The sequence below is a fragment of the Pseudarthrobacter sp. KH_020_B genome, from assembly GCF_057840185.1.
Window position 1 is genome coordinate 3319033 of the sequence record NZ_CM174506.1, and the last position, 452594, is coordinate 3771626.

Here is a 452594-nt window from a genome sequence, read left to right on the forward strand (position 1 = left end):
AGGACGTGTTCTTGCCGCGGGACTGCATGGCGCCCAGCGAGCCCATGCCGCGGTAGCTCTTGAACTGCTTGCCGTTGACGAAGATCAGCTCGCCCGGGGACTCATCGCAACCGGCCAGGAGGGAACCCAGCATGACGGTGTCGGCGCCGGCAACCAGCGCCTTGCCGATGTCGCCCGAGTACTGCAGGCCGCCGTCGGCGATCAACGGCACGCCGGCCGGGATGGCTGCCTTGGCGGACTCGTAGATGGCGGTGATCTGCGGGACGCCCACGCCGGCCACCACGCGGGTGGTGCAGATGGAGCCGGGGCCCACACCCACCTTGATGCCGTCGGCACCGGCGTCGATCAGCGCCTGGGCACCTTCGCGGGTAGCGGCCTGGCCGCCGATGATGTCCACGTGCGCTGCTACGGGATCGGACTTCAGGCGGCGGATCATGTCCAGCACACCCTGGGAGTGGCCGTTGGCCGTGTCAACGAACAGTGCGTCGACGCCGGCGTCCACAAGGGCCATGGCGCGTTCCCAGCCGTCACCGAAGAAGCCGATGGCGGCACCTACGCGGAGCCGGCCCTCATCGTCCTTGGTGGCCAGCGGGTACTGCTCCGCTTTGGTGAAGTCCTTGGTGGTGATGAGGCCCTTGAGCCGGCCCTGCTCGTCAACGAGCGGAAGCTTTTCGATCTTGTTCGTGGCCAGCTTGTGGGAAGCTTCCTCACGGCTGATGCCAACATGCCCGGTGATCAGCGGCATCTTGGTCATTACGTCACTGACCAGCCGCAGCGGGAAGTCGGCTTCGGGCACAAAGCGGGTATCGCGGTTGGTGACGATACCGAGGAGCCGCATGCCCTCGTCCACAACGGGAAGGCCGGAGACCCGGTACTGCGAGCAGATCTCATCCAGTTGCGCCAGCGTTGCTTCAGGGCCAATGGTCAGCGGGTTGGTGATCATCCCGGATTCGCTGCGCTTCACGCGGTCCACCTGGTCAGCCTGGTCCTGGATGGACAGGTTGCGGTGGATGACGCCCAGGCCGCCCTGGCGTGCCATGGCAATCGCCATCCGGGATTCGGTGACCGTGTCCATGGCGGCGGACAGCAGCGGTGTGTGAACGGTGATCCGCTTTGAAATCCGCGACGACGTGTCCGCCTCGGACGGGATGACGTCCGTGTGGCCCGGAAGGAGCAGGACGTCGTCGTAGGTCAGGCCGATGAAGCCGAAAGGATTGTGCTCGGGCTGGGTCATGAGTGCGCCTCTTACCTTGGTTATGGGTTCACGGGTAGGGGTTGCAGCTAATGACCAGCCCGTCATTACGGGACTGGTCCGTGCAGGGCCTTAGTTCATTCGGGTGCCTCATGCGCGGTCACCGTGCAGAAAGCTTTGAGTAAATATTAGAACCTCCACGCCGATCCCCCTATTCCGGGAGTCCATTGTGAGCAACGGCACGGCAGCCGCCTGTCAGTTCCAGCCCGTTGCCGCCAGCATCCGCTCCTCAAACATGGGGATCATGCTTTCCACATAGGTCCGGCTGAGGTGGTTGTCGTCCTTGTACACGTAGACGTTGCCCACTACGGCCGGGCAGATTCCGTCGGCGCAGATGAAATCGCTCACGTCCATCAGGTGCAGCCCGTCCACCTTCCCGCGGTAACTCTCCAGCGGTGACGGCTCCACCAGCGATTCGTTTAGCGGCGGATTGCACGCCGGGGCGTCCGGGGTGTGGCGCTGGACGCACTCGGGCATGTTGATGGTGAAGCGCGGGTTGTCCCGGATGCCCACGATCTCGATGCCGGCATCCGCCATGGGCTGGATGCCTTCGAGGTATCCCGGCACTTCGGTCTCGAACGGGGCGTCCTCATGGGTCAGGGTGGCCACGGTGAAGACAGCGTCCGGCCGGTGTTCGAGCACGTACGCTGCGCTGGCCCGGTTGTAGGCGTTGCATTCGGCATTCCTGGTCTCGGATTCGGCCCCGAAACGGCATGCGGGCATCAGCAGGGTGACCAGCTCCCAGCCGCGGGCTTCCGCGATGGGAGCCAATGCGGCCAGGTACTGCTGGGCATGGGAGTCGCCCAGCACAACGATCCGTTTGGTGGCTTCGCCTTCGGGGACGGCCTGCCGGCACCCTGCCAGGACAGGGTCCTCGGTGGCATTCGGACCGACACACGGCGCATGGATTCCGGCCCAGTCGTTGTCAAGGGCGGTGGGCCCAGGAATGATCCTGCCCTGCGGTGCCGGTGCTCCGGCGTTGCCCGGGGTCAGCAGGGCCGCTCCCGGCGTCAGCTCGCGGGGCTGGGCGGCGGTGGCAGCTTCCTCCGCGGTGACGCTCGTCTGCCAGACCGCCACCGGTCCGGCCAGTAGGGCACAGCAGGCAACCACGACGACGGCGGTGCGCCAGGTGCGCACCTGCGGCCAGCGCCACTCCCGGAGGGGTTTTTCCACAAAGCGGGTGGTCAGGACGGCCAGGACCACCGAGGCGGCGACGATCGCGGCGCCCTGGCTGAGGTTGGGTGCCTCGACGCCGGTAGCGGCCAGCGCCAGCACCAGGATGGGCCAGTGCCACAGATAGAGAGCGTAGGAGTTGTCCCCCAGGGAGACCAGCGGCTTCCAGCTCAGGAGGCGGTCCACACCATACCGGCTCCCGCTCTGCCCGGCCACGATGATCGCCGCGGCAGCCAACGTGGGCCACAGGGCCACGAATCCGGGGAATGCCCGGTCCACGGTCAGCAACAAGCCACAGGAGACCATGGCCACCAGACCGGCCCAGCCGAGCACCACACTCAGGATTTTTCCCGGCTTCAGGAGCGGCAGGCCCAGTGCCACCAGCGAGCCCAGGGCGAATTCCCACAGCCGGGCCCTGGTGTCGAAGTAGGCGTACGCCTGGTTCGTTGCCGTCTGGTCAATCGAGAATGCGAGCGAGGCAACGAGGATCCCGGCGAACGCGGCCGCCACCACTGCCCGATAGCTGGCGTTGTACCGATGCCGAAGGAGCCGCCACACAGCAGCGGAAGCGGCGAAGACGATTGGCCACAGGATAAAGACCTGCCCTTGGATGGACAGGGACCAGAAGTGCTGCAGCGGGCTCGCCGCGGCGTGGTCCTGGGCGTAGTAGTCCACGGCGGTGTCCGCCAGCAGCCAGTTCTGCAGGTAGAGCAGCGCCGCCCAGGCCTGGTCCAGGATGACGGGCCAGCGGCCTTGCGGGAGGATCAGCCAGGTGCCTGCCAGGACCCCGAGGATCACCACGACGGCGGCCGGCAGCAGCCGCTTGAAGAGGTGCAGCCAGTGCCGGATCAGATTGAGGGAAGTGCCTGCTTCGACCTTTCGGACGAAGGACAGCGTCAGCAGGAAAGCCGAGATCAGGAGGAAGATATCCACCCCGCCGGACACCCGGCCAAGCCACACATGGTAGGTCACCACCATCAGTACGGCAAGCGCGCGGAGGCCTTGGACTTCGGGCCGGAATGTCGTTTTCCGGGCAGGTTTCCGCGTGCCGGTCTTTGCGTCCAGCGCAGTGCGCGGGGCAGCCTCGGCTGGTGCACTGGACACAGAAGACCTCTCCAAGCGGGTAAGCAAAGCATCAACCCTACGGAGCCGCAGGGCCGATGGCCAATCAGGATCGGCCTTCACTGCCCGACGAAGCACGCCGCAAACTATGCTGGCCACAGGCCAGGGAAGGGAGCCGCCGTGATTGTCCAGCTTCGGATATGTGTGCCCAGCGAACTGTCGGCAGTGACGCTGGAGGCCTGTAAGGAGCACACAGGGACAGCGGAGGTGGCGTTGTTCCAGGGAGCGTCGGTGACGCCGCCGGGCGATGTAATCGACGTCCAGATTGCCAGGGAAGCAGTAGAGGAACTGCTTGAGAAACTCCACCTCCTGAATGCACAGGAAGTGGGGTCCATCGCCATCTCCATGCCGGAGCTTGTGCTGTCCCGGCGCGCAGACAAAGCGGAGTCTTCTGCCCCTGGCGATGGTGCAGACGCGTTGATCTGGGACGAGGTCAGCCGCCAGACGGGCGAGGACTCCCGACTCACGTGGAGCTACCTTGCCCTCCTGGTACTGGCAACGCAGCTCGCTGCGATCGGCATCGTGACGAATTCCACCATTGCGATCGTGGGGGCGATGGCAGTGGGGCCAGAGTTCGGCCCCCTGGCGGCTCTGGCGGTGGCACTAATCCGGCGCCAGTGGGCACTCGGACGGCGTGCTGCCTTGGCACTGGGGGTGGGATTCCCGTTGGCCATGCTGCTGGCGGCCTTGACCACATGGGCCTCCGCGGCGCTGGGCCTGTTCGCGGACAACACTTTGGACACGGGGTCTGCGGTGGAGTTCATCTACCACCCGGGACCCTATTCGCTGATCGTCGCCGTGCTGGCCGGCACGGCGGGGATGCTGTCCGTCATCAGCCGGCGATCGGCCGCCCTCATCGGTGTCTTCATCTCCGTGACCACAGTTCCTGCGGCAGGGTTCGTGGCCGTGGCGCTTGTCCTCGGCGAGTACCAGAAGGCTGCCGGCTCCGCACTCCAGCTGCTCCTTAACATCCTGGGCATTGTGGCGGCGGCGGCCGCCGTCCTCATCTTCTACCGGCTGGTTTCCCGGCGCTTGCCCGAAGCCACCGCCCGGCGCCTCAGATGGCAGTCGGCGCGGACTCGCGGGTGACCGGAACAGGGATCCTGCCGGCCAGGTAGCGGGCGTCACGGCTGGCACCCGGAAGGGTGGCCGAAAATGCCGCGTACATAAATTCCTGTCCCAGGAAGAACAGTCCGGGCGAGTCAAGCGCCACGCCGCGCCGCTGACGGGGCAACGCGCCGCCGTCGAGCATTGCCGGATCCATCCAGCCGAAGTCGTCCCGGAAACCGGTGCACCAGATCACGTTCGAAACCTCCAGCCGGGTCCCGTCCGCCAGGACAGGCATCCCGTTTTCAACCCCGGCCACTCGCGGCACCAGCCGCGCGCCCGCAGTTGCCAGGTCCTTGGACTTCGTACGGATCAAGGGCGCGGCGTGTGCTTTGAAGGCCGGCGCCGCCTTGCGGCCGATCGGCGTGTTGAGGGTGAGGACGTGGAGCCCCACGAACCGCAGCACCGGCAGGAAGAAGCGCGCCGCGGTCCGGCCGTGCCTGACCGGAATCTCTCCGCCGGGCTTGCCGGCCACGATCGTGGGATGGGTCCGGCACACTTCAAGGCCGATCTCCGCTCCCGAGTTTCCCAGTCCCACAACCAGGACCGGGCCCTCCCGCAACTGCCCCAGGTTCCGATATTCACTGGAATGGAGCTGGACGATGGAAGGGTCCAGTTCACCCGCGAATTCAGGCATTTTCGGCGCTTGGCTGCAGCCAGTGGCCACAATCACGTTGTGCGCCTCCCAGCGGCGGCCGTTGGAGGCTGCGACGAAGCGGTCCTCTTCCCGCCACAGGCGTTCGATACGGACTCCGTTGAGGACGGGCAGGTCGAATTTTGCGGCGTAGCCTTCAAGGTAACCGGCGACGTCATCCTTGCTGGGGAAGGACAGCGGATCGGCCGGGAAGGGTGCGCCCGGGAGTCCGTCGTACTTGGCGGGCGTAAACAATCGGAGCGAATCCCACCGCTGGCGCCAGGCGTCACCGAGTCTTGGATTCGCGTCCAGGATAAGGAAGGCCCGGTTTTGCTCCTTCAGGTAGCGTCCCATGGCAAGGCCTGCCTGGCCGCCACCGATGATCATGGTGTCCAGTGTGCCGGTCACGCCGTTGGTGTTCATCACTGTTCTCCTTTGTTATCCATAGGGATGGTTATGGCTGAGCCTTCCGTGGGCTGACCCGCCCGGATGTCCCTGCCATGAGCGTCGTCGCTGCCCTTTCCGCCTTCCCGGTACCGAAGCCACCATGCCAGCATCAGCGCGGATGCCAGGAGATAGGCCAGGTGCAGGGCCCAGATGGGTCCAGCCGGGAGGTTGAAGACGTAGACGGAGTGAACGGCGTTGGCAATGTTGGTCAGCATCAGGTTCCCGAGGCTGTAGGACGCCAGGTCCTTCGTGCGGGCCGCCTTGACCAGCATCGGCAGCATTCCCGCGGCGAACAGCACCGTGGAAAGTGTGCCGGCAAGTACTGGAAGGTTCATGCTTTGAGGCTATGGCCGCGCCCTAGTGGCACGCGTCGGCCAAAATATGCAACTTTCATGCACGGTGGGGCTGGGTATTTCTATGTAGTCAGTCCGTGTTCATAGGCATAGCTGGTGGCGGCTGCCCGTGAAAACAGGCCCAGCTTCAGGAAGATGTTACTGATGTGCCGGGCCACGGTCTTTTCGCTCAGGTACAGCTCGCCGGCGATGGCCCGGTTGCCCTTTCCGGTTGCCACCAGCTGAAGGACTTCAAGCTCGCGGTGGGTGAGGAGACCCACCGTGCCTGGCTTGGCCCCGCTACCCAACATGCCTTCGTGCAGCAGGGATGCCGCCCACGTTGCCGCCGGCGCCGCGCCCAAATCCAGGAGCGAAGCCTGGGCCGCCTCCAGGTACATCAGCGCCGAGGCCTCATCGCCAAGTGCGCGGCAGGCGCTGCCGGCCAACGCCTCGCACCGCGCCGCTTCGTACGGGACACCGAGCTCCTGCCACAGCCGCCACGCCTCCCGGAGCGGTTTCAGGGCAGCGGAGGGGTCGCCGTCGGCCAGCCGGACCGCGCCGTCCGCCTGGCCGGCAACGGCCCGGATCATGGGCATAGTGCATTCGTGGGCCAGGGCTTCCAGCTCCCGAAAACCTCGCCGCGCGGCGTCCAGATCGGAGGCGGCCAGCTCGATCTCCACCAGTGCCGGCAACATGTTCCGGCGGGTAGCGAGGTCTGCCGCGCCAGCTGCCCTCCGGATCATCGCTTGTGCCTGCTGCGCATCACCGCGGGCCAGCCAGACCAGGGCGAGGCCAGGCTGTGGCTCATAGCCGGATCGGGCCGCCTGCCGGTAGGAAGCTTCGGCGTCGTCCAGTTTTCCACTCAGCCGTTCCACCTCCCCCTGCTGGTAGTAGGCTCCGTAAAGTGCCTGGGGATCACCCCTTACGGCAAGTCCCTGGGCAGCCGCAGCCGCCATCAGTGCCTCGGCCCAGGCCCCATGGAGCATGAAGAGTTCGGCGCGGTGCGACTGGCACTGGCCGCTGAAGGACACCATGTCAGGGCGTGCACGGCACCAGCGGTCCAGGGCAGCCGTCCATTCCAGGGCCCTCTCCAGATCGAAGACCAGGTGGCAGTTGCCGATGACTGCGCAGTAGATAATCCCCGACGGGATCGGGGAGAGTTCACCTGCCGTGACGGCCACCATGACCTCGTCGAATATCTTGAGTCCTTTGTCAGGGTGGCCAAGCATCAGGGTGGCCTGGCCTGTGCCGAGGAGGCCCAGCGCGGACAGGTCCTTGTCGTGGAACCGCTGGCCGAATTCGGCAACTCGGGAGAACGCCTGCAGGGCACCCGCCGGATCACCCCCGTAAAGTTTGCCCAGGCCCTCCGGGAGGAGCAGGAGGCCCTGCACGGCGCCCGGCTCGGCCAGTTCATCCACGAGCCGCTGGCCGCGGGCCAACCACCCTCCGGCCCGAGCCGGCTCCCCCAGGAAAATCAGGTGCATGCCCATCCAGCCCGCGCACCGTGCGGCACTCTCGGCGTCGCCCATCACCAGGTATTCCTCGTGGGCACGGGTGAGGGTCTCCAGCCCTGTGGTGCTTTCGCCGGTCAGGATCTCGGCCGTAGCCAGCCGTTCGAGGTCGGCAGCCGGCAACCCGCCGCGTTTATCGGCTTCACGGAAGGTCTGGTAGGCCTCGGTCCAGCGATGTTCCTGGAAGGCTGACCTGCCCTGGTCAATGCCTGTTTCAGCTGACATCTGGCCCCTTTCGGACACCGTCCCCGGCCGGTGTGGCCCTGCCACGCGCTGGACGCGACCGTATTTAAGCGCCACGGTACGCCCGCTGGGGAACCGGGGCAAGCTACGGACGCTGCAGTGCGCGCAGCGTCTGAATGGTGTCGGCCTCCGCCGCCGTCTTGTCGTCGCGGTAGCGCTTGACGCGTGCGAACCGAAGGGCGATTCCGCCCGGATAGCGCGAGGACTGCTGCACACCGTCGATCGCGATCTCGACGACGGTGACGGGCTCAACCCAGACGGTACCCGCCGTGCGCCGCACCTCGAGCTCCTGGAACTTCTCGGTCTGCCAGCTCAGCAGCGCGTCGGTGAGGCCCTTGAAAGTCTTGCCCACCATCACGTAGCCACCTGGTTCGCCGAACTCGCCGGCCGGGTCGAGGGCCCCCAAGTGCAGGTTCGACAGGAGCCCGGTCCGCCGCCCTGACCCCCACTCGCAGGCGAGCACCACCAGGTCGTAGGTGAGCACCGGCTTCACCTTGATCCAGTTGGAGCCACGCCGGCCGGCCGCGTAGGCCGATCCGACCGCCTTCACCACCACGCCCTCGTGTCCCGCGGCAAGCGCATCGCGCGACACTCTCTCGGCAACGGCCGCATCCGCCGTGATCTCCCCCGGGATCCGGTGCTCGGGGGCGATACGTTCGAGCACGCCGATGCGCGTCGCCAGCGGCTCATCGAGCAGGTCGCGCCCGTCGATGTGCAGCACGTCGAAGAACCACGGATGCAGCACCGTGGCGCGCGCCGCATCCGCACCGAACCGGGACATGGTCTCCTGGAACGGTCGCGGCCCGCCGTCCTCGTCGAGGGCGAGGGTCTCGCCGTCGAGGATCACATCGCGCACCGGCAGTCCCCGCACCACCTCCACCACCTCAGGCAGCCTGTGGGTCACCTCGGCCAAGGTGCGAGTGTAGATGCGCACATCGTTGCCGACGCGATGCACCTGGATGCGAGCGCCGTCGAGCTTGTATTCCACCGAGGCCTCCCCAGTGGCCTCCAGCGCCGCGCTGGCGCTGGCCGCGGTTGATGCGAGCATGGGCTGAACGGGACGGCCGACGACGAGGCCGACGGCGTCAAGCTGGGCCGCCGTGCCCGTCATCGCCAGCAGGGCCGTCTCGCCGAGATCGCCGGAGAGCATCGCCGCCCGGCGTACGGCGTCGACGGGCCGATCGGCGGCGCGGGCCACGGCATCCGTCAGTACCCCCTCGAGCGCGCCGGTACGCAGTTCGCCGAGCAGCACGCCGGCGATGAAGGCTTGCTCGCGCTCGGTGGCTGCCGCAGTGAGCAACCGGAGGGTCGCGGCGCGCTCCGCGGCCGATCCAGCGCCCGCGGTGACCAACAGCCGATCCAGAACAGCGTCGAGGTCGGCGACAGTGAGACTCGGCTCGGCCGCCGGCTCCCCCATGGCAGCTGCCATGCCACGCCAGCCGATCCCGACCCGGCCCTGTCGCGGTCTGGCGGTGAGCAAGCCGACGGCGGTCGCAATGTCCGCCGGCTCGAGCCGGCGCAGCAGGCCGGCCAGTGCCTCGATCTTCGCGAGCCGGGAGCGGGTGGACGCGACGGCATCCGAGGTCGTCACGAGCTCGTCGAGCAGCATGGCATCAGTCTGCCACGCCGTCCGACTCTGGACAGTGCCGGAGCGCAGTTCCAGAATGAACGCATGGGAATCATCGTCGCGAACCTGTTCATCACCCTCGACGGCGTCTACCAGGGCCCCGGCGGCCGCGAGGAGGACACTGAGGGCAACTTCGCCTTCGGTGGCTGGCAGGCGCCCGTGTCAGATGACGAGGCCGACGCCGCCATCGGCGCCGAGATCGACCTCATTGACGCCCTGCTTCTCGGCCGGAAGACCTACGACATCTTCGCGGCCTACTGGCCGCACCAGTCTGACGACGTCGGCAACACGCTGAACCGCGTGCCGAAGTTCGTCGTCTCCAGCACCCTGACGGCGCCGAGCTGGGCGGGCACCACCGTGCTGCCGGATGCCGAGGCTGCTGGCCGGCTCCGTGAGGAGTACAACCAGGTGCACATGTTTGGCAGCGGAGTCCTCATCCGTTCCCTGCTGGCGGCAAACGTGATCGACCGCCTGCACTTCTGGCTCTATCCGGTCACCCTCGGGCAGGGCAAACGCCTCTTCGACGCCGGGACTATCCCCGCGTCCTTCCGTCTCGCCGAGCCGGCCCGCACCTTCCCGAAGGGGTCCGTGTCGCTGGTCTACGAGCGCGCGGGCGAGGTCGAGACGCAGGACATGACGGGCGCGTAGGGCACAAAAAACCGGCCCAGCTGAAGCTGGACCGGTTTTTTGTGCTGACTTTCAGCGAGCGTCAGGTCAGTGGCTGTGGCCTGCGTGCTCGTCTTCGGTTGCGGGCTTCTCCACGACGAGGGTCTCGGTGGTGAGAACCAGCGCAGCGATGGACGCCGCGTTGCGCAGGGCTGCTCGGGTGACCTTGACCGGGTCGATGACACCGGCGGCGATCAGGTCCTCGTACTGGCCCGTCTTGGCGTTGAAGCCGTTGTTGGTTTCGAGGTCGGCAACCTTGGCGGTGACAACGTAGCCGTCGAAACCGGCGTTCTGGGCGATCCAGCGAAGCGGCTGGACCAGCGCGCGGCGGACGATGCCCACAGCAGCGGCGGCGTCGCCTTCGAGGGCCTTGACTGCAGGATCCTCGTCGAGGGCCTTCAGGGCGTGGATCAGTGCGGAACCGCCACCGGCCACGATGCCCTCTTCGAGGGCGGCGCGGGTGGAGGACACTGCATCTTCGATGCGGTGCTTCTTTTCCTTCAGTTCAACTTCGGTGGCGGCGCCGACCTTGATGACACCGATGCCGCCGGCCAGCTTGGCCAGGCGCTCCTGAAGCTTTTCCCTGTCCCAGTCGGAGTCGGTGCGGGTCAGCTCGGCGCGCAGCTGGGAAACCCGGGCTGCGACGTCTTCTGCGGAACCGGCGCCGTCAACGATGGTGGTGTTGTCCTTGGTGACCGTGATGCGGCGGGCGGTACCCAGCACCTCAAGGCCAACGGAGTCCAGGCTGAGGCCCAGTTCCGCGGAGACAACCTGCGCACCGGTGAGGGTGGCGATGTCCTGGAGCATGGCCTTGCGGCGGTCGCCGAAGCCCGGAGCCTTGACGGCAACCACGTTCAGGGTGCCGCGGATGCGGTTGACGATCAGCGTGGACAGGGCCTCGCCCTCAACGTCTTCGGCAATGATGAAGAGCGGCTTGGAGCTCTGCAGCGCCTTCTCCAGCAGCGGCAGGAAATCCTGCACGGAGGAGATCTTGCCCTGGTTGATCAGGATGAGGGCGTCCTCGAGGACGGCTTCCTGGCGTTCGGTGTCGGTCACGAAGTACGGGGACAGGTAGCCCTTGTCGAACTGCATGCCTTCGGTGAGGACCAGCTCGGTCTGCGTGGTGGAGGACTCCTCGATGGTGATCACACCATCCTTGCCGACCTTGCCGAACGCCTCGGCGAGGAGCTCGCCGATTTCGTCGCTCTGGGCCGAGATTGCTGCCACGCTGGCAACCTGGGTGCCTTCAACCGGGCGTGCGTTCTCGAGCAGGCGCGCTGCAATGGCTTCTACGGAAACCTCGATGCCGCGCTTGATCTGGCCCGGAGCGGCGCCAGCCGCAACGTTGCGCAGGCCTTCCTTGACCAGGGCCTGGGCGAGCACGGTGGCCGTGGTGGTGCCGTCGCCGGCAACATCGTTGGTCTTGGTGGCTACTTCCTTGGCCAGCTGCGCGCCGAGGTTCTCGTACGGGTCATCCAGCTCAATTTCGCGGGCAATGGTGACGCCGTCGTTGGTGATGGTGGGTGCCCCCCACTTTTTGTCGAGCACGACGTTGCGGCCGCGCGGGCCGAGCGTCACCTTGACAGTGTTGGCGAGCTTATCGATGCCGGCTTCAAGCGACCGGCGTGCAGCGTCGTTAAACGCAAGCTGCTTTGCCATGGTTTTGTCCTTTCAAGACAGAACCCCGCGCAGCTGACCAGCGGAATGCATGATCAGCAGCACGGGGATCCAAAGAGTTACTTTACGACGATCGCCAGAACGTCGCGGGCGGACAGCACGAGGTACTCGTTGCCACCGGTCTTGACTTCGGTTCCACCGTACTTGGAGTAGATAACAACGTCGCCAACGGCTACGTCGACAGGTACGCGGTTGCCGTCTTCGAAGCGGCCGGGGCCGACTGCAACAACTTCGCCTTCCTGCGGCTTCTCCTGTGCGGAGTCCGGGATAACCAGGCCGGAAGCCGTGGTCTGCTCGGCTTCGAGCGGGCGGACAACAATACGATCCTCAAGAGGCTTAATAGAGACCGACACTCGGACCTCTCCTTCTACGTCAGCGAAATTTGTGGACAGTTGAACTGCTTCGCCGTGGCTGGCAAACCGTCGTCGCGGTGCCGGCAGCAGCCTGGCTGGCAGCTCGTCATGTATTAGCACCCTCCTAGGGAGAGTGCTAATGATGACTCTATGTACTGGTTAGCACTCGGTCAAGGCGAGTGCCAGAATTATGTCTCCGGCGAACAGCGGCTAACAGCCATTACCGTCCGGTGAGGTCTTCGAGATCGACGTCCTCGTCGCCGTCGTCTTCTTCACTGACGGTGCCACGCCGCAGGTACAGCACCACGGCACCGCCGATGGCGGCCAGCAGCGAGACCACCAGCAGGATGATGCCGCCTACGCGTGCCCCGGCGTAGAGGCCGCGGATGTCGCGTGCCTCGTCCGTGGCGTCCTGGATGTCCTTGCCGCCCACGGAGTACACAGTGGCGTTGAACGTGTCCAGGAAGAAGATGATCACGAGCAGCGCGACGCAGACCACGGCCACTGCGGATCCTGCAATCAGCGCGGGGCGGGCGACCTTCACCAGGTCCGGTTTGTTGGCTTGGGGTGGTCCGGACGGCTGGGTGCCTGCGCTGTCTTCCATGCCTTCAACCCTAGCGGGAACTGGCCGAGGGGCCACCTCCACTAGGCTTGAACGCATGGCTCAAGCACCGCAGGACCAGATCGCCCCACTGCTCACGAGCGAAGGCTGGGAGCTGCTGGCGTCCCTGGGCCCGTACAGCGAGGACAAGGCCTTTGAGCTCAACGCATCCCTCCGCAAGGCCGGGCACTCCCCCGCACTGGTCTCCGCCGTCCTCACCCAGTCCCGGCTGCGCACCAGGGCCGAGCTGAAGTTCGGCGAGTTCGCCCGGAGCATGCTGTTCACGCAGGCCGGGCTGGAACAGGCCACCCGGCTCACCGTTGCCGCCAGGCATGCCGAGCGCTTTGCGCAGGCCGGCGTCCGCCACGTGGCCGACCTCGGGTGCGGCCTCGCCGCGGACTCGCTGGCCCTCGCGTCGATGGACATCACGGTCACGGCAGTGGAAATGGACGAAACCACGGCTGCCTGCGCCACGGTCAACCTGATCCCCTTCCCCAACGCCACCGTGGTGCATTCGGACGCCACCACCGTCCCTCTGGAAGGGGTCGACGGCGTCTGGCTGGATCCCGCCCGACGGGTCACCTCCACCTCCGGTACCAAGAGGATCTGGGATCCTGAGGCGTTTTCGCCGCCGCTGTCCTTTGTGGAATCGCTCGCTGCCACCGGGCGTGCCGTTGGAGTCAAAATGGGCCCCGGCATGCCGCACGAGTCAGTTCCCGCCGGCTGCGAGGCGCAGTGGGTGTCTGTGGGCGGCGACGTCACCGAGGTGGCCCTGTGGTTCAACTCCGTACGCCGGCCCGGAATCCGCCGGGCGGCCCTGCTGCTTGGCCCGCAGGGTGCTGCCGAGCTGACCAGCGCTGAAGACTTCGACGGCGGCCCGGCCGCGCCGGTGGGACCGGCGGCGGGCTACCTGTACGAACCCGATGGTGCGGTGATCCGCGCTGGCCTGGTGGCCGACGTCGCGCTTGAACTGGGCGGGCACCTGCTGGACGAGCACATCGCCTACATCTGCGCTCCGGAACTGGTGGACACGCCGTTTGCCCGGGCCTACAAGGTCCTGGAAGTGATGCCGTACAACGTCAAGGCGCTCAAGGCCTGGGTGAAGGAGAACGGCATCACGGTGCTGGACATCAAAAAGCGCGGCATGTCGGTCACCCCGGAGGAACTGCGCAAACAGCTGTTCGCCAGAAGCAAGAGCGCCAGCAAGAACACCGGGAAGAAGGCCGGGCAAAAAACAGCCACCCTGGTCCTGACCCGCATTGGGGAGGACCGGGTGGCCATCTCGGTGGAACCCGTCTAAACGTTGTCTTACTGGGCGCGCATAAAGTCCTCGGCTGCCCGGACCTGCTCGTCCGTGGGCCGGACGCCGGTGTAGAGCACAAACTGCTCGAGCGCCTGGATGGTGGCCACCTCGGCGCCCGTAATGACCTGTTTCCCGGCGGCGCGGGCCGCCTTGATCAGCGGCGTCTCCGCAGGCAGCGCCACGACGTCGAACACCACGTTTGCTGCCGCGATCGCATCTTCCGGGAAGGACAATGAGTCCACTTCCGGGCCGCCCTGCATACCGATGGGGGTGACGTTGATGATCAGGTCCGCCGTGCCGCCGTCGAGCGTTGCCCGCCACTGGAACCCGTACTGCTCAGCGAGCGCCCGGCCGGTGTCTTCGTTCCGGGCGATGACGGTGACGTCCGTGAATCCGGCGTCGCGCAGGGCCGCGACGGTGGCCTTCGCCATGCCGCCGGCGCCCTGGACCAGCACCGAGTAGTCGGTAGGCACGGCGTTGCCGGCGAGGAGCTGCTCGATCGCCGTGTAGTCGGTGTTGTAGGCCTTGAGGTGCCCGTCGGTGTTCACGATCGTGTTGACCGAATCGATGGCTTTGGCGGAGGGATCCAGCTCGTCCACGAGGGCCATCACGTCCTCCTTGTACGGCATGGACACCGCGCAGCCGCGGATTCCCAGGCCCCTGACGCCGGCGATCGCCTGGGCAAGGTCGGTGGGGGCGAACGCCTTGTAGATCCAGTTCAGGTCCAGCTGATCGTAGAGGTGGTTGTGGAACCGGGTCCCGTTGTTACTGGGCCGGGCCGACAGCGAAATACACAGGGTCATGTCTTTATTCAGAATGGGCACCCGACCATTAAACCCGCGCCGGTCCCAACTGACTGACAGATAACGCACTGAAATGCGCGAATGACGACGTTAAGTGCGAGTCAGTTGGGCTATTTACGGGCATCCGGTCCCGGCTGGATAGCTTCCGACGGCGGCGGGCAGCTTTCCCGGGGCGGCCGCCTTGCCTGCCAGCACGGCAACGAGGGCGTCGAAGGCACCCGGCGTGCGGCCGTAGAGCGCAATCTTCACCGGCGCGCTGGAGTCCTGCAGCGGCCATGGCGCATCCAGGGCCACGGCGATGTCGCCTCCGACCGGCAGGCCGGCGTAGCCGATGAGGCTGACCAACGGGCCCGCCCCTGTGCCGAGCCCGGCCTTTGCTGCGGCAGCCTCGAACCGGGCCCTGTCCTGCGCTGATCCGCCGGCAATCCGGACGCTTCCCTGGACGATGGGTGCACCGCAGTGTCCGGACAGCACGGTGACTGCGGCCGCGGAGACCCGCGCCGAGATGGCGCCGCCGCTGCCGGGGGCGGCGCTGGACGGCGAGGCAGTACGGCCGCGCCAGGTCAGCATGGTGGCCACGCGGATAGCTGCTTCGTCCAGGCGTGCCGCGGGCAGCGTTCCGGCCGCCACAGCGCTCACGATGGCTGCGTGGGCCTGCGCCACGTCCGTAGGCATCAGGAGCAGGTCCGCACCGGCAGCGAGCGCGGCCGTTGTTGCCGAGCCGCCCGGGTATTGCTGCTGGACTGCCCCCATGTTGAGGGCATCGGTCACGGCCACACCTTTGAAGCCCATGCCGCGCAGCGCAGCATACGTGGGGCCGGACAACGACGCCGGGACACCCGGTTCCAGGGCCGGTACGGCGATGTGCCCGGTCATGACCATGGGCACACCGGCGGCGACGGCTGCCCGGAACGGCTTCCAGTCCCGGGCCTCGAGCTCCGCGATGCCCGCGCGCTGCACCGGGAGGTCGTGGTGCGAGTCAACGGTGACGGAGCCGTGGCCCGGAAAATGCTTGACGGCGGGAAGGACGCCGGCCTCCTGCATGCCCCGCGAAAACGCCACCGCCAGCGCTCCCGCTGCGTCCGGGTTGCCGGACATTGCCCGGGCACCGATGGTGGGATCGGCGGGGCCGATGGTCACATCCGCATCGGGTGCGAAGTCCACGGTGAAGCCCAGCGACGCGATCTCCGCGGCCAGGGCGCGGCCGGCTTCCTTGGCGAGCGGCACATTGCCGGCGGCCCCGTAGCTCAGGGCCGTTGGCCATTCCGTCAGGGGGGCACCGAGCCGGGCCACAATCCCACCCTCCTGATCCACGCCGATGAGCCCGGGCCAGGGCCTGCCGTCGGCCTTCGCAGCCTGTGCCAGCCGGGCGTTGACCGCCGCCATGGCAGCGGGATCCGCCTGACCGCGCGCGTCGAGCGGGATGTTATCGCCCATGATGATGGACCCGGCCAGATGGAGGCGTTTAATGGTGGCGGCCTGGGCATCGGCGTCGGTACCGGCGTAGACGGGCATCAGCACCTGGCCGGCCTTCTCCTCGACCGACATCGCCGCCACGGCGGCCGCGGCAGCATCCTGGTCCCGCTGTTCGGGGCCCCAGCCCAGCGGCCGCAGCCCGGGGTCAGGTGAGGGAGAAGCGGACGCAGGTGCCGTCGTCGGACGCTCTGATTCCGGCGTTGAGGCGGGCACAGAGCCGGAAGGCGCCGGGGCGGTGGCGGGAACCGCTGTGCAGGCAGTCATGGCGGCCACGGCAGCGGCCGCAATAAGGAGGGTGGTTTTGTGAATACTGTCACGGGTCCACAGGAGCAAGGCCATCAAGTCGATGCTACCCCTGCATTAGACTGGAATGCGGCGCGTGCCCGGGGATATCTGAACAGTTAGGGGAACGCATGAAGATTGATTTCGCTTCATCGAAGCAATCAACTCTTGGTGTGGAATGGGAGCTGGCCCTGGTGGACGGCCAGACCGGCGAACTGGCATCGGTGGCCAACGAAGTACTCAGCGGCGTCGTTGCCAAGCACCCCGAACTCAACGAAGACGACGAGCACCCGCACATCAAGCAGGAACTCCTGCTCAACACCGTGGAACTGGTCACCGGCATCTGCGAGACTGTCGCCGAAGCCAAGGAAGACCTCAGCCGGTCCCTGGCCGCCGTCCGCGAAATCACCGATCCGATGGGCGTGGAGGTTTTCTGCGCCGGTAGCCACCCGTTCAGCCCGCCGCAGCTCCAGCCTGTGACGGACAAGGCCCGGTACGCCAAGCTCATCGACCGGACGCAGTGGTGGGGCCGGCAGATGGTCATTTACGGCGTGCATGTCCACGTGGGCCTGGACCGCCGCGAAAAGGCACTCCCCGTACTGGACGGCCTGGTCAATTACTTCCCGCACTTCCAGGCGCTCTCGGCGTCGAGCCCGTTCTGGGGCGGCGAGGATACCGGCTACGCGTCGCACCGCGCCCTGATGTTCCAGCAGCTGCCGACGGCGGGCCTGCCGTTCCAGTTCCCGTCCTGGGACGAATACGAGTCCTACGTCCAGGACATGTTCACCACCGGCGTGATCGACACCCTGTCCGAGATCCGCTGGGACATCCGGCCCGTTCCCAACCTCGGCACCATCGAAATGCGCATCTGCGACGGCCTGGCCACCCTGGAGGAAGTGGGCGCCATTGCAGCGCTCACGCAGTGCCTGGTGGATGAATTTTCCACCACGCTGGACAATGGCGGCACCATCCCCACCATGCCGCCGTGGCACATCCAGGAGAACAAGTGGCGTGCCGCCCGCTACGGCATGGAGGCCATCGTCATCCTCGACGCCGCTGGCAACGAAAGGCTGGTCACCGACCACCTGGTGGAGACGTTGAACCGGCTTGAGCCGGTGGCTGCGAAGCTCGGCTGCCCTGACGAGCTGGCCGACGTCGAAAAGATCATCCGCCGCGGCGCCGGGTACCAGCGCCAGCGCCGCGTCGCCGCCGAGCACGGCGGCGACCTGCAGGCCGTGGTGCTGGACCTGGTCAAGCAGATGCGGAACGGCCCGACGGGGTAGGTTCGTTCCCACCGTCTTGCCTGGTGCCTCAATCAAACTCGCGCTTATCCACAGGCATCTCCTGTTGCCCTGACCAGACTGGCTCGGATCCATAGAATCATGCGCATGACTGACGCCCGCGAGATCGCCCTGCCCACCGGCTACACCGCGGTTCAGGGGTCGGGGTGACCTTGCCGAAGCGTGGCAGGACCACGGCAGCCAAAACACGGACCGGCCGGGAAGATGAATCAGCATCGATGCTACCCGTGCCTGAGCATTTCAGGTTGCTTTCCAAATACACGGCCGCGACATACCGCATTTAACCGGCCGTCTTCGGGGCACCGGTTTGGCGCGCATGCCACTGACTGCCTACGTCGCGATCAAACGTCCCGAATGGTCCAGAGTTCTCTGGACGATTCGGAGCCGTCATGGGGCGAAAGCGGGCCGGAGTCAATTGTCCAGAGAACTCTGGACAATTAGCGATGGCCCCGATCCGGCTCCTGTCAGAGGGAAGCAGTTAGGGTTGGGGCGTGCCCACAATTGAGCCTGACCTGCCCAGCGGCTATGCCGGAACCCTCGCATCCCTGAAGACACTGGTTGCTTCCGCCCAAATACGTGCACAGCAAGCGGCAAGCAGCGCGATGGTCGAAATGTATTGGGGCATCGGAGCCACGATCCTGCAGCAACAGGCGCAGGAACCGTGGGGGAGTAAAGTACTGCAGCGCCTCGCGGCAGATTTAAAGACGTCCTTCCCGAACATGCGCGGTTTTTCCCGATCGAACCTGTTCTACATGCGGTCGTTCGCCGCCGCCTGGGACTTGTCGCAGGCAGAAGTCCGCAGCAGAGTCGGTCTGCTTCCATGGAGACACATTGTCGAGCTGCTCAAGATCAAGGACCCCGAGCTCCGCGACTGGTATGCCGAAACGGCAGTAGAACAGAATTGGAAGCTTGAAGTCCTTGAGCACCAAATCGCCACTGGACTCCACCGACGCCTCGGAGCCGCTCCAAACAACCTCGAGGAACGTCTGCCCGGCGACGAGGCTGATCTGGCCAGGCAGGTCGCCAAAGACCCCTTGGTACTCGATTTCCTCGGTCTGACGTCAGAGGCTCAGGAACTGGCTATCGAACAGGCCATGACACAGCGCATGTCCCAAACGCTGGCAGAGTTCGGCCGAGGGTTTGCATTCTATGGCCGCCAGCATCACCTCGATGTAGAAGGCGAGAACTTCTACATCGACCTCCTCCTGGTACACGTACCCACCAACAGATTCGTGGTCGTGGAGATCAAGGCAGGAAAATTCAGGCCGGAACACCTGGGACAGCTCAACTTTTATGTCGCGGCCGTGAACAACCTAGTCAGGTTCCCGGGAATGGCCCCCACGGTGGGAATCCTTGTCTGCAGTTCAAAACACGAACCAACGGTCAGGTACGCACTTGACGGCTCATCCCAGCCTGTTGCCGTCAGCTCGTACACCTACGACTCACTTCCGCCGGAGGAGAAAGCCGCGTTGCCGTCTCCCGCGGCGATCACCGCAGCACTCGAGCAGGGCACAGTCGCGGACACAAACGACCAGTAGCAGGTGATAGAAGCCTGAATGGATCAGCGCAGCGCTGGTGCGGGTGCATGGCCCGAAGTCCCGTGGATCGGTGAAGGGGTCAGACGAATTGGCAGAGGGTAACTTGCGGCGATTCACCCAAATCAAAGCCTCTGCGCCCAGCTGACAGCCTCAACCACCGGAGGTTGGTCGACGGCGGTTTCGACGGGCTCAACCGCCGAAGGCGGGGAGCGAAACCGCCGTGACCGGCATCGAGGAGTCCGGGGCGAAGCGGATGCCGCTGGGCCCGATCCCCGCCATCACCAGCTGCGCACCGAGGGCCGCCACCATGGCGCCGTTGTCCGTGCACAGGTCCAGCGGCGGCACGTGGAGTCTGATTCCGGCGGACGCGCAGCGCTGCCCGGTGAGTTCGCGCAGCCTGGAGTTGGCCGCCACTCCCCCGCCCAGGAGGACGTCCTTGATGCCGTGTTCGCGGCAGGCCAGGACGGCCTTGGAGGTGATCACGTCCACCACGGCTTCCTGGAAAGCTGCCGCGATGTCGGCCACCGGAACCTCCTCGCCGCGGGCCTCGAACTGCTCCACACACCGGGCGACGGCGGTCTTCAGTCCGCTGAAGGACCAGTCGTAGCGGTGCTTTCCGGGTTCCTCGGCGGTGCCCATGTACTTGGGCTGGCTGAGGCCGCGCGGGAACCGGATGGCTTTGGCGTTGCCGGTGCGGGCCAGCTTGTCGATGGCCGGGCCACCCGGGTAGCCGAGGCCGAGGATGCGGGCCACCTTGTCGTAGGCTTCGCCGGCGGCGTCGTCGATCGTGGAGCCGAGGAGCTGGACGTCGCTGGTGATGCTGTTGATCTTCAGGATCTCGGTGTGCCCGCCGGAGACCAGCAGGGCGCCGAGGTTTTCCGGGAGACGGCCACCGTGGCCGAGCCCGGCCGCCACGGCGGCGGCAGCACCGCCGTCGTGCTTTCCATCCAGCAGCCCGACGCCGACGTGCGCCACCAGGTGGTTGATCGCGTACAGCGGTTTTCCAGTGGCCACGGCCAGGGCCTTCGCCGCGCAGACGCCCACCATCAGGGCGCCCGCAAGGCCCGGGCCCGAGGTGACGGCGATGGCGTCCACGTCCTCCAGCGTCACGTCGGCGTCGGCGAGGGCCTGGCGCAGAGTTGGGACAAAGGCGTCAAGGTGCGCGCGGGAAGCGATCTCGGGGATCACTCCGCCGAAGCGGACGTGCTCGTCCATGGAGGAGGACACCGTGTTGGTGAGCAGCGTGGTGCCGCGGACAATGCCGACGCCGGTTTCGTCGCAGGAGGATTCGATGCCCAGTACCACGGGCTGCGAGCGGTTCATGCCTGGCCTGCTTCTGTTGTGGGGTCGGGTTGGGTTGCGGGAGCGGTTTCGGGGACCAACGCCAGCCGCATGATCAGGGCGTCGACGCCGTCGCGGTAATACCCGCGGCGGACGTGGATCTGTTCGAAGCCGAACCGCACGTACAGCTGCTGGGCCCGCGGATTGTCCGCACGGACCTCCAGGAGGACGTCCGCCGCCCTCCGGAGCCGGGCCTCGTCGATCAGCCGGGTCAGGAGGGCCGAGCCGATGCCGCGGCCTTCGAATTCAGGCACGACGGCGATGGTCTGGACGTCCGCGATGGGCTCGATGCACATCAGGCCGGCGTAGCCCACGATGCCCCCGCCGCTTTCCGCCACCAGGTAGCGGCGGGTTTCCGGCTGGGACAGTTCGGACAGGAACATGTGCAGCGGCCACGCGTCCGCCGGGAACAGCCGCTGTTCGAGAGCGTTCACGGCGGGCACGTCCTCCAGGGTCATGTCCCGGAAGACCACTCCGTCAGCGCTGGAACGGTCAGTGCTGGTCGGTGTGCTCACAGGGCCCGCTTCCGCGGCCCGGGAACCTGGGCGTCGGATTCCCGGAGGTACAGGGGGGTGGAGTCGAGCAGCTGTCCGCCAGAGGCCAGCCGGGCCAAGGCGAACTGTCCGAGGTAGAGGGCGTCGGGCTGCTCATTGCTGAAGCCCGGGTCTGCGCGGAGCACATCACGGTAGAGTCCGGCGCCGGCCCCATAGGCGGGGAGGTCCGGCAGATCGGCGGCGAAGCCGACGTGCGGCCCGTCTTCGAGCTGCGGCAATTGGCCGTCGGCGAGGCTGTACCGCGCCCAGTAGACCTCTTTGCGCCGGGCGTCGGTGACCACCAGGAATTCGGCCGCGGCATCGGTGGACTCCGCGACTTCCAGCGCCACGGCGTCCAGGCTCATCAGCCCGTACAGCGGCTTGTTCCAGACGAAGGCGAGCGTCCGGGCGGTTGCGATCCCCGAGCGCAAGCCGGTGAACGGCCCCGGGCCCACACCCGTCACGATCGCGTCGATGTCCTGGCCGGTGACGCCGGCGGAGGCCAGCAGTTCTTCGATGCCGGGGGCCAGTACCTCGGCGTGGCTGCGGGTGTCCTCGGTGGAGAAGCTGGCTACCACGCCTTCGAGGGCGTCGTCCGAGACCAGCGCCGCACTGGCCACGGCGGACGTGTCGATGGCGAGAATGAGCATCAGGGTGTCCCTTCGAAGGCGCCGCCGAGGACAGGTTTGGCGCTCCAGCGGGGACCAAAGCCGCGCAGCAGAATAGTGCGGGGTTCGTCGTCGTCCTCGGTGTCAAAGTCCAGGGTTTCGGTGTGGCCGGGGATTGGTTCCGCGGCGCCGATAGCGTCCAGCCCGATCGCACGGTGCAGGTCTACTTCCAGCCGGCTCTCGGTCAGGTGCTCCACCCGGCCGCGCCCCCACTCCACCACGGTCACGGACGAGTCCAGCGTGTTTTCCAGGTCAATGTCGTCAATTTCCGACGCCGATCCCAGCCGGTACGCGTCCACGTGCACCAGGTCCGGGCCACCGGGCCGCGGGCCGTCGGGCAGGTTGGGATGGATGCGGACCAGGACAAACGTGGGCGAGATGATGCCCTCGCGCACGCCCAGGCCTTCGCCCAGACCCTGCGTGAACGTGGTTTTCCCGGCACCCAGCTCGCCGGTCAGCACCAACAGATCCCCGGCCTGCATCTTCGCCCCTAAAGCGGCGCCGAGCGCGTGCGTCTGGTCCGCCGTCGTGACTTTCAGCTTCTCTTCCCAGTTGGGCCGCTCCGCCACCCCCGGCACGCTCACGGTGTTGCCTGCCCGGCGTCGGGATTGCCGGCGTCAGGACCGTCGGGGGAACGCTCGACGGCGGCGATGTCGTTAATGTACCGGCGCGGCACCCGCGGGCTGATCCTGGTCACGATCTCATAGTTGATGGTGCCGGCGGCGACCGCCCAGTCATCTGCCGTGGGACCGCCGTCGTCCCCGTTGCCGAACAGCACCGCCTCGGCGCCGAAGAGGTCCGCGCCGGCGGTACCGATGTTGCCGAGGTCGATGACCATCTGGTCCATGGCGATCCGGCCCACCACGGGATAGGTCCGGCCGGCCACCCGCACGGGACCGCCGGTGGCGACGCGGGGAACGCCGTCGGCGTAGCCCAGCGGGATCAGTGCCAGGGTGCTGGGGCCGCTGGTGTGGTAGCGCAGGCCGTAGGAGACGCCCTGCCGGTCGGGGACTTGCTTGCATTGGGAGACCAGGGTGCGCAACGTCATCGCGGGCCGGAGGCCCAGTTCGGCGGATGTCTGGCCTTCGAAGGGCGAGAGGCCGTAAATGCCCAGGCCCACGCGGACCAGGTCAAAGTGGGTATCGGGGCGGGACAGCGTGGCCGGGGTGTTGGCCAGGTGGCGGACTTCGGGGTCCACGCCCGCGTCCTCGGCCACGGCCAGCACCTCGCGGAAAGCCGCCAGCTGTTCGTCGGTTTCCGGCCGTTCGGGTTCATCCGCCACGGACAGGTGCGAGAAGATGCCCACCACCCGCAGGAGGCCCTGGTCCTGGTATTCCATGGCTTCGCCGAGCAGCTGGTCCCAGGCGTCGAGTGCTACGCCGTTCCGGCCCAGGCCCGTGTCCACTTTCAGGTGGATCCGTGCGGGACGCTCCTGGTCACGCGCGGCGGCCACAATCCGGTCCAGTTCCCAGCCTGAGCAGCCAATGTCGACGCCGGCAGCCACCGCTGCGGCGAAGTTGCTTTCCGCCGTGTGCAGCCAGGCCAGCAGCGGCGCCTCGATGCCCGCGGCCCGCAGTGCCAGTGCCTCGGAGATATGTGCGACGCCCAGCCAGGAGGCGCCGGCTTCGAGGGCGGCCCGGGCCACGGGAACCGCGCCGTGTCCGTACGCGTCGGCCTTCACCACGGCCATGACCTTGGCGGGCGAGGCCGCGTCCGCCAGCCGGCGCACGTTGTGGCGGATGGCGTCCAGGTCGATCACGGCGGACCGCTCGTACAGAGGATCAGTTCCTGAGGCCGCGCTGAAGTCACCGGTTGTTACGGGATAAGTCACCCTAGTGATTCTAGTGCGGGCGCTCGGGGCGTGATAATCGCGCCGCCGGGGTGCCCTCGTTGAGCCTCCCCTTGCTGCCCTCAGGCGTCGGACAGGTGCGCGATGGTGGCGGTGGCCCGGCGCTGCGCCGCCAGCGGCACGTCGCTGACAATGTCTTCCAGGAAACCGAAGCGGCGAAGCCACTGGCTGCTCTGGCGTTCCGGCCTGGAGTTGGCCCGCTTCCACCAGTCGGCGATGTCGCCCCAACCGGGCGCCGCCAGCGACCCGCCCACCTCCTGCACGGCCAGGGAGGCACAGAGGTTGGCGAAGCGGAGCCGGTTGCCCAGCGGCCAGCCGGCCAGGCTGCCCACGATGAAGGCCGCGTCAAAGCAATCGCCGGCTCCCGTGGGATCGTAGGCGGCCACCGGCAGCGACGGCACCCACTCCTCCTCCCCGGTTTCCGAGTCGACGGCCATGGCACCCTGCGCACCGAGCGTCACCACGGCAACGGGCACGCGGTCCGCCAGCGCGTACAGCGCGGACCACGGATTGTCCTTCCCCGTGAACGCCATGGCCTCCCGCTGGTTGGGCAGGAAAGCATGGAAATACTGCAGGTTCTCCAGCCGCACCGGAGCCCACTCCCCGCTGGGGTCCCAACCCACATCCCCGAACAGCTTGACCCCCGCCTGGTGTGCGGCCACCGCCCACGGCTCGATCTCATCGTCCAACGCGGCAATGCCGGCGAGCGCCGGCGGCGGCGAACCGATCAGTTCCGACGACGTGACGGGGGCCGGGTGGCCATGCGTCACCAGCGAACGGTCGTTGTGGACGCTGAGCGAGACGGTGACCGGGGAATGCCACCCCGGGATGCGGCGCGACAGGCTCAGGTCCACGTGTTCCTGCCCGGCCAGGATTTTCCAGTTGTAGTCCCCATAGCCGTCGTCCCCGAATGCGGCTGCCAGTCCCGTGCGCAGTCCCAGCCTCGCCGCGGCAATGGCCTGGTTCGCGACGCCGCCGGGGCAGCTTCCCATCCCCTCGCTCCAGATTTCGGTGCCCGGCTCGGGCGCGTGCGGCAGTCCCGTGAAGATGATGTCCTGGAAAACCGTGCCGGCCAGCAGCAGGTCAAACCCGCCGTCGGACGGTGTGCGGACGGTGGAGAGCGGATCGAAGCGGCGGTCCGGGGTGGCGTCCATGTCCGGCACACTACGCCCTGCCGCCGTCGGGCGGTAGGGGCGCGCCCGGCGGGCCCCTAGACTGCTGACTATGCGGCTTATGATTGCCGGCGGCGGCGGATTCCGCGTGCCGCTTGTGTACCGGGCGCTAGCCTCCGGCGCGTTTGCGGGGCTGGTCACCGAACTGGTGCTGTTCGACGTCGACCCCGCCCGCCTCAGCGCCATCAGCGCGGTGCTTCGCGCCATGCCGGAGACGGGCGACGGCGACCCTTCCTTAGGTGCCCGGCCGCCAGCCGTGCGCACCGCCACGTCCCTGCCGGAGGCCCTGGCCGGGACAGACCTGGTGTTCGCCGCCATCCGCCCCGGCGGCACGGCCGGCCGGATCAACGACGAACGGGTGGCGCAGGACCTTGGCCTGCTCGGCCAGGAAACCACCGGCGCGGGCGGCATCTCCTACGCGCTGCGCACCATCCCGGAGATGCTGCACCTGGCCCGGCAGATGCGGGAGTTCTGCCCGGACGCCTGGCTGATCAACTTCACCAACCCGGCCGGCATGGTCACCGAAGCCCTGCTGCCTGTCCTCGGCCGGAGGGTCATCGGGATCTGCGATTCCGCGGGCGGGCTGGTGCACCGGGCGGCCCGCGCCGCCGGCCTGGCGCTGCCGGACGGAAGGCTCGACGGCGTGGGCTACTACGGTCTGAACCACCTGGGCTGGCTCTACCGGCTGGAGTCCGGCGGCCAGGATCTGCTGCCCGGCCTGCTGTCGGACCCTGCCGCCCTCAGTACCTTCGAGGAAGGCCGGCTCTTCCCGCAGCCGTTCCTCAAGGACCTCGGCGCCCTGCCCAACGAATACCTCTATTACTACTACCAGCGGGAAAGCGCCGCCGCGGCCATGCGCGCCATGCCGGTTACCCGCGGGGAATCCATCCACCACCAGCAGGCCGACCTGTACCCGCGGCTCGCCTCTGCCGGGGCGGACGCCTACAGGCTGTGGGACGCCGCCCGCCGCTCACGGGAGGAAGGCTACCTCGCCGAGGCGCGGACCCACGGCGAGCAGCGCGACGAGGACGACCTCGCCGGCGGCGGCTACGAACGCGTCGCCCTGGCGGTGATGCGCGCGTTGGCGGGGGCCGGGAACGCCCAGCTCATCCTCAACACGCCGAACACTCTTCTGTCCGATCCTGGCGGGGTGACCGCCCGCGGAAGCACCACCCCCCAATCGGCCATTCCGGGACTGCCGGCGGACGCCGTCGTCGAGGTCCCCTGCACCGTCACGCCCGACGGCGCGGTGCCGCTTCCACAGTCAGCCCCGGGACCCGAGCAACTCACCCTGCTCCGGCGCGTCAAGGACGTGGAGCGGCTCACAGTCCGGGCGGCGACCTACCGAGACCGGGCTGCCGCCGTCGACGCCTTCAGTCGTCATCCCCTCGTGGACTCCCCCGCCCTGGGCGCCAAGCTGCTGGCCGGCTACGAGCACGCGTTCCCCGCGCTGCCCAGGCTCTGGCGCTAGAGCCTCCGGTACATGACGTGCAGGCCCACGTATCCGAGGGTGGGGTGCTTGAACGCCTCGGGGATAGTGGCGAGGATTTCGAAGCCCATCCCCTGCCAGGCAGCCACCGCGCGGACATTGCTTTCCACCACGGCGTTGAACTGCATGGCCCGGAAGCCCGCGTTCCGTGCCGCCTCCAGGGAGTAGGCGCACAAAGCCCGGGCCACGCCTTTGCCGCCGTGGCCGCTGTTGACCATGTAGCCGGCGTTGGCCACGTGGCTGCCGGCGCCGCCCTGGTTGGGGTGCAGCTCGCCGGTGCCGATCACGGCGCCGTCGGCCGTCACAGCCACAAAGGCCTGGCCGGGGGCGTCCTTGAACCAGCGGGCCCGGGCGTCGGCCTCTGTGGTGTCCTGGTCCCAGGTGAACGTCTCGCCGGACCGGATGACGGGCTCCAGCACCTCCCACATGCCGGGCCAGTCGGCGGCCGTGGCGGGGCGGATCGAGTATTCTGCGGAACTGGGCGGGGTTGTGGCTGCATTCACACGCGCCACGTTAGCAGCCGGGCAGGTGCCGGGAGGCCGCCCGGGAGCGGCAGGAGTAGTGTTTTACCGAGTGCACAACAGCGGGGCCCCCGCCGCGCCGGCGCTGGGAAGGAGAAGCCATGACATTGATCCGCAGGGTCGCGTTACTCTCCCTCCACACTTCCCCGATGGAGCAGCCAGGCTCCGGCGATGCCGGCGGGATGAACGTCTACATCCGGGAACTGGCCTCCGCGCTGGCCGAGACCGGCATGGAAGTGGAGATCTTCACGCGCTCCACCTCCGCCAAGCAGGCCGCCGTCGAACATCCGGCCCCCGGCGTCTGCGTCCACAATGTGCTGGCCGGGCCGACGCGGAAGATCCCCAAGGAAGAACTGCCCGAACTGCTGCACCACCTGGTGGCCGAGATCGAGCAGATCCGCCAGCGGCAGCCGCACGGCCGCTACGACGTCATCCATTCGCATTACTGGGTGTCCGGGATCGCCGGCCTGGAGCTCTCGGAACTCTGGGGCGTGCCGCTCGTCCACACCATGCACACCATGGCCAAGGTCAAGAACCTCCTGTTGGAGTCCGGCGAACAGCCAGAGCCGCGGCGGCGTGAAGACGGCGAGCACCGGATCGTCGACGGCGCCGCCCGGCTGGTCGCCAACACCACCGCCGAAGCCGAAGAGCTGGTGTCCCACTACGGTGCCGACTACGACCGGATCGACGTGGCGCCGCCGGGCGTAGACCTCAGCACCTTTACTCCCGCGTTCCGGGCCCGGTCCCGGGCGGAGCGGGGCGTTTCGCCGGAGACGTTCCACCTGGTCTTCGCCGGCCGTATCCAGCGGCTGAAGGGCCCACAGGTCCTGCTCAAAGCCGCGGCACTGCTGCGGGCCCGGCGCCCCGAGATCGATCTCCGGCTCACCATCCTGGGCGCCCTCAGCGGGAACAAGGACTTCAATCTCCGGCACCTGATTGCGGAGTCCGGAATGGACGACGTCGTCACGCACCTTCCCCCGGTCAGCGCGGCTGATCTGGCGTCCTGGTTCCGGGCGGCCGACGTTGTGGTGATGCCTTCCTACAGTGAGTCGTTCGGGCTGGTGGCCATTGAGGCGCAGGCCTGCGGGACGCCCGTAGTGGGCACCCGGGTGGGCGGACTGTCCCGCGCCATCTGCCATGGCCGGACCGGGCTGCTGGTGGACGGGCACCACGCCAAGGACTGGGCGGACGCGCTCGAAGCCATGTACGACGATCCGGATACGCGTACAGATATGGGGCGGGCCGCGGCCATCCGCGCGGAGAACCTCGGGTGGAACCGCACTGCCGCCATCACGCTGGAAACGTACCACGCCGCCGTCGAACAGCAACTGGCAAGCCGGCTGATCCCGGCTTCCCCAACCCTCTCTCACCTTTAGGCCGTTTTCCCCCAACCCTCTCTCACCTTTAGGCCGTTTTCCCCCAACCCTCTCTCACCTTTGAATCTTCCGGCTGATAGATTGTCGCGCACAGTGTTCCGCATAGAGCCGAAGGACATCGATGTCTGAAAACGAGGTCCTCACCGATCTTGAGATTGCGCAAAAGGCCGCCATACTGCCGATCGACCAGATCGCAGAGCGAGCAGGAATCAGCGCCGATGCCGTGGAGCTGTACGGGCGGTACAAGGCGAAAATCGACCCCGCCCGGCTGCGGCTCCTCGCCGGAAAGCCCGCGGGCAAAGTGGTCCTCGTCTCGGCCATGTCACCCACCCCCGCTGGCGAGGGCAAGTCCACCACCACTGTGGGACTCGCCGACTCACTGGCGCGTGCGGGCCACAACGTCATGATCGCGCTGCGTGAACCGTCGCTGGGCCCCGTTCTGGGCATGAAGGGCGGTGCGGCGGGCGGCGGCTATTCCCAGGTCCTGCCCATGGACGAGATCAACCTGCACTTCACCGGCGACTTCCACGCGATCACCTCGGCCAACAACGCGCTCATGGCCCTCGTGGACAACCACATTTTCCAGGGGAATGAGCTCAACATCGATCCGCGGCGCATGACCTTCAAGCGCGTCCTGGACATGAACGACCGCTCGCTCCGAGAAGTGGTCATCGGCCTTGGCGGGCCAGCGCAGGGAGTGCCGCGCCAGGACAGTTTCGACATTACGGCAGCCTCCGAGATCATGGCCGTTTTCTGCCTGGCCACGGACCTCGACGATCTTCGCGGGCGTCTGGGCCGAATCACCTTCGGCTACAGCTACGACCGCCGGCCGGTCACAGTGGCGGACCTTGGCGTCCAGGGAGCCCTGACCATGCTGCTCAAGGACGCCCTCAAGCCGAACCTCGTCCAGACCATCGCGGGGACGCCCGCCCTGGTCCACGGGGGCCCCTTCGCGAACATCGCGCATGGCTGCAACTCACTCATGGCCACTCGAACCGCGCAGCAGTTGGCCGACATCGTCGTCACGGAAGCCGGTTTCGGGGCGGACCTCGGCGCCGAAAAGTACATGGACATCAAGGCGCGCATCGCGGACGTGGCGCCGTCCGCCGTCGTGGTGGTGGCGACGATCCGGGCGCTCAAGATGCATGGCGGCGTGCCCAAGGACCGGCTGACTGAGCCCGACCTTGAGGCGCTGCAAGCCGGCGTCGCGAATCTCCGGCGGCACGTGCACAACGTGGAGAAATTCGGGGTGGCGCCGGTGGTGGCCATCAACAGGTTTTCGTCCGACACCGCAGAGGAGCTGGACTGGCTGCTGGAGTGGTGTGCGGCGGAGGGAGTCCAGGCCGCGGTGGCGGACGTCTGGGGCCGGGGCGGCGGCGGTGACGGCGGCGACGAGCTGGCCGCGAAGGTGGCGGCGGCGGTTGCTGCACCCAGCAGCTTCCGGCACCTGTATGCCCTGGACCTGCCTGTGGAGGAAAAGATCCGGACCATCGCGCAGGAGGTTTACGGTGCCGACGGCGTGGAGTTCTCCGTCCCCGCGCTGAAGCGCCTGGCCGACATTGACAAGAACGGCTGGTCCGGATTCCCCGTCTGCATGGCCAAGACCCAGTACTCCTTCACCGACGACGCCTCCCGGCTGGGTGCTCCGAAGGGCTTCACCATCCACGTGCGCGACCTTATCCCGAAGACCGGCGCGGGTTTCATCGTGGCCCTGACCGGTGCCGTGATGACGATGCCCGGCCTGCCCAAGGAGCCCGCCGCGATGCGCATGGACGTCGACGCGCACGGCAACCCGGTCGGCCTCTTCTGATACAACGCTCTCTCACCTTTGGAGCCCTTTCAGGCAACGCTCTCTCACCTGTGGATAACTTCTGCGGGCAACGGCCACTCTGAGGAACAATGCCGGTATGCACACGCAGACTGCGCTTCCCGCCACATTGGCATCAGCCCCGTTCACGCTCGCGTACGCCAGAGCGGAAGGCGTCCCTCGGAATCGTCTTCTCCGGCCCGACGTCGAGCATGTCAGCCGGGGACTGTACCGCCCCGCTGAGTGGGATTTCGAACTTGAGGCGGCCGCCCGTGCGCTCTCGGCAGCCACTCCGGGTGCCTGGATCTCGCACGTGACGGCGGCACGCCTTCGCAGCTCATGCCTTCCACCGTGGCTCTCCGACTCCACGGAACTGCATCTCAGCAAGCCGCGTTCCCTGCCGAGCGTTCGGCGCAAAGGCGTGATCGGGCATACGGTGACCGCGGCTGATGACGAGGTCGAATCGGTTGACGGAATCCGCATCAGCACGCGGCCGCGCACGTGGCTGGACATGGCCCGGGTTGTCCCGCTGAAGGACCTTGTCTGCCTGGGCGACGAATTGATCCGGCTGCCCCGGCAGGAGTTTGAAGGCCGCGACGTACCGTTTGCCACCGTTGAAGAACTGCGCGCCCTGATGAACCGGCACAAAAACCTGCAGGGAATCGTCCGCGCCCGCGAGGCCCTGGAACTCATGCGTGTGGGAGCGGATTCCGGCCCGGAGACCCTGCTCCGTCTGGCAATGCTCGACGCCGGGATCCCCGAGCCCCAGCTTCAGCTCAGGCTGCGGGAGGCAGACCCGCTGTCGCCGTCGGCGGATCTGGGATACCGTCACCGGCGCGTGGCCATCCAGTACGACGGCGGCCATCACCTCGCGCCCAAACAGCGGCTCAGCGATCGGCGACGGGACAAGGCCTTCGAAGCCGCTGGCTGGACGGTCCTCCTTTTCAATAAGGATGATCTGGCCGACGGATTCGAACGCGCCGGCAGGATGATCAAAAGGGAACTGCGGTCCGCCTGGGTGGATCCCGCCGTCGTGTCCGGCTTTTCGCGTTCGATGTAGTGAGAGAGCGAAAGTTGTCAAGCTGTGTGGAGTCACTGGGCTAGTTTTTGGGGTGTTTTGGTCTCGGGCAGGTTGATCCCGACGTATTTGGCGGGGGCCGGTGTGGTGGGTCGTTGGCGGAACCTTCCTGGGTGTCGTTCGTAGTAGTCCTGGTGGACTCTGTCTCGCTTGTCCCAGAGCTCTTTCCAAGAGCCGTCGTGGACTTGTGATGGTGAAAACAGTGCGATACCGGAGTGTTTGTGATCGGTGCTGTACCAGTGCACATAGCCGGTGAGGTACTCCCTGGCGGCCTCGAGATCGTCAAAGATCCGGGGGTAGCCGGGCCGGTATTTCATAGTGCGAAAGCCTGACTCCGAGAAGGGATTGTCGTTGGAGACGTACGGGCGGTTATGGCTGAGTTCCACGCCGTGGGCGGTGAGGGAGTCACGGAGCAGGTTTGATTTCATGGCCGGGCCTGAATCGGCATGCACCATGCGCGGGGCGCCGTGCCGGGCGATGGCTGTCTCGAACATCTCCGCGGCGAGGTGGTCGGACTCGCGTTCCTCCACCCGCCAACCGACGATCTCCCGGGAGAAGATGTCCATGATGGAGTACACCTTGAAAACCTTCCCCTGCCACTTGGAATAGACGTCGGTGATGTCCCAAGACCAGACCTGGCAGGGTCCGGTGGCCTTGACCACCGGCTTCTCAACCGAACCACGCTTGCCCCCACGCTTGCGCGGGAAGGTTGGGCGGGCCTGCTGATCCTCGTACCCTGCCGCGATCCGCCACCAAGTGCGGTTGGAGGCGAGCAGCACCCCGTTGTCCCAGGCTGTGGCGAAGGCATGGTCAACGGAGTTGCCCTTCTCCCAACCGGCCAGGATGAGCCCCAGGATCCGGTCGTGATGCGCGGTGCTGATCCGGCATTCGTAGGCCCGGTCGGCCTGGTGGATCGGGTCCTGCACCGCAGGACGGGGATTGAACCGGTAAAGCCAGGTCCCGCGCGACACGCCCGCCAGCTCGAGCGCTGTCCGCTGGGAGCCGGTGATCACATGCAGCGCCAGGACAGGACTGTTCTCGGCCGCTATGAATCGTTCTGAGCGCTCGTCGGGGTTGTATCGGGCTCTGGCGCGCTCAACTCGTGCAAGAGCCCTATAGCTTTTCCCAGCGCGGAATTCGTATCCTCCAGCTCCTGGACCCGCTTCCGGAGTTTTTCGACTTCGGCACGGTGGCCAGCCATTTCCTTCGCGCGTGCCTTTTCAAACGCGGAGAGCTCACGATTTGTAGGGACCATGCCCCCATGCTCTCGCGGAATCAGGCCCCGGTCGATATCGCCCTGGACCATCATCGTGCGCCACCTGCGGAACGTCCAGTCGGAAATGGACTTCGAGGCAAGCCACTGCTTCCTCGTCCCGTGCGGCTGCAAATAGTACTCATGCATGAACTCACGGATCTCTTCACGCGTAAAACCCTTGTTATCAACGGCCATCGCCGGCTCCTTCAATCAACGGTTAATGAATGACTCACAACCAGCTTGACGGAGAGGGGAGCGTCCGTCAGAAACGCCCCAAAAGTGAGAGAGCGTCGCAGGGGGTGTTAAGCGCCGGACGCTCCCCCACCAAAGTGAGAGAGCGTCCGTCAAAAACCCACCAAAGGTGAGAGAGCGTCTAGCGGTCGACGTCGCCGCGGATGAAGGCCTCTACCTTTTCACGGGCGAGGTCGTCGTTGAACTGCTCCGGCGGGGACTTCATGAAGTAGCTCGACGCGGAGAGCAGCGGGCCACCGATGCCGCGGTCCAGGCCGATCTTGGCTGCGCGGATGGCGTCGATGATCACGCCGGCGGAGTTGGGTGAGTCCCAGACTTCGAGCTTGTATTCCAGCGACACGGGCGCGTCACCGAAGTTGCGGCCCTCGAGGCGGACGAAGGCCCACTTGCGGTCGTCGAGCCACTGGACGTAGTCGGACGGGCCGATGTGGACGTCCCTGGCCGCCAGCTCGGCTTCAACGTTGGAGGTCACGGCCTGGGTCTTGGAGATCTTCTTGGACTCCAGGCGGTCGCGCTCCAGCATGTTCTTGAAGTCCATGTTGCCGCCGACGTTCAGCTGGTACGTGCGGTCCAGCGTGACGCCGCGGTCTTCGAAGAGCTTGGCCATAACGCGGTGCGTGATGGTGGCGCCGATCTGGCTCTTGATGTCGTCGCCCACGATCGGGACGCCGGCGGCGGTGAACTTGTCGGCCCACTCCTTGGTGCCGGCAATGAAGACTGGCAGGGCGTTGACGAACGCCACGCCGGCGTCGATGGCAGCCTGGGCGTAGAAGTGCGCAGCATCCTCGGAACCAACCGGAAGGTAGCAGACCATAACGTCGGCCTTGGCTTCGCGGAGCGCGGCGACGATGTCAACGGGCTCTTCGTGGGACTGTTCGATGGTCTCGAGGTAGTACTTGCCGAGCCCGTCGAGGGTGTGGCCGCGCTGGACGGTCACGCCGGTGGGGGGCACCTCGGCGATCTTGATGGTGTTGTTCTCGCTGGCCAGGATGGCGTCGGCGAGGTCCACGCCCACCTTCTTGCCGTCAACATCAAAAGCGGCAACAAACTGGACATCGTTGACGTGGTACTTGCCGAACTCCACGTGCATCAGACCCGGGATCGTGGCCTTGGGATCGGCGTCACGGTAATACTGCACGCCCTGGACGAGCGAGGCGGCGCAGTTACCCACACCAACGATGGCAACACGAATCGGATTTGCAGACACGGAACTCCTTTGAAGACAACCTCAGCCGCCAGGACGGTCAGTACCGGAAAGTACGACGGCGGCACGCTGGCAGTGCGCCATTCGGCGCCATTTCATCTTACCCAACCACGCGGGGGCCGGGATTGTTCCCGGCCCCCGCCAACCGAAGCGTTACGCGGTTACTTTTGCTTCCACAGATTGATGTCCGACTCAACGGCGAACTCGTCGATGGCGTTGACCTCGTCGGCGGTGAAGTCCAGGTTGTCGATGGCGGACAGGGTGTCTTCGAGCTGCCGGACGCTGGAAGCGCCAACGAGTGCGGAGGTCACGGAGGAGCCCTTGCCCTGGTCGCGGAGGATCCAGCCGATCGCCATCTGCGCCAGCGTCTGGCCCCGGCCCTCGGCGATCCGGTTGAGCCCGCGAACGCGGTCCAGGTTCTCGGGAGTGATCATGGCTTCATCCAAGGACTTTTGCTGCGCTGCCCGGGAATCCGCGGGCACGCCGTTGAGGTAGCGGCCCGTGAGCATCCCCTGGGCCAGCGGCGAGAAGGCGATGCAGCCGGCGCCCACCTGCTCCAAGGCCTCGTAGAGGTTGGGGCTGCCGTTCTCGGTCCAGCGGTTCAGCATGGAGTAGCTCGGCTGGTGGATCAGCAGCGGCGTACCCAGTTCCTTCAGGATCCGGGCCGCTTCCAGGGTTTGCTCCGGAGTGTAGGACGAGATGCCGGCGTACAGGGCCTTGCCCGAGCGGACTGCGTGGTCCAGGGCGCCCATGGTCTCTTCCATCGGCGTTTCCGGGTCCGGACGGTGGCTGTAGAAGATGTCCACGTAGTCCAGGCCCATGCGCTCCAGGGACTGGTCCAGGCTGGCCAGCAGGTACTTGCGGGAGCCAAAGTTGCCGTAGGGGCCTGGCCACATGTCGTAGCCGGCCTTGCTGGAGATGATGAGTTCGTCACGGTACGGCTTGAAGTCGTCCTTGAAGTGGCGGCCGAAGTTGGTTTCGGCGGCGCCGTAGGGCGGGCCGTAGTTGTTCGCGAGGTCGAAGTGGGTGACACCCAGGTCGAAGGCGCGGCGCAGGATGGCGCGCTGCACTTCGAAGGGCTTGTCGTCGCCGAAGTTGTGCCACAGACCCAGGGAAATGGCCGGCAGCTTCAGCCCACTGCGTCCGACGCGGCGGTAGGGCATGGATTCATAGCGGTTTTCCGCGGCTGAATAAGTCATACATACCATCCTGCCATCTGTGACGCGCGCTACAGACCGCAAGGCCCCGGGCTACGTGGAAATCAGGGTGTTCCGGGCCGTTGTGTAGGCAGCGGTCGAAAGGTAGTTGTCGTGAGTCGCGACTTCCTCCATGTAACCGCTGGGCTCGATCTCCTCAGCTATGCGGTCCCGCTGACCTTCGCCAGAGCAGAAAGAGTCGATGGGAAAGCCCAGATAGTCGGTGCGACGCCAGATATTGATCCAGTGATTTTTGGGTGGGCTGGGTTTCTCTTCGCCCCAGTCCCCGTTGAGTAGGGACGCGAGTGAGTATTTCCCGTGCTCGGTCACGTGCACTTCGTTGGCCAGTGCGAAATCCAGTGACACCTGCTTAGTCCACGGATCTGCCCGACGTAAGGCGGGACCTGCCGACGGCGCTGTGCTGAGCACGGCTGGTCCCAGCAGTTCGGGAAAGAACCGCCCGAAGTAGGACCGGAGCTGGACCCCGTACGTGAGCAGACGGATTCGCGTGAAGTCCGTTTCCGGCGACGTCGCCTTCAGATGAAACAAAGCCGCGATGGCCAGGACGGCACCTAGGCTATGTGCCGAAACCACAATCTGGGCGTCTTTCCGGTTTGCCGGCTGTAACCATTCAGCCATCCTGTCGCTGAGTTCCGGAACCACTCGTTCGCCATAGCAAGGGGGTGCAAAGGGATGCGCCGCCCGCGGAAGAAAGCAGATGATGTCCCAGATGAGCGAGAGCGGACGGTCCTTGGAGGACGCGGCGTTTCCAATGGCGAGCCCCAGCACCAGGACAGCACCTGCCACCACTCCCCAGCCGGCGAGATTCAGGTTCACGAATACGGCAACGTCGTTAAACGACGCCTGCAGTGCGGAATCGTTGGACGTGCGGCCTCGCGCCGCGCTGGCGGCCATGCTGACTGTCACGGCCAACCACACCAGGAGGACCACGATCCAGACGGCAGGCTCACCGCGCTGCGTCAAGGAGGACCACCTCTGCCTGTCTGCCACCCTTTGCAGCCGCGGCTCAAGCGATTCCGGCATCTTGCGGGGCCCGAATTCCCCGGGCTCGCCGGGAGGCATTCCGACGCCGGAATCATAGGCGCTCGGGTACGCAATGATGCGGCGTCTGAACAGATGCACCACGGCCCAAAAGACAACCACCGCCACAGCAACCACGATGGCCACCAGCAGGACACCCGCAAACATCCGGTACGCCGTGGGCACAGTGATCTCTCCCAGCACGGTGCTCTCGGTGACAGATCGCCATACCGGATTTTGCGCGAGGACCTGGCCCACAGTTCGCGGACTCCGCAGAAATTCGGCGACGCCCACCACAAGGCTCCCGCTGAGGAACGAGGCAAACATGACCGCCAGGAGCATGAATACCCCGGGTCCAAAGCCGAACCAACCTTCGTGCTCGAAATCGGCAATGCTGCGCTGACGCATTCTGAGGAGGTCCACAGCCAGCACCAGCCCCGCCACAACTGGAACCAGAAGAATAAGGTCATTTCCGGGGATGAGGGACCAGGCCAGCAAGGCCGCAGTGGATATCGAGATCAGCACGAGCGCCCTGCTCGCCCGCACCCCCGAGCGCGTTACGGCAGACGACAAACTCAGGATGGTCAGCAGCGCGAGGAGTACCAGAGGCGCCACGCGGGTGCCGGCGAAGGCCCGGGTGACTGTGTCGTCCGGCGTCGCGAAGCAGGCGATGCCGAGTGTTACAGCCAGATGCAACACCACAGCCACCATGACTACGCCGGCGGCTTGCTTTCGCTGGAGCGCCTTTTTGACCGGTGCGCGGACTTCCGATGACCACGCCACAACCAAAACGACCACCGTAAGCAGCAGAAGACCGCCTATCAGAAGGAACGCCATTTCCACCGCACGTTCACCCGCGCGGCGCAGGGGTTCAGAAATACAGGCGGCGTTGAACCACTGGCCCGCCCCGGTGCAGCCGGGGGACCGCAGAGCTGCGACAGAGTCCGCGTTGATCAAGACCGCTACGAATGAAAAGCATGCCGCGATGTGGAGGACTCCTGTGGACGAAGAAACAAACTGCCGGTCCCAGAATCCGGAAGCGGCAAGAATGGGAGGTTTGACGGCGCCAGCTACAGTTTCCCCCGGACCGCGGGCTTCGAGCCGCAGTGTTCGCCGTCGGTATTTGGCGTTGGACAAGAGGGAAATGGCGAACAGCAGGCCCATGCCCAGCAGCGGCACTGATGCCATCACAGTCAGGCGCTGGCCCCTTGTCAGGTCCCGAAGCATGTCGGCAGGGCCAGGAAGTTGGCTGCATACGGACACGCCGGCCACACCTCCAAGGTGCCGGAAGCATTGCACAGCCAGCAGGTCGAAGGCCACCGTGCACAGCGCTGCGGCGTAGAACAGACTCAGAAGTAGCGCAAACAGCCGCGCCGTACCCGCCCCGTTTCCTGCCGCGAGGTGGCTGTCTCCCCTGCGCCCGTCTTGCTGCAGTCTCCGTGCCCAGTAGGCCGCATTAGCCAGACCGAAGGGCAGCAGCATAAACCAGGCCAGGTTGCTTGCAACAGCACCGATCTTGCCAAAAGTACTGGCAACCGGCGCCGTCCGTGCCAGCTTTCCCCAACTGTAGGCTTCCACATAGGTTGGCCCCTCAGACGGTGCCTTTGTCGTAAAGAAACCGCCGAGTTCGTCGCCCTGAACCCTGGTGACGTCAGCGAGGTCGCAGCTGAGGAGCTCATGGGGCGGCGTATTGCGGATGCCGTGGATGCGGAGTTCAAGCGTGGCAGGAACCTTGGACGCGCTGGTCACCGGGTCACCCATGACGGCCTCCATCGCCCGTACGCCACCGAGCCGCCCATCACGGCTGGTCAGTACGCGAATAATACGCCCAGGTAACTCCAGTGTCTACGTTAACTCGAGGCTACTTCTGCCCCAGCAGTCAGAACCGCCCCACTCCAAGCCGCCAGCAGGAACGCATTCCCGTCCAGCGAAGAAGCCTCGTCCGTAGACAGCAGCACCGCCCCCCGCACACCGTCCAGCCGCACAGGCGACGCCGAGAAGTTCAGCAGCACCTCCACGGACCCGCGCCGGATGCGCAACCAGCCGGCGCCGTCGTCGAACGTCACGTCCGTTTCCTCAAATCCCAGGCCGGCCAGTTCGGGGTACGCGCGCCGCAGCGCGGTCAGCGAGCGGTACAGCGACAGGAGACGCGCGTGGTCACCGTCGGCAGCCTCCGCCCAGTTGAGTTTGGAGCGCCGGAACGTTTCGGGATCCTGCGGATCAGGCACGACGGCGGGATCCCACCCCATGCGTTCGAACTCGCGGATCCTGCCCTCCGCCGTCGCCTTGCCCAGCTCCGGCTCGGGATGCGAGGTGAAAAACTGCCACGGCGTGGAGGCACCGAACTCCTCACCCATAAACAGCATGGGCGTAAACGGCGAGGTCAGCGTCAGCACCGCGGCCACAGCCAGCGGGCCGTACGGCAGGGACTGGGACAGTCTGTCCCCGATGGCCCGGTTGCCGATCTGGTCGTGGTTCTGGCTGCATACCACCAGGGCCGCCGGGTGGACCAGCGACGTGTTGATGGGCCGGCCGTGATGGCGCCCGCGGAAGCTGGAGAAGCTGCCATCGTGCAGGAAGCCGTCCCTGAGGACCTTGGCCAGCACCCCGAGCGACGCGAAGTCGCCGTAATACCCCGCCGTCTCGCCGCTGACGTTGACGTGCACCGCGTGATGGAAGTCGTCGCTCCACTGCCCGGCGAGCCCATAGCCGTTCGCGTCGCGGGGATAGATCAGCCGCGGATCGTTCAGGTCCGATTCCGCGATGAGGGTCTTGGGAATTCCCGTCTCCGCGGAGATCGTGTCGCCCAGCGCGCCGAGATCTTCCAGGAGGTGCACGGCCCGCTCGTCGCGGAATGCATGGACGGCATCCAGGCGCAGGCCGTCCACGTGATAATCGCGCAGCCACAGCGCCGCGTTGTCCAGGATGTATTCACGCACGACATCGGAGCCCGGGCCGTCGAGGTTGACCGAATCGCCCCACGTGTTGGCATCGCCCTGCTTCAGGTACGGACCGAACCGCGCAAGGTAGTTGCCGCTGGGTCCCAGGTGGTTGTAGACAACGTCCTGGATGACGCCCAGCCCGGCAGCGTGGGCGGCGTCCACAAAACGCTGGTAGGCCGAGGGCCCGCCGTAGCCTTCGTGGACGGCGAACCACTGCACGCCGTCGTAGCCCCAGTTGTGGGTTCCGTTGAATCCGTTGACCGGCAGCAGCTCGACAAAATCGATGCCGAGGTCCGCGAGGTACCCGAGTTTGTCCGCGGCCGCATCGAGGGTTCCCTCAGGCGTAAAGGTTCCCACGTGGAGTTCGTAGATGACCGATCCGCGCAGTTCCCTGCCCTGCCAGCCGGTGTCCTGCCAGGCGTAGGAGCCGGGATCGTAGGTACGGGACAGGGCATGGACGCCGTCCGGGAGGCGGCGGGACCGCGGGTCCGGGAGCGGGTGCGGGTCGCCGTCGAGCAGGTAGCCGTACTCCACGTCCGCGGCCGGCGGCGCGTCCGGCGCGGACCACCAGCCGCCTGTGCCGGGGGCCCCGGACACCTGCTTCATGGGGTACTGCTGACCGTTGGCGAGCAGCGAGACGGCCGAGGCCTTGGGGGCCCAGACATCGAACCGGCCGGAACTGTGGTGCGTCAGGCTCATGCGTTGTCTCCGTTCACTGGCGCGAGCAACGCCACGGGGTATTGCTGGAGGATGTCGGCCACCGGCACCGGGCCGGGACCGTACGTCCGTCCCGTAAGTTCGTCCCGCATGGCGGTGGAAAGTTCGACGGCGGTGTCCCGCCACCCGCCGGCGCGTTCCAGTCCGCAGGGAAGCCGAGTCGCAAGGGTCAGGGCTCCGGGCGTACCGCCAGTTCCGTTGCTGTCCGCCCCGCGGTCGAAGGCCACCAGGTGGTCGGCAGCTGCGCCGGAGGCACGAACGGGCCCGTAGCCGTGGAACAGTTCGGGCCGGTCCCGGCGGAGCCGCAGCGCCCGTGAGGTCAGCAGCAGTTTGGTGTCCTCGTCCCGGAAGTCCGCCGGGAGCGTGCCGGCATCCAGCGCGGCCAAAGCGGTTGAGCGGGACTCGAAGTCAACGGCCCGGCGGTTGTCGGGGTCAGCCAGCGAGCGGTCCCGGAATTCGGTGCCCTGGTAGACGTCCGGCACTCCCGGGATGGTCAGCTGGAGCAGCTTCAGGGACAGCGAGTTGGCGACGGCAAAGGCATCGGTCCTGGCGACGAAGTCCTCGATCACCGCGGTGACCCGGGCGTCGTCGAACGCTGCATCCACTGCTGCCTTGACCTGGGCTTCGAAGTCCTGGTCAGGGTCCGTCCACGTGGTGGAGTTGGCCGCCTCCCGGGCGGCCTTCTCGGCATAACGGTGCAGCCGTTCCCGCGACGCCGGCCACGCACCGATGACCGCCTGCCACAGCAGGTTCTCGAACGGGCGGTCGGGCACCGGGGCGAGCCTGCGAAGGGTGTCCAGGGTTGCTGCCCACTCGTCCGGCAGTTCGGCGATCACGGAGATCCGCGCCCGGGTGTCCTCGCTGCGTTTGGTGTCGTGCGTGGTCAACGTGGTCATGGACTGTGGCAGGGACTCCTGGCGCTCGGCCATCCGCCGGTGGAATTCTGCCGGGGCGAGCGAGAAGTGGGACGGGTCCGCTCCCACTTCGGTCAGTGTCCCCAGCCGGGTGTAGCGGTAGAAGGCCGTGTCCTCCACGCCTTTGGCCATCACCATGCCGGATGTCTGCTGGAAACGCCGGCCCAGTTCAGTCTCCGGTTTCAGCAGCAGGGGCAGCAGCACGTCCAGCACCTCGGCCAGGTCAGGGCGCTGGCGAGCCGCGGCCCCGCAGGCCTCGCGCAGCACATCCTCACCCGTGGGCAGGTAGGTCCGGTAGACGGGGAAGGCCGCGATGATCTGGGCCAGGGCATCCGCGGCAACGTCCTCGGACAGCCCCGCGTCAGAAGGGACAAGGCGGGCCAGCCGCAGGAGTTCGGACCGCAGCATGCCGTCCGCCACGGCGCGCTTGGTCCCCAGGATCATGGCCGCATAGTCCGCAGGCTCCCCGGAACGGAGCCGGGCATCCAACGCGTCCAGCGCAGCCTCGCCGGCCGGGTCCACCAGCAGGCGGTCCAGGTCGGCCAGGGCGTCGTAGCCGGTGGTCCCCTCGCAGGCGAATTCGATCGGGAGCTCCTCCCCCGGCTCCAGGATCTTCTCCACCAGGACGTAGGCTCCGCCGCTGAGGTCCTTGAGCCGGCGAAGGTACCCGGCGGGGTCAGCCAGGCCGTCCGGGTGGTCCACGCGCAGCCCGTCCACCAGCCCTTCGGAGAACCAGCGCTTCACCTCGGCGTGGGCCTGGTCGAAGACCCAGCGGTTCTCCACCCGGATGCCGGCGAGGGTGTTCACCGCGAAGAACCGCCGGTAGTTCAGCTCGCTGTCCGCCCGGCGCCAGGAGACGAGTTGGTAATGCTGCCGGTCATGCACAGCCCGCGGGGAGTCGCCGTCCGCGTAAGACCCTGCGGCCAGCGGAAAGCGGTGGTCATAGTAGCGAAGCTCGCCATCCTCCACCGAAAGCAGCCCCAGGTCGTCATCGCTGCCCAGGACAGGGATCCGGATCCGCCCGGCACCAAAGTCCCAGTCGACGTCGAACGCGTCAGCGTAAGGCGAGCCGCACCCTTCCTGCAGCAGCGACCACCACCACGGGTTCTGCGCCGGCGAGGCCACGCCCACATGGTTGGGGACGATGTCCACGAGCAAGCCCATGCCATGCTCCCGCGCGGCTGCAGAGAGGGCCTGCAGCCCTTCCGGACCGCCCCGCTCCGGATCCACCGACGACGGGTCCGTGACGTCATAGCCATGATCGGAGCCGTGTTCCGCCGTCAGGATCGGAGACAGGTAGACCCAATCAACACCCAGCGACTTCAGGTACGGCACGGCGGCGGCAGCATCAAAGAGCGTGAAGCTGCTGCGGATCTGGAGCCGGTAGGTGGATACGGGAGCCTTCACTTTGCGGCGGCCTTCCGGGCTCCTACTTTCGTGGTCTTCCCGGGTTCGGCCACCGTGGGTGTGCTGAAGGACTCGGTCTCGCTGGTGGCGGTCTGCGAGAGCGCCGCGAGCGACGCGGCGACGGAGTGGTCCGGTTCAACATCGGGCATACTGTGGGCACGGAGCACCACCAGCGATTTTGCGTCCACCGGCAGGGCCCCGCCGGCCTGGACCGGTTCGGTGTCCGCGTTGTGGCCGGCGGTGTCGATGATGATGTCCCAGGCCGGCGCGTACTCGTCCGCGGGCAGGGTGAACTTCACCATGTCGTCGTGGGCGTTGAAGTAAAGCAGGAAGTTCACGTCCGTGATCCGTCGGCCGCGGGTGTCCTTGCCCCGGATGCCGTCGCCGTTGAGGAACACGCCGAAAGAGCGGCCCAGCCCGCTGTCCCAATCTTCGGGCTGCATGGTGGTTCCATCCATGTCCAGCCATACGATGTCCGGCAGCCGCTCGCCTTCGCCTCGGCGGACGGGCCTGCCGTCGAAGAATTTGCTGCGGCGGAAGGTGGGGTGCTTGGCGCGGAGCGCGTTGACGGCGGCGGTGAATTCAACGAGGGGCTGGTCGATGTTGTCCCAGTTGATCCAGGTCAGTTCCGAATCCTGGCAGTAGCCGTTGTTGTTGCCCTGCTGGGTGCGGCCCAGTTCGTCACCGTGCGCCAGCATGGGCACACCCTGGGACAGCAGCAGCGACGCGATGAAGTTCCGCTGCTGGCGGGCACGCAGCCCCAGGACGGCAGGATCGTCCGTGGGGCCTTCCGCCCCGCAGTTCCAGGACCGGTTGTGGGATTCGCCGTCGTTGTTGCCCTCGCCGTTGGCCTCGTTGTGCTTCTCGTTGTAGGACACCAGGTCAGCCAGCGTGAACCCGTCATGGGCGGTGACAAAGTTGATGGACGCCACGGGGCGGCGGCCGGAGTGCTCGTAGAGGTCCGAGGAGCCGGTGATACGGGAGGCGAATTCGCCCAGCGTGGCCGGTTCGCCCCGCCAGAAGTCCCGGACCGTGTCGCGGTACTGGCCGTTCCACTCCGTCCACTGCGGCGGGAAGTTGCCCACCTGGTAGCCGCCGGGACCCACGTCCCAGGGCTCGGCAATCAGTTTGACCTGGGACACCACCGGGTCCTGCTGGATGAGTTCGAAGAAGGTGGAGAGCTTGTCCACGTCGTAGAACTCGCGCGCCAGGGTGGAGGCGAGGTCGAAGCGGAAGCCGTCCACGTGCATTTCGGTGACCCAATACCGCAGGGAATCCATGAGCAGCTGCAGTGAATGCGGCTGGCGGACGTTGAGCGAATTGCCGGTGCCCGTGTAATCCATGTAGTGCTTCTCGTCGCCCTCCATCAGCCGGTAGTAGGACGCGTTGTCGATGCCCTTGAAGGACAGGGTGGGGCCCAGATGGTTGCCTTCGGCGGTGTGGTTGTACACCACGTCCAGGATCACTTCGATGCCCGCCCGGTGCAGGGTGCGGACCATCGCCTTGAAGTCCTGGACCTGATGGCCGGAGTCGCCGGTGGAGCTGTAGGTGTTCTGCGGCGCGAAGAAGCCGATGGTGTTGTAGCCCCAGTAGTTGCTCAGGCCCTTCTCCTGCAGGGTTCCCTCATTGACGAACTGGTGCACGGGCATCAGCTCGATCGCGGTGATGCCCAGCTTCTGCAGGTGCGCGATGACGGACGGGTGTGCCACGCCGGCGTAGGTGCCGCGCTGCTCCTCGGGGACCTCCGGGTGGAGCTGCGTCAGGCCCTTGACGTGGGCCTCGTAAATGACCGACTTGTGGTACGGAATGCGCAGGTTCTGGTCGCCGCCCCAGTCGAAGAACGGGTTGATGACCACGCCCATCATCATGTGCGGCGCGGAATCCTCATTATTGATGGAGTCCGGCTCGCCGAGGTTGTAGGAGAAGAGCGCCGGGTCCCAGTCCATCTGCCCGTGCACGGCTTTGGCATAGGGGTCCAGGAGCAGTTTGTTGGCGTTAAAGCGGTTGCCGGAGTCCGGATCGTAGGGCCCGTGGACGCGGTAGCCGTATTTCTGGCCGGGCTGGACCTGCGGGATGTAGCCGTGCCACACGTAGCCGTCCACTTCATCGAGCCTGAACCGCGTTTCCACGCCGTCGTCATCGAAGAGGCACAGCTCCACCTTTTCGGCGCGTTCGCTGAACAACGCGAAGTTCGTGCCGGTCCCGTCAAAAGTGGCGCCAAGCGGATAAGCCGTTCCGGGCCAGATTTCCATGCGTGCTCCTCATCGTTGTTCGACAGCAGGGGCTTAGAAACACAGCCACTGCCGGTGCAGAACCTATGCCTACGGTAATGGGTGGGTGTGACTATTACGTTTCTGGCCCGCCGGTTTGCTAAGCAGACTGACTTTATGCCACACCTCTGGTACGGCGTCCGCAATCCGGCCGCCTGTCAGCGGTCCCCCACCGGAGGCGGCCACTCCCGCCAGGCCGTGGAGGCTGGCGCCGAGCGCGGCAATGGCGGCCCAGCGCTCGTCCGGATCGATGCCCGCATCACGGAAGCGCCCGACGTCGGACCCCAGTTGGGCGAGCAGCGCACCGATGATCCCGGCCAGGACGTCGCCGCTTCCGGCGGTGGCGAGCCACGCCGTGCCGTCCGCCTGGCTGTAGAAGTCCTGGAAGGGCGAGGCTACAAGAGTGGTAGCACCCTTCAGCAGGACGGTAGCCTCGGTCAGCACGGCGGCGTGCCGCACTGCGCCCAAGGTGGAAGCCTCCACCCCGGAACGGTCGGGGGCGGGATCAAAGTCTGCGCTGACAGGGGACAAAGCGAGCCGCTGGAGGAGCGATGCAAGCTCGCCGGCGTGCGGCGTCAGCAGCACCTGCGGCGCCAAGACGTCCGGCAGCGCCGGCAGCGCCCCGGCGTCGGCGATCACTGGCAGCCCGGTTTCCACGGCGTCACGGGCGCGCTGGAGCTGTTCGGTGTCGCCGGGGCCCATTCCCGAACCCACCAGCCACGCCTGGACGTGGGTGTCCGCCACGGAGCCCGTGCTGCACACCACCTCCGGGCAGGAGTGCCGCACCAGGTCGGCCACCTCGGGCAGGCCGACGTAGCGGACCATCCCCGCGCCGGCAGCCAGCGCTCCCCGGCAGGCCAGCACGGCGGCGCCTGGATAGTCGGCGGATCCGGCCACGACGCCCAGGACGCCGCGGGAATACTTGTGCGAGCGCCTCCCGGGCCGCGGCAGGAGCCTGGCCAGGTCCACCGGCTCAAACCTTCGCAGCGCCGGCCAGGGCAGTTCGTCTTCGATGCCGATGGGGACCACGTGGACGCGGCCAGCGTGATCGGCGCCCGGGTCCACCAGCAGCCCCACTTTGGCTGCGGCGAAAGTCACGGTCAGATCCGCGGACAGGAGTGGCGCATGGGCTTCCCCGGTGTCGGCATCAACGCCGCTCGGAACATCGCAGGCCACCACAATGGCCGGCTCCCCGGATGCCAGCCGCAATTCCGAAAGACCGCTCACCAGGCCGGCTGCCGCGCCGCGAAGGCCACCGTGGGCGCCCGTCCCCAGGATTGCGTCAATCACGACGTCGGCACTCGCCGCGTGTGCTGCCAGCTGGCTGGCGTTGAATTCAGTGAGGAGGTGCACGCGCCCGCCGGCGCGCTCAAAAGCAGCCAACGCCTCGGGGTGGGCCGTTCCGGCGGTGAGCACCGCCGTCGTACGCATTCCCCTGGCGGCCAGGAATGAAGCGGCGAAGAGGCCGTCTCCCCCGTTATTGCCTTTGCCCGCCAGGACGGCCACGCTGGCGCCGTAAAGCCGCCGGCCGCGTGATTTCAGCTCGTGCACCACAGCATTGGCGATTCCGTGGGAGGCCCGCTGCATCAGGACAGCGCCCAGCCCGGCAGCCAAGAACGGCTGTTCGGCCGCCCTGATCTGGGTTCCGGTATAGGCGCTGATCATGGTGTCAGGTCCGTCGGCGGGTTGAGCCGTGAGTGGCTCAGCCTTCGGCCAGGACCGTGGCGGTGGCAATGCCGCCGTCGTGGCTCATGGAGACATGCCAGCGCTTGACGCCCTTGGATTCGGCCACCGCCAGGACGGTGCCTTTGACCTGGATGGTGGGGCCGTGCTGGTCCAGGCCGATCCAGCAGTCCTGCCAGTTCATGCCGGCCGGCGCGCCGAGGACCTTGGCCACGGCTTCCTTGGCGGCGAACCTCGCGGCCAGCGACCGCGTGTTCAGCTCGCGTTCCGCGGGGACGAACAGCCGGTCCCGGAGCCCCGGGGTGCGCTCAAGCTGGCGGCCGAACCGCTCGATGTCTACAACGTCTACGCCAATGCCAACAATCATGGCGCTATTCTACGGGGACGCTGCTGGCGTACTGCGCACAGCGCGCTCGGCATCCGCAAGATCGCCGACTCAGCCGGGTCGACGCAAATGCGTAACTTTTGGGCCTGGCACGGTTCGGGGTTCCCAGATTTCCGGGCATCTGGTCTCCGAGCGCCGCCATAAGTTGCGCAATTGCGTTCGCGCTGGCTTCTGCACGGCGTCATGAAGTCAGTAGCGGACCTGGGCCTGATGACCTACGGCGTCCGCTAGCGCAGCGGGCTCTCCCAACGCGAGCTCGCCAGCCGGCTCGGCGTCAGCCAGCGGCACCTCGCCGCACTGGAGACGGGCAAGCCCAAGGTGCCCTATCTTCAAGCTCGTGACCGCTTGCCCACGCCATGGACGGGACTGAACGCTACGATGCAAGCATCCGGATTTCACCGAACCTATGGCATACCGGTGCACGGGCGCTGACAATTTGGGGGCAGACAGTAAAACGGATCCTTGGCATCATTTTGATCGGAATTGTCGTCGCCGTGGCGGGTCCACTGGTGGTGGTCAGGCTAATCGAGGACGCGGCCACCGATGTTCTGGTCGCCAAAGTTGACCGCTTCGGTGTCCCGGCAGACTGGGATCCGGTCGCTGACACCGTCCGCCCCGAACGGTTCCTTTGCCTCAGCACGAATCCCTGCCCGAGTATTTTCCGGAGCTGGAACGCAACGACGGTGCTGACCGCCGAAGACATCCAAAGGTTCGCCGATCCAGTCGGGCTGTCTCTGAAATTCAGTGACGCCTGCCAGCCGCGGTCCGACGAGACCGGCGCCGTCATACTATGCACGGCCACGGGCACCGACGACGGCTACGACTATTTGTTGGTCTTGCGCAAAGTCATGGACGATGAGCGGCAGGTGCTTTCGGTTGACGTACGTCCACTGTGACCCCAATCCGGCGGAAGATACCGTAAGTTACGCAAGTAGTTTCGCGCTGGCTTCTGCTAAAAGTCCGATGTTTGCAGTCCACACCACTACCTTTTAGTAGTCGACGCTCAGTTATTACGAATAACTCATCAAGGAGGCCGTGTCACGGCGTCATGAAGTCAGTAGCGGACCTGGGCCTGATGGTCTTCGGCGTCCGCCAGCGCAGCGGGCTCTCCCAACGCGAACTTGGCGCCGTCGGCGGCAGCGGATCCTTGGCCGGTTAGCCAAAGACCACCCTTGGCCTCCTGGATGGGGCCTGGCACGCGGGCGTCGACGGCGCAGCCTCCACGCACATCCTCAAACCGGTGGCCGGCCGGGAACGAGCACGCCCTGCACGCCGAGGCGTTCTGCCTGGAGTTTTCGCGGCGGATCGGGCTCACCACGTTCGCCAACGACGTGCGCATAATTACCGGCCGGACCGTCCTCATCCTCGAGCGTTACGACCGCCTGCACGGCTCGCCTCGGTCTCGTCGGGGTTCCGAATGGGGCCGAGGTACCCCCGTATCCATCCCAAATGGCGGGGGCTTCTTAAGCGTATTGCTTACGGTTCGTTTGGTTCGTAAGGTTGATATATGACAACGACTACTTCGAATGAAGCCCGGATTCATTGGGCTGAGCTGATTGATGGTGTACGTTCCGAGCCGGTTCATATCACCCGCCGCGGGCGGGCTGTCGCGGTGGTGGTGGCCCCGGACTTTTATGAACGCGCCGTCGAGGCGTTGGAGGACGCCGAGGATGTTGCCGCCGCGCGGGCAGCCCGTGCGGATGGGGGGCCGACGATCACTCACGAGGAACTGCTGCGTGACCTTGGCATCGAGGTATGACGGGCCGGTTTGGCGTTCGATATACAGCGGTCGCGGCTAGGCAAATCCGGAAGCTTGACCGGCAGGCACAGATGCGGGTGCTCAAAGCGATTGAAATCCTCAGTGACACGCCGCGGCCACCCAAGGGAAAGCAGCTGGTTGGCGGGGATGGGGAATGGCGCATCCGCACCGGCGATTACGGGATTATCTATGAGATCCGGGATCAGGAACTTTTGATTCTGGTACTGCGTCTGGGCCACCGCCGGGAAGTTTACCGGCGCTAAAGCCTCGTGAAGGGGCCAGGACAGGGCTCCGGATCAACTCCCGCCTACATTTCCTGGGGTCACACCGGTGCATGACCCACCGAAGGAGGAAATGAGGCATGGACGTTCCCGCAGACGGGTCACAGCCGCCCGCGAGAAGTCGGCGGCGAAGGTGGCTCAAAGGCGTCATCATCGCGCTCTTGGTTCTCGCGTCCCCATTCGTACTGTTACAACTCTCGCACGTAATAGGCACGGCCAAAATGGTTGCTGTGGCTGATCGAATGCATCCGGCCTCGGGCTGGCAGGAGGAGGCCCACAACGTGACCGGTGGATTGTTCTGCATAACCGTGGTGGAGCCTTGCGACAGCATGTGGCGTCAGTACCGGACACACAGTCCTGTAACTGCAGGCGACGTGCAGCAGATCAGCGATGAGGCAGGCCTTGGAGCGCCAGTGGAAGGCGACTGCGAAACTTCTCCGCTTCCGTCTAATTCCACCGGGATGTACGAGGCCTGTTCAGCCAAAGGGGTCCGCGACGGTTACGACGTGGAGATCCGCGTCCTGAAGCTCAGTGATGACGACCCCGAACGGATCATTCAGTTCCGGGTGAACAGCATCAAGAACCGTTGAGACAGCGGTCCGGCTCTACCCGAGCCGGCGGTATTCATCGATCAGCGATGAAGGCACCGGCGAGACGCCGGGAACGTCCTTACCGGGGCCAGAATTCGGCCTGTGACGGCGAAGCAGGGCGGCGCCATCAAGTTCCCATCGGAATCCGGGGTTGGACAAGGCAGCCCGGTAGGCGTCGTCGACCGTGTCCGGGTACTTCGCTGCAAGGTCCTCCAGGACGTAACCGGGAACCGTCTTGTCCTCCACATAGCCACGCAGGAGTTCCGCAGCCGGGTCCTCCGCATCGGCCGGCGGCGTACGGTGGGCTGCCTCGACCTGCCCGTAGCAGACGAGGAAGGACACACCCATCAGCGGATGATGGTAGAGCGCTACGTCGTCGGACTCTGCGAGCTCCGGGGGGAAAGAATCATTGGGCGCCAGCTGCTCGGCCGGGGTCACCCGCGCCGCAACGGCGGGATTTTCCGCGACGGACGCCTCGCTGCAGGCATTCAGGAAACCGCGGTACGCCGCGATGATGTCGGCCCCGGTACCGCTCACGATATGCGCGTCAAAGAGGTTCAGGAACGTGGTGTGGTGCTCTCCGACGATCCTGCGTCCCTGCTCGACCTTCGCCGGATTATTGAATACCAAGGTGGGAAAGCGTTTGAGCAGGGACGCCGCCAGGGTCTGGACTCCGGGGAGGTCTCGCGGACCGAACAGGCGTATGGTCCCGCTGATGGTCCAGATGTCCCCGATGGGCACCAGGCGCGACATGACGTAGCCGCCTCGCTGGACGACGCTGATCGCTTCCGCCCCGACGGTGGCGTAGGCCGGGTAATCCATCTCATCGATGAGGTTGTGCAGGCTAAGCCGGGCACCCTTGCGGGCATCGACGCGGAAGACGCCGAGTACATTGCGCTCCCGCCACCCCTCGTAGACGAGTCGCTCCTCCGGCGCAATGGTCCTATTGGTGCGCAGATAGCGGTCGAGCAGCGGCTCGCGTCCGTCCTGATCTGGATCATAGAGCAGCGACTCGACGGCCTCCGCCCATTGATCATGCGCCGCACTCCCGAGCCCGGAGAAGTCTGACAACGCCTGCGAAAGGCGCCGCGCGAACCCCGGTGAGCATGCGTAGTCGACCAGCGCTTCCTTGAGGTTCCCCGCCCGGTCCAAGAGTTCGTCGATGCCCATCAGTCCGCGGTTACTCTACGGTGACGCTCTTGGCGAGGTTGCGCGGCTGGTCCACGTCGTAGCCCTTGGCCGAGGCGAGGGCCAGGGCGAAGATCTGCAGCGGGACCGTGCTGAGCAGCGGCGCCAGCAGCGTCGGGGTCTCCGGGATGTAGAAGACGTGCTCGGCATAGGCCTTGACCGCGTCGTCGCCCTCTTCGGCGATCACAATGGTCTTCGCGCCTCGCGCACGGACTTCCTGGATGTTCGAGACCACCTTGGCGTGCAGCGAGTCGCGGCCGCGCGGGGACGGGACCACCACAAACACGGGCTGGCCTTCCTCGATCAGCGCGATGGGGCCGTGCTTGAGCTCACCGGCGGCGAAGCCCTCGGCGTGGATGTACGCGAGCTCCTTGAGCTTCAGCGCACCTTCCATGGCCACCGGGAAGCCGACGTGGCGGCCCAGGAACAGCACGGACTTGGCGTCGGCCATGGACTCGCCGAGTTCCTTGATCTGCGCCTCGTTGTCCAGGATCCGCCGGATCTTGGCCGGGATCTTGTTCAGGTCCGCCAGGATGTCCTTGATCTCGCCCTGGAAAATGTTCCCGCGCAGCTGCGCCAGGTACAGGCCCAGCAGGTACGCGGCGGTGATCTGCGCCAGGAACGCCTTGGTGGAGGCAACGGCGATCTCCGGGCCGGCGTGCGTGTACAGCACGGCGTCGGATTCGCGCGGGATGGTGGAGCCGTTGGTGTTGCAGATCGAGACGGTCTTGGCGCCCTGTTCCTTGGCGTAGCGGACGGCCATCAGCGTGTCCATGGTCTCCCCGGACTGGGAGATGGAGACGATCAGGGTGTTCTCGTCCACAATCGGGTCCCGGTACCGGAATTCATGGGAGAGCTCCACCTCGGTGGCGATCCGGCACCAGCGCTCGATGGCGTACTTGGCCACCTGCCCGGCGTACGCGGACGTGCCGCAGGCCAGCACAATGATCTTGTCGACGTTCTTCAGCAGTTGCGGGTCGATGCGGAGCTCATCAAGGGTCAGTTTGCCGTTGACGTCGGAGCGGCCCAGCAGGGTGTTGGCCACGGCGTCGGGCTGGTCATGGATTTCTTTCTCCATGAAGGACGGGAAGCCGCCCTTTTCCGCCGATTCCGGATCCCAGTCAACGTGGTATTCCTTGCCCTCGGCCGGGGCGCCGAAGAAATCGGTGATCTCCACCGTGTCGGCGGTGATGGTGACAATCTGGTCCTGGCCCAGCTCCACCGCGCGGCGGGTGTAATCGATGAACCCGGACACATCCGAGCCCAGGAAGTTCTCGCCCTCGCCCAGACCCACCACCAGGGGTGAGTTGCGGCGGGCGGCGACCACAACATCTGGCTGGTCCGCGTGCACGGCAAGCAGCGTGAAAGCACCCTCAAGGCGCTGGCAGGCGAGCTGCATGGCCTTCGTCAGGCCGCCGTCGGACGCCACACCACCCAGTTTGTTGCGGAAAATATCCCCCAGCAGCACAGCGGCGACCTCGGTGTCCGTCTCGGACTCGAAGGTGTAGCCCTTGGCCACCAGCTCACGTTTGAGCTCGGCGAAGTTTTCGATGATGCCGTTGTGGATCAGGGCCAGCTTGCCGCCGTCGGACAGGTGCGGGTGCGCGTTCTGGTCCGTGGGCCCGCCGTGCGTGGCCCAGCGGGTGTGGCCGATCCCGGTGAACGTCTCCGGCAGCGGACGCTCCTCCAACTCGGCGAGGAGGTTGCTCAGCTTGCCGGACTTCTTCCGGGACTCGATGGACCCCTCAGAGACCACCGCCACCCCCGCGGAGTCGTAACCCCGGTACTCCAGACGGCGCAATCCCTCAAGGACTACATCCAACGCACTGTGACCGGCAGTTCCACGGCCAGCAGAATGGCCCACATATCCAACGATTCCACACATGGGCTCCAGCTTATCGGCAGCCGGGTTGAGTTCTAAACTTAGGGTGCTGCATTTCGCTCTGGGCCGCGCGAGGGGCAGAATCTCTAAGGTGACTTCGCAACGCAACGAAGCGAACGGTGAGGGTGCCTCCCCGTTCGTTGAGCTGGACCGCCAGACCTGGTCCCGGCTCGCCGCCCAGATGGAGCAGCCCCTTAACGAAGAGGACATTGTCCGTCTGCGTGGCCTCGGCGATCCCCTGGACATGAAGGAGATCCGCGAGGTCTACCTGCCCCTGTCCCGGCTCCTGCACCTTTATGTGGAGGCCGCGGGCCAGCTTCATTCGGCCACCACCACCTTCCTGGGTGAACAGACCCAGCGCACTCCGTTTGTCATCGGCGTGGCCGGTTCGGTGGCCGTGGGCAAGTCCACCATCGCCCGCGTGCTCCGGGAGATGCTGCGGCGCTGGCCCGGCACCCCCAACGTTGAGCTGATCACCACGGACGGCTTCCTCTACCCCCTGGCCGAGCTCAAGCGCCGCCAGCTGCTGGAACGCAAGGGCTTCCCGGAGTCGTACGACCGCCGCGCGCTGCTGCGCTTTGTGAGCGAGGTCAAGGGCGGCGCGGAGGAAGTCCGGGCGCCCTGGTACTCCCACGTCACGTACGACATCGTGCCGGACAAGGAAGTGGTGGTCCGCCGCCCGGATGTGCTGATTGTGGAGGGCCTGAACGTCCTGGCTCCGGCGCGTCCGCGGCATGACGGCAAGCAGGGCCTGGCAGTGAGCGACTTCTTCGACTTCTCCATCTATGTGGACGCCAAGACCTCCTACATCGAGGAGTGGTACGTGGAGCGGTTCCGGAAGCTCCAGAGCACCGCGTTCGCCCAGCCGGAGTCCTACTTCCACCGCTACGCGACGCTGTCCGCCGCCGAGGCGGAGACCACTGCACGGGACATCTGGAAGCGCATCAACGAGCCCAACCTGGAGGAAAACGTCCTCCCCACCCGTGGCCGCGCCCAGCTGGTTCTGTCCAAGGACGCGGACCACACCATCCGCCGCATGCTCCTGCGGAAGGTTTAACACAGGTGTGCCACGACTGTGTGGCAGGCGGCGTCCCGTTGGGGTCCAGCCGCCGCTCCTTCGCCCGCTTCCTCGCCGCCGGAGCCGGGCTGACGGTCCTGGCAGCGTGCACGCCGGAGGCACCCGCCGCGGTGACGCCGTCGTCGTCCTCCCCCGCCCCAGCGGCGACCTCCGCGTCCCCCTCCGCCGTGGCGGTCCCGTCAGTGGAAAGCACGACGGCGGCAGTTGAGCCCCCTGCGCAGGCTCCCGTACCGCCGTCGGCAGCGCTGCCCCGTCAGTTCTCACTGACGGATCCGGCCAGCCCCTGGCTGGTGGTCAACAAGCACCGTCCGCTGGCGCCGGCGGACTTCGTTCCGGCAGATCTGGTCCAGCCCAACGTCCGGCTGGCTGTTTCGGGCGAGGCGGCCCTGCTGAACAGCACGACGGCGTCCGCCGCGGAAGCGATGTTCGCCGCGGCCGCGCAGGACGGCGTCATCATGACGCTGGCGAGCGGGTACCGCTCGCATGGCACGCAGATGGCCACATACAACGGTTATGTGGCGGCCCGCGGCCGGACCGATGCCGACACCGCAAGCGCCCGGCCCGGCTACTCGGAACACCAGACCGGCTGGTCGTTCGATATCGGCGACGGCGGCGGGGCATGCGGCTTCCAGCCGTGCTTCGCGGATCAGCCCGCGGCCGTATGGGCGAAGGCGAACGGCCACCGCTTCGGCTTTGTGGTGCGGTATCCGTGGATGTTCCACCCGATCACCGGCTACTACTACGAGCCCTGGCACCTGCGCTACATCGGCGTGGAGGAGGCCACCGACATGGCGAGCCGGGGCATCAGCACTGTGGAGGAGTACTTCGGGGTGGACGCGGCGCCGGGCTACGCCTAGCTAACGGCTTGCCCAGTATCCGCACGACGCAGCCGCCCAATAGTGCTGTCTGCTGAACCCGGGGTGCTCCCGGCCGAGCCTCGTCGGCGCGTTGACTTCTGACAGGTCGCACTGCCAGCCGGCAGCGAGAAACTCGTCGGCGGCAGTGACTGCCTCCTCGACCGCCTCGCGGCATGATTCCCGGGACGGTTCACTGTGAGGGCGGGACAAACGGGGCGAACTGGAATAAACCCTGGCGAGTGCTGTCTCGAAAAGCAACAGTTTATCAAGACATGGACGTCATGCCCTGGAGAGCGAAGGAACGGTGCGGGCCGCACTGGCGGGAATACACATCCTTCACCAACACCAAAGCCGGGCCTACCGCCACGGCCACTACCCCGGCTGGCACCACAACGTACAAGTATGGCGGTGACGGCCGCCGGCTCAGCGCCACCCTCGGCACCGCGAAGACCAGCTTCGAATGAGATCCTTTCTGCCGGCTCGCCAACGAACTCGACACGAACGGCGCCCTGATCCGCCACTACACCCACGGCGACCAGCCCCTCACCGCCCACGACCCAACCGGGGCCGCCGCGTACTTCCACACGGACAGGCTCGGCTCCGTCCGCGCCGTTACCGACGCGAATGGAGCACTCACATCAGCCGGGGCCTGGGAACCCTATGGACGTCCCCGGGCGGCTGGCCCGAACAACCCCAACGCCTCGCCTCTGGGCTGGCTTGGCCAGTACCAGGACCCCACCGGGCTCACCCATCTGCGGGCCCGCCAATACGACCCGGTAGCCGGCATCTTCCTCAGCACCGACGCGGCAGCGTCCACCAGCATCTCCGGCACCTACACCTACGGTTCAGCCAACCCGCTTCGATACATCGACGTTACGGGCCTGTTCTCCTGGGACGAAGCCCTCGTTGGGATCCAGAACGTAAGCGGCATCGTCTCCGACGTCGCCGGCGTGCTCGCTATCGTCGCCCTGGCCACCGGCGTAGGAGCCCCAGTGGCAGCTGTCTGAGGCGGCATATCCATCGCCGCAGGAGCAGTCCACGCCGGCACAAAAGCCATCCAGGCCTACAACACCTGCAACACCGGCAAAGGCTCTTGCGGCGACGCAGTCGCAGAAGCACTCCTTTCAACCGCATCCATCGGCCCGGGCGGAAAACTCATCAAGGGCGCCGCGAGCGGGCTAAAGTTGGTGCCAAATCCGTGGGGAAAGCGTGGGAGCCCCCAACCATATAGCTCGAGTGGACGAAGCCGAAACCCGGCTCGTGGCCGGTGGCTGGACTCACCGTTCTGGAGGTTCGCTCCCTGAGAAACAGTACGGGTCCCGCTATCCTGATCTTGTGATGACTCGTGGCGATCAGTGGATTGCTGTTCAGGTTGGCCGTACGACCCAAGGTCGTATCCCTGTCCCCCGTGAACGGCGTGCGATGGATGATCTCCGATCGACGGGCGCCTTCGACCACGTCTTCTTCCTGAGGTATAAACCATGACCGCTGGATCGCTGGTATACCCCGCGGAGTGGCAGCGTGTGGGGCGTGGGCTTACAGCCGAAATTGAGGGCCTCACCGCGGACGCGGTCGAGCGCGAGATCAGCGCGCTGCCGGAGGCGTGGGCACCCTACCGTCTCCTAGCCGTTACCAAGCGGAAGGAAAGCAAACACTACGTGGAGGTAGTGAGAGTCGCCGAGGCAGGCCAGCTGGATGAGAGAACCGCTGAAGGCCAGTGGAACTACTTTCTGTGGAGCCCATCGCTTACACCAGAACTGATCAAGCCACTGGAGACGGAGTACGTGGACACGCGTGCTGCCGGCGTACTCTCACTCAACGGTCTCGTAGGCATCCAGTACCGGCCCCAGATGAAAGGACGAGAGCTCCCAACCGGGATAGGTTGTGTCCATAAAATTCGTTCTGAAGCAGGGGAAGTCGTCCACCACAGCGAATACGAGAAGGTATACCGCTCGCTCCTACGTTCGCTCCGAAAGGCCACAGCGTGACCTTCCCGACGGCAACGCTCACATGGTCCCAAGCGACGCCGCCGGCAACCCGATCAGCATCACCCGGCCCCCGCGGTGGCGCCGACAGCTACGACACCTTCGACCCTCTGACCAAAACCTGCTACACGACCGACTGCCGTTCCGAGCACAGAAGTCCCCGATGGACCTACGCCGATGCCATCCTCACCGAAATCCGCAACGGCTAAACCAGAGAATTCGGCCATAGCCGCTGGGCAGGTCGGCCCGTGAGGTGTGTCCCGCGGGGAGAAAGCTACTTGTACGTCCGAAGGCTCAGCACCGAGACGCAAGTAGCAGAAGCTCTGGAAGAGCTTGTGTCGAAAAAACAACAGCTTTTCAAGACACGGACGTCGTGTCTTGAGGATCGAACGAATCGACGACGTGCCGGGCTGCCCCTTGTCTTGGAAAGATGTCTCGCCGGGAATCGTCTCAGGTGGGACCTGGACGGGGGTTTCTGAGGCAAAGTGGCCGGGTGAGACATCTCGGGTATACGCGTGTGAGTACGTCGGGCCAAGACGCGAAGTTGCAGCTCGATGCGCTTGTAGACGCCGGGGTGCAAAAACGCGACGTCTTCGCCGACGTCACCTCCGGAAGCAAGACCGCGATTGAGCGTCCCGGGATGAAAAAGCTCCTCACGTATGTGGAGCCAGGCGACACCGTTGTCGTGTGGCGCGTGGACAGGCTAGGCCGATCCTTGATCGATGTCCTGAACACGGTGAACCTACTGCGGGACCGCAGTGTGCACCTGTGTCCATTTCGGACGGCATCGACCCCACAACAACGTCCGGCCGCCTGATGCTGAACATGCTCGCGACCTTGGCCGAATACGAGCGGGAGTTGATCGTCGAACGCGTGAATGCCGGCATCACCGCAGCGAGACAGGGCGGAACCCGGTTCGGCCGGCCGCTTTCCGATCCCGTCGTGATCGCCGACAAACTCCGGATCGTCACGGAAGCCCGCGCGAAAGGCCGCACCGCTGAAGACGCGGCACATCTCGTCGGGTGGAATCGAGCCACGCTCTACCGTCACCAGCAGGCTCTCGCTGCTCGCGAGAGCACAACGATGTAGTTGCGTCATGGATGGCAGTGAGCGGTGGCGGATTCTTCGATTGCACGTCGAAGACAAGATCTCGCTCGCAGAGCTTGCCCGGGAAAGCGGGGTCTGTTAGCGGCCATGAAAAACTGCCCATAGGCGGCCACGGAAGTGCCCACTGATGGCCAGCAAAAGTGCCCATTGGTGGCCATGAGATCTGCCCATTCTTTTTTCTAGCATCGCCGTGTTCTTAACGGCGGGAGCCCCTTCCTGGGGTTTTGATGTCGGTGTCTAGTCGCACCAAACCACATCAGGAAGAGGCTCTGTATGAAGTCTGACGGAGAAATCATGGAAATTCTTGAAGCGTACGATCTTACGCAGTCGTTGCGCGCCGCGGCGCAGCTCGCGGGTTGTTCCCACCACACGGTGGCCAAGCACGTCGCCGCCCGTGACGCCGGGCGGCCGCTGGCGCGCTGTCATGCTTGCCGAGGAGGCCCTGCGCCTGCACCGGGTCCCGGAAACAGCGCACACGGTCTCCTTCGGCCTGGCCCGGACCGTGCCGCCGAACACGCCCATGGTCACCTTCAACAACGCCATGTATTCCGTGCCGTCCCATCTGCTCGGGGCGCGGGTGTTTGTCCGCGCCCACGGCACCGGCCCGGACGAGCAGGTCATCATCGTCCACCACGGCGCGCACGGCCCCGTTGAGGTGGCACGCCATGGCCGGGCACGGCCCGGGAGCCCGGCGGTCAACGACGAGCATTTTCCCGGACATGTGGAGAAAATCCCCGGGGACTACACGCCACGGGCCCGCACCGGGGCCGAGGCAGAGTTTTTGGCCATCGGCGGCGGCGCCGTGGCCTGGCTGAAGGAAGCCGCCGCGGTCGGCACGTCCCGGATGAACGTGAAGATGGCCGAGGCCGTGTCCCTGGCAAAGATCGCCGGCGTCATCGACGTTGACCGGGCCCTGGGCACGGCCGCGATCCACGGCCGCTTCGCCCACGGCGACCTCTCCTCGATCCTGCAGGCCGGCCGGGCCAGCACCATCACGCACGCCGCCAGGGAGGAAACCTCCCTGACCCAGGGCACCGGCGCCTGGGCCGCCATCACCACCACCACCATCGTCAGTGAGGACAAGCAGTGACCCCGATCAACACCACCGCCGCGCCCCTGCCCGCGGACGTTGAAGCCATGATGCGTTCCCTGAAGATGCCCCACGCCCGTGCCCTGGCGCCGGAACTGATGGCCACGGCCCGCGCCCAGCGCTGGGAACCAGTGGAAGTCATCAAGGCCCTCTTCGCCGAGGAAGTCAGCGGCCGGGCCCGCTCCATGCTCGCCACCCGGCGCAAGGCCGCCGGGTTCCCGACCGGGAAAACCTTCGATGCCTGGGACCCCGGCGCTTCCTCGATCCCGGCGCCGACCCAACAGGCCCTGCGGACCCTGGAATGGATCCGCCGCGGGGAAAACCTCGTCGTCTGCGGGCCCTCCGGGACAGGAAAGACGTTCTTCCTTGAAGCCCTGGGCCAGCAAGCCGTGGAAGAAGGCTTGCGCGTGGCCTGGTTCCGGCTCGAGGACCTCGGCCAACTCATCCGCGCCCACCGCACCGACGACTCCGTCACCCGGGCCATCAACCGGGTGCTACGTGCCGATTTGGTGGTCGTCGATGACATCGGGCTCCTCGCCGTCGGCGCCGACGCCGCCGAGGGACTCTACCGGGTCGTGGACGCCGCCTACGAGAAACGCTCCATCGCGATCTCCTCCAACCTGCACCCCGCCGGCTTTGACGAGCTCATGCCCAAAACCCTGGCGACGGCAACCGTGGACAGACTGCTGCACCACGCCCACATCTGCCAGACCAGCGGCGACTCCGTCAGGCTGACGCAGGCCCTGGCCGGAAAGGGAGTGACACAACTGAGCTAAAAACCGGAACGGAATGGCCACCCACAAACCTATATTTGCGGGCAGATCTCATGGCCATGTCCGGGCATTAATATTGGCCACCAGCGGGCAGAAGACCTGGCCGCTGGTGGGCAGAAAGTAATGGCCCTTGACAGGGTCAGCCTGCGCACGCTGCAGCGCTGGCACCAGTTGTTCCAGGAAGATGGGATCGGGGCACTTGACCCGCGCCCTCGTGTTGACGCGGGGACGCGTCGCACGGCGGCCGCGACTGTGGCGTTCGTCGAACGGCTCCTCTGGCGAAACCGCGCCCAAGCCTTGCGACGCTGCACCGCCTCGCCGTCACGACGCCCGGCAGCGGGACGCTCCCGGGCCTGGCTATTCGACCGTTCGGGACATTGTGCTCGCCCTGGACCCCGCGCTCGTCACACTCGCCCTTGAGGGACCGGCGTCATACCGGGATCGGCACGAGCTCGTCTACCGTCGCCGCGCCGAACGGCCGAACCAGACGTGGCAGGCAGACCACACCCAACTCGACATCCTCATCATCGGCGCCAATGGGAAACCCGACCGCCCCTGGCTGACCACCATGATGGACGACCATTCCCGCGCAATCTGCGGCTACACGGTCTTCACCGGAGCACCCTCCGCCCTCAACACAGCACTTGCCCTGCGGCAGGCAATCAGGCGCAAGCCCGATCCGTCCTGGGCCATGTGCGGCATTCCCGACATTCTGCACGTCGACCATAGCTCTGACTTCACCAGCCACCACCTGGACCACACAGCCCTCGAGCTGCACATCCGAATCATCCATTCCACCGTCGGTCGACCCCAAGGCCGCGGCAAGATCGAGCGATTCTTCGGCACCATCAACACCGAACTGCTCGCTTCGCTGCCGGGACACCTCGGCCCTGGTAGCAGCGCGCGGCGGCCCGTGCTCGATCTTTCCGGACTCGACCGCTAGATCCGCGCCTTCATCGCCGCCTACAACGACCGAACACACAGCGAGCTCGGCATCTCACCCCGGCATGGGTGGGTCGCTGACGGGTGGCTTCCCCGTGTGCCCGAAACTATCGAAGAACTCGACGGGCTCCTCCTCACCGAAGAACCGAGTCGTACAACGCGACGGCATCCACTTCCAGGGCCAGCGCTATCTGGCTCCCACCCTCGCACCATTCGTCGGACACACCATCACGATCCGCTATGACCCCCGCGACATTTCCGAGATCCGCGTTTACGACCGCGAAACCTTCATTTGCACAGCCATCGACGAAGCCCACCCAAATCTTCGGCTGAGTCTTCGCGAGATCGATGCCGCACGACGTGCACGACGTCGCGAACTGCGCCGGGCTATCAACGACCGCATCCCGACCGTCGTCGCCCGCGAGCAACCCCGCAACCCGGAAACAGCGCGGCGCCGGCCGCGGTTGCGCACCTACGAAGAGGACGAATGATGAACCAGACATTCATCGTGACCTAAGAGCACCGACGCTTCACCGAGTTCCCCAACGCCGTCCGGAAAGAGCACACCATCGGCATCTGCCACGGCGACGCCGGCGTTGGCAAGACCAACTCCGCGCGCCGCTACGCCAATTGGGACACTCTCGAGCCTTACATCACCGAGTGGGGGCCCCGCGGTGATCATGACGCAAAGCAGTACGCCCTCGCCAATCGATCCCGCACCGTCTTCTACACCCCGGAAGTGCTCTGCCGCCCCAAAAACCTCATGGACGAGATCCACCGTTCACAGGTCAGAATCGGCGCCTGCATCGACGAACACCTCCACCGACTCGACACGACGACCCCCCGCAGCATGAACGGAATCACCAAACTGGTGGAACTGCTCATCATCGACGAAGCCGAACGCCTCACCCCGACCGCCCTGGAATTCCTCCGCGACAACCACGACCGCACCGACCTTGCCATCCTCATCGGCATGCCCGGTATCGACGAACGATTCCGCCACTACCCGCAGCTCTACAGCCGCCTCGGCTTCTCCCACAGCTACGCGCCCTCAGCCGCGAGGAACTCCTCTTTGTTCTCGAGCGGGCACTGGAAACGACTGGGGCGTTCACTCGACCCCGAGGACTTCACCGACGCCCAGCAATCGCCGCAATCGAACGCATCACCCGCGGCAATTTTTCGGCTCCCCGAGCGGCTATTCCCTCAAATCACCCGGCTCCTGAAAATCAACCAGATCGAAACCATCACCGACGACGCCATCGAAGCCGCCGCTAGCATCCTCGTCATCCGCAACCAACGACAAAGAGCGACCACAGAACACCGCCAAAGAGCGCCGAAGTCCACATGCTTGGCGGGTCGAAAGCCGCGAAAACAGCGGCATCGAAAATGGACAGAACAGCGCCTGCTCGCGCAGACGACCTCTACCACCGTTCGATATCTTGGGTCGTGGATGACCCTGCAGCAAGACGGTTCAAGATCAAGGGATATGACGGAATGAAGCGCGACCTCTATCAGCTCAACGGTGAGTTGAACGAAAAGCCCGGCCTATCTGAATGGATTATTGACCGCAGTGGGAGTAATCCCGCTATTACTCATCAGCGCTTCATTCCGGGCGGTAGTATCACTGGCTTCGAGAACCAAGTGCCATGACCATCATTTTTGTACTTGATCCCGACTTCGTACTCGCTGAACAAATTCCCTTCGTAGCGGGGGACCTACGATATGGCGGTACTGCACGTTCCTCAGTGACTTCAAAGACCGGCACTCCGGCGAACGCTACATCCGCGATTTCCTGACCTTCAGGCCTACGAACAGCTCCATCGTTCACCACGCTTGGACGGCGCTTCGGCTTGAGGAGCCGATCGGTTTGTCCGAGGTCGCGGAAGCTCACTTTTCAAAAAGGGCGATACACGATCTCCTGCTTATCGCCCAGGCTCTGCAATCGGTCATGTGCAATTGCCAGCATCAGTTTGTGACGTCTACCGGGTATGCCCGATGGGACGAGATTGCCTACATCTGAAGTACCTGACCCCGGCGTTTGTGAAGTACCTCCTAACGCGCTCACCCTCTGACGAAGTGCTTGCGCAGGAGTTGGAGAAGTGGCCGAATGACAAGTTCGGCTTGACCCTGGAGGGCGTTACGAAGGAAGAGTTCCTGAGGGTCCTTCAGCGGTTCCGCCAAACGAATAGTGCGTAAGCTTAGTTCCGGACACGCGTGTAGGATTTTAATGATCTTTCATGTCCCGCTTACCTTGGTGCGCTAGCTTGGTTCGTATGTTGACAGGATTCAAGAATTTCATCATGAAGGGCAACGTCGTAGACCTTGCCGTCGCCGTCGTAATGGGTGCCGCTTTCGGCGCCGTCGTGACCTCAATCGTCGAGGGCCTGCTCACACCGCTGATCGGCCGCTTGTTCAGTGCCAAGGGCATTGCAGAAATGCAGTGGGAGGGATTCATGTATGGATCCGTCATCTCCTCCATCATTTCATTCGTACTGGTGGCCGCCGCCATCTACTTTGTGGTCATCATGCCGATGAACCACATGATCGAACTCCGCAACCGCCGGCTCGGCATCAACCCCGAAGTCAAGGAAGAGGCTGCAGAGGACCCGCAGATCGCCCTCCTCACGGAAATCCGCGACTCGCTGCAGAAGCAAGCCCTGTAAGTTCACTGCAACCAACTGTGGCCCGCTTCCTGAAGGAGGCGGGCCACAGTTGTTTGCGTCGTGGATCAGTCGGTGACCAGCTCAAGCGCGAGCTCGGTGCGGACAACTTGGGCCAGGCGTTCAGCGATGGCGTGGGCTGTTACCTCATCCCCTGCTTCCACCATGACCCGCACTACGGGTTCGGTGCCTGAGGGGCGGAGCAGGACACGTCCGTTATCGCCCAGCTCGGCTTCGGCCAGGACCACGGCCTGCGCCAGAGCGTCGGAACTACCCACGCGGGTGCGGTCAACGCCCTTGACGTTGATGAGTACCTGCGGGAGCTTGGTCATCACGGTGGCGAGCTGCTTAAGCGGCCGGCCGGTCAGGGCGACCTGCGCGGCCAGCTGCAAACCCGTGAGGACGCCGTCGCCGGTGGTGGCGTGGTCGGCGAAGATCACGTGGCCGGACTGTTCCCCGCCGAGGTTGAAGCCGCCGTCGCGCATTTCCTCCAGGACGTAGCGGTCACCCACTGCCGTCTCCCGGATGCTGATGCCTGCCTCGCGGAGGGCAATTTTGAGGCCCAGGTTGCTCATGACGGTTGCCACCAGGACGTTGTCGGTGAGCTTGCCTGAGGCTTTGAGGGCGACGGCCAGGATCGCCATGATCTGGTCACCGTCCACCTCTGTGCCTTCGTGGTCTACGGCGAGGCAGCGGTCGGCGTCGCCGTCGTGGGCGATGCCGAGGTCGGCTCTGTACTTCAGCACGGCGGCTTTGAGCGGACCCAGATGGGTGGAGCCCACGCCGTCGTTGATGTTGTGGCCGTCCGGCTCGGCGCCGATCACGATTACGTCAGCGCCGGCGTCTTTGAAGACCTGGGGCGAGCAACCGCTGGCGGCGCCGTGGGCGCAGTCGAGGACTACCTTCAGCCCGTCCAGGCGGTGCGGGAGCGTCTGCAGGAGGTGGACAATGTAGCGGTCCTCGGCGTCGGAGAAGCGCTGGATCCTGCCCACGTCGCTACCGACGGGCCGCTGCGGCTCCTTACCCATCTGCTCCTCGATGGCGTTCTCCACGTCATCAGGAAGCTTCTGGCCACCGCGGGCGAAGAACTTGATCCCGTTGTCAGGGGCCGGATTATGGGAGGCCGAGATCATCACGCCGAAGTCGGCGTCTAGGTCGGCGACGAGGTAGGCCGCAGCAGGCGTCGGGAGGACACCGGCGTCGTAGACGTCAATACCGGAGCTGGAGAGCCCTGCCTCAACGGCAGCGGCGATGAATTCCCCGCTGGCGCGGGGGTCGCGCGCCACCACGGCGCGGGGCCGGGCGCCGTTGGTACTGCGGTCATGACCAAGCACGACGGCGGCCGCTTGGGCCAAGTTCATCGCCAGCTCGGCAGTCAACAAGCCATTAGCCAGGCCCCGGACACCATCTGTTCCAAATAATCTAGACATCGTGGACAAGTCTAGGTGATGGACACGCGGGGGCTTGAACCGACTGGTCAGGGGCGGTTTGAATCCCGGCGGCGGCACTAATCACGCCTGCCATTTCAGTGCCTTCCCTTTTGCCTGTCGCGAAGTCAGATGCCAAGCGTTGCAATGCGGGCAAGGGTAAACGCTGACTGGCACTTTGCCGCCTACTGACGGCCCAACTCGCCGGCTGATTACCTTGAGCGCGTGGTTGGCCCGCCAGAGTGAAGGAAAGCTGATCTTTGTACAATGAGCCATGGCGCAAAGTCCTTTTCAGGGGAGTGCGCACGGCTCATTTCCATACTTGAACGACCGCTGAATACTGCCGTCCCAAGATCCACTCGAAGTGGCTGATACACGCAACGGTAGCGCAGATGCATTTACACGTGCAAAGGCAGAAGCCCGTCCCACCATTGGCGGGACGGGCTTCTGTGCAAGCGGATTTAGCGCTTGGAGTACTGCTGAGCCTTACGGGCCTTCTTGAGACCGGCCTTCTTGCGCTCGATGACGCGTGCGTCACGGGACAGGTAACCGGCCTTCTTCAGGGTGGCGCGGTTGTTCTCGACATCGATCTCGTTCAGTGAACGGGCGATGCCGAGGCGCAAGGCGCCGGCCTGGCCGGAGATGCCGCCACCGTGGATGCGGGCGATGACGTCGTAGGCGCCTTCGAGATCCAGGATCTTGAAGGGCTCGTTGACGTCCTGCTGGTGCAGCTTGTTCGGGAAGTAGTTGTCCAGCGCACGGCCGTTGATGGTCCACTTGCCGGAACCCGGCACAACGCGGACACGGGCAACAGCTTCCTTGCGGCGGCCAACAGCTGCGCCGGCAACGGTCAGTGCCGGGCGCTCCTTCTTCGGCGCAGCAGCTTCCGCAGCTCCGCTTTCAGAGGTGTAGCTGGTCAGGGTTTCCTCAGCCTCAACGGCTTCGGTGGTCTCTTCGTTCTGAGCCACGATTCTCCTTGTATAGATAAGTTGTTTGGTGGCCAGGACTACTGGGCGACCTGGGTAATTTCGAAAGTCTTGGGCTGCTGGGCGGCGTGGGGGTGCTCTGCACCGCGGTATACCTTCAGCTTGCCAAGCTGCTGTGCAGCAAGGGAGTTCTTGGGGAGCATGCCCTTGATGGCCTTCTCAACGGCGCGGACCGGGTTGGATTCCAGGAGTTCCGCGTAGTTGACGGAGGTCAGGCCGCCCGGGTAGCCGGAGTGGCGGTATGCGCGCTTCTGCTCCAGCTTGGCGCCGGTCAGGGCTACCTTTTCAGCGTTGATGATGATGACGAAGTCGCCCATGTCCATGTGGGACGCAAAGGTGGCCTTGTGCTTGCCGCGCAGCAGGATTGCGGTCTGGCTCGCGAGACGACCAAGGACAACGTCTGTGGCGTCAATGACGTGCCACTGGCGGTTGATATCGCCGGGCTTCGGGGTGTACGTACGCACGGTTTTTGCCTCGTTCTTGTTCTGGCGTTCTTGTTTAGGTGTCACTCAAGCGTGTGCACCTACTATCTATGCGCTACCGGAACAGAGGTGAGGGCTCCATGTAACCAGTCATCCTGAAGTCCCGAATGTGCCCTTTGAGTAGTTATCCTGCAACCGGATTCTCAAGCGGGCACGCATCATCGAGAAAGGACACGCACAACGACTACCAATGTTAGCTTGAACCGGGCCTCAGGGTCAAAATGGGATAGCCGGGCGCTCACACATTATTCTGCCGGCCCGACGTAGGCAGGGGATGCAGTGACTTCTTGGGGCGATGCTGGCTCAGCCGGACTACTGTTCGTGGCCGTCATCGGCCTCTTAGGACTCATTCTCTCACCGTTGGCCGAGCTGCTGATTGCCAAGATGCTCCCCCGCGTCGGCCCGATGCCTGGCATGCGAGCAAGGATCACGACGGCGGTGATCACCGCCGTACTCTGCGCAGCCTTCGCATTCCGGTTCAGCACCGACCCAGGATTGCCGGCGTTCCTACTCCTTGCCGTTCTTGGTGTGCAGCTGGCAAGAATTGACGCCTCGCTCCATGTGCTGCCCAACCCTTTGGTTCTTTCCCTGTTAGTAGGGGGTCTTGTGTTCCTTTTATGGGCGACATTTGGTGGGGAACAGTGGTCCAGCCTCGTTCGCGCACTGGGCGGCGCCGCAATCCTCTTCGTCATCTACCTGATTCTGGCGCTAATCTCCCCGGCGGGACTGGGAATGGGCGACGTCAAGCTCGCTGCCCCCCTAGGCCTCTACCTGGGGTACTTAGGATGGAGTCAACTCCTATACGGCGGACTGCTGGGGTTCATTCTGAACGGCCTTGCTACCGCGATCATTCTGGCAAGAAACCGCAAAGAACGCACGTCAGAGGTGGCTCATGGGCCGTCGATGATCGGGGCCTCAGTAGGTGTAGGGCTTTTGCTTTTCTAGTCCTGGGATCGGACGCAACCGCAATCCTAGGCTGTCCGCACTGCAGGGATCCAAGTAGTCGAACGCGGATACGTCCAATTATCTGAGTACTCGCGTATAGCTTCCGAGTACGCACTAAAAAAGCCTCACAAAAAGTCGAGTACAACTACGCATTGTTGCACAGAACCCCCAGTGACAATCTCTTCTTAGCGAAGTCCAGCCGCTAAGGAATAAGGGGGCAGCTGGAAATTCGTTGAAAGTATCCAAATCAATTTCATCGAATTTAAGGAAACCTAAAATGACTTCTCTTATGGTCTCAATGACTGCCTTTATCGCCGGCGTCAAGGATCGTCTCGCCTCCGAAAAGGGAGCAACGATGGTGGAGTACGGCCTGATGGTCGCCCTGATCGCCGTGATCGTCGCGGGCGGCGCCGCCATCCTGGGCATTGGCATCGATGCGCTGTTCGTGGACGTCAACAACCAGCTCCCGTAACCAATGGTGGCTCTGGTGGCTGTCGGTCGACGGTCGCCAGAGCCACCGTAGTTATATTGGGCAGCCGTGCGGGCATAACCATCCATCGAGAACTGAAAGTCCGGGGAGACGGTCTTGAAACAGAAGCAGAACCAGAAAGAGCGCGGTGCAGTAGCTGTTGAGATGGCAGTTGTCTTGCCTCTACTGCTTTTAATTCTCATCGGCACCATGGAGTTTGGGCGCGTGTTTAATGTCCAGAACTCGCTAACCCAGGCTGCCCGTGAAGGTGCCCGCCACGCTGCCATCTACTACAGCAAGGACACTCTTGACGTTGAGGGGACAGCCCTCGGAGCAGCCCCGTCCCTGGACGGGCTCGGTGTGGCTGTTACGCATGACGCCGGCAGTTGTGCGTCCGGGGAGGACGTAACAGTGACGACCAGCGTCACCTTGGGATCGATGTCCGGATTTCTGGATGCCGGTTTCTTTGGATCCCCTGGTTTCTTCCCAATGGAGCTCGAAGGCGTAGGAGTGATGAGATGCGGTGGCTGAAACACTGCCCTGTGACTGCAGCGGTGGGTACGTCGGATTGCAACGACAAGGACAAAGGCGCGGTCGCCGTAGTCGTGGCCTTCTCGATGATAGTCCTTCTAGGATTCGCGGCTTTGGCAGTCGACGTGGGCGCAATGTATGCCGAAAAGGCGCAACTGCAGAACGGTGCTGATGCCACGGCCCTGGCAATTGCCGGGGACTGCGCCAAGGGGCTTAACTGCGCCACCGCGATGACCGCTGAGGGCAACCGCCTCGCGAACGATAACGCCAACGATGGTTCCAGCGGGGTGTTTTCGGTGACGCAACCCAACTCCAACACAGTCCGGGTTGAGACCAATGCCCAGGCTGCCGGATCGACGGAAGACAGCTTCGGACTGTTCTTCGCCCGCGTGCTGGGCCATGAAACGAGCATAATCCACGCGGTTGCTGAGGCCACGTGGGGGGCACCGGGTTCCACGCTGCCGTGGACAGTCAGTGAATGCATCTTCAGGCAGTCCTTGACTGCAAGCCAGCTTCATGAGCTGGATACGACGGGCAACTTCACTGGTGATCCTAGTTCCGCCCACATTCTCCTCAGGTACGAGACGGCTGCACCTGAGGTCCCGGGCTGTGAGGAGGAAAACGGCTATCAACCCGGAGGATTCGGTTGGCTGGAGATCCAAAGCGGTTGTTCAGCAGGCATCGATCTCAGCGCAGAGGCGTACGGCCAGCCAGGCAATCATTTTCCAAACGCTGACGAGTGCGACGCCATCCTCGATGGCCTTCTCGATGAACCCGCGCTTATCCCGCTTTACGACTCGGCAACTGGAAACGGTGACAACGCCGTATACACCCTCATCGGATTCGCCGCATTCCAAGTAACGGGCTATAAATTCAGCGGCTCGCTTGAAATCGACGACGACCTTGCACCCGACTGCAGCGGCAACTGCCGCGGACTTCAAGGCTACTTCACCCGCTTCGTTTCGATTGAAGAGGGAATCGCGTCTACGGGCGGACAGCCCAATTACGGCGGCACAGTGGTCTCGCTAAGCAAGTGAGGACCCATACGGAGCCGGGTTCCTCCGACTCATTCAGTCTCATCTAAGAAGGAGAAATGACGTGAAATCACGCCTACTGGGAGGCATTCTAGCGCTGGTGTTAGCAATCACTGGAACTGTGCTGCTCGTTGTATATATACAGGGAGCTGACAATAGGGCGGCGCAGGGACTCGAACCCGTAAATGTGTTAGTGGTCAAAGAATCTGTACCTGCCGGCACTAAAGCCGAAGATCTCAACAACTTCGTCCAACTGGAAGCAATTCCGCAGGCGGCGGTTCCCGAAGGGGCCCTTGAACGTCTCAATGATCAGACGGGCAGGGTAACCTCCGTCGCGTTGGAACCTGGGGAACAGCTCCTCGCCTCCCGGCTGGTCGATCCCAAGGAGCTCGTACCAGGGACTGTGCCCGTTCCGGACGGTTTGGAAGAGGTCACGTTCCTGCTTTCCCCGGAGAGGATCCTGGGCGGCCGCATCGAGGCCGGTGACACAGTTACCGTATACACCTCGTTCAAGTCGGAGGAGAACATGCCCGCAAACGCTCCCGTCGCAGAAGAGGTCAGGGGCTGGAAGCAGTCCACGGGCCTTCTGTTCCATGACGTCCTGGTAACAGCGGTGCAAAAGGCTGCACCAGATACTAAGAAGTCCGGGAGCAACGATGGTTCGGGAACCGCCAATAGCGGCATCGATATGCCGAACGGCTCCGCTTTTGTCACCGTCGCCAGGACTGACGCCGATGCAGCCAAGATGGTCTTTGGCGCGGAGTTCGGCACCATCTGGCTGGCTAAGCAGACGGACACCAGCACGAAGAGCGACCCCCCCATTACCACCTTTGGAGGGCTGTACTGATGAGCCGGTTTGTTGCCATCACGGCGGTTCGGGACTTCGAGGGCCGCGTTCGGCAGGCCATCGCCGGCGCCGTGCACGGCGAACTGCAGACCCTCTCACCCGACGTGCTCCTTGGAGGCCCGGATGATGTGTTCAAGCAGCTCAATGGTGCGCCGCCGGAGGTCCTGATTCTCGGCCCTGGCGTCAGCCCGGAGGACGCCCTGAAGCTGGCGACTGTTTTCGACCTTCAGTACCCCGAGGTTAGCCTCCTTCTCATTGCCGAGCCCACCCCCGAGCTAGTGCTTCGTGCCATGCATTCCGGGATCAGGGACGTTGTCACTCCGGAAATCGTAGTCAACGACCTCCGTGTACTCCTTGAACGCGCCTGCCTCGCTGCTGCGAGCCGTCGCAGGGGCATGGCTCCGGCTGCTGAGTCGGGGCAGGAGCGGGGCCGCGTCGTCGCAGTGATGTCGCCCAAGGGAGGCGTCGGAAAAACGACCGTTGCCACCAACCTGGCCATCGGGTTGGGCAAGGTCTCTCCGATGGGAGTGGTGATTGTGGATCTGGACCTGCAGTTCGGGGACGTGGCTTCCGGCCTCATGCTTGAGCCGGAACATTGCATCACCGAGGCTGTACACGGCACTGCATCCCAGGACTCCATGGTCCTCAAGGCATTCCTCACCGTGCATCCGGCCGGCATCTATGCCCTATGTGCACCACGGACACCCGCTGAATCTGACTACATAACGGCCGACCACATAAGCCGCCTCATCAACCAACTGGCTGGTGAATTCAAGTACGTCATTGTGGACACTGCCCCCGGCTTAGGGGAACACGTCCTGGCCACCCTCGAACAGGCCACCGACGGCGTGTGGGTGTGCGGGATGGATGTGCCAAGCGTCCGCGGTCTCCGCAAGTGCTTCAGCGTCCTGAAGGAACTGCAACTGCTGCCGCAAGGCAGGCACACCGTACTCAACTTTGCGGACCGCAAAAGCGGACTCTCAGTGCAGGATGTCGAGGCCACTATCGGTGTCCCGATAGATGCCGTCATCCCACGTTCACGCACGCTTCCGTTCTCAACTAATCGCGGCGTCCCGGTGCTGCAGAGCACCACCAGAGACTCAGCCTCAAAAGGCCTTAGGAAGCTGGTGGACCGCTTCGACCCGCTGTGGGTGTCTTCCACCCACAACAAACTTCACCGAAGGGTGGTTGTATCGTGAGGCTTTCAGATCGGCTCTCCAGGTCAAACAACGACGAAGGTGCAGCCACCACAGAAGATATCGCTGGCACGGCGGTCGGAATCTCACCGTCAACGCAGGGGTTCACAGATTTGCCGCCGGCGCCGGCACGCACATCACTTGGATCACCATTGGCATCATTGAACGGAACACCACCGCCAGTCGTCGATGCCCTGGCCGGCCTTAAGCAGCGAGCTGCGCTTGCCCTCTTCGAACGGATGGGGACACGGTTCGGCGACGCCTCGGCGTCCGAAGAGGAACTCCGTACAAACGCGGTGGAGGAGCTCTCCGCGGTTATCGACGAAGAACAGGTTCCCCTTTCCCCGGAGGAAAGGCGCCGCCTTATCCGCGAAATTGCGGACGAGGTAATGGGCTTCGGACCGCTCCAGCGGCTCCTGGAAGATCCCTCTGTTACGGAGATCATGGTCAACCGTTATAACCAGATATACATCGAGCGAAACGGCCATCTCACGTTGACGGGTTCGCAATTCAGCTCGGATGACCATCTGCGGAAAGTCATCGAACGTATCGTCTCCAAGGTAGGCCGTCGAATCGACGAATCATCGCCACTGGTGGATGCTCGATTGGAGGACGGCTCCCGAGTGAACGCCATTATCCCTCCCTTGGCGGTGAATGGCCCGTCGCTCACCATCCGCAAGTTCAGTCACGTTCCGCTGACGGTGCGTAACCTCATTGAATGGGGCTCCATCACGGTGGAGATGGCGGAATTGCTCAGCGCTTGCGTCAAGGCCCGGCTGAACATCATCGTTTCCGGCGGAACGGGTACAGGCAAGACCACGCTGCTGAATGTTTTGTCGTCCTTCATCCCGGAAGATGATCGCATTGTGACCATCGAAGACGCTGTTGAACTTCAACTGCAGCAGGAACACGTGGTTCGTTTGGAGAGCCGGCCGCCGAACATTGAGGGTAAGGGCGCGGTCGGCATTCGCGATCTGGTCCGCAACTCACTACGTATGCGTCCGGACCGGATCATTGTGGGTGAAGTCCGCAGCGGTGAGTCCTTGGACATGCTGCAGGCGATGAATACCGGCCATGACGGTTCGCTATCCACCGTGCACGCCAATTCCCCCCGGGATGCCGTGGCCCGTCTGGAGACCCTGGTCCTGATGGCCGGAATGGACTTGCCCCTTCGAGCCATCCGTGAACAAGTGTCGTCAGCCGTGGACCTCATCATCCAAGTCACCCGGCTCCGTGACGGAAGCCGCCGCGTGACGCACGTGACGGAAGTCCAGGGAATGGAGGGCGACATCGTCACCCTCCAGGACGTGTTCATGTTCGACTACGCAGCTGGGGTGGACGCGCAAGGACGGTTCCTGGGCAAGCCTGTATCAACCGGGATCCGTCCGCGGTTCCTCGACCGCTTTGCGGACCTCGGGATCGCCGTGTCGCCCGCCGTGTTTGGTGGCGCAATGAACCCGCAAGGGAGGCGGTAGGCCATGGAAACGCCCGCGCTTCTCATCCTTGCGATTTTGTTGTGCTTCGGTGCGCTGCTTCTGCTGTTCATTGTGGTTCTGAAGCCTCGCTATGGCGCCGTCCCGGCAAATCGCAGGCGACCAGACGGGAATCCGACCAACTCATCGTTCACCCAAGTTTCACAGGCAGTAGTCGATGGTATGGGCGGAGTCCTAGGCAAGTCCGGCGGACCTTTCAACCGGGATTTGTTGTACAACGCCGGCGTCAAAATTGGCCCTGCAGACTTCACCGTTTTGGTTGCCGTCGTGGCCTTCTTGGCCGGGTTGCTCGCAACGCTGCTGGCCAACCCGGTCATTGGTGTCCTCCTCGGGGCGGCCACGCCGTTCGTCGTACGGCTTTTCCTTAGCATCCGTACAGACAAACGCCGCGGTAAGTTCGAGGCCCAGCTCATTGATACCATCCAGATGCTTATCGGTGGCCTGCGGGCAGGGCACAGCGTAATGCGTTCACTCGAGGCTGCTGGTTTGGAATCTGAGGCACCAACATCAGAGGAACTGACGCGGATCGTGAACGAAACTCGGATCGGCAAAGATGCCGGGCAGGCCTTGGACGAAACGGCCGAACGGATGGACAGCGAAGACTTCCGCTGGATTGGGCAGGCGATTCAGATCAACAGGGAAGTTGGAGGCGATCTCGCCGAAGTGCTCGAACAAGTGGCCGGAACCATACGCGAACGTAGCGAGATAAAAGGCCAGGTGCGCTCCCTGAGCGCGGAGGGCAAGATGTCCGCCATTGTCCTGATGGGCATGCCAGTCGCAGTTGCGGTCATGCTTTCGTTCATCAATCCGGGCTACATGAGCGTCTTTGTTGAGGAGCCGATCGGTCACGTGATGGTGGGCGTGAGCCTGGTCATGTTCGTCGCCGGCGGGTTCTGGATGAGCCGCACCGTAAAGATCAAGTTCTAGGGGGACCGTCATGACTCCATTAGCCTGGCTTATCATCGCCGCCGTTGTGCTTCCACTCGCGTACTTCACCTGGGTCCTTGTCACGCTGGACCGCCGCGGTGCGCTGGCCGTCCAGACAAATCTCGGCCACGGATTCGCCCAAAACGGGGCAACTGCTGCCACGCGTCCTCCCCTGATGCTGGGCGTCGCCAAAAAACTTACGTCTGGCAGTTACGAAGCGAAACTGGACCGCTGGCTCTCCCTTGCAGGTCGCCCAACGTCCATGCCCTTGGAAAAACTGATCATCTCCAAACCTATTCTTGCGTTCGCTGGAGCCGTCCTTGGCATACTCATCTTCCGGAATTCGCCGTCGCTGCAGAGTGTTGGCCTCGGGATTCTCATCACAGGACTTGGTTACTTTGTTCCTGATCTGTTGGTCTACAACAAGGGGATCAAGCGGCAGCAAGAAATAGAACTCGAACTGCCCAATACTCTGGACCAGATGCTGATCTCCGTTGAGGCTGGACTTGGCTTCGAAGCTGCCATGGCCAGGGCAGGCCAGTACGGGGATGGACCCTTGGCCCAGGAGCTGATGCGAACCCTTCAGGACATGCAGGTTGGGCGTCCTCGCCAGGAGGCCTACCAGGCCCTGGCCGACAGGTCGTCGGTTGCAGACTTGCGGAGCTTCGTGCGGGCCGTTGTGCAGGCCGATAAGTACGGCATAGGCCTCGCCAAGGTCCTTCGTACCCAGGCCAAGCAAGCCAGGGTAAAGCGCCGGCAGCGAGCGGAAGAAAAGGCAATGAAGCTCCCGGTCAAAGTCCTTTTCCCCCTACTGGTTTTCATTTTCCCGGTGCTGTTCATCGTCCTCCTCGGCCCGGCAGCGATCAACATCACGAACACGCTGTTCTAAGCAATGCCCAGCGCCACCCGGCGCCCCAAATACCGGACCTCCTCGGCACCCAGAACCGAGGGGGTCCGTTTGCGTGCCCGACTAAACACCATTTCGCATCATTTGCACAGGACTTATGAAGGGAAAGCGAAGGAAACGCGCAGCCGAGGAAGTCTTCGCGCAGGATGCTGCAAGTTCTCATCAACGTCGCATCAAGCGTTGCTAGTTTCGTGCTTGAGCTGGTGCAGGACCAGCCACCCAAAACTCGCTCAGGAGTCCCCAATGCTTTCTATCTACACGAACCTCGCAGTCCGCCTCCAGCGCAACGAAAAGGGCGCCACCGCCGTCGAATACGGCATCATGGTCGGCCTCATCGCTGTAGTCATCATTGTCGCCGTCGGCCTCTTGGGCGGCACGCTCAACGACATGTTTATCCAGATTCAGTGTTCGGTCGGCGGCGGCGCCTACGCGGCCGGCGCGGCCGGCGCTGCGGGCACCTGCGTCCAGGCACCGTAAGGTATTCGCCTAACCCATTGGCGTGGCCCTAGGCACATCACCAACTCCACAGTGGCGGCGGCAACCAAGCCGCCGCCACTTCGGCGTAATCGCCACCCCATCGGCCTGACCGAAAGGCGCCAACATGTCCAGGGCATCCGAGCGTGGAGCCGTTGCGGTCGAGTTTGCGATCGTGGCGCCCCTCCTCGTCATGCTGCTCCTGGGCATCATGGAATTCGGCCGCGCCTACAACGCCCAGGCCTCACTCTCCGCGGCAGCCCGTGAAGGGGTCCGGGTCATGGCTATCTCCAAAAGCCCAGAAGCTGCCAAGAAAGCGGCCAAAGACACGGCGGTTTCGCTACAGCCAGCGCTGGCGGACGCAAACATCGTGTTCAAGAATCTTGATTCGGGCACCACCACCTGCGCATCGGGCCACCGCATGACCATCACCATTACTTACAGCCTGTCCACGATGACGGGCATAGCCGGCCCGTTCCCCCTAACGGGCAAAGGAGCAATGCTATGCGGCGGCTGAGTCGATCCACGGTGAAGACCGACGGCGAACGCGGCGCCGTGAGTGTGATCGTAGCCCTGATGCTCGTGACGCTGCTGGCGTTCGGAGCCATAGCCGTGGACGTGAGCATGCTGTACACGGAACGCACGCAACTCCACAACGGAGCGGACGCGGCTGCCCTCGCCATCGCCCAGAAGTGCGCCAAGAGCGCAACCGACACCGACTGCTCCACCACCTCTTCCATTGCTGCAGGCTTGGCCAATGGCAACGCCACAGACGGACTCAGCAACATCAAGTCCACGGTGCTCGACAAAACCAACCGCACCGTCACTGTCACGGCTGGCGCGCAGGAAGCCGGCCACTCCCCCAACGAAGTATCGCTCTTCTTTGCCCGGGTTCTGGGAATGAACACAGCAGAAGTCACCGCACCGGCATCCGTTGAGTGGGGCAGCCCCGAAAAGGGCACGACACCGTTTCCCATCACTGTGTCCGTCTGCCAGGTTCGCGACAGCACGGACGTCATGCAGTTGCTCCAGCTGCATGGAAAAGGCGCCAACGCTGACTGCCACTACGGGCCGTCAGGCGCCTTCGTGGAAGGCGGCTTCGGCGGCCTGAAACAGGATTCCGGCCAGTGCGGCGCCTTCCTGGATATAGCAACAAGTACCGCCGGTGGAGATACCGGCAACAATGCCCCACCGAACTGCGAGGCGACATTGAATGGCTGGGCGGCAGATATGAACGCCGGCAAGGACGTGATCGTATTGCTGCCGATCTTCGACTCCGTTACCGGAACGGGCAACGGCGCCATCTATAGGCTGACTACCTTCGCCGCCTTCAAGGTTGCCGGGTGGAAGGTTGGAAATACAGGGCTTCCCTACACCTTTCGCAACAGATCGCCGGACGTACCATCAGCCCTTGAATGCCGGGAACCATGCCGCGGGATCATCGGAACGTTCGTCGAATACGTTTCCTTGGCTAGCGGATACAAGTTAGGGCCAGTCCACTCCGACGGCGCGACCGTAGTTGCGTTCAACAGCTAATTCGTGCAGGACGACGTTGATCAAAACATATAGGAGCACTCAGTGAAGTCACGTTTGTTGGCAGGAGTGGTGGCAGTCCTGCTGGCCATCGTCGGGGCGGTCATCGTTGTCTCATACGCCCAGGGCGCAGACCAACGGGCTGTCCGCGGCCTCGATCCGGTCGGCGTATTGGTGGTCACCAAAGCCGTGCCGGCTGGCTCTTCGGCAGAGACCTTGAAAGCAGCCGTGGCGCTGCAGGAACTGCCGGGCACCGCCGTCGCAAAAACTGCCTTGAACACCCTGGACGGCTCTGGCGGAAAGGTCACCTCCGCAGATCTGGTCCCGGGCGAGCAGCTGCTGGCCGAACGCCTCATCTCACCCGAGGAACTGAAGTCATCAGGCTCTGTGCCAGTGCCCGCAGGCCTCCAGGAAATCTCCTTCCAGTTGGAGCCGCAGCGCGTCGTCGGCGGCCGCGTGACGCCCGGCGACCATGTTGGCATCTTCATCTCGATGCCCAGTGGCGGTATCGAAGCAAAGTCCGACAAGGAAACCGTCCAGCTATCCATCCACAAGGCACTTGTGACCGCGGTCCAGCGAGCGCCGGAAGGCGCAGCCGCAAAACCGGCGCCGTCGGCAACCGACGCCCCTGCGCCGGACCCGCGTGATGTGAACCTTCCCACCGGATCGCTGATGGTCACTGTTGCAGTGAACGACATCAACGCAGGCAAGATCGTCTTCGCCGCAGAGTACGCGTCCATCTGGCTCAGCAGGGAACCCCTCGACGCACAGGACAGCGGACCGCGCATCATGATCCGGCCGGACGTCTACAAATGAGCCGCTTCGTCCTGATCACCCCGGATGTCGACTTCGACGCCCGCCTCCGCGAGGCCGTGGCAGGCGGACTCCAAGGCGGCGTGCAGACGTTCTTCACAAGCCTGCTGCCCGCGGATCCCCATGAACTGTTCGCGCACCTGAACCAAGAGCAGCCCGAAGTGCTGGTCCTGGGCCCGGATGTGCCCGTCGACGACGCCCTCCGGCTCGCCACGGTGCTGAACGTCAGTTTCCCCGAACTCAGTGTCATCCTGGCCACCGAACCCGATCCCAGCTTCCTCCTGCACGCCATGCGTGCAGGCCTCCGGGACATCGTCCCCCCGGACTCCGATGCGGCGCAGATCCGGGTACTCCTGGAGCGCGCCAGCCAATCGTTCGCCAGCCGGCACCGCACCCAGGCGCCGGTGCAGGCAACGGAATCCGGCAAGGGCCTGGTCATCGGCGTCTTCTCGCCCAAGGGCGGCGTGGGGAAAACCACGATTGCCACGAACATCGCCATCGGCCTGGGCAAGGTGGCGCCCATGAGCGTGGTCATCGTGGACCTGGACCTCCAGTTCGGGGACGTCGCCTCGGGGCTCTACCTTGATCCCGAGCACACGGTCACGGACGCCGTCTCCCCCGCCGCAAGCCAGGACTCCTTGGTCCTCAAAGCCTTTCTTACCGTCCACCCGGGCAGCATCTACGCCCTCTGCGCCCCGCCCACACCCATCGACGCCGACGAGATCACACCGGAGCAGATCAGCCGGCTGCTCGAACAGCTGTCCGAGCAGTTCCAATACGTAGTCGTGGACACCGCGCCCGGACTGCCGGAAATCGGGCTCGCGGCCATGGAAAAGTGCACCGATGTGGTCTGGGTCAGCGGCATGGACATCCCCAGCGTCCGTGGTCTGCGCTCCGGGCTGGACATCCTGCGCCAGCTGGACATCCTTCCCGAGACCCGGCACGTGGTGCTGAACATGGCTGACGCCAAGAACGGCCTCACCGTCCAGGACCTCGAATCGACCATGGGCGCACCCGTTGATGTGAGCATCCCGCGGTCCCGCGCGGTGGCACTGTCCACAAACCGTGGAATCCCTGTCCTCCAGGAACCGGTCAAGGACCCCGCGACCAAAGGGTTCAACCAGCTCGTGGAACGGTTCAACCCTGCGTGGCGGGCCAAGTCCCAGCGCAAACTGCACCGAAGGGTAGTGGTCTAGATGAAACTTTCAGAGCGCATCAGCGCTGCCCAGGCGAAAACGCAGTCCGGGCAACAGCCCGTTCCTGTGCGGGCATCGTCCCCCGCACTCGAGCTCCCGCGTCCGGAAGTCCCCGCCCAGCGGGTGCAGTGGTTTGACCAGCCCAGTGAACAACGGACGACGACGGCGGTACCGCCCGCCGCCGTCGTCGTCGCCGATCACCCGGAGGAGGTCAGGGTCAAACCCCAGCAACCGGTGGACGCCTTTGCCGCCCTCAAAGAGCGGGCTGCAACGGCCCTTTTTGAGCACCTGGGCGCTCGGTTCAGCGACTCTGCCATCACGGAAATCGAACTGAAGTCATCGGCCAAGGACGAACTCACCCGGATCATCGATGCAGAGCAGGTGCCGCTCTCCCCCGAGGAACGTACGCGCCTGGTCCAGGACGTGGCCGACGATGTCCTGGGCTACGGTCCGCTGCAGCGGTTGCTGGATGATCCCGCGGTCACCGAAATCATGGTCAACCGCATGGACCAGATCTACGTGGAGCGGGAAGGACACCTCACCCTGGCGGATTCCCGGTTCAGCTCCGAGGAGCACCTGCGCAAGGTCATCGAACGCATCGTGTCGAAAGTGGGACGCCGCATTGACGAGTCCTCCCCCCTCGTGGATGCGCGGCTGGAAGACGGTTCGCGTGTCAACGCCGTGATCCCGCCCCTTGCCGTGGGCGGATCATCGCTGACCATCCGTAAGTTCAGCAAGGTCCCGCTCACTGTCCGGAATCTCATCGATTTCGGCACCCTGACGCCGGAAATGGCGGAACTGCTCAATGCCTGCGTCAAAGCCAAGCTCAACATCATCGTCTCCGGCGGAACGGGCACCGGGAAAACCACGCTGCTGAACGTCCTGTCGTCCTTCCTGCCGGCCAACGAACGCATCGTGACCATCGAGGATGCTGTGGAACTGCAGATCCAGCAGGACCATGTGGTCCGGCTCGAGAGCCGCCCGCCCAACACCGAAGGCAAAGGTGAAGTGACCATCCGCGAGCTCCTCCGGAACTCGCTGCGTATGCGCCCTGACCGCATTGTGGTGGGCGAGGTCCGTGGCGGCGAATCCCTGGACATGCTGCAAGCCATGAACACCGGGCACGACGGCTCCCTCTCCACAGTGCACTCAAACTCACCGCGCGACGCCGTTGCCCGCCTGGAAACGCTGGTGCTGATGGCCGGCATGGACCTGCCGCTGCGGGCCATCCGTGAACAGATCGCGTCCGCGGTGAACCTCATTGTGCAGATCTCGCGCCTGCGCGACGGCTCCCGCCGCATCACCCATGTGACCGAAGTCCAGGGCATGGAGGGCGACATTGTGACCCTCCAGGATGCCTTTGTCTTCGACTACTCCGCGGGCGTTGACGCCCACGGGCGCTTCCTGGGCAAGCCCGTGGCCACCGGCATCCGGCCTCGGTTCATCGACCGATTCGAGGACCTGGGGATCCATGTTTCGCCTGCGGTGTTCGCCACTCCGATGGGCGCCGCCACAACGGGCGAGGGGAAGGGCTAGGTAATGCTCATTTTTCTGGGAGCCGCACTCCTCTTCCTTGCCCCGGTCCTGGTGGGCGTGGCGCTGGTGCTGCCACGAACCCCCGACATCGCGCTGGACCGGCGCCGCCCATATGAGGCGGAGCCGCCGTCGGGCCTTAGCCGGCTGGCCAGCGCCACCGTGGGAAGCCTGGACCGGTTCCTGGCAACCAGGAGTGTCCGGCTCTACAACCGCGACGCGCTGGAGAACGCCGGCGTCCGCCTCAGCCAGGCTGAATTTATGGTGCTGGTCATTGCCGGCGCCATCGTGGGGGCCCTGGTGGGGCTGGTGATCGGCGTACCCTTTGTCTCCGTCCTGCTGGTCATCCTGGCGCCCATCGTCGGGAACGTCCTGCTGGGATTCCTTGCCGGCAAACGGCGGGCCAAGTTCGATCAGCAGCTCGGTGACACGCTGCAGCTCCTGTCCGGCGGGCTGCGGGCCGGGCACAGTATTCTGCGGGCGATCGACGCAGCCACTGCCGAGTCGCAGAGCCCCACCTCCGAAGAGATGCGCCGCGTCATCACCGAGACCAGCCTGGGCCGGGACCTGCTGGATTCGTTGACTGACACGTCGGAGCGCATGCACAACGAGGACTTCGTCTGGATCGCCCAGGCCATCCAGATCAACCGCGAAGTGGGCGGAAACCTGGCGGAAGTCCTGGACCAGGTGAACGAAACCATCCGCGAGCGCAGCGAGATCAAGGGCCACATCAAGTCCCTGGCCGCAGAGGGAAAATTCTCCGCCTACATCCTCATTGCCATGCCCATCGGCATCGTGCTGATGCTGATGACGGTCAACCCCGGCTACATGAACTCGATGTTCACCCATCCGCTGGGGTGGGGCATGATCGGGGCGTCGGTCATCCTGATGACGATCGGCAGCCTGTGGATGCGCAAAATCATCGACTTGAAGTTCTGAGGTGACGATGAGTCCTCTCGTAATTTCGTCGCTGCTGCTGGTGTCCCTGCCCATGGGCTACCTGGCCTGGGCTGTCCTCTCCGTGGACCGGAAGGCACGGACTGCCACGGTGGCCATCCTGAACCGGGGCCGACGGTCTGCCGAGTCGCCGGAGAAGAAATCCGCAGGTTTGTTGGCTGGCGTCGGCTACCGCCTGACGCCCGGGGCCTACATCCGTAAACTGGACAGGTTGCTGGCATTGGCCGGGCGGCCAAGTGGCTGGCCGTTGAGCCGAATCCTCATGGCCAAGCCGGCGCTGGGCGTGGTAGGAGCTTCGCTGTTTGTCCTGATCAGCACCAGCAGCCCTCTGCCCATGATGAAGCTCGCGGGCCTGTTCCTCCTGTTCCTGGGCTATTTCATCCCGGACCTGATGCTGTACAGCAAGGGCCTGGAGCGCCAGAAGGCCATGCAGCTGGAACTGGCCAACACCCTGGACCAGATGCTGATCTCGGTGGAGGCCGGCCTTGGCTTCGAAGGGGCGATGGCCCGCGCCGGTGAAAACGGCAAGGGGCCGCTGGCCGACGAACTGGTCCGCACCCTGCAGGACATGCAGGTGGGCCGCAGCCGGCGGGAGTCGTATCAGGCACTCGCCGAGCGGACCAGCATCCCGGAGCTGCGGAGCTTCGTCCAGGCGGTGGTCCAGGCAGACACCTACGGCATCGCCATCAGCCGGGTGCTGCGGATCCAGGCCAAGGTCATGCGGGTGAAACGCCGCCAGCGTGCCGAGGAAAAGGCCATGAAACTGCCTGTCATGATCCTCTTTCCCCTGCTGTTCTTTATCTTTCCCGTGCTCTTCATCGCCATTCTGGGGCCAGCGGTTATCAACACGGTTGTCACCTTCAGCGGCCAATAGCAGAGCGATACGCAAAGTCAAGGATGACTCAAGGTTTCCACAGGATCGACCGAAAACGGACTCCCAAGTAACTACAGGAAGTAGCCTTGAAGCATGGATAGTCCACGACTCACCTCCAGCAGCGGGGGTGTCCCTGCCAAGCCGTCGGCTGCGGGGTCTGTTGCGGGCGTGGGTTCCGGCCTCCAGCAGGCGGGCAACGAGGCCATGCGCTGGGTTGAACCCGAGATCCTGGCGGAGCTGGAAGCAGAACTCGACGGCCCCGAACTTGCCCTTGGATTCGCCCGCGACTACGCGTCGTTGTGGGACCAGCGCTTCGGCCGGCTGGCCGCAGCTGTCCACACCGAGGACCGCCGCGCAGCCTTGGACGCCGTCATCAGTTTGCGGATCACCTCAGCCATGGTGGGCGGGATCCGGTTGTCCGTTCTGGCCCAGGCTCTGGAGGACGCCATCCGCCGCAGCGACTTCGTCCACGGCCAGGAACTCCTGGCAAGCGTGGCCGAGCACGGCGTGCGTACAGTCTCAGAGCTCCAGACGAGTTACATCCTCAAAAACGACTAGTGATCCGCCCCGGGCCAGCGCTGCAGGTCGTTCCTTCTTGGTGCGAGCCGGTAGCCCACCCCCCGCACGGTCTGAAGCCAGCGCGGTGACTGCGGGTCTTCCCGAAGCTTGCGCCGAAGGTTGCCCACGTGGACCTCCACAGCCCGCTCGTCCGCCTCACTGATATAGGCATCGGGTTCATAGAGGTCCCCCCGCACCGCCCGCACCAGATCGGACCGTGTGCACACCGCCCCCTCGCCGCGGAGCAAAGTGTGCAGGAGGTCGAACTCGCTGCGCGTGAGCCCGAGGTTTTCATCATCAATCGCCACGGACCGCGTCCGGTAGTTCAGCACGAGCCCGTTGTGCTGCAGCACGCCGGCCTGGCTGAACGAGGCCGGCGCCGCTGGAGGTGACGCCCATGCGCGCGCAACCTGCGGTGGACTGGTGACCTCGTGGCGTGGCCTGCGCATCATGGCCGCCACCCTGGCCCGGAGTTCACGCGGCCGGAACGGCTTCGCAATGTAGTCGTCCGCGCCTGCGTTCAGGGCCGAGAGCAGATCCGGTTCCTCGGTCCGGCCTGTCAGCATCACCACATAGGCATCGCTGAAACTCCGGATCCGCCGCAGGACCTCAAACCCGTCAATGTCCGGAAGGCCGATGTCCAGCGTGACCACCTGGGCCTTGTTGTGCCGGACCACCTCAACGCCTTCCCGCCCGTCAACGGCGGTATGTACCTCAAACCCCGCCTGGCTGAGGATCCCCTCCAGGAGGTTGCGCACATCGGCGTCGTCCTCAATGACTACTGCTACCCCAAGATCTTCCATCACTATCCCTGATGCCAGGTGGAAGAGGCCCCCATCAGCCCAGCGCTAATCCCCTCAACCACTCCAACTCTCTATACGCTACAAGTATGAACGGCGGATGACACGCCTTCCCGCGTTTAGTTTTGGAAAGTCAATTACCTTAACAAGTCATACACATTAGGATTCAGAGCGTTGATGACGCTGCCCGCCACGAATTCGGGCGCGTAAATTGGTTGGGGACGGAATTGGGGCCGTCAGGAAAGTTGGAGACCCCCTATGCCCCTACGTCCCACGCCCCGGGCGGTGGCGCTCTATTTCAGGAAGCTTGGCCCGCGCACCCAGGTGGCATTGTGCCAGCTTCCGCTGTCTCTGATTGTCGCCATCCTCGGCGTGATGACCCCCTTCACGTGGCCGTCACTGCTGGTCAGCCCGCTCTACCTGGCAGCAATCGCCCTTCATGTCATTCTTTTCATCGCCTGCTTCCTCACGCCCTGGGAGCGAATGCCCCACAGCTCTTACCTGGCAATTCCGATTCTTGACATACTCGCGATCGCATTGCTGCGAAACGGTGCCGCGCCCCTTCTCCCGGGCCTGGCAATTCTGGTCGTCTTTCCGGTCATCTGGATGGCCGCTTCCGGAATCATGGTCCGCACCAGCATGGTACTGAGCGCTCTGGGGCCGCTGCTGATAATGCTCCCCACAACGGCTGCAAAATTCCCCAACCTCGCGGCATCGGACATTATTGCACTCGTTCTTTTCCCCCTCGTTATGCTGGCCGTTTCGCTCGCCATCCGCTTCGCCAGCGCCAACATGCGCGTGCAGCAGCGCGAGCTGCAGGCCATGGGCAGGGAACTCCGGGAGTTGCTCGCCGCGAGCCGGGAACGCGAGAAACTGCTGATGACCATCCTGGACGCCACCGACGTCGGCATCGTGGCCGTCGATTCGAGCGGTGACCAGCTCCTGGCCAACAACATGATGCGGCGGTGGCAGCAGACCGCCGCACCGGCCGGCGTCGTGCCTGCCGACCACAGCGAACATCGGGTCTTCGCCCAGGACAAAGTGACGCCCCTGCCACCGGACAAGCGTCCCCTCCGGCGCGCCATCGAGGGTGAATCGTTCGCGGACTATCTCGTCTGGATCGGCGATGTCCCGCAGCAGCGTGCGGTGTCCACCGCCGCCAGGCCGTTAATGGACGACGGCGGCCGCCTCACCGGAGCGGTGGTCGTCTACAGCGACGTAACGGGCCTGGTTGAAGCCATGGCCGCGAACGAGGAACTGGTCTCGAACGTCTCCCACGAATTCCGGTCGCCGCTGAATTCTATCCTGGGCAACATCGACCTGGTGCTCGAGGACAGCGACGGACTCTCCGCCCTCACGGTCCAGCGCCTGGACGTGGTGCAGCGCAACTCCGAGCGGCTGCTGGCCCTGGTCTCGGACCTGACGCTGGAAGCGTCCGCCGCCCTGAACGTCCACCCGAAACGGACCGACATTTCCGGCCTGGTGGAGACCAGCATCGGCTCAGCCCAGGCACACGCGGAACGGTCAGGCGTATCACTGGCGGCCAACGTTCCCTCCCCGCTCTGGGCGTATGCCGACCCGCTGCGGATCGGCCAGGCACTGGACAACCTCGTGTCGAACGCCATCAAGTACTCCCCCGACGGCGGCACTGTGACTATCAGCGCCACCGGTTCGAAGGATTGGGTCAAGCTCGTTGTTCGGGACACCGGGATGGGCATGGCGCCGGAGGATGCGGCCAAGGTTTTCAGCCGGTTCTTCCGTGCCGACTCCGCCCGGGATGCAGCCATCCCCGGCGCCGGACTGGGCCTCTCCATCACCAAGACCATCTTGGAACGCCACGGCGGGGCCATCGCCTGCGCCAGTGCCCTGGGCGGCGGCAGCACGTTCACCATGACCCTGCCCGCCCCCTCATCGATTGCTCCGTAGCGGCCCTTTTCGAGGCCCAAAAGGGCGCTGACGGAGCAGTCGATGGGGTCCGGGCGTCAGTGCTTGCGGACCGCCCTGGTCAGCTCGGCGCGGGCCAGCATTTCGTCGTCGGAGGGGTAGGCCACTTCTTCAAGGACCAGCGGGTGCGGGGCGGCCAGGACGGACTTGGCGTCCCGTTTCTTGGCCAGCAGCCGCTCATGCAGCCAGCCCGGCTCCTCGATGCCCTCCCCCACGAACAGCGCCGAGCCAACCAGGGAGCGCACCATGTTGTGGCAGAACGCGTCGGCCTGGACGGTGGCAACAATAACGCCGTCCTCACCGCGGTGGAATTCGAACCGCTGCAACTCCCGGATGGTTGTGGCGCCCTCGCGCGGCTTGCAGTAGGACAGGAAGTTCTGCAGCCCCAACAGCTGGGCGGCGCCCGCGTTCAGCAGGTCCACGTCCAGGGGGTTTTGGTGCCAGAGCGTGAAGTACCGTTCGAGCGGATCCCAGAGCGCAGGACCGTCCGCGATGCGGTAGCTGTAGCGCCGCCACAGCGCGGAGAACCGGGCGTCAAAGCCCACGGGAGCCAGGGACGCCAGGTGAACCTCGATAGCACCGGTCAGGTCGCCCAGCCCCCGGCTGAGGGCGCCACGAATCCGCCGCAGGAACGCGACGGCGGGATCCAGTTCGTGCCCGCGCGGCAGCTTCAGCCACTCGGCCTCGGTCAGGTCCAGGTGGACCACCTGGCCGCGGGCGTGCACGCCGGCGTCGGTGCGTCCCGCCACGGTGACGCGAATGGGCCGGCGGATCAGCAGCGCCAGCGCCTCTTCCAGGATGCCCTGGACAGTCCGCAATCCCGGCTGCACTGCCCACCCGTTGAAGGGGCCGCCGTCGTACGACAAATCAAGCCGGACACGCAAAAACCCGCCGCCCCCCAAAACGGGGGCCGCGGGTTTTTGGTCGTTCATAGACATAAGTCTACTGGAGCGTCAGAGCCTGATTACTCAGCTTCGACGGCCTGTGCAGCGTCGCCACCGGCAGGCACGAAGCCTGCGGCTGCGGCGGACTCTGCAGAGTCGAACCAGACTTCAGCAACCGTGGCGTCGTACCAGCGTGAGCCGGGAACGTGGTACTTCATGGAGTCCTCGTTGCCCTTGACCTCGAAGCCCTCAGGGGCAACGTTGTCAGCCGTAGCAGGCTTGGAGCCGGCATACTTGGCTTCAGCAGCTTCGGTCTCGGCAGCTTCGGTTTCGACAGGCTCAGCAACCGGAGCAGCCTTGGCGGCAGCCTGGGTAGCCTCGGCCACAACGGCCTGCTTGGCGGAAACCGGCTCGAGAACCAGTTCGATGACAGCCATGGGAGCGTTGTCGCCCTTGCGGTTGCCGATCTTGGTGATGCGGGTGTAGCCGCCGTCGCGGTTCTCCACTGCCTGTGCAATGTCGGTGAACAGCTCGTGGACGATGCCCTTGTTGCTGATCAGGCCGAGTACACGGCGGCGGGAAGCCAGGTCGCCGCGCTTGGCGAAAGTCACCAGACGCTCGGCGTACGGCTTCAGGCGCTTGGCCTTGGTCACCGTGGTGGTGATCCGCTTGTGCTCGAACAGTGCGGCGGACAGGTTCGCGAGCATAAGACGCTCGTGAGCCGCTCCGCCTCCGAGGCGCGGACCCTTAGCGGGGGTAGGCATAATAGTTTCTCCTCATATGGAAGCCAGTGGGCTGCGCGCACCGTGGTGCATCCAGCCAGCCGGCCAAGATCTGTTTGTTAGAGTTCGTCGTCGCCGAAGGCGGCGTCGTCCTCTTCAATTGCTGCGGCGCGTGCTGCGAGGTCAAAACCGGGAGGCGAGTCCTTGAGGGACAGGCCCAGTTCAACCAGCTTTGCCTTGACCTCGTCAATGGACTTCGCACCGAAGTTACGGATGTCCATGAGGTCAGCCTCGGAGCGTGCAACGAGTTCACCCACGGTGTGGATGCCCTCACGCTTGAGGCAGTTGTAGGAACGGACGGTGAGGTCCAGATCCTCGATCGGCAGTGCCATGTCCGCTGCCAGGGCAGCATCCGTCGGCGACGGGCCAATCTCGATACCTTCAGCTGCGGTGTTCAGCTCGCGGGCCAGACCGAAGAGTTCCACCAGGGTGGTACCTGCGGAAGCAACAGCATCGCGCGGGGCGATGGCCTGCTTGGTCTCGACGTCGACAATGAGCTTGTCGAAGTCGGTGCGCTGCTCAACACGGGTTGCTTCCACGCGGAAGGTAACCTTCAGGACCGGCGAGTAGATCGAGTCGACCGGGATACGGCCGATCTCGGAGTCGCCGGACTTGTTCTGAGCTGCCGAAACGTAGCCGCGGCCGCGCTCGATGGTCAGTTCGAGTTCGAACTTGCCCTTCGAGTTCAGCGTGGCAATGTGCAGATCCGGGTTGTGGAATTCGACGCCGGCCGGCGGAGCGATGTCCGCAGCGGTGACGACTCCGGGGCCCTGCTTGCGCAGGTAAGCCACAACCGGCTCGTCGTGCTCGGAGGAAACCGACAGGCTCTTGATGTTCAGGATGATCTCAGTGACATCTTCCTTTACACCCGGAACCGTGGTGAACTCGTGCAGCACGCCATCGATCCGGATGCTGGTTACAGCGGCACCGGGGATGGAGGAGAGCAGGGTACGGCGGAGGGAGTTTCCGAGGGTGTAGCCGAAGCCGGGTTCCAGCGGTTCAATGATGAAACGCGAGCGGTTATCGGAGACTACCTCTTCGGAGAGGGTGGGGCGCTGTGCAATGAGCACTTAGGTTTCCTTTCGGCGAGCATCCGCTATATGACGCAACACAGGTGGTGGAAATTTCGGTCTGAAGACTTAACGCGGCTGGGCTTGCCCGGACCATTGACGGTCCGGGCAAGCTCAAGCTGCTGGAAAAGCCTTAGACGCGGCGGCGCTTCGGCGGACGGCAGCCGTTGTGCGCTGCGGGGGTGACGTCCTGGATGGAGCCAACCTCCAGGCCAGCGGCCTGCAGCGAGCGGATTGCGGTCTCGCGTCCGGAGCCCGGTCCCTTGACGAAAACGTCAACCTTGCGCATGCCGTGCTCCTGCGCACGCTTGGCAGCAGCTTCGGCAGCCATCTGGGCTGCGAACGGGGTGGACTTGCGTGAGCCCTTGAAGCCAACCTCACCTGAGGAAGCCCAAGAGATAACAGCGCCGTTCGGGTCCGTGATGGACACGATGGTGTTGTTAAAAGTGCTCTTGATGTGCGCCTGGCCCAGCGCGATATTCTTTTTGTCCTTCTTACGCGGCTTGCGAACCGCGCCACGAGTCTTCGGGGGCATTTTTTCTCCTACAGAAAGTTATTGGGGGAAGACGAGTCAATCCCGAGGGATTTAACGAGCCTTCTTCTTGCCTGCAACGGTGCGCTTCGGACCCTTACGGGTACGTGCGTTCGTCTTCGTACGCTGTCCGCGCACTGGCAGGCCCTTGCGGTGGCGAATACCTTCGTAGCTGCCGATTTCAACCTTGCGGCGGATGTCAGCTGCTACTTCGCGGCGAAGGTCACCCTCAACCTTGTAGTTGCCTTCAATGTAGTCACGAAGCTCTACCAGCTGGGTATCGGTGAGGTCCTTAACGCGGACGTCAGCGCTGATGCCAGTGGCAGCCAGGGTTTCGTGTGCACGGGTCTTGCCCACGCCGTAGATGTAAGTAAGCGCAATTTCCAACCGCTTTTCGCGGGGAATGTCTACGCCAGCGAGACGAGCCATATTGGCAGTACTCCTTGAATAAACCGGAGGTCGTAGGCAGTACACCCGCACGTTCTGTGCGGCCCCAGCCTCCGACCGGGGGTTAGCTGTCCGGGCTCATACGTCCCAATTCAGCTTGTGCTGCCTTTATTTACTTGCGTGGGTTAGCAACCCAGGATTTCCCTCGGGAGGGAAATTAGCCCTGGCGCTGCTTGTGGCGCGGGTTCTCGCAGATCACCATGACCCGGCCATTACGGCGGATCACTTTGCACTTTTCGCAGATCTGCTTGACGCTCGGCTTGACCTTCATGGCATTCCTTTGCGTGTGGCAGTTGGTCAACTGGAGCAGCCGTCAGCTCTTGCTGAGGCCGCCCAGAATTTACTTGTAGCGGTAGACGATACGACCCCGAGTGAGGTCATAAGGGCTCAGTTCCACCACTACCCGGTCCTCAGGGAGAATCCTGATGTAGTGCTGGCGCATCTTGCCTGAGATGTGCGCGAGTACGATGTGCTTGTTGGTCAGCTCAACGCGAAACATCGCGTTAGGCAGCGCCTCAGTCACAACGCCTTCGATCTCAATGACCCCGTCCTTCTTGGCCATACCCTCCGCTAACTGTTGTTGCCGCAGCCCTGCCGGATTGCACCGGACATGACCACGAACGTTTTTGTTGGATCGGTTATCACCTCCGGCCCCAAACAGGGCACAGCTAGGCAGACAACCAACAAGCAACGTTACTACATCTGTATTCAATTACCAAAAAATACCTACTTACACAATCCCATCCAGAATCGCCAAACGTACGACGTCGGCTGCCGCACTCTGCAGGGTAATGAGACTCACCTGCCGGGCAGTTTCAGTACTACGGTCCAATGGCACCTCACCAGTAGCCAAACAAAAGACGGTGTCGCCGTCGGCCAAGGTGTGCGATGGATTCAGCGCGCGAGCCAATCCGGCGTGCGCCGCAGAAGCAGTCCGGTAGCATTCGGCGGGGTCCAAGACAGCGTTAGTAGCAACAACCACCAGCGTCGTATTGAGCGCAGGCGGGTCCGCATCCGGCGACGGGGAATCGGGAACCCGGAAGCGCGCGTCTAAGGGAGGCACGACCGAGCGCGCGGAGGGTTCGGGATTTCCCGGAGGCACCTCGAACGGAAACCCCAGTGCGTTCACCACGGCCAGCGCCCCCACAACCACGCCGTTCTCAAGCGTGACCGAAGCCGTGCCCACTCCACCCTTGAACTGTCCCCGCCCAATGAGGGCTCCGGTGCCGGCGCCCACCCTGCCGCGTCCGACGTCGTGCCCGTCCTTTTCCGCAGCAGCGGCAACGGTCGCCGCGTAGCCCATGTCCGCCGTCGGACGCGCTGAGAAGTCGCCTCCCCGGCCCAGGTCGAAGATGGCGGCGGCGGGAACGATCGGCACCACTCCCCCGGTGACGGCGAAGCCCCGGCCGTCCTCCTCGCACCACCGCTGCGCGCCGTGAGCCGAGACAAGCCCGTACGCGCTGCCGCCGGTGAGGACCACGGCGTCCACAGTGGACACCAGCGTGGTGGGATCCAGTGCATCGGTCTCGTGCGTTCCGGGTCCCCCGCCCCGGACATCCACGGATCCAACAGTCCCTGGCGGCGGCAGCACCACGGTGACCCCCGTCAGCCAGCCGTCCCCGGTCTTCTGCTCATGGCCAACCCTGATCCCCGGCACATCCGTGATTGCTCCCATGGCTCCATTCTGCCCTGAGGCCCACGAAACCTACGGAATAGGCACCGGTACGACGCCGAGCGGAACCAGGTGCTCCGCTCCGCCGTCGGGGGCTGAGAGTACCCAGATCCCCTTTTCGTGGACGGCAACCGAGTGCTCCCATTGGCAGGAGCGCTTGCCGTCGGTGGTCACCACTGTCCAGTCGTCCTCCAGCACGGCGGTGTCGATGCTGCCGCGGACCAGCATCGGCTCGATGGCCAAGCACAGTCCGGGCTTGATTTTGGGGCCGCGGTGGCTGGTGCGGTAATTCAGGACATCCGGGGCCATGTGCATCTCGGAGCCGATGCCGTGGCCCACGTAGTCCTCCAGGATGCCCAGCGGCTTGCCCGGCACGGAGGAGACGTAGTCGTCGATGGCTGCGCCGATGTCGCCCACGTGGCTTCCTGTGGCCAGGGCGGCGATGCCGCGCCACATGGCTGCCTGGGTGACGTCGGAGAGCCGCTGGTCCTCGGGGTCGGCATTGCCCACGATGACGGTGCGTGCAGAGTCGGAATGCCAGCCGTCAACTATCGCGCCGCCGTCGATCGAGATGATGTCGCCGTCGTTGAGGACCTTGCCGCCGGGGATGCCGTGCACCACTTCCTCGTTCACGGAAGTGCAGATGGTCGCGGGGAACCCGTGGTACCCGAGGAAGTTCGACTTGGCGCCGGCCTCGTTCAGCACCGCGGCGAAGACGTCGTCCAGCTGCTTGGTGGTGACGCCGGGAGCGGCGGCCGCCACCGCTGCGTCCAGCGCGCGGCTCAGCACCAGCCCGGCTTCATGCATGGTGCGCATCTGGGCGTTGGTCTTGTATTCGATACGGGGCTGGCCGAAGGCCATGGTGTGTCCTCTCAATGGCTGAGGCTCCTCCCGGATGCCGGGAGGAGCCTCAGAAAAGCTTGTTGCGTGGCTCAGGCGGCCTGGGCTGCCTTGATGGCCTGCATCACGCGGTCGGTGACCTCGTCGATGCCGCCGATGCCGTCAACCTGGGTCAGGATGCCGCGCTCGGCATACTTGGCCACAACGGCCTCGGTCTGCTCGTGGTACAGGTCCAGGCGGTGGCGGATCACGGCTTCGTTGTCGTCGCTCCGGCCGGTTTCCTTGGCACGGCCCAACAGGCGGGAGACGAGTTCCTCGTCGTCGGCCGTGAGCTGCAGGACGACGTCGAGCTTCTCTTCGCTGTTCGCGAGGATGCCGTCCAGGTAGTCCACCTGCGCCGTGGTGCGCGGGTAGCCGTCCAGGAGGAAGCCGTTTTCGACGTCGTCCTCGCTCAGGCGGTCGCGGACCATCTTGTTGGTCACGCTGTCCGGAACGAAGTCCCCTGCGTCCATGTACTTCTTGGCCTCGATGCCAAGAGGCGTTTCGCCCTTCACGTTGGCGCGGAAGATATCACCGGTGGAAATCGCCACGACACCGAGGCGCTCGGAAATACGTTCTGCTTGGGTTCCTTTACCGGAACCGGGGGGTCCAATAATCAACATTTTCGTCATCGCAAAAGCCCTTCGTAGTGACGTTGCTGTAGCTGCGCATCTATTTGCTTGACGGTTTCAAGGCCAACGCCCACGATGATCAGGATCGAGGTGCCACCGAACGGGAAGTTCTGGTTCGCGTTGATCAGTACCAGTGCCACCAGCGGAATCAGCGCCACGAAGCCCAGGTACAGGGCGCCGGGGAGCGTGATCCGGGAGAGCACGTACTGCAGGTAGTCCGCGGTCGGTTTTCCGGCACGGATACCCGGGATGAAACCGCCGTACTTCTTCATGTTGTCGGAGACCTCTTCAGGGTTGAAGGTGATCGCGACATAGAAGTAGGTGAAGAACACGATCATGGCGAAGTACAGCGCCATGTAGATCGGGTGGTCTCCTCGGGTGAGGTTGTTGTTGATCCACTCAACCCACGGCGCGAGTTCCTCGCCGGCCTTGGGCTGGTTGAACTGTGAGATCAGTCCCGGCAGGTAGAGCATGGACGATGCGAAGATCACGGGGATCACGCCTGCCATGTTCACCTTGATGGGGATATAGGTGCTGGTGCCGCCGACGGTCCGGCGTCCGATCATCCGCTTGGCGTACTGCACCGGGACACGGCGCTGGGACTGCTCCACGAACACCACCAGGGCAACCGTCACCAGGCCGATGGCCAGGACCATAAAGAACGTACCCGGGCCCTGTGAGCTCCAGATGGCGCCCAGGGACGTGGGGAAGGTCGCCGCGATAGAGGTGAAGATGAGCAGGGACATGCCGTTGCCCACACCCTTTTCGGTGACGAGTTCGCCCATCCACATGATGAGCCCGGTACCGGCGGTCAGCGTGATGACCAGCAGGATGGTGGTGATGATGCTGTCGTCAGGAATGATCGGCAGTGCACAGCCCGGAAGCAACTGGCCTGAACGTGCCAGCGACACCAGCGTCGTTGCGTTCAGCAGGCCCAAAGCAATGGTGAGGTACCGCGTGTACTGGGTGAGCTTGGACTGCCCGGAAGCGCCCTCCTCATACAGCTCCTGGAACCGGGGAATGACCACCCGGAGCAGCTGCACGATGATGCTGGCCGTGATGTACGGCATGATGCCCAGCGCGAAGATGGACACCTGAAGCAAGGCACCGCCGCTGAACAGGTTGACGAGCTGATAGAGCCCGCCAGCGGTCTGACCGTTCTGCAAGCATTGCTGGACATTCTGGTAGTTCACACCAGGCGAGGGGATGAATGCACCCAAGCGGAAGATTGTGATGATTGCCAGCGTGAACAACAACTTGCGCCGCAGATCAGGCGTGCGAAAGGCCCGGCCAAATGCGCTAAGCAAGCGTCCTCCTGTGTTGTTTATTAGCGTGGTGTGATGGGGGACAATAATCCCAACAACCGAGTCTAACGGGTGGATTGGCCATGCGAACAATCCATGTAGCCGCGCTTGCGGCGAACGGGCGGAAATGGTCGGCCAGCGGATGTGAAAAAACTCCCGGTGTGCAGGGCCCTGGGGCCCTTGCACACCGGGAGTTCACAACGGGCGTTCGCCCACCGCCTACTAGAGAGCGGTGGTGCTTCCGCCTGCTGCTGCAATCTTTTCTGCGGCGCTGGCCGAGAATGCGTGGACGGTGACGTCAACCTTGACGGTGATGTCGCCGGTGCCAAGCACCTTGACGGGCTGGTTCTTGCGAACGGCACCCTTTTCGACCAGGTTCTCCACGGTGACTGCGCCACCTTCCGGGAACAGCTCGTTGAGCTTGTCCAGGTTTACAACCTGGAACTCAACCCGGAACGGGTTCTTGAAGCCGCGCAGCTTCGGCAGGCGCATGTGCAGCGGCAGCTGGCCGCCGGCAAAGCCAGCCTTGATCTGGTAGCGGGCCTTCGTACCCTTGGTACCGCGACCAGCGGTCTTACCCTTGGAACCTTCACCACGACCAACGCGGGTCTTGGCGGTCTTGGCACCCGGGGCGGGGCGCAGGTGGTGGACCTTCAGAGCGTTCTGCTTCTCAGCAGCCTCTACGGCGGTCTTCTTCTCTGCCATTTACTTCGCCTCCTCTACCTTTACCAGGTGCGGAACCGTGTTGAGCATTCCAACGGTCACGGCGTCGGCGGTGCGGACAACGGTGTGTCCGATCCGCTTCAGGCCGAGGGACCGAAGGGTGTCGCGCTGGTTCTGCTTGCCGCCAATGGCGGACTTAATCTGAGTGATCTCCAACTGAAGGTCGGAGACAAGCACGTTCTTAGCCATGGCTTAGACACCTGCCTTCTGGTTCAGGATTGCCTTCACCATTGCCGGCGGAGCAACCTCGTCAAGCGGCAGGCCGCGGCGTGCTGCCACTGCTGCCGGCTCTTCGAGGCGCTTCAGGGCATCAACGGTCGCGTGAACGATGTTGATGGCGTTGGAGGAACCGAGCGACTTGGAGAGGATGTCGTGGATACCCACGCACTCCAGTACTGCACGGACCGGACCACCGGCGATAACACCGGTACCGGCGGAAGCCGGACGCAGCATTACGACGCCGGCAGCGGCTTCACCCTGAACGCGGTGCGGAATGGTGTTGCCAATGCGGGGAACGCGGAAGAAGGACTTCTTGGCCTCTTCAACGCCCTTCGCGATTGCGGCAGGAACTTCCTTAGCCTTGCCGTAGCCAACGCCGACCATACCGTTACCGTCACCAACGACGACCAGAGCGGTGAAGCTGAAGCGACGACCACCCTTGACCACCTTGGAAACGCGGTTGATGGTGACAACGCGCTCTACGAACTGGCTCTTCTCGGCTTCACGGCCGCCATCGCGGCCGCCACGGCCACCACGGCCGCCGTCGCGACCGCCCTGAGCACGGTCGCCACGCTCGCCGCCACGACGAGCGCCACCACGGCGGTCATCGGCAGCAGCCGCGGGCGCAGTGGTCTCAGCAGCTACGGCTTCAGTCGCCTTCTGATCTGCAGACACAGTGTCCTTTTCCTTGTTTGCTTCCGTCACAGTGACAGCCCACCTTCACGTGCACCGTCAGCGACGGCGGCGATCCGGCCGTGGTACTTGTTACCACCGCGGTCGAAGACAACAGCTTCGATACCGGCAGCCTTCGCACGCTCGGCAACGAGCTCGCCAACGCGCTTGGCCTTGGCGGTCTTGTCGCCTTCGAATGCACGAAGGTCGGCTTCCAGTGTGGAGGCGCTTGCTACGGTCAGGCCCTTGGTGTCATCGACAACCTGGACGAATACGTGGCGTGCGGAACGGTTGACGACCAGACGAGGACGTACAGCCGTGCCGGAGATGCGCTTGCGGATACGAAGCTGGCGGCGGCTGCGCGAAGCAGACTTGCTCTTGTTCGTACGCTTCTTGTTAATTGAGATGGCCATGGTTACTTACCAGCCTTTCCGACCTTGCGGCGGATGACTTCGCCTGCGTAGCGAATGCCCTTGCCCTTGTAGGGGTCCGGCTTCCGCAGCTTGCGAATGTTGGCAGCAACCTCGCCGACCTGCTGCTTGTTGATACCTGAAACAGAGAGCTTGGTCGGGGTCTCAACTGCAAAGGTGATGCCGTCCGGTGCGGTGACATTGACCGGGTGGCTGTAGCCGAGAGCGAACTCAAGGTCAGATCCCTTGGCCTGAACGCGGTAACCAGTACCAACGATTTCAAGCTTCTTCTCGTAGCCCTTGGTAACGCCCTCGATCATGTTGGAGATCAGGGTGCGGGTCAGGCCGTGGAGTGAACGGGAGGCGCGCTCGTCGTTCGGGCGGGCGACAGTCAGGGTCTCTGCTTCCAGGGAAACCTCGATCGGGCTGGCCACAGTGTGGTTCAGCTCGCCTTTGGCACCCTTGACGCTGACGACAGAGCCGTCAACCTTGACCTCAACGCCGGCGGGAACGGTGATGGGGAGACGTCCAATACGTGACATTATTCTCTTCCTTTCCCGTTACCAGACGTAGGCGAGGACTTCGCCGCCCACGCCCTTCTTGCCGGCTTGCTTATCAGTCAAGAGGCCGGAAGAGGTGGACAGGATTGCGACACCCAGGCCACCGAGCACGTGCGGGAGGTTGGTGGACTTTGCGTAAACACGCAGGCCCGGCTTGGAAATACGACGAACGCCAGCGATTGAACGCTCGCGGTTCGGACCGAACTTGAGCTCGAGGGTCAGCTTCTTGCCAACCTCAGCGTCTTCTTCTTTCCAGGAGGCGATGTAACCTTCAGCCTTCAGGATGTCGGCAACGCGTGCCTTGAGCTTGCTGTACGGCATGGACACGGAATCGTGGTATGCCGAGTTTGCATTGCGCAGACGCGTAAGCATGTCTGCGACAGGATCTGTCATTGTCATTTTGGGCTCTTGCCCTTCCTCATAACGGTTTCCTCGCTGCCGCGTGAAGCTTCAGCGAAGGACCTGTTACGTAGTTAGATTAGTCTTCGGCCTTGAACGGGAAACCAAGCGCCTTCAGCAGCGCGCGGCCTTCGTCATCGGTCTTGGCGGTGGTTACAACCGTGATGTCCATACCGCGTACGCGGTCGATGGAATCCTGGTCGATTTCGTGGAACATAACCTGTTCGGTCAGACCGAAGGTGTAGTTGCCGTTACCGTCGAACTGCTTGCCACTGAGGCCGCGGAAGTCGCGGATACGGGGCAGAGCCAGCGTGACCAGACGATCCAGGAATTCCCACATGCGGTCTCCACGCAGAGTTGCGTGTGCGCCGATGGGCATGCCTTCGCGCAGCTTGAACTGTGCGATCGACTTGCGGGCCTTGGTTACCTGCGGCTTCTGGCCGGTGATCAGGGTCAGATCGCGGACAGCGCCGTCGATCAGCTTGGAGTCCTTAGCGGCATCTCCAACACCCATGTTCACAACGACCTTCACCAGGCGGGGAACCTGGTTGACGTTGCTGTACTTGAATTCCTCAACGAGCGTGCTCTTGATGGAATCGGCGTACTTGGTCTTCAGACGAGGAACGATCTTCGCTGCCGGAGTCTCGAGAGTCTCAGTCATTAGATGTCCTTCCCGGAGCTCTTGGCCACGCGGACACGCACGTCGCGCTTCACGCCATTGCGCTCAACGGTCTCGGTGCGGAAACCGACGCGGGTGGGCTTCTTGGTGGACGGGTCAACCAGAGCCACGTTGGAGATGTGGACCGAAGCTTCTACGACCTCGATGCCACCGGTCTTGGTGCCGCGCTGCGACTGACCGGCCTTGGTGTGCTTGGTTACGCGGTTAATGCCTTCAACCAACACGCGGTTGGTCTCCGGGAATACGCGCAGAACCTTGCCCTGCTTGCCTTTGTCGCCGCCGCGCTCAGCCTTGGCGCCAGTGATGACCTGAACGAGGTCACCCTTTTTGATCTTAGCCATGGACTAGAGCACCTCCGGAGCCAGAGAAACGATCTTCATGAACTTCTTGTCACGAAGTTCACGACCAACCGGTCCGAAGATACGGGTACCGCGGGGGTCACCGTCAGCCTTCAGGATCACAGCTGCGTTCTCGTCAAACTTGATGTAGGAACCATCCGCACGGCGGCGTTCCTTCTTGGTACGGACGATGACTGCCTTAACAACATCGCCCTTCTTTACGTTGCCGCCCGGAATTGCATCCTTGACGGTAGCGACGATGACGTCGCCAATGCCTGCGTAGCGACGGCCAGATCCACCGAGAACGCGAATGGTAAGGATTTCCTTAGCACCCGTGTTGTCGGCGACCTTGAGTCGCGACTCCTGCTGAATCACTATTTACTCCTTGCGTCGCGCCGGTTCTCAGACCGAAAATCTTCCTACGGAATGAGCCTTGCGGAACGGTTGATCGGGGTGTCTCTTGACCTGCCTGGATTTTGCCAGACCAGGCCTAAACGCCCGTGCCAAAAACATTTGCTTCCCAGGCGGTCCGGACGGATCCGTTGCGCTAGGGGGCACTATGCCGTGGCACGATTGTTTACGAGGTTGATGACAGCGCACAGAGGGCGCCATACAAACTCAATATCCTAGCACAGTTGGGGCCGACTCCCATATCACATACCGGCAGCCGCCGCACTCCCGTAAGCGCGAGGGGACACTTTCGGCCCACCGGCGGTGCCACTCCCCCGGAAACCCGTCCTCCCGCCGTCGGACGCTCTCTCAGTTAATGCGCCTTTTCGGCGGACGCTCTCTCACTCTCCCAAGGAAAGTGAGAGAGCGGGGGTTTTCCTGCGTTAAGTGAGAGAGCGTCCTGATCCGGCAACGCACGACGGCGTCACGCACGGCACGCTTTCGACCCACCGCCGGTGCCAGTCCCCCCGGAAACCCGGCCACCCGCCGTCGGCGATCCCCAAAAACCTGCTCCCCGTGACGCCCCCACAAGGGCCTCAAGTGTCCGTTCGCGCCAGCCACCGCGCACCAGTAAGCGCGAGAGGACACTTGCGGCCCCAAATCCCGCCGTCGGACGCTCTCTCACTTTCTTGGGGAAAGTGAGAGAGCATCCTTCCAAAACCTGCGTTAAGTGAGAGAGCGTCGCAGGGGATGCGGAAAACCCCCGCTCCCAAAAGGGAACGGGGGTTTCCGGTGCAGTACCTGCAGGCAGGCTGCGGGGTGTTACTTGGCCTTTTCGAGGATCTCGACCAGACGCCACCGCTTGGTAGCGGACAGCGGGCGGGTCTCGGCGAGGAGAACGAGGTCGCCGATGCCGGCGATGTTCTCTTCGTCGTGAGCCTTGATCTTCGTGTTGCGGCGGATGACTTTGCCGTACAAAGCGTGCTTTACGCGGTCCTCTACCTGGACAACGATGGTCTTTTCCATCTTGTCCGAGACTACGTAGCCACGCTTCGTCTTACGGTCACCGCGTTCGCCAGCCGTAGCTGCTGCGGAAACAGTTTCCGTCACGTTCTCGTCCTTTTCACTCACTTGGCATCCTCCTCGGCCTCAACCGTTTCGGCCGTTTCGGCCTTCTTGGTTGCAGCCTTCTTGGACTTCTTCTCTTCCTTGGCTTCCACAACCGGTGCGGCAACCTCGGCACGAATGCCCAGCTCGCGCTCACGGAGAACGGTGTAGATGCGTGCGATGTCCTTCTTTACCGCGCGCAGACGACCGTGGTTCTCCAGCTGACCGGTGGCGGACTGGAAACGCAGGTTGAACAGCTCTTCCTTAGCCTTACGGAGTTCTTCAACGAGGCGCTCGTTGTCGAACGTGTCCAGCTGTGCGGAGGCAAGTTCCTTGGATCCTACTGCCATTTCTATTCACCACCTTCGCGACGCAAAATGCGTGCCTTCAACGGGAGCTTGTGGATTGCCAGGCGCAGGGCCTCGCGAGCTACCGATTCCTCGACGCCGGAGATCTCAAAGAGAACCCGGCCCGGCTTGACGTTTGAGACCCACCATTCCGGCGAACCCTTACCGGAACCCATGCGGGTTTCGGCAGGCTTCTTGGTGATCGGACGGTCCGGATAGATGTTGATCCAGACCTTGCCGCCACGCTTGATGTGGCGGGTCATCGCGATACGGGCAGACTCGATCTGACGGTTGGTGACGTATGCCGGGCTCAGTGCCTGGATACCCCACTCACCGAACGAGACCTTGGTGCCGCCCGTAGCAGCGCCGGAACGACCCGGGTGGTGCTGCTTACGGTGCTTGACTCGACGTGGGATAAGCATTTAAGCCTGTCCTCCTTCTACTGCAGCAGGTGCAGCCTCAACTGCCGGAGCAGCGGCGGCCGGAGCTGCCTCCGCTGCCGGACGGTCGGTACGACGACGGCGGTCACCACGGTCAGCGCCGCCGGCGCCACCCGGGCGGCCCGGACGGTCGCTGGGGCCGCGGCCCCGGGACGGAGCAGCAGCTGCCTGCTGAGCCAGTTCCTTGGAGGTGACGTCACCCTTGTAGATCCAGACCTTCACGCCGATGCGGCCGAAGGTGGTCTTGGCCTCGTAGAAGCCGTAGTCGATGTTCGCACGGAGGGTGTGCAGGGGCACACGGCCTTCGCGGTAGAACTCCGAGCGGGACATTTCTGCGCCACCCAGTCGACCGGAGCAGGCGATACGGATGCCCTTGGCACCTGCACGCTGGGCGGACTGCATTGCCTTCTTCATCGCACGGCGGAAAGCCACGCGGGAAGTCAGCTGCTCAGCAACGCCCTGGGCAACAAGCTGTGCTTCCATCTCGGGGTTCTTGACCTCGAGGATGTTCAGCTGGACCTGCTTGCCCGTCAGCTTCTCAAGCTCGCCGCGGATGCGGTCTGCTTCAGCGCCGCGGCGGCCGATAACGATGCCGGGACGTGCCGTGTGGATATCCACGCGGACACGGTCACGGGTGCGCTCGATCTCAACCTTGGCGATACCGGCGCGCTCCATGCCAACTGACATGAGCTGGCGGATACGGATGTCTTCGCGAACGAAGTCCTTGTACCGCTGTCCGGGCTTGGTGCTGTCAGCGAACCAGTGCGATACGTGATCGGTGGTGATGCCGAGTCGGAACCCGTGCGGGTTAACTTTCTGTCCCACTTAGCGAGCCTCCTCTTTCTCAGGTGTAGCGACTACCACAGTGATGTGGCTGGTGCGCTTCTTGATCTGAAATGCACGACCCTGGGCACGCGGCTGGAACCGCTTCATGGTCGGGCCTTCATCAACGAACATTTCGCTGATGATGAGGTCGCTTTCGTCAAACGCAACACCGTCGCGGTCCGCGAGGGACCGGGCGTTTGCGATTGCCGACTGTACTACCTTGAATACCGGCTCCGAAGCTGCCTGGGGGGCAAACTTCAGAATTGCCAGAGCCTCATTCGCTTGCTTACCACGAACAAGGTTGACGACGCGCCGGGCCTTCATAGGCGTTACGCGGATGTGACGCGCAATTGCCTTGGCTTCCATTGCTTTCCTTCTCTCGTCTTTGACGTAAGTGCAGGCGCCTAGCGGCGCTTGCCCTTACGGTCGTCCTTGACATGGCCGCGGAATGTCCGCGTGGGAGCGAATTCGCCGAGCTTGTGCCCGACCATCGACTCAGTGACAAACACCGGAATGTGCTTGCGTCCGTCGTGTACGGCGATCGTGTGCCCAAGCATGTTGGGGATGATCATCGAACGGCGGGACCAGGTCTTGATGACGTTCTTGGTGCCCTTTTCGTTTTCCCTGTCCACCTTCACAAAGAGGTGCTGGTCAACGAAAGGACCTTTTTTCAGGCTGCGTGGCATGTGTCCAGGCTCCTATCGCTTGTTCTTGCCAGTACGACGACGACGCACAATAAGCTTGTCGCTCTCTTTGTTCGGGCGGCGGGTGCGGCCCTCACGCTTACCGTTCGGGTTGACGGGGTGACGTCCACCGGACGTCTTACCCTCGCCACCACCGTGCGGGTGGTCAACCGGGTTCATCGCGACACCACGGACGGTCGGGCGAACGCCCTTCCAGCGCATGCGGCCGGCCTTACCCCAGTTGATGTTCGACTGCTCGGCGTTGCCGACCTCGCCGATGGTTGCACGGCAGCGCACATCAACGTTGCGGATTTCGCCGGAAGGCAGACGCAGCTGGGCGAAGCGGCCTTCCTTGGCTACAAGCTGGATCGATGCGCCGGCGGAGCGGCCCATCTTGGCGCCGCCACCCGGACGCAGTTCAACTGCGTGGATTACGGTACCAACCGGGATGTTGAGCAGCGGCAGGTTGTTACCGGGCTTGATGTCAGCACCGGCACCTGCCTCAACGACGTCACCCTGGGAGAGCTTGTTCGGGGCGATGATGTAACGCTTGGTGCCATCAACGTAGTGCAGGAGGGCGATGCGAGCCGTACGGTTCGGATCGTACTCGATTTCGGCAACGCGGGCGTTGACGCCGTCTTTGTCGTGACGACGGAAGTCGATCAGACGGTACTGGCGCTTGTGGCCACCACCCTTGTGACGGGTCGTGATCTTACCGGAGTTGTTACGGCCGCCCTTTTTGGGCAGCGGACGTACCAACGACTTTTCCGGCGTCGACCGCGTGATTTCGGTGAAGTCCGCTACGCTCGAGCCACGACGGCCCGGGGTAGTCGGCTTGTATTTACGGATTCCCATAATTTATTTCCTCGTTAAAGTGGTCTCCGCTACGAGAGCGGACCGCCGAAGATGTCGATGGTGCCTTCTTTGAGGCTCACAATTGCACGCTTGGTGTTCTTGCGGGTACCCCATCCGAATTTGGTGCGCTTGCGCTTACCGGCACGGTTGATGGTGTTGATCGATTCGACCTTGACGGAGAAAATCTTCTCCACGGCCAGCTTGATCTCGGTCTTGTTCGAGCGGGGGTCCACCAGGAAGGTGTACTTGCCCTCATCGATCAGGCCGTAGCTTTTTTCCGATACGACGGGTGCAAGCACGACGTCGCGCGGGTCTTTGATGGTGGCTGCACTCACTTGGCATCCTCCTCGTTCTTTGCTACTGCCCGGTCAGCAACGAATGCTTCGTAGGCAGCCTTGGTGAAGACAACGTCGTCAGAGACGAGTACGTCGTAGGTGTTCAGCTGGTCTGCGTACAGAACGTGAACACCGGCGAGGTTGCGCACGGAAAGTGCTGCAACGTCGTTGGCGCGCTCGATGACAACCAGCAGGTTCTTGCGCTCGGAAACTCCGCGCAGCGTTGCCAGTGCGTTCTTGACGGACGGCTTGGTGCCCTCCACCAGTTCGGCAACAACGTGGATGCGTCCGTTGCGTGCCCGGTCAGAGAGTGCGCCGCGCAGTGCAGCAGCAATCATCTTCTTGGGGGTGCGCTGGCTGTAGTCGCGCGGTGTGGGCCCGTGGACTACGCCACCACCGGTCATGTGAGGAGCACGGATTGAACCCTGACGGGCGCGGCCGGTGCCCTTCTGCTTGAACGGCTTGCGACCTGCACCGGAAACCTCGGCGCGGGTCTTGGTTTTGTGGGTACCCTGGCGAGCAGCAGCGAGCTGGGCTACGACGACCTGGTGCAGCAGCGGCACGTTGGTCTGAACGTCGAAGATCTCTGCAGGCAGGTCAACCTTGACAGTGCTAGTCATTGAACTAGGCTCCCTTCACGGCGGTGCGTACGAGTACGACCTGGCCGCGGGCGCCGGGGACGGCACCCTTGATCAGGAGCAGCGACTTCTCGACGTCAACTGCGTGAACCGTGAGGTTCAGCGTGGTGTGACGAACGGCGCCCATGCGGCCGGCCATTTTCATGCCCTTGAAGACGCGGCTCGGGGTGGATGCGCCACCGATTGAACCGGGCTTACGGTGGTTCTTGTGAGCACCGTGTGAGGCGGGAGCACCGTGGAAGCCGTGACGCTTCATAACACCGGCGAAGCCCTTACCCTTGGTGGTGCCAATAACGTCGATCTTCTGGCCGGCTTCGAAGAGCTCAACAGAAAGCTCCTGGCCCAGCTCGTAAGTGTCAGCATCTGCAGTGCGCAGTTCGACGACGTGGCGGCGAGGCGTGACGCCTGCCTTTTCAAAGTGACCAGCCAGCGGCTTGGTGACCTTGCGGGGATCGATCTGGCCGTAGCCGATCTGAACAGCGACGTAGCCATCAGTGTCTGCATTGCGCAGCTGGGTGATGACGTTCGAATCTGCCTGGACCACAGTGACGGGGATGAGCTTGTTGTTCTCGTCCCAGACCTGGGTCATGCCGAGCTTCGTGCCCAGCAGGCCCTTTACGTTACGGGTTGCGGTCATAGTCTCTCAGCACCTCCCTACAGCTTGATTTCGATGTTCACGTCGGCCGGCAGGTCGAGACGCATAAGCGAATCAACAGCCTTCGGCGTGGGATCGATGATGTCGATAAGACGCTTGTGCGTGCGCATTTCGAAGTGCTCGCGGCTGTCCTTGTACTTGTGCGGAGAGCGGATAACGCAGTACACGTTCTTCTCCGTCGGCAGCGGCACGGGGCCAACTACCGTTGCGCCTGCGCGCGTGACCGTCTCAACGATCTTCCGTGCTGAAACGTCAATGACCTCGTGGTCATATGACTTCAGCCGGATGCGGATTTTTTGTCCCGCCATGTCGCCTGACTCTCTTTCAGTTAGTGCTGCTCCCGGTGAGGGCTGCTCTGTTCACTTTCTTGTTGCATGTGGCTGCCGAAGCATTTGAAGTCTGAACTACCACCCGCCGCACAAGCTGAATCCGGATGAATCCGGGTTCCTCAACCTGCCGACGTAACCGACCCCCGCGGTCGGGCGTGTCGCGCTTAGCACGCATACAAATCCGCAGTTCCATGGGGAGTGGGTTATGTTTGGGCTTCCACTTGGACCCTGACACCCGGCATTATCCGGATCGGGACACGAAGAAGCGCTTGAACAACTCATCTAGTATGCCGGATATTATGCCCAGAAGCGAATCTGCCCTAATCTGCAGTCACCGAACCCCGATGCGCCCAACCAGGTAGCGCTATCTGTCGTTATGGGCCCTTATAACGACAGATAGCGCTACCTGGTTGCTGGTCATTGCCTTCGGTAACTTCCGAATGGATGATGGGGGAATGACCGTCGAAGATGACGTTTCCGTCCAGGACCTGGCCGGCCGACTGCCCAGCGCGTTCACACTGGGAGTTGCCGCGGCCGCCTTCCAGATCGAAGGCGCCCTCTCCGCTGACGGCCGGGGTCCCTCCGGCTGGGACGCCTTCGCGGAGAAACCCGGCGCCATCATCGATGGACACTCCCCCGCCGTGGCCTGCGACCACTACAACCGATCGCCCGAAGATGTGGCGCTGATGCGGGACCTCGGCGTGGATTCCTACCGCTTTTCCATCTCTTGGCCGCGGATCCAGCCGGACGGCCGCGGACCGTTCAACAAGCAGGGCATGGACTTCTACGACCGCCTGATCGACCAACTGCTCGAGGCCGGCATCTCCCCCATGGCCACCCTCTACCACTGGGATACGCCGCTGCCCTTGGAGCACCGTGGCGGCTGGATGAACAGGGCCACCGCCGAACGCTTCGCCGAGTATGCAGGCGAGGCCGGCCGGCGCTTTGGTGATCGCGTAGACCAGTGGGTCACGCTCAACGAACCCGCCTCGGTGGTGCTCAACGGCTATGCGCTGGGCGTCCATGCCCCCGGACGGGACCTGCTCTTTGACGCCTTTCCTGCTGTCCACAACCAGCTGCTTGCCCACGGCCTGGCGGTCCAGGCGCTGCGTTCGGCAGGAGTCCATGGCGGAATCGGCGTGACCAACCTCCACTCCCCCGTCCGGCCGGCCACACGGAAACTCACGGACAAGTACATCGCGCTGGTTTTCGACCTGATGCTCAACCGCATCTATGCCGATCCGGTCCTCCTGGGCCGGTACCCCCGTCCGCCGCTCATCGCCAAGCCCTGGTTCCGGTCCTTCGGCAGAATCCCCGACGCCGACCTCCGCACCATCCATCAGCCCCTGGACTTCTACGGGGTGAACTATTACTACCCGACGAAGGTGGCAGCCGGAAGGGGTCCGGCCGAAAGCCCCACCGGTCCCGCCGAAGCAATGGTCCGGGTGCCGTTCCACCAGGAGCCGTTTCCCGAATACGGCACCACAGGTTTCGGCTGGCCGGTAGCACCGGAGCATCTGGGTATCCTGCTGCGCGAACTCAAGGACCGCTATAGAGGGGACCTGCCCCCGCTGTACATCACCGAAAGCGGCGCCAGCTTCCCGGAGCCCGACCATGTGAGCGGCCCCATCCAGGACCAGCAGCGGATCAATTACATCGCGGACCACCTGCGGCACGCGCTGGAGGCGACGGCACCGGGCGGAATCGCGCACGACGTGGACCTCCGCGGCTACTACGTCTGGACCCTGATGGACAACTTCGAATGGGCTGCAGGGTACTCACAGCGCTTCGGCCTGGTGCACGTCAATTTCGACACCCTGGAGCGCACCCCCAAGGAATCGTTCTACTGGTACCGGGCGCTCAGCCAGGCCCGGAAATCGCTGGCCGCCGAAGGCCCGCCCCGCTGAGCCCCGGCTAACACTCCGCTGAGGCCAGTTGGCCCTGCTACTTGCGCTTGTTTGCCCGGTTGATGCGCTTGGCGCGGTCAATCTCAGTGCGGAAATGCTTCTTGGCCCAGAAAACTCCGGCGACCACGGCAACCACGATGATCAGAAAAATCAGCCATTCCATGATGTACTCCTCTCGCTGTCAGCAACAGTATCAGTGCCGGCGTGACGGTTCACTGCCGTCGCGGGACTGCGGGCTGGCCCCAGGGTCCGGGGTCACCCCTGGCCCCGCTTCCGGCGCCTGACCGGCCGTTCCCCGGTTCAGCCGCCAGACGGCAAAAGCGATCAGTCCCACGGCGATCAACGCGAGCAGCAGGAACGTGTATTGCCGCATTGCCCACAGAAGGCAGGCGGCCACCCCTGCCGCGCCCCACCAGACAAACAGCCGCTCCCCCAGGCCGAGGCCTGCCGTGAGCAGCAGGGCGAGGAGCACCAGGACCCACAACTGCTGTTCACCGGCACCGCCAAACACTACGCCGAGGCCGCTCAGGGAGAGCAGCACAGACCCCGCGCCCACCAGGAACCGGCCGGCGGCCTGGTCGCCGGTGAAGTAGCGCAAGCCACCCAGGACAGCGGCCAGGACCACGTACCACTGAAGGACCCAGAACGGACTGGGAAGGTCGGTCAAGAGCCGGCCTGTGCGACCACCCGGCTCGTCCAGTTCGAAGATGGCAGCACGTTGGACAGCCACGGTCAGGATCAGTGCACCCACCTCCAGGACGATCCGACGCGCCCTTGCGTGCGCCTCACGGCAGGAGACTCCGACGGCGGCGGCCAGTACGGCCGCAGCCGTCCAGGACGTCGCATCGTGCCGGATCCCAACGAGGACCACCAGGACGAGGCCGAGCAAGGCCGCACCGGCCAGCGACCAACGACGCACCGGCTCGGCCTGCAACGGCCGGCTGCGCATAAGCCGCACAGCATAGAGGGCAGCCGAAGCCACACCGGCACCGGTTAGCCAGTGCAGGAATCCGCCCCAAACGCCGGGCATCTCCTGATATGCCTCCGCCGCCAGTGCTATGGAGCCGCCGAGCGCGGCCAGAACTGCCGGCGGATACAGGACCGGCAGATCCTCGACGTGCGAGGCAGTAAAGCACACGGCTGACAGGACCAGGACAGCCGCTCCCGTCACCCAGTCGGCCGCCAACGGCGAGATCAAGAACCCAACACCGGCAAACGAACCGGCGGCAACCAGCCAGAGCCAGTGTTCGACGTCCGCGTCGCCAACGTTCTGCTCGTGCCCGTTCTGCGCGAGCCCGTTTTGCCGGCCCCCGCTCTCTTGGTGACCGCGCTGCCGGCGCCGCAGGATGCCCGCAGCGGCAGCCGATAGCGCACCACCCAGCAGGGCCACCGCAGTTCCGGTGTGGCTCAGGACCGGGAACACCAGGAAAGTGCCAGCGAACGTGAACAGCGGGCCCAGGGCGAGCACTCCGAACAGCGCCGCGTACACAGCGAAGTAGCGGGCTCCGCGGGCACTGAAGAGTTTCCTGGCCACCACGGCAGAGACCAGGAGCAACAGCAGTTCCAGCAACACGACCCAGCGGCCGCCGTCGTTGTCCTGCCCCAGCAGCCCGACGCCACCCGGCCTGGTCACGTACGCCAGCGGCAGCAGCGCCTGCCCCGCCAGGGTGATCCAGACGGCAGCCTGCTGGAAAGGTATGTCAGCCAGCCGTGAGCGCATCACCCAGCGGACGGCGTGCTGGGCCGCGAGCACCAGGGCAAAGGTCACCGAAACCGCAGTGGGCGAAGCGGTGATGTCGAAGCTAAGGACCAGCGCGAGTCCTGCGGTCAGCACGCGGGCCGCCACAAAGTACCAGCCCTTCCTGGCGCGCTGCTGCTCGGCCACCACCATCAGCGCGGAATGGACCGCGAAGATACCCAGGATGAGTTCAACGCGAAGTAGCTCGCCATCGCTGAGCACCAGCAGCACGGAGAATCCCAACGGGGACAACCAGACCGCACCCGCCTCCCGGCGGAGGAAGTACCCCGAGGCCGCCGCGCCGAGGGCCACGAGTCCTGCAGCAGAAGTTCCCTGCCAGTCGGCGGAACCTGCCGGCGCAAGGCTGGCGCTGGCCGCCAGCTGGAGAAGGAGCAGGGCGCCCGCGTCAGCAAGAATCCCGCGTGGAGCACGACGGCGGACGGCAGCTACCAGCGGAAGGCACACCTGAAGTGCCAGCACGGTCACCAGGACCGTCGCCGGACGAACCACTTCGTCCGCGATGACCAACGGACCGCCGTCCTGCTGCAGCTGGTGGAAGCCCGTCAGGGCAAGGACAGTGGCTGCCGCCCGGGCGAACCACCAGTAGGCCCAACGGTGTTGGCGCAGGCGCAGACGCATCGCTGTGCCGATCAGATACGCAACCACCAGCAGCAGCGCCACGTTTCCGGCACCCTGTGAAACAGCCTGGAACGCGACCGTCGCGGCTACCACGGACATACCCAGCGGCAAGGCCTCCCACACCGTGGCAACCCAGTCCCGTTCCGTGGCCGGCCGTGGAACCAACAGGGCACCGATAGCAATAGCTGCAGCAAGCTGGATGAGCAGGCCGGCCGCCGTCAGGCCGTGGTCCGGCGAGGTCTCAATGAACGGCAGCCCGACCAGAACCAGCGCACCCCCGACACCGAAGACCCCTAAGGTGGGCTGCGGCGCGAAGGTCCGCACCTCGGAGCGCTGCAAGAACGCCGTAACGAGCTGCTGGAATACCAGTGCCATCAACAGCGCGAACACTGACGTCTCGGCCCGCCCCGGGCCGTCATCCATCGCGGCCGCGACAGTTACGGGGACCGCGCAGGTGAGGGCAAACCGGGCCCCCAAAACCAAACGACCACGGAAATCACCGGCCGCGAAGACCCCGCGGATCGCCCAGAAGCCGGCGGCCACGAGCAGCATTCCGGCGAGCGGCCACGCGCCCATCGAAGGAGAAAGGATGCCGGCCAACGCCAATGCGGCCGCTGGTGCCCATTCGGCCCGGCCGGCCCATCTGGCGGCCAGGACCATGCCCGTGGCCAGCGACAAGGCTACTGGCCCCCACAGCGGCACGGTTGCGCCCGCTTCGACCGAACCGTAGCCGTCAGCAGCGCGGAAGAAGCCGGCAGCCATCTCCTGAACGCTGAACGCCGCGGTGGCTGCGAGTTGCAGGCCCACGGTCACCGAGCCATCAATCTGCCAGCGTTCTCCAGCGGCGTTTGTGCCGTTGCCGGCGGCGGACGGGTCAGCCTGCTGCTGGGGGAACCAGCCGGTCAGCCTGGCCGACAGAAACGCCAGGCCCACTGCCTGGGCGGCGAACAATACACCGGCGGCGAGCAGGGCGTCCGTCCCACGGCCGGTCAGGTGCCAGATCTCGACGGCGGCAGCTACGGTCAGGGCGGCCCGCGCCGCATAGAAGTTGATCAGCCGGAACCGGCCTGGAACAGCGGCCATCAGGGCGAAATAGGTACCACACATCCCGATGACCAGCGCGTACTCATCTTTGTCCAAGAGCAACGGTACGCAGGTCGCAGCGACGGCAACGGCGGGAACCACCAATGGGTGCAGGACCATCAGCGGCCTGACATACACCGGCGGCAGCCAGCGCGGCCGGGCGAGGGCAAAGCCCGTCAACAGCACGGCCACGGCTATGAGCACAGCGAAATACCAGACGAGCGCGCCACCCAGGATTGAAACGCCGGAGAACGCCGTGGAGGCCACAAACGTGAGGGAAAGGTACACGAGGACCCTGCTCTCCAGCCGGACCGCCGCCGCAACATAAGCCGCTGTACCGATCAGCGACGTGATCAGCCAGGCGGCCGGACCGTGATGCAGCGCAAAGTTGTAGAGGGCCAGGCCGGTCACAGGAACCAGGGCGAGCCCGGTGCCGGTGAACGCCACCGCGGCCGGCTTCAGCCGTGGGACCCGGGCATGCAGCGCAAATCCCGCGCCATAGAACAGCGCCGTAACGGCGCAGACGCCGGCAAAGCGCAACATCGGCGGAAGGCTGGTACCGATGAAGAGGGCTGCGGCAGCCACCAGCAGCAGGCTGGCCACATACAGGGTGATGTTGATGTTCTGCCGGTCCCGTTTTTCGCGCCGGGCCTGGCGCTGGGCCGGTGTCTCCGGATATGTCTGGAACGAGGCGGCCGGGGACTGCGGCGGAATCCTCGGTGGCGCTGGCACGGCCGGCGTAGGCACATTGCTGACTGCCGCCGTCGTACTTGACCTTGGGGGCGGGCCCTCCCCCGGGCTCGGCTGGCCTGACGCCTGGAGCTTGGCCACGGCGTCAAGCCACCCCTGAAGGTGGCCGGCGCGATAGCCCGCTTCATAAGATTCGTCCCTCACGGCGATCCCTCTCCAAAGGGCAGGCCTGCCTGCACAGTTAATCCATTGATTGGATTAATGGTAGCAAAGAACAGCCCCGCTGCACTAGCAGCGGGGCTGTTCCAAACTTTGCGTCAGGCCGTCAGACGGCCGTCGGCTCCGTAATCAACAAGTAAATTACTTGATGATCTTGGTAACGCGTCCTGAACCAACGGTGCGGCCGCCTTCGCGGATAGCGAAGCCGAGGCCCTCTTCCATGGCGATGGGCTGGATGAGCGCAACGGTCATCTCAGTGTTGTCGCCAGGCATAACCATTTCCGTGCCTTCCGGCAGGGTGATAACGCCGGTTACGTCCGTGGTGCGGAAGTAGAACTGCGGGCGGTAGTTCGAGTAGAACGGGTTGTGACGTCCGCCTTCGTCCTTGGAAAGGATGTAGACGTTGGCCTCGAAGTCGGTGTGCGGGGTAATGGAACCCGGCTTGACGACAACCTGGCCACGCTCTACGTCATCACGCTTCAGACCGCGGAGCAGGAGGCCACAGTTCTCGCCGGCCCATGCTTCGTCGAGCTGCTTGTGGAACATCTCGATACCGGTAACCGTGGTCTTCTGGATCGGTCGGATGCCCACGATCTCGACCTCGGAGTTGATGGCGAGGGTTCCACGCTCGGCGCGGCCCGTTACAACGGTGCCACGGCCGGTGATCGTGAAGACATCTTCGATCGGCATCAGGAACGGCTTGTCACGGTCACGTACGGGGTCCGGAACGGACTCGTCAACGGCTGCCATGAGGTCCTCGACGGACTTGACCCAGATGGGGTCGCCTTCGAGGGCCTTCAGGCCGGAAACGCGAACAACCGGAGCTTCATCGCCATCGAAGCCCTGAGCCGAAAGCAGCTCACGAACTTCCATTTCAACGAGGTCCAGCAGTTCTTCGTCGTCAACCATGTCCGACTTGTTCAGCGCAACCAGCAGGTAGGGAACGCCAACCTGGCGGGCAAGCAGAACGTGCTCGCGGGTCTGAGCCATCGGGCCGTCAGTGGCGGCAACCACGAGGATTGCACCGTCCATCTGTGCAGCACCGGTGATCATGTTCTTGATGTAGTCAGCGTGACCCGGAGCGTCTACGTGTGCGTAGTGGCGCTTCTCGGTCTGGTACTCAACGTGGGAAATGTTGATCGTGATACCACGCTGGCGCTCTTCCGGAGCAGAGTCAATCGACGCGAAGTCGCGCTGCTCGTTGAGAGTCGGGTACTTGTCGTACAGCACCTTGGAAATGGCGGCAGTCAGCGTCGTCTTACCGTGGTCAACGTGACCAATGGTGCCGATGTTGACGTGCGGCTTAGTCCGCTCGAACTTTGCCTTTGCCACAGGTTCCTCCTAGAACGTTTTCAAATGACTTACCCTTCAACCGCGCTGATCGCGGCAGAAACTCAGGCAAGTCTACTTGGGGGGCTTTGGATTGGTGAAATTGCAGATTCAGGAACTAATACTAGTCCCTCGAGCCTGTTCGTGCAGATGGCCGGGGCCCGGCTTGACCGGACCCGGCCACCTGCACCAGGTGAGCTTCCGTCAACCGGAAACGCACCCGAGTTTTTTGCTGCGAAAGTCGAAAAAGACTACTCGCCGCGGTTCTTCTGGATGATCTCGTCGGCAAATGCCTTCGGGACCTCGGCGTAGCTGTGGAACGTCATGGAGTACACAGCGCGGCCCTGGGTCTTGGAACGCAGGTCACCGATGTAGCCGAACATGCCGGACAGCGGGACGTGCGCACGGATGACCTTGACACCCTGTGCATCTTCCATGGACTGCATCTGGCCACGGCGGGAGTTGAGGTCACCGATAACTTCACCCATGTATTCCTCAGGGGTGCGGACCTCTACATCCATCAGCGGTTCGAGCAGGACAGGGTTCGCCTTGCGTGCGGCTTCCTTGAAAGCCATACGGCCGGCGATCTTGAACGCCATTTCCGAGGAGTCAACATCGTGGTAAGCGCCGTCAATCAGCGTCGCCTTGATGCCAACAACCGGGTAGCCGGCCAGGACGCCGTCGTTCAGTGCATCCTGGATACCAGCGTCAACCGACGGGATGTATTCGCGAGGAATACGGCCACCGGTCACCTTGTTCTCGAACTCGTACAGCTCGCCCTCGGAAGTGTCCAGCGGCCCAATGGCAATCTGGATCTTCGCGAACTGGCCCGAACCACCGGTCTGCTTCTTGTGCGTGTAGTCGTGACGCGCAACAACATTCTTGATGGTTTCGCGGTACGCGACCTGCGGCTTGCCGACGTTTGCCTCGACCTTGAATTCGCGGCGCATGCGGTCCACCAGGATGTCCAGGTGGAGCTCGCCCATGCCGGCGATGATGGTCTGACCGGTGTCTTCGTTGAGGGAGACCTGGAAGGTCGGGTCCTCAGCGGAGAGCTTCTGGATGGCCGTCGAGAGCTTCTCCTGGTCACCCTTGGTGTTCGGCTCGATGGCAACAGAGATCACGGGCTCCGGGAAGCTCATGGACTCGAGGACGATCTGGTTGGCGGAGTCGCACAGGGTGTCGCCCGTGGTGGTGTCCTTCAGACCGATCGCTGCGTAGATGTGGCCGGCGGTAGCGCCCTCAACGGGCATTTCCTTGTTGGCGTGCATCTGGAACAGCTTGCCGATGCGCTCCTTCTTGCCCTTGGTGGAGTTGACCACCTGTGCGCCTGCTTCCACGTGACCGGAGTACACGCGGATGAAGGTGAGCTGGCCGAAGAACGGGTGCGCGGCGATCTTGAACGCCAGAGCCGAGAACGGCTCCTCGGAGGAAGGCGCGCGGACGATTTCCTTCTCTTCGTCGCGGGGATCGTGACCGATCATCGGCGGGACGTCGAGCGGGTTCGGCAGGTAGTCGATGACAGCATCGAGCATCGGCTGAACGCCACGGTTCTTGAACGCGGAACCACAGAAGACCGGGTAGAGCTCGGAGTTGATGGTCATCTTGCGGATGCCAGCCTTGAGTTCCTCGACGGAAATCTCTTCGCCTTCGAGGTACTTCTCCATGAGCTCTTCGGAGGACTCAGCAACGGTCTCAACGAGCGCTGCGCGGTACTCTTCAGCCTTTTCCTTGAGGTCAGCCGGGATCTCCTGGACCTCGTACTTGGCACCCATGGTGACGTCACCCTTGGAGTCGCCCGGCCAGACCAGCGCGCGCATTTCCAGGATGTCGACGACGCCGATGAAGTCGTTCTCGGCTCCGATCGGCAGCTGCATTACGAGCGGCTTGGCACCGAGGCGGCCAATGATGGTGTCGACGGTGAAGTAGAAGTCAGCGCCGAGCTTGTCCATCTTGTTGACGAAGCAGATGCGCGGGACGTTGTACTTGTCAGCCTGGCGCCAAACAGTCTCGGACTGCGGCTCAACGCCTTCCTTGCCATCGAAGACGGCGACAGCGCCATCGAGGACGCGCAGTGAGCGCTCAACCTCGACGGTGAAGTCAACGTGGCCGGGGGTGTCGATGATGTTGATCTGGTTGTTTTCCCAGAAGCAGGTCACGGCGGCAGACGTGATGGTGATGCCGCGTTCCTTTTCCTGTTCCATCCAGTCAGTGGTCGAAGCGCCGTCGTGCGTTTCGCCGATCTTGTGGTTCACACCTGTGTAGAACAGAATGCGCTCGGTGGTGGTGGTCTTGCCGGCATCAATGTGGGCCATGATGCCGATGTTGCGGACCTTACTAAGGTCTGTAAGCACGTCCTGTGCCACGGTGTCTCCCTTTCGGATGGACTACACGTTCGCCGCCGGCTCAGTCGAGCCGGCGGCGTCCGGGAAGTATTACCAGCGGTAGTGTGCGAAGGCCTTGTTGGACTCGGCCATCTTGTGGGTGTCTTCGCGACGCTTCACAGCGGCACCGAGACCGTTGGAGGCATCCAGGATTTCGTTCTGGAGGCGCTCGGTCATGGTCTTTTCACGGCGGGCCTTGGAGTAGCCAACCAGCCAACGCAGGGCGAGGGCGGTGGAGCGGCCCGGCTTGACCTCAACCGGAACCTGGTAGGTGGCGCCGCCAACGCGGCGTGAGCGGACCTCGAGGGAAGGCTTGACGTTCTCCATGGCCTTCTTGAGGGCTGCTACGGGGTCGCCGCCGGACTTGGCGCGGGCGCCTTCGAGGGCACCGTAAACAATGCGCTCTGCGGTGGACTTCTTACCGTCAACCAGCACCTTGTTGATCAGCTGGGTAACCAGCGGGGAGCCGTAAACGGGATCTAGTACGAGCGGCCGCTTGGGGGCCGGACCCTTGCGAGGCATATTACTTCTTCTCCATCTTTGCGCCGTAGCGGCTGCGTGCCTGCTTACGGTTCTTCACACCCTGGGTATCGAGGGCGCCACGGACGATCTTGTAACGGACACCGGGGAGGTCCTTCACGCGACCACCGCGAACGAGCACAATGGAGTGCTCCTGCAGGTTGTGGCCTACACCGGGGATGTAAGCGGTAACTTCAACGCCACCGTTGAGGCGCACACGTGCAACCTTACGAAGAGCCGAGTTCGGCTTCTTGGGGGTGGTGGTGTAAACGCGGGTGCAAACACCGCGGCGCATCGGGCTGCCGTTAAGCGCGGGAGCCTTGGTCTTTTTGACCTTAGGCGTGCGGCCCTTGCGGACCAGCTGGTTAATCGTAGGCACTCTCGTGTTCTCCGTTGGTTTGATCTCTACCTTCACACTCAGGCGCCAGCCTGAGCACAATGGTTTTGGCGTTGTTCCTTGCAGCTGCGGCCTCTGGAAACTTGCGTAGGCGTGCAAAAGCGTGGCATTCGTTGCGCACCTTACCCGCAACCCGGAAACAAGCTCCACCCAGCATCATGAGAACAAAACCAAAATGATGCTGCGGCGGCCTTCATCCACTGCCACACAGAACAATTACACAAAGTTTAGCACGGCTGGACCCGGGCCCTTAATCGGGTGTAGACGAAAGACCCCGCCTCCACAGAGTGGAAGCGGGGCCTTTCAACGCAATCGACTAGCGGAAATCGTTGCCGAGATCGTAGTCATCCAGCGGGATGGCGTGGAACTCAGGAGCTCCGTCGCCGCCCAGGGAGTCGTACGAGAAGTCACTGAATGCGCTGGGGCCGGTGAACAGGTTGGCCTTCGCTTCCTCAGTGGGCTCCACGGTGACCTCGGTGTAGCGCGGGAGACCCGTGCCGGCCGGGATCAGCTTACCGATGATGACGTTCTCCTTGAGGCCAAGCAGCGGGTCGCTCTTGCCTTCCATGGCCGCCTGCGTCAGGACGCGGGTGGTCTCCTGGAAGGAAGCTGCCGACAGCCAGGACTCGGTGGCCAGGGACGCCTTGGTGATGCCCATGAGCTCAGGACGTCCGGAAGCCGGAGTCTTGCCCTCGGACACAACGCGGCGGTTGGCCTCCTCGAAGCGGCTGCGCTCGGCGAGCTCGCCGGGGAGCAGATCCGATTCGCCGGACTCGATGACCGTGACGCGGCGCAGCATCTGGCGGACGATAACCTCGACGTGCTTGTCGTGGATACCGATGCCCTGGCTGCGGTACACGCCCTGGACCTCGTCCACCAGGAACTTCTGCGCGGCACGGGGACCCATGATGCGCAGAACCTGCTTGGGATCCACCGGACCGTTGATGAGCTTCTGGCCTACTGTGACGTGCTCGCCATCCTCGATGAGGAGGCGTGAACGGCGCAGTACCGGGTAGGCGATCTCTTCGGACCCGTCATCCGGGGTGATGACCAGGCGCATCTGACGCTCGGACTCTTCGATGGCGATGCGGCCGGCTGCTTCAGCAATCGGTGCGACACCCTTCGGAGTACGGGCTTCGAAGAGCTCCTGGATACGGGGCAGACCCTGGGTGATGTCGTCGCCACCGCTGGCGGAAACAGCACCACCGGTGTGGAACGTACGCATGGTCAGCTGGGTACCGGGCTCGCCGATGGACTGTGCGGCGATGATGCCGACGGCCTCGCCGATGTCCACGGTCTTGCCGGTGGCCAGTGAACGGCCGTAGCACAGGGCGCAGGTGCCGACGCTGGACTCACAGGTGAGTACGGAGCGGACCTTGACCTCGGTGATGCCGGCTGCGAACAGCTCAGCGATAACGACGTCGCCGCAGTCGGTGCCGCCGGCTGCAAGGACATTGCCCTTGGAGTCAACAACATCAACAGCGAGCGTACGGGCGTAGGCGCTGTTCTCGACGTTCTCGTCCAGGACAAGCTCGCCGTTGGCGTTCGGTACGGCGATTGCCGTGACCAAGCCGCGCTCGGTGCCGCAGTCCTCTTCGCGAACGATGACGTCCTGCGATACGTCCACCAGACGACGGGTCAGGTAACCCGAGTTGGCGGTACGCAGCGCGGTGTCAGCCAGACCCTTACGGGCACCGTGCGTGGCGATGAAGTATTCCAGCACCGACAGGCCCTCGCGGTAGGAGGACTTGATGGGACGCGGGATGATTTCACCCTTAGGGTTGGCCACCAGGCCACGGATACCCGCGATCTGACGGACCTGCATCCAGTTACCACGTGCACCGGAGGACACCATGCGGTTGATGGTGTTCATCGGCGACAGGTTGTCACGCATGACCTGGGCGATCTCGTTGGTTGCCTTGTTCCAGATCTCGATCAGTTCCTGGCGACGCTCGTCGTCGTCGATCAGGCCCTTGTCGTACTGGCCCTGGATCTTGGCAGCCATGGTTTCGTAGCCGGCGAGGATCCGCGGCTTGTCCTTGGGTACCTCGATGTCCGAGATGGCGACGGTAACGCCCGAGCGGGTGGCCCAGTAGAAACCGGCGTCCTTCAGGTTGTCCAGCGTTGCCGCCGTGACCACCTTCGGGTAGCGCTCGGCGAGATCGTTGACGATCGTGGACAGTTCGCCCTTGTCCGCAACGTTCTCAACCCACGGGTAATCCGCCGGCAGCGTCTGGTTGAAGATGACCTGTCCGAGGGAGGTCTGGACGAGCACCGGCTGGCCGGCTTCCCAGCCTTCCGGAGCTTCCCAGCCTGCGTACGGAACGAATCCTTCGAGACGGATCTTGACCTGCGAGTTCAAGTGCAGCTCGCGGAGGTCGTAGGCCATGATGGCTTCGGCAACCGAGGAGAAGACGCGGCCTTCGCCAGCTGAACCAACACGCTTGGTGGTCAGGTGGTAGAGGCCGATGATCATATCCTGCGAAGGCAGGGTGACCGGACGGCCGTCGGACGGCTTCAGGATGTTGTTCGAGGACAGCATCAGGATGCGTGCCTCAGCCTGGGCCTCGGGGCTCAGCGGCAGGTGGACTGCCATCTGGTCGCCGTCGAAGTCAGCGTTGAAGGCGCCACAAACCAGCGGGTGGAGCTGGATTGCCTTACCTTCAACAAGCTGCGGTTCGAACGCCTGGATGCCAAGGCGGTGCAGGGTAGGTGCACGGTTGAGCAGTACCGGGTGTTCGGTGATGATCTCTTCCAGCACGTCCCAGACCTGCGGACGGTAACGCTCGACCATACGCTTGGCCGACTTGATGTTCTGGGCGTGGTTGAGGTCAACCAGGCGCTTCATCACGAACGGCTTGAAGAGCTCCAGTGCCATCTGCTTGGGCAGGCCACACTGGTGCAGCTTCAGCTGCGGGCCGACGACGATGACCGAACGGCCGGAGTAGTCAACGCGCTTGCCGAGGAGGTTCTGGCGGAAACGGCCCTGCTTGCCCTTGAGCATGTCGCTCAGGGACTTCAGCGGACGGTTGCCAGGACCGGTGACCGGACGGCCGCGACGGCCGTTGTCGAAGAGGCTGTCAACAGCTTCCTGAAGCATGCGCTTCTCGTTGTTGACGATGATCTCCGGGGCACCGAGGTCAAGCAGGCGCTTGAGGCGGTTGTTGCGGTTGATCACACGACGGTAGAGGTCGTTGAGGTCGGAGGTCGCGAAACGGCCACCGTCCAGCTGGACCATCGGGCGCAGTTCCGGCGGGATCACCGGGACAGCGTCCAGCACCATGCCGAGCGGGCTGTTGTTGGTGGTCAGGAACGCGTTGACCACTTTCAGGCGCTTCAGGGCGCGGGTCTTGCGCTGGCCCTTGCCGTTGGCAATGATGTCGCGCAACAGGTCGGACTCGGCCTGCATGTCGAAGTTCTCAAGACGCTTCTTGATGGCTTCGGCACCCATGGAGCCTTCGAAGTACATGCCGTAGCGGTCGCGCAGCTCGCGGTAGAGGCCTTCGTCGCCTTCGAGGTCAGCGACCTTCAGGTTCTTGAAACGGTCCCAGACCTGCTCGAGGCGCTCGATCTCGGCGTCGGCACGCTTACGCACGTTGGCCATCTGACGGTCCGCGGAGTCGCGGGCCTTCTTCTTGTCGGCAGCCTTGGCACCTTCACCTTCGAGGCGCGCGATCTCGTTTTCGAGGTCACGGGCGATCGTGGCGATGTCGGAGTCGCGGTTGTCGATCAGCTGCTTCTTCTCGATGTCGTGCTCAACCTGCAGGTTGGGCAGTTCCTCGTGGCGGCTGTCGGCGTCGACGCTGGTGATCATGTAGGCAGCGAAGTAGATGACCTTTTCGAGGTCCTTCGGTGCCAGGTCAAGGAGGTAGCCCAGACGGGACGGAACACCCTTGAAGTACCAGATGTGCGTGACGGGAGCGGCCAGCTCGATGTGGCCCATGCGCTCACGGCGGACCTTCGCACGGGTGACTTCAACGCCACACCGCTCGCAGATGATGCCCTTGAAGCGCACGCGCTTGTACTTACCGCAGTAGCATTCCCAGTCGCGGGAAGGGCCGAAGATCTTCTCGCAGAAGAGGCCGTCCTTCTCGGGCTTGAGCGTGCGGTAGTTGATGGTTTCCGGCTTCTTAACCTCGCCGTAAGACCAGCCACGGATGTCATCCGCGGTGGCGAGGCCGATCTGCATGAGGCCGAAGGAGGATTCGCTGGACATATGGTCCCTGTTCTCTCTTGTTCTCTAAATTCTGAAGTCTTGGTTACGGGAAGAGGGAGGTGATGTCCGACGGCGGGTGGTCACCCGCCGTCGGACATCAACCTGCTAAACCTCTTCTACGGAACTGGGCTCTGCACGAGACAGATCGATGCCCAGTTCTTCCGCAGCCGTGAAGACTGCGTCATCAGAGTCACGCATTTCAATTGTGGTTCCGTCCGTGGAGAGTACTTCCACGTTCAGGCACAGCGACTGCATTTCCTTGATCAAGACCTTGAAGGACTCAGGAACGCCCGGCTCGGGGATGTTCTCGCCCTTGACGATTGCTTCGTAGACCTTGACACGACCGTGGATATCATCCGACTTGATGGTGAGGAGTTCCTGGAGGGTGTACGCGGCGCCATAAGCTTCCAGCGCCCACACTTCCATCTCACCGAAGCGCTGGCCACCGAACTGTGCCTTACCACCCAGCGGCTGCTGCGTGATCATGGAGTACGGGCCAGTGGAACGGGCGTGGATCTTGTCGTCCACCAGGTGGTGGAGCTTCAGGATGTACATGTAGCCGACCGAGATCGGATCCGGGAACGGCTCGCCGGAGCGGCCGTCGAAGAGGCGGGTCTTGCCTGAGGAGTTGATCAGGCGGTCGCCGTCGCGGGTGACGTTGGTGGAGTCGAGCAGACCCGTGATTTCCTCTTCACGGGCGCCGTCGAACACCGGCGTTGCAACAGTGGTCTGGCCACTCTCGCGGGGCAGGTTCGGCAGCTGCTTCATCCACTCGGGCTCGCCTTCGATCTTCCAACCGGTCTTGGCAACCCAGCCGAGGTGCGTTTCCAGCACCTGGCCGACGTTCATACGGCCCGGGACACCCAGCGGGTTCAGGACGATATCAACGGGGGTGCCGTCGGCAAGGAAGGGCATGTCTTCGATCGGGAGGATCTTGGAGATAACACCCTTGTTGCCGTGGCGGCCGGCGAGCTTGTCGCCGTCGGTGATCTTGCGCTTGGCGGCCACGTAGACGCGCACCAGCTGGTTCACGCCCGGGGGCAGTTCGTCGTCCTGGTCGCGGTCGAAGACGCGGACGCCGATGACGGTGCCGGACTCGCCGTGCGGAACCTTCAGGGAGGTGTCGCGCACTTCGCGGGACTTCTCACCGAAGATGGCACGCAGCAGGCGCTCTTCCGGGGTCAGTTCGGTTTCACCCTTCGGGGTGACCTTTCCGACCAGGATGTCGCCGGCTTCAACCTCGGCACCGATGTGGATGATGCCGCGCTCGTCCAGGCCTGCCAGGACTTCCTCGGACACGTTGGGGATGTCACGGGTGATTTCCTCGGCACCAAGCTTGGTGTCGCGGGCATCGATCTCGTGCTCCTCGATGTGGATGGAGGAAAGAACGTCCTCGGCAACAATGCGCTGCGAGAGGATGATGGCGTCCTCGAAGTTGTGGCCTTCCCATGACATGAATGCCACGAGCAGGTTCTTACCGAGGGCGAGTTCGCCCTGGTCCGTTGCCGGACCGTCGGCGATGATGCCGCCGACCTCGAGGCGCTGGCCTTCGTTGACCAGGACACGGTTGTTGTAGCAGTTGCCCTGGTTGGAGCGTGCGAACTTGTTGATGCGGTAGTTGGTTTCCGTACCGTCGTCGTTGAGCATGATGACGAGCTCAGCGGAGACCTCGGTAACCACACCGGCCTTCTTGGCGATGGTGACGTCACCGGCGTCGACGGCGGCGGCGCGCTCCATGCCGGTGCCCACGAACGGGGCCTCGGAACGGACCAGCGGCACGGCCTGGCGCTGCATGTTGGCACCCATGAGTGCGCGGTTAGCATCGTCATGCTCGAGGAACGGGATCAGGGCCGTAGCCACGGACACCATCTGGCGCGGGGAAACGTCCATGAACTCGACCTCGCCGGCGGGAACGAGCACAGGCTCGCCTCCACCACCACGGGCGCGGACCAGGACGGTCTCTTCGGCGAACTTCTTGTTCGCATCCAGCGGAGCGTTGGCCTGGGCGATCAGGACCTCTGCCTCGTCGTCGGCGGTGAGGTACTGGACCTCATCGGAGACAACACCTTCAGCGACGAGACGGTAAGGAGTCTCGATGAAGCCGAACGGGTTGATGCGGCCGTAGGATGCCAGTGAACCGATCAGGCCAATGTTCGGGCCTTCAGGGGTTTCGATGGGGCACATACGTCCGTAGTGGGACGGGTGAACGTCTCGAACTTCCATGCCTGCGCGGTCACGGGACAGACCACCCGGGCCAAGCGCGGACAGACGGCGCTTGTGGGTCAGACCCGAGAGCGGGTTGTTCTGGTCCATGAACTGCGACAGCTGGGAGGTTCCGAAGAACTCCTTGATGGCTGCAACGACAGGGCGGATGTTGATCAGTGTCTGCGGCGTGATGGCCTCGACGTCCTGGGTGGTCATCCGCTCGCGGACAACGCGCTCCATACGGGACAGGCCGGTGCGGACCTGGTTCTCGATGAGCTCGCCGACGGCGCGGATACGACGGTTGCCGAAGTGGTCGATGTCATCGATTTCGACGCGCAGCTCGTGGTCCTGGCCGTCGCGCTTGCCCGTGAGGGTCTTCTCGCCGGCGTGCAGGGCAACCAGGAACTTGATCATGGCCACGATGTCTTCAACGTGCAGGACCGAAGCTTCCTTGTCGCCAAGGGAGCGGTCGATGCCAAGCTTGCGGTTGATCTTGTAACGGCCAACCTTGGCCAGATCGTAGCGCTTGGAGTTGAAGTACAGGTTGTCCAGGAGGGACTGGGCAGCCTCGACTGTGGGCGGCTCGCCCGGTCGCAGCTTCCGGTAGATGTCCAGCAACGCGTCTTCGCGGGTCTCGGTGGCGTCCTTCTCCAGCGTTGCACGCATGGAGTCGTACTGGCCGAACTCTTCGAGGATCTGGCCTTCGGTCCAGCCAAGGGCCTTCAGCAGAACGGTGACGGACTGCTTGCGCTTGCGGTCGAGGCGAACGCCGACCTGGTCGCGCTTGTCGATCTCGAGTTCAAACCATGCACCGCGGGACGGGATGATCTTGGCAGTGAAGATGTCCTTGTCACTGGTCTTGTCGGCGGTGCGCTCAAAGTAGGCGCCCGGTGAACGGACCAGCTGGGAGACGACCACACGCTCGGTGCCGTTGACGACGAAGGTGCCCTTCTCCGTCATGAGGGGGAAGTCGCCCATGAACACGGTCTGCTGCTTGATTTCGCCCGTGTTGTTGTTCATGAACTCGGCCTTGACGTACAGCGGTGCCGAGTACGTTGCGTCCCGGTCCTTGCACTCGGCCATGGTGTACTTCGGGTCAGCGAACTCCGGATCGGAGAAGCTCAGGGACATGGTGCCCTGGAAGTCCTCGATCGGGGAGATCTCTTCAAAGATGTCCGACAGTCCGGACGAGGTGGCGACGCTGAGATCGTTTTCTTCGACGGCCTTCGCTACGCGTGCCTGCCAGCGTTCGTTTCCGACCAGCCAGTCGAAGCTGTCCGTCTGCAGGGCAAGGAGATTCGGAACGTCCAGCGGTTCGTGAATCTTTGCGAATGAGAGCCGGCGAGTGGCACCATCAGTGCTGTCGGCGGTGTTAGCGGTTTCGTTATTAGAGGTGCTCGAGGCGACCAAGAGGGATCCTTCCACAGACCTTCAGGCGTTTTCAGATCTCCCCCGCTGTGCACCCTGCGGAATGACTCCGCAGTGCTACCATCCGGTTCCGCTATATGACCCGGGCCGGGGCTTTCCATACAATGACGTTGTTGACGGCACGTTGATGGTCAGCTGCCAGGCAAAGCCCACCGCTATATGAAGGCTGAAGGTAAACAGGGAAGACGCAAATATCTACGATACGGCAAAACCAATTACGTGTCTACCCCACAACCGGACTTATTGCAAGCACTGATTTTTTTGGCTCCTGGCCCGGGTCAGAGCCGCAGCGTAACGCCCGCTGCGGTGCATTCGTTGGCGTTGGCGAACACCGCGTCACGCACGGCATCCTTTGATTCCTGCTCGGGCACGCCACCCTTATCAACTGCCGACGAGTGATCAATGGCGAGGATCTTGAGCGACGCGAACAGGCCCACCAGGTTCCCGGCCACAGTGCCCTGGGCGTCGTCGGCGGCAAAGTAGATGTCCTCGTAGGCGTTCGAATCATCCTGGATGGCCTTGTAGTCGGCGTAAAGCGAGTTGAACGTCTCGCAGGCTCCCTTCACGCCGCCCGCCTGAGGCGCGGATGACGGGCTGGAAGAGCGCGACGGCGACGCGGTGGAAGGTGCGGAGGTGGACGCAGTAGGGGCTGCTGTTGAGGAAGTGCTGTCCGGCGCGGGAGTGGCAACGCTGCAGGCGGTGAGTCCGGCAAGGCTGGCCATGGCTGCCGCGGCGAGGACTTTCTTCAAGATGCTGCTCCCTGTTTTTTGCGTTGCTCTTTCGTCTTCGCCGTCCACCCTACGCACCGCCGCGAGCACGCGCACATCCGGCGGATGGGTAGTTCTCCCCTACTGGCCACGACCTGAGCACGGCCCGCACGAATGGAATCATCGACGCCCCTGCGGCGTTTGGATAAATAGGTGACGGGCCTCACGGTAGCCTTGGAAGTACATCGATTCAGAGCGGAAGAGATCACAATGGGCAACTCCAACGACAACACTGACGTGGTCATCCTGGCCGGTGCGCGCACACCGCAGGGCCGGCTCAACGGGCAACTGGCGAGCTTCACCGCCGTCGAACTCGGAGCGCACGCGATCCGGTCCGCGATTGCCGCGAGCGGCGTGGACGCCGGCCAGGTGGACGCCGTCATCATGGGCCAGGTACTGCAGGCCGGTGCCGGGCAGAACCCCGCGCGCCAGAGCGCCATCGGAGCGGGAATCGGCTGGAACGTTCCCACGGTCACCATCAACAAGGTGTGCCTGTCGGGGCTGACGGCGGTGATCGACGCCGCCAGGATGATCCGCAGCGGCGACGCCGCCGTGGTGGTGGCCGGCGGCCAGGAATCCATGACCCGTGCACCCCACCTGCTGCCGGGTTCCCGCCAGGGCTGGACCTATGGCGCCATCCAGGCGCTGGATGTCGCGGCGCACGACGGCCTCACCGATGCGTTTGACGGCCAGTCCATGGGCCTGTCCACCGAAACCAAGAACCTGACGCTGGGCATTGACCGGACCTCACAGGACAACGTGGCCGCCCACTCGCACCAGCGTGCGGCGCTGGCGGCGAAGAACGGCGTCTTCGACGACGAGATCGCACCCATCAGCGTCAAGCAGCGCAAGGGCGATCCCATCGTTGTCTCCGCCGATGAAGGCGTACGGCCCAACACGTCCATCGAGTCCCTGGCCGGGCTGCGGGCAGCCTTCGTCAGCGACGGAACCATCACCGCAGGCAACTCCTCTCCCCTGTCCGACGGCGCCTCCGCACTGGTGCTGGCATCGCGCCGGTTCGCGGAGGAGAACGGTCTGGAATACCTGGCTGTGGTGGGGAAGCCCGGACAGGTTGCCGGTCCGGACAATTCCCTGCATTCGCAGCCGTCTCACGCGATCATGAACGCCCTGCAGCGGGCGGAATGGAGCACCGCGGACCTGGACTTCATCGAAATTAACGAAGCGTTCGGTTCGGTCGCGGTGCAGTCGCTGAAGGACCTGGACTACCCGTTGGAGAAGTGCAACATCCACGGCGGTGCCATAGCCCTGGGCCACCCGATCGGGGCATCCGGTGCGCGGTTGGCGCTGCATGCGGCCCATGAACTCAAACGGCGCGGCAGCGGCAAGGCCGCGGTCTCCCTGTGCGGCGGCGGCGGCCAGGGCGAAGCGCTCCTGCTGTACCGGGACTGATAGTGGGAAGGGACTGATGGTGGGGCAGGTCCACAACGGGAGCGCCGCCGTCGGACGTCAGCGTTTCCTTGCTGACGCCGCCGCGCACGGCCTGGACGTGCAACTTGTGGAGCGGCTGGCCGCGCGGAGCCTCGAGGAGGCTGCCGGGATCCTGGGCATCACGCCGGCGGACATGGTGAAATCCCTGGTGGTCAAGCACAAGGACGGGACGTTCCTGTTCGCGCTGATTCCGGGCGACCGGCAGATCTCCTGGCCAAAACTGCGGACCCTGGTGGGCGTCAACAAGCTCTCCTTGCCGCCCGCGGACGTGGCCCTGGACGCGACCGGCTACGAACGCGGGACCATCACCCCGCTCGGCAGCACCACCGCCTGGCCGGTGTACGCGGACGCCACCATCGCCGGACGCAAGGTCTCGATGGGCGCCGGCGAACACGGCTACAGCGCCTTTGTGGACGCCGACGCCCTCACCGCAGCATTGGGCGCCGTCGTCGCCGATATCTCGGACCCCAACCCCATGTAGGTAGCAGTAAGTGTCGTTATGGGCGCTCAAAACGACAGTTAGTGCGACCTACTTTGGGTTAAGCGCAGGAAAACCCCGCCCACCGAAGTGGACGGGGTTTTCCGTGAAGCGGCGTGAGTTACTTGAGGGTAACGGTGGCGCCAGCAGCCTGGAGCTGCTCCATTGCCTTTTCGGCAGCTTCCTTGGTGACGCCTTCGAGAACAGCCTTCGGGGCGCTGTCAACAACGTCCTTAGCTTCCTTCAGACCCAGGGAAGTGATTGCGCGAACTTCCTTGATCACTGCGATCTTCTTTTCGCCAGCTGATTCGAGGATAACGTCGAATTCAGTCTGCTCTTCAGCTTCTTCAGCGGCGCCGCCACCGGCGGGGCCAGCAACAGCAACTGCAGCTGCAGTAACTTCGAAGGTCTCTTCGAAGAGCTTGACGAACTCGGAGAGCTCGATGATGGTCAGTTCCTTGAAAGCTTCAATGAGCTCTTCGTTGGTGAGCTTCGCCATGGTGTGGCGTCCTTCCTATAGGTGGTGCGTGGCGGCCTGGGCCATTGCCTTGACACCGGAGTCTGGTGGGTGAAGAGAAACTAGTTCTCTTCGGCAGCGGGTGCCTCGGCGGGTGCCTCAACACCAGCTTCTGCAACTGCTTCGGGGGCTTCATCTGCGGCAGGAGCTTCTTCAGCGGCGGGAGCCTCGGCAGCTGCCGGTGCACCGTTCGCTTCTTCAAGCTTGAGGCGCAATGCGTCAATCGTGCGTGCAGCGGCGGCAGCAGGAGCCTTGAGGATGCCTGCAACCTTGGCGAGCTGCAGCTCGCGGGACTCGAGCGCTGCCAGTGCAGAGACTTCGCTGGCGTTCAGTGCCTTGCCCTCGAAGTAACCGGTCTTGATGACCAGCTGCTTGTTGGCCTTGGCAAAATCCGTCAGGCTCTTGGCAGCTGCAACTGCGTCACCCTTGATGAACGCGATTGCAGTGGGGCCGGCAAGCTGGCCGTCGAATGCTTCGACACCGGCTTCCTTGGCTGCAATGGCGGTCAGGGTGTTCTTGACGACCGAGAACTTGGTGTCCTGGCCGAGAGAAACACGCAGCTGCTTGAGCTGTGCAACGGTGAGCCCACGGTATTCGGTCAGGACAGCGGCGTTCGATTCCTTGAAATCGTTAGCGATCTCAGCTACTGCTGAAACCTTTGTAGGCGTTGCCATAACCCTCCTTCCGGGGATAGTGCCGGTATGCGACGGTCCCCGCTCAGATGAGCTAAAACTAAAAACGCCCCGCGCAGATGCACGGGGCTTGGCTCAACACGGCTTTCACTGTGGAGCGTTGCTTCGTTCACCTGCGCCGGCCGCCCTATGTTCAGGGTCCTTCGTCCAGAAATACACTTGGCCTCCCGCACACAACTGCAGAGTTGAGCTGCGTTCAGGAGAGTGGATTTCCAACAACCGACGGTCTTTGGTAGTCCAAGCTTACGGGACGGGCCGCCGCAGCACCAAATCGGCCTCAGCTCTTACTCGTCCCCAGGTACGGGAGCTCCTTCTGCCAGATGCCGGTCACGCCGGCCGTGGTGAAGCCGAGCTGCTGGTTCACGGTCAGCAGGTACCTGTTCTCCGGCGCGTTCCAGGTGTAGATAACGCGGGCATCGGGGAACTGTTCGGTGAGCCGCTCCATGTTGGCCACCTTGATCAGCAGCCCCAGCTTGTTCCCGCGGTGCTCCTGCAGGACCAGGGTGTCATCCTGGAACACCACATCGGGCCGGTGGGCCAGGACGCTTATGGTGGTCAGGCCCACCAGGGCCCCGGTGGCCAGATGCTCGACGGCGGTGACCACCGTCCGCCTCCCCTGCGCGATGGTGACCTCTTCCGCTTCACGGAGGATGCCGCCGTCGAACACCATGTCCTGCTCAACGGGGGTCTCCAGGGAAGGGTCGACGTCGGCGCCCGCCTGGTTCTCGAGCACGGCCACGGCTTCCAGCCACTCATCCGGGCACCGGTCCGTCCAGTGGTGGAGCCGGTACCGCCCGTTGTTGGCTTCATCCGCCTCGACCTGGAGATCGGCCACCAGTTTGGTGTCCAGCGGCAGTGCACAGGAGCTGAACTGTTCGATGTGCTGGAGTGTGTAGCCGGTCCGGCGCGCGAATTCGACTTCCCGGCTGTCCAGCGGCACAAAGCCCTGGCCTGAACCCGGCACCAGCTGGGCCCTCTCAAACTCGTGCAGGGACGCGCCTGGATGGTTGGTGTCAACGAGAATCAGCGTGCGGCCCTCGCTGCGGGCCAGGTGTTCAGCCGCGAGGAGCAGCTTGCGGCCCACGCCCTGGCGCTGGAATTCCGGCAGGATGTCCAGGGTGAACTCCGCCATGTCCAGGTTGTCGGTCAGGGGCAGGGCGATGTCCACCGTACCGATGATTTGCTCCCCGGCCTTGGCTACCAGGATGACCTGGCGCTCATAGGGATCAGCCAGCTCAAGGAGCTTCTCCAGCGGTGTGTACGCGAGGTCATCGGTGCCCCAGGTCTGCATCCGGACCTTGCGGCCCACCTCAACGGCAGCCAGGAAATCCACTGCGTCAGGTGCGTCCAGGGTGTCCGGGATCCACAGCTGCTCGATCCGTACGTCTTCTGCCATCGGGTGCGTCATCCCAGCCGTTTCTGCCATTCGCCCTCATAACCAGCAGGTTTGAATCCAAGCAAATTATTTATCGCCAGCATATGCCGGTTTTCCACGGCGTTCCATGTCAGGACCCATCGCGCCGCGGGCCATCGGTGCTGGGCGGCGCGGAGGTTCGCCGCTTTGATCAGCAGTCCCAGCCGCTTCCCGCGGTGCCCGGAGGAGACCAGGGTGTCCTGCTGGGCAATGCTCGCAGGTATGCCCGGCCGCCAGTTCAGGACCGTGTAGGCGACGAGCTGGCCGGTGGGCCTGTGCAGCGCCGCCGCGACCTGGCTCTGCAGGCCGCTGCGACTGTTCGACTCCTCCTCCTGCCGGACCCTGGCAGGGTCCCAGTCCTCGGCTTCCCAGTCCATGCCGGCAATGGGCACATCCGTGCTCATCCGGTTCTTGAGGACTGCATATTCAGCCACGAGTTCGTCAGGACAGGTATCCGACCAGCCCACCAGGACGTAGCCGGTTGCCCGTAACGACGCCTCCGTCTCCAGCGTGTCGAGTTGATTCGCCGGGACCGGCAGCGTGAGCCGGCTGGCCCTCTCCACCTGCTCAAGTTCGTAGCCTGCACCGGCCGCAAAGGCCACGGCGGGATCATCTGCGGGGAGCCCGCCCGCGCCCGATTTGGCGGGGATCAGCCTGGCCGCGTTCTCCACCGGCCCGGCGGGCAGCTCACAGTAGGCATCCAAGGAAGTGCGGCCGCTTTCCACGGCCACAGCCTCGGCGTGCTCCAGCAGCCGGCGACCCCAACCCTGGCGCCGGAAGGCTGCCGCCACGTCCACCATGATCCCTGCCGTGTAGGTGTTCTCGCGGAGGGGCAGGGTGACGGAGCAGGTTCCCACGGTTTCCTGGCCCAGCCTCGCTATGAAGAGCCGGCGCTCCTCATACTCATTGCCGCGCCAGTACTCCAGACTCTCCATTGGCGTGGGGCAGCGGTCCAGGTCGCCCCATTTCTCCAACTCGTGCTTCTCGCGCAGGGCGTGGCACTCGTGGAAGTCCGTCACGCCGCCGGTGCCGTCGGCACTTTGGTCTGTCCCGGCGTCGAGCGCTGCAGGAATGGCGACTGCGGTGATCATCAGCTGCTGGCCGGTCATGCCCCATCCTAACCATCCGCACGGTCTGGTCGAGCGGGACCGTAGGGCTGCCGGGGTAAACCAAAGGACCGTCCGGCGCAGTGCCGGACGGTCCTTGGTGTGCCGGAACAAACCGGCTGAAGAGCTGTTGAGGACTAGGCCTCGGTCAGGACCTTCGTGACGTTGGGGTCGACGGTGATGCCGGGACCGAACGTGGTGGCCACGGTGGCCTTCTGGATGTAGCGGCCCTTGGAAGCGGACGGCTTCAAACGAAGCACCTCTTCCAGTGCTGCTGCGTAGTTCTCGGCCAGCTTGATGGCGTCGAAGGAGACCTTGCCGATGATGAAGTGCAGGTTCGAGTGCTTGTCGACGCGGAAGTCGATCTTGCCGCCCTTGATGTCGTTGACAGCCTTTGCGACGTCAGCGGTCACGGTGCCGGTCTTCGGGTTCGGCATCAGGTTACGGGGACCCAGGACCTTACCAAGACGGCCGACCTTGCCCATGAGGTCAGGTGTGGCTACGGCTGCATCGAAGTCGGTCCAGCCGGCTGCGATCTTTTCGATCAGGTCATCGGAACCAACGAAGTCGGCGCCGGCTGCGATTGCTGCCTCCGCCTTGTCGCCCGTTGCGAAGACCAGGACGCGGGAGACCTTACCGGTGCCGTGGGGCAGGATAACGGTGCCGCGGACCATCTGGTCAGCCTTGCGAGGGTCAACGCCCAGCCGGAAGGCAACCTCAACGGTGGCGTCGAACTTGGACGGGTTGGTGTCCTTGGCGAGCGTTACTGCCTCGAACGGCGCGTAAAGGTTCTCCGCGTCGATCTTGGCGGCTGCTGCCTCATATGCTTTGCTGCGCTTTGCCATGCTGCTTATTTCTCCTTGTGCAGTTGTGGTCTGCGGACCGCGCTGGGCCCTGCCACAGCCGAGGATCCTGCAAGGATCCTGCGGCATTTCAATGTTTCAGTGGTGCCGGTTTCCCGACGGTGAAGGCTATTAGCCTTCTACGGTGATACCCATGGAGCGGGCGGTACCGGCGATGATCTTCGCTGCGCCTTCGAGGCTGGTGGCGTTGAGATCTTCCATCTTGGTGGTGGCGATCTCGTTGACCTGGGCCTGAGTCAGCTTGGCAACCTTGACGGTGTGCGGGGTGGGTGAACCCTTGGCAACGCCTGCAGCCTTCTTGATGAGCTCTGCGGCCGGTGGGGTCTTGGTGATGAACGTGAAGGAACGGTCTTCGTAGACCGTGATTTCCACGGGGATGACGTTTCCGCGCTGGGCCTCTGTGGCAGCGTTGTACGCCTTGCAGAATTCCATGATGTTGACACCGTGCTGGCCAAGCGCAGGACCGATCGGCGGGGCCGGGTTAGCGGCGCCTGCCTGGATCTGCAGCTTGATGAGGCCGGTGACCTTCTTCTTGGGAGCCAATGTAAGGTCCTTCTCTCAATATCTTCCTGGGACACAGGAGCGTGCCTCAGGTTTTTGGCCGCCATGGCGAGGCGACCGGCCGTTCCGGGGCTGCTAAGCGGGCAGTCCGGAACGAATTCTGTGCGGGTAACTAGATCTTGCTGACCTGGTTGAATGCCAGCGTGACCGGGGTTTCGCGTTCGAAGATCGACACGAGCACCACGAGGGTCTGGGATTCCACCTTGATCTCGGAGATCGTGGCGGGGAGGGTCTCGAACGGACCTTCCTTGACGATGACCGATTCGCCGACCTCGAAGTCAACGTCAATCTGGGCGGCAGCGTGCTTGACGGGCTTGCCCTTTTCGGCCTGCTCCTCTTCGAAGACCGGCGCGAGCATGGAGAAGACTTCGTCGAGGCGCAGCGGCACCGGGTTGTGGGCGTTGCCCACGAAGCCGGTAACACCGGGAGTGTGACGGACGGCGCCCCAGGACGCATCCGTCAGGTCCATGCGGACCAGGACGTAGCCGGGAATGCGGACGCGGTTGATGACCTTGCGCTGAGCGTTCTTGATCTCAACGACCTCTTCCATGGGCACCTGGATCTCGAAGATGTAATCTTCCATGTCCAGGGTCTGGATGCGGGTCTCAAGGTTGGCCTTGACGCGGTTTTCGTAGCCGGCGTAGGAGTGGATGACGTACCAGTCACCCTCCTGGCGGCGCAGCTTGGCTTTGAATTCGTCGGCGGGGTCAACGTCGGCCTTGGCGGCCGCGGCTGCCAGGGCGTCTGCATCAGCGTCGTCGTCCTCCGAGTCGCCCTCAGCAGGTTCGCCTTCTACGGCGTCACCCTCTGAAACGGCATCCTCTGGGTCGTCGGAATCGTCTGGATCGTCGGAATCGTCGGCGGAATCGGCGTCGGCGGATTCGGGCGCAGCGGACTCAACTTCGGACTCTTCACCGGCTTCAGCCGTGGGGGCCGCCGTGTTGTCCGTGGACTCTTCCAGCTCAGTCTCGGTTACCTCGAGCTCCTGCTCAGACACTTGGTCTCCTGCTTCCTCATTGCCTAACATGCCTATTTAAATGGCTCAATTCCGCACACCGCGTGAATTCCTCCGGTTTCCCGGACAAGGCCACGCGGCCTGCGGACGAAGCGCCTTAGCGGTCCTGGGGAGCGATCCCGCCAAAGACCCAACTGACAGCGGTTCCAAAACCGAAGTCCAGCAGGCTGACGATCACCATCATGATGGCCACGAACACCAGCACCACGAGCGTGTAATTGATCAGTTCCTTGCGGGTTGGTGCAACTACCTTCTTCAGTTCGCCAATGACCTGGCGAATGAAGAGTGCAATACGAGCGAAGAAGTTTGCCTTGGCGTCCTTCTTGGCTGGGCGGCCCTTGGAGCTGCTGGCAGCTGTTTCGGTCACCTGGTCCTCGCTCATCTTTGCAATGTTGGATTACCCGGTTCTGATCAGAACCATGGTTACTGCGCGTGCTCCGGCATTCCGCCGGAACAGCTTGCGCAGGGCAGACAGGACTCGAACCTGCAACCTGCGGTTTTGGAGACCGCTGCGCTACCAATTGCGCCACTACCCTATGGATCAAAAACAGCATTCTGACGAACTTCCGCAGTTTTCACTGGGGCGCACGCAATCATCCGTGTTTTCAACACCGGAGAACCAGTCTACGCAACAACTTCGTCTACGTCGAACCAGCCTCATTCCGGACCGTCCAATCCGCCCTGGTGGGTGAGTTGACCTGCAGTCACATCCATGCCGGCAATCCGAACGATCCGCTGAACAGCATAGAGTAGATCACGTCGAATTCCACCATTCAGCCTCCCGGCTGCAAGCGAAGAACGGACCCTGCCATGTCTGCCGCCCGCGTTTCCCAGCGCATTTCCGCAATTGCCGAATCCGCAACCCTGGCCGTTGATGCCAAGGCCAAGGCGCTGAAGGCAGCTGGCCGGCCGGTTATTGGCTTCGGGGCAGGGGAACCGGACTTCCCCACTCCGGACTACATCGTCAAGGCATCCATTGAGGCTGCCAGCCAGCCCAAGTACCACCGCTACTCCCCCGCGGCCGGCCTGCCGGAGCTCAAGAAGGCCATCGCCGAGAAGACTCTCCGCGACTCCGGCTATGCTGTGGATCCGTCCCAGGTCCTGGTGACGAACGGCGGCAAGCAGGCCGTGTACAACACCTTCGCCACGCTGGTGGATCCGGGCGACGAAGTGATTGTTCCCACACCGTTCTGGACCACCTACCCGGAGGCCATCAGGCTGGCCGGCGGTGTCCCCGTTGAGGTTTTCGCCGGCCCTGAGCAGGACTACCTGGTCACTATTGAGCAGCTTGAGGCCGCTGTGACGGACAAGAGCAAGATCCTGCTGTTTGTCTCGCCGTCCAACCCCACGGGCTCCGTGTACAGCCCGGAGCAGGTGGCTGAAATCGGCAAGTGGGCCGCCGCCAAGGGTCTCTGGGTGGTCACCGACGAGATCTACGAGCACCTGACGTACGACGGCGTCCCGTTCACCTCCATCGCCACGGCAGCCCCGGAACTCGGCGACAAAGTGGTCATCCTCAATGGTGTAGCCAAGACTTATGCGATGACCGGCTGGCGTGTGGGCTGGATGATCGGCCCGGCCGACGTCATCAAGGCGGCCACCAACCTGCAGTCGCACGCCACGTCCAACGTTTCGAACATCATGCAGATTGCAGCCCTCGCCGCAGTCTCCGGACCGCTGACCGCCGTCGACGAGATGAAGGTGGCGTTTGACCGCCGCCGCAAGGCGATCGTTGCCGGCCTGAACGCGATCGACGGTGTTGAATGCCCGACGCCGAAGGGCGCGTTCTACGTCTACGCGGACGTCCGTGCGCTGCTGGGGAAGGAATTCCCGACGGCGGCAGGCACCGCAACGCCGTCGACCTCCGCCGAACTGGCTGCTTTGATCCTGGATGAGGTTGAAGTGGCTGTGGTTCCGGGTGAGGCGTTCGGCCCGTCGGGCTACCTGCGGCTCTCCTACGCCCTGGGCGACGAGGACCTGGCCACCGGCGTCGCCCGGCTTCAGGACTTCCTGGGCCAGGCCAAGTAGGCACGCTCTCTCACTTAACGCAGGAAAAACGCAAACGCTCTCTCACTCTCTTGAGGAGAGTGAGAGAGCGTTTGCGTTTAAGCCACAAGACGTGAGAGAGCGTTGGGGAAAAAGGCACATTAGGTGAGAGAGCGTTTGGGGTGGGTTAGAGCAGGCGGCGTTCGGCGGCCCACTTGGTCAGCTCGTGCCGGCTGGAGAGCTGCAGTTTGCGCAGCACCGCTGATACATGGGTTTCCACGGTTTTGATGCTGATGAACAGCTCCTTGGCCACCTCCTTATAGCTGTAGCCGCGGGCAATAAGGCGCATCACTTCGAGCTCGCGGGCGGAAAGCCTGTCCAGCTCGTCGTCGGCAATATCCGCCGGAGCCGTGCCGAAGGCGTCCAGCACGAAGCCGGCCAGCCGGGGCGAGAACACGGCGTCCCCGCCGGCCACACGGAACACGGCGTCGGTGATCTCGGCCCCGGAAATCGTCTTGGTGACATACCCCCGGGCACCGGCGCGGATGACCGACACCACGTCTTCGGCGGCGTCGGAGACGCTCAGGGCCAGGAACTTGGTGGTGGCCAGCAGCGCCGCGGAACCCGCGATGACTTCCCGGCCGCCGCCGCCCAGGCCACCGGGCAGGTGCACGTCCAGGAGCACCACTTCCGGACGCTCCTGCGCGATCACGGCGATGGCCTGCTCCACCGTGGCCGCTTCCCCGACGACCTGGATGCTCTCATCGAGGTCGGCCTTGAGTCCCGAGCGGAAGATGGCGTGGTCGTCCACGATCACCACCCTGACCGGCTGTGCGGGGCGGATGGGCCCGGTCCCCTGTACGTTGTTCATGATTTTCCTTCCGCGTTTTCCGTTTGTAGCGCCGGCATCCCCAGCCGCACCTCGGTGCCGTCCGGCGTGCTGGTGATGGAGGCGGACCCGCCGTGGCGTTTCATGCGTCCGATGATCGATTCGCGGACACCGAGCCGGTCTTCGGGAACATCCTGCAGATCGAAGCCCGGCCCCCTGTCCTTGATGAAGATTTCCGTACGGTCATCGGAAACTTCCAGGTAAACAGAAACGGTCCCGCCGCCGTGCCGGGAGGCATTGAGCATCGCCTCACGGCTGGCCTGGACAAGCGCCTCGTGGGATTCGGTCATGGCGGTGTCCCCGACGCTCACCACTTCCACGGCGTTGCCGAGCGAGTCCTCCACCTCGGCACCCACGGCTTTGATGCGGTCCGAAAGCTGGCCCGCCTCCTTGCCGGGGTCTTGGAACAGCCAGCTCCTGAGTTCTCGTTCCTGGGCCCGGGCAAGCCGGACGACGTCGTGCTCGTTTCCCGCCCGCCGCTGGATCAGGGCGAGGGTCTGGAGGACGGAGTCGTGCAGGTGGGCCGCGATCTCGGCCCGTTCCGTTTCACGGATACGGCCCGCACGCTCCGTTTCCAGGTCCCGCCAGAATTTGAGTGCCCACGGAAGCAGCACCAGCACCACGCCGCCCAGCACGGCCACCGACGCCAGCAGCGCCAGCCAGGTCTGTTCCCAGGAGCCGGAACCGGACACCATCACCAGCACGCCGGCGACCACCAGCGCCAATCCGGCGGCCAGACGCGCCCAGCCGCCAGCCTGATCGGCCTTGGTTTTGTCCACCAGCCCCGCGCGGCGGGTTTCGTCGAGCTGCATCCAGGCGATGGCTGCACCGCCCAGCACGGCGGCGGCGGGGATGAGGGTCTCCAGGGGCACGTCCACCCCCAGGAGCCGGGCAATCATGATGCCCGCCGCCAGGAGGAGGCCGGTGCCCAGCAGTATCTCCTTGCCATAGCGCATGCTGCGGACCCGGAACCACGGCGGCCGCACGGCGGCCCCGTACCCGGCACCGACCCCGTAGCCTGCACCGGGACCCCCGCCGGAAACACCCCCCGGGGCGGAAGCACCGGCGTCGGGGTTTCCCCGCCAGGGAGGGGCAGCGGCCGGGCCCGGCGACTGCGACGCCGGCGGAGGCACAGCGCTGAGTGCCGGGTCAAGGCTGACGGCCGGGGCAATGGGCGACGCCGGACGCCTGGCGTTGCGCCGGGCGCTTTCGTCTGCGGTGGGGACCATGATCCACAGCCACGCGTAGAAGGCCAACCCGGCGCCGCCGGCGAGGGATGCGAGCGCCATTCCGATCCTCACGCTTTTCACCGGCCAGCCCAGATGCGCCGCGAGGCCGGCGCATACGCCCGCGATGATGCGGTCGCTGCTTCGGACAAGCGGTGGGCGGGTGAGGGCGGTGGTCATGTGTCAATCCAAGCACGGATCAGGGTTCCCCGGACCCGATTCCGGACTGAACCGGGGGTGACTCAGGGGCGAGTCAGGGTGTTCCCCAGTAGAGCTGCGCCGCGCCGAACGGCAGGATCGAAGTATGAACTCCCAGACCCCCACCCCCGATGACGGCCAGCCCACGGAACCGCTCCCCCCACGCGACCCGGACCAGCCAACCGAACCCCTGCTGCCGCCCCCGGCTGCTTCGCAGGACACACCCCCGGCCGCCGGTCAGTATGACGTCCCGTATGCCGGCCCCTACGCCAGCCCGTCTTCGGGCCCGTATGCCAGCGCCAAGGCGCCGGGCCAGTCCAATGACTTCTTTACCTGGGTCCGGAGCCACGGCATCCAGCGCGGACGCGACCGGTGGATCGGCGGTGTCTCCAGCGGCATCGCGCACCGGATGGGCATTGACCCGCTGATTGTCCGCGGCATCTTCATTGTCCTCACGCTCTTCGCCGGAATCGGCGTCCTGCTCTACGGCCTGGCGTGGGCATTCCTTCCCGAACCCGACGGGCGCATCCATGTCCAGGAAGCCGGCGCCGGCCGCTGGTCCAGCGGCATGACAGGCGCGCTGATCACCACCGTGGTGGGGCTCACCGGGCTGGGCGGCGGATTCTGGGGCTGGAGCCGCAACGGCTTCGGCGGATTCCTGTGGACCGTCTTCTGGGTGGGCGGCGCCATCTACTTCATCTACTACCTGACCCAACGCAGCAAGGCCCGGAATGGAGTTCCCATGAACGCGACACCGCAGCCGGCCGGCGGAAACTCCGGTTACTCGGCCTCCTATCCCACAACCCCCTATGCCTCGCCGTTTGCGGCCACGGACTCTGCTTCGACCGGCACGTCCGGCACGTCCGGCACGTCCGGCACGTCCGGCAGCGCACCCTACCTTCCGATCCCGCCGTCGGGCGTCAACCCGCCTTACGGCGGTGGCAGCTACGGCGGCGGCAGCTACGGCGGGGGCGGCAGCGACGGCGGTGCCTACGGCGGCTACCAGCCACCGCAGGGCCCGGCCCAGGCCCCCAAGGTCCGCCCCTCCGGCCCCGGCGCCCCGGCAGTAGCCATTGCAGCTGGAACGGCACTCCTGGTGGGTGGCGGACTCAAGGCCCTGGATGCAGGCAATGTGATCAACCTAGGCGAATCCCCCAACGCGATCGTCTGGGCCAGCGGCGCAGCCGTCCTGGGCCTGGGCATCCTGATCGCCGGCCTGCGCGGCAGGACGTCCGGAATCCTCGGTTTCTTCGCCGTGGTTGCCCTGGTGATCGGCGGCATCTTCAACGTGGTGGGCAACGGCGACAGGGTCCGCTTCAGCCAGGTCGACTGGGCACCGACGAGCCAGCAGCAGGCGGCCGATGGCTTCAGCGTCACCGGCGGCCGGGGAACCGTTGACCTCACCCCATTGGCCGCGCAAGCCCCGCTGGACTCAGACGTCGTGGTTCCCCTGGACATCACGGCGAGCAACGTCACCGTGATCCTCCCCAGCAACATTCCCGTGGATGTGAGGGCAGACATGACGCTGGGGAACCTCAACGAAGGCACCAACCACCGGGGCGGCACTACCTCCCGGGAATCCAGCTACAACACCGACAAGCCAGGCGGCCACGTGATCCTCCGGATCGACGGCACCTTCAGCAACGTCACCATCCAGGAAGGGAACTGACATGAGCAACGTCAATCCGTCACCCGAGCCGTACACTCCGGAAAGCACGACGGCGGCCGGCCAGCCCGGTGCCGACGCAACACAGTCAGCCACGCGCGTAGGAACCGTGGTCTGGGGCCTGATCGTGATGGCGCTGGCCGCCCTGATCATCATCGCCCAGCTGGGTGTGGTGACCCTGAACGGCACCTACGTACTTATCGGCCTGATGATCGGCGCCGGCGCCGCGCTGGTGGTTGGGGGGCTGCTTTCGGCCCGAAAGCGTGACAATGAACCCACAACAGGGAAGTCTTGAACCATGGACAAGTTCTTCAGCATCGTCAGGGGCTTCGGCCTGAAGCGTGGACCCCAACGCTGGCTGGGAGGTGTGTGCGGCGGCATTGCAGCAAAGCTCAACGTGGATGTGGCATTCGTGAGGATCGCTTTCCTGGTCTTCTGCCTCCTCCCCGGCCCCGCCGTCGTCCTGTACGTCGCGGCCTGGCTGGTCCTTCCCGACCAGCAGGACTCCATCCCGCTGCAGAAATTCCTGGACCGCCGCTCCATCAGCTGACCTCAGGTAAGAAACCGCAAGGCCCCCGCCCCCGGAGAATCCTTCCCGGAGCGGGGGCCTTTCTGCTGTCCTTGTCCACCGGCCGGTGGACACCAGATTCAACCGCCGTCAGCCGGCTGCGCCCCGCCGTCGTACTCATGGACCTGCGGATGCCCGTCCTGGACGGCGCCGGCGCCACGGCGCAGATCCGGGACAGGTTTCCGGACACCAAGATGCTGGTGCTGACCACGTACGACGACGACTCCGACATCCTGCGCGCAGTGGAGTCAGGGCGGTGGGCTATCTCCTGAAGGACACGGCCGGCGACCGCATCATCGAGGCCGTGCTCGCTGCAGCGAGCGGTGAGACGGTTCTCGCTCCGCCGGTGGCGGCACGCCTGGTCTCGCGGATGCGCGAGCCTGAGCTGCCGCGGCTGACGGCCCGGGAGGTGGAGGTCCTTCGTTGCGTGGCGCAGGGTTGAGCAATCCCGAGGTGGCCGCGGCGCTCCACATTGCCGAAGCGACGGTCAAAACCCACCTGCTGCGGGTCTTCAACAAGCTGGACGTGGACGATAGGACCCGCGCCGTGGTCCTTGCCATGGAACGGGGCCTTTTGTAACCGGTTTGTGTCGTAACGCACACTGCCGACTACAATCTAGGTGAGCTCAGCGTGGCGCTCTGCCTGTAAACCTTCACACCAGGATTTGAGCCGAGACATGAAAATTGGAATTCTTACCAGCGGCGGGGACTGCCCCGGACTGAACGCTGTCATCCGCGGGGCCGTCCTCAAGGGCATCGCCATCCACGGCCACCAATTCGTAGGGTTCCTGGACGGCTGGCGCGGCGTCGTCGAGGGCGACATCGTCGACATCCCCCGCAGCATGGTCCGCGGTATTGCCAAGCAGGGTGGCACCATCCTGGGCACCTCCCGCACCAACCCCTTTGAAAACGGCGGCGGGCCGGAGGTCATCAAGGCCCACATGGACCGCCTCGGCATCGACGCCATCATCGCCATCGGCGGCGAAGGGACCCTCGCGGCCGCGAAGCGCCTCACGGATGTCGGCCTCAAGATTGTGGGCGTCCCCAAGACCGTGGACAACGACCTCGACGCCACCGACTACACCTTCGGTTTCGACACGGCCGTGCAGATCGCCACCGAGGCCATCGACCGGCTCCGGACCACGGGCGAATCCCACCACCGCTGCATGATCGCCGAGGTCATGGGCCGCCATGTGGGCTGGATTGCCCTGCACGCCGGCATGGCCGCGGGTGCCCACGCCATCCTGATCCCCGAGCAGAAGGTCAGCATCGAGCAGATCACCGAATGGGTCCAGGAAGCCCATGACCGTGGCCGCGCCCCGCTGATTGTTGTGGCCGAGGGCTTTGTTCCGGACCACATGGAGTCCGCGCACTCCGAGCGCGGCCTGGACACCTTCGGCCGGCCCCGGCTGGGCGGCATCGCGGACCAGCTCGCCCCGGAAATTGAAGCCCGCACCGGCATCGAGACCCGCGCCACCATCCTGGGCCACATCCAGCGCGGCGGCGTCCCCTCAGCCTTCGACCGCGTGCTCGCCACCCGCCTGGGCATGGCGGCGATCGACTCCGTAGTGGAGGGCTACTGGGGCACCATGGTGGCCCTCAAGGGCACCAACATCGAACACGTGAGCTTCGATAAGGCCCTGGGCCAGCTCAAGACCGTTCCGCAGAACCGCTACGACGAGGCCGCGGTCCTGTTCGGCTAAGCCTGATCAGCGCGAACGGACACTTGGGGCCCTCCGCTGTGGGGCCTCAAGTGTCCGTTCGCGCCTCGCTGTGCTGGGTAGGCTGGGGATATGACTCTTGCCCACGGTTCCGCCGCCATCATCCAGCTCGCTTGGGCCCGGCACTTGGGGCTCGACGACGGCGCTTTCGCTGCGTCGCTGAGTTCCGGCGAGCGGATGGTGAGGGCCGACGCCGCTGCAGAGACTGTGGAGTTCGTCAGGCTGTTCGGCAGCTCGGCACTGGTGGGACCGCAATGGGTCATTGACGCCGCGGCAGGAATTCCCGACGAGGAGATGGCCCAGCATGTGACCCTCCTGACCCTGACCCGGTCCCACGGGGGCCATGGCCTGGGCTCGGCGGCGTTGTTCTTCGCAGACGACCTGCCCCTGCGCCAGCCCTCCGAAGAGCTCACTGTGTCCCATGGAAACCCGGAGGCGATCGAGCTGGAAGGCCTTTGCCCGCCGGACGATGTCAACGAAGCGCACCTGTCAGAACTCGAGAACCGGTACACGATCCTCCACGAGATGGACGGACGGCGTGTTCCGGTGGCCTGCGGCGCCTACGGGGAATGGGAAGGACTTCTCGCGCAGATGGGGGTCCTGGTGGACCCCGAGTGGCGGCGCCGCGGGCTGGGATCCGTGGCCGCATCCATCGCCGCCCACGAGGCGCTCGTGGCGGGCCTCACCATCCAGTGGCGTGCTGAAGTCAGCAACACCGGGGCGGTGGCCCTGGCGCGGCAGCTGGGACTGTCCGCGGGCGGCATCCTGACCAGCGTGCACCTGGGCTGACGGCGCCTAGGACGCCTCCCTAGGACGCCCGGTTGGCGCCCTCTACGGCCGGAGCCGCCGCTTGACCGCCCCAGCCCGCCACCGCCTTGGGCTTGGCAAAGAACATTGCCACGGCTGCGCCCACGAGGATCACCCCTGCGGGAAGCAGGATGGACTGGCCCATCGCCGTCGAGAATCCCTCATGGAGCGCCTCGGGCAACAGGCCGGAGAACTCCATTCCGCCCGCCCCGGGACCTTGCGCCGGAAGCTCGGCGGCCAGGCGTGACTGGATGAGCACGGCGATGGCCGCACTCCCCAGTACCGCGCCGATCTGGCGGGTGGTGTTGTAAACCCCGGAGCCTGCCCCTGCCTGTCGCGGCGGCAGATTGCGCGTGGCCGTGGAGCTCAGGGGCGCCCAGATGCCGGCATTCGCGAACCCGAGGACAGCACTGGGCAGGAGGAAGAGCAGGATGGGTGTATCCGGGTGCATCAGGGCCGAGTTCCAGAACAGCGCCACGGCCATCAGGACCAGCCCGCCGGCCGTGATGTACTTCGGATTGACGCGGTCGATGATTTTGCCCACCACGGGTGCCAGGCCACCGGAGATGAGGGCCATGGGAACCATCATGAGCGCCGACTGGTGGGCGTCATGCCCCGCACCAGCTGGTAATAGAAAATGAGCGGCAGCGCGAAGGCGGTCACGGTGAAGCCAACGGTGGTGATCCCGATGTTGGCCAAGGAGAAGTTGCGGTCCCGGAACAGGCCCAGCGGCAGGAGCGGCTCGCCCTTGTTGAAGCGCTGCCAGAGAATGAACGCCCCAAGCACCACTAACCCGGCGATGATGAGACCCCAGACGCTGATGGGGCCAACGATGGTCCCCCAGTTGTACGTCTCGCCTTCCTGGATGCCGAACACCAGCAGGAAGAGCCCGACGGCGCTGAGCAGCACACCCGGGATGTCGAATTTATGGGGGTGCGTGCTGAGGGTGGGGACGAACCGCCAAGCGAGGATGAATCCAACGATGCCGACCGGCACGTTGATGAAGAAGATCCATTCCCAGCCGAGGCTGTCCACGAGCAGGCCGCCCAGGATGGGTCCCACCAGCGTTGCCAGGCCCGCGGTGGCGCCCCACAGGCCCATGGCGGCGCCCCGGCGGTCCGGCGGGAAGATCCTGGTGATCACCGCCATGGTCTGCGGGGTCATGATGGCGGCACCCAGACCCTGGAAGATCCGTGCGGTGATCAGCGTCTGGACGTCACCGGCCAGTCCGCACCAGAGGGAGGCGAGGGTGAAGACCACGAGGCCGGAGAGGTAGAGCTTCTTGGGTCCGAAGCGGTCGCCGAGCCGGCCAGTGATCAGCAGCGGGACTGCGTAGGCCAGCAGGTAGGCGCTGGTCACCCAGATCACCGCGTTGATGTCCGTTCCCAGCCCCTCCATGATGCGGGGGTTCGCCACCGAAACGATGGTGGTGTCGATCAGGATCATAAAGAACCCGATGACCAGGGACCAGAGTGCCGGCCAAGGCCGCGCTACATTCTCCAAGCCTCAGTTGCCCAGCAGGTCGAGGATGTCCGTACGGGCGAACATCTGCGCGGCAGCCCGGGCGGAGGGGCTGCCGGCGTCGGGATCTGCACCGGCAGCCAGCAACACCCGGGACACGTCCGTGTACCCCTTGAATGCTGCACCGGCCAAGGGCGTCTGGCCGCGGTCGTTGGCCGTATTGGCCTCCCCGCCGTGCTCAAGGATCAGCTGTACGGTCTCCGCGTGGCCGTGGTAGGCGGCCAACATCAGGAGTGAATCGCCCGCGGTGTTGGTCATGGTGGCGGGCGCCCCGGCGTCCAGATAGCTGCGGAGCAGACTGGTGTCCCCCTCCCGGGCAGCCTGGAAGAGCCGGTGTGCCAACGCCACGGCCTCGTCGTCGGGAGTCGTGGCATCGGCTTTGGCGGCGCCGGGCGTAGCGGCGCCGGGTGCGGTGTTCTCGGTCATTAGCGGGTCCCCCTCAGGAATCCAGTCTGGCGCCCCACTACCTGGCCGGCGTCGGGAGCAACAATTACTTCCTGGGCAGCGATGTAAGGCTCCTCGCCGTCCAGCACGGTCAGCATCTCATCCGGTGCGACGGACCGTTTGATGACGGCCAGCGCCACCGGGCCCATTTCGTAGTGCTGGGCCACCGAGGTCACCGTTCCCACCTTCCGGTCGCCGAGCATGACCTGGCTGCCGGGCGCCGGCATGGTGTGCTGCGATCCGTCCAGCTGCAGGAACACCAGGCGCCGCGGCGGATGGCCCAGGTTGTGCACGCGGGCGATGGTCTCCTGGCCCTTGTAGCAGCCCTTGGACAGGTGCACGGCGGTGCGGAGGAGGTCCAGTTCGTGCGGAATGGTTTTGTCGTCGGTTTCCGCGCCCAGCCGCGGGCGCCAAGCGGCAATTCGGAGGGCTTCCGCCGCCATCACTCCGGCCAGTGCGCGGTCCGCCACAGTTTCCTCAAGTGCAGCGGCCGGGACGAGGTACTCGATCCAGGGCCGCTCCAGCCCGGGGTGCCCGTCCTCCGGAACCACGGCGTAGGAGTAGCCGCCGGCGCCGACGTGCGGCCACGGATCGCGCCAGGCCAGCAGTCCGGACCATTCCTCCACAGCCTTGGTGGAGCCGAGCACGGCCCAGTCGGCGGAGACGTCGGTGACCTCGACACGCAGCATGAACTTCATTTTGGTCAGCCACTCAGCCAGCGGTGCAGCCTCGGCGGCCTCAACAATCAGCCAGGTGGTCCCGCCGTCGTCCACTACGCGGGCGTCAAATTCGATCCGGCCCTGGACACTCAGCAGGAGCAACTCGCTGGACTCCCCCGGCTGCAGGCCGGTGACCTGCTGGGAGGACAGGGTGTTCAGCCAGCTCAGCCGGTCCGGACCGCTGACGGTCACCACGCCGCGGTGGGAGAGGTCGACGACGGCGGTACCGGCTGCGAGGGCGCGCTGCTCACGCAGCGGCTCACCGTAGTGGGATGCGACGCCGGCGTCCGCGCCGGTGGCCTCGACGGCGCCCGGGCGCGACAGTAGGGGGCTGGGAGTAGTCATACTGGGGGAACGTCCTTAGGTCGGTGGGTATTCCGGTTAGCGGTATTCCGGGTTCTCGAAGTCGAAGCGTGTTCCGGCTTTCCATTCTTCAGGAAGATTGCCGTACGCGGGAATCCCGCCGGCGTCCTTGAGCATCCGGGCGAAATGCAGCAGGTTCCACGTCATAAAGGTGGTGTTGCGGTTGGTGAAGTCGGATTCGGGCCCGCCGGAGCCTTCGTCAAGATAGCTGGGGCCTGGTCCAACCGGGCCGATCCACCCGGCGTCGGACTGGGGAGGGATGGTGAAGCCGACGTGCTGCAGGCTGTAGAGGACGTTCATGGCGCAGTGCTTGATGCCGTCCTCGTTGCCGGTGATCAGGCAGCCGCCAACTTTGGGGTAGAACACCCATTGGCCCTTGTGGTTGAGTTCCCCCGAATGGGCGTAGAGCCGTTCGATCAGCTTCTTCGTCTGGGAGGAGTTGTCGCCGAGCCAGATGGGACCGGCAACCACCACAATGTCGGCTTGGTCAACAGCCGGGTACAGTTCCGGCCACTCGTCCGATGGCCAGCCGTGCTCGGTCATGTCGGGGTAGACACCGCTGGCGATGTCGTGATCGACGGTCCTGATCACGCGGGTGCTTACGCCCTGCTTCTCCATGATGAGGCGGCTGACGTTGATCAGGCCCTCGGTGTTGCTGGTCTCCGGCGACCGTTTCAGGGTGCCGTTGAAGAACACAGCCTTCAGGTCGCTGTAATCCGTGGAGTTTTGCGGTGCAGCCATGACGCTCCCTTGATTCACTCGTGGGTGAAGCCAAGTCTACTGAGGATCGGTGGCACGGCAGGGCGTCAGGAAACCTTTTTCAGGAAAGCCGAGGCGTGCGCCTCGAGGCCTTTGCCGGGCTGCGACATTCCGCCGGTGGCCACGTCCCAACGCCAGAGCAGGTTGCCGTCCACCAGGCCGAAGATCCGGGTGGCCGCGCTGTAGTCCTTGGAATGGCTGCCGCGCATCACCATGTCGGTGGTGAGCTGGATCTGCGGGCCCTTGATCTGCCCGTAGTAGAGCTCAGAGATCGCGCCGGGATGTGAGATGGACACCGAGATATCGAACCCGCCGTCTTTGTTGCGCAGCGCTTCGACTTCGTCGGCGCTCTTGAGGGCGGGAACAATATCGGCCGGAATCAGGCCGGGTCCGCCGTCGGCATCCAGTTGTTTGCGCTCCAGCGCCCAAAAACCGGTCTCAACTGTCAGCGGCCGCAGGCGCGTGCCGTCGTCGTCCGTTAACCAGCTCTCCGCCCGATACTGAAGGTACGGCAGGCCGTTGTGCGTGAAGGAGACATGCTGGAGGAAGTGTTCCGAGTCCTCGTCCCCGCTGCCGAGCCGGCCGCTGCCTTCCCACTCACCAATGAGCCAGGAAAGCGGAACAAGTTCGGGTGTCAGGTCTGTAGGAATTTCTATCGGCACGGCAATTTACCTCAGGAAAACGCTAGCTCGTTGAACGGGTTTACTTCTGGCCTTTGAAGAGGCGGTAAACCACAAAGCCGGCGAACCAGGCCATGGACAGGCTGGCGATGCCGAGCAGGACGAGGAAGAAGATTTCAAATGCAAGTACGGACATGATGCCATCCTAACCGGTTAGTAGATGAGTAGTTTGTCTATGAAGTAAGCCAGGGAGCCCACGGCCGAAACCGGCGCAAGCCCCATGCTAACCGCAGCCAAAAGATTCAGCGGACCGCCGCGGAGTGTTACGAGGCGGCGGAAGCTGACCAGCACGGCGCCCACCACAACGCCGAAGATCGCCGCCGGCAGAACGGCAATGTCGGAGAAGACCAGGCCAGCGAGCGGCCCGGCAAGTCCTGCCATCACGATGCCGAGGGGAGCCACGATGCTGTCCGGCCAGCGGATCAGGCCGGCCAGCAGCGCCACGGCAGCGCTGATGGCTGCCACCAGGAGCATCTCGCGGACGCCGTTGAAGCGCGCGCCCGCAATCCAGCCTGCCCCCAGGCACGAGAGGAGCACTCCGGCGCAGCAGCCCAGGGTGGATTCAAGCCGCTGGGCCTGGCCGGTGCCTCGGATGAGCTGCACCACAAACACGGCCATCATTCCCAGCGCCAGAAAGGCAGGCGTCCAGTCCAGGAAACCCGGGGCGGGGACAAAACCGGCCGCGAGCGCCGATCCGACGCCCGGCAGCGCAATGACGGCTGCAAGGGTCTTTTTAGCGGGAATCCGGAGGAAGTGGGGCCAGCCGATGCCTACCGCTACAGCAATCGCCGCGGCGACGCCGATGAGTGCCTCGCGTGAGATGTAGACGCCGGCGATGATCGCTACGAGTCCCGCCACTCCGACCACACCGATGACCCACGAGCCCAGTGATTTTGCCGGAGCCTGCACCTCGGCGGTCATCGGGAACCCGGCCTGCCGGTTCGCTTCGGCTTCGACTCTGCACTCAATTCGTGGCATCCCATTCTGGCTGTGGATCCGGCGGCTCTGCCTTCGGTGTCAGGGCGTTCTGCCCCACGGCTCAATCCTGCCTTATATGACCCGGATATGTCGCAAAACGAAGGATTGCAGGGGCGGAATCCATGCCGTGGTGCAGGCCGATGGGTATACTCAGAGTTCAGCTACGCTCCCTGCTGCGGATGCCGGCCGGACAGATTCTTAGTCGGCCAAGTCCGCTGCAGTGAGATAGTACCGGCCGGTGAAAACCCGGTTCAGTCGCCCGAAGATGCGCGGACGCCCCTTGGAGGAACAATGTCGCACATCCTGCTATTGACGAACAGCACCGGTTCATCGGTAGACATTCTGCCTGCCCTGGAATTGCTGAACCACCGCGTGCACATCCTCGCCGCGGAACCCACAGCCCTGCTGGAGACCGATCCCTGCGATATTGTGCTCCTCGACGCCCGCAAGGACCTCGTAGGCGCCCGCTCCCTCACCCAGCTGCTCAAGGCCACAGGTTTGAGCGCGCCCCTGGTCCTGATCCTGACCGAGGGCGGTATGGCCGCTGTTTCTTCGGCCTGGGCCGTGGATGACATCGTGCTCGATTCAGCCGGTCCCGCCGAAGTGGAAGCCCGGATCAGGCTCTCCGTGGCGCGGGCAGTTCCGGACAAGGAAGACGCCCCCACGGAGATCCGGGCGGCAGGCGTGGTCATCGATGAAGCCAGCTACACTGCCCGCGTCAACGGCGCCCCGCTGAACCTGACGTTCAAGGAATTCGAACTCCTCAAGTACCTGGCCCAGCACCCCGGCCGCGTCTTCACCCGCCAGCAACTGCTCACCGAGGTGTGGGGCTATGACTACTACGGCGGCACGCGCACCGTGGATGTCCACGTCCGGCGGCTGCGTGCCAAACTCGGCGCGGACCACGAAAACCTGATCAGCACAGTCCGGAACGTCGGCTACCGCCTGACCCTGGTGCGGCAGCAGGAAGACGAACTGACGGAAGCCTGACACCGTCCAGTACAGCAACAGCCCCGGACCAGTGGTCCGGGGCTGTTGCTGTCAGGCTGTATTTGTGGAGGACATACGGGTCGAACGTATCGAGGCCACCCCACTGGTGGATCCCCCTCGTTCCCACCGTTACCGGCGGGTGAGGTACCGACTATACGTGCCTGCCCCGGGGCCAACAAAATCGGAGCGCCTTCCGGCCGGGGCGTATAGCCTAGCCTCATGAGTCCTGCGCACCCGGAAAAATGGCCCGTCCTTATCGTCCACGGCGGCGTGGAACAACAGCTGCTAAAGGACTGCGTGGCGCTCCTGGCAGCTGCCGAGGAGTCTGACGGCAACCCCTCGCTTTCCGAGCAAACGGTGGTGACGCTCCGCGCCGGGGACTCTGCAGAGCATTCCCTCCTGACCCTTGCGCTCTACGCGCCGGACGAGGACTCCGATCCCTCCTCCGGCCAGGACCTGGCCGGGTTTGCGGTTGTTGTGGAAGAGCCGAACGGCAGCGGCGTGCTGGAAATTGCCGTCCATCCCAGCTACCGCAACCAGGGCGTGGCGGACCGGCTTGTCGGCGCACTCCAGTCCGGACGAGGCCTGGACGGGCTGAAGGCCTGGTCCCACGGCAACCATGAGGCAGCCGCGGACCTCGCCGCCCGCTACGGCTACGGGCCGGTGCGCGAACTCTGGAAGATGAGGCTGACCACCGCCACGGCAGAACTGCCCGACGTCGTCCTCCCGGACGGGGTCACGCTCCGCGCCTTTGTGCCGGGCAGGGACGAGGACCGCTGGCTGGCTGCGAACCGCGTAGCTTTTGCCCACCACCCCGAGCAGGGCTCCATGTCCCGCGCGGATCTGGATGCCCGGATGGCCGAGGACTGGTTTGATCCTGCCGGCTTCCTGCTTGCCGTGGACACCGACGGCCGGTTGCTCGGATTCCACTGGACAAAGGTGCATCCGCGCCACGGCACCCACCCGGCGATCGGCGAGGTCTACGCGGTAGGCGTCACACCGGCCGCGCAGGGGATGGGCCTGGGTAAAGCCCTAACAGTGGCCGGCATCAGGCACTTGCAGGGCCTGGGGCTTCACGCCGTCATGCTCTACACGGACGCCGACAACACCGCAGCCGTTTCCCTCTACCGGGGCTTGGGCTTCACACGCTGGGATATGGACGTGATGTACGGCCCGCTGGCCTCCGTTTAATGCCGCCCGGGTGAGTTATCCCACCCGTGTGACCAAGGGCCTCGAATGGCCCGAAATCTAGGGCTTGTGCACCCTGATTGATTGTAAGGTTGGTAAAGAACCGCGCCGGCCGAGGGCCAGCATCAAGCGCCAGGTAAGAGGAGAGACCATGAAACCGGAACCCGCCGGAACAGTCACGTCCGAGGGCGCTTCAGTGCCGGTGCGGGCGCGCTTCGGCTCATCCGAAGTCCCTGCCTCGCGTGCAACGCAGGACCGGATCGACATCCCCGAGTTTGCGCCCAGCCTCGTGCCCGAAGGGGATATCCGGCCGGACCGTTTCCTGGACCGCGAGCTCAGCTGGCTGGCTTTCAACTCCCGCGTCCTGGAACTCGCCGAAGATCCCTCGCTCCACCTCCTGGAACGCGTGGGGTTCCTGTCCATCTTCGCGTCCAACCTGGACGAGTTCTTTATGGTCCGGGTGGCAGGCCTGAAGCGGCGCATCGCCACCAACCTCGCCGTGCCTTCCCCTGCCGGCCTCAGCCCTGTGGAGGTCCTGGAGAAGATCGGGGACGAAGCCCACCGCCTCCAGCAGCGCCATGCCCAGGTCTACGCCGAACAGATCCGCCCCGCCCTGGCCTACGAGCACATCCACCTGATGCACTGGGACGAACTGGACGACGCCGCCAAGCAGCAGCTCAGTGCCATGTTCGCCGAAAAAGTCTTCCCGATCCTGACGCCGCTGGCCGTGGACCCGGCACACCCGTTCCCCTACATTTCGGGCCTCTCCCTCAACCTGGCCGTGGTGGTCCGCAACCCCGTGAGCGACAAGGAACTTTTCGCCCGCCTCAAGGTTCCGGACCAGCTTCCCCGCCTGATCTCCATCGACGGTCCGCGGGCCGGTGCCGTGGCGGGACGCGTGGCGCGTTTCATCGCGCTTGAAGAAGTTATCGCCGTCCACCTGGACAAGCTCTTCGCCGGCATGGAAGTCCTGGAACACCACATCTTCCGCGTCACCCGTAACGAGGACCTCGAAGTGGAAGAGGACGACGCCGAGAACCTCCTGCAGGCGCTGGAGAAGGAACTGCTGCGCCGCCGGTTCGGCCCCCCCGTCCGCCTCGAAGTCACCCACGACATCAACCCGAACATCCGGGCCCTGCTCATCCGTGAGCTCGGCGTGGAAGAGTCCGAGGTGTACTCACTCCCGGCTCCGTTGGACCTCCGCGGCCTGTCCGTCATTGCCGGAATTGACCGTGCCGACCTTCATTACCCCAAGCACATGCCGCACACGTCCCGGTTGCTCAACGAGTCCGAGACGTCCAAGGCCGCCAACGTTTTCTCGGCCATGCGCCGCCGCGACATCCTGCTCCACCACCCGTACGACTCCTTCTCCACCTCGGTGCAGGCGTTCCTGGAACAGGCGGCCGCGGACCCCAAGGTCCAGGCCATCAAGCAGACCCTGTACCGGACCTCGGGAGACTCCCCCATCGTTGACGCCCTGATCGATGCCGCCGAGGCCGGCAAGCAGGTGCTGGCCCTCGTGGAGATCAAGGCCCGGTTCGACGAGCAGGCCAATATCTCCTGGGCCCGCAAGCTGGAACAGGCGGGCGTCCACGTGGTCTACGGCATCGTGGGCCTGAAAACCCACTGCAAGCTGTCGCTGGTGGTCCGCCAGGAAGTGGACGGGCTGCGCCGCTACTGCCACATCGGCACCGGCAACTACCACCCCCGCACGGCCCGCTACTACGAGGACCTTGGCCTGCTGACCGCCAACGACCAGGTGGGCGAGGACCTTTCCAAACTGTTCAACCAGCTCTCCGGCTATGCGCCGAAGTCCACGTTCAAGCGGCTCCTGGTTGCTCCGCGCTCCGTCCGCTCCGGGCTGATCGACCGCATCGAGACCGAGATCCGCAACGCCCGGGCCGGGCTGGCCGCCAGGGTGCAGATCAAGGTCAACTCCATGGTGGATGAAGCCATCATCGACTCCCTTTTCCGCGCGTCCCAGGCCGGCGTGATGGTGGACGTCATTGTGCGCGGCATCTGCTCGCTGCGTCCCGGCGTTCCGGGCCTCAGCGACAACATCACCGTGCGCTCGGTGCTGGGCCGATTCCTGGAACACTCCCGAGTGTTCGCCTTTGCCAACGGCGGCGATCCTGTGGTTTACATCGGCTCGGCGGACATGATGCACCGGAACCTGGACCGCAGGGTCGAGGCCCTGGTCCAGCTGTCCAATCCCGACGACATCAGCTACGTCCTTAATCTGCTGCGCCGCTACATGGATCCGGAGACAGCCAGCTGGCATCTGGATAGCCAGGGCCAGTGGAACCGGCACCACATTGCCGACGACGGCAGCCACCTCGACGACATCCAGTCCTGGCTGCTGGCGTCGCGCACCCGCCAGCGCAGCCTGAGCCGGCGGTAGGGCTACGGCGTTGGCGAGCGACATCCTCGTAGCAGACCAAACAGACCATCCCGGCGAGGCAGTCGCGGTCGTCGCAGCCGGGGCGGTGCCTTGGCGTATCAACTCTGAAGGTCTCGAAGTCCTGCTGATCCATCGTCCGCAATATGACGACTGGTCCTGGCCCAAGGGCAAGATCGACGCCGGCGAGACCCTTCCCGAATGCGCGGCCCGTGAGGTGCAGGAGGAGATCGGACTTGATGCGCCCCTGGGCATTCCGCTGCCGCCCATCCACTACCGGGTGGCGACCGGACTGAAGGTGGTCCACTATTGGGCGGTCCACGTCAACGGAGCCCGCCTCGTTCCCGACGGCAAGGAGGTGGACCGCGTGGTGTGGTGCGCCCCTGAAACGGCCGCGGGGCTGCTGACCAACCCGACCGACGTCGTCCCCCTTAGGTACCTGACGGACGCCCATGGCCGGGGTGACCTGAACACGTGGCCGCTGATTGTGGTGCGGCATGCAAAGGCCAAGCCCCGCTCGTCCTGGTCCAAAGCCGAGGGTGAACGGCCCCTGGCCGCGACGGGAATCAGGCAGGCGCAGGCCGTGGGCCGGCTGCTGCAGGCCTGGAAGCCGCCGCGCGTGGTGACGAGTCCCTGGCAGCGCTGCGTGTCAACCGTGGCGCCATACCTCAGGGCAACAGGGGCCAAGGTCAAACTGGTGGAAGCGCTGACCGAACACCGGCACACCAGGACCCCCAAAAAAACCGCCGCCGCCATTGAGTCGCTCTTCGAGAAGGCACGGCCCGTCGCCGTCTGCACGCACCGTCCCGCCTTGCCCACCATCCTGGGCCAGCTGGGCAAGCACATGCCAGGCCGGTTGCGCGCGCTCCTGCCGGACGCCGACCCGTACCTGTCCCCTGGTGAGCTCGTGGTGTGCCACGTGGCCGTCGATAACAGGCGCCGCATCGTGGCAGTGGAGCAGTTCAAGCCATTCGACGACTGAGTTTTCAGTACCCACCGCGACGCCACAGCCTGTTGACCCCGAGATGTTTGTATCAAATACTTAGTACATTGATGCGCAAAATCTGGGGGATGATGTGCCGGGCGTCGACGGATTTGAAATAACGGTGCACGGCGTGCCGCCCATGGTCCTGTTGTGGCCCTTCCTGTTGGCCGCCGGCCTGTACCTGCTGCTGCGGTGGGTGATCAGGGCCCCGGGCGGCGGGACCACCGCCGTGACGGTTTCCCAGCACGCCCTGTGGATCGGCGTGATCGGATGGTTGGCCAGCTCCCTGCAGGCCGCGGGGACTGCGGGCATCCTTCCGGCGGGCAACACATCGCCCACCCTGGCCACGCCAACCAGCATCCTAGGAGCCCTGGCATGGCCGGTCCTGGGCTGCCTCGCGGTCCATGCCGTGGGGCAGCTGAGCTATCCCGGACCCCGGCACCCCCGCCGCCTGGCCTCGTTGGAGATCCGCCGCATCCGGGACTACCTGCCCCGTCCCCTCGCCTGGACAGTCGCCGCGATCTTTGTCGGTTCGGCGCTGCAGATCGGGTTTGTGGCTGGTCTTCCCGCCTACGACGCCATCCCGTACGGCACTTTCCAGGAAGGCCCCAGCAGTTTCAGGCGCATCGGTGGGGACGGCCGGATCCAGGGTTACGTTTTGGCCGCCTGCCTCGGCACCGCCTGGCTGACGCTGGCCTCGGGAACCGCGCTGGTGCTCAAACTCATCAGCCACCGGCGGCAGCTTGAGGCCCTGGATGCGCCGGAGAACGACCTGCTGCGGACCATCGCCATGAACAGGCTCTTGAGGACGGTCGCAACCATCGCGGCCGGGCTTGCCGCGGTGGCGGGCAATTTTGCTGCCCGGCCCGATCCTGCCGCCAACGTAACCAGCTGGACCAACCCGGCCGGGCTGGTGGCGCTGGTGGTGTTGTTCTCGATGTGGGGGTGGGCGCCGCCCAAGCTGCCCAGCGTCCAGGTCAGCGGCAATGGCAGGCTGTCGCGCTCAGACTCTTCGGCCGCCGCGCACCCGGCAACCCGTCTTGTGGTCTCCCTTGGGGCAGCCATGGGATTCACACCGGCAGCAGCCGCCGTACTGGGATTGTTCGTTCCTGGTCTCTTTTTCCCCGGAACCGGAGTTCCGGGGCTGCCGGTGCTATCTGTCGCGCTGATGGCGGCAACCGTTCTGCTGGTGGCTGGGACCGGAGAACTGCTGCTCCAACGCAACTATGGCACCCACGGGATACCGCGGACATGGCCGCGGCAAGTGGTGAGCCCGGCCTTGCTCACCACGGCGATCGTCGCCGTCGTACTCTTCGTCGCGATCACGGTACTGACTGCTGCGGGTGAGGGGGAACTGCGTGAGGCCGGGTTCACCGGCTTCAGCGGCCCGACACCCGACAGTTCTCCCGGCTGGGTCATCGCGGCGGTGGCGACGGCGGCAGTGGCGGCCATCGCGAGCCTGCCGGTTGTTGCGGCCCGGCGGCGTCGCAGTATTTCCACCGACATCCCCGGACTGGACGCCGCGCTGCGGTCCATCACGGTCCATCGTGTGGTGCGGACGTTCGCCGCCTACTGCGCAGCTCAAGCAGGCGTGCTGCTGATGACGGCAAGCATGGCCTGGCCGCCGCTGCTGGGTCTGCCGGCGACAACCTGGGCCGGCACGTGGCAGCCGGCACTCATCGCCGGGGCGGCGCTCGCGGCCGCCGGCGTGGTGATCGCCGTCATCCCGGTCAAGGGTTTTGCCCGGACTCCAGCCGCCCCGAAGCCTGTCCCGGAACGGGTGCCGTGAACGCAGGTATCTCCGTGGACCTGCGCTCGGCAACCCCGCCGTATGAACAGATCCGCTCGCAGATCAGCTCCCTGATCGCCACCGGAACCCTCACCGCCGGAAGCCGGCTGCCCACTGTCCGCAGCCTGGCGACGGACTTGGGCATCGCCGCCGGAACGGTCGCGCGGGCGTACAAGGAACTTGAGGCTGCCGGATTCATTGAATCCCGACGGCGGAACGGCACCGTCGTCGCGCAGCCGGCACCGGGCGGCGCCCAGCAGGCAGGTGGGCAGGTTCCGGAAGCGGTGACTGCCGCCGTCGACCTTTTGGTCAATGCCGGGCGCGACGCCCGGCTCACCGATGAACTCCTGCTCGATCTGGTCCGCGGCAAGCTGAGGAAGGGCTGAGCCGATGCACGGCCGGCGGCCAACGCTGAGGCCAGCCGCGGGACCCTTGCGGGGCCGGCAGGGCTTGGCCCGGTAGACTTTAGCCGTGAGCATCCCGACTCCTTATGAAGACCTCCTGCGCGATGTCCTGGCCCATGGCACGCACAAATCCGACCGCACGGGCACCGGAACCACCAGCGTTTTCGGCCGTCAGCTGCGCTTTGACCTTGGCCGGAGCTTCCCGCTGATCACCACCAAACGCGTGCATTTCAAGTCCGTGGCGGTGGAGCTGTTGTGGTTCCTGCGCGGCGAATCGAACGTCAAATGGATGCAGGACCAGGGCGTGAGCATCTGGAACGAGTGGGCTGACGCGGACGGCGAACTGGGTCCTGTGTACGGCGTCCAGTGGCGCAGCTGGCCCACCCCTGACGGCGGCCATGTTGACCAGATCGCCGAGCTCGTGGAGAACCTCAAAACCAACCCGGACTCCCGCCGGCACATCGTGTCTGCCTGGAACGTCTCCGAACTCAAGGACATGGCGCTGCCCCCGTGCCACGCGTTCTTCCAGTTCTATGTGGCTGACGGCAAGCTGTCCTGCCAGCTATACCAGCGCTCGGCGGACATGTTCCTGGGCGTGCCCTTCAACATCGCCTCCTACGCCCTGCTCACCTGCATGATTGCGCAGCAGGTGGGGCTGGAGCCCGGCGAGTTTGTATGGACAGGCGGCGACGTCCACATCTACGAGAACCACATGGACCAGGTCCTGAAGCAGCTGGACCGGGAACCGTATGAATACCCGCAGCTCACGATCACCCGGAAGCCGGCCTCGATCTTCGACTACACGCTTGAGGACTTTGAAGTGGTGGGCTACCAGCACCACCCCACGATCAAGGCCCCGATCGCCGTATGAGCACTGAAAACGCGGCAGACCCCCAGGGATTCATGCAGGAGCTCGCCGGTACCGTCACCGGCGTCGGCCTGGTCTGGGCGCAGACGTCCGGCGGTGTGATCGGCAAGGACGGCGACATGCCTTGGCACGTCCCCGAGGACCTCAAGCACTTCAACCGGCTCACCATGGGGCACCCCGTGATCATGGGCCGCAAGACGTGGCTGTCGTTAACGGACAAGTACCGTCCCCTGCCGGGCCGGACGAACATCGTGATCACCCGGCAGAAAAGCTGGGGCGAATCACCCGAGGCGGAGGGCGCCGTCGTGGTCCCCTCCCTGGATGATGCACTTCTTGAGTCCCAGTTCGTCGACGGCGGCGAGACAGTGTGGATCCTGGGCGGCGGCGAAGTCTTCCGCCAGTCCACCGACCTCGCCAACGTTGCCGTGGTCACCACCATCGATGTGGAGGCCGACGGCGATACGTTCGCTCCCGAGCTCGACGAGACCTGGGAGGCGGCCGCGTCCGTCCCGCCAGACGGGTGGCTGACGGCAGCCAACGGAACGCGCTACAGGTACACCAAATGGATTAGGACGCAGGGCTGAGATGTTGAAGAAACCGGAAACACTGTTTGTGCTGGGCTACATGCTGCTCCCGCTGCTCGGGCTGCTGTCCGCGATCGTCGGCCTGACCATGATCCTGGGCGGCAACAAGATCGCCGGGGCCATCGTGCTGGTGGTGGTGACGCAGGTGTTCGCCTTCGGCGCCTTCTACGCGTTGCGCCTCCGCAAAGCCGCGGTGCTGGAGGAAACCAACCGCAGCTGACGTAAGTTTCCTGCCGCGCGCCGCCGTGCGTTATTCCTCACGGCAGTGACGTAACCGACTGCGCCCTGCCCGTTCCGGCGTCTAAACTGTACGAATGACTACAGCAGCTACCCCCTCCGTCGGCCTGGTCGGATGGCGCGGCATGGTCGGCTCCGTCCTGATGCAGCGCATGCAGGACGAGGGCGACTTCGCCAACATCAACCCGGTGTTCTTCTCCACGTCAAACGCGGGAGGTGCCGCCCCGTCGATTTCCGGTGCTGCCGCTGGCGCCGCCGGCAAGCTTGAGGACGCGTTCGACGTCGATACGCTGGCTAAGCTGCCCATTATTGTCACCGCCCAGGGCGGGGACTACACCAAGCGCGTGCACACCGAGCTGCGCGGCCGCGGCTGGGACGGCCTCTGGATCGACGCCGCCTCCACGCTGCGCATGAACGACGACTCGATCATCGTGCTGGACCCGATCAACCGCGACGTCATCGACAAGGGCCTGGTCAACGGCACCAAGGACTTCATCGGCGGCAACTGCACCGTGTCCTGCATGCTCATGGGCCTCGGCGGGCTGTTCAAGAACGGCCTCGTCGAGTGGGGCACCTCCATGACCTACCAGGCGGCCTCCGGCGGCGGCGCCCGCCACATGCGCGAACTGCTCAGCCAGTTCGGCACGCTCAACGCGGAGGTCAGCTCGGAACTGGACGACCCGGCGTCGGCCATCCTGGAAATTGACCGCAAGGTCCTTGCCCACCAGCGCACCGACATCGACGCCAGCCAGTTCGGAGTGCCGCTGGCCGGCTCCCTCATCCCGTGGATTGACGCGGACCTGGGCAACGGCCAGTCCAAGGAAGAGTGGAAGGCCGGGGTTGAAACCAACAAGATCCTGGGCACCTCGGACGAAAACCGGATCGTCATGGACGGCCTGTGCATCCGGATCGGCGCCATGCGTTCGCACTCGCAGGCACTGACCCTCAAGCTCCGTGAGGACCTCTCGGTGGCCGAGATCGAGAAGCTCCTCGCCGAGGACAACGAGTGGGCCAAGGTCATCCCGAACACCAAGGAAGACTCCATGGCAGGCCTGACGCCCGTGGCCGCGTCCGGCACGCTGGACATCCCCGTGGGCCGCATCCGCAAGATGGACATGGGCCCGGAGTACATCAGCGCGTTCACCGTGGGCGACCAGCTGCTCTGGGGCGCGGCCGAGCCGCTGCGCCGCATGCTCAACATCGCCACCGGGAACCTGTAACTTCCCCTTCCCCGCCACTTGAACGGCCCTGCCCCGCAGGAACGGTGCTGCCCGGCACCGCTCATGCGGGGCAGGGCCGTCTTTGCGTTGGGCCCGGCTCAGCTGGCCAGGCCTGACGCACGCAGGATCCTGGACCGGTCCATCATGGCCAACAGCCGGCGCCGCACTTCTGCGGGATACGCCAAGTGCTTCCATTCAAGTCGAAGAACCAGCCAGCCTTCTTCGATCAGTGCGTTCTCCCGGCGACGCTCGGCGAGCAGCACCTCCTCCGTCGGCCTGTAGTCGGTGTATTTGCCGCTGCCATCAAACTCGATCACGATGCGGGTTGTCGGATCCGCGAAGTCTGCCCTGAATTGACCACTCGGTGCCTGAATCTCGAACTGCGGAATGAACATGCTCAGACCGAATGATCGCAACAGCAGCCGGGTCCGCGTCTCCCCCACCGATTCCGACCGCCCATCGAGGGCAGCCAGCAGATCCAGCGCCCGCCGGTTCCCGCGTTTGACCGGGCTCTCGTCCAGCAGTTGCCGCATACTGTCCATCCCGGCACCCTTGCGCAGCGCATGGTCGCCTATCACGGCGGCCTGTTCCACGGGCAGGATACGGGCGCAGTCCAGGACGGTCCGTTCAATGCCGGTAACCAGAATCTCCCTGCCATCCATGCTCCACAGCGTTGTGACCTCCGCAGGTTGCAGGTCCATCCGGTGCGTGCGGACGTCCGTTCCTGCACTTTTCATTGAGTTGGCATAGTCCGTGGCCACGTGGATCAGAGGCCCCGCATCCCAGACATGGCACTCGTGCAGCCTTGCAGCACTGATATGGCTGTAGCGGCAGGCCCCGCCGGTGGACAGGAAGTGCGCCTGGATCCGAAGGGCGTCCCGGGTCCACGGCTCGGCTCCCTTCCAGTCAGCGCTCCGGACGTAGGCGCCGCGTCGAAGCCGCAGGAGGATTCCGCTGCGGACTGCCGCCGTCAAGACTCGCTCGTCCAGCCCGGCCGCGCCCAACTGCTGCGTGGAGGCAACGGGGAATTCTGGCCAGCGCACATCCAGGAGCACACGCATTTTGTCGCCATTCATGGGTCTAGGTTCTCGGACCAGTCCTGGTCCGGGAAGGCCGCGGCCACGTTATGTGGACAACCCCAGGCAGGAATACCCGCATCCGCTTCTTCCGGCATCCTGCGCTGCCTCCACACTTGGCAACGTGGACGGCCCTGCCCCGCAGGAACGGTGCTGCCCCGCACCGCTTTTGCGGGGCAGGGCCGCGCGTGCTGGGCGAGGCCGCTTGCGTCGGCGGCGGGGGGCGTGCGCTGGCGGGGGCCCGACTCAGGTGTCCACGAATACGAGGTACTGTTCGGCGGACTTGCTGAACGCGGCCTGCGCGGCGGGTCCGAGGGGCTTCGAGTCGTCAAACAGCTCAGGTACGACGGCGGCGCTGCGGCTGGTGCCGGCCCGCGCCCACGTGCCGATCACCTCCCCCGCTGCCACGACGGTCTTCTTGAACACGCCGTTGCCGCCCGGGACGATCTTATTGGCGTGCTCAGGGGCCAACACAAGGCTCCGGTCCATGTAGCCCAGCACAAACTCGTCGAAGCCCGGCAGCAGGAGGACGGACCGCGGGCCGGGCACGCCGTCGTCGAGCATTGACGCAGTCTCCGGTGACATCCAATAGTGGACACCCCCGAATTCCAGCTCCACCAGTTGCCCGCTGACCAGCTCAAACGCCGCCCGCACGTCCGTGAGGGGAATCTGCGTCCACCAGGCGAAGTCGCGGACGGTGGCTGGGCCGTGACTGCGGAAGTAGCGCAACATGAACTCGGCGATCGCTTCCTGGCCCTCAAGCCCGCGCGACACCGGAATCCAGTCATCGAACGCCACCAGCAGCTGCTGGTTGCCGGCCAATGGCCCTTGAACCAACCAGGCGTGCCGGCACAGCGTCCCCAGGATGTGGATCCCCCGCTGGCCGGTGGTGGGCTGCCCGGCCGCCTCAAACACCTCAAAGACTTCGGTCCGGCTCACCGGACCACCGGCCGCAATCCGATCCAGGGCCACGTCGCGGCACTTCTCGATGTCCGCCCACGTGATATCCAGTTCCCGATGCCGGCCGGCAACGACGCGGCTGAGTCGCTCCGTGGTGAGGTCCAGCATCCAGCGCAGATCCGCCGGAGCCACGAAGTGCAGCGTGCCGCGCATCGGCCAGGACCGGACCACCCTGCCGCTGTGCAGGGCGGCGCGCACGTCAGCCAGCCCTGCGCCCGGAACGCGGCTGCCGACGGCCCAGAGCGCTGCCTGCAGGTCCTGGGCCTGGGTGGCCGTCATCCAGCGGACCGCATCTTCAACCGAGCCGAGTCCGGGGCCAACCAATCCTTGAGAGGCCAGACGGAGCCTGCCCAGCACTTTGCGGTTTACGCGGTTCGCTGCCATGTCCTCATCGTAGAACCTGGCCCGTTAGGCTGTAAGCATGACTTTGGGGAGTTTGTGGCAATTGTTCGCGCGCGAAACACAGATATGCCTGGTGGGCGGGACTGTTTCGGTCCTGGCCGGCGTGGCCATCGGGCTGGCCCCGGCCTTTGGTTTCCAGCCCGCGGGAGGCGGCGGGGCACCCCTGGAACTCCTTTTGCCTTCCCTGTTCCTGTCACTCGGCGGCGGGTACGCCGTGCTGTTTCCCGGTATCCGGGTGGGCCGCGGCAAGGTCCACATCGTCCGCGACTGGAAGCTCTACCCCGTCAGCGGCCGGCTGCTCTGGATCCTCGCCCATGCCACGGCCGTGATCGGCTTGCTGGTTTGCATCCTCGCAGCCGCGACCAACCCGGCCGTTCCGGGACTGATGGTCTGGCTGTTTATGGGTCCATATTTGGCGCTGACCGGTTGGGCCGCCGCCCTGCTCGGCATGGCCACGAACCTCCGGCTGATAGGAGCCGTTGACGGGCGCGTGGCACCGGCCGCGCAGGCCAGCTGACCCTAGAGCGTCAGGCCGATCAGCAACGGTTCCGGGTGCAGTTCAATGCCAAAACGTTCGACGACGCCGGCGCGCACCTCGCGCGCGATGGCCAGCATGTCCTTGGCGCTGGCAGAGCCGCGGTTGGTGATGGCCAGCGTATGTTTCGTGGACAGTGACGCCCGCCCGCCGGAGGCGCTGCCCTCCTCCAGGCCATAACCCTTGCCGAACCCCGCCTGGTCGATCAGCCACGCGGCGGACAACTTCACCAGCCCGTCCGCACCGGCGGGGTATTGCGGCGCGGTATCCGGCAGCGTAGCCGCCACGTCCACGGGAACAACGGGGTTGGTGAAGAAGGACCCGGTGGAATAAGTGTCCCGGTCGGCCGGGTCCAGGACCATGCCTTTCGAAGCCCGCAACCGCAGGACCTCCCGGCGCACGTCGTTGGAGTACGCGCGCTTGCCCGCCTCGACACCCAGGGACCGGGCCAGTTCGGCATAGCGGATAGGCGCGCTCATCCGGCCCAGCGGCAGCTGGAATTCGACGGTCAGCACGATGTAGCGTGGCGAGCCCTCGACGGTGGTCTGTTTCAGCATGGAATCGCGGTAGCCGAACTTCAGCTCGGAGTTCGTGAAGGTCTGGACCGCGTTCCGGGTCCGGTCCCAAGTGCGTACCGCCGCGATGGTCTGGGAGACATCAGAGCCATAGGCCCCGACGTTCTGCACAGGCGTGGCACCCGTGGCGCCCGGGATCCCGGAGAGTGCTTCAATGCCGGACCAGGCATGCAGCACGGCATGCTCCACCAATGCATCCCAGTTGTGGCCGGCCTGGACCACCACCGCCACACCGCCGCAGGAGTCCTCGGCGTTGACGGTGAACCCTTCCGAGGCGATCCTGATCACGGTGCCGGGGAACCCGTCGTCGGAAATCAGGAGGTTGGAGCCCCCGCCGATGATGAGGACCTGCTCCCCCGCGGCGTCAGCCGTGCGGACGGCGTCGATGATCTCCGCCTCGGTTCGGGCCTCAACATACTTGCCGGCGGGGCCTCCGACGGCGGCCGTGGTCAGGGCAGAGAGCAGGGTGGAAGTCACCTATCCACCCTAACTTAGGCTCAGGAAAGCCTGACGACGGCCTGGGCCTTCATCAGCACTTTCTGGCCAGCGGCAACCACGGTGAGGTCAACGCGGGCGGTGCCCGCCTCGGCGTCGAGCTTTCCAATGGCGCCGCTGACCTCGATGGTGGCCCCGGGGTCCGTGGTTCCGGTGGTGTCCGTGACCAGGACCGGCTTGGTGAAGCGCGTCTGGAAGTCGACGACCGCGGCGGGGTCGCCTGCCCAGTCGGTCACCAGCTGCACGGCGGCACCCATGGTGAACATGCCGTGGGCGATCACGCCGGGCAGTTCCACGCCGGTGGCGAAGGCTTCGTTCCAGTGGATGGGGTTGAAGTCGCCGGACGCGCCGGCGTACTTGACCAGGTCCGTGCGGGTGACCTCGATGGTGCGGCTGCCGATGTCCTGCCCGGCGCTGAGTTCGTGGAAGCTGGGGCTCATGGTTACTGTCCCTCTCCGCGGACGAGGATGGATGACGTGGCGGTGGCGACTGCCTCACGCGACCCGTTGGCGTCGGTCAGGGCGAAAATTTCCTGGCGGGTGGTGATCATGGCCCCGCCGCCCATGGCACGGACACCGTCAACGTGCAGTTCGGCAACCAGGCGGTCGCCGGCAAAGATGGGGCGGTGGTGGATGAAGCGCTGGTCGGCGTGGACCACGCGGGAGAAGTCGATGCCGGCATCCGGATCCTCGATCAGCTGGGCATCGGCGCGCTGGGCGATGATGATGGCGAACGTGGGTGGGGCCACCAGGTCGGTGTGCCCCAGGGCCTCGGCGGCCTCGACGTCGAAGTGGGCTGGGTGCGTGGCCTTGACCGCGCGGGCGAACTCGCGGATCTTCTCGCGGCCGACGTCGTAAACCTCTGCGGCAGGGTAGCTGCGGCCCTGCAGGTCCGGATTGATAGTCATGGCCTCAAGCCTATCGTTCTGGCCCGGGACACCCGGAATTCCGGCTACTTGCGGAGGTTCTTCCGGATGGTCTGGCCGCGCACCACAATCCCGGCGATGTGCAGGACCAGGCCCAGGCCGATGACCGCAAGGGACGCCATGGCGAGGTCACGGTTGTTCGTGTTGTTGCCCACCAGGTTCAGGATGATCCCGACGGCGATGAGGCCCATGGCGCCGAAGACCAGGACTTTGTACGAGGTGGGCGCTGACTCCCAGAATTCTTTGAGCACCGTGACAGTCTACCGAGCACGTTCAGAACAGCGATTCCTGCACGGCCGGCACCTCCGAGGCGAAGTCCCCCAGGACGATGGTCCCGCTCGGCGCGGTGATGCCGAAGCCGTGCTTTCCCTGCTCCAACGGATGCGGATAGGCGTGGCGTGCCGTGGGGGCACAGAGCCCTGCCGCCTGCGCCGGCCGCACCCACAATTCGTCCACAACGCTGAAACCGTCTGTGCTGAAACCGTCGACGGCGGCCCGCCCCAGCAGCCGGCGGACCGCGGCCGCGTGCCGCTCATTGATGCCGTCCACCGCAGCCGCCGGCAACGGCCCCGCCGTGATCGGCCACCGCGAAACCGAGCCTGGCGCCGGCCTCGAGGCTGACCTCGCGGAGATCCCCGGACGGTGACTGGAGGCGCAGAACCGGGCTGCCGCCGTCGTGCCCTACCGTCTGTGCAGGGGCGCCGTCCCAAAAGACCCCGTGAACCAGATAACGGGTATCGGTCACGGGGTCTCCTGTGCTTTGGGTAACTGGCGCCGCTATAGCGCCGGCTGCACGCCGAACGCTACCGCGAGCTTCATGATCTTCTCGGCGCGGCCCAGGCGGGGCAGGTCCGAGCCGTCACGGATGACGCGGCCGTTGGCCTCGAAGTCGTTCATGAAGTCCGTGGCCCAGGCGACGTCCGACGGCGTGGGGCTGATGACCTCGTTGATGACGTTCGTCTGATCGATGGCCAGGCACAGCTTGCCGGTCATGCCCATCATCACGGTGATGCCGGTCTGCTCCCGCAGGATGGGGTGGTTGGTCCCCACGGTGGGGCCGTCGATGGGGCCCGGCAGGTTGCCGACGCGGCTGGCAACCACCAGTTTTGCGCGCGGGTAGGCCATGGCCTCAGGGGTGGCCGCCATGCCGGTGTCGCGGCGGAAGTCGCCGGAGCCGAAGGCCAGGCGGAAGGCGCCCTGGGCCCTGGCGATGTGGTTGGCTTCCTCGATGCCGAGCGCCGATTCCACGAGCGCGATGACGGGCGTCTTGCCGTCCATCCGGTGGAAGCTTTCGGTCACCTGGTCAGCTGATTCGGTCTTGGCGAGCATCACGCCAAGCAGGCCCGGGGTACCGCGCAGCCCGGCAAGGTCATCGGCCCAGAACGGGCTGGTGGCATCGTTGATGCGGACCCAGGCCTGGCCTCCGCCGCTGAGCCAGTCAATCACGTGTCCGCGCGCCTCGTCCTTTTGCGACGGGTCCACGGCGTCCTCGATGTCCAGGATGATCGAGTCGGCGCGCGAAACAGCCGACTGGTCAAACAGTTCGGTTTTCATGGCGTTGACCAGAAGCCACGAACGGGCGATTTCTGCTGGGATGTTGCGCTTGGGGCGTAGGGTCTCGGTGGCGGTGGGTGACGTCATGCTACTACCGTATCTGCCCGGGCACCGCCAGCGCTAAGCCATGGCACCGGACGTGCCGAACAAGACAGATACTCCCGTTCCCCAGGCTCAGTTCCCGGTGAGTTCCGCATAGAGCTTCCGGACGCGGGTGTTGATGTCGTCGCGGACGAGGCGCATGCGTTCCATGCCTTCAATGCCCCGGGTGGACGGTTCGTCGGTTTCCCAGGTTTCGAAGCGTGTGCCTTCGCGGGGTTCGAGCTTGGCTTCGGTGCCCAGCACGATCACGACGTCGACGGCGTCAAGCACCTCGTCAGTGACGGGCTTAGGGTGTTCCCCCGTGATGTCGATGCCGAGTTCGCTCAGGGATTCCACGGCCTGGTCGTTCAGGCAGCTGCCCGGCTTGGTGCCAGCCGAGTAAACGGTGACGTGGTCCCCGGCGAGATCCCGCATGAGACCGGCCGCGAGTTGGGACTTGCCGCCATTCTTGCTGCACACGAACAGGACGCGGGGAGCCTTGGTGCTTTCGGTCATGAGGTGGTGTCTTCTTTCTGTTGTGCGGTTCATTCCGTAATTGTGGCGGTGCGGGCCCAACTAGGTAGCGCTAACTGTCGTTCTGAGGCCCCGAAACGACTGTTAGCGCTACCTAGTTGGGCAGGGCGAGAGGGCTTCAGCAGCAGTCCAGGTCGTCCTCGTCGCAGCAGCCCGTATCGGTGCAGCAATCGGTGTCCATCCAGCTCACCTCCTCTCCCTAACCGCGGGGTGTGGTTACTTGGCGGCCGGGATCAGGGAGTCGATGAGCCCCTCGATGCGGGTCTTGATCTCGTCGCGGATCGGGCGGACGGCATCCACGCCCTGCCCGGCGGGATCCTCCAGGACCCAGTCCTCGTAGCGCTTCCCGGGGAAGTACGGGCACTCGTCGCCGCAGCCCATGGTGATCACGACGTCGGACTCCTTGACGGCCTCCGTGGTGAGGACCTTGGGGATCTCGGCAGACATGTCGATTCCGAGCTCGGCCATCGCCTCAACTGCGGCCGGGTTGACCTTGTCCGCAGGCTGCGATCCGGCGGAGCGGACCTCAATGCCACCCTTGGAAAGCGTGGTGAGGAAGGCCGCGGCCATCTGCGAACGCCCGGCGTTGTGGACGCAGACGAACAGGACGGACGGCTTCTTGGCGGTTTCGGTGCTCACGTGGTTTCTCCTGGAATCGGAACATTGATGATCATCGATACATTGAGTATCGACTTATATATTGATACTTGTCAATATCCTGCAGCGCTAGGCTGCGTGCAGGCGGGGCGCGAGGTCGCCGATGCGGCGGGTGATGTCAGCGAAGGCGCCTTCGAAGGCGTCCTCGGTGTTCAGCCGGAGCGGGTCCGGAACGGACCAGTGGATCCCGCCCAGGTTGGGGATTTCCTCGTGAGCGTTATCGCACACGGTGACGACAAAGTCATCATCGCGCGCCACCTCAACAAGCCGGCGCGGGGGAAGGTCCGCAAGAGTGACGCCGTGACGGCGGGCGACATCAATGGCACCTGCGGCGATGCGGTCCGCGGGGTGCGTACCCGCGGAGGTCGAGGGGATTTCGCTGACCTGGCTCCAGAGTGCTACGGCCAGCTGGGACCGGGCGCTGTTGCGGGTGCAGACAAAAAGCACGCGACCCGCGGCGTGTTCGCGGCCGGGCGCCAACCCCTCCAGCGCCCCTGCGGCGAGCCGGATGTAGCTGCGGCGCTTGTCCGCCTCCGAACGGTGGCGGGTCGCCAGGCCCGCGCCTTCCAGTGCCCGCAGGTGGTGTGACAGCAGGTTCGACGGCATCCCGAGCTCGGCCTGCAGCTCCGATGGGGAAAGGTCTCCCACGGTCAGCAGGTCCACGATGCGTAGCCGCGCAGGATCCGCGAGGGCCGCGTGCTTGGCGACCCGCGCCCGAAAGACTTCAACTGGGTCAGTATTCATTGATTCAATTTTGACTGAGTAAATATCTTGGGTCAAGCTGTTGGCATGACTTCTCAACAACCGCCGTTGTGGCGCCGCGCCGTCGCCGAACTGCTCGGCACCAGTGTGCTCGTGATGATCGTCGTCGGCTCGGGGATCGCGGCCCAGCAGCTCTCCCCCAACGACGTCGGCCTGCAGCTGCTCCAGAACAGCACCGCCACAGTGCTGGGCCTGACGGTGCTGATCTTCGTGTTCGGTCCCGTAAGCGGTGCGCACTTCAATCCCGTGGTCTCGCTCGTGGACTGGATCCTAGGCCGGCGCAGCGGCGCCGGATTGGCCCTGCCGGAACTTGGCGCGTACATCGTTGCGCAGACAGTGGGTGCAATTGCCGGCAGCGTCGTGGCGAACGCCATGTTTGAGGTGGGCACCTCAATCTCGGTCACGGACCGCGCCACCACAGGGCACCTCCTGGGCGAGGTCGTCGCCACCGCAGGCCTCGTCCTGCTGATCTTCGGACTGGCCGCGACCAAACGGGGCGTCCTCGCAGCCCCCGCCGTGGGTGCCTACATCGGCGCCGCCTACTGGTTCACATCCTCGACGTCGTTCGCCAACCCCGCCGTGACGGTCGGCCGCATCTTCAGCGACACCTTCGCCGGGATCGCGCCGGCTTCCGTCCCCGGCTTCGTCGCGGCCCAGCTGATCGGGGCGGCAGTAGGCCTCGGGCTCCTCGCCGTCCTGTTCCCCTCCGCCGCCCGCAGCGCGGACGACGCAGTCCTTGCGCACTCCTCAGAAACGATCAGCTCCTAGCCCCACGACGGCCCGGCTGTTGCAGTGCTACCGGGCCGTCGTCGAACGCAAAGCCCCATACATTGATGGCGGTCAATATTCGGGCATAATGGGTACATGAAAACGCTGCCCGTTCTCGATCCGATCACGGACGACGCCTGCTGCGCCCCGGCATCGGCGCCTGCCCTTGGCGCCGAAGAGGCCAGGCAGAAGGCCCTGGTGTTCAAAGCCCTGGCCGACCCCAACCGGCTGCGGCTGCTGTCCATTGTCAAGGCCGAGTCCTCCGGCGAATCCTGCGTCTGCGACCTGACCGACCCGCTGGACCTGGGCCAGCCCACGGTCTCCCACCACCTGAAAATCCTGGTGGACGCCGGTCTGCTGCACCGCGAAAAGCGCGGAACCTGGGCCTATTACTCCCTGGTTCCGGGTGCACTTGACGACGTAGCCGGGCTTCTGGCAACCCTCTGACCGCCCTCAGGGGAGGTTGCTGCCCCTGGCTGCGATCCACAACCCGTACCAGTCAGCCCGGGTCATCGCCTCCGCCACCCGCGAAGCATCAGCGCACGCGGCGATCCTTGCCGGATTCACGGTGCCGATCACGGGCGCAATGCCGGCCGGATGCTTCATCAGCCACCCCAGGAGGACAGCCTCCCCTGTGGTGCCGTACTGACCGGCGAGCTCCGAAACCATGGCGGCCGCGGCCGTCTCCGCCGCCGTCGGGCTTTCCGGAGCCGCACCGGTGTACAGCCCCTGCGCCAGCGCACCGTAGGCCTGTACCGTGACGCCGTTGCTGCTGCAGTACTCCAGGGTCCCCTGCGGGAAGCTGTAGTCCAGCGACTCGGGATGGTTCACCAGGACCTGACTCTCCAGCCACGCCCTCTTCAGCAGGCTCATCTCCAGCTGGTTGGCCACCACCGGCACCTCCAGGCGGTCCTGCAGCGCCTCGATCTGGGCGCCGGACATGTTGGAAACACCGATCTGCCGCACCTTGCCGTCGGACAGCAGCTGCCCGACGGCGGCCGCCACCTCCGCCAAGTCCGTCAGGGGATCCGGGCGGTGCAGCAGGAGGACGTCCACGTAGTCCGTCTGCAGCCTCTTCAGGCTCCCGTCCACGCGCTCGAAGATGGCTTCCCGGCTGAGGTCATAGTGCGTGGCCAGCCCACGTTCGCGGAGCCGGATCCCGCATTTGGTCTGCAGCCTGATCCGATCCCGCAGACCCGGCGAAGACGTAAGGACTTCGCCGAACACCGCCTCGGACTTGCCGCCACGGTAGATGTCGGCGTGGTCGAACAGCGTGATGCCTGCGCCCAGCGCGGCCTCGACGGCGGCAGCGGCCTCGTCCACATGTTGCACGTCGTGCGGTTCGTCGGACCAGCTGCCGCCCAGACCCATGCAGCCGTAGATGAGTTCCTGCATCAGCGCAGCCAGACGGTGCTGTTGGCGCCCAGTTTGCCGTCCATCAGCGGGGCGCTGCTGACCAGGACCGTTCCTGCCGGAAGTTCGACGGCGGTGTCCCCGAAGTTGGTGACGGACTGCCAGCCACCGGGGCGGCGGAAGTGCAGGACCTCCGGGTTGCCGGTCTCCACCCATTCCAGTTCCTCCGCGGCCTGCAGCTCGCGGCGCAGCTTCAGGGCCGCGCGATACAGCTCAAGTGTGGAACCTTCGGTGCCGTCCGCTGCCTCCACCGCGTACTTGCCGAACCAGTCCGGCTGCGGCAGGTGCGCGCCGCCGTCGCCAAAGCCGAAGGAGGTCCCTTCAACCTTCCAGGGCAGGGGCACGCGGCAGCCGTCACGGCCCACTTCAACGCCCCTGTTCCGGAAGAACGCGGGATCCTGGCGCTCGGAGTCCGGAATCTCCGCCACTTCCTGCAGGCCCAGTTCCTCGCCCTGGTAAAGGTAGGCCGATCCGGGCACAGCGAGCATGAGCAGGGTGGCGGCGCGTGCACGGCACTCGCCGAGGGCTACGTCGAGTTCCTCCTTGGGGCCGCCAGCCAGCAGCCAGCCCTTGCCGTCCTGGCCCTTGGCATGCTTCTTGCCGGCGGCTCCCTTAGACGCCTTGGGCAGGCCGTAGCGCGTGGCATGCCGGACGACGTCGTGGTTGGAGAAAACCCAGGTGGAGGACGCGCCGGTCGCGGCAGCCTCGGCGAGGTTACGGGTGATGATTTCGCGGAAATCCTCGGCATCGAAGTCGGCCTGCAGCAGGTCGAAGTTGAAGGCCTGGCCCAGGCCTTCAGGGCTGGCGTAGCGGGCGCGGCGGGTGGCGTGCACCCATGCTTCGGCGACGGCGGTGCGGGGCGGGTTGTATTCGTTGAAGACTTCGCGCCATTCGAGGTAGATGTCGTGGACGTCGTCCCGGTCCCAGAAGGGGTGCGAACCGTCGTCGAACCCGTCCGTCCCTGAGTTGGCCTCGGTCAGCTCCAGCTTGGAGAGCAGCGGCTCGGTGAGGTCCTTGGTGAGGGCATGGGCCACGTCCACACGGAAGCCGTCCACGCCGCGGTCGGACCAGAAACGCAGGGTCTTGAGGAAGTCGTCGCGGACCTCGCGGCTGGACCAGTTCAGGTCCGGCTGCTCCTTGGCGAAGATGTGCATGTACCACTGGCCGGGGGTGCCGTCCGGCTCGGTGATGCGTTCCCAGGCCGGTCCGCCGAAGACGGAGTCCCAGTCCGACGGCGGGAATTCGCCGTTGGGGCCCTTGCCGTCACGGAAGATGTAGCGCTCACGCGCCGCGGAGCCCTTCGGCGAGGCGAGCGCTTCCTTGAACCATTCGTGCCGGTTCGAGGAGTGGTTGGGGACGATGTCGGCGATCAGCTTGATGCCGGCGGCGTGCAGCGCCTTGGCCATCTCGTCGAAGTCCGCCAGCGTGCCCAGCTTGGGGTCCACGTCGCGGTAGTCGTCCACATCGTAGCCGCCGTCGGCCAGTGCCGACGGGTAGAACGGGCTGAGCCATACGGCGTCGATCCCCAGTTCCTTCAGGTACGGGACCTTGGCCGTGATGCCCTTGATGTCACCCATGCCGTCACCGTTTGAATCGGCGAAGCTGCGCGGATAGATCTGGTAGACCGCGGCCTGGCGCCACCAGTTGGGATCGGCCAGACGGTCGGAATCGGACAGGGTTGCCAGCGTGGCAGTGGTGGACAAAGGATGATCCTTTTCTCTTGTTTGGGTTGTTCTTGCTGGGTGGATAAGTCTGGCTATTTAACGGCCCCGCGCATGACTCCGGACAGTACCCAACGTTGGGCCAGGATGTAAACCACCAAGGTGGGTGCCATGGCCATCAGGTACGACGCGAACGCGAGGCTGTAGTTGGTGTTGAACTCGCCCTGGAACAGCATTTGGACCACGGGGAGGGTCTGCAGTGCCGGGTCGGCGATCATCATCTGCGGCAGCAGGAAGTCGTTCCACGAACCCAGGAAGGCGAAGATGCCGACGGTGGCGTTCATGGGGGCCAGCAGCGGGAAGATGATCTTGCGGAACACCTGCCACGTGGTGGCGCCGTCCATCCGTGCCGATTCCTCCAGTTCCACCGGAATGGAGCGGACGAAGGCGATGTACAGCAGCGCGTTGAACGAGATTCCGCCCAGCACATGCAGGAAAACGACGCCGGCCGGGTTGTCCAGGCCAAGGAGTGCTGTCTGCTTGATCAGGGGAAGGATGATCACCGGAAACGGGATAAACATGGCGGACAGGAGGTACACAAAGGAACCGCGGAAGAACCGGTGGTTCCAGTTCCGTGCGATGGCGTAGGCCACCAGCGAGCTGCAGGCAAGCGAGCCCAGGACGCTGAAGACGGTGACGAAGGCCGTGGACATAAAGGCACGCGGGAAGTTGGTAGCGACGTACGCCGCGGCGAAGTTCTCCCAGTTCATCGGGTTGGGCCAGGCCAGGCCGGTCCCGGTGCCGATCTGGTCCGGGGACTTCAGTGCCATGGCCACGGTGAAGTACAGCGGCAGCAGGACTGTCAGGGATGCCACCAGCATGAGGGCGGTGAGCCACCAGTTGATCTTGAAGCCCTCGCGGCCGGACAGGCGTTTTGCGGTGACGCGGATTCTGCGCTGTGGAAGTAGTGATGAGGTCATTACAGGGATACCCCCCGGCGCTGGATGAGGCGCAGTTGGATGACGGAGATCAGCAAGGTGATCAGGAAGTAGATGACCGCGTTCGCCATTTGGTAGGAGTAGTCCCCGCCGGTGAAGCCGGAGAAGATGCGCATTGCCACTGACTGGGTTGCCATGCCCGGCCCGCCGCCGGTGAGGCCCACGATGATCTCGTAGGTCCCCAGGAATCCCTTGAAGCCGAGGATCACATTGATGACGAGATAACCGAGGATGAGGGGCAGGGTGAGGCTGAGGAACTGCCGGAAACTGCCTGCGCCGTCCAGGTCAGCGGCTTCATAGACTTCGGCCGGCACGCTCTGGAGGCCCGCGAGGTAAATGATGGTTGCGCCGGGCGCAGCCTGCCACACGGTGACCAGCACAATGGCCAGCCACGCGAGGCTTTCGTTGGCCAGGATGCTCGTGGCCAACGGAGTGACGCCGAACCGCTCGGCCAGGACCGGAAGCGTGTTCGAGAACAGGTAATTGAACACGAAGGACACCACCAGTGCGGACAGCACCATGGGGATGAAGAACACCGTCCGGATACCGGTGCGCCATTTGATCTTCGCGTTCAGTCCCAGGGCGATCGCGAGGGCCACGATATTGACCACCACGGTGGTGGTCAGCGCGAATACAAACGTGAAGATGTAGGACTGCAGGATTGCCGGATCCTTGAAGATGTTCACATAGTTGGCGAAGCCGATGAACTTCCAGTCTCCATAACCGGCGTAGTTTGTCAGGCTGAAATAGACGCCTACCAGCGCAGGCAGGGTGATGAAAAAGGCGAAGAGTGCCAGGACCGGCACCACCATCCAGTAGTAGGTGGGGTCGATCCGGGGCTGGGACCGGACGGCGGGCGCGGGGGCCGGGTCCGTTCGCGGGGCCGGGGCTGTCTCCGCCAGGGAGGTTGCGGACATGGGGACTCCTGGAATCGTGGTGGGCATCAGACCGCCGTCCGTTCGGCGACTCGGCGCCATTCGTCGTCGAGAGCGGCGAGGAACTGGTCGCCGTTTTTGCTGTACACAAAAGACTGGATGTAGTTGTTCAGCGGCACCGACGGCGGGAAGTAGGTGCCGGCGCCCTGGTAGTAGCGGGCATTCTTGACCGATTCGCCCAGTCCGCTGATCTGCGGGTTGGTCACCGGCGGAGCGTCCTTGAGCGGCGAGAAGGCGGCGTTCTTTTCGTTGTACGTGTTCACCACTGAGGGTTCCAGCAGGTAACCGACGAAACGCCGGGCCGCAGCCATGTTGGGAGTGTTCCTGGTGATGGACAGTGCCATGTCCACATTCACCCGGGCCTTGGTTTCCTCCGGGTTGTTCGTTACGGGCAGGGGGAATGTACCCACCCTGATGTCCTTGTTGGCGGACACCAGTTGGGACAGCGCCCAGGGGCCTTGGAGGTACATGGCGGCCTGTCCTTTGGCGAAGGCGGCATTTCCGTCCGCGTAGTTCTTGCTGGTGGCGCCATTCTGGGAAAAGGAAACGAGCTGGAGCATCTGGGGCAGCGCAGGCCCGAAGGTAGTGGTGAAGGATTCGGCGGCTCCCGCGCTGATATCGGCGGCATTGATCCTGGTGAAAAATTCCGCCGTGTCCAGTGAACCGCCGGAGACGTAGTCGAACATGCCCTGCGCCAGGGTCCAGGGGTCTTTGAACGTTCCGTAAATCGGCGTGATGCCGGCCGCCTTGAAGGTTGCACAGGCTGCCACGAATTCGTCCCAGGTGGTGGGGACGGCTACGCCATTGGCGTCGAAGATGTCCCGGTTGTAGATGACGCCGGCCGCAGCCAAGGAGAACGGCAGGGCGCTGACCTCGTTGCCGTTGTACTGGCCCCAGGAGCTGATGAGCTCCTGCACCTCAGGATCGATGGTGGACGCTGCGGGGAGGTCGCTGAGGTCGGCGAAGATGCCCTTCTTCACGAAGTCGGCAGTTGCCTTCGCGAAGCCTCGGGTAACGACGTCGGGCGGATCGTTCCGGACCAGGCCGGGGACGAAGTTGCCCTCGTTGAAGTCTTGGATCACCCGGATATCAGGATTGAGCGCCTCGAAGTCCTTGATCACCTGGTTGAAGTAGTCCACCACCTCGGGCTTGTTCTGCATGAAGCGGAGAGTGGTGACACCGTTCTGCCGGCTTGCATTGCCGGCACAGCCAGAGAGAGGAATGAGGGCTGCCGCCCCGGCCAGACCGGCTACCCGGAAGAGGGAGCGCCTGCTGGGCAGCATTGCCGGAACAGCGGCTTTCACAGGGCAGAGACTGACGTACGGAAGTGGCGGGGCCGCGGTTTGGGCGGGAGTGGGCAGTGCTTCGGGATGCGGTTCACGGTTGCTCCTTTGCAAAGGCTGAGTGAAGGACTTGGAGAAGGCCGGTGGTCGGCGGCCGTCCGGCCCACCTGGCGAGTATTGTTTATTTTGAATCTAAATTTAGTTTCTCAAGTATTATGTGGTGCAGAACACAGGGGGTCAACACCATGTCCGAAATTTCCGTCGCAACGCCCCAATTACTACGTCGAGTGAGTGCCGGAGCCGTCCTTGACTTCATGCGCGCCTCAGAAGCGGTGACTGTCACCGAGGTCATGGAGGCCACCGGACTCACGCGGGCCACGGCCATTGCGGTTTGCGAGGACCTCATGCAGCGGGGCTGGATCCGCGAGCTGGAGAACCAGCGGGCATTTGGCGGCTACCAGAAGGGCAGACCGGCCCGGCGGTTCGAGCTCAACGAACGCGCCGGCTATGTGCTGGGCATGGACGTCGGTGTCTCCAAGGCCACCGTGGTGGTGTCCGACCTTCGCGGAAAGGCCCTGGGCAGGTCCAGCCAACCCTTCGCGGAAGCAGACATCCCTGCCGAGGAACGAATTGCCGTGATTGACCGCACCGCCATGATGGCACTACACAGCGTGGGTGCTTCGCCGGATTCCGTCCTGGCCGTCTGCGCAGGCATTGCAGCGCCAGTGGACCGTAACGGCGAGGTGCTGGTGACACAGCACTTCTGGGGACTGTTCGACGTCGGCCTGAGGGCTGCGCTGCAGGACCGGCGGGGCTGGACGGTACTGCTCGAGAACGACGCAAACCTGGCCGCACTCGGCGACCGCTGGCGGGGCGCCGCTGCCGGCGTGGACGACGTCGTGGTCATCCTCGCGAGTGAGCGCCTCGGTTCAGGCGTGATCGACGGCGGGCGCCTGCTGCACGGCCGCGGCGGAGGCGCCGGTGAGCTCGCCTTCCTCGATATGGTGGAGGGTGTGGGAGATACGTACGGTATCGCCGCACTGGCAAGGACGTGGGCGGCTGACGCCCTTGCCGGCAAAGCCAAAACATCCCTCCGGGTGTTTGCCGCCGAAGGCGTCGAGGCGGAGCAGGTCTTCGCGGCTGCTGCCAACGGAGATGCCGTGGCGCGGGCGATCCTCGAACGGCTGGCCGACAGGGTGGCCAGGGTCATCGGGGCTGTGTCCACCATCATCAACCCGGAACTGGTGGTCATTGGCGGGGCCGTGGCCAAGTCTGCCGGCGTGCTGCTTGGGCCGATCGCCGAACGCCTGAAGGGTTACACCGTCACTCCCCCGCGGGTGGCGGTCTCCCCCCTGGGCGATTCGATCGTAACGGTCGGGGCCGTACGGTGCGCCCTCGACTATGTGGAGAAGAACACCCTGGACCTGGAGCTCGCGGTACCGGCTTAAGCTGTGGCGTCCAACGGCGCGAAGGGACACTTGAGGCCCCGGATCCGCGTCGGTTCCGGGGCCTCAACTGTCCGTTCGCGCTGTGTTATTCCCAGCGCCGTGGTCCGGTCCCCTCGGCTACGGCCGCGGCTCCAGGGCGGCGGCAATGGGCAGCGTGCCGTCGCGGAATTCGATGGTCCTCCCCGCCGTTTCGGGCAGGTCAAGGACGGCTGCTGCCACACTGGCCGTGTTGCTGCGGGAGGTTGTTCCGCTGCCGTCCCGGCCGGGGTCCACTTCGATAAGCCCTGTTCCCGGCTGGTCCGTCAGCGTCCCGGGACCCAGGATGGTCCAGGCCAGTGCGGTGCCGCGCAGGTATTCATCCGCCGCTGCTTTGGCGTCCGCGTAGGCAAAGAAACTGTTCTCCGCCGGGACGCCGTGGTCCGGCCCCGCGCCCAGGTAGGAGACCATTACATAACGCCCGACGCCGGCCTCCGCCGCCGCGTCCATCGACCGGATGGCCGCGTCCCGGTCCACCGCATAGGTGCGTTCCGGGTTCCCTCCCCCGGCCCCGGCGGACCAGACCACGGCGTCATGTCCCCGGAGGGCATCGGCGATTGCCGCCGTCGTCGAATTTTCAACGTCCACGACCGACGGCGTAGCGCCGGTAGCCGCGACGTCAGCGGCCTGGTCCGGGTTGCGGATGATGGACGTGACGCTGTGGCCTTCGGTTGTAAGAAGCGCGGACAGGTGGAGGGCCACTTTGCCGTGGCCGCCAATGATAACGATGCTGGTCATGCCCCCATTCTGCCCCCTATGCCCGCGTGCGGTAGCGGAGATAAACCACGCCGTTTCCAAAGGTGCGCTCGTCGAGGAGTTCCAGCCGCAGGCTCAGCCCGTCCGGCAGGAAGCGCAAGCCTCCCCCGACCGCCACCGGATTGAGGAGGAGCCAGCATTCGTCCACCAGCCCCGCCTGCAGCGCGGCGGAGGCCAGCGTGGGGCCGCCGATGCCGATGTGCCCGTCAGTGGCGTTCTTCAGGTCCCGGACGGCGTCGGCGTCGAACGTCCGCTCGATCCTGGTCTTGGCCGTGGATACGGCGGTGAGAGTGGTGGAGAAGACAACCTTCTCTGCCCCTTGCCAGATCCGCGCGAAGTCCCGGATGTAGTCCGGCAGATCGGGGGTATCGAAGGTTTCCCACGCAGACATGACCTGGTACATGCGGCGGCCGAAAAGGTAGGTGCCCACACCACGTTCGAGATCATTGACGAACGTATGGACTTCCTCGTCCGGCTCGCTCCAGCTGAAGTTGCCGTCCCGGTCTGCCATGTAGCCGTCCAGGGACGCGATTCCTGAGTAGATGAGCTGGCCCATCCGCCCATTGTGCCGCCGTCGTGCCCTGTTGGGTAGGCGCCCCCTCACTTAATGAAGAACTGTTGCGCCAAGGTCCAGAGGTTAGTGGTGGTCCAGTAGATCAGGACGCCGATCGGGAAGAGGACGCCGCCAACGCCGAAGATGAGCGGCAGGACATACAGGATCATCTTCTGCTGTCGTATCAACGGATTGTCCGCGGATTCCTCAGGCATACTCCTGGCCATGATCCGTCTCTGCGTCATGAACTGTGCGGCCGTCATGGCCAGGATCATCAGGATAGTCAGGACTGCGACCGCGGCCGGATCACCCCCGCCGTGCAGCACCGACGCTGACAGCGGGGCGCCAAAAATGCTCGACTCGTCGAACTGCACCACCTGCTCGGGACTCATCGCTCCGATGCCCTGGTCTTGCCTGGCTGCACCTGTGATTCCGGAGAGTACCTGGAAGAGCCCAAAGAAGAACGGCACCTGGATGAGCATCGGCAGGCAGGCGGACAGAGGGTTGGTCCCGTGTTCCTTGTACAGGGCCATCTGTTCCTGTGCCATGGCCTGCCGGGACAGCGGATCCGTCTTGCCTTTGTACTTGTCCTGCAGCTTCTTCAGGTCCGGCTGCAGGAGCCGCATCCGGCGCTGGGCGTTGACCTGTCTCAGGAACACTGGAATCAAGGCGGCACGAATGATCAGCACCAGCCCAATGATGGACAAAGTCCACGTCCAGCCGTTCGCAGCAGGCATGCCGATGGTGCTCAAGACGTCGTGGAACCAAACCATGATGGCGGACACCAGCCACTTGAACGGAACCATGATTGTTTCGAAGAAGTCCACCGATATCCCCATCGCCAGGTGCTGCAAAGCTACGGCGAAAAGCCTGGCTTGTCACTGCCTAGCGCCACGGAAACACGCTGGCTCGCCTGGAGAATCGAGTAGGAGGGCCGGGTTTCCCGGCCCTCCTACTCGATTGTCCGCACGATTCAGGCCGGAGGGACGAGGATCGTGATGTCGCCGCTACTTATGGCTTCACGCAAGCAGTCGGCGACTCGCAGGGCGTCAGTCTCTGACGCCCCTGCATTCAGGCGTACACCAAGGCGGGAAGTAGGCATGTCGGCAGTCATAAGAGACTTCTCTACACTCGGGTCAGCCGCGCAGTCTTCTATGGATTCAAAGACGGGGAAGCTAACACCCACGCCCCAACGATCATCCTTGGATGCTGAGCGCGGGTAGTCGATTGGCACAGACTGCCCACAAGCGGCCAGCAGCACCACAAGCAACGGTGTCAATGCCCGTTTCTGCATGAAGTCCCCCAATGCCCGACGCCCATACACCTAACTCTACGTCTGGTGACGTTAGGCAAGGCCAGGAGAGGCCTAGCAGCAACAGGCGGCACTTCTAGCTCAACCCCCAGTGAGGCCCTTACGTCCTCCTCTAGCACGGCAACGCGGTATCCAGCGGGCGCAGCAGGCGCTAGCTTCAGTAGCCATTTTGTAGCCACCTCCCGGAGAAGGAACGGGATTTTCAGGGAAAGCAAAGGAATGCTGCATGAAGTGATGTATCCCCATACGCCAAGAAAACCCCCGGAATCTCGGGGGATTCCGGGGGCTTAGCCTGTAGCGGTGGGGAGGCTCGATCTCCCGACCTCACGATTATGAGTCGTGCGCTCTAACCAACTGAGCTACACCGCCACGAATGAGAAAAACCTGCGCCAAGCCGGTCAAAAACCGCCTTGACACAGGCCCTCATCCAGAGCCCCCCACCGGAATCGATCCGGTGACCTCGTTCTTACCAAGAACGCGCTCTACCACTGAGCTAGGGGGGCAACGAGTAAATACTCTACCGGATGATTTCGCCACCAACAAATCGGCGCCAAAACGACGCCGGAACCGGCAAAAATGCCGGAAATCCGGGCTCCCCGGGGCCTCCGGCCAGCCACTGAGACGGCCCGGGGACGGCTGCCGGCGGGGATGTGACGAAGCGAACATAAGGGGTGTGAGCTTAAAGCAGAACGGGCCGGCAGGAAGCCGGCCCGTTCTCAGTTCACTTCAGGAAGCAGTTGTTACCACTTGTTGCGGGGTTTGAAGCCGCCTTCGGTGCGCGGCTTGCGGGTGTCGCTGCCCACGCCGCGCTCGTTGCGGTCGCTGAAGGAGCGGCCGCCGCGGTCAGCGGAGCTACGCTCGCCGTCGGTCTTGCGGAATTCCTTCTTGAACCCGCCGTTGCCCTTGAAGTTGCCTCCACGGTCTCCGCCACCGGAGTAACCGCCGCGGTCGCCGCCACGGTTGCCCTGGTAGCCGCCGCGGTCGCCGCCACGGTCACCCTGGTAGCTGCCACGGTCGCCGGAGGGCTTGCGGCCGTTGTCGAGCTCGAGGTGGATCAGCTCGCCGCCGATCCGGGTGCGGGACAGGGCCTTCAGCTGGTCGGAGCTGAGGTCCGCGGGGAGCTCCACGAGGGAGTGGTCCGCACGGATGTCGATGCCGCCGATCTGGGCCGAGGAGATGCCGCCTTCGTTGGCAATGGCGCCCACGATGGAGCCAGGCATAACGCGCTGGCGGCGTCCGACGGCGATCCGGTAGGTGGCGTTGCCCTCGGTGAGCGTCCGGGTGGGGCCCCGTGAGCCGAAGCCGTCCTTGGCGCGTTCGCGCTTCTGGAACTCAGGAGCTGCAGGCAGTTCCTTGACCAGCAGCGGCTGCCCGCCCTGCGCCATAACGGCCAGTGCGGCAGCGATCTCCGACGCCGGGACGTTGTGCTCCTCCTCGTAGGAGGAGATGAGGTCGCGGAACGCTGCAACATCCTCGGACTCGAGGGTCTCGGTGATGCGCTCGGCGAACTTGCCCAGGCGCAGCGTGTTCACGGTCTCGGCCGTGGGCAGGTGCATCTGCTCCACCGGCTGGCGGGTGGCCTTCTCGATGGAACGCAGCAGGTACTTCTCGCGCGGCGTCATGAACAGGATGGCGTCACCGGAACGGCCTGCACGGCCGGTGCGGCCGATGCGGTGGACGTAGGACTCGGTGTCGTGCGGGATGTCGTAGTTGACCACGTGGCTGATGCGCTCAACGTCAAGGCCACGGGCGGCGACGTCGGTGGCCACCAGGATGTCGATGCGGCCTTCCTTCAGCGCATCAACAGTGCGTTCGCGCTGCTGCTGCGGGATGTCGCCGTTGATGGCGGCAGCCTGGAAGCCGCGGGACTTCAGCTTGTCAGCCAGGTCCTCGGTAGCCATCTTGGTGCGCACGAAGGCGATAACGCCGTCGAACTCTTCAACCTCGAGGATGCGGGTCAGGGCGTCAAGCTTGTGCGGGCCCATGACCTGCAGGTACCGCTGGCGGGTGTTGGCGCCGGTGGTGGTCTTGGACTTGACCGAGATCTCGGCCGGGTTGTTCAGGTACTGCTTGGACATGCGGCGGATCTGGCCCGGCATGGTGGCCGAGAACAGTGCAACCTGGCGGTCCGACGGGGTCTGCTGGAAGATCTGCTCCACGTCTTCGGCGAAGCCCATGCGCAGCATTTCATCAGCCTCGTCCAGCACGAGGTACTGGAGCTCGGACAGGTCCAGGGAACCCTTGGAGATGTGGTCGATCACACGGCCGGGAGTACCCACGACAACCTGGGCACCGCGGCGCAGGCCGGCGAGCTGGGGGCCGTAGGCGGAGCCGCCGTAGACGGGGAGGACGGTGAAGTCATCGATGTGCTTGGCGTACGAGGTGAAGGCCTCGGCAACCTGGAGCGCGAGCTCGCGGGTCGGAGCCAGGACCAGGGCCTGCGTCTTGCGGGACGGGCCGTTGAGGTCGTGCAGCTCGGCCAGGCGGGACAGGGCCGGTACTGCGAATGCTGCAGTCTTACCGGTACCGGTCTGGGCGAGGCCCACAACGTCGCGGCCTTCGAGCAGCAGCGGGATGGTTGCTGCCTGGATGGGGGAAGGCTTTTCGTAGCCGACATCCTGCAGGGCGGCGAGGACGCGGCCGTCGATGCCGAGATCGGCGAACTTCACGCCTTCGTCTTCGTCTTCCTCAACCTTGGCGGGAGCTTCTTCGGTCTTGGCGACCGGAGCTTCCTCGACGTTGGCGGGGGCTTCTTCAGCGGGAGCGGCGGGGGCTTCAGCTTCAGCGGCGGCGGGCTCTGCTGCGGGGGCAACGGCTTCGGTGAATTCGACGGCGACGGTTTCGGCAGTTACTGCTTCGGCGGTGGCGTCGCTTTGATTTTCGGGCATAGGGAAATTTCCTCATCCATAGGGGGCCAGGCGGCACAACCCGAGGTGAGCGGAGCCGCAGTACGTGTGCCGTGGGTGCCGGGCATACATTGACCGGCCGGTCACTTAGAAGTCCGGCGCTTTCGCAATCCCGTGGCAGGACTTCCCGCTGCATCTCTTGGCTGCTATCCCAGCAGTCTGTACAGCGTTTTCTTTAGCCGGCTCTCCCTATGAAAATGCCCGCATCACAATAGCGGGCCCCAACACTTGCCAGTCCTGCCTCAAAAATTGGGCAGGAATAAGGGATTTCCGGAGTGGGGGATGTTTCAAGTGTAAGGTACAGATCCGCTTTGCGGCTAATTGAGCGTACGACGGCGGCGGTGAGCTTGCGCACACGGCCGCCGGTTCGGGGGCCAGCCTCAGTGGTACCCGCCGCGTGCGGGGGCCTGCGGACGGGTGTCACACGCCCAGGCGCCGCTGAAGCTTCTCGAATTCCTCGTGGAACTCCGGCTGCAGGCGGATTTCGCCGTCCGCGTCCGCATCACGCAGAGCTTCCATATCCTCGACTGCGGGCTCGCTGAACCACTTGCCGATGGTCACGCCGTGGGTGGGAACGAACAGCCTGTGGATGTGGTCCCCCGCCTGGATGGTCCCCGTCCTGATGACGCGAAGGTACGTACCCACCCGGCCTGCTTCGGTGAAACGCTTGACCCATTGGGCCTCATCCATGCGGCGCTGGAAGGCGGCACAGGGAACACGGGGGGACGTGACCTCGACTTCGACGTCCAGGCCGATCTTCCACCGTTCGCCGATCACCGCCGTGGTGGTCCCGATGCCGGCCACCCTCAGGTTCTCCCCGAAAATTCCGGGCGGCAGCTCACGCTGCAGTTCACCCACCCAGTAGTCGGCATCGTCCTGCGAATAGGCGTACAGCGCCTGGTCCAGGCCGCCGTGGTGGATGCGGCTCGCCTGGATATCCCCGTGGAGGCCGAGCTTGTGGACCTTGACCGGACCGTCCACGGCACGTTTGTCGATGGCCGTGACGCCCACGCTCCCCTCATCACTCAGGAGCTGGTGTACCCGGCAGACGGCAAGCACAGATGCGGTTTCCATGGCTCCAGTGTAGGTTCCCGCGGGTGCATTGAGCTTGTGCGGCCGGGTGGGGACTTCTCCCGCGGTTTCCGCTCGCGACTGACCGGGGCACCGGCTAGGCTGATTTCAGGATTGAGCTACGGCGCACAGGTGCGCCCACATTCAGCATGGACTACCGAGGGGGGACGTCATGGACCCGGAAAAGGACCAGGGCAAGGACCAGGGCAGCGGTCCGGACAAGGACCAAGCCAAGGGCGCGCCGAAACCGTCGCCGTGGCAGGTGCCCAAGCCGGAGCTGCGCCCGGAACTCCTCAACGAACCGGTCACCCCCGTGGACCCCTTCGCCCGGGACCGCGAGCGCCAGGCCCATGATGCGGCGGCGCGCAAGAAGCGCTCCCAGCGGCGAACCGTCGTCGTGGGTTTGGGCGTGACCGCGCTGCTCGCCGGCACCATCACTGCTGTCGTGGCCAGCAACCAGGCCGAACCCGACTACGCCCAGGTCTGTTTCAACGACGAAACCGGCGAGCGCGTGGAGGACACCAACTGCAATAGTTCGGCAGGGAGGGCCGGCGGGATCTACGCCTGGTACTTCTTCTCCCGCGGCGCCTTCGTCCCGGCCGTGGGCCAGAACCGGTCCACGGCACCTAACTACACCCGAACCGTCCCCAGCGGCGCGAAGGCCTCCACCGGCTACAGCACCCAAGGCGGTACTGTCAGCCGGGGCGGCTTCGGCACCAGCGCCAAGAGCGGGACCAGCGGTGGCGGCGGCAAGATCTCGGGGGGCTAGGCGTGAAGCGGCTGTTATCGGAGCCCAGGCCTGACTGGAAGCAGAAGATCGAAGAGCAGGGCCTGGTCTTCTCCACCACCACCATGCCCGACGGTAAGAAGATTGAATACTGGAACGAGGCCGCCTACTACGAATTCACCATGGACGAGGTGGAGACGCTGGAGGTCACGGCCGAGGACATGCACAAGATGTGCCTGGAGGCGGCCAAGTTCCTGGCCACCGGCGCCATGGGGAACATCGGCATCGGCCCGCAGGCACTGGAGCTCGCGGCTGAGTCATTGCAGGCCGCGGACATGGATATCTACGGGCGCTTCGACTTCATCTACGACGGCCAGGGCGGACCCGCCAGGATGCTGGAGTACAACGCCGACACCCCCACCGGCCTGATCGAGGCCGCCGTCGCGCAGTGGTTCTGGCTGCAGGACGTGTTCCCGGAAAAGGACCAGTGGAACGGTATCCACGAGGCCCTGATCCGGCAGTGGAAGAAAATGCAGTACCGCACCGGCATGAGCACCCTCCACATTGCCCATTCCGAGGCTGAGGAGTCCGGCGAGGACTGGATGACGGCCGCCTACATGCGGGACGTGGCCAGCCAGGCGGGCTGGACCACCATCGGCATCAACATGTCCGACATCGGCTGGGACCCCAACCTGAACCGCTTTGTGGACCTGGACAACTTCATGATCAGCACCATGTTCAAGCTGTACCCCTGGGAGCTGATGATGAAGGAGCCGTTCGGGCACCGGCTACTGCAGCGCGCACACAATCCACGCTGGGTGGAACCTGCCTGGAAAATGCTGCTCTCCAACAAGGCCTTGCTGGCCGCGCTGTGGCACCTGTACCCGGACCACCCCAACCTGGTGCCCGCCTACCTCAACGAGCCCGGGCCCCTGAAGGAATGGGTGGCCAAGCCGCTGCATGGCCGCGAGGGCGACAACATCAAGATCCATGCCCCGGGCATCAGCCTTGAGCAGCCCGGCGGGTACGGCCGTGAGGGCTGGTGCTACCAGCAGTTCCATGCGCTGCCCGACTTCGACGGCAACCACCCCGTCCTTGGCCTCTGGGTAGTGGACGGCGAGTCGGTGGGCTGCGGGATCCGGGAATCGGACGGGCCCATCACCGATTACTTCTGCCGTTTTGTGCCCAACACCATCGACGCCCCGGCGCCGCTTTCAGCGCAGGCCCACTCCAGCAAAGCAGGTATCGCACTATGAGCCCTCTGACCTTCCCGAGCCCGGTGACATTATGAGTGCGGAGACGACGACGGCGGGCGGCGGTTCCGGCCGATCGTCCGGCGGTGCCGTCCCCGACAAGGGGCTCCGTGCGGGGATCCTGGACCTCGGCGACTCGGTCATGCTGGGGCTCGCGTCCACGGCGCCCGTGTATTCGCTGGCCGCCACGCTGGGCCTGATCGTGGCCGTCAATGGAAACTACACCCCGCTGATCCTGGTCCTCGGGTTCATCCCCGTCCTGTTCATCGCCTACGCCTTCCGCGAGCTCAACAGCGCCATGCCGGACTGCGGCACCACGTTCACCTGGTCCCGCCGGGCGTTCGGCCCGTGGGCCGGCTGGCTGGGCGGCTGGGGTGTTGCCCTGGCCGGCATTGTGGTCCTGGCCAACCTGGCCCAGGTGGCCGGCCAGTACCTGTGGCTGCTGATTGGCGACGGCTCACTGGCCGAAAACAAGGTGGTGGTCACGGCCACCGGTGTGCTGTTCATCGTCTTCATGACCTTGGTGAACTACCGGGGCATCCGGCTTGGCGAGCACGTCCAGCGGGTCCTGACCTACGTGCAGTACGTCGCGCTGGGCATTTTCGCCCTGGCCGTCATTGTGAGAATCACGGGCGGGGCACCCGAAGGCCAGGCATTCGATTTTGAGTGGTTCAACCCGGCCGGTGCCTTCGCGGACCCGGGCGCCGTGGTGCACGGTTCGCTCCTTGCCCTGTTCATCTACTGGGGCTGGGATACCTGCCTGGCCGTGAACGAGGAGACCGAAAACCCGTCCACCACGCCGGGGCGCGGCGCCGTCATTTCGGCCTTTGTCCTGGTGGCCATCTACGTCTCGGTGGCCCTCCTGGTGATGATGTACGCCACGGTTGGCACCGAGGGCATTGGCCTGGGCAACGAAGCGAACCAGTCCGACGTGTTCCTGGCGATGAAAGACGTGGTCCTGGGTCCATGGGGCTGGCTGATTGTGGTGGCCGTGCTGGCCTCGGTCCTGTCCTCCACGCAGACCACCATCCTGCCCACGGCCCGCGGCACCCTGTCCATGGGCGTGCACGGCGCACTGCCGCCGAAGTTCGGCGCGGTCCACCCGCGCAACCAGACCCCGGGGTTCTCCACCCAGGTCATGGGCGCAGCGGCCGTGGTGTATTACGTGGCCATGAGTTTCCTCAGCGAAAACCTGCTCTCCGATTCCATCAGCGCCATCAGCCTGTTCATCGCCTTCTACTACGCGCTGACTGGCTTCGCATGCTTCTGGTATTTCCGCGGCACTTTCCGGGGATCGGCCCGCAACCTCTGGTTCCGGGGCATCCTTCCGCTGCTCGGGGCACTGATCCTCACGGCGGCGTTCTTCATCTCGGCCGTCCAGATGTGGGATCCGGCGTACGGTGACACGCAGATCTTCGGCGTCGGCGGGGCGTTTGTCAGCGGCGTGGTGCTCCTGGCCCTCGGCGTCGTCCTGGCCGTTGTCTGCCGGTTCCTGCCGTCAACGCGGGAGTACTTCACCGGGAAGCCGGCGGCGGCAGCCGCCAGTCCGACGTCGGCCTAAGATACTCAGATGAGCGACGCTGAAGTCACCGCCGAAGTGCCCGTTACACGGGACCCGTCCGACGTCCTGGCCCTAAATGCGCTGCTGAGCGCTGAGGAGCGGGCCCTCCAGCAGCGGATCCGCGACTTTACCGACCAGCGGATCAAACCAAACATCGCCCGCTGGTATGACGACGCCGTCTTTCCCCTGGAGCTGGCACCCGAACTCGGCGAGCTGGGCGTCCTGGGGATGCACCTGGACGGCTACGGCTGCCCCGGCCGCTCCGCCGTCGAATACGGCCTGGCCGCGATGGAACTCGAGGCCGGCGATTCCGGGATCCGGACCTTCGTCTCTGTCCAGGGGTCCCTGGCCATGACGGCCATCCACAAATGGGGCTCGGAGGACCAGAAACAGGAGTGGCTCCCCCGGATGGCCGCCGGCGAGGTCATCGGCTGCTTCGCCCTGACTGAACCCACCGCGGGCTCCGACCCGTCGTCGATGACCACTTTTGCACGCCGCGACGGTACCGGGGACAACGCCGGCTGGGTCCTGGACGGCGTCAAGCGCTGGATCGGGCTGGCCTCCGTGGCCGGGGTGATGGTGGTGTGGGCCCAAACCGACGACGGCGTCCGCGGCTTCCTGGTGCCGGCCGGAACGCCGGGCGTGACCGCCACGCCCATCGCCCGGAAACTGTCCATGCGCGCCTCCATCCAGTGCGATATAACGTTCGACGGCGTCCGGCTGGGTCCGGAGGCCATGCTTCCGGGCGCGCTGGGCCTGCGCGGGCCGTTTACCTGCCTGAACGAGGCCCGCTACGGGATCGTCTGGGGTGCCATGGGCGCCGCGCGCGATTCCTACGAAGCCGCCCTGGCCTATTCCCAGGACCGGCTGCAGTTCGGCAAGCCGCTGGCCGGGTACCAACTGACGCAGGAAAAGCTCGTGAACATGCTGCTGGAGATCCAGAAGGGCACCATGCTGGCCTTCTACCTGGGGCGCCTCAAAGACGAGAGGAAGCTGCGGCCCGAGCAGATCTCGCTGGGCAAGCTGAACAACGTGCGCGAGGCCATCAAGATCGCCCGGGACGCCCGCTCCATCCTCGGCGGCAACGGCATCACGCTGGACTATTCGCCGCTCCGGCACGCTGCCAACCTGGAGTCAGTCCGCACCTACGAGGGCACAGATGAGGTCCATATGCTGGTGCTGGGCCAGCACATCACGGGCCTCGGCGCGTTCCGGTAACCCTGCCCAAGTAGCTCGCAGTTAACGTCGTCAAAAGCGCTTTTCACGACGTTAACTGCGAGCTAGTTGGGCGGGTACGTTTGGTTAGTCAGGCAGGATGACCAGCTCAAGGTAGCCACGCAGGCACCCCGCCATGTCGACGCTGCCCGGCGCCAGCAGCCACTGTGTCTGGATGCCGTCCCACAGGGCAATCAACGATGCCGCGGCGGCTTCCGGTTCCACGCCGTCGCGCAGCCGCCCTTCCTCGGCCAGCTGCATGAACCGCCGGGTGTAGCTCCGCCGCAGCCGTTCAAATCGTTCGGTGAAGTATTCGCGCCCCGGATGGCTGTCCGTGACGGATTCCGCGCACAGCACGGTGTACAACTCGATGACGCCTGGGATCTCTTCGTTGAAGCGCGCCTGGCGGATCACGGCGTCAACGAGCGTTTCTTCCGGATCGGGAGGCGTGGTGCCATCTCCGGTAATCGAGTCGCGCCAATTGAGCACGGCAAGCAGGAGCTCCCTTTTCGACGGGAAGTAATGCAGGAGGCTCGTCTGGCTCATTCCAACGCGGTCAGCAACATCCTGCAGGGAGCCCCCGCGGTATCCGTGGGCCGCAAACACGGCGTGCGCGGCAACAAGGATCGCGTGCCGGCGTTCCGTCGACTTCGCATATGGTCCCCGCCGGGATGGCCGGCTCACCTCTTTTGTGGTCATGGCAAGCCAGTGTACAGGCGGAAGTGTTCGACAAAACAAAACTCGAGTGTCCACTCGAGTTTTGTGTTAGCCTATCTCCTATCCGATTCCAGACGTGCCTGGCATCACATTCACGGACACGTTAACCCCAACACAACGAGGTGAAGGCAAATGGCCCGATTCACGCGAAGACAACTCTTGGGCGCCGGCCTCGGCACTGCAGCCATGGGGCTGCTCGGCGGCTGCGCGACTCCAGGCACACGCTCGGTCAATTCCGCCCCGGTCATCGCACCGGCAGCGGGCGGCGAGAAGATCACGCTGACGTACTGGACCTGGCTCAAGGATGCCCAGAAGGTGGCCGATATCTGGAACGCCTCGCATCCCGGTGTCCAGGTGGAAACAGTGTGGATTCCCGGCGGTAACAGGGGCGGCTATCAAAAGCTGTATTCGGCCTTGGCCGCCGGCGGTGGGCCGGACCTCGGCCAGGTCGAGATGCGGTCCATCCCCGAATTCATGCTGGTGAACGGGCTCGTTGACCTGGCCCGGTACGGCGCCAACGACTACGCCCACCTGTACGACGGGACGCTGTGGGGCCAGGTCAGCTTCACGGGCGGTGTCTACGGCATCCCCCAGGACTCGGGACCGATGGCGATGTTTTACCAGCCGGCCGTCCTTGACCAGGTTGGCGGCACCACCCCCGGAACCTGGGACGAATGGGCTGCACTGGCCCGCGAGCTGCGCACGAAGGACGTCTACCTGGACTGTTTCCCGCTCAGCGACGCTTCGGTGTTCTCTTCGTTCGCTGCCCAGGCCGGCGCCAGCTGGTTCCGCGCAGAGGAAGACGGCTGGGTCATCAACATGACCGACGACGCCACGATGAAGGCCGCCCGCTTCTTCGATCACGCCATCAACGAGGATCTCGTCCAGACCGCCTTCCGCCCCTACTCACCCGGCTGGTTCGCCGCCGCGGCCAAGGGAACCATCGCCTCCGTGGTCACCGCCAGCTGGGGAGACGCCCTCATCAAAGGCGTCAGCGGCGGCGACGGCAAATGGCGGGTGGCTCCGATGCCCACCTGGGGTGGTTCGGGATTCGGCTCGAGCTACCAGGGCGGCTCCACCGCTGCCGTGCTGGCCAACAGCAAGCATCCCAAGGAAGCGCTCGAATTCGCGGTGTGGATGACTTCGTCGAAGGAGGGCATCGATGCCGAAATCAGCAACAGCGGCATCGGGTGGTCGCCGACACCGGACTTCATCGGCACTCCCCGGCAGGGGCCCTCGGACTTCTTCGGCGGCCAGCGCTACAACGAAGAGATCTTCGTGCCGGCAACGCAGCAGCAGAACACGGACTGGACATGGTGGCCGGTCACCCAGCAATCATTCGAAATTCTCAGCGACGGCTTCCGGAAGAAAGCGTCAGGCACAAGCCTGGTCGATTCCATCGCCGCGGCAGAACAACAGATCATGGCCGTCTTCAGGAACAAGGGCCTCAGCATTCGAAAGGAAACGGCATGACGACGACGTCCCGCCCCGACCGAACCAGGCAGCTTCCGGCCCGGACGAAGGTCCGCGGCAACAGAACAGCTGCCCCATCCCGTGCGCCGTGGACGCTGCTCACGCCGTTCCTCGCGCTGTTCATCCTCACGTTTGTCCTCCCGATCTTCGTCGCGGTCCTCTCGAGCTTCACCAAGGTGACCCGGAGCGGGCTTTTCGGGGAGACCGGGGTGAAAAGCGAATTCGCGGGGTTCAGCAACTACGCGCAGGCGCTGGGCGACGGCAGCTTCATCGCCTCGATCGGGCGGATGCTTCTGTTCGGCATTGTTCAGGTCCCCGTCATGATCGCCCTCTGTACGGTGCTGGCGCTTATGCTCGAATCGGCATCGGCCAAATGGCCAAGTTTCTTCCGTGCGGCGTACTTCCTCCCCTACGGTGTGCCGGGCGTTATTGCGACCATCCTGTGGTCCTTCCTCTACGTCCCGGGGCTTAGTCCCCTGTTCGACATCGCCGCCCTCGTGGGACTGACCCCCGATTTCCTCGGGGCAAACAGTGTCCTGTGGTCCATCGCGAACATTGTCACCTGGAGCTACACGGGCTACAACATGCTCATCATCGTGGCCCAGCTGAAAGCCATCCCGGGCGAACTGTATGAAGCCGCGAAAGTCGACGGCGCCTCCACACTCCGCGTCGCCCTCAGCATCCAGTTGCCGCTGATCAAGCCCGCCCTTGTCCTCACAACGGTCTTTTCCATCATCGGCACCCTGCAGCTGTTCGCCGAAGCCGAGGTCCTGAAGACTGTCGCACCGGCCATCGACAGCCAGTACACCCCCAACCTCAGTGCGTACACCACGGCGTTCGCCTACAACGACTACAACGTCGCGGCCGCACAGGCAGTGCTCATTGCCTTGGCCGCGTTCACCCTGTCCTTCGCCTTCCTCAAATTCACGAACAGGAAGTCATCATGACTGCAACCGTGACACCGACGTCGACATCAGCAGACCCTGGCGCAAGCAAATCCCTGCCCGCCCGTTCCGCCCGCAAGGGCCGTTCGTCCACCATCATCGTCACCGGGCTGCTGGTGGTGGTGGCCTTGTACTTCCTCACCCCCGTCTACTGGGTGGTTGTCGCTGCGACAAAATCCACGGAGGACCTGTTCTCCACCAACGGATTCTGGTTCGCTCCCACGTTCTCGTTGTGGGACAACATTGTGCAGGTGCTCAGCGTCGACGACGGCATCTTCCTCCGGTGGTTCCTGAATTCGGTGCTGTACGCCGGCGTCGGCGCCCTCCTCGCCACCTACTTCGCTGCGGCGGGCGGCTACGCGCTGGCGAAGTACGAGTTCCGCGGCCGGAACCTGGTCTTCGGAACCATCCTGGGCGGCGTGCTGGTACCCGGAACCGCCACGGCACTGCCGCTCTTCCTGCTGTTCAGCCAACTCGGCCTGGCGAACACCTACTGGAGCGTCCTCCTGCCTTCCCTGGTCTCGCCGTTCGGGTTGTTCCTGTGCAGGATCTATTCGCAGGCCACGGTGGACACCTCACTGATCGAGGCCGCCCGGCTCGACGGCGCCAGCGAACTGCGGATCTTCCACACGATCGGCCTGCGCGTGCTGACCCCGGCGCTCGTCACGGTCTTCCTCTTCCAGCTGGTGGGAATCTGGAACAACTACTTCCTGCCGCTGGTGATGCTCTCCGATACCGGGCTGTATCCGATTACGCTCGGGCTGAACACCTGGCTGAGCCAGGTTGACCGCCTGCCCGAATTCTACGAACTGACAACCGGCGGCGTACTGCTGTCGATCATCCCGCTCAGCATCGCCATGGTCGTCCTGCAGCGCTTCTGGCGCGGCGGACTCACAGAAGGAGCAGTCAAGTAATGGCCCAGTCCACAGCATCCGGGCACACCGCCGATGCCTCCTACATCATCGACCGCGGACCGGGTTCGGGCAGGCGGAGCGCCGCCCGCTCCTGGCTGCACAGCAATGCTCCCACCCAGTCGCTCAACGGCAATTGGCGCTTCCGTCTCCTGCCCGGCGCACCAGGAACCCCCGGGGGCCGCGGCGTCCTGCCCGCCGGCGAGGCTGTCGAGGGCGTCGCCGAGGAGACCTTCGATGACTCGTCATGGGACGAGATCGCCGTCCCGGCCCACTGGGTGCTGGAAGGCGACGGGCGTTATGGGCGGCCCATCTACACCAATGTGCGCTTTCCCTTCCCCACCGATGCACCCAACGTCCCCGACGAGAATCCCACCGGCGACTACCGGCGCACCTTCGAAGTGCCGGGGGCATGGACCCATGCCGAACGGATCCTGCTGCGGTTCGACGGCGTCGAATCGCGGTACAAGGTGTGGGTCAACGGCGTTCCGATCGGCGTCGGCGTCGGGAGCCGGCTGGCCCAGGAGTTCGACGTCACCGATGTGGTGCGCCCGGGAACGAACGTGCTGGCCGTGCGCGTACACCAGTGGTCGGCGTCGAGCTACCTCGAAGACCAGGACCAGTGGTGGCTGCCGGGCATCTTCCGCGACGTCACGCTCCAGGCCCGGCCTGCGGGCGGCATCGACGACGTCTGGCTGCGGACCTCGTTCAGCGGCTCCGGCGATTCCGGAACAGGCACGATTGACCCTGAAATCACCGCAACCGGTGACGCCTTCCCGGTGACGCTCTCCGTACCGGAGCTGGGCGTCAACGTCACGTGGAACACTGCGGCGGACGTCGCCCCGGTGGTGATCGGCGCCGTCGAACCGTGGTCTGCCGAGATCCCGCGGCTGTACGACGCAACGGTGGGCAGCGCCGCCGAAACGCTCTCCCTCCGCCTCGGTTTCCGCACGGTGGAAATCGTGGGCGACCGCTTTCTGGTGAACGGCCGGCGAGTGGTGTTCCACGGCATGAACCGGCATGAGACCCACCCGGACCGGGGCCGCGTCTTCGACGAGGAATTTGCCCGCGCCGACCTGGCCCTCATGAAGCAGTTCAACGTCAACGCGATCCGCACCAGCCACTATCCCCCGCATCCGCGGCTGCTGGACCTGGCCGACGAAATGGGCTTCTGGGTTGTCCTTGAGTGTGACCTTGAAACCCATGGATTCCATGCCCAGCAGTGGGCCGGCAATCCCAGCGACGATCCCGCCTGGCGCGAAGCCTTCGTGGACCGCATCGAGCGCACCATCGAGCGCGACAAGAACCACCCCTCCATCGTGATGTGGTCGCTCGGCAACGAGGCCGGCACAGGCGCCAACCTCGCAGCCATGGCCGCGTGGGCCCATGCCCGTGACACCGGACGCCCCGTCCACTATGAGGGCGACTACAGCGGCGCCTACACGGACGTCTATTCGCGGATGTACTCCTCGGTGCCCGAGACCGAGGCGATCGGCCGGGACGACTCCGGCTCCCTGCTGCTGGGCTGTTCCGCCGCCGAGTCGGCTCGCCAGCGGACCAAACCGTTCATCCTATGCGAGTACGTGCACGCGATGGGCAACGGCCCGGGTGCCATTGACCAATATGAGGACCTTGTTGACCGCTACCCCCGGCTGCACGGTGGTTTCGTCTGGGAATGGCGCGACCACGGCATCCGCACCCGCACGGAGGACGGGACCGAATTCTTCGCCTATGGCGGCGATTTCAACGAGGTCATCCATGACGGCAATTTCGTGATGGACGGAATGGTCCTCTCCGATTCGACGCCGAGCCCCGGATTGTTCGAATACAAACAGATCGTGGCGCCAATTCGCCTGAGCTTCGGCACTGAGGCACCCGTAGGAACAGCGTCCGACGGCGGTGCGCGGCGGTTCATCACGGTCGCCAATCTGCGGCACTCGGCGGACGCGTCCGACGTCGTGCTCCGGTGGCGGACGGAGGTGGACGGTGTCCGCAGCGGTTCGGGCGAACTGGCAGTGGCTGGCACGTCCGGCAAGGCCCTTGCGGCAGGCGAATCAGTAACCTTGGAGCTACCGGAGTTTGCCGTCTCAGGTAACGGCGAGCACTGGCTCACCGTTGAAGCCCTGCTCCGAAAGGACACAGACTGGGCCCCGGCCGGCCACGTAATTTCTGCGGCACAGCTGGATCTCACCGCGCCTACGCCTTCGGTTCAGGCGCCGCGTCCCCTGGCTTCCGCCGCCCGGACCGGCTCCTCGGGCACGGGCTCCTCAGGGGTCGACTCCTCAGGCACGGGCTCCTCGGGCACTAGAACACTGAACCTCGGGCCCGCCGTCTTCGAGGAGGGCCGGCTCGTGTCGCTGGGCGGTTTGTCCGTGGCCGGTCCCCGCCTGGAGCTGTGGCGCGCACCGACGGACAACGACGGCGGAACGGGCCGCGGCAGCTACGATCTCGGCGACCCCTGGCTGAACAACGGAAACGGCGTTCCGGCCCCGTCATCGTCCGCGGTCTGGCGGCAGGCCGGCTTGGACCGCCTGACTGCCCGAGTGGAAAACGTCTCGGCAACCGCCGAACGCGTGGCGGTCCGGACCCGGTACGCGCCGGCCGACAGCGCCGACTCCGTGACGGTCGAGGAGCAGTGGCAGCTCGCGGGCGGGGAGCTGTGGCTGCGCCTTGACATCGTCCCCAGTGCCGGCTGGGACATCATCTGGCCACGCATCGGGGTCCGGTTCGATTTGCCCGGCTCCGTGGACGGCGCGTCCTGGTTCGGTGCCGGGCCGCGGGAATCGTATCCGGACAGCATGCACGCGGCACTGATCGGGAGGTATTCGGCAGCCATCGAAGAGCTCACGGTGCCGTACGCGAAGCCCCAGGAGAGCGGGCACCGCAGTGCCGTGCGGTCACTCGAGCTGGACAACGCGGGCGCACCGTGGCTGAAGATCGACACCGTGGCGGATGCCCGCGGGCGCCGGCCCGGTTTCACGTTGACCCGTCACACCGCACAGGAGGTCAGCGCCGCGGCCCACCCCCATGAGTTGCCTCCGAGCGAGCAGAGCTACCTCTACCTGGACGCCGCCCAGCATGGTTTGGGTTCACGCGCCTGCGGCCCGGACGTCTGGCCGGACTTCGCGCTTCGTCCGGAGGCCCGCACGCTGACGCTGCGCATCGGGTCGGCCGGGTAAGCCGCCGAGATGGCACTTCGCGGCAGTGTTTCGCGCCGCGACTGCCGTGAAGTGCCATCTCGACACGTTCCGGACGTCCGGCTCAGGCCGCCACGGCCACCGGTTCCTTGGCGCCGGCGTCCTTGCGGATGGTCGCGCTGATCACGGCGGCAATAGTGCACATGGCGGCCGCGCCGAACCAGGCGTAGGTGTACTGGCCGGTGGCGTCGCGGATGGCACCGGCGCCGAGGGCAGCCGCGGCCGCGCCCAGCTGGTGGGCCGCGAACACCCAGCCGAACACCACGCTGCCGTCCGCGCCGAATGTTTTCCGGCAGATGGCTGCAGTGGGCGGCACGGTGGCCACCCAGTCCAGGCCGTAGATCACCACAAAAACGATCATGCTTGGCTGGACGGTGGCGCTCAGGAGCAGCGGCAGCACCAGCAGGCCGATCCCCCGGAACTGGTAGTAGACGGCCAGCAGGATTTTAGGGTTGTACCGGTCGGTCAGCCAGCCGGAGGCGATGGTCCCCAGGATGTCGAAGATCCCGACGACGGCGAGCAGCCCGGCCGCGGTGGTTTCGGGCATGCCGTGGTCGTGGGCGGAGGGGATGAAGTGGGTGCCGATCAGGCCGTTCGTCGTTGCCCCGCAGATCGCGAAGCCCGCCACGAGCGCCCAGAACGTCCGCACCTTGCTGGCACGCTTGAGCACCTGGAGGGCGCGCACCGCGGCGTTGCTGCTCCGCCCGCTGTCCACGGGACCCGCGGCAGGGGACGCAGCCGTTCCCTCCTCAGGTGCCGTTTCACCGTAAGGCAAGGCGCCGACGTCGGCCGGTGAGTTCTTGAGGAACTTCAGCACCAGCGGTACCACCGCGAGCGCGCCGGCGGCGATCAGCAGCGAGGCCTGCCGCCAGCCCGGATCCTGGGCGAGCATCGCGATGAACGGCAGGAAGACCAGTTGGCCCGCGGCGCTGCCGGCGGTCAGGATGCCGATCACCAGGCCGCGGCTCTTGGAGAACCAGGTGTTGGCGATGGTGGCGGCGAAGACGAGCGCCATGGAGCCGGTACCCAGCCCAATCAGCAGGCCCCAGGTCAGGAGGATTTGCCAGGACTCGGTGACCAGAACCGTAAGGGCGCTGCCGGCGCCGATCATCACCAGGGCGGTGGCGGTGACGGCCCGGATCCCGAACTTTTCCATCAGGGCCGCGGCGAAGGGTGCGGTCAGGCCAAACAGCACCAGGTTGATGCTGACTGCTGCGGACAGCACGGTGGTGGACCAGCCGAACTCCTGCTGCAGCGGCACCATAAGCACACCCGGGGCAGCCCTGAATCCGGCAGCTCCCACAAGCGCCAGGAAGGCGACCGCCGCGACGATCCACGCGGGGTGAAGGCGCCGGCGGCGGGTGGTTTCGGTGGCGCTCATGCGGCGGTGGCCAGCTGCACGGGCGCGTCCGTCCGGGTGAGGCTGTGCCAGCTCGTGTTCGCGGCCGTGAGCCGCTCCCCGCAGCCGGTGCAGGTGTCCGCGGAGCCGGTCCGCTGGCCGCAGCCGGAATGGATCACGAACATGTGGGCCTGGTCAGAGGGTGCCGGGAGGTGCTTTTCCGCCCACATAACCACGGCGTTCAGCACCGGGAGCGCGTCCTCGCCCTTGGGAGTCAGGACGTACTCCTGGCGGGTGCGGCCGCCGTCGTCGTACGCCTTCTTCTCAAGCAGGCCGAACTCCACGAGACCCGCCAAGCGTCTGGTGAGCACCGAGTCCGCGACGGCCAGCCGGGACTTCATGGCGTCGAAGCGCCCGTTGCCGAAAAAGACCTCGCGGAGCACCAGAATGCTCCAGGGGTCGCCCAAAATGTCTAGACCGCGTGCCATGCTGCAGTTGCGCTGGGACCAGTCGGAGCGGAGAACCATAAAGGCACCCTAGCTAACTTTCTTGAAGAAAGCCAGGGTGCCCTTGGATGGAGCGCGGTGCTACTTGAGCGCGGTGCTACTTGAGGAACGTGAAGGCGCGCTCCAGGTCCGCAATAAGGTCTTCCACGTCCTCGATGCCGCAGGAGAGCCGGATCAGGTTGACCGGAACCGCCAGTTCCGTGCCCTTGACGGAGGCGTGCGTCATCTCCGACGGGTAGTTCATCAGCGATTCGATGCCGCCCAGGGACTCCGCCAGTGTGAACACCGAGGTGTTTTCCGCGACCGTGCGGGCCGCCGCCTCGCCGCCCTTGAACTGGACGGACACCATGCCGCCGAACTTCTTCATCTGCTTCTTCGCCAGCTCGTGGCCGGGGTGCGAGGGCAGGCCCGGGTACAGGACGGCCTCCACCTCGGGGCGTTCCAGCAGCCATTCGGCCACGGCCTGGCCGTTGTCGCTGTGCCGGTCCATGCGCACGCCGAGGGTCTTCAGGCCGCGGGTGGTGAGGAACGCGTCCATCGGGCCGGACACCGCACCCACCGCGAACTGCACAAAGCCGATCTTCTCCGCGAGGTCCGCGTCGTTGACCACGATGGCGCCGCCCACCACATCGGAGTGCCCGCCGATGTACTTGGTGGTGGAGTGAACCACGACGTCGGCACCCAGGGCGAGCGGGGTCTGCAGGTAGGGCGACGCGAAGGTGTTGTCCACCACGAGGAGGGCCCCGGCGTCGTGCGCTATTGCGGCAAGCGCCTCAATATCGGTGATCTTCATCAGCGGGTTGGAGGGGGTCTCCACCCAGACGAAGCGGGTCTTGTTCGCGGCCACGGCTTTGCGGACCGCGTCCAGGTCCGCCATGTCCACGGGGGTGTTGCCGATCCCCCAGTCGCCGAGCACGCGGTTGATGAGCCGGTACGTGCCGCCGTAGGCGTCGTTGCCGAGCACGATGTGGTCGCCGGGCCGGGTCAGTGCCCGGATCAGGGAATCCTCCGCGGCGAGGCCGGAGCTGAAGGAGTATGCGTGGGTCCCGCCTTCGAGGGCGGCGAGCTGCTCCTGCAGGGCGTCGCGGGTGGGGTTGGTGCCGCGGCCGTATTCGTAGCCGTCGCGGAGCCCGCCGATGCCGTCCTGGGCGTAGGTGGAGCTGAAGTGCACCGGCGGCACCACGGCGCCGGTGCGGGGTTCGAAGGCCTGGCCGGCGTGGACGGCGCGCGTGTTGAAACCCTGGTTTTCAGAAACAGACATTGAAGGTCCTTTGGCTAGTTGCTGAGGTAGGCGAGGAGGTCGTGGCGGGTGAGGATTCCCACCGGGGCGCCGACGAAGGTCACCATCACGGTGTCCACGTCGGAGAGCAGCTCGCGGGCTGCGGAGATGGTTTCCAGCGAACCGATGACCGGCAGGCGGGGCCCCATGTGCTCGGAGATTTTGTCCGTCAGCTTGGCCTCGCCGCGGAACAGCTTGGAGGTCAGGGTCCGTTCATCCACGGCGCCGAGGACCTCGCCCATGACCACCGGCGGTTCCTGCGAGAGGACCGGGATGTGGCTGACACCGAACTCGTTCATGATGTTGATGACGTCGCGGACGGTCTCGTTGGGGTGGATATGGACCAGGTCCGGCAGCTCGCCGGTCTTGAACTTGATGACCTCGCCCACGGACGCTTCTTCGCCGCCGGAGAGGAAGCCGTAGGAACGCATCCACTGGTCGTTGAAGATCTTGGCCAGATAGCCGCGGCCGGAATCCGGGAGGATGACCACCACCACTGCACTTTCGGGGAGGTCGCGGGCGGTCTGCAGCGCGGCCACCACCGCCATGCCGGACGAGCCGCCCACCAGCAGCCCTTCCTCGCGGGCCAGCCGCCGGGTCATGGCGAAGGAATCGGCGTCGGAGACGGCAATGACGTCGTCAGGAACGCTCTTGTCGTAGTTGGCCGGCCACATGTCCTCGCCCACGCCCTCGACAAAGTACGGGCGCCCGGTGCCGCCGGAGTACACCGAACCTTCGGGGTCCGCCCCGATCACCTTGACCCGGCCGCCGTCGGCCACCGGACGGTCCGCCGAGATCTCCTTGAGGAAACGGCCGGTGCCCGTGATGGTGCCGCCGGTGCCGGCGCCGATCACGCAGTGCGTGACCCGGCCGTCCGTGTCATTCCAGATTTCCGGCCCGGTGGTCTCGTAGTGGCTGCGGGGGGCGGCCGGGTTGGAGAACTGGTCCGGCTTGTAGGCGCCCGGAATCTCCGTGACCAGGCGGTCCGAGACGCTGTAGTAGCTCTGCGGGCTGTCCGGGGCGACAGAGGTGGGCGTGACCACCACTTCGGCGCCATACGCCTGAAGCACGGCGCGCTTGTCCTCGCCCACCTTGTCCGGCACCACGAAGATGCATTTGTAGCCCTTTTGCTGGGCCACGAGCGCCAGGCCCACGCCGGTGTTGCCCGACGTCGGCTCAACGATGGTCCCGCCGGGCAGGAGCTTGCCGGTCCGTTCGGCCTCTTCGATCATCTTCACCGCGATGCGGTCCTTGATGGAACCGCCGGGATTGATGTATTCCAGCTTGACCAGGACAGTGGCTTTGAGGCCTTCCGTCACGTGGTTGAGCTTGATGAGCGGCGTGTTTCCGATGAGGTCCAGAACGGACTGCGCGTACTTCATAGGTACAAAGCTACCGCCTGCCGCCGCAGGTCCTGCCCGGGGCTCAGGTCCCTGCCGAGGAATCTGTGTGCCAGAGGCCCAGGGTGTTGCCTTCGGTGTCCTTGAAATAGGCGTAGTAGCCCATGCCCGGAACGGCGTCCTTGGCCTGGGTTACGGTACCGCCGGCGGATTCGACCTGCGCCAGCGCGGCGTCCACGTCCTCCACATCGATGGTGATGACGGGCGTCTTGAGGGTGTCCGTACGCGGGGTCAGGGCCCCGTTGATGGCCCCGGGCGCGCTCGGCATGCCTGTCTGTTCGTCCGACGGCGTGGTGGTGGCGATGGTGTAGTCCATCTCCTCCATGGGGGTCAGGGTCCAGCCAAACGCGCTTTGGTAGAAGGTGTTGGCGCGTTCCTTGTCATCGGAGGGGATTTCGAAATGCACAACTCCAGCCACAGCATGCTCCTTTGAATGCGAGGGGAAGACGCGGACTCCCCGCGCCACACGATGGAGTCTAGTCCTGGCACCTTCGGTCTGAAAGTGGTTCGGGGAAGCTACGTTGTCAGCCCACCGTGGGACCATAAATACATGACCATCCTTGACGCCCCCGCCCGGCTTGCCGCCGCCGCGGATGCGTCCCTGCGCTGGAATCCGGACGGCCCGTACAGCCTGCACCAGACGCTGGGCATACTCCTGCGGGGTACCGGAGATCCGTCGTTTTCGTTCGGGCCGGACGGGTTATGGACGGCGTTTACGACGCCGGACGGCCCAGTCACGCTGCGCCTCACCGCTGCTGCGGAGGGGGCTGTTGATGCGCAGGCCTGGGGACCCGGTTCCGCCGCCGGACTCGCCGGGGTGCCCCGGCTGCTGGGCGCCGAGGACGACTGGTCGGCGTTTGACGAGCCAGACTTCCGGGCCACCCTCCCCCGGCTGGTCCGTGACGCCCGACGCCGGAACCTGGGCCTCCGTCTGCCCTCCACCGGGCGGGTGGTTGACTGCCTCGTGCCCACCATCCTCGAGCAGAAGGTCACCGTCATCGAGGCCCGCCGCGGCTACCGGTACCTGATGTACCGGTTCGGCTCACCGGCTCCGGCGGCCGGAAGCGCCGCGCCCGAAGGGCTCCGCGTCCAGCCCACCCCGGAGCAGTGGCTGCGCATCCCCTCCTGGGAATGGCACCAGGCCGGCGTGGGACCCCAGCGTTCGGCGACCGTCATGCGGGCGCTGCGATCCGCCGTCGCGCTTGAACGGCTGGCCGCCCTGCCGGCGGCGGAGGCGGCAGCCAAGCTGCAGGTGATTCCCGGCATCGGGGTGTGGACCGCGGCCGAAGTGGTGCAGCGGACCCACGGCTGCCCGGCCTCCATCGCGGTGGGCGACTACCACCTCGCCGCGTATGTGGGCGCCGCGCTGACCGGCCGCCGGACGGATGACGCGGGCATGCTGGCCTTGCTTGAGCCGTGGACGGGGCACCGGCAGCGGGTGGTCCGGATGATCGGCCTGAGCGGCTTCCGCAAACCCACGTTCGGGCCGCGGATGACCATCCAGGACCACCGCCGGCACTGAGCGCCATCCGGGCGGGGCCAGCCGCGGGGCCTCAATTGTCCGTTCGCGCGGTCTTTGCGTGGGCCGTTTTCCGTGGCTTCCTGAGCGTGGACTCGGGCCGCGGATGGGTATAGCGTGGCGCCATGGAGCCCGCACCAGAGCCCCGGAATTCCGCATTCTCTGGAGTCACCCATGATCCACACTGACAAGCTGACAAAAACTTTCACCGTCAAGAAGGAAACGGTAGAAGCCGTCAAGGGAGTCGACATCGATGTTGCCCCGGGCGAGCTTGTGGCTTTCCTTGGCCCGAACGGCGCGGGCAAATCCACCACCCTGCGAATGCTCACCACGCTGCTCCGGCCCACTTCCGGCACGGCAACCGTCGCGGGGGTGGACGTCGCAGCGGACCCGGCCGGCGTACGCGCGCGGATCGGGTACATCGGCCAGGGCAACGGCGGCGGCCACAGCTTCCGGGTCATCGACGAACTGATCATGCAGGGCCGCTTCTACGGCATGAACTCCACGGATGCCGCCGCACGGGCCCAGGAGCTGCTGAAATCCATGGACCTGGCCTCCCTCGCCAAGCGCACCGTGGTCAAGCTGTCCGGCGGGCAGCGGCGGCGGATGGACGTGGCGCTGGGGCTGATGCATTCCCCGCGGCTGCTGTTCCTGGATGAACCGTCCACCGGCATGGACCCGCAGAACCGGGCCAACCTGTGGGACCACATCATGCGGCTGCGCGCCGAGCACGGCACCACCATCGTCCTGACCACGCACTACATGGACGAGGCCGATTCGATGTCCGAGCGCGTGATTGTGATCGACCACGGCCAGATCATCGCCGATGACACCGCCGCCCGGCTGAAGGCCAACCTCGCCGGTGACCTGCTTGCCGTCGAGGTTGCGGCAGAGAACGCCGCAGGTGTGCGTGGGTTGCTGGGGCGGGCCGCCGCGGGCGGTGAGGTCAACGAAAACTCGTCCGACGGCGTGGTCCGCTTCCGCCTGCGGCTCACCGAAGGCGCCCGGCTGGCGCCGGCGCTGCTGCAACAGATGAACGACGCCGGCGCTCCCGCCCAGTCCCTGGAGCTGAAACCACCCACCCTGGACGACGTGTTCCTGGAACTGACCGGCCGCAACCTGCGGGAAGGAGCAAACCGCTGATGGCCGTGCAACACACCTTCGAGGACGTGCAAAAACCAAGCCTGGTCCAGGTCCTCCGCGACACCAAGTTCGTCTTTTGGCGCGAGATGCTGCTGCCGCTGCGGGACCCGTTCTCGCTGGTCTTCTCGCTGCTCCAGCCGCTCGTGTTCCTGGGACTTTTCGGCCCGTTGCTGGGTGCTGCCGTGGGCGCACCGGCATTCGGCGGCCAATCCACGCTCCAGTGGTTCCTGCCCGGCGTCGTAGTCATGATTGCCCTGTTCGGCACCTCCATGACCGGCTCCAACCTGCAGTACGAGCTCATGACCGGTTCGTACGAGCGGATCCTCGCCACGCCGCTGTCCCGTTCCTCGCTGATGATCGGGAGGGCGCTGAAGGAGTGGGCGCCGCTGGTGGTGCAGGGGCTGCTGATCGCCCTGGTCTGCATTCCGTTCGGCTTTGTCTTCTACCCGCTGCACGTGCTGTTCGGCCTGGTCATCCTGGGGATCTTCGGCATCGGGCTCGGCGCGCTTTCGTACGCTTTGGCGCTCGTCTCGCAGAACAAAGAGTGGATATTCTGGGGTGTGCAGCAGACGCTGCTCTTCCCGCTGATGATCCTGTCCGGCATCATGCTGCCCATCGAGGCCGGGCCGGACTGGATGAAGGTGGCCAGCCTCTTCAACCCCCTGACGTACCTGGTCAACGCCGAGCGGGAACTGTTCGCCGGCAGCGTCGGGACCGACACGCTCCTGGGCCTCCTCGCCGCATCGGTGACGGCCGCCGTCGGGCTCGTTGTGGGCGTCCGGACCATCAACCGCAACATCAGCTGAGCAGGGGCTCAGCAGCGGGGCCTCAAGTGTCCGTTCGCGCTCAACGCGGGTTGCATACAGCGCGAACGGACACTTAGGGCCCCGAAAATCCGACGCCCCTGCGGGATGGGGAAGTTCTCCCCATGCCCCGGCCTGCGGCTTTCGACCTCGTCTCGCAGCCGGAGTAGGGCCTGGCCTCAGGGCAATACAGGCTCAGCGCGCGGGGCCACAAGTGTCCGTTCGTGCCCGCCGTTGACCCTTGGCCCGCGTTCCCCTGCGCCAGCCGACGGCAGCCCAATTAATGAGAGCCCAGGCGGGCGGCGTAAACTGCGGCTTCAGCACGGTTGCGGAGGCCCAGCTTCTCCAGCACGCTGCTGACGTGGTGGGCCACTGTCTTGCTGCTGATGAACAGCTGCCCCGCAATTTCAGGATTTGAATAGCCCTCAACCAGCAGCCCCAGGATTTCATGCTCACGCCGGGTGAGAATGCCGGCCTCGCGGGGAACGGACCGGCCCCCGGCGCCCCACGATCGCAGCAGTGCCGCTGCCGTATCGGCATCATGGGACGCCCCCAGCCTGTCCAGCGCTGACAGCGCAGCGCGGGCTTCGGAAATAGCGAGCGTAGGCTGGCCTTGGACTAAAACACGCGCAAGTTCCAGCCGCGTCCGCTCGGTTTCCAGCGGGAGTTCCAAGTGCCCGAACCATTTGAGGGCGTCTTCAAAGTAGCCCGTGGCAGGCTCCAGCCGGCCCTCGGCGGCTGCAACCCGGCCCCTGGCCAGGGCAGCATGCGCAGACACCAGGCGTACTCCTCCGGCGCTGGCGTCAAGGTCGCCAAGGTGTTCGGCAGCCACTGCAGCGGCAGCGGAGTTTCCTGCTGCCAGCTGTGCCTCCACGAGCAGGCTGCGTGCGCTCGCTGTTTCCAGGGAGGTCCGGTGCCCGCCGGCGTGCAATGGCGGAACGGTTTCGCCGGTACCCTCATTTTCCGAACGGAGCCAACGCTCTGCCAGGGCCACGGCTGCTATAGGTTCGTTGCTTCCGAGGGCCAGGCCCGCCGCCACCAGGCTGGCCTCGACCGGAGCGCCGATCCGCTCGATCAAGGCCCTGGCCTCGTCGAAGTGCCCTTGGCGCACACGGAGCTCGGCGAGGGTCGCGACGGCCCGGTGGTACATACCGGGGAAGACGTCCCTTGTACTCGCCGCCGCATGCCGCAGCTCGTCCTCGGCTTCGGACCAATGACCCGTCAGCAGGAGCACCCGCCCGTGGACCATGCGGCACTGAGCGTATAAGTATGGACAGCCGTAGGTCCTCATATAGTCATCCGCAGCCAGCGACCACTGGGTGGCCCGCCCGAGGTCGCTGAGGAGGTCGCAGACCGTCAGCATCGAGCAGCTCGCCATGACCACCGTGTAGAACGTCGTTCCGTCGCCACCCAGGGCGCTGGCCATCGCCTCGTCCACGCAGCGAAGCCCGGCCTCGACCTCCCCACCCTTGACCAGGACCACCCCGCGCTCGGCCAGCGCACAGACTGCCAGGTCCGGGTCGCCCAACTCATGCGACGTTGCGAGCGCCCGCTCGATCAGGTCGCGGCAGCGATGGGCATCCGTGGCCAGCAGCGCCGCACAGTAATCAACCCACGCAAGGGACAGTCCGTCGTCGGGCCCGGCCAAGCTCTCCGCGCGTGCCAGCCAGCCGCGCGCCGCGGCCTCGTTGCCAAGGGACATCCCGTAGACAAGGCACAGCCACACAGCGGAATCGATCGCCTCCGGAACATTGCCGGCACGGCGGCTGGCAGCGTAGGCGCGCTCACGGCAGCGGACGCTTTGACCGAGGTCGCCGAGAAAAAAGTGGGCGTCGCCCAGGCCTGCGAGCGCGCCCGGCGAGCCGGTGCCCGAGAGGACCTCCTCAAAGGCCGCGCGCGCATCCGCCCACCGCCCCGCTTCCAGTGCCGCGTAGCCCCTCGCTGTCACTTCCTCCAGCGTCACGCTTCAATTACAGCACTTCACACTGCCGTGCCCTAGAGGGATGGAACTACGGGCGCGGCCGCAACGGACCCGGCTGGCGGGCGCGTCGGCATGGGCGACGAAATGGGTCAGTTGACCGATCCGCCCGGCATTGGAGCCGGGCAGGCTGGAGTTGTCCCGAACAGCGGACACTAGGACCATTCAAGGAGCAAATGATGAGCGCAGACGCAATTGCCAAGTCGCTGGAGGCCGCTAACTCTCATGATGCGAAGGCCTTCGCGGCATTCTATGCCGCGGACGCGGTTGTCCACGACCCGCTCTACCCGCAGCCGCTGAAGGGGCGGGACGCCATTGAGCAGGACATGGTGGAACTCATCCGGGCCTTCCCGGATGTCAGCCTCACCGTGGGGCCCCTGTTCCAGGATGGCGAGACGTTCGCAGCCGAGTACACCCTGCGCGGAACGAACCAGGGGCCGATGGCATCGCCCGGCGGCGAGATTCCCGCTACCGGAAAATCCGTCATCAATAACGCGGCTGTCTTCTCGACGTTCAATGCTGACGGGGAAGTCACTGAGGAACGCCGCTACTACGATATTGCCGGACTGTTGGCACAGCTTGGGGTGACCCCGGGAACCTGAGTTCGAAGTCTCGGGCCTCAAGTGTCCGTTCGCGCTCAATGCCGGTCACATACAGCGCGAACGGACACTTGCGGCCCCAACGTTCGAAGCAACTGCCGGCCCTCAGAGCCCCAGGCGGGCCACCGCTTCCTCGCGCATCTCCACCTTGCGGATCTTCCCCGAGACGGTCATGGGGAAGCTTTCGCGGACGTCCACGTAGCGCGGGATTTTGTAGTGTGCCAGTTTCCCGCGGCAGAAGTCCGCGATTGAAGCAGCGTCCAGCGGTTCCGCGCCCGGCGTGAGGATGATGCAGGCCATCAGTTCCTCGCCGTACTTGGCATCGGGCACGCCGATCACCTGCACGTCCCGGATGGACGGGTGGCTATACAGGAACTCCTCGATCTCGCGCGGGTAGATGTTTTCTCCGCCGCGGATCACCAGGTCCTTGATCCGGCCTTCGATCACCACGTAACCGTCGTTGTCCATCCGGGCGAGGTCGCCGGTGTGCATCCAGCGGTCGGCGTCGATGGCCTCCGCGGTCTTGTCCGGCTGGGCCCAGTACCCGGCCATCACCGCGTAGCCCCGGGTGCACAGCTCGCCGATTTCGCCGCGCTCCAGGACCTCTCCCGAACCAGGGTCCACGATCTGGCTTTCGAGCAAGGGCATGGTGCGGCCCACGGTCTCGGTGCGCTGCTGCAGGGTGTCACCATTCCGGGTCATGGTGGACACCGGGGAGGTCTCGGTCATGCCGTAGCAAATGGCCACATCCACCATGTGCATCTCCGAGATCACCCGGTTCATCACGTCGATGGGGCACACGGATCCGGCCATGACGCCGGTGCGGAGCGTCGCCAGGTCGTAGGAGGCAAAGTCCGGCAACGCCAGCTCGGCAATGAACATGGTGGGCACGCCGTACAGCGACGTCCCGCCGAAATCCTGGACCGCCTCCAGCGCCGCAGCCGGCGTAAAACCGCGCCCGGGGATGATGGTGGCCGCGCCGTGGCTGAGCGCCGCCAGGTTGCCGATCACCATCCCGAAGCAGTGGTAGAACGGCACCGGAATCACCACCCGGTCGTGTTCGGTGTAGCCCAGCAGTTCGCCGATGGAGAAGCCGTTGTTCAGGATGTTGTGGTGCGTCAGCGTGGCGCCCTTGGGGAAGCCGGTGGTCCCGGACGTGTACTGCAGGTTGATGGGATCGTGCGGGTCCAGTTCCGCCATGCGGGCCTTCAGGGAGGAATGCCCGACGGCGTCAGCCCGCTTGAGCAGCTCGGCGTACGTCAGCTCCCCGTCACTTTGGGGGTCACCGGCGTCGAGCCCGTCCATGCCGTGATCCGGTAGGAACACCAGTTCCCGGAGGTCCGGACAGCCAGCGAGCACCTGGCGCGCCATCCCTATATAGTCGCTGTTCCGGTCCGACGGCGCCGTCACCAGCATCCGCATGCCGTTCTGCTTCACCACAAAGTCCAGTTCGTGGCTCCGGTAGGCCGGGTTCACGTTCACCAGGATGGCGCCGGCCTTGGCCGTGGCGTACTGCAGCAGCGTCCACTCGGCGCAGTTCGGGCTCCAGATGCCCACCCGGTCCCCCTTGGCCACGCCCGAGGCGAGGAGCGCACGCGCGAGGCGATCGACGTCGTCGTTCATTTTCGTGTAGCTCCAGCGGCGGGCGTCAGCGCCCGGCACCGGCGCGGCCTCGATCAGCGCGTCGTGGAAGGGAAACCGGGCCACCACCCGCTCAAAGTTCGTGCCGATGGTCTCCTCGAGCAGCGGGACGTCAGTGTCCCCGGCTGTATAAGCGCGCATGCTGGCACGCTACCAACAGGCCCACTGCAATAAAAGGCAGCGGCGGCCCGGTATTGTGAAATCCATGAGTGCACCCATCGACCTGCAGGCAACGTTCATCCCCAACGACGGCGAGTTCTTCCGCGTGAAGCTCGCCCTGGAAATCGCCATCGACGAGGTGGTGAACGAGCCCGGCTGCATCCGCTACGAGCTGACCGAGGCTACCGAGGAGAAGCTGGTCCTCACGGAACAGTGGGAATCCGAAGAAGACCTGGCCAAGCACGCCAAGGGCACCGCCGTCCAGGACCTGAATGAATCATTGAGCGCGCTGCTGGCCGAGCCCGTGCAGCTGGACCGCCTGTAACTCCTTAACCATCGACTGCTCCGTAAGTGCCGTTTTGAACGTTCAAAAGGGCCTTTACGGAGCAGTCGATGGTGTTTAAGCGGGCTAGGAGGGCTTACGCCCCGGGGATCTGCGTGCCGTCCTGGGGGCCCGACGTCGTTCCCGCGGTTGCCGGGTTGCTGCCCGCGGCTGCGGCGGCTTCTGCCTGCGAGCGCGCCACGTGGGCGTGGACCTCGTCCATGTCCAGGGCCTTGACGGCGTCAACAACCTGCTCCAACTGCTGGGCATTCAGGGCGCCCGGCTGGGAGAAGACGAGAACCTTTTCGCGGAAGGCCATCAGCGTGGGGATGGACGTGATGCCGGCCTCGGCGGCGAGCTGCTGCTCGACCTCGGTATCAACCTTCGTGAAGAGGACGTCGGAGTGCTTCTCCGACACGGCGCTGTACGTGGGCCCGAACTGCTTGCAGGGACCGCACCATTCAGCCCAGAAGTCCACCAGGACAATGTCGTTGCCTTCGATGGTCGATGCGAACTGTTCACCTGTGATGTCTAGGGTAGCCATGCTTCAACGGTACGCGAGGCGCAGGCGGATGTCCCGGCCGGGTGTGTCCTGTTCGCTCCCCGCGTCATCGGGAATATCCGGTGCGGGACCGTGTACACCGGGCCATGCGGGGCCTACCCTTGGGGTCATCAGCCGCCGACTGCCGCACACAGGAGGGCGCATGGCCGCCGCGATTTCCATCCGCGCCCTGACCAAGAAATTCGGCCGGCGCGAGGTGCTCCACGGGGTGGATTTCAGCGTCGAGGCAGGCTCCGTGTTCGGCGTGATAGGCCCCAACGGCGCGGGCAAGACCACCACCATGCGCTGCCTGCTGGACATCATCCGCCCCACCTCCGGGGAGGTCCGGGTCCTGGGCAAAGATCCCCGTGCGGGAGGTCCGGAGCTCCGACGTCGGATCGGTTACCTTCCGGGTGAGCTGTTCCTCGAGGGCCGGGTTACGGGCCGGACACTCCTGGCCCACTACCAGGCCATCAGTGGGCCGGTGGCCCCGGGCAGGATCGATGGCCTGGCCGATCGGCTTGGACTCGACCTGGACCTCCATACGCGCAAGCTGTCCAAGGGCAACAAGCAGAAGCTTGGCCTGGTCCAGTCGTTTATGCACGACCCCGAGCTCCTGGTCCTCGATGAGCCCACCAGCGGCCTGGATCCGCTGGTCCAGCAGGAATTCCATGCGATGGTCCGCGAGGCGCAGCACAACGGCCAGACCATCTTCCTCAGCTCCCACGTCCTCAGCGAGGTCCAGCAGACGGCGGACGCGGTGGCGATCCTCCGGGACGGACGGATCATCGCCGTCGAGTCGGTGAGCGGGCTCCGGGAAGGTGCGGTGCGCCGGGTGCGGCTCACCGCGAACGGAATAACAGCGCACGACGCCGGCGCGCTGCTGGGTGGGGTGCCCGGCGTCGGGCATGTTGAGGTGCTGGAGTCCGACGGCAGCGTCACCCTTTCGGCCACCGTGGAGGGGGCCATCCAGCCGCTGGTCAGGGCCTTGGGCACCCTGGAGCTGACGGACCTGGTGCTGGAGGAACCGGATCTTGAGGAGTCGGTGCTCAAGTCGTACTCAAGTCCTACAGACACGGACCCGGCGGTGTCCGGCACGGCGGAGACCGCGCGATGAGCACCACCACCTTGCCGCTGTTCCGCCGGGCCTTCTTTGATTCCTGGCGCTCCACGGTGGCGTGGGCCGCCGGCCTGGCCGCCGCCACGTTCCTGTACCTGCCGCTGTACCCGTCCATCGGCGGGAGCGCGCAGATGCAGGACATGGTCGATGCCCTCCCGGCCGAGATGACGAAGGCGCTGAACTATGACCAGATCGCCACCGGTCCCGGGTACACCCAGGCCACGCTGTTCGGGTTGATCGGCTTCCTGCTGATGACCATCGCCTCCGTTGGATGGGGCGCGGCTGCGGTAGCCGGCGACGAGGAATCCGGCCAGCTGGAGCTGACCCTCGCCCACGGGGTGACCCGCGTCCAGGTGGTCCTGGAACGGGCACTGTCCCTGTTCCTGCGGGTGGTGCTGCTTGCGGCCCTGGTCTTTGTGCTGGTCCGGCTGCTCACTGATTCGGCCCAGCTGGCCATCCGGCCCGAGAACCTCTTCGGGACCGCGGTGCTCTTCGCTGGCCTGGCGCTGCTGAGCGGCACGGCGGCCCTGTGCGCCGGGGCCGTCTCCGGCCGCCGCACGTACGGGCAGGCCGCGGGCGCCGCGGTGGGCGTTCTGGGCTACGTCTTCAACGCCGTCGGCCGGCAGAGCCCGGACGTCGAGTGGCTGCTGAACCTGAGCCCCTACAACTGGGCCTACGGAAATTCCCCGGTGGCCAACGGCGCGGACTGGGCCGCGGCCGGGTGGCTCTGGGGAATTTCGGCAGCCCTGGTGGCCCTGGCCGCGCTCGCGGTGGACAGGCGCGACGTCGGCACGTAGCTGTCCGGGTGACCGGCGCTCAGGCCCTGGGTTCCGGGGTGAGGCTGTCCCAATGGTGCGGCGCCGGCGTCCGGCTGCCGGGCAGGGCGTTGGCCTCGCGCCACTCGTGGATCCATTCGGGCAGCACCAGGTCCGCCGGGGGCTGCCCGAACTCGCCCAGGATCTCCTCCTGGCTCACCGGCCTGCCCTTGCTGACCAGGCGGGTGGCGATGTAGGCACGCGCGTAAATCTCGCCGCCGGACACCATGCGCTGCTCAAAGTAGATGGCCTTGGCATCCAGGCCGATGATCTTTGTTTCGATGCTGTACTGCTGCCACAGCTGCAGCGATTTCCGGAAGGCGATGGTTTCCCCCGCCGCCACCGGACTCCAGCCGCGCCGGCGCATCGTCTTCCAGACGCCGCTGCGGACCATCAGGTCGAACCGGCCCAGGTCCATGAGGGAAAAGTACATGCCGTTGTTGACGTGCAGGGCGATGTCGATGTCGGTGGGCAGGACGCGCAGCGGCAGGGACGACGCGTCCCAGATGGTCAGTGCGGAGCGGCGGGCGGACGTGAACAGCATCAGGAGGGTTCGCAGAAGCAGGTGCATCCTCCAATGTTACCCGTCAGTAACTTGCTGGCAAGTCCGCAGGACGGGGCGGCCCAGTAGGATGTGGCCCATGACGCAACAACGCTACCGGGACCTCGCCGAGTGGCCGCTGATGGGGACGGCACTGGTGTTCCTGACGGCGTATGCGTGGCAGGTGATTGGCCGCGTCGAGCGCGGCGGCGCGGAATGGCTTGAGACGCTGATGTGGCTGACGTGGGCTATTTTCGCTGTTGATTACGCTGCCAACCTGTGGCTGGCCACGGACCGCCGCCGCTGGTTTTTCTGGAACCTGCACGAACTCCTGATCGTGGCACTTCCGTTCTTCCGCCCGCTGCGCCTGCTCCGGCTGGTCACGCTTCTTTCGGTGCTGCACCGGACCGTCGGCGAAACCCTCAGGGGCCGAGTGGTCACTTATGTGGCCGGGTCAGCTGCGCTGCTGGTCTTTGTGGGTGCGCTGGCGGTGCTGGACGTGGAGCAGTCGGCCCCGGACGCCAAGATCCTGACGTTCGGCGACGCTCTCTGGTGGGCCATCACCACCATCACCACCGTGGGTTACGGCGACATGTACCCCGTGACGCCGATCGGCCGGCTGGTGGCCTCGGCGCTGATGATGAGCGGCATTGCCGTGCTCGGTGTGGTCACCGCGTCCATCGCGTCGTGGCTGGTCCAGCGCGTTGAGGAGTCCACGGAAGCTGCCGCGGAGTCCGTGGAGGAACCCTTGCGGGCGGAACTGGCCGGCCTGGTCACGGAGATCGCTGCGCTGCGGCGCGAGGTGGCCGAGCTCAAGGACCGCCCCACCTAATAGGAATGTGCAGCGGGCCGGCGGCTGGTCACCGAGTGGTCGCCGGGTTGCCGCCGTCATGACCGCGAGTAGATGGCGCTGCGGGGCCAAGTACTCGGTGGAAAAATTCGGGTAATGCCTACTCGTGCAGGGCCTGTCGCAGCTTCCTAGACTCGAAGTTCCTAGGGCCAAACAAAGTTGCCGGCGCATCCTCCGAGCTGGGGTGGATGATGCCGCTTCATAGCGGAGTATCCGTATCTTCTGGGTATGCGGGCGCTCCCATCATGCGCTTCCGTGCGCGGTTCCGTTCACAGACCGGGACCGCGCAGCGCATCACACCTCGATCCGTCCCGCACTGGAATTCGCGGCACCCCTGCCGCCCTGTTGCCGGACCGACCTGCGATGGGCCACCCATGTACCAGTTGACCCCACAGCCTTCCGAACCACCCCGCCGAAATTTTGAAACCGACGTCCCTCGGGCCGATCTCCTGTCACCGGACCGCCGGCCGATCAGCAATAAGCTGTGGGCCGGCATGGCCACCGCCGCCGTGATTTCCGCCTTCGGCGTCGGCGCTTTGGCCGGCCCGGTCCCCACGGCAGAGCTATCGCCGCCACCGGACGCCATTACGACGGCGGCATCGCCGGTTGTGCGCGTGACCCGGCCTTTGGCTGCGGTGCCCCTGGACGCACCATATGTTGGGGCCGTTCAGTTTGGCAATGCGGCCGTTGACACCGCGCAGCCGGAAGCCGCGCCGGCTCCATCTCCGGCCGAGGCTCCCCCACCACCGGCTGCCGAACCTGCTCCGGCACCCGCGGGCGATCCCAACCTCTACACGGTTGTCCCCGGCGATACGGTGGGTGGGATCGCGGCCAGGTACGGCGTTGACACGAACGCGATGCTGGCCGCCAACGGGCTGGGCTTTTACAGCATCATCGTCCCGGGCCAGACGCTGAAGCTGACTGGTCCCGCCGTCGAAGTTTACGCTCCGGCGCCCGCTCCGGCCGCGGCCGCACCCGTTGCTGCTTCACCGGCCTACATTCCCGCCCCGGCGCCGGTCCAGGCCGCGCCCGCTGTCCGCACTATCTATGTCGCCGGCGCTGGCGGACAGGCCATGGTGGACGCCTGCATCGGGCCCATCCACTACACACCCAACGACGGTTACTCGCTGTTCATCACGGAGCATGACTTCTGCGGCGGGTGGGCGCGCTTCTCCGGCATCGGTGTGGGCGAGACCGTCAGCATCCCGGGCTACGGAACGTATACGGCGACGGCACGGGGCCAAGTCCCCAACCCGGGAACCACCAACGATGTCATCAGGGTTTTCGGCGGGTTCCCCAGGGCCATCCTGCAGACCTGCATCCCGGGGACCAACCAGATGCTGCTGATCGCGCTGAACTAGATCGCACTGAGTCAGGCCGGTCCGGCCGGGTACGCGGGCCAGCCTTTCCGAAGCTTGTTCGCGGTTCCGAACCGTCAAGGCAAGGAGCCGCGAACAAGGCAATGCGGGAATTTGTCTGACTAGGCAGACATCGGGTGGCGTTCCGAAATGTGCTCCACCAGTTCGCCCACGCGCTCCTCGGAGTAGTTGCGGGCAATGTCGCCCTGGCTAATGATGCCGACCAACTTGTGGTCGACGATAACCGGGAGCCGCCGGACCTGGTGCCGCTCCATGACTGCGATGGCGGCGTCAATACTGGCATCGGCGTCAACCCAGTAGGGCTTGCCGGTGGCGAGCTCGCCGGCCAGCATCTCGCGGGCATCACGGCCGGCGGCAACGCACCTCAGCACAATGTCGCGGTCGGTGATCATGCCCTTCAACTTGCCGTCATCGCCGCAGATCGGCAGCGATCCACAATCCAGATCCAACATCATCCGAGCGGCATCTGCGAGGGACTCATGCTCCTTAATACACTGTGCATCCGTGGTCATAAATTCACGTACAACGCTCATGGTTCTCCTTCATCGATTGACGTATCGACGCGGGGCCATCGGGGACACATGCGCCGATGGTGCCAGCCTACGCCGGGGCCAACGCTGATGTCGACGACGGTTTGCTGGCAGAGTCTCGACGCCACTTTTCCCCGCGCCGTGGTCAAATCCCCCTGCAACGCCGCGGGGAAAAGACCGTAAGGCGGGGAAACCCGAATCCCTGCCAGGAGCCGTCGACGAGTCCGCGGACAAGGCCAGGCCGATACAGGTTCAGGGCACAAAAAAGCCTCCGGAACCTGGTGGTTCCGGAGGCTTTTCCTTGGGTGGCAGATGAGGGATTCGAACCCCCGTAGGCGTTGCCAGCTGATTTACAGTCAGCCCCCTTTGGCCGCTCGGGTAATCTGCCGAACTTCAAAAGAAGATCACCCCCGGCTGCAGTGGTCAGAACGTCCGTTTCCGGGCCGTTCCGCTTCCAGTAACCGCGGGCAAGACAACTTTACAGAACTTCTGCCGAAGAATCGAATCGAGGCTCCGGGCGGTTCGAAACCAGCCCAAAAGCCCCGCAAATCCGGGGATTTCGACGGCGGATCAGGCCTCGCCGAGAATCCGTCCGGCGAGCCTTGCCTCGAACTTCACGGCCTGCTCCTCGGTGATCTGGTTCAGCTGGACCGCCCGCAGCAGATCGGCGCTCACACCCTCCATGCGGGCCGAGGCATCCGGGACCGGGCTGAAAATGATGGAGCCTGCCAGGGCTGCAGCGGCGACTGACGTGGCAGCAGTGGCGACAGCGCCCGCAGCTGCGGCGGTGGTTCGGGTGACGTAACGGACGGCTTTGTGTTGCATGGCTTTCCCTTCGACCTATTTCCAACTCGTTCAACTCTCCATCGCCCGGCTTCGTTCCCGCCGTGCGTCCGCTATGAGGGAACTGTGAATAAGGAACAAGCCACGGCCGGGGCATCCGTATTAGGCTGGAATGCAGAGATCCACGCCCTGCAGAGCCAATTTCAGGGCAACCACCGGCACAAGGAGAATCATGGCAGGCGAGTCAACGTTCGACGTCGTAAGCAAAGTGGACAAGCAGGAAGTGGCCAACGCGCTGAACCAGGCACAGAAAGAACTGGTCCAGCGCTACGACTTCAAGGGTGTCGGCGCCGAGGTCGATTTCAGCGGCGAGAAGATCCTCATGAAGGCGAACTCGGAGGAACGCGTCTTGGCCGTTCTGGACGTCCTCCAGTCCAAGCTGATCCGCCGCGGCATCTCGCTGAAGTCCCTGGACACTGGCGAGCCGTACCCGTCCGGCAAGGAATTCCGCCTCGAGGCCTCCATCAAGGAAGGCATCGAGCAGGACTTGGCCAAGAAGATCAACAAGCTGATCCGCGACGAAGGACCTAAGGGCGTCAAGTCCCAGATCCAGGGCGACGAGCTCCGCGTCTCCTCGAAGTCCCGCGATGACCTGCAGTCCGTCATGGCGCTGCTGAAGGACTTCGACGAGGCTGACCTGCAGTTCGTCAACTTCCGCAGCTGACAGGCTGAACGTACGACGGCGGCGCCCCAGTTCGGAGGCAGTCTCAGTTCAGCGGCCGGCCGGCAATCCGTTCCAGCCGGGCAATCCTGTCCTTCATGGGCGGGTGCGTGGCGAACAGCTTGGTCATCGCCCCGCCACGGAACGGGTTGGCGATCATCAGGTGCGAGGCGTTGACCAGCTTCTGCTCCTGCGGCAGCGGCGCGATCCTGACGCCCTGCTCAATCTTGCGCAGGGCTGAGGCGAGCGCCAGCGGATCGCCGGTGAGCTGCGAACCGTCCTCGTCGGCGTCGTACTCGCGGGTCCTGGAGATGGCGAGCTGGATCAGGGAGGCGGCAAACGGTGCCAAAAGCGCCATCGCCAGCATGGCCAGCGGGTTGGAATTGCGCCGGTCGCCGCCGAAAAACAGCAGCATCTGGCCCACGGACGTGATGACGCCGGCCACCGCGGCTGCCACCGAGGACGTGAGGATGTCCCGGTTATACACGTGCATCAGCTCGTGCCCCAGGACCCCGCGCAGCTCGCGGGCATCCAGCAGCTGCAGAATCCCCTCCGTACAGCACACGGCGGCGTTTTTGGGATTCCGGCCGGTGGCGAACGCGTTCGGGTTCATGGTGGGTGAGAGGTAGATGCGCGGCATCGGCTGGTTGGCCCGGACGGAGAGTTCCCGGACTATCTGGTACAGCTGTGGCGCCTGGGCCTCCGTGACGGGGTAGGCCTGCATGGAGCGGATGGCAATCTTGTCGCTGTTCCAGTAGCCGTAGGCGGTGGTGGCCACGCCGATCAGGGCCATGATCCAGATGGGCGCTGAACTGCGGGTATTGATCCCGATCAGTCCGCCCAGGCCCAGGAGCACCGCCCACAGGACACCAAAGAGAGCCGCAGTTTTCAGGCCGTTGTAATGCTTGTGCACGTCCACTCCTCCACGTCGCCCCTGACAAAGTCGCCCTGACAAGTTTGCCCCAACACGGCAGGATCCTAAGGCAGCGGGTCGTGGGCATCGTACTTCCGGAAACCCGGCTGCAGCTGTGCCGCCAGCCAGGCCACCGCGATGCACAAGACCCCGCCCAGCAGCAGGACCCAGCCCTCACTCAAAATCTTAGTCCCGCCGCCTGCCAGCAGGTCACCCACGCGCGGCCCGCCGGCCACCACCACAATGAAGACCCCCTGGAGCCGTCCGCGCAGGTGGTCCGGCGCAGCGGCCTGCAGGATGGTGTTGCGGAAGACGGCACTGATGGAGTCTGCAATTCCTGCCAGGGCGCAGCACAAAGCCGCCGGGACCAGCCAAAGGGTGGCCCCGCCGTCGTCCGTCCGGCCCGCCAGGAGCACCACCACGCCGAAGCCCGCAATCGAGGCGCCCCAGCCCATCACCGACCACACCACGGCACTCCCCTGCCACCGGATATGGCCCAGCGGCCCGGAAAACAGGCCGGCCAGGAACGCGCCCACCGCGCTGGAGGCCAGCAGGATGCCCACCGTGGTTTCGCCGCCGCCGATCATCAGCGCACCGATGGCCGGCATCAGCGCGCGCGGCTGGGCGAGGATCATGGCCACAAGGTCGATGATGAAGGTCATCCGCAGGTTGGGCCGCGTGCCCAGGAACCGGAACCCTTCGATGACAGACCGGATCCCGGCCCGCCCGGCACTTCCCGACGGCGGCATGGACGGGAGCCTGAAAACCGCCCAAAGCACAAACGCGAAGCTGATGAAGTCGATGGTGTAGGTCCAGCCGAAGCCCACCCACGCCACCAGCACCCCCGCCAGCAGGGGTCCCACCGTCAAGGCCAGACCGAACGAGATCATGCTGAGCGCGTTGGCCGCGGGAAGCAGTTCCTTGCGGATAAGCGTGGGGATGATGGCGCTGCGTGCCGGCTGGTTGATGGCCTGGGCGCCGCTTTGCAGCGCCACCAGGAGGTAGAGGACCCAGACGTTCCCCAGCTGCAGCCAGGACTGCAGCGCGATCAGGCCGGTGGTCAGCCACAGGACAGAGGTTGCCAGGAGCGCCACCGTGCGGCGGTTGTGGGAGTCGGCGATGGACCCGCCCAGCAGGCCGCCGAACACCAGCGGCACCAACGCAAACACACCCAGCAGTCCCACATAGAAACTGTCCTGCGTGAGCCGGTACACCTCCAGGCTCACGGCCACCAGCGTGAGCTGGCTCCCCACGGCCGAGACGGCGGAACCCAGCCAGAGCCGGCGGAAGGCCGGGCTCTCCCGGAGCGGTGTGATATCGGCCAGCAGTTTCCCCACCCTGCAACCCTAATGGCGCAGCCGTGTCCTGTTCTGTCACACGCTTGGTATCCTCGGGCGGGGGAAGGGAGTTGGCTTATGAACGTGTCCAGGCGGCTGCTTTTTGCCTCGGCTTTCTGGGAGGTTGCCCGGCCCCGGACGGCCCTGAACGCCGGCCATCTCCTGATCCGGCTCACGAATCCGGCCATCGCGTTCGATCTCCGCTCGGCCACCGACTGGCTGCACTGCCACAACATTGCCCGGCAGGCCCTCGCCGAGGTTCTGGGTGCCAGCCGCTGCACCGTGGTGTTTGCCCACCAGTGGCACCCCATCGGCGCGGCCATCGGCGAACCGGAGGCTGAGTCCTCCACCCCCACCTTCCACGTGTTCGGCCGCTGGGACGCCGAGCCGGTCACGCCCGGCGAACAGCTGCGCCTTCCCGTTCAGCGCCGGGTGCCGGCCGCAGCGGAAGAGCTCAAAGAGTACGACGGCGGCCTCCGCACCGCCCTGCGCCGGCTGGCTGTGGAGCGCCCGCCGGTGGACGGCGCCTTCCCGGAAATCACTGCAAGGGCCCCGGAGTTCAAGGCCGGGGCGCATCACACGGTGCTCGCACCGGCGTTGCCGCCGGCGTCGGGCGGTCCCGTCCTGACACCCGGCCATCTGCTGGCGCTGGCCGCCGCTGTGCAGGGCCTGGCAGCCCGCCCCGGAGTGACCGGGCTGAGCTGTGTGGTGCCGGAGCCCGGACCCGGCGGCCTGGAAGTCCATGCCATGGGCCGCTCGGCCGGAGAAGCCCTCAATCCCATGCAGGAATTCCTGGACTTGCCGAAGGTAAGCCAAGCCTTATTGTGATCGACTCATAATAAGTGTTTCAATAGAGGCATGACGGAACACTTTGGCGGCCACGATGCATGGGCTGCTGCCCTGCGTGCCCACGGCCGCCGGGTGACCAAACAGCGGCTCGCCGTGTTGACCGCCGTCGAACATCACCCGCACTCCCCCGCGGAGAGCATCCTGGCCGCCGCGCGCACCGAGCTTCCCGAGCTGACCGCGCAGTCTGTCTATGTGGTCCTCGGAGACCTGACCGATCTGCACATGCTGCGCCGCTTCGAGCCGCCGCATTCCCCCGCCCTGTATGAGACCCGCGTCGGTGACAACCACCACCACGCCATCTGCATCAGCTGCGGCCTCGTGGAGGACGTCGAATGCGCCGTCGGGCACGCGCCCTGCCTCACCCCGCACTGGGATGAGAACTCCAAGCCGATGACCATCCAGATCGCCGACGTGATGTACCAGGGCATCTGCCAGGACTGCCAAGAGTCCCAAAAACTTCCTTCTGAAACGTCCCAAGTAATCGAGAAATAGGAGAAAAATGACTGCGAACATCTCAACAACCCAGTCCGGCGCGCCCGTCACCTCTGACGCGCACGCACAGTCCGTCGGCGCCGACGGCGCCATCATCCTCACGGACCACTACCTGATCGAAAAGCTCGCCCAGTTCAACCGCGAGCGCGTGCCGGAGCGCGTAGTGCACGCCAAGGGCGGCGGCGCGTTCGGTACGTTCAAGGCCACCTCGGACATCTCCAAGTACACCAAGGCCGCGTTCCTGCAGCCGGGCGTCGAGACCGAGATGCTGATCCGCTTCTCCTCCGTCGCCGGCGAGAACGGCTCCCCGGACACCTGGCGCGACCCCCGCGGTTTCGCCGTCAAGTTCTACACCTCCGAGGGCAACTACGACCTCGTGGGCAACAACACTCCCGTCTTCTTCATCCGCGACGGCATCAAGTTCCCGGACTTCATCCACTCCCAGAAGCGCCTCCCGGGCACCCACCTGCGCGACGCCGACATGCAGTGGGACTTCTGGACCCTGTCCCCCGAGTCCGCACACCAGGTCACCTGGCTCATGGGCGACCGCGGCCTGCCGGCCTCCTGGCGTGAAATGCAGGGCTACGGCTCGCACACCTACCAGTGGATCAACGCCGCGGGCGAGCGCTTCTGGGTCAAGTACCACTTCCAGTCCAACCAGGGCGTCAAGACCATGTCCGGTGACCAGGCTGCAGAGCTGGCCGGCTCGGACGCGGACTTCTATATCCGCGATCTGCAGGACAACATCGCCGAGGGCAACTTCCCGTCCTGGGAACTGCACGTCCAGGTCATGCCGTACGAAGACGCCAAGGCCTACCGTTTCAACCCGTTCGACCTCACCAAGGTGTGGCCGCACTCGGACTACCCGCTGATCCACGTGGGCACCATGGAGCTGAACAAGAACCCGGAGAACTACTTCGCACAGATCGAGCAGGCCACCTTCGCGCCGTCGAACTTCGTGCCGGGCATCGCCGCTTCCCCGGACAAGATGCTGCAGGCCCGCATCTTCTCCTACGCGGACGCACACCGCTACCGCGTGGGCACCAACCACGCCCAGATCCCGGTGAACCAGCCGAAGAACCAGGTCAACAACTACAGCCAGGACGGCGCCGGGCGTTACCACTTCAACGCCCCGTCCGTACCGGTTTACGCCCCCAACTCCTTCAACGGCCCCGCCGCAGTTGAGCCGGCGTCCCCGGCCGGCGGCTGGGAGAACGACGGCGAGCTCACGCTCTCCGCACACTCCCTCCACGCCGAGGACGGCGACTTCGTCCAGGCCGGCACGCTGTACCGCGAGGTGTTCGACGACGGCGCCAAGGCCCGCCTGCTGGACACCATCACCGGTGCGGTGGGCGGCGTGAAGAACTCCGAAATCAAGGAACGTGCCATCCAGTACTGGACCAACGTTGACGCCGACCTCGGCGCCAAGCTGCGCGCCAACCTGGGTGCGGGCTCCCCTGACTCCGACGCCGAGGCTGCCAACAAGATCGGCTAATTCCCCTTCTTGCGGCCCTGGGCCACAGCAAAACACCCCGCCACGGAATGCCCGTGGCGGGGTGTTTTGGTTGCTGCGGGGATGCTTCGTTGGCGGCAGCGAGCCTAGGCGACGTCCGCCCGGCCGGAGGGAGCGGGCTGCGCCGGGGCTGCCGGGGCCGTGCCTCGTGCCGTGCCAGCCACCGCGGGACGGTGGCCCTTCTTGGCGATCTGGATCTGTTCATAGACGTGGTGCCGAAGCTCGGTGAAGCGCGGCAAGGCCCGGGTATTGAGCTGGTCACGCTGTTCCGGGAGGTCAATGACGATGTCCTCCTGGACCACGGTGGGTGAGGACGAGAGCATGATGACCCGTTCGCCGAGATAGACCGATTCGTCGATGTCGTGGGTAACGAACAGCACTGTGATCCCGAGCTTCTTCCACACAATGCGAATCAGGTCCTCGAGGTCCGCACGGGTCTGGGCGTCCACGGCGGCAAACGGCTCGTCCATCAGCAGCACCTCTGGCTGGTACGCGATGGCGCGGGCGATGGCCACGCGCTGCTGCATGCCGCCGGAAAGCTGCCATGGGTAGGAGCGCGGGACGTGGGACAGGCCCACAGCTTCGAGGGCCTCGTCCACCAGTTTGTCGCGTTCGGCCTTGGCCACACCCTGGTTCTTCAGCGGCAGCTCCACATTCTCCCGGACCCGCATCCAGGGGAACAGGGACCGGCCGTACTCCTGGAACACCACGGCCATCTTCTTCGGCGGCCCTGAGACGCGCTTGCCGTCCAGCAGCACCTCGCCCTCGGTGGGGGCCATCAGCCCGGAAATGCACTTCAGGAGCGTGGTCTTGCCGGAACCGGACGGGCCCACCAGGCAGGCCAGCTCGCCGGCGCGCAGGTCAAAGGTCAGGTTGCGTAAGGCCTCGATGTCGCCGCCGTCGGTCTGGTACACCTTCTTCAGGCCACGGACCGAGAGCATCGCCTCCGGCAGCGTATTCTCGGACGGCGGTGTCTTCCCGGCTGGCGCCGGGGTTGTGTCAGGCTGCATTTTCTACCTCTTTCTGACCGTGGTACCAGCGCAGGATGTTCCGCTCGGCCCACTGGAAGATGAACGACATGGCCACACCCAGCAGACCGAGCACCACGATGCCGGACCACATTTCCGGAATGGCGAAGGACCGCTGGAACTGGACGATGGTAAAGCCAAGCCCCGAGGACGAGGCGAACATTTCGGAGATGACCATCAGGATCAGCCCCAGGGACAACGACTGTCGCACGCCGGCCATGATCTGCGGGCTGGCCGAAGGCAGCACCAGGTACCGGACCCGGGCCCAGCCGTCGATGCCGTACGTATGGGCCGAGTCCGAGAGCACCCCGTCCACGGCACGGACACCTTCGATGGTGTTCAGCAGGACCGGCCAGACACAGCCGGAAATGATCACCGCGACCTTCATGGTGTCTGTGATGCCCATGAGGAGGATCAGGACCGGGACCAGGACGGGCGGCGGGATCGCGCGGAAGAACTCCAGCGTGGGTTCCAGCAGCGCTCGGAGCCATTTGATCGAGCCGATGAGGACGCCGCCCACGACGCCGACGATAATCGCCGCGACAACGCCAATCAGGAGCCTGCCGACGCTGGGCAGCACGTCGGAGAAGAAACGGGGGCCAAACCAGACCTCCCCGAACTTCCCCACCAGCGCGGCCGGAGTGGGGACGAAGAAGTTGGCGGCCCCAAGCGTCGAGGCCCACCACATGAGGACCAGCAGGACAGGCAGTGCCAGAACGTAGCCGAGGGTCTTCAGGGCTTTCATACGATCACCTCGGACCGGACGGAGGAGTGCCAGGACAGGGTCTTCTTCTCGACGTAGCGCATCAGGACGTTGATGAGTACGCCGATCAGGCCGGTGGCAAGCACCAGGGCGTACATACCTGAGATGGCGCCGCCGGACTGGGCTAGGGCGATTTCACGGCCGAGGCCGGGCGACCCGATCACCAGTTCCGCCGTGATGGCCAGGACCAGCGCCACTGTGGCGGCCAGCCGGACGCCGGTCATCAGGTAGGGCAATGCTGTGGGGAAAACGACGTACCTGATCCGTGCCATCCGGCCGAGACCGTACGTCTTTGCGGTGTTGTTGGCCACCATATCGACGTCGGCCACGCCGTAGAGGACCTGGATCAGGACCTGCCAGAAGGCGGCATAGGTGATCAGCATGAGGGACGATTCAATCTTCACCCCGAAGAGCAGCACCGCCAGCGGAATCAGCGCCACCGACGGGATGGGGCGCAGGAATTCCACGGTGGAGTTGGTGGCTTTGCGAAGGAAGTCGCTGGAGCCAATGACAAAACCCAGCAGCACGGCGAGACCCACCGCGATGATGAGGCCCAGGAACCATGCGGTCATGGTTTCGCCGACGGCGATCCAGAAGGCGGTGAGGCCGAAGTCCCGCACCAGAGCCACAATGACTTCGCTGGCCGGTGGGAGGAAGCGTTCATTGATGATGCCCAGCCGTGGAATGAGATCCCACGTGCCCAGGAATCCTACGATCCCTGCCAGGCCGAGCAGCTGTTTCACGGGTAGTTTGCGGACCTGCCGGCGGTCCCGTCGCGCACTGGTGACGGGACCGCCGGAGTTAGAGCGTCTGCACTCACGGGAGCAGGTCGCCTGCGTTCGGTGCCTTGGCCAGCGTGCCGTACTTTGCGGCGGCATCACCGAGGGTCTTGAAGGCGTCCTTGTTGAATTCCACGCGGTAGCGCGGCAGGACCATCTTGGCGCGGGTGGCCTCGTCGATCTTCGTGTAGGTCCCCACGATGTCCCGGACCTCCTGCGGGTGCGCCTGGGCGTACTCAAGGGACTTGTTCATGGCACGGGTGAACTTCGCAGTCAGCTCGGCCTTCCCTTTGACGGTGTCCCCCTTGGTGAAGTACCCGGCGATGTCCAGTTCCGGGCTCATCTCAACGAAGTTCGAGGAGACGATCGTGCCGCCTTCAGCCACAGCCCTGGACAGGAAGGGCTCCAGGATCCATGCTGCGTCCACCTGCTTGTTGGCCAGGGCCGCCGGGGCGTCCGGGAAGGCAACCTCAACGAACTTCACGCTGCCGGGATCGCCGCCGTCCTTTTCAATGACCGACTTGATGGTGGTGTCGCCGATGTTGGAGAGGTTGTTCACCGAGACAGTCTTGCCGGCGAGGTCCTTCGCAGACGTGATGCTTGACCCGGCCGCGACCACAACGCCGCCGACGTCATTCCCCTTTTCACCGGTGGTGGACACTCCGTTGGCGACGAACTTCAGATCCAGGCCCTTGTCCTTTGCCACCATGACCGAGATCAGGTTGGAGAACGCGAAATCAAAGCTGCCACTGACCACGCCCGGAACGATTGCCGCCCCGCCGGTGGCCGTCTGGATATCCAGCTGCAGGCCCTCATCCTTGAAGAACCCTTGCTTGTCTCCCAGATAGATCGGGGCGCAGTCGACGATCGGGATGACGCCGACGCTGACCTTGGTCAGCGTCGCATCGCCGCCACCGGAGGTGGCTGTGGCGCCGCCGGGGGAACTCGGTGAACCGGACCCACAGGCTGACAGGCCCAGGACGGATGCTGCGGCAAGGGCAACGATAACGGTACGACGTTTCATGACACTCCTTTGTGCACTGGCATTCGGGTAAGGCCGCATGCGCCACTTGTTCGCAGTCCGAACAAACGTTCACTATCAAGTCTCAGGCATCAGACGTTGAAGGGTCAACTACACCCGCCCATCGTTATCCTCATGATACGTAAGCTTCCGGATGGTGGACAGGGATGCGATTTTGTCCCGATCAGCGGCGGTTTAACGAGTCTTTCCACATAGGCACCCGGTGCTCTGGTCCGGCCACCGGGCTGTCCCTAGGATCGCTGCATGACTACATTCGAGGGCATCCCCGCCGGGGCATTTGAGTTCTACGCCGAGCTTGAACATAACAACAACCGGGAGTGGTGGCTGGAACACAAGGACCGCTACAACACCCTGGTGCGGGATCCGGTCACGGCCCTGCTCGCCGAGCTGGAACCGAGATTCGGGCCGGGCAAAATCTTCCGGCCGAACCGGGACATCAGGTTCTCGCAGGACAAATCGCCCTACAAGACCGCCCAGGGAGCGTTCGCGTCCGCCCAGGAGGGCGTTGGGTACTACCTGCAGATCAGTGCCGACGGGCTATTGGTAGGGGGCGGGTACCACTCGCATTCTCCGGCGCAGGTGGTCCGATTCCGGAATTCCGTGGATGCCTCCGGGACGGGCGAGTCACTGCGGCACATCGTGGACGGCGTGGCCGCTGCCGGCTTTGCGGTAGAGGGCGAGAAGCTCAAGACGGTGCCGCGCGGTTATGACCGGGACCATCCCCGGGCGGAGCTGCTCAAGCACAAGTCGCTCTCCGCCGGCATCGAGCTCGGCCAGCCGGACTGGGCCGGCACACCCGGGGCGGCCCCAAAGATCGCCGACCTCTGGGACCAGCTGCGGCCCCTGGTGGATTGGGTGGGACGGCACGCTGCACCGTGACAGCGCAGTTCATCACTACAAAATCGAACTGCAGACCGTAGAACGTGGAGGTAAAGAGCCGCGCGTCGGTGTCAGCAAACTCCTCGGCGATGCCCTGGACCATCAGCCAGTCCCGGGTCTTGTGGTGCAGCATCCGGAAGTGCTCCTGGGCCGCTCCCCTTGGCTCGGCGGCGACAATATCCTGTGCCGTCGCCTCGAATTCGAGCCGGGCCAGGTGCCGGTTCCGCTGCGCCATGGTCCACTGCCACGACTCCAGCAGGTATGCCCGCCAGGCATCACGGTCGATGTCCCGCACATCTGTGTTTCGCATGTTGTCCAGCCGGGACTCGATGGAGCGGATGACTTCGGAGATGAGCTGTTCCCGGTTTCCGAAGTGGTAGACCAGGATCGCGCTCAGCAGCTCTGCTGTGCGCTCCGGTTTTGCGGTGCGGGCCATGGCTCCATCTTATGGAGGCAGCGGGACCCGAAAGTCATCACTCGTCCGGCCATCCCTTTAGGTGGGAGTACTCCCTATACGTGGGATAATTGGGGCATGGAAGCTAATCCCGCAGGGGCCCGGACGCTGGAGCGCGGACTCAGCCTGCTCGACCACGTTGCTGCGGGCGCCCACCGGTTGGAGGACATCACCCTGGCCTCAGGCCTCAGCCGCTCCGCCACCCACCGTATGCTGACCTCCCTCGTGGCAGGCAGGTATCTCAGCCAGCAGCCGGACCACAGTTATCACCTGGGCATCAAACTGCTGGAACTCGGCACAAAGGCGGAGGCAAACATCAGCCTCCCCGACACCGTCCAGACCATCTTGGCCGGCATTGCCAAGACAACGCAGGACACCACGCACCTGGGCATCCTCAGCGGCGACGATGTGCTGTACCTGGCCAAGGCCCGCGGCCACCGCGGCATTGAAATGGCGTCCCGCCCGGGGGCGCGTTTGCGGGCGCAGAACACCGCCATGGGCAAGGCCCTGCTGGCGGCCGAGTACGGAAATGACGAGGCCGTCCGCGCCTTCGATACCGCGGCGATCGCCACACCCCGGTCCATTCAGGACGTTGACGCGTTCCGGGCGGTGCTGGACCAGGCCAGGGCAGACGGCTACGCGCTGGATGACCAGGAGAACGAACTCGGCATCACCTGTGTTGCGATCGCGATCCCGGACCTGCTCGGCAAGGTCGCGGCCGCTGTCTCCATCTCAGCCCCCAGCGTGTACATGACCCAGGAACGGATTGAGTCGCTCGTGGCACTGCTCAAGGACATGCAGCCGGAGCTCAGCCGCTGCCTGCCGCCAGGATTCGAAAGGGCCTGGATCTAGCGCCCACGCGCCGATCCAGGCCCTGCCGAATCATGCCCTGCCTTACGGGATCAGCTCCGGCTGCGGGTTCAACCCCGGCTCAGCGTGCCACCGGTTCCGTGGCGTCCAGCATGGCCAGTTCGTGCCGGCGCGGCATGCCTTCCCAGTCGCCGGGGACCAGGCAGGCAAAGGCTCCCGTGCGGACCGCGGTCAGCAGCCGCTCCTGCACCGAGGCGCCGGCCAGCAGATCAGAGATGTAACCGGCCACAAAGGCATCGCCGGCCCCCACGGTGTCGATGGCGTTGACGCGGACGGCGTCCTGCACGTATTCCACCCCATCGATCACCGCGGCACAGCCTGAGGCTCCGCGCTTAATGACCGCCTGGCGCGGGCCCAGGGCGGCGACCCGGCGGGCTAGCTCCAGGGAGTCATCGGGCTGTCCCACCGCAATGGCGGCTTCGTCGTCCCCGGCGAACACGATGTCTGCCTGGGCAATGAAGCTCCGGAAGACGTCCCGGGCTTCGTCGGCGGACCACAGCGCGGCACGGTAGTTGAGGTCGAACGAGACGAGGACACCTGCCTCACGGGCAACTTCCAGCGCATATTGCGCCGCCCGGGCCGCCTCCGGCGAAAGCGCGGGCGTGATGCCCGTGAGGTGCAGCAGCCGGGCGTTGGCAATCCGTTCGGCCGGGATGTCCTCCCGGGACAGCCGGGAGCCCGCGCTTCCGGCCCGGTAGTACCAGACCTTGAGCTGGTCCATGGTGCGCCGCTCTTTGATCATGAGGCCGGTGGGCGCCGACTCGTCGCGCAGCGGGTCCACCACGATCCCCTCGGCGGCGAGCTCACGCAGCACGAGGTCACCGAGGCTGTCGTTGCCGACGCGGCCAACCCAGGTCACCGAGGTGCCCAGGCGCCGCAGCGCGATGGCAAAGTTGCTCTCGGAGCCGCCCATGCCCAGGCTGAGCGAGGAGACCTGGGCCAGCGGACCCGGCGTTTCGGCCTTCATCAGGCCCATCGTTTCGCCGAGGGTGACGACGTCGGTGAAGGTCACCGGGCACCCCTCGCCTGGACGGCGTCCGCCACCAGGGAGCTGAGCTGCCGGGCGCGGGCGGTGAGGGCGGCGAGGTCGCCACCGGAGAACGCGTCACGGAGCAGCGGTCCGCCCAGGCTGACGGCAAGCGCCCCCGCGGCGATCCAGTCAGCGGCGTCATCGATGCCGATGCCGCCGGACGGAATGACCCTCATGTCCGGGAAGGGCCCGCGCAGCTGCCCGATGTAGGCCGGGCCGACGGTGGAGGCCGGGAACAGCTTCACGGCCGTTGCCCCCGCCTGCATGCCGGTCAGCAGTTCGGTGGGCGTCAGCCCGCCGGGGAAGACCGGAACGCCGGCCGCAACCGCCGCGCGGATCACGTCCGTCACCATGGCGGGCGTCACCAGGTAGTCCGCGCCGCCGTCGAGCGCCTGCGCAGCCTGGTGGCCGGAGGTGACGGTGCCGACGCCGATTTCCGCGTCGGCGCCGAACTGCCGTTTGATGTCGGGCAGGAAGTCGAACACGCCCTCGGTGCTGAGCGTGAGTTCGATGGACCGGACGCCGCCCCTGAGCAGGGCGTCGATGACCGGCGCGTATTCGCGGGCATGCCGGGCGCGGAGGACGGCCACCACAGGGTTCTCCTGCAGGATGGCGGAAACGGGAGGGCTCTGGCGATCGCTCATCGGGCCAGCCACCCGCCGTCGACCGGCAGTACCACGCCGTGGATGTAGTCCGCGGCCGGGGAGGCCAGGAACACCACGGCCCCGGCGAGGTCGCCGCCGGTTCCCCAGCGTGCCGCCGGGATCCGCACGGAGATCTGTTCGTGGCGCCGGGTGTCCGCCAGCAGGGCCTCATTCATGTCAGTGGCGATATAGCCCGGCGCAACCGCGTTGACGTTCACGCCGCGGGGCGCCCATTCGTTGCACAACGCCTTGGTCAGCTGCGCCACGGCGCCCTTCGACGCCGCGTAGGCCGGAACCCGCAGGCCGCCCTGGAAGGTCAGTAGGGAGGCCATGTTGATGATCTTCCCGCCGCCGCGTTCCACCATCGGGGCGCCGAAGCCCTGGCACAGCTGGAAGACGGCGCGGGTGTTGATGGCCATCACGCGGTCGAAATCTGACAGCGGGAACTCGGTCGCGTCGTGCCGGATCTGGGTTCCGGCGTTGTTGACCAGGATGTCGATCTGGTGCGCCGCGAGGGTTTCGGCCGTGGCGGCGGCCACGGATTCTTCGCTGGCCAGGTCCACGTGGACCGCGGCGGCGCTGACGCCGGCCTTTTCTGCGGCGGCGGCCAGTTCCGGGGCCAACGGGCCGCGCTGGAGTGCCACAACGCTGGCGCCGGCGTTGACCAGCCCGAGGGCAATGCCCAAGCCGATCCCGCGGGATGCACCGGTCACGGCCGCGGTTTTGCCGCTGAGATCAAACGGCGATTTCTGTGGTGTCTGGTTCATGAGCTTTCCTGGGTTTTCGCGGCGGGCGCCGCGGCTGGACTGACAAAGACTTTGAGGACGCGTCCGGACGCCATCGCCTGGTCAAAGGCCTGGCGGGTGTCCTCAAGGGCGAACACCTGGGTGGGAATGCGGTCCAGCCCCAGCTCACGGCTTTCGATGAGTTCCACCGCGCGTTCCACGGCCGCCCTGGTGTAGACCCGGACGCCCACCACGGTGTTCTCCGCAAAGGTCAGGGCCTGGAGGTCGAGTTCGACGGGCTTTTTGTAGACGCCCACCAGGACGATGGTGCCGCGCACGCGGACGGCCCGGGGCAGCATCGCGGCCACCGTGGGGTGGGCGGCGGAGTCGAAGACGATGTCCGCGCCGTCCCCGCCGGTGGCGGCCAGGATGGCCTCGATGGGGCCGACCCCCGGCGCCACCGTGGCGAACCCAAGTTCTTCGGCCACCTGGCGGCGCGCCTCGGAGGGCTCCGAAATGAGGACACTGCCGGCTCCCTGATGGCGTGCCACCAGGGCTGTCAGGATGCCGATTGGCCCGGCGCCGAAGACCATCACCCGTTCCCCGCCAGCAAGCCCGGCCCGGGATACCGCGTGGACGGCCACGGCCAGGGGTTCGGCGAGGGCTGCTTCCTGGAGGGGCACGGAGTCGCTGACCGGGATGAGCGCTGAGGCCGGCAGGGCCACGTACTCGGCGAGGGAACCGGCGACGTCGATGCCGTACAGTTTCAGCGCCCGGCAGACGTGGGTGTCGCCGCCACTGCACGGGTGGCATTCACCGCAGTGGATGAGGGGCTCCACGGTGACCCGGGTGCCCGCTGCCGGGCCGGTTTCCGCCGCGGCCTCCACGATGCCGGTGATCTCGTGGCCCATAACCAGGGGAGCCTCGGCGCGGGGGTGCGTCCCGTGCAGGATGGAAAAGTCGGTGCCGCACAGCCCCGTCATTTCCGTCCGGACCAGGGCCCAGCCGGCGGGGATTTCAGGCAGGGGCAGCTGCCGCGGCTCGATGGTGTCCGGCGCCGTCCATACGGCGGCGCGCATGGTGGTATTCACGAGTTCTACGCTCATACCAACACTCCTGCGTTCATCACGTTGCGCGGCATACGTCCGGCACACACCTCGAGGACGTTTTCGACGGTGCGGCGCTTCAGTTCCGCATAGGATTCCTCGCTGTACCAGGCGGCGTGCGGTGTGAGCACGGCGTTTTCGCAGCCGATCAGGGGGCTGGTCAGGGCCAGGGGCTCTTCTTCGAAGACGTCCAGCCCGGCGCCGTAGAGCTGGCCGCTGGCCAGGGCGTCGGCAACCGCAGCGGTGTCCACGACTCCCCCGCGGCAGGTGTTGACCAGCACAGCGCCACGTTTCATCTGCGCGAGCACGCCGGCGTTAATCAGGTGGTGCGTATGGGAGTTGAGCGGAACGTGGAGGGACACCACGTCAGCGCGGGAAATCACTTCCTCAAACCCGACGACGGCGACTCCATCCGCCGTCGTCGTACCGATTTCAGCGAGCGGGTCGGATCCGATCACCGTGTAGCCCAGTCCTTTGGCCTTGCGCGCGGTGGCCGCGCCGATCAGGCCCAGGCCCACCACGCCGAACACCCTGGTGGACATCCGGTGCAGGGGCTGGACCGGGAGCAGCGAGTGTTCCCCGCGCCGCATGCCGCGGTCCAGCCGGGTGATTCCGCGGGCCAGGCTGACGGCCAGGGCAATGGCGTGGTCGCTGACATCCTCGGTGCCGTAGTCCGGCACGTTGCAGACGGCAACGCCGCGGGCCGTGGCCGCCTCGACGTCCAGGGTGTCCACGCCCACGCCGTACCGGCCGATCGCCTTCAGCTGCGGCAGGGCCGCGAGGACGCGGTCCGTGATGGGGGCGTACTGGACCACGATGGCGTCGGCACCTGCTGCGGCGGCGATGACGTCGTCCTCAGTCCGGCACTGGGCGAGGACCAGTTCCACACCGGCGGCGTCGGCAACGGCCTGCTCGATGGCGATGGAGTCGTGGTCGCAGTCGGTGATGACGATGCGGGTGGGCGTGGTTGTCATTACTTGGCGTCCTCTTCTGTGAGCAGGTCACGATCGACGGTTTCGGGGGCTTTGATGGTGGTGACCAGGCTGATGCCCATCATGGCCATCATGTAGAGGGCAACGGGGATCCAGGAGCCGCTGAACGCGGTGACCAGCGCGGAGCAGATGAGCGGGGCGATGCCGCCACCGAAGACGGAGGAGAACTCCCGGCCCAGGGCAACGCCGGCGTAGCGGTAGCGGGAGCCGAAGAGCTCGGGGAAGTACGCTGCCTGGACGCCCACGGATCCCTGCGCGGCGAAGATGAAGCCCAGCACGATCACGAGCGAAATCAGGAACAGGTTTCCGGTGTTCAGCAGCAGGAACGCCGGGATGGGGAAGACAAACAGGAAGGCCGTGATGATGAGGTACATCCGGCGGCGGCCGAAGCGGTCGGACATGCTACCAAAGGCGTACGCCGAGACGCAGGCGAAGAGCGCGCCCACCAGCAGGACCTTGGGAATGAACGTCGCGTCGATCTTGAGCTGCGTGATCAGGTAGGAGCCCAGGAAGACCTGAAAAATGTACGAGTGTGCATTGGCGCCCACATTCATAAAGAAGACCCGGAACAGGCCCGCGCGGCCGTTTTTGACGACGTCGGCCACCGGAGTGGCGCGTATGACGCCCGCGGCCTCTTCCTTCTTTTCCTCAAAGACGGGTGATTCCTTCAGCTTGCGGCGGATCACGTAAGCGGCGATGGTCACGAAGACGGAGGAGAAGAAGACCAGCCGCCAGCCGTAGGCTTCCAGGGCTTCGCGGGGCATCATCTGCACCAGGATCCAGACGACGGCGCCCATGGCGGTGCCGGCGGCGGCGCCGACGAAGACGAGCGAGGCATAGCGTCCACGGGTACCCTTGGGCGCCGTTTCCGCAACCAGGACCACGCCGCCCGCCTGTTCAGCGCCGGCGCCGAAGCCCTGGAGGAAGCGGCAGGCAACCAGCAGCGTCGGGGCCCAGATGCCCGCCTGCTCGTACGTGGGCAGCAGGCCGATGGCGAACGTGGCGATGCCCATCAGGAAGAGCGTGGCAACCAGCACCCACTTGCGTCCCAGCCGGTCACCGTATTTGGAGAAGAACAGGCCACCGAGGGGGCGTGCCCCGAAGCCGACGGCGTACGCACCGAACGCGGCGATGATGCCGATGGCGGGGTCAATGTTCGGGAAGAAGATCTTGTTGAAGATGATCGCCGACGCGGTTCCGTAGATCACAAAGTCGTACTGCTCAAGCGCGGTGCCGATCAGGCCGGCCCATGCGGCCCTGCGGACGGGCCCCTTGTCCGCGCTTCCGTTTGCTGCCTGATTGCCTTGGGGGTCCAGGACCGCCGACTTACTGCGAACAACATCGTTCTCAGCCACAGTTCACCATTTCTCTTGGGTGCCTCAGGCACGTTTTCCGATTATCGGGATATTATCCCGAAAACTTCAAGCACGACTATATAGCGCTTATCGGCAAGATCACAAAAAGCGGCTTAAGCGGCAGAGGCACCCTGCCACCAAAGGGGTGGACGGGTGCCTCTGTCTTGGTTTGCAGCTTGGGCTGCTGCGGGCTACCGCCGCTTACCGGCGGGTAAGTGCCTCGTCCTCAACTGCTGCGTCCGCGCTGGAGTCTGCGGCGTCCACGGCGGACTTTGCTTCGGCGAACTTTTCGTTCAGGCGGGAGTGCCGCTGACCGTAGGCGAAGTAGATCACGATGCCGATCACCAGCCAGCCGGCGAAGAAGATCCACGTCTCCACGGCGAGGTTCGTCATCAGGTACAGGCACAGGACGGCCGAAACCACCGGGAGGACCTTGCCGAACGGAACGCGGAAGGACGGCTTCAGGTCCGGGCGCTTCTTGCGCAGCACCAGGATGCCCAGGCTCACCACGACGAACGCGGACAGCGTGCCGATGTTGATCATTTCTTCCAGCAGGTCAACATTGGTCAGGCCTGCCACGAGTGCTACTGCGGCGCCGCAGATGATCTGGAGGCGGACCGGCGTCGAACGTTTATCACTGGTCTTGGACAGCGAGCGCGGCAGCAATCCGTCGCGGCTCATGGCCAGCACCACGCGGGCCAGCCCCATCAGCAGCACCATGATGACCGTGGTCAGGCCGATCAGCGAGCCGAAGGCGATGACCTTGGCCGCGGTGGTGTTGCCGACGGCCTCGAACGCGGTGGTGAGGGTGGGCGTCTCTGCCGCCGCGAGGTCGGTGTAGGACACCATTCCTGTGAGCGCGAGGGACACCAGGATGTAGAGCAGCGTGACCACGGCCAGGCCGCCGAAGATGCCGCGCGGCAGGGTCTTCTGCGGGTTCTTGACCTCCTCCGCGGACGTGGCCACGACGTCAAAGCCGATGAAGGCGAAGAACACCAGGGCAGCGCCGGCGAAGATGCCCAGCGTGCCGTACTGGGCGGGCGCGGCGCCGGTGAGGAAACCGAAGAAGGACTGCTTCAGGACGTCCGCGGCGCCGCCGGCGGTGGGTTCCGCCGCGGGCACGAACGGCGTGTAGTTCTCGAACTTCACGTAGGTGAAGCCCACCACGATCACAAACAGCACCACGGCGATCTTGATCAGGGTGAAGACGTTGCCCACGCGGGCCGACAGCTTGGTGCCCAGCACCAGGAGCACGGTGAAGACGGCAACGATCAGGAACGCGCCCCAGTAGAGGTCCACGCCGCCCAGCGACAGCGCGGGCGGCACGTCGGCCCCCATCAGCGCGAACACCTTGCTGAGGTAGATGCCCCAGTACTTGGCGATCACGGCCGCGGCGGTGAACAGTTCCAGGATCAGGTTCCAGCCGATGATCCAGGCAAGCAGTTCGCCCATGGTGGCGTACGTAAAGACGTAGGCCGACCCGGCAACCGGAATGGCGGTGGCGAACTCGGCGTAGCACATGATGGCCAGGGCACACGTCACGGCTGCGATGGCGAAGGACACGGTCACGGCGGGGCCGGAGAAGTTGGCGGCAGCCTTGGCGCCCACTGAGAAAATACCGGCGCCGACAGCGACGGCGACGCCCATGATCATCAGGTCCCAGGTGCTGAGCGACCGCTTAAGTTTGCGTCCGGGTTCGTCGGCGTCAGCTATGGACTGCTCGATGGATTTTGTCCGGAGAAGGTTCATAAGGAGTTCCACTTCCTGATTTGTGTTGGAAACAGACTCATCAACGATAGTGTCCATCCACTGGACGATCACATTTGTCCCGCATCGTGAGACGCCCTGCCGCCCCGGTTAAGCGCGAAAGGACACTTGAGGCCCTCGCCGGGAGGGCCCCAAGTGTCCGTTCGCGCTGGTGGGTGGCGTGCTGGGTGGCTGGTGCGTGGTGCGGTTGGTCAGGCCGGCCAGTCCATGAGGGTGGACCGGATGAGGAAGCGTTTGCCTTCGGGTGCTTCGACGGAAAAGCCGCTCCCCCTGCCCTGCACCACGTCAACTGTCAGGTGCGTGTGGCTCCAGTAGTTGAACTGTTCCCGGGACATCCAGAACTCCAGCGGCTGGGGCTGCAGCCCATCGGACAGGTCAAACAGCCCCAGCAGGACGTCCGAATCGCCGGTGATGAACTCGCCGGCCGGGTAGCACATCGGCGAGGAGCCGTCGCAGCAGCCGCCGGACTGGTGGAACATCAGCGGCCCGTGCTGGAGCCAGAGTTTGTTCAGCAGCTCCACGGCCTCCGCGGTGAGCGCCACCCGGGAAAAGTCCTCCCCGGGCAGCGTCACTGCGGCGTCCAGCCTGTCCTGGGGCATCAGAACCTCAGGACCACACGGCCGTCGATCTTGGCGTGCTTCATCTCGTCAAGAACAGCGTTGACCTCGGAGAGCCCGCGGGTGGAAACCGTGGGGTGGATCTTGCCCTGCGCGTAAAAGTCCAGCGCCTCCTCCAGGTCCTGCCGGGTCCCCACGATCGAACCGCGGACCGTCAGGCCCTTAAGCACAATCTCGAAGATGGGCGCCGGAAAGTCGCCCGGCGGCAGGCCGTTGAACACAATCGTCCCGCCCCGGCGGGCCATGCCGATCGCCTGGCCAAAAGCAGACGGGTGTACTGCGGTGACCAGGACTCCATGGCACCCTCCGGTTTCTCGCTGGATGACCTCTACAGGATCTTCGTGCAGGGCGTTGACGGTGAGTTCAGCGCCGTGGGACTTCGCCAGGGCGAGCTTGTCGTCCGCGATGTCCACGGCTGCGACGCGCAGCCCCATGGCAACCGCATACTGGACGGCAATGTGTCCCAGGCCGCCGATGCCGGAGATGGTGACCCACTGCCCCGGCCTGGCCTCGGTCATTTTCAGGCCCTTGTAGACCGTGACGCCGGCGCAGAGCACTGGGGCCACTTCCACGGGGTCCGAGCCGGCCGGGATCCTGGCCGCAAAGCGGCTGTCCACCAGCATGTACTCCCCGAAGGATCCGTCCACGCTGTAGCCGGCATTCTTCTGCACTTCGCAGAGTGTCTCCCAGCCAGAGCGGCAGTACTGGCAGTCGCCACAGGCTGACCAGAGCCAGGCGTTGCCCACGAGGTCGCCGACGGCGAGGTCAGTGACGCCCTCGCCGAGGGCCACCACTTCACCCACGCCTTCGTGGCCAGGGATGAACGGTGGCGACGGCTTGACCGGCCAGTCCCCTTCCGCCGCATGGAGGTCGGTGTGGCAGACGCCGGTGGTGAGCACCTTGACCAGCGCCTGACCCCGGCCCGGGGTGGGAATGGCGAGCTCCTGGATCTGGAGGTCCTTGCCGAATTCGGTTACTACTGCTGCTTGCATTGTCGTCGTCATTGGCGAAATCCTTGCGTTAGTTTGGAACGGTGGTTAGGGGTGCGGGCGGCCCTGAGGCCGCCCGCCCGTAGCCGGCCTAGAAGAAGCCGAGCTTGTTCTCGTTGTAGCTGACCAGGAGGTTCTTGGTCTGCTGGTAGTGGTCCAGCATCATGGAGTGGTTTTCACGTCCGATGCCTGAGGACTTGTAGCCGCCGAAGGCGGCGCCAGCCGGGTAGGCGTGGTAGTTGTTGACCCAGACGCGGCCGGCCTGGATTTCGCGGCCCGCGCGGTACGCAACGTTGCCGTTGCGGGACCAGACGCCGGCGCCGAGCCCGTACAGGGTGTCATTGGCGATGCCCATGGCGTCGTTGTAGTCGCTGAACTTTGCCACCGAAACCACCGGCCCGAAGATCTCCTCCTGGAAGATCCGCATCTTGTTGTGGCCCTCGAAGACGGTGGGCTGGACATAGTAGCCGCCGGCCAGGTCTCCTTCGAGCTGGGCGCGGGCCCCGCCGATCAGGACTTTGGCGCCCTCCTGCTTGCCGATGTCGATGTAGGAGAGGATCTTCTCGAGCTGGTCGTTGGAGGCCTGGGCGCCCACCTGGGTTTCGGTGTCCAGCGGGTTGCCCTGGATCATTTTCCCGACGCGGGCCACGGCGTCGGCCATGAAGGAATCGTAGATGTCCTCCTGGACCAGGGCGCGGGACGGGCAGGTGCAGACTTCGCCCTGGTTGAAGGCGAACAGCGCGAATCCTTCCTGGGCCTTGTCGTAGAAGGCGTCGTTGGTTTCGGCGACGTCGTTGAAGAAGATGTTGGGGCTCTTGCCGCCCAGTTCCAGCGTGACCGGGATCAGGTTCTGGCTGGCGTACTGGCTGATCAACCGGCCAGTGGTGGTCTCGCCGGTGAAGGCGATCTTGCGGATCCGCGGGCTGGAGGCCAGCGGCTTGCCTGCTTCGACGCCGAAGCCGTTGACGATGTTGAGGACACCGGCCGGGAGGAGATCGCCGATGAGCTCGATCAGGACCAGGATGGACGACGGCGTCTGCTCGGCCGGCTTGAGGACCACGGCGTTGCCTGCGGCCAGGGCCGGGGCAAGCTTCCAGACGGCCATCAGGATGGGGAAGTTCCACGGGATGATCTGGCCCACGACGCCGAGCGGCTCGTGATAGTGGTAGGCGGTGGTGTCGTCATCGAGCTGGGACAGCCGGCCCTCCTGGGCGCGGACCGCGGAGGCGAAGTAGCGGAAGTGGTCCGCGGCGAGCGGAATGTCCGCGTTCAGGGTTTCGCGGACGGGCTTGCCGTTGTCCCAGGACTCGGCGACGGCCAGCATTTCGAGGTTTTCGTCGATCCGGTCCGCGATCCTGTTCAGGATGGCGGCACGTTCCGCGACGGAGGTCTTGCCCCAGGAGGGTGCGATCTTGTGGGCGGCGTCCAGCGCCAGCTCGATGTCTTCCGCGGTGCCGCGGGCCACTTCGCAGAAGACCTTGCCGGTGACGGGAGTGATGTTCTCAAAATACTGGCCCTTGACGGGGGCAACCCACTCGCCACCGATCCAGTTCTCGTAGCGGTCCTTGAACGTGATCTTCGAACCCTCGGTACCGGGCTGTGCGTAAACAGTCATTGCTAGCTCCTTTGCTGTGCATGAGGTGGCCTTGATACTGGGGCCGCCGTTGGTTTCAGCGTAGGAGGGTGAAGGTTGCAGTCAGGTTGCGCGGGTGTGAGCCAGCTCACTGACGGTCCCCACCATGCGGTGATAGAGCCTATCGAAATCCAGGTCAGGCGCTCAGTTCCGCTTCCAGCCGTTCAATGTCGGCGACGACGGCGGCCCGCTTGGGCGAGCGCGGCGGCAGCGGCTTCAGCGCGACAGTCCGGACGACGTCGTCCCTTGCCTCCGGGAGTGCCGCGTACTTGAGCGACGCTGCCGAGGGCCGCGAAGCCGAGCAGGAAGCCAAGCCACACGAATCGGGGACCGAGCAGGGTGCTCATCGAGTTTAAGGCCAGGGCAGCACTGCCGCCCCAGAGCCGACGGCGATGGAGATCAGGCCGCCGGAAATCCGCAACGCCGACTTCGCCTTTGAAGCCTGCGCTGGGAGTTGGGAAGGGGCGGCGCCGCACGTCATGGGAAGAAGTGGCGGCAGAAAGGTTGCCTCAGTATGGCCGTTTTCGCTCATTTCGTACCCTTTCTGCCGCCGGCGACCTGTGGGGAGCCAGTCGAAGCAGCTGATACGGGCGGGCACTGACAATTTCGCAGACAAAGCTGCGGCATGAGGATACGATGCACTCAGCACCACCCGGTCGTCCCGGTCACCACCCGGTCGTCCCGGTCATGGGTGCGTATGCACTGATGGCTTTGGGGGACACAGTGAAGAGAAGAACCGGGATCATCCTGGCAGCAGTCGTGGTCCTTGGGGCCCTAGCGTTCTTTCTTGTCCGGGCTGCCGAGGACAGGGTCACCGCCGACATGGTTTCCCGCGCTGAGCGCTTTTCCATCCCTGCCGACTGGAAGCTGGAGGACAGCGTCGTTCGCAGGGAGATGTTCCTCTGCTTCGAAACCAACCCGTGCCCCAGTATCGCCAAGAGCTGGAACACCGGAAGAGAACTCACCGTCGATGATCTGAAGTCCCTGAGCTCCGATGCAGGTTTTGCCATGAGCGTTGAGGGCAGTTGCAATCGGCGGCCGAATGTCGGCGGCCCAACAACAGTATGTAGCTCGTCGGGAACTGATGGTGAGTACGACTACGACCTGAGCGTCACAAGCCCCGACAAGAACGACAGAGCTGACGTCGTCGTATTGCTCGTGAAACCGCATCGCTGATTCCTTCGCAAAAATTGAGGACGGTTTATCTAGTCAGTGGATGAACCCGCAGGTACTCTGAGACCATTCGGGTCCCGTCCGCGGTCTTGAGCCGCGATTGGCGGCATTTTATGTTCAGTAACCACTTGGGGGTAATTGCTGTGCGTCCAAAATCTTCGTTACGCATCATCGCTGCTGTCCTTACTACCGCCCTGTCCGCGTTCATGCTCCCAGCACCGGCGGTGGCTGCCGACTCTGTCATCGCCGACGCCCTGACCCGCGAATGCGCGAACGTCGAAACCGTTTTCGCACGCGGCTCGGGTCAGATAATGCGCCAGGCAGAAGTGAGGAGATTTCAGGAACAGATCAATGAGCGGATCAGCGACACATTGACCACCAACCACTACGAGTTGGGAAGCCAGCTTGTTAACGGGTTTCAGTATGCTGCAGTCCCTGTCGGCACGGGAACCTGGCAGTCCACTCTAAACACCGTTGGCGCCTTCTCGTCCGGAGGCAGTGCACTCTGGTACGGCACGAGCGTGGACAACGGCGTTGAAGAAATGTCGTCGTACCTCGAATCTCGCTCAGCTAAGTGCCCGTCCTCCTACTTCGTGATGGGCGGCTACTCACAGGGTGCGCAGGTCGCCGGTGAAGCCTATAACGAAAAACTCAGCGACGGTCTGCGCAAGCGCGTCGTGTACCAAGCGTTATTCGGTGACCCACGGCTCTCGCTTCCGGAGGGCGGCGACGGAATCATCTCCCCGAAGTGCTTTGGACTTGCCGAGCCGTCCGAGTGGCGGTTTGACGTTCCAGACTGCGGCGTAGCCCGCGGTGCCCTGGGAGCCCGCTACCCCTACCTTCCAGCCGGCTTCACCTCCAGCACCGGCCTGTCGTGCGCCACTCACGACTTCGTGTGCGGTTCCAGCCCCTATCCGTGGGACTCCGAAGGACATGAAACCTATGCCAATCCCGGCCTCAGCATCGACCGGGCAGCCGTCGAAATCGCCAAACGACTCAAGCCGCTGCTGCCCGCCGGCCAAGTGAACGACACGGTCACACTGCCTGGAGCCGGCACGTCCGGACTGGACGTGGTCTTCCTGATCGACTCGACCGGATCGATGTGGAGCCGAATTCAGGCAACAAAGGCTTTCGCAGCCGAAATGGCCGACACCATCAAGACAAACCGCGGCCGTGTCGCCCTCGTTGAATACAAGGACGCCGGAGACCAATTCACGGCCCGGATCCTCAGCGGGTTCCAGGAAGACACAACAGAGTTCAACACCCAGCTCTCCACCATTTACGCCGACGGCGGCGGGGACCGGCCGGAGGCGGCCCTGCACGCCCTCATGACTGCCTTCAATGGCTTGGACTGGAGAGACGGTGCCACCAAGGCCGCGGTGGTCCTGACCGATGCCGACTACCACGATCCTGATCTGGTGGACGGAAGCACGCTCGCGTCGGTCGCCAAGAGGGCGCTGGAGATCGACCCCGTGAACGTCTACCCTGTCGTTCCCTCCTACTTCAGCAGCTTCTACTCCGCACTTGCCCAGGCAACAACAGGCCAGGTAATCGTCGACGGCGGTGACACGAAGGCCGCCCTGACCACCGCGCTGACCAGGCTTCAGGAACGGCCTGTCGCCATCCTCCAGCACCCGGCCTACTGGGGGCCAGCCGGGCAGGAATTCACGTTCGACGCTTCGGCCTCGTACTCACCCAATTCCTCCATCGTGAAGTATGACTGGGACTACGACGGCAACGGGATCTTTGAAGAATCCGGCACTGCTCCGGTCGCCAAGCACACTTACCCGATCAAATCGGACGGGTTCATGCAGGTCAGGATGACGGATGCCAACGGCCTTGTTGCGAACGCTTCAGCGGCCGCCCACGTCGGGTCCGGTCCGCGTGATGGTCTCCCCACTGCCCCGCTGAACGTTAAGGCCGTGGCGACTTCCACGGCCGCGGGTACGAGCACCGTCCAGGTGACCTGGGAATCCAGTGACCCGCTGGTCGGCATCTGGGGCCTGAGCGTGGACGGCATCCCGGCCGGTGCAGTCGACGTGGCTGCACGGACAGCGACGATCACTGACGTGGACCGCGAGAAGGATGTCGAGATCGGTGTTGTCGGCTTCACCGCGGATCATGCAATGGGCACGCCTTCCACGGTGACCTTGCTGGCGGCCAACTCAGGTTACGACTTCGGCGGGTTCCTGGCGCCTGTTGATGCAGCGCCGGCTCTGAATGTCATGACGGCTGGCCGGGCCGTGCCCATGCAGTTCAGCCTCGGCGGCGACTTCGGTATGGACATCCTGACAGCAGGATCACCGACGTCTGTACCCGTCACCTGCGACACCGGGGCGGTCATTGCCGAGGTCGAGACAACATCGACTGCAGGTTCCAGCAGCCTTTCCTACGACGCGGCCAAGGGCACGTACACCTACGTCTGGAAGACAGATAAGACGTGGGCCGGGTCCTGCCGGATGTTCAAGCTGACTCTCAATGACGGCACGTCCCACACGGCGCTGTTCACGTACCGCAGCTGATCCAGATCACCAAGGAAGAAAGAACCCCGGGCCGCAGCTGCCCGGGGTTCTTTCTTTGTAACGGCCGGCCAGGGCTGCGACTACTTGCAGGTGGCCAGGATCCCGGCGATGGCGTTCGGCCTGGGTGACCCACAGCTGGTACTTGGCCTTCACGGCGGTCTGGCGGGCCACATACGACCGGTGATTGAGCTTGTCGAAATCCCGGGCGCCCGGTGATTGGGTCTCGACAGGCTCGACCACCGGCGGCGGTTAGGCGCTCAGTTCGGCTTCCAGCCGCTCAAGGTCGGCGACGACAGCGGCGCGCTTGGGCGAGCGCGGCGGCAGCAGCTTCAGCGCGACAGTCCGGACGCCGACGTCGTCCCTCGCCTCCGGGAGGGCCGCGTACTTAAGCAGCGTCTCGGCACTGCCGTCGGTCAGCACCGCTTCGCGCATGAGCGAGGAGACCCTGTCGCGCAGGTCGATGATGCCCGGCGCCTCGGACCGCGGCAGCACGGCGCCCCGGTAGATTTCCAGCGCAATGCGGTGGGCACCGCGCTGCAGGCAGTTCAGCACCTGGCCGCTGTCCGGGACCAAGTCCATGCTGAGTTTGTACGGCCGGGATCCGGGGACGGCGGCGGGGTTGAGCTGCTGGAGGATCTTGCGCAGCCGGACCATCTCTGCGCGGAGCGTCATGGTGGACCCGTCGCCCGGGTACAGCAGCACACACAACTCCTCCGCGCTCAGGCCGTCCGGGTGGGTGCTGAGGAGGGCGAGGATTTCGCTGTGCCGGGCGGACAGTGCCACGGTCTTGCCTTCGATGCTGAGCAAAGCCTGGTCGCGGCCCAGCAGCTGCAGGCTGTTGCGGTAGAGGCTGCCTTCCTTCGCGCCGCCGGCGCCCGCTCCCCCGGCCCGCGCCGAACCTGGCATGGCCGCGGAACTGTTGTTCCGCCGTCGGGCCGGCCGGCTGGCAAGGGTTGCCGCCAGCTGCAGCCGCTCAACACGGAGCTGCGCCTGAGCGGCAGCGACCGTCGCCTCGACGAGCGACAACGTGTGGGGCGCCACCGCGGTGGCCTTGCCCGTGATGTCCACAACGCCCAGCAGCGCTCCGGAATCAGGATCGTGGAACGGGACGGCGGTGCAGCTCCACGCGTGCACGGACCGCTGGTAGTGCTCTGCTCCGGAGATCTGGATGCCGCGGCCCAGGGCCAGTGCAGTGCCGGGAGCGCTGGTGCCCACTGTGGCCTCTGACCAGTCGGCGCCTGGCACGAACATCATGCCTTCAGCACGGCGCTGCAGGGCCGGATCGCCTTCCACCCAGAGCAGCCGGCCCACCTCATCACCGACGGCAACGAGCAGGCCGCTGTCGTGACTGGGCTGGACCAGGAGCTTGTGGATCACGGGCATGATGCTGGCCAGAGGGTGCTGCCGCCGGTAATCCTCGAGCTCGTCGGTGTCCAGGGCGAGGGGCGCTTCTGGATTGTCAGGGTTGGCGTGCAATTTGGCGGACCGCTGCCAGGATTCCCGGATCAGCCTGCGCAGCCCGGGGATTTCCGGGGCGCCCGGAAACGCCTGGTCGTCGAGCTGCTCATGGGCGGCCAGGGCATCGCGCTGGGCAAGCGCAATCGCTTCGCCGCCGGACGCCGGCGGCAGGATCAGGTTCCTCATCGAACTCCCCTCGGTCCTGCAAGTCTAATGGCCGCCGGCGCGAACCCTCCAGCGCCAACCCTTCTTGCGCGAACGGACACTTGAGGCCCCTCCGGTGAGGGCCTCAAGTGTCCGTTCGCGCCGTTCGCGGGGCTGGGGATGGCTGGGGCCTGCGGCTAGGCCCAGCTTTCCGTCCGGTCACGGAGTTCGGCATAGCGCTCGTAGACCTGCGGCTGCGGTGTGTCCTCAAAGACTGTGGACTCGGCGCCGGGCCACGCCGGCGGCTGGTCAGCGCCGCTGAGTGCCCAGGCCGCCTGGCGCGCCGCTCCAAGCGCCACGTACTCCCCCGGCGCCGGGACATTCACTGCCACACCGAAGACCTGCGGGGCAATTCGTCGCAATGCCTCTGACTGGGATCCGCCGCCGATCAACATGATGCGCCGGGTGGTCACCCCGGTTGCCGCTTCGAGGGCCTTCACCGCATCCCGCAGGGAGCACAGCAAGCCTTCGATGACGGCGCGCGCCAAGTCTTCCCGGTTTGTTGCGGAGGTCAGTCCATGCATGGTGCCGGTGGCCTCCGGACGGTTGGGCGTCCGCTCCCCGTCCAGGTACGGCAGCATCACGGCACCGCCCGCGCCGGGCCGGGCGGACAAGGCCAGCCGGGCAAATTCAGCGTGGTCCACTCCCAGGAGGCGTGCCCCGAACTCGAGCACGCGCGCGCCGTTCAGGGTACAGGCCAGCGGCAGGTTCCGTCCGGTGGCGTCAACGAATCCCGACACCAGGCCGCTGCCGTCATGCACGCTGGCATCAACGACGGCGGAGGCCACCCCGGACGTGCCGATGGACACGCAGACATCACCGGGGCCGAGCCCCAGGCCGAGGGCGGCTGCCATGTTGTCGCCCGTGCCGGCCGCGATTGCCTTGCCGTCGTGAGTAGTGCCGACCACTTCGTTCGGGCCGGCTACTCGGGGCAGGCCGACGGGATGGCCCAGTGCCAGGCGGGCGAGTTCCGGCACAAACTCCCGTGCCGACGTCGAATAGTAGCCTGTGCCAGATGCGTCGCCGTGGTCGGTGGTCATCTCCTGGCGGCCACCCAGGTGCCACGTCAGGTAGTCATGCGGCAGCAGCACATGTTCGGTGCGTGTTGCGCACGCGGGCTCGACATCCCGGAGCCAACGAAGTTTGGACGCGGTCAGCGAGGCGACCATGACGCTGCCGACGGCGTCGGCGCAGGCCTGCGGTCCGCCGAGCTCGTCGACCAACTGGCGCGCCTGCGGCGCGGAAGAGGTGTCGTTCCAGAGGATGGCGGGCCGGACCACTCGGCGGTCAGCATCGAGCGCCACCATGCCGTGCTGTTGTCCGGCTACCGAGACGGCGTCCGCGCGCGGGAGCAGCTCACCGGCGGAATCCGCCAGTGCTGCCTGCCAGGCCGCCGGATCCACCTGCGTGCCATCCGGGTGCGCGGCGCGGCGCAGGGTATGGACTTCACCGGTCTCGGCGTCCACCAGCGCGGCTTTGCAGGACTGGGTGGACGAATCGATTCCAAGGACGAACTGGGGGCTCAAGGAAGCTCCTGAAGAATGAAGGGACGCTCGGTCCAGACGGTGCCGGGCCTTACAGTGCAGGCGCGGTATGAATTGTCAGTCCCAGCCGCTCCAGCTGGGCCCGGTGCGAGGCAGGCAGGTCCGCCGCGACCACGATGTCGTCAAAAACATCCAGATCAACCACGTGGTAGAGGCCGTTGGATTCGAACTTGCTGGTGTCGGCCAGCAGGACCTTACGTTCGGCCACTTCGATGATGGCCTTCTTGGTCAGTGCAGCCTCAGCATCCGGGTGGAAAAGGGCACCGTTTTTCAACGCCGTGGTGGAGACGAACACCACGTCCGCGGCAATGCGCTTGACCTGGTCCACCACCACGGTGCCCAGGAAACTGTCCGTCTCGGAGTAGTACTGGCCGCCCAGGCCCACCAGGGCGATCGACGGATGCTGGGCGATCACGCCCATGAGGCCCAGCGAGTGCGTGATCACCGTGGACGGCTGGCGGTCCGCGATGTACTGCCCCATGGCCCCGACAGTGGTGGAATCGTCGAGGCACACGATGGCGCCGCTGGGGATCAGCCCGGCGGCGGTGCGGGCCAGCAGGTCCTTCTGGACCGAGTTCATATGACGCCGGAGCCTGACATCGCGTTCAGCGAACCTGCGCGGGATCGCCCGGGCACCGCCACGGATGCGTTCCAGCCTTCCGTCCCGGGTCAGCTGGTCCAGGTCGCGGTGGATGGTCATGACACTGACGCCGAAGGTCTCCGCCATCACTTCCAATTTGGCACTGGCGTGCTCCTCCACGAACCGGGCCAAGGCGTGGCGGCGTGCGTCGGGCTGCAGGCCATGGAGGGCTGTTCCGGCGCTGGATTCCACACCGTGCTGTTCGGTAGTCACATTCCAGATGGTAGATCCAATCCCGAAGTGAATCAAACACGATGATTACTTCCCACTTCTAACATGATCTATGTTATCTTTGTGAAATTGTTGTTAGATTGACCACACGGATTCGCAAGCGACGCAAGGAAGCGACATGAGATCTGATGCACTGGCCCGGGAGGCCGCCGACGCAACACCGGCCACTTTCTTCGACCGGCTGGGGCTCCCCCGGCCGCTGATCTGGGGGTTCGTTGGCCTGACCCTGTTTATGATCGGCGATGGCGTCGAGACGAACATCCTGGCGCCCTACCTGACGGACGCCCACGGGTTCTCGATCCCCTTGGCCGGCTCTCTGGTCACTGTCTACGGGATCGCCGTGGCAGTGGCGGCCTTCTTCTCGGCGGCCCTGTCCGATCTGTGGGGCCCGCGGAAGGTCATGATCATTGGAGCGGTGATCTGGATCGTGTTCGAGGTTCTGTTCCTCGGCGTGGCCCTGGCCGCCAGCTCCAACACGGTCCTGATCTTCATCAGCTATGGGCTCCGCGGCTTCGGCTACCCGTTCTTTGCCTACGGATTCCTCGTATGGATCAGCGCCACAGCCAAGGCCAAGCGCCTGGCCATGTCCATCGGCTGGTTCTATGTCGCGTTCAGTGCCGGCCTGCCCACCCTCGGGGCAGCCACGGCCAGCGTCTCCCTGGACATCTTTGGCCTCTCCTACTACCAGACCCTGTGGATCTCGCTGGTCCTGGTGGTGGCCGGCGCTGCCGTGGCGCTCATCGGCGTCAAGGAAAAAACAGGCCGCGCCCCGCTGGTGGAGAATTCCGATCAGGTCTGGGCCACCCTCACGTTTGGCCTGAAGCTGCTGGCCACCAATCACAGGGCGCTGCTGGTGATGCTCACCCGCATGATCAACTCGATCCCCACCTACGGCATGGCCATCTTCTTCCCGGCGCTTTTCCTCGAGCGTTTCAACTGGTCCGTGGGGCAGTTCCTGATCCTGACCACGGTGATCTACGCGGTGAACATCCCCTGCAACCTGTTCTTCGGATGGCTCGGCGACCGCCTCGGCTGGAGCCGCACCGTGACCTGGTGCGGTGCACTCGTGTGCGCCGTGTCCATGCTGGGTCTCTATGTCGTGCCGGACTACGCGGTCAGCCACGGCTGGGCGGCCGCCTACCCGCTCACGCTGCTGATCGGCGCCGTCTTCGGCATCGGCCTGGCCGGCTTCGTGCCGCTCTCTGCCATCGCCGTCTCACTGGCCCCCAAACACCCGGGCGCCGCCATGAGCTCCTACAACCTTGGCATCGGCGCCGCCGTCTTCGCCGGACCACTGCTCGTGGCGCTCCTCTACGGCACGCTCGGGGCTGCCGGCATGGTGTACCTCTTTGCGGGGCTCTACGTCGTGGCGGGCATCTTCTCCCATGCCCTGCGCGGAACACAGCCCGGTTTCGACGGCGTCCCCGCCCCGACCCCCGGCAGCGCCGCCACCGCACCCCAACCCGTGCCAACCACCAGTAACTAACCCACCCCAATCCCTTCAGAGGAGAGCCCCATGGAACTCAGCAACAGCAGCCTGCCACATCTCCCCGAAACGGTCGCGCCGCCGTCGTACGATCGCGCCGCGGTGACCGCCGGCATCATCCACTTCGGCGTGGGCGGTTTCCACCGCGCCCACCAGGCCATGTATCTGGACCGGCTCATGAACGAGGGCAAGGCCCTGGACTGGGGCATCTGCGGCATGGGCGTGATGCCCTCGGACACCAAAATGCGGGATGCCCTCAAGGCCAGCGACGGGCTGTACACCCTGGTGGTCAAGAACCCCGACGGCAGCCGCGACGTCCGCGTCATCGGTTCGATCATCGAGTATGTGTTCGCTCCGGATGACCCGCAGGCGGCCGTCGAACGGCTCGCCGACCCCGCCATCCGGATCGTCTCGTTGACCGTGACCGAGGGCGGGTACAACGTCCACCCCGTTACGGGCGAATTCGACCTCGATAATCCGCAGGTGCGGGCGGACCTGGCCGCACCCCAGCGGCCGCAAACCACCTTTGGGCTGGTCTGCGCCGGGCTCAGGCTGCGCCGCGAACGCGGGATCGCCCCGTTCACCGTGATGAGCTGCGACAACATCCAGGGCAACGGCGAGGTGGCGCAGCGGATGTTCACCGCGTTCGCCACTGCCCTGGAGCCGGAATTCGGCGCCTGGCTGGACGCCGAAGTGCCGTTCCCCAGCTCGATGGTGGACAGGATCACTCCCGTCACCACCGACGCCGACCGCGCCGACATCGCCGTACGCTACGGCATCAACGATGCGTGGCCGGTGGTCAGCGAGGACTTCGACCAGTGGGTGCTGGAGGACAAGTTTGTCGCGGGCCGCCCGGCCTTCGAGGACGCCGGTGTCCAGCTCGTGGCGGACGTGGTTCCGTACGAGCTGATGAAGCTGCGGCTGCTCAACGCCAGCCACCAGGGCCTGTGCTACTTCGGCCACCTGGCCGGATACCGCGCAGTGCACGACGTTGTCCGGAACCCGCTGTTTGCCGGGTTCCTGCTGCGCTACATGGACGAGGAAGCCACCCCCACGCTGTCCCCGCTCCCCGGGGTGGACCTCACGGCGTACAAGCACAAGCTGATCGAGCGCTTCAGCAACGAGTACGTGGCCGACACCGTGGCGCGCCTGTGCGCCGAGAGTTCGGACCGCATCCCGAAGTGGCTCATGCCTGTGGTTCGCGAGAATCTTGCCGCGGGCCGGCCGGTGGAACTGTCCGCTGCGATAGTGGCCAGCTGGGCGCGCTACGCCGAAGGCGTGGACGAGGGCGGCGAGCCGATCGCCGTCGTCGACCGTTTGGCCGACCAGCTGACGGCAGCGGCGCAACACAACCGGGAGGACCTGGACGCCTTCATCGCCAACCGCGAGCTTTTCGGCGACGTCATTGACGACGAACGCTTCCGCAGCGCCTACCGGGACGCGCTGTCCTCACTGCACACCAAGGGCGCCATCGCTACCTTGGAGTCGCTGGTGGGCGCACCGGCACGCAGCCACTAGCGGCCACCCACTTGCGCGAACGGACACTTGAGGCCCCTCTGGCTGGGGCCTCAACTGTCCTTTCGCGCTGTTTTGTTGGTCAGGCAGGGGTCGGGGTCAGGCGCGGGAGATGCTGATCATTTCCTCGCGCGGGACTACTTTGATGCGTTCACGCACGACGTCGGCAGTCCCGTCCGAGCCGGTCACGCCTTCTGTCCATTCGGCGCCGAGGGCTGCTTCGTGCGCGTCCAGCTTGATCCAGCCCTCCCAGGTGGTGAACTCGATGCCGCGCTCGTGCAGGAGATCGATGATGGCCTGCGGATCCGGGTTTTCAGCCGGGGGAAGGGTAAGCCGGTCCTCCAGCAGGAAGCCGATGGTCTCCAGGGCGTCGCCCTTGGTGTGGCCGATCAGGCCGACGGGCCCGCGCTTGATCCAGCCGGTGGCGTAGATTCCGGGGACAGGGTTGCCGCTAGCGTCGAGCACGCGGCCGCCCTCGTTGGGCACCACTCCGCGCTTGGCGTCGTATTCCAGCTCGTCCAGCGGCGAACCGTGGTAGCCGATGGCGCGGTACACGGCCTGGACGGGGTAGTCCACAAACTCGCCGGTGCCCTTGACGTTGCCGGTGCCATCCAGCTCCATGCGCTCAAACTTGATGCCGGCCACCTGGCCGGACCCGCCGTCGTCGAGGTCCTGGTAGATCTCCACCGGGCTGTGCAGGAAGTGCAGGTGCAGGCGGCGGGAGGACGGCTGTTCTGATTCGGCGTGCTCCTCCACGAGCCAGTTGGTCAGCGTGTTCACCATGGTCTTGATCTGGTTGTTGCTGCGGATGGCGTCATCGGAGGCTTCGTCGAACTCGAAGTCCTCCGGGTACAGGACAATATCCACGTCCTTCATGTGGCTCAGCTCGCGCAGTTCCAGCGGCGTGAACTTGACCTGCGCGGGGCCGCGGCGGCCGAAGACGTGGACGTCGGTGACCGGGGAGTTCTTCAGGCCCTGGTAGACGTTGTCCGGGATTTCGGTGGTGAGCAGTTCTTCGGCGTGCTTGGCCAACATCCGGGCCACGTCCAGGGCCACGTTCCCGTTGCCGATTACGGCAATTTCCTTGGCGTCCAGCGGCCACTCGCGCGGCACGTCCGGGTGGCCGTCATACCAGGACACAAAGTCGGCACCGCCGAACGATCCGGCCAGGTCGATACCCGGGACGTTCAGGTCCGCGTCCTTGATGGCGCCGGTAGAGAAGATCACGGCGTCGTAGAAGGCGCGGAAGTCGTGCAGGGTCAGGTCGCGGCCGTACGTGACGTTACCCAGGAAGCGGATGTCGCCCCGGTCCAGGACCTTGTGCAGGGCGTTCACGATCCCCTTGATGCGCGGATGGTCGGGCGCGACGCCGTAGCGGATCAGGCCGTACGGGGCCGGGTAGGCCTCAAAAAGGTCGATGCTGACCTCAAAATCGCCGTCCTTCACCCCGCTGGACTTGGTCAGGATGTCCGCCGCGTAAACACCCGCCGGTCCGGCACCCACAATGGCAACGCGGAGTGGACGCTTGGGGGTGGTTTCGCCTGGGTTGGACACCGGGAGCCCTTCTGGAACGAGGAGTTGCGCGGGACAGGTTGCGCACAATGTCCCCATTCTAAATGTGTTGCAGCGGCACCACATCGCCTTCCCGGTACAGCAGCGCCCGCAGCTCGGACTCGGCGGACTCCGCCCGGTGCGGGTCGATGGTCTCGCCGGCGGCAAAGTGGTCCAGCAGCCGGGGATCTACATAGCTTTTCCGGGCGATCGACGGCGTGTTCCCCAGCACCGCGGCGGTCTCCAGCATGGCGACGCTGATGGCACTCTGCCGCGCCGCGCCGGTCTTCTGCGGGCCGCTGTGTGCCAGGCTGATGGCTGCGGCCACGGTCCCGTGCAGCGTGCGGAAGTCCTTGGCAGTAAAGTCCAGGCCGGTCCGCTCCTTGACGTAGGCATTGATGTCGGCGCTGGTGACCGGCCGCCAGGTCCGGCCGTCCTTGAACGCCAGCAGCCTGGCATTTCCACCGCGGCGCTTGAGCGTCCGCACCAGGGCGGCGAGGTCGGCGTCGTGGATTTCCGACTCCCAGTCCTTCCCGCTCTTGGCCGGAAACCTCAGCTCCAGGTACTCCTTCCGGACCTGGACATGCGCACACAGCAGTGTGGCCAGGCCGCGGCTGCCGTTCTCGTTGGTGTACCGCTCCGATCCCACCCGTAACGACCCGCTGTCCAGCATCCGGAAGGCCGCCGCCAGGACGCGTTCGCGGCTGGGACCGTCGCTGCGCAGGTCCAGGGTGACCAGCCGGCGGGCGGTGGGTAGCGATTCCGCCAGCTGGAGTGCGCGGTCGAACTTCACGCGGTCTTTCCGCTCCCGCCAGGCGGGGTGGTAGATGTACTGCCGCCGGCCCATCGCATCGAGGCCGGTCGCCTGGATGTGCCCGTTGTCGTAGGGCGCAATCCACACGTCGGTCCAGGCCGGCGGGATGCCGACGCTTTCCAGCCGGTCCCGGACAGTCCCCGGCGGCAGTGTGGAGCCGTCCAGGTCCCGGTAGCTGAAGCCCGTCCCGGCGCGCACGCGACGGTAGCCGCGGCCGTTCGCGTTGCTGCGGCGGAGCCTCACGGGGCGGCAACCTGCGGCGTCTTCGGTTCCATGAAGGAAAGCGTACTGAGAATTGACTGGAATATGCGTCCATCAACTGGTGTTAATGGTTAGGTGCCTACGCCCCCTAAAACCGCCTCCTTGGCCAAGTCCACTATTGCCAGCCCCGCAGGGCTCAAAGCTGTAGACAAGGAGACGACGGCGGGAATCCTGTTCGGCTTCGGCGCGTACGGGCTGTGGGGGCTGCTCCCCCTGTACTTCTTCGCGTTGATGCCCGCCGGAGCGGTGGAAATCGTGGCCAACCGCGTCGTGTGGTCGCTGATTTTCTGCGTCCTCCTGATCACCGTCACCCGGTCCTGGCGCACGCTGGCCGGAGCCTTCCGCGACCGTTCGGTGTTCGGCACCCTCGCCATCGCGGCCGCACTCATTGCCGTGAACTGGCTGACCTATACCTATGGCGTCACCACCGGGCAGGCCGTCGAAGCGGCGCTGGGCTACTTCATCAATCCCCTGGTCTCGGTCCTCCTGGGTGTGTTCGTCCTGAAGGAGAAGCTGCGTCCCCTCCAGTGGGCCGCCGTCGGCATCGGGTTTGTGGCGGTGGGCGTGCTCACGGTGAGCTACGGCAAACTGCCCTGGATCGCCCTGACGCTGGCCTTCAGCTTCGGCCTGTACGGGTTCGTGAAGAAGCGCGTCGGCCCGAAGGCGGACGCGGTGACCAGCCTCAGCGTGGAGACCATCGTGCTGGCCCCGATCGCGGCAGCCACCATGGTGTTCCTGGGCGTCAGCGGCTCCGCCACCCTGACCGCCCAGGGCCCCGGGCACTTTTGGCTCCTGGTGGCCTCCGGCGTGATCACCGCGGTGCCGCTGCTGTTCTTCGGCGCCTCGGCCCGCCGGCTGCCCATGACCACCATCGGGCTGCTGCAGTACGTCGCCCCGCTCCTGCAGTTCATCGTGGCCCTGGTGGTGTTCCAGGAAGCCATGACCGCGAGCCGCTGGATCGGCTTCGGCGTGGTGTGGCTGGCCTTGCTGGTGCTGACCGTCGATATGCTGCGGATGGCAGGCAAGAACTCGAGGGCCAGGAAGCTGGCCCGCTCCTCATAGGACAGGCGCGAAGGGACACTTAAGCCCCGCACCCCAAAAGCGCGAACGAACACTTGAGGCCCTGGAAACGCGAGTTTCCAGGGCCTCAAGTGTTCGTTCGCGCCGTTGCGAGGGGACGCTAACTCTGTGCGGGTGCGTCCTAGGACGGCGCTGAACAATGTGGGTGGGTTGAGGCGCGCCTGCTGGACTTCGGGTCGTGGTCGTTAAGACTGGGTACATGCAAGGTATTGAGGCGGCCCAGCGCGGGTATTTGGATGTGGAGGCACTGGCCGGGGAGTTGTTGGCTCCGGGCGGTGCCTACGCTTTTTTGGCGGAGCATCGGGGCCGGCTGTTTCCGGATTCGATGATGGAGGACCTGTTTCCCTCCCGGCGGGGCCGGCCCTCGATCCCGGCCTCGGTGATCGGCACGGTCCTGGTCCTGCAGGCCCTGGAAGGCTTGTCGGACCGGGCGGCCGCGGAGGCGTTGACGTATGACCTGCGCTGGAAGGCCGCCTGCGGGTACGGGCTGACGGAGGCCGCGTTCCACCCCACCGCCCTGGTCCATTGGCGCAACCGGCTGCGGACCAGCGAGAACCCGCACCGGATCATGGAGGCTGTCGCCCAGGTCATTACCGCCACCGGGGTCCTGGCCGGGCGGCACCGCCGGGCGGTGGACTCGACGGTCTTCCAGGACGCGGTGGCCCGCCAGGACACCATCACCCAGCTCATTGCCGTGATCCGGCGCTTCGGCAAGGCCATGGAGCACGGCGCGACACTCATGGCCGTCCACGCGACCTCCTATGACTACACGCGGGTGGGGAAGCCGGATATCGCCTGGGATGACAAGGAAGCAAAAGACGAACTGATTTCCGGGCTGGTCACTGACGCGCTGGCGCTGCTGGCCGCGGTGGACCCCGCCACCCTGGATGACAGGTCCCCGGAGTATCAGGCGTACGTGCTGCTGGCGCTGGTGGCGGGGCAGGACGTGGAGCCGGCCGAGGGCTCCGACGGCACCGACGGGAGGTGGCGGATCGCCCGGAAGGTCGCCCCGGACCGGATCGTTTCCACGGTGGACACCGAGGCCCGGCACGCGCACAAGTCCCGCTCGGTGATGATGGACGGCTTCAAGGGCCACATCGTCGCGGAGCCGGAGACCGGGCTCTACACCAGCGCGGTGCTGACCCGGGCCGCCGGGCCCGGCTCCAGTGACGCGGACGCCGGAATCGTCCTGCTCGGCACGGACCCGACCATGAAAGACGACGCCGTGGACTACCAGGTGCTCGGGGACTCGGCCTACGGTTCCGGTCCCATGCTCGAGACCCTCGATACGGCCGGGCACCAGGGCCTGGTCAAGCCCAAGCCGTTGCGCCCGGCCGTGCCAGGCGGGTACGACCTGGACGACTTCACCCACGACGAAGCAAAGAACACGCTCAGCTGCCCGGCCGGGGAGGTCCGCACGATCAGCCCCCGGGGCAACGTGAACTTCGGCACCGCCTGCAAGGCGTGCCCGCTGCGGGATCAATGCACGAAGGCCAAGGGCGGGCGGAAAGTCGTTATCACCGTCCACCACGCCCGCCAGCGCGCCCACCGCGCCGCCGCCCGCCAGGAAGCATTCAGGCACGACTACCGGGCCTACCGGCCCCTGGTGGAAAGATCCATCGGCTGGCTGGTCGCCGGAGGCAACCGGCGCCTGCGATACCGGGGCGTGGAAAAGAACAACGCCTGGCTGCAGGTCCGCACAGCCGCACTGAACCTTCGGCGACTGCTGAAACTAGGCCTCACCGGCGAAAACGGGGCCTGGGCCCTGGGATAGCACCCAAAATGGGGGGCCGCCCCGGCCCCCGGCCCCGATCCGCGCCGACGGGAGCTATGGACGGCCCGGCAAGGCCCACAAAATTCATGACCGGAATTCCGGCGCCCGGAATCGATGCCCCCAACGAGCCGCCCAAGGCCCCGGAACGAGTCCAAAAGCGAAACCTGCCGCTCCGAATTGTCCCCTTGTTCAGCGCCGTCCTAGGCGTTGGCCTTGATGGCCGCGGCCAGGACGTCCAGGCCGTCGTTCAGCAGGTCGTCGGTGATGACCAGCGGGGGCAGCAGGCGGATGACGTTGCCATAGGTGCCGCAGGTGAGGATGATGACGCCCTCCTTGAGGCAGGCAGCCGCCACGGCCTTCGTCAGCTCCGGGTTGGGTTCCATCGAACCGGCCTGGACCAGTTCGACGGCCAGCATCGCACCGCGGCCACGGATGTCACCGATCACGGATTTCCCGGCGCCGGACAGTTCGGCCTGCAGTTCCTGCAGGCGTCCCGTGGCGAGCTCCTCGATGTGGCGCGCACGTCCGGCGAGGTTGTATTCCTCCATGGACCCGATCGCGGCCAGCGCGGCGGCGCACGCAACCGGGTTGCCGCCGTAGGTGCCGCCCAGGCCGCCGGGGTGGACGGCGTCGAGCAGGTCCGCCCGGCCGGTGATCGCAGACAGCGGCATGCCGCCGGCGATGCCCTTGGCCATGGTGATGATGTCCGGGACAACGCCCTCGTGGTCTACCGCGAACCACTCGCCGGTGCGGCAGAAACCGGACTGGACCTCGTCGGCGATGAACACCACCCCGTTGGCCTTGGCCCAGGCGGCCAGTGCCGGGAGGAAACCCTCGGCAGGGACAATGAAGCCGCCCTCGCCCTGGATGGGTTCGATGATGATCGCGGCAACCTGGTCGCCGCCGATCTGCTTCTCGATCATGGTGATGGCGCGCTTGGCCGCCTCGGCACCGGTGATCGAGGGGTTTTCCTCGCGGTACGGGTAGCTCATGGGCATACGGTAAACCTCGGGCGCGAACGGGCCGAAGTTGGTCTTGTACGGCATGGCCTTCGCGGTCAGTGCCATGGTCAGGTTGGTGCGGCCGTGGTACGCGTGGTCAAAGGCGACGACGGCGTCACGCCCGGTGGCGAGGCGGGCCACCTTAACGGCGTTCTCCACAGCCTCGGCGCCGGAGTTGAACAGCACGGTCCGCTTCTCGTGGTCGCCCGGGGTCAGGCGGTTAAGCTGCTCGGCGAGGGCCACGTAGCTTTCGTACGGCGTGACCATAAAACAGGTGTGGGTGAAGTGCTCCACGGCTTCCTTCACGGCCCCGACGACGGCGGGATCGGACGCGCCGACGCTGGTCACCGCGATGCCCGAGCCGAGGTCGATGAAGGAGTTGCCGTCGACGTCGTGGATGATGCCGCCGTCGGCGTCCGCAACGTAGACCGGAACGGCGGAGGCGACGCCCGCGGCGACCACTGCCTTGCGGCGCTCGGTCAGGGCGATGGACTTGGGGCCCGGGAAGTCGGCCTGGACACGGCGCTTCTGTTCCAGGCGGAAGGTGATTTCACTTGCTGTGGTGCTCATGGGAGGGCCTTTCTTGAAAGCGTGGCGGGGTCTCTCGGTGGTTGAGCTTGTCGAAATCTGGTTTCGACAAGCTCAACCACCGGAGGAGTGTATTTAGGCGTCGAGTGCGCTCATGACGTGCTTGATGCGCGTGTAGTCCTCGACGCCGTACATGGAGAGGTCCTTGCCGTAGCCGGACTGCTTGAAGCCGCCGTGGGGCATTTCGGCAGTGAGCAGGATGTGGGTGTTGATCCAGACCGCGCCGAAGTCCAGGTCGCGGCTCATCCGCATGGCCGTGCCGTGGTCGGACGTCCAGACGCTGGACGCGAGGGCGTATTCGACGTCGTTCGCCAGCTCGAGTGCCTCCGTCTCGGAGGAGAACTTCTGCACGGTGATGACCGGGCCGAAGGTTTCCTTCTGGACGATGTCGTCCGTCTGCTTGGCGCCGGTGACGATGGTGGGTTCGAAGAAGAAGCCCTTGTCCCCGGCACGGTGGCCTCCGGTGACAACCTTGCAGTTCTCCGGGAGGTGCTCCACCACGGAGGTGACGGCGTTGAAATGGTTCACGTTGTTCAGCGGCCCGAAGTAGTTGTCTTCGTCGTTCTGCGAGCCGGTGTGCAGGGTCTTGGTGTGCTCCACCATGGCCGCCACAACGTCGTCGTGGACCGAATCCTCCACCAGCACGCGGGTGATGGCGGTGCAGTCCTGGCCGGCGTTGAAGAACGCGAATTCGGCGATGGCCGCGGCGCTCTTCTTGATGTCGGCGTCCTTGAACACGATGGCCGGGGCCTTGCCGCCGAGTTCCAGGTGGGCGCGCTTGAGCCCCTTCGCGGCGCCGGAGGCCACGGCGATGCCGGCGCGGACCGAGCCGGTGATGGAGACCAGGCCGGGGACCCGGTGTTCCACCATCATGGCGCCGGTTTCGCCGGTTCCCAGCACGACGTTCAGCACGCCGGCGGGGAGGATGGCGCCAGCCAGGCGGGCCAGAACGAGCGTGGATTCGGGGGTGGTGTCGGACGGCTTGAGGACCACGGTGTTGCCGGCGGCGAGCGCAGGACCGACCTTCCAGATGGCCATCAGGAAGGGGTAGTTCCAGGGCGCAACCTGGGCCACCACACCGATCGGTTCGCGGCGCACGTAGGAGGTGTGGCCTTCGAAGTACTCGCCGGCGGACTTGCCTTCGAGGATGCGGGCGGCACCGGCGAAGAAGCGGAGCTGGTCGGCGCCGGCGGCAATTTCCTCGGAGGCAATCAGGCTGCGCACCTGCCCGGTGTTGCGGTGCTGGGCCTCAACAAGTTCGTCGCTGTTGGCCTCAACGGCGTCGGCGAGCTTGAGAAGCATCAGCTGGCGCTGCCCGGGGGTGACGTGCTTCCAGGTCTTGAAAGCGTCCTTGGCCGCGGCCATGGCGGCATCGACGTCGGCCTGGACCGAGACGGGAGACTGTGCCACTACCTCGCCGTTGGTGGGATTGACGATGTCCAGCAGGGCAGTGCCCGCGGGCGTGACGAACTCACCGTTGATGAAGTTCTGCAAGGTTTGAACCACGGTGTACAACCTCTTTCATAGGGGACATCTGCTGCGAAGCGGATGGTTGCGACTGCCTTGAGCCTATGCCAGCACCTTCCCCCCGGGGAATAGCCACCTGCACACCCTTGGCCGCAATGTTTAGTGCGGTTGACCAGCGCCCGTCTATCCTTGAGCCATGGCCATTTCCCTCGCCACGCTGCTCGGCGTGCACTCCCTCCATCTGTCCAATGCAGGCCTTGCCGAGACCACCTGGCACGAGGACATCAACTGGGTTGCCGTCACGGAATTGGAGGACCCGCAGCGCTTCCTCAGCGGCGGCGAACTGGTGCTCACCACCGGCATGCGCCTGCGGTCCGCGCCCGAGCAGCGGCGCTTCGTCCGGCAAGTCCAGCGCGCCGGCGCCGTGGGCATCGGCTTCGGGACCGGACTGACGCACGACGCCGTCCCGCCGGCCCTGATTGCCGAGGCCAACCGCTGGGGGCTGCCGATCGTCCAGGTTCCCTACGAGACTCCGTTCATTGCGATCGGCAAGCTGGTGGCGGAAGCGCAGGCCGCTGACCATGTCACCAAGCTGGAACGCCTGATCGCGGGCCACCAGATCCTGGCCCGCGCCCTCCTCACCGGCGGCGGCCTCACCCAGCTCCTGAAGCACCTTGGCGGCATGCTTAGGACGGAGATTGCCCTCACCCAGTTCACGGCCCACCTGTACAACAGCAGCACCGAGCTCCCCTCCGCGGACACCTGGGCCTCCTACCCCATCCCCACCGGCCGCCGCGATGCCTGCACGCTCTGGGTCCGCCAGCCCTTCGAGGATTCCGGCATCATCGGCTACGCCCAGAACCTGATCAGCGTGGAGCTGAACAACATGGTCAAGCAGCGCCAGGCCCAGCGCGCCCTGTGCGGCCAGGTGCTGGAGGACGTCATCCACGGCGCCCTGGAGACCAGCGAGGCCCAGCGCCGGCTCGCCGGCGTGGGCCTGAACAGCACACGCAAGAACGTGGTGCTGCTGGCCGTTTCGGCCGCCCATCACAAGGCCCTGGTGAGCACGTCGGTGCCGCAGCCGCTGGAGAACGCGGTGGCCGCCGTCGTCGGGAAGGACCTGGTGGTGGTGATAAACGACGACGGCGGCGCGGCACCCGCGCTGGCCAGGAACCTCAGCGACCACCTGGCTGAGGCCGGGATCCACGCGACGATCGGGATCGGCGGCGCGTACACCAAGCCGAACGGCCTGCGCTGGAGCTACTTCGAGGCGCGCGATGCGGCCAGCCACGGGCTGCCGGTGAACGAGCCGGAACGCCTGAGCCTGACCTCCCTGTTGCTGGCCAGCGAAGACGTTCCCCTGGCCGATATGGCCCACGAGTCGCTGAACCCGCTGCGCGCGTTCGACGCCGCCCACGGTGCGGAACTGGTGACCACGCTCGAAAGCTACCTGAACAACAACGGGTCCGTGGCCGCCGTCGCCGAAGCCCTGACCCTGCACCGGAACACCGTGCGCTACCGGCTGGCGCAGATAACCGAACTCACGGGCTACGATCCTTCGGTCACGGCGGACCGTGTGCAGCTGTGGCTGGCACTCGCCGTGTCGCGGCTCGGAGCCCGGCAGGCCAGGTAGGCCGCTGCACTAGATGATCTTCCCCCGGAGGACCTTGCGGGACTTTTTCCGTTCCTTCCAGTACCTGGCTTCGGCGTCAGCTGCGAGCTGGACCTGCCGAGTATGGAGCGTGACGTAGGCCGACGCGACGGCCTCGGGCAGGTCCGGCGCCGCCGCCAGCTTGGCCAGCAGATCCCGGGCCACAATACTGTCCTGGAAATCGCCAAGGATCTGCTGGTGGCGGTGCGCGGCCTTGGCGATTTTCGCGGCACGTTTGCCGTGGACAGGATCCACCGATTCCGCCACGTACCGCAGCCGTTTGGCATCCTTGCGCACTTGGTGCAGGGCCGTCTCGTGCTCGGTTCCCTTACGTGATCGTTTGGCTGTCCTGGCTGCGCGCTCCAGCCTTTTGGCTGCTTTGGCCACCAGTTTGCCGGCCGCCTTGCGGGCCGGGGCTGCACCCTCCGGCCGGACCGGCGGATGGTCACGGAAAACCTCCAGGTCATCCAGAAGCCGGAAATACCGTTCGGAGAGCAGCGCCTTCTGGAGTTTCCGGTAGGCAGTGTTCAATCTGTTGCCGAGTTCATCTTCCAGCCGGTCCTTCACCGCCGAGGCCAGCCCGGGGTGCAGTTCGGCCGTGTGCCCGAGCAGGCGAGCCAGCATCACTTCGGCGTCGCGCGGTGACCCCAGCACGGTGCCGAGCCATTTCAGTTCGTCCCGGAGGCGCCGTCCGGCCACGGCGCTATAGAGCCGGCGGTACGCTGCGAGCGCGGAACGCGTCCGGCGGGTGGCCGACCGCAGGTCGTGCACAGCCTCGGGTTCCTCCAGGCGGACGCCAGGATCGTGCGCCAGGATCTCGCGGATCTGCGCAGCGACGTAGGCGGCCAGCAGGTCCGACACGGGCCCCTTCTTGCCAGGGCTTTTTGGGCCGGCAGCGGCAGCGGCCTCCGTGGCGGGCAGTGCCAGGACTTTTGCCAGCTTGGAGCCGTGCTTGGCCGGGCGCGCCCCGGCGGCGGCCAGGATTTCCGCCGCGGCCGGGAACAGGTCAGGGCTCCCGTGCACCAGCTCGAGCTCCCATTCACGCCACTGGCGCGTCCGGGCCTCCCCGTCGGGCGTGGCCGCGCCGTCCGCAGCGCCAAGCAGCTCCGCGCTGACCCGGTCATCCGCCAGGTCCGCCAGGTGCACACCGTCCTCGCCGTACAACGGATACGTGGTGCGCCGGGTCTCCAGCCGGACCACCGGGGCGGCTACGTCGCCGCGGAGGTACGCCAAAACGTGCGCCAACAGGCTGTCAGGAACGACGCCGGGCTGGCCCAGCGGGGCGTGCAGCTCACGGCGCCGCCGGGGTTCCGAGCCGGAGCCGCCGGATGCGTCGCCAGACCCCTCGCCAGACCCGGGGCCCTCCGCGGTCAGCTTCAGGTGCCAGCCGGCGTCGACTCCGCCGGTGCGGCGGCGAAGCGTGATATCGCGGGAGGCCAGCGTGTGACTTTCCGTGTCGAAGTACACCGCCTCGAGGGTGTCAGCGTGCGGCTCGCCAACCCGTGCTACCCCGGGGATCTCCGCGAGCGAAGGCAGCTCGGCGTCCTGGCCGACGTCGTACTTCTTTTCGACCTCGACTGCCTGCGAAGCCATAACCGGCCGTCCTTCCACGTTGATGGGGACCAACTCTCCGCTGCCAAGACCGGAGCCGAGCAGATTGTGCTGGCCCGATTGTATGCCCGCCAGATTAACAGCCGAGAGGTTGACCACAAAACCCTAGACATCAAACGTCTAACGTCTAATGTTAAGACATGACTGTTGCCCCCTCCGCTGCCCCGACGCTGTCCGACGCGCCGCCCAAGCCGCGCACCGCCGTCGTTTTCGGTGTCATTGCGCTGGTGCTGATCGGGCTCAACCTGCGGGCGGGGATTGCGGGCGCGTCTGCCCTCCTCCATGATTTTCAGCAGGTCCTGGGCTACGGGCCGCTGGTGGCGGCGATCATTCCGTCCATCCCGACGCTCTGTTTTGCGGTGGCAGGCGCGGCGACGTCGTGGCTGACCGGACGGCTCGGCGTCGAGAAGGCCATCCTGCTGGCGCTCGGTTTTCTGGGGGGTGGCCTGCTGCTCCGCGGGATCCCGGCAACAGGCATGCTGGTGGCGGGCACCGTGGTGGGGATGTCCGGGCTGGCGGTCTGCAACGTGGCCATGCCGTCGTTCATCCGCGAGCATTTTGCCCACCGGACCTCGGCTATGACCGCTCTGTACACCGTCACCATGACCACCGGCGCGACTGTCACCGCCGTCGCCGTGGTCCCGCTGGCCCTGGCGCTCGGCTCGCCATCCGCCGCAGTGGGCGCGATCGGGTTCCTGGCGGTGGCTGCCTTCGTGGGCTTCCTGCCCGTCGTGCTGCATGCGCACCGCACCAGCGTCCGGAGCACGGCACCCCGCATCTCCCCGTGGCCTCTGCTCCGCACCCGGAAGGGACAGCTGCTTACGGCCATCTTTGCCCTGCAGGCGCTGCTCGCCTACTCGCTGATCAGCTGGTTCCCATCGATGCTGATCGGCATGGGCCTCAGCTCAGCGGACAGCGGCCTGATGTACGGGCTGATGCAGCTGGTTTCCGTGCCTGCCGGCATGGTGCTGCTCGCGATCGGCTCGCGGCCCCGGATGCTCCGGCCAGCGCTGTACCTGGCCAGCATCACCATGGTGGCCGGCCTGGCGTCACTGCTGATGGTGCCTGTGGGCCTGGCCATCATTCCCACCGTCCTGCTCGGCTTCGGCCTGGGCATTTTCCCGCTGGTGATGGTGATGATCAGCCGGAGCGGGACGAGCACCGCCGAGACCACAGCCTTGTCCACCCTGGCGCAGTCCACCGGCTACCTGCTGGCCACCGCGGGCCCCTTCGGCGCCGGCCTGCTGTTCAGCGGCACTGGGGGCTGGTCCCTTCCCCTAGCACTCCTGCTGGGCCTCGCCGTGGCCCAAGTGGTGGTGGCCCACCTGATCTCGCGTGCACCCTTGTCCGGCCTGAAGAAGTAGGACGCCATGACCCTGAGCACCTCACACCGCCAGCCCCTCGCCGACGAGGTCACCGCCAAACTCCGGCAGATGATCCACTCCGGCGAGTGGCCCCTTGACGGGCGCATCCCCTCCGAACCGGAACTGATGCAGGGCCTGGGCGTCTCGCGCGGCACCTTGCGCGAAGCCATCAAGGCCCTGGCTCACAGCGGGATGCTGGAGGTCCGCCGCGGCGACGGCACCTACGTCCGCGCCACCAGCGAGATGTCCGGCGCGGCCCGCCGCATGTACCAGGACCACACGGACGAGCACATCCTCGAGGTCCGGTTGGGCCTGGACACCCAGGCAGCGCGGCTCGCCGCCCGGAACGCAACGGCCGACGACGTCGCCGCCCTGCGTGCCGTGCTCGCCACCCGGGAGGTCGCCTGGAACGCCGCAGACTTCGAGGGTTGGGCCCGGGCGGACTGGGACTTCCACGCTCGCGTCGCCCAGGCCACCGGAAACCCGCTGCTGCACGAGCTTTACGTCAGTTTCGGCGACGTGTTCCACCAGGACCTGCTCAAGCAGCAACGCAAGGGCCGGCTGGACGGACTCACGTACGAGGGCCACGGCGCCCTGGTGGACGCGATCGAGGCCCACGACGCCGACGCCGCGGTGGCCAGCGTCAACCAGAACCTGAACACCTGCGCGGAGTGGCTCCGGGCGTAGCTCCCGTACCTCCGACGCGCTTAGCAAATTTCGAGGCGCAAAAAAGCTGGCGCACGTGGAATACCGCGTGCGCCAGCTTTTTTGCGCGTCGCCAGCCGATGCGCGCGGAGCTGGCCCGGAGCTAGACGTTCGCTGCTACGCCGTCGCGGGAGATGGCCACCATGTCCTCGCGCGGCACCACCTTGATGCGCTCACGCTTGACCTCAACACCGTGGGATCCGCCGGCCTCCGTGGCCGCGGCGCCGAGCGCGAGCTCATGGGCGTCCAGCGCCAGCCAGCCTTCCCAGCTGGTGAACTTCACACCGCGCGCGTCGAGGAGTTCGACGACGGCATACGCGTCGGGAACGGCGGCGACCGGAAGGTTTTCGCGGTCTTCCAGCAGGTACGTGACAGTCTCTAGGGCGTCGCCCTTGGTGTGGCCGATCAGGCCTACCGGTCCGCGCTTGATCCAGCCGGTGGCGTAGATGCCCGGCATGTGGGTGCCGGCGGCATCCAGGACGCGGCCGCCGTCGTTCGGTACCACGCCCTTCTTGTGGTCGAACTCGACCTCCGGCAGCGCCGAGCCGAAGTAGCCGATCGAGCGGTAGACGGCCTGGACCGGGTAGTCCACGAACTCGCCGGTGCCGCGGGCGTTGCCCGTGCCGTCCAGCTCGGTGCGCTCGAACCTCATGCCGGCAACCTTGCCCGGCGTCGCGGCGTCGTCGTAGATCTCCACCGGGCTGTGCAGGAAGTGCAGGTGCAGGCGGCGGGAGGCGGTGAGCTCGGAGAGGTCCTCGGGCTGCTCGGCGATCCAGTTCGTGAGGGTGCCCACCATGGTCTTGGTCTGGTTGTTGGTCTGGATCTGGCGGTCCGATTCCTCGTCGAACTCGAAGTCCTCGGCGTAGAGGATGATGTCCACGTCCTTGGAGTGGGACAGCTCGCGGAGCTCCAGCGGGGTGAACTTCACCTGGGCCGGGCCGCGGCGGCCGAAGACGTGCACGTCCGTGACGGGCGAGTTCTTCAGGCCGGCATAGACGTTGTCCGGGATTTCGGAGACCAGCAGGTCGTCGGCGTGCTTGGACAGGACGCGGGCCACGTCCAGGGCAACGTTGCCGTTGCCGATCACGGCGATTTCCTTGGCGTCCAGCGGCCATTCGCGGGACACGTCGGGGTGGCCGTCGTACCAGGAGACGAAGTCCGCGCCGCCGTAGGAACCGTCCAGCTCGATGCCCGGGATGTTCAGGTCCGCGTCCTTGATGGCACCGGTCGCGAAGATGACGGCGTCGTAGTGGGTGCGGAGGTCCTCGATGGAGATGTCCGTGCCGTAGTCCACGTTGCCGAAGAAGCGGATGTCGCCGCGGTCCAGGACCTTGTGCAGGGCGTTGACGATGCCCTTGATGCGCGGGTGGTCCGGGGCCACGCCGTACCGGATCAGGCCGTAGGGTGCCGGGTAGCGGTCAAAGAGGTCGATGCTCACGGTCAGCTCGCCGCTCTTGACGGCTTCGCTCTTGGTGAGGATGTCCGCGGCGTAGACGCCGGCCGGGCCGGAGCCCACGACGGCAACGCGCAGCGGACGCTCGGCAGATCCTACGGAGGTGCTTGATGACACGGCTGTGTTCCTTTTGTTCGTTCCTGCCCAACTAACTCGCAGTTAACGTCGTCAAAACGACTTTTGAGTGCGTTATCTGCGAGTTAGTTGGGTGGGGTGGCTAGGTGGTGAGGGCTCTTGCGGTGGTGCGGGGGCTGTTCGGGGTGGTGGTGCTGTAGTCCGCTGTCTTGAAGTGCGACGGCGCGAACGGGCTGACGCGGACGACGTCGCCGATCACAATAACGGCAGGATTTGCGACGCCGGTGGCTTCCGCCTGGTCGGCGATGGAACCGAGCGTGCCGATCGTTACGCGCTGATTCGGCAAATAGCCGTTTTCAACAATACCAACCGGCGTGTCCGCGGGGAGACCGGCTTTGCCCAGAGCGGAGGCCGAATCGCGAAGCGCTGCCACACCCATCAACAGGACGATGGTGTGGTCTGCCCGGGCGGGAACCTCCGACAGTTCCTCATGGCCGGTGACAACACTGAAGCCCTTGGCCAGGCCGCGGTGCGTCAAGGGGATGCCGGCGGCGGCCGGGACTGAGATTGCGGACGTCACGCCGGAGACCACTTCAACCTCGACGCCGTGCTGCCGGCAGTATTCGGCTTCCTCGCCGCCGCGGCCCAGGACGTACGGGTCGCCGCCCTTGAGCCGGACCACGCGATGGCCGTTCAGGGCTTCGTCCACAAGGATGCGGTTGATCTCGGCCTGCGGCACGGGATGGTGGCCTGGGGTCTTGCCCACCTCGATGACGCGGACGTCGGGGGCAAGTTCCTTGAGCAGGTCGCGCGGGCCGAGACGGTCTGCCACCACGACATCGGCCTGGCCCAGGAGCCGGCGGCCACGGACGGTGATGAGGCCGGTGTCGCCGGGCCCGCCGCCCACAAGGGCCACGGATCCGGCCGAAGCACGGCGGCGGCGGAGCGGGAGGTCCCCGGTTTCGAGGGCGGTGGCGACGGCGTCACGCAGGGCCATGGCACGGCGCGGGTCTCCCCCGGCGTTCACGGCGATCTGCACGTCATCCACTACTGCGACGGCGGGCGTCCACGCGGCTGAGGCTTCGTGGTCGGAGGCGTTGACGCACCAGATGCGCTGCGCCTCGGCGTCGGCCGACACCCTGGTGTCCACGGCGGGATCGCCGGTGGCCGTCTGGACGAACCAGACGCCGTCGACGTCGGATGGAAGGTAAGTGCGCGGCGCCCAGGTGAGGAGACCGGCGTCGGCCAGTTCGCGGAGCGCGGCGGAGGCAACGGGAGCCACGACGGTGACCTGCGCACCGGCGTCGAGCAGGCCCTTGGCGCGGCGGGTGGCCACGGGGCCGCCGCCCACCACCAGCACGGGGCGGCCGAGCAGCCGCAGTGCCGTGGGGTAAATATCCTGAATTGCCATGAATCAACGGTAGGGCCGCGCAGTTTCACCAACAACGGCAGCGGAAACACCAGTTCACGTAAGGTAACCCTGCGTCACATAGGGGTGTGCCGCAGTCGACCCGCCGTCGTGGGGCACTTTGACGGGGACGGGGGCGGGCGCAGGCTCAATCCGCGGCGCGTCCGTGTCAAAGTGCCCCAGTCCGGCTACTAATGACCTGCTCGTCCGTGAAGCTCCGGGGGAAGTCCAGTGCGGTGACGCGGCTCGTCATCCTCAGCGGAACGCCGAAATGCCGTGCCTGACGGTCATGGCGCCAGTCTGCCAGACGTCCTTGTCCCGCCGTCGTGGGGCACATTGGCCTGGATCAAAGCCCGAACCGGCTCTATCCGCGGCGCGTCCGGGTCAAACTGCCCCAGTTCCGTCGCCGCGGAGGAAGCAGCAAAGCCCGACGGCGGGACTCGCCGTCGGGCTCTGCTGACAGGTTTTGGGGGGGCTTGAGGGCGCTGCCGGGTTAGCGGGCGCTGCTTAGCGCGTGCTGCCGGCGAGCAGGCCGCGGCTGCGGAGGAGGCGCTTCTCGATCGGGGCGAACACCAGCAGCTCGATCAGGATGCCGACCGCCAGGATCAGCAGGATCGCGGCCATCACAACCGTCATGTCGGACAGGACCCGGCCCTGGTCCAGCAGTGAGCCGAGGCCGAACCCGATGGTGCCGCCCACGGCGATGATTTCCGCGGCCATCAGCGACCGCCAGGAGAACGCCCAACCCTGCTTGAGTCCGCTGAGGTAGCCGGGCAGCGCGGCCGGCAGGATGATCTGCACTGCCATCTGGAAACGGTTGGCGCCCAGGACCGTGCCGACGCGGCGGTACTGCGGCGGGATCTGGTCCACGCCGGAGATCAGCCCGTTGATGATCGATGGGATGGCGCCCATGAACACCACGAAGTAAACAGTGGCGTCCGTGAGGCCGAACCAGATGATGGCAGCGGGTACCCAGGCAACGGAGGGAAGCACCTGAAGGCCGGAAATCAGCGGCCCGAAGGCACGGCGCAGCGGCGCAACCTGGGCCAGCAGCAGCCCCACCGGCGTGGCGATGGCAACGCTGATCAGGAACCCGACCAGCCCGCGCTGCAGCGAGGTCCACACCGCTTCCTGCAGCTTGGCCTCGCCCCAGAGCGCGCCGATCTGGCCCAGGACGTCGAGCGGACCGGGAACCAGGTCACGGCGCTTGAGGCCCAGGGACACGTAGAACTGCCAGACCAGGACAAGGACCACCAGGGCGGCGACGGGCAGGAGCACACGGCTCCAGTCGATCCGGTGCTTGCGTGCGGCGTCGGACTGGAGCGAATCCAGTCCGGCCTCGAGCTCCCGCAGGTCCTCATGCCCGGTGGAGGTACGGGTCAGGGCTGCGTGGACTTTGCGGGTTTCCGGCTCGGACTCGGCCACCGGGGTGGTCTCGGCGAGGGGTGTGGGGTTATTTGGCATGGCGGCGAATCTCCTCCCGCAGCCGGGCGGTGATGACCCCGGTCAGCTGTCCGGCCAGGCCGGCGTCGGTTCGGTGTTCCTCGGTGACGGCCCATTCCTGGACCACGCGGCCGGGGCGGGACGACAGCAGCAGCACACGCTGGCCCAGCCGCACGGCCTCGCGGACGTTGTGGGTCACAAAAACGATGGTGCGCCCGGTTTCCTTCCAGATGCGTTCCAGCTCGTCGTGCAGGAGGTCCCGGGTAATGGCGTCGAGAGCGGCGAACGGCTCGTCCATGAGCAGCAGCTGCCGGTCCTGCGACAGCGCCCGGGCCAGGGCCACGCGCTGGCGCATGCCGCCGGAAAGCTCATGCGGACGCTTGTCCCCAGCCTCGCCGAGGTGCACCAGCTCCAGCAGCTCGTTGGCCTTGATCCTGCGCTCAGCCTTCCCCACACCGCGCAGCTTCAGGGCCAGCTCGATGTTCTCCCGCGCCGTCAGCCAGGGGAAGAGGGCGGCGTCCTGGAACATAAAGGCTGCCCCGTCGCTGGGCACTTCGAGGGCGCCCGACGTCGGGACCTCCAGTCCCGCCATGATGTTCAGCAGGGTGGATTTGCCGCAGCCGGACGCACCGAGGAGCGCAACGAACTCGCCCGCGCCGATGGTGGCGTTGACGTCGTCCAGCACCGGGGCGCCGTCGCCGAAGCGCTTGCCCAGGTTTTCCAGTACGACTGGCATGGTCCCGTCCTTAAGTAGGTGGTGCGGTATGTGGCGGTCAGTCCTGGCCGAGGCCGGCGGCGGAGACGCGTTCGGCCGTCCCGGTGACTTCGTTCAGGGCACGGAGGTCGAACAATCCGGTGATGTCCGCCTGCTTGGTGGTGCCGGCGTTCACCCCGTCCTCGAGGAGCTTGGGGTAGGTTCCGGCGAGCGGATCCACCGTGAACACAACGTTTTTCAGTGCTCGATCAAGGACATCGGTGGGAAGCGCCGCGCCTGCCGATTCCTGCAGGGCGTCGTTGATGACGCTGGCCTTCTCCGCAACAGGTGCATCGTTCAGCCACGCCACGGACTCGGCGTGGCCGCGCAGCAGGGCCTTCACGGTATCCGGGTGCGCGGCGGCGAACTTCTTGTTGACGATCAGGACAGTGGTGGGGAACTCGCCGGCCTTGCCGGAGAGAAAACCGTCCCAGAGGTCCTTTTCGTCCACCAGGACCTTGGCTCCGGCCTGGAGCACCAAACGGGAGGCCCACGGCTCAGGCAACCACGCGCCGTCGAGCTTTCCATCCTGGAACAGTTTCAGCGTCTGGGCGTTCTCTGTCGGGTTGATGGCGACATCGCCGCTGCCGTCAACGTTGGTCTTATAGCCCTGCGAGCCGAGCCACGCGCGGAGCGCCACGTCCTGTGTGCCGCCCAGCTGAGGCGAGGCGAGGGTTTTGCCCTTGAGCTCGGCCGCGGACGTGATTCCAGGACGCACAACCAGCTGCGCGCCACCTGCGGCAGCGCCCGCGATGACGCTGACGGACTCCCCCTCGCTCTTGACAAACGAGTTGATGGCCGGGTTCGGGCCGATGTAAGCCGCGTCGATGGCGCCGGCGTTCAGGGCCTCGATCGCGGCAGGTCCCGCGTTGAACGTTTCGGTGCTGAGCTTGGTATCGCCCAGGTTCCGGGCCAGTATGCCCTGCTTCACCCCCACCAAGGCGGGGGCATGTGTCAGGTTTCCGAAGTAGCCAAGCTTCAGCTCTGCCGCCGGGGTGGGCGCCGGGATGGCTGCCTCTGCGGCCGTATTACGGGAGATGGAGGACGCCACAACGGCGCCGGCCGCGATCAGGAACACCAGCCCGATCGCCAGGGCAGCCTCGATGGCACGCTTGCGCTTGGGTACTGCGCTTTCGCCTGCCACGATGCGGGTCATCCCGGGCTTGGAACTAGTCATTGTTTCACCATAGGGAGTGACATAAACCCATTCAACGAAGCAGAAACGGGGGGTCACGCGCGTTCATGCAACGTCACATTCCGCGCGCGGCTCAGTCCCCCTTGACGTTGATCAGCTGCCGCAGCTTGTGCCGCACCTTGACGAGGTCTGCGGCATCCCGCATCACCACATCGATCGGTTTGTACGCCGCCGGAATCTCGTCGATGAACGCCTCGGTGGCCCGGAACTCGATGCCCTGCATGGCCGTCTTCAGCTCCGCCAGCGAGAAGGTCTTGCGGGCAGCCGTGCGGGAGTACTCACGGCCGGCCCCGTGCGGGGAGGAGTTCAGTGAAACGGGGTTTCCGAGCCCCTCCACCACGTACGACGCCGTCCCCATGGACCCGGGGATAAGTCCCGGATCGCCGTGCTCGGCTCTGATGGCCCCCTTGCGCGACACCCACACGGATTTGCCGTAATGGGTCTCCTGCTGCGTGAAGTTGTGGTGGCAGTTGATCCGCTCGCGCTCCTTGACATGGCCGCCCACCCAGTGCCCGAACTGTGCGATGACGCGGTCCATCATTTCCTCGCGGTTCAGGAGGGCGAAATGTTGCGCCCAGCGCAGTTCCTTGATGTACCGGGCGAACTCGCTGGTACCCTCCTCCAGGTATGCGAGGTCCGGATCGGGCAGCCTGGTCCCGCGTTTCCGGGTCACCTGCTGGGCGACGCCGATGTGGTGCTGCGCGATCTTGTTGCCCACGCCGCGTGAGCCGGAGTGCAGGAACAGCCAGACGGCGTCGGTCTCGTCGGCTGAGACCTCGATGAAGTGGTTGCCAGATCCCAGCGAACCCAGCTGAAGCTCCCACTTCGCCAGATACTGGGCAGGGTTGAACCCGGCCTGCGCCGCCAGCTTCCGGAGCTCGGCCAGGCGCGGTTCGGCAGTGGCCATGACCCGCCGGTTGTTGTGGCCCGCCGAGAGTGGAATGGCCCGTTCGATGTCCTCCCGCAGCCGTGTGCGGTCCCTGGGCAGGTCCTTGACCGAGTACTGGGTCCGCACGGCGATCATGCCGCAGCCGATGTCCACACCGACGGCGGCCGGGATGATCGCGCGCAGGGTGGGAATCACCGAGCCCACGGTGGCACCCTTGCCGAGGTGTGCGTCGGGCATCAGGGCAAGGTGCGGGTAGATAAACGGCAGTGTGGACGTGGCCAGCGCCTGTTCGCGGGTCTTGTCGTCCAGGATCGAGGCCCAGCTGATGAGCTTGCTGTTGATGGTCTCCATGCCTCGCCTCCCACTGATGATCATGGAGGGCCGGACGCCGGCTGGCAAGGGAACGGGGAACACCGCGAGGCCCTGTTGCGCCGGCTTCAGGTGGAGTAGGTTGCTCGGATGGAAGACACTTACCAGGTCATCGTGGTCGGGGCCGGGTTCGCCGGGATCACCGCTGCCAAGGAATTGGGCCGCAAGGGCGTCAATGTGCTGCTCATCGACGCCAACAACTATCACCAGTTCCAGCCGCTCCTTTACCAGGTGGCGACGTCCCAGATCGGGGTGTCGGCTATTGCGCGGCCACTTCGCTCAGTCTTCCGGCGCGTCCGGAACGTCAGGGTGCTCACCGCGGAAGTGGCGGCAATAGATGCAGCCAACCGGACCGTGAGCACCAAGGATGGGGACACGTTCGAGGCCCAGATCCTGGTCATCGCGCCGGGCGCGGTACCGAACTTCTTCAATACGCCAGGCGCTGAGGAACACGCCTTTCCGTTGTATTCGGTCACCGACGCAACCCGGCTGGGAGCCAAACTGACCCATCTGTTGGACGACGCCGACCGGGAGTCTGGCGGCTCCGTCGAGGTGGTCGTTGTGGGTGGTGGTCCCACGGGGGTGGAGACCGCCGGCGCCATGGCCGAAACCGTGAAGTTTGTGGTGCCAAAGTACTTCTCGCCGGAGCTCGCCAGCCGCTGCCGCGTCCACTTGGTGGACATGGTCCCCACCGTCCTGAATGCCTTTTCGGAGAAGTCGCAGGAATACACCAGGAACCGCCTGACCAAGATCGGCGTCCAGCTCCATCTGGGCGTTGGTGTTACGGAGGTGCGGGCCGACGGCGTCACGCTGGCCGATGGGACCGTCATACCAACCCGTGTGGTGGTGTGGGCCGGTGGCCTGAAGGGCGGAGAGATCCTTGCCCGCTCGGGCGTGCCGCTGGGAAGAGGAGGACGCGTTGACGCCCGCCCGGACCTGACCGCTCCCGATGTCGAGGGCGTGTACGTCCTCGGCGACGCAGCCAACATGACCGATTCGACCGGGGCCGCACTGCCACAGCTGGGCTCCGTCGCGCAGCAGGCCGGGAAGTGGGCGGCCGGCAACATCTATGCGGACCTGACTGGCGGTGCCCGGCAGCCGTTCAAATACCTCGACAAGGGATACATGGCGATGATCGGCAGGGGCGCCGCGGTCGCTGAAATCGGGCGCCAGCGAATCCAACTGCAGGGGCCGCTGGCCTTCGTGTCCTGGCTCCTGGTGCATCTGGCCCTGCTGTCCGGATTCCAGCAGAAGGTCCGCGCACTGTTTTCCTGGCTCAACGGCTACATCACACACAGTCCCGCTCAGGTGGTGGTCGGCCGGCCGGAGTAACGGGTCCAACCGGCAACACTCACCCAGAACGGCTCTGCCCCGCATAACCGTTGTGGGGCAACACCGGTTATGCGGGGCAGGGCAGTTCAAGCTGAGGGTCAGATCGAGTAGCGCTCGTCCTCGTGGTCGCCCGGGTGGTCCTTGACCAGTCCCGCGGCCAGCGTGTTGCCGTCCAACGGGTCGATGACCAGGAACGCGCCGGTGCGGCGGTGGTGCAGGTAGTTCTCCAGCGGCAGCGGCGCGGAAAGCCGGAGCTGCGCGTGGCCGATGTCGTTCAGCTCCAGGCTGGAGGCGCCTTCGAGCTTGAACGTGGCCAGGTCCAGCTTGCCGCTCACGCTGCGGACCAGCGCCTGGACAGTCCGGGTGCCGTGCTTGACCAGCACCTTGGCGCCTTCACGCAGCGGCTTCGGGGACAGCCAGCACAGCGCTGCATACAGGTCGGCGGAGGACTCGCGGACGGTGCCGGCGGCGGCAATGGTGTCACCGCGGGCGACGTCGAATTCCTCCGCCAGGCGGATCGCGACCGACTGCGGGGCGAACGCTTCCTGCAGTGATTCGCCGGCGAAGTCGATCCCGGTCACCGTGGTGGTGCGGGGCGACTGGCCGGGAGTGAGCACAGAGACGGAGTCCCCCACCTTTACGGAACCCTCGGTGATCTGGCCGGCGTACGCACGGTAGTCGCGGTAGGCCTCTACGTCCAGGCCACCGGCGACGGCGTCGGGAGCCAGCGCACCCTGCGGCCGGATCACCAGCTGCACGGGGAAGCGGAAGCTCTCGAGCTGCGTGTCGATTTCGTCGGCGGCCGGCAGGGTCTCAAGGACCTCCAGCAGGGCCGGGCCGTCGTACCAGGGGGTGCGCTCGGAACGGTCCACCACGTTGTCCCCGTCGAGGGCGGACACCGGGATCACCAGCAGGTCATCGATGTGGTCGGCAGATCCCAGCTCGGCGGAACCGATGCCCAGTTCGCGGGCCACCTGCTGCACATCGGCCTGGATTTCACGGAACACGGACTCGCTGAAGTCAACGAGGTCGATCTTGTTGACGGCCACAATCACGTGCGCCACCCGCAGCAGCTGCAGCACGGACAGGTGCCGGCGGGTCTGCTCCAGGACACCCTTGCGGGCGTCAATGAGTACGACGACGGCATCCGCCGTGGACGCGCCGGTCACCGTGTTTTTGGTGTACTGAACGTGCCCGGGGCAGTCCGCCAGGATGAAGCTGCGGCGGTCCGTGGCGAAGTAGCGGTAGGCGACATCGATGGTGATGCCCTGCTCGCGCTCGGCACGCAGGCCGTCCGTCAGGAGGGCCAGGTCGATCCCGCCCTTCTCGCCGCCAAAGCCGCGGTCGGAGGACGTGCGGGCAACGGCGTCGAGCGTGTCCGCAAGAATCGCCTTGGAGTCGTGCAGGAGGCGGCCCACCAAAGTGGACTTCCCGTCGTCGACCGATCCGGCGGTGGCAAAACGGAACAGGGTAGTGGGCAAGGCTGTTTCCAGCTCGGCTGCCAAAGTGTCGGTGCTCATTTAGAAGTACCCATCCTTCTTGCGGTCTTCCATGGCGGCCTCGGAGATGCGGTCATCTGCACGGGTGGCGCCACGTTCGGTGATGGTGGAGGCGGCAACTTCGATCACAACGTCGCCCACGGTGGCTGCGGCCGACTCAACGGCACCGGTGCAGGACATGTCGCCCACGGTGCGGTAGCGGACCGTCTTGGTGATGACTTCCTCGTGCGGCAGCGGCTGGGAAACCTCGCCCACCGCGCGCCACATCCCGTCGCGGGCGAACACTTCGCGGCGGTGGGCGTAGTACAGCCCCGGCAGCTCGATGTTCTCGCGCTCGATGTAGCGCCAGATGTCCAGCTCGGTCCAGTTGCTGATGGGGAACGCGCGGACGTGCTGGCCCACGGTGTGGCGGCCGTTGTAGAGGTTCCACAGCTCGGGGCGCTGGTTGCGCGGGTCCCACTGGCCGAATTCGTCGCGGAGGCTCAGGATGCGCTCCTTGGCGCGGGCCTTGTCCTCGTCGCGGCGGCCGCCGCCGAAGACGGCGTCGAACTTGTTCCGCTGGATGGCGTCCAGCAGCGGGACGGTCTGCAGCGGGTTGCGGGTGCCGTCGGCGCGCTCGGCCAGTTCGCCGCGGTCGATGAACTCCTGCACGGAGCCGACCACAAGCTTCAAGCCGAGGCGCTCGACTGTGCGGTCGCGGAAGTCGATGACCTCGGGGAAGTTGTGGCCGGTGTCCACGTGCAGCACGGGGAACGGGACCTTGCCCGGCCAGAACGCCTTGGTGGCCAGGTGCAGCATCACCACCGAGTCCTTGCCGCCGGAGAACAGCAGCGCGGGCTTCTCGAACTCGGCCACAACTTCGCGGATGATGTGGATCGCTTCCGATTCCAATGCGTCCAAAGACGACAGGCGAGTCGGGGAGCTCAGGTGAGCCTCCGTCGTCGACCCCGATGCCGCCCAGGGAGTGGCATCGGGCCTGTCGGAGCGGGACGCGCTGCTGCTTGCAGCAGCGCCGTCCCGCGAAGGGGCGGGGGCGGCATCGGGGTCGACGACCACGGAAGTTGGAAAGTTGCTCATACGTGTAGTCCGCATTCTGTCTTGTCGGTGCCTGCCCAGCGGCCGGCGCGGGGGTCGTCTCCGGGTGCCACCTTGCGGGTGCAGGGCTGGCAGCCAATGGAGGGGTAACCCTGGGAAAGCAGCGGGTTGACGGGCAGGAGGTTGTCATCGGAGTACTGGACCAGCTGGTCGAACGTCCACGCGGCCACCGGGTTGACCTTGACCAGGCCGTTGATTTCGTCCCAGGTCACCAGCGGGGTGTTCGTGCGGGTGGGGGCTTCGTCGCGGCGGACGCCGGTGAACCAGAGTTCGTAGCCGGCGAGCGTGCGGCGCAGCGGGGCCACCTTGCGGAGGGCGCAGCACTGGGCGGCGTCGCGGGCAAAGAGGTCCTTGCCCAGGAGCCGGTCCTGCTGTTCCACGGTGTTCTCGGGAAGCACGTCCACCACATTGACGCGGAGGTTCGCGGCCACCTCGTTACGCGTGGCGTAGGTTTCCGGGAAGTGGTAGCCGGTCTCCAGAAACAGGACGTCGACGCCGGGCATCTGGTCCGCGACCAGGGCCGGGAGGACGGCGTCGGCCATGGAGCATGCCACCGCCACCGCGGACAGGTCGAAGTTGCGCTCCACCCAGGCGATCACGTCACGGGCCGGGGTGTCCCAGCCGAGCTCGGCAGCGCCGGACTCGGCGATGGCCTTGAGTTCGTCGTGGCTGCGGAGTGCGGTTGTCACTGCAGGGCCTCCTCGTCTGCTGCGTGGGCCCACTCGGCGAAGGTCTGGCCGTCGGTGCGCTGTGCCACAAACGTGCGCACGACGCGCTCCACGTAGTCCGGCAGGTCCTCGACGTATACCTTCAGGCCGCGGACGGTCCGTCCCAGGCCTGCCTCTTCGCGGCTGTTGGAAGCCAGCCCGCCGCCCAGGTGGACCTGGAAACCCGGGGTGGGGTCGCCGTCGGGCGTTGGAAGCATCATGCCCTTCAGGCCGATGTCCGCGGTCTGGATGCGGGCGCAGGAGTTGGGGCAGCCGTTGATGTGCAGGGACAGTGCGTGCGGCAGTTCGCCGGAGGCGGCGAGGTCCGCCAGGCGGCGTTCCAGCTCGGCCACGGCGGTGGCGGCCGTGACCTTGGTTTCCACGATGGCCAGCTTGCAGTATTCGATGCCGGTGCAGGCGATGGTGCCGCGGCGGAACACGGACGGGCGCGCTGAGAGGCCCAGGGCGTCGAGCTCGGCAACCAGCGGCTCCACGTGGTCCTTGGTGACATCCAGCACCACGAGCTTCTGGTGCGGGGTGGTGCGCAGGCGGTAGGAGCCGCGGGCTTCGAGGGTGTCCGCGAGCTTGACCAGCTGCGCGCCGGACAGGCGGCCGGCCAGCGGGGTGGCGCCGATGAAGAACTTGCCGTCCTTCTGCTCGTGCACACCGATGTGGTCGCCCGGGGAGGTGGGCTTGGGCGCGGCGGGACCGTCGGCCAGCTTGTAGCCCAGGTACTCGTCCTCGAGGATCTGGCGGAATTTCGCCGGACCCCAGTCAGCCATCAGGAACTTCAGGCGGGCCTTGGTGCGCATGCGGCGGTAGCCGTAATCGCGGAAGATGCTGGTGACGCCGAGCCACACTTCGGCAGCTTCCTCGGGGCGGACGAAGGCGCCCAGGCGCTTGCCGAGCATCGGGTTGGTGGACAGCGCGCCGCCGGCCCAGAGGTCGTAACCGACACCCAGCTCGGGGTGGCGGACGCCCACCAGGGCGAAGTCGTTGATCTCATGGACCACGTCCTGGCTGGGGTGCCCGGTGATGGCGGTCTTGTACTTGCGCGGCAGGTTGGACAGCAGCGGGTTGCCGATGAACCGCTCCCCCAGTTCCGCGATGAGCGGCGTGGGGTCGATGATCTCGTCCTTGGCGATGCCGGCCACGGGCGAGCCCAGGATGACGCGGGGCACGTCGCCGCAGGCCTCGGTGGTGGACAGGCCAACACCCTCAAGCCTGGTCCAGATCTCGGGGATGTCCTCCACGCGGATCCAGTGCAGCTGGATGTTCTGGCGGTCCGTGAGGTCGGCGGAGTCGCGGGCGAAGTCAACGGAGATCTGGCCGATGACGCGCAGCTGTTCGGTGGTGAGCGCGCCGCCGTCGATCCTGACCCGGAGCATGAAGTACTTGTCTTCCAGCTCGTGCGGCTCGAGCGTGGCGGTCTTGCCGCCGTCGATCCCGGGCTTGCGCTGGGTGTACAGGCCCCACCAGCGGAAGCGGCCGTGGAGGTCCTGGCTGGGGATGGCGTCGAAGCCGTCCTTGGAGTAAATGGTCTCGATACGCTCGCGCACGTTGAGGCCGTCGTCTTCCTGTTTCCAGGTTTCGTTGGCGTTCAGCGGGGTTTTGCCGTCCACTTTCCACTGCCCGTGCGGCTTTGCAGCGGGGCGGGAGGCACGCGCGGGGCGCTTTTCGGCGGCGGGGTCCACGGACGCTCCGGCTAGAGCTGTATCAGTCATGCATCGACTGTAGGTGCCTGCCGAAGTGCGTCACAAAGGCCCGGAAACGCGAGGTCACCTAGGGAAACAATTCGTCACGAACCGCCGGAGACCCTTGAAGAAGGCTGCCCGCTGTGCTTGGTTGCGGAGCCCCCGGGCGGGCTATTTCCGGAGTACGACGGCGGCGTCGAACCGTTCCAGCGCGATCTCTGCGAGCACCGGGGAGGGCAGCAGTGGTTCAGTCACGAGGTCCGCGCCGGCTTTGGCCAGCTGGTCGTGGAAGTACCCCGGCGCGAGCAGGTAGGACGCAATCACCACGCGGCCGCCGTCGTCCACGGCCCCCGCGGACTCCCCCGCCCCGGCGCCTCCGGTCAGTTCCTGGCGGAGGATGACGACGGCGTCGGGCACCGACGGCTGGGCAGAGGCACCGTAGGCGGGCAGAATCCGGTTGCGGCGCAGCGCCCTGAGCTGGTCGGCGAGCTCTTCCACGCTGACCGCGGCGTTGGGGTTGGAGGACCCGGCAGCGGCGAGGACAATGGCGTCGCGGTCCGTGACGCCTGCCTCGCGGAGGCGCTGGTCCAGCAGTGCCGCGAGCCGCGGGTCCGGGCCGAGCGGCGCAGCAGCCAGGCTCCCCGGCCGGCTCTTCACGGCGCGGGCGATGTCCTCCTTGACGTGGTATCCCACGCTCAGCAGGAGGGGCACGACGACGGCACTAGAGCCTGCGGGCAGGCCCGCCACCACGTCCACGAGGTCAGGCTGCTGGACGTCCACGTAGGCTTCCAGCACGTCCAGGCCCGGACGCAGGGCGGCGATGTCTGCGCGCAGGGCGTTGACCTCCGCGGCGCCCTGGGTGCTGGACGTTCCGTGGGCACAGGCGATCATGATCGGGTTGTTCATAGGGGCTAGCGTAACGTTGGAGCCGCCCTGTCCGCCCACCCTTGAAACCGCCGGGATCCCTCATGACACTGCCGTTCGACACACTGCCGTTCGGCATCGACCTCGTGTGGCTGGACCTGGCCGGGGTTTTCTTCTTCGCCGTCTCCGGATCTTTGCTGGCGGCACGGAAACAGTTCGACCTGGTGGGTTCACTGCTGCTGGCGTCCCTGGTCTCGCTCGGCGGCGGCGTCATCCGCGACATCATCCTCAACACCACGCCGGCAGCCTTCTCCAACCCCGCCTACCTAGTTCCGCCGGTCCTGGCCACCGTCCTGGTGTATTTCCTGTACTCCAGCGTGCAGCGGTACACCTCGCTGCTGGTGCTGTTCGACGCCGGCGGGCTGGCCCTGTTCTGCATCACCGGAACGCTGAAGGCCCTGGCCCTGGGGATGAACCCGGTGGCGGCCATGCTGCTCGGTGTGACCACCGCGGTGGGCGGCGGCTTGCTGCGGGACATCACCGCCAACGAGGTGCCGCAGCTTTTCAACCCCCGGGACCTCTACGCGCTGCCGGCCTTCAGCGGAGCCGCGTTGACCGCGCTGCTCTGGGTGACAGGGGCCTACAACGCGTTGACGGCGTGCGCGGTGGCGGCCGTGGTGTTCGCTTTCCGCGTGGTTGCCTGGCGCCGGTCCTGGTATGTTCCGCTGGCCGTGCATGGCTGGCACCGGCGGGGCACGGGTGGGGACTCCGGCGGCTTTGGGGCTGGCGGGGACTCCGGCGGCGGGGCTGGCAGCGGCTCGGGAGCACGCCGCAGTTAGCTAGGATATGAGCATGACTGACATGTTCCTCGAGAAGTTCCGCGCGCTTGTTCCGACGTATCTCGAGGACGAATGGCAGGAAGAGGATGGCCTGCCCGCGGACGAGCTGGACGCGGCCCTCGTCGAACACCAGTTCCAGGTCCCGTTGGTCCTCCGCGAGTTTTACCTGGCGGTGGGCGGCTGCGAGGACATCATGGAGGCCTACCACTACTTCTGGGATCCCGAAGAGCTCGAAGTTGATGACGAAGGCTTCCTGATGTTCCTCGAGGACGAGGAAGAACAGTTCACCTGGGGCTTCCGCGTGGGCGACCTCGGCATCCCGGACCCCATCGTGTACCGCCGCAACAACGCCCGCGGCCAGTGGAAGAGCGAAGAAGGCACCTTCTCCGAGTTCGTCTTCGACATGTTCGAGTGGGCCTTCAACGACGAAGAAGAAAACTAGGGTCCTCTTCCCTGCCCCGCTTGTCTTCCCACCCGCCCCGCCGCCGCCGTTCTGGGCCTTGCTCGGCCGAAACGGGGCACTTCGACACGAACACGCCGCATATCGCGCCTGTTCCGCCGGTTAGGTCCCTCAAAGTGCCCCACGACGGCGCGACTTAGCTCCCGCCGAAGGCTCCCTGTCGGCACAGTTCCAGTACCGCCAACACTTGGCTCACCATCCGCTCAGGGTGATGGACAACGTCGTCATAGCCGAACCTAAGGCCAAGACGTCCGCCGATGACGGTGGCATTGTTGCGCTTTCGGTCCTTTTTTACTTGCCGTGGCTCCAGATGCGTACTGCCGTCGGTTTCCACTACGAGCCACTCCTCAATAAGGAAGTCCACTTCTCCCACTCCCGGAAGCTCTACATGCCTTCGGACATGGAGGCCCGCTCGCCGGAAATGGTAGTTGGCCAGCACCTCCAGGATGGAATCCGCCCTAGGGATCACGCTGTCCAGGACGGACCTGGCGCGGGCGTTGCGGTTTCCGGGGAGCTTCCGCCGCAGGAAATCCAGGCTGATGTCGCCACGCTGTGCTGCGCACTGAAGCATGACAAGCGATTCCACGTCGGGCAGGCACCGCAACGAATGAATCAGGACGTCGGCCAAGCCTGCCACTGGCAGCCACGGATGGGGCGGATGGGGGCATCGGCCGTGGGTCAGCGTCCCCTGTGGTGTCGACTTATGCCCTGGACTCAAGTGCACGGTACCTGCATCCTGTACTGTCCAAAGCCCGTACGTGGGCGCGGCCGACAGGCACGTCAATAAGGCGTTGTGCTGAAGCGCCAGGCCGAACACGCCTGCCTCACGCGGCATGCTGTAGATGCCTCGTCGAATCCGCACAATTTGCCCGGCCGCCAGTGCTTTGTCGAGAGAAGTTCGGGAGAATCCGGCCCCTCGGAGCGTCGAGGCCCGGGCTACGCCTGCCCGCGCGCCGAGAAAAGTCTCAATATTCATCGTTCCACCGTGCACTCGGACTACAGCGAAGGGCAGACCCCAACTGCGCCATGTGGACAACGTGGCCGTCCCGGGGCACTTCGACACGGACACGCCGTCTCTGCAGCCCGGAAGGCACCTCGGATGCCTCAATGTGCCCCACGAAGGAGATGGAGCAGGACGGAATGCTTGTGACACGCGCAGTAACAGCCGGCTTGCATTCTGTGACAAACCTGTCATAGACTGTTCGCGGATCCGCTAAACGCCTCCGGCGGGTCTGATGCGAACGGAGATATAGCCCCGGTTCGACGCAACGTGTGACTCGTATCGTTGCTGAGAACCGGGGCTATTGCATTTAAGCAGGCCCACCATTCATCGATTGCTCCGTAAGCGCCGTTTTGATGGCTCAAAAGGGCACTTACGGAGCAATCGATGGAGTAAGAGAATCAGCTGGCGCGGTCCACCACAGCCAGGGCGAAGTTGGACAGCGAGGACTTCACAACGCCCTCGGGAAGCGGCGCCAGCGCGGCAATGGCTTCGTCGGCCCAGCGGCGTGCAACCACCCAGGACTCGGCGGTAACGGGGTGCTCGCGCAGCCCGGCGACAGCGGCGGCCAGCGCCGAATCAGAGGTCAGGTCCCCGTCAATGAGCTTCAAAAGTTCGACGGCGGACTCGTCACCGGCCGCAGCATCGCGCCGCAGGAACAGCACAGGCAGCGTGGGCACACCCTCGCGGAGGTCCGTGCCCGGTGACTTGCCGGACTTCACCTTGACGCCCGTGACATCAATGACGTCGTCGGCGAGCTGGAAGGCCACGCCCACCTTCTCGCCGTACTCCACCAGAAGGTCCTCGTAGGCCTCGTCGGCACCGGCGAAGATGGCACCGAGCTGGCCGGAGGCGGCCACCAGGGAACCGGTCTTGTCCGCGATAACGGACAGGTAGTGCTCCACCGGGTCCTCGTCCGGCCGAGGGCCCACCGTTTCGTGCAGCTGGCCCAGGCACAGCCGCTCGAACGTCCGGGCCTGGATGCCGAGGGCACGGGATCCCAGCTCGGACACCAGGATGGACGCGCGGGCAAAGATGAGGTCGCCGGTGAGGACAGCCACGGAGTTTCCCCAGACCTCGTGGGCCGTGGGGGCGCCGCGGCGGAACGGGGCGGAGTCCATGACGTCGTCGTGATAGAGCGTTGCCAGGTGGGTCAGTTCCACCACCACGGCCGCCTGCACCACGGCAGGCAGTGAGGCGTCGCCGAGGTGGGCGCACAGCAGCGTCAGCAGGGGACGGATGCGCTTTCCGCCGGCTTCCACGAGGTGACGCGACGTTGCATCAGCCAGCGGATCGGAATTGGCGATGGCCTCGCGGAGTTTCTTCTCCACACGGGCCAGGTTGGTGGTGATGGCGGGGCCCAGCTCGGCGTCCTCCGCGATGGCCGCGAAGCCGGCGGGCAGCTGCAGGCCCGTGGCAATTGCGGTGGTATTGAGGCTGGGTTCGGAGTCCGGCAGGCCGTGCCCGGCGTGCGTCCAGCTGTGGTCGGCGGAGTTAGTCACTGGTTAACCCTAACTTTTTGTTGCGGATACCGCTGGTTCGATGCCGGTGGGGTGTTGGAGGTGGCCGGAACCAGCGATTCCAGGACGCGGATGACCCGGTCCTCGAAGCCCTTCGCGGCCGGGTCCGTCAGGTTTGCGAGCAGCCGCACCACAAAGCGCATCAGCACGGGAATGGGCATCCCGGTCCGTAGCGCAAGCTTCATCACGGCGGGCTTTCCGATCAGCGCGGCAAAGGCCCGGCCCAGCGTGAAATGCGATCCCCACTGGCCCCGCACATGGTCCGCGTACCCCGCGAGGTGCGCGTCGGCGTCGTGCGTTCCGGAAAAAGTGGACGCGTCAAGGATGAACTCCGCCGCGAACCGAGCCGACTCCATCGCGTAGGAGATGCCCTCGCCGTTGAACGGGGACACCATGCCGCCGGCGTCGCCCAGGAGCAGGAGGCCGGGCGAGTAGTGCGGGGTGCGGTTGAAGCCCATCGGCAGGGCGGCGCCGCGGATTTCGCCCACCTGGTTGTCAGGGGTGAAGCCCCATTCGGCGGGCATGGCGGCGGTCCATTCGCGCAGGACCTGCTTGTAGTCGAGCTTGCCGAATTCCCTGGACGAGTTCAGGATGCCAAGGCCCACGTTGGACGTGCCGTCACCGACGCCGAACACCCAGCCGTAGCCGGGGAGCAGTTTTCCGTCGCGGCCGGGGAGCTCCAGCCAGCCTTCCATCCAGTCGTCATCGTGCCGGGGCGACGTGAAATAGGTGCGGACGGCGACGCCGAGGGGGCGGTCGTCGCGCTTGTGGATCCCCAGCGACACGGCGGTTCGCGTGGAGTTGCCGTCTGCAGCAAGTACGACGTCGGCACTGAAGTCGCGTGACTCCCCCGTCTTGCGTCCGGACTCGTCCAGGAGCGCTGCGCGGACACCGGTCACGCGGCCGTCTTCAGACCGCAGGGCTTCGGTGACGCCGTGCCGCTCGAGGATTTCGGCGCCGGCGGCCTGGGCATGGCGGGCCAGTTCCTCGTCGAAGCCCAGCCTGGTGCGGATGAGGCCGTACTGCGGGAAGTCCGAGACCTCGGGCCAGGGCAGCTCGATGGTGCGTCCGCCGGCGATGAGGCGGAGGCCCTTGTTCCGGCGCCAGCCGTCCGCTTCAGGGTGCGGCAGGCCAAGCTTCTGGATTTCGCGCACTGCCCGCGGGGTGAGGCCGTCGCCGCAGACTTTCTCGCGCGGGAAGCTGGTTTTCTCCAGGACGGTCACGCTGATGCCGGCCTTGGCAAGGTAATACGCGGCGGTGGAACCGGCTGGCCCCGCGCCGACAATCAGAACATTCACAGGTCAGCGCTGGATGTTTCGGCGGAGTTTGGCCACGGGGCCCTTGTGCGCGGCGATGGATTCCGCCGCGCCGGACGGTGTTGACTCAAGCGGCTTGGTGGCCCGGTGCACAGCCACGATCCCGCCGGTCAGGTTGCGGTACGTGACCTTTTCCCAGCCGGATTCCTGCAGCCAGGCGGCCAGGTGGTCCTGGTCCGGCCAGGCGCGGATGGACTCGGCGAGGTAGACGTAGGCGTCCGGATTGGAGGCCACCTTCACGGCGATGGCCGGCAGGGCACGCATGAGGTATTCCGTATACATGGTGCGCCACAGCGGAACCACGGGCTGGGAGAACTCGGCGATGACCACCTTGCCGCCGGGCTTGGTGACGCGGAGCATCTCGGCCAGCGCCTTCTTGGGCTCATTCACGTTGCGCAGCCCGAACGAGATTGTGGTGGCGTCGAAGCTGTTGTCCGCGAACGGCAGGTTGGTGGCGTCGCCGGCAACGAAGTTGATGTCCGGGCGGCGGCGCTTGCCCACCTTGAGCATGCCGAGAGAGAAATCGCAGGCGATGACATCTATGCCTGCATCGGCATATGGCTCGCTGGAGGTGCCGGTTCCCGCGGCTAGGTCCAGCACCCGCTGGCCCCGCTTCATGTCCATGGCGTCCACCACGATCCTGCGCCAGCGGCGGGTTTGCCCCATGGAGAGGACATCGTTGACGACGTCGTACTTAGGTGCGACGTCGTCAAACATCGTGGCTACTTCGTCCGGACGCTTTTCCAAGGATGCTCGGTTCACCATGCAATTGTCTCAGACAAACTTGAGAAGGACTTTCGACGAGCCTGTCCCCCGGTCCGAAGCCACGGCAAACGCCTCGGCCACGTCACCGGCGTCGAACGTGTGCGTCAGCAGCGGCTCAACGTCCAGCCCGTCCGCCAGGTACGCGAGGGCGTCATCCAGCTCGTCCGCGAAACGGAAGGTTCCGCGGTAATCAATCTCCCGGAAGACGAGTGCGGCGAGCTCGGCCGTCACGGGCCCGGCCGGCAGGTTGCCCACCTGGACCACGGTGCCCCCGCGGCGCACGGCCGCGAGGACACCGCCCAGGGCGCGGGCAGCGCCGGAGGCCTCGAACGCAACATCCACCTCGGGAAGCTGCGCGCCGGAACCCACCAGCACGACGTCGTCGGCTCCCATCCGTTTGGCGATCGCCAGCGAAGTCTCGGAGAGATCACTGGCGACCACGCTGGCCGCACCGGCGCGCCGGGCGGCGGCCACCAGCAGCGCGCCGATGGGCCCGGCGCCGTTGACCAGAACGTCCTTGCCGGCGATGCTGCCGGCCCGGCCGACGGCGTGGATGGCCACCGCGAGCGGTTCGGCGACGGCGGCCTGGCGGGTGGTGACGCCGTCGGGCAGGCGGCGGAGCTGGCCCGCCGGGACTGCCTTGCGGGAGGCGAACGCGCCGTCCGTGTGGGGCCGGTGCGCGGCGCTGCCGTAGTAGGTGACCTGCGGGCAGAGGTTGGTGCGGCCGGCGAGGCAGTCGGTGCATTCGCCGCAGTACACGGCCGGGTGGACGGTCACAGCGTCGCCCACCGCGAAGCCCTCAACGCCGTCACCTAGAAGGGAGATCCGGCCGGCCACCTCGTGGCCCAGCACCATGGGATCGGCCAGGAGGCTCAACCCGGAGGCGCCGTGGGCGACGTAGTGCAGGTCCGAGCCGCAGATCCCGCCGTATTCGACGTCGACAATCACCGAGCCGGCCGGGCAGGCCGGATCCGGACGGTCCTCGAGACGCAGGTCCCCGGCGGAATGGACAACTACGGCTTTCAAACTGCGTCCTCCACGAGGGTCAGGTCGCGTCCCTTGGTTTCGGGGGCGAGGAAGGTGGCCACAAAGGCGATGGCGGAGTAGAGGACCATCATTCCGGCGACCGGCCACCAGGAGTTGGTGAACAGTGCCAGCAGGCCGGCGGCGATGATGGGAGCCAGGCCGCCGGAGAGCACGCCGCCGATTTCCTTGGCCATGGCCAGCTGCGTGTAGCGGTTGCGGGAGCCGAAGAGTTCGTTCACGTAAGCGGACTGGACCGAGAACATACCCAGCACGGAGACGGACAGGCCGATGATCAGGGCCAGCGAAACCAGGAACGGGTCGCGGGACTGCATCATGAGCAGGGCCGGGATGGCGAAGAGCATCTGGAAGCCGGACAGGGCGCGGTACATGGTGCGGCGGCCGAACTTGTCCGAGAGCCAGCCGGCCAGCGGAACCGTGGCGAAGCCAATGAACGAGCCGATGAGCAGCGCGAAGGTGCCCACGCTCTTGTTCATGCTCAGGCCTGTGACGATGTAGCCGATGAGGAACGTCTGGATCATGGCCGAGTTGCCGGATTCGCCGATCCGCAGGGCCATGGCCAGGAAGAACGCCTTGCCCTTGCGCTTGGTTTTGGTGGCCAGCGCGACGGACCCTTCGGCGGACGGCACGACGGCGGTGCCGGACTCAGCGGCGAAGGCGGCGGCAGCAGCGGCGTCGGCGATTTCCTGCTCGCGGACGGCCTCGAAAACCGGGCTTTCCTTCAGGTTGCGGCGCATCCATAGGGCGTACAGGGTGATGCCGATGCTGGCGATGAACGGCAGGCGCCAGCCCCAGCTCATGAGCGCTTCTTCGGGCAGGAGCGTCAGCAGGACCCAGAGGCCGGAGGCCAGCAGTGTGCCGGAGTTCGTGCCGAGGCAGACGAAGGAGGCGATCAGGCCGCGCTTCTTGGGCGGGGCATATTCGGCCAGCATGACCGAGGCGCCGGAGAGTTCAGCGCCGGCGCCGAAGCCCTGGGCGAGGCGGAGGAGCACCAGGATGACCGGCGCGGCGAGGCCGATCTGGGCATAACCGGGGAGGAAACCGATCAGCATCGTGGAGATGCCCATCATCATGATGGTGATGACCAGGACCTTCTTGCGGCCCACGCGGTCACCCATGCGGCCGAAGAACCAGGCACCAACCGGGCGGGCCAGGAAGCCCACGCCGTAGGTCATGAAGGCGATCAGCAGGCCCACTACTGGGTCGAAGTTGGGGAAGAAGATTTTGGGGAAGATGATGGCGGCGGCCAGCGAATAAAGCTGGAAGTCCATATATTCCATGGCAGTTCCGAGCCAGCCGGATACTGCAGTTCTGATCAGGTCTTTGGATGAGCGCTGGGTGGCGCCTACCTGGATTGTTGCCGTCATGAACCCCTCTGTTCTACGGGTCTGGCCGGATGCACAGCTTCAATGATGCGGCATGGCCAGGCTTCTCTTCTTGTCCCTTCATTGGGACATCGACTGCCATTCAAGCACTGCCATACCAGTGTGTCAAGAGGTGACGCGGACCACGGGCTGACGGTGCCCAGTCAACGCGGCACAGCTACTGTGGAATCATGGCCGCCCCAGACACCACCCCGCGCATCTCCGCCCGGATGATGGCGTATGCGCAGATCCGTGAGCGCATCATCTCCGGTGAGGACGCGCCCGGAACCCTCCTTTCCGAGAACGAGCTCGCGCATCACCTGGGCACCAGCCGCCAGCCCATCCGAGAAGCCCTGATGCTCATCGCGCAGGAAGGGCTCGTGGAGATCCGCCCGCAGAGCGGCACCTACGTGACCTACCTCGACCCGGACATCGTGGCGCAGGCCCAGTTCATCCGCGAGGCCATCGAGGTTGCGTCGCTGGCTGACTGCGCCCGCAACATCACCCCTGAAGACGCAGCCGCTCTGCACGCACTCCTGGACCGGCAGGACGCCTGCACCACGCGGGAGGAGTTCTACCCGCTGGACGAGGACTTCCACCGGACGCTGCTGGCGATCGCCGGCCACGAAACAGCCTGGGCCACGGTTTCCAACGCCAAGGGCCACTTGGACCGCGCCCGTTACCTGGGGCTCAGCGGCTACCGCGGCATCATGGAGTACGCCGCCGACCACCGCCGCGTCCTTGACGCCATCCTCGCCGGCGACCTTTCCGCCGCGGAGGACTGCCTGCGCAGCCACCTGCGCTTTGTCCTGGATGACGTCGCGAGCATGCGGGCCGCCCGGCCGGACCTGTTCTCCGCCCCTGCCGGGCCGGAGCGACGCACGGGGCGGCCGGCCCGGGTCTGACACGCGCGGGAGTAGTGTTGTCTCATCATGACGAGCACGTTCCGCACCCTCACAGTCCCCCTGGATGGCAACGCATCTGCCGGCGGACTGCCGCAGTTCCTGGTCCGGGACGACGTCCTCTGCTGGACCCGCCGCGAAGCCGGCCTGGTGGGGTTCGGCCAGATCGCCCGCTTCACGGCCACCGGCCCCGAGCGCTTCCTTGAAGCGGACATCTGGTGGCGTCACCTGGTCCTCGAAGCGGACATCACCGACACCGTGGAGCTGCCCGGCACAGGCCCGGTGGCTTTCGGCTCCTTCGCGTTTTCCAAGAAGTCCGCCCACGCATCGCGCCTGATCGTGCCGGAGATTGTGGTGGGCGTCCGGGATGGCCGGTACTGGCTCACCCAGTTGACGTTCGACGACGGCGAACTCACCGAAGCGGGCGCCCTCGCCGCCCTGGCCGGCTGGCTGAGCGGTGGCAGCACCTCCGGTGACGTCCCCGCCGAGCCGGGCGGCGCCGTCGTACGTCCTTTGCCTTCCGCCGACGGGGCCAGCCTGCACACCGGTTCACTCAGCGAGGAGGACTGGATGGCCGCCGTCGCCGCGGGCGTGGCCGAGATCCGGACCGGTGCGCTGGAGAAACTGGTGCTGGCCCGGGACATTGTGGCCACGGTACCGTCGGGCGTGAACGCCGCGCAGGTGTTGCGCGAGCTGGCCGTGCGGTACCGCGAATGCTGGACGTATGGCGTGGACGGGCTGGTGGGCGCCACCCCGGAGATGCTGATCCAGGTGGAGGGCCGCACAGCCCAGGCGCGCGTGCTGGCCGGGACGCTGGACCGCCGCGATGCGCACGGCGAGGCCGGGATTCCCATGGACTATGCCGAGCGCGTGCTGGCCGGGTCCGAGAAGCAGCGGCATGAACACGAGATCGCGATCCAGTCGCTGACGTCGCAGCTGGCACCGTTTTCCGAGGCCATGAACGCGCACGACGAGCCCTTCATCCTGGAGCTGCCCAACGTGTGGCACCTGGCGTCTGACGTCAAGGCGGAGCTCGCCGAGGTGGAGGGCCATGTACCCACGTGCCTGGCGCTGATCAACGCGCTGCACCCCACGGCCGCGGTCTGCGGCACGCCCACGCTGGTGGCGGGCGCCCTGATCCGCAAGCTGGAACACCTGGACCGCGGCCCGTATGCCGGGCCGGTGGGCTGGCTGGACGCCGCCGGTAATGGCGAGTGGGGCATCGCGCTGCGTGGCGCCGTGATCGAAGACCCACATACTGTACGGTTATATGCCGGTTGCGGCATAGTTGATGGCTCCCAGCCGGAGGCCGAGCTGGCGGAGACGTGGGCGAAGTTCCGGCCGATGCTGGAGTCGCTGGGGATTTCCAACTAGGGTCACCATCCCTACCCAACTGACTGGCAATTAACGTCGCGAAACCGTGTTTTCACGACACTGTCTGCGAGCTAGATTGGTGGTGTGTCCGGAATTCCAGACACAGGCCGCCTTATGGGGCTTGATTTAGGCTGTGATTTAGTTATCCAATAGTGAAACTAAGTTTCATGTGATGCACATCTCTCATTCGGCGATACACTATGAACCGATTTAGTACCGCATACCCCTGCAACAAAAGGTAAAGAACATGCAGCTCAAGTCCCTGGCCCAGGCCAAGATCGCCGCCAAGGCAGCCGCAATCCTGGCCGCCGGCGCGCTCACCCTCACCGCCTGCGGCGGCAGCACCACCCCGGCTGCGACCGAGGGCGGCATCCAGCTCATCAACGCCGGCAAGCTGACCGTATGCTCCGACGTCCCCTACGAGCCCTTCGAATTCCAGAAGGACGGCCAGATCGTTGGCTTCGACATCGACATCGCCAATGAAGTAGCCAAGGACCTCGGCGCCGAACTGAGCATCGTGGACAGCTCCTTCGAGGCCATCGAGACAGGAACCGCCCTCACCGGCTGCGACCTCTCCATCTCCTCGATTTCCATCACGGATGTCCGCAAGTCGGTTATGGACTTCTCCAACCCGTACATGGACGATGACCTAACCCTCGTGGCCACCACGGCGTCCGGGATCACGGACATCAACAGCGCCAAGGGCAAGAAGGTGGGTGTCCAGCAGGCCACCACCGGCGCCAAGTACGCAGCGGAAAACGGCATCGACGCCCAGCAGTTCGAGGACAGTGGCCTCCTGGTCCAGGCTCTCCAGGCCGGCACCGTCGACGCCGCCCTGGGCAACCAGTCAATCCTGGCCTACGCCATCAAGGATGACCCCAAGTTCGAGCGTGTGGATGACTACGCCACGGGCGAGAAGCTGGGCATCTCCATCAAGAAGGGCAACACCGCCATGGCCGAGAAGGTCAACGGAACGCTGAAGCGCCTGACCGACGACGGCAGCCTGAAGAAGTTCGAAACCACCTGGTTCGGCGAGACCGCCAAGTAGCCGGCACTCCGGACTGACCTTCACAGCCCTGAGAACCACGCCGCTGGGGCCCCGGACGGACTGCGCTGCAGCCCGTCCGGGGCCTCAGCCACGCAAATGAATGTGAGCACCCCATGGCAATGACCGCACGTCAACGGGCCAAAGTGAGCCTGTATGTCCAGATCGGCATCTTCGTTGTGGCCGTGGCCGCGCTGGTCCTGGCCACCGACTGGAAGACCGTCGGCAACAGTGTCTTCAACTTCGGCAAGATCGGCCCGATGTTCCCGGACATCTTCCTGGTGGGCCTCAAGAACACCCTGATCTACACGTTCCTCGGCTTCGTCGTGGGCCTCTCCGGCGGGCTGCTGCTGGCCCTGATGAAGCTCTCCAGCTTCCCGCTGTACCGCTGGATCGCCACGGGCTACATCGAATTCTTCCGCGGTGTACCGGCGCTGCTGGTGTTCATCGCCTTCGGCTACGGTGTCCCGCTGGCGTTTGGCGTCCAGTGGAACGTCACCCTGATCGTCATGATCTCGCTGGGTATGGTGGCCTCGGCATATATCGCTGAGACCCTCCGTGCCGGCCTGCAGGCTGTGCCCAAGGGCCAGCTCGAAGCCGCGCGTTCGCTGGGCATGCCGCAGTGGCGGGCCATGGTGTCCATCGTCATTCCGCAGGCGTTCAAGATTGTGCTCCCGCCGCTGACCAACGAGGTCATCCTGCTCACCAAGGACTCCTCGCTGATCTACGTCCTGGGCCTCACTGCGTCGCAGTACGAACTCACCAAGTTCGGCCGCGACGGCATCTCCAGCCTGGGCGCAGGCCTGACGCCGCTCCTCGTAGCCGGCGCCTTCTACCTGGTCATCACCATCCCGCTGAGCCTCCTGGCCCGGAAGTTCGAAAGCCGCTCCGCGCGGACCAAGCGATAGGCAGGACAGTCATGAACGACGTCGTAATTCACTCCCGCAATCACAACGGTCCCGTCCATTCCGCAGGGGTCTCCCTCAAGGATCTCCGCAAGTCCTACGGCAGCAACGAGGTCCTCAAAGGCATCAGCCTGAACGTGGCCCCCGGCGAAGTGGTGTGCCTGATCGGCCCATCCGGCTCCGGCAAATCCACCCTCCTGCGCTGCGTCAACCTTCTGGAGCAGCCCAACGAGGGAGCCATCCATGTGGGCGGCTTCGAAGCTACCGACCCCGACGTGGACATCGATAAAATGCGCCGCAAGGTGGGCATGGTGTTCCAGCAGTTCAACCTGTTTCCGCACCTGGACGCCAAGCGGAACTGCACCATCGCGCAGACGAAGGTCCTGAAGCGGTCCCAGGAAGAGGCCGACAAGGTGGCCCAGCACAACCTGGACCGCGTGGGCCTGGGGCACCTGTCCGACCGTTTCCCGGACCAGCTTTCCGGCGGGCAGCAGCAGCGCGTGGCCATCGCCCGTGCCCTCAGCATGGACCCCGAGCTGATGCTCTTTGACGAGCCAACCTCCGCGCTGGACCCCGAGACCGTGGGCGATGTCCTCTCGGTCATGCGGAACCTTGCCAAGGAGGGCATGACCATGCTGGTGGTGACCCATGAGATGGGCTTCGCCCGCGAAGTGGCGGACCGCGTGGTGTTTATGGACGGCGGTGTGGTGGTGGAGGAAGGCGCGGCCGAGCAGGTCATTTCCGCACCCACCCAGGCCCGCACCAAGGAGTTCCTGCGCCGGGTCCTGGACCCGACGCACATCGAGATCGAGGAGTAGGCCGGAGCTCCTGCCCTTCTTTACCGAACTCGGACAGCCGCTGCGTGGACCCACGTGGCGGCTGTTCTTTTTCCTAGCTCCTGTCGGGAGCCGCGGGGACGGCCAACACCTCGAAGCTCAGGTCAAAGTAGCGCCCGGCCCACCCCTTATTCCCCGTGACGCCGAAGGCATAGCGGTCCAGATGGTTGGCCTTAGCCAGCACTACGAAACCGCCGGAATCCTGGGCGGTCCACGACTCCACCCTCACTTCCACAGGCGTAGTCACACCGTGCATGGCCACCGTTCCGAGGAGCACCACACCGCCGTCGTCTCCCCGCACGCCTGTGGAGGAGAACTCGATGTTCGGATAAGTGGCTACATCCAGCAGCCCTTTGCTCCTCACATCCGCGTCGCGCTTCGCACTGTTGGAGCGGAAACTGCCGGCATCAATGGACGCAGTGGCCCTGCTGTCCGCGAGGGACTCCCCGATCTGAAGCCGTCCTGATGCAATGCTGAATTTTGCCCGCACCTTGCCCAGACCGAATAGGTGTCGGCTTCTATAGGTGACGCTGGAGCGTACGGGGTCGATCCTGTACGTTCCGGCAGCGGGGATGGTGCGGACTGCTGTTGCTGACTGGCTGGCCATGGCTCGTCTCCTCCTCTTTCGGCCGGACTCCCCCGTCCCGGTTATTTGCTGATGTATCATCAACTTTGCGCGTGTTATGCTGACATGTCAACAACTTTTTGGCCTGCCTGGCCTGCTGGGCCTTTCATGGCCCGTCTGACAGGAAAAACTTTGCCGAAACGCCGCTGGCTAAATAAGGAAGAGGAGGAAGTGTGGTTCGCCTACATCCTCTTCAGCCGCCAACTGGCGGCGGGCATGGAGCGGCAGCTTGCCGGCACAGGGGTCTCCGGCGCCGACTACCAGATGCTCGCCCCCCTCGCGGAGGCCGGGCCGGAGGGCATGCGCCCGCGGGACCTTGGCCACAGTGCCGGCTGGGACAGGAGCCGGCTGGCCCATCAGTTGCGGCGGATGGAGCAGCGCGGCTTGGTCACCCGGGAGCAGGCTGCCGATGACGGCCGCGGCACGGTGGTTCGGCTAACTGATGCCGGCCGGGCCGCCCTGCGCATGGCATCGCCGGGGCACATCGAATGGGTCCGCGAGAACTTCTTGGAGCTACTGACTCCCGAGGAACGGCGGATGCTCGTGGACGTTTCCGCACGCGTCATGGCCAAACTCGAACCGGGCGACCCGCGCTAGCCGAGGACGCCGGAGACCGCTGCGGAGACGGCGGCCTTGGTGCGGGCGTGCAGGTCGCGCAGGCCCAACCGGTCCGCGCGGACTTCCACAATGGTGCGCCCCTCGATCGGCTGGGCGAGCGCTTCGGCGAGCCCCGCCGTCGTACTCACTGAGCAATGCCCGACGCCGTACGCTGCGGCGAGTGCCGCGATGTCCACGGTGTGGGGGGTGCCGAAGAGTCGCTCGACGGCGTCCGTGTAGCGTCCGGATTCACGCACGGCCCCGTGTTCCAGCAGATCAAAGATGGCCCCGCCGGCGTCGTTCAGTACCACAATCCGCAGGTCCGGCGAAGGTTCGCCGGACCCCAGGAGCAGGCCGCCGGCATCGTGCAGGAAGGTGACGTCACCGAGCAGCAGCGTGGTGTCCTGGCGGCCTCCGAGGGCGATCCCGGTGGCGGTGGAGATGGTGCCGTCGATCCCCGAGAGGCCGCGGTTGGCGTACACCGTTGCCAAGGGCTCGGCGGCGGGCAGACCGGCCAGGTCAACGTCGCGGATGCCGTTGGACGAGCCCAGCATCAACTGGCCGCGGGCGTGGCCCCACACAAGGGCGCCCACGGACGGTCCGGTAGCGGCAGGCTCGGCGGCCAGGACGCCGTCGAGCGCGTGCTGCGCGGCGGCGCCGGCCAGCAGCCACGTATCCAGCCACTCGGACGGGCCGCGGCCGGCGAAATCGGCGAGATCGGCCAGGTTCTCCAGCGGAAGTTCCGTGCGCCGGCCCGGCTGGTACCAGGCCACGGGAACCGGCTGGTACAGCGCGGATGGCACGTCGGTCCGCTCCAGCAACGCAGCAACCGGGCGCGACAGCGTGGGCCGGCCGAACATCACCACCCGTTCGATGGGCAGCGCCGCGGACGGTCCGAAGTGCTCCAGCAGCAGCCGGTACGGGCCCACGGCATTGGGGCCAAACCGGGCATTTGAGGACGGCTCCGCAAGCAGCGGCAGACCGTGGGCGCGGGCAAACGCCTCGGCGACGGGCCCGGCGTCGTGCCCTGCCAGCACCACCGTCCGCCGCTCCTCCAGGCCCAAGGCGGCGGGCGGCAGGTTCATGGTGAGCGGGTCGGTACCGATCCGGAATCTGGGATGCCCGGCCGCCGTCGGAAGCCCCTCCCCCGGCGCGGGAACCAGCGGGTCGCGGAATGCCAGGTTCAGCTGGACGGGCCCCGGAGCAAGCTCGGAAAATGCGCCGGTGGCCGCGGCCAGCGCCGTTTCCACCGCTCGCAGCGGGCTGCTGCCTGCCGGGACGTCGGCGGCGAACCGCACGTGCTCGCCGAACAGGTCCAGCTGGATGGTGGTCTGGTTGGCGCCGGTCCCCTGCAGTTCCTCGGGCCGGTCGGCGGACACCACCACCAGCGGGACGGCCGCGTGGTTGGCCTCCATCACGGCGGGCATAAGATTCCCGACGGCGGTGCCCGACGTGGTGAGGACGGCCGCCGGGGAGCCGGTGGACAGGGCCAGGCCCAGGGCGGTGAACCCGGCGGAACGCTCGTCGATGCGGACCAGCAGGTCCACGCGCCCGGCCACTTCGGCCTCGGCCAGGGCGTAAACCATGGGGGCGGAACGCGATCCGGGCGAGACCACCACGTACTGGACACCGCCGTCGATCAGGGCGTCGACGGCGATCCGCGCGGCGGCGAGGGAGTTCAGGAAAGTCACCGACCCAGTCTATTTCCCGATTCATCCCCCAAACGCTCTCTCACTTTTGGCCCCGAAATGCCAAACGCTCCCTCTCCGTCAAGCTGGTTGTGAGTCATTCATTAACCGTTGATTGAAGGAGCCGGCGATGGCCGTTGATAACAAGGGTTTTACGCGTGAAGAGATCCGTGAGTTCATGCATGAGTACTATTTGCAGCCGCACGGGACGAGGAAGCAGTGGCTTGCCTCGAAGTCCATTTCCGACTGGACGTTCCGCAGGTGGCGCACGATGATGGTCCAGGGCGATATCGACCGGGGCCTGATTCCGCGAGAGCATGGAGGCATGGTCCCTACAAATCGTGAGCTCTCCGCGTTTGAAAAGGCACGCGCGAAGGAAATGGCTGGCCACCGTGCCGAAGTCGAAAAACTCCGGAAGCGGGTCCAGGAGCTGGAGGATACGAATTCCGCGCTGGGAAAAGCTATAGGGCTCTTGCACGAGTTGAGCGCGCCAGAGCCCGATACAACCCCGACGAGCGCTCAGAACGATTCATAGCGGCCGAGAACAGTCCTGTCCTGGCGCTGCATGTGATCACCGGCTCCCAGCGGACAGCGCTCGAGCTGGCGGGCGTGTCGCGCGGGACCTGGCATTACCGGTTCAATCCCCGTCCTGCGGTGCAGGACCCGATCCACCAGGCCGACCGGGCCTACGAATGCCGGATCAGCACCGCGCATCACGACCGGATCCTGGGGCTCATCCTGGCCGGTTGGGAGAAGGGCAACTCCGTTGACCATGCCTTCGCCACAGCCTGGGACAACGGGGTGCTGCTCGCCTCCAACCGCACTTGGTGGCGGATCGCGGCAGGGTACGAGGATCAGCAGGCCCGCCCAACCTTCCCGCGCAAGCGTGGGGGCAAGCGTGGTTCGGTTGAGAAGCCGGTGGTCAAGGCCACCGGACCCTGCCAGGTCTGGTCTTGGGACATCACCGACGTCTATTCCAAGTGGCAGGGGAAGGTTTTCAAGGTGTACTCCATCATGGACATCTTCTCCCGGGAGATCGTCGGTTGGCGGGTGGAGGAACGCGAGTCCGACCACCTCGCCGCGGAGATGTTCGAGACAGCCATCGCCCGGCACGGCGCCCCGCGCATGGTGCATGCCGATTCAGGCCCGGCCATGAAATCAAACCTGCTCCGTGACACCCTCACCGCCCACAGCGTGGAACTCAGCCATAACCGCCCGTACGTCTCCAACGACAATCCCTTCTCGGAGTCAGGCTTTCGCACTATGAAATACCGGCCCGGCTACCCCCGGATCTTTGACGATCTCGAGGCCGCCAGGGAGTACCTCACCGGCTATGTGCACTGGTACAGCACCGATCACAAACACTCCGGTATCGCACTGTTTTCACCATCACAAGTCCACGACGGCTCTTGGAAAGAGCTCTGGGACAAGCGAGACAGAGTCCACCAGGACTACTACGAACGACACCCAGGAAGGTTCCGCCAACGACCCACCACACCGGCCCCCGCCAAATACGTCGGGATCAACCTGCCCGAGACCAAAAAACCCCAAAAACTAGCCCAGTGACTCCACACAGCTTGACAACTTTCGGCTCTCTCACTGCCGGCCGCCGGAGCAACAGGAAGTGAGAGAGCCGAAAGTTGGCTAAAAACCCACAGGAGGTGAGAGAGCGTTGGCCAAAAACCCACCAAAAGTGAGAGAGCGTCCTGGTGGGGAGGGGAACCTACCTAGCCGCGGAACACCTGGACCACAGACGGGCGGGGCGCGCGCGCCTGGCCGCGGGCCGGCGTGGTGCCTGCCGCAACATAGTCCGGGAAGAACGTGCTGGTCCGCGAACGATCCGTCCTCACCCGGGTGCTGGACGGAGACGAAAACGGTGCGCTCGTCGTCGTGGATGATCGGTCCGCAGGTCTCGCCGTCGCGCGGCACGGCCAGGAACTGTTCCACCTTGCCGCGCTCGGCGCCTTCGAGGGTGACCTTGAAGAGGCCGTCGGCCTTGCCGATGCCGGCGGGGGCGCCGTCGGTGGAGATCCACAGGTTACCGACGGAGTCGAAGGCGAGGTTGTCCGGGCAGGAGATGGGCGAGACCTTGTCCACCGGGAAGCCGGAGAAGTAGGTGACGTCGCCGGCGGCCGGATCGCCGCAGACCATCAGCAGGTTCCATGTGAAGCTGGTGGAGGTCTGGTCACCGGTTTCGGTGATTTCCACGATGTGGCCGTCGCGGTTGGCGTTGCGCGGGTTGATCTCGGTGGCGCCTTCCTTGCCCACCTTGCCGCGGTCCGAGTTGTTGGTGCAGGCCACGTAGACCTTGCCGGTGTGGAGGCTGGGCTCAACGTCCTCGGCGCGGTCCATCTTGGTGGGGCCCTGCCTGACGCCGTCCACCATCTTGCCTGCCTTGTCCGCGGCCAGGCGGGTGTAAACCAGCACCTGTTCTACAGACATCCCGTCGATGGCGGACTTGCCGTCCACCACCAGCGGCAGCCACTCGCCGGTGCCGTCGAAGGAACCGTCGGCCGGAACCGTGCCGGTCCCGGTGATCTCGGCCGTAGGTGAGTTTCCGGTGAACCGGGCCACGTAGAGATCGCCCGCAGAGAGCAGCGTCATGTTGTGCGCCCGGTCGCCCTGGCGGTACTTGTCCTTGGAGACGAACTTGTAGAGGTAGTCGAAGCGCTCGTCGTCGCCGGAGTAGGCCACCACATGCCCGGAATCCGCCACGATCACGTTGGCGCCCTCGTGCTTGAAGCGGCCCAGCGAGGAGTGCTTCTTCGGCATGGACGTGGGATCGAATGGGTCAACTTCCACGATCCAGCCGAAGCGGTTGGCTTCGTTTTCGTAGCCGAGCTTGCGGGTGTCGAACCGGGGATCGTCCAGTTCCCACTGGCGGGCCGTGGCCTTGTTCGTCAGGCCGTAGCGCTTATCCTCGGCGGACATGCCCGGGGAGACGAAGTAGCCGTTGAAGTTTTCCTCGCCGGAGAGGATGGTGCCCCACGGCGTGGTGCCGCCGGCGCAGTTGCCCAGGGTGCCCTTGATGAAGCGGCCTTTGTCGTCCTCGACGGTCTTGACGAGGTCGGAGCCAGCGGCCGGGCCGGTCAGTTCGTAGATGGTGTTGTTCAGGTACCGGCGGTTCAGCGGCGCGCCCTTGACGTAGGTCCACGGCGTGGTGGTGTTTTTGCGCTCCAGCTCCACGACGGTGAGGCCGTGCGCGGCGGCCCCCACCGCGCGCACGTCGGCGGCCGGCATGGTGGCCGGGAACATGATGCTCTCGTTGGTGTATTCGTGGTTGGCGAACAGCACGGCGCGGCGGCCCTTGGTGTTCGGGATCGCCAGGATGTCCGTGTAGTCGTTGTTGTAGCCGAACTGCTTCTCCTGCGCGGCGGCCGTCTGGTTGTCCAGGTCGAAGTCCGGCGTCCCGTTGAAGATCGGGTCACCCCAACGGATCACGGGCTGCCAGGTGAAGCCTTCCGGCACGGTCATCGCGTCGACGGCGGCATCCACCGGAGCGATCGGCGTGAACGTCAGCTTCGACTTGGCAAAGCCTTCCTTCGCGGCGGGGGCCAGTCCGGGGCCGCCGGCAACTGCCGGTTCCGCGGAGGTAACGGCGCTGCCGAGTACGACGGCGAGCGCACCGGCGGCGCCGAAGCCCAGGGCGGCGCGGCGGGACATGGTGGCGGACGCGATGTCGCGGAAGTAGCTGTTGGAGCTGGTGTTGCAGACGTCGCCGGCGCAGGCGTTGTCGCACTTCAGGGCGCAGGTGACGGCGCTGCGCTTGCCCTTGGTGTGGCCGAGCATGGGCAGCAGGGTGAACTTGCGGGCTGTCGTTTCAGACAAGGGGTGCCTCCAGATTTACGATCGGGTCCCGGCCACCCTGTCAGCCGGTTCCGACGCCAAGCCGTCGGCCGGGTGAAGTTCCGGTGAACCGGCGGTGACCTGCGGGGACTGCGAGAGGGTTCGCCAAAAACCCGCATTATGTGAGAGAGCGTTGCCCAAAAACCCGCATTAAGTGAGAGAGCGTCCGGGGGTGGACGCGGTGGCCAACAGGGCGTGGACGCGGCGCAACCGCGCCAGCCACCAGTCTCGACGTTCCACGGAAGCCGCAAACTGCTCCAGCAGTCCGGCGTCGGCGGCGACATCGCGGACGCGGATGGCGCCGTCGTCGGCCACCAGCGGATCCAGCGTGATATCCGAGGTGAACAGCGACACCGTCCCCAGCCCGCACGCGTACGGCAGTTCGGGCAGGGCAGCCGCCAAAGCCAGCCCGGCGCGGATGCCCACGGACGTGTCCAGCGCGGAACTGACGACGGCGGGGAGCCCGGCCTGCGCCACGATGTCCAGCGCGCGCCGCACTCCCCCGAGCGGCGCGACCTTAACAACCAGCAGATCCGCCGCACCGGCCCGCGCCACCTTCAGGGGGTCGGATTCCTTGCGCACGCTCTCGTCGGCCGCGATCAGCACCGGCGTTCCGGCGGCGCGCAACTGCCGCCGCACCTCGGCGAGCCCCTCGATGGTGGGCACCGGCTGCTCGGCGTATTCAAGTCCGACGGCGGCGAGCCGGGTGAGTGCCTCGACGGCCTCCACGACGTCCCACCCCCCGTTGGCGTCGACCCGGATGGCGGCGTCCGGCAGGGCGGCCCGGACCGCGGCGACCCTGGCGGCGTCGTCGTCGAGCGTCTGCCCGCGCTCCGCCACCTTGATCTTGACGGCGTCCACCCGGCCGAACCGGGCCAGGACTTCGGGTACCCGGTCCGCGGAAACGGCGGGAACGGTGGCGTTGACGGGGATCACCGAACGGACCGGCGACGGGAAGCCGTGCCAGCCGGCTTCGATGCTGGCAGCGAGCCAGCGGGAGGCCTCGGCGTCGGCGTATTCGGGGAACGGGCAGAACTCGCCCCACCCGTGCGGGCCGCGCAGCAGCAGTGTTTCGCGTTCCCTGATGCCGCGGAACCTCACCCGCATGGGCAGGCTCACCACATGCGCCGTGGCGAGCAGTTCGTCCAGGGAAGGAATGGCGGCGGGCATGGTTTCACTGTACCGGCCGCCTCTGACGGTGATGCGGCCAACCACTCCCTTGGCAGCGGGCGTCAGGCGTGGCCGTTCCAGCCTTTTTACAAGTTCCGCGGCGCATGATCTGAGCAGGGTTGAGCAGCCACTCACCATTGAGGAGAGGTCATGACATCTCGCAGGGACGTTCTAAAACTGGGCGGAGCGCTGGGGGCATTCAGCCTCGTGGGCATGAAGGGGGTCCCGCTCACCGTTCCTTCGTCCACCACGCCGCCCACCACGCCGCCCATCACGACGAGCCAGCTGGCGCCCCAAAACACCCCGGTTCCGTACGCCGGGGTCTTCCGGCGGCCGCCGGTGCTGGAGCCTTACGAAACCGGCTTCGACGATGGCGACCGCAACCGCCCGTATGCCAAGTACGCGCTGACGCAGAAGCTTGGCCAAGCCCAGTTCGTGCCGGGGCTGACCACAACTATCGCCGGGTACAACGGCATTTTCCCCGGCCCTACTATCCGGGCCGTTCAGGGGACCCGGACCGAGGTGCGGATCCGCAATGACTTCCCGGCGCTGGGCCTGCTGCATCCCATGGCCTTCCATACCGTCACCCACCTCCATGGCTCGGCGTCGCTGCCGCAGTACGACGGGTACGCCAACGACACCACTCCACCGGGATCCGTCAAAAACTACCGCTATGCCAACTGGCAAACGGGGCGGACGCTCTGGTACCACGACCACAAGCATCACGTGACGGCCGAGAACGTGTACTCCGGGCTGGCCGGCTTCTACGCCCTGTCCGATGAGTTCGAGCGCGGCCAGCTGCCGCAGGGTGAGTTCGATGTGCCGCTGATGATCTCGGATGCCCTGTTCAATGCTGACGGCTCGTTCGGCTACAACGACAACGACCACGACGGCTTGTGGGGTGACATCATCATGGTCAACGGCGTGCCGTGGCCAACCATGAAAGTGAAGCCACGCATTTACCGTTTCCGGGTCCTCGTGGCCTCAATTACCCGTTCCTACCGCCTAACTCTCTCCACGGGAGAGCCGGTGCATATCGTCGGCACCGACGGCGGCATGGTGCCCAAGGTCCAGGCAGTTCAGTCATGGCGGCAAGGAACTGCCGAACGCTACGAAATCCTCATCGACTTCCGGAAGTACAGGGTGGGGCAAAAGATCCAGTTGCGGAACCTGAGCAACAAGAACAACGAGGATTTTGCCAATACGGACAAAATCATGCAGTTCGAGGTTGTGCGCAACTCCGGCTCGTCGAAGGGGACCATCTCCTCGATTCCCAAGGCGCTCGACGACGGCGGGGCGCCCAATGCGGCCCGCGGCGGATTGCCCGTCATGAGCCTGACTCCGGAGATGGCTGTGGCCAAGCGGGAGCTCAGGGTGGAACGGCAGAACGGGGAATGGACCATCAACGGGGTTACCTGGGCCGATGTGGAAGATTCGGGGTTCACTAAGCTGTTCGGGAACCCTCAGCCCTTTGACGTCGAGCAGTGGACCATCACCAATGGATCCGGCGGCTGGTTCCACCCGGTCCACATCCATCTGATCGATGCGAAGATCATCGGCCGAAACACCAACGGCGGGAAACCGTTCGCGTGGGAGACGGGGCCCAAGGATGTTTTCTATACGGGTGAGAACGAGTCCGTCACCTTGCTCATGCAGTTCGACACCGGAGCCCACACGGGCGGACGTTACATGGTGCACTGCCACAACCTGGTGCACGAGGACCACGACATGATGGTGCAGTTCTCCGTGGGCGACCTGCTGAACAACGATCCCGTCAGCTCCGATCCCGCCGTCCCGGACACCCTTCCAGCGGACTACTTCATCCCGAAATACCAGCCGGGTTACCCGGCCGGGACCTGAGATGAGAGCGGCTGCTGCTGCCGTCTCGGTGGTGCTGGCCTCTTCGCTGTTGGCCGGCTGTACTGGGGCGCCGCCCGGGTCACGTCCAACCGACCCGTCCGGCGTGGTCCTGACGTCAGGGTCAGGTTCCGAGCTGGGGAACGGCCGGCCACAGGTGAGCTACGACGGGCTCATGGTCCGCCGGCGCACTGCGGTGGCCATCCACCCTGCCCCTGACGCGGATCTGGACCAGCTCCGCGCCACGCTCTCCTCGGCTGCGGGCGGCCTCGGGCTGGCTTTGTTCCCTATCGCACCGGACGTCCTTGGTGCCAACGTGCTGGACCACACCGTGCCGCAGCTTGTTGTGGCATTACCCAGTGATGCCACCGTCGATGATGGCGGCGAACTGGTTAACCATGCCTTCGGGCACGACCTGGCGTTTCCGGGACTGGACCACGTTCATGTGGTCCAGGTCCTGGTGCACGACCTCCGGTTCACCGTCAGCTCGGCCAACCCCGGGGCCCTGGCCGAGGCAATCGCCCTTGAAGGCATCCTCGCGGATGCGCTGGGCAACTACGACACCCGTACAAGCGGCGAGGAGCTCGAACTCGGCTACACCGGCCCGCTGCTGAGCGACAAAACTGTGGAGGCCGTCCGCCGCGGCGTTGCGCGCGCCGCAGGGAACAGCGCCGACGACGTCAAGGTAGCTCCGCGCTCGGGAACGGGAACGGGCGTGGACATGGACAAGGAGCCCGCAGATGCGTCCGTTACCCAGGGACCAGTACACGGCCATTAATGCACCTCACAAGCGTGCGCGGTGTTCTCCGTGGTGAAAAACGCTGACCGTCCCCTCTGAGGCACGTGTCCTCCTTGCCTTTGTCCCGCGGGAAGGGCTTAATTGGCCGGGAGCGCGATCTCCGCGCTCTTCTTTACTAGGGAGGAACAAAGCATTTGCCGTGGGGGCCGTATTGTTTACCGGAACCTTAGGCTTCGCGCCGAGCGCTTCTGCCACCATTCACCCCATCGTCGAATCGGCCGACTGCGCGAACGCCACGGCCAACGCGCACCACCCCCTCGGAGACGTGGCCGAACCGCCCGGCGTCACGCCGGGCTACGGAAACCACTCCACAAAGAGCGACCTCGCGTCCCTGGATGCCACCTCGGACGGATTCACCGACTTTTCCAGTCCGGCCTGGTTCGGCCACAAGCTCGACGGTGAGTGCGGGCACTCCGGCCCGTAACGGACGCACAACCTGAACGCCGGAACCCCCGTGGTCGCGGGGATTCCGGCGTTTTTCGTGGGTCGGGGTCTGGTGGACTCACCGGACTTTGAAAAGGCCTTGGCAATTTCCCCGGCACAGCAAAGGGGGTGGCCGCGGGGCCACCCCCTTCACTTGCCAGCTACAGGCGCTGGCGGCGCTGCATTTACCGTGCCACCACGCTGTTCGACCTGGCGGACTCCGGGCTGGTGCCCGCCGCGTTGATGGCCACCACCACGAAGCGGTACTGGCCGCTGGTGAGGGTCATCTCCAGATTCCTCGCCGTTGCCGGCAGCACTCCGGAGTCCGTCCGAGCGAGCACTGTCGCGTTGGCTGCGGCCGAGCTCATCCGCAAGGCCGTTACCTTGTACCCCGTGATCGCAGACCCGCCGGTGGAAGCCGGCGGCGTCCAGTCGATGCTGGCTGTTACTGGACCCCTTCTGTCCCCTTGCCTGGCCCTTCCGATCACCGGAGCACCTGGCGTGCCCGGCGTCGTGATTGCAGCCGACGGTGCCGAGCCCGCGCTGGCTCCGGCGGCGTTCACCGCCTGGACCACGAAGGTGTACGCGGTGCCGTTTGACAGGCCGGTGACCACCTGGCTCGTGGCCGCGTCGGCGAAGGAGACGGTGGTGACCACCGTGGTTCCCGTGCGGACTTCGATCTGAGACCCCGTGATCGGGGATCCTCCGTCACTGGCCGGCGCCGTCCACGTCACGGTTGCCGAGGCGACACCCGCTGTGGCTGTGACTCCGGTCGGGGCATCGGGCACCGACGGCGACGGCGTGACCGCGTTGGATTCCGCGGACAGCGGCCCTGCGCCGAACTGGTTCACAGCGCGCACCTGGAGGGTGTACGAGGTGCCGTTGGTCAGCCCGGTGACCGTGGCACTGGTGGCCGAGGCCGCAATGCCGGTGACCGTCTGGACTGCCGCGCCGCCCGTGTTCACGACAACCTCGAAGCCCGTGACAGCCGAAGACCCGTTAGGGGCTGGGGCCGTAAACGTCACCGTGGCGGAACTGTTGCCTGCCGACGCCGAGCCGATGGCCGGCGCATCAGGCACCTGCACTGTGACCACCTGATCGGTGAACTGCAGCCGCTCGATGTTCCGCAGGGTGTCGATCCCGTCGCTGGCCCGCTGGCCAACCACGTCAGCACCGGTCTGGGTGACGGTCAGCTTGGCCAGTTCTGTGGCCGTTGCTGGGGTGGCAACGATGGTGTAGTTCGACAGCGGTCCGGAGAAGACCGCGGTGTCGGTGCCGCCGGTGCCTTCCAGGATCTCGCGGACTGCCACGATGTTGCCCGGATTCACGGTTCCCGCGAACACGGCTTCCTGGAGGGTGGGACCGGTGAGTTTACCGTCCCCGTCCCGCAGGTACTGCGTGGTCATGCCGGCGGCGCTGCCAACCTCGGTGGCCGCGTTGTTCGCATCCGTACGGACGCTGAGCCGGACGCTGAGGTACCTGTCGCCGTCGATGATGTCATCGGCGCCGCGTCCCTCGAGCAGGTCGCCGCCGCCGCCGCCGAGGAGGATGTTGCCATCGCCCCAGACGTTGCTGCCGGGGACCAGCAGCGGGCAGTTCCTGGATGCCGACACCCCGATGACGGTGTCCGCCGGAGTGCTGAGCGCCGGTACCAGCGGGTCAAGGCCCGCGATGCGGTCCAGGCCCGCCTGGTCCAGCACGTCGCATCCGATGAATCCGGCGCCGCCGACGGCGCTGGGTACCACGTCGTCGCCCCGCAGGATGTCATCGAGGTTCGCTCCGGAGAGCGACTCAACCTCGTTGTACCTGTCGCGGACCCCCACCTCGAGGATGTCCAGCGGCGGAATCGGGAGGTTCAGATCGGCGTCCTGCGCCTGCGGATCCAGGAGCCCGATCTCCCAGTCGTAGCCGGATGCACCGGCCACCTTCTCGACGCCGGGCCCTGCAAGGCCGATGTCGTCGCCGCCCTCCATGTCGTAGTCGTCGTCGCCGCCCTGGCCGACGAAGATGTCATGGCCGGGCTTCTGGGAGTCGTCCAGGAAGAACAGGTTGCCGCTGTCCCCCTGCATGAGGTCAGGTTGGTCCCCGCCCTCCGTCCAGTCATCCCCGCCGTCGCCGAACACCTCGTCGATTCCCTGGCCGGCGATGATGAAGTCGTCACCGGGACCGGAGAACGTCACGTTGGCGTTGGCTCCGCCGTTCATGAAGTCCTTGCCGTCGCCACCCATCATGATGTCCAGGCCGGGACCGGCGTCGATCGCGTCGTTCCCGGGACCGCCCTTGAGGACGTCGTCACCGGCGAGGTCGGTGATGATGTCCTCGCCTTCACCGCCGAGTGCGACGTCGGCGCCGTCACCGCCCTGGATGATGTCGTTGCCCAGGCCGCCCCAGAAGGTGTCGTTGTCGTTGCCTCCGTACACCCGGTCCACACCGGCGGTGCCGTTGTAGACGCTCTGGCCGTTGATCCCGGAGGGGTCCTGGGAGTTGATCATCCGGTACTTGATGGTCCCGTCGGGCATCCGGATCAGGAGTGCGGCCTCGTTGCATTCCGACGCCGGATCATCCGTCACCGTGTTGCCGGAGGACGCGAACCCCGCAGGTGTGCCCGCGAGGTGCTTCAGTTCGAACTTGCAGTCCGCCGTGGCGAAGGCATCGGCCTTCAGGGCGTGCACGTTCGTGTTGCGCATCATCATTTCGGCGAACGAGTTGCCTTCCAGCTGCGTCCTCAGGTTCATGCCCGGGGTGCGCGCCAGGTAGTACAGGCGGTCGCCGTTCTGGAGCTCGGTCAGCTGGTTCTCGAAGACGTAGTTGAACGTGCTGCCCAGCAGCCCGCCGAACATGTTGGTCCGCTCCGCGAGGCCGCCGACCCAGAGGTCAACGTTATCGAGTCCGGTGATGGACGCGGTGCCAGCGTTCGCCCAAGCGTCGATGCTGTTCATGAATGCCGCGGCGTCACTCGGGCCGACTTCGCCGGCAATGATGTCAGGGCTGACGATCTTGCGGGCCGCCTCCCGGCGTGATGCGAGCGTCGGCGGTCCGTCGTCGGGCGTATTCAGCGTGGCATCGGCGCCGGCATCGGTAAGGATGGTCGGGTGCTGCCCGTAGGCTGCCACGAAGTTGATCAGCGATTCCGGGTGCTTGAGGTTCTCGCCAAAATCGATCCAGTTGGTGTATGGCTGCAGCTGGCCGTCGTTGGTCGAGGCATGAAGTTCCCGGCGAAGGTTGTTCAGCGTCGGGATGCCTTCTGACCGTGCCCGGGTCATGTTGATGGTGGGCAGGTCCAGCGGCAGGCCAAGGAGGTTGTTGCGGAGCGTGTCGGTGACGAACTCGTCGAGCTCATTGCCTACCTGGTCGGACATGCCCCTGATGATGCTGCCGGCGGCCGCCTCGGAGCTCAGCGTGCCTGCATCGCCGCCGTCCGTGTAGGCCGGCGGGTTGAGGAATCCTTCGAGCAGCGAGATGTCGTTGCCGGCGCCGCGGACGTCATCTGCATTGCCGAAAATGCCATCCGGTCCGGGCAGGTCCTCGTTGCGTCGGGTGATCGTTTCCGTCAGCATCGAGTGGCCGAACCGGTACACGGCATGCGCGAACTCCGCCTTGATGGCGGGGTTGAGCTCGGTCTGGGTGAAGGCGAAGGGCTGGAAGGGGTTGATCGCGGGCTGGATCTTGCGAGCGAACTCCTCGAAGACCAGGTGCTGGTACTCCATTTCCGTGATGAACCGTGCCGCCTGGAACAGACGCTCACCGTTCCAGCCGTCCGCACCCAGGGCCAGCTGCCACTCCGCGAGCGCAGCAACGCCGCTCGGAGACGTGTCGCCGGTCAGCACATTCTTGATGTCGCCTACCAGGCGGTCGTGCTCGGAGTGGAAGATCTGGTGGATGGCGGTCAGGCCGATGTTCTCGTTCACGCGGCCGTCGCCGGCGATGAAGTGCGCGTTGAGCATCTCATCGTCGTAGGTTCCCGCTGGCTGGTTGGCGAAGTCGGCGGAGGCGACGTCGTCGTCATCCGGGACCGGGGCAACCGGATCAGTAGCCGGGTTGTGGTCGGTGTCCACCGGGGTGGGAACCGCGTTGTGTGCGATGTCCGTCAGGAACGGCGTGTCGAAGTACAACACGTTAGCCGGAACCGGCGCCGGGTTGAGGATGTCGCCCTCCACCATGCCGGTTGTGGTCACGTATTGCGGCAGCCCGTTGGGCCCGGGGATGAACTTGCCGTAAGGGTCCACCGCCAGCATGGGGATGTTGGTCGCGTCAGTGTCCACCAGGCGGAGGCCCAGCAGCTCTGCTGCCTGTGTCTTCGTGGTGGCCCACGTGGCCATGCCGCCGGCCGTGGTGGAGCCTTCAGGCCCACCCAGCAGCTTGCCCGTGGACACCGGCTTGCCCTCGCTGTTGTTGACGTACTCGCGGAGGAATACCTGGTGTGAAGGGTGGGAGGTGTAGGTCTGGCTCTGGTCCACCCAGGGTGAGTCCGTGTTGAGCGCGTCCTGGATGTCGTCTCCGGTGCCCAGCACGCCGTCGTCCCCCGGCTGGTTCTGGCCGCGGGTCAGCACCATGAAGCGCAGGTTCGGGGCCAGATCGTCAGCGTTGCCCAGGATGTGGTCCGGGCCCGCGATCAGGGGGTCGTCGGCCTTCAGCGGCACGAACACCGTGCCTCCGCCTTTGACTGTCTGATCCACGCCGTGGTCGAAGAACTGACCGAACAGGGTGAACAGCGAGTTGTAGGGCGGTGAGAGCCCAACATCGGTGGTCACGTTGGGGATGAACAAGGTCTGGTGGGATGGAACGCATCCAACCGGGCTACCGGCGGTGTCCGGCGTGGGATCCACGGTGCACGGCACAACGCCTTCGTTGCCCTGTGTCCTGACGGGGTTTCCTGCCGCGGACACAGCGGCCGGGTTGGTGGAGGTCTGGTCCACCACGAGGTTGCTGACCACCCGGGGCTCGGAGTCAAATACTTCACCCGACTTTTGCGCATAGGTGGTCGGGGCGGGCGGGCCTCCCAGGGATCCGGACTCAGCGGGCCGGAAGGATTTGGAGGTCAGGCGAGGGAATACCTGGTCGGCGGCGCCGAAGGTTTCCTGGCCGGGTACAAGGTTGTTGCAGGATCCGTCCACCGTGCGCAACCCCATGGAGACGAGGGGGCTCGCGATCTGGTCAGGACCGGTGCCGATCATGGTGTCACACGGGTGCTCCGGCGACCGCGTTGCCGCGTGCGCCTCGGCGATCTTGATCTGTTTCAGGATGAACGCCAGGTCGGAGGGGGTCACGGTGAACCCCTGGCCAACGGGAGCCGTTTCGGCGTTGGCTGCAACGAGGGGCAATCCCATGCCGACGGGCATGACTATTGCCGCGATGGCTGCGATCAGCCGGACCCGTGCGGGCCGGACTGTTGCCGAGCGGTCGGCGGCGTGCCGGCCCTGCCCGGGCGGAAAAGGGCTGTGTTCAGTGCTTGGGGATGCGGGCGCCTTGCCGGACGCGGGCGCCCTGCCGTCGGCCGGGCCCGGGGGCATCCAACTAAAGGGTCTCATGACATGCCTGCCGTTAGGAGGGATGGAATGGTGCCATCCTGAACCGGGCACCTTGCAACAACCTTGTTGTCGGGAGGTGACGGCCGACGCCAACATCCATTCGACGGACAAAACCAAGTAGCGGCTGCCCCTCGCAAACAAGTAGCGACTACTCGTGTCCCCGGCCAGCAAAATAGCGACACTTGAGCAAAAGTCGCAACCGATTGGCAGCCACCCATGATTTCAGTAGATCTGGCAGTATCAGACCACGTACTCACGGGGCCGGGTCCCCACCGGCTCGATGCGAGAATCATCGGTCCGCTCCGGATCCGGCACGGTGATACAGTCCTCGGGCACGGGGAGCTGGGCGGCCCGAAGCCCCGGCAGATCCTCGAACTCCTTTTGCTAAACCTTGGCCTCCCCGTTTCCAAGAACCGCCTGATCGACATCCTCTGGGCCGGGCAGGCACCATCCGAGGCTCTGCCCACCCTGGAAAGCTATGTCAGTGTGCTGCGGCGCCACCTCCAGCCAGGAATGGGCAAGGACGGCCCTTTGCGGACCGTTACCGGCGGCTACATGCTGGACAGGTCGCTGGTGGACCTGGATCTGGACCGCTTCGAGACCCTGGTACGCAGGGCCGAATCAGCAGTGCCGCAACGCGCGATCTTAATGCTCCAGGAAGCCCTTGACCTGGCTTCTGCTCCGCTGCTGGGCGACGAGCTGGTGCCATCCTGGGCTGAAGCCGAGCGAACCCGCCATGCTGCCCGTGTCTTCCATGCCCGGATACTGGCGGCGGAGACGGCCCTGGCGCTGGACAAGTCCCAACTGGCCGCGACATGGGCAAGGGAGGCCGTTGCGGATGATCCTCTCAGCGAGCAGGCCTGGACGGCTCTGGTTCGTGGACTGGAAAAGAGCGGCAAGCCCACGGAGGCATTGCGTGCCTTCGAACAGTGCAGGCGGATCATGGACCGGGAAATAGGCTGCGCGCCTGGTCCCGTATTGAGGTCCATTTACGCCAGGCTTCTTGATGCCACGGCCGACGTCACCGCGCACGCGGCCAGGCCCACGGCGGACTCGCCAAGAATTCGCGTCATGATCATCAATCGTCACCGGACCATCACCGAGTTGCTTGCCCTCGCCTTGGACCGCGAACCGGAGGTGCACCATGTGGGAGCCGCCGACTCGGCCCAATCGGGTGTTGACCTGGCCCTCGAACTGGCGCCCGACGTCGTCATTCTTGACGACCGGCTCCGCGACGATGACGGCATGACTGCGGCGCTGCGAATACTTGCTGCCGCACCCCGTACCCGCATTGTCATGCTGGCGGGGACCCCGACGCCGGAGGCCCAACGGCAGGCAGCCGCGGCGGGCATCAGCGCCCTGCTGCCTGAGGAAGGCTCGCTGGCCATGTTGTTGAACGCTGTCCGGCGAAAAACCAGTGAGGCCGTCCCTGCACGCTGAAGCAGCCCGGTCAGGCAGTCCCGGATTGAGGCAGCGGTGTCACTTCCCGCCTGGCCTCGCCTGAAGGTATTTCAGCAGGACGTAAGTGGTCTGCCGGCCGCAGCGCGTGATCTGCCTCAGGTGGTCCGCTGCCAGCCGGGGCAGGACCCGGGCAGGCTCCATGTCCATGTCCTGGTGACGAAGGGACCGTTCCAGGTCCATGGCTAGTGCGGCCAGGCGTTCCGCGCCGACCATCTGGCTGGAAGTCTTGAGGCTGAGGACCGCGTCCATCGCACCGGACAGGTCCCCGGTGGTCAGCGTCAGCCGCAGCTTTTCAGTCCTGTGGGGCAGGTGGTCGATGAAGTTCTGCACGAACACCTGCCACACGCCGTCATCGTCCTCGAGCTCGGTGCGCAGCCTGTCGAGTACGGCAGGATCCAGGAGGGGCAGGGCGTTGAGGTCGTCCGGCGCCATTGCTGTCCTTCCTGCCCCGAGAAGCGGCATGCCGATGACATCCCGTAGGGTCCCCATTCGACGCTATGCGGCGGGGGATGCCGAAAGCATCAGTAGTAAGTACTCGACTTTTCAGCGCAACGGCACTGGCGGAGGGCGGGCCAACCTCTTCCAATGTATATCCATATGGGTATACAATCGCGGTATGGCACGGGCAGCAACAACGGCAGATGCGTTCAACGCGGTGGCTGAGCCCCGCCGTCGGGAAATCCTGGACGCCCTCACCCACGGCGAGCGCCCGGTCAGCGAGCTGGTGGACCTCCTGGGCCTGGCGCAACCGCACGTATCACGGCACTTGCGGGTGCTGCGCGAGGTGGGCGCCGTCGTCGTGCGTGACGCAGGCCGGCAGCGGCTCTACCGGCTCAATCCGCAAGCCCTCAAGCCCATCCACGACTGGGTGGCCGGCTACCAGCACCTCTGGCAGGAGCGCTTCGATCTCCTCGAGGACGTGCTGGAGGACCTCAAAGAAGAGCACTGAAAAGGAGCAGGACAATGGCACAGGCAAGCAGCGGCACCCTGGACGTGACGCTCCCCAGCGACACGGAAATCCTGATCACGCGGACCCTCAACGCGCCCCGGCACCTCGTCTACAGGGCCTGGACCACACCGGAACTCGTCAAAAAATGGTGGCCGGGCCGGCGGGGCGAAATGACCGTGGCGGCGATGGACTTCCGCGTCGGCGGCGCGTGGCGGTACGTCATGGTGGCGCACGGCGAACTCGAGGTCGCCTTCCACGGCACGTACCGCGAGATTGTGCCCAACGAGCGGATCGTCCACACGGAGGTCATGGAGATGCCGGGCACCGCGCCGGACAGCGAGGAGGGTGCCGTGCTCAATACGGTCACCTTTGACGAGGCCGACGGCGGCGCCACCACCGTGCGGATCCGCACCGATGCGGGCAGCCAGGAAGTCCGGGACATGATTGCGCAGTCCGGCATGGAAGGCGGCGTGCGCGAGCAGTTCGAGATCATCGAGGACCTGGCGGCGTCCCTCACCTAAGGCACCCCCGCGGCTGCCCCAACTGGGTAGCATTTAACGTCGTCAAAAGTGCGAATGACGACATTAAGTGCCAGTCAGATGGGGTGGGCGTGTGCGCGGGGGGGAAACGGGCGATCCCTCACACGCGTTAGGTAGACTGCAGGAAATACCGCACACCGGAAGAACGGACAGCATGAACCGCAAAGCCACAGCACTGGACGTCGCCAAGCTCGCCGGGGTGTCCCGCAGCGCGGTGTCGCTGGTCCTGAACGGCCGCGGCGACGGCAATGTGGCCAAGGAGAGCCAGGTCCGGATCCGTGAGGCGGCGGCCACGCTGAACTACACACCCAACGCCATCGCCGTGAGCCTGCGCAACCGCCGGTCGCGGATCATCGGGATCGTCTCGGACCAGGTGGTCACCAGCCCGTTCGACGGCAACATCATCGCCGGCGCGGACGCCGTGGCCAGGTCCCAGGGTTTTGTCACCGTGGTGATGGATACGGAGCTGGACGAGACACGTGACGAAAGTGCCGTGGCCACGCTGCTGGACCGCCAGGTGGACGGGCTGATGTATGTCACCGTGGGCCTGCGCCCCCTGCATGTCCCGCTCAACATGCTGCGCGTGCCGGCGGTGCTGGCCAACTGCTTCGATGACCGTCCTGAGGCAGGCGTTCCCGCGGTCATTCCGGATGAGGTCCGCGGCGGCCGGGAGGCGGCAACCCACCTGCTGGAGCTTGGCCACCGTGACATCGCGTTCCTCGCCGGCGACAACCTCACGCCGGCAGCCCCGCGCCGGATCCAGGGCCACCGGGACGCCTTCGAGGCCGCCGGGTTGCCGGTGCGGCCGGGCCGGATCCTCCAGGCGGGCTGGGACATCGACGCCGGGTTCCACGGTGCCATGAAGGTCCTGGACGGCGTGGCCGCCACGGAGCGGCCCACCGCGATCGTGTGCGCGAACGACCGCCTGGCCATCGGCGTGGTGCTCGCGGCCAACCGGCTGGGCCTGGCCATCCCGCAGGATCTCTCCGTCATGGGATACGACGACGAATTCCGGATCGCCTCCACCATGGTCCCGGCGCTCACCACCATGGCCCTGCCGCTGCGGGAGATGGGCGCGGCCGCCATGACCGGGCTCCTCCGGGAGCTGTCGGAGGAACCGGAGGACAACAACGACGACGACGACGGCGCCGCCCCCGCCGCCGAGCTGGGCCGACCCGCCCAGACGATGGTCCCGTGCCGGCTTGTGGTGCGCGAGTCAACGGGCCCGGTCCCCGCCGCCCGGACCTGACCAACAGCGCACCAGACCAACAGCGCGAAAGGACACTTGAGGCCCTGCGTACAGCGCGAACGGACACTTGAGGCCCTTGTCTGTGGGGCCTCAAGTGTCCTTTCGCGCCAAACCCTCCCTACTGAGGCTGTTCCAGCTGCCAGACGTCCGCGGCCGCGCCCTCGGGAAGCCGCAGCACCCACCGCTCGCCAGCCGCCGGGTAAGCGCGCAGGGTGGTGGCCACCGAACCGCTCCGGTACACCTCCACCAGCGACGCGTCTACAAACACCCGCAGCTCCTCCCCCGCCGCCAGTGCCCCACTGAACACCACCTGCCCGGCATCCGTTGAGCCATCGGCCACCAGCGAAAGTTCGACGACGGCGTCCGCGGCCAGCGCCGCCGGCCCACCGCTCACAACGGCCTCGGCATACGGCGGCAGCTCAAGGCTCCCGGCAACCTGCGATGCCAGCAGCGCGCCCCGGTATGCATCCACCTCCGGCGCGGGTGTCACGGCCAGGGAACCGTCCACCACCGACAGCAGGCGCGGGTGCGTGAGCACACCGGCCCAGCCCGCGGCGTCGATTTCGTCCTGGTTGCGGCCCCGGCGGCCGTCCCGTCCCGGCCCTTCATTGGCCCAGCCCCACAGCAGCGCCTTCGGTTCCGTGCCGGCACCGTCCTGCAGCTGCACGATCTGCGGCGCGTAGAAGTCCCGGCCCAGGTCCGACTTTCCGCCGGTCTCCGGGGAGAACACCGGCAGGCCGGTGGCGGGGTTTTCGGCCAGGGAGCCGATCAGGTGGCCCACACCGTTGGCGTGCTCGTGGTCGTCGCCGGAAAGCCACAGCGAAAACATCATGACCCAGGCGTCGTCCCCGGACGGTGATTCAGCGGACCGGGATTCAGCGGAGGAAACGGACGGCACCCGCACCAGCTGCGGGCACTCCCAGATCTCGGCCGGCGTGAAGGCACCGGCAACTGGGTTCTCGGACGTGAGCCAGATGCCCTGGTACTTCCAGTCGGACAGGTCCTCCACGGTGTACAGCAGGAGGGCCGCGTGGCCGGTGGCCAGCCCGGCGCCCTGCATCGCGTAGCGCTTGCCGTTGAAGCGGAAGATGAACGGGTCCCGGACCGCCGTCACTTGCGGGTCGGCCGGCATGGACGCCGCGACGTGACCGTCCTGGGTCCACGAGACGAGGTCCGCGGAACCGCGGGAGATGACCACCTGGGAGGGGCCGCCGTCGCCACGGACGCCGGAGTACGCGGCGGTGGGGACGCCGCCGTCGTCCGTCACCACACCGGTCCAGCAGCCGTACTCGTCCGGCCCGCCGTCCTGCGGGCGCAGCGCCACGGGGTGCTCCTCCCAGCGCACCAGGTCCGCGGAGCTGATGTGGCCCCACGCGATCTTGTGGTGCCGGGCGGACGCGGGGTTGTACTGGAAGAAGACGTGGTACCGGCCGTTGACGTGGCTGATGCCGTTGGGGTCGTTGATCCAGCCCTGGGCGGGGCGGGGGTGGAAGTGCGGAAACGCGGGGTCGGGGTGGGCGGCGGCCAGGCGGGCGAAGTCGGCGGCGGCGAGGTCCGGGGATGACATGGAAGTAAGCCTTTCAGAGATGGTGGTTATTTGCCGCTGCCGGCGGTGAGGCCGTCCTGCAGCGCGCGCTGGCCGAAGATGAAGACCACCAGGGCGGGGATCATGGACAGGACCACGCCGGCCAGGACCACGGAGATGCTGCCCGTGCCCAGGTTGCCCTGCAGGGAGACGAGGCCCAGAGGAAGGGTGAAGTTCTGTTCCGAGATGGTCATGATGAGCGGCCGGAAAAACTCGTTCCAGTGGAAATTGAAGGCGAGGATGCCCACGATCGCCATGCCTGGGACGGCCAGCGGGGCGTAGACCGAGCGGAAGGTCCGCCAGGGTGAGGCGCCGTCGATCGATGCCGCTTCAGCGAGGTCGGTGGGCAGCCCCAGGAAGTACTGCCGCATCAGGAAGGTGCCGAACGCCGTCGGGATGGCCGGCAGGATCAGCGCCAGGAGGGTGTCCGAAAGCCCCATGCCGCGGATCAGCATAAACACGGGCACGATGGTCACCTGCACCGGCACCATCATGGTGGCCAGCACGATCGAGAACAGGGCCCCGCGGCCGCGGAACTTCAGGTTGGCGAAGGCGTAGCCGGCCATCGCGGCCGTCACCATCTGCCCGACGGCGATGAGCCCGGTGACCAGGGCACTGTTCAGCACCAGGAGGACGATGTCCAGCTGCTGGAAGACCTGCGCGTAGGACGTGAAGTCGGGGTTCCAGGGGAAGAACGACGGCGGCAGCTGGAACGATTCCGACGGCGACCGCAGCGAGGTGGACAGGGTCCACATCACCGGGCCCAGCGTCAGGACGGCCGCGATGGTCAGCAGGAGTACGCGGAGGACCAGGTTCCAGTTCGGCTTCCGCTGTTGGCGGCCAGGCACCGCGGGGGACGTGCCGGTGGATACACGCTCTGTAGTGGTAGACATGGCTGGCCTTACTGGTAGAAGACGAATCGTTTGCTGAGCCGGAACTGCGCGGCGGTGATGGCCATGATGATGAGGGTCAGGATCACGCCGATGGCCGATGCCTGGCCGAATTCGAGGCGCTGGAATGCGGATTCGAAGATCACCATCACGGCGGTGCGGGTGGAGTCGCCAGGCCCGCCGCGGGTCAGGACGTACGGCTGGTCGAACACCTGGAGTGCGCTGATGATGGCCATCACGGACGCCAGCAGGGTGGTGGGACTGAGCAGCGGCAGGGTCACGTGAACGTGCTTGCGCCAGCCGGTGGCGCCGTCCAGCGAGGCCGCCTCATAGGTTTCCGTGGGGATCGACGCCAGCCCGCCGATGAACAGCAGGAAGGAGAACCCGAAGTTCTGCCACACATAAACCAGAATCACGACGGCGGCGGACCCGCCTGGGGTGGTCAGCCACGGCACCGCGGGGATGCCGGCGAGGGACAGGAACCAGTTGACCACGCCGAACTGCTCATTGAAGAGGTACCGCATAAAAATGGAGACCGAGGCGGCGGAGAGGATCAGCGGGAAGAAGAAGGCCGAGCGGAAGACTGTCCGCAGCCAGGCAGGCATCTTCTCCTGCACCATCACCGCGAGCGCCAGCGCCAGGCCGAGCTGGAGGGCCACCGCCACAATCACAAACACGATGGTGTTCAGGAACGACACCCGGACCGTGGGGTCCTGGACCACTTCGGCGAAGTTGTCGAAGCCCACGAACGTCGGGGCGGAGATGATGTCCCAGCGGAAGAACGCCAGGACCACCGACGCCGCGATGGGCACCAGCGTGAACAGGCCCATACCCACGATGGTGGGGGCCAGGAAGATCCAGGCAAGCCAACGCTGGCTGTGCCGGCCGGACTCTTTCTGGGAGGTGCCGGGTGTTGCCGGTTTGGCGGCCTGCTTTGGTTTCGCGTGCGGCTTTGGCCGCTCCCGGCGAGGGATGGTGGTGCTCACGACTGCCTCCTCAGGGCCAGTTCAAGATCGCGCTGCATGGACTCGAGGGCCTGCTTGAGCTGGCGCTCGTCGCCGCTGACGGCCAGCGAGACGTTTTTCATCAGGGCCGTTTCGACGGCGGCCTGCTGCGGCGGCGCCGGGATGGGGCCCGTGGTGGGGTACTTGTCCAGCGTGTCGTAGAAGACCTTCCAGTGCGCCGGGCCCTTGCCTGCGTACAGGGCCTCGTTGACCATGGAGCGGCGGGCGGGGGTGGTGACCGGGTTGGGGAAGATCAGCTCCATGGCCTCGCGGCTGGCACTGAACTTGATCCATTCCCAGGCGGCGTCCTTGTCCTTGGCGGTTTTCATGATGGCGTAGCCGGCCGTGCCGAACTGGTGCCGCTGCGTCCGCCACTTGGGGAAGAACGCGACGTCGTAGTCGTTCTCCTTCATGCCGGCCTCGTGCAGTCCCTGGACCCAGTAGCCGCCGGCCGGGGTGGTGCCGATCCGGTTGGAGGCGAAGAGTCCCACCAGGGAACTGCCGCCGCCTTCCTCGGGCCGGACACCGAGGCCGTCCTTGACCAGGCCACGGAGGTAGTCGAAGGTCTCGAATACGCGGGGGTCGTCCGCGTTGGGTTCCAGCCACTGGTAGCCGCCGGAGCGCAGGCCGCGGGAGGGGTCGTTGGCGTAGAAGGAGTCCCAGAGCCAGTCCCCGCCGGTGGACCGGGTCTCCTTCAGGAAGCTGGTGTCGTTGGCGTAGAGCCAGGGCACCACGCCGCCGAAGAGCCGATTGGTCCAGTAGTACGGGGTGAAGTCGGACGGCCGGGCCTTGCGCATCGCGGCGAGGCTGTTGCGGAAGTCCACGTTGGTCCAGTCGTCCGCGGGGCGGTCCAGCCCCGCCTGCGCGAAGGCGGTGGTGTTGTAGTACATGTTGGCGGCGTTCCAGTCCATGGGGAGCTGGAAGAGGCTGCCCTTGTACATAAAGGCCTCCACCAGGCTGGGGTGGACGTCGTCGAAGAACTCGGCCATGTCCGCGGCGTCGCGGCGCAGGTATTCGTCCAGCGGGTGGGCCAGCTTGTCGGCGAAGAGCTGCGCGCCCTCGGTGGCGACGTAGACGACGTCGGGCGGTGTGCCGGCGGCCACCATGGTGAGGATCTTGGTGAAGAAGTCTTTCCAGTCCACGGCCTGGATGGCCTGGACCTTGACCCGGATGTCCGGGTGGAGGCGGGTGAACGCGTCGATGGCACGCTGGCGCGCGGCGGCATCGGCGGCGGTCCCCATGATGGCAATGCTGAGGCTGTTGTCGCCCCGCCCGGGAATGTCGGTTCCGGAGAGCCGGGGCCACGATGCCACCGTTGCTCCCACAATTCCTACTCCCAGGGCACCCAGGGCGGTCCGGCGTGAGAATTCACGCAGGCGGCCATTTGTGGCACCGGTCATATCAATTTCCTTCCTAACACGTGTGAGGTAGCTTATGGCGCCGACCTAACACGTGTCAAGTGTCACATCCAAGCCAACCCCGCCCACCCAACTAGCTCGCACTTAACGTCGTCATTCCGCGTTTTCACGACGTTAAGTGCGAGCTAGTTGGGCGAGGGCTCCCAGTTTTCTGTGACACCCTTAACCGATGACCATTCCACGCCAGGCACCGCCGCGGACCCCGGCCCGCCCCACCCCGGGCTCCGGCTTTATGTTCGCGTTCGCCTGGCTCGCCTGCGTCGTCGGCCTGGTCGCCACTTACTACTACTTCGTCCAGACCACCACGGGCCAGTTCATCGATGAATCCGCGCTGGTCGAAGCCGTGGACATCCACGGGCCCGCGGGCAAGGCAGCCACCGAGTTCCTGGACTGGCTGCCCACCATCTCACTGGTGGTGGCCGCCGTCGTGATCCTGTTTGTCACGGTGATCCGGCGGCGGTGGTCTGCTGCCGGGATTGCAGTCACCGCATGCATCGGCGCGAACATCGCCACGCAGGTCCTGAAGGAAGTGCTGCCCGCCCGCCCGGACAAGGGGGTAGTGACGCTGGAGCTGAACTCGCTGCCGTCCGGCCACACCACGCTGGCGGCGTCGGCTGCGGCGGCGGTGTTCCTGATGGCCTCGCCGCGGTGGCGTCCGCTGGCCGGTTTTGTGGGCGGCACGTTCGCGATCGCTTCCGGGGTATCCACGCTGATCAACCAGTGGCACCGCCCGGCCGACGTCGTCGCAGCCTTCCTCTTGGTGGGCGCGTTTATGATCCCCGCCGGCTGGCTGATCATGCGGAACGGCGCCGCGTGGAACGTGTGGGACGGCTTCGGCAGGCATGTGGGCTCGGCGAAAATCTGGCTCACGCTGCCGGTGGTGATCGGCCTGGCTTCCGCGGGGGTGGCGGTGTATTCGCTGGCCAGGATCGCCCCGGGCCCGCTCCAGGAGGGCAGCTCCACCAACTACTTCTGGGCCGGGATCTCGCTCATCGTGATCGCCGGGTACCTGGCCACCGTGGCCACCACGTCCCTGTTCGCATATGCCGCACGACGGCGGGACTCACCAACGCGCTGAGCGCGCCAGCCGCCGTCAGCGGGCGACGGCGGACGACGGCGGGATGGCGCCTTAGGTGATTTTGCGCCGATAGGCGGTCATGGCGAAGAAGTAGGCGAGAACGAGGCCGCCGAGGCACCAGGCGAGGGCGATCCAGATGTCGTTGCCCACCGGCTGCTGTGCAAACAGATCCTGGATGGTGTTGACGATCGAGGTGACGGGCTGGTTCTCGGCGAACCAGCGGACCGGACCCGGCATGGTCTCCGTCGGGACGAAGGCGGAGCTGATGAACGGCAGGAAAATCAGCGGGTAGCTGAACGCGCTCGCGCCGTCCACGGTCTTCGCGGAGAGCCCGGCGATCACGGCCAGCCAGGTCAGGGCGAGCGTAAACAGGACCAGGATGCCGGCGACTGCAAGCCAGGCGCCCACGGAGGCTCCGGTGCGGAAGCCCATGAGGAGGGCCACGCCGACGACGATCGCGACCGAGACGAGGTTGGCAACCAGCGAGGTGAGCACGTGCGCCCAGAGCACGCTCGACCGCGCGATGGGCATGGACTGGAAGCGTTCGAAGATGCCGCCCTGCATGTCGAGGAACAGGCGGTAGGCGGTATATGCGATGCCGGACGCGATCGTGATCAGCAGGATGCCGGGGAGCATGTAGTTGATGTACGACTCGTCGGAACCGGTGTTGATCGCGCCGCCGAGCACGAACACGAACAGCAGCATCAGCGCGATCGGGGTGACCGCTGTGGTGATGATCGTGTCGGGGCTGCGGAGGATGTGGCGCAGCGACCGGCCGGTGAGGACGCCGGTGTCGCTGAGGACGTGGGTGGTCATCGGGATGCCTCCTTGTTCTCTTCCTGCTCTTCAGCCGTCTCGCCGACGAGCGCCAGGAAGACGTCTTCGAGGGAGGGCTGCTTCTCGACATACTCGATCTCAGCCGGCGGCAGCAGCCGCTTGAGCACCTCGAGCGTGCCGTTCTGGATGATCGTGCCCTTGTGCAGGATCGCGATGCGGTCGGCGAGATGCTCTGCCTCGTCGAGGTATTGCGTGGTGAGCAGCACTGTTGTGCCGTTGTCCGCGAGCTCCTTGACGGTCTGCCACACGTCGATGCGCGCCTGCGGGTCGAGCCCGGTGGTCGGCTCGTCGAGGAAGATGACCGACGGGTTGCCGATCAGGCTCATGGCGATGTCCAGCCGGCGGCGCATGCCACCGGAGTACGTGGCCACTTTTCGCGGGCCTGCATCGGTGAGGTTGAAGCGTGCCAGCAGGCCGTCCGCCACCCCGCCCGGATCCTTCAGGTGCCGCAGCCTGGCCACCAGCACCAGGTTCTCCCGGCCCGACAGGATCTCGTCGACGGCGGCGAACTGCCCGGTCAGGCTGATGGACTCCCGGACGTGGAGCGCCTCCGCCGCGACGTCGAATCCGTTCACGGTGGCCGTGCCGGCATCGGCTTTCAGGAGAGTGGACAGGATCTTCACTATCGTCGTCTTGCCCGCTCCGTTGGAGCCGAGCAGCGCGAAGATGCTGCCGGCCGCCACCTCGAAGTCCACACCGCGCAGCACGTGCAGATCCTTAAAGGACTTCTCCAGGCCCTGCACCCGGATTGTCGTCGCCGTCATGATCCTGCCTCCTTCGCCTTATCGACCGCCTTGGTGAGGCGCTCGCGTTCCTTATCAATCCAGCGCTTTCCGCCGTATGCCTGGGCGAAGCTTTCGGCGAACTCGATAGGATCTTCGCCGACGATCTCACTCACGGGCGTGCCGTCGATGGCGGCGCGTTCCCACAGGTCCGCGAGGTCCGTGTGCATCTGCACGATCGTGTCCCCCTCGGTGACCCCGCCGTAGTACATGAAGTACCGGTTGAAGGCGTTCGCCACTGAGAGGTAGGGCTCAGGCAGGGCGTCCAGCCGTGCCTTGGCCTGCTTGTACTGCTTCTTCTGCTCGAGCGAGCCGGTCACCAGCTCGATCCATTTTGCTGCCATGTCACTTTCCTCCCTTGCGGAGCTGTTCCAGCCGTTCGGACAAGAAGCTCCATGTGTTCCAGAATTCGTCCAGTTCCTGGTGGCCCTGGGTGTTGAGGGTGTACACCTTGCGCGGGGGGCCCTTCTCGGATGGCCGCTTCTCAACGTCCACCAGGCCCTTCTGCTCGATCCTGACGAGCAGCGCGTACACGGTGCCCTCGGCGATATCGGGGAAGCCCTGCGCCCGGAGTTGCGTGGTGATTTCGTATCCGTACGCCGGGTTCCCGGTCAGGAGGGCCAGGACAATGCCCTCCAGTGTCCCTTTGAGCATCTCGGTCATTTGTTTGCCCACTGGATGCCTCCTTCGACTACTCAGTGTTACTAGCTACCAGTACATAGTAGCGCTAAGTAGCTGGAGTGCAAGCCCCTAATACACCCCCGTTTGCAGGCGTTAAGGATGCGTTAAGATCCCGCGTTTTCCCGCAAAGGGCCCTCGGCCCGGTGCTACGCTCCGTTGGTTATTCACCCCAATCCCGCCTGCGCGGGGTACAGAAAGTAACCCGTTGACTGCACCCACCCGCTTCTCCATTCCCGCCAGCGTTCCCAACCCCGAACGCGACGGCGGACCCGGAAACCGGCTCACGCGGTGGCTGCTCGAGCACACTGTGCACCAGCCGGTGGGCCCGGAAAGTGCTGAGAACCAGGTTCCCACCCACAGCTGGTGGAAGGTCATGTGCCTCACCGGGGTGGACTACTTTTCCACGCTCTCCTACCTGCCCGGCATCGCCGCCCTCGCCGCCGGGGCGCTCTCCCCGTTGGCTACCTTGCTGATCGTCGGCCTGACCCTGCTGGGCATGCTGCCGATGTACCGACGGGTGGCCCACGAGAGCCCGCACGGACAGGGATCGGTGGCCATGCTGGAAAAGCTCCTGCCGTTCTGGCGCGGCAAAATCTTTGTGCTCATCCTGCTCGGCTTCGTAGCCACCTCCTGGATCATCACCATCACCCTCTCCGCCGCCGACGCCACCGTCCACATGCTCGAGAACCCCTACCTGCCGCCCTTCCTGGACGGTCAGGCAGTCGCCATCACCGTGGTACTCCTGCTCATTCTGGGCGGGGTGTTCCTGCTCGGCTTCTCCGAAGCGGTGGCCGTCGCCATCCCCCTCGTGGCCATCTTCCTGGGGCTAAATGCCGTCATCATCGGGGTGGGACTGTACGACGCCGTCACTCAGCCTGGTGCCATGGCTGACTGGACGGCGGCGCTCACCTCCTCAGGAACCGGCTTCGGCGATATCGCCGGACCCGCCCTGCTCGCCTTCCCGCTGCTGGTCCTGGGGCTTTCCGGTTTCGAGACCGGCGTCAGCATGATGCCGCTGGTCGCGGCCACCGGCGCCACCGCCGAGGAACGCCTGGCCGCCCGCGTCCGCAACACCCGGAAACTGCTCACCGCAGCCGCCCTGATCATGAGCGTGTACCTCCTGGGCAGCAGTTTCGTGACGACGGTGCTGATCCCCGCTGAGGCCTTCCAGGCAGGCGGCGAGGCGAACGGCCGCGCCCTCGCCTACCTGGCCCACGAGCTGCTCGGCAACGGCTTCGGCTCTGTCTACGACGTCAGCAGCATCCTGATCCTGTGGTTCGCCGGCGCGTCCGCCATGGCAGGGCTGATCAACATCGTTCCCCGCTACCTTCCGTCCTACGGCATGGCCCCGGACTGGTCCCGCGCCGTGCGCCCGGTGGTGCTGGTGTACACCGCCATCAGCATCCTGATCACCATCGGTTTCAACGCCGACGTCAATGCCCAAGCCGGCGCGTACGCCACCGGCATCCTGGCCATGATGGTCTCCGGCGCCGTCGCGGTCAGCATCTCCGCCGCCCGCAGCAAGAGGCGGCGCGCCGCCGTCGGCTTCACCATCCTGACCCTGATCCTGCTCTACGCGCTGGGGGCCAACGTCATCGCCAAGCCGGATGGCCTGGCAATATCCGGCTTCTTTATCCTGGGCATCATTGTGGTTTCCCTCGTCTCCCGGGTCAGCCGCACCACCGAGCTCCGGGTCCACAACATCGAATTCGACGACGAAGCCCGCCGCTTCATCACCGACACGCTGGATTTTGACGGGCGGATCAACCTGATCGCGAACCGCCCGCAGGCCCGCGACGCCGCAGAATACCGTGAGAAGGAAGCCGAGCAGCGCGAGAATAATCCCGTGCCCGGCACTGCCGATGTGATCTTCCTTGAAATCGAGGTCACCGACCCTTCGGGTTTCAGCGATGTCCTTGAGGTGCGCGGCATCGAAGTGGACGGGCACCGCGTGCTCCGCGCCGAAAGCCCGGCCGCACCCAACGCCATCGCCGCCATCCTGCTGGCCCTCCGCGACGCCACCGGTGTCAGGCCGCACGCGTACTTCGAGTGGGCTGAAGGCAACCCCCTGGCGCACCTCATGCGCTACCTGCTGCTGGGCCGGGGCGACACCGCCCCCGTGGTCCGCGAAATCATCAGGGAAAACGAACCGGATCCTGACCGCCGCCCCGGCATCCACGTGGGCTAGGCCATGTCCCTGAGCAGGTTCCGGAATGGCGCGCCGGCGCCACCCCCGCGGAACAAGCGGCTCCCCGGTAAGGGAACCGACAACGCCGTCCGGCGGGCCCTCCTGCACCCGGTCCGCTCCGTCCCCCTGGCGTTCCTGGCCGTCATCATCCTGGGAGCATCGCTGCTGATGCTGCCGCTGGCCCGGACCGGCAGCGAGCCTTCGGCCGATCCCCTGATGGCCGCCCTGTTCACGTCCGTGTCGGCTGTCTGCGTTACCGGGCTGATTACGGTGGACACCGCCACGTACTGGACCCCGTTCGGGCAGACCGTGATTCTGGGACTGATCCAGGTGGGCGGGTTCGGCATCATGACGCTGGCGACGCTCCTGGCCTTGCTGGTCCGAAAAAGCATCGGCCTGCGCGGGCAACTGGTGGCGCAGTCCGAAACGCACACGCTCAACCTGGGCGACGTCCGCGCCGTGCTGCTCCGCGTGGCGAAGCTCATGCTCGGCATGGAGGCTGCCACCGCCGCGGTCCTGACCGGCCGTTTCTGGCTCGCCTACGACCAGAACCCTGCCACGGCGCTGTGGCATGGTGTGTTCCACGCCGTCTCGTCGTTCAACAATGCCGGCTTCGCGCTGTACAGCGACAGCCTTATCGGCTTCGCGGAGGACCCCTGGATCATCGTCCCCATCTGCCTGTCGATCATCGCGGGCGGCCTCGGGTTCCCGGTCATCATCCAGCTGCTCCGGGGAAACGTCAAAGCCAAGGGCTGGAGCGTCCACCTTCGCCTGACCGTTTACGGCACCCTGCTGCTCCTCGTCCTTGGCATCACGCTGTTCGCGGCCTTCGAATGGAACAGGGACGAAACACTCGGCGGCCTGTCCCTGACCGGCAAACTGCTCGGCTCCCTGGCCGGCGGCGTCTTCCCCCGCACTGCCGGCTTCAACAGCATCGACTACGGCGCGGCGTCACCGGAGACCCTCATGGTCACCAACATCCTGATGTTCATTGGCGGCGGCAGCGCCGGCACCGCAGGCGGCATCAAGATCACCACGTTCCTGGTCCTGGGTTTCTCCATCTGGAACGAGATCCGCGGCCGCGACGAGGTGACCATAGCCCACCGTTCCATCAGCGCCTCCTCCCAGCGCCAGGCCCTGTCCGTGGCTCTGCTGGGTGTGGCCGCGGTGGTGGGCGGCACCCTGGCGCTGCTGATGCTGACCGACTACAGCCTGGAAAAGGTACTGTTCGAATCCATCTCCGCGTTCGCCACCGTGGGGATGAGCACCGGCATCACCTACAACCTTCCGCCGTCGGCAGAATGGGTGCTCATGGCATTGATGTTCCTCGGCAGAATCGGTACCGTGACGGTCGCGTCCGCGCTGGCCCTGTCGTCGCGGCCCCGCCTCTACAGCCTGCCGGAGGAACGCCCCATCATTGGTTAGCGCCGCCGTCGTCGTCCGGTTTGAAAAGTACGACGGCGGGACGCGCCTGGGCGCTGAACGCGCCATCCGAGTCCGGCGGCAGGATCGTCAAACGCGCCGCGCGATCCAGGCCTGGAGCGCGTCGGTGCTCCACGATGGTGCGCGCACCAGGATGATTTCCCGGTCCTCCCGGAGGACCTCGTGGACACCGTCCTCGCCGGATAGCTCGCGGACCAGCCGGTCGACCTCGGCCGACCGTTCGTGGGCGAGCTGATCGCCCAGACCAATCTCAAAGTCATACCCGCCCGGTTCGTCGCGGACGTCCTCAACCTCAACTAACGGTTCCGGCATAAGGGGTTCTGCAGTGACTCCCTCGGCCTGGTTTAGTTGTTCGATCAACCCCCGCGCATACGCGGCGATCGTGTCATCCGGCGACTCCCGGGTCCCGCGAAGGGCAGCGCGTGCGTCGCCGACGGGGAGCTCGGGCAGGAAGTTGTGGATCTCGCCCGTGCCGCTGACCAGCACCGGGTGGTTGTTGAACTGGTAGCGCTTGATGCGATGGTGGGCGATCTCCCACCGCGCCAGCGGCGCACCGTCCCGCACTACTGACGCGAGGTAAGACACCAGACCGTCCAGGAGCGCCAGCGACCCCAGAGACAGGGTCCGCTCTTCCTCGGTTGTGTACCGTTCCCACGACGGCCACGCCTCCCGCGGCACGGAAGCCGTGTCCGTCGCGCCGGGGGCGTCCCGTTTCGTGAGGCGGGAGAGCAACCAGCGCCACAGGGGAACGAGGCTCTCAGGGGTGCCGTCAAGGAGCGCAGCAGGGTCCTGGCCGTCGGCCACCAGCCGCTCCCGAAGCCGCACCAGCGCCGGGCCGCGTTCCTCGAGAAACTCCTGGAGCGCGGCGGCGGCCTCGGCTTTGGTCATATCGAGATAGTCAGTCATGGCAGATGAATAATGTAGGCGCGGCGCGCCGTCCCCCAATAAGCATCGTTGCTCCCCAGCAAGCGTACGGATATTGCTCCCACCGTACGCAGGCAATAATCAAAAGAATAGAGAAACCCTGCAAAGAATTACCTAAACAAGATGACAAGTTTCGTCATCAGCCAAATGCCTTCGCCTGCACGACGACGGGACGCACCAAGGCGCCTGACGGCACCGCAGGCGCGGGGACAGCGCGCGATGGCACCAGACTGCAGGCCTCAGTGTCCCAGGCGGCAGCGCCGTCGTCGGGCACCGTTAGAGGCGCCTAAACGTCATCCTTGCCGATGTTCTGGGTGCCCACGGGCTCGCCTTCAGTCCTGTTGGTCCGCCGATTGATCAGCCAGGTGATAAACCAAAGCACCACCCCGATCGCCATCAGACCCCCGGCGATCTGGTACTGGATGACGTTGCGGCCCACCCACGGCCCGGCGAGGAAGGCACACAGCAGGGCGGCAAGCAGCGGCAGCTGACCCGGCGACGTGAAGAACACCTTACGGTTGGGGTCGCGCTTGCGGCGAAGCACCAGGCAGGCCACGTTCACCACGGTGAAGACGCACAGCAGCAGGAACGCCGTGGTGCCGGAGAGGTTGGCGACGATGTTGCTCTTGGGGTCGCCGGTGACGTACCAGATCAGTCCCAGCGCGAGGACGGTGGAGAACAGGATGCCGGCCCACGGGGTGCGGCGGCCCGGCAGGACCTTCCCCAGGGCAGGCGGCAGGACGTTCTGGCGTGCCATGCCGTAGATCAGCCGGCTCGCCATCAGCATGTTGATCAGCGCGGTGTTGGCAACGGCGAAGACGGCGAGGAACGGGAAGACCCTGTCGATGGGGAAGTCCGGCGAGCCTTTGTGCACTACCTCCAGCAGCGCGGCGCCTTCTGCTTCCCGGATGTTTTCCAGCTCGGTGGGCGACAGCACGCTGACCACGGAGACGGCCACCAGCATGTAAAGGAGAACGGCGATGCCGAGGCCGGTCAGCATGGTCCGCGGGAAAATCTTCTCGGGGTGCTTGGTCTCCTCCACCATGTTCACCGAGTCCTCAAAGCCCACCATGGCGAAGAAGGCGATGGAGGTCGCCGCTGTGACTGCCAGGAACATGCCCTTGTCCTGGTAATCGTTGAAGACGAAGATTTCTCCGGCGTTCCCGGTGCCCTGCGTCATGACGTAGAAGCCGACGCCGATCACGATGGACAGCGCAATTACCTCCACCAGCGTGAGGACCACGTTGAACTTCACGCTCTCCCCCACGCCGCGCAGGTTGATCGCGGCCAGCAAGACCATGAAGCCCATGGCCACGGCGGTGATCACGCCCTGCGCCGGCATCTCCATCCAGCCGTTGATCCTCAGGCCGCCGAAGAAATTCTGGGCGAGGACATTCGCGGAGGTGGAGGCGCTGGTGATGCCGGAGCAGACCACGGCGAATGCCACGAGGAACGTGACGAAGTGGATACCGAAGGCTTTGTGCACATAGAGCGCCGCCCCTGCTGCCTGCGGGTACTGGGTGACCAGTTCGAGGTAGGAAAAGGCGGTCAGCGTCGCGACGACGAAGGCGAGCAGGAACGGCAGCCACACGATGCCGCCCACTGTCCCGGCCATGGTTCCGGTGACTGCGTACACGCCGGCGCCGAGGATGTCGCCAACGATGAACAGCAGGAGGAGCTTGGGGCCCAGGACCCGCTTGAGTTCGTGTGTCTCTGCCTCCGGAGTGACCGGAAAAACGTCGTCTGAAGTGGTGCTCATGGCTCTGACCTCCGCACACTCTAAATATCAACGCGGCCTACTTTAGGGTGATCCTTTCGCGCCACTTTGGCAACGTGTCCGGGGGCAGGAGCTAACTGGGGACTGACCCAGAAAATTACGACGACGGCCTCGGCTCGGTCGGTTGCGGCACCTCCCCGGCGAGGGGCGTGGCGAACCCCGCGGCCTTCAGGCCCAATCGAGGAAATCACCTGGTCGCGAGCGCGCGAAACTTCCTCAGCCGTACGCTCCTTGCCCTGGCCGTGGACGTTGACGTGCCGCTAACCCTGAGCCCGGAACTGAGGGACGCGACGTCAGATGCCACCCAGTTGGATGAGATGCATCTAGGCGAGCGCTGAGAGCACCAAGCTGTCCATCGCCCGCACGGCCTTCTTCAACTGTTCCGAGGTGACGGGGCTATATCCGTAGCCCGCGCGGGTTTTCATGCTTAACAGGTTTCCGAGGTGCTTCGCCGAGACCTCGTCCACTGACTTCAAGAGCATCACGGCATCTTTGTGGTCGTGCCCTTGGGCGTGTTGGCCAAGGGCCGCCACGCAGATGGCATCTGACGCTGCGATCCCCGCGTGTACGCACAGGGTGACAACGGCAGCCTCGGCGAACTGACTCGTCACCCGAGAGCGTTCTCATCCGGCAACTCCACTTTTTCGGACAACTTTCAGGAGCCAACCAGGCTCGCCCAGAATGGTCAGGCCGTCCCGAATGACGGAGTCAAAGACTGGCGCTGAGGCAATTTCGTTGGCCCTGTAGACCAATGGGCGTGCATCATTTCCCGTCCAAGCACCTATTCTCGCGGCAAGGTCGGCGATTCGGGCCTCCGCCAGGTCGTCGTCGACTGAGTCGGGAAGAGCAATGAAAATATCTATGTCACTGTCGGTTCGCATCTCGTTCCTCGCGGCCGAACCGAAGAGCATCACGTTTAGCGGAACGAATTCCCACGAAGCAACTTCGCTACGAATGCGGTCGACGAGAGTCAACTTGGCCGAGACCATGGCCAAAATGGCATCTGCAATCAGGTGCTCACGATTTAGTCGGAACGCGTGCGTCCTGCCCACAACGTCTTCCAGAACAACTCCCTGACTGGTGAGACGCTGCAATGCCTTGCGAACGCCGGCAAGGGAGCCGTCCTCCGGCAAGAGCTTCTGGATGCCCGGCGCAGTAAAGGTCGCGTCCGCTCGGCCGAGGACAAAGAGCACCCCCATGTCGAGCGATGGACTGAGCGCAGTAAGCGGATTCTGCAATCGCATCAATACCTCCAACGTCTACTATTGTAGGCATATATGCACAATAGTAGATGCAACGCCTCACGAGGGCGCCATTCGCGCGTTTCACGACGTTAAATGCGACCCAGTCGAGCCCGCCCATACCCCCGGGCGGACCGCCCTTTAGTCCATCAAATGGATCCCAATATGTACTTGACCTGCGGAAACGCCCAAATCTTGAGCAAACCTTGATTCAATACCCAGTCGTTCATTGATCGAGCCCGTGAAGAGTAATTCTCGCCAGCCCACGTGAGCCTGGCATTCACAGCCGGCCCGCTGGGGGGCGGCTGGCCCACTGGAGTGGGCGACGTCGATAAAGGACTTATCTCTTGGGCATCAGCATGAAAACCACTTCAGGCAAGATTCTGGCTTCCGCCGCACTGGTAGGCACCGCCGCCGCCGTTGCAGGCATGGGCACCTACGGTACGTTCACCTCCACAACTTCGGCGAATCAGGCAGTCACCGCCGGCACCGTTATCATCGCCCTCGGCGAAGCAGGCGACGCCAACACTCTGAACATCCCTGTTACTGGCCTCCTCCCGGGCGATGCCGTCGAGAAAATTGCCACCGTGAGCAACACTGGCAACTCGGCCCTGAACAGCATTACGCTCACGGGCAGCACCACCACCCCGTCGCTGTTGACCACGGACCCCGCATTCGGTCTGCAGCTGAAGGTTGAGTCTTGCAGCACCGGCTGGACTGGAACCGCCGCGCCTTATGGATGCTCCGTCGCCCCCACCGTCGTCCTGGCCACGACTCCGGTCATCGGCGTCAACGTACTTCCCGGTCTTGCTTCACTGGCTTCCGGCTCCACGGACACCCTCAAGGTGACCACGTCACTCCCCACAAGTGCACCCAACACCTTCCAGGGCGCCACCAGCACCATCAAGTTCGATTTCACCGGCACACAGCGTACCGGCGAGATCAAGTAGAGATCCCACCGTCTTGACGGTGTCATGAAGCCGGCACCGTCCCCAACACTCCACCGGACTCTCTCCCTTAGGGCTGGACAGCGATGAGCACAGTAACTGAAATTCCCAAGGCGGCTCCCAATGCCGCCCCGGTCACTGAGCTGTCCCGGCGTCCCCGCACCCCCCGCGGCGGCGCCGGGACCTCCATCCCTGCAAGCACCCGGGGGCGGAACCGTGGCGATACGCTGTTCAAAGCCAGCCTGCGGCGCGGACTCAGTGTCTTCACCACGGCAATGGTTGTCGTCGCGGTTGCTGCCTTCCTGTTTCTGGCTGTGGGCCCGCGTACGTTCGGCTATCAGACATCCACCATGCTCACCGGCTCGATGGCCCCGCTGATCATGCCGGGCGACGTTGTGGTCACGGTCCCCACGCCGGTCAGCAAGATCAGCGTCGGCGACGTCATCACATACCACATCCCCGTGGAGGACAACCGGGTGGAAACCCACCGCGTCACAGAGCTCCTCTCCAATGCGGACGGGACGACGGCGGTACGCACCAGGGGCGACGCCAACAACGGCGCTGACCCTTGGACCGCAACCCTCAATGGAGCGACCGTTGATCGGCACGTTTTCACCGTCCCCTACGTGGGCCAAGCCATCCGCACCCTGCGCCAGCCGGTTGTCCTCAACACCTTTATGTATGGGGCACCCGTTGTCCTGGTGATCGGACTCCTGGCCTCCATATGGCGTAAGGACTTGGAACCTGCTGGCAGTGAGTAGGCCACGTGCAGGTTCGGTGTCAAGGGTCATCGGCATCATTGGAGTACTCTTCTTCCTGCTCTTTGGCCTAGCCCTCGCCCCGGCAGCCAACGCCTCCTTTTCCGGACACGCACAGGCGGCTACGAGCTTCGCCTCGGCCAAGCTTCAGGCACCAGCCGAAAATCCGACGCGTATCGTCTGCGTCCTACTGGCGCAGAACACGAAAATTACTGTCAGAACCTACGGAGACGTCGACTACGCAAACGTCCACGAAATTAGGATCTACGTCGGATCGAGCAGTACCCCAGTTTTCACCGGCGTCCTCGAGACGAAAGGCCAGACAGTCTTGATGCTCCCTCGCATTGACGGTTCTTGGCGTGCCGAAATCAATGGCCAGTACAGGGTCCCTAACTCGACCAATATCTGGACCGGCCCTCCCCTGCTGCGGGACCTTGCCTGTGCCTGACCCTCAGTAATTCCGCCGGCGCCGCAGCCGGGGAAGCACGACGGCGAACACAGCTGCCGCCGCGAACCCGAGGATGCCGGTGGCTGAGAACCCCGCGCCGAGGGCGGCCAGCGCGTCAACGTTGCAATGATACGGGCCCGCGCAACTAATATTGTCTTGCAATACCATGATCCCGCAGGAAAATCCTGGACATCGCGGAAAGGGAGACGGAGAAGTGACAGCAACAAAGAAGGCCCAGGGCGGCCGCCGGCTCGACGCCGAAGAAGAGGCAGGCTACCAAGAACTCGCCACCTGGGCAGAGACCGCAGACATCGGGCCTGACGCCCGTATCAGCAAAGCCGAGGGTCCTGAAGCCGGCCGCTCGCTCCTGGAAGCAGCACTGGGCTCTCCGGAAGCAGTACGCCGTGCCGTCGGCAAACCCTCACTCAGCGCCAAAGGAACTTCGCCGTCCCGTTCCCTCAGGCTGCCAAAGGATTTGGATGCAAAGTTGGTGGAGCAGGCTCAAAAGGAACACCGGAACCCGTCGGCGATCATCCGAGATGCCCTGGCCGAATATCTGGCCAAAGCCTGCTGAAAGTCCCTTAGTAGTTCCGCCGGTGCCTCAGCCGCGGCAGCACAATGGCGAACACACCGGCCGCCGCAAACCCCAGCAGGCCGGTGGCTGAGACGCCGGCACCCAGAGTAAAAAGCGCAGTGACGCCGGAGAGCAGGACCGGCCCGCCGGTGGATCCTGCATCGGCGATAAACCGCCACAGTCCCAGGAACTGGCCGCGGCCGCGGTCGGGCGAGAAGTCGGCACCGAGCGTCATGATCAGGCCCGAGCTGATGCCGTTGCCGAAGCCAATCAGCAGCGACGCCAACAGCAGCCCACCAAAGGACGCAGACAAAGGGATGAGCAGCATCGCGATGCCCATGATGATGGTGGACGGGAGGGCCACAAACAGCCTGCCGCGGCGGTCCATCACCTTGCCGGCCGGGTAAAACACCAACATGTCGATCGCGCCGGACAGTCCGTAAATCACCGAAGCCTGGGCCGGATCCATGCCCAGATGGTCCGCCCACAGCGGGATGACCACCTGGCGGGACGCGCGCAGCGCACTCAGCAGCAGGACCCCCACCCCCAGCGTCAGGAACACGCGGGCATGCGAAACCGCCACGTTCCGCAGCGTCGGCTCCGGACCCTTGTGGCCGCCGTCGGGCGCTGGCGGGACCACCAGGTCCGGGATGGTGACAGCCAAAACGGCGGCAGCGGCCATGCCCACCACCCCCACCCAGTACGCTCCGGCGATCCCGGCGAACTGCATCACGCCGGCGCCAAGGAACGGCCCGATGAAGATGCCGATCCGGCTGACCCCGCCCAGCGTCGAGAGCGCCCGCGCCCGGAACTGGACGGGCACGGCTTCGGTGAGGTACTTCTGCCGCGCCAGGCTGAAGACGCTCACGGCCATCCCGACGACGGCCATCGCCACCGCGAGCAGCCACAGCCCGTTGGGAATCATGGATGAGATGGCGGCGGCCGCGAGCGCCAGGGCACCCACCGCGGCAGCGCCGACGATGGACCAGCGTTCGCCGAATTTGAGGGTAATGAGGGAGGCGGGCAGGTTGAAGAACCATGAGCCGAGCCCGATCAGCGTGACCATCAGCGCGGAGACTGCCACCGACGCGCCGAGGTCGCGGGCTGAGAGGACCACCACCGGGAGGACCGCGCCTTCGCCGATGCAGAACAGCAGCGCCGGCCCGAAGGCGGGGATTGCGATGCTTCGGAAGTTGAACGGTTGCGGGGTTCCTGGCGAAGTCATCAGATTTATCTTATGCCCGCCGGAAATTCGCCAGCTTTCAGGGGGTCACAAGCGGCCCCGCGAGGACTAACGTTTGCCTTGTGGGGCGCTTTCGCCTGCCCCGCACAGCCAAGGAGGTCTCATGGGTGAAGTGTGGATCCGCACCATCAACAACGGATTGGTCCGGGCCGACAAAGTTACGGAAATTGCGTCCACCCGGGGGTCCCTCCATGAGGATCACGGTTTTGCGCTGAAAGTCATCGTGGACGGCAAGGCCCACGTCGTCATTGACGACGGCGATCTGCCGGGCACGCTTGCCGAACGGCTGGAGCACGCGCAGCATCTGGAGGATGCCCTGCTGTTCGCCCTCGACGAGGCCCGCGAAGCCGACGCATCCATGGTGGTCTTCTTCGAGCCGGAGAGCGACCGGTGGGCCCTCGCCGCGGCGGCGGAGCTGGCCGGCGGGATTCCCGCCGTCGGATAGCGGCGTGGGACAACGCCCGACGGCGGCCCTCCACAAGGCGCGAACGCCCCACAAAGCGCGAACGGACAGTTAAGCCCCACTTCCATACGCGAACGGACACTTGAGGCCCCTTCGAAACAGGGTCTCAAGTGTCCGTTCGCGCTAAATGGAGTGTGGGTCAGGCGGCGTGGCTGAAGTCGGCCGTATGCGTAGTGGCGCGGCGGGGCGGGAGGATGCTCAGCGTGCAGTGGGTCTGCTGCGGGTCAATCCTGGCGGGCAGGTGATGGGTCTCGGAGCAGACCTGAAGCTGCCGCAGGGCTTCGGGATCCACGCGTGCGTTCCGGACGTCCAATTCCAGGTCCAGGTTGTGCTTCAAAGCGTTGGCGCGTTTCACCACAACGTAGAGGGCCTGGATGCTGTGCACGGTGACGTGGCCCTTGGCGAGAACCTGGGCCTTCGCGTGGTCGAGATCTACACGGACAAGAATGCTGAGCTTTTCGGACAAGATGATCATGCCTTCCTTGCGTGGCTGCGACACTGCAGCCGGGGAGGCCGCGACGCTGCGGCCAGTGGCCGCGCCTCTGCAGCCTCATTCAGAGTAGGCAACGAATGTGATGTGCGCAACATTTGAGCTCAGATATGTCGCGGACACCCCAGCGCCTACCCGGCCATCCGCGGCGGGAGCCTTTCTCCGGCATACTCGGGACTACCTGGCCGGTACACGTCGGCACGGTGGTCGACCCGCAGGATGCTGATGCTGTTGTGTTCCTCATCAATGGAGTACAGGACGCGGTAGGGGCCACGCCTGGCCGAGTGGAAACCGGCCAGGTCCCGCTCCAAGGCCTTGCCTACTCGCTGAGGGTTTCTGGAGAGGTCGCCGTAGACGAATTCGATGATGGCCGTCAGGATCCGGGGAGGCACGGACTTCAGGTCCCGGCGTGCGGTGGGCGAGAAAATGACCTCATATCCCACCGGGGCTCAGCCTTGGTGCTTGGGGACGCCGAACTCTGCCCGGATCTGCTCCTCGGACAGGCCCTTACCCTCGGCTATGTCCTGTTGGGCCTGGGCAAGGTCTTCCCGGATGTTCGGCTGGGAAAGCCAGAACAGGGATTCCTGCAGCGCCTCCCATTCATCGGTTCCGATGATCACGGCCGCGGGTACCCCGTTCTTGGTGATAACCACCTGATCATGGGTCACAGACGCGGCGTCCACGAGCTCGGAAAGCCTGGCCTTCACGGCAGAAATCGGTAGAGTTTGCATGAGTTCATCGTAGGTCCGAATTGTGGTCATCAAAAGACCTGAATTTCTCTGCGCACGGCCGGTGCGGCGGGCCCCGGCGACTTGAGCCTGTCGCCTGCCAGTTCGCGCTTTAGTGGAGGGGCTTAAGTGTCCGTTCGCGCTTAGTGGAGGCCGCCCTGGGCAGGACCTTCCGAGACTAGGGATGGGCAGCGGTCGGGCACACGAGTATCCGCTACCTGTCTTCAGTGCCGCCAACCACGGCCATAGGATCTGAGGATGCATATTGCCGTTCCAGGAGGTACCGGGGCCGTTGGCCAACATGTCTTATCCATTGCCAGGGACCGCGGACATCGGGTGACAAGCCTGACCCGATCAGAAGGCGTGGACCTGTTCACCGGCCGCGGGCTGCACGAAGCCCTGCACGGTGTGGACACCGTAATTGATGTCTCCGGAATCCAGACGATTTCCCACGAGGAAGGCCGTGGACTTTTTCACCGCCGCCACCAGGAACCTGCTCACGGCTGAGGTAGCGGTTCAGTGCAACCACCACATTGCGCTCTCGATCGTCGGCATCGACAGGGCTGTTTCGGGACTGTACGCCGGGAAGCTTGCGCAAGAGGATAGCGTCCGGCACGGAGAAGTACCGTGGACCATACTGCGGTCCACTCAGTTCCACGAGTTTGTCCCCATGGCCATCAGCGCCGCGTCGATTGGCCCGGTGGTCCTGGTTCCTCAGATGATCACTCAGCCGGTCGCAGCGCGGGAAGTCGCTGAGGCGTTGGTGGACGCGGCAGAGCAAGGACCCCGCGGACGAGTTCCTGATCTTGGCGGGCCCCGCCGGGAGGAGCTCGCGGACCTCGTCCGCAAATACTTGCGGAAATCCGGGCAGCGGAAGCTGGTCGTGAAAGTGCCGGCACCCGGCGCCATGGGTCAAGCCATGCGTCGCGGTGACCTGGTCCCGGCGGCAGGCTCCGCCGTCGGGGGCCAGACATACCAAGAGTGGCTGGAAACCAGCCTTCCGATCGGCTAGTGGCGTTGCCTGTGCCGCATGACCGCCGCCGCGAGCCCCATGGTGCCCATAAGGGACCCGAGGATGATTGCCAGACCTGTGAGGTATTCAAGAATGGTCATCGTTGACGCACCTTTCATATGGCTGATGCGCCGACGCTAACGGGCCATGCTCAGGATCAGCCCAAGATGGCCCGGTGCGTTCACTCAAGATTCATAACTAGCCACGTGTGACGGGTTGATCACGTTCTAAGCCCCACCCAAGTAGCTCGCATTTAACGTCGTGAAAACCGTGAATGACGACGTTAAATGCGAGCCAGTTGGGGGAGAAAGAAGCTACCGGTACCCGTCCACGATCGACGCCGCGATTTCCTTGTATGCCCGCCGCGTCTCGGGCTTCAGCACGTCCAGGGTGACCAGGTCGCCGTCGGCCACACCCCTATCGTGCGGGACGGCGATGAGCTGGCGGCAGATCCCGGCCAGGTGTTCCTCGATGGCGTCCTTGTCCACGCGGGAGGAGACCTCGTCCTTGTCCGTGATGACCACCACGGCGTTCCGGGCCAGGTCCTCGTACCCGTGGCTCGCCAGCCAGTGCAGGGTGCTGCGGGCACGCTTGGCCCCGCTCACCGCATACCCGGCGGCGATGATCAGGTTGTCCGCGGACTGCAGGATCCCGCTCATCGCATTGTGGGTCACGCCGGTGCCGCAGTCGGTCAGGGCCACGGAGTAGTAGTTGGAGATGAGCTTGCGGATCCGCAGGTACTCGGCGGCCGTGAGCGAGTCGGAGACCTCCGGGTCCTGCTCCCCCGCGATCAGGTGCAGCCGGCCGGCGTGGTGCATATACCGGGCCAGCGCGGTGAGCGAGTCAACGCCGTCGATGTTCGCCAGCAGGTCCGTGATGGTGCGCGGGCTGGCCTGCTGGTAGATGCCTTCGCCGAGGGCGCGTTCCACGAGGTCGCCGGAGTCCGGGTTGGCGTCGATGGCGCAGGGCGGGTCGCCGCGGAATTCGGCCAGCGTCAGGCCCACGCCCACCGTGGTGGAGGTCTTGCCGATGCCGCCCTTGAGGCTCAGCACCGCGGTGTTGTAGCTGCCCTGCAGCTGGCGGGAGATGCGGCGGGCCAGCTCGTCTTCGTCGCGCTGCTTGGCGCTGGGACCCAGGTTCCAGGCCCCGCCCGTGAGCGAGTAGAGGGCACCGCGGATGCCGCCCACCGGCCGGGGCCTCTGCTCTTTGACGAACAGGCCCGGGGAGCTGATGAAGTCGGGCATGGGGCTCTCGGCGATGACGTCCGCGGCGGTGGGGCGGATACGCCGGAGCGCCTGTGCCGGCTCGGGTGCTTCCTCAGGAACGTACGACGACGGCGGCGCGGCTTCGTCGCCGTCGTGCGCCAGTGCGGGGGTGCCAAAGTCCGGCTCGGCCGGCTGCCCGGCCTGCGGCGTCACCTGCGGCAGCGGGGTCACCGGCGGCATGGCGGGCCGGCGGGTGGGCGCCGGGACGGAAGTGATGGGGGCAGAAGGTGCGGGGCTGAACTGGTCGGCGGCGGCCGCCGCCTCCGCCCAGGAACTGCGGCGCGGCACCGGGGTGCCGGCGTCGGGAGTGCTCGAAAGATCTGGCGTTACGGCTGGCATGGTTCCTGTCTGGGCATCCTGCAGCGCACCATCGGCGCGACGGAGGTCACGGCGTCGCCGGGGCGGTTGCGGTAGCCCTGCATCGTCTGCGATGGGGCGTGCGTTCTGATCCGCCGGATCGGGCATGTCTGTCCCCCCAGGACTTTCGGCACAAGGTTCTGCGGCACTTTACGGACTGATTCAATCAGTAAGTCTAGGCGCTGGGGCAGAAACGCGAGGTCAGCCGCGGGTGAGCGCGGCAATCACGACAGTGGCGGTGAGGACCAGAAGCACGGCCAGAATGGCGTAGGCCTGCCATTTGGGACGGCCTTTATGCGGGTTGATATCGATGTAGGGCATGGCTAGCTGGGGTTACTCCTCGTGGCGGTCACGCGCACTGCGCGTCGCTTCCGGCGCAGCACGTGGTACATCGCGTAAAAGGGAAGCAGGAGTGTGCCCAACAGCGCGCACAGCGCCAGGACATAGTCAATGAGAGCCACAACGGTCTCCGAACGTTAGAGTGATCCCCCATGCGATCAGAGGTCACGCTATCCGGTTCGTCACAGCCCTGACAAGTCGCAGCAATGGGCGCCTATCCGCGGCTATCCGTCACCGGGTGAGCGCGAGCACCACCACCGCCGCCGTGGCCGCTGCCAGCGCGGCCAGTGCAACGTAGGAAACTACCTTGAATCTGCGACGACGGAGCTCGCTCCGGGAGTCGCGCGCGTACTGTGTGCCCCCATATTTCCCCATGCGCCCGAGGCTACAAACACAGCCTCAAGGTTTGATCAAGTGACGCTGAATGTTTCGTTGAAAAGGTTCAGCCGCGGACGCGGCGCCCTGAACGATCCGCAAAGGAGTCCAGGGCGGTGAGGATTTCATCCGAGCGCCAGTGCCGGCCACGCTTGAACTTGTCGAATCCCTGGACAACACCGGCTTCTTCCAAGACCTGCATCTGGCGCCAGATGGTGGCTTGCGAGATTCCCAGCCGGTCCGCCAGCAACTCGGCGTTTACCACTGGCTGGCGGGCCAGGAGGTCAGCGATCGTCCACGCCGCAGCATCCTTACGGGCCCTGATGGCCTCTTTCCACCGGTCTCGGACAGCGGTGATGTCGCCCGCCAATTGCCGGCCATTGTCAATGGCACGGAAGGTTGCCTCAGCTGTAAGCAGGATTATCGGGTCCGGATCCCCTTTCCTGTATGCGGTCAGGGCGTCGTGATAGCCGCTCACGTCGTTGAGGAGGCCGGCCGACACGGGTACGGTCACCGTGCGCGTCAGGCCTTTGTTGCGGAGCATCGCGTGCAGTAGTGCCCGGCCCGTGCGGCCGTTGCCGTCGGTGAACGGGTGAATGGTTTCGAACTGCGCATGTGCTATTGCAGCCTGCGCCAGGATCTGAACATCGTTCCTGCCGGCATAATCCATCAGATCATCCATGAGTTCCAGGACTCGGCGGGAATCCGGGGCTACGAAGTCGGCCCCGGCCGGACTGAGGCTGGAAGTGCCGATCCAAACCGGCTCCTCCCGGAACCGGCCCGCACCCCGCGGATCCGCGTGACGCATAAGTGCGCGGTGCATTTCCAGGACGGTCACCGTTTCCAGGGAGTCGGCAGCGGCCAACGCGGCGTTCATCGCTGCCACGTTGTCCACAACCAGGGTGGCATTTCTTTTGGAGTTATCACCCAGTTCTGCCATCCCAATACTGCGGGCGTTGGCGGTGACGTTCTCGATCTGCTAGGAAGATACGGACTCGGTGCGCAGCAGTATGGCCGAGAAGGGGGCGACGTCGCCGCCCAAGTCGTGGTCGAAGTCCCGGATGGCCAAGGCCGCGTCTTCAACCGCTGCAGTCACCTCACTGGAGGGCGCGTAACGGATGGACGCGATGAATGGCGGGACCGCTGCCTTGTACGGGACGAATGGGTGCTCAGTCATGGTCCGCGGGCCGGCGCCGATCTTGGTCTTCCATTCCAGCCGTTCCCACCCCAGCGGCGGCCAGCCACCTTCCGGCTTGGCTTCGACCGTGACGTCAGCCCCGGCTTCCGACGCGAAGTTTTGTTTTCCGAGCCTGGGTGGCTGTTCCACGGTGTCCTAACTTGAACTGACATTCCTCATTGCAGGGTTTTGCACATCAATCGGAAGTGAAAGGATCGATGCTCAACTATTTCAATTCTGGCAGGATATGAAAAGATCCGCCTCCGCCAGTGAACTGCTGCGCCTTTGCGGCCAGCGCTCCCCGGGTAGGGCCCAGCTTCCTCCGGATGGCCCGCCTTGTCGTTCCCTAATCTGTGCCGACCGATGCGGTTGACTGTCCAGATGGAATCCCACGGATTTGCGGGACTCACCAAGAAGGACGTATCGCACGACGCCGGCACGGTCGCCGACGTGCGTCCCGCACTACTGGAATCACGACGACGGACCGGCACCTTCCGGGCATTACCTCGCCGGGGTGACCGTCCTGCCGGCGTGGCGCCGTCGCCGGGTGGGCGCGGCGCTGACAGAGGAGCGGTTGCAGTGGATCTGGGCCCGGGCGTCGCAGGCCTGGTACATGGTCAATGCGGAAAACCTCGCGTCCATCGAGCTGCACCGCCGCTGGAACTTCAGTGAGGTGGCCCGCCGGCCACGATTCCACACCACTACGTTCACGGGCGGGCTGGGTCTTCTGATGCAGGCCCCGGCGCCCTCAACGTGGCCACGCCCAACGGAATGATCGGCGTCGGCTCAAGCCTTGCCTCCGTCGGAGCCGTCCAAGCCGTAGTCGGGCGGAAGCCCAAGTGGCCGCGAGGCCCCGGCGTTACATCACCACAGTGCTCCACGTTGTTGTACAGCCGCTCAGGGGTAGAGAAGGGGAATGTGGCCCGCTTTCAGGAAAGCGCAGCTTCCTCCCGGGCACTGGCTTTCTTGTAGTTCCCGATCGTCTCCGGCTGAAATTGCGGTACCGGCGTGGCGTCCAGAGCCACATGCCAGTCCGGGCGAACCCCGGTCAGCGCCCACGCAGCCTGCACGGCTGCGCCCCGGGCAACGTATTCACCAGGGCTCGGAACCACGATGGGAAGGTCGAACACCTGGGCCGCAATCCCTTGCACGGCAGGATTCTGCACGGCCCCGCCGATCAGCATCAGCCGCTGGGCGGAATAGCCCAGGGCCTGCAGAGCATCCAGGCCGCCAGCCAGCCGCAGAGCATCCCTTCGATTGCTGCCCGCGCGATGTTGCTGCGCGTTGTGGAGGCAATGCTGAGACCGTGCAGGCTGGCCTTAGCTTGGGGCAGATTGGGCGTGCGCTCCCCCTCGAAGTAGGGCACTAAGACCACGCCGTCCGCTCCCGGCCGGGCCTCAAGTGCCAGCCCCGCGAATTCTTCGAAGTCCACGTCCAGTAGCGTCGCAACGGAGCTGAGCACTCGGGCCGCGTTCAGCGTGACTGTAATGGGTAGGTAGGCTCCGCTGGCGTCAGCGAAACCGGCCACCGTCCCGGAGACATCGCCGTGCAATTGGTCCGCTACCGCGAACACAGTTCCGCTTGTTCCAACGGAGACGACGACGTCACCCCCTTGGGCGCCCAGGCCTAGTGCCGCCGCTGCGTTGTCTCCCGCGCCGGCTCCTACGAGTATCGACTCCCGTGTGTCGTCCCCGAAGGCGGATGCCGCTGTTTGGATCATTCCACCGAGACATCCGGGGTGAACGTGGCCGGCGGCGGCGCCAGGAGCCAGTACGCGGGGAAGCACAACTGCCTCAGATCCCTTTGCGGCGTCCGCGCCCGACGTCCGGCCCGGCTGCGCTTCCCGTGCGTCCCGGCCGAAGGCTAGCGCGAACAAGTCCAGATCGTAGGCGCCGGCGCCGGGGTTCCAGTAGCCGGTGCCGCTGGCATCGGAGCGGTCGGTGGTCAGCTGCTCCAGGTCCGGACCCAGAGGACTGGAGCCTGCCGGGCCGTAGCCGCGCAGGCGCCAGGTCAGCCAGTCGTGCGGAAGCGCCACGGCGGCAACCCTGGCGGCGTTTTCCGGTTCGTGATCGCGGACCCACCGGACTTTGGTGACGGTGAAGGAAGCCACCGGCACCAGTCCGGTCCGTCGGGCGAAGCCCTCCGCGCCTACTTCACGGGTCAACGCGGCAGCAGCGTCCGCGGACCGGGTGTCGTTCCAGAGCAGTGCCGGCCGCACCACATTCCCGTCCGCGGCCAGCAGCACCATGCCGTGCTGCTGCCCGCCGACGGACAACGCGTCCACACCTGCGAGGCCGCCGGCGTCGTCGAATGCTTCGGAAAGCGCCCGCCACCACTCGTCCGGGTGGACTTCTGTTCCACCGGGGTGGCCCGCCCGGCCTTCGCGGAGCAGGACTCCGCTGGCCGCGTCCAGCACCACCACTTTGCAGCTTTGAGTAGAGGAATCAACCCCGGCAACCAGCGTCATGGGATCAGCGTGCCCCGAGCAGGTGCTCGATGAAGAGCTGCTGGAGCTTTACGAATCCGAAGCCCTTACCGCCAAAGTAGGCATCGACGTCGAACTCTTCGTAGGCGGACTTGTCCGCCCGCAACTGCTCGTAGCCTTCACCCGGGTTCAGTGTGGGCTCGTTGATTTGGGCAACCCGGGAAGCCTGCAGCGCTTCCTGCACCTCGGGGTCGGCGCGGAATGCCTTGGCACGCTCTTTCAGGAGCAGGTAGGTCTGCATGTTCGCGGCAGCGGAGTCCCACACACCGTCGATGTCCTCGGTGCGGCTGGGCTTGTAGTCAAAGTGGCGCGGGCCCAGGTAGGACGGGCCGCCGTCGGGACCGCCGTTTTCGAGGAGGTCCACCAGCGAGAACGCGTTCTGCAGGTCGCCGTGGCCGAACACCAGGTCCTGGTCAAACTTGATGCTGCGCTGGCCGTTGAGGTCGATATGGAACAGCTTGCCCTGGTACAGGGCCTGGGCGATGCCGTGGGTGAAGTTCAGCCCGGCCATCTGCTCGTGCCCGGTTTCCGGGTTGACGCCGACAAGTTCCGGACGTTCCAGGGTCTCGATGAACGCCAGGGCGTGTCCCAGGGTGGGAAGCAGGATATCGCCACGGGGTTCGTTCGGCTTCGGCTCGATGGCAAACCGGATGTTGTAACCCTTGTCCGTAACATAGTCGCCCAGCAGGTTCACTGCTTCGCGGTAGCGTTCCAATGCGCCGCGGATATCCTTGGCGGCGTCGTACTCGCTGCCTTCCCGGCCGCCCCACATCACAAACGTTTCTGCGCCGAGCTCGGCGGCCAGATCGATGTTGTCCAGCACTTTACGCAAGGCGAAGCGGCGGACGCCCCGGTCGTTGCTGGTGAATCCGCCGTCCTTGAAGACAGGGTGGCTGAAGAGGTTGGTGGTGACCATGGGAACGATCATCCCCGTGGCCTTGAGCGCGCCCGTCAGCCGGTCAATTTCGCGCTGCCGGTCAGCTGCCGAGCAGCCAAAGGGGAAGAGGTCGTTGTCGTGGAAGGTGATGCCGTAGGCGCCAAGATCGCTGAGCCGGTTGACGGCTTCCACCGTGTCAAGGGGCGGGCGGGTGGCCGACCCGAATTGGTCCTGCGCCTCCCAGCCGACCGTCCAGAGGCCGAAGGAAAACTTGTCTTCGCGGGTGGGCTGGATCGTCATTGAATGCTCCGGGTGGTCGATGTGTTTTTGTTTCGCTATCCAACATATTACGGATTTCTGTGATGTCAACCACCTTGATCCAGAAAATGCGCACCGGGCTTCCCCGAAGAATCAGCAATTACCTAGCCGCCTTGCCGTCACCCCTGTTATGTTGTGGTGACCATCAAATTTGGCCGCGAGGCATCTGGACGAAGGAGTCAACCGTGATTGATCAGCTGGTGGCGGAGCGAAACTGGGCCGGAAACTACGGCTACCAGGCACAGCAGATCGCCCATCCGGCCAGCGTGGAGGAACTCCAGGATCTGGTGGTGCGTGCCCCGAAGGTGCGGGCACTCGGATCCCGGCATTCCTTCAACGCCATCGCGGACACGGCCGGAACCCTGGTGGTGCTGGACAAGCTTGAACCCGGGATCAGGGTGGATGCCGCCAACCTGACAGTCACGGTGAGCGGCGGCGTGCGGTACGGGACGCTCGCCGCGGAGCTGCAGCGGCAGGGCTTTGCCCTGCACAACCTCGCCTCGCTGCCCCACATTTCGGTCGCCGGGGCAGTGGCCACCGCCACCCACGGCTCCGGTGACGGCAACGGGAACTTGGCCACCGCCGTCGCCGGCTTGGAACTGGTGACAGCCGACGGCGGCACCCTCGCCGCGCGCCGTGGCGAGACCGCGGACTTTGATGGCATGGTGGTGGGACTTGGAGCCATGGGCATCGTCAGCAGCGTGACCCTGGACATTGTGCCAGCCTTCGACGTTGCACAGCACGTTTTTGAGAACCTGGACTGGGACCAGGTCCTTGAGAACTTCGACGACGTCACCGCGTCCGCGTACAGCGTTAGCCTATTCACTGACTGGAGCGGGAGCACCGTGGGGCAGGCGTGGCTCAAGTCCCGGGCGGAGGGCCCGCGCCTGAACCCCGGCAGGCAGGATTTCTACGCCGGCACGCCCGCGGCCTCTGCCCGGCATCCGCTCCCGGGCGTCTCCGGAAGCAACTGCACCGAACAACTCGGCGTGCCGGGGCCGTGGTCGGACCGGCTTGCCCACTTCCGGATGGAGTTCACGCCCAGCAAGGGCGACGAGCTCCAGTCCGAGTACCTGGTGCCCCGGGAACACGCTGTAGATGCCATCCGCACACTGCGCAAACTCTCCGGGGTCCTGACGCCTTTGCTCCTGGTTTCCGAGATCCGCACCATTGCGGCGGACCGGTTGTGGCTGAGCCCAATTATGGGCGCGACGGCATCGGCCTGCACTTCACGTGGCGGCAGGACCAGCCCGCGGTCGAGGCGGTGCTGCCACTCCTGGAGGCGGAACTCGCCCCGTTCGCCGCAAGGCCCCATTGGGGCAAACTGTTCGACGGCGGCGCTGCCGCGATCGGGCCCCTGTATCCACGCTTTAATGACTTCAAAGCCTTGGCGGACCGGCTGGATCCTGCCGGCAAGTTCCGCAACCGGTTCCTGAACCACATGATCTTCGGCTACTGATATTGTCACCGATGATGCCCCCAGCAACCCGACTCCCCGCAACGGCCAATGATCCCGATCCGTCCCGACGGAACAACCTTGCCTTGATTACATCGCTGGTGCACCACCATGGTGTGCTCAGCCGTGCGGAGCTAACCCGGCGGACGGGGCTGAACAGGTCAACAGTGGGGACACTGGTGGGCCAGCTGGTGGCCCTCGGACTCGTCTTTGAGGCGGCGCCTTCGGGCGAAGCCCAGGTGGGCCGTCCCAGCCCGGATGTCCGGCCTGATCCGTCCACGGCGGCACTGGCTGTGAATCCGGAGGTGGACGCCGTCACCATCGGGCTGGTGAGCCTCGGAGGAAAGGTCCAGAAGAAGATCCGCTTCGCCACGGAACGGATCCCCACGGCCAAGGAAGCAGTCAACATCGCTGCCGCCGTCATTGCAGGGATGCGTTCGGAGCTCGATGCTTCCTATCGGATCACCGGCATCGGCATGGCCGTACCAGGCTTGGTCAACCGCGCGGACGGGGTGGTCCGGCACGCCCCGCATTTGGGTTGGCGCGACGAACCCGTGGCCCGGATGATGGGCGAGGCCACCGGCTATCCATGCTGGGCGGACAATGACGCCTCGCTGGGCGCGGAGGCTGAACTCATCTTCGGAGCCGGCGCCGGACGCGGCAACCTGATTTACCTCAACGGCGGCGCCAGCGGCATCGGCGGCGGCGTCATTACCGACGGGGCGCTGCTGCGCGGGTCTTCCGGATACGCCGGCGAACTGGGACACACCTTTGTGCGCACCGACGGCCAGACGTGCCATTGCGGCGCCACTGGCTGCCTCGAAACCGAAGTGTCCCAGTCCCCGCTCTTTGAACTGGCAGGACTGGGCGGGGGCGACGCCCGGCAGCTCGAAGAAGCACTCCGCTCCAAGGGCAGCGCAGAGCTGGCCGGGGAAGTCGCACGCCAGCTGAGCTACCTGGGAATAACCCTCCGGAACGCCGTCAACACGTTCAACCCGGACGCCATCGTGCTCGATGGGTTCCTGGGCATTCTGCACGCGCTCTCCCCCGGCACCCTGGACGGCTTGCTCCGCACCCAGGCCCTGAATGGGGTGTCCGGCCAGGCGAAGATCTACCGTGCCGCACTGGGCTCCGACCTCATGACGATCGGGGCAGCTGAGCTGGCCTTTGCCCATTTGCTGGCGGACCCGGCCAGCATCGGCGCCCCGCCCGCGCCCAGCTCAAAGGATCGCTGAGCAAGGCTTGCAGGCCGGTGTGATGCATGCCATACTAATTCTCGATACGCATCGACGATGCGTATCGACAGCCCAGAAACAGTTCACCGGAGAGCGAAAGGAGGCCAGGACATGCCCACAAGCAAGGACGTAGCCCAGGCCGCCGGAGTAGCCCAAAGCACGGTGTCCTACGTACTCAGCGGCAAGCGGCCCATTTCCGAGAAGACCCGCAAAAAGGTGGAGGCCGCCATCGAGCAGCTCACCTACCAGCCCAACGCCGGCGCCCGCGCCTTGGCGGGACGCAGGACCCATGTGATCGGTTTGGTCATTCCGTTCATCCCCGAGCTCCACATGGCGTCGATCATGGAATTCGTCTCCGTGATCGCCAACACCGCCCGCCAATACGATCACGACATCCTGCTGGTCACGGAGGATGAAGGCGCCCCCGGCCTCCAGCGGGTGGTTGGCCAACAGATCTGCGACGGACTCATCCTCATGCAGGTGGAAGGCGACGACGAACGGCTGCCCGTGGTCCGCAGCCTCAACGTGCCAGTGGTGCTGATCGGCATCCCGCGTGACCCCTCCGGCCTGGTCTGCATCGATGCTGACTTTGAAATGGCCGGCGAACAGTGCGTACGGGACCTCGCCGAGGCCGGCCACTCCGTGGTCTCCGTGATTGACTGGCCACCCGAGGTGGTGGACCGCCGCGTGAACTACGTAGACCGCTTCATGCGTGGCACCACCAAAGCCGCAGACAACCTCGGCGTCACAGTACTGCACCTGCCGGGCGGCACGGACCGCGGAGTCGTTACCGATTCCGTGGACAAGGCCTTGGCAGAATCCACCGGGGTTCCCGCGTTCATCGCACCGGACGGCACCGTCCAGGACGTCCTGCGGCGGGTACTTGCCAGCCGCGGCCTGACGCCCGGCGTGGACGTCTCGGTGATCGGCAGCGCCTCACACACACTTGCCGAGCTCCAGCCGATCCCGCTTTCCACCATCGACCTCCGCCCGGCCGAAGTCTCCCGCCGCGCGGTCAAGATCATCTGCGAACTCCTCCAGGCCGACACCCCGGGACCACACGAATCCCTGGAGTTGGTACCTACGGTCATCACGCACCGTTCCTCCACGCTCCGTCCACCCCACGGTGCCTGACCCTTCCCAACGCTTCACCATGCCGAAAATCCGTTACCGAACTCATCGATACGCATCGTCGATACGCATCGATGATCTCTTCGATTCCCATAACAAAGGAACAGACAATGAAGTCAGCACTCAGGACCACCCGTCCGCTCGCCTTGGCCGTTGCCACGCTCGTCGGCCTGCCGTTGTTCATCTCAGGCTGCGGGGCCTCCCCCACTGCCTCCTCCGCGGAGGCCGTCACCGAGATCTCCGTGATGGACTACTACAACAACGAGCCGGACAAGTCCTTCATCGGCGACGCCCTGACCGCCTGCGGCACCAAGGCAGGCGTCACCATCAAGCGCGAGACCGTCCCCGGCAAATCGCTGATCTCCAAGGTGCTCCAGCAGTCCTCCTCCAAGACCCTGCCGGACGTCCTCATGCTGGACAACCCGGACCTGCAGCAGATCGCCGCCACCGGGGCGCTGGCTCCGCTGGGCGACTTCAAGATCAGCACGGATGACTTCGCTCCCGGGGTCCTCAGCGCCGGCACCTACAAGGACAAGGTCTACGGCCTGGCCCCCACCGTCAACACGATCGCCCTGTTCTACAACAAGGACATCCTGGCCAAGGCCGGAGTCACGCCGCCCACCACGTGGGATGAGCTGAAGACGGCGGCGGCCAAGCTGACTGCCGGCGACCAGTACGGACTGGCTTTCAACGCCAACCCCACTTACGAAGGAACGTGGCAGTTCCTCCCCGTGATGTGGTCCAACGGCGGCGACGAAAAGAAGATCGACACTGCCGAGACCGAGCAGGCCCTGGAGCTCTGGACTGATCTGGTCAAGAAAGGCTCAGTGTCCTCCTCTGCCCTCAACTGGACCCAGGCAGATGTGAAGGACCAGTTCCTGGCCGGCAAAGCCGCCATGATGGTCAACGGCCCGTGGCAGATCCCGTCCCTCGACAAGCAGGCCACCCTCCAGTACGGAGTGGTCAAGGTTCCGGTCCGGGAAGCCAGCCAGACGGCCGTAGCCCCGCTGGGCGGGGAAGTGTGGACCATCCCGCAAACGGGCAACAAGGCACGTCAGGCCAAGGCCGCCGAGGTGGTTGCCTGCCTGAACAGCGACGAAAACCAGCTGGCTCTGGCCAAGGTCCGCAACACCATTCCGTCCAAGACCACGCTGGCGGAGACGTTCGCTTCCGAGAACCCCAAGCTCGCAACGTTCACCGAACTCATCAAGACTGCCAGGGCACGCACCGGCCAGTTGGGCGAAGAATGGCCCGCCCAGGCCACCAAAATCTACACGGCCATCCAGACAGCCCTGACCGGGAAGGCTTCGCCGGCCGATGCCCTGAAGCAAGCCCAGGGACAGTAAGTAGCCTGCCATGTCACTGACAACCGATTTGTCATCCGCCACGAACCGGACCGGGACTGAGAAGTCCCGGTCCGGGCAGGCACCGCAGGCCCCGAGGCGGCGCACCCGCCAACGCCGTGAGCGCCTCTTCCAGTGGCTGTTCCTGGTGCCCGCCGTGGTCTACATGGCGCTGTTCTTCGGCTACCCCGTGGTCAAGAACGTCGTCATGAGCTTCCAGGACTACACAACCGCAACGTTTTTCACCGGTGAGGCCCCCTGGGTTGGGCTGGCCAACTACGCGACAGTAGTGTCGTCGTCGTTGTTCTCCACCTCCCTGCTTAACACTGCGCTGTTCACGCTGGGGTCCATCCTGGGCCAGTTCGTGATCGGCCTCGCCCTCGCCATTTTCTTCCAGCGCAAGTTCCCGCTCAACGGGATCCTCCGGTCGCTGCTCCTGCTCCCGTGGCTCCTGCCCCTCATCGTTTCGAGCGCCGTATGGCGGTGGATCCTGGACAAGGACAGCGGGGCGCTGAACCGTTTCCTGGGCGACTTCGGCATCATCGATACCGGAGTGCCGTGGCTGACGAGCACGTCACTGGCACTGATCGCCGTCGTCGGCGTGAACATCTGGATCGGCATTCCCTTTAACCTGACCATCCTGTATGGCGGCCTGCAGGAAATCCCGGATGAGCTGTACGAGGCCGGATCCCTGGACGGCGCGACGGGCTGGAAGGCGTTCCGGCACATTACCTGGCCCATGCTCAAACCTGTGGTGAGTGTGGTTCTGGTGCTCGGCGTCGTGTACACGCTCAAGGTGCTGGACATCATCCTGGGCCTGACGAACGGCGGGCCCGCCAACTCCACCCAGACCATCGCCACCCAGTCCTACAACCTGTCCTTCCACGAGTTCAAGTTCGGTGAGGGCGCGGCCCTGGGCAACATTCTGGTGATTATTTCCCTGGTCTTCGCCGTCCTGTACCTCCGTGCCAGCCGACGCGCAGTGGATGAGTGAGGAAACAATGACGACGCAAATCACCGAACGCACCGGCCGGATCAAGGCGTCCGGCGCCAGACGAAGCAAGACCGGCCCCGCGCCGGACCGGAAGAGCTGGGGGTCCACGGCCTTGGCCATCTTTTTCCTGGCCGTCATGCTGTTCCCGGTGTACTGGATGGTCAACGCCTCGCTGCAGCCCAACGGCACCACCGTGGAAACATCCTGGCTGCCGTTGAAACCCGATTTCACCGGCTACGTCACGGCCATCAGTGAACAGGGCGGGAACCTGGTCACCAGCCTCGTGATCTCCCTCGGCAGCGTGGCACTGAGCCTGGCCATCGCGGCACCGGCGGCCTACGCCCTGGCCTATTTCAAAGTCAAGGGTGCCGGCATCGTACTGTTCGCCATCCTGATCAGCCAGATGATCCCCGGGATCGTAGTGGCCAACGCCTTGTACACCGCGTACAACGATTTGGGCCTCCTCAATTCGATTCCAGGCCTGATACTTGCGGACTCCTCGCACGGTATTCCGTTCGCGATCCTCATCATCAGGGCCTTCATGAACGGTCTGCCCACCTCAGTCATCGAGGCGGCGCGCGTCGACGGCGCGGGCCACATAAGGGCGTTCTGGTCGATTGTGCTTCCGCTGAGCCGGAACTCCCTCATCACGGCGGGCCTGTTTACGTTCCTGTTCGCCTGGAGCGACTTCCTCTTCGCTCTGACCCTGACCACTACGGAGGACGTGCGTCCGGTCACCCTGGGCATCTTCCAGTACATCGGCGCCTATGTGAACGACTGGAGTTCAGTCATGGCGACGGCGGTACTCGCCTCAATCCCGGCCATCGTCCTTCTTGTCGCGGCACAGAAATACATCGCGGCGGGCACCACCGGCGGAGCAGTCAAGTAATTGCTCCGTCCCTTCAATCAAAACAACGCTTAAGGAGAAAACATGACTGACAACAGCACCCCCATCCGCGTCACCGTCTGGAGCGAGAACCGGCATGAGCAGCGCGACGAAAACGTGGCCCGCCTGTACCCCGAGGGCATGCACGGCGCCGTGAAGGCGGGCATCGAGGAAAACCTGGGCTCCGCCGTCGAGGTACGTACCGCAACCCTGGACGAGCCCGAGCACGGCCTCACGGAGGAGGTGCTGGAAAACACCGACGTCCTGACGTGGTGGGGGCACATGTCCCACGGGGACGTGGACGACGAGATCGTGGAACGCGTCCACCGCCACGTCCTGTCCGGAATGGGCCTGATCGTGCTGCATTCAGGGCACTGGTCCAAGATCTTCACCAAGCTCATGGGCACCTCCTGCACCCTGCGCTGGCGGTCCGAGCAGGACCGCGAACTTGTGTGGACCGTGGACCCGACGCACCCCATCGCCAAGGGTGTGCCGCACCCCATCGTGATCCCCGAGCAGGAAATGTACGGCGAATTCTTCGACATCCCCACCCCCGAGGAGCTCGTGTTCATCAGCTCCTTCAGCGGCGGCGAGGTCTTCCGCTCCGGCTGCACGTTCCGCCGCGGCCACGGCAAAATCTTCTTCTTCAGCCCCGGCGACCAGGACTACCCGGTCTACCACCACAAGGACGTCCGCCGCGTCATCTCCAACGCCGTCGAATGGGCGGTCACCGACCGCCCGGAGCGCGCCTATCCCGAATTGCTGCGCTACGAAACCAACGATTTCTTCAACGGCAAGAGCTACCAGGGGGCCAACGCGTGAGCACTCCGTTCGCTACCATTCCCGACGACGGCACCCTGCTTCGCGTCGTCGTCGTCGGCGCCGGGGGCATGGGGCGCGCCTGGCTCAACGCCGTGGAGCAGTCCACCCTGGTGGAACTGGCCGGCATCGTGGACCTTGACCTTGAGGCCGCCCGAGCAGCTGCAGCGGCGCTGGGCCGGCCGGACCTGCCCGTGGGCAGCAGCACTGCCAAGCTGGCAGCCGACGTCGGGTCCCAGGCCGTCATCAATGTCACCGTTCCTGCCGCTCACCACCCGGTCACCACCGAGGCGCTTACTGCCGGTCTTCCGGTGCTGGGTGAAAAGCCGGTGGCGTCCACGGTGGCGCAGGGGCTGTCCCTGGCCGCGGCCTCGGAGCTCACCGGCCAGCTGTTCATGGTCAGCCAGTCCCGCCGGTATAACCGCCGGCTCTTTGCAGCCAAGCGGCTCGCGTCATCGCTGGGCGGCGTAGGAATCGTGTCGGCGGAATTCTTCAAGGCCCCTCACTTTGGCGGCTTCCGGGATGCGATGGACCATCCTCTGCTGCTCGACATGGCCATCCACCAGTTCGACATGGCACGGTTCCTGCTGGACGCGGATCCCGTGTCCGTCTTCTGTGAGGAGTACAACCCGTCCTGGAGCTGGTACCGCGGGGACGCCGGCGCCACCGCCATCTTCGAAATGTCAGGCGGCGAGCGCTTTGTCTTCACCGGCAGCTGGTGCAGCCCTGGACAGGAGACGTCGTGGAACGCTGCCTGGCGCATCAGCGGGGAGCATGGCACCGTCCTGTGGGATGGTGACAACGAGCCGGTGTCGTCACTGGGTTCAGACGAGGGCTTCAGCGAAGATCCGGGCCAGGAAATTGCCGGGTCCCTGCGCGATTTTGTGGCCGCCCTTCGCACCGGAAGCGTCCCGATGGGCCAGGTGCACGGGAACATCATGAGCCTGGCCATGGTTGAGGCCGCCATCGCCAGCGCCTCGACGGGCAGCCGGGTCTCGGTGGACCGGCTGCTTGAAGAGTCGTACCAGAAGTGCCTTGCCACCGAACGCAACCCCGAGGTACTGGAGGTTCTGCAGTCCTGGCCTTCTGTCAGGGTTGCCCTCTCCGCTGAACCCAGCCGCCTGCCGTGAAGTCAGACCTGAAAGGCCGTGTCCAGTGACCGTACCCAAGCCCTTGAGGGTTGGCCAGGTTGGCTACTCGTTTATGGGGGCCGCCCACTCCCATGCCTGGCGGACCGCCCCGCGGTTCTTCGACCTCCCCCTTGCCCCGCAGCTGACGGCCCTGGCCGGCCGGAACGAAGCCTCCGTGCGGGCGGCCGCCGGCAAGTTGGGGTGGGACTCGGCGCACACGGACTGGAGGGAACTGATCGAGCGGAACGATATCGACCTGATCGACATCTGCACGCCCGGCAACACCCACGCCGAGATGGCGATCGCCGCCCTCGATGCAGGCAAACATGTGTTGTGCGAGAAACCGCTGGCCAACTCGGTGGCGGAGGCGGAACGTATGGCGGAAGCCGCTGCTGCCGCCGCGAAACGTGGCGTGTTCGCGATGTGCGGATTCACCTACCGCCGCACGCCCGCTCTCGCCCTGGCCAAGCGGTTCGTGGCGGAAGGCCGGCTCGGGCCCCTCCGCCACGTCCGCGCCCAGTACTTGCAGGACTGGCTCAGCGACGAAACCGCCCCCATGACCTGGCGGCTGGACAAATCCAAGTCCGGGTCCGGTTCGCTGGGAGACATCGGAGCGCACAGCATCGATGCCGCCCAATGGATCACCGGGCAAAACATCACCGGAGTCTCGGCCATCATGGAGACTTTTGTGAAGGAGCGGCCGCTGGCCGGCGATCTTGTGGGCCTGGGCGGGCACGGCGATTCAGGCGCAGGCACGCCGCAGGGGACCGTCACAGTGGACGATGCGGCGATCTTTACCGCCAGGTTCGACGGCGGCCCGATCGGGGTGTTCGAGGCCACCCGGTGTGCGCTGGGGCGGAAGAACGCCATGCGGCTCGAGATCAACGGGACCAAGGGCTCACTCGCCTTTGATTTCGAGGACATGAACGTCCTCTGGTTTTACGATGCTGCGGCGGAGCCCGACGCCGGGTTCCGCCGCATCCTGGCCACGGAACCGTCCCACCCCTACTCGGGAAACTGGTGGCCCACCGGCCACGGTCTCGGCTACGAACACGGCTTCACCCACCAGGTGGTTGACCTCGTGACGGCGATTGCGGAAGGGCGCCAGCCGGAACCCTCGTTCGCCGATGCCCTCCAGGTCCAGCAGGTGCTGGCCGCCGTCGAATGCAGCGCGGCCATGGACAGCCGCTGGCAGAGGGTCTAACAGGATCCCGCACGTAACGAGCGTCTACATCACCACAACAGGCTCGTAGTGCTCCACGGTTGGAAACGGCGAGTAGAAATGATGCAGGAGCGCGCGCCATTCCTGGTACTCGGCCGATCCTCGGAAACCCTCGGTATGGTCCTCCAGCAGCGCCCATTCCACCAGCAGCAGGTACGTGGATGAATTCTCGATGCAGCGCGACAGTGTGAGGCCCTGGAATCCGGGCATGGAGCCAATTATCGATTTCGCCTTGCTAAAAGCATTCTCGAATTCGTCCTCCATGCCGGGCCGGACTGAAAGCAATGCGTGTTCGGTAGTCACCCAACCATCATGCCTGAGGCCTCACAGGACGGGGCGCAGCTGAGGCAGCGGCCGGGAGACACGCTAAATTCGAGCACTTCGGTAGATGAATCCCCTTTCGCCCCGTGCAGGTCGTCTGGAGCTGCCGCTGTAGCCACACGACGGCCGGAATGCACGGAGCGAAAGAGAGCCAGTCATGGCCGGTTACCTGCGTCCGCTGCGGCGCCGACGGCGGGCTGACGCTGCACTCCATCACCACCGTCAGCCCGCCGCCGGACGTCCTGGTCTTCGGCGGGCACTACGTCCACTGTGGGCAGCCGATGCACAAGATCAGCTCGAAGGTGCGGAGACTCAGCGCCCGGGGCTTTTCTGAATAAGCGAACGACGACGGCGCGCCCAAGTGCAGCGGCCGCGTCTCCTGCAGGCGCTTGATGAACCAGCGCGTTCGCTGTCCGGCCCGCGTAGGCCCGTTGCTACTTGGTGGCGTTGGGGTGATGCGTGTGCACATCAACTAAGCAGACGGTTTGCCCGTCGACGTAGAACCAAAGCCGTGCACCGCCGGGAAGTTCGTGCTGCCAGCGGCCGAAGGTGCCGCCCTTATGTGTGAGGGTAGATAGCTCGCCTTTGAGCTGATGGTTCTTCGCAGACTCTTCCAGCGGTGTCTTGGTCAGGAAGTCCCACGCGTCCACGACGGAATTCCTCGCCGTGGCGAGAAGATCCTTCCATCCCTTTTCGGCCTGACTGGTACCGAACTGAATTTCGAACTCTGCCTTCTTGAGGGGCCGTGGAACGCCGGATCTCTTGGCGCTCATGCAGTGCGCGGGTCTGCAACCGCCGTGGGCTCGATCCAGTCCAACTGGTCATCGGGGGTGTAACCGGCGCTAATGGCCTCCGCAGTGGATCGCCAGGCCCGAAGCGCAATCAATGCCTTGTCGAACCTGCCGACGGAGGCACATGCGCGGGTGATGGCGACAATTTCGCCTGCGAAGCCGGCCTGGTCTGCCTCGCTGAGGAATGCAATCCAGGGAAAGGGGCCGCGGAGCCGCTCCACAAACGGGACCTGCGGGTCTCCCAAAGAAGCGGTCACGAGGTGAGCCGCCAGCTCTGCCCCTTCGTGTTCCCGATCGAACTCGGTGGATGTCAGAAGAACGAGGGCTTCCCCATCGCGGCGGGTGATCCTAACGGGCCCTTCCTCGGCCGCTTTGAAGACGTTCGCCGAATTGCGGGATAGCTCGGAGGACTGTGCCGTGCGTGAAATGGTGGGGGTGGACATACCTTCATTATTCAGAACGTGTTCTGAATAATCAAGGCCTCGGGGCTAGTGCAGCGGCCGGGTTTCCTGGAGCCGCTTGATGAACCAGCGCGACTGTTCCGGGCCGTAGGGCAGCACGGGGATGGCCTTGGTGGCGTCGGTGGGGGTTTCGCGGATGGACTGTTGGGCCTGGCGGACTGCCGTGGTCATGGTGTTGGCCATGGTCTTGACGAACTGGTCGCTGCAGGGCTGGCCGTGTCCGGGGATCAGGAACTCGTACCGGTGGCGCAGGGCAGAGATGTGCCGCAGGCAGTCGGCCCATTCCTCGGGGTAGGAGTCCTCGAAGGAGGGGTGTGCGCCCTGCTCCACGAGGTCGCCCACGAACAGTGTGGTGCCGGTGCCCACCAGGAGGTCGCCGTCGGTGTGTCCGCGGCCCAGGTAGAACAGCGTGACGGTTACCCCGCCCAGGTCCACCAGCACGGGCTGGTCCTTGACGATGGCATTGGGCACCACCAGTTCCACGTTCTCGCCCTCCCCCGTGGACATCTCCGGTTCCAGGGTTCCCACGAACCGGCGCTGCAGGTCCCCGCGGTCGTCGATCTCCTGGGCGCAGTTTTCGTGTGCCCAGAATTCTGTGGCACCGTCGGAGGCGAACATGGCGTTGCCGAAGAAGTGGTCGTAATGGGCGTGGGTATTAACCACCACCAGCGGCAAAGAGGTCTTCTCCCGCACGGCGTCCAGGATTTCGCGCCCCTGCCGCGGCCCGCAGCCGGTATCGATCACCATGGCCCGCTCGGAGCCCACAATCAGGCCGGTGTTCAGTAGTGATCCTTCGGTGACCAGCACGTAGTTGTCCGCGCCGACGTCGAGCCATTCTGACATTGTTTCTCCGTACCTCCGGGCGACTGCGTTCCTCTTGGCCCCGATTCTACCCGCGGGCCCTTGGAGTTCCCGGGACGCGGCGACGCGGCCCGGGCCGCATGTGGAGATCCACATTCCCAGCCGGGATTTCGCCTTAAATCCATCGAACTGCGTAACATCTCGCTATGCAGACAAAACAACACACGTCCTTCTGTGATCGCTGCGGCAGGATCACCAAACACGTGACCCACTATGAAAGGGCCGACGGCGGTGGCCAGCTGATCGCGACGGTGCTGTGCGCTGAGCACGCTGAGGAAGCTGTCTGACGCTGAGGTGCAACCGTGGACCGAAGCACTACTCGCAACACACTCTAAACTTTCTGTTCCCCCGCAGCGGCCTTAAAACCGCGTGTTTCAAGGGTTAGGAGAGCTTACTCGAAAGGTACTCGAAAGTCCTGAGATTCGTATTACCGGCTTGCTGCCCAAGAAGCTCGCGGATCGCGCTGACTTTTTCCGGACCACAAGACCAGACCCTGCTCCTGCAAGGCGCGTAGCTGACGGAGGGTGGTGGGTCGTGATTGCTGGACCGCGACTCCTACTGCTAAGCCTGGGGCAGCCTCGCGGAGGTGAGCCGGGGGATGCTGGCTGCCGCCACCAGGAGGGCAAGGGCGCCGAGGCCAAGTGGCAGGGCGGTGAGGGTAGCGATTCCACCGACCAGCAGCGGGCCGCCGGCGTCGCCCAGTTCGCGTCCGAGTTCGGCTGAGCCCATGGTGCGGCCCATGCGTTCCGGCGGGGTGGTGTCCGCAAGATGCGCGAAGCCAAGCGGTGTGGCGGCCCCGACGCCAACGCCGATGGCCGCCGCAGCGACGAAAATGGTGAAAGCACCTGGGGCGACCGCAAGCAAGCCGACGCCTGCCGCGATAAGGAGGAGTCCCGCCGTCGTGCCTTTGTTGTCGCTGATGCGGTGCAGATCCCGCAGCTTTCCGATCCGCGGCTGGGCCAGGACCGAGCCGAGCGCCAGCAGGCTGACAGCTGCGGTGCCGGCAACGGCGTCCAAGCCATGGCGCATCGCCAGTGCCGGGAGGAACCCAACTGCCGCGCCGAGTGCCGCCGTGGACGCGGCGAGCACCAGAGTGGGGACCAGGAACCGACGTTCGCCCACCTGGCGTGCCAGATCCAGGACGGTATAACGCTGGCGTGGGAGAGGGTCCAGATGCGGCACTGCCGCGATGACCCAGAGTGCCGTAGCCGCCGCCAATCCTGACAGCGTACCGAACAGCAGGGCGAAGCCGCCGGCCCAAATGAGCGCTGCACCGATCAGCGGACCGATGATGTAGCCGAGGCTCTTCCAGGACCCATACCGGCCAAAATATGTGCCCGCCTTTCCGCCCTGTGCCAGCCGGGCCACCAGCGCCGATGATGCTGGTGAGAATGCGGAAGCCGCCGCGCCCTGGCCGAGCCGGGCCAAGGCCAGCATGAGGGGTTCCGCGGCCCAGAGGCCGATCAGCGAAAGGGCAGCAAAGGCCAGAAGTCCGCCGACGATAACAGGTTTGGCGCCGATGCGGTCGCTGAGCGCGCCGAACACAGGCTTCAGGAAGATCTCGGACACGTCGTACAGGGCCAGCAGGATGCCAAGGTTCAGCAGCGTGAGGCCGATGTTTTCACTCTGCGCGCCCAGGCCCGCGGCGATGCTGTGCGCTCCAAACGCGGTAACAAATCCGGCGGCATACAGGGGCGCCGAGGACGCGTGGGAGACTCGTTCCCGGGCCGTACCGGGAGCGGTCACGAGTGCACCTCGCTGTAGACGAGGGCGGCAAACCCGTCCAGAGTCTCGCTGCACTCGGACAGTTTCTGGTCAGCATTGGCAGCCTCGGGGCTGCCGAACACATCCTTCGCCCGGATGGCCCGGAACCAGCGGCGGAGTCTGTCGAGGGCTTGTTCCTCTTCGTCGAGTTCGGCCAGTGTGAACTTCTTCTTGGCGATCTCGCGGGCGATTTCGTCCGTGAACTTGCCGCAGTCGGCGATGAACTCGGCCCATTCGTCGTCGCGGGCCGCGGCGAACAGCTCCCGCAGCCTGCCGGCGTCGTCGTCATCCGGGCCAGTGGTGAGGAGAAGCAGCTCGCCGGCCCCCGCGCGAGCAAGCTCTTTGGCCTTTTCAGCACCCCCGCGGCAGGCGGGAACATCGGGGGCAGTCCAGGCGCCCTGGCCTATGGGTACGGCTCCGAAGCGCCGGAGCTCGCGCCAGACAGCCACCCGATGGCGGGACGGGTCGGAGGGAACCTGCACGAGCATAACCAGCCATGGAACCTGTTCAAGGGAAGTCACGCACGAAAGTGTAACAGTTGCTACATTCATGCTCGTGCAAGAAGACTCCCGCTCGGGTGGGGCGGATGGTTTGCTCAGTCGGGCCTGCGGGTCAGCGTCAAAGGCTGCGGGTCCTCGGCAGTGGTCCCGCACCCAGCGCAGCAGTGGTCCGCATCCGTGCCGTGGCCCTCTACTGCCGCACCGGGAACGGTGCAGCAGACGTCGCCGCGCCAGGCGTTGACCCCTTCCCTGATGGCGATCCCCGCGATGACCAGTGCGGCGCCAGCGTCGGCCCACCACCAGCCCAGCGTGCTGTTCAGCACCAGGCCCACCAGCAGCACCGCGGAGAGGTACGTGCACAGGAGCGTCTGCTTCGAGTCCGCGACTGCCGTCTTGGAGCCGAGCTCGCGGCCGGCTCGGCGTTGCGCCCAGGACAGGACCGGCATGATCGCCAGGCTCAGAGCCGCGATCACGATGCCGGGCGGGGAATGCTGGGCCTCTCCCCCGCCGGTCAGGGACCGGATCGCGTCGACGGTGACGAATGCCGCGAGGGCGAAGAAGGAGACAGCAATGAGCCGCAGCGTCAGGTGCTCGCGCCGTTCAGGGTCCTTGGCGGCGAACTGCCAGGACAAGGCCAGAGCGGAAGCGACCTCAACGACGGAGTCCAGCCCGAAGCCGATCAGCGCCGAGGAATCAGCGACATTGCCGGCCCAGAGCGCCACCACGGCTTCGATCACGTTGTACGTGATGGTCGCAGCAGCGAACAACCGGATACGACGCATCAGGACAAGCCGGCGCTCAGCGACGGTTGCCTGCAGGCCGGCACTCATGCCACGCACGTCCCGTCCGGAGCGCAGCAGGCCGGATCAACGGCCAGAACCACCCCGATCAGGTCCTTGATGGCGTGGCCCAAGCGCGCGTCGGCCAGTTCGTAGCGGGTTCGCCGGCCGTCCGGGACTGCAACAACCAGCCCGCAGCCGCGCAGGCAGGTCAGGTGGTTGGACATGCTCTGGCGGGACACTCCGATGGAGTCCGCCAGATCGGACGGGTAGCCGGGGGCTTCGGCGAGGGCCAAAAGAACCTGGGCCCGGGTCGGATCCGAGACCGCATAGCCGAAACGGGCCAGCACGGGCGCATGCGTCAGTGTTTCCATAATCCCAAAGTACATCCGCAGATGTATACATGCAATTCTGTACTTTCCGCCCCCGAACGGTGATACTGGGCAGATGGACTACGAACTGCGAATCATTGGCGAATGCCCCAACAGCACCCCTGCGCTGGAGCTGTTTCGGCAGGCCCTGGCCGCAGTAGGTGCCGGCGGAGCCATGGTGCGCGTTGTGGAATTGACCAGCGACGAACAAGCCGAATCGATGGACTTCCACGGCTCGCCGTCGTTCATCGCCGGGAGCCGCGATTTGTTCCCCTCGCCGGCGTCACCGGCCCTGACATGCAGGGTCTACGGGAGCGCGGCGGGCTTTTCAGGCCTGCCGTCACGGGAAGATCTCCTGGCCGCAATCCGCTCAGCCTCTTCCGCCGGAGGCGACCGTAGTGGGCAGCAACCTGAATCCCGCCGGCAATATCAGTAAACCGATTGCCCGGACCGATACCAGAGTTCGCGAGCTTTGCCCGCTATATGTCGGCCAGCACCGACCCCGGGTTCTCGATCGCGTCGGCCACGAACCGCAGGAACCCGGCTGCCGTGCCGCCGTCGCACACGCGGTGATCGAAGGTGAGCGTCAGTTCGTTCAGCGTGAAGGTGCCGCTGCCCAGTTCCTCGGGCGTCGCTTTGCCGTCGCGTACGACGGCGGTGAGCCGGCGGATCTCGGCGTCCAGTTCGCGGGCACTGAGTTTGTCCGCGTTGCGTATAGAGGGACCATCAGTCCGCGGTCCGTCTGGGCCGCGAAACCCAGGTTGATGCCGGCGAAGCCAACGATCTCCGCCGGGATTTGAGCGCTTTCACATTGTCCAGGCGTCGAAGGACCGAACTTCGTCCTGGCTGCAAGGTACAAAGGAAGCGATGCAACAAATGGGAATATGGGCAAATCCCCAAGCCGGGCGTACGATCATCAAAGAATTCATGCAGGAGCCATGTGGGAGGAGACCGTGGACAGCGCTGCCAAATTTGTGCCGGTCGGCGAAGTCAGCGCCGACGAACGCTCAAGGATCGCCCTCGGCAAGGCCCGGGTGCGCAGGGACGATCGCTTCGCCGTTGCCGTAAACGCCGACGGCGAAATCCTCTTAACTCCGCTCGTCTCCATCCCGAAACGGGAGCTGTTGATCTGGGAGAACGCTCAAATCCGCGAGGCCGTGAGCCTCGGCCTCCTCCAGTCCGCTGCCAACGAGACCACGAGCCTGGGTGACTTCAGCCAGTACGCAGACGATCAGGACGCCGAGTGACCGAACCATTCGATCTGCGCTTTACACGGGTAGCGGCAGAGCAGATGGAAGCATTGACTGGTGATGGCCACGCGGAAAAGAAGCTGAAGAAGGTCCGCAGGGCACTTGGCCGGCTCCAAACGAATCCATCCCATCCAGGACTGAATTCCCACAAGTACTCATCCATGTCCGGGACCAACGGTGAAGATGTCTGGGACTCCTATGTAGAGAACAACACCCCCTCGGCTTGGCGCTTTTTTTGGCACTATGGCCCAGGGACACGAATCATCACCATTGTGGCGATTACTCCGCATCCCTGAGCCGATGCTCTTGAATACTGCACCGTCGTGCAGTGACCTTACGGACCGCGAGTTCCCCGTCCACCACCAACGGCTTGTCGATGATCCAGCCCATCCCCAGGATCGCCACCTCGGGGTGGTTGGTGATTGCTGCGGAGCCGTCCACGCCAAAAACCCCGTGGTTGTTCAGCGTGACTCCGCCGCCCAGTTGCTCAGGCGTCGCCTTGCCCTCACGTACGACGGCGGTGAGCCGGCGGATCTCCGCGTCCAGTTCGCGGGCACTGAGTTTGTCCGGCACTCTGAGTTCAGCGAAGCGGACAGCGGACTGAGATTTGACTGCAAATCGGTCCGTGGCGCCACCTGAAGGCTTGCAAGTTGGCCACCCGGCACAACCCCGCCCGCAGGAAGCTCTCCTATCTGGATATTGCTCTGCTTGAGGTACTACGCGAACCCGGGGTCGTCGAGAGTGGCTGGACTGCTCTGGTCAACGCCGCCAAGCGGTCCATCAACGAAAACCAAGTACATCCAGACCTGATTGCCGCAGCCGTACAGCAGGAACGCCCTGATGTTCGCCGTCGCTGGACCGAACTCTCAATGGCGCTGGCAATTTGATCGTTTTCCGTTCCTACACTCAGCTCTCCGATGTTGGGCGACAGCCCTTCCCAAGCGGCTCAGTTGATGTTTCATGCGAGCACTTTGCCAGATGGGTTGCATAAGCGCCAACGAGGGCCTGGAACCAGCTGACCGGCGCCCGTAGGCCGGTCCCCCACCGCGGTTTGTTTCTGCCGCTGCCTGACCTACTTAGTTCCCTCTACACAGGGCGTCTCGGATTCCGGTATGCCCTGCCCGCAAAATTGCCCGTTGAGGTCGTCTTCTGTGCTCCAGGGCTTATCGAATCGAGGGACTGCTGACGGTCAAGCCGCCGTGGAAGACGTCCACGGTTCTACACTTCCAAGAACCTTGGTAGGGCGGATGCGCCAGCACGAATTGATCTGTATACTTTGAGTGCGGACCCGCCCTGTGAACACAGACCAACGGGTCTAGCTTCTTTTAACGGCGGCCTCAGACGGAGAGGGGACCACCGAGAACATCGCGTTCCATTAACCGTGGATACCAGGGCCAGGAGAACTCCTTGCCTTCATGCTGGAGCAAATGCTGGTAGCCGGCGTATGCGGTGATGTCCGCAAGCTGTACCCACTGGCTGCGGTGGGAGTGCTGGAAAACCGGATCCTCGATGAGAGAGCGGGTGGCCAGCGGCAGGTTGCGATGGGCCGAAACATAGGAATCGTCGGTGCCATCGCCGTCCATGACCAGAATTCCCAGCTCACCTGCCGCAGAGAGCCGGGTATCGATCAACCTGACCAGCTCGCTGTACACGCGCGCCCTCTCCTTCGCAAAGTGATGCCGTCGCAGTGTCGTCTGCGAGTAGACGGTCCCGATCCCGACCCAGGAGCAACCGGCAAGGAACCGAACGAAGTCATCAACGACCAGGGAGCGGTTGGATTTCTTCCGGTTCCAGTCCGGATCCAGCGACGGGTTCCCCCTGCCATTAGCAAACTTGGTTGCATGGAGCTCATAAAGGGGCGGAATCCGGTGCTCAGCCATTATTGCCTTGCGCCAGTCGAGCACTTCACGCAGTCCAGGTTTCCAGTCCTCCACCAGGAACTCAATCCAGCTGTAAGAGGCAAACCCTGAAACTTCCGCCCCTGAATCGTCTACATAGAACATTCGAAGGGGCGTACCGGTCATAGAGCGAGTCTACTGAGATCTGGGGATATCCCCGGACGACGACTGCGGAGCGCACGGGTCTAAAGCGCACGCCCTCGCCGGGACGACCGAACCTCTCACTCCGAGCCGTCTGCGCCCGCGCCGCTCGCTCCCGCCTTCAGTTCTCTGTCCTGAGGTACTGGTAGACGGTTTCGCGACTGATTCCGAATTCGCGGGCCAGCCCGGTCTTCTGTTCAGGTTGTGACAACTGAAGCAAGCACGCCATCAGTCGAGCCCGCACTTGCAATCCCGTCGCAGGTCCATTGCAGGACTGGCGAGGCATTGGTGAACGAAAGGCAGAGCCTTCGAGGCCCGGCAAATGGTGTGAAGCAGGAGCGGCCATAGACAAGCTGTGGGCCGTGACGGCTGGGGAGCAGCCTGAAGACGGGACAAATATGGCCCGGGGTTGGGAACCCACCGACCCTATGGACCGAAACTAACTGCAACGTCGCTGCGCCGCCTACCCCCATCAAACAATGATGCCCCCAGCCAGAATCGATTGATATGACTCGGAGTAGCGCCGCATTTATCCAATTAAAAGAGTTATCCAGGTGCCAATTTTCCATGTGACCCGCCAGGACCTCTTTCCCCCGCTAGATGTCCGCGAGCACCGATCCCGGGTTCTCGATCGCGTCCGCTACGAACCTCAGGAACCCGGCTGCGGTGCCGCCGTCGCACACGCGGTGATCGAAGGTGAGCGTCAGTTCGGTGACCTTGCGGACGGCGAGTTCCCCGTCCACCACCCACGGCTTGTCGATGATGCGTCCCACCCCGAGGATGGCCACCTCGGGGTGGTTGATGATGGCTGCGGACCCGTCCACGCCAAAAACGCCGTAGTTGTTCAGGGTGAAGGTGCCGCTGCCCAGTTCCTCGGGCGTCGCCTTGCCGTCACGTACGACGGCGGTGAGCCGGCGGATCTCCGCGTCCAGTTCGCGGGCACTGAGTTTGTCCGCGCTGCGTATCGAGGGGACCATCAGTCCGCGGTCCGTCTGGGCCGCGAAGCCCAGGTTGATGCCGGCGAAGCCAACGATCTCCTGGGCGCCGTCGGCAGCAGTTTCGATGCGGGTGTTGAGGTCCGGGAATCGTTTTAACCCGGCCGTGACAAAACGTGCGATGAACGCGAGCAGACCCGGCGTATTGTGCGGATCAGACTTCTTGAGGCCTGCCCGGAGTTCCACCAGGGCCGTGGCATCAACGTCCACCCAAACGGTGGCCTCAGGGATCTCCGCACGGCTGCGCGACATGTTGGCGGCCACGGCCTTGCGGACACCTTTGACGGGCGTCCGGGAGGAAATGCCCAGCCCGGTACGTGTGTCGACGCCACCGGTGGTTGTCTGCTCCGTTGATCGAGCCCCAGTGGTTGAGCCTGTTGAAACCGCCACAGGATGGATCACGGCCTCAACATCCCGGCGCATGATGAGCCCGCTGTCACCGGAGCCGTGAATGTCGCCCAGGTCCACGCCGTGCTCCCGGGCCATGCGCCGGACCAGCGGTGAAATAACGGCGCCGAGCTTGCCCGGGACGCGCGTCCGGAGGAGCGAGATGTCCACATCCGGGGCCTCCTTTCGCGGAGTCCGAGTGCGCCGCGCCTGGCCGCTGCCGCCGGGAGTCCCGTAGCCGATCAGCACGTTTCCGGAACCGGCCTTCTCCTCCTCGCGGTAGGCCTCAGCCGCGCCGGTCTCGGCAGGCTTTGTCTCCACAGGCTCGACCACTGGCACAGGCGTGGGCGCACCAATCGGAAGCACCGAAATCAGCGGCTTTCCCACATCCAGCGTCTGCCCCGGTTCCCCATGCAGCACCGAAACCACACCCGCATACGGCGACGGCACCTCCACCACGGACTTGGCCGTCTCCACTTCGGCGATGGGCTGGTCCACCCGGATCTCGTCACCTACGGCAACGAGCCAGCTGATCAGTTCGGCTTCGGTGAGGCCTTCGCCGAGGTCCGGAAGCATAAAAACTTGCAATGCGCTCATGGTCAGTTCTCCCACTGAAGGTCGTCAACGGCGTCGAGGATGCGGTCCACGCCGGGCAGGTAGTAGTGCTCGAGCTTCGGCGCCGGGTACGGGACGTCGAATCCCGTCACGCGGCGGATGGGGGCGGCGAGGTGGTGGAAGCAGCGTTCCTGGACCCGCGCCACGATCTCGGAGGACACGGACGCAAACCCGTGCGCTTCGGCGATCACCACGGCCCGGCCGGTCTTCCGGACGGACGCGCACACGGTCTCGTCGTCGAAGGGCACGATCGAGCGGACGTCGATGACTTCCAGCGAGCGCCCCTCCTCCGCAGCGGCAGCGGCCGCCGCCAGCGCCGTGGGCACGGACGGTCCGTAGGCGATGAGCGTTGCGTCAGTCCCGGAACGGGCGACGGCGGCCCGGCCTTCCGAGGACACCCCGGCTTCCGCGTTGGAAACGTGCTCCTCCCGCAGTCCCGAAAGGTCCACCAGGTCCTTGGACCAGTAGAGCTTCTTGGGTTCCATAAACATGACGGGGTCGTCCGAGTCGATGGCCTCCCGCAGCATCCGGTAGGCATCGGCCACGGTGGCCGGGGTGAACACCTTCAGGCCGGCGGTGTGGGCGTAGTAGGACTCGGAGGAGTCGCAGTGGTGCTCCACGCCCCCGATGCCGCCGGCGTAGGGAACCCGGATCACCATGGGCAGCTTCAGCGCGCCCCTGGTGCGGTTGTGCATCTTGGCCACGTGGCTGACGATCTGCTGGAACGCGGGATACGCAAACGCGTCGAACTGCATCTCCACCACCGGCCGCATCCCGTTCATCGCCATCCCCACGGCCATGCCCACAATGCCGGACTCGGCCAGCGGGGTATCGAAGCAGCGCTGCTCCCCGAACGTCTTCGTGAGGCCGTCTGTGATGCGGAAAACCCCGCCCAGGAGGCCCACGTCCTCGCCGAAGACCAGAACGGACGGATCGGCGTGCATCGCGTCGGCCAAGGCCGTGTTGAGGGCCTTGGCCATGGTGACAGGCTGAGGACCCGAAGACTCCGCGGTCGCTGCAGCAGAAGCCGCAGCCCGGGCAGTTGCCGCGCTGACGTTGCCGTTCGCCTCGGACGAGGTGGTGATGGTCGGACTCATTTCGCAGACTCCTCTGACGACGCTTCGCGGGCAAGTTCGTCAGCCAGCATGGCTGACTGTTCCTTGAGCTGGGGTGTGGGCTCCGAGAACACATAACGGAACAACGACTGCGGGTCCACCGGAACATCCTCACCCAGCCCCTCACGAAGTTGAGTGGCAACGTCCTCAGCGTGGGCAGCGATCCGCGCGGCGCCGTCGTCGTCCAGCAGTCCCCGCCCGGTGAGGTACGTGGTCATCCGGCTGATCGGATCCTTGGCCAGCCACTCGGCCACCTCGCTGTCCTGCCGGTAGCGGGTGGCGTCGTCGGCGTTGGTGTGTGCCTGCATCCGGTACGTGTGCGCCTCCACCAGGAGCGGCCCGGAACCGGCACGCGCCAGCGCAACGGCCCGGTCCAGCACGGCGAGGAGGGCCACGACGTCGTTGCCGTCCACCCGTTCGCCGGCCATGCCGTAACCCACAGCCTTATGGGCGAGCGACGGCGCCACGGACTGGTGCGCCAGCGGCACCGAGATGGCGTACTTGTTGTTCTGGACGAAGAAGACAACGGGCAGGTGGAAGACGGCGGCGAAGTTCAGGGCCTCGTGGAAGTCGCCCTCGCTGGTGGCGCCGTCCCCGCACATCGCCAGGACCACGGTGTCCTCACCGCGGAGCTTGGCCGCGTGGGCCACACCCACGCCATGCAGCAGCTGGGTGGTGAGCGGCGTGCACTGGATGCCCACCTTGTGCCTGGCCGGATCGTAGCCGCTGTGCCAGTCCCCCCGGAAGACGGTCATGGTCTCCACCGGATCAACGCCCCGGGCCATGACCGCCACGGCGTCCCGGTAGGTGGGGAAGAGCCAGTCGCCGTCGGAGAGGCACAGTGCCGCCGCCACCTGGCAGGCTTCCTGGCCGTGGCTGGACGGGTACACCGCCATGCGGCCCTGGCGGACCAGCGCCGAGTTCTGGTCGTTGACGCGGCGTCCGACGACGAGCTGCTCGTACGCGGCCAGCAGTTCCTCATCGCCGGGCAACGGGTACTCGTGGCCGGGTTCTGTGCCCTGCTCGCCTTCTGCCTTGAGCCGTCCGTCCGGGTCCACCATCTGGATCTGGTGCCGGGCCGGCAGCATGTAGTCCTCCACCGTGATGCCGAACTTGCGCACCGCTTCCGATGCAGCGTCTTCAGCCGGCAAACGCTGGGCCTGGTCCGGCGCAGAGTGGTCCGCGGAGATCGTCATTGGTCCGTCCTTCTGTAGCCACTAGTCACTCCCAGTATCGCCCAGGGGCAAGTTTCGTATCCAGTACTTGAATGAATCGTGGAAGGTTCCGCCGCATGGACCTAGCCTGGAAGACGAATTGAAATGTGAGCCGGATTACGGGCGGGAGCCGTAGACGAATTGGCACGCATAGCGGACCGCTCACCGTCCGTTATTTGGGGTTACCAACAATGGGGTCGAAGCGCATTATTTATGTACGACAAAAATACGGGAAACCATCGACGGCCTGCCGGTCACGGAAGAGATGATTCACGCCTGGGCAAATGAAGCTGAGGCAGGTTATGAGGTCGACGAGCTGCATCCTCCTCGGCGAGGCCGCCCGTCATTGGGGCAAAGTCCCGGCGTGCAGCTGTCCGTGCGCCTGGAACCGGAGTTGGCGGACCTATTGTCGCAGAGCGCCGCCGAAAGGCATATCAGTAAATCCGTTCTGATTCGCGACGCGCTTCGGCACTACTTGCATGTTTCGTGAAACGAACTGTCCACATTTCGGCCAGGAAACATGGAGTAAGAGGTTGCGCCAATAGGTTAGGGTCGCCGGCTCGGTCGGTTGTCCCAGCGGTGGGTGGTCCAGGCTTGGCGGATGAGTCGGCGGACGATGATGATGGCGTTGGCTAGGGCGATGAATGCCTTGATGACCCGGATGCGTTTTTCGGTGCAGACGAGGAGTTTCCTGAAGCCGCGGTTGTGCCAGGAGTTGGTGCGTTCGACGTCCCAGCGTGCGGTGTTCTGGATCGGTGCGGGGGTACCTTTCGAGGCGATGTGCGCTTCGCATCCCAGTTCTTCCAGCAGTCCCGGGTCACGGCCGAGTCGTAGCCGGCGTCCAGGTGCACGGTGATGTCCTCGGGCAGGTCGAAGCCGAACCGGCCAAGGGTCTCCAGGGTGGGGCGCAGCAGGGGCGAGTCGTGGCGGTTCGCGGGAGCTACCACCACCCCGATCGGGTGCCCCGGCCTTCGGTGAGTAGGGAGCGTTTCGTGCCTTGTTTGCCGCGGTCCACCGGGGAACGACCGGCGGCCTCGCCGCCGCAGGGCGCCTTCACGAGGCACCCGTCGACGACCAGGTCCTCCGGCTGCAGCCCGCAATACCGGTCGTAGGCTTCAAGGGCGGTCTGCTCCAGTTCGGTGAAGATCCCGGCCGCGATCCACTCGTCGCGGCGGCGTCGGATCGTGGTTGCCTCAGTCGTTCTCCCATTGGAGCCCGAGGAGGCGAAAGGCATCGCACATTTCGGGGCTGTCGTGCTGTAAGTCCTCGATCACGACTCGTTCGATATTCGGCGTGACAGGCGGATCCCCCGGACGCTCGAAGATGGCCCAGAGCTGAAGTTCGTCTCCGTGGCGGGAGGCAAAAGTGACGCCGGCGAAGTCCGTCATCTCGTAAAGCCAGGAGGCTACGGCCTGTGTCAGGTGACGTGGGCGGGCGTCTTTCAGCGCCGCCGTATCGAAATCCCCCAAACCTACGGCCAGCGCCAGCCCGATGAAGTGCGGGTACAGGGCCGCGACGCTGCCGGAGTCGGTCACCGCGCAGTAGCGGCCGGACAGCTCCGCCGACGCGGCGGCGCGCTCATCCAGCCACTCTTTGGGGACCTGGCCTGGCGACAGGGTGGGATGCAGCACCTTGTCCTCGTCGTCCTCGATGATTTCGTCGAGTTCCAGGCTGAGCCGGGCGTCTTTGCGGAAGCCGGCGAGGACCTCGAGCAGGCATGCCCGGAGGCTTGAGCCGGCGTAGACGGCGCGGAAGTTACCGTGGAGGTCGTCCCACCGGCCGGGGAACCGTCCATCGGTGGCCCATTCCCAGCCGCTCCAGGCCCAGGGTTCCGGGCGGAATCCGACGCGCCAGACTCGACCTCCGGCCTCGGCTGCAGTCAGTTGTTCAGAAGCCACCGATCAGCCTGCAGCCGCAAACGCCCGGGCGGCGGCCAGGACCTGGGGGCCGGCGTCGTCCAGCTGCCCGTCGCGGAGAAGCCGTGCCGGCGGTACGTCGTCCAGCTGCGGATTCATCCCCTGGAACCAGGCCTGCACCACGGCCCGGGAATCACGCTCGGCAAGCAGGGCCGCCACGTGGTAGGCCGTCCGCAGGCGCCCCATCACGTCGGTGGAGGGTTTCCGTTCCCCGTCGGCCCATTGACGGACGGCCCGGGTTTCCTTCACGGAGCCGATGTAGGCGACGAGCTTTGCCCCGAGCAGGTCTCTCAAGTCGCGCACCAGGTCGGCGTCGGAAAGCCGGATGGAATTCTGGTGGGCCTTCAACCCGCCGCGGGCACCTGTCACTGCTGTCATACTTGATCGTCGCACGGAACGCAGGTGGAATCAAGGACATAAACACACCAACAATCACACCTTAGATCCCCCGGGTGCCCCAAACGACCGCCTCCAAGGCAGCATCTTCAGCCGGTAAACGCTGGGCCTGCTCCGGCGCCTTTCCGAGGTAGAAGCTGCCAGAATTTCTTGTCCCACAATCATTAGCAATGGCATAGACTGTGGGGGTCGTTAGGAGACGTCATCGCTGTCAAGGACCGCGGCACCGGAATGAAGCCCGACCACGGGGCCGGCACCCTCAATGCATGGATCAACTCTGCCCGTCCCTCGTTTTCTGAACAGGACCTGGTCTCAGCCCTGGAAGACATGACCCGCAGCACGACGGCAGCCGACCTGTCTGCACGCGACCGGGACTTCTGGGACAAGAACTCGGGAATCGCAGCCGACCATGCCGCCGTCGCTATCGCCTCCGCCGCGAACGCCGCCGCCCGGCTCGTTTTTGACGCTTCTGCCCGCACGGCCGCCGAGGTCGCCGAGCGCATGCACATGTCCGCGTCCACCATCCGGCACTACAAGTCGGCACGGAAGCTCTACTCGTACCTGGTCAACGGCAAGCTAGCCTTCCCGCAATGGCAGTTTAACGACACGGGTGACCAGTCGATCCCCTCCTTGGAGGACGTTCTGGGTGCGTTGCCCGACGACCTGCACCCGCAGGCGGTGGCCGGGTTCTTCCTGACGCCCCAACCCGACCTGGTCCTGAACGGAATGCATGTCTCGGCCAAGTCATGGCTGGAGGCCGGCGGCAGCAAGAAGGTCGTCGTCGACCTTGCCGAGGGACTGGCGGCCGGCTACTGATGCCGGACCAGTACCCGCCGGACGCGGCTACCCTGCGGGCTCTGGGATACGAAGCAAAGACGATACCGGCTGGCACCGTGCTGTGGCGGATCCACTTCACCGCCTCGGGGCATATGGTGCCGTGGAACCGACTGCGCACCTGGGGGCCCGTGCCGGGCTCACGCTGGGAACCTCACCCGCTGCCGCCAGGTGATGCCGCGCCGCTGGGTGCCGCCTACCTCGGTGAGGATGTGCCGACGTGCTTGGCGGAGGTATTCCAGCTGACCCGTTTCGTCGACGTCGATCGCGACGACCCTTACGTCACTGCGTTTAGTACCACGCGTGACCTCGCACTGGCCGACCTCACGGGAGACTGGCTGCTGCCGGCCGGCGGTTCGGCGCAGATCGCTTTCGGCGAGAAGGGGCGAACCCGAGCCTGGGCCCGTGCCATCCATGAGACGTGGCCGGACCTTGATGGCGTGTACTCCCTCTCGGCCATGGCCCTGAACCGCAAGGTGGTGACACTGTGGACCGAGGACGCCATACCGGCGGCCCCAGAGTTCTCCTCACCCCTGAACGCGCCGGGCATCGTCTCCGATGTGATGACAGCTGCTGCGAAGATCCGTTACACCAGCAACATCGTCCTCTGAACACGCCCACCACCGCTAACCGTCCCCGGGGGAAGTTTCGTATCCAGTACTTCCGCAAATCGTGGAAGGTTCCGCCGGATGGACCTAGTCTGGAAGACGAATTGAAATGTGAGCCGGATAACGGGCGGGAGCGGTGGACGAATTGGCGCGACTTGAAGGGGAACCCGGGGAGGTGCCGCTGGACGACGTCGACCGCCGGATCATCGCCGAACTCACCCGGGACGGGAGGATGTCCGTGACCCAGGTGGCCGAGAATGTCCACATCTCCCGGGCCCATGCGTACACCCGCATTGCCAGGCTGACCGGCGAAGGTGTGCTGACCAAATTCACGGCCCTGGTGGACCCCATCAAGGCCGGGCTGAAGTCCTCCGCCTACGTGACGCTCAAGGTGAGCCAGCATTCGTGGCGTGAACTGCGCGAGCAGCTGCGCGCGATCCCGGAGGTCCATCACATCGCCCTGGTGGGAGGCGATTTTGATGTGATCCTGCTGGTGCGCGCCATCGACAACACCGACCTGCGGCGGGTGATTTTCGATCAGTTGCAGGCCATGCCGGGCGTCCAGGACACGCAGACGTTCCTGGTGTTCGAGGACGTTGATACGCGCTAACAGATAGAAGAGGCATCGCCGCGTCCGCAGAAGGCGGCTCACTGAATCAGCGTGGCCCAGGACTCCAGGAACTTCTCAGCAAGATGCGCGTGGCCGGCGGTGTTCGGGTGCGCACCGTCAAAGTCGAATCCCGGGCTGTTGGCACCCGTGAACCAGCCGGCCTCGTAGGCGTCGATGAACGGAGCACCAGCGGCTGCGGTCCCGGCGCGGACGGCGCTGTTCACACCTTGCAGTTCCGCCGCTACGGCTGGGGGGCCGAGGGCCCAAGAACAATTACCTGGACCCCGGGCCACAGGCTGCGGGCCGCCTCGATTGTCTGCGCCGTGGCGGTTTGGATTTCATCAGGGCTGGTGATCAGGGCGTCGTTCTGGCCGCCTTGAAGGATGAGGACGTTGGGGACGAAGCGCGGAACCTCAGCGATTTCCCGCAGCCGGACTTCGTACTCACGGGCCTGGTTGTCCTCCGGACCACCGCCCCACGCGAAGCCGGTTCCGCCCACACCGTCGATGTTGGTGGGGTATCCGAGCGAGCCGGCAACAAGGTACGCCCACCCCTGGCCCGGCAGGTCCGCGCCCACACCGGCAGTGTACGAATCGCCAAGAATCAGGAGGACGGGCTGGGCGGGAAGCTTGATTTTCAGCTGTTGGGCCGCTGCAGTGGCTGTGGGTGCCGGGGTCGCCGTAGCAGTCGTCGTGGCCACCGGAGAGCTTGCCGTCAGAGGGCTTACGGCATCGCCTGGGCCGCGCGGATTCGTCAGGGCGATTCCTGCTGCCCCGAAGGCAACCACGGCCAGCAGAAAGAGTGCACCGTACTTGATCCATTCCTGCTTGGTCACGTTAAGTCCCCCACCGTTTCTCGTCACCCGGCACATCATACCGGCGTCGTCGCGGAGAAATTCAGCACGGTCAGGAAAGAGGTCGACGACGGCCTGGTCACCAAAGTGCCTAGGAACGTCCGGCGAGCTCCAGTTCCCGCTCCATGGCCGGCGCGGGCTCCGGGAAGGGACGGACGACGGCGGGCTCCAACCTTCTGGAGGCCCAGCGGCGGATGGGCCGCTCCACAAAGCGGAAGGATCCATACGCCATCAGGACGGTCAGGGACGCCGTCAGCGGTACGCGGACGGCGAGCGACGGGACCAGGGGAATCAGCAGGATAAAGACCGGCAAGTGCCAGAGGTACATTCCATAGGACAGGTCCCGGCCCGTGCGGGAAAGCCAGCGGTGGCCCAGGATCTTTGAGATGAGGCCGTCCGGCAGCAGGACAAGCCAGCCGATGACCAGCCCGGACAGCATCGCCAAGGCAGTGGGGCCCACTGTCCAGAAGACATCGAACCAGGCTCCGGGGTCGGTGGGCTCCTTGAGCAGGAACACGGCGAGCAGCAGGGCGAGTCCCGCGAACGGACCGCCGCGGCGGACACCGGCCAGCAGCGAGCCATGGAGCCGCGAGCCCGGGCTGACGGACGTCAACATCAAGGCCACAGCGCACCCCAGCAGCAGCTCGTCGGCCCGTGTATCCGGCCCGTTGTACAGCCGTGCCAGCGATGCGCCGCCTGAGACCATGAAGAACCGTGAAACCAGGAACCCCGCCGCCAGGCCGGCCGTGATCCAGGCGACGGTGCGGACCTTGCAGAACCCCAGCATCACCAGAAGGAGCACCGGCCAGATCAGGTAGAACTGCTCCTCGACGGCGAGCGTCCATGTGGGGCTCAGCGCGCCGCCGCCGGTGGAGGAACCGAAGGCTCCGAAGTTGGACAGGTTCATCACGTAGCCAGCGGCCGGTATGGCATCGGCTGCCTGGCCGCCCCACCCCGACGACGGAAAGATCAGGCCGACCGTAACCACCACAGCACAAAGAACCAGCAGCGCAGGCCAGAGCCGGGCGAGCCGTTTGGCGTAGAAGATTCCAAGGCGCAGCCGGCCCGTGGAGCGGTACTCCTTCATGATCAGGAGGGTGATGACAAAGCCGCTGAGCGTGAAGAAAACGTCCACGCCAATGGATCCACCAGGGGCGAACCCGGTTATCGTGTGGAAGAGGAAAACGCCGATCACCGCGACGGTGCGCAGGCCATCGAGTGCGTGCTGCCGCCCGGACATCAGTCCGGATTCGGGCGCCAACGGGCGTTCCATTGTGTTCGGGATTCCACTACTTGACCAAAAATTCACCCATCAAGCATAGATAAGGTTCCATGTGCCTAGCTGACTGAAGGCTGGGTGCCAGCTGGATGCGGTGGCCGCGGCGATACCCGTCCGGAGTTGATGGGCACCGCTCCCCATCGCGGCCTTCGCCGCGGACACGGCATTATTAGTCCGCCGATTCCTCCGGCGCCGGGCCACGCCCCTGGCAGAGCTGGCCGCCTCCGCAGTCCCCGCCGCATAAACACCAGCAGGGTCAGCCACTCTATGGCGCACCCGGCCAGCAGTACGTCCAGGTGCCCGCCTTCACCCAGACGCCACAGAAGCCGGGAATGCCGGTCTGGGGCTGGGTGGCCGGCGGCGTGGGTGTGGTGGCGGTCATCGCTGTTGCAGGCGTGATGGCGTTCAACGGCCTCTCCAGCGCCAGCAAGGAACCGGAAGCCGCTCCGTTCCTCAACGTGAGCGAACCAGCAGCGCCCGGAGAGTCCGGCCGAAGCTGCACTGATCGCGGAAAACTGGCAGCGCCGTATACCTGTTCAACGTGTCCAAACTAAAAGGAAACCAGCTTGACTGACCTATTTCGAAGCCGAACGCACAGTTACTGGAAGGCGAACGGTCGGGTTGCGGTCTACTGGGGCCCAAATCGGCTGGCGGGAAAAACTTTGGCCGGTTGGACGTCGTCTTCAAATGGCGTTTGCCCGAATTCGTTCACAGCTTCAGAGGCGTAACGGTTAGCAAATTTCGAAGCGCGGTCCTGGTCGTTCTCGGACTTCAATTGCGACTTCGCGTCGGTGCTGTAGTAGCCATACGCATAGGCATCCGGGCCCTTAGCAGGCAGCCTATTTAGTACAATCCCGAGGATGTTAGATCCGACCATCTCGAGTGCGTAGATAGACTTCTGAAGATCCTGATGCTTGAGTTTCTGTGATCCGACAACGAGAACCACACCCCCAACGTGTTGAGACAGTACGGCGGCGTCCGTTACGGGGAGCAGCGGCGGAGCGTCAATAATGACGGAGTCAAACGCATGGCCAAGTCTCTCAAGCAGATGCTTCATTTCACTCGATCCGAGTAATTCGCTGGGATTCGGAGGGATCTGTCCCGACGCGAGCACATAGAGATTGTCATCGCCCCACGGTTGAAGTAAGTCATTGACGTCTGCCATGCCGACGAGCGCCGTCGTCAATCCGGCAGACCGATCCAATCCAAGATATTCATTGATCATCGGACGACGAAGGTCGGCGTCCACAAGACACACCGACTGGCCTGCCTGAGCGAGTGCTATGGCTAGGTTAGTGGCCGTCGTGCTCTTGCCTTCTCCTGGTAGGGACGACGTCACGAGCACGGTTTTGGCCTGGCCTGTAACGTTGGCGAACTGAAGGTTTGTTCTCAGTTGCCGGAAGGACTCGGCGCGAGGGCTTTGTGGAGCAGTTTGGGTCAGGAGCGGCTTGCGAGTAGCGTCTTGATCAAACGAAATCCCGCCCAAAAGCGGGGCAGTTGTTATGTGACGGAGATCAGCTTCGCCCCGAATTCTATTGTCGAGGGCTGTCCTGAGCACGCTTACGCCGACTCCGGCTGCGATGCCAATTATCAGACCTAGAAGCATGTTCATCCGCGTATTAGGTGCCGATGGAGTCGTCGGTGCGACGGCCGGTTTGATGACGGAGAGACTAACGGGCGAAGTGCCTCCGTTCTTCGGCTTCTCCAAGGTGTCAACGGCTTCTATCAGGCTTCCAGCTACTTCTTGCGCAATGGCTGCTGCCTGCACAGGCGAAGTGTTCACGACGGAAATGTTAATAAGCACAGTTTGCGGTTCCGAGGTTGCAACAACGTTCGTTGCCAGTTGTTCCGCTGTCATGTCCAGCCCTAGGGCGTCAATTACGGGCTGCAGCACGACCGGCGAATCCACGGTCTTCACATACGACAGGACTCGGGCCTGGCTAAAAGTATTTCCTTGCTGAAGCTCCTGCACGGAACCCGAGCTTTGAATTGCGACAAAGAGCTGTGTGTCTGCAGTGTAGATCGGCTTGGTCAGCATGGACGAGCCCCCTGCTAGCAGCAGGCCTGTCAAAGCCGCTGCGACAATCAAAATCCAGTTGCGACGGAGAATGCGCAGGTAATCGCGTATGTCCAAACCGGGGTCCCCCTGTGATGAAATTCCCGGAGCCGCGAAACAGCCTGCCCCGGAACGGCAATATTCGTGCGGTCTTGCTAATTCTACCTGTCTGGAGGAATAGACTCATGCGCGACGCCGCCTTGCACGTGGTGCGATTCAACGCCACCTGAAGGGGTAGGATATGCAGTCCCCGGACAACAGTGACTTGTATGGCTCGGGACTTGACCCGCCGTACAGTGCGTAGCTTGAATGGCTCACGTTGCCACGTCAGTGTCTGGACGACCGCGACCTGCAGCCATCCTGTTTGGGTTAGGACTCTCCCAGCGCATCACGGCGCGTGTCCATATCCTCAAACACCAAGGATGTCTGCCGCCAACTTCCACGACTCCTCGCGATGTGGCCCCGACATAGCCAAGCACATCCCGGGCATCACGTAGACACCAGTGACGACGCAACGCTCGACACCGATGTGCTAGCGGCTTCACCGGAAGACGCCCTAGCGATGCCGCCCGATGGTCCAAGCCACGTCAATGCCTCTCCGGTGAAGGCGACCTCCACATGGCCCTGCCATTGCTTCCGTCGTGGCCTACGGTATGGCCGGCGACTTCTTAGATGGCAACGAGATCGACGCCCATTGCGGCGAGACCTGACGATCAAGCTGGCCCGCAAGGGTCCGACCTTCCCCGTGGAGGCCCCTGGCTACCGCATTCCGCCAACGCCGGCGGCGGTGGAGTTCCAGTCGCAATCGAGAGGACAGCGAAATGGCGATTTCATGGCCAGTTTGCACTGAACCGGATCCGAGCCTAACCCTAGCCGCCTCTTATTATCGAAGTGTTTTCAATCGTCTCGACAGCTTTGGGAGCTGAAAACCTAGGTGGTAGTGGCTCTCTATCCCCGCTGAGCCATCTTATGGCTAAGAGCAGCAGGAAACCCGCGAGTGATACGGTCGCGGAACCCGCGAAGCCTGAAATCTGCGCCAAGCAAACCCACGTCAGCGCATATCCGTAGACAAGGCCGACTACTCGCGTCTGGCTTGCGCTCCGAATCTCACTCGTGCGAATAACTACCGATGCCCAGTAACGAAGGAGAAGCATTGCGATCATGGCGTTCAGGAAAACGCCAAAGTAACCGAAATTCATATAACCCTCACCCGCGAGGGTCGGAGGAATCCCGCCCCCGAGGAACTGGACGCCGTTAAGCTCTTTCAGCATCATGTCTGGAGAGACCTGTTTGCCCGGGAGAACTGATGCGAACAACGTGAAGTACGAGCTACCGAACTGCAATGGGATAGCTCCAGAATCAATAACATTCTTAACCAGCATCGCATTCTCGGGAACGACCTGCGTATAGTGCAGAATCGCGGACCAAGCGATAGCTAGACTGTCACCGCTTGCGACGGCATCGCGGTACTGATAGGAACTTGCCATATCTTCGGTGTTGTAAACACGCCACGCGGCGAGCGCACCCATGAGTCCCAGGAGAGATGCCGCGATGACAATAATCCTGCCGGATCCGAGTTTCCTTGTCGTCACAGCGACCATGACTGCGAGTGGGAACACAAAATATATAAACGGGACGCGGTTGCCGTAACCGAGCATGATGACCAGCGCTATTGCCACGAGCAGCCACGTCTTACTCCACCCCTTGATTGCTACAGCTGCGGCCGTCGCCGTAGGCAGGAGGAAGGCGAACATTCGGATGAACCCAGACCCACCTTCGGCCGCGTCCACGCGAGCTTGCTCAAGGTCTGACTGCAAAGCGGGGACTCCCTGCGTCGCGAAATATGCAAGCGCCGCAAGGAGAAACAGGATGAAAAAAACCTTCGACGAGAACCAGTAGCGATTGACGGACAAGGGTCTGGGTGCCTTCGCGGAAGAGCGAGTCAGGTTCGCGGCAAGGAGGAAACCCGCCGCCATGCCCAGCGCTTGGAGAAGCCACAAGACGAAGTACTCTTCGTATTGATCGGCGCCCAGAGCCCCTGCGGAAACCGAAGCGATTGTCAACGATCCGAATACGATAGGAGCTGGCCTGAGAATCGTTGGAATGACCGTGGCGTTGGAATCAGCGCCCCACCAGAGAACAACGAGAAATACCCCGACCAATATTTGGATCAACGGTCCCGGGTGCGGCATCAAAATTGTCGCCATAGGAACCGCAATAACAATAAGCAACATCATGAGAATAACTGCTATGGACCATCCCCCCGACTTCTGCGTGGGCGCTGGGTTCGTTGCAGTTAGTCTCGTCATGCCGGATTCAACTCTCTCTTGGAGTCCCGTTGACTACGGCGGATTATCGCTCTCTTAAGCTTCTGTGAAGGCTGTTCAACGAGGAACCACGATGCAACTGCCGCAGCCAAAGTTAGCACTATACCCTCAAGTGCGTAGCCCTCCCCATCAACGCTGCCTCGCAGCCAGCATACGACAACGAAGTTCCAAAGATATGTGCCATACGAGATACGCCCCAGGAGCGTTAAAGGCATGAGAATCCGCGGAACTCGTGGATAGGAGATGCCCGCCACTACCAAAGTTGCTACACATGCTGCAATGATCGGCCCGAAGAGCAAGTATGTCAGTGGCAGATCCTTCGCTTGGGGGACGAAGCAGAATCCGACAAGGACTGCCGCCGCGATGATCTGAAGCCAACGCCAATTGGCGAGACGGCGAACCCGTTCCAAGTACAGACGGGAGGCAGCTCCGATGATGAGGGCAGGCACCCATGATGTCGGCAATGTGTACACTGTCGCGGTCGAGGGAACCACAAGTAACGCAGCCATAGTCAGGAACATGCAGCCGACCAGCACGGATGCAACCATTAGGCCTACCTTAGACTTGCGCAGGGCAAAAATTAGTAGCAGAGGCCACAGAAGATAGAACTGCTCCTCGACCGCCAGAGTCCACATGTGCCCAAGGCCGGGCCCAAGGTGTATGCCCGGAACGTTTGCCACATATCCCAGGCCCACCACGAAGCTTAGAATCGGGTTCGTGTCTCCCATCCGCTCCGTTGTGAGTTCCACGGTGACATACACCAGCAGGACTACAAGCAGGGCCGGGAGTAGCCGGAACCCGCGGTTGAGGTAGAACCGTCTATACGACAGCCTCCCGGTCTTGCGGATCTCGGACTGGATAATGTCGGTTATCAAGAACCCTGATAGACCAAAGAACATCGTCACTCCCGTAACGCCTGCACCAGCAAACACATCCGGCCACGCATGCCGCAGGAGAACGAACCCTACGGCAACACCCCTCAAGAAATCCCACGAGTCGATTCGCCCCGAAGTTGGCTTTACCTCAACAGCCAATGCACCAAGTTTCTCCATTATCTTGCCTTCCTGGCAGCGGACCGGCGCCAGTTGCGACCGCGATAACTTGCATATCGCCGGATCGCGAAAGCATCCCTAAGCCCCGGGAGACTGCTACGTTCGATCAGCAACGATGCTAAGATCACAAGTCCGTCGCGGGCCCTCGCGACGAGCGGGTTTCCTGGACGCAGCTTGCCCAATGACCACGCCAAGAGGAATCGATTGCGGACGCCCAGCAGATCCGCGAGCCTGTTTCCACGCTCGTAGCCCCTGACGCTCCTCACGTGGGAGAATCCTTCCATATCGAAGACCGCCGACGGAATCCCCAACTTGTTGGCCCGGATGCCAAGCTCCGCGTCCTCTCGGTAAGCAAGGAACAAATCGTCGAAAAAGTGGCCGGACTGACTTCGAATCTGGTCGAATGATTTCCTATCAACTACCAAACAAGCGCCAGTGACGCCACTAACAACATTCTGCTGGCCATCGTGGATCATCCAGCGGTCACCCTGAAACTTGTCGAAATGGCGCCCCGACTTCGTCCATTCGATTCCAGCGCTGTCAAAAGTCTGAGTGGAATCTCCTCCATCTGTTGCTCGACTGAGCGTGGGTCCCAACAAGATTGGTTGCTGTTGCTCTTTAGCTTTGGCCCCAAGTCTCTTCATTGATTCCGGCTGCAGCACAACATCAGGGTTCAAAACTAGTACCGCGTGTGCGCCCAAACGGAATGATTCTTCCAACAGAAAGTTGTGCCCAGATGCAAACCCAAGATTATCGAATCTGTGATGAATGAAGCATTTCGTGGCTGTTCTCAATTCCTCCGTCAAAGTCACGATGGACGAGAATTCATTTCGGGTACCGGAAACCAAGATGTGAACCGAGGCGATATCCTTCGCGTTTTCGACAAGTGACTCAACAGTTCTGCTGAAATCATCTGATTTGGGCCGAAAGAGTACTATCGTCACGCTCAGCATGAAACTTCACCAATCAATCCGGCAACTTGTCGTGCGCGGGTCTGCCACGAGTGTTCGATTCCGATGCGTTGACGCCAGACCTCGGTGGGACCAGGACCTTCAAGCCACTCTGCGAGCGTATCCTCCAGTCTTACGCCGTAGTCAAGAAGGTACGCGAAGTCCTTCCGCAACGTGTGTGGCCAGAGCAATCGCGGGCAAATGACTCTAATACCCAACGCCGAGAGAGTATATACCTTCATCAAATCCTGGCTCAGCGTATAGTCACTCACCACGTGGGGCACGACCGCTGCGGTTTGCCGTCCGGACAAAGCGGCTAAATCGTCAACCGACAGCCACTCATGGACTTGCAATGCTGAACCCAAACGGTGCCTGAGACGCCCCAACAGTGCTAGCATCGTCGGATCGGATCCGGGTGCACCAATAACCACTTCATCGAAATATTCGAGTGAACAAATTCTTTCGATGAGATCAAAATCTGTCCGTCCCGAGAAAAAGTGACCTAAAAGGACAAGCCGACGCGTTGAATCGTCTGCGGTCTTTAGTGCAGCAACCTCGGGAGCAACACCATTAGGAACTATTGCCGTGGACGGCAGGCCAAGTTTTGCAGCCATATAAGGGCTATTACACGTCACTCCGGATGCTGCACTACGTCCCGTGGCCACTGCCCTATAAGACAAAGCACTGATAGTTCGGTGCCATAAATTGATGTCCGGCGCGATTGACCAATCATCGTAGAAATCAATCCATTTTGAGCTTCGCTCCCTCAAGGAAAAAAAGACAGGTGAAAGCACTGCCCGCGCACTTCCGGTCCCGTGGAGTCGACCTCCCGGCCACCATTTACCAGAATTTGTGTGTCCGGATACTGATCCCTGACGCCCGTGGAATAGCGTCTCGTAGGATTCACTAACGACGCCGAGCTTAACGAGCTCACGGGTCAACAAGACCGGCCTCGTATTTGTCTTCCCCCCCGGGGGTACCGCCCAAGCAACTTGACTAATCATGCGAAACTTTCCCCTCTGTGGAACTGCCAAGACTGAAACACAGACTGATTCCGCGCCAGCCAGTCGGAATATGTTGGAGGGCTCCAACCCCACCTGCGATGGCGAAGGTTAGCCGTCATGTAGCCATGGATGGATCTGATTACGCGACGGACCGGGGAATCCACTCTTTCATGTGCTGGAGCGCATTTGTCGCGCCAACACAGAGGCGAAATGACGATCGACGTACATTCGACAGTTTGAACAGGATCGAAGCAGCCGCATCTCTTCCCTCCGAGCGTCTCCAAGTTGACGCTTGAAGGCAGCATCTGGCGAAAAAGGGACTGCCTATCAAATCTAATTGACATGACGAGACATGTCCTTGCGAAAAAATAGAATGAATAGAAGCAGACCGAGTATTACAGTCTCTGCCAAGACAATGGCGGTTGCGGCCCCTTCAGCGTGCCACGTATTGATAAACGGCGCCAAAACCAGGACCCCCACGACTGCACCGGCTATGTTGGCCGTTATGGGTACCCAAAGTCCCTTTCTTACCCTCAGCGTTGCCACCATCAGGGGATTTATCCAGAGGGGAATCATGGAGGCAGACAAAACAAGAATAGTTGAAAGTACGTTGCTGGCGATCAAGCTATCCAGGGGAAGAACCGTGGCAATGAGGGCTGCTCCAGCGACCATGCAGGCGCAAAAAAAGCCAGCAACGGCTCCTTTTCGAACCGTAGACAATGGGTTTAAGCTATGTGCACCGCCATTGACCAGCAATAGAGGAGCGCTAAGAACCGGAATCGATGTCAAGAGAATAACGGGGTACGAGGCAAGCGCCAAATATCCGGCTTCTGCCAACTGTCCGGTCTGTCCCAGGACAAACGTCGGGAGGCGCCAAATTACAGCACTACAGATTGTCGTAGCTACAAATGGGAATGTCGCCGTTGCCAGTCGACGGACATCCGACCACGACGTGGACCACTCCGCGAGGCTCGGGGGCCGGCTAGCTACAAGTCCCCCGACAACAGTCGCAATGCCATAGCCCATGAGAATCCACTGAGTGTCAGCTGGAACCATCCAAGTAAAAACCATGAACAGAACTCCGATGCCAGCCTTCTCCAGCAGAATGGACCGTTTTTCGCCAGTGGCATCGATTCTTAATATGATTCGATTGCTGCTGTTCCTTGCGCTAAGCACATTCCCCAAGCAACACAAAATTACTATGATCGCGTTCCAGTGGTCGTCACTATCGATCACTTGAATCTGAGTCCCAACCAAAATGGCCGTGGCGCCGCCAGCCACTAACCCTCTGTAGTAGGTCAGAGCAGAAATAACAGGGGCCCGACCCTTGGTGCGCGTCCGGGACAATAGCCAGGTTGCAGCACTGTCAGTGCCGGAGTCAGCAAAAAGCGCCGCCGTAGCTGCAGCCGTTACAACCACAGCCACTTGTCCAAATTGGTCATTTTCTAGCCTGAGGCTCGCAAGGAGTAGCGCCAATATCGGCAGTCCGCGGGCGAAAGCCAGAACCCCGCCGTAAACGAGTGGGGATGAATTACTCATGCGACGTGACCACTTCGTGCGAAAGATGGTTGTAATTTCTTTTCAAAACTTTTGGCCCTCTGTCTGTTTTCACATATTGCCCTTCGCCGAAGCAACTGAAAATTCGCACGGAAGCGCGATTCCTCACGGAGATGTGCGATAATTTGCAGGCTTGCTGAGTGACATAACGCTTCGCGTCGATGGCTTTCACGACGAGGCAAGGAGTCGATTCCGGCAGACTTCAGTTCTATATTTGCATTTACCTTAAGCCAACAGACTACAACCATCGACGTATTACGGACGTGAAGCGATTGTTGTTCGAAGACAGGCACTATCGCGCAAGCGCCTAGGGTACGGTTGAAAGGTTCGTTACTCTTGGCCGGCGACTCATCGTCTAGGTGTTCTTCGCCTATCAGAACAGCGTCAATTCCCGCTGCGCCATCTATCGCTGGCGGCTCAGAGGCCAAGAGTGGATTTTCGAGTTCATCAACACCACTCTTTGTGCTGACTGATGTGCCTGCAATGGTGGAGGCAGTACTTGCGGCGTCGTTGTCTGGTATGAATTCGTTCTTCAATACCGGGCTGCTGTCGGAAATGCTCTCAGCAAAAGACGTCCTCTGAGCCAACTCATCCACGGAACTTGATTCCGCGCCCCATACAAAGATCAGCATGGTCGATTTATGCATCGGAAACATCCGCGGGGACGTCAAACTTTTTCTGCCCGCGCCTGGATCCGTAGAAGTCACGAAAGCAACGCATTTGCCCTGCGTGCTGTGAACATTTTCCTGCATATCCAATGTTCAGCTCCCCCAGCTTTCTCAGTGATGCCCGCGCAGTCGGCCAAGGACCGTTTCGCTTTGGTTGTCAGACGGATCACTCGCGCCCTAGACTTCCATCCGTTCCCGCGAGTGTCCCCTAATCCAACGCAGAGCTACCGCTTCATATCGACCGCAAACATCTGCCCATGAATACTCAGTTCGGGCCCGCTGTACCAAGTCCGCTGAGATGTCATTTTGGTTCAAATCCGTCATTGCCCCGCTGACAGCCGCACCAATGCTGAGAGAGTCGGGCTCGACAAAAATACCCAGATCCCCTAGGACTTCGCGGTTATAGACAGTATCTCGAGCCACTACAGGGGCTCCGCACGCCATTGCCTGGACTAAGGCAGGGTTAGTGCCGCCGACGCTATGTCCATGGAAATAGACTCCGCAGTGCTGCCACAGTGATAGCAACTTCTCGTCGTCATTAACATGCCCCATCCATGTCACGTTCGAGTACCTACCGGCGAGATCGGCCGCGGCATCGTCGAACATTCCGCCATACCCGGAAGAACCAACAATAACCACGGGATGAACGGCAGCTATGTCAGGAATGGCTTCAAAAAATTCACTTATGGTGTTTTCTGGAACAAATCTTGCCACGACCAGAACGTAACCACGGCGACTCAGACCATCCACGATCGGGAGAGTCCCCGGCACATCGCCACCGTAAGGGATGAAGACGGAGTCTCGCTTGAAATCAGCTTTCCATATCCTTCGAATTTCAAGAGAGTCCGAAATAAGCTCATTGGCAAACCAAGCCGTAAACTTTGCACCAAGCTTAAAAACGCCTTTGGCAGCCCTCCCCCATTTGGCGCGCTTCCATTCTATGCCATCAACATTTACTATTGATGGAATACCCCGTAATCGCAATAATGGTAACCAGAATCCATTGGCAACGTTCATGACAATCGCTACGTCCGGTTTGTGCACCAACGCGTGAAGTACAGCGGTAAGACCATATGAAAGAGTGCTGAGAGACTTAGTTTCGACGCCTCGAGTTGTGACACAGTTGATTCGAGCGTCCGCATCTGGGTCATCTTCGCGAGTCGAACCTGGGCGGCCGTAAACTGTCGTCGTCCAGCCGGAATCAGCCAAATAGGGCGCCAATTTACGTACTGCGGTCTCAAACCCGCCGTAGTAACTCGGGTAGCCGCGCGTTCCAATAATAGCAACTGACTTTGAAGTGCCTGCCCGTTTATCAGGTTTCATAGTTCCCACGCTTCCGGATTGTTATTCGACCATCTGCAAAAGCAGTTGCAAATAAAGTTCTTGATTTTCTCCATTCGCTGCGATTCTCGACAGCGCGAACACTGAATGGGAATCGGGCGGGCCGGCTCCTCACCAGGATGACACTTCGTGTAGTTCGAAGTGCACCTGCGGGTCACTCCATCGGGCACGCCAGCGGGCCCACCCTAACACAGCCCCAAAAACACTGGCTAACGACCCAGCCCGTTGTCGCAGATCATCGTCACAAACAAAATCCTTGGCGCCATTCGATTTCGCCTGACGCACACGCTCGTCACATAACTCAGGCGCTCATCGCATGGGCGCCGAACTGATCTGCTCCGTCCTTACGTCAAAGCCTGCGCTAAACCCTCCGGCGACGATGCTTTGCGTGAGTCAGGGCGGCTCGAAACAGAAAGCCTGTACAGTCAAGGCTGATCCGTTCGGCATCGTCGGCGTGTGAAGGCCAATATGTCGCGGATGCCAACCAAAATTGGTGTTTGCAGCTGTTTCCGAGGCATGCAAACAGCTCGACATCACAGAGCGGCCACACGGAGGAGGGTTTCAAGCCCGTTTTCGTAGATTTGCCGATGCCACGCTAGGGGCGGGACCGTCGCATACATCGACGAGGAGTCGCCTAAGCGGCTGAGTCGCACAACAACTCCCTTAAAGACCCCGCCCATTTCCTAGACCCAAACATCATGGGTCATATCTGCTGATCGAGATTGCCATGAGGATGGCGGGCAATTCCACCTTGTCGACAGCGGCCGGGACAATGAAGAACACTGCAACGAGCGAATCTGGCTAGCGGTGGTCCAACCCAGAAGCCGGGTACGAGGAACTCGGCAGCGCCAAATTCGAGGGCAGAGGCTCCGAAATATTGCGGACCGTCTCGCGGCCGGCTGTATCCTAACGGTGGAACCCGCGCGGTGATTCATAAATGACTACAAAATGGGGAAACTAATTGGGGACGATGCCGGATTGGCGCGTGCGGGCATCCCGCAGACTGCGAGTTGTTGACGCGTTCGTTATAGTTTGGGCGATTGCTGGCGCCTACCTCGTGAGGTTTGGGCTGGAGCCTAACTTTGTGGTGCAGGGCCAAGAAATAACATATGTCTGGCTGTCGGTCGTCCTAGTTCTGGCATGGTGGCTCATGCTGGGGGCTTGGAATTCACGACAGAGTCGTATCTTGGGCTCCGGCGCTGACGAATACAAAAGGGTTGCTGCTGCGTCCTTGTGGCTCTTTGGCCTTGTAGCCATCGTTTCCTTCGTGCTCCGGATAGACACAGCACGCGGGTATGTTGGCATCGCTCTGCCAGCAGGTTTGCTCGGGCTTATTCTCGCTAGGTGGCTTCTGCGCCAGCATTTGAGCGTCAATCGGCAGGTCGGAGGCAGCATGTCGCGACTGTTACTCCTTGGAGGCCCCAGCGCAGTCGCGCATCTCGCGACGACTCTGACGAGTGCAAGGCACGCTGGTTACTTGCCAATCGCCGCCTACACTCCTGGCACGTCGGAGGCAACCAAGCTGGAGTCAGTGTCTGGCCTGCCTGTTCTCGGGCATGACCCGGATGTGCATTCAATAATTGAAGCCATTGATCGCAGCAATGCCGATGCCGTGGCCGTGTCCGCCGGGGTGCAGTTGCATCCTCAGACCCTCCGACACCTCGGTTGGGAGTTAGCGGCTCGAAACGTGGGACTTATCATGGCCCCTGCTCTGACCGACATTGCTGGCCCACGAATTCACACCCAGCAAGTCGCCGGGCTGCCGCTGATCCACGTGACTACGCCGACATTGGAGGGTGGACAGCGTGTCGCCAAGCGGTTATTTGACGTCGTCGTTTCCGGCGTCCTGATCATATTCGCAGCGCCGCTGATGGGCCTTCTAGCCATGTTAGTGAAGCTTGACAGCCGAGGGCCTGTTCTTTTTAGGCAGGAGCGAGTGGGTATCGAAGGCTCCCATTTTGGAATGCTTAAGTTCCGGTCGATGGTCGTAGACGCCGAACAGCGTCTCGCCGAACTCGCCCATCGCAACGAGGGCAACGGTGTTCTATTCAAGATCAGGAATGACCCCCGGGTCACGCGCGTGGGCGGGTTCCTGCGTAAGTACAGCTTGGACGAACTGCCGCAGCTCTTTAACATCTTTGCCGGTTCGATGAGCCTCGTTGGTCCCCGTCCTCCTTTGCCCCGCGAAGTTGAGGCGTATGAGCATGACGTTCGGAGGCGGTTGTTGGTCAAACCCGGGCTGACCGGCCTTTGGCAGGTCAGCGGACGCTCCAACCTGTCATGGCAAGATTCGGTCCGCTTGGACCTCTACTACGTGGAGAACTGGTCGTTGGCAGGGGACCTGGTAATCATTCTTCGGACAGTCCGCGCCGTGTTTCACAGCACGGGCGCCTACTAAATACTTTCAAAGTCGGACGACCGCCCTCTTGGGGAAGGAACTAGAACAAATGCGTATTTCAGTTATCGGCTGCGGCTATCTCGGAGCAGTCCATGCAGCCTGCATGGCTAAACTAGGCCACGAAGTGGTCGGCATAGACGTGGATACACGTAAGATTGCTGAACTTTCCGATGCCACGGCCCCTTTTTACGAGCCTGGTCTGGAGGGACTTCTTCGCGAAGTCCAAGCGACAGGCCGGTTGACGTTTACAACGGATATGGCCGCTGCCGCGGGAAGCGACGTTCATTTTATTTGTGTGGGCACACCCCAGAAGAAGGGCGAAAATGGGGCTGACATGACATACGTGGACGCCGCGACACTGGCGCTATTGCCACACATCTCGTCAGGAAACATTGTCGTCGGCAAGTCCACAGTTCCCGTCGGAACGGCACAACGATTGGCTGGCCTGGTCCAAGCACAGGAAGCCACGGCCCATTTGGTTTGGAATCCAGAGTTCCTTCGCGAGGGTCACGCAGTGTCTGACACACTAAGCCCAGACCGATTGGTTTACGGAGTCGCCGACGGGTCCGAGGACCACCCGGCAGTTGCCGTGCTGGACGAAGTTTACGCTGGTTCGCTGGCTGGGGGGACGCCTCGCCTAGTTACGGACCACCCAACCGCCGAGCTGGTGAAAGCTGCTGCGAATTCGTTTTTGGCTACAAAAATCTCCTTCATCAATGCGATGGCAGAAGTATGCGAAGCCGCTGGCGCCGATGTGACCAGCCTTGCCGACGCTATCGGCATGGACGACAGAATCGGACGCAAGTTCCTGAATGCAGGCATCGGCTTCGGTGGCGGGTGCCTCCCCAAAGACATACGTGCCTTCATGGCGCGAGCCGGTGAGCTTGGCGCAGACCAAGCCCTCACGTTCTTGCGGGAGGTCGACGCCATCAATATGCGTCGACGTTCACGGGTAGTGGAACTGACACGCGAAATCTGTGGCGGAACTTTACTCGGCAAACGAATCACAGTTCTGGGTGCAGCTTTTAAGCCAGAAAGTGATGACGTACGGGATTCCCCTGCTCTGAGCATTGCCGCTCAACTCCAGCTTCAGGGTGCCGTAGTCACAGTGACCGACCCCGAGGCCCTTCCCAACGCTTCGAAGCGATTCCCGGAACTTCACTATGAGGCCGATCTAGAAAATGCAATTGGCAAGGCCGATGTCTTGCTGCTACTTACGGAATGGCAGCAGTACCGGAGCCTGGACCCATATGAAGTGGGTTCCCGAGTTTCGTCGCTCCGTATTCTCGATGGCCGTAATGTACTCGATGCCGCCAAATGGCGTGCAGCTGGCTGGACGTACCGCGGCATGGGACGGCCCTGACTATGGCGCCAACCCACGCTGTGCCAGACACCAACCACGAGAACGGCAATTTGACCGGCGATCCGCGCTCCACACTCAGCCCGAAGGGCCGTAGGAAGAATCGTCGTCTGGTAACCGTGGCAGTATGTCTGGCGGCAGTCGCAATCCTGTTTGTTGCCTCCGCAATTTGGCTAGGCGCAAAGGCAAGCGTTGTCACGAACGAGCTCAAGGCTGCGACGCAACTGATACCGGTCCTCAAAGACAACATCACGGGAGATGAGGCAGAAGCGGCTGAAGTCACCGTCGGTCAGTTGCGTTCGCACACTACAGCAGCGCGCGATGCCGTGGTAGATCCACTTTGGACTTTGGCGTCAGAGATTCCGTGGCTGGGGGCAAATTTCAGTGCGGTCGCAGAGGTCGCACGCTCTGCTGACGACGTCGCAACACTTGGAGTTTCTCCTCTCGTCAAGGTATTCAGCTCGCTGAATTGGGACAGCCTTATTCCTAGCAGCAGCGGGACCGATTTAGAACCGGTTCTGAATGCCTCGCCGAGTGTCTCGTCTGCGGCACATGCCGTACGAGCGTCGGCTGAACGACTGGACGCGATAGAAACTAGCGACCTACTGCCGCAGGTTGCCGCGCCTTTGACAAGTGCTCGGGAGCAACTGTGGGCGGTGTCAGGCGCGTTAGACGCGTCGGCCGATGCCGCCGGGATCGTACCCGGCATGATGGGAGCTACTGCTCCGCGCACATATCTTCTAATGATCCAAAACAATGCCGAGACTCGGGCCTCAGGAGGCATACCCGGAGCGCTTGCCGTTTTAAGCCTCGATAAGGGTGGCCTAACCCTCGGATCACAAAGCAGCGCGAGTGATATCGGTGTAGTGAACCCCATAGTGCCTGTGGACCCAGAGCAACAACTGATCTACTCCACGCGTCTGGGCAAGTTCATGCAGGACGTGAACCTGACGCCCGACTTTCCAACAGCAGCCAGCACCGCTCAGGCCATGTGGGAGAAAAAAACCGGACAGCGCGTTGACGGCGTGATCTCCATCGACCCGGTGGCATTGGGCTACATTCTGGATGCCACCGGCCCAGTGAATTTGACGCAGCCCGAGCTAGTGGCACTCGCATCCGTGGGCTTGCCCACAGAGCTGACCGGTAAGAACGTCGTCCAGACCTTGCTCTCTGACGTATACGCAAAGATCGAGCAGCCCGCTCTGCAAGACGTCTACTTCGCAGCCGTTGCCCAGGAAATTTTTGCGGCCTTGTCGCATGGAAAGGGGGACACCGAAGGTCTGATCGCAGGGTTGACACGCGGTACTGACGAAGGTCGTGTTCTCGTCTGGTCCGGACTGCCGGCGGAACAGTCTGTCATAGCAAAGTACGCTTTGAGCGGATCCGTTACTGGGCCGAGCATAGCCCCTGCTCAGTTCGGCGTTTACTTCAACGACGGCACGGGGGCCAAGATGGATTACCACGTCAAGCGAACAGTTCAGCTGGTGAAGGAATGCACGCAAGACGGGTACGAGCAAACCACTGTTCGCATTACGAGCACAAATACTGCACCTGCCGACGCAGCAACGTCGCTCCCGGCCTATGTCACCGGCGGTGGCGTTTTTGGCGTGCCCGCCGGATCAGTTCAAACCAACATAGTGGCGTACGGTCCCGTCCAAGCAAACGTAGAGACCGCCAAAGTCGACGACCAGAGGACCGGCTTTGCTCCCTATCTGCACAGCAACCGGCCCGTGGGTGTACTCGCCGTTCGGCTGGCCCCCGGGGAGAGCAAGACGGTTGACTTTACTTTCGGGAAAATCGTTCAGCACACCGAACCTAACTTAGTTGTCACGCCCTCTGTCCAAGCTGTCAAAGATGTGATCCTGCCCACAGAGATTCGTTCATGCGGGCAGTAGTTATAGACAGTGCGTTAACACTATGTAAACCAATTGGATTGAGATTGCTAGCCACAGGAAGTGGATGGTAACGTCGTTGTGGGATATATATCCGGGATTTTCGCACAGGTCTCGTGCGGAGAGGAACCTCCTCAATTCGGGTACACCAAAACTTAACGTCTCCGGGGGGACAACAATGAAAAAAACGCTCGCAGCACTCGCACTTGCAGGATCACTTGCAATGGTCGGCACCGCGCCGGCCATCGCCGCCAATTACCCGCCACTTCCGCCCCAGGCCAACGTCTTTGATGGAACAGTTGGCCCAGGCGAGCGGTTCGTCTTCCGCGGCCAGGGTTTCCTCGCCGGCGAATCACTCACGATCGCCGTGACACCCGGCAACCCTCCGGCGGCTGGCGGTGTCACCATCACGGGCGGCACAGCGGTAGCAGCCAAGATTCCAGTCTTTCAGGCACCCACGACTTTTGGTACCAGCGCTGACTCTCAGGGCCGCGTTGAATTCCCGGTCTCGTTCAGTGGGGTCGGGACCTACTCCGTCACCGCAACGGGTAACACGTCTGGCATCACCATCGGCCCAGTCACAGTCACGGTGGCGGCTCCCCTGGCAAACACCGGCGGCGCTCCCCTCGCTAACACAGGAGCCGGCCTTGCCAACACCGGTGCTGACTCGGGCCTCATCCTCTGGACCCTGGTTGGCGCTGGCGCGCTGGCCGCCGGTGCAGCATCTGTGGTTGTAGTTCGCCGCCGCGCCAAGAACGAGGTTGCTGCCTAACCGCTGCACCTTCCAAGCACCAAAGAGGGTGGGTGGTGGTCCGGGAAACCGGAGCACCGCCCACCTGCTGCATTTAAGGTTTCGACGGGCTCAACCACCGAACGAGACAGGCCGCCTAACCACCGAGCCTAAAGGCTCAACCACCGGCAGTGTGGTATTTATGATCTATGGGGCGACATTGGCGCAAAACACCGTGGCAATGGGACGCTTCTGTCCCGCTCCCGCGTCCGCGGGCGCTCCCCTACATACTCCTCGTAGTGCTGGCGGTAGTCGCGATGGGAACCGCGACTCTCGCTCTGCTGCGGACCACCTGAGTCTCTCTTGAAGTTCCCCGACAACCCGAGGCTTTGGCGCGCGCTCCTGGTAGCCATGCTTGTGCCGCTGGCACTGGTTGCCTTTTGGCCCATTCCCGTCGATCAACCAGTGCAGGGTCAACTGGCTGACATCCTGAGATTCCTCCACGCCCTCGGAATTCCCGCTTGGTTCAATTACCAATTCGTCGAAGCCTCCGCCAACGTCGTGCTCTTTATTCCGCTCGGCTCAGTGGCGGCGCTGGCGTATCCAAAAAAACGCTCGTGGCAGATCGGAATTCTGGGGTTAGTGGTCTCGGGTTGCATCGAACTCGGCCAGCTGCTGTTTCTTCACAATCGATTCGCGAGCCCGCTGGATCTTGTCACAAACACAGGAGGGGCTGTAATTGGCGCTCTTTTGGTCGCTGAGGCCCTTAAACGCCTACAGGCCCACCCCGTTGTCAGAGGCAGGCCTGTAGAGCGTCACAGAAGCACCCGGAGTTAGCTGATGAAAGCCTTCAGCCAAGTTTTCAAGTCCTCGCCGAACTCCACTCGCTCGGAAGCCAGGGTGATGACTGCCTTCAGATAGCTCAGCTTGTCGCCGGTGTCATAGCGGCGGCCCTTGAACACGACGCCGTACACGCCAGAGCCTTCACCCTCGCCAGCGGCCAACGTCTGGAGGGCATCGGTCAGCTGGATCTCGCCGCCGCGGCCCGGCTCCGTGTTCTCAAGGACGCCGAAGACTGAGGGATGCAGCACGTACCGACCGATAACGGCCAGGTTGGACGGCGCTTCGTCTGCAGCCGGCTTCTCCACCAAGGTGTTGACGCGGACGTAGTCCTCGCCTTCAATGGCGGTGATGTCCGCGCAGCCGTAGGCGCTGATCTCTGAAGGGTCCACCTCGATGAGCGCGATAACCGAACCGCCAGTCTTCTGCTGCACGTCGATCATAGTGGTGAGGAGGGTCTCGGCCTCATCGATGAGGTCGTCACCCAGGAGGACGGCAAAAGGTTCGTTGCCTACGTGCTGGCTGGCGCATAGAACCGCGTGCCCCAGACCCTTGGCTTCGCCCTGACGGACGTAGTGGATAGGACCAAGATCAGAGGCCTCGTGGACCAGGTCCAGGCGACCCTGATCGCCCTTCAGCTCCAGCGCGCGCTCCAAGCCGGGTTCACGGTCGAAGTGGTCCTCAAGGGCGCGCTTGCTACGCCCCGTGATCATCAAAATGTCGTCAAGGCCGGCTTTGACGGCTTCCTCCACGACGTACTGGATGGCCGGACGATCGACGACCGGCAGCATTTCCTTCGGCATTGCCTTGGTGGCGGGCAAGAAGCGAGTCCCCAGACCGGCAGCAGGAATGACGGCTTTAGTAATAGATTTCCCCATAGTCATGAGTGAACCTTACAAAATCAATCGCAAAAACTCGCAATCGAGTGACTTGATTTCGACGGTCTCGACAAGCTCGACCACAGGGGATTTCGGCAGGAGCAATCAACGGCCTCTGAAGACCGGCGACCGCTTTTCTTGGAAAGCGCGGAAGCCCTCGGCGTAGTCCGCGGTCTTGCAGAGCCGCGCCTGCTCGGCGTTTTCCTCTGCCATTGCGTCCCACAGGCCCAGCCGCTGGTCTCGGATATGCGCCACGAGCACTTTGCTCGCCGTGAAGGCGCCCGTGGCCCCGTCGGCAACCTTCGCCACAATTTCCCTGGCATTGGCTAACAATTCATCGGCCGGCACGGCACGGCTGAACATCCCCTGAGCCACTGCCTCCGTCCCGGACATCAGTTCGGCGGTGTTGATCAGGTCCAGGGTCCGGTGCATGCCCAGCCGCTCGGTGAAGTACCAATGGCCCCAAGAATCCAGCGTCGCACCCAGCCTGGCGAACGGCGAGCCGAATTTGGCGTTCGCCGGCGACGTACACGACGTCGTGGCCAGCAGCAGGCCCAGGCCTACGCCCAGGCAAGCACCCTGCGCCGCGGCAAACGTCGGCGCAGGGAACCCGCTCATCTTCTTCAGCAGCGGCTGAACCAACCCGCACAGGTACGCCTCGGCGTCGTCCGGTTCCGGCGTCACGCCCGAAATATCCCGGCCTGCGGAGAGGGCGCGCCCCTCGCCCTAACCAGCAGCACGCGCACCTCACCGCGCAAGGCGGCAGCGGCGTCATCATAGGCCTGTGATAGGTCCGCCAGCGCCTGTTCGTCGAGGGAGTTCAGCTTGTGGGGCCGTCCAGGACCACTTCGGCGAACTCTTCTCAGGCGTTTGCTGTCTGCGTGACGGCAACGTAGGCCCTAAGTGCTTCCCCCGCCGTACGGGGTGAAAAACCTGCAGCCTTGATCCTGCTCAGGTCCAGCATGCTGTTCAGCGGCCGGGGCGCAGCGGCCTTGCCTTTGAAATACTCTGCGGTACTCACTCCGGTGACAGCAGATCTGGGGTGGCCCGAGAGCTCGTACACGTCCGCTGCGATGTCCGCCCAGGACTGCGGTTCGCCGTCGTTGCTGAGGTTGTAGGTGCCGTAGTCGGCTCCGGACTCCAGGAGGTGCTGGATGCCTGCGGCGATGTCCTCGGTGAAACTGATCCGGCCGATCTGGTCGTTGACCACGGACGGTTCGATGCCGCGGCCTGCCAGGGATGCCATGGTGCGGACGAAGTTGTTGCCGGCGCCAATGACCCAGCTGGTCCGCACGATGTAGTGGCGGGGAACAACAGTCACGACGGCATCGCCGGCGGCCTTGGTCTGACCGTATACACCCAGCGGAGTGAAGGGTTCAGCCTCATCGTGGCTCTCACGGACGCCGTCAAAGACGTAGTCCGAGGAAACGTGCACCAGGGTCAGGTCATGCTCGACGGCGGTCCGGGCCAGGCGAGCCACGGCGGTTACGTTGATGGCCCATGCAGCGGCCCGGCCTTCTGCGGTTTCAGCGGTGTCGACTGCGGTGTAGGCGGCGGCGTTGATGATGGTGGAGTAGTTCTTCCAGTTCCGCTCCGCGAAGGAGGCTTCGCTGGATAGGTCGAACCCGGCCCGGCCGGCGAACTCGACGCTCGCGTCGCGGTCGTACAGTTCCCGCAGAGCCTTACCCAGCTGGCCGTCGGCACCGATCACGAGGATCTTCTGCGCCGGCATCGGCACGACGTCCGCGAGTCGGGGGTGGGCCTTGTCCTTGTCGGACAGTTCGGCCTGGTCCAGGGGGATAGGCCATTCGATGTCTGCGGTCTCATCTGCCAGGTTCAGAAACGTGTACTGACCCTGCGCGTCCGCGGACCAATGGTCGTTGACCAAGTACGTGTAAGCGGTGTTGTCTTCCAACGTCTGGAAGGCATTGCCCACTCCCCGGGGTATGAAGATCGCCTGGCTGGCGTCAAGCTCGGTGGTGAACACGGCACCAAACGAGGGGCCTTCGCGCAGGTCCACCCAGGCGCCGAAGATTCTCCCGGTGGCGACCGAGATGAACTTGTCCCACGGCTCGGCGTGGATGCCGCGGGTGGTGCCGGCCATTTCGTTGAACGAGATGTTGTTCTGCACCGGCCTGAAATCGGGCAAACCGAGCGCCACCATTTTTTCCCGCTGCCAGTTTTCCTTGAACCAGCCCCGGTTGTCACCGTGGACCGGAAGGTCGTAGAAGACAACGCCGGGGATCGGGGTTTCGTGCGCGGTCAGCTTCTTGGAGAACTCGATCGACATTGTTCTACTGGCCCTGTTCCTTGTACTTGGCTTCGGTCTGGGCCTTCTGTGGCCGCCACCAGTCCTCGTTGTCGCGGTACCAGGCGATGGTGTCCTCGATGCCGGCGTCAAAGTTGGAGAAGCGCGGTTCCCACCCGAGCTCGTCGCGGAGCTTGCTGGAGTCGATGGCGTACCGCAGGTCATGGCCCGGGCGGTCCACGACGTGGTCGTAGGCGTCCGGGGACTTGCCCATGTGCTCCAGGATGAGCTCCACGACGTCCTTGTTGTTCTTTTCGCCGTCGGCGCCGATCAAGTACGTCTCGCCGATGATGCCCTTCTCGATGATGGTCAGCACAGCCGAGGAGTGGTCGTTCGCGTGGATCCAGTCACGGACATTCTCGCCCTTGCCGTACAGCTTGGGCCGGATCCCGTCGATCACGTTCGTGATCTGGCGCGGGATGAACTTCTCCACGTGCTGGTACGGGCCATAGTTGTTCGAGCAGTTGCTGATGGTGGCCTGCAGCCCGAAGGACCGCACCCACGCACGGACCAGCAGGTCCGAGCCGGCCTTCGTGGAGGAGTACGGGCTGGACGGGTTGTACGGGGTGTCCTCGGTAAACCGCTCCGGATCATCGAGTTCCAGATCGCCGTAGACCTCGTCCGTGGAGATATGGTGGAAACGCTTGTTGTGCTTCCGGGCCGCCTCGATCAGCGTGTAGGTACCGATGATGTTCGTGTCCAGGAACGGACGCGGGTCATGCAGGGAATTGTCATTGTGTGACTCCGCCGCGTAATGAACCACCACATCGCATTCCGCGACGAGCCCGTCCACGACATCGGCGTCCGTGATGTCGCCTTCGACGAACCTAAAACGGTCCTCCGCCAGACCCTTAAGGGATGCTAGATTCCCGGCATAAGTCAGATTGTCCAGCACAGTCACTTGATCAAGTGTGTTTTCCAACACATAGTGGACGAAATTCGAACCAATGAAACCGGCGCCCCCGGTAACCAGTAATTTCTGCATACATTCATCGTTCCACAGCGACATGATTTGGTTGAATTTGTAACGGCCGTGAAAATGTCCTTATGCGCGGAATAATCCTCGCCGGGGGAACCGGTTCACGTCTTCATCCAATCACTCTGGGAATCAGCAAGCAGCTGGTCCCGGTCTACGACAAACCGATGATCTACTACCCGTTGTCCACACTGATGCTGGCCGGCATCCGGGACATCCTCATCATTACCACCCCGCACGACGCCGACCAGTTCCAACGGCTCCTGGGCGACGGCAGCCAGTTCGGCGTCAACATCACCTACACCCAGCAGCCGTCCCCCGATGGACTGGCCCAGGCTTTCATCCTGGGGGCCGAGCACATCGGCGATGGCCCGGTTGCTTTGGTCCTCGGCGACAACATCTTCTACGGCCAGGGCCTGGGCACCCAGCTACGACGCTTCGAGAATATCGACGGTGGCGCGGTGTTTGGATACCGAGTTCAGGACCCGTCCGCATACGGCGTGGTGGAATTCGATGCCAATGGCAAAGCAGTCTCCCTCGAAGAAAAACCCTCAAAACCGAAAAGCCACTACGCGGTACCGGGCCTGTACTTCTACGACAACGACGTGGTCCAGATCGCGCGCGACCTCAAGCCTTCTCCCCGCGGCGAACTGGAAATCACAGACGTCAACCGCGTTTACCTCGAACGCGGCAAGCTGCAGGTAGAAATCCTGCCCCGTGGAACCGCGTGGCTGGACACCGGAACCTTCAACGACCTGAACGATGCGTCCGAATTTGTCCGTACAGTTCAGCACCGCCAGGGTCTCTCCATCGGGTGCCCTGAGGAAATCGCTTGGCGCCTGGGATTCCTCACCGACGACGAACTGCGGGAACGGGCCGCACCCCTCGCCAAGAGTGGCTACGGGAAATACCTTCTCGACCTGCTCGCCGAAGGCCTCGACGCCGCAACCGAACGTCTTCAACTCGCCCAGCGCTGACTCAGAGCCTGATACGCCTACGCGCTCACCGCACTTTAGCGGTGAGCGCGTAGTGGGCGGCAGCGGCGTCGTCGTACGCCGGCCGGGGTGGCCTGCCACGGCGACTGCCGCCGTCGTACGTTCCTCCCCACCTCCTCCGCCCGGGACACGCAAAAGCCCGGCGTGTCCGCGGCATTTCCCGGCGATTTTTCGGGAGCAACTGGGCAGGAACGCACGCACACTACCCGCAGGTCACCCGCCGCGATCCCGTTCTGGCCGGGATTCACGCACGAAACCGTGCATGAAGCATCCCTCTAGGGCAGCGCCTCGAACGGAGCAGTGGCCGACTTCGCCGAAGTTTCACCAGTGGCCGTAACAGAGGTCGGGAAACCGGGGGGAGGTGCGTTTTTCGGCACGGCGATGGACGTGGTGAATGCTCCGTCGCCGTCCGCTTTCACCTGGGTGATAAGTGTGGCGTGAAGACGGATGGCGATTGTCTCGTTCGGGTAGTAGCTCCGGCCACTGACGAGGACGGTCCCGCCGACCCGGGCCTGAGCCGGGGCGATCTCGATGTGCGCCGTTTCCTCGACCTGCTGCTTTATTAGTTCGGCGCGGTTCCGGGACTCCTCGGCCGCGGACTTATCTACCGCCGTATCGGCCTGAGTCTCGGCGATCTTCAGACAGTCAGAAACGATCTGGAGGGCGACCACCGTGTTTTCTTCTTGCTGGACCTTGTAGGCCGCCTCGACGGATGCGTCGGCAACCACCTTGAACGTTCCTCCGAGTTTGCCGCCCAATTCGGTTGTCAGGTCGAACCCGCGGCCCTTGGTGCATTCGATGTAGGTGATGGCCACACCACTCAGGCACTCGCCGTTGTATTCTCTCTCGTTGCCGGTGCACGTCGGTCCTGGATTGCACGCGACCAGCATCACGCTGATGGCGAACTGGACCAGCAAGATTGCAACCAGACGGGAAGGCCGGCTCGTCGGCCTCAATTTCCTATTCCGGGGTGGGGATTGCCTGTTATCTGAACGCCGAAGGTATTTGGGCGCGTCCTCAACGGCATCCATGATCAACTCCGTCTCGACTGAATTCCATGCTGCAGGTAGCCGCAAGCCTGAGCTGAGTAAACGCGGGCGTCCGTTATCCGCGCGTTACTACTTCCGATGCGCCTTCCGGTGCGCGGCTGGCGGAGGCTAGCCTGAGTCATGGTCAGTGTGGGGACGCCCGGCCAGGGCTTGGGGCTGCAGGCAGGGCTTCAGGCTGAGCTGCGGACTTTGCCGGGGGTCCTGAAGGCGCTGGGCATGCTGGCCATGACACACCAAGAGGTGCAGCTGGCCACCGAGCGCTCCCTTGCGGAGAACCCCGTGCTGGAGCGGATGGACGGCCACCCGTGCCCCGGTTGCGGCCGGCAAACTATTCGCGCCTCTTGTGTTTCATGGAAGTAATTCAGCATGGCGCCCCCAAAAAAATCAATCAGCAGTATTCCGTCAGCGCACCCTGCACTTGCCACGAAGCGGGGCTACGCCCGGGGGAATCCTGGGGCTCCTGATGGGGCCAGATAAGGCCGCATTGGGATCCTTAGGCGCCTCCCGCCGCCAGCCCTAGCGGCTGCAAGCGGGTCGCCTTGAAGGATGGCAGGTCGGAACTACAGTGCGACAGCTGAATGAAGGTGGTCAGCCAAGGCGCATGTGCTTGCCGGGCTGCGGTTCCCTTCCAGCGCCGCTCAAACACCGGTCCAGCGACGCAGCGTGCTGTTGAGGAGGCCGATGAGCACGGCGGTCCACCAGCAGGTCTGGGAAACAGTGAGTGCAATCATGAGCCGAAGACGCAGTCTGCGTGTTAGCTCGCTGAAGCGTGTGCGGGGCGGGAGCGCCAGCAACCGGTGCATGGCCGGTGCGATGCTGAGGCCGTTCAGCATCAGTATCAGGACGGAAGCGAGTTTGACCACAGTAACCAGGCTGGTCAGATCGGGGTCAATCAGAGCGCCGGAAATCAGCAGCAGGGCGAGTCCGCCCCAGATCAGCGGCTTCGCAGCGGCCTCAAGCTTCCCGGACGCGTGCATCTCCACCTTGCCGAGCAGCCACAGAAAGCCCAGCCAGTCGACCACAAGGATGGTGCCAAAGGACAGCACGAGAGCCAGGATATGAACGGCAAGCCCGACCCGGTGGAGTTCAGGCCCGCAGTCCACATAATGCCCGACGAGCACCGAAGCCAGCCATCCGGCTGTGCACAGTATCCCGAGCAGGACCAGCCGTACTCTTTGGCGGCGCGTCAGAGGTGCCGGCGTGATCGCCGGCTCTGTCTGTGGTGGGTCCGGCCGGACCGGTGCCACGGTAGTCATTGCGGGGACCTGTCGGATAGATGCTGCCCTCGCGGGATAACCGGTGATGCCAAGGCCGTATGGCGGCGGCTGTACGTCGGTCCGGGCGGTGTGGTGCAGGTGGAAGCGGGACCCGGGATGCGGCGGTGCACCCGGAAGCGCGGAGGGGGCGTGAAAGAAGTCATCATGATCCTTGGAAGGAAGTTAGCAATTTTCGGAGGATTACGGCCCGGCACCGAGCTGAGACTCTGCATCGGCGGGGTGAGGACGGAGAACTCGTTTGCCCTCCGAGTCGGCCAGGACGGTCGATGACACATCGCCCTGGCCGACGTCGGCGTCGGTGGCGCCTGGAGCTCGTCGCCGGGAGCCCTCTGCCCCTGATCATCACCGGGGTTCATCGACATTGACGGCGACGTGTCCAGGTAATACCCGGTATGGGAGAAACGTCGTGGCTTGAATCATTGGGCCAGTGGTTGAACCGCTCCCGCGGTCAGCGGTGGTTACTCTTTGGTCAGCTCGACGTCTGCAAACTCGACGGTCGTGCCCTTAGCCAGGGCGGGTGTTTCGGACTCCTCGCCGTGGCGGTTGAATGCCGGGACGCCGAGGGTGGCGCGCAGTGTGTACGTCCCGGCTTCGGGCACGGTGAAGTTGTTTGCGTAGTGGTAAAAGGTCGAGTAGTAGAAGTTCAGCTCCAGCTCTTGCACGACCTTGTCCTGAGCGTCGACCACCTCCAGGGTTATCGGCACGTTGGGGACGATCCGGCCGGTCGAGGTCTCGGTTGGGATGATCTCGATGTGATGGGTCTCGCCGGCCTTCGGCGCACGGAAATGAGCGCCGTGCTCGTCGAACCAGGGTTCGGCAGCCTCGGTGATCAGGTTGACTGTCCAGTCCCCGGACTCGACTGTTTTGCCTTTTGCGGCAAGTTCATGGGCGAGCACTTTGTACTGCTCCTGAACGCCGGCCGGAACGGTGAAACCATCCTCCTTTGCGGCGGCCGGGGCGGCGGCTTGGGCGCCGCATCCGGTGAGTGCAAGGAGGGCAAGCGGGGCGGCCAGGGTGGCCAGGGTGGCACGAAGCATCGTAAGTCCTTAGTTAGCGGTGTTGGGGAGGGAACTGCGGTGTTGCGGGAAGCCTAAGAGGTGGCGGCGACTGCGCTGGCGCCGAGGGGTGCAGGCGCCCCGGTATCCGAAGTGTGGCTGGGTCGGCCACTGTTGAGGGGCGAGGCCACGGGAAGTGTCCCTCTGTGGGCCTCTCGGAGGCCGTTCGTAAAGATCGCGGTCATGCGGCAGTGCACCTCGGCTCGTGGGAGCCAAGGTTAGGCTCACCTAAACAGGAAGATTACCCAGAATCGTCAATTATGCAAAGTTTCTATGTGCTAATTCGCAAAAGGTTACGGCCAAGCGTGGGGGCGGTACATGAGTGCGCGGCATGGGCAGCCTAAAACCCGAGTGAAGCCGGCACCTTCAAAGCCACCGGTGGCGAAAATGGCGGGGAGGGACTGCGCGCCGAATGCCGGGCTTTAGGGCCAGCGTTCGACGTCGGCACGCATGTGCGCTATCTGGGTCCTGAGCTCTGGCAGACTGCGCGCTGCCGTTTGCCACACGGTGTCGTTGGGAATGGCCGCGTAGTCGGGTGAGAGCACATTCCGGAGTCCGCGCATCTGGCGCCAAGGTATTGCGGGGTACTGCTCACGCACTGGCTCGGGGATCCGATCCGCGGCAGTGTTCAGGTCAATGAAGATGGACTTCATGGCCTCGCGTGACCGCCAATTGTCAGGATCATTGAAGGCCAGTTCACCTTCGTCCACGATCTGCTGCGCCCAGCCCAGCCGTTCCTCCATGTCGCCGATGAGCTGGAGGACCCTGCCCTTGGGGGCCGTTGCGAGGGAGAAAGTCGGATCCTTCTGCTCACGGGGCGCGAACTGGCCGCCCACGGGGACATCTTCGGGGTCCCCGCTCACAGGGGGACTGCTTCGCCGAGGATGCGCTCCATGATTGGGCCCCCTGAACCCGTCGGGACGATGTCCACGTCCACACCGAGCAGGTCAATCATGTCCAGGCGGAAGCCGGACAGGTCGAAAAGTGTTGCGCCCGGTTCGAGGTCAACCAGAAGGTCGACGTCGGATTCAGGTGTGTCCTCGCCTCGCGCCAACGATCCGAAAACGCGGACATTATGTGCTTTGTACCTGTGGGCGATCGCCAGTGCCTCGCCGCGGTGTTCAGCGAGGATCTCCGATGGCCGGCGCCTCAGTACATTCAAGATCCGGTCTAGGGTTTCGGGCCGCGGGACGCGCTTCCCGGATTCATATGCCGAGAGATTTGGCTGGCTGACATGGGAGAGCTCCGCCAGCCGCTTCTGGCTCAGGCCGGCACGAACCCTCTTCTCGGCGATCTCGCTGGTCATGGGTCAAGTATATCGGGGCGATATAAATCGGGGCTGGGATTCGGCTCGGGACTCGACGTTCGGGATATGCGGACGCGGCGGAGGGCGGATTTACCACCGGGAGGGCACTCGGCCGGGGTGGGCTCCCAGGGCGACTGTCGCCGTCGTACGTGTGACTGTTCGTTTAGAATGGCGGTTTTTTCACCGTTCGATTGGCGGTTTAGCTGATGCCGATGACGAGGGTTGAGCGCGCGTTCCACCTGGGTGAAGAGCCTGTCGATGAGGCGGAAGTTGCCCCGGGTGATGCGTGCGACGGCGGCGACTGCCTGCGCATCGGTGAAGTCCTTCGGACGTTCCGTGCAGACGACTTCGGAAAATGACAGCCCCGCGGGAGAGCGCCGCGGCCATCGAGGAAAGGTCCTCTGGGCGGAAGGCGCGGTGTGATGCCGGGCTGCCGCGGATGGGGGAGCGAGTCGGTCGCCGACAGGGCACGGGCGCAGTCATCCGAACCGTCGGAAACGGGCACCGGACAGACGTCGACCTTGAGCGGTCTCCGCCCTACGATTGGAGCGTCACGCCAGTCGACGTGGCATTCGTTCCGGTCCATGCACCGATCCAATTGGCAAGGAGATCATGATGCTCGGAGAGCAAATCGGGGAACTCAACGGACAAACCATCAGCACGCGGGTTCTGGAAGACATTGGTCGCGGTCCGCGCACCGAAGTGACCGACCATCAGGTCGGCACGCTCTGCGGTGCCCAAGTTGACGTCACGGTCACCTACGTCGGCACGATTCGTCCCAGCGGCACGGTCACCGGCGGCGGAAACGGTTTTGTCGTCACCGCAAGCGGGCAGACTGCGACCTTCACCGGTAACGGCGTCGGTAGCTTCACCGGTCCGGGTCAACTCACCTGGCGGGGTGCATTGTTCTACGAAACCACCTCAGACGAGTTGAGTAGCCTCAACGGGATCGCAGTCTTGTTCGAGTACCAGGTGGCCGACGGCAAGTCCGAAGGCCGCCTGTTCGAGTGGAAGTAGCGCTGCACACTCGGAAATCGACGCAGCTGAGGCCCGGATTCCCGCGGCGGAACAGCTGGCCGCGTGGGGACAGCGCGTCGGCCGTCCGACGGTGAAGCCCGACGTCGACAGTGCCGATCCTGCCTCCATCGCCTTTGAAGCGGCCCAGATGCAATACCGTTCAGTCAGGGCCTGAGGATGGTGGCGGTGGGCGGGCCCGGTGGGATCAGGCCAGCTCGCGTGGTGGGAGCGTTTGACGTCCCATTTTGGGGGCATCAATGCCCACGTGCATCGCCCGCCAGCACACCCGGCCCGCCCGCAAGCCGAGCAGGATTGAAGAACCTTCTTCCTAGCCGACCTCGCCATAACCTGACTCGACTGACTTTTCGATTTAAAAGCCGAACAGTTGAGCTGCCAGCGAATATATCCCCCACAACCCAGCCGCTAACAGGATGCCCAGGTAGGCCAAGACCAGCCTAGTATCGCGGAGGTAGCATTTCGACCTCGTCAGGCCCCTCCGTCGCGCTTTCCAATAGCCTGCGAATCCGACTGCAGCGAACACGGCCAGTGCCACCGGACCGGCTGCCCAGCCGAGCAGGGCAACGGTCGCGAAGATGCAGAGCCGCAGCGGGTCGAAGGTCGGCGGGGACTGCGGTTCCGTTTCAGGGTCAGGCCTGTGTCCGTGACGGCCTGCGTGTTTGGAGCGCACCAGCTGCGACGGCAATGGCCCGGCTGCAATACGCCGGGCATCAGAAGCGGAACTCATCATTCCTCCCTATCGCTGACTCAGACCTGGCGGACCGGGAGGAGTTCGCGGCCTGTTGCTGTGCTCATTCGCTGCCTGGCCAGGGCCGGCCACGCCTGGACAGCACAGAACGGAGCGCACTGGTGGTCGCCGGCATCGCTCTTCGTGCCCACATGAACACAGCATTGCGTGAGCCGTTCCTCGATCATGGTGGACATGTCCATGAAGGGCTTGACCATGATGCGGGTGATCCGCTCGCCGAGCAGCCTGCGCAGCCGCTGTTGCTGCCCTGGAAGCTTGCCGGCAGCCAGTGTGGTGAGCGTGCCGATGCCGAGGTCGCACTGGGTGCAGATGTTCTTCCAAAGATCCATGGTCCGCGGGTGGGACAGCGAGGACTGCTCGCTGAGCAGGTCCAGCAGGGAGGACTTCATGAGGTTGCGCAGCTCGAGCGGGATCGCGCTGTCGGCGATGCGGTTGGCGATGCTGTCAGGGTTGAGTTCCAGCCAGGCGAGCAGCTGATCGTGCCCGATGAGGGCGGTCAGCGAACGCCAGACCCCTGAGTCGTCCTTCAGCATGTAGCCCACGGACGCGCAATGCGGATGTGAACACGGGAGTGCCGTCAGGTCGTGCCATGAGACCACCCCTCCGGTTTGCTCCGCGAGCCGTTCGAGGACGCCTGTGTGGGTGAGCCTGTCCGTGGGGTCGATGCCATGGCCGCGCCCTGAACCGAACACCGGCTGAAGCGCAACCCCACCCACGAACGGGGTTTCCAAAGCCCTCATAACGACGGCGCCGACCTCACCGTCGTTGACGCCCAGTGTCGCTGTCATCGTCAGGGTGGTGAACACGCCAGCCTCGGAAAGACGCGCGATGGCCGTGTCTTTGAAGCGGGTCAGGTCTCCCCCGCGGTGGTGGATGGATGCTTCTTTGGACGGGCCGTCGTATTGGAGGTACACCTCTACACGGTCCCGGTGCCTGGCCAGCAGTGCGAGCAGTTCGTCGTCGGTGGCCATGAGCATGCCGTTGCTGTTCACCATGATCCGGACGATCGGCCGAGCGACGAGCTCATCGAGAAGTTCGGCCAGATGGGGATAAAGCGTGGGCTCGCCGCCGGAGAGCATCAGCACGTCCAGCCGTCCGTTTTCGCGGGCAAGCCGGGTGTCGATATTCGCGAGCACCTCGCTGAGCGGCGCCACTCCCTGCAGCTGGGGGCCGGAGGCAGTGAAGCAGGTGGGGCAGCGCAGGTTGCAGTGCTCGATGATGTCCTGCAGGAGGATGCAGGTGTGTTGCGTCTGCATGGCGGGCAGCCCGTAGGCGTAAGCCTCCGGTACCTGGCGGTAATTGTCGGCCTGGTCCGGGATGTGTTGCTTGGTCGGCGCCTGCCACTTCTCCAGGTAGCGCAGGATTTCCGGTGACTCGTCGTACAAGGTGCTGACGAGGCCGTGGTCCGGGCAGCCGCGTTCGAGCCAGACCCGGTCATCGCGGATCAGCAGTACGCCGGAGAGGCGCCGCACCTGCGCGAGCGGGGGGTTTGTCTCATGGCAGTGGGGGCAGAAGGCTGTGACGTACCGGTGGATGCGGTCCCCGCGCAGCGGCTGGCCCGGGCCGGGCAGCACCTGCCGGGAAGAGAACGGTGACGGATTCATCTCAGGGTCCCATCTGCGCGAGGGCTCCGACGCAGACCCCGCCGCCGAGCAGTGTGAAGATCCCCAGACCAATCAGCAGCCCCGCACCCCACCGGGATGTGGGTGGCCAGACCGCCAGCAGAATCGCTATAGCCAGATAGCCGGCGATTGGAATGAAGGCGGACGGCCCGGTCAGGAAACGCATGGAAGAGGGTCCTGAATCAGCCCCGGCCTGCAGACGACCGAAAGCAACCGGTCCCAAGAGATAGAAGGCATAAAGGGCAGTAGTTCCCAACAGGATTCCGAACCCCATGGGGCCGAGCCCTGGTTCAGGGGGCTCCTCCTTTTCTTGGCGCGGTGGGTTGTCCTTGTTCATGCCACTCTTCCTTCCACCTTCGGGCGGAGTGGTTTTCCGAAGACCCGCAGCATCCGCCAGAACAGCAGGGGGAGAATCACCAGAAGGAACCATTGGGGCCGGCTCATCCCCAGCCAGAGCACCTCGTTGCCGCGGACGAACTCGACTCCGAACCGGAACAAAGCGTAGGAAGTCACGTAGCAGATGAAGAGGTCGCCAGGACCAGGCAAGCGGTCCCGATACCGCCACATGAGCCCGAATGCGGCCACATGGAACACGATTTCATAGGCAAAGGACGGGTGGAGCCCCACCCCGGACGGTCCGGCCAGCATCGCAGCCTGCCCGGGCGTGAGCGATATCCCCCACCCTCCCCCCGTCGGGGTGCCGGGTAGTTCCGTGAGGAGACAGCCCACCCGCCCGATGACCAGCGCCAGAGCGACCGCGGGCGCAAGCAAATCCCCGGTGGACTCGCGGTAACCTGTCAGGCGCTTGCCCAGATGGACGCCAAGCCACGCGCCCACAAGGCCCGCGAGGATGCTGCGGTCGCCGTTGCCCCACCAGTCCGCCAAGGAGACCTGCCGGGAAACATCCCACGTGAGGACCCTTGAGCCGATGGCTCCGAAGGCGACAGCGAAACCGGCAATGGGCCACAACCGAGGGTCGGACAGACCGCGCCGGCGCTTCTCATAGGCGTAGAACAGCAAGGCTGCGAGGATTCCCAGCCCTAACAGGCCGGCGTGCACCAGCCCGTCTCCCGCGAAGGGAAGCCCGATCATGAGCAGAGTGTAACAGTGCCCCTGCTGGGCCTTTCCGCCGGCGCGGTACTACAGATGCACGTGCCTGCGCCGCGCCGCTTCGGAGATGGACCCGGTCAGGGAAAACGACATACCGTAAGCTCAATCCGGTGACCCGAAATGCCGTTTTCAGAGGTCGTGTGGACAAATTTCAGTGCCCGCTAGCTCAGGCCTTCCCTGTCCGTATGAGGGGTCGTCGTCGCTTCCGGCCCAGACGACACCACCTCCAGGGCAGGGCATCACATCGAACGCCCGGCCATCAAGCTGCGCCCGCAGGTGGCGCCCGTCATCCTCGACCACTTCCCAGCCCGCCGCTGGCAGCGCTGCACGATAGTGCTGCAACACATCGACGTCTCCTGAGAGCACAAACCCGCGGGTACAGCCGCCGACACCACTCATGCCGCCACCACTGAAATAGCCGATGTGCTCGATGGAATCGAACGCCCGCTGGGACTCACGATCTGCAGTGGCCATGGGCTCATCCGTGCCCTCGATCACGCACTGCGGAGTCGAATCGAACTGCACCTCAAGCCGTTGCCCCAGTGCCGCGGGGGTGACAGCGAGCATCCCGAGCAGCATGAGGACCGGAATGGCCACGGCCGTCAGCCGCATCCAGAGTCGTGTCGAGAGCATCAAGCCGATCACGGCAACCACCGCGACCAGACCGAGCGCCAATCCGGAGGGACCGGCCGTCAACCCCCAAGTGAGCCCCTCGAACGCGGTACCGCTGACATCGCCGTACATTCTCATGAATTCGTAGTGGACCAGCACAGCCAGCAGCGCCAGTCCTGCCCCAACGGCGAGCAGCACCGCGGCAGAGACGACTCGGCCGGTCATGGGCATGGCTCATAGTAGGTTCCGCCTGACCAAGTGTCCACGGGTCGCGGGTGCCGATCGCAGAAGCCCTCACCCCCCGAGATCGCCGACGCAGCCCGCGTGGCACTCCACAAACAACTTGACCTGGCTGCCGGGTGCTGCTCCCTGGCCAGCGAAGCACAAACCGCCGCGGAACCGCAGCGGCCCTGAAAACTCCGGGATGCCTGGGCCGGTGCCTCGCAGCGTCCGAAATCCAGGATTTCGACAAGCTCAATCACCGGAGGAACAAGCTCAATCACCGGCGGGTCAAACTGTTGCACATATGCAGCACATGCCAAAAAATTCGACCCTTGGCATGGCGACGCGAATCCTGGCCGCCTCCGGCTTGCAGCTTCCGTCCCGGGCTGAGCCGCTCTGCGATGTACGCGCGCTCCACGCTGCCCGCACCATCCTTGAAGACGGCACCGCCTATCCGCCTGCGGACGCGGTAATGATCGAGACACTCATGCGCTGGGCCAGCCCTGACGGAACCCCTCGTCCCAGGTCACTCGCCAGAGAGGCAGGTGCGGCCGCTCCCCCTCCCCTGCGCCCCGGCGCCATAGAGATCACCAGTGGCTGGAGCTTCCTGCGCATCTGCTCGGCCGTGGCCGCCACACGAAAGGGTTGGGCCGCCAGCGGCGCACCGGCTGCGGCACGGATAGGGGCAGAAGAGAAGCTCGGGCCCATCATCCTTTACGTCGAGAACGCCACCAGGGTCGCGTCCATCATCAACCGACCAGGTTCGGCCGCGGTGGAGGTTCTCCTGCTCCCCCTCGACGGCACCAGCGAAGGCGGCGCGTGGAACGACGAAGGGATCGTCTGGGCAGACCCGATCCAAATCATCCTCGACTGCTACGGGATGCCGGCCACGTATGACCTTGCCGAGGACCTCACGAAAGACTGGGCGCCCCATGAATGACCAGGCACGATGGGGCGTCGGCTCCGACCAGTACAAGCAGCGGCCGCCACGTCCACGCGCCCCGCAACCCTCCCCTGGCATGCTCAAGCCGGCAGCGAAGGACCAGGTGGATGAGCTTGGCTTTTCCTGGGACTCATCTGGCATACCCTGGCACGAAATGCCCGGCATGAAGGTGCCGCGCGCCCTCGCCCGCTTCGAGGCGCAGCTCGCCGGCCATGTGTGGGACGCTGCCGCCCTGGAAGGCAACCCCTACACCCTCCCCGAAGTCCAAACACTCCTGGAAGGTGTCACCGTCGGCGGCCACCGGCTCGACGATGAGAAACAGGTCCTGGCCTTGGCCGAATCCACCCGACTGCTCCATGGCCTTGTTCGGGACGGGACCTTCGAACTTTCCAAGCCTTTATCAGACCGACTTCACGGAATAGTGGCACCCCATGAGGCCATAGAGGCAGGGCACTTCGGTGGCGAGGGGTCTCTGCGCGGCGGCGGAACGGTCAACCTCGGTGAAGCCGGCACCTTCAAAGCCACCGGCTGCGAAGATGGCGGGGAGAAGCTGCGGGCCGAATACACCCGCGGACTGGCTTTCCTTTCCGGGGTGAAGAATCCGGTAGAACGGGCTGTCGCCTACTTCTGCTTCGGGACCCGGCAATGAACGGGGTCCTGCTGAGCTCAGGGCACGACGCGATCTCCATCCCGTTTAGCCGCCGACTTGAGTTCAATCAGAGCCTGGTGACGCTCTACGCGGACGCAACGCCGCTCATGGAGTTCATCCTCGACTGCCGGCCTGAAGACTAAGCGCGGGCTCCCGGGGCGACTGCCGCCGTCGTACGCTCCTCCCCACCGGGGTCCCGACGGGCTCAATCTCCGGGTTTTGGCACGGCCGATGACCGTTGGCGCATAGTTGCAGAGTGCCCAGTACGCCGAGCCTGCGGCCAGTGAGGCGACGACGGCAAGGGCGGGGCTGAGCTCGACCAGCAAGGGGTAGACCAGCCAATGCACCAGGTAGATGTGCAGCGACGCGCTCGCCAGCAGAACGGTGAGGCGCCGCAGCCCGGCCGGGACGGGGAGACTGGGCAGCCACAGGAGCAGGAGTATTCCGGCAATGACAGTCACTTCACGGTAGGGATTGTCGAAAAACCCGGGGATGGTCAACGCGGCCACGAGGCTCAGCATGCACCGCTGAAGGATGTGACGGGCCCGGGCAACCGCCCATCCCAGCGCGAAGAGCCAGAGGGCCGGCGTCGTGTGGGGAATTCCCGGCTCAAAAAGCTCATAGCGGGTAAGGAGTCCGGCGGCGAGGAGCACCAGCGGAAAAAGGAACGGGAAGCGCTTCTCGGCCCGGCTGACCCAGGGCAGGGCGAGCAGCGCCGTCATGCTGACCAGCAGGTAGACGAGCACCTCGATGAACCAGAAATGCGACCGGGTGGTCACCTCTTCGGGCCCGACAATGGCGTGGAGGAGGACGATATTCGCAAGGCTGTACCTGTCGGTGATCAGGTACGCGAAGCCGATGAAGGCCATGCTGGGGATGATGACCCTGGCCAGGCTGGCGGCTTGTTTCAGCAGCCGCGGCACACGTTCGCCGGACAGCTGGAAGCGGGCGAAGTTGAACCCCGCCACTGCCATGAGCACGTGGGCGGCGCCCTGCCAGTGCAGGAATCCGATGTGGGTACTGACGATCAGGAAGATGGAGACCGCCCGCAGCACGATGCTGGTTTCAAGCCGGGCGAACAGGCGGCGCTTCCGCGGCCGCGGCTGTTCACGGCGGGCCCCAAGCACTCCCACCGGGGTAATGTGCCAGTCCGGGGGCAAATGCCCCAACGCCTGCTCAAGCCGCACGGACGCTGCCACGTACGAAAGCGAGTCCCCGCCGAGCGAAACGAACGTGTCGTCGTCGGAAATGCCTTCCAGCTCCAGCGTGTCTTCAAAAATCCGCACCACACTGTCCCGCGGGCCAGCTCCGGAGTCCGTGTTGGAAGGCGCGTCTTGAACTGTGGGTTTGGCGAGCGCCAGGACGGCAGGGTAGTCCACCTTGCCGGACGCCAGGCGCGGGAGCTCCCGCACCGCGTGGACTTCCAGGGCAGCGCGGGGCAGGCCTATGCCCTGGGCGAGGAGCTTGCCCAGCAGCGCTGGGTCGTGTTCACCCTCGACGGCGACGACGAGTCCCTGGTCCGTGCCTGCGCTCGCGGCCTGAATGCCAAGGTCGGCCAGGATCCGTTCCACCTGTCCAAGGTCGACGCGCAGGCCGACGATCTTGACGAACCGGCTGCGCCTTCCCACCACCTCGTACAGTCCCTGAGCGTTCCGCCGCGCCAGGTCTCCGGTGCGGAGTTCATCCACCGTCCGCCCGAGGCCGAGGTCCTCCGGCGTCCGGGCGTATCCCAGCATCACGTTGGGCCCGGAATAGACCAGTTCCCCGTGCTCCAGCCCGGGGACCGGGTCTATCCGGAAGGCGCCGCCGGGGACTGGGATCCCGATGGCGCCCGGCGAGGTACCTGCCAGCCGGGGAGGGAGGTAGGCCATGCGTGCGGTGGCCTCCGTCTGGCCGTACATCACAAAGAGATCCCAGCCGCTCCGTGCGCCCAGTGCGGCGTAACGCCGCACGAGGTCAGGGCCAAGCCTGCCGCCGGCCTGGGTCACATACCTGAGCGTGGGCAGATTCATGGTGGCGAACCCCACCCGTTCGAGCAACTCGAAGGTGTAGGGAACGGCTGCGAACGACGTCGCCCCCTCGCTTCGGAACAGATCCCAGAAGCAGGGGTCCACCACGGACAGATCCGTGAGGACCAGGCTTGCGCCACGCAGGAGGTGGCTGTTGATCACTGACAGCCCGTAGCAGTAGGACATGGGCAGTGTGGTCATCGCCCGGTCATCGTCGGTGATGCCGAGGTACTCCGCGATGGACTCCGCGTTCGCCTGGAGGTTTTCATGGGACAGCCGCACGAGCTTGGGCGACCCTGTGGAACCTGAGGTGCTCAACAGAAGCGCCAGGTCAGGGTGCAGGGTATGTCCGGTTCCCTGCCTTCGTTCTTCCAGTACTGTCCGGCCGTTCGCGGAACTCAGGACAACGTCCGGATCGTAGGCCGCGACGAGGGATTCCAGGGCCGCAGGCTTGTCCGCAGGCAGGAGGATCAGCGGATGCCCTGCGGCCGTGGCCGCCAGGTACCCCACCAACGAGTCAACATCGTTACCGGCCGTCAGGGCCACCAGGCGGCGTTCGGTACCGAGGCGCCGGCCCAGCTCCTCAACACGGCCTGCCAGTTCGCGGTACGTCAGGACACCATTGCTGGTGGCAACGGCAGTCCTGTCACCGTAGCTCGCGAGGTTCGCGGCCAACGACAGGCGCTGAAGATTAAGTGTGCTGCTCATGGCATGTGGTCCGTAGGTGTCTTCGGAGAGATTTAGGGGAGCCTAACTCCGAAACATTACACCGGGCCGTGGAGAATTAAGAAACCAAATTGTGCCTTATTTCTCCAGCTGCTGGCGTAATGGCCTGGTCCCCGTCCGGGCTTGCCGAGGCAGCGAACCCTCCGCCGGGGCGTGCGGCGCCGTCGGACGCAAAGCCATTCGGCTACGTCATTCCACAAGGTTCGGATACCGAAACTATAATTTTCGGTATGCCTAAATTAGGCGCTAACCTCGTTCTACCCGCACTCCGATAACGAGGACCAACGATGGCTATTTCCACTCTCCCGGAACGACCGGCCGCCATGCCCGCACCCGCCTCGGGCGGCCAGCGGACCCGGCTGATCCTGCTCGGCGTCCTGTGCACGGCCGGCTGGCTGGCCTCCGTGCTGATCGGGCACCACGTGGACTTCGGACCCGAACTGCACCGCATCGGCCTGTCCGTTCACATCCTGGCCTTGGTGATGTCATTCGGCACCATCCTGGTGGTTGATTGGATGGGCCTGCTTTGGCTCCTGGGCAGGGTGCAGATGCACGAGTCCGGGAAACTCGAAGCCGCCGCGAAGCCGCTGATCTGGGGTGGCCTGACCCTGCTCCTGGCCTCCGGCGCTCTCATCCACCCAGACCTGACCAATCCGGTCACTGCCATCAAGCTCGGCTGCGTGCTGGTCCTCATGCTTAACGGCCTCAGCATGGCCCCCGCCATGCACCGGCTGCTGGCGTTGCCTGCCGCGACACGCTTTGGCCAACTCGCCCGGGCGCTGCGCCTCCGGCTCATGATCGCGCTCAGCGTCTCTCAGGCATGCTGGTGGGCGGCCGTGCTCATCGGGCTCATCAACAGCACCGTACGACGCTGGGGCGGGACCTAGCCGAGCAGGCTCACGGCCAGGGATGTGCTGCGCGCGGAAACCCTCGGCCTGGCCCAACGTCTATAGCAGGCACGGGCGGGCAGCACGGCGGGCCAACATACATATCGTCAGTCCGTCCTGAATCCTAGTGCACGCATCTGGTCACGGCCGTCGTCGGTGATCAGATCCGGACCCCATGGCGGCATCCAAACCCAGCGCAAACGCCACTCGTCGACGACGCTGCTCAATACCCTGCCAACCTGCTCCTCGATAATCTCTGTCAAGGGGCAGGCCGCGGAGGTCAGTGTCATCGTGATCAACAGTGTGTTGTCCTGCCAGTATTCAAGACCGTAGAGGAGCCCCAGATCCACCACGTTGACGCCCAGCTCGGGATCAACCACCTCCTTGAGCGCCTCCTTGACATGCTCAAGAGACGTCAGGGAGGGGTTCATCGCCATTGACGGACTGATTTCCGTCTCAAACATCTCGTCCCTCCATGCCCTGGCGCAGGCCGACACATGGTGACAGTCGTAGCCCGGCGCGTCGGGGACAAGGATGGCGCAGCATCTTCACGGAACCTTCTATTACGTCACTGGTTGTCACATCGTTCAGAAATCTTGGTACAGTCTACGGCGGGAGCAAGGTAAGCCTTACCTAAGCAACCATCATCCTGAGATCATAGTTCGAAAGCGGCGCCCTGAAAATACCCAGTCTGAAGCAGTGTTGCGCAAGGGGTGTGCCGTCACTGCAATGGAGCTGTGAGGGCGCACCGCTTTCTTGCACCCCGAACCCCAAGGACCTCGAATGGCAACCCAAAACGTCCTCACGTCCAGCCAGTTGCCGCGCCTGGCAACCAGCCGATTTGCTGAAATGTTCAATGCAGACGATTTCAAAGCGGCTTTCCGCAATCATCCGGCTGGCGTCTCAATCATCACCGCCCAAGGACCAACCGGCCCCGTTGGCTTGACGTCAAGCTCGGTGTTCTCCGTCTCGGTCAATCCGCCGCTGCTGGTCTTCTCACTCTCCGGGCGCTCCTCCGCCTCGGCCGCGATCCTCGAGGCCGGGAACGTTGTGGTCCATCTGCTGGGCGCAGACCAAATTGCGGTGGCGAAAACTTTCGCCACCAGCGGTATCGACCGCTTTGAAGACGCCTCCACTTGGTCCCGCCTGATCACGGGTGAGCCCGTTCTGCCCGGTGTCAGCGCGTGGCTGCGGGGGGAAATTGTCAATGAAATGAGCGCTGGCGATTCCACCGTGGTAGCCGTCCAAGTGCTCCAGGTCAACATCCCGTCCGGCGCTGACCAGGATGCCGAGCAAGCCCCACCGCTCGTTTACCACAATCGCTCCTGGCACTCCCTCAGCGCTGGTTCAACAGTCGGCTAGGTCTGCCAAGTGGAAGCCGGGATGCTCGTCAGAGTGTACCGCCGGCGGCCTCTGGCGCGCCGGAGGCCCCTTGACCGTGGCCGCCGTGGTGGCCGCCATGCCCGCCATGCCCGCCATGACCACCGTGGTGGCCACCGTGACCTCCGTGGTCGCCGACCCGTTCCCGTGCGAGGAAGTTTTCGATGTCGAAGAGATTGTCCGCGCGCCGGGCGATGTTCAGCAGTGTGGTCATCGAGGCCACTTCTTCGACTTGTTCCTTGAGGAACCAGAGCATGAACTGCTCACCCAGGGGGTCGTTTTCCGATCTCGCCGCGGCGAAGAGTTCTTTGATGCTCTCGGTGACTTCCTGTTCCTGGGCGAGGGCGAGAGCCAACGGCTCCTCTACTTTGTCGAAGTCATTCCGGACGGGCTCCACACCGGGGATGGCGATCTTCAGTCCACGGTCCAGGATGTACCGGACCATCATCATGGCGTGGTTTCGTTCTTCCAGTGACTGACGGTAAAAGTGCTTTGCCAGCTGGGGCAGGTCCTGGCTGTGGAACCAGGCGGCAATGGCGATGTACTGCTGGGAGGCTGCAAACTCCTTGCCAACCTGGCTGGCCAGCAGATCGTTGAATTTGGTGGTAGTCATCGGGGTCTCCTCGGATCGTTGCTGAAGGCTTCTTGCCGGCGCCGGAAACTAAGTTGCAGGGCTGCCGGGGAGGCAGCCTGATACGAGAATCCTCCGCAGCTGTCCACGGGTCAATACCTTCCGGTTTGAACAGACCGACCCCGACGCCGGGATTCGCCGGGCTCGACCACCGGGGCGGCTACTAGAATGGCGACATGACACCGCAGGAGCTGGCCAATCTGGCCCACTTGCGCCGGGCCCGCGACCTGATCGACCGCAACTACGCCCGGCCGCTGGACGTGCCTACCATGGCCGCCGGTGCCCTCATGTCAGCGGCGCACTTCTCCCGCCAGTTCAAGGCCGCCTACGGTGAAACGCCCTACAACTACCTCATGACGCGGCGCATCGAACGCGCCATGGCCTTACTGCGGGCGGGTGCCAGCGTGACCGATGCCTGCATGGAGGTGGGCTGTACCTCGCTGGGTTCCTTCAGCTCACGCTTCACCGAGGTCGTCGGGATGACCCCCAGCGCCTACCGGGCCCGCGAACACCACGCCGTGAAAGCGATGCCGTCGTGCATCGCCCGGCAGCACACCCGGCCCGCGCGCAAACCGAGCAGGATTGAAGAAGCCTCGTCATAACCGCTGCAATAGCGTGGAAGACATGAACATTTCATTGAAGTACGCACACGTCACCGTCACCGATCTCGATGAGTCCCTCGCCTTCTACCGCGACGCCCTTGGCTTTGAAGTCCGGAACGACGTCGGCTCGGACGGACAGCGCTGGGTCACCCTCGGCAGCGCCGCCCAGCCCGACCTTGAGATTGTCCTGTCTCCTCCGCACGCCGGCCGCTCGCAGGCCGACGGGGACGCCATCCAGGAGCTGCTCACCAAGGGCGTGATGCCCATGCTCGTGTTCAGTACGGACGATCTCGACGCCGCCTTCGAAACCCTTCGGGCGTCCGGCCCGAGGTCCTCCAGGAACCCATCGTCCAGCCGTGGGGCCCGCGCGACTGCGCCTTCCGCGACCCCTCCGGCAACATGATCCGCATCAACCAGGGCTGACGTTAACGTACGACGTCGGCACCCAACCCGGGTGCCGACGTCGTACTTTCAGTTAGCCGCTAGTTAGCCGCTGCGGCGCCTACCACCGCCGGGGTGCCGGCGAGCCGGAGCCAGGTGTCCACCACGGTGTCGGGGTTCAGGGAGACGGAATCGATGCCTTCCCCGACCAGCCACTCGGCGAAGTCCGCGTGGTCGCTGGGACCCTGGCCGCAGATGCCAACGTACTTGCCGCGCGCCTTGCAGGCCTTGATGGCCATGCTCAGGAGCTTCTTGACCGCAGGATCGCGCTCATCGAAGCCGCCCGAGACAATCGCGGAATCCCGGTCCAGGCCCAGGGACAGCTGGGTCATGTCATTGGAGCCGATGGAGAAGCCGTCGAAGTAGTCCAGGAACTCGTCCGCCAGCAGCGCGTTGGACGGAATCTCGCACATCATGATCACCTCGAGGCCGTTCTCGCCGCGGACCAGGCCGTTCTCGGCCAGCAGCTCGATGACGCCGCGGGCCTCGTCCAGGGTCCGCACGAACGGGATCATCAGCTTGACGTTCGTCAGGCCCATCTCGTTGCGGACGAAGGACAGGGCCTCGCACTCAAGGTCAAAGCAGTCCCGGAAGGACGGCTCCAGGTACCGGGAGGCGCCGCGGAAACCGAGCATCGGGTTCTCTTCGTGCGGCTCGTAGGCCGGACCGCCAATGAGGTTGGCGTACTCGTTGGACTTGAAGTCGGACATGCGCACAATCACCGGCTCCGGCGCGAACGCCGCCGCGATGGTGGACACGCCTTCGGCCAGCCGCTTGATGTAGTAGTCGCGCGGGCTGCTGTACGCGGCAATCCGTTCCCGGATGACCGCGGCCACGTCCGCCGGCTGGCTGTCCAGGTTCAGGAGCGCCTTCGGGTGGATGCCGATCTGGCGGTTGATGATGAATTCCAGCCGCGCCAGGCCCACGCCGTGGTTGGGCAGCTGCGCGAACGTGAACGCCTGCTCCGGCGTACCCACATTCATCATGACCTTGACCGGGGCCTCCGGCAGCTGGGTGATCTCGGTATCCTCAACACTGAAGTCCAGGAGCCCCTCGTAGATGGTGCCGGTCTCGCCGTCCGCACAGGAGACGGTCACCTCGAGCCCGTCGGTCAGGGTGTCCGTAGCACTTCCGGTTCCGACGACGGCGGGAATCCCCAGTTCGCGGGCGATGATGGCCGCGTGGCAGGTACGTCCGCCGCGGTTGGTGACGATCGCGGAGGCCCGCTTCATGATCGGTTCCCAGTCCGGGTCGGTCATGTCGGCGACGAGGACATCGCCGGTCTTGAAGGCGGCCATCTGGTCGATCGCGGTGAGGATGCGGACGCTGCCGGCACCGATGCGCTGGCCGATCGCGCGGCCTTCGGCGAGCACCCGGCCGGTGGCGTTGAGGCGGAAACGGCTCAGGCTGCCCGCGGCCCGGCGGGACTGCACGGTCTCCGGGCGTGCCTGCAGGATGTACAGGCCGCCGTCGATCCCGTCCTTGCCCCACTCAATGTCCATGGGACGGCCGTAGTGGTTCTCGATGGCGACCGCGTGCCGGGCGAGCTGCTCGACGTCGGCGTCCGTCAGGCTGAAGCGGTTCCGCAAGGAGGCCTCCACCGGCACGAAGTCGATGGTCCGGCCGATCTCCTGGCTGTTGGTGTAGGTCATCTGGAGGGCCTTCTCGCCCAGTCCGCGCTTGAGGATGGCGGGGCGGCCGGCCTGCAGCGCGGGTTTGTAGACGTAGAACTCATCGGGGTTCACGGCGCCCTGGACCACGGCCTCGCCCAGGCCGTAGGAGGACGTGACGAACACGGCGTCCTGGAACCCGGACTCGGTGTCCATGGTGAACATCACGCCGGAGGCCCCGACGTCGGAGCGCACCATCCGCTGGATGCCCGCCGAGAGTGCCACCTCGGCGTGTTCGAACTTGTGGTGCACGCGGTACGCGATGGCCCGGTCGTTGTAGAGGGACGCGAACACATCCTTGATGGCGACCAGGATGTTCTCGATGCCGCGGACGTTCAGGAAGGTTTCCTGCTGCCCGGCGAAGGAGGCATCCGGAAGGTCTTCCGCTGTTGCGCTGGAACGGACCGCCCAGGAGAGGTCCTCGGAGCCCGCGTGCTTGTCCACCAGCTGCTGGTAGGCGTTCCGGATCTGCGCCTCGAAGTCCGGCAGGAAGGGCGTCTCGCGCATCAGGGCGCGGATCTCCTTGCCCGCTGCCGCCAGGGCCGTCACGTCATCGGTGTCCAGGCCAACCAGCCGGTCCGCGATCTTCTGGTCCAGGCCCGAGTCAGCCAGGAAGCTGCGGTAGGCGTCCGCCGTAGTGGCAAAGCCGTCCGGGACCTGGACGCCCGCGGAGGTGAGGTTCTGCACCATCTCACCGAGGGAGGCGTTTTTGCCGCCCACCCGGTCCAGGTCCTTGAGTCCGAGTTCTGAGAACCACAGGATGTCTGTCGTCATAAGTACTGCTCCCTTGCAGGTGATGGCGTGCGGTGGCGGCGCCCCGCTCGTGGCTGTGGCCGGTTGGTGGGCGCGAATCCTGTCTAGACTGACAGGTCTAGGCCACTCTTTCCAACATGATGTCCGCCACACCGGGATTGTGAAAATTTTCCCTAATGTTTGAGGTTCATCCGCTGCAGGATGGTGGCGGCCATTTCCTCCACGGACACGGTGGCCGAATTCAGGTACGGGATCCGGTGGGAGACGTACAACTGCTCGGCGCTGCGCAGTTCGAAGCCGCACTGCCGCAGCGACGCGTAAGGTGAGCCGCGGCGCCGTTCCGTGCGGATCTGGCTCAGCCGCAGGGGGTTGGAGGACAGCCCGAAACACTTCTCAACAAAAGGCCGCAGCGGCTTGGGCAGCCCTTCCCGTTGAAAATCCTCGTCCACGAGCGGGAAGTTCGCGGCGAAGATGCCGTGCTGGAGCGCCAGGTACATGGTGGTGGGCGTTTTTCCGCACCGCGACGGTGCCACCAGGATGACCTGCGCCTTTTCCAGCGCCCGCAGGCTCTGGCCGTCGTCGTGCTCCATGGCGTACTCGACGGCGGCCATCCGGGACTGATACCGCTCCGCGTTGCCCAGGCCGTGCGCCCTGCCGGGTTCAGCGCTGGCCTGGGAACCGAGGGCCTGCTCCAGCTGCCCCACATGCATCCCGATGAGATCCACGATGATCCCCTGGCACGTTGCAATGGCCTGCCTGATGTCGCCGCTGACGGCCGTGGAAAAGACGATGGGCCGCGGGCCGGTGGCCACCAGTTTGTCGATGGTTCCCACCACGGTCCTGGCCTGCTCCACGGTGGTAATGAACGGGACCGTGATGCGGTCAAAGTTGTTCGCGGGGAACTGCGTCAACAAGGTGTTACCGAGCGTTTCGGCGGTAATGCCGGTGCTGTCCGAAAGGAAGTAGACAGGCCGAATCTCGTCATTGGTCATGAACGCATTCTCCCCCGGCGAGCCGACACGGAAAAATCACCCGGCAGAAACACTGCGGCAACCTGGCCGGGGCATGCTGGGCGTACGGGGACAACCAGCAGGGGGGCACAGCATGATCACTGACCAGGTACAGACGGTAAGATTCCGGCCCGGCGACCACATCGAGGCGTGGCACAACGGCAAGTTATTCCACAAAGGCCGGGTGACCGACGTCGTGCATTCCCTGGAACTGATCTGGATCAGGGACGCGAGGACCGGCGCGCGGAAGCTGCTGGACCCGGATGCCCTGGAGATTGTGGTGACGGCCCCGCGGGTAGCCAGCTAGCTTGTGGGCACTCTGCGCTCGGCCTAGATTTGGGCATGACCAATTCGCCCGAACACCAGCTGCTCCTTGAGCTGCAGGACCTGATTATCGGCACGGGATCGGTGGCGGACTTCCTGGGCGGGCTCTCCATCATCGCCGCGGCCGCTCTGAGCCGGTCCGCCGGCGCCACAGTGGAGTGCGGGGTGACGCTCAAGCACGCCCGGAAAACCACCACGGTGGGCGGCAGCACCGAGCGCGCCATCCAGCTGGACCGCATCGAACAGGCCGTGGGCGACGGGCCTTGCCTCGCAGCGTTGAAAGCAGCAACGCCCGTGCTGCTGGCCGATGTCCACACTGACACGCGCTGGCCGGCCTATCAGGAACGCCTGATCGAGGAAGGCATCCACAGCGTCCTCGGCGTCCCCCTTGAACTCGGTGAAAACGCCACCGCAGTCCTGAACTTCTTCGCACCGGCCTCTGGCGTGTTCACAGAGGAGACCATCAGTGAGGCAGCCAGCTTCGCCGCCGTCGCCGGCAGTGCCGTCCGCCTGGCCGTAAGGGTGGGAACCGCCGAGAGCGCCGCAGATGACCTCAGCGCGGCGATGCTGAGCCGCACAGCCATCAACGTCGCCAGCGGGATCATCATGGCCCAGAACCGCTGCACACAGACCGAGGCGATGTCCATCCTGATGAAGGTCTCCAGCCACCGGAACCAGAAGCTCCGGGACGTGGCCGACGAGATCGTCCGGAAGGTCTCGGGCCAGGAAGCCACCACCTACTTCGACATGTAGGATCTGGCGGCCGCTACGCTAAAGCCTGGCCGCTACGCGACGTGCTCCATGGTGGGCGTGGGCTTCGCCGCCGCTGCCCGCGTGGGTGGCGACGTGGATTCCCGCACCACCAGGCCCACCGGAAGCTTGACGGCGGGACGCGGCGCAGCCTGCGGGTCCACGAGGTCCAGCAGCCGGTTGACGGCTGCCTGGCCGATCTGGCGCAGCGGGGTCCTGACGGTTGTCAAGGCGGGCGAGGTCAGGTTCGCGGACTGGATATCGTCGATGCCCACCACGCTGAAGTCGTCAGGGACCCGGTAGCCCCGGCGCCTCAGGCGGGCCATGATCGGCGGCAAGATCGTCCAGGTTGACACTGGAGGACTGCGGCGGATGCACCTCAATCTCCTCCGGGGTGACATCCAGCATCCATGCCAGTGTTTCCTTGGGCACCGTCCCGAGGGCAACAGCTTCCATGTGGGCGGCGACCAAAGCGTTAGGGAACCTCCGTTCGGCCGAACCCTGCGTGCGAAGACCGACGGAGATCCGTTCGAAGGCTTTGCCGTCCAGCGGTCGGTTCAGTACGTCGAAGGTGGACAGTTCCAGAAGGCCCCGCGTCGCCTCCGGAATGTCCAGGCGAAGCTTGCGCAGCCGGTTCGCGAGGTACTTCGTGGAGATCCCCTGGTTCCACAAGAAGTTGACCACATCGGCGACCGGCATGGCCATCCAGTCGATGGACCGCATCAGAGATTCGGGGATGAGGAGTTCGGCGGCGAAGTCGTAGGCCGGGCCTTCCTTGGTGCTCGACGCGACCTCGTCGGCGTCGTTGAAGTGGCCCAGGTATATGTGGCCGAGCTCGTGGGCGATGGAGCTATTCTGGTGGAACCAGTTTCCGCTGCGCGGAACTACGATGCAGTAGCGGCCGCCGGCACGGACGGAGTATGCGGAGCTGACGCCCTCGATGCGGACGATGTCGATGTCCAGGATCTGCTCGACCCGCGAGGTGAAATCCCCAACAAAGTTTTGGCCCAGGCGGGTGCGGACTTCGGCTGGAGTCGCGGTCCGGGTAGGCAGGTCATTACCTCCTGTGTAGACCTGACGGTAAGCCAGCTCGATGTTGTCCAACGTTTTCCGGGTGCTCTCGCCCTTATCGTTGACATAGTGGCCAGATGCGAAGTCGTATTCGTGGCGGGCAGCGATGCGTGCTTCAAAGGGGTCGGCCTCGCCGGTGGCCAGCCGGTACATAGACGTGGATAGGCGCTCTGCGAGGTGGGCGAGCTCGATGCTCGTGAATGTCCGCTTTCCGTTCAAGGACCGGGAAAGGTCACCTGCCCTGGCTGATCACCACGGTGCCGGAACTGCACGTCAACTGAAGTTCGTCGCCGACGGCGGCCAGACTGCAGTTCTGGTCCTCCACCCGAGGCCATCCGGCGAGCTCGGGGGCGCTGCGGTTCCACCTGTAGTGGGTGTCGTCGTGCCGCGTGTAGATGTCCACGCTGTCGCCGTCGAAGTGATCTTGGAGAACGAGGACCGACTGGCCGCCAGGAGCTTCTACCTGCACGTAGGCAGAAGCCATGGCAGCTGTGAGGATTGCGAAGAACAGAAAGAGTGCCAGGTAGGGCACCGCGGCAGCGGCGGCCAGGCCAGTGGTCCAGGCCGTTGCCAGCCGCAGCTTGCGGCGGCGGATCCTACGAAGGAGTGTCGGAACCAAAAAGGTCAGTCCTGCGGCGCCTCCCAGAAGAGCCAAGACCCTGAGCCACGCGCCGACACTGGCCACGGGCACCGCAACGAAGATGAGGAGGCTCTGACTGGCGGCAGCGGCGGCCACTCCTGCCAATGACTCTCCGCCCCATCCGATAAGGGCAGCGCCCAGGGCAAGTGCCGCACCCCATACCTCCCGCCTTTTCATAGGTCCGGAGTCCCCGCAGCCAGCGGTGACACTTCATTCCGGATTGCCCAGCGGCCGATAGCGGCGGCTGTCACTTGTAGACCTCGCGTCGATGCGCCACCCGCACAACCAGGACAGTCAGGACGTCGTCATGAATTTCGTAGAGAACGCGATAGTCAGCAATGCGGACCCGCCAGGCGTTCCCTTCGCCAACCAGCTTCTTGCATCCAGCGGGGCGCGGATCATTTGCCAACCCCGCGACAGACGCGAGGATTCGCTTACGGGTACCGGCGTCCAGTTTGCGGATTTCCTTGGCCGCTCCGGCGGTGAAATCGACTGCGTAGCCCGCCACGCTTAGAGTTCGGCCTGAAGCTCAGCCAAACTGACTCGACGGCCATCGTCCTCTGCCTTGGCGGCACGGAAGTCGGAAAGATCCACGGCGTCTTCGAGCTCCTCCAGGCGCGCGAAGTCTTCGACGCCGATGAGGAAGGCCACAGGCTTACCGTGACGGGTGATCTGCACGCGCTCGTGACCGTAGTTCGCTCTATTTACGACGTCCGGAAGGTGCTCACGCAACGCTCCAACAGTAACGGAGCTAGGTTCAGTTTCCATGATCACAGTCTAGCGTCGGTTTTGTATAGAAGTATAGAAACGTACAAAAATGGAATTTCAGGATGCCTGGAAAAAGCGAGTACTCACTACTCGTGTGCCACCCCGCCTGGCCCTTTACGATAGGGCGTACCGACACATGAGGACTGGGGAATCATGATCGATCAAGAAGTGGACTGGCGCGGCTCAGGCGTCCTGCTGGATATCCGCGCGCACTCTGAGGCGGCATCGGCGTGTGCCCTGGCCGGGATCGCGGCCTCAGCCGTGAGCGACATTGCCGGCTCCCCCGTGGACAGCACCGTGACACTCGTACGGCCGGACGGTATGCCCTCCACAGCGGCGACCACCGACGCCGCCGGCGGCCTTTCACGCTGGGACCAGCTTGCGGGACGGGGCCCCACGTCGCGAGCGCTGGAGGGCCGCCTGACCATCCTCCTCAACGATCGATCCCCGGACACGCGCTGGCACGAATACACGGCCAGCCTCCGGGCAGCCGGGTTCCGATCAGTCCTCGCCGTGCCGTTGCAGCTGGAGCACGGCTACCGGGCCGCCCTGACGGTGTATTCGGCGGAAACGAACGTGTTCGCCCCGAGTGTCGCCAACCAGGCGCTGGCCTTCTCCGAGGTGGCGGCCACGAGCCTCGTCCTGGCGCTGCAGGTCCGGGCAAGCCTGGCCCATTCCGCAGATCTCCGCGCAGCCCTGGCCAACCGCACCGCGATCAGCACCGCCTGCGGCGTGCTCATGGGCAAGAACCAGTGCTCCTACGAGGCAGCTTTCCAGATCCTTACGCTCGCAGCGAGCCAACGGAACCTGACCATCCGCGACGTCGCCGAAGGGATCCTGCTCACCCTGCCCGGCGGCGTTCCGGCCACACACTTCCAGCTGCGCGCCTTGGGCTAAGCGCCTGACGTAGCGGCCGCCGTCGGGCACTACTCCACGACCGTTTGCGCGGCCCCACCCCACTCCCCCGAATGTAGGTCGCAGCAGATGTCGTAATTAGGGCTCATAACGACATCTACTGCGACCTAGTTGGGCGGGGACGCGCCGGAACGGTCAGCGCAGAACGACTGTGCGCCCGCCGTCGAGCATTACCCGGCCTTCGCAGTGCCACCGGACCGCGTTGCTCAGCGCCTTGCACTCAGCGTCGCGGCCCACCCGGACCAGGTCATCGGCCGTATACGTGTGGTCCACTTCGATGACCTGCTGGGCGATGATGGGCCCCTCATCCAGCTCCGCGTTGACGTAGTGCGCCGTGGCGCCCACGGTTTTCACGCCGCGGTCGTACGCCTGGTGGTACGGCTTGGCGCCCTTGAAGCTGGGCAGGAACGAGTGGTGGATGTTGATGGTCCGGCCCGTCAGCTGGGCCGACAGCTCATCGCTGAGGACCTGCATGTAGCGGGCCAGGACCACCAGCTCCACCTCGAATTCATCCACGAGCTCCAGCAGGCGCGCTTCCTGCGCCGGCTTGGTCTCCTGGGTGACCGGGAGGTGGAAGAACGGGATGCCGTGCCACTTCACCAGCTCCTCGTGGTCCGTGTGGTTGGAGACCACGGCCACGATTTCCACCGGCAGATCCCCCGTGCGGGCCCGGAACAGCAGGTCGTTGAGGCAGTGCCCGAACTTGGACACCATCACCAGGATCCGGCGTTTGCGGCCGTGCGGCTCCAGCTGCCAGTTCATGGCCCAGACATCCGCCAGGGGCGAGAAATCCCGGCGCAGGTCCTCGGTGCTGAAGGCCTTGTTCCCGGACACGAAATGCACGCGCATGAAGAACTGCTGGGCCTGGCGGTCGCCGAAGTGCTGGGTGTCGATGATGTCGCAGTCGTGATCGAGCAGGTACCCGGTGATCGCGTGAACGATGCCCGGGGACTCGGCGCAGTTGACGGTCAGGACGTGTTCGGTGGCCACTTAGCTCTCCCGCGAAGCTTTCGCATCGGCGAGCTCAGCCTCGGCGGCTTTCTCCTCGGCCACGACCTTCTCGCCGGCCAGGTCCTTCTGGAACTCCGCGTAGCGGGCCAGGTGGGACGGACGCTTGCGCAGGATGACCCAGGCAACGCCCAGGATAACGAACCAGATGGGGGTGACCAGCAGCGCCACCAGCGTGTCCGGCTGGGTGGTCAGTGCCCACAGGACGAAGGCGAAGAACGCGAAGACCAACCAGACCATGGGGATGCCGCCGGGCATCTTGAACTTGGACGCGGCGTGCAGGTGCGGGCGGCGTGAACGGAACTTCAGGTAGCTGGCCAGGATGATGGACCAGACAAAGACGAAGCAGACGGCGGCAACGGTGGTGACCATGTCGAAGGCCTTGCCGATGTCCTTGCCGGCGTACATCAGGACGATGCCGGAGAGCAGCAGGATGCAGGAGAGGAACAGGGCGTTCTGCGGGACCTTGCGGCTGGACAGCCGGCTGAACACGGTGGGGGCGTCGCCCTCCTGGGCCAGGCCGTACACCATGCGGGAAGTGGAGTAGATGCCGGAGTTGGCCGAGGACATTGCCGAGCTGAGCACCACCAGGTTCACGATGGTGGCCGCGGCGCCGAGGCCGGCCAGGGAGAACATGGCGATGAACGGGCTGTGGCCGGCCTGGAACTGGGTCCACGGCGTGACGGACATCAGAATGATGAGGGCGCCGACGTAGAAGAGCAGCACGCGGATGGGGATGGAGTTGATGGCCTTGGGCAGGTTCTTCTCCGGGTCCTTGGCCTCGGCGGCGGTGGTGCCCACGAGTTCAATACCAACGAAGGCGAAGACGGCGATCTGGAAGCCTGCTACAAAGCCCATGAATTCGTTCGGGAACATCCCGCCGTGGCTCCACAGGTTGGTGAAGGTGGCAGGGCCGGCGTCGGACTGGAAACCGCTGAAGATCATAAACAGGCCCACAATGATCAGCGCCGCAATGGCGATGATCTTGATCAGCGCGAACCAGAATTCGGTCTCACCGAACGCCCGCACCGTTGCGAGGTTCAGGACCAGGAGGATGACCACGGTGGCGATGCCCGGAATCCACAAGGGCACGCCCGGCCAGAGTTCCTCCGAGTAGGCGGCGATCGCGATCACGTCCGCGATGCCCGTGATCACCCAGCAGAACCAGTAGGTCCAGCCGGTGAAGAAGCCTGCCCAGGGGCCCAGCAGGTCGGCCGCGAAGTCGCTGAAGGACTTGTAGTTCAGGTTGGACAGCAGCAGTTCGCCCATGGCCCGCATCACGAAGAACAGCATGAAGCCGATGATCATGTAGACGAAAATGACGGACGGGCCGGCGGCCGAGATGGTTTTGCCGGAGCCCATAAACAGGCCCGTGCCGATGGCGCCGCCAATGGCGATCAGCTGGATGTGCCTGTTGCTGAGCTGGCGCTCAAGGTGGGGCGTTTGTGGGGAAACGGTGGTTTTAGTACTCACGTGCTGCTCCTCGAATCAATACTGGCTGGAGTGCCGTTGTGGAAGACGCGGCCGCGTCGTTGGGGACCGCATCGAGGTTGTTGAAGCTGTAAAGATGGATCCCTGCGATGCCGGGCTGGCTTTCGAGCCCGGCCACCAGGGGGTGGGGTGAGTAGCGGTCGCCGCTGAGCAGCTTGCGCGCCAGCGGGCCTTTGCGGCTCAGGAACTTCAGGGAACTTCCGACGCCGATCTGCGTGGCAAGTGCCACCAGCTTGGTCCGCGGGACGGACCCCGCCACGCCCGCCCAGACGGGCAGGTCCACACCTTCGCGGCGCAGCAGCGCCGCGTAGTCGAGGATTTTCGGGGCGTCGAAGCACATCTGGGTGACCACGTGCGTGGCCAGGTGCTGTTTGTCCTGCAGGGCATCGATCAGGTCCAGGGCGGCCACGGTCGGGTGGCCTTCCGGGTAGCCGGCCACGCCTGCGCGCATCCGGCCGCCGGTGTACTGGGCGATGTCCTCGAGCAGCGGGAGGGCTGAGTCGTACGGGCCGGCGGGCTGCTTCCGGTCGCCACCGATCACAAATACCTCGCCGATACCGGCAACGTCGCAGTCGCGCAGGATTCCGGTCAGCTCGGACCGGCTCTGCATGCTGCGCGCGGCGAGGTGCGGGATGACGGTGTAGCCGAGCGTGCTCAGCTTCACCGAGGTGCGCATGGTCCGCTCGATGCCGTGGTGCGGCAGGCACGTCATGGTCAGCGTGGTGGTCAGCGGAACCAGCGCCTGGACCTGTTCAACGATCCCCGTTGAGGGGATAATTTCGATTCTTGTGGGGAACATCTTCGGTCCTTTCTGGGTCTCGGCTCTGAATACGGGCGGTCAGCTTGCGTGGGCGGCCAGCAGTGAACTGGCTTCCTGGCGGGTGCTGCCGGAGGACTCGATGTGGGCGAGCTGGGCGGGGATTTCCCAGCCCTTCTTGCGCATCGCGGTGGCCCAGAGCCGGCCGGCCCGGTAGGAGGACCGGACCAGCGGCCCGCTCATGACGCCGAGGAAGCCGATCTCGTTGGCCTCGTCCTGGAGGTCCACGAACTCCTGCGGCTTGACCCAGCGGTCCACCGGCAGGTGCCGCTCACTCGGGCGGAGGTACTGGGTGATGGTGATCAGGTCACAGCCGGCCTCGTGCAGGTCCCGCAGGGCTTCGGAGATCTCCTCGCGGGTCTCGCCCATGCCCAGGATCAGGTTCGACTTGGTCACCATCCCCAGGGCCCGGCCCTGGGTGATGACATCCAGGGACCGGTCGTACCGGAACGCGGGCCGGATCCGCTTGAAGATCCGGGGCACGGTCTCGACGTTGTGCGCGAAGACCTCCGGCTTGGAATCGCAGATCGCCGCGATGTGCTCGGGCTTGCCGGAGAAGTCCGGGATCAGCAGTTCGACGCCGGTGCCCGGGTTCAGCTCGTGGATCTTGCGGACCGTCTCGGCGTAGAGCCACACCCCCTCATCGGCCAGGTCATCCCGGGCCACACCGGTCACCGTGGCGTAGCGCAGCTGCATGGCCTGGACCGAGCGGGCCACCTTCGTGGGTTCGAACATGTCCACCGGGGAGGGCTTGCCCGTATCGATCTGGCAGAAATCACAGCGCCGCGTGCATTCGGACCCGCCGATCAGGAACGTGGCTTCCTTGTCTTCCCAGCACTCGAAAATGTTCGGGCAGCCGGCCTCCTCACACACCGTGTGCAGGCCTTCCTTCTTGACCAGGTTCTTGAGCTGGACATACTCCGGACCCATCTGGACCTTCGCCTTGATCCACTCCGGCTTCCGCTCCACGGGTACTGCGGAGTTGCGCTGCTCAACGCGCAGCAGCTTCCGGCCTTCTGGTGCCAGTGTCATCAGTTCTCTTCCCTTAGCATTCCACTACGTTGACGGCGAGGCCGCCCATGGCTGTTTCCTTGTATTTGGAGCTCATGTCCCTGCCGGTTTCCCGCATGGTCACGATCACCTCGTCCAGGGAAACGCGGTGCGTTCCGTCGCCCCAGAGCGCCATCTTCGCGGCGTTGATGGCCTTGGCCGCCGCGATGGCGTTGCGCTCGATGCACGGCACCTGGACCAGCCCGCCGATGGGATCGCAGGTCAGGCCCAGGTTGTGTTCCATCGCGATTTCCGCGGCGTTCTCCACCTGCTGGGGTGTGCCGCCCAGCACCTCGGCGAGGGCACCGGCCGCCATGGACGACGCCGATCCCACCTCGCCCTGGCAGCCCACCTCGGCACCCGAAATGGACGCCTGTTCCTTGTACAGCACCCCGATGGCGCCGGCCGTGAGCAGGAACTTGACCACAACGTCGTCGCGGTCTTCCTGCGTGGCCTTGTCCATCCCGGGTGCGAAGTGCAGTGCGTAGTACAGGACTGCCGGGATGATCCCGGCGGCGCCGTTGGTGGGTGCCGTGACCACCCGGCCGCCGGACGCGTTCTCCTCGTTGACCGCCAGGGCGATGAGGTTCACCCATTCCTGCCAGTACTTCGGGTCCCGGTCCTTGTCCTCCTTTTCGAGCCGCTCATGCCAGTCCGGAGCACGACGGCGGACCTTCAGTCCGCCGGGCAGCAGCCCCTCGCGCTTGAGGCTGGTTGCCACACACTCCTCCATCACGGAGTAGATGTGCAGCAGGCCTTCGCGGATCTCTTGTTCGGTGCGGGAAGCGCGCTCGTTGACGAACATAATGTCGCCGATGGACAGGCCCTTGGACTGGCACCGGCCCAGCAGCTCCGCCGCGGTGCGGAAAGGCAGCGGCAGTTCCTTCTTGGACTCGTCGAGTTCCTTCAGGGCCGCATCCTCCTCGCCCTCGCGGACAATGAAGCCGCCGCCCACGGAGAAGAACGTGGCCTTGTGCAGGACTTCGCCCTCTTTGTCGCTGACCGTGAACGTCATGCCGTTGGTGTGCCGCGGCAGGACAGTCAGCGGGCGCAGGACCATGTCCTTCACGCCGTACGGCAGGGGTACGGAGCCGGCGAACTGGAGGGTGCCGGTGTCGGCGATGGCGGCGAGCCGCTCCTCCACCTCGGCCGGCAGGATCTTTTCGGGATGGAAACCTTCCAGGCCCAGCAGGATGGCCGTCATGGTGCCGTGGCCGTGGCCCGTTGCAGCGAGCGACCCGTACAGGTCCACCCGCAGCCCCGCCACTTTCTCCAGGCTGCCGGAGCCCTTGACCTCCTCAGCAAACACTGCAGCAGCCCGCATGGGCCCAACAGTGTGAGAGCTCGAAGGCCCGATCCCGACGGAGAACAAATCAAAGACTCCAACGGCCATGATGACTTCCTAACTAAGTATTGGTAATGCGGTTCCCGGTGGTTGAGCCTGTCGAAACCCGGGTTTCGACAGGCTCAACCACCGGAAGGGGCTAGAGCCCCGGGTACAGCGGGTGGGCGGCGGCGAGTGCCTCTACCCGGTGACGCAACCCCGAAAGGTCCGCGTCGGCGTCGGCCATCAATGCCTCGGCGATGATGTCCGCAACTTCACGGAAGGCAGCCTCGCCGAAACCGCGGGTGGCCAGCGCGGGCGTGCCGATCCGGAGACCGGAGGTGACCATCGGTGGGCGCGGGTCGAACGGCACGGCGTTGCGGTTGACGGTGATGTCAATCGCGGCCAGGCGGTCCTCGGCCTGCTGGCCGTCCAGCTCGCAGTTGCGCAGGTCAACGAGGACCAGGTGGACGTCGGTGCCGCCGGAGATCACGTTGATGCCCTTGGCGGTGACGTCCGGCTGGACCAGGCGCTCGGCCAGGATGCTGGCGCCGGCCAGGACGCGCTCCTGGCGTTCCCTGAACTCCGGCGTGGCTGCGATCTTGAAGGCCACGGCCTTGCCGGCGATGACGTGCTCCAGCGGGCCGCCCTGCTGGCCCGGGAAGACCGCCGAGTTGATCTTCTTGGCGATCGCGGCGTCGTTGGAGAGGATGATGCCGCCGCGCGGACCGGCGAGGGTCTTGTGCGTGGTGGAGGTGGTGACGTGGGCGTGCGGCACCGGGCTCGGGTGCAGGCCGGCTGCCACCAGGCCGGCGAAGTGCGCCATGTCCACCATCAGGAAGGCACCCACCAGATCGGCGATCCGGCGGAACTCGGCGAAGTCCAGCTGGCGGGCGTAGGCCGACCAGCCGGCGACGATCAGCTGCGGCTTGTGCTCCAGCGCCAGGCGCTCCACCTCGGCCATGTCAATGGTGTGGGTGTCTTCGCGGACCTGGTACGGGACCACGTTGTAGAGCTTGCCGGAGAAGTTGATCTTCATGCCGTGGGTCAGGTGGCCGCCGTGGGCAAGGTTCAGGCCCATGATGGTATCGCCTGGCTTGATCAGGGCATGCATGACCGAGGCGTTCGCCTGGGCGCCGGAGTGCGGCTGGACGTTGGCGAACTCGGCACCGAACAGGGCCTTGACGCGGTCGATGGCCAGCTGCTCGATGACGTCCACGTGCTCGCAGCCACCGTAGTAGCGCTTGCCCGGGTAGCCCTCGGCGTACTTGTTCGTCAGGACCGAACCCTGCGCCTGCATCACGGCAACCGCCGTGTGGTTCTCCGAGGCGATCATTTCCAGGCCGTGGCGCTGGCGGCCCAGTTCGTCGTTGATCTTGACGGCGATCTCCGGGTCCAGCACCGACAGGTCGGTGTCCAGGCTCGCGGAAACTACCTGCTCGAAGACTGCGGTTTCAGCGGCGGCGCTCACAGTTCGCCACCGTTTACTTCGGCGTATTCCTGAGCGGACAGCAGCGGGCCCTCTTCGGTCACGGTGACTTTGAACAGCCAGCCGGCACCATACGGATCGGAGTTGATCAGGGCGGGATCGCCGACGGCGTCGTCATTGATTTCCGTGACCTCGCCCGTCACCGGGGAGTACAGGTCAGAGACGGACTTGGTGGACTCGATCTCGCCACAGGTCTCCCCCGCGGTCACCGTGGAGCCAACCTCGGGCAGGTCAACGTACACAATGTCGCCGAGCGCCTCAGCGGCAACGGCGGACACGCCAACAACGGACGGACCAGAGCCATCAAAGGCAATCCACTCGTGCTCGGCGGAGTACTTCAGTTCAGCGGCAACCTTAGCCATGTGTGTGTTTCCTTAAGTTTGGAGTTCAAAAGTGAGAGAGCGTCCGCCCAAACACCGCATTAAGTGAGAGAGCGTCCGGCTACTTCTGGCGCTTGTAGAACGGCAGGGCGACAACCTCGAAAGGCTCTGCCTTGCCGCGCAGGTCGATGTCCAGGGCGGTGCCGATCTCGGCGTGCTCGACGTCGACATAGGCCATCGCGACCGGGTAACCGAGGGTGGGGCTGGGCTGGCCGGAGGTGACTTCGCCAACCACGGCGCCGTCCTTGAGCACCGGGTAGTGCCCGCGGCCGGCGCGACGTCCGAGACCTTTCAAGCCAACCAGCTTACGCTTTGATCCGGCTTCCTTGGCGGCTTCCAGGGCGGAGCGGCCCACGAAGTCGCCTTCCTTGCTCTTCAGCGCCACAACACCACCGAGGCCGGCGTCGAACGGTGAACGTTCGAGGGAAAGCTCGTTGCCGTAGAGCGGCATGCCGGCTTCGAGGCGGAGCGAATCGCGGGAGGCGAGGCCGCACGGAACGATGCCGAACTCAGCCCCTGCATCGGCGACGGACGCCCACAGGGAGGCGGCGCCGTCGTTCGCTACAAAGAGCTCGAAGCCGTCCTCGCCGGTGTAGCCGGTGCGCGCCAGGATGACGTTGTGGCCGGCCACGGTGAGCTCGTTGAACGCGTAGTACTTCAGGTCGGTAACCAGTGCGTGCTGGGCCTCGGCGGTCAGCTTGAGCAGGATGGCCTCGGCCTTGGGGCCCTGGACCGCGATCAGCGAGGTGATCGCGGAGGCGTCCTCCACCTTCACGTTGAAGGCCACGGCGCGTTCGGCCAGGGCGACGGCGACGGTGAGGGCGTTGCCCGCATTGGGGACCACGAGGTACTTCTCGTCGCCGAAGCGGTACACGATGAGGTCATCGATGATGCCGCCGTCGGGGTTGCAGATGAGCGAGTACTTGGCCTTGCCGTCCGCGATGGCGGAGAGCTTGCCCACCAGCGCGTAGTCCAGGAACGCGCCGGCTTCCAGGCCGGAGACCCAGACTTCGCCCATGTGGGAAAGGTCGAACAGGCCGGCGGCGTTGCGCACCGCGTGGTGCTCGGCCAGCTCGGAGCTGTACTTCAGGGGCATCTGCCAGCCACCGAAATCGGTGAAGGAGGCGCCGAGTTTTTTGTGCTCCTCGTAGAGAGCGGTGTAGTTCTCAGTCATTGTGAAAGCCTTTCACACGAAACTAGTTCGCGAATTCCTCGATGGGCGGGCAGGAGCAGATCAGGTTGCGGTCCCCACCGGCGCCGTCGATGCGGCCGACCGGCGGGAAGTACTTGTCCTGCTTGAGGTGGTGGACCGGGAACGCGGCCTGCTCACGCGGGTACTGACGGTCCCAGTCGGAGGATACGACGGCGGACGCGGTGTGGGGTGCGTGGCGCAGCGGGCTGTTCTCGACGGTGAAGTCGCCGTTGGCCACCTGGTCGATTTCCTGGCGGATGGTGATCATCGCGTCGATGAACCGGTCGATCTCCACGAGGTCCTCGGACTCCGTGGGTTCCACCATCAGCGTGCCGGCAACGGGGAACGCGAGGGTGGGGGCGTGGAAGCCGTAGTCGATGAGGCGCTTGGCCACATCCTCTGCGGTGACGCCGGTCTTCGCCGTCAGGTCGCGGAGGTCCAGGATGCACTCGTGCGCCACCAGCCCGCCCTCGCCGGTGTAGAGGACCGGGAAGTACTCGTTCAGCCGTGCCGCGACGTAGTTGGCCGCGAGCAGCGCCGACTTCGTGGCTTCGGTCAGGCCTTCGGCACCCATGAGCTTCACGTAGGCCCAGGAGATCGGCAGGACACCGGCGGAGCCGAAGTTGGATGCGCTGATGGCCACGCCGTGACCTTCTTCGTGGGCTGCCTTGTTGGCATCGCCGGGCATAAAGGGTGCCAGGTGGGCCTTGGCTGCGACAGGGCCTACGCCGGGGCCGCCGCCGCCGTGCGGGATGCAGAAGGTCTTGTGCAGGTTCAGGTGCGAAACGTCGCCGCCGAACTTGCCCGGCTGCGCCAGGCCCACAAGCGCGTTCAGGTTGGCGCCGTCGACGTAGACCTGGCCGCCGGCGGCGTGCACGGCGTCGCAGATTTCGGTCACGTCGGCGTCGTACACACCGTGGGTGGAAGGGTAGGTGATCATGATCGCCGAGAGCGCGTCCTTGTTGGCCTCGATCTTGGCGTACAGGTCGGTGTGGTCGATGCTGCCGTCAGGTGCGGTGGCGACGACAACAACCTTCATGCCGGCGAGGACAGCGGAGGCGGCGTTGGTGCCGTGGGCCGAGGCGGGGATCAGGCAGACGGTGCGCTGGACGTCACCGCGGGAGAGGTGGTAGCCGCGGATGGCAAGCAGGCCGGCGAGCTCACCCTGGGATCCGGCGTTCGGCTGCAGGGAGACCTGGTCGTAGCCGGTGATTTCCGCGAGGTCAGCTTCCAGCCCGCCGATGAGTTCGCGCCAGCCCACGGTCTGGGAGTCCGGGGCGAACGGGTGGATGGAGGCGAACTCCGGCCAGGAAATGGCTTCCATCTCGGCCGTGGCGTTCAGCTTCATCGTGCAGGACCCCAGCGGGATCATGGTCCGGTCCAGGGCAAGGTCCCGGTCACTCAGCCTGCGGATGTAGCGCAGCAGCTGGGTCTCGGAACGGTGCGTGTTGAACACCGGGTGCTGCAGGTAACCGGAGGAGCGGAGCACCGATTCGGGCAGTTCAAAGCCCTTCGCGTCCACCACCGGGCCGGCGCCGAAGGCGACGGCGATCGCGGAGAGGACATCCGTCGTCGTGGTTTCATCGGCGGAGACGCCGATGGTGTCCTCGTCGATGTGGCGCAGGTTGATGCCGCGTGCCTCGGCGGCGGCGATGACCTTGGCGGCCTTGCCCGGGACGCGGACCGTGACGGTGTCGAAGAAGGTTTCGGTGACCAGTTCGCGGCCGGCGATCTTCAGCGTGGTGGCCAGCGTGCGGGCGTTGTGGTGGACCCGCTCGGCGATTGCCTTCAGGCCGTCGGGGCCGTGGTAGACGGCGTAGAAGGAGGAGACGATGGCCAGCAGTGCCTGCGCGGTGCAGATGTTGGACGTGGCCTTCTCGCGGCGGATGTGCTGCTCGCGGGTCTGCAGCGCCAGGCGGTAGGCGGGGACACCGGCGTCGTCCTTGGAGACCCCGACCAGGCGGCCGGGCATGGAGCGTTCCAGCCCCTTGGCCACCGCCATGTACGCGGCGTGCGGTCCGCCGAAGAACAGCGGCACACCGAAGCGCTGGGTGGAGCCGACCGCGATGTCCGCACCCTGCTCCCCGGGAGGGGTGATCAGCGTCAGCGCGAGCAGGTCAGCGGCAACGGTGACGAGCGCGCCGCGCTCCTTGGCTTCCTTGATGACGTCTGCGTGGTTGAAGACCCGGCCGGACACACCCGGCTGCTGGAGCACAATGCCGTTGATGACGCCGTCGGGCAGGCCCTTGGACAGGTCAGCGACCTCCACCTCGAAACCGAGGGCTTCGGCGCGGCCCTTCACGATGGCGATGGTCTGCGGCAGGCAGTCGGCATCCAGGACGGTCTTGCCGTCCCGTGCTTCCTTGTTCTTGTTGGCGCGGCGCATCATGAGGACGGCCTCGGCCACCGCGGTGGCTTCGTCCAGCAGCGAGGCGTTGGCGATGGGCAGGCCCACCAGGTCCTGGACCATGGTCTGGAAGTTCAGCAAAGCCTCGAGCCGGCCCTGGGAGATTTCGGGCTGGTACGGCGTGTACGCGGTGTACCAGGCGGGGGCTTCAAGGATGTTCCGGCGGATCACGGCGGGGGTGACGGTGTCGTAGTAGCCCTGGCCGATCATCTGCACAGCGGTCTTGTTCTTGCCCGCGAGCTTCCGCAGTTCGGCAAGGACCTCAACCTCACTGAGGGCGTCCTTGAGGGCCAGCGGCTTGGCCTGGCGGATGGAGTCGGGGACGGCAACGTCCACGAGGCCGTCAACGCTGTCATAGCCGACGGCCTTGAGCATGGTGTCGATGTCGGCCTGGCGGCGCGCACCAATATGCCGGTCGGCAAACGTGGAAGGGGACGACTGGATGGTCATGAAGGAACTCCATAATTCAGGTGGCGCGCTGGGTACGCCACAGTGATTCGGGTTCCTCCCCGCTCTGTATGGGACCTGAGAGTTTCCGCGCCCACCTGCATGTCGCAGGGTGACGCTTGCACCGTCGGTGAGCCCGTTGCCGGACTGCTTTCCAGAGTTGCCTAACCGCGGCGGTACGTGGGCCTGAGAGATTCCCGGAGAGGATTTGCTCCTACGGCGCCTGCTGAACGTACCGGCAGGACTCTCCCGCCGCAGATCAAAAGCATGTGCCATTTTGTCCGTGACACGTCTCACAGGTTAGCCGGATTCTGGGTCGCGTGCAAGATTTCCGCCGTCCCACCACCATCGGTTGCTCCGTAACGGCCCTTTTGGGCGCTCATAAGGGCCTCTACGGAGCAATCGATGGGAAATCTGGGGTCAGGCTGGGTTGACTGCCCTACGCTGTCCGGGCCGATCAAAGCCACGCAGGGGAGGGCTGTTTCGTTTATTTCGTTTATGAGCTAGCGTTGAACCCACAAATACAACATGACGAAAGAGCGGAGGCAACAATGGCTTCTCAACCGCTAACCCCGGCCTACCCTCACGGAAACGATTCCGAACTGGCTCGGGAAGCACTGAAGACGTTGCGTCGCGCGGTCGAGGCACACGCAGATCCCCAACAGCCAGTGGAAATGAAGGTTACCGACGGTGGACAGTTGGAGATGCCTCGGGCAGCAGCCGATCTGATGATGAGAATCCTTGGGAAGATGGCAGCCGGCCAAGGGGTCACGGTGGTTCCAATGAATGCCGAACTCACGACGCAGCAGGCCGCCGATATTTTGAATGTATCGCGACCCTACCTGGTGGGACTGCTCGAGGCCCAGGAAATCAAGTACCGGAAGGTGGGGACGCACAGGCGAGTGCTGGCTGAATCGCTCTACGATTACAGGCGCCGCACGTCCTTAGCTCAAAAAGACGCAGCGGACGAACTATCGGCGCTGGGCCAAGACATGGGGATTCTCTAGTTTGGCTTTTACAGTCATTTACGATGCAAACGTCTTGTATCCCAGCATGCTCCGAGACCTCCTGATACGAATTGCTCAGGCGGGCCTTGTTCGAGCGCGCTGGACGGAAGCCATCCTCGACGAGACGTTCCGAAATTTGAAGTCCAATCGGCCGGACTTGGACCCGGTAAAGCTCGACCACACGCGTGAACTGATGTGCAGCGCGGTCCCGGACTGCATCGTAGATGATTACCAGCCTCTGGAACAGGTTTTCGTGAATCTCCCGTACCCAGGGGATGCACACGTAATGGCAGCGGCCCTAAAGGTGCAGGCTCAGGTAATCGTCACCAACAACCTCAAGCACTTCCCAGCGGAAACGCTCAGCCCTTGGGGTGTGGAGGCTAAACATCCCGATGATTTCCTCATGGATCAGTTTTACTTGGATGCGGTGGAGCTCCACGTTGCCATACGAAACATGTCCGAGGCATACAGGAATCCGCCGCTGGATGTTAACGACGTCTTGGACCGGCTCGACTCGGAGGGAATGCCTCAAATTGCTGCCGCTCTACGCAGGTAAGGTCCTTACTTTCAATCTATAGCTCACAGGGGGCGGCATCCCCGTGCCCATGGGTCGACGTCGGAGTTGGGTTCGGTCCTCGACGCCTGGCTCGCCGAGCACGACGACGGGACCGCTTGCGTGATCGGCTCCCCTGACAGCCGGCCCGGGTATGGTAGGAGCGGTGGACCGCTACGTCGCGATGACCCGGGCCACCCGGCAATTAGTGATCTTCACGCGCCCCTGATGTCGGCCAGATGAACCGACCAGCCCGGTCCGCCACGCTAGCCAAAGCTTCACCACTTTCACCAGGTTTCACCTGGAAGCGATCGCCCGAGAACACTGTTGGGCCGTGATGTTACGTCGTCAAGTCCGCACATGGTCTCCAGGTACCGGAACAGGATGATCGCAGCGCCTTCCTGTCCTCCATTCCGCTTCCGGACGTTCCCTTCCCACGTAGCCCGTCGTTTGCCATGCGTACACCTGCAGGTCAGAAATGGGACATTCGCACCGGAGATCATCGATTGCCCGCCGGCCCGACGCCGGGCACTATCGGCGACTCAAGGAGCTCCAAATGGATTTCAACCGCAGACGAATGCTCACCGGCTCGGCCGGTGCCGGGGTGCTCGCCCTGGCAGGACTGGTGGCCAGCCCCGCAGCGTCCGCCGCCCCCGCTGTCCAGACGGGCGGCAAGCTGCCGACCGCCCCGGCAGGTGCCCCGGACGACGTCGCACGGGATGAGAAGTACTGGCAGCAGGTGGCCAAGCACTTCGAGATGAGCGATGCGACAGTCAACTTCGAGAACGGCTACTTCGGCGCGAACCCGGCCAACGTGCGCACCGCCTACGCCGAGGCGACCGAGCGGATCCAGCTGGAAAACTCCTGGTTCATGCGCCGCGAGTACGGCAGGGAGGCGTCGGCCGTGCGCGAACGGATCGCTGCCGAGCTGGGCTGCTCGGTGGACGAGATCGCCCTCACCCGCGGCGCCACCGAGGCGCTGCAGGCCCTCATCGGCGGGTACAACAAGCTTGCCCCGGGCGACGCCGTCGCCTACGCAGACTTGGACTACGACTCGATGCAGTACGCGATGAACTGGCTGCGCGACCGCCGCGGCGTCGAGGTCATCCGCACGGTCATCCCCGAGCCGGCGACCCGGCAGAGCGTCCTGGACCACTACGATCGGCTGCTCTCCGACAACCCCAAGATAAAGCTCCTGCTGCTCACCCACGTCTCGCACCGCACCGGACTGGTTCCGCCGATCGGCGAAATCTCCGCGATGGCCGCCGAGCGCGGCGTTGACACCGTGATCGACGCCGCCCACTCCTGGGGCCAGCTGGACTTCAACGTCGCCGACCTGAAGAGCCCGTTCGCGGGATTCAACCTGCACAAGTGGATCGGTGCCCCGCTGGGCGCCGGTTTCCTCTACATCCGCAAGGACCGGCTTTCCGACATCGACCGGCATTTTGCAGATCAGGACTACGGCCCCAACGACGTCCGCTCGCGCATCCACACCGGCACGGCCAACTCCGCGAACTACCTCGCCGTGCCCGCCGCGCTGGACTTCCACCGTGCCGTCGGCGCCGCCAACAAGCAAGCCCGCCTCCGCCTGCTCCGCGACCGCTGGGTGCACCAGGTCCTCGACGTGCCGAACCTGCAGATCCTTACACCCGAGGAGCCGACCATGTACGGGGCCCTGACGTCGTTCCGGATCGACGGCAACATCACCAACGCCCAGTCCACGGCCATCACCACGTACCTGGCCGAGGAATGGGGCGTTTTCACCGTCCGCCGCGGCGGCGTGGAACGCGGCGAGGTCATCCGCGTGACGCCCGCGCTCTACAACACCCTGGACGACGCCGACCTCTTCGCCCGCGCCCTCCGCGCTGCCGCCTCGAGGTTCTGACCGAGGCGGCTGCCGAGTAGCATCCCTTGGGCAGCGACGCACCATAGGCGCAGCCGTCGCCTGAGCAGTGTGGTTCAGCGAGTGTGGTGGGATGCCTGAAGCTCAAACACCGGCGTGGGCAGTCCCTCCAGCCGGGCCTTGAGCTGCAGGGCCAGGTAGTTGGAATAGTGCCGGCTCTGGTGCAGGTTGCCGCCATGGATCCAGAGGTTCTCCACGTTGGTGGGCTTCCACATGTTCCGCAGCTCGCCCTCCCACGGGCCGGGATCCTTGGGCGTTTCGGAGCCGAAGCCCCAGCACTTGCCCACCCTGTCCGCCACCTCGGGCGAGACGAGATCAGCCAGCCAGCCGTTCATGGAGCCGTAGCCGGTGGCGTAGATGATCACGTCGGCTTCCAGCTCGGCGCCGCTGTCCATCACGACGGCGTTGCCGGTGATCTTGCTGACCTGTCCGTTGGCGAGTTTCACGCGGCCGTCGATGATGAGCTGGGAGGCGCCGACGTCGATGTAGTAGCCGGAGCCGCGCCTCAGGTACTTCAGGAACAACCCTGAACCGTCCACTCCGAAGTCCAGGTCGAAACCCGCAGCCGCGAGCTGGGAGTAGAACTCGGCGTCGCGCTTTGCCATCTCCTGGTAGACCGGGATCTGGGCTTCCGGCAGGATCCGGTACGGCAGGGAGGCGAACAGGAGGTCCGCCTTCTCCGTGGTGACGCCATTGGCCAGCGCCTTCTCCGAGTAGAGGTCGCCGAGAGCCAGGTCCATCAGCGACTCGCTGCGGGCAATGTGGGTGGAGGACCGCTGGATCATGGTGACGTCGGCGCCGTGCTCCCAGAGATCGGCGCAGATGTCGTGGGCCGAATTGTTGGAGCCGATCACCACGGCCTTCTTCCCGGTCCACTCTCCACCGCCCGGGTGCTTGGAGGAGTGGTACTGCTCCCCCAGGAAGCTCTCGGCGCCGTCGAACGTTGGCACGTTGGGGTACCCCGAGACGCCCAAGGCGAACACGAGCTGCTTGGGACGCAGGGTGACCGGCTCGCCGTCGCGGATGACACTGACCTCCCACTCGCCGCGGCTTTCGTCGTAGCGGGCGTTGGTGCATTCGGTGCTGGACCAGTAGTTCAGCTCCATGATGCGGGTGTAGTGCTCCAGCCAGTCGCCGATCTTGTCCTTGGCGGCGAAGACGGGCCAGTCGTCCGGGAACTTCATGTACGGCAGGTGGTCGTACCAGACGGGATCGTGCAGGTGCAGGGACTTGTAGCGGTTGCGCCAGGAGTCGCCGGGCTTTTCGTTCTTCTCGATGATGATGGTGGGCACCCCGAGCCGGCGGAGCCGGGCACCGAGGCCAATGCCGCCCTGCCCGCCGCCGATGATCACGGTGTATGGCTGCTCCTCGTAGCCGAGCCTGGCTTCCTGCTCCTCCTTCAGTTCCAGCCAGGATTTGCGGCCTTTGCTGATGTGGTGGGCCACGCCCTTCTCCCGGTTGGGCCCCTTCTTCTCCTCGAAGCCCTTCAGCTCCTGCATCGTGGTGAGCAGCGTCCAGCATTTGCCGTTGCGGAGCCGGAGGTGGCCGTAGCCGCGGGCGGCGCCGGTTTCGAAGTTGACCCAGGCCTCCGTGCTGGCGGCGTCGCCAGTGGCGTCCTCGGCGAGGGTCCAGTTGCTCGGCTGGACATCCTTGAGCGTGGCGTCCAGCATGTCCTTGATCCGGGCCTTGCCCTCAAGCGTCTTCAGATTCCAGGTGAAGGATACAAAGTCGCGCCAATACGATTCGTCCTCGAATAATTCCAGTGCCGCCTCGGTGTTGTGGCTGCGCAGCGCCTCATCGAACTGCGCCAGCCAGGCCTCGGCTATGCCGTTTGCGGTCTCAGGCATGTCTCCTCTTTCCATTGCTGACGATGAGTCATTCCCGGTTCCGTAACAGCCGCCCGGATGGTGACTCGCATCACAAGTACATGCCACCGGGGGTTACAATCGGGTTACACACGCCCTCCCACCCTTTGCTGTATGGGGTTTTGGGCAGATCGATTCGACGGCGAGTTGGGAGAAGCGCATGCGGCACGCGTTGGCACCCGATCCCGGGCTCCGCTTCTCTTCTCCCGCGGAGTACTCCATGCGGCTCCGCAGGGCGCAGGAGGCCACGCTCGCGGGCTCACCGGACCCGGCTTTTTCGCCGTCGCTGCTTGAGTCGTGGCGCCGCTCCCTGGCCCTGGGCATCAATCCCGAGCAACACAGTCCCGCGCATCTGCATGACGTTTCCGAAGCCCGTTCCTTGGGCGCCGGACACCGGCTGGCATCCGTGGTTCCGGCGCTGTCCCAGCTGCTCGCGGATGAGTCCGCCGCCGGCCGCCACCTGCTGATCGTCACGGACCACCGCGGTGAGGTCCTGTGGCGGATCGGCAGCGGCTCCGCGTTGCGCCAGGCCGATGCACTGGAGTTCGTCGAAGGTGCCGACTGGTCCGAGTCCGGTATCGGCACCAACGCCATCAGCGAGGCGCTCATTACCGGGGGCCCGGCACAGTTGTTTTCCGCAGAGCACCTCGTGCGCACACACCACGACTGGGCATGCACCGCCGCCCCGATCCGGGACCCTTTCAGCGGGGAAATCGTGGGCGTGCTGGATGTTTCCGGGCCGATCGACACCGTCACGCCGGACAGCCTGCGCATGGTGCGTTGCGGCGTGGGGCTCGCCGAGGAACTGTTGCGGTCCGCGGGCCCGACGGCGGCACTGGGTCCGCGGGCCGCCGTCGGGCATTCCCGTCCCGGCACCGCCGCCACGCTGTTCCTGCGGCTGCTCGGCGACAAGCCCACAGCAGAGCTCGACGGCGGCCGTGGCGTGCCGATCACGCTGCGCCGAGCCGAAATACTGGCCTTACTGGCCTCCCGAACGCAGGGCTGGAGCGCCGAAGAGCTGGCCTACCAGCTGCACGGCGAAGACGGAGCGGCCGCGGCCATCCGGACCGAAATGCACCGGATCCGCGCGGTGCTGGGTGCCGTGGTGGAGCCCAATCCGTACCGTTTTGCCGCTGGCGTTCACGTGGTGTCCGACGCCGATGTGGTGGCCGGGTATTTGCGGGCCGGCCGACTCGGCGACGCGCTGGGCGCCTACCCGGCCCGCCTGCTCAACCGCTCGACGAACCTGGCCGTGGAGCTTATGCGGGACGAATTGAATGAGGCTGTTGCAGCCTCGGTCCGTGCCAGCGGAGACGCCGACGTGATCTCACGCTGGTGCGCGAGCGACATGGGCTCGGGTGACATCGCGGCCGCCTCCGCGTTGGCGAGGTTGACCGGTCCCGGGGACGCGCGGTTCCAGTTGGTGCGGGCCCGCATGGAGCGGATTGATCGGGAGCTGCGGGCGTAGGCCCGGCGCGCGGCGGCTATCCTGCCTCGGGTAGTGCGAGGATGAACCGATGACCGTAAATGCGGACCTACTACTGCGGGGACCTCGTGGGCGTCGCCTATGTCTCGAGCTGGCGATGGAGCTGGATCAGGATGTCAGCACGCTCGTGTTCTGGCTAGCGTACGACCTTGATAACGGGAGGGGGACCGCGAGAGTCCTGCTGACCGCCGTCAGCTTTAGTGGCACTGCGGCTCCGCACCCTTCTCCAGCACCAGAGGAACTGGCGGCGAGACTCGTATCCCTGGACCTCGCCGACGTCGATCATGAACTGATGCAGGCCGCTCTGGAGCGTTCCATCGACACTGCCAAGTATTGGCAGGAACCCGACGGCGAGGACGTGCTCGCCGGACTCCCGGTCACAGCTGCGGCCCTATCCCCCGTCGCTGAAAAGCTCATTGCTGCGCCCGGCATGCAGTGGTGGTGGCAGTCCCGTCAGGTTGAGCAGTGGGTCATCGACTGGCGACCGCCGACCGACCCGGCACCGCTGCCGAAAAATCCGCGGCAAACACTTAGGGACTGGGCGCGCAACGTACGTGACGAGGAAATCCAGGCTGCGCGAGAACGCCCGAGCGACCCTCACGCAAACTGTTCCGGTTCATGGTGGTCCATCCCCCACGGGCTGGTTCACACCGTTGGACGCCTCCCGGACGGGCTTAGCCTGGTAGAGGACTCCCTCGGATGGGAGCAGGCGTCCACGGTTCCGGTTCGGGGAGCAGGACGGACTCTTGAGATACGCACAGCAGAAGACTGGATAGCGCTTTGCCGCAAATTCCCCCTCGAAGTCACCGCGTCCCGACGCCACGACTGGTTCCGCACCACCGGACGGCATGGCCGATGGGTAATCCCGGATTGGGAACAAGTGTCTCGCGAGTGGGACGCTGCCCACCTCACAGTCTTCGGATACCTCACCGGCGCAACGCGCGCACTCCAGGTAGACGCCGAAACAGCAACTGTCATCGCCGGGTGGGATCCAGACAGTACTCTCTGGCTCACGGACGTGGCGCGCGAATCCGAGGGCCCGCGGCAGACTTGGCACCGTGATCGGCAGGGCGAGCGCTGGACCCTAGAGCTGGATTAGCAACCCCGCTGCCGGTCAACGCCTCCCGGCGAGCCCGGGGCAGCGTCATTAACCGATTAGCGGACAGCGTCGTCGAGCAACTGCCGGAACTGGGCTTCGGTGTTGAGGGTGAGTTTTTCGCCGTTGAGGAAGAACGTCGGGGTGCCGGTAACACCCAGGGCTTTTCCGTCCGCGATGTCCCGCCGGATCCGTTCCTTGGTGTCCTCGGCAACAACATCCTGATCGAACCGGGCCATGTCGAGGCCCAGGCCTTCCGCGTAGGTCCGGAAGAGTGCGGCCTGGGAGTCCTGCTTCTCGCCCCACTCGGGCTGGGTCGCGAAAAGCTTTGTGACCATCGGTTCGTAGTGGCCCTGACGCGCGGCGGCTTCGACAGCGAGCGCTGCGGTGCCGGAGTTCAGGTGTCCGGGCAGGGGGAAGTAGCGGTGGATGAAGGTGATCCGGTCCCCGTACTCCTCCTTCAGCTCCGCCACCAAGGGCTCGGCAGCGCGGCAGGCCTCGCATTCGAAGTCCAGAAACTCGACCAGCTGGGCTTTTTCGGCCGGTGGGCTGGTGAGATGGTTGCTGTCGTCCCTCACCACCGGGGAATCAGCAGACGCCGGTGGCACGGGCGAAGCAGGTTTGTTCGCGGTAAACACGGCGAACCAGATCACGCCCCCAGCGACAAGGACCGCCAGAATAGTCCAGATAGCGACGCGGACGTTGCGTGCGACAGTGACGGCACTCATCGGCCAGTGTTCCCCCTCAGTTCAGAACCCAGTACCTCGATCATAGCCAGATTGCCACCGCACCAACGCTTTTGACCTGCGGCTACTCGGATCCGCGCTGCGCCTCGCCGAGGCGCTCCGTCAGCCGGCGCGCAACCGCACGGCCGCGCGTCTCAGGCGTCCCCTCGTCCCGGCCGGGCGCACCCACGTCCGTGCCGCCGTCGGCCATCACCTGCTCCCACCTGTACAACTCATCAACAACGAACCGCCACGCCGCCGGCGGCAGCGCAACGGTAATCTCGTCATCGGTGGGTGGCCAGCCGCCCCAGCCGTCCTTGTTCCGCGGGTGGGCGCGGTTTGCCTCCCAGCCCGCCTCGCGGACCGCTCGGCCGGATACGTCACTGCGTCACTCCAACTGTTCGCATGCCAAGAATCTAGCCCAACATCTTCCTTCAAAGCTCGAACGGAAACGTGCATCCAGACGCCGCATGCAACCATCCATACTGTCGAGGCGTGGCTCGAGTGACCCGGCCGTAGACACCACGGCCGGGCCGGGCATGATCCGCTTGGCATATCACCCCCGGACCGCCTGGGTTGAGCCGTCAGAGAACTTTGGAGAGGAACTCCTGGGTGCGGGCCTGCTGCGGGTTGGCGATGATGTCGCGCGGGTTGCCGCTTTCGACAACGACGCCGCCGTCCATGAAAGTCAGGGTGTCTCCAACCTCGCGCGCGAAGCCGATCTCGTGGGTCACCACGATCATGGTCATGCCGGACTTGGCCAGGTCCTTCATCACGCTGAGCACTTCGCCCACGAGTTCCGGGTCCAGGGCCGAGGTCGGCTCGTCGAAGAGCATCAGTTCAGGTTCCATCGCCAATGCACGGGCGATGGCCACGCGCTGCTGCTGGCCGCCGGAGAGCTGCGCGGGATAGTGGTTGGCGTGGTTTCCGAGACCCACACGGTCCAGAAGTTCCATCGCGCGTGTTCTGGCCTTCGCCTTGGATTGCCGCTTGACTTGGGTGGGAGCCTCGATAATGTTCTGTAGCGCCGTCCGGTGCGGGAAGAGGTTGAAGCCCTGGAAGACCATGCCGATCTCCCTGCGCTGGGCGGCGATCTCTTTGATGGTCAGGTCATGCAGGCGGCCGCGGGTCTCGCGGTAGCCGATCAGGTCCTCGCGGACGTGGATCCGGCCGGCGCTGATGGTTTCCAGCTTGTTGATGCAGCGCAGCAACGTGGACTTCCCGGAACCGGACGGGCCGATGAGGACTGCGACCTCGCCCTGCCGGACGGTCATGTCGATCCCGCGGAGCACATGGTGCTCTCCGAAATACTTGTGGACCCCGTCCATACGGACGAGGGCCTCCTTAGTCATGACGTCGTTGGTGATGGTCACGGTAGCTCATCCTCTATTTTGGGTGCTTTGGCTGCGGCGGCCGCAGGGGTCGGTTTGACCGGGGCAGGGACGATGTTGTCCACGCCCTTTCCGAAGTGGCGCTCAACGTAGTACTGGCCCACCATCAGCAGGCTGGTAATGATCAGGTACCAGAGGGCCGCCACGATCAGCAACGGAATGGGCAGGTAGCTTCGGTTGGCGATGCCATTGGTTGCAAAGGTCAGGTCCAGGGTGAACGGCACAGCGAGCACCAGCGAGGTGGTCTTGAGCATCCCGATGGCCTCATTGCCGGTGGGTGGCACGATGACGCGCATGGCCTGAGGCAGAATGATCCGCCACATGATCTTGGACTTCCGCATTCCCAGGGCCTCGGCGGCTTCCATCTGGCCTGAATCGACGGACTTCAGTCCGGCGCGGAAAATTTCGGCCAGATAGGCTGACTCGTTCAGCCCGAGGCCCAGGACCGCGGCCACGAAAGCGGTCACGACGTCCTGGGTGCTGAAGCTGAACAGTTCCGGCCCGAACGGCACACCCAGGGCGATCTTGGGGTAAAGAACGGAAATGAGGCCCCAGAACACAAGCTGGGTGTAGACCGGTGTGCCGCGGAAGAACCAGACCCAGGTCCAGCTCACGCCGCGGAACAGGGGATTGTCCGACTGGCGCATGAAGGCCAGGAGAATGGCCAGCACGATGGCGATCACCATCGAGAGGACTGTCAGGAGCAGCGTCCAGCCGATGCCCTGGATAACGAGCACGTCCATGAAGTAGGTGCCGACGATGTCCCAGCGGAAATTGGTATTGGTGACCAGACTCTGGCCCAGCAGCGCGGCGAACAGCAGGATGAGGAATGCGCCGGCCCAGCGGCCGGGATGGCGGACCGGTACGGCGTTGATCAGTTCCGGTTTCCGGTGCTCGGCACCGGTCCTGCGGTCGTTGGTTTCGGTGGGTGCGAGGGTGCTCAATTGCCTACCGCCGGGTTCACTTCAGACTTCGTGACGGCACCCTTGGTGTTGCTCCAGGTGTCCAGGATTTTCCCGTAGGTCCCGTCGCTGATGAGTTTGTTCATGACGTTTTTCATGAGCTCGGACAGGGCGGTGTCGCTCTTGGCGACCGCGATTCCTTGCGGTGCCGCAGCGTAAACATCGCCCAGGGCCTCCAGCTTGCCGCCGGTCTGCGAGAGGGCATAGCCGATGATGGGGGAATCGGCGGCCATGGCGTCGATGCTGCCGTTCACCAGACGGGTGGTCACATCTGTCTGCGTTTTCAAAGTGACGACGTTGACGCCCGGTTTTCCGGCATCCGTGCATGCCTTGGACCGGCCGGAGACGTCGGGGTCCTCTTGGGTGGTGCCGGTCTGCACGCCCACGGTTTTGCCGCAGATCTCATCGACGCTGAAATTCTTCGGGTTGCCCTTCTGGACGGCCCACAACGTGCCGGCATTGAAGTAGCTGACCATGTTGACGGCCTTCAGACGCTCCGGGTTGATTGTGAAGGAGGAGATTCCCAGATCGTACTTGGCGCCGAGAGCGGGCAGGATTCCCGTGAATTCCGACGTCTGGACCCGGACCTTCAGGCCGAGGGTCGCACCGATGGCCTTGGCGAAATCCACATTGTAGCCCACCGGGGTCTGGCCATCGGCGCCGCCCAGGGATTCGGCAGGTGCGTACGTTGTGTCGGCACCCACCGTGAGGGTGCCCTTGCTCCTGATGGCCTCAGGGACGCTGGCGGCGAGGGCATCGTCCCTGGCCACAGAGGCGGGATCAAAGCCAGTGGAACCCGGGGCAGCTCCCCCCGAGGTCTGTGATGCATTGGTGCAACCGGTCAGCGAAAGAAGGCCGATGGCGAGACTCGCCAGTGCCTTTGTCCTCTTGGACGGAGAAAACGACATTGTTTACCTCTTGGTTGATGTGGCCCATGAATGGGATTGTTTTCTTACTGCCTGCACGCAGGTCAGGCCAGGGGTAGGCGGGAACCGTTGAGTTCGGCAGCGGACCTGCTGAACAGGGCGGCCGAAGCGGCTCCAAGATCCTTCACATGGGTGAATCCCGGGAATTTGCGGTCGGGCTGGGAAGCCTTCATCTTGTCGTCCACAAGGGCCTTGACCACGAACACAACGGCAGCTGACCGCTGCGGTTCCCGGTGGTTCGTGCTGCCGGATTGTGCGGTGCGGAAGCCGTCAGCCACCGCCAGCGTCCATGCCTCGGAAGCGGCCTTGATCGCTGCGTAGGCGGCACCACCTGCTGAGGGATTGGCAGCTGCCTGGGCAGACACGATGGCCAGTCGGCCCGCCGGGGACTTTTCAAGGTCGTCGTAGAAGGCGCGGCTGGTGTTTCGCAGTGTCGTCAGGACGCTGGTGTGCAGAAAGTCCCAGTCGGAGTCCTCCTGCCCCCGTATGCCGTCGCCGCCGCGCCAGCCGCCCACCAGGTGGATCAGGCCGTCGAGGGGTCCAAGGTCCCGGCGGACCGAGGACGCCAGTTCCCGGACGGCCGCGGGTTCTGCGAGGTTGCAGGTGTAGCCGGTGACGTTGGGGTAGGACTGTGCGAGGTTTTGCACGCGTTCAGTGTCCAGGTCCACGGCGGCGACGCGGAATCCGGCGCCGCTGAGGGCCGATACGACGGCGGTCCCGGCCTCGCTGGTGGAACCTGCCACCATGACGGTCCTGGGTCCGTCGGGAGCCATCATGCCGCGTCCTTGCGGCTGTTGCCGCCGTTGGGCTCGCCGGTGATTCCGGCCGTGGATTCGATGACGTTTCTCATCTTTTTCTCCAGTGCTTCGTAGAACATTGAAAGTGGGAACTCGTCATCAAGCACCTGGTCGGTCAGGCCCCGAGGAGGGCCGTCAAGGGCCAGTGCCTCGGGTCCCTTGGCCCAAAGGGAGGCGGGGTTCGGGGCGACTGTTGCGCTGATCAATTCATAGGCCGCAAGCCAGTGAGCGGTTTTCGGGCGGTCAATTGAACGCCAGTACAGCTCCTCGATCCGCTTGCCAAGTTCGACAACTACTTCGGGCGCTTCCGACCAGTCGATAGACAGTTTCGAGTCCGTCCAATGAAGCACCTTGTGCTGGTGCATCCAGGCGAAAAGGAGCTGACCGCCAAGGCCGTCGTAATTACGGACCCGGTTTCCTGTCATCGCGAACCGGAAGATCCGGTCGAAGATGACGGCATACTGGACGAGTTTCGCGTGGTTTCGCGCCTCCGGCGGCGCGTTCTCATCCCTCTCGATACGGACGGATTCACGGAATGCCGTCAGATCGCACCGCAACTCTTCCAGGGTGTAGAGAAAGAACGGCATCCTCTGCTTGATCATGAACGGATCAAACGGCAGATCCCCGCGCATGTGCGTCCTGTCATGGATCTCTTCCCACATCACGAAGGTTTCCATGGCCAGCTGCGGGTCTTCAAGCAGCCGCCGCGCTCCGTCGGGGAGAGTGAGGGACGTGATGTCGCTGGCTGCGGCCACCACCCTGCGGAACCGCTCAGCCTCGCGATCCGCGAAAATACCACCCCAGGTGAACTGCGGGGTTTCACGGACGGCTACGCTCTCGGGAAACAACACGGCCGAGTTCGTGTCATAGCCTGGTGTGAAATCGATGAAGCGGATGGGTACGAACAGCTGGTTCGAATACTCCGCGCCTTCGAGTTCAGCGATGAACTCCGGCCACACTACTTCGAACAGCACCGCCTCCACGAAACGGTTCGGGCTGCCGTTCTGCGTATACATAGGGAAGACCACCAGATGCGGCAGTCCGTCGATTCGGTGCTGCTGCGGCTGGAATGCGAGCAGAGAATCCAGGAAGTCCGGGACCCCGAACGAGGAAGCAGCCCACCGCTCGAAGTCAACTTCGAGCCGGGCCAGATACTCCGCATCGTGCGGGAACGAGGGGGCCAAATCCCTTATTGAAGCCGTGATCGTGGCGACCTCGTACAGGGCCCGGCCATGGTCCCCAGGATCAGGTATCGAGCCGTCCTTCACCTGGATCTGCTGCAGTTCTCCGGCGGCCCGTTTCAGCTCGGTCCAGGAATCGTTTGAGGCAAGCAGGGCCCCTAATGAGGAGCGGGATACGTTTTGTTCTTTTGTTGCAGTCATTGCTACGGCGTCCTTCCTTCACTGTGACCCGCGTAACACTAGTGACCAGAAAGACATCTTTATCTAAAAACAGGCGCACGGTAAGGAAGTCTTATTCTAAGTTGGGGAAATAGAGCTGGTGACCAAGAATTTCCTTTGCACCCGTACGAGGTTGGGCCTGCACGGCACTGGGTTTAGCCCCGCCGTCGGCCGCTTTAGGACCGCCCCGGCCCGTACGTGTTAAGTTGAAAGACACGACGGGCCGCACGGTCCGGCGCACCGGCTGGAAAGAGATGTTCCGTGGAATCCCCCGCACCCGCACCCGTGAGGATCCTGACCGTGTGCACCGGCAACATCTGCCGTTCCCCCGTGGCCGAACGGCTGCTGCAGGCCGGGCTTGACCAGGTGATGCCGGGCGCATTCGAGGTCACCAGCGCCGGGACCCGGGCCATGGTGGGCGATCCGATGCAGCCGCTGTCCGGCGACATTGTGCGCACTTTTGGCGGGAACCCGGACGGCTTCGTCTCGCGGCAGCTGACCAGCAAGATCCTGCGCGGCGTTGACCTGGTGCTCACCATGACCTCCGGCCACCGCGGCGAAGTGCTCCAGCTGGACGCCTCCCTGCTCAAGCGCACCTTCACCATCCGCGAGTTCGCCCGCATGCTTGATGTCCTGGACGAGCGTGCGGACAGTGCCGCAAACGTTCCCATAGCGTCCGACGGCGGCAATCCCCTCAGTGCCAACACCGCCTTCTGGCGGGGGCTCCCTGCGCGCGCCGCATCCGTGCGGCACCTGTCACTGCCGGCGGATTCCGCCGAGAACGACATCATCGACCCCTACCGGCGCAGCCCCGAGATCTACCACCAGATGGAGGACGAACTGGCCCCTGCCATCGTTTCCATCCTGCGGCACGCCCGGCTGAACGTTCCCGCCTGAACCCGGCGCTAGCTAGAGGCCGGCGCTAAAGAGGTGCCGGCGCCGCCTCGGGAGCAACTTCACGAACTTCCGCGAACGTTCCGTCTGCCTTCAGCCCCAGGGCAAGGTGAGCCCGGCGCACCAAATGCCGGTGAAGATAGCCGTACACGGCGTAGACCACGAAGGATATGGCGACGATCAGCAGCGCCGTGTCGCTCGCCGCGCGGTACCAGTAGTAGCTGGCGTGGCCAAACGCAATGTCCCCTCCAACCAAGGGGAAGAGCACACCTACCAGAAACAGCAGGCTGGCCAGGGTCGGGACGAAGAGCAGCCCCTGGATCGTACCCAGCCGCTTGCCCGTTCGCTTGTACCGCTTGTATTGCTTCTCCCACGCCGCCCGGCTGGTGACAAGCAAAACTGGCTTCGTGTTTTCCATCAGATCCCCCACAGATATCCCGTTCCTGACCACGAGCCTAGTGCGCCCCGCACTGCGGGGCCTTTCCCCTGAACCCGGCGCGCCGCCGTCGTACGTTACAGCACGGAAACGACACGCTCCGCGTTGTAGCCGTAACCGGGTCCGAGGGCGGACACTAAGTCATGGTGAGCACCCCAAGCGGTCCTGATCCGACCGGCCCGGCCCCTTCCGGCCCCGAACCTGCTGCGCCTGCCGCGCTGAAACGGCGGCGCCTGATAGCGGCGGTACTGTCAGTTGTCCTGGTGGCCGTCGTCGCCGTGTCCGCCCTGCTGTTCAGCCGCCCTGCCGCGGAAGTTGCAGCCCCGGCGCCCACTATCACTGACACCGCCACGCCCACGCCCACTCCTTCGGAGACGACGCCACCACCGGCACCGGCCCCTCCCCCGCCGCCCGAACCCATCGCGGAACTCGCCGCGGCGCCCATGAACATCCTGGTGATCGGCAGCGACAGCCGCGCGAACGCACGGGAGCAAGCAGCCCACACGGCAGCCACGGGCGAGTCCCAGGATCACCGCTCGGATTCGCTTATGGTGGTCCACGTGCCGGCTGACCGCCGCGCCCTCTACGTCATTTCGATCATGCGCGACCTATGGGTAGAGATCCCGGGGTATGGCGGTTCGAAGGTCAACGCCAGCCTGGAAATCGGCGGGATCGACGTGGCAGCTCGGACGGTGGGGTCACTGCTGGGCATCAACATTGACCACACACTGATGCTGGACTTCAACGGATTCCGGGCACTCACGGACGGACTGGGCGGGATCGACGTCAACGTGCCCTTCCCCTTCCAGTCCACCCACGAGACGCGGCACGTCTTTTCCGCCGGCGTAAACCACCTCGATGGCCAGGCCGCGCTGGAGTTCACCCGCGAGCGCTACGCCTTCATCGACGGCGACTTCCAGCGGGTTCAGAACCAGCGGATCATGCTCCGTGCCATCCTGGCCAGGCTGACCGCAGGCGGCGCGTTGAACGACGTCACCGCTGTCCGCGCGCTTGCGGACTTCGCCGCCTGCTGCCTGACCGTCAACAGGGGCTTCGATCCCGTCCAGGTGGCCATTCTCGCCTACAGCCTGCGGAACCTTGACGTGAACGCCATCGGCACCATGACGCTGCCCACCGCGGGAGTTGGCACTGTGGCCGGACAGTCCGTGGTGTTCCCGGACTACGGCGGGATCGCCCAGGTGGCGGCTGCCATGCGCGAAGGCCGGATCGGCCAGTACGCGGTGCCGTAGCCGCCAGCAGTTAGCGCGTTGGGTCCGGACGCAGCGGTGCCGGCCCCGGATCCGGGACGGGCAGGGGGCCGGGAGGTTCCGGCGTCGGGAACGGGCTGGGCCTTTCCGGTGCCGGATGACCGGGAGGGGCGGGCTCCGGGTTGAAGGGGTCCGGCCCTGGTTCGGGCGGGAACGGCTCGGGTTCGTGCACTGGCGGGATGGTCATGGAACTTCCCTTCTCACGCTGGGCGGATGCGCCTTTGCGTGATCAGGATACGCCCCGTTGATCCATCACGTCGCGTCGCTCTGGATGCCCAGAACGACTGTAGGTGATAGATCAATGGGGGTTACAGGGCCGACGGCGGCTTGGGCCACTGGCCGGGCACGCAGCCTCAGGCCGGGCGGCGCAGGCGATGCGGGTGGTACACCTGATCCTGCTTCAGCGCACCGGCTCCCCGCGTCGGGGGTACGGCGAAGGTCACCACGAGGCGCGCGTCGGCGTCGTCGGTGGACCTGATGGTCAGGCTCCTGGTGCCGGGCGGAACGGACGGGGTGAACACCTGCAGGTTCCGGGAGCCCACGCTGGCGGAGTCCCGGAAGGTGTACAGCGTGCCCCAATGGTCCTCGATGGCGATCTCAGGGACGGCTTTACCCGCAGCGGTTTCAACGTGGATGTTGACCACAAGGCACGTGCTCCAGACTTCCACGGAGAGCACCGTGAACTCAGCTCCCCGCGTCAGGTGCAGTCCGAACGTGGGCGGCAGGAGCATCTGCCGGAGGGTGCCTTTCGGTATCAGGTTTCTCATCATCGCCCCAAAATTACTAAGAGTGCTTACAATTACCCCTCGATAATGACGCCCTGTCAAGGGTCCCACTCGGCCCTCTGTGGCAACCCGCACCAGCAAGGGTGGGGGCGCAAGGAAGTGGTCCCCGGCGAGGCCGGGGACCACCCTATCGGAAGGGTCGCCCGCAGACTGCCGATGCGCTGGCTGGCGCTGTGGCGTGCCGAAACGGCTAACCGCCCTATGAAGGCAGATGAAAAAGAACGCGTCCGGATCCTCCCGGTAATGCCGTTCTAGCACCCGGCGGAGGGCGGTTCAAGGGGTTCCGGCGGGTAACTTAGCTAACCGTCCGAACGCTCTCTCACTTAATGCAGGTTTTCCAGCGACGCTCTCTCACTCCGGCGGCGGGAACAGCGAGAGCGTTTGGCTATTGGGCACCGAAAGTGAGAGAGCGTTTGGAGGGACTACCCCGGTAGCGAACGGCCGCCCCGTTGTCACCGCGGCTCTATATATTGAAGGCATGACCCAGACTCCGCTGCAGGATTCCGCCAGCTCTTCCGCCGCCCCCCTCCCCGCGCCACCTGCTCCCCCCGTGGCGAAGAAGGTACCGCACGAGCGGACGCACCATGGCGACACTTTCGTGGACAACTACGAGTGGCTGCGCGAGAAGGAATCCGCCGAGGTGGTGGAGCACCTGAAGGCCGAGAACGCCTACCAGGAGGCGGTCACCGCCCACCAGGAGCCGCTGCGCGAGGCCATCTTCCAGGAAATCAAGGGCCGCACCCAGGAGACAGACTTGTCTGTCCCGAACCGCAAGGACGGCTGGTGGTACTTCAGCCGCTCGGTTGAGGGCAAGGAGTACGGCATCCAGTGCCGCGTCCGTGCCCAGGACTCCGGCAACCCCGTGGCCGACTGGACTCCCCCCGCAGTGGAGGCCGGCGTCGAGATTCCCGGCGAGGAAATTCTGCTGGACGGCAACATTGAAGCCGAAGGCAAGCCGTTCTTCTCGGTGGGCGGCTCGGCCGTCACGGTGGACGGAAACCTTTACGCCTACGCCGTGGACAACGCCGGCGACGAACGTTTCACCCTCCGCATCAAGGACCTCCGCACGGGTGAACTCCTGCCCGACGTCATCGAGAACATCTTCTACGGCGTCAGCTTCTCCCCCGACGGCACCCACATTTTCTACACCGTGGTGGACGATTCGTGGCGCCCGTACCAGGTCAAGTCCCACGTACTAGGCACGCCGGTCTCCGACGATGAGGTGATTTACCAGGAGGACGACGTCGCCATGTGGCTGGGCTTTGAGCTCTCCTCTGACAGGCGCCACCTCGTGCTGGGCATCGGCTGCTCCGAGTACAGCGAGACGCGCCTGCTGCGTTTCGATGACCCGACGGCGGCCCTCACCACCGTGATTTCGCGGGACGAGCGCGTCCTCTACGAGGCCGAGCCGTTCCTGTTCACCGGTCCTGGCGGCGGAAAATCAGAACGCATTCTACTCACCCACAACCGCGGTGCCATCAACTCCATGGTCTCCCTGGCGGACCCCGCCGAGCTCACCAAGCCGCTGGCCGAGCAGAACTGGAGCACCGTCGTCGAGCATTCCGACGACGTCCGTGTCAACGGTGCCGGCGTCACTTCCACGCACCTGATTGTGTCCGTCCGCAAGGACACCATCGAACGCGTCCAGGTGATGGGGCTGGCCGGCCTTGGTACGCCTACGCAGGAAGCTCCGGTGGAGCCCGCGTTCGACGAGGAGCTGTACACGGCCGGCGTCGGCGGTTCGGACTACGAGGCACCGGTCATCCGGCTTGGCTACACGTCCTACTTCACGCCGTCGCGCGTGTACGACTTTGTGCTGCCCACCGCCGCTTTGCCGGTTGGTGAGCTGCTGCTGCGCAAGGAAAGCCCGGTGCTGGGCGGCTATTCCGCGGCCGATTATGCAGCCACCCGCGAATGGGCCAACGCCGCGGATGGCACGCGGATCCCCCTGTCTGTGCTGCGGCATAAGGACGTCAAACAGGACTCGACGGCGGCGGGCCTGGTCTACGGGTACGGCTCCTATGAGTTGAGCATGGATCCGGGCTTCGGGATCGCACGGCTGTCGCTGCTGGACCGCGGCGTGGTGTTTGTGATCGCGCACATCCGCGGCGGCGGCGAGCTGGGCCGGCATTGGTACGAGGACGGCAAGAAGCTCACCAAGAAGAACACCTTCACGGACTTTGTGGACGCCACCGACTGGCTGGGCAACTCCGGCTGGGTGGATCCGTCCCGGATTGCGGCGCTGGGCGGCTCGGCGGGCGGACTGCTGATGGGTGCCGTGGCCAACCTGGCACCCGAGAAGTTTGCCGCGGTGGTGGCGCAGGTGCCGTTCGTGGATGCCCTCACCACCATCCTGGACCCGGAGCTTCCGCTGTCCGCGCTGGAATGGGAGGAATGGGGCAACCCCATCACGGACCCCGAGGTGTACGCCTACATGAAGTCCTATTCGCCGTACGAGAACGTGCATTCAGCTGCGTACCCCAAGGTGGCGGCGGTGACGTCCTTCAACGACACGCGCGTGCTCTACGTGGAGCCGGCCAAGTGGGTCCAGGAACTGCGGAACAAGACCACCGGCACGGATCCTGTGGTGATGAAGATCGAGATGGACGGCGGCCACGGCGGCGCGTCCGGGCGTTATGTCCAGTGGCGCGAGCGGGCGTGGGACTACGCGTTCATCGCCGACTCCCTCGGCGCGGTTGAGCTGCTGCCAGGGGCCGGCCTCAAATAACCCCATCGATTGCTCCGTAACCGCCGTTTTCAAGGCTCAAAAGGGCCGTTACGGAGCAATCGATCGGATCTCGCGGCTCAGCCGTCATCCCTGCCGTATTCGGGGTGCTCGGCCAGCAGTTCGGCCAGTGTCTCGAGGTTGGCACGGACGGTCCGGCCCTGGGCTTGTTCCACGAACCGGTCGGCCAGTTTGCCGAACACCCCGCCCAGGCCAGATGCCGCATCGATCCGGAAGTTCAGGCGGGTCCCGTCACCTTCAGGTTCCAGGACATTGGTGACAGTGAATTCCAGCTTTCCTTCCACCGAGCGGGATACAAAGCGGGTTGGAGGCTGGAATTCGATGACCTCCGTTGTCCAGTCGAATTTCCTGCCCACCACCTTGCTGGCGCCCTTGACCCGGGTGCCGACTGCAACAGGCTCGGTCCCGACCGTTTCGGCATGGACCGCCGAGGAGTCCCAGACTGGAATGTTTTCGCCCTTTGACAGGAAATTGAAGACTTCCTGTGGCGGGCGGGCAATGTAGACGTTTTCTTCCACGGTGGGCATCGGATTCTCCTTGGACACGCCTGTTGCCAGCGCGGCATGGCCGGCAGCTAGGCACAACGCCAGTTTGGCCTTGGCCCAGCAGGCAGTCAATGGCCTGAGATAACCCATCGATTGCTCCGTAACGGCCCTTTTCAGCGTTCAAAAGGGCCGTTACGGAGCAATCGATCGAATTTAGACCGACCTGATCACCGTGGCAATCCGGTGGTTGAGCTTTTCGAAACCCGGGCGCACCATTCGTCCGCCAGGATCGCGTAGACCAGCTCGGTGGCCCACTGGCCTTTGTAATGCCACTTGTCCACCAGCCGGGCCTCCAACCGCATGCCCAGCCGTTCGCAGAGAGCGGCGGAGGCGGCGTTCAGGGCGTCGAGCGTTGCCTCGATCCGGTGCATCCCCAGTTCCTCGAACCCCAGCTTCAGCACCGCATCCGCGGCCTCGGCCCCGTAGCCCTTGCCGCGCGAGGCCGGAGCCAGCGTCCACCCGATCTCGCCCTGCCCGCGCCCCGGCAGCCATTTGAGCACCACTTCGCCCAGCAGCCCCGGAGTGTCCGCGGCCTCGATGGCCAGGCAGACCCAGTCGCCTTCCTTCTCGAAGACGAAGTTGGCGTACTTGCCCACGGACTCCATGCACTTGGTGTAGCTCTTGGCCTCCCCCGGCAGGAAGCGGGCCGTTTCGGGCAGCGAATGGTAGGCATGGAAGGCGTCGAGGTCCGCGGCTTCGAACCGGCGCAGGATCAATCGCTCGGTGCGGATGGGCAAAGTGATCTCAGGCATGGACTGAGGCTACCCGGCAGCCCGTCCATTGCTCCGTAGGCGCCGTTTTGGGCGCCCAAAAGGGCCTAGGGCCCACGCCGGCCGGGTTCCCTGGCCGAGCTTGCGAGGTGAGGGTGCCGGTGGGGATCAATCGATGAGTGGACGACGGCGGCAGTTGCCTCCGCGATGGCGCGCTCCTCGTCGGTGGGCACCACCAAAACGGGGATGACGGACGCAGCCGTGGAAATCACCCGCGGTTCCTTGGACCGCTGACCGTTCAGGCCGGCGTCGAGCTCTATACCCAATGCGTGCAGCCTGTCAGTCACGAGCATGCGGAACTGGTGGGAGTTTTCGCCGATCCCTGCCGTGAACACGAGTGCCTTGGCGCCCCCGACGGCCACGTGGTAGCCGCCGATGTACTTGGCCAGCCGGTAGGACGTGACCTCGAGCGCCATCGAAGCCTTGGCGTCGCCAGCCTCTGATGCCTCCACCACCGAGCGCATGTCGTTGTTCCCGGCGAGCCCCTTCAGCCCCGATTCGCGGTTGAGCATGGTGTCGATGTCCTCCGGCGTCCACCCGATCCGGCCGAGGAATACCAGGATGGAGGGATCGAGGTCGCCTGAGCGGGTGCCCATCACCAGCCCCTCCAGCGGGGTGAAGCCCATGGACGTGTCCACCGAATGACCGCGGCGGATGGCCGTGACGGAGGCGCCGTTCCCCAGGTGGGCGATCACGCCGTCGAACTCGTCCACGGGCAGATCCAGCAGCGCGGCGGCGCGGTGCGTGACGTACTCGTGCGAGGTGCCGTGGAAGCCATAGCGGCGGATGCCGTGGTTCGTGTAGAGCTCGTCCGGGACGGCGTAGCGCCAGGCGTGTTCGGGCAGGGTGCGGTGGAAAGCGGTGTCGAACACGGCCACCTGCGGCAGGTCCGGCCACTTCCTGCTGATGGCGCGGATGCCCAGGACGTTGGCGGGGTTGTGCAGCGGCGCCAGCGGGTTGAGGCGTTCGATGGCGCGGGTGATCTCGTTGTCGATCAGCACCGGCTCGGCGAACCGCTCGCCGCCGTGCACCACGCGGTGGCCCACTGCCGCCAGCTTGAGGTCCCCGAGCTCGGCATGGATGGCGGCATCCACCTGTTCCAGCGCCTCCGCATGGTCCCGGGGGCCCTCGATTTCGCCGTCGCCATCACCGCCGTTGCCCATGCCGATCTTCTCGATCAGCCCTTCGGTCAGCACACTGCCGGCCGCGACGTCACGGACCTGGTACTTGAGCGAGGACGAACCGGAATTAATGACGAGCACAAGCATGGGGGCCTCCTGAAGCCTTGGTGCCGCGGGCACAGCTGACGAGGTGTGGTGGTGGAGCCTGGCGCAGCGCTCCCTGGGAACCACTCTATAAGTTGCCCCGCGGATGCTTTATCATGCATCTCAGAAATTCCCTCCGCGCCCTGAAGAAGGTTCCTGGCGCCCAGATCGTCCGACGGCGGGGCTGCACCTTTGTGATCAACAAAAGGAATCCGCGGATGAAGGCCCGCCAGGGCTGAGGCTGCGGACCGGCGCACGTCGCGCCTACCGTTGCGCCGACCGTTGCGTCAGCCACGGCAGGCGCTTAGAGTCGGCGGACACGTTGCACTACGCAGAGAGGGACTTCCATGCCGAACGACACCACTCAGCCCGACAACACCGAACCCGAGACGGCCCAAACCGCCTCCGGAACGAAGGACCCCACCGGCGTCGAGGGTTCCAACCCGGCCCTGGACGACACCGGAAACCCCAAAGCCGAAGAGGTGGGCGAGGCCCCTGAGCAGCCCCAGGATCCGCAAAACCTGGACCTCACGCCCGAAGGACTCTCCGATGAGCCGGCCAAGGAAGAGGACCCGGACAGCGTGGCCAAGCCGGAGAACAGCTAAGCCAGCGAGCTGGGATCGGCGACGGCGGCACCCAACCCGGGTGCCGCCGTCGGACGTTAACGCTGGGAAACCGGAACCTGCGCCTGGATGGCTGTGATGGCCACCGTGTTCACGATGTCCTCCACGGTGCAGCCGCGCGAGAGGTCGTTGACCGGCTTGCGCAGGCCCTGCAGGACGGGCCCGACGGCGACCGCGCCGGAGCTCTGCTGCACCGCCTTGTACGTGTTGTTGCCTGTGTTCAGGTCGGGGAAGATGAACACGGTCGCCTGGCCTGCCACCGACGAGCCGGGCATTTTGGACTCCGCGATGGAGGCGTCCACGGCGGCGTCGTACTGGATGGGGCCCTCGACGGCGAGATCCGGGCGGCGTTCACGCACCAGTTCGGTGGCCTGCCGGACTTCGTCCACGGCCTCGCCGGAGCCCGAGCCGCCGGTGGAGTAGGACAGCATGGCCACGCGCGGCTCCACCCCAAACTGCACAGCGGTTTCGGCCGAGGCGAGGGCGATGTCCGCGAGCTGCTCCACGTTTGGGTCCGGGTTCACGGCGCAGTCGCCATAGACCAGCACGCGGTCCGGCATCAGCATGAGGAACACGGAGGACACGATCTTCACGCCGTCGCGCGTTTTGACGAACTCCAGCGCCGGCCGGATGGTGTGCGCCGTGGTGTGCGCCGCGCCGGACACCATGCCGTCCACTACCCCCAGCTGGACCATCATGGTGCCGAAGTAGCTGCCATCCTGCATGATTTCCAGCGCCTTGGGCAGGTCCACGCCCTTGTGGGCGCGAAGTTCGGCGTACTTCTCCGCGAACCCCGGCCGCAGGTCCGAGGTGGCCGGGTCCACGATATTGATACCGGCGAGGTCGATGCCGTTGGCCGCTGCGAGCTCGCGGACCTGCGAATCCGGCCCCAGCAGGG

General features: G+C 64.7%; 435 protein-coding genes, 4 tRNA genes, 17 pseudogenes and 1 riboswitch (2 of these 457 only partly in view). Of the genes and pseudogenes, 180 read left to right on the top strand and 276 right to left on the bottom strand.

The features are described from left to right. Together guaB and AC3IT0_RS15290 are read right to left on the bottom strand one after the other, a co-directional pair. Window positions 1-1234, bottom strand: partial view of an IMP dehydrogenase gene (guaB, locus tag AC3IT0_RS15285; RefSeq protein ID WP_489320584.1) — the 5' portion only. It extends 278 nt beyond the left edge of the window; only the first 1234 of its 1512 coding nucleotides appear in the window; it begins with the start codon at window positions 1232-1234; the stop codon falls past the left edge of the window. 213 nt (window positions 1235-1447) lie between these two features. After that, complete coding sequence (locus AC3IT0_RS15290) at window positions 1448-3490, bottom strand: acyltransferase family protein (RefSeq protein ID WP_489323814.1); 2043 nt, start codon at window positions 3488-3490, stop codon at window positions 1448-1450. A 201-nt stretch (window positions 3491-3691) separates the two neighbouring features. Here AC3IT0_RS15290 and AC3IT0_RS15295 point away from each other — a divergent pair, with 201 nt between their 5' ends. Then, window positions 3692-4636 carry a DUF389 domain-containing protein gene (locus AC3IT0_RS15295; protein ID WP_489320585.1) on the top strand — a complete coding sequence of 315 codons (945 nt, stop codon included), beginning with the start codon at window positions 3692-3694 and terminating at the stop codon, window positions 4634-4636. Here the strand turns inward: AC3IT0_RS15295 and AC3IT0_RS15300 are convergent. The 4 genes from AC3IT0_RS15300 to AC3IT0_RS15315 form a co-directional block, all read right to left on the bottom strand. Continuing rightward, window positions 4605-5711: a flavin-containing monooxygenase gene (locus AC3IT0_RS15300; RefSeq protein ID WP_489320586.1), complete on the bottom strand. Its 1107-nt coding sequence runs from the start codon at window positions 5709-5711 to the stop codon at window positions 4605-4607. The genes AC3IT0_RS15295 and AC3IT0_RS15300 overlap by 32 nt on opposite strands. After that, entirely contained in the window at window positions 5711-6070 is a 360-nt protein-coding gene (locus tag AC3IT0_RS15305; protein WP_489320587.1) for a hypothetical protein, read from the bottom strand. Before AC3IT0_RS15305 ends, AC3IT0_RS15300 begins: the two co-directional genes overlap by 1 nt. Window positions 6071-6150: 80 nt before the next feature. After that, the gene (locus tag AC3IT0_RS15310) at window positions 6151-7803 is read right to left on the bottom strand and encodes a LuxR C-terminal-related transcriptional regulator (RefSeq protein ID WP_489320588.1); all 1653 of its coding nucleotides are present in this window, start codon (window positions 7801-7803) and stop codon (window positions 6151-6153) included. A gap of 103 nt (window positions 7804-7906) precedes the next feature. Beyond that, window positions 7907-9430: an ATP-dependent DNA ligase gene (locus AC3IT0_RS15315; RefSeq protein ID WP_489320589.1), complete on the bottom strand. Its 1524-nt coding sequence runs from the start codon at window positions 9428-9430 to the stop codon at window positions 7907-7909. Window positions 9431-9493: 63 nt separating this feature from the next. On the opposite strand from AC3IT0_RS15315, the gene AC3IT0_RS15320 reads away from it, so the two are divergent. Beyond that, window positions 9494-10096: a dihydrofolate reductase family protein gene (locus tag AC3IT0_RS15320; protein WP_489320590.1), complete on the top strand. Its 603-nt coding sequence runs from the start codon at window positions 9494-9496 to the stop codon at window positions 10094-10096. 66 nt (window positions 10097-10162) lie between these two features. On the opposite strand, the gene groL is transcribed toward AC3IT0_RS15320, so the two are convergent. From groL to AC3IT0_RS15335, 3 genes are all read right to left on the bottom strand, one after another. Then, a complete protein-coding gene (gene groL, locus AC3IT0_RS15325; RefSeq protein WP_489320591.1) occupies window positions 10163-11773 on the bottom strand; it encodes a chaperonin GroEL in 1611 nt (536 codons plus the stop codon). A 77-nt stretch (window positions 11774-11850) separates the two neighbouring features. Beyond that, the gene (gene groES / locus AC3IT0_RS15330) at window positions 11851-12144 is read right to left on the bottom strand and encodes a co-chaperone GroES (RefSeq protein WP_056344177.1); all 294 of its coding nucleotides are present in this window, start codon (window positions 12142-12144) and stop codon (window positions 11851-11853) included. Window positions 12145-12364: 220 nt separating this feature from the next. Next, the gene (locus AC3IT0_RS15335; protein ID WP_489320592.1) at window positions 12365-12748 is read right to left on the bottom strand and encodes a hypothetical protein; all 384 of its coding nucleotides are present in this window, start codon (window positions 12746-12748) and stop codon (window positions 12365-12367) included. Window positions 12749-12803: 55 nt separating this feature from the next. On the opposite strand from AC3IT0_RS15335, the gene AC3IT0_RS15340 reads away from it, so the two are divergent. Next, entirely contained in the window at window positions 12804-14045 is a 1242-nt protein-coding gene (locus AC3IT0_RS15340) for a class I SAM-dependent methyltransferase (RefSeq protein ID WP_489320593.1), read from the top strand. 8 nt (window positions 14046-14053) lie between these two features. Here AC3IT0_RS15340 and AC3IT0_RS15345 read toward each other — a convergent pair whose 3' ends face one another. Both AC3IT0_RS15345 and AC3IT0_RS15350 read right to left on the bottom strand, forming a co-directional pair. Continuing rightward, window positions 14054-14851: a shikimate 5-dehydrogenase gene (locus AC3IT0_RS15345; RefSeq protein ID WP_489323815.1), complete on the bottom strand. Its 798-nt coding sequence runs from the start codon at window positions 14849-14851 to the stop codon at window positions 14054-14056. Window positions 14852-14965: 114 nt separating this feature from the next. Then, window positions 14966-16399 carry a glycoside hydrolase family 3 N-terminal domain-containing protein gene (locus AC3IT0_RS15350; protein WP_489323816.1) on the bottom strand — a complete coding sequence of 478 codons (1434 nt, stop codon included), beginning with the start codon at window positions 16397-16399 and terminating at the stop codon, window positions 14966-14968. Window positions 16400-16740: 341 nt separating this feature from the next. On the opposite strand from AC3IT0_RS15350, the gene AC3IT0_RS15355 reads away from it, so the two are divergent. Together AC3IT0_RS15355 and AC3IT0_RS15360 are read left to right on the top strand one after the other, a co-directional pair. Continuing rightward, on the top strand, window positions 16741-17892 hold the full coding sequence (locus tag AC3IT0_RS15355; RefSeq protein ID WP_489320594.1) for a glutamate--cysteine ligase: 1152 nt from the start codon (window positions 16741-16743) through the stop codon (window positions 17890-17892). A gap of 620 nt (window positions 17893-18512) precedes the next feature. Continuing rightward, on the top strand, window positions 18513-19448 hold the full coding sequence (locus AC3IT0_RS15360) for a PDDEXK nuclease domain-containing protein (RefSeq protein WP_489320595.1): 936 nt from the start codon (window positions 18513-18515) through the stop codon (window positions 19446-19448). Between the two features lie 189 nt (window positions 19449-19637). On the opposite strand, the gene tsaD is transcribed toward AC3IT0_RS15360, so the two are convergent. From tsaD to AC3IT0_RS15390, 6 genes are all read right to left on the bottom strand, one after another. Further along, window positions 19638-20771, bottom strand: coding sequence for a tRNA (adenosine(37)-N6)-threonylcarbamoyltransferase complex transferase subunit TsaD (tsaD, locus tag AC3IT0_RS15365; protein WP_489320596.1), 1134 nt, complete (start codon window positions 20769-20771; stop codon window positions 19638-19640). Next, entirely contained in the window at window positions 20768-21247 is a 480-nt protein-coding gene (gene rimI, locus AC3IT0_RS15370; RefSeq protein WP_489323817.1) for a ribosomal protein S18-alanine N-acetyltransferase, read from the bottom strand. The genes tsaD and rimI overlap by 4 nt, the downstream gene beginning before the upstream one ends. Before the next feature lie 53 nt (window positions 21248-21300). Then, window positions 21301-21972, bottom strand: coding sequence for a tRNA (adenosine(37)-N6)-threonylcarbamoyltransferase complex dimerization subunit type 1 TsaB (tsaB, locus tag AC3IT0_RS15375; protein ID WP_489320597.1), 672 nt, complete (start codon window positions 21970-21972; stop codon window positions 21301-21303). Continuing rightward, window positions 21972-22574: a tRNA (adenosine(37)-N6)-threonylcarbamoyltransferase complex ATPase subunit type 1 TsaE gene (gene tsaE / locus AC3IT0_RS15380; RefSeq protein ID WP_489320598.1), complete on the bottom strand. Its 603-nt coding sequence runs from the start codon at window positions 22572-22574 to the stop codon at window positions 21972-21974. The genes tsaB and tsaE overlap by 1 nt, the downstream gene beginning before the upstream one ends. Next, window positions 22571-23821 (bottom strand): alanine racemase, encoded by a 1251-nt coding sequence (gene alr, locus AC3IT0_RS15385; protein ID WP_489320599.1) that lies wholly within the window; start codon window positions 23819-23821, stop codon window positions 22571-22573. Before alr ends, tsaE begins: the two co-directional genes overlap by 4 nt. Before the next feature lie 80 nt (window positions 23822-23901). Next, complete coding sequence (locus tag AC3IT0_RS15390; protein ID WP_489320600.1) at window positions 23902-24993, bottom strand: carbohydrate kinase family protein; 1092 nt, start codon at window positions 24991-24993, stop codon at window positions 23902-23904. 70 nt (window positions 24994-25063) lie between these two features. Between AC3IT0_RS15390 and AC3IT0_RS15395 the strand changes: the two genes are divergently transcribed. After that, window positions 25064-26482 carry a family 4 glycosyl hydrolase gene (locus tag AC3IT0_RS15395; RefSeq protein WP_489320601.1) on the top strand — a complete coding sequence of 473 codons (1419 nt, stop codon included), beginning with the start codon at window positions 25064-25066 and terminating at the stop codon, window positions 26480-26482. Here AC3IT0_RS15395 and AC3IT0_RS15400 read toward each other — a convergent pair. Further along, complete coding sequence (locus AC3IT0_RS15400; protein ID WP_489323818.1) at window positions 26479-26928, bottom strand: GNAT family N-acetyltransferase; 450 nt, start codon at window positions 26926-26928, stop codon at window positions 26479-26481. The two genes, AC3IT0_RS15395 and AC3IT0_RS15400, sit on opposite strands and share 4 nt — an antisense overlap. 194 nt (window positions 26929-27122) lie before the next feature. On the opposite strand from AC3IT0_RS15400, the gene mshA reads away from it, so the two are divergent. From mshA to AC3IT0_RS15415, 3 genes are all read left to right on the top strand, one after another. After that, window positions 27123-28397, top strand: a complete 1275-nt coding sequence (mshA, locus tag AC3IT0_RS15405) for a D-inositol-3-phosphate glycosyltransferase (RefSeq protein WP_489320602.1) — start codon at window positions 27123-27125, stop codon at window positions 28395-28397. 121 nt (window positions 28398-28518) lie between these two features. Then, window positions 28519-30207, top strand: a complete 1689-nt coding sequence (locus AC3IT0_RS15410; protein ID WP_489320603.1) for a formate--tetrahydrofolate ligase — start codon at window positions 28519-28521, stop codon at window positions 30205-30207. 97 nt (window positions 30208-30304) lie between these two features. After that, complete coding sequence (locus AC3IT0_RS15415; RefSeq protein WP_489320604.1) at window positions 30305-31264, top strand: DUF559 domain-containing protein; 960 nt, start codon at window positions 30305-30307, stop codon at window positions 31262-31264. Between the two features lie 32 nt (window positions 31265-31296). Here the strand turns inward: AC3IT0_RS15415 and AC3IT0_RS15420 are convergent, their stop codons facing one another. The 10 genes from AC3IT0_RS15420 to AC3IT0_RS15465 all read right to left on the bottom strand — a co-directional run bounded on the left by AC3IT0_RS15420 (window position 31297) and on the right by AC3IT0_RS15465 (window position 46530). Next, window positions 31297-32295 carry a transposase gene (locus tag AC3IT0_RS15420; protein WP_489320605.1) on the bottom strand — a complete coding sequence of 333 codons (999 nt, stop codon included), beginning with the start codon at window positions 32293-32295 and terminating at the stop codon, window positions 31297-31299. A 32-nt stretch (window positions 32296-32327) separates the two neighbouring features. Next, a complete protein-coding gene (locus AC3IT0_RS15425; RefSeq protein WP_489320394.1) occupies window positions 32328-32732 on the bottom strand; it encodes a hypothetical protein in 405 nt (134 codons plus the stop codon). 178 nt (window positions 32733-32910) lie between these two features. Then, entirely contained in the window at window positions 32911-33996 is a 1086-nt protein-coding gene (locus AC3IT0_RS15430; protein WP_489320606.1) for an inositol-3-phosphate synthase, read from the bottom strand. A gap of 158 nt (window positions 33997-34154) precedes the next feature. Then, on the bottom strand, window positions 34155-35192 hold the full coding sequence (gene mgrA / locus AC3IT0_RS15435) for an L-glyceraldehyde 3-phosphate reductase (RefSeq protein WP_489320607.1): 1038 nt from the start codon (window positions 35190-35192) through the stop codon (window positions 34155-34157). Window positions 35193-35243: 51 nt separating this feature from the next. Further along, complete coding sequence (locus AC3IT0_RS15440; protein ID WP_489320608.1) at window positions 35244-37991, bottom strand: hypothetical protein; 2748 nt, start codon at window positions 37989-37991, stop codon at window positions 35244-35246. 89 nt (window positions 37992-38080) lie between these two features. Next, complete coding sequence (gene treZ / locus AC3IT0_RS15445) at window positions 38081-39871, bottom strand: malto-oligosyltrehalose trehalohydrolase (RefSeq protein WP_489320609.1); 1791 nt, start codon at window positions 39869-39871, stop codon at window positions 38081-38083. After that, window positions 39868-42210: a malto-oligosyltrehalose synthase gene (gene treY / locus AC3IT0_RS15450; protein WP_489320610.1), complete on the bottom strand. Its 2343-nt coding sequence runs from the start codon at window positions 42208-42210 to the stop codon at window positions 39868-39870. The genes treZ and treY overlap by 4 nt, the downstream gene beginning before the upstream one ends. Beyond that, a complete protein-coding gene (gene glgX, locus AC3IT0_RS15455; protein WP_489320611.1) occupies window positions 42207-44462 on the bottom strand; it encodes a glycogen debranching protein GlgX in 2256 nt (751 codons plus the stop codon). The genes treY and glgX overlap by 4 nt, the downstream gene beginning before the upstream one ends. A gap of 69 nt (window positions 44463-44531) precedes the next feature. Beyond that, window positions 44532-46145 (bottom strand): NAD(P)H-hydrate epimerase, encoded by a 1614-nt coding sequence (locus AC3IT0_RS15460; RefSeq protein WP_489320612.1) that lies wholly within the window; start codon window positions 46143-46145, stop codon window positions 44532-44534. A gap of 37 nt (window positions 46146-46182) precedes the next feature. Then, window positions 46183-46530 (bottom strand): holo-ACP synthase, encoded by a 348-nt coding sequence (locus tag AC3IT0_RS15465; RefSeq protein WP_056344245.1) that lies wholly within the window; start codon window positions 46528-46530, stop codon window positions 46183-46185. A 291-nt stretch (window positions 46531-46821) separates the two neighbouring features. On the opposite strand from AC3IT0_RS15465, the pseudogene AC3IT0_RS15470 reads away from it, so the two are divergent. Together AC3IT0_RS15470 and AC3IT0_RS15475 are read left to right on the top strand one after the other, a co-directional pair. Beyond that, window positions 46822-46980, top strand: a pseudogene (locus AC3IT0_RS15470) (hypothetical protein); the annotation flags it as partial. 62 nt (window positions 46981-47042) lie between these two features. Continuing rightward, the gene (locus AC3IT0_RS15475; RefSeq protein ID WP_489320613.1) at window positions 47043-47444 is read left to right on the top strand and encodes a hypothetical protein; all 402 of its coding nucleotides are present in this window, start codon (window positions 47043-47045) and stop codon (window positions 47442-47444) included. Window positions 47445-47602: 158 nt separating this feature from the next. Here the strand turns inward: AC3IT0_RS15475 and AC3IT0_RS15480 are convergent, their stop codons facing one another. After that, window positions 47603-47911 (bottom strand): hypothetical protein, encoded by a 309-nt coding sequence (locus tag AC3IT0_RS15480; protein ID WP_489320614.1) that lies wholly within the window; start codon window positions 47909-47911, stop codon window positions 47603-47605. A 144-nt stretch (window positions 47912-48055) separates the two neighbouring features. Here AC3IT0_RS15480 and AC3IT0_RS15485 point away from each other — a divergent pair, with 144 nt between their 5' ends. From AC3IT0_RS15485 to AC3IT0_RS15495, 3 genes are all read left to right on the top strand, one after another. Next, the gene (locus tag AC3IT0_RS15485) at window positions 48056-48307 is read left to right on the top strand and encodes a type II toxin-antitoxin system Phd/YefM family antitoxin (protein ID WP_354157893.1); all 252 of its coding nucleotides are present in this window, start codon (window positions 48056-48058) and stop codon (window positions 48305-48307) included. Further along, entirely contained in the window at window positions 48304-48570 is a 267-nt protein-coding gene (locus AC3IT0_RS15490) for a type II toxin-antitoxin system RelE family toxin (protein ID WP_489320615.1), read from the top strand. Before AC3IT0_RS15485 ends, AC3IT0_RS15490 begins: the two co-directional genes overlap by 4 nt. 98 nt (window positions 48571-48668) lie before the next feature. Then, window positions 48669-49178, top strand: coding sequence for a hypothetical protein (locus AC3IT0_RS15495; RefSeq protein ID WP_489320616.1), 510 nt, complete (start codon window positions 48669-48671; stop codon window positions 49176-49178). Window positions 49179-49193: 15 nt separating this feature from the next. On the opposite strand, the gene AC3IT0_RS15500 is transcribed toward AC3IT0_RS15495, so the two are convergent. Together AC3IT0_RS15500 and glmS are read right to left on the bottom strand one after the other, a co-directional pair. Then, a complete protein-coding gene (locus AC3IT0_RS15500; protein ID WP_489320617.1) occupies window positions 49194-50348 on the bottom strand; it encodes a hypothetical protein in 1155 nt (384 codons plus the stop codon). A 10-nt stretch (window positions 50349-50358) separates the two neighbouring features. Beyond that, window positions 50359-52251, bottom strand: coding sequence for a glutamine--fructose-6-phosphate transaminase (isomerizing) (gene glmS, locus AC3IT0_RS15505; protein ID WP_489320618.1), 1893 nt, complete (start codon window positions 52249-52251; stop codon window positions 50359-50361). 88 nt (window positions 52252-52339) lie between these two features. On the opposite strand from glmS, the gene coaA reads away from it, so the two are divergent. The 13 genes and pseudogenes from coaA to mscL all read left to right on the top strand — a co-directional run bounded on the left by coaA (window position 52340) and on the right by mscL (window position 62743). Then, entirely contained in the window at window positions 52340-53305 is a 966-nt protein-coding gene (coaA, locus tag AC3IT0_RS15510; RefSeq protein WP_489320619.1) for a type I pantothenate kinase, read from the top strand. Window positions 53306-53325: 20 nt separating this feature from the next. After that, a complete protein-coding gene (locus AC3IT0_RS15515) occupies window positions 53326-54183 on the top strand; it encodes a M15 family metallopeptidase (protein WP_489320620.1) in 858 nt (285 codons plus the stop codon). Between the two features lie 281 nt (window positions 54184-54464). Continuing rightward, complete coding sequence (locus AC3IT0_RS15520; RefSeq protein ID WP_489320621.1) at window positions 54465-54647, top strand: hypothetical protein; 183 nt, start codon at window positions 54465-54467, stop codon at window positions 54645-54647. A gap of 48 nt (window positions 54648-54695) precedes the next feature. Beyond that, window positions 54696-55190, top strand: coding sequence for an RHS repeat-associated core domain-containing protein (locus AC3IT0_RS15525; protein ID WP_489323819.1), 495 nt, complete (start codon window positions 54696-54698; stop codon window positions 55188-55190). Between the two features lie 474 nt (window positions 55191-55664). After that, window positions 55665-56171: a hypothetical protein gene (locus tag AC3IT0_RS15530; RefSeq protein WP_489320622.1), complete on the top strand. Its 507-nt coding sequence runs from the start codon at window positions 55665-55667 to the stop codon at window positions 56169-56171. A 490-nt stretch (window positions 56172-56661) separates the two neighbouring features. Next, window positions 56662-57257, top strand: a pseudogene (locus AC3IT0_RS15535) (recombinase family protein). Window positions 57258-57699: 442 nt separating this feature from the next. Beyond that, window positions 57700-58365: pseudogene (locus AC3IT0_RS15540) on the top strand (IS21 family transposase); the annotation flags it as partial. Continuing rightward, window positions 58362-59141 (top strand): IS21-like element helper ATPase IstB, encoded by a 780-nt coding sequence (istB, locus tag AC3IT0_RS15545; protein ID WP_489320623.1) that lies wholly within the window; start codon window positions 58362-58364, stop codon window positions 59139-59141. The pseudogene AC3IT0_RS15540 and the gene istB, both read left to right, overlap by 4 nt. 376 nt (window positions 59142-59517) lie before the next feature. Beyond that, window positions 59518-60081, top strand: a complete 564-nt coding sequence (locus AC3IT0_RS15550) for a DDE-type integrase/transposase/recombinase (RefSeq protein ID WP_489320624.1) — start codon at window positions 59518-59520, stop codon at window positions 60079-60081. 94 nt (window positions 60082-60175) lie between these two features. Further along, window positions 60176-60571, top strand: a complete 396-nt coding sequence (locus tag AC3IT0_RS15555; protein ID WP_489320625.1) for a Mu transposase C-terminal domain-containing protein — start codon at window positions 60176-60178, stop codon at window positions 60569-60571. After that, a pseudogene (locus tag AC3IT0_RS15560) lies at window positions 60571-61374 on the top strand (AAA family ATPase); the annotation flags it as partial. The gene AC3IT0_RS15555 and the pseudogene AC3IT0_RS15560, both read left to right, overlap by 1 nt. Before the next feature lie 200 nt (window positions 61375-61574). Next, entirely contained in the window at window positions 61575-61730 is a 156-nt protein-coding gene (locus AC3IT0_RS15565; protein WP_489320626.1) for a hypothetical protein, read from the top strand. A 623-nt stretch (window positions 61731-62353) separates the two neighbouring features. Continuing rightward, complete coding sequence (mscL, locus tag AC3IT0_RS15570) at window positions 62354-62743, top strand: large conductance mechanosensitive channel protein MscL (RefSeq protein ID WP_489320627.1); 390 nt, start codon at window positions 62354-62356, stop codon at window positions 62741-62743. A gap of 65 nt (window positions 62744-62808) precedes the next feature. Here mscL and glmM read toward each other — a convergent pair whose 3' ends face one another. The 3 genes from glmM to rplM all read right to left on the bottom strand — a co-directional run bounded on the left by glmM (window position 62809) and on the right by rplM (window position 65617). Further along, on the bottom strand, window positions 62809-64170 hold the full coding sequence (gene glmM, locus AC3IT0_RS15575) for a phosphoglucosamine mutase (protein ID WP_489320628.1): 1362 nt from the start codon (window positions 64168-64170) through the stop codon (window positions 62809-62811). 458 nt (window positions 64171-64628) lie between these two features. Next, window positions 64629-65135, bottom strand: a complete 507-nt coding sequence (gene rpsI, locus AC3IT0_RS15580) for a 30S ribosomal protein S9 (RefSeq protein WP_489320629.1) — start codon at window positions 65133-65135, stop codon at window positions 64629-64631. 38 nt (window positions 65136-65173) lie between these two features. Next, window positions 65174-65617 carry a 50S ribosomal protein L13 gene (rplM, locus tag AC3IT0_RS15585; protein ID WP_015937805.1) on the bottom strand — a complete coding sequence of 148 codons (444 nt, stop codon included), beginning with the start codon at window positions 65615-65617 and terminating at the stop codon, window positions 65174-65176. A 339-nt stretch (window positions 65618-65956) separates the two neighbouring features. On the opposite strand from rplM, the gene AC3IT0_RS15590 reads away from it, so the two are divergent. From AC3IT0_RS15590 to AC3IT0_RS15675, 18 genes are all read left to right on the top strand, one after another. After that, window positions 65957-66580 (top strand): prepilin peptidase, encoded by a 624-nt coding sequence (locus tag AC3IT0_RS15590; RefSeq protein WP_489320630.1) that lies wholly within the window; start codon window positions 65957-65959, stop codon window positions 66578-66580. 277 nt (window positions 66581-66857) lie between these two features. Further along, a complete protein-coding gene (locus AC3IT0_RS15595; protein WP_489320631.1) occupies window positions 66858-67052 on the top strand; it encodes a Flp family type IVb pilin in 195 nt (64 codons plus the stop codon). Between the two features lie 114 nt (window positions 67053-67166). Continuing rightward, window positions 67167-67580, top strand: a complete 414-nt coding sequence (locus AC3IT0_RS15600) for a TadE/TadG family type IV pilus assembly protein (RefSeq protein ID WP_489320632.1) — start codon at window positions 67167-67169, stop codon at window positions 67578-67580. Further along, entirely contained in the window at window positions 67568-68617 is a 1050-nt protein-coding gene (locus AC3IT0_RS15605; protein WP_489320633.1) for a pilus assembly protein TadG-related protein, read from the top strand. Before AC3IT0_RS15600 ends, AC3IT0_RS15605 begins: the two co-directional genes overlap by 13 nt. A gap of 61 nt (window positions 68618-68678) precedes the next feature. Then, a complete protein-coding gene (gene cpaB / locus AC3IT0_RS15610; RefSeq protein WP_489320634.1) occupies window positions 68679-69461 on the top strand; it encodes a Flp pilus assembly protein CpaB in 783 nt (260 codons plus the stop codon). Further along, window positions 69461-70660, top strand: coding sequence for a CpaE/TadZ family protein (locus tag AC3IT0_RS15615; protein ID WP_489320635.1), 1200 nt, complete (start codon window positions 69461-69463; stop codon window positions 70658-70660). The genes cpaB (AC3IT0_RS15610) and AC3IT0_RS15615 overlap by 1 nt, the downstream gene beginning before the upstream one ends. Before the next feature lie 149 nt (window positions 70661-70809). Beyond that, window positions 70810-72132 carry a TadA family conjugal transfer-associated ATPase gene (locus AC3IT0_RS15620; RefSeq protein WP_489323820.1) on the top strand — a complete coding sequence of 441 codons (1323 nt, stop codon included), beginning with the start codon at window positions 70810-70812 and terminating at the stop codon, window positions 72130-72132. A gap of 3 nt (window positions 72133-72135) precedes the next feature. After that, a complete protein-coding gene (locus tag AC3IT0_RS15625) occupies window positions 72136-73077 on the top strand; it encodes a type II secretion system F family protein (protein ID WP_489320636.1) in 942 nt (313 codons plus the stop codon). Between the two features lie 10 nt (window positions 73078-73087). After that, entirely contained in the window at window positions 73088-73966 is an 879-nt protein-coding gene (locus AC3IT0_RS15630; protein ID WP_489320637.1) for a type II secretion system F family protein, read from the top strand. Window positions 73967-74227: 261 nt separating this feature from the next. Then, on the top strand, window positions 74228-74461 hold the full coding sequence (locus AC3IT0_RS15635; protein WP_489320638.1) for a Flp family type IVb pilin: 234 nt from the start codon (window positions 74228-74230) through the stop codon (window positions 74459-74461). A gap of 124 nt (window positions 74462-74585) precedes the next feature. Further along, on the top strand, window positions 74586-74975 hold the full coding sequence (locus tag AC3IT0_RS15640) for a TadE/TadG family type IV pilus assembly protein (protein WP_489320639.1): 390 nt from the start codon (window positions 74586-74588) through the stop codon (window positions 74973-74975). 11 nt (window positions 74976-74986) lie between these two features. Then, window positions 74987-75994, top strand: coding sequence for a pilus assembly protein TadG-related protein (locus AC3IT0_RS15645; RefSeq protein ID WP_489320640.1), 1008 nt, complete (start codon window positions 74987-74989; stop codon window positions 75992-75994). A 42-nt stretch (window positions 75995-76036) separates the two neighbouring features. Then, entirely contained in the window at window positions 76037-76807 is a 771-nt protein-coding gene (gene cpaB, locus AC3IT0_RS15650) for a Flp pilus assembly protein CpaB (RefSeq protein WP_489320641.1), read from the top strand. Then, complete coding sequence (locus tag AC3IT0_RS15655; RefSeq protein ID WP_489320642.1) at window positions 76804-78000, top strand: CpaE/TadZ family protein; 1197 nt, start codon at window positions 76804-76806, stop codon at window positions 77998-78000. The genes cpaB (AC3IT0_RS15650) and AC3IT0_RS15655 overlap by 4 nt, the downstream gene beginning before the upstream one ends. Next, window positions 78001-79536 carry a TadA family conjugal transfer-associated ATPase gene (locus AC3IT0_RS15660; RefSeq protein ID WP_489320643.1) on the top strand — a complete coding sequence of 512 codons (1536 nt, stop codon included), beginning with the start codon at window positions 78001-78003 and terminating at the stop codon, window positions 79534-79536. It abuts the gene before it with no gap. 3 nt (window positions 79537-79539) lie between these two features. Beyond that, entirely contained in the window at window positions 79540-80472 is a 933-nt protein-coding gene (locus tag AC3IT0_RS15665; protein WP_489320644.1) for a type II secretion system F family protein, read from the top strand. 7 nt (window positions 80473-80479) lie between these two features. After that, complete coding sequence (locus AC3IT0_RS15670) at window positions 80480-81364, top strand: type II secretion system F family protein (protein ID WP_489320645.1); 885 nt, start codon at window positions 80480-80482, stop codon at window positions 81362-81364. 93 nt (window positions 81365-81457) lie between these two features. Next, window positions 81458-81922, top strand: coding sequence for an Hpt domain-containing protein (locus AC3IT0_RS15675; RefSeq protein WP_489320646.1), 465 nt, complete (start codon window positions 81458-81460; stop codon window positions 81920-81922). Here the strand turns inward: AC3IT0_RS15675 and AC3IT0_RS15680 are convergent. Continuing rightward, window positions 81919-82725 (bottom strand): response regulator transcription factor, encoded by an 807-nt coding sequence (locus tag AC3IT0_RS15680; RefSeq protein WP_489320647.1) that lies wholly within the window; start codon window positions 82723-82725, stop codon window positions 81919-81921. The two genes, AC3IT0_RS15675 and AC3IT0_RS15680, sit on opposite strands and share 4 nt — an antisense overlap. Before the next feature lie 255 nt (window positions 82726-82980). Between AC3IT0_RS15680 and AC3IT0_RS15685 the strand changes: the two genes are divergently transcribed. Then, window positions 82981-84648: a sensor histidine kinase gene (locus AC3IT0_RS15685; protein WP_489320648.1), complete on the top strand. Its 1668-nt coding sequence runs from the start codon at window positions 82981-82983 to the stop codon at window positions 84646-84648. Window positions 84649-84704: 56 nt separating this feature from the next. On the opposite strand, the gene AC3IT0_RS15690 is transcribed toward AC3IT0_RS15685, so the two are convergent. The 31 genes from AC3IT0_RS15690 to rpsJ all read right to left on the bottom strand — a co-directional run bounded on the left by AC3IT0_RS15690 (window position 84705) and on the right by rpsJ (window position 103451). Further along, entirely contained in the window at window positions 84705-85598 is an 894-nt protein-coding gene (locus tag AC3IT0_RS15690) for a tRNA pseudouridine synthase A (protein ID WP_489320649.1), read from the bottom strand. A 32-nt stretch (window positions 85599-85630) separates the two neighbouring features. After that, window positions 85631-86314: a 50S ribosomal protein L17, sunset domain variant gene (gene rplQ, locus AC3IT0_RS15695; protein WP_459308416.1), complete on the bottom strand. Its 684-nt coding sequence runs from the start codon at window positions 86312-86314 to the stop codon at window positions 85631-85633. A 77-nt stretch (window positions 86315-86391) separates the two neighbouring features. Then, window positions 86392-87402 carry a DNA-directed RNA polymerase subunit alpha gene (locus AC3IT0_RS15700; RefSeq protein WP_056344331.1) on the bottom strand — a complete coding sequence of 337 codons (1011 nt, stop codon included), beginning with the start codon at window positions 87400-87402 and terminating at the stop codon, window positions 86392-86394. 133 nt (window positions 87403-87535) lie between these two features. After that, complete coding sequence (gene rpsK / locus AC3IT0_RS15705; protein ID WP_018769149.1) at window positions 87536-87937, bottom strand: 30S ribosomal protein S11; 402 nt, start codon at window positions 87935-87937, stop codon at window positions 87536-87538. A 51-nt stretch (window positions 87938-87988) separates the two neighbouring features. Next, window positions 87989-88363: a 30S ribosomal protein S13 gene (rpsM, locus tag AC3IT0_RS15710; protein WP_066293239.1), complete on the bottom strand. Its 375-nt coding sequence runs from the start codon at window positions 88361-88363 to the stop codon at window positions 87989-87991. Window positions 88364-88538: 175 nt separating this feature from the next. Further along, a complete protein-coding gene (gene rpmJ, locus AC3IT0_RS15715; protein WP_009358722.1) occupies window positions 88539-88652 on the bottom strand; it encodes a 50S ribosomal protein L36 in 114 nt (37 codons plus the stop codon). A 69-nt stretch (window positions 88653-88721) separates the two neighbouring features. Beyond that, window positions 88722-88943 carry a translation initiation factor IF-1 gene (gene infA, locus AC3IT0_RS15720; protein ID WP_009358723.1) on the bottom strand — a complete coding sequence of 74 codons (222 nt, stop codon included), beginning with the start codon at window positions 88941-88943 and terminating at the stop codon, window positions 88722-88724. 168 nt (window positions 88944-89111) lie between these two features. Continuing rightward, window positions 89112-90056, bottom strand: a complete 945-nt coding sequence (locus AC3IT0_RS15725) for a P1 family peptidase (protein ID WP_489320650.1) — start codon at window positions 90054-90056, stop codon at window positions 89112-89114. A gap of 30 nt (window positions 90057-90086) precedes the next feature. After that, window positions 90087-90914, bottom strand: a complete 828-nt coding sequence (gene map / locus AC3IT0_RS15730; protein WP_489323821.1) for a type I methionyl aminopeptidase — start codon at window positions 90912-90914, stop codon at window positions 90087-90089. A gap of 71 nt (window positions 90915-90985) precedes the next feature. Next, entirely contained in the window at window positions 90986-91555 is a 570-nt protein-coding gene (locus AC3IT0_RS15735) for an adenylate kinase (RefSeq protein ID WP_489320651.1), read from the bottom strand. Window positions 91556-91560: 5 nt separating this feature from the next. Continuing rightward, window positions 91561-92871: a preprotein translocase subunit SecY gene (secY, locus tag AC3IT0_RS15740; protein WP_489320652.1), complete on the bottom strand. Its 1311-nt coding sequence runs from the start codon at window positions 92869-92871 to the stop codon at window positions 91561-91563. Window positions 92872-93090: 219 nt separating this feature from the next. Then, window positions 93091-93573, bottom strand: a complete 483-nt coding sequence (gene rplO / locus AC3IT0_RS15745) for a 50S ribosomal protein L15 (protein WP_489320653.1) — start codon at window positions 93571-93573, stop codon at window positions 93091-93093. After that, window positions 93574-93780 (bottom strand): 50S ribosomal protein L30, encoded by a 207-nt coding sequence (gene rpmD / locus AC3IT0_RS15750; RefSeq protein ID WP_211876664.1) that lies wholly within the window; start codon window positions 93778-93780, stop codon window positions 93574-93576. A 3-nt stretch (window positions 93781-93783) separates the two neighbouring features. Further along, window positions 93784-94515 carry a 30S ribosomal protein S5 gene (gene rpsE / locus AC3IT0_RS15755; RefSeq protein WP_489320654.1) on the bottom strand — a complete coding sequence of 244 codons (732 nt, stop codon included), beginning with the start codon at window positions 94513-94515 and terminating at the stop codon, window positions 93784-93786. Then, window positions 94512-94895 carry a 50S ribosomal protein L18 gene (gene rplR, locus AC3IT0_RS15760; RefSeq protein ID WP_058931720.1) on the bottom strand — a complete coding sequence of 128 codons (384 nt, stop codon included), beginning with the start codon at window positions 94893-94895 and terminating at the stop codon, window positions 94512-94514. Before rplR ends, rpsE begins: the two co-directional genes overlap by 4 nt. A gap of 2 nt (window positions 94896-94897) precedes the next feature. Next, window positions 94898-95434, bottom strand: coding sequence for a 50S ribosomal protein L6 (rplF, locus tag AC3IT0_RS15765; protein ID WP_056344361.1), 537 nt, complete (start codon window positions 95432-95434; stop codon window positions 94898-94900). An 18-nt stretch (window positions 95435-95452) separates the two neighbouring features. Next, window positions 95453-95851 (bottom strand): 30S ribosomal protein S8, encoded by a 399-nt coding sequence (gene rpsH, locus AC3IT0_RS15770; RefSeq protein WP_056425243.1) that lies wholly within the window; start codon window positions 95849-95851, stop codon window positions 95453-95455. Window positions 95852-95930: 79 nt separating this feature from the next. Then, window positions 95931-96512: a 50S ribosomal protein L5 gene (gene rplE / locus AC3IT0_RS15775; protein ID WP_056344366.1), complete on the bottom strand. Its 582-nt coding sequence runs from the start codon at window positions 96510-96512 to the stop codon at window positions 95931-95933. Beyond that, window positions 96512-96871 carry a 50S ribosomal protein L24 gene (gene rplX / locus AC3IT0_RS15780; protein ID WP_056344369.1) on the bottom strand — a complete coding sequence of 120 codons (360 nt, stop codon included), beginning with the start codon at window positions 96869-96871 and terminating at the stop codon, window positions 96512-96514. Before rplX ends, rplE begins: the two co-directional genes overlap by 1 nt. Window positions 96872-96874: 3 nt before the next feature. Further along, window positions 96875-97243 carry a 50S ribosomal protein L14 gene (gene rplN, locus AC3IT0_RS15785; RefSeq protein WP_024366126.1) on the bottom strand — a complete coding sequence of 123 codons (369 nt, stop codon included), beginning with the start codon at window positions 97241-97243 and terminating at the stop codon, window positions 96875-96877. 837 nt (window positions 97244-98080) lie between these two features. Next, on the bottom strand, window positions 98081-98389 hold the full coding sequence (gene rpsQ / locus AC3IT0_RS15790; RefSeq protein WP_309810563.1) for a 30S ribosomal protein S17: 309 nt from the start codon (window positions 98387-98389) through the stop codon (window positions 98081-98083). Continuing rightward, window positions 98386-98715, bottom strand: a complete 330-nt coding sequence (gene rpmC / locus AC3IT0_RS15795; protein WP_058931719.1) for a 50S ribosomal protein L29 — start codon at window positions 98713-98715, stop codon at window positions 98386-98388. Before rpmC ends, rpsQ begins: the two co-directional genes overlap by 4 nt. Before the next feature lie 2 nt (window positions 98716-98717). Then, window positions 98718-99134: a 50S ribosomal protein L16 gene (gene rplP, locus AC3IT0_RS15800; RefSeq protein WP_056344375.1), complete on the bottom strand. Its 417-nt coding sequence runs from the start codon at window positions 99132-99134 to the stop codon at window positions 98718-98720. Continuing rightward, window positions 99135-99977: a 30S ribosomal protein S3 gene (gene rpsC, locus AC3IT0_RS15805; protein ID WP_489320655.1), complete on the bottom strand. Its 843-nt coding sequence runs from the start codon at window positions 99975-99977 to the stop codon at window positions 99135-99137. It abuts the gene before it with no gap. Further along, window positions 99978-100343, bottom strand: a complete 366-nt coding sequence (rplV, locus tag AC3IT0_RS15810; RefSeq protein ID WP_185261224.1) for a 50S ribosomal protein L22 — start codon at window positions 100341-100343, stop codon at window positions 99978-99980. Window positions 100344-100381: 38 nt separating this feature from the next. Then, on the bottom strand, window positions 100382-100663 hold the full coding sequence (gene rpsS / locus AC3IT0_RS15815; protein WP_056344384.1) for a 30S ribosomal protein S19: 282 nt from the start codon (window positions 100661-100663) through the stop codon (window positions 100382-100384). Window positions 100664-100675: 12 nt separating this feature from the next. Next, window positions 100676-101515, bottom strand: coding sequence for a 50S ribosomal protein L2 (gene rplB, locus AC3IT0_RS15820; RefSeq protein ID WP_489320656.1), 840 nt, complete (start codon window positions 101513-101515; stop codon window positions 100676-100678). 29 nt (window positions 101516-101544) lie between these two features. After that, window positions 101545-101850, bottom strand: a complete 306-nt coding sequence (rplW, locus tag AC3IT0_RS15825; RefSeq protein ID WP_018773664.1) for a 50S ribosomal protein L23 — start codon at window positions 101848-101850, stop codon at window positions 101545-101547. Further along, window positions 101847-102470, bottom strand: coding sequence for a 50S ribosomal protein L4 (rplD, locus tag AC3IT0_RS15830; protein ID WP_056344389.1), 624 nt, complete (start codon window positions 102468-102470; stop codon window positions 101847-101849). Before rplD ends, rplW begins: the two co-directional genes overlap by 4 nt. Window positions 102471-102474: 4 nt before the next feature. Beyond that, the gene (rplC, locus tag AC3IT0_RS15835) at window positions 102475-103125 is read right to left on the bottom strand and encodes a 50S ribosomal protein L3 (protein WP_056344391.1); all 651 of its coding nucleotides are present in this window, start codon (window positions 103123-103125) and stop codon (window positions 102475-102477) included. Between the two features lie 17 nt (window positions 103126-103142). Next, window positions 103143-103451: a 30S ribosomal protein S10 gene (gene rpsJ / locus AC3IT0_RS15840; protein ID WP_003803825.1), complete on the bottom strand. Its 309-nt coding sequence runs from the start codon at window positions 103449-103451 to the stop codon at window positions 103143-103145. Window positions 103452-103927: 476 nt separating this feature from the next. Between rpsJ and AC3IT0_RS15845 the strand changes: the two genes are divergently transcribed. Then, window positions 103928-105379: a GH1 family beta-glucosidase gene (locus tag AC3IT0_RS15845; protein ID WP_489320657.1), complete on the top strand. Its 1452-nt coding sequence runs from the start codon at window positions 103928-103930 to the stop codon at window positions 105377-105379. 37 nt (window positions 105380-105416) lie between these two features. Here AC3IT0_RS15845 and AC3IT0_RS15850 read toward each other — a convergent pair whose 3' ends face one another. The 9 genes from AC3IT0_RS15850 to AC3IT0_RS15890 form a co-directional block, all read right to left on the bottom strand. Continuing rightward, window positions 105417-105542 carry a hypothetical protein gene (locus AC3IT0_RS15850; RefSeq protein WP_489320658.1) on the bottom strand — a complete coding sequence of 42 codons (126 nt, stop codon included), beginning with the start codon at window positions 105540-105542 and terminating at the stop codon, window positions 105417-105419. A gap of 30 nt (window positions 105543-105572) precedes the next feature. Beyond that, complete coding sequence (locus AC3IT0_RS15855) at window positions 105573-109733, bottom strand: hypothetical protein (RefSeq protein WP_489320659.1); 4161 nt, start codon at window positions 109731-109733, stop codon at window positions 105573-105575. 156 nt (window positions 109734-109889) lie between these two features. Then, window positions 109890-111080 carry an elongation factor Tu gene (gene tuf / locus AC3IT0_RS15860; RefSeq protein WP_058931716.1) on the bottom strand — a complete coding sequence of 397 codons (1191 nt, stop codon included), beginning with the start codon at window positions 111078-111080 and terminating at the stop codon, window positions 109890-109892. Between the two features lie 248 nt (window positions 111081-111328). Continuing rightward, a complete protein-coding gene (fusA, locus tag AC3IT0_RS15865; RefSeq protein ID WP_489320660.1) occupies window positions 111329-113443 on the bottom strand; it encodes an elongation factor G in 2115 nt (704 codons plus the stop codon). Between the two features lie 69 nt (window positions 113444-113512). Next, the gene (gene rpsG / locus AC3IT0_RS15870; RefSeq protein WP_011692813.1) at window positions 113513-113983 is read right to left on the bottom strand and encodes a 30S ribosomal protein S7; all 471 of its coding nucleotides are present in this window, start codon (window positions 113981-113983) and stop codon (window positions 113513-113515) included. Between the two features lies 1 nt (window position 113984). Further along, a complete protein-coding gene (gene rpsL / locus AC3IT0_RS15875) occupies window positions 113985-114359 on the bottom strand; it encodes a 30S ribosomal protein S12 (RefSeq protein WP_011692814.1) in 375 nt (124 codons plus the stop codon). Window positions 114360-114693: 334 nt separating this feature from the next. Continuing rightward, window positions 114694-118593, bottom strand: coding sequence for a DNA-directed RNA polymerase subunit beta' (locus tag AC3IT0_RS15880; RefSeq protein ID WP_489320661.1), 3900 nt, complete (start codon window positions 118591-118593; stop codon window positions 114694-114696). 105 nt (window positions 118594-118698) lie between these two features. Further along, on the bottom strand, window positions 118699-122208 hold the full coding sequence (rpoB, locus tag AC3IT0_RS15885; protein WP_489320662.1) for a DNA-directed RNA polymerase subunit beta: 3510 nt from the start codon (window positions 122206-122208) through the stop codon (window positions 118699-118701). 296 nt (window positions 122209-122504) lie between these two features. Then, the gene (locus AC3IT0_RS15890) at window positions 122505-122975 is read right to left on the bottom strand and encodes a hypothetical protein (protein ID WP_489320663.1); all 471 of its coding nucleotides are present in this window, start codon (window positions 122973-122975) and stop codon (window positions 122505-122507) included. Window positions 122976-123203: 228 nt separating this feature from the next. On the opposite strand from AC3IT0_RS15890, the gene AC3IT0_RS15895 reads away from it, so the two are divergent. Together AC3IT0_RS15895 and AC3IT0_RS15900 are read left to right on the top strand one after the other, a co-directional pair. Then, window positions 123204-124403, top strand: coding sequence for an acetyl-CoA C-acetyltransferase (locus tag AC3IT0_RS15895; RefSeq protein WP_489320664.1), 1200 nt, complete (start codon window positions 123204-123206; stop codon window positions 124401-124403). 16 nt (window positions 124404-124419) lie between these two features. Further along, entirely contained in the window at window positions 124420-124923 is a 504-nt protein-coding gene (locus AC3IT0_RS15900) for an aminoacyl-tRNA deacylase (protein WP_489320665.1), read from the top strand. Between the two features lie 118 nt (window positions 124924-125041). Here AC3IT0_RS15900 and rplL read toward each other — a convergent pair whose 3' ends face one another. The 9 genes from rplL to AC3IT0_RS15945 all read right to left on the bottom strand — a co-directional run bounded on the left by rplL (window position 125042) and on the right by AC3IT0_RS15945 (window position 131624). Continuing rightward, window positions 125042-125419, bottom strand: coding sequence for a 50S ribosomal protein L7/L12 (gene rplL, locus AC3IT0_RS15905; protein WP_463857429.1), 378 nt, complete (start codon window positions 125417-125419; stop codon window positions 125042-125044). An 80-nt stretch (window positions 125420-125499) separates the two neighbouring features. Continuing rightward, window positions 125500-126111, bottom strand: a complete 612-nt coding sequence (gene rplJ / locus AC3IT0_RS15910) for a 50S ribosomal protein L10 (RefSeq protein WP_354250539.1) — start codon at window positions 126109-126111, stop codon at window positions 125500-125502. A gap of 295 nt (window positions 126112-126406) precedes the next feature. After that, entirely contained in the window at window positions 126407-127525 is a 1119-nt protein-coding gene (locus AC3IT0_RS15915; protein ID WP_489323822.1) for a GNAT family N-acetyltransferase, read from the bottom strand. Window positions 127526-127533: 8 nt separating this feature from the next. After that, window positions 127534-128652, bottom strand: a complete 1119-nt coding sequence (locus AC3IT0_RS15920; RefSeq protein ID WP_489320666.1) for a GNAT family N-acetyltransferase — start codon at window positions 128650-128652, stop codon at window positions 127534-127536. 134 nt (window positions 128653-128786) lie between these two features. Further along, the gene (rplA, locus tag AC3IT0_RS15925) at window positions 128787-129494 is read right to left on the bottom strand and encodes a 50S ribosomal protein L1 (RefSeq protein WP_489320667.1); all 708 of its coding nucleotides are present in this window, start codon (window positions 129492-129494) and stop codon (window positions 128787-128789) included. A 129-nt stretch (window positions 129495-129623) separates the two neighbouring features. Continuing rightward, entirely contained in the window at window positions 129624-130055 is a 432-nt protein-coding gene (gene rplK, locus AC3IT0_RS15930; RefSeq protein ID WP_024365990.1) for a 50S ribosomal protein L11, read from the bottom strand. A 130-nt stretch (window positions 130056-130185) separates the two neighbouring features. Then, on the bottom strand, window positions 130186-131070 hold the full coding sequence (nusG, locus tag AC3IT0_RS15935; RefSeq protein ID WP_489320668.1) for a transcription termination/antitermination protein NusG: 885 nt from the start codon (window positions 131068-131070) through the stop codon (window positions 130186-130188). A gap of 115 nt (window positions 131071-131185) precedes the next feature. Continuing rightward, window positions 131186-131470, bottom strand: a complete 285-nt coding sequence (gene secE, locus AC3IT0_RS15940) for a preprotein translocase subunit SecE (RefSeq protein WP_489320669.1) — start codon at window positions 131468-131470, stop codon at window positions 131186-131188. 81 nt (window positions 131471-131551) lie between these two features. Continuing rightward, a tRNA-Trp gene (locus AC3IT0_RS15945) sits at window positions 131552-131624 on the bottom strand. Between the two features lie 274 nt (window positions 131625-131898). Here AC3IT0_RS15945 and AC3IT0_RS15950 point away from each other — a divergent pair. Beyond that, window positions 131899-133116, top strand: a complete 1218-nt coding sequence (locus tag AC3IT0_RS15950) for a pyridoxal phosphate-dependent aminotransferase (RefSeq protein WP_489320670.1) — start codon at window positions 131899-131901, stop codon at window positions 133114-133116. 145 nt (window positions 133117-133261) lie between these two features. Here the strand turns inward: AC3IT0_RS15950 and AC3IT0_RS15955 are convergent, their stop codons facing one another. Further along, the gene (locus tag AC3IT0_RS15955) at window positions 133262-133945 is read right to left on the bottom strand and encodes a LuxR C-terminal-related transcriptional regulator (RefSeq protein WP_489320671.1); all 684 of its coding nucleotides are present in this window, start codon (window positions 133943-133945) and stop codon (window positions 133262-133264) included. After that, window positions 133942-135369 (bottom strand): ATP-binding protein, encoded by a 1428-nt coding sequence (locus AC3IT0_RS15960; protein WP_489320672.1) that lies wholly within the window; start codon window positions 135367-135369, stop codon window positions 133942-133944. Before AC3IT0_RS15960 ends, AC3IT0_RS15955 begins: the two co-directional genes overlap by 4 nt. A 124-nt stretch (window positions 135370-135493) precedes the next feature. On the opposite strand from AC3IT0_RS15960, the gene AC3IT0_RS15965 reads away from it, so the two are divergent. The 8 genes from AC3IT0_RS15965 (at window position 135494) to AC3IT0_RS16000 (ending at window position 140130) form a co-directional block, all read left to right on the top strand. Beyond that, the gene (locus AC3IT0_RS15965; RefSeq protein WP_489320673.1) at window positions 135494-137056 is read left to right on the top strand and encodes a PspC domain-containing protein; all 1563 of its coding nucleotides are present in this window, start codon (window positions 135494-135496) and stop codon (window positions 137054-137056) included. A gap of 1 nt (window position 137057) precedes the next feature. After that, window positions 137058-137348 carry a hypothetical protein gene (locus AC3IT0_RS15970; protein ID WP_489320674.1) on the top strand — a complete coding sequence of 97 codons (291 nt, stop codon included), beginning with the start codon at window positions 137058-137060 and terminating at the stop codon, window positions 137346-137348. 3 nt (window positions 137349-137351) lie between these two features. Then, the gene (locus tag AC3IT0_RS15975; protein WP_489320675.1) at window positions 137352-137603 is read left to right on the top strand and encodes a PspC domain-containing protein; all 252 of its coding nucleotides are present in this window, start codon (window positions 137352-137354) and stop codon (window positions 137601-137603) included. A 71-nt stretch (window positions 137604-137674) separates the two neighbouring features. Beyond that, complete coding sequence (locus tag AC3IT0_RS15980) at window positions 137675-137893, top strand: response regulator (RefSeq protein ID WP_489320676.1); 219 nt, start codon at window positions 137675-137677, stop codon at window positions 137891-137893. Further along, a complete protein-coding gene (locus tag AC3IT0_RS15985) occupies window positions 137878-138063 on the top strand; it encodes a hypothetical protein (RefSeq protein ID WP_489320677.1) in 186 nt (61 codons plus the stop codon). Before AC3IT0_RS15980 ends, AC3IT0_RS15985 begins: the two co-directional genes overlap by 16 nt. Further along, window positions 138060-138200: a response regulator transcription factor gene (locus tag AC3IT0_RS15990; RefSeq protein ID WP_489320678.1), complete on the top strand. Its 141-nt coding sequence runs from the start codon at window positions 138060-138062 to the stop codon at window positions 138198-138200. Before AC3IT0_RS15985 ends, AC3IT0_RS15990 begins: the two co-directional genes overlap by 4 nt. 97 nt (window positions 138201-138297) lie before the next feature. Continuing rightward, a complete protein-coding gene (locus tag AC3IT0_RS15995) occupies window positions 138298-139323 on the top strand; it encodes an ATP-dependent 6-phosphofructokinase (RefSeq protein WP_489320679.1) in 1026 nt (341 codons plus the stop codon). A 90-nt stretch (window positions 139324-139413) separates the two neighbouring features. Next, window positions 139414-140130 (top strand): GNAT family N-acetyltransferase, encoded by a 717-nt coding sequence (locus AC3IT0_RS16000; protein WP_489320680.1) that lies wholly within the window; start codon window positions 139414-139416, stop codon window positions 140128-140130. A 19-nt stretch (window positions 140131-140149) separates the two neighbouring features. Here AC3IT0_RS16000 and AC3IT0_RS16005 read toward each other — a convergent pair. The 6 genes and pseudogenes from AC3IT0_RS16005 to AC3IT0_RS16030 form a co-directional block, all read right to left on the bottom strand. Continuing rightward, window positions 140150-141651, bottom strand: a pseudogene (locus tag AC3IT0_RS16005) (DHA2 family efflux MFS transporter permease subunit). A gap of 3 nt (window positions 141652-141654) precedes the next feature. Beyond that, window positions 141655-142095, bottom strand: coding sequence for an ankyrin repeat domain-containing protein (locus AC3IT0_RS16010; RefSeq protein WP_489320681.1), 441 nt, complete (start codon window positions 142093-142095; stop codon window positions 141655-141657). After that, the gene (ygfZ, locus tag AC3IT0_RS16015; RefSeq protein ID WP_489320682.1) at window positions 142095-143177 is read right to left on the bottom strand and encodes a CAF17-like 4Fe-4S cluster assembly/insertion protein YgfZ; all 1083 of its coding nucleotides are present in this window, start codon (window positions 143175-143177) and stop codon (window positions 142095-142097) included. The genes AC3IT0_RS16010 and ygfZ overlap by 1 nt, the downstream gene beginning before the upstream one ends. Before the next feature lie 36 nt (window positions 143178-143213). Beyond that, a complete protein-coding gene (locus AC3IT0_RS16020; RefSeq protein ID WP_489320683.1) occupies window positions 143214-143936 on the bottom strand; it encodes a flavodoxin family protein in 723 nt (240 codons plus the stop codon). Between the two features lie 65 nt (window positions 143937-144001). Next, window positions 144002-144616 (bottom strand): nitrobindin family protein, encoded by a 615-nt coding sequence (locus AC3IT0_RS16025; RefSeq protein WP_489320684.1) that lies wholly within the window; start codon window positions 144614-144616, stop codon window positions 144002-144004. A gap of 171 nt (window positions 144617-144787) precedes the next feature. Further along, window positions 144788-145555 (bottom strand): permease, encoded by a 768-nt coding sequence (locus AC3IT0_RS16030; protein WP_489323823.1) that lies wholly within the window; start codon window positions 145553-145555, stop codon window positions 144788-144790. A gap of 348 nt (window positions 145556-145903) precedes the next feature. Between AC3IT0_RS16030 and AC3IT0_RS16035 the strand changes: the two genes are divergently transcribed. The 10 genes from AC3IT0_RS16035 to asd all read left to right on the top strand — a co-directional run bounded on the left by AC3IT0_RS16035 (window position 145904) and on the right by asd (window position 156275). Further along, window positions 145904-146602 (top strand): winged helix-turn-helix transcriptional regulator, encoded by a 699-nt coding sequence (locus tag AC3IT0_RS16035; protein WP_489320685.1) that lies wholly within the window; start codon window positions 145904-145906, stop codon window positions 146600-146602. A 219-nt stretch (window positions 146603-146821) separates the two neighbouring features. Beyond that, window positions 146822-147793 carry a mycothiol synthase gene (gene mshD / locus AC3IT0_RS16040; protein ID WP_489320686.1) on the top strand — a complete coding sequence of 324 codons (972 nt, stop codon included), beginning with the start codon at window positions 146822-146824 and terminating at the stop codon, window positions 147791-147793. A 148-nt stretch (window positions 147794-147941) separates the two neighbouring features. After that, window positions 147942-150191 (top strand): RNA degradosome polyphosphate kinase, encoded by a 2250-nt coding sequence (locus AC3IT0_RS16045; RefSeq protein ID WP_489320687.1) that lies wholly within the window; start codon window positions 147942-147944, stop codon window positions 150189-150191. 10 nt (window positions 150192-150201) lie between these two features. Then, a complete protein-coding gene (locus AC3IT0_RS16050; RefSeq protein ID WP_489320688.1) occupies window positions 150202-151170 on the top strand; it encodes an NUDIX hydrolase in 969 nt (322 codons plus the stop codon). A 142-nt stretch (window positions 151171-151312) separates the two neighbouring features. Continuing rightward, complete coding sequence (locus AC3IT0_RS16055) at window positions 151313-152962, top strand: hypothetical protein (protein WP_489323824.1); 1650 nt, start codon at window positions 151313-151315, stop codon at window positions 152960-152962. After that, window positions 152959-153348 (top strand): GntR family transcriptional regulator, encoded by a 390-nt coding sequence (locus AC3IT0_RS16060; RefSeq protein WP_489320689.1) that lies wholly within the window; start codon window positions 152959-152961, stop codon window positions 153346-153348. The genes AC3IT0_RS16055 and AC3IT0_RS16060 overlap by 4 nt, the downstream gene beginning before the upstream one ends. Window positions 153349-153433: 85 nt before the next feature. Next, the gene (locus tag AC3IT0_RS16065) at window positions 153434-154237 is read left to right on the top strand and encodes a thymidylate synthase (protein ID WP_489320690.1); all 804 of its coding nucleotides are present in this window, start codon (window positions 153434-153436) and stop codon (window positions 154235-154237) included. Next, window positions 154234-154818 carry a dihydrofolate reductase gene (locus tag AC3IT0_RS16070; RefSeq protein WP_489320691.1) on the top strand — a complete coding sequence of 195 codons (585 nt, stop codon included), beginning with the start codon at window positions 154234-154236 and terminating at the stop codon, window positions 154816-154818. Before AC3IT0_RS16065 ends, AC3IT0_RS16070 begins: the two co-directional genes overlap by 4 nt. A gap of 1 nt (window position 154819) precedes the next feature. Continuing rightward, on the top strand, window positions 154820-155038 hold the full coding sequence (locus AC3IT0_RS16075; RefSeq protein ID WP_252569596.1) for an NF038396 family protein: 219 nt from the start codon (window positions 154820-154822) through the stop codon (window positions 155036-155038). 94 nt (window positions 155039-155132) lie between these two features. After that, window positions 155133-156275, top strand: coding sequence for an aspartate-semialdehyde dehydrogenase (gene asd, locus AC3IT0_RS16080; RefSeq protein ID WP_489320692.1), 1143 nt, complete (start codon window positions 155133-155135; stop codon window positions 156273-156275). Between the two features lie 98 nt (window positions 156276-156373). Here the strand turns inward: asd and AC3IT0_RS16085 are convergent, their stop codons facing one another. Together AC3IT0_RS16085 and AC3IT0_RS16090 are read right to left on the bottom strand one after the other, a co-directional pair. Continuing rightward, window positions 156374-157351, bottom strand: coding sequence for a type IV toxin-antitoxin system AbiEi family antitoxin domain-containing protein (locus AC3IT0_RS16085; RefSeq protein WP_489320693.1), 978 nt, complete (start codon window positions 157349-157351; stop codon window positions 156374-156376). A gap of 246 nt (window positions 157352-157597) precedes the next feature. Further along, window positions 157598-158695 carry a winged helix DNA-binding domain-containing protein gene (locus tag AC3IT0_RS16090; RefSeq protein ID WP_489320694.1) on the bottom strand — a complete coding sequence of 366 codons (1098 nt, stop codon included), beginning with the start codon at window positions 158693-158695 and terminating at the stop codon, window positions 157598-157600. A 37-nt stretch (window positions 158696-158732) separates the two neighbouring features. Between AC3IT0_RS16090 and AC3IT0_RS16095 the strand changes: the two genes are divergently transcribed. Next, window positions 158733-159230 (top strand): hypothetical protein, encoded by a 498-nt coding sequence (locus AC3IT0_RS16095; RefSeq protein WP_489320695.1) that lies wholly within the window; start codon window positions 158733-158735, stop codon window positions 159228-159230. A gap of 2 nt (window positions 159231-159232) precedes the next feature. On the opposite strand, the gene AC3IT0_RS16100 is transcribed toward AC3IT0_RS16095, so the two are convergent. From AC3IT0_RS16100 to AC3IT0_RS16145, 10 genes are all read right to left on the bottom strand, one after another. Continuing rightward, complete coding sequence (locus AC3IT0_RS16100; RefSeq protein ID WP_489320696.1) at window positions 159233-160300, bottom strand: UDP-N-acetylmuramate dehydrogenase; 1068 nt, start codon at window positions 160298-160300, stop codon at window positions 159233-159235. Between the two features lie 20 nt (window positions 160301-160320). Next, the gene (locus AC3IT0_RS16105) at window positions 160321-160758 is read right to left on the bottom strand and encodes a MaoC family dehydratase (protein WP_463915432.1); all 438 of its coding nucleotides are present in this window, start codon (window positions 160756-160758) and stop codon (window positions 160321-160323) included. A gap of 2 nt (window positions 160759-160760) precedes the next feature. Further along, window positions 160761-161225, bottom strand: a complete 465-nt coding sequence (locus tag AC3IT0_RS16110; RefSeq protein ID WP_489320697.1) for an FAS1-like dehydratase domain-containing protein — start codon at window positions 161223-161225, stop codon at window positions 160761-160763. 44 nt (window positions 161226-161269) lie between these two features. Further along, window positions 161270-161494 carry a DUF3188 domain-containing protein gene (locus AC3IT0_RS16115; protein ID WP_489320698.1) on the bottom strand — a complete coding sequence of 75 codons (225 nt, stop codon included), beginning with the start codon at window positions 161492-161494 and terminating at the stop codon, window positions 161270-161272. 22 nt (window positions 161495-161516) lie between these two features. Beyond that, window positions 161517-161792: a hypothetical protein gene (locus AC3IT0_RS16120; RefSeq protein ID WP_489320699.1), complete on the bottom strand. Its 276-nt coding sequence runs from the start codon at window positions 161790-161792 to the stop codon at window positions 161517-161519. Continuing rightward, a complete protein-coding gene (locus tag AC3IT0_RS16125; protein ID WP_489320700.1) occupies window positions 161776-161988 on the bottom strand; it encodes a hypothetical protein in 213 nt (70 codons plus the stop codon). The genes AC3IT0_RS16120 and AC3IT0_RS16125 overlap by 17 nt, the downstream gene beginning before the upstream one ends. Window positions 161989-162020: 32 nt before the next feature. Continuing rightward, window positions 162021-162884 (bottom strand): HpcH/HpaI aldolase/citrate lyase family protein, encoded by an 864-nt coding sequence (locus AC3IT0_RS16130; RefSeq protein WP_489320701.1) that lies wholly within the window; start codon window positions 162882-162884, stop codon window positions 162021-162023. Window positions 162885-162971: 87 nt separating this feature from the next. Then, window positions 162972-163394, bottom strand: a complete 423-nt coding sequence (locus AC3IT0_RS16135) for an arsenate-mycothiol transferase ArsC (RefSeq protein ID WP_489320702.1) — start codon at window positions 163392-163394, stop codon at window positions 162972-162974. Between the two features lie 234 nt (window positions 163395-163628). Further along, window positions 163629-164051 (bottom strand): arsenate reductase ArsC, encoded by a 423-nt coding sequence (locus AC3IT0_RS16140; protein WP_058931670.1) that lies wholly within the window; start codon window positions 164049-164051, stop codon window positions 163629-163631. A gap of 87 nt (window positions 164052-164138) precedes the next feature. Beyond that, the gene (locus AC3IT0_RS16145) at window positions 164139-164813 is read right to left on the bottom strand and encodes an arsenate reductase/protein-tyrosine-phosphatase family protein (RefSeq protein WP_489320703.1); all 675 of its coding nucleotides are present in this window, start codon (window positions 164811-164813) and stop codon (window positions 164139-164141) included. A gap of 45 nt (window positions 164814-164858) precedes the next feature. On the opposite strand from AC3IT0_RS16145, the gene AC3IT0_RS16150 reads away from it, so the two are divergent. Both AC3IT0_RS16150 and AC3IT0_RS16155 read left to right on the top strand, forming a co-directional pair. After that, a complete protein-coding gene (locus AC3IT0_RS16150) occupies window positions 164859-165599 on the top strand; it encodes an aquaporin (protein WP_489320704.1) in 741 nt (246 codons plus the stop codon). Window positions 165600-165695: 96 nt separating this feature from the next. Further along, window positions 165696-166046 (top strand): ArsR/SmtB family transcription factor, encoded by a 351-nt coding sequence (locus tag AC3IT0_RS16155; RefSeq protein ID WP_489320705.1) that lies wholly within the window; start codon window positions 165696-165698, stop codon window positions 166044-166046. Window positions 166047-166052: 6 nt separating this feature from the next. Here the strand turns inward: AC3IT0_RS16155 and AC3IT0_RS16160 are convergent, their stop codons facing one another. From AC3IT0_RS16160 to AC3IT0_RS16180, 5 genes are read right to left on the bottom strand one after another with little or no spacing between them, the layout of a single operon-like run. After that, entirely contained in the window at window positions 166053-166994 is a 942-nt protein-coding gene (locus tag AC3IT0_RS16160; protein WP_489320706.1) for an aldo/keto reductase, read from the bottom strand. Continuing rightward, complete coding sequence (locus AC3IT0_RS16165; protein WP_489320707.1) at window positions 166994-168715, bottom strand: glycoside hydrolase family 13 protein; 1722 nt, start codon at window positions 168713-168715, stop codon at window positions 166994-166996. The genes AC3IT0_RS16160 and AC3IT0_RS16165 overlap by 1 nt, the downstream gene beginning before the upstream one ends. A 53-nt stretch (window positions 168716-168768) precedes the next feature. After that, the gene (locus AC3IT0_RS16170) at window positions 168769-169653 is read right to left on the bottom strand and encodes a carbohydrate ABC transporter permease (protein WP_489320708.1); all 885 of its coding nucleotides are present in this window, start codon (window positions 169651-169653) and stop codon (window positions 168769-168771) included. Continuing rightward, the gene (locus AC3IT0_RS16175; RefSeq protein ID WP_489320709.1) at window positions 169653-170588 is read right to left on the bottom strand and encodes a carbohydrate ABC transporter permease; all 936 of its coding nucleotides are present in this window, start codon (window positions 170586-170588) and stop codon (window positions 169653-169655) included. Before AC3IT0_RS16175 ends, AC3IT0_RS16170 begins: the two co-directional genes overlap by 1 nt. 26 nt (window positions 170589-170614) lie before the next feature. Next, entirely contained in the window at window positions 170615-171766 is a 1152-nt protein-coding gene (locus tag AC3IT0_RS16180; RefSeq protein WP_489320710.1) for an ABC transporter substrate-binding protein, read from the bottom strand. A 368-nt stretch (window positions 171767-172134) separates the two neighbouring features. On the opposite strand from AC3IT0_RS16180, the gene AC3IT0_RS16185 reads away from it, so the two are divergent. Then, on the top strand, window positions 172135-173337 hold the full coding sequence (locus AC3IT0_RS16185; protein WP_489320711.1) for an ROK family transcriptional regulator: 1203 nt from the start codon (window positions 172135-172137) through the stop codon (window positions 173335-173337). 117 nt (window positions 173338-173454) lie between these two features. Here the strand turns inward: AC3IT0_RS16185 and AC3IT0_RS16190 are convergent, their stop codons facing one another. The 7 genes from AC3IT0_RS16190 to AC3IT0_RS16220 form a co-directional block, all read right to left on the bottom strand. Then, window positions 173455-174111, bottom strand: a complete 657-nt coding sequence (locus AC3IT0_RS16190; protein WP_489320712.1) for an SDR family oxidoreductase — start codon at window positions 174109-174111, stop codon at window positions 173455-173457. Between the two features lie 16 nt (window positions 174112-174127). Then, the gene (locus tag AC3IT0_RS16195) at window positions 174128-174685 is read right to left on the bottom strand and encodes a dihydrofolate reductase family protein (RefSeq protein ID WP_489320713.1); all 558 of its coding nucleotides are present in this window, start codon (window positions 174683-174685) and stop codon (window positions 174128-174130) included. 44 nt (window positions 174686-174729) lie between these two features. Next, window positions 174730-175509, bottom strand: coding sequence for a membrane protein insertase YidC (gene yidC / locus AC3IT0_RS16200; protein ID WP_489323825.1), 780 nt, complete (start codon window positions 175507-175509; stop codon window positions 174730-174732). 780 nt (window positions 175510-176289) lie between these two features. Beyond that, window positions 176290-176363 (bottom strand) — tRNA-Met (locus AC3IT0_RS16205). Window positions 176364-176425: 62 nt separating this feature from the next. Beyond that, a tRNA-Thr gene (locus AC3IT0_RS16210) sits at window positions 176426-176497 on the bottom strand. 237 nt (window positions 176498-176734) lie between these two features. Further along, complete coding sequence (locus AC3IT0_RS16215; RefSeq protein ID WP_489320714.1) at window positions 176735-178882, bottom strand: DEAD/DEAH box helicase; 2148 nt, start codon at window positions 178880-178882, stop codon at window positions 176735-176737. A gap of 438 nt (window positions 178883-179320) precedes the next feature. Next, window positions 179321-179974, bottom strand: coding sequence for an MOSC domain-containing protein (locus AC3IT0_RS16220; protein WP_489320715.1), 654 nt, complete (start codon window positions 179972-179974; stop codon window positions 179321-179323). A 169-nt stretch (window positions 179975-180143) separates the two neighbouring features. Here AC3IT0_RS16220 and AC3IT0_RS16225 point away from each other — a divergent pair, with 169 nt between their 5' ends. Genes AC3IT0_RS16225 through AC3IT0_RS16240 form a run of 4 tightly spaced genes read left to right on the top strand, consistent with a single transcriptional unit; the run spans window position 180144 to window position 184730 of the window. Beyond that, window positions 180144-180740, top strand: coding sequence for a Tat pathway signal protein (locus AC3IT0_RS16225; RefSeq protein ID WP_489320716.1), 597 nt, complete (start codon window positions 180144-180146; stop codon window positions 180738-180740). 2 nt (window positions 180741-180742) lie between these two features. Next, window positions 180743-181954: a glutathionylspermidine synthase family protein gene (locus AC3IT0_RS16230; protein ID WP_489320717.1), complete on the top strand. Its 1212-nt coding sequence runs from the start codon at window positions 180743-180745 to the stop codon at window positions 181952-181954. A 31-nt stretch (window positions 181955-181985) separates the two neighbouring features. Next, window positions 181986-183512 (top strand): APC family permease, encoded by a 1527-nt coding sequence (locus AC3IT0_RS16235; protein WP_489320718.1) that lies wholly within the window; start codon window positions 181986-181988, stop codon window positions 183510-183512. Between the two features lie 9 nt (window positions 183513-183521). After that, window positions 183522-184730 carry an acyl-CoA dehydrogenase family protein gene (locus tag AC3IT0_RS16240; RefSeq protein WP_489320719.1) on the top strand — a complete coding sequence of 403 codons (1209 nt, stop codon included), beginning with the start codon at window positions 183522-183524 and terminating at the stop codon, window positions 184728-184730. Window positions 184731-184814: 84 nt separating this feature from the next. On the opposite strand, the gene AC3IT0_RS16245 is transcribed toward AC3IT0_RS16240, so the two are convergent. Beyond that, window positions 184815-185426, bottom strand: a complete 612-nt coding sequence (locus AC3IT0_RS16245) for a TetR/AcrR family transcriptional regulator (protein ID WP_489320720.1) — start codon at window positions 185424-185426, stop codon at window positions 184815-184817. Between the two features lie 150 nt (window positions 185427-185576). On the opposite strand from AC3IT0_RS16245, the gene AC3IT0_RS16250 reads away from it, so the two are divergent. Genes AC3IT0_RS16250 through AC3IT0_RS16265 form a run of 4 tightly spaced genes read left to right on the top strand, consistent with a single transcriptional unit; the run spans window position 185577 to window position 191951 of the window. Then, window positions 185577-186917, top strand: coding sequence for an ABC transporter substrate-binding protein (locus AC3IT0_RS16250; RefSeq protein WP_489320721.1), 1341 nt, complete (start codon window positions 185577-185579; stop codon window positions 186915-186917). After that, window positions 186914-187864, top strand: coding sequence for a carbohydrate ABC transporter permease (locus tag AC3IT0_RS16255; protein WP_489320722.1), 951 nt, complete (start codon window positions 186914-186916; stop codon window positions 187862-187864). Before AC3IT0_RS16250 ends, AC3IT0_RS16255 begins: the two co-directional genes overlap by 4 nt. Further along, window positions 187861-188775: a carbohydrate ABC transporter permease gene (locus AC3IT0_RS16260; protein ID WP_489320723.1), complete on the top strand. Its 915-nt coding sequence runs from the start codon at window positions 187861-187863 to the stop codon at window positions 188773-188775. The genes AC3IT0_RS16255 and AC3IT0_RS16260 overlap by 4 nt, the downstream gene beginning before the upstream one ends. Next, a complete protein-coding gene (locus AC3IT0_RS16265) occupies window positions 188775-191951 on the top strand; it encodes a glycoside hydrolase family 2 TIM barrel-domain containing protein (RefSeq protein ID WP_489320724.1) in 3177 nt (1058 codons plus the stop codon). The genes AC3IT0_RS16260 and AC3IT0_RS16265 overlap by 1 nt, the downstream gene beginning before the upstream one ends. A gap of 82 nt (window positions 191952-192033) precedes the next feature. On the opposite strand, the gene AC3IT0_RS16270 is transcribed toward AC3IT0_RS16265, so the two are convergent. From AC3IT0_RS16270 to AC3IT0_RS16290, 5 genes are all read right to left on the bottom strand, one after another. Then, on the bottom strand, window positions 192034-193350 hold the full coding sequence (locus AC3IT0_RS16270) for an MFS transporter (RefSeq protein ID WP_489320725.1): 1317 nt from the start codon (window positions 193348-193350) through the stop codon (window positions 192034-192036). Then, entirely contained in the window at window positions 193347-193835 is a 489-nt protein-coding gene (locus AC3IT0_RS16275) for a winged helix-turn-helix transcriptional regulator (RefSeq protein WP_489320726.1), read from the bottom strand. The genes AC3IT0_RS16270 and AC3IT0_RS16275 overlap by 4 nt, the downstream gene beginning before the upstream one ends. 76 nt (window positions 193836-193911) lie before the next feature. Beyond that, window positions 193912-195075: a cystathionine gamma-synthase gene (locus tag AC3IT0_RS16280; RefSeq protein WP_489320727.1), complete on the bottom strand. Its 1164-nt coding sequence runs from the start codon at window positions 195073-195075 to the stop codon at window positions 193912-193914. Window positions 195076-195089: 14 nt separating this feature from the next. Beyond that, window positions 195090-196475 carry a cystathionine beta-synthase gene (locus AC3IT0_RS16285; protein ID WP_489320728.1) on the bottom strand — a complete coding sequence of 462 codons (1386 nt, stop codon included), beginning with the start codon at window positions 196473-196475 and terminating at the stop codon, window positions 195090-195092. A gap of 43 nt (window positions 196476-196518) precedes the next feature. After that, on the bottom strand, window positions 196519-196911 hold the full coding sequence (locus AC3IT0_RS16290; RefSeq protein ID WP_489320729.1) for a VOC family protein: 393 nt from the start codon (window positions 196909-196911) through the stop codon (window positions 196519-196521). A gap of 132 nt (window positions 196912-197043) precedes the next feature. Between AC3IT0_RS16290 and AC3IT0_RS16295 the strand changes: the two genes are divergently transcribed. From AC3IT0_RS16295 to AC3IT0_RS16305, 3 genes are all read left to right on the top strand, one after another. Then, complete coding sequence (locus AC3IT0_RS16295) at window positions 197044-198015, top strand: DNA-3-methyladenine glycosylase family protein (RefSeq protein ID WP_489320730.1); 972 nt, start codon at window positions 197044-197046, stop codon at window positions 198013-198015. 171 nt (window positions 198016-198186) lie between these two features. Further along, window positions 198187-199155 carry an ABC transporter ATP-binding protein gene (locus AC3IT0_RS16300; protein WP_489320731.1) on the top strand — a complete coding sequence of 323 codons (969 nt, stop codon included), beginning with the start codon at window positions 198187-198189 and terminating at the stop codon, window positions 199153-199155. Beyond that, window positions 199155-199961, top strand: coding sequence for an ABC transporter permease (locus AC3IT0_RS16305; protein WP_489320732.1), 807 nt, complete (start codon window positions 199155-199157; stop codon window positions 199959-199961). Before AC3IT0_RS16300 ends, AC3IT0_RS16305 begins: the two co-directional genes overlap by 1 nt. Before the next feature lie 277 nt (window positions 199962-200238). Here AC3IT0_RS16305 and AC3IT0_RS16310 read toward each other — a convergent pair whose 3' ends face one another. Next, window positions 200239-201921 (bottom strand): LuxR C-terminal-related transcriptional regulator, encoded by a 1683-nt coding sequence (locus AC3IT0_RS16310; RefSeq protein ID WP_489320733.1) that lies wholly within the window; start codon window positions 201919-201921, stop codon window positions 200239-200241. 194 nt (window positions 201922-202115) lie between these two features. Between AC3IT0_RS16310 and AC3IT0_RS16315 the strand changes: the two genes are divergently transcribed. Further along, entirely contained in the window at window positions 202116-202538 is a 423-nt protein-coding gene (locus AC3IT0_RS16315; protein ID WP_489320734.1) for an ester cyclase, read from the top strand. A gap of 102 nt (window positions 202539-202640) precedes the next feature. Here AC3IT0_RS16315 and AC3IT0_RS16320 read toward each other — a convergent pair whose 3' ends face one another. Then, a complete protein-coding gene (locus AC3IT0_RS16320; protein ID WP_489320735.1) occupies window positions 202641-204317 on the bottom strand; it encodes an AMP-binding protein in 1677 nt (558 codons plus the stop codon). A gap of 64 nt (window positions 204318-204381) precedes the next feature. Between AC3IT0_RS16320 and AC3IT0_RS16325 the strand changes: the two genes are divergently transcribed. After that, the gene (locus AC3IT0_RS16325) at window positions 204382-204660 is read left to right on the top strand and encodes a putative quinol monooxygenase (RefSeq protein ID WP_489320736.1); all 279 of its coding nucleotides are present in this window, start codon (window positions 204382-204384) and stop codon (window positions 204658-204660) included. 94 nt (window positions 204661-204754) lie between these two features. On the opposite strand, the gene AC3IT0_RS16330 is transcribed toward AC3IT0_RS16325, so the two are convergent. Further along, on the bottom strand, window positions 204755-205201 hold the full coding sequence (locus AC3IT0_RS16330; RefSeq protein WP_489320737.1) for a thioredoxin family protein: 447 nt from the start codon (window positions 205199-205201) through the stop codon (window positions 204755-204757). Between the two features lie 160 nt (window positions 205202-205361). Between AC3IT0_RS16330 and AC3IT0_RS16335 the strand changes: the two genes are divergently transcribed. Together AC3IT0_RS16335 and AC3IT0_RS16340 are read left to right on the top strand one after the other, a co-directional pair. Beyond that, a complete protein-coding gene (locus tag AC3IT0_RS16335; protein WP_489320738.1) occupies window positions 205362-206315 on the top strand; it encodes an ABC transporter ATP-binding protein in 954 nt (317 codons plus the stop codon). Beyond that, on the top strand, window positions 206312-207115 hold the full coding sequence (locus AC3IT0_RS16340; protein WP_489320739.1) for an ABC transporter permease subunit: 804 nt from the start codon (window positions 206312-206314) through the stop codon (window positions 207113-207115). The genes AC3IT0_RS16335 and AC3IT0_RS16340 overlap by 4 nt, the downstream gene beginning before the upstream one ends. A 19-nt stretch (window positions 207116-207134) precedes the next feature. On the opposite strand, the gene AC3IT0_RS16345 is transcribed toward AC3IT0_RS16340, so the two are convergent. After that, window positions 207135-207704 (bottom strand): acyl-CoA thioesterase, encoded by a 570-nt coding sequence (locus tag AC3IT0_RS16345; protein WP_489320740.1) that lies wholly within the window; start codon window positions 207702-207704, stop codon window positions 207135-207137. 70 nt (window positions 207705-207774) lie between these two features. Here AC3IT0_RS16345 and AC3IT0_RS16350 point away from each other — a divergent pair, with 70 nt between their 5' ends. Both AC3IT0_RS16350 and AC3IT0_RS16355 read left to right on the top strand, forming a co-directional pair. Then, window positions 207775-208506, top strand: coding sequence for a potassium channel family protein (locus AC3IT0_RS16350; RefSeq protein ID WP_489320741.1), 732 nt, complete (start codon window positions 207775-207777; stop codon window positions 208504-208506). A 392-nt stretch (window positions 208507-208898) separates the two neighbouring features. Next, a complete protein-coding gene (locus AC3IT0_RS16355; RefSeq protein WP_489320742.1) occupies window positions 208899-209885 on the top strand; it encodes a LysM peptidoglycan-binding domain-containing protein in 987 nt (328 codons plus the stop codon). A gap of 119 nt (window positions 209886-210004) precedes the next feature. Here AC3IT0_RS16355 and AC3IT0_RS16360 read toward each other — a convergent pair whose 3' ends face one another. From AC3IT0_RS16360 to AC3IT0_RS16370, 3 genes are all read right to left on the bottom strand, one after another. Then, entirely contained in the window at window positions 210005-210436 is a 432-nt protein-coding gene (locus tag AC3IT0_RS16360; protein WP_489320743.1) for a CBS domain-containing protein, read from the bottom strand. A gap of 303 nt (window positions 210437-210739) precedes the next feature. Continuing rightward, window positions 210740-210821, bottom strand: a tRNA-Tyr gene (locus AC3IT0_RS16365). Window positions 210822-211003: 182 nt separating this feature from the next. After that, window positions 211004-211258: a hypothetical protein gene (locus AC3IT0_RS16370; protein WP_489320744.1), complete on the bottom strand. Its 255-nt coding sequence runs from the start codon at window positions 211256-211258 to the stop codon at window positions 211004-211006. A gap of 190 nt (window positions 211259-211448) precedes the next feature. Here AC3IT0_RS16370 and AC3IT0_RS16375 point away from each other — a divergent pair, with 190 nt between their 5' ends. Continuing rightward, a complete protein-coding gene (locus tag AC3IT0_RS16375; protein WP_056344649.1) occupies window positions 211449-211940 on the top strand; it encodes a YajQ family cyclic di-GMP-binding protein in 492 nt (163 codons plus the stop codon). 43 nt (window positions 211941-211983) lie between these two features. On the opposite strand, the gene htpX is transcribed toward AC3IT0_RS16375, so the two are convergent. Both htpX and AC3IT0_RS16385 read right to left on the bottom strand, forming a co-directional pair. Further along, window positions 211984-212850, bottom strand: coding sequence for a zinc metalloprotease HtpX (htpX, locus tag AC3IT0_RS16380; protein WP_489320745.1), 867 nt, complete (start codon window positions 212848-212850; stop codon window positions 211984-211986). 65 nt (window positions 212851-212915) lie between these two features. Continuing rightward, complete coding sequence (locus tag AC3IT0_RS16385) at window positions 212916-214187, bottom strand: MFS transporter (RefSeq protein ID WP_489320746.1); 1272 nt, start codon at window positions 214185-214187, stop codon at window positions 212916-212918. Window positions 214188-214265: 78 nt separating this feature from the next. On the opposite strand from AC3IT0_RS16385, the gene AC3IT0_RS16390 reads away from it, so the two are divergent. Genes AC3IT0_RS16390 through AC3IT0_RS16400 form a run of 3 tightly spaced genes read left to right on the top strand, consistent with a single transcriptional unit; the run spans window position 214266 to window position 217023 of the window. Beyond that, a complete protein-coding gene (locus tag AC3IT0_RS16390; RefSeq protein ID WP_489320747.1) occupies window positions 214266-215015 on the top strand; it encodes a hypothetical protein in 750 nt (249 codons plus the stop codon). Between the two features lie 30 nt (window positions 215016-215045). Next, on the top strand, window positions 215046-215528 hold the full coding sequence (locus tag AC3IT0_RS16395; RefSeq protein ID WP_489320748.1) for a Fur family transcriptional regulator: 483 nt from the start codon (window positions 215046-215048) through the stop codon (window positions 215526-215528). 7 nt (window positions 215529-215535) lie between these two features. Beyond that, window positions 215536-217023, top strand: coding sequence for a catalase (locus tag AC3IT0_RS16400; protein WP_489320749.1), 1488 nt, complete (start codon window positions 215536-215538; stop codon window positions 217021-217023). A gap of 104 nt (window positions 217024-217127) precedes the next feature. Here AC3IT0_RS16400 and AC3IT0_RS16405 read toward each other — a convergent pair. The 4 genes and pseudogenes from AC3IT0_RS16405 to AC3IT0_RS16420 form a co-directional block, all read right to left on the bottom strand. Further along, a pseudogene (locus AC3IT0_RS16405) lies at window positions 217128-217877 on the bottom strand (ABC transporter ATP-binding protein); the annotation flags it as partial. A gap of 163 nt (window positions 217878-218040) precedes the next feature. Continuing rightward, window positions 218041-218814, bottom strand: a complete 774-nt coding sequence (locus AC3IT0_RS16410; RefSeq protein WP_489320750.1) for an ABC transporter permease — start codon at window positions 218812-218814, stop codon at window positions 218041-218043. Beyond that, the gene (locus tag AC3IT0_RS16415) at window positions 218811-219575 is read right to left on the bottom strand and encodes an ABC transporter permease (protein WP_489320751.1); all 765 of its coding nucleotides are present in this window, start codon (window positions 219573-219575) and stop codon (window positions 218811-218813) included. Before AC3IT0_RS16415 ends, AC3IT0_RS16410 begins: the two co-directional genes overlap by 4 nt. Before the next feature lie 73 nt (window positions 219576-219648). Next, complete coding sequence (locus AC3IT0_RS16420) at window positions 219649-220635, bottom strand: ABC transporter substrate-binding protein (protein ID WP_489320752.1); 987 nt, start codon at window positions 220633-220635, stop codon at window positions 219649-219651. A 261-nt stretch (window positions 220636-220896) separates the two neighbouring features. Here AC3IT0_RS16420 and AC3IT0_RS16425 point away from each other — a divergent pair, with 261 nt between their 5' ends. Together AC3IT0_RS16425 and AC3IT0_RS16430 are read left to right on the top strand one after the other, a co-directional pair. Further along, window positions 220897-221532 carry a DUF2461 domain-containing protein gene (locus AC3IT0_RS16425; RefSeq protein WP_489320753.1) on the top strand — a complete coding sequence of 212 codons (636 nt, stop codon included), beginning with the start codon at window positions 220897-220899 and terminating at the stop codon, window positions 221530-221532. 532 nt (window positions 221533-222064) lie between these two features. After that, on the top strand, window positions 222065-222838 hold the full coding sequence (locus AC3IT0_RS16430; protein WP_489320754.1) for an IclR family transcriptional regulator: 774 nt from the start codon (window positions 222065-222067) through the stop codon (window positions 222836-222838). A gap of 79 nt (window positions 222839-222917) precedes the next feature. Here AC3IT0_RS16430 and AC3IT0_RS16435 read toward each other — a convergent pair whose 3' ends face one another. The 11 genes and pseudogenes from AC3IT0_RS16435 to AC3IT0_RS16485 all read right to left on the bottom strand — a co-directional run. Next, window positions 222918-223868: a sugar kinase gene (locus AC3IT0_RS16435; RefSeq protein WP_489320755.1), complete on the bottom strand. Its 951-nt coding sequence runs from the start codon at window positions 223866-223868 to the stop codon at window positions 222918-222920. Next, entirely contained in the window at window positions 223865-224530 is a 666-nt protein-coding gene (locus AC3IT0_RS16440; RefSeq protein WP_489320756.1) for a bifunctional 4-hydroxy-2-oxoglutarate aldolase/2-dehydro-3-deoxy-phosphogluconate aldolase, read from the bottom strand. Before AC3IT0_RS16440 ends, AC3IT0_RS16435 begins: the two co-directional genes overlap by 4 nt. Beyond that, window positions 224527-225297: an SDR family oxidoreductase gene (locus tag AC3IT0_RS16445; protein WP_489320757.1), complete on the bottom strand. Its 771-nt coding sequence runs from the start codon at window positions 225295-225297 to the stop codon at window positions 224527-224529. The genes AC3IT0_RS16440 and AC3IT0_RS16445 overlap by 4 nt, the downstream gene beginning before the upstream one ends. Then, complete coding sequence (locus AC3IT0_RS16450) at window positions 225294-226361, bottom strand: zinc-dependent alcohol dehydrogenase (protein WP_489320758.1); 1068 nt, start codon at window positions 226359-226361, stop codon at window positions 225294-225296. The genes AC3IT0_RS16445 and AC3IT0_RS16450 overlap by 4 nt, the downstream gene beginning before the upstream one ends. Beyond that, window positions 226358-227335, bottom strand: coding sequence for a C-terminal binding protein (locus AC3IT0_RS16455; RefSeq protein ID WP_489320759.1), 978 nt, complete (start codon window positions 227333-227335; stop codon window positions 226358-226360). Before AC3IT0_RS16455 ends, AC3IT0_RS16450 begins: the two co-directional genes overlap by 4 nt. Then, window positions 227335-228708, bottom strand: coding sequence for an MFS transporter (locus AC3IT0_RS16460; protein WP_489320760.1), 1374 nt, complete (start codon window positions 228706-228708; stop codon window positions 227335-227337). Before AC3IT0_RS16460 ends, AC3IT0_RS16455 begins: the two co-directional genes overlap by 1 nt. 201 nt (window positions 228709-228909) lie before the next feature. Continuing rightward, the gene (locus AC3IT0_RS16465) at window positions 228910-230457 is read right to left on the bottom strand and encodes an amino acid permease (protein WP_489323826.1); all 1548 of its coding nucleotides are present in this window, start codon (window positions 230455-230457) and stop codon (window positions 228910-228912) included. A gap of 209 nt (window positions 230458-230666) precedes the next feature. Further along, window positions 230667-231074 (bottom strand): DUF779 domain-containing protein, encoded by a 408-nt coding sequence (locus tag AC3IT0_RS16470; RefSeq protein WP_489320761.1) that lies wholly within the window; start codon window positions 231072-231074, stop codon window positions 230667-230669. Then, window positions 231074-232096 carry an alcohol dehydrogenase AdhP gene (adhP, locus tag AC3IT0_RS16475; protein ID WP_489320762.1) on the bottom strand — a complete coding sequence of 341 codons (1023 nt, stop codon included), beginning with the start codon at window positions 232094-232096 and terminating at the stop codon, window positions 231074-231076. Before adhP ends, AC3IT0_RS16470 begins: the two co-directional genes overlap by 1 nt. Window positions 232097-232172: 76 nt before the next feature. Beyond that, window positions 232173-233696: an acetaldehyde dehydrogenase ExaC gene (gene exaC / locus AC3IT0_RS16480; protein ID WP_489320763.1), complete on the bottom strand. Its 1524-nt coding sequence runs from the start codon at window positions 233694-233696 to the stop codon at window positions 232173-232175. A gap of 154 nt (window positions 233697-233850) precedes the next feature. Beyond that, a pseudogene (locus AC3IT0_RS16485) lies at window positions 233851-233988 on the bottom strand (transcriptional regulator); the annotation flags it as partial. 431 nt (window positions 233989-234419) lie between these two features. On the opposite strand from AC3IT0_RS16485, the gene AC3IT0_RS16490 reads away from it, so the two are divergent. Next, entirely contained in the window at window positions 234420-234890 is a 471-nt protein-coding gene (locus tag AC3IT0_RS16490) for a hypothetical protein (protein ID WP_489320764.1), read from the top strand. A 140-nt stretch (window positions 234891-235030) separates the two neighbouring features. Then, window positions 235031-237409: a PxKF domain-containing protein gene (locus AC3IT0_RS16495; RefSeq protein WP_489320765.1), complete on the top strand. Its 2379-nt coding sequence runs from the start codon at window positions 235031-235033 to the stop codon at window positions 237407-237409. Between the two features lie 249 nt (window positions 237410-237658). Here the strand turns inward: AC3IT0_RS16495 and AC3IT0_RS16500 are convergent, their stop codons facing one another. From AC3IT0_RS16500 to AC3IT0_RS16510, 3 genes are all read right to left on the bottom strand, one after another. Next, window positions 237659-239053: a helix-turn-helix domain-containing protein gene (locus AC3IT0_RS16500; RefSeq protein ID WP_489320766.1), complete on the bottom strand. Its 1395-nt coding sequence runs from the start codon at window positions 239051-239053 to the stop codon at window positions 237659-237661. 155 nt (window positions 239054-239208) lie between these two features. Continuing rightward, the gene (gene xylB / locus AC3IT0_RS16505) at window positions 239209-240597 is read right to left on the bottom strand and encodes a xylulokinase (RefSeq protein ID WP_489320767.1); all 1389 of its coding nucleotides are present in this window, start codon (window positions 240595-240597) and stop codon (window positions 239209-239211) included. A gap of 49 nt (window positions 240598-240646) precedes the next feature. Further along, complete coding sequence (locus AC3IT0_RS16510; RefSeq protein ID WP_489320768.1) at window positions 240647-241468, bottom strand: DeoR/GlpR family DNA-binding transcription regulator; 822 nt, start codon at window positions 241466-241468, stop codon at window positions 240647-240649. 136 nt (window positions 241469-241604) lie between these two features. Between AC3IT0_RS16510 and AC3IT0_RS16515 the strand changes: the two genes are divergently transcribed. Next, window positions 241605-242972, top strand: a complete 1368-nt coding sequence (locus tag AC3IT0_RS16515; protein WP_489320769.1) for an RbtT/DalT/CsbX family MFS transporter — start codon at window positions 241605-241607, stop codon at window positions 242970-242972. A gap of 30 nt (window positions 242973-243002) precedes the next feature. Next, a complete protein-coding gene (locus AC3IT0_RS16520) occupies window positions 243003-244490 on the top strand; it encodes a mannitol dehydrogenase family protein (protein WP_489320770.1) in 1488 nt (495 codons plus the stop codon). Window positions 244491-244586: 96 nt separating this feature from the next. On the opposite strand, the gene AC3IT0_RS16525 is transcribed toward AC3IT0_RS16520, so the two are convergent. Both AC3IT0_RS16525 and AC3IT0_RS16530 read right to left on the bottom strand, forming a co-directional pair. Beyond that, window positions 244587-246041 carry an FAD-dependent oxidoreductase gene (locus AC3IT0_RS16525; protein ID WP_489320771.1) on the bottom strand — a complete coding sequence of 485 codons (1455 nt, stop codon included), beginning with the start codon at window positions 246039-246041 and terminating at the stop codon, window positions 244587-244589. A gap of 58 nt (window positions 246042-246099) precedes the next feature. Continuing rightward, the gene (locus tag AC3IT0_RS16530) at window positions 246100-247095 is read right to left on the bottom strand and encodes a DNA topoisomerase IB (protein ID WP_489320772.1); all 996 of its coding nucleotides are present in this window, start codon (window positions 247093-247095) and stop codon (window positions 246100-246102) included. Between the two features lie 120 nt (window positions 247096-247215). Between AC3IT0_RS16530 and rarD the strand changes: the two genes are divergently transcribed. After that, a complete protein-coding gene (gene rarD, locus AC3IT0_RS16535; RefSeq protein WP_489320773.1) occupies window positions 247216-248175 on the top strand; it encodes an EamA family transporter RarD in 960 nt (319 codons plus the stop codon). Between the two features lie 217 nt (window positions 248176-248392). Next, window positions 248393-249967 carry an IS1182 family transposase gene (locus AC3IT0_RS16540; RefSeq protein ID WP_489320774.1) on the top strand — a complete coding sequence of 525 codons (1575 nt, stop codon included), beginning with the start codon at window positions 248393-248395 and terminating at the stop codon, window positions 249965-249967. A 200-nt stretch (window positions 249968-250167) separates the two neighbouring features. On the opposite strand, the gene gabT is transcribed toward AC3IT0_RS16540, so the two are convergent. Next, window positions 250168-251538 (bottom strand): 4-aminobutyrate--2-oxoglutarate transaminase, encoded by a 1371-nt coding sequence (gene gabT, locus AC3IT0_RS16545; RefSeq protein ID WP_489320775.1) that lies wholly within the window; start codon window positions 251536-251538, stop codon window positions 250168-250170. 93 nt (window positions 251539-251631) lie between these two features. Beyond that, entirely contained in the window at window positions 251632-253062 is a 1431-nt protein-coding gene (locus AC3IT0_RS16550; protein ID WP_489320776.1) for an aminobutyraldehyde dehydrogenase, read from the bottom strand. 157 nt (window positions 253063-253219) lie between these two features. Here AC3IT0_RS16550 and AC3IT0_RS16555 point away from each other — a divergent pair, with 157 nt between their 5' ends. Next, a complete protein-coding gene (locus AC3IT0_RS16555; RefSeq protein ID WP_489320777.1) occupies window positions 253220-254656 on the top strand; it encodes a PucR family transcriptional regulator in 1437 nt (478 codons plus the stop codon). Window positions 254657-254665: 9 nt separating this feature from the next. Here the strand turns inward: AC3IT0_RS16555 and AC3IT0_RS16560 are convergent, their stop codons facing one another. After that, window positions 254666-256267, bottom strand: coding sequence for a CYTH and CHAD domain-containing protein (locus AC3IT0_RS16560; protein WP_489320778.1), 1602 nt, complete (start codon window positions 256265-256267; stop codon window positions 254666-254668). 158 nt (window positions 256268-256425) lie between these two features. Here AC3IT0_RS16560 and AC3IT0_RS16565 point away from each other — a divergent pair, with 158 nt between their 5' ends. Together AC3IT0_RS16565 and AC3IT0_RS16570 are read left to right on the top strand one after the other, a co-directional pair. Next, a complete protein-coding gene (locus AC3IT0_RS16565) occupies window positions 256426-257649 on the top strand; it encodes an MFS transporter (RefSeq protein ID WP_489320779.1) in 1224 nt (407 codons plus the stop codon). Between the two features lie 6 nt (window positions 257650-257655). Continuing rightward, entirely contained in the window at window positions 257656-258336 is a 681-nt protein-coding gene (locus AC3IT0_RS16570; protein ID WP_489320780.1) for a FadR/GntR family transcriptional regulator, read from the top strand. A gap of 121 nt (window positions 258337-258457) precedes the next feature. Here AC3IT0_RS16570 and AC3IT0_RS16575 read toward each other — a convergent pair whose 3' ends face one another. The 6 genes from AC3IT0_RS16575 to AC3IT0_RS16600 form a co-directional block, all read right to left on the bottom strand. Then, window positions 258458-259924 carry an FAD-dependent oxidoreductase gene (locus AC3IT0_RS16575; RefSeq protein ID WP_489320781.1) on the bottom strand — a complete coding sequence of 489 codons (1467 nt, stop codon included), beginning with the start codon at window positions 259922-259924 and terminating at the stop codon, window positions 258458-258460. A gap of 100 nt (window positions 259925-260024) precedes the next feature. Further along, the gene (cobA, locus tag AC3IT0_RS16580) at window positions 260025-261293 is read right to left on the bottom strand and encodes a uroporphyrinogen-III C-methyltransferase (protein WP_489320782.1); all 1269 of its coding nucleotides are present in this window, start codon (window positions 261291-261293) and stop codon (window positions 260025-260027) included. A 504-nt stretch (window positions 261294-261797) separates the two neighbouring features. Next, window positions 261798-262754, bottom strand: a complete 957-nt coding sequence (locus AC3IT0_RS16585; protein ID WP_489320783.1) for an ABC transporter permease — start codon at window positions 262752-262754, stop codon at window positions 261798-261800. Continuing rightward, on the bottom strand, window positions 262744-263469 hold the full coding sequence (locus AC3IT0_RS16590) for an ABC transporter ATP-binding protein (RefSeq protein ID WP_058931590.1): 726 nt from the start codon (window positions 263467-263469) through the stop codon (window positions 262744-262746). The genes AC3IT0_RS16585 and AC3IT0_RS16590 overlap by 11 nt, the downstream gene beginning before the upstream one ends. Before the next feature lie 37 nt (window positions 263470-263506). Beyond that, window positions 263507-264643 (bottom strand): ABC transporter substrate-binding protein, encoded by a 1137-nt coding sequence (locus AC3IT0_RS16595; protein WP_489323827.1) that lies wholly within the window; start codon window positions 264641-264643, stop codon window positions 263507-263509. Between the two features lie 112 nt (window positions 264644-264755). Continuing rightward, window positions 264756-265922, bottom strand: coding sequence for an RtcB family protein (locus AC3IT0_RS16600; RefSeq protein ID WP_489320784.1), 1167 nt, complete (start codon window positions 265920-265922; stop codon window positions 264756-264758). A 108-nt stretch (window positions 265923-266030) separates the two neighbouring features. Between AC3IT0_RS16600 and AC3IT0_RS16605 the strand changes: the two genes are divergently transcribed. Beyond that, window positions 266031-267272: an NAD(P)/FAD-dependent oxidoreductase gene (locus AC3IT0_RS16605; RefSeq protein WP_489320785.1), complete on the top strand. Its 1242-nt coding sequence runs from the start codon at window positions 266031-266033 to the stop codon at window positions 267270-267272. A 98-nt stretch (window positions 267273-267370) separates the two neighbouring features. Here the strand turns inward: AC3IT0_RS16605 and AC3IT0_RS16610 are convergent, their stop codons facing one another. From AC3IT0_RS16610 to AC3IT0_RS16630, 5 genes are all read right to left on the bottom strand, one after another. Then, on the bottom strand, window positions 267371-268792 hold the full coding sequence (locus AC3IT0_RS16610; RefSeq protein ID WP_489320786.1) for a sulfate adenylyltransferase subunit 1: 1422 nt from the start codon (window positions 268790-268792) through the stop codon (window positions 267371-267373). Continuing rightward, window positions 268793-269848, bottom strand: a complete 1056-nt coding sequence (gene cysD / locus AC3IT0_RS16615; protein WP_489320787.1) for a sulfate adenylyltransferase subunit CysD — start codon at window positions 269846-269848, stop codon at window positions 268793-268795. It lies immediately after the preceding gene. Further along, a complete protein-coding gene (locus AC3IT0_RS16620) occupies window positions 269845-270588 on the bottom strand; it encodes a phosphoadenylyl-sulfate reductase (protein ID WP_489320788.1) in 744 nt (247 codons plus the stop codon). The genes cysD and AC3IT0_RS16620 overlap by 4 nt, the downstream gene beginning before the upstream one ends. After that, window positions 270552-272297, bottom strand: coding sequence for a nitrite/sulfite reductase (locus AC3IT0_RS16625; RefSeq protein WP_489320789.1), 1746 nt, complete (start codon window positions 272295-272297; stop codon window positions 270552-270554). The genes AC3IT0_RS16620 and AC3IT0_RS16625 overlap by 37 nt, the downstream gene beginning before the upstream one ends. A gap of 141 nt (window positions 272298-272438) precedes the next feature. Then, the gene (locus AC3IT0_RS16630; RefSeq protein ID WP_489320790.1) at window positions 272439-273173 is read right to left on the bottom strand and encodes a sirohydrochlorin chelatase; all 735 of its coding nucleotides are present in this window, start codon (window positions 273171-273173) and stop codon (window positions 272439-272441) included. Window positions 273174-273235: 62 nt separating this feature from the next. Here AC3IT0_RS16630 and AC3IT0_RS16635 point away from each other — a divergent pair, with 62 nt between their 5' ends. Next, window positions 273236-273970, top strand: a complete 735-nt coding sequence (locus AC3IT0_RS16635; RefSeq protein ID WP_489320791.1) for a trimeric intracellular cation channel family protein — start codon at window positions 273236-273238, stop codon at window positions 273968-273970. 13 nt (window positions 273971-273983) lie between these two features. Further along, window positions 273984-274412, top strand: coding sequence for a hypothetical protein (locus AC3IT0_RS16640; RefSeq protein ID WP_489320792.1), 429 nt, complete (start codon window positions 273984-273986; stop codon window positions 274410-274412). Window positions 274413-274566: 154 nt separating this feature from the next. Here AC3IT0_RS16640 and AC3IT0_RS16645 read toward each other — a convergent pair whose 3' ends face one another. The 6 genes from AC3IT0_RS16645 to AC3IT0_RS16670 all read right to left on the bottom strand — a co-directional run bounded on the left by AC3IT0_RS16645 (window position 274567) and on the right by AC3IT0_RS16670 (window position 281442). Beyond that, a complete protein-coding gene (locus AC3IT0_RS16645; protein WP_489323828.1) occupies window positions 274567-275406 on the bottom strand; it encodes a type IV toxin-antitoxin system AbiEi family antitoxin domain-containing protein in 840 nt (279 codons plus the stop codon). Between the two features lie 425 nt (window positions 275407-275831). Continuing rightward, entirely contained in the window at window positions 275832-276932 is a 1101-nt protein-coding gene (locus tag AC3IT0_RS16650) for a polyprenyl synthetase family protein (protein ID WP_489320793.1), read from the bottom strand. Further along, the gene (locus AC3IT0_RS16655) at window positions 276929-278248 is read right to left on the bottom strand and encodes a geranylgeranyl reductase family protein (protein ID WP_489320794.1); all 1320 of its coding nucleotides are present in this window, start codon (window positions 278246-278248) and stop codon (window positions 276929-276931) included. The genes AC3IT0_RS16650 and AC3IT0_RS16655 overlap by 4 nt, the downstream gene beginning before the upstream one ends. 3 nt (window positions 278249-278251) lie before the next feature. Continuing rightward, a complete protein-coding gene (locus tag AC3IT0_RS16660) occupies window positions 278252-279028 on the bottom strand; it encodes a demethylmenaquinone methyltransferase (RefSeq protein ID WP_489323829.1) in 777 nt (258 codons plus the stop codon). A gap of 12 nt (window positions 279029-279040) precedes the next feature. Further along, window positions 279041-280057 carry an L-idonate 5-dehydrogenase gene (locus AC3IT0_RS16665; RefSeq protein ID WP_489320795.1) on the bottom strand — a complete coding sequence of 339 codons (1017 nt, stop codon included), beginning with the start codon at window positions 280055-280057 and terminating at the stop codon, window positions 279041-279043. After that, on the bottom strand, window positions 280054-281442 hold the full coding sequence (locus AC3IT0_RS16670) for an MFS transporter (RefSeq protein WP_489320796.1): 1389 nt from the start codon (window positions 281440-281442) through the stop codon (window positions 280054-280056). Before AC3IT0_RS16670 ends, AC3IT0_RS16665 begins: the two co-directional genes overlap by 4 nt. A 188-nt stretch (window positions 281443-281630) precedes the next feature. Between AC3IT0_RS16670 and AC3IT0_RS16675 the strand changes: the two genes are divergently transcribed. The 5 genes from AC3IT0_RS16675 to AC3IT0_RS16695 all read left to right on the top strand — a co-directional run bounded on the left by AC3IT0_RS16675 (window position 281631) and on the right by AC3IT0_RS16695 (window position 286483). Then, window positions 281631-282344 (top strand): GntR family transcriptional regulator, encoded by a 714-nt coding sequence (locus AC3IT0_RS16675; protein ID WP_489320797.1) that lies wholly within the window; start codon window positions 281631-281633, stop codon window positions 282342-282344. Window positions 282345-282371: 27 nt separating this feature from the next. Next, on the top strand, window positions 282372-283715 hold the full coding sequence (locus AC3IT0_RS16680; RefSeq protein ID WP_489320798.1) for an isochorismate synthase: 1344 nt from the start codon (window positions 282372-282374) through the stop codon (window positions 283713-283715). 247 nt (window positions 283716-283962) lie between these two features. Further along, a complete protein-coding gene (locus AC3IT0_RS16685; protein ID WP_489320799.1) occupies window positions 283963-284763 on the top strand; it encodes an ABC transporter substrate-binding protein in 801 nt (266 codons plus the stop codon). A gap of 113 nt (window positions 284764-284876) precedes the next feature. Next, complete coding sequence (locus AC3IT0_RS16690; RefSeq protein ID WP_489320800.1) at window positions 284877-285668, top strand: amino acid ABC transporter permease; 792 nt, start codon at window positions 284877-284879, stop codon at window positions 285666-285668. Between the two features lie 11 nt (window positions 285669-285679). Next, on the top strand, window positions 285680-286483 hold the full coding sequence (locus AC3IT0_RS16695; RefSeq protein ID WP_489320801.1) for an amino acid ABC transporter ATP-binding protein: 804 nt from the start codon (window positions 285680-285682) through the stop codon (window positions 286481-286483). 73 nt (window positions 286484-286556) lie between these two features. On the opposite strand, the gene AC3IT0_RS16700 is transcribed toward AC3IT0_RS16695, so the two are convergent. Beyond that, window positions 286557-287108 carry a YceI family protein gene (locus tag AC3IT0_RS16700; protein WP_489320802.1) on the bottom strand — a complete coding sequence of 184 codons (552 nt, stop codon included), beginning with the start codon at window positions 287106-287108 and terminating at the stop codon, window positions 286557-286559. Window positions 287109-287258: 150 nt separating this feature from the next. On the opposite strand from AC3IT0_RS16700, the gene AC3IT0_RS16705 reads away from it, so the two are divergent. After that, window positions 287259-287723, top strand: coding sequence for a MarR family winged helix-turn-helix transcriptional regulator (locus tag AC3IT0_RS16705; protein ID WP_489320803.1), 465 nt, complete (start codon window positions 287259-287261; stop codon window positions 287721-287723). Here the strand turns inward: AC3IT0_RS16705 and menD are convergent. Beyond that, complete coding sequence (gene menD / locus AC3IT0_RS16710) at window positions 287720-289414, bottom strand: 2-succinyl-5-enolpyruvyl-6-hydroxy-3-cyclohexene-1-carboxylic-acid synthase (RefSeq protein ID WP_489320804.1); 1695 nt, start codon at window positions 289412-289414, stop codon at window positions 287720-287722. The genes AC3IT0_RS16705 and menD overlap by 4 nt on opposite strands. Window positions 289415-289541: 127 nt before the next feature. Between menD and AC3IT0_RS16715 the strand changes: the two genes are divergently transcribed. Next, complete coding sequence (locus AC3IT0_RS16715) at window positions 289542-289946, top strand: hypothetical protein (RefSeq protein ID WP_489320394.1); 405 nt, start codon at window positions 289542-289544, stop codon at window positions 289944-289946. 32 nt (window positions 289947-289978) lie between these two features. Next, a complete protein-coding gene (locus tag AC3IT0_RS16720; protein ID WP_489320393.1) occupies window positions 289979-290977 on the top strand; it encodes a transposase in 999 nt (332 codons plus the stop codon). Window positions 290978-291138: 161 nt separating this feature from the next. Here AC3IT0_RS16720 and AC3IT0_RS16725 read toward each other — a convergent pair. Together AC3IT0_RS16725 and AC3IT0_RS16730 are read right to left on the bottom strand one after the other, a co-directional pair. Beyond that, window positions 291139-293239: pseudogene (locus AC3IT0_RS16725) on the bottom strand (PhoX family protein). Between the two features lie 168 nt (window positions 293240-293407). Then, entirely contained in the window at window positions 293408-294427 is a 1020-nt protein-coding gene (locus tag AC3IT0_RS16730; RefSeq protein WP_489320805.1) for an o-succinylbenzoate synthase, read from the bottom strand. A gap of 150 nt (window positions 294428-294577) precedes the next feature. On the opposite strand from AC3IT0_RS16730, the gene AC3IT0_RS16735 reads away from it, so the two are divergent. The 3 genes from AC3IT0_RS16735 to AC3IT0_RS16745 all read left to right on the top strand — a co-directional run bounded on the left by AC3IT0_RS16735 (window position 294578) and on the right by AC3IT0_RS16745 (window position 297507). Beyond that, window positions 294578-296287: a multicopper oxidase family protein gene (locus AC3IT0_RS16735; RefSeq protein ID WP_489320806.1), complete on the top strand. Its 1710-nt coding sequence runs from the start codon at window positions 294578-294580 to the stop codon at window positions 296285-296287. Between the two features lies 1 nt (window position 296288). Beyond that, a complete protein-coding gene (locus tag AC3IT0_RS16740; protein WP_489320807.1) occupies window positions 296289-297062 on the top strand; it encodes a hypothetical protein in 774 nt (257 codons plus the stop codon). Window positions 297063-297222: 160 nt separating this feature from the next. Beyond that, a complete protein-coding gene (locus AC3IT0_RS16745) occupies window positions 297223-297507 on the top strand; it encodes a hypothetical protein (protein ID WP_489320808.1) in 285 nt (94 codons plus the stop codon). A 184-nt stretch (window positions 297508-297691) separates the two neighbouring features. Here the strand turns inward: AC3IT0_RS16745 and AC3IT0_RS16750 are convergent, their stop codons facing one another. Next, window positions 297692-303034 (bottom strand): peroxidase family protein, encoded by a 5343-nt coding sequence (locus AC3IT0_RS16750; RefSeq protein WP_489320809.1) that lies wholly within the window; start codon window positions 303032-303034, stop codon window positions 297692-297694. A gap of 216 nt (window positions 303035-303250) precedes the next feature. Between AC3IT0_RS16750 and AC3IT0_RS16755 the strand changes: the two genes are divergently transcribed. Further along, window positions 303251-304474 carry a BTAD domain-containing putative transcriptional regulator gene (locus AC3IT0_RS16755; RefSeq protein ID WP_489320810.1) on the top strand — a complete coding sequence of 408 codons (1224 nt, stop codon included), beginning with the start codon at window positions 303251-303253 and terminating at the stop codon, window positions 304472-304474. 39 nt (window positions 304475-304513) lie between these two features. Here AC3IT0_RS16755 and AC3IT0_RS16760 read toward each other — a convergent pair whose 3' ends face one another. After that, window positions 304514-304927: an Hpt domain-containing protein gene (locus AC3IT0_RS16760; RefSeq protein ID WP_489320811.1), complete on the bottom strand. Its 414-nt coding sequence runs from the start codon at window positions 304925-304927 to the stop codon at window positions 304514-304516. Between the two features lie 184 nt (window positions 304928-305111). Here AC3IT0_RS16760 and AC3IT0_RS16765 point away from each other — a divergent pair, with 184 nt between their 5' ends. From AC3IT0_RS16765 to AC3IT0_RS16775, 3 genes are all read left to right on the top strand, one after another. Further along, complete coding sequence (locus tag AC3IT0_RS16765) at window positions 305112-305444, top strand: ArsR/SmtB family transcription factor (RefSeq protein WP_489320812.1); 333 nt, start codon at window positions 305112-305114, stop codon at window positions 305442-305444. Window positions 305445-305458: 14 nt separating this feature from the next. Further along, the gene (locus AC3IT0_RS16770) at window positions 305459-305965 is read left to right on the top strand and encodes an SRPBCC family protein (protein ID WP_489320813.1); all 507 of its coding nucleotides are present in this window, start codon (window positions 305459-305461) and stop codon (window positions 305963-305965) included. A gap of 172 nt (window positions 305966-306137) precedes the next feature. Next, window positions 306138-307232: a LacI family DNA-binding transcriptional regulator gene (locus tag AC3IT0_RS16775; RefSeq protein WP_489320814.1), complete on the top strand. Its 1095-nt coding sequence runs from the start codon at window positions 306138-306140 to the stop codon at window positions 307230-307232. Window positions 307233-307350: 118 nt separating this feature from the next. Here the strand turns inward: AC3IT0_RS16775 and AC3IT0_RS16780 are convergent, their stop codons facing one another. From AC3IT0_RS16780 to AC3IT0_RS16795, 4 genes are all read right to left on the bottom strand, one after another. After that, on the bottom strand, window positions 307351-308799 hold the full coding sequence (locus tag AC3IT0_RS16780) for a glycoside hydrolase family 32 protein (protein ID WP_489320815.1): 1449 nt from the start codon (window positions 308797-308799) through the stop codon (window positions 307351-307353). Window positions 308800-308825: 26 nt separating this feature from the next. Next, complete coding sequence (locus AC3IT0_RS16785; protein ID WP_489320816.1) at window positions 308826-309710, bottom strand: carbohydrate ABC transporter permease; 885 nt, start codon at window positions 309708-309710, stop codon at window positions 308826-308828. Window positions 309711-309718: 8 nt separating this feature from the next. After that, entirely contained in the window at window positions 309719-310564 is an 846-nt protein-coding gene (locus tag AC3IT0_RS16790) for a carbohydrate ABC transporter permease (RefSeq protein WP_489323830.1), read from the bottom strand. A gap of 125 nt (window positions 310565-310689) precedes the next feature. Then, a complete protein-coding gene (locus AC3IT0_RS16795) occupies window positions 310690-312111 on the bottom strand; it encodes an extracellular solute-binding protein (protein ID WP_489320817.1) in 1422 nt (473 codons plus the stop codon). 187 nt (window positions 312112-312298) lie between these two features. On the opposite strand from AC3IT0_RS16795, the gene AC3IT0_RS16800 reads away from it, so the two are divergent. Then, window positions 312299-313207, top strand: coding sequence for a phosphatase PAP2 family protein (locus tag AC3IT0_RS16800; protein ID WP_489320818.1), 909 nt, complete (start codon window positions 312299-312301; stop codon window positions 313205-313207). 51 nt (window positions 313208-313258) lie between these two features. On the opposite strand, the gene AC3IT0_RS16805 is transcribed toward AC3IT0_RS16800, so the two are convergent. The 4 genes from AC3IT0_RS16805 to AC3IT0_RS16820 are packed head-to-tail and all read right to left on the bottom strand — an operon-like array spanning window position 313259 to window position 315501. Further along, window positions 313259-314023: an ABC transporter permease gene (locus AC3IT0_RS16805; RefSeq protein WP_489320819.1), complete on the bottom strand. Its 765-nt coding sequence runs from the start codon at window positions 314021-314023 to the stop codon at window positions 313259-313261. Further along, window positions 314020-314808 (bottom strand): ABC transporter ATP-binding protein, encoded by a 789-nt coding sequence (locus AC3IT0_RS16810; RefSeq protein ID WP_489320820.1) that lies wholly within the window; start codon window positions 314806-314808, stop codon window positions 314020-314022. Before AC3IT0_RS16810 ends, AC3IT0_RS16805 begins: the two co-directional genes overlap by 4 nt. Further along, the gene (locus tag AC3IT0_RS16815) at window positions 314805-315170 is read right to left on the bottom strand and encodes a DUF1048 domain-containing protein (protein ID WP_489320821.1); all 366 of its coding nucleotides are present in this window, start codon (window positions 315168-315170) and stop codon (window positions 314805-314807) included. The genes AC3IT0_RS16810 and AC3IT0_RS16815 overlap by 4 nt, the downstream gene beginning before the upstream one ends. A 1-nt stretch (window position 315171) precedes the next feature. Beyond that, the gene (locus AC3IT0_RS16820; protein ID WP_489320822.1) at window positions 315172-315501 is read right to left on the bottom strand and encodes a PadR family transcriptional regulator; all 330 of its coding nucleotides are present in this window, start codon (window positions 315499-315501) and stop codon (window positions 315172-315174) included. 211 nt (window positions 315502-315712) lie between these two features. Here AC3IT0_RS16820 and AC3IT0_RS16825 point away from each other — a divergent pair, with 211 nt between their 5' ends. Together AC3IT0_RS16825 and AC3IT0_RS16830 are read left to right on the top strand one after the other, a co-directional pair. Continuing rightward, a complete protein-coding gene (locus AC3IT0_RS16825) occupies window positions 315713-317695 on the top strand; it encodes an APC family permease (protein ID WP_489320823.1) in 1983 nt (660 codons plus the stop codon). Window positions 317696-317698: 3 nt separating this feature from the next. Beyond that, entirely contained in the window at window positions 317699-319120 is a 1422-nt protein-coding gene (locus AC3IT0_RS16830; RefSeq protein ID WP_489320824.1) for a TrkH family potassium uptake protein, read from the top strand. Window positions 319121-319207: 87 nt separating this feature from the next. Here AC3IT0_RS16830 and AC3IT0_RS16835 read toward each other — a convergent pair whose 3' ends face one another. The 4 genes from AC3IT0_RS16835 to AC3IT0_RS16850 all read right to left on the bottom strand — a co-directional run bounded on the left by AC3IT0_RS16835 (window position 319208) and on the right by AC3IT0_RS16850 (window position 323083). After that, the gene (locus tag AC3IT0_RS16835) at window positions 319208-320044 is read right to left on the bottom strand and encodes a hypothetical protein (protein ID WP_489320825.1); all 837 of its coding nucleotides are present in this window, start codon (window positions 320042-320044) and stop codon (window positions 319208-319210) included. Between the two features lie 304 nt (window positions 320045-320348). Beyond that, window positions 320349-321821 (bottom strand): APC family permease, encoded by a 1473-nt coding sequence (locus AC3IT0_RS16840; protein WP_489320826.1) that lies wholly within the window; start codon window positions 321819-321821, stop codon window positions 320349-320351. Window positions 321822-322162: 341 nt separating this feature from the next. Continuing rightward, the gene (locus AC3IT0_RS16845; protein WP_489320827.1) at window positions 322163-322450 is read right to left on the bottom strand and encodes a hypothetical protein; all 288 of its coding nucleotides are present in this window, start codon (window positions 322448-322450) and stop codon (window positions 322163-322165) included. A 12-nt stretch (window positions 322451-322462) separates the two neighbouring features. Further along, window positions 322463-323083, bottom strand: coding sequence for a nucleotidyltransferase domain-containing protein (locus tag AC3IT0_RS16850; RefSeq protein ID WP_489320828.1), 621 nt, complete (start codon window positions 323081-323083; stop codon window positions 322463-322465). 356 nt (window positions 323084-323439) lie between these two features. Between AC3IT0_RS16850 and AC3IT0_RS16855 the strand changes: the two genes are divergently transcribed. The 4 genes from AC3IT0_RS16855 (at window position 323440) to AC3IT0_RS16870 (ending at window position 325807) form a co-directional block, all read left to right on the top strand. Then, complete coding sequence (locus tag AC3IT0_RS16855) at window positions 323440-324030, top strand: TasA family protein (protein WP_489320829.1); 591 nt, start codon at window positions 323440-323442, stop codon at window positions 324028-324030. 83 nt (window positions 324031-324113) lie between these two features. Then, the gene (locus AC3IT0_RS16860) at window positions 324114-324788 is read left to right on the top strand and encodes a signal peptidase I (protein WP_489320830.1); all 675 of its coding nucleotides are present in this window, start codon (window positions 324114-324116) and stop codon (window positions 324786-324788) included. Window positions 324789-324804: 16 nt separating this feature from the next. Then, window positions 324805-325233, top strand: a complete 429-nt coding sequence (locus tag AC3IT0_RS16865; protein WP_489320831.1) for a hypothetical protein — start codon at window positions 324805-324807, stop codon at window positions 325231-325233. Window positions 325234-325447: 214 nt separating this feature from the next. After that, entirely contained in the window at window positions 325448-325807 is a 360-nt protein-coding gene (locus tag AC3IT0_RS16870) for a ribbon-helix-helix protein, CopG family (RefSeq protein WP_489320832.1), read from the top strand. A 7-nt stretch (window positions 325808-325814) separates the two neighbouring features. Here the strand turns inward: AC3IT0_RS16870 and AC3IT0_RS16875 are convergent, their stop codons facing one another. Further along, complete coding sequence (locus AC3IT0_RS16875; RefSeq protein ID WP_489320833.1) at window positions 325815-327032, bottom strand: MFS transporter; 1218 nt, start codon at window positions 327030-327032, stop codon at window positions 325815-325817. 121 nt (window positions 327033-327153) lie between these two features. On the opposite strand from AC3IT0_RS16875, the gene AC3IT0_RS16880 reads away from it, so the two are divergent. Continuing rightward, the gene (locus AC3IT0_RS16880) at window positions 327154-327495 is read left to right on the top strand and encodes a hypothetical protein (protein WP_489320834.1); all 342 of its coding nucleotides are present in this window, start codon (window positions 327154-327156) and stop codon (window positions 327493-327495) included. A gap of 157 nt (window positions 327496-327652) precedes the next feature. Here the strand turns inward: AC3IT0_RS16880 and AC3IT0_RS16885 are convergent, their stop codons facing one another. The 3 genes from AC3IT0_RS16885 to AC3IT0_RS16895 all read right to left on the bottom strand — a co-directional run bounded on the left by AC3IT0_RS16885 (window position 327653) and on the right by AC3IT0_RS16895 (window position 328734). After that, complete coding sequence (locus tag AC3IT0_RS16885) at window positions 327653-327988, bottom strand: hypothetical protein (protein ID WP_489320835.1); 336 nt, start codon at window positions 327986-327988, stop codon at window positions 327653-327655. A 146-nt stretch (window positions 327989-328134) separates the two neighbouring features. Continuing rightward, the gene (locus tag AC3IT0_RS16890) at window positions 328135-328446 is read right to left on the bottom strand and encodes a type II toxin-antitoxin system RelE family toxin (RefSeq protein WP_489320836.1); all 312 of its coding nucleotides are present in this window, start codon (window positions 328444-328446) and stop codon (window positions 328135-328137) included. Between the two features lie 6 nt (window positions 328447-328452). Further along, entirely contained in the window at window positions 328453-328734 is a 282-nt protein-coding gene (locus AC3IT0_RS16895; RefSeq protein WP_485842728.1) for a type II toxin-antitoxin system Phd/YefM family antitoxin, read from the bottom strand. A gap of 333 nt (window positions 328735-329067) precedes the next feature. Between AC3IT0_RS16895 and AC3IT0_RS16900 the strand changes: the two genes are divergently transcribed. Then, the gene (locus AC3IT0_RS16900; protein ID WP_489320837.1) at window positions 329068-329238 is read left to right on the top strand and encodes a hypothetical protein; all 171 of its coding nucleotides are present in this window, start codon (window positions 329068-329070) and stop codon (window positions 329236-329238) included. Then, window positions 329195-329743, top strand: coding sequence for an SDR family oxidoreductase (locus tag AC3IT0_RS16905; protein WP_489320838.1), 549 nt, complete (start codon window positions 329195-329197; stop codon window positions 329741-329743). The genes AC3IT0_RS16900 and AC3IT0_RS16905 overlap by 44 nt, the downstream gene beginning before the upstream one ends. Window positions 329744-330057: 314 nt before the next feature. Here AC3IT0_RS16905 and AC3IT0_RS16910 read toward each other — a convergent pair whose 3' ends face one another. The 5 genes from AC3IT0_RS16910 to AC3IT0_RS16930 form a co-directional block, all read right to left on the bottom strand. Next, on the bottom strand, window positions 330058-331347 hold the full coding sequence (locus AC3IT0_RS16910; protein WP_489320839.1) for a MinD/ParA family ATP-binding protein: 1290 nt from the start codon (window positions 331345-331347) through the stop codon (window positions 330058-330060). 341 nt (window positions 331348-331688) lie between these two features. Beyond that, on the bottom strand, window positions 331689-331826 hold the full coding sequence (locus AC3IT0_RS16915) for a hypothetical protein (RefSeq protein WP_489320840.1): 138 nt from the start codon (window positions 331824-331826) through the stop codon (window positions 331689-331691). Between the two features lie 109 nt (window positions 331827-331935). Next, on the bottom strand, window positions 331936-332079 hold the full coding sequence (locus tag AC3IT0_RS16920) for a hypothetical protein (protein ID WP_489320841.1): 144 nt from the start codon (window positions 332077-332079) through the stop codon (window positions 331936-331938). A 67-nt stretch (window positions 332080-332146) separates the two neighbouring features. After that, complete coding sequence (locus tag AC3IT0_RS16925; protein ID WP_489320842.1) at window positions 332147-333019, bottom strand: Fic family protein; 873 nt, start codon at window positions 333017-333019, stop codon at window positions 332147-332149. 39 nt (window positions 333020-333058) lie between these two features. Beyond that, window positions 333059-333406 (bottom strand): hypothetical protein, encoded by a 348-nt coding sequence (locus AC3IT0_RS16930; RefSeq protein WP_489320843.1) that lies wholly within the window; start codon window positions 333404-333406, stop codon window positions 333059-333061. A 364-nt stretch (window positions 333407-333770) separates the two neighbouring features. Between AC3IT0_RS16930 and AC3IT0_RS16935 the strand changes: the two genes are divergently transcribed. Further along, window positions 333771-334031 carry a GNAT family N-acetyltransferase gene (locus tag AC3IT0_RS16935; RefSeq protein ID WP_489320844.1) on the top strand — a complete coding sequence of 87 codons (261 nt, stop codon included), beginning with the start codon at window positions 333771-333773 and terminating at the stop codon, window positions 334029-334031. A gap of 154 nt (window positions 334032-334185) precedes the next feature. On the opposite strand, the pseudogene AC3IT0_RS16940 reads toward AC3IT0_RS16935, so the two are convergent. Further along, window positions 334186-335723: pseudogene (locus tag AC3IT0_RS16940) on the bottom strand (xylulokinase). A 4-nt stretch (window positions 335724-335727) separates the two neighbouring features. Further along, on the bottom strand, window positions 335728-336918 hold the full coding sequence (gene xylA, locus AC3IT0_RS16945) for a xylose isomerase (protein ID WP_489320845.1): 1191 nt from the start codon (window positions 336916-336918) through the stop codon (window positions 335728-335730). Between the two features lie 218 nt (window positions 336919-337136). Here xylA and AC3IT0_RS16950 point away from each other — a divergent pair. From AC3IT0_RS16950 to AC3IT0_RS16990, 9 genes and pseudogenes are all read left to right on the top strand, one after another. Then, window positions 337137-338395: pseudogene (locus AC3IT0_RS16950) on the top strand (FAD-binding protein). An 11-nt stretch (window positions 338396-338406) separates the two neighbouring features. Further along, window positions 338407-339627: an ROK family transcriptional regulator gene (locus tag AC3IT0_RS16955; RefSeq protein WP_489320846.1), complete on the top strand. Its 1221-nt coding sequence runs from the start codon at window positions 338407-338409 to the stop codon at window positions 339625-339627. 111 nt (window positions 339628-339738) lie between these two features. Further along, window positions 339739-340761 (top strand): LacI family DNA-binding transcriptional regulator, encoded by a 1023-nt coding sequence (locus tag AC3IT0_RS16960; RefSeq protein ID WP_489320847.1) that lies wholly within the window; start codon window positions 339739-339741, stop codon window positions 340759-340761. 107 nt (window positions 340762-340868) lie between these two features. Beyond that, window positions 340869-342104 (top strand): sugar ABC transporter substrate-binding protein, encoded by a 1236-nt coding sequence (locus AC3IT0_RS16965; protein WP_489320848.1) that lies wholly within the window; start codon window positions 340869-340871, stop codon window positions 342102-342104. A 10-nt stretch (window positions 342105-342114) separates the two neighbouring features. Next, a complete protein-coding gene (locus AC3IT0_RS16970; protein ID WP_489320849.1) occupies window positions 342115-343095 on the top strand; it encodes a carbohydrate ABC transporter permease in 981 nt (326 codons plus the stop codon). A 136-nt stretch (window positions 343096-343231) separates the two neighbouring features. Beyond that, window positions 343232-343984: a carbohydrate ABC transporter permease gene (locus tag AC3IT0_RS16975; protein ID WP_489323831.1), complete on the top strand. Its 753-nt coding sequence runs from the start codon at window positions 343232-343234 to the stop codon at window positions 343982-343984. 42 nt (window positions 343985-344026) lie between these two features. Continuing rightward, window positions 344027-344803, top strand: coding sequence for a ThuA domain-containing protein (locus AC3IT0_RS16980; RefSeq protein ID WP_489320850.1), 777 nt, complete (start codon window positions 344027-344029; stop codon window positions 344801-344803). Further along, window positions 344800-345930 carry a Gfo/Idh/MocA family protein gene (locus AC3IT0_RS16985; RefSeq protein ID WP_489320851.1) on the top strand — a complete coding sequence of 377 codons (1131 nt, stop codon included), beginning with the start codon at window positions 344800-344802 and terminating at the stop codon, window positions 345928-345930. The genes AC3IT0_RS16980 and AC3IT0_RS16985 overlap by 4 nt, the downstream gene beginning before the upstream one ends. 25 nt (window positions 345931-345955) lie before the next feature. Then, complete coding sequence (locus AC3IT0_RS16990) at window positions 345956-347134, top strand: Gfo/Idh/MocA family protein (RefSeq protein ID WP_489320852.1); 1179 nt, start codon at window positions 345956-345958, stop codon at window positions 347132-347134. 24 nt (window positions 347135-347158) lie between these two features. Here AC3IT0_RS16990 and AC3IT0_RS16995 read toward each other — a convergent pair whose 3' ends face one another. Beyond that, window positions 347159-347455 carry an antibiotic biosynthesis monooxygenase family protein gene (locus AC3IT0_RS16995; protein ID WP_489320853.1) on the bottom strand — a complete coding sequence of 99 codons (297 nt, stop codon included), beginning with the start codon at window positions 347453-347455 and terminating at the stop codon, window positions 347159-347161. A 149-nt stretch (window positions 347456-347604) separates the two neighbouring features. Between AC3IT0_RS16995 and AC3IT0_RS17000 the strand changes: the two genes are divergently transcribed. After that, window positions 347605-347811: a hypothetical protein gene (locus AC3IT0_RS17000; protein ID WP_489320854.1), complete on the top strand. Its 207-nt coding sequence runs from the start codon at window positions 347605-347607 to the stop codon at window positions 347809-347811. Between the two features lie 96 nt (window positions 347812-347907). Here the strand turns inward: AC3IT0_RS17000 and AC3IT0_RS17005 are convergent, their stop codons facing one another. Genes AC3IT0_RS17005 through AC3IT0_RS17015 form a run of 3 tightly spaced genes read right to left on the bottom strand, consistent with a single transcriptional unit; the run spans window position 347908 to window position 349568 of the window. Next, window positions 347908-348246, bottom strand: a complete 339-nt coding sequence (locus AC3IT0_RS17005; protein ID WP_489320855.1) for a hypothetical protein — start codon at window positions 348244-348246, stop codon at window positions 347908-347910. Further along, window positions 348243-348707, bottom strand: coding sequence for a type II toxin-antitoxin system Phd/YefM family antitoxin (locus AC3IT0_RS17010; protein ID WP_489320856.1), 465 nt, complete (start codon window positions 348705-348707; stop codon window positions 348243-348245). Before AC3IT0_RS17010 ends, AC3IT0_RS17005 begins: the two co-directional genes overlap by 4 nt. Before the next feature lie 45 nt (window positions 348708-348752). Next, on the bottom strand, window positions 348753-349568 hold the full coding sequence (locus AC3IT0_RS17015) for an MBL fold metallo-hydrolase (RefSeq protein ID WP_489320857.1): 816 nt from the start codon (window positions 349566-349568) through the stop codon (window positions 348753-348755). Window positions 349569-349732: 164 nt separating this feature from the next. Here AC3IT0_RS17015 and AC3IT0_RS17020 point away from each other — a divergent pair, with 164 nt between their 5' ends. Continuing rightward, window positions 349733-349873, top strand: coding sequence for a hypothetical protein (locus AC3IT0_RS17020; protein WP_489320858.1), 141 nt, complete (start codon window positions 349733-349735; stop codon window positions 349871-349873). Window positions 349874-350147: 274 nt separating this feature from the next. On the opposite strand, the gene AC3IT0_RS17025 is transcribed toward AC3IT0_RS17020, so the two are convergent. From AC3IT0_RS17025 to AC3IT0_RS17040, 4 genes are all read right to left on the bottom strand, one after another. Continuing rightward, window positions 350148-351332 carry an MFS transporter gene (locus AC3IT0_RS17025; RefSeq protein ID WP_489320859.1) on the bottom strand — a complete coding sequence of 395 codons (1185 nt, stop codon included), beginning with the start codon at window positions 351330-351332 and terminating at the stop codon, window positions 350148-350150. After that, window positions 351329-351871, bottom strand: coding sequence for a Chromate resistance protein ChrB (locus AC3IT0_RS17030; RefSeq protein WP_489320860.1), 543 nt, complete (start codon window positions 351869-351871; stop codon window positions 351329-351331). The genes AC3IT0_RS17025 and AC3IT0_RS17030 overlap by 4 nt, the downstream gene beginning before the upstream one ends. A 74-nt stretch (window positions 351872-351945) precedes the next feature. After that, entirely contained in the window at window positions 351946-352680 is a 735-nt protein-coding gene (locus AC3IT0_RS17035) for a cation diffusion facilitator family transporter (protein ID WP_489320861.1), read from the bottom strand. Further along, window positions 352677-353003: an ArsR/SmtB family transcription factor gene (locus AC3IT0_RS17040; RefSeq protein ID WP_489320862.1), complete on the bottom strand. Its 327-nt coding sequence runs from the start codon at window positions 353001-353003 to the stop codon at window positions 352677-352679. Before AC3IT0_RS17040 ends, AC3IT0_RS17035 begins: the two co-directional genes overlap by 4 nt. A gap of 73 nt (window positions 353004-353076) precedes the next feature. Between AC3IT0_RS17040 and AC3IT0_RS17045 the strand changes: the two genes are divergently transcribed. Further along, window positions 353077-353436, top strand: a complete 360-nt coding sequence (locus tag AC3IT0_RS17045) for a hypothetical protein (protein WP_489320863.1) — start codon at window positions 353077-353079, stop codon at window positions 353434-353436. A 43-nt stretch (window positions 353437-353479) separates the two neighbouring features. Here AC3IT0_RS17045 and AC3IT0_RS17050 read toward each other — a convergent pair. Next, window positions 353480-353871 (bottom strand): annotated as a pseudogene (locus tag AC3IT0_RS17050) (2-oxo acid dehydrogenase subunit E2); the annotation flags it as partial. Between the two features lie 67 nt (window positions 353872-353938). On the opposite strand from AC3IT0_RS17050, the gene AC3IT0_RS17055 reads away from it, so the two are divergent. Continuing rightward, a complete protein-coding gene (locus tag AC3IT0_RS17055; RefSeq protein ID WP_489320864.1) occupies window positions 353939-354247 on the top strand; it encodes a hypothetical protein in 309 nt (102 codons plus the stop codon). Beyond that, complete coding sequence (locus AC3IT0_RS17060) at window positions 354244-354546, top strand: hypothetical protein (RefSeq protein ID WP_489320865.1); 303 nt, start codon at window positions 354244-354246, stop codon at window positions 354544-354546. Before AC3IT0_RS17055 ends, AC3IT0_RS17060 begins: the two co-directional genes overlap by 4 nt. Here the strand turns inward: AC3IT0_RS17060 and AC3IT0_RS17065 are convergent. Beyond that, window positions 354539-354868: pseudogene (locus AC3IT0_RS17065) on the bottom strand (2-oxo acid dehydrogenase subunit E2); the annotation flags it as partial. The gene AC3IT0_RS17060 and the pseudogene AC3IT0_RS17065 sit on opposite strands and share 8 nt — an antisense overlap. Before the next feature lie 32 nt (window positions 354869-354900). Between AC3IT0_RS17065 and AC3IT0_RS17070 the strand changes: the two are divergent. Beyond that, a complete protein-coding gene (locus AC3IT0_RS17070; RefSeq protein WP_489320866.1) occupies window positions 354901-355137 on the top strand; it encodes a hypothetical protein in 237 nt (78 codons plus the stop codon). A gap of 450 nt (window positions 355138-355587) precedes the next feature. On the opposite strand, the gene AC3IT0_RS17075 is transcribed toward AC3IT0_RS17070, so the two are convergent. The 5 genes from AC3IT0_RS17075 to AC3IT0_RS17095 form a co-directional block, all read right to left on the bottom strand. Next, on the bottom strand, window positions 355588-356274 hold the full coding sequence (locus AC3IT0_RS17075) for a DUF3800 domain-containing protein (protein ID WP_489320867.1): 687 nt from the start codon (window positions 356272-356274) through the stop codon (window positions 355588-355590). Window positions 356275-356410: 136 nt separating this feature from the next. Next, on the bottom strand, window positions 356411-356635 hold the full coding sequence (locus AC3IT0_RS17080; protein WP_489320868.1) for a helix-turn-helix domain-containing protein: 225 nt from the start codon (window positions 356633-356635) through the stop codon (window positions 356411-356413). Window positions 356636-356885: 250 nt separating this feature from the next. After that, window positions 356886-358268, bottom strand: a complete 1383-nt coding sequence (locus tag AC3IT0_RS17085) for a dihydrolipoamide acetyltransferase family protein (RefSeq protein ID WP_489320869.1) — start codon at window positions 358266-358268, stop codon at window positions 356886-356888. Window positions 358269-358270: 2 nt separating this feature from the next. Continuing rightward, window positions 358271-359383 carry an alpha-ketoacid dehydrogenase subunit beta gene (locus AC3IT0_RS17090; protein ID WP_489320870.1) on the bottom strand — a complete coding sequence of 371 codons (1113 nt, stop codon included), beginning with the start codon at window positions 359381-359383 and terminating at the stop codon, window positions 358271-358273. Next, the gene (locus AC3IT0_RS17095; protein ID WP_489320871.1) at window positions 359380-360597 is read right to left on the bottom strand and encodes a thiamine pyrophosphate-dependent dehydrogenase E1 component subunit alpha; all 1218 of its coding nucleotides are present in this window, start codon (window positions 360595-360597) and stop codon (window positions 359380-359382) included. Before AC3IT0_RS17095 ends, AC3IT0_RS17090 begins: the two co-directional genes overlap by 4 nt. 283 nt (window positions 360598-360880) lie before the next feature. On the opposite strand from AC3IT0_RS17095, the gene AC3IT0_RS17100 reads away from it, so the two are divergent. Beyond that, window positions 360881-361105, top strand: a complete 225-nt coding sequence (locus AC3IT0_RS17100) for a ribbon-helix-helix domain-containing protein (protein WP_489320872.1) — start codon at window positions 360881-360883, stop codon at window positions 361103-361105. A gap of 56 nt (window positions 361106-361161) precedes the next feature. Here AC3IT0_RS17100 and AC3IT0_RS17105 read toward each other — a convergent pair. The 3 genes and pseudogenes from AC3IT0_RS17105 to AC3IT0_RS17115 form a co-directional block, all read right to left on the bottom strand. Then, a pseudogene (locus AC3IT0_RS17105) lies at window positions 361162-361816 on the bottom strand (IS5 family transposase); the annotation flags it as partial. Further along, window positions 361809-362513: an RES domain-containing protein gene (locus tag AC3IT0_RS17110; protein ID WP_489320873.1), complete on the bottom strand. Its 705-nt coding sequence runs from the start codon at window positions 362511-362513 to the stop codon at window positions 361809-361811. The gene AC3IT0_RS17110 and the pseudogene AC3IT0_RS17105, both read right to left, overlap by 8 nt. Before the next feature lie 3 nt (window positions 362514-362516). Next, window positions 362517-362909: a hypothetical protein gene (locus AC3IT0_RS17115; RefSeq protein ID WP_489320874.1), complete on the bottom strand. Its 393-nt coding sequence runs from the start codon at window positions 362907-362909 to the stop codon at window positions 362517-362519. 249 nt (window positions 362910-363158) lie between these two features. Between AC3IT0_RS17115 and AC3IT0_RS17120 the strand changes: the two genes are divergently transcribed. From AC3IT0_RS17120 to AC3IT0_RS17130, 3 genes are all read left to right on the top strand, one after another. Then, entirely contained in the window at window positions 363159-363743 is a 585-nt protein-coding gene (locus AC3IT0_RS17120) for a hypothetical protein (RefSeq protein ID WP_489320875.1), read from the top strand. Next, window positions 363743-364372, top strand: a complete 630-nt coding sequence (locus AC3IT0_RS17125) for an RES family NAD+ phosphorylase (protein WP_489320876.1) — start codon at window positions 363743-363745, stop codon at window positions 364370-364372. The genes AC3IT0_RS17120 and AC3IT0_RS17125 overlap by 1 nt, the downstream gene beginning before the upstream one ends. A 142-nt stretch (window positions 364373-364514) precedes the next feature. Further along, window positions 364515-364979, top strand: a complete 465-nt coding sequence (locus AC3IT0_RS17130; RefSeq protein ID WP_248759136.1) for an Lrp/AsnC family transcriptional regulator — start codon at window positions 364515-364517, stop codon at window positions 364977-364979. Between the two features lie 38 nt (window positions 364980-365017). On the opposite strand, the gene AC3IT0_RS17135 is transcribed toward AC3IT0_RS17130, so the two are convergent. The 3 genes from AC3IT0_RS17135 to AC3IT0_RS17145 form a co-directional block, all read right to left on the bottom strand. Continuing rightward, window positions 365018-365203 (bottom strand): hypothetical protein, encoded by a 186-nt coding sequence (locus tag AC3IT0_RS17135; protein ID WP_489320877.1) that lies wholly within the window; start codon window positions 365201-365203, stop codon window positions 365018-365020. A gap of 17 nt (window positions 365204-365220) precedes the next feature. After that, entirely contained in the window at window positions 365221-365814 is a 594-nt protein-coding gene (locus AC3IT0_RS17140) for an SGNH/GDSL hydrolase family protein (protein WP_489320878.1), read from the bottom strand. Window positions 365815-365923: 109 nt separating this feature from the next. Continuing rightward, window positions 365924-367105: an acyltransferase family protein gene (locus AC3IT0_RS17145; RefSeq protein WP_489320879.1), complete on the bottom strand. Its 1182-nt coding sequence runs from the start codon at window positions 367103-367105 to the stop codon at window positions 365924-365926. A 302-nt stretch (window positions 367106-367407) separates the two neighbouring features. On the opposite strand from AC3IT0_RS17145, the gene AC3IT0_RS17150 reads away from it, so the two are divergent. Continuing rightward, window positions 367408-367665 (top strand): hypothetical protein, encoded by a 258-nt coding sequence (locus AC3IT0_RS17150; protein WP_489320880.1) that lies wholly within the window; start codon window positions 367408-367410, stop codon window positions 367663-367665. A gap of 74 nt (window positions 367666-367739) precedes the next feature. On the opposite strand, the gene AC3IT0_RS17155 is transcribed toward AC3IT0_RS17150, so the two are convergent. The 8 genes from AC3IT0_RS17155 to AC3IT0_RS17190 all read right to left on the bottom strand — a co-directional run bounded on the left by AC3IT0_RS17155 (window position 367740) and on the right by AC3IT0_RS17190 (window position 378048). Next, the gene (locus tag AC3IT0_RS17155) at window positions 367740-369245 is read right to left on the bottom strand and encodes a tyrosine-protein kinase domain-containing protein (RefSeq protein ID WP_489320881.1); all 1506 of its coding nucleotides are present in this window, start codon (window positions 369243-369245) and stop codon (window positions 367740-367742) included. 791 nt (window positions 369246-370036) lie between these two features. After that, the gene (locus tag AC3IT0_RS17160; RefSeq protein WP_489320882.1) at window positions 370037-371404 is read right to left on the bottom strand and encodes an O-antigen polymerase; all 1368 of its coding nucleotides are present in this window, start codon (window positions 371402-371404) and stop codon (window positions 370037-370039) included. 68 nt (window positions 371405-371472) lie between these two features. Then, entirely contained in the window at window positions 371473-372546 is a 1074-nt protein-coding gene (locus tag AC3IT0_RS17165) for an acyltransferase family protein (protein WP_489320883.1), read from the bottom strand. Then, entirely contained in the window at window positions 372546-373490 is a 945-nt protein-coding gene (locus AC3IT0_RS17170; RefSeq protein ID WP_489320884.1) for a glycosyltransferase family protein, read from the bottom strand. Before AC3IT0_RS17170 ends, AC3IT0_RS17165 begins: the two co-directional genes overlap by 1 nt. 2 nt (window positions 373491-373492) lie before the next feature. Then, on the bottom strand, window positions 373493-374110 hold the full coding sequence (locus AC3IT0_RS17175; RefSeq protein ID WP_489320885.1) for a hypothetical protein: 618 nt from the start codon (window positions 374108-374110) through the stop codon (window positions 373493-373495). 723 nt (window positions 374111-374833) lie between these two features. Continuing rightward, window positions 374834-376039, bottom strand: a complete 1206-nt coding sequence (locus AC3IT0_RS17180) for a polysaccharide biosynthesis protein (protein WP_489320886.1) — start codon at window positions 376037-376039, stop codon at window positions 374834-374836. Beyond that, complete coding sequence (locus tag AC3IT0_RS17185; protein ID WP_489320887.1) at window positions 376036-376689, bottom strand: hypothetical protein; 654 nt, start codon at window positions 376687-376689, stop codon at window positions 376036-376038. The genes AC3IT0_RS17180 and AC3IT0_RS17185 overlap by 4 nt, the downstream gene beginning before the upstream one ends. 213 nt (window positions 376690-376902) lie before the next feature. Beyond that, window positions 376903-378048, bottom strand: coding sequence for a DUF1972 domain-containing protein (locus tag AC3IT0_RS17190; protein ID WP_489320888.1), 1146 nt, complete (start codon window positions 378046-378048; stop codon window positions 376903-376905). A gap of 988 nt (window positions 378049-379036) precedes the next feature. Here AC3IT0_RS17190 and AC3IT0_RS17195 point away from each other — a divergent pair. From AC3IT0_RS17195 to AC3IT0_RS17215, 5 genes are all read left to right on the top strand, one after another. Then, the gene (locus AC3IT0_RS17195; RefSeq protein ID WP_489323832.1) at window positions 379037-380464 is read left to right on the top strand and encodes a sugar transferase; all 1428 of its coding nucleotides are present in this window, start codon (window positions 379037-379039) and stop codon (window positions 380462-380464) included. Window positions 380465-380513: 49 nt separating this feature from the next. Then, the gene (locus tag AC3IT0_RS17200) at window positions 380514-381827 is read left to right on the top strand and encodes a UDP-glucose dehydrogenase family protein (protein ID WP_489320889.1); all 1314 of its coding nucleotides are present in this window, start codon (window positions 380514-380516) and stop codon (window positions 381825-381827) included. Window positions 381828-381847: 20 nt separating this feature from the next. Beyond that, complete coding sequence (locus AC3IT0_RS17205) at window positions 381848-383719, top strand: DUF4012 domain-containing protein (protein ID WP_489320890.1); 1872 nt, start codon at window positions 381848-381850, stop codon at window positions 383717-383719. A 175-nt stretch (window positions 383720-383894) separates the two neighbouring features. Further along, window positions 383895-384488, top strand: a complete 594-nt coding sequence (locus tag AC3IT0_RS17210; RefSeq protein WP_489320891.1) for an LPXTG cell wall anchor domain-containing protein — start codon at window positions 383895-383897, stop codon at window positions 384486-384488. A 321-nt stretch (window positions 384489-384809) separates the two neighbouring features. After that, a complete protein-coding gene (locus AC3IT0_RS17215; protein WP_489320892.1) occupies window positions 384810-385283 on the top strand; it encodes a VanZ family protein in 474 nt (157 codons plus the stop codon). Here the strand turns inward: AC3IT0_RS17215 and galU are convergent. The 4 genes and pseudogenes from galU to rfbB all read right to left on the bottom strand — a co-directional run bounded on the left by galU (window position 385280) and on the right by rfbB (window position 389457). Continuing rightward, window positions 385280-386170, bottom strand: a complete 891-nt coding sequence (gene galU / locus AC3IT0_RS17220; protein WP_489320893.1) for a UTP--glucose-1-phosphate uridylyltransferase GalU — start codon at window positions 386168-386170, stop codon at window positions 385280-385282. The genes AC3IT0_RS17215 and galU overlap by 4 nt on opposite strands. 99 nt (window positions 386171-386269) lie before the next feature. After that, window positions 386270-387011 (bottom strand): annotated as a pseudogene (locus tag AC3IT0_RS17225) (enoyl-CoA hydratase/isomerase family protein). A 15-nt stretch (window positions 387012-387026) separates the two neighbouring features. After that, window positions 387027-388454, bottom strand: coding sequence for a sugar nucleotide-binding protein (locus tag AC3IT0_RS17230; protein WP_489320894.1), 1428 nt, complete (start codon window positions 388452-388454; stop codon window positions 387027-387029). Between the two features lie 4 nt (window positions 388455-388458). Beyond that, window positions 388459-389457, bottom strand: coding sequence for a dTDP-glucose 4,6-dehydratase (gene rfbB, locus AC3IT0_RS17235; RefSeq protein WP_489320895.1), 999 nt, complete (start codon window positions 389455-389457; stop codon window positions 388459-388461). A gap of 62 nt (window positions 389458-389519) precedes the next feature. On the opposite strand from rfbB, the gene rfbA reads away from it, so the two are divergent. Further along, complete coding sequence (gene rfbA / locus AC3IT0_RS17240) at window positions 389520-390425, top strand: glucose-1-phosphate thymidylyltransferase RfbA (protein ID WP_489320896.1); 906 nt, start codon at window positions 389520-389522, stop codon at window positions 390423-390425. A 293-nt stretch (window positions 390426-390718) separates the two neighbouring features. On the opposite strand, the gene AC3IT0_RS17245 is transcribed toward rfbA, so the two are convergent. The 6 genes and pseudogenes from AC3IT0_RS17245 to AC3IT0_RS17270 form a co-directional block, all read right to left on the bottom strand. Next, window positions 390719-391360 (bottom strand): hypothetical protein, encoded by a 642-nt coding sequence (locus tag AC3IT0_RS17245; RefSeq protein WP_489320897.1) that lies wholly within the window; start codon window positions 391358-391360, stop codon window positions 390719-390721. 770 nt (window positions 391361-392130) lie between these two features. Beyond that, complete coding sequence (locus AC3IT0_RS17250; protein WP_489320898.1) at window positions 392131-392748, bottom strand: hypothetical protein; 618 nt, start codon at window positions 392746-392748, stop codon at window positions 392131-392133. Between the two features lie 479 nt (window positions 392749-393227). Next, window positions 393228-393806 carry a hypothetical protein gene (locus tag AC3IT0_RS17255; RefSeq protein ID WP_489320899.1) on the bottom strand — a complete coding sequence of 193 codons (579 nt, stop codon included), beginning with the start codon at window positions 393804-393806 and terminating at the stop codon, window positions 393228-393230. A gap of 440 nt (window positions 393807-394246) precedes the next feature. Beyond that, the gene (locus AC3IT0_RS17260; RefSeq protein ID WP_489320900.1) at window positions 394247-394687 is read right to left on the bottom strand and encodes a HepT-like ribonuclease domain-containing protein; all 441 of its coding nucleotides are present in this window, start codon (window positions 394685-394687) and stop codon (window positions 394247-394249) included. After that, window positions 394684-395130 (bottom strand): helix-turn-helix domain-containing protein, encoded by a 447-nt coding sequence (locus tag AC3IT0_RS17265; protein ID WP_489320901.1) that lies wholly within the window; start codon window positions 395128-395130, stop codon window positions 394684-394686. Before AC3IT0_RS17265 ends, AC3IT0_RS17260 begins: the two co-directional genes overlap by 4 nt. A 224-nt stretch (window positions 395131-395354) precedes the next feature. Beyond that, window positions 395355-395459: pseudogene (locus AC3IT0_RS17270) on the bottom strand (AAA family ATPase); the annotation flags it as partial. 283 nt (window positions 395460-395742) lie between these two features. Here AC3IT0_RS17270 and AC3IT0_RS17275 point away from each other — a divergent pair. Continuing rightward, on the top strand, window positions 395743-396147 hold the full coding sequence (locus AC3IT0_RS17275) for a hypothetical protein (protein WP_489320902.1): 405 nt from the start codon (window positions 395743-395745) through the stop codon (window positions 396145-396147). Between the two features lie 34 nt (window positions 396148-396181). Beyond that, window positions 396182-396295, top strand: a pseudogene (locus AC3IT0_RS17280) (signal recognition particle-docking protein FtsY); the annotation flags it as partial. A 617-nt stretch (window positions 396296-396912) separates the two neighbouring features. On the opposite strand, the gene AC3IT0_RS17285 reads toward AC3IT0_RS17280, so the two are convergent. The 4 genes from AC3IT0_RS17285 to AC3IT0_RS17300 form a co-directional block, all read right to left on the bottom strand. Next, window positions 396913-398517, bottom strand: a complete 1605-nt coding sequence (locus AC3IT0_RS17285; RefSeq protein ID WP_489320903.1) for a radical SAM protein — start codon at window positions 398515-398517, stop codon at window positions 396913-396915. 1 nt (window position 398518) lies between these two features. Continuing rightward, the gene (locus AC3IT0_RS17290; RefSeq protein WP_489320904.1) at window positions 398519-398872 is read right to left on the bottom strand and encodes a hypothetical protein; all 354 of its coding nucleotides are present in this window, start codon (window positions 398870-398872) and stop codon (window positions 398519-398521) included. Then, window positions 398869-399627, bottom strand: a complete 759-nt coding sequence (locus tag AC3IT0_RS17295; RefSeq protein WP_489320905.1) for a prolipoprotein diacylglyceryl transferase family protein — start codon at window positions 399625-399627, stop codon at window positions 398869-398871. Before AC3IT0_RS17295 ends, AC3IT0_RS17290 begins: the two co-directional genes overlap by 4 nt. Window positions 399628-399774: 147 nt before the next feature. Then, complete coding sequence (locus AC3IT0_RS17300) at window positions 399775-400482, bottom strand: hypothetical protein (RefSeq protein WP_489320906.1); 708 nt, start codon at window positions 400480-400482, stop codon at window positions 399775-399777. A 334-nt stretch (window positions 400483-400816) separates the two neighbouring features. On the opposite strand from AC3IT0_RS17300, the gene AC3IT0_RS17305 reads away from it, so the two are divergent. Then, complete coding sequence (locus AC3IT0_RS17305) at window positions 400817-401419, top strand: hypothetical protein (RefSeq protein ID WP_489320907.1); 603 nt, start codon at window positions 400817-400819, stop codon at window positions 401417-401419. After that, the gene (locus tag AC3IT0_RS17310; protein ID WP_489320908.1) at window positions 401412-402071 is read left to right on the top strand and encodes a hypothetical protein; all 660 of its coding nucleotides are present in this window, start codon (window positions 401412-401414) and stop codon (window positions 402069-402071) included. The genes AC3IT0_RS17305 and AC3IT0_RS17310 overlap by 8 nt, the downstream gene beginning before the upstream one ends. Window positions 402072-402088: 17 nt before the next feature. On the opposite strand, the gene AC3IT0_RS17315 is transcribed toward AC3IT0_RS17310, so the two are convergent. After that, window positions 402089-404788, bottom strand: coding sequence for an AMP-binding protein (locus AC3IT0_RS17315; RefSeq protein ID WP_489320909.1), 2700 nt, complete (start codon window positions 404786-404788; stop codon window positions 402089-402091). Between the two features lie 305 nt (window positions 404789-405093). Here AC3IT0_RS17315 and AC3IT0_RS17320 point away from each other — a divergent pair, with 305 nt between their 5' ends. Further along, window positions 405094-405693 (top strand): hypothetical protein, encoded by a 600-nt coding sequence (locus tag AC3IT0_RS17320; RefSeq protein WP_489320910.1) that lies wholly within the window; start codon window positions 405094-405096, stop codon window positions 405691-405693. A 107-nt stretch (window positions 405694-405800) separates the two neighbouring features. Here AC3IT0_RS17320 and AC3IT0_RS17325 read toward each other — a convergent pair whose 3' ends face one another. Continuing rightward, window positions 405801-406157, bottom strand: a complete 357-nt coding sequence (locus AC3IT0_RS17325) for a metal-sulfur cluster assembly factor (RefSeq protein WP_489320911.1) — start codon at window positions 406155-406157, stop codon at window positions 405801-405803. Window positions 406158-406476: 319 nt separating this feature from the next. On the opposite strand from AC3IT0_RS17325, the gene AC3IT0_RS17330 reads away from it, so the two are divergent. Further along, on the top strand, window positions 406477-407055 hold the full coding sequence (locus AC3IT0_RS17330) for a flavin reductase family protein (RefSeq protein ID WP_489320912.1): 579 nt from the start codon (window positions 406477-406479) through the stop codon (window positions 407053-407055). Window positions 407056-407083: 28 nt separating this feature from the next. Here AC3IT0_RS17330 and AC3IT0_RS17335 read toward each other — a convergent pair whose 3' ends face one another. After that, complete coding sequence (locus tag AC3IT0_RS17335; protein WP_489320913.1) at window positions 407084-407686, bottom strand: ferritin; 603 nt, start codon at window positions 407684-407686, stop codon at window positions 407084-407086. Between the two features lie 194 nt (window positions 407687-407880). On the opposite strand from AC3IT0_RS17335, the gene AC3IT0_RS17340 reads away from it, so the two are divergent. Both AC3IT0_RS17340 and AC3IT0_RS17345 read left to right on the top strand, forming a co-directional pair. After that, window positions 407881-408306: a helix-turn-helix transcriptional regulator gene (locus AC3IT0_RS17340; RefSeq protein ID WP_489320914.1), complete on the top strand. Its 426-nt coding sequence runs from the start codon at window positions 407881-407883 to the stop codon at window positions 408304-408306. Window positions 408307-408328: 22 nt separating this feature from the next. Next, a pseudogene (locus tag AC3IT0_RS17345) lies at window positions 408329-408729 on the top strand (VOC family protein). 59 nt (window positions 408730-408788) lie between these two features. Here the strand turns inward: AC3IT0_RS17345 and ppsA are convergent. Both ppsA and AC3IT0_RS17355 read right to left on the bottom strand, forming a co-directional pair. Next, window positions 408789-411191 (bottom strand): phosphoenolpyruvate synthase, encoded by a 2403-nt coding sequence (gene ppsA, locus AC3IT0_RS17350; RefSeq protein ID WP_489320915.1) that lies wholly within the window; start codon window positions 411189-411191, stop codon window positions 408789-408791. Between the two features lie 152 nt (window positions 411192-411343). After that, window positions 411344-412162, bottom strand: coding sequence for a pyruvate, water dikinase regulatory protein (locus AC3IT0_RS17355; protein ID WP_489320916.1), 819 nt, complete (start codon window positions 412160-412162; stop codon window positions 411344-411346). Window positions 412163-412274: 112 nt separating this feature from the next. Between AC3IT0_RS17355 and AC3IT0_RS17360 the strand changes: the two genes are divergently transcribed. Then, window positions 412275-412487 (top strand): hypothetical protein, encoded by a 213-nt coding sequence (locus AC3IT0_RS17360; RefSeq protein ID WP_489320917.1) that lies wholly within the window; start codon window positions 412275-412277, stop codon window positions 412485-412487. A gap of 35 nt (window positions 412488-412522) precedes the next feature. After that, complete coding sequence (locus tag AC3IT0_RS17365; RefSeq protein ID WP_489320918.1) at window positions 412523-413257, top strand: ANTAR domain-containing protein; 735 nt, start codon at window positions 412523-412525, stop codon at window positions 413255-413257. Between the two features lie 32 nt (window positions 413258-413289). On the opposite strand, the gene AC3IT0_RS17370 is transcribed toward AC3IT0_RS17365, so the two are convergent. The 5 genes from AC3IT0_RS17370 to AC3IT0_RS17390 all read right to left on the bottom strand — a co-directional run bounded on the left by AC3IT0_RS17370 (window position 413290) and on the right by AC3IT0_RS17390 (window position 415733). Then, window positions 413290-413580 carry a substrate-binding domain-containing protein gene (locus AC3IT0_RS17370; protein WP_489320919.1) on the bottom strand — a complete coding sequence of 97 codons (291 nt, stop codon included), beginning with the start codon at window positions 413578-413580 and terminating at the stop codon, window positions 413290-413292. Beyond that, window positions 413543-414544 (bottom strand): ImmA/IrrE family metallo-endopeptidase, encoded by a 1002-nt coding sequence (locus AC3IT0_RS17375; protein ID WP_489320920.1) that lies wholly within the window; start codon window positions 414542-414544, stop codon window positions 413543-413545. Before AC3IT0_RS17375 ends, AC3IT0_RS17370 begins: the two co-directional genes overlap by 38 nt. Window positions 414545-414557: 13 nt before the next feature. Further along, window positions 414558-415142 carry a hypothetical protein gene (locus AC3IT0_RS17380; RefSeq protein WP_489320921.1) on the bottom strand — a complete coding sequence of 195 codons (585 nt, stop codon included), beginning with the start codon at window positions 415140-415142 and terminating at the stop codon, window positions 414558-414560. A 70-nt stretch (window positions 415143-415212) separates the two neighbouring features. Then, on the bottom strand, window positions 415213-415473 hold the full coding sequence (locus AC3IT0_RS17385; RefSeq protein ID WP_489320922.1) for a type II toxin-antitoxin system RelE family toxin: 261 nt from the start codon (window positions 415471-415473) through the stop codon (window positions 415213-415215). Window positions 415474-415475: 2 nt separating this feature from the next. After that, window positions 415476-415733: a type II toxin-antitoxin system Phd/YefM family antitoxin gene (locus AC3IT0_RS17390; RefSeq protein ID WP_489320923.1), complete on the bottom strand. Its 258-nt coding sequence runs from the start codon at window positions 415731-415733 to the stop codon at window positions 415476-415478. 153 nt (window positions 415734-415886) lie between these two features. Between AC3IT0_RS17390 and AC3IT0_RS17395 the strand changes: the two genes are divergently transcribed. After that, complete coding sequence (locus tag AC3IT0_RS17395; RefSeq protein ID WP_489320924.1) at window positions 415887-416630, top strand: GAF and ANTAR domain-containing protein; 744 nt, start codon at window positions 415887-415889, stop codon at window positions 416628-416630. Window positions 416631-416783: 153 nt separating this feature from the next. Here the strand turns inward: AC3IT0_RS17395 and purU are convergent, their stop codons facing one another. The 9 genes from purU to gcvP all read right to left on the bottom strand — a co-directional run bounded on the left by purU (window position 416784) and on the right by gcvP (window position 428256). Beyond that, window positions 416784-417638 carry a formyltetrahydrofolate deformylase gene (gene purU, locus AC3IT0_RS17400; protein ID WP_489320925.1) on the bottom strand — a complete coding sequence of 285 codons (855 nt, stop codon included), beginning with the start codon at window positions 417636-417638 and terminating at the stop codon, window positions 416784-416786. Beyond that, window positions 417639-419129: a D-serine/D-alanine/glycine transporter gene (cycA, locus tag AC3IT0_RS17405; protein WP_489320926.1), complete on the bottom strand. Its 1491-nt coding sequence runs from the start codon at window positions 419127-419129 to the stop codon at window positions 417639-417641. Next, window positions 419119-419946 (bottom strand): methylenetetrahydrofolate reductase, encoded by an 828-nt coding sequence (locus AC3IT0_RS17410; protein WP_489320927.1) that lies wholly within the window; start codon window positions 419944-419946, stop codon window positions 419119-419121. Before AC3IT0_RS17410 ends, cycA begins: the two co-directional genes overlap by 11 nt. A gap of 39 nt (window positions 419947-419985) precedes the next feature. Next, window positions 419986-420996, bottom strand: coding sequence for a lipoyl synthase (lipA, locus tag AC3IT0_RS17415; RefSeq protein ID WP_489320928.1), 1011 nt, complete (start codon window positions 420994-420996; stop codon window positions 419986-419988). A 13-nt stretch (window positions 420997-421009) separates the two neighbouring features. Next, window positions 421010-422407, bottom strand: a complete 1398-nt coding sequence (locus AC3IT0_RS17420) for an L-serine ammonia-lyase (RefSeq protein WP_489320929.1) — start codon at window positions 422405-422407, stop codon at window positions 421010-421012. A gap of 91 nt (window positions 422408-422498) precedes the next feature. Beyond that, a complete protein-coding gene (gene glyA / locus AC3IT0_RS17425) occupies window positions 422499-423809 on the bottom strand; it encodes a serine hydroxymethyltransferase (protein ID WP_489320930.1) in 1311 nt (436 codons plus the stop codon). After that, complete coding sequence (gene gcvH / locus AC3IT0_RS17430) at window positions 423806-424189, bottom strand: glycine cleavage system protein GcvH (RefSeq protein WP_489320931.1); 384 nt, start codon at window positions 424187-424189, stop codon at window positions 423806-423808. The genes glyA and gcvH overlap by 4 nt, the downstream gene beginning before the upstream one ends. A 79-nt stretch (window positions 424190-424268) precedes the next feature. Further along, on the bottom strand, window positions 424269-425381 hold the full coding sequence (gene gcvT, locus AC3IT0_RS17435) for a glycine cleavage system aminomethyltransferase GcvT (RefSeq protein ID WP_489320932.1): 1113 nt from the start codon (window positions 425379-425381) through the stop codon (window positions 424269-424271). 22 nt (window positions 425382-425403) lie between these two features. Further along, window positions 425404-428256: an aminomethyl-transferring glycine dehydrogenase gene (gene gcvP, locus AC3IT0_RS17440; RefSeq protein WP_489320933.1), complete on the bottom strand. Its 2853-nt coding sequence runs from the start codon at window positions 428254-428256 to the stop codon at window positions 425404-425406. Between the two features lie 161 nt (window positions 428257-428417). Beyond that, window positions 428418-428515, bottom strand: a riboswitch (glycine riboswitch). A 412-nt stretch (window positions 428516-428927) separates the two neighbouring features. Here gcvP and AC3IT0_RS17445 point away from each other — a divergent pair. From AC3IT0_RS17445 to AC3IT0_RS17455, 3 genes are all read left to right on the top strand, one after another. Continuing rightward, window positions 428928-429260 (top strand): helix-turn-helix domain-containing protein, encoded by a 333-nt coding sequence (locus AC3IT0_RS17445; RefSeq protein ID WP_489320934.1) that lies wholly within the window; start codon window positions 428928-428930, stop codon window positions 429258-429260. Between the two features lies 1 nt (window position 429261). Further along, the gene (locus AC3IT0_RS17450) at window positions 429262-429816 is read left to right on the top strand and encodes a VapC50 family PIN domain-containing toxin (RefSeq protein WP_489320935.1); all 555 of its coding nucleotides are present in this window, start codon (window positions 429262-429264) and stop codon (window positions 429814-429816) included. A gap of 553 nt (window positions 429817-430369) precedes the next feature. Then, the gene (locus AC3IT0_RS17455; protein WP_489320936.1) at window positions 430370-431698 is read left to right on the top strand and encodes an aminotransferase class V-fold PLP-dependent enzyme; all 1329 of its coding nucleotides are present in this window, start codon (window positions 430370-430372) and stop codon (window positions 431696-431698) included. 74 nt (window positions 431699-431772) lie between these two features. Here the strand turns inward: AC3IT0_RS17455 and AC3IT0_RS17460 are convergent, their stop codons facing one another. Continuing rightward, window positions 431773-433563, bottom strand: coding sequence for an NAD(P)/FAD-dependent oxidoreductase (locus AC3IT0_RS17460; RefSeq protein ID WP_489320937.1), 1791 nt, complete (start codon window positions 433561-433563; stop codon window positions 431773-431775). Between the two features lie 178 nt (window positions 433564-433741). Here AC3IT0_RS17460 and AC3IT0_RS17465 point away from each other — a divergent pair, with 178 nt between their 5' ends. After that, entirely contained in the window at window positions 433742-435049 is a 1308-nt protein-coding gene (locus tag AC3IT0_RS17465; RefSeq protein ID WP_489320938.1) for a helix-turn-helix domain-containing protein, read from the top strand. Window positions 435050-435164: 115 nt separating this feature from the next. Beyond that, window positions 435165-436166 carry a hypothetical protein gene (locus AC3IT0_RS17470; protein ID WP_489320939.1) on the top strand — a complete coding sequence of 334 codons (1002 nt, stop codon included), beginning with the start codon at window positions 435165-435167 and terminating at the stop codon, window positions 436164-436166. Window positions 436167-436222: 56 nt separating this feature from the next. On the opposite strand, the gene AC3IT0_RS17475 is transcribed toward AC3IT0_RS17470, so the two are convergent. The 7 genes from AC3IT0_RS17475 to AC3IT0_RS17505 all read right to left on the bottom strand — a co-directional run bounded on the left by AC3IT0_RS17475 (window position 436223) and on the right by AC3IT0_RS17505 (window position 442346). Further along, complete coding sequence (locus AC3IT0_RS17475; RefSeq protein WP_489320940.1) at window positions 436223-436891, bottom strand: DsbA family protein; 669 nt, start codon at window positions 436889-436891, stop codon at window positions 436223-436225. 82 nt (window positions 436892-436973) lie between these two features. After that, window positions 436974-437120 carry a hypothetical protein gene (locus AC3IT0_RS17480; protein WP_489320941.1) on the bottom strand — a complete coding sequence of 49 codons (147 nt, stop codon included), beginning with the start codon at window positions 437118-437120 and terminating at the stop codon, window positions 436974-436976. 352 nt (window positions 437121-437472) lie between these two features. Then, the gene (locus AC3IT0_RS17485) at window positions 437473-438240 is read right to left on the bottom strand and encodes an amino acid ABC transporter ATP-binding protein (RefSeq protein WP_489323833.1); all 768 of its coding nucleotides are present in this window, start codon (window positions 438238-438240) and stop codon (window positions 437473-437475) included. A gap of 17 nt (window positions 438241-438257) precedes the next feature. Next, window positions 438258-439157, bottom strand: coding sequence for an amino acid ABC transporter permease (locus AC3IT0_RS17490; protein WP_489323834.1), 900 nt, complete (start codon window positions 439155-439157; stop codon window positions 438258-438260). A gap of 62 nt (window positions 439158-439219) precedes the next feature. Beyond that, window positions 439220-440149, bottom strand: a complete 930-nt coding sequence (locus AC3IT0_RS17495) for an ABC transporter substrate-binding protein (RefSeq protein WP_489320942.1) — start codon at window positions 440147-440149, stop codon at window positions 439220-439222. Window positions 440150-440211: 62 nt separating this feature from the next. Beyond that, window positions 440212-440943 carry an SDR family NAD(P)-dependent oxidoreductase gene (locus AC3IT0_RS17500; protein ID WP_489320943.1) on the bottom strand — a complete coding sequence of 244 codons (732 nt, stop codon included), beginning with the start codon at window positions 440941-440943 and terminating at the stop codon, window positions 440212-440214. Next, window positions 440940-442346: a DUF6421 family protein gene (locus AC3IT0_RS17505; RefSeq protein ID WP_489320944.1), complete on the bottom strand. Its 1407-nt coding sequence runs from the start codon at window positions 442344-442346 to the stop codon at window positions 440940-440942. The genes AC3IT0_RS17500 and AC3IT0_RS17505 overlap by 4 nt, the downstream gene beginning before the upstream one ends. 279 nt (window positions 442347-442625) lie before the next feature. Here AC3IT0_RS17505 and AC3IT0_RS17510 point away from each other — a divergent pair, with 279 nt between their 5' ends. Then, window positions 442626-443261 carry an arsenate reductase/protein-tyrosine-phosphatase family protein gene (locus AC3IT0_RS17510; protein ID WP_489320945.1) on the top strand — a complete coding sequence of 212 codons (636 nt, stop codon included), beginning with the start codon at window positions 442626-442628 and terminating at the stop codon, window positions 443259-443261. A 25-nt stretch (window positions 443262-443286) separates the two neighbouring features. On the opposite strand, the gene AC3IT0_RS17515 is transcribed toward AC3IT0_RS17510, so the two are convergent. Beyond that, a complete protein-coding gene (locus AC3IT0_RS17515) occupies window positions 443287-443676 on the bottom strand; it encodes a hypothetical protein (protein WP_489320946.1) in 390 nt (129 codons plus the stop codon). 161 nt (window positions 443677-443837) lie between these two features. Between AC3IT0_RS17515 and AC3IT0_RS17520 the strand changes: the two genes are divergently transcribed. Then, window positions 443838-444944, top strand: a complete 1107-nt coding sequence (locus tag AC3IT0_RS17520) for an LCP family protein (RefSeq protein WP_489320947.1) — start codon at window positions 443838-443840, stop codon at window positions 444942-444944. A gap of 371 nt (window positions 444945-445315) precedes the next feature. On the opposite strand, the gene AC3IT0_RS17525 is transcribed toward AC3IT0_RS17520, so the two are convergent. Beyond that, the gene (locus AC3IT0_RS17525; RefSeq protein ID WP_489320948.1) at window positions 445316-445732 is read right to left on the bottom strand and encodes a hypothetical protein; all 417 of its coding nucleotides are present in this window, start codon (window positions 445730-445732) and stop codon (window positions 445316-445318) included. Between the two features lie 493 nt (window positions 445733-446225). Between AC3IT0_RS17525 and AC3IT0_RS17530 the strand changes: the two genes are divergently transcribed. Further along, on the top strand, window positions 446226-448475 hold the full coding sequence (locus AC3IT0_RS17530; RefSeq protein ID WP_489320949.1) for a S9 family peptidase: 2250 nt from the start codon (window positions 446226-446228) through the stop codon (window positions 448473-448475). A 77-nt stretch (window positions 448476-448552) separates the two neighbouring features. Here the strand turns inward: AC3IT0_RS17530 and AC3IT0_RS17535 are convergent, their stop codons facing one another. The 3 genes from AC3IT0_RS17535 to AC3IT0_RS17545 all read right to left on the bottom strand — a co-directional run bounded on the left by AC3IT0_RS17535 (window position 448553) and on the right by AC3IT0_RS17545 (window position 451076). Beyond that, window positions 448553-449020 (bottom strand): SRPBCC family protein, encoded by a 468-nt coding sequence (locus AC3IT0_RS17535; RefSeq protein ID WP_489320950.1) that lies wholly within the window; start codon window positions 449018-449020, stop codon window positions 448553-448555. Window positions 449021-449205: 185 nt separating this feature from the next. After that, window positions 449206-449790 carry a GNAT family N-acetyltransferase gene (locus tag AC3IT0_RS17540; RefSeq protein WP_489320951.1) on the bottom strand — a complete coding sequence of 195 codons (585 nt, stop codon included), beginning with the start codon at window positions 449788-449790 and terminating at the stop codon, window positions 449206-449208. Window positions 449791-449855: 65 nt separating this feature from the next. Next, complete coding sequence (locus tag AC3IT0_RS17545) at window positions 449856-451076, bottom strand: acetate kinase (protein WP_489320952.1); 1221 nt, start codon at window positions 451074-451076, stop codon at window positions 449856-449858. A gap of 113 nt (window positions 451077-451189) precedes the next feature. Here AC3IT0_RS17545 and AC3IT0_RS17550 point away from each other — a divergent pair, with 113 nt between their 5' ends. Then, window positions 451190-451312 (top strand): ribosomal protein bL36, encoded by a 123-nt coding sequence (locus tag AC3IT0_RS17550; protein ID WP_489320953.1) that lies wholly within the window; start codon window positions 451190-451192, stop codon window positions 451310-451312. 108 nt (window positions 451313-451420) lie between these two features. After that, window positions 451421-451678 (top strand): hypothetical protein, encoded by a 258-nt coding sequence (locus AC3IT0_RS17555; protein WP_489320954.1) that lies wholly within the window; start codon window positions 451421-451423, stop codon window positions 451676-451678. A gap of 56 nt (window positions 451679-451734) precedes the next feature. Here the strand turns inward: AC3IT0_RS17555 and pta are convergent, their stop codons facing one another. Beyond that, on the bottom strand, window positions 451735-452594 hold the 3' end of the coding sequence (pta, locus tag AC3IT0_RS17560; RefSeq protein WP_489320955.1) for a phosphate acetyltransferase. It continues 1225 nt past the right edge of the window; 860 of the gene's 2085 nt are visible here — the last part of the coding sequence; its start codon lies off the right edge, out of view; its stop codon occupies window positions 451735-451737.

Bases quoted from the DNA above. Each gene is read 5' to 3' on its own strand.
- AC3IT0_RS15300 (WP_489320586.1), bottom strand. From the start codon at position 5,711: ATGAACACCAACGGCGTGACCGGCACACTGGACACCATGATCATCGGT.
- AC3IT0_RS15305 (WP_489320587.1), bottom strand. From the start codon at position 6,070: ATGAACCTTCCAGTACTTGCCGGCACACTTTCCACGGTGCTGTTCGCC.
- AC3IT0_RS15310 (WP_489320588.1), bottom strand. From the start codon at position 7,803: ATGTCAGCTGAAACAGGCATTGACCAGGGCAGGTCAGCCTTCCAGGAA.
- AC3IT0_RS15315 (WP_489320589.1), bottom strand. From the start codon at position 9,430: ATGCTGCTCGACGAGCTCGTGACGACCTCGGATGCCGTCGCGTCCACC.
- AC3IT0_RS15320 (WP_489320590.1), top strand. From the start codon at position 9,494: ATGGGAATCATCGTCGCGAACCTGTTCATCACCCTCGACGGCGTCTAC.
- groL (WP_489320591.1), bottom strand. From the start codon at position 11,773: ATGGCAAAGCAGCTTGCGTTTAACGACGCTGCACGCCGGTCGCTTGAA.
- AC3IT0_RS15335 (WP_489320592.1), bottom strand. From the start codon at position 12,748: ATGGAAGACAGCGCAGGCACCCAGCCGTCCGGACCACCCCAAGCCAAC.
- AC3IT0_RS15340 (WP_489320593.1), top strand. From the start codon at position 12,804: ATGGCTCAAGCACCGCAGGACCAGATCGCCCCACTGCTCACGAGCGAA.
- AC3IT0_RS15345 (WP_489323815.1), bottom strand. From the start codon at position 14,851: ATGACCCTGTGTATTTCGCTGTCGGCCCGGCCCAGTAACAACGGGACC.
- AC3IT0_RS15350 (WP_489323816.1), bottom strand. From the start codon at position 16,399: ATGTCGGTCGAGGAGAAGGCCGGCCAGGTGCTGATGCCCGTCTACGCC.
- AC3IT0_RS15355 (WP_489320594.1), top strand. From the start codon at position 16,741: ATGAAGATTGATTTCGCTTCATCGAAGCAATCAACTCTTGGTGTGGAA.
- AC3IT0_RS15360 (WP_489320595.1), top strand. From the start codon at position 18,513: ATGGTCGAAATGTATTGGGGCATCGGAGCCACGATCCTGCAGCAACAG.
- tsaD (WP_489320596.1), bottom strand. From the start codon at position 20,771: ATGAACCGCTCGCAGCCCGTGGTACTGGGCATCGAATCCTCCTGCGAC.
- rimI (WP_489323817.1), bottom strand. From the start codon at position 21,247: ATGACCCTGGAGGACGTGCCCGCCGTGAACGCTCTCGAACAGCGGCTG.
- tsaB (WP_489320597.1), bottom strand. From the start codon at position 21,972: ATGCTCATTCTCGCCATCGACACGTCCGCCGTGGCCAGTGCGGCGCTG.
- AC3IT0_RS15390 (WP_489320600.1), bottom strand. From the start codon at position 24,993: ATGGACGCCACCCCGGACCGCCGCTTCGATCCGCTCTCCACCGTCCGC.
- AC3IT0_RS15395 (WP_489320601.1), top strand. From the start codon at position 25,064: ATGCGGCTTATGATTGCCGGCGGCGGCGGATTCCGCGTGCCGCTTGTG.
- AC3IT0_RS15400 (WP_489323818.1), bottom strand. From the start codon at position 26,928: ATGTGGGAGGTGCTGGAGCCCGTCATCCGGTCCGGCGAGACGTTCACC.
- mshA (WP_489320602.1), top strand. From the start codon at position 27,123: ATGACATTGATCCGCAGGGTCGCGTTACTCTCCCTCCACACTTCCCCG.
- AC3IT0_RS15410 (WP_489320603.1), top strand. From the start codon at position 28,519: ATGTCTGAAAACGAGGTCCTCACCGATCTTGAGATTGCGCAAAAGGCC.
- AC3IT0_RS15415 (WP_489320604.1), top strand. From the start codon at position 30,305: ATGCACACGCAGACTGCGCTTCCCGCCACATTGGCATCAGCCCCGTTC.
- AC3IT0_RS15425 (WP_489320394.1), bottom strand. From the start codon at position 32,732: ATGGCCGTTGATAACAAGGGTTTTACGCGTGAAGAGATCCGTGAGTTC.
- mgrA (WP_489320607.1), bottom strand. From the start codon at position 35,192: ATGACTTATTCAGCCGCGGAAAACCGCTATGAATCCATGCCCTACCGC.
- AC3IT0_RS15440 (WP_489320608.1), bottom strand. From the start codon at position 37,991: ATGGGTGACCCGGTGACCAGCGCGTCCAAGGTTCCTGCCACGCTTGAA.
- treZ (WP_489320609.1), bottom strand. From the start codon at position 39,871: ATGAGCCTGACGCACCACAGTTCCGGCCGGTTCGATGTCTGGGCCCCC.
- glgX (WP_489320611.1), bottom strand. From the start codon at position 44,462: ATGGAAATCTGGCCCGGAACGGCTTATCCGCTTGGCGCCACTTTTGAC.
- AC3IT0_RS15460 (WP_489320612.1), bottom strand. From the start codon at position 46,145: ATGATCAGCGCCTATACCGGAACCCAGATCAGGGCGGCCGAACAGCCG.
- AC3IT0_RS15465 (WP_056344245.1), bottom strand. From the start codon at position 46,530: ATGATTGTTGGCATTGGCGTAGACGTTGTAGACATCGAGCGGTTCGGC.
- AC3IT0_RS15480 (WP_489320614.1), bottom strand. From the start codon at position 47,911: ATGAGGACGGTCCGGCCGGTAATTATGCGCACGTCGTTGGCGAACGTG.
- AC3IT0_RS15485 (WP_354157893.1), top strand. From the start codon at position 48,056: ATGACAACGACTACTTCGAATGAAGCCCGGATTCATTGGGCTGAGCTG.
- AC3IT0_RS15490 (WP_489320615.1), top strand. From the start codon at position 48,304: ATGACGGGCCGGTTTGGCGTTCGATATACAGCGGTCGCGGCTAGGCAA.
- AC3IT0_RS15495 (WP_489320616.1), top strand. From the start codon at position 48,669: ATGGACGTTCCCGCAGACGGGTCACAGCCGCCCGCGAGAAGTCGGCGG.
- AC3IT0_RS15500 (WP_489320617.1), bottom strand. From the start codon at position 50,348: ATGGGCATCGACGAACTCTTGGACCGGGCGGGGAACCTCAAGGAAGCG.
- glmS (WP_489320618.1), bottom strand. From the start codon at position 52,251: ATGTGTGGAATCGTTGGATATGTGGGCCATTCTGCTGGCCGTGGAACT.
- AC3IT0_RS15520 (WP_489320621.1), top strand. From the start codon at position 54,465: ATGCCCTGGAGAGCGAAGGAACGGTGCGGGCCGCACTGGCGGGAATAC.
- AC3IT0_RS15530 (WP_489320622.1), top strand. From the start codon at position 55,665: ATGACCGCTGGATCGCTGGTATACCCCGCGGAGTGGCAGCGTGTGGGG.
- AC3IT0_RS15565 (WP_489320626.1), top strand. From the start codon at position 61,575: ATGAAGCGCGACCTCTATCAGCTCAACGGTGAGTTGAACGAAAAGCCC.
- mscL (WP_489320627.1), top strand. From the start codon at position 62,354: ATGTTGACAGGATTCAAGAATTTCATCATGAAGGGCAACGTCGTAGAC.
- glmM (WP_489320628.1), bottom strand. From the start codon at position 64,170: ATGTCTAGATTATTTGGAACAGATGGTGTCCGGGGCCTGGCTAATGGC.
- AC3IT0_RS15595 (WP_489320631.1), top strand. From the start codon at position 66,858: ATGACTTCTCTTATGGTCTCAATGACTGCCTTTATCGCCGGCGTCAAG.
- AC3IT0_RS15605 (WP_489320633.1), top strand. From the start codon at position 67,568: ATGCGGTGGCTGAAACACTGCCCTGTGACTGCAGCGGTGGGTACGTCG.
- AC3IT0_RS15615 (WP_489320635.1), top strand. From the start codon at position 69,461: ATGAGCCGGTTTGTTGCCATCACGGCGGTTCGGGACTTCGAGGGCCGC.
- AC3IT0_RS15625 (WP_489320636.1), top strand. From the start codon at position 72,136: ATGGAAACGCCCGCGCTTCTCATCCTTGCGATTTTGTTGTGCTTCGGT.
- AC3IT0_RS15630 (WP_489320637.1), top strand. From the start codon at position 73,088: ATGACTCCATTAGCCTGGCTTATCATCGCCGCCGTTGTGCTTCCACTC.
- AC3IT0_RS15635 (WP_489320638.1), top strand. From the start codon at position 74,228: ATGCTTTCTATCTACACGAACCTCGCAGTCCGCCTCCAGCGCAACGAA.
- AC3IT0_RS15640 (WP_489320639.1), top strand. From the start codon at position 74,586: ATGTCCAGGGCATCCGAGCGTGGAGCCGTTGCGGTCGAGTTTGCGATC.
- AC3IT0_RS15655 (WP_489320642.1), top strand. From the start codon at position 76,804: ATGAGCCGCTTCGTCCTGATCACCCCGGATGTCGACTTCGACGCCCGC.
- AC3IT0_RS15660 (WP_489320643.1), top strand. From the start codon at position 78,001: ATGAAACTTTCAGAGCGCATCAGCGCTGCCCAGGCGAAAACGCAGTCC.
- AC3IT0_RS15665 (WP_489320644.1), top strand. From the start codon at position 79,540: ATGCTCATTTTTCTGGGAGCCGCACTCCTCTTCCTTGCCCCGGTCCTG.
- AC3IT0_RS15670 (WP_489320645.1), top strand. From the start codon at position 80,480: ATGAGTCCTCTCGTAATTTCGTCGCTGCTGCTGGTGTCCCTGCCCATG.
- AC3IT0_RS15675 (WP_489320646.1), top strand. From the start codon at position 81,458: ATGGATAGTCCACGACTCACCTCCAGCAGCGGGGGTGTCCCTGCCAAG.
- AC3IT0_RS15680 (WP_489320647.1), bottom strand. From the start codon at position 82,725: ATGGAAGATCTTGGGGTAGCAGTAGTCATTGAGGACGACGCCGATGTG.
- AC3IT0_RS15685 (WP_489320648.1), top strand. From the start codon at position 82,981: ATGCCCCTACGTCCCACGCCCCGGGCGGTGGCGCTCTATTTCAGGAAG.
- AC3IT0_RS15690 (WP_489320649.1), bottom strand. From the start codon at position 85,598: ATGAACGACCAAAAACCCGCGGCCCCCGTTTTGGGGGGCGGCGGGTTT.
- rplQ (WP_459308416.1), bottom strand. From the start codon at position 86,314: ATGCCTACCCCCGCTAAGGGTCCGCGCCTCGGAGGCGGAGCGGCTCAC.
- rpsK (WP_018769149.1), bottom strand. From the start codon at position 87,937: ATGCCCCCGAAGACTCGTGGCGCGGTTCGCAAGCCGCGTAAGAAGGAC.
- rpsM (WP_066293239.1), bottom strand. From the start codon at position 88,363: ATGGCTCGTCTCGCTGGCGTAGACATTCCCCGCGAAAAGCGGTTGGAA.
- rpmJ (WP_009358722.1), bottom strand. From the start codon at position 88,652: ATGAAGGTCAAGCCGAGCGTCAAGCAGATCTGCGAAAAGTGCAAAGTG.
- infA (WP_009358723.1), bottom strand. From the start codon at position 88,943: ATGGCCAAGAAGGACGGGGTCATTGAGATCGAAGGCGTTGTGACTGAG.
- AC3IT0_RS15725 (WP_489320650.1), bottom strand. From the start codon at position 90,056: ATGGGAGCAATCACGGATGTGCCGGGGATCAGGGTTGGCCATGAGCAG.
- map (WP_489323821.1), bottom strand. From the start codon at position 90,914: ATGGCCTTCGGCCAGCCCCGTATCGAATACAAGACCAACGCCCAGATG.
- AC3IT0_RS15735 (WP_489320651.1), bottom strand. From the start codon at position 91,555: ATGTTGATTATTGGACCCCCCGGTTCCGGTAAAGGAACCCAAGCAGAA.
- rplO (WP_489320653.1), bottom strand. From the start codon at position 93,573: ATGGCAGAGAAGAAGACCGCCGTAGAGGCTGCTGAGAAGCAGAACGCT.
- rpmD (WP_211876664.1), bottom strand. From the start codon at position 93,780: ATGGCTAAGAACGTGCTTGTCTCCGACCTTCAGTTGGAGATCACTCAG.
- rplR (WP_058931720.1), bottom strand. From the start codon at position 94,895: ATGGCCATCTCAATTAACAAGAAGCGTACGAACAAGAGCAAGTCTGCT.
- rplF (WP_056344361.1), bottom strand. From the start codon at position 95,434: ATGTCACGTATTGGACGTCTCCCCATCACCGTTCCCGCCGGCGTTGAG.
- rpsH (WP_056425243.1), bottom strand. From the start codon at position 95,851: ATGACAATGACAGATCCTGTCGCAGACATGCTTACGCGTCTGCGCAAT.
- rplE (WP_056344366.1), bottom strand. From the start codon at position 96,512: ATGACTGAGACTCTCGAGACTCCGGCAGCGAAGATCGTTCCTCGTCTG.
- rplX (WP_056344369.1), bottom strand. From the start codon at position 96,871: ATGGCTAAGATCAAAAAGGGTGACCTCGTTCAGGTCATCACTGGCGCC.
- rpmC (WP_058931719.1), bottom strand. From the start codon at position 98,715: ATGGCAGTAGGATCCAAGGAACTTGCCTCCGCACAGCTGGACACGTTC.
- rplP (WP_056344375.1), bottom strand. From the start codon at position 99,134: ATGCTTATCCCACGTCGAGTCAAGCACCGTAAGCAGCACCACCCGGGT.
- rplV (WP_185261224.1), bottom strand. From the start codon at position 100,343: ATGGAAGCCAAGGCAATTGCGCGTCACATCCGCGTAACGCCTATGAAG.
- rpsS (WP_056344384.1), bottom strand. From the start codon at position 100,663: ATGCCACGCAGCCTGAAAAAAGGTCCTTTCGTTGACCAGCACCTCTTT.
- rplB (WP_489320656.1), bottom strand. From the start codon at position 101,515: ATGGGAATCCGTAAATACAAGCCGACTACCCCGGGCCGTCGTGGCTCG.
- rplD (WP_056344389.1), bottom strand. From the start codon at position 102,470: ATGACTAGCACTGTCAAGGTTGACCTGCCTGCAGAGATCTTCGACGTT.
- rplC (WP_056344391.1), bottom strand. From the start codon at position 103,125: ATGACCGCAACCCGTAACGTAAAGGGCCTGCTGGGCACGAAGCTCGGC.
- rpsJ (WP_003803825.1), bottom strand. From the start codon at position 103,451: ATGGCGGGACAAAAAATCCGCATCCGGCTGAAGTCATATGACCACGAG.
- AC3IT0_RS15845 (WP_489320657.1), top strand. From the start codon at position 103,928: ATGACCGTCGAAGATGACGTTTCCGTCCAGGACCTGGCCGGCCGACTG.
- AC3IT0_RS15850 (WP_489320658.1), bottom strand. From the start codon at position 105,542: ATGGAATGGCTGATTTTTCTGATCATCGTGGTTGCCGTGGTCGCCGGA.
- rpsG (WP_011692813.1), bottom strand. From the start codon at position 113,983: ATGCCTCGCAAGGGTCCGGCCCCCAAGCGGCCGCTCGTACTAGATCCC.
- AC3IT0_RS15880 (WP_489320661.1), bottom strand. From the start codon at position 118,593: ATGTCCAGCGAATCCTCCTTCGGCCTCATGCAGATCGGCCTCGCCACC.
- AC3IT0_RS15895 (WP_489320664.1), top strand. From the start codon at position 123,204: ATGGGCAACTCCAACGACAACACTGACGTGGTCATCCTGGCCGGTGCG.
- AC3IT0_RS15900 (WP_489320665.1), top strand. From the start codon at position 124,420: ATGGTGGGGCAGGTCCACAACGGGAGCGCCGCCGTCGGACGTCAGCGT.
- rplL (WP_463857429.1), bottom strand. From the start codon at position 125,419: ATGGCGAAGCTCACCAACGAAGAGCTCATTGAAGCTTTCAAGGAACTG.
- rplJ (WP_354250539.1), bottom strand. From the start codon at position 126,111: ATGGCAACGCCTACAAAGGTTTCAGCAGTAGCTGAGATCGCTAACGAT.
- AC3IT0_RS15915 (WP_489323822.1), bottom strand. From the start codon at position 127,525: ATGGCAGAAGACGTACGGATCGAGCAGCTGTGGATCCCGGACACCCTG.
- AC3IT0_RS15920 (WP_489320666.1), bottom strand. From the start codon at position 128,652: ATGACCGGCCAGCAGCTGATGATCACCGCAGTCGCCATTCCTGCAGCG.
- rplA (WP_489320667.1), bottom strand. From the start codon at position 129,494: ATGGCAAAGCGCAGCAAAGCATATGAGGCAGCAGCCGCCAAGATCGAC.
- secE (WP_489320669.1), bottom strand. From the start codon at position 131,470: ATGAGCGAGGACCAGGTGACCGAAACAGCTGCCAGCAGCTCCAAGGGC.
- AC3IT0_RS15950 (WP_489320670.1), top strand. From the start codon at position 131,899: ATGTCTGCCGCCCGCGTTTCCCAGCGCATTTCCGCAATTGCCGAATCC.
- AC3IT0_RS15955 (WP_489320671.1), bottom strand. From the start codon at position 133,945: ATGAACAACGTACAGGGGACCGGGCCCATCCGCCCCGCACAGCCGGTC.
- AC3IT0_RS15960 (WP_489320672.1), bottom strand. From the start codon at position 135,369: ATGACCACCGCCCTCACCCGCCCACCGCTTGTCCGAAGCAGCGACCGC.
- AC3IT0_RS15965 (WP_489320673.1), top strand. From the start codon at position 135,494: ATGAACTCCCAGACCCCCACCCCCGATGACGGCCAGCCCACGGAACCG.
- AC3IT0_RS15970 (WP_489320674.1), top strand. From the start codon at position 137,058: ATGAGCAACGTCAATCCGTCACCCGAGCCGTACACTCCGGAAAGCACG.
- AC3IT0_RS15975 (WP_489320675.1), top strand. From the start codon at position 137,352: ATGGACAAGTTCTTCAGCATCGTCAGGGGCTTCGGCCTGAAGCGTGGA.
- AC3IT0_RS15995 (WP_489320679.1), top strand. From the start codon at position 138,298: ATGAAAATTGGAATTCTTACCAGCGGCGGGGACTGCCCCGGACTGAAC.
- AC3IT0_RS16000 (WP_489320680.1), top strand. From the start codon at position 139,414: ATGACTCTTGCCCACGGTTCCGCCGCCATCATCCAGCTCGCTTGGGCC.
- AC3IT0_RS16010 (WP_489320681.1), bottom strand. From the start codon at position 142,095: ATGACCGAGAACACCGCACCCGGCGCCGCTACGCCCGGCGCCGCCAAA.
- ygfZ (WP_489320682.1), bottom strand. From the start codon at position 143,177: ATGACTACTCCCAGCCCCCTACTGTCGCGCCCGGGCGCCGTCGAGGCC.
- AC3IT0_RS16020 (WP_489320683.1), bottom strand. From the start codon at position 143,936: ATGGCTGCACCGCAAAACTCCACGGATTACAGCGACCTGAAGGCTGTG.
- AC3IT0_RS16030 (WP_489323823.1), bottom strand. From the start codon at position 145,555: ATGACCGCCGAGGTGCAGGCTCCGGCAAAATCACTGGGCTCGTGGGTC.
- AC3IT0_RS16035 (WP_489320685.1), top strand. From the start codon at position 145,904: ATGTCGCACATCCTGCTATTGACGAACAGCACCGGTTCATCGGTAGAC.
- mshD (WP_489320686.1), top strand. From the start codon at position 146,822: ATGAGTCCTGCGCACCCGGAAAAATGGCCCGTCCTTATCGTCCACGGC.
- AC3IT0_RS16045 (WP_489320687.1), top strand. From the start codon at position 147,942: ATGAAACCGGAACCCGCCGGAACAGTCACGTCCGAGGGCGCTTCAGTG.
- AC3IT0_RS16055 (WP_489323824.1), top strand. From the start codon at position 151,313: ATGGTCCTGTTGTGGCCCTTCCTGTTGGCCGCCGGCCTGTACCTGCTG.
- AC3IT0_RS16070 (WP_489320691.1), top strand. From the start codon at position 154,234: ATGAGCACTGAAAACGCGGCAGACCCCCAGGGATTCATGCAGGAGCTC.
- AC3IT0_RS16075 (WP_252569596.1), top strand. From the start codon at position 154,820: ATGTTGAAGAAACCGGAAACACTGTTTGTGCTGGGCTACATGCTGCTC.
- asd (WP_489320692.1), top strand. From the start codon at position 155,133: ATGACTACAGCAGCTACCCCCTCCGTCGGCCTGGTCGGATGGCGCGGC.
- AC3IT0_RS16085 (WP_489320693.1), bottom strand. From the start codon at position 157,351: ATGAATGGCGACAAAATGCGTGTGCTCCTGGATGTGCGCTGGCCAGAA.
- AC3IT0_RS16090 (WP_489320694.1), bottom strand. From the start codon at position 158,695: ATGGCAGCGAACCGCGTAAACCGCAAAGTGCTGGGCAGGCTCCGTCTG.
- AC3IT0_RS16095 (WP_489320695.1), top strand. From the start codon at position 158,733: ATGACTTTGGGGAGTTTGTGGCAATTGTTCGCGCGCGAAACACAGATA.
- AC3IT0_RS16105 (WP_463915432.1), bottom strand. From the start codon at position 160,758: ATGAGCCCCAGCTTCCACGAACTCAGCGCCGGGCAGGACATCGGCAGC.
- AC3IT0_RS16110 (WP_489320697.1), bottom strand. From the start codon at position 161,225: ATGACTATCAATCCGGACCTGCAGGGCCGCAGCTACCCTGCCGCAGAG.
- AC3IT0_RS16130 (WP_489320701.1), bottom strand. From the start codon at position 162,884: ATGACGTCACCCACCGCCACCGAGACCCTACGCCCCAAGCGCAACATC.
- AC3IT0_RS16135 (WP_489320702.1), bottom strand. From the start codon at position 163,394: ATGACCGAAAGCACCAAGGCTCCCCGCGTCCTGTTCGTGTGCAGCAAG.
- AC3IT0_RS16145 (WP_489320703.1), bottom strand. From the start codon at position 164,813: ATGAATACTGACCCAGTTGAAGTCTTTCGGGCGCGGGTCGCCAAGCAC.
- AC3IT0_RS16150 (WP_489320704.1), top strand. From the start codon at position 164,859: ATGACTTCTCAACAACCGCCGTTGTGGCGCCGCGCCGTCGCCGAACTG.
- AC3IT0_RS16155 (WP_489320705.1), top strand. From the start codon at position 165,696: ATGAAAACGCTGCCCGTTCTCGATCCGATCACGGACGACGCCTGCTGC.
- AC3IT0_RS16160 (WP_489320706.1), bottom strand. From the start codon at position 166,994: ATGCAGGAACTCATCTACGGCTGCATGGGTCTGGGCGGCAGCTGGTCC.
- AC3IT0_RS16170 (WP_489320708.1), bottom strand. From the start codon at position 169,653: ATGACCTCATCACTACTTCCACAGCGCAGAATCCGCGTCACCGCAAAA.
- AC3IT0_RS16175 (WP_489320709.1), bottom strand. From the start codon at position 170,588: ATGTCCGCAACCTCCCTGGCGGAGACAGCCCCGGCCCCGCGAACGGAC.
- AC3IT0_RS16180 (WP_489320710.1), bottom strand. From the start codon at position 171,766: ATGCAGAACAAGCCCGAGGTGGTGGACTACTTCAACCAGGTGATCAAG.
- AC3IT0_RS16185 (WP_489320711.1), top strand. From the start codon at position 172,135: ATGTCCGAAATTTCCGTCGCAACGCCCCAATTACTACGTCGAGTGAGT.
- AC3IT0_RS16190 (WP_489320712.1), bottom strand. From the start codon at position 174,111: ATGACCAGCATCGTTATCATTGGCGGCCACGGCAAAGTGGCCCTCCAC.
- AC3IT0_RS16195 (WP_489320713.1), bottom strand. From the start codon at position 174,685: ATGGGCCAGCTCATCTACTCAGGAATCGCGTCCCTGGACGGCTACATG.
- AC3IT0_RS16215 (WP_489320714.1), bottom strand. From the start codon at position 178,882: ATGCCCGAAAATCAAAGCGACGCCACCGCCGAAGCAGTAACTGCCGAA.
- AC3IT0_RS16220 (WP_489320715.1), bottom strand. From the start codon at position 179,974: ATGGAAACCGCATCTGTGCTTGCCGTCTGCCGGGTACACCAGCTCCTG.
- AC3IT0_RS16225 (WP_489320716.1), top strand. From the start codon at position 180,144: ATGGACCCGGAAAAGGACCAGGGCAAGGACCAGGGCAGCGGTCCGGAC.
- AC3IT0_RS16235 (WP_489320718.1), top strand. From the start codon at position 181,986: ATGAGTGCGGAGACGACGACGGCGGGCGGCGGTTCCGGCCGATCGTCC.
- AC3IT0_RS16240 (WP_489320719.1), top strand. From the start codon at position 183,522: ATGAGCGACGCTGAAGTCACCGCCGAAGTGCCCGTTACACGGGACCCG.
- AC3IT0_RS16245 (WP_489320720.1), bottom strand. From the start codon at position 185,426: ATGACCACAAAAGAGGTGAGCCGGCCATCCCGGCGGGGACCATATGCG.
- AC3IT0_RS16250 (WP_489320721.1), top strand. From the start codon at position 185,577: ATGGCCCGATTCACGCGAAGACAACTCTTGGGCGCCGGCCTCGGCACT.
- AC3IT0_RS16255 (WP_489320722.1), top strand. From the start codon at position 186,914: ATGACGACGACGTCCCGCCCCGACCGAACCAGGCAGCTTCCGGCCCGG.
- AC3IT0_RS16260 (WP_489320723.1), top strand. From the start codon at position 187,861: ATGACTGCAACCGTGACACCGACGTCGACATCAGCAGACCCTGGCGCA.
- AC3IT0_RS16265 (WP_489320724.1), top strand. From the start codon at position 188,775: ATGGCCCAGTCCACAGCATCCGGGCACACCGCCGATGCCTCCTACATC.
- AC3IT0_RS16270 (WP_489320725.1), bottom strand. From the start codon at position 193,350: ATGAGCGCCACCGAAACCACCCGCCGCCGGCGCCTTCACCCCGCGTGG.
- AC3IT0_RS16275 (WP_489320726.1), bottom strand. From the start codon at position 193,835: ATGGTTCTCCGCTCCGACTGGTCCCAGCGCAACTGCAGCATGGCACGC.
- AC3IT0_RS16280 (WP_489320727.1), bottom strand. From the start codon at position 195,075: ATGTCTGTTTCTGAAAACCAGGGTTTCAACACGCGCGCCGTCCACGCC.
- AC3IT0_RS16285 (WP_489320728.1), bottom strand. From the start codon at position 196,475: ATGAAGTACGCGCAGTCCGTTCTGGACCTCATCGGAAACACGCCGCTC.
- AC3IT0_RS16295 (WP_489320730.1), top strand. From the start codon at position 197,044: ATGACCATCCTTGACGCCCCCGCCCGGCTTGCCGCCGCCGCGGATGCG.
- AC3IT0_RS16300 (WP_489320731.1), top strand. From the start codon at position 198,187: ATGATCCACACTGACAAGCTGACAAAAACTTTCACCGTCAAGAAGGAA.
- AC3IT0_RS16305 (WP_489320732.1), top strand. From the start codon at position 199,155: ATGGCCGTGCAACACACCTTCGAGGACGTGCAAAAACCAAGCCTGGTC.
- AC3IT0_RS16315 (WP_489320734.1), top strand. From the start codon at position 202,116: ATGAGCGCAGACGCAATTGCCAAGTCGCTGGAGGCCGCTAACTCTCAT.
- AC3IT0_RS16320 (WP_489320735.1), bottom strand. From the start codon at position 204,317: ATGCGCGCTTATACAGCCGGGGACACTGACGTCCCGCTGCTCGAGGAG.
- AC3IT0_RS16325 (WP_489320736.1), top strand. From the start codon at position 204,382: ATGAGTGCACCCATCGACCTGCAGGCAACGTTCATCCCCAACGACGGC.
- AC3IT0_RS16330 (WP_489320737.1), bottom strand. From the start codon at position 205,201: ATGGCTACCCTAGACATCACAGGTGAACAGTTCGCATCGACCATCGAA.
- AC3IT0_RS16335 (WP_489320738.1), top strand. From the start codon at position 205,362: ATGGCCGCCGCGATTTCCATCCGCGCCCTGACCAAGAAATTCGGCCGG.
- AC3IT0_RS16340 (WP_489320739.1), top strand. From the start codon at position 206,312: ATGAGCACCACCACCTTGCCGCTGTTCCGCCGGGCCTTCTTTGATTCC.
- AC3IT0_RS16345 (WP_489320740.1), bottom strand. From the start codon at position 207,704: ATGCACCTGCTTCTGCGAACCCTCCTGATGCTGTTCACGTCCGCCCGC.
- AC3IT0_RS16350 (WP_489320741.1), top strand. From the start codon at position 207,775: ATGACGCAACAACGCTACCGGGACCTCGCCGAGTGGCCGCTGATGGGG.
- AC3IT0_RS16355 (WP_489320742.1), top strand. From the start codon at position 208,899: ATGTACCAGTTGACCCCACAGCCTTCCGAACCACCCCGCCGAAATTTT.
- AC3IT0_RS16360 (WP_489320743.1), bottom strand. From the start codon at position 210,436: ATGAGCGTTGTACGTGAATTTATGACCACGGATGCACAGTGTATTAAG.
- AC3IT0_RS16370 (WP_489320744.1), bottom strand. From the start codon at position 211,258: ATGCAACACAAAGCCGTCCGTTACGTCACCCGAACCACCGCCGCAGCT.
- AC3IT0_RS16375 (WP_056344649.1), top strand. From the start codon at position 211,449: ATGGCAGGCGAGTCAACGTTCGACGTCGTAAGCAAAGTGGACAAGCAG.
- AC3IT0_RS16390 (WP_489320747.1), top strand. From the start codon at position 214,266: ATGAACGTGTCCAGGCGGCTGCTTTTTGCCTCGGCTTTCTGGGAGGTT.
- AC3IT0_RS16395 (WP_489320748.1), top strand. From the start codon at position 215,046: ATGACGGAACACTTTGGCGGCCACGATGCATGGGCTGCTGCCCTGCGT.
- AC3IT0_RS16400 (WP_489320749.1), top strand. From the start codon at position 215,536: ATGACTGCGAACATCTCAACAACCCAGTCCGGCGCGCCCGTCACCTCT.
- AC3IT0_RS16410 (WP_489320750.1), bottom strand. From the start codon at position 218,814: ATGAAAGCCCTGAAGACCCTCGGCTACGTTCTGGCACTGCCTGTCCTG.
- AC3IT0_RS16420 (WP_489320752.1), bottom strand. From the start codon at position 220,635: ATGAAACGTCGTACCGTTATCGTTGCCCTTGCCGCAGCATCCGTCCTG.
- AC3IT0_RS16425 (WP_489320753.1), top strand. From the start codon at position 220,897: ATGACTACATTCGAGGGCATCCCCGCCGGGGCATTTGAGTTCTACGCC.
- AC3IT0_RS16430 (WP_489320754.1), top strand. From the start codon at position 222,065: ATGGAAGCTAATCCCGCAGGGGCCCGGACGCTGGAGCGCGGACTCAGC.
- AC3IT0_RS16440 (WP_489320756.1), bottom strand. From the start codon at position 224,530: ATGAGCGATCGCCAGAGCCCTCCCGTTTCCGCCATCCTGCAGGAGAAC.
- AC3IT0_RS16445 (WP_489320757.1), bottom strand. From the start codon at position 225,297: ATGAACCAGACACCACAGAAATCGCCGTTTGATCTCAGCGGCAAAACC.
- AC3IT0_RS16450 (WP_489320758.1), bottom strand. From the start codon at position 226,361: ATGAGCGTAGAACTCGTGAATACCACCATGCGCGCCGCCGTATGGACG.
- AC3IT0_RS16455 (WP_489320759.1), bottom strand. From the start codon at position 227,335: ATGACAACCACGCCCACCCGCATCGTCATCACCGACTGCGACCACGAC.
- AC3IT0_RS16465 (WP_489323826.1), bottom strand. From the start codon at position 230,457: ATGAACCTTCTCCGGACAAAATCCATCGAGCAGTCCATAGCTGACGCC.
- AC3IT0_RS16470 (WP_489320761.1), bottom strand. From the start codon at position 231,074: ATGCCCCAGGACAGGCTGGACGCCGCAGTGACGCTGCCCGGGGAGGAC.
- adhP (WP_489320762.1), bottom strand. From the start codon at position 232,096: ATGACGACGACAATGCAAGCAGCAGTAGTAACCGAATTCGGCAAGGAC.
- exaC (WP_489320763.1), bottom strand. From the start codon at position 233,696: ATGACTGTTTACGCACAGCCCGGTACCGAGGGTTCGAAGATCACGTTC.
- AC3IT0_RS16490 (WP_489320764.1), top strand. From the start codon at position 234,420: ATGGCTTTGGGGGACACAGTGAAGAGAAGAACCGGGATCATCCTGGCA.
- AC3IT0_RS16500 (WP_489320766.1), bottom strand. From the start codon at position 239,053: ATGAGGAACCTGATCCTGCCGCCGGCGTCCGGCGGCGAAGCGATTGCG.
- AC3IT0_RS16515 (WP_489320769.1), top strand. From the start codon at position 241,605: ATGAGATCTGATGCACTGGCCCGGGAGGCCGCCGACGCAACACCGGCC.
- AC3IT0_RS16520 (WP_489320770.1), top strand. From the start codon at position 243,003: ATGGAACTCAGCAACAGCAGCCTGCCACATCTCCCCGAAACGGTCGCG.
- AC3IT0_RS16540 (WP_489320774.1), top strand. From the start codon at position 248,393: ATGCAAGGTATTGAGGCGGCCCAGCGCGGGTATTTGGATGTGGAGGCA.
- gabT (WP_489320775.1), bottom strand. From the start codon at position 251,538: ATGAGCACCACAGCAAGTGAAATCACCTTCCGCCTGGAACAGAAGCGC.
- AC3IT0_RS16555 (WP_489320777.1), top strand. From the start codon at position 253,220: ATGGCCATTTCCCTCGCCACGCTGCTCGGCGTGCACTCCCTCCATCTG.
- AC3IT0_RS16560 (WP_489320778.1), bottom strand. From the start codon at position 256,267: ATGGCTTCGCAGGCAGTCGAGGTCGAAAAGAAGTACGACGTCGGCCAG.
- AC3IT0_RS16565 (WP_489320779.1), top strand. From the start codon at position 256,426: ATGACTGTTGCCCCCTCCGCTGCCCCGACGCTGTCCGACGCGCCGCCC.
- AC3IT0_RS16570 (WP_489320780.1), top strand. From the start codon at position 257,656: ATGACCCTGAGCACCTCACACCGCCAGCCCCTCGCCGACGAGGTCACC.
- cobA (WP_489320782.1), bottom strand. From the start codon at position 261,293: ATGGCAATTCAGGATATTTACCCCACGGCACTGCGGCTGCTCGGCCGC.
- AC3IT0_RS16585 (WP_489320783.1), bottom strand. From the start codon at position 262,754: ATGCCAAATAACCCCACACCCCTCGCCGAGACCACCCCGGTGGCCGAG.
- AC3IT0_RS16590 (WP_058931590.1), bottom strand. From the start codon at position 263,469: ATGCCAGTCGTACTGGAAAACCTGGGCAAGCGCTTCGGCGACGGCGCC.
- AC3IT0_RS16595 (WP_489323827.1), bottom strand. From the start codon at position 264,643: ATGACCCGCATCGTGGCAGGCGAAAGCGCAGTACCCAAGCGCAAGCGT.
- AC3IT0_RS16600 (WP_489320784.1), bottom strand. From the start codon at position 265,922: ATGGAGACCATCAACAGCAAGCTCATCAGCTGGGCCTCGATCCTGGAC.
- AC3IT0_RS16605 (WP_489320785.1), top strand. From the start codon at position 266,031: ATGGAAGACACTTACCAGGTCATCGTGGTCGGGGCCGGGTTCGCCGGG.
- AC3IT0_RS16610 (WP_489320786.1), bottom strand. From the start codon at position 268,792: ATGAGCACCGACACTTTGGCAGCCGAGCTGGAAACAGCCTTGCCCACT.
- cysD (WP_489320787.1), bottom strand. From the start codon at position 269,848: ATGAGCAACTTTCCAACTTCCGTGGTCGTCGACCCCGATGCCGCCCCC.
- AC3IT0_RS16625 (WP_489320789.1), bottom strand. From the start codon at position 272,297: ATGACTGATACAGCTCTAGCCGGAGCGTCCGTGGACCCCGCCGCCGAA.
- AC3IT0_RS16630 (WP_489320790.1), bottom strand. From the start codon at position 273,173: ATGAACAACCCGATCATGATCGCCTGTGCCCACGGAACGTCCAGCACC.
- AC3IT0_RS16635 (WP_489320791.1), top strand. From the start codon at position 273,236: ATGACACTGCCGTTCGACACACTGCCGTTCGGCATCGACCTCGTGTGG.
- AC3IT0_RS16640 (WP_489320792.1), top strand. From the start codon at position 273,984: ATGACTGACATGTTCCTCGAGAAGTTCCGCGCGCTTGTTCCGACGTAT.
- AC3IT0_RS16645 (WP_489323828.1), bottom strand. From the start codon at position 275,406: ATGAATATTGAGACTTTTCTCGGCGCGCGGGCAGGCGTAGCCCGGGCC.
- AC3IT0_RS16670 (WP_489320796.1), bottom strand. From the start codon at position 281,442: ATGACGGCAACAATCCAGGTAGGCGCCACCCAGCGCTCATCCAAAGAC.
- AC3IT0_RS16675 (WP_489320797.1), top strand. From the start codon at position 281,631: ATGGCCGCCCCAGACACCACCCCGCGCATCTCCGCCCGGATGATGGCG.
- AC3IT0_RS16680 (WP_489320798.1), top strand. From the start codon at position 282,372: ATGACGAGCACGTTCCGCACCCTCACAGTCCCCCTGGATGGCAACGCA.
- AC3IT0_RS16685 (WP_489320799.1), top strand. From the start codon at position 283,963: ATGCAGCTCAAGTCCCTGGCCCAGGCCAAGATCGCCGCCAAGGCAGCC.
- AC3IT0_RS16690 (WP_489320800.1), top strand. From the start codon at position 284,877: ATGGCAATGACCGCACGTCAACGGGCCAAAGTGAGCCTGTATGTCCAG.
- AC3IT0_RS16695 (WP_489320801.1), top strand. From the start codon at position 285,680: ATGAACGACGTCGTAATTCACTCCCGCAATCACAACGGTCCCGTCCAT.
- AC3IT0_RS16700 (WP_489320802.1), bottom strand. From the start codon at position 287,108: ATGGCCAGCCAGTCAGCAACAGCAGTCCGCACCATCCCCGCTGCCGGA.
- AC3IT0_RS16715 (WP_489320394.1), top strand. From the start codon at position 289,542: ATGGCCGTTGATAACAAGGGTTTTACGCGTGAAGAGATCCGTGAGTTC.
- AC3IT0_RS16730 (WP_489320805.1), bottom strand. From the start codon at position 294,427: ATGCCCGCCGCCATTCCTTCCCTGGACGAACTGCTCGCCACGGCGCAT.
- AC3IT0_RS16735 (WP_489320806.1), top strand. From the start codon at position 294,578: ATGACATCTCGCAGGGACGTTCTAAAACTGGGCGGAGCGCTGGGGGCA.
- AC3IT0_RS16740 (WP_489320807.1), top strand. From the start codon at position 296,289: ATGAGAGCGGCTGCTGCTGCCGTCTCGGTGGTGCTGGCCTCTTCGCTG.
- AC3IT0_RS16750 (WP_489320809.1), bottom strand. From the start codon at position 303,034: ATGAGACCCTTTAGTTGGATGCCCCCGGGCCCGGCCGACGGCAGGGCG.
- AC3IT0_RS16755 (WP_489320810.1), top strand. From the start codon at position 303,251: ATGATTTCAGTAGATCTGGCAGTATCAGACCACGTACTCACGGGGCCG.
- AC3IT0_RS16760 (WP_489320811.1), bottom strand. From the start codon at position 304,927: ATGGCGCCGGACGACCTCAACGCCCTGCCCCTCCTGGATCCTGCCGTA.
- AC3IT0_RS16765 (WP_489320812.1), top strand. From the start codon at position 305,112: ATGGCACGGGCAGCAACAACGGCAGATGCGTTCAACGCGGTGGCTGAG.
- AC3IT0_RS16770 (WP_489320813.1), top strand. From the start codon at position 305,459: ATGGCACAGGCAAGCAGCGGCACCCTGGACGTGACGCTCCCCAGCGAC.
- AC3IT0_RS16775 (WP_489320814.1), top strand. From the start codon at position 306,138: ATGAACCGCAAAGCCACAGCACTGGACGTCGCCAAGCTCGCCGGGGTG.
- AC3IT0_RS16780 (WP_489320815.1), bottom strand. From the start codon at position 308,799: ATGTCATCCCCGGACCTCGCCGCCGCCGACTTCGCCCGCCTGGCCGCC.
- AC3IT0_RS16785 (WP_489320816.1), bottom strand. From the start codon at position 309,710: ATGTCTACCACTACAGAGCGTGTATCCACCGGCACGTCCCCCGCGGTG.
- AC3IT0_RS16795 (WP_489320817.1), bottom strand. From the start codon at position 312,111: ATGACCGGTGCCACAAATGGCCGCCTGCGTGAATTCTCACGCCGGACC.
- AC3IT0_RS16800 (WP_489320818.1), top strand. From the start codon at position 312,299: ATGACCATTCCACGCCAGGCACCGCCGCGGACCCCGGCCCGCCCCACC.
- AC3IT0_RS16805 (WP_489320819.1), bottom strand. From the start codon at position 314,023: ATGACCACCCACGTCCTCAGCGACACCGGCGTCCTCACCGGCCGGTCG.
- AC3IT0_RS16810 (WP_489320820.1), bottom strand. From the start codon at position 314,808: ATGACGGCGACGACAATCCGGGTGCAGGGCCTGGAGAAGTCCTTTAAG.
- AC3IT0_RS16815 (WP_489320821.1), bottom strand. From the start codon at position 315,170: ATGGCAGCAAAATGGATCGAGCTGGTGACCGGCTCGCTCGAGCAGAAG.
- AC3IT0_RS16830 (WP_489320824.1), top strand. From the start codon at position 317,699: ATGTCCCTGAGCAGGTTCCGGAATGGCGCGCCGGCGCCACCCCCGCGG.
- AC3IT0_RS16835 (WP_489320825.1), bottom strand. From the start codon at position 320,044: ATGACTGACTATCTCGATATGACCAAAGCCGAGGCCGCCGCCGCGCTC.
- AC3IT0_RS16840 (WP_489320826.1), bottom strand. From the start codon at position 321,821: ATGAGCACCACTTCAGACGACGTTTTTCCGGTCACTCCGGAGGCAGAG.
- AC3IT0_RS16850 (WP_489320828.1), bottom strand. From the start codon at position 323,083: ATGCGATTGCAGAATCCGCTTACTGCGCTCAGTCCATCGCTCGACATG.
- AC3IT0_RS16855 (WP_489320829.1), top strand. From the start codon at position 323,440: ATGAAAACCACTTCAGGCAAGATTCTGGCTTCCGCCGCACTGGTAGGC.
- AC3IT0_RS16860 (WP_489320830.1), top strand. From the start codon at position 324,114: ATGAGCACAGTAACTGAAATTCCCAAGGCGGCTCCCAATGCCGCCCCG.
- AC3IT0_RS16875 (WP_489320833.1), bottom strand. From the start codon at position 327,032: ATGACTTCGCCAGGAACCCCGCAACCGTTCAACTTCCGAAGCATCGCA.
- AC3IT0_RS16880 (WP_489320834.1), top strand. From the start codon at position 327,154: ATGGGTGAAGTGTGGATCCGCACCATCAACAACGGATTGGTCCGGGCC.
- AC3IT0_RS16885 (WP_489320835.1), bottom strand. From the start codon at position 327,988: ATGATCATCTTGTCCGAAAAGCTCAGCATTCTTGTCCGTGTAGATCTC.
- AC3IT0_RS16895 (WP_485842728.1), bottom strand. From the start codon at position 328,734: ATGCAAACTCTACCGATTTCTGCCGTGAAGGCCAGGCTTTCCGAGCTC.
- AC3IT0_RS16910 (WP_489320839.1), bottom strand. From the start codon at position 331,347: ATGCCAGCCGTAACGCCAGATCTTTCGAGCACTCCCGACGCCGGCACC.
- AC3IT0_RS16920 (WP_489320841.1), bottom strand. From the start codon at position 332,079: ATGGGGAAATATGGGGGCACACAGTACGCGCGCGACTCCCGGAGCGAG.
- AC3IT0_RS16925 (WP_489320842.1), bottom strand. From the start codon at position 333,019: ATGGCAGAACTGGGTGATAACTCCAAAAGAAATGCCACCCTGGTTGTG.
- xylA (WP_489320845.1), bottom strand. From the start codon at position 336,918: ATGACGATCCAGCCCACCCGCGAAGACAAGTTTTCCTTCGGCCTCTGG.
- AC3IT0_RS16955 (WP_489320846.1), top strand. From the start codon at position 338,407: ATGATGCCCCCAGCAACCCGACTCCCCGCAACGGCCAATGATCCCGAT.
- AC3IT0_RS16960 (WP_489320847.1), top strand. From the start codon at position 339,739: ATGCCCACAAGCAAGGACGTAGCCCAGGCCGCCGGAGTAGCCCAAAGC.
- AC3IT0_RS16965 (WP_489320848.1), top strand. From the start codon at position 340,869: ATGAAGTCAGCACTCAGGACCACCCGTCCGCTCGCCTTGGCCGTTGCC.
- AC3IT0_RS16970 (WP_489320849.1), top strand. From the start codon at position 342,115: ATGTCACTGACAACCGATTTGTCATCCGCCACGAACCGGACCGGGACT.
- AC3IT0_RS16975 (WP_489323831.1), top strand. From the start codon at position 343,232: ATGCTGTTCCCGGTGTACTGGATGGTCAACGCCTCGCTGCAGCCCAAC.
- AC3IT0_RS16980 (WP_489320850.1), top strand. From the start codon at position 344,027: ATGACTGACAACAGCACCCCCATCCGCGTCACCGTCTGGAGCGAGAAC.
- AC3IT0_RS17000 (WP_489320854.1), top strand. From the start codon at position 347,605: ATGCACGGAGCGAAAGAGAGCCAGTCATGGCCGGTTACCTGCGTCCGC.
- AC3IT0_RS17005 (WP_489320855.1), bottom strand. From the start codon at position 348,246: ATGAGCGCCAAGAGATCCGGCGTTCCACGGCCCCTCAAGAAGGCAGAG.
- AC3IT0_RS17010 (WP_489320856.1), bottom strand. From the start codon at position 348,707: ATGTCCACCCCCACCATTTCACGCACGGCACAGTCCTCCGAGCTATCC.
- AC3IT0_RS17015 (WP_489320857.1), bottom strand. From the start codon at position 349,568: ATGTCAGAATGGCTCGACGTCGGCGCGGACAACTACGTGCTGGTCACC.
- AC3IT0_RS17020 (WP_489320858.1), top strand. From the start codon at position 349,733: ATGCAGACAAAACAACACACGTCCTTCTGTGATCGCTGCGGCAGGATC.
- AC3IT0_RS17035 (WP_489320861.1), bottom strand. From the start codon at position 352,680: ATGAGTGCCGGCCTGCAGGCAACCGTCGCTGAGCGCCGGCTTGTCCTG.
- AC3IT0_RS17040 (WP_489320862.1), bottom strand. From the start codon at position 353,003: ATGGAAACACTGACGCATGCGCCCGTGCTGGCCCGTTTCGGCTATGCG.
- AC3IT0_RS17045 (WP_489320863.1), top strand. From the start codon at position 353,077: ATGGACTACGAACTGCGAATCATTGGCGAATGCCCCAACAGCACCCCT.
- AC3IT0_RS17055 (WP_489320864.1), top strand. From the start codon at position 353,939: ATGTGGGAGGAGACCGTGGACAGCGCTGCCAAATTTGTGCCGGTCGGC.
- AC3IT0_RS17075 (WP_489320867.1), bottom strand. From the start codon at position 356,274: ATGACCGGTACGCCCCTTCGAATGTTCTATGTAGACGATTCAGGGGCG.
- AC3IT0_RS17080 (WP_489320868.1), bottom strand. From the start codon at position 356,635: ATGGCCGCTCCTGCTTCACACCATTTGCCGGGCCTCGAAGGCTCTGCC.
- AC3IT0_RS17085 (WP_489320869.1), bottom strand. From the start codon at position 358,268: ATGAGCGCATTGCAAGTTTTTATGCTTCCGGACCTCGGCGAAGGCCTC.
- AC3IT0_RS17090 (WP_489320870.1), bottom strand. From the start codon at position 359,383: ATGAGTCCGACCATCACCACCTCGTCCGAGGCGAACGGCAACGTCAGC.
- AC3IT0_RS17095 (WP_489320871.1), bottom strand. From the start codon at position 360,597: ATGACGATCTCCGCGGACCACTCTGCGCCGGACCAGGCCCAGCGTTTG.
- AC3IT0_RS17100 (WP_489320872.1), top strand. From the start codon at position 360,881: ATGATTCACGCCTGGGCAAATGAAGCTGAGGCAGGTTATGAGGTCGAC.
- AC3IT0_RS17115 (WP_489320874.1), bottom strand. From the start codon at position 362,909: ATGACAGCAGTGACAGGTGCCCGCGGCGGGTTGAAGGCCCACCAGAAT.
- AC3IT0_RS17120 (WP_489320875.1), top strand. From the start codon at position 363,159: ATGAAGCCCGACCACGGGGCCGGCACCCTCAATGCATGGATCAACTCT.
- AC3IT0_RS17125 (WP_489320876.1), top strand. From the start codon at position 363,743: ATGCCGGACCAGTACCCGCCGGACGCGGCTACCCTGCGGGCTCTGGGA.
- AC3IT0_RS17145 (WP_489320879.1), bottom strand. From the start codon at position 367,105: ATGGAACGCCCGTTGGCGCCCGAATCCGGACTGATGTCCGGGCGGCAG.
- AC3IT0_RS17160 (WP_489320882.1), bottom strand. From the start codon at position 371,404: ATGATGTTGCTTATTGTTATTGCGGTTCCTATGGCGACAATTTTGATG.
- AC3IT0_RS17165 (WP_489320883.1), bottom strand. From the start codon at position 372,546: ATGGAGAAACTTGGTGCATTGGCTGTTGAGGTAAAGCCAACTTCGGGG.
- AC3IT0_RS17175 (WP_489320885.1), bottom strand. From the start codon at position 374,110: ATGGCTGCAAAACTTGGCCTGCCGTCCACGGCAATAGTTCCTAATGGT.
- AC3IT0_RS17180 (WP_489320886.1), bottom strand. From the start codon at position 376,039: ATGAGTAATTCATCCCCACTCGTTTACGGCGGGGTTCTGGCTTTCGCC.
- AC3IT0_RS17185 (WP_489320887.1), bottom strand. From the start codon at position 376,689: ATGCTGATCTTTGTATGGGGCGCGGAATCAAGTTCCGTGGATGAGTTG.
- AC3IT0_RS17190 (WP_489320888.1), bottom strand. From the start codon at position 378,048: ATGAAACCTGATAAACGGGCAGGCACTTCAAAGTCAGTTGCTATTATT.
- AC3IT0_RS17195 (WP_489323832.1), top strand. From the start codon at position 379,037: ATGCCGGATTGGCGCGTGCGGGCATCCCGCAGACTGCGAGTTGTTGAC.
- AC3IT0_RS17200 (WP_489320889.1), top strand. From the start codon at position 380,514: ATGCGTATTTCAGTTATCGGCTGCGGCTATCTCGGAGCAGTCCATGCA.
- AC3IT0_RS17210 (WP_489320891.1), top strand. From the start codon at position 383,895: ATGAAAAAAACGCTCGCAGCACTCGCACTTGCAGGATCACTTGCAATG.
- galU (WP_489320893.1), bottom strand. From the start codon at position 386,170: ATGACTATGGGGAAATCTATTACTAAAGCCGTCATTCCTGCTGCCGGT.
- AC3IT0_RS17230 (WP_489320894.1), bottom strand. From the start codon at position 388,454: ATGTCGATCGAGTTCTCCAAGAAGCTGACCGCGCACGAAACCCCGATC.
- rfbB (WP_489320895.1), bottom strand. From the start codon at position 389,457: ATGCAGAAATTACTGGTTACCGGGGGCGCCGGTTTCATTGGTTCGAAT.
- rfbA (WP_489320896.1), top strand. From the start codon at position 389,520: ATGCGCGGAATAATCCTCGCCGGGGGAACCGGTTCACGTCTTCATCCA.
- AC3IT0_RS17250 (WP_489320898.1), bottom strand. From the start codon at position 392,748: ATGACTACCGTGGCACCGGTCCGGCCGGACCCACCACAGACAGAGCCG.
- AC3IT0_RS17255 (WP_489320899.1), bottom strand. From the start codon at position 393,806: ATGCTTCGTGCCACCCTGGCCACCCTGGCCGCCCCGCTTGCCCTCCTT.
- AC3IT0_RS17265 (WP_489320901.1), bottom strand. From the start codon at position 395,130: ATGACCAGCGAGATCGCCGAGAAGAGGGTTCGTGCCGGCCTGAGCCAG.
- AC3IT0_RS17275 (WP_489320902.1), top strand. From the start codon at position 395,743: ATGATGCTCGGAGAGCAAATCGGGGAACTCAACGGACAAACCATCAGC.
- AC3IT0_RS17285 (WP_489320903.1), bottom strand. From the start codon at position 398,517: ATGAATCCGTCACCGTTCTCTTCCCGGCAGGTGCTGCCCGGCCCGGGC.
- AC3IT0_RS17290 (WP_489320904.1), bottom strand. From the start codon at position 398,872: ATGAACAAGGACAACCCACCGCGCCAAGAAAAGGAGGAGCCCCCTGAA.
- AC3IT0_RS17295 (WP_489320905.1), bottom strand. From the start codon at position 399,627: ATGATCGGGCTTCCCTTCGCGGGAGACGGGCTGGTGCACGCCGGCCTG.
- AC3IT0_RS17300 (WP_489320906.1), bottom strand. From the start codon at position 400,482: ATGACCGGCCGAGTCGTCTCTGCCGCGGTGCTGCTCGCCGTTGGGGCA.
- AC3IT0_RS17305 (WP_489320907.1), top strand. From the start codon at position 400,817: ATGGCGACGCGAATCCTGGCCGCCTCCGGCTTGCAGCTTCCGTCCCGG.
- AC3IT0_RS17310 (WP_489320908.1), top strand. From the start codon at position 401,412: ATGAATGACCAGGCACGATGGGGCGTCGGCTCCGACCAGTACAAGCAG.
- AC3IT0_RS17315 (WP_489320909.1), bottom strand. From the start codon at position 404,788: ATGAGCAGCACACTTAATCTTCAGCGCCTGTCGTTGGCCGCGAACCTC.
- AC3IT0_RS17320 (WP_489320910.1), top strand. From the start codon at position 405,094: ATGGCTATTTCCACTCTCCCGGAACGACCGGCCGCCATGCCCGCACCC.
- AC3IT0_RS17325 (WP_489320911.1), bottom strand. From the start codon at position 406,157: ATGTTTGAGACGGAAATCAGTCCGTCAATGGCGATGAACCCCTCCCTG.
- AC3IT0_RS17330 (WP_489320912.1), top strand. From the start codon at position 406,477: ATGGCAACCCAAAACGTCCTCACGTCCAGCCAGTTGCCGCGCCTGGCA.
- AC3IT0_RS17335 (WP_489320913.1), bottom strand. From the start codon at position 407,686: ATGACTACCACCAAATTCAACGATCTGCTGGCCAGCCAGGTTGGCAAG.
- AC3IT0_RS17340 (WP_489320914.1), top strand. From the start codon at position 407,881: ATGACACCGCAGGAGCTGGCCAATCTGGCCCACTTGCGCCGGGCCCGC.
- ppsA (WP_489320915.1), bottom strand. From the start codon at position 411,191: ATGACGACAGACATCCTGTGGTTCTCAGAACTCGGACTCAAGGACCTG.
- AC3IT0_RS17355 (WP_489320916.1), bottom strand. From the start codon at position 412,162: ATGACCAATGACGAGATTCGGCCTGTCTACTTCCTTTCGGACAGCACC.
- AC3IT0_RS17360 (WP_489320917.1), top strand. From the start codon at position 412,275: ATGATCACTGACCAGGTACAGACGGTAAGATTCCGGCCCGGCGACCAC.
- AC3IT0_RS17365 (WP_489320918.1), top strand. From the start codon at position 412,523: ATGACCAATTCGCCCGAACACCAGCTGCTCCTTGAGCTGCAGGACCTG.
- AC3IT0_RS17370 (WP_489320919.1), bottom strand. From the start codon at position 413,580: ATGGCCCGCCTGAGGCGCCGGGGCTACCGGGTCCCTGACGACTTCAGC.
- AC3IT0_RS17380 (WP_489320921.1), bottom strand. From the start codon at position 415,142: ATGAAAAGGCGGGAGGTATGGGGTGCGGCACTTGCCCTGGGCGCTGCC.
- AC3IT0_RS17390 (WP_489320923.1), bottom strand. From the start codon at position 415,733: ATGGAAACTGAACCTAGCTCCGTTACTGTTGGAGCGTTGCGTGAGCAC.
- AC3IT0_RS17395 (WP_489320924.1), top strand. From the start codon at position 415,887: ATGATCGATCAAGAAGTGGACTGGCGCGGCTCAGGCGTCCTGCTGGAT.
- AC3IT0_RS17410 (WP_489320927.1), bottom strand. From the start codon at position 419,946: ATGTTCCCCACAAGAATCGAAATTATCCCCTCAACGGGGATCGTTGAA.
- lipA (WP_489320928.1), bottom strand. From the start codon at position 420,996: ATGACACTGGCACCAGAAGGCCGGAAGCTGCTGCGCGTTGAGCAGCGC.
- AC3IT0_RS17420 (WP_489320929.1), bottom strand. From the start codon at position 422,407: ATGGCCGTTGGAGTCTTTGATTTGTTCTCCGTCGGGATCGGGCCTTCG.
- gcvH (WP_489320931.1), bottom strand. From the start codon at position 424,189: ATGGCTAAGGTTGCCGCTGAACTGAAGTACTCCGCCGAGCACGAGTGG.
- gcvT (WP_489320932.1), bottom strand. From the start codon at position 425,381: ATGACTGAGAACTACACCGCTCTCTACGAGGAGCACAAAAAACTCGGC.
- gcvP (WP_489320933.1), bottom strand. From the start codon at position 428,256: ATGACCATCCAGTCGTCCCCTTCCACGTTTGCCGACCGGCATATTGGT.
- AC3IT0_RS17445 (WP_489320934.1), top strand. From the start codon at position 428,928: ATGAAGGTTACCGACGGTGGACAGTTGGAGATGCCTCGGGCAGCAGCC.
- AC3IT0_RS17455 (WP_489320936.1), top strand. From the start codon at position 430,370: ATGGATTTCAACCGCAGACGAATGCTCACCGGCTCGGCCGGTGCCGGG.
- AC3IT0_RS17460 (WP_489320937.1), bottom strand. From the start codon at position 433,563: ATGCCTGAGACCGCAAACGGCATAGCCGAGGCCTGGCTGGCGCAGTTC.
- AC3IT0_RS17465 (WP_489320938.1), top strand. From the start codon at position 433,742: ATGCGGCACGCGTTGGCACCCGATCCCGGGCTCCGCTTCTCTTCTCCC.
- AC3IT0_RS17470 (WP_489320939.1), top strand. From the start codon at position 435,165: ATGGAGCTGGATCAGGATGTCAGCACGCTCGTGTTCTGGCTAGCGTAC.
- AC3IT0_RS17475 (WP_489320940.1), bottom strand. From the start codon at position 436,891: ATGAGTGCCGTCACTGTCGCACGCAACGTCCGCGTCGCTATCTGGACT.
- AC3IT0_RS17485 (WP_489323833.1), bottom strand. From the start codon at position 438,240: ATGACTAAGGAGGCCCTCGTCCGTATGGACGGGGTCCACAAGTATTTC.
- AC3IT0_RS17495 (WP_489320942.1), bottom strand. From the start codon at position 440,149: ATGTCGTTTTCTCCGTCCAAGAGGACAAAGGCACTGGCGAGTCTCGCC.
- AC3IT0_RS17500 (WP_489320943.1), bottom strand. From the start codon at position 440,943: ATGATGGCTCCCGACGGACCCAGGACCGTCATGGTGGCAGGTTCCACC.
- AC3IT0_RS17505 (WP_489320944.1), bottom strand. From the start codon at position 442,346: ATGACTGCAACAAAAGAACAAAACGTATCCCGCTCCTCATTAGGGGCC.
- AC3IT0_RS17515 (WP_489320946.1), bottom strand. From the start codon at position 443,676: ATGGAAAACACGAAGCCAGTTTTGCTTGTCACCAGCCGGGCGGCGTGG.
- AC3IT0_RS17520 (WP_489320947.1), top strand. From the start codon at position 443,838: ATGGTGAGCACCCCAAGCGGTCCTGATCCGACCGGCCCGGCCCCTTCC.
- AC3IT0_RS17525 (WP_489320948.1), bottom strand. From the start codon at position 445,732: ATGATGAGAAACCTGATACCGAAAGGCACCCTCCGGCAGATGCTCCTG.
- AC3IT0_RS17530 (WP_489320949.1), top strand. From the start codon at position 446,226: ATGACCCAGACTCCGCTGCAGGATTCCGCCAGCTCTTCCGCCGCCCCC.
- AC3IT0_RS17535 (WP_489320950.1), bottom strand. From the start codon at position 449,020: ATGCCCACCGTGGAAGAAAACGTCTACATTGCCCGCCCGCCACAGGAA.
- AC3IT0_RS17540 (WP_489320951.1), bottom strand. From the start codon at position 449,790: ATGCCTGAGATCACTTTGCCCATCCGCACCGAGCGATTGATCCTGCGC.
- AC3IT0_RS17545 (WP_489320952.1), bottom strand. From the start codon at position 451,076: ATGCTTGTGCTCGTCATTAATTCCGGTTCGTCCTCGCTCAAGTACCAG.
- AC3IT0_RS17550 (WP_489320953.1), top strand. From the start codon at position 451,190: ATGCATCTCAGAAATTCCCTCCGCGCCCTGAAGAAGGTTCCTGGCGCC.
- AC3IT0_RS17555 (WP_489320954.1), top strand. From the start codon at position 451,421: ATGCCGAACGACACCACTCAGCCCGACAACACCGAACCCGAGACGGCC.